Consider the following 460,422-nt stretch of genomic DNA (forward strand, 5'->3'; position numbering starts at 1 on the left):
CGTCACGCCGCCGCGGCGCGCGGCGCGCGAGAAGCTCGTTGCCACCAGGTACGCGTCGGCGAAACCGGCCTCCGGCTCGTAGCCGATCAGCGCCGCGTCGTCGAATCGCGCGATGGGCAGCAGTTCTTTCGCTTGCTGCGCGCTGAGCAGTTCGAGCGGAATGCCTTGCGCCTTCTGCTGATTGAGCGACGCGCGCAGCGGTTCGAGCTTGTCGCCTTCGCTTGCCACGATCATGTAGCCGCACTTCACGAGGCCGCACGAGGCCTCTTCATCGCCCAGATAGTTGGCGAAATCGTTGAAGACGTCCCACGACTTGCGCGCAAGCTCCACGTTCTCCTTGACGGAGTAGTGCGTGCGGAGAATGCCCGATGACTGCGAGGTCGTTCCGGCCCCAATCGTTCCGCGGTCGAGCACCAGAACGTTCTTCGCGCCGAGCTTCGAAAGCTGGAACGCTACCGAACTGCCGATTACTCCCGCGCCAATCACCACCACATCGTATGAGTTCACGATTCCGCTTCCTTCGTTGGTCAAGTCGTGGACACAGTGTGACGGCGATGAATCGACGCAATGCAAATATAAGAGCGGGCGATCTTTAGCAAAAGCGAGCATCGGTGCTTGAGCGCGGCCGCGGCCGGGCGAGCCGTTGCGCGCGGCGAATGCAACGCGGCGTTGTGTGGAGCATAAGCAGGCGTGATCTCACCGGGGCGCCAATTTTTTCGGTCTTACGATGCGTTGCACGTGACGCATTCCCGCGTCGCAGCGTCTCGGGGCCGCCTCGCCAAGGTTGGCCGTTGCCCGCTTACGGTTATCGACATGAATACACAGTCCCTCGTTGAGCAGTACTTTCCGCGCGAATCCATGGAGTATGACGTCGTCATCGTTGGCGGCGGTCCAGCGGGCTTGTCGGCGGCGATTCGCCTGAAGCAGCTCGCCCACGAACAAGGCAGGGACGTGAGTGTCTGCGTGCTGGAGAAGGGCTCCGAGGTTGGGGCGCATATTCTTTCGGGCGCGGTCATGGACCCCAGGGCGCTCACCGAACTCATTCCCGACTGGAAGGCGCAGGGCGCGCCGTTGAACGTCGAGGTGACGGAGGATCGCTTTCTCTTTCTCTCGGAGCGTGGCGCGCGCGGCGTTCCCAACTGGCTGCTGCCGGAGAACTTCAGGAACCACGGCAACTATGTCGTGAGCCTCGGCAATGTCGCCCGGTGGCTGGGCCAGCAGGCCGAATCGCTCGGCGTGGAAGTCTTCGCGGGTTTTCCGGCTGCCGAAGTGCTCTATGGCGAGCGCGGCGAAGTGCGTGGCGTCGCCACGGCAAACATGGGCATCGGCAAGGACGGCAAGCCGGGCGACGCGTTCCAGCCTGGTATGGAGCTGCATGCGAAATACACGCTCTTTGCCGAGGGCGCGCGCGGCCACCTGGGCCGGCAGCTCATGGAACGCTATGCGTTGGGCAAGGGGGCCGATCCCCAGGTCTATGGGCTAGGCATCAAGGAGCTTTGGGAAGTCGACCCGAAGCGCCATCAGCCCGGCCTGGTGATTCATACCGCCGGTTGGCCGCTCGAGCGCGATACCTATGGCGGGTCGTTCCTTTATCACCTCGATAACCACCAGGTCGTGGCTGGCTTCGTGGTCGGCCTTGGCTACACGAATCCCTACTTGTCTCCGTTCGAGGAATTCCAGCGCTACAAGACGCACCCCGAGATCCGCAAGTTTCTCGAAGGCGGCAAGCGCCTGTCGTACGGTGCGCGCGCCATTACGGCAGGCGGGTTGATGTCATTGCCGAAGCTGGTGTTTCCGGGCGGCGGACTCATTGGATGCGAGGCCGGTTTCCTGAACGCCTCGCGTATCAAGGGAAGCCACGCGGCCATTGCGACCGGCAAGATGGCGGCCGAAGCGGTGTTCGGCGCCGTGTGCGGCGGCCGCCAGAATGATGTCTTGACGGAATACCCGGAAGCCTTCGAGCGCTCGTGGCTCAGAGACGAGTTGCACCGCGCCCGCAATTTCAAGCAATGGATGAGCAAGGGCCTGTACACGGGCACGGTGATGACTGGCATCGAGCAAAAGCTGTTGGGCGGTCGGGTGCCCTGGACGCTGCATCACAAGCACGCCGACCATCAGACCTTGCGCCCGGCGAACCAATGCAAGGAGATTGTCTATCCGAAGCCGGACGGCAAGCTGACTTTCGACCGGCTCTCCTCGGTCTTCCTCTCGAATACGAACCACGAGGAAAACCAGCCGGCGCACCTCACCTTGAAGGACGCGTCCGTGCCGGTGCGGCTCAATCTGGAGGTCTATGGTGGACCGGAGTCGCGCTTCTGTCCCGCGGGTGTCTATGAGTTCACGCGTGATGCCTCTCGCGGCAGCCAGCTGGTGATCAACGCGCAAAACTGCGTGCACTGCAAAACCTGCGATATCAAGGACCCTACGCAAAACATCGTCTGGGTGACGCCGGAAGGAGGCGGCGGACCCAACTACCCGAATATGTAGCCGCAAGCCGGACCGGAGCGTGTTCATAAGGGGCGGTGATGCTTAATATAATCGGCCTGAACGCATGTTCAATCATGTGACCAGCCAGGCATCGTGATTTTCCCTGGGTTATCGGAGAAATCGCCGAAAAACGTAAAAATTGCGCGTTGCACACAAATTTGACGCGCTACTATGCCGTCTAACAGCGCTCTTTGCCTCGTTGATGATTGAACCGATGTTCAGTGTTGGTGCAGGGATCCGGGCTCGCACACGAGGTGTCAGGCGACCGGCAGATGCAGGGACGGGCAACAACGATCGGATGGGGCGCACGGTTATTCAATTAGTAAGGATCGCGAAATGATCGGTTTTTAGTACCTGGCTGTGCCGCACGAGATGTTTCTCTTAAACCTGAAAGCGATTGACGCGGCGCGCGTCATTTGATGTCGTCAAGGAGTGGATGGAATGGAACTGCACAAGACGTTGACCCCGAAGATTGTGGCGCTTGCTGCAGTCGCCACGGTCAGTACGGCCGCCTCTGCGAGCAACCTCATGTTCGCCAGCTGGGGCGGGTCCTATCAGGACACCCAGGTGGCGACGGCAACGAAGCCGTTCGCCGCGAAGACCGGAACGAACGTCCAGGTCGATACGTACAACGGCGGCATCGCCCAGATCCGCAGCCAGGTTCAAACGAAGAACGTCACGTGGGACGTGGTGGACATGCAGTTGGCCGACGCCGCACGCGCGTGCGATGAAGGCCTTCTCGAGAAGGTGAATCCCGCTTCGCTGCCGGCGGGAAAAACGGGGACTCCCGCGAAGTCCGACTTCCTGCCGGGCGGCCTGTCGGACTGCATGGTCGGCAATGTCGCGTGGTCGACCATGATCACCTACAACAAGGACGCGTTCAAAGGCACCACGCCGACCACGATCTCGGACTTCTTCGACCTCAAGCGTTTCCCAGGCAAGCGCGGGCTCAAGAAGTCGCCTGAAGGCGCATTGGAATGGGCGTTGCTCGCCGACGGCGTGAAACCCGCCGACGTCTACAAGGTGCTCGCGACTCCGGCAGGCGTGGACCGCGCGTTCAAGAAACTCGACACCATCAAGCCTTCTATCGTGTGGTGGGAAGCGGGCGCGCAGCCGCCGCAACTGCTCGCCGACCGCGAAGTGACGATGACGAGTGCGTACCCGAACCGCATCTGGGTGGCCGTCGAGCAGGATAAAAAGCCGTTTGGCTTTCTTTGGGATGGCGAAGTGAAGAACATTGAAGGCTACGCGATCGTCAAGGGCACGAAGAACCTGCAGGCCGCCGAAGACTTCGTGAAGTTCGCCACGTCGACTGAGCAGCTTGCGAAGCTCTCGACCGATACGGCGCTCGGGCCGATGCGCAAGTCGTCGATTCCGCTGATCAATCCCGCTGTTACGCCCTATCTGCCGACGAATCCGGCGAACACGAAGGACGCCGTCGATGTCGACGTCAACTTCTGGGCCGACCACGGCGACGATCTGAACCAGAAGTTCGCGGTCTGGCTCGGCAGCAAGTAATTCATCCGAACGCCTTCACCTGTTGCACTTTCGACGCAGGCTGTCGAAAGTGCAATTATTCATTTGTGAGCGGGATGTCACCTCGCAAATGCTCTAGAGAGAACCATGACTTTCAAGCGCACCTTTCATGCTGTCGAAACGCACGCCGGCGAACCCATGCGGGTGATTACCGGCGGCGTGCCGCATATTCCGGGCAATACGGTGTACGAGCAGATGCAGTGGCTCCGGGAGAACGACGATCAGATCCGCAAGCTCATGCTGCGTGAGCCGCGCGGCTATCCTCCGCTGTGCTGCAACCTGATCGTTCCGGCCAAACATCCGGACGCCGCGGCGGGATACATCATCATGGAGCAGGTCGAGTATCCGGTGATGAGCGGGGGCAATACGATCTCGGTTGCCACGGTCCTGCTCGAAACCGGCATGCTGCCGATGCAGGAACCCGTGACCGAGTTTCAGCTCGAAGCGCCGGCCGGGTTGATCGGTATCCGCGCAGAATGCGCGAACGGCAAGGTCACGCAGGTGACCTTCAGGAACGTTCCGGCCTTCGCCCCCTATGTCGATACCGTGATCGACGTGCCTCATCTCGGCAAGGTCACGGTCGACGTGGGGTGGGGCGGCATGTTCTATGTCATCGCCGACGTGCGCCAATTCAAGGGGCTCGAACTCATTCCGGAGCAAGGCCGGGAAATCACGCGCATTTCGGCGCTCATTCTCAAGGCCGCACAGGAGCAGTTGCCGGTCAAGCATCCTCACTATCCTGGCTACGGCATTACCATCGCCCAGCTTTCCGGCCCGACCGCGAACCCGAACGCGGACTGGAAGAACGCGGTGACGGTGGCCAGTGGCGAGATCGATTTCGATAATCCCGCCACGTGGACCGGTGCGATCGATCGTTGCCCGTGTGGCACGGGCACGTCCGCGAAAATGGCGACGCTGTTTGCCAAGGGTCAGCTGGATCTGCATCAGCCGTTCCGTCACGAGGGCATACTCGGCACCGTCTTTACAGGGCGCCTCGTGGAGCAGGTGGCGATCGACGAAATCAAGGCCGTCGTGCCGACCATTTCCGGGCGTTCGTGGATTTACGGCTACAACACCTATGTCCTCGACCCGGACGATCCGTTCGTCAACGGCTTTACGGTAGGCGATATCTGGGCCTGACCGATTGAGCCAATTGCCCTGCGCGAGTTGAGGTGCACCCGGTCGCAGGGCTGTCATGCTGGCGGCGTGGCGCGGGTGCTCAGCGCGGCGCCGGGTCCCCTCGCAGCCACTCGATGAGCTGCGTGATGACCGGCGTGATGGTCCGCCCGTGAGGCACCACGACGAAGTAGGCGTCGCTGGGCCGGAACGTCGCGAGGTCGATGCGGACCAGGTCTCCCGTTCGCAACAGGTCGTCGACCAACCTGTTCCAGCCGAGCGCTATTCCCTGTCCATAGCGCACGGCCTGAATGGCGTCGGTGTAGAGGCTGCACCGCAACACCTTGTTCAGGCGCGCGGGCCGGTACCCCACGGCGCGAAACCATTCGTTCCAGCCCATCCATCCTTCGGACGTGGCATCCGACTCCACGAGCGCCATCCTGGCGAGGTCGTCGAGCGAGCGCGGCGTGCCGTATTCCTCCAGGAACTCCCGCGAGCAGACGGGAAAGACTTCGACATCGAACAGCAGGGTCGAGGTCCCGTCCGGCCAGTTGCCGTCTCCATAGCGCACGGCGACGTCGACCTCGACATGCCGAAGGTCCGCCGTAAACATGTCGGTCGACAAGCGCAGCTGCAAAGGCGGATCGAGCTTCTTCAGCTTCGCGAGCCGCGGCAGGAGCCGGAATTGCGAAAACGCGGCCGTCGAAGCCAGCACCAGTTCTCTTTGCTCGGTGCCGGTCACCAGCCGATCGAACACGCCTGCGATCTTCTGCATCGACTCGGCGACGACCACGTATAGCGCTTCGCCTTCACTCGTCAGATCAATCGAGCGGTGCAGGCGGTGAAAGAGCTGCACGCCGAGCGTTTCTTCGAGGAACCGCACCTGCCGGCTCACGGCGGACTGCGTGACACCCAGTTCGCTTGCCGCGTAGGTGAAACTCCCGAGGCGCGCCACGGCCTCGAATTCGACAAGGGCGGTCAGCGAGGGAACGATCCGACGATAGCCTTTCGTTGCTTTGGTGGTTTTCATCCGCTTTCAAATCTGTCGACGGGTAAGGCAAGTGGGTTTGTGCCTGCATGGACGACCCTCTTTTACCGGGGAAACCCTGGCCTGGCATTCCCGGTTAGTCGGCCCGCGAGGCCCGTTTCGGGCGCCGCATTCCGGGCGCATTTTCGCATGATTTAAACGAATGTGAAGCAGCTTATAAAGCGCGTTGACGGTGTGTTTTGACGGTCCAATACTTCACGCCATATCAGTGTCCCGAACGCTACGCAACGTTCTCATCCAGAGGCCCACCATGTCTGAAGTTCAAATTCAAACGCACCGCGAACTCATCGATAGCCGCAAGAAGGGACACGGCATGCCCGGTGAATTGTTCGGGCGTCAGGACGTGTTCGAAACGGACGTCGAGGTGTTCTTTCACAAGCTCTGGATTCTCGTTGGCGTGACGGCCGACGTGCCGGAACCGGGCGATGTCCACACGGTGGATATCGGTCGTGCATCGGTCATCATCGTGCGCGACGACGACGAAAACGTGCGGGCGTATCGAAACGTTTGCCGTCATCGTGGCTCGCGCATCATGAAGAAGGCCGGCAAGGCGAGCGTCGGCATGCTCGTGTGTCCGTACCATCAGTGGACCTACGATCTGGACGGCAGCCTCAAGCATTCGACACACATGGGCAAGGACTTCGACGCAGGCTGCCACAGCCTGATTCCGGTTCATGTGAAGACGGTGGGCGCGCATATTTTCGTTTGCCTCGCCGACGAACCGCCCGCGGACTTCGAGAAGCTCGAGGCCGTGATGGCGCCGCGCTTCGCGCCGTACGACCTGACGCGCACGAAGATCGCCCATGAAATGGAGATCGTCGAAAACGGCAACTGGAAGCTCGTGATGGAAAACAACCGCGAGTGCTACCACTGCGCGGGTACGCATCCGGAGCTGACGAACTCGTTTCTTGCCGAAGACTTCGGCTTTTGTCCGGACGGCCAGAGCGAAGAGTCGCTGCAGGCCTACGACGATTACCTGAAGCGCAACGCGGCATGCCTGGAGAACTGGGAAAGGGACGGCTATGTCTGCGGCACGGTCGAAGCGCTCGACGAGAGCGTGGATACCAACTTCCGCACTCAGCGGCTCGTCATCTCGGGCGCAAACGAATCGCAGACGCTGGACACGAAAGTGGCCTGCACGAAGCTGCTGGGCGGCGTCACGCGCCGCGATCTCGGCGACGTCCACATGTGGGGCCATCACTCCTGGACTCACGTGATGAGCGACCACGCCGTGATTGCCTACAGCCTGCCGCTCGCGCCGGACAAGACGCTCGTGCGCACGCTCTGGCTGGTCCATGCGGACGCGGTGGAAGGCGTGGACTACGACCTGAAGAAGCTCACGGAAGTGTGGGTCGCGACGACGACCCAGGACGCGGAGCTCGTCGGCAACACGCATGCGGGAACGCAGGATCCGGCCTATATTCCGGGGCCGTTCTCGAACTTCACCGAGGCCGCGCTCGACCAGTTTTCGCGCTGGTACGACGCGAAGCTGAAGGCACACGGAGTTTGAGGTCGCCATGAACGTAGCCGCGGATTCATGTTTCATCCAGCAGGGTCAGGAAATGCTTGATCGTTTTTGCAGTGCGAGCACGTGGGAACGCGCAGACGCGCAGTGGCCAAGCCACGAACAGCGCACGCTGACGTGCATGCGCGTGTGCGCCGAGACGCACGACGTGCGGACCTTCGTGTTCAGCACGCGGGAGGGCCATTTCAGCTTCGAGCCGGGCCAGTTCATTACCGTGTCCGCCGAAATCGACGGCAAGGAGGTCAGCCGTTGCTATACGATCTCCTCGCCGCCCACGCGTCCCTATACGCTTTCCATTACGGTCAAGCGCACGCCGGGCGGCGTCATGTCGAACTGGCTGCACGAGAACATGAGAGAGGGCGTCGAGCTGAAGGCCTTCGGGCCGTCGGGGGTCTTCACGCCGTCTTCGGGACCGGCTGCCAAGAGTCTCTATCTTTCGGCGGGATCGGGCGTGACGCCGTTGATGTCGATGACGCGCGCGGCGCTCGACCTGGGGTTGAACCGCGACATCGTGTTCATTCATAGCGCAAGAACGCCGGAAGACATCGTTTTCCGTAGCGAGCTGTCGAATTTGTGCGCGCTCTCGGACAAACTGCGCGTGGTTCACGTCTGCGAGGCGCTCGGGAGCGAACCGGACTGGTCGGGGCCCGTGGGGCGACTCAGCCTGGATCTGTTGATGGAGCATGTGCCGGACTACCGCGAGCGCGAAGTGTTCATCTGCGGACCGGGTGGTTATATGGACGCTTCCAGAAAGATGCTGGCGGATGGCGGCCATGATCCCGCCCGCTATCATCAGGAAAGCTTCAACTTCGCGGAGACCGTGGAGTGCGCTGAGGCGCCGGTCGCCGAGGCCAGCGCCGCGCCGGCCGCGCAGGCCGGCTTTACGGTGCAACTGGCGCGCTCGGGTCGCTCGTTCACGATGGACGCCTCGCAGACCGTGCTCGCCGCCGCGCGCAAGGCCGGTGTGCCCTTGCCGTCGTCATGCAGCCAGGGCATATGCGGGACCTGCAAGACGAAGGTGCTCGAAGGCTCCGTGGACATGAAGCACAACGGCGGCATCCGTCCGCGCGAAATCGAGAAGGGGATGCGGTTAATGTGCTGCAGCCGCCCGACTTCGAACCTGGTACTCGATTTGTAGCAGGGCGACTATGGTCTGAATGGCTTCGGCAAGCCGTTCAGCCTGAATTGAAGTGCACCGATGCCCCGTCGTGGCCCGCAATGCGTTGCGGGGCGCGCCGGGGCAATTCTTTTTTGTCGTCTGGACTTTCGCCCAATTCCCCGCCGCTTCTCCCATTTACCAGCATTTTTCTCGCATTTTCCTGGTATTTTCCCTGACTGAATGCCCCCCAGGACTTTCCCTTGTCCTATGCGGCGCGCGCCGCTTGCCGAAGATTGGCCAAACGAGGCCATTCCCACCACTCAATTGCCCGCAAAGCCCCCACCTATATAGGATCTGCGTGCCGTTCGCCTTTTCGCTAAACGTTTCATTGCTCACCTGGCGCCTCGCACGCATTACCAAAGGTATGGGAAAGGGCCGAAAAAATGTAGCTGGAGGGGACAAATTGGATTGCTACGCTGCAATCACTGCATCAACGGCCGCGCCAGAACCGAAACCGCCGAAGTATTGGATTCGAAGCCGGGATGCCAGCTGAATCGCCACGCTAGCACTTCAGGTCGTACCGGAGTTCGCCAGCGCCAATTTTTTGAACCAGCCAGTTGGGATGACAAATGGCCCCTCATCTGACGTTCGCACCGGGCGACACGTTGCCGCCAGGCGCAATCAACACAGCGGGTACGCCTTCGGTGGCCCGGCCCATTGCCATATCAGGAACCGACATCCTGACGGTCAAGAACCTGTCGAAGATCTTCGGCCCGAAGCCCGAGGTTGCCGCGCAACTGGTCAAGCAGGGCCTGGGACGCGATGAGGTCTTCAAGCGCACCGGCAACATGGTGGCGGTCAACGACGTCAGCCTCAACGTGAAGGCCGGCGAGATCTTCGTCATCATGGGACTCTCGGGCTCCGGCAAGTCGACGCTCGTGCGGCTGCTCAATCGCCTGATCGAGCCGACCTCCGGCCAGGTCGTTCTCGAAGGCCGCGACATTGCGCCGATGTCCACGCCCGAACTGCGCGAAGTGCGCCGCAAGAAGATGGCGATGGTGTTCCAGTCGTTTGCGCTGCTGCCGAACCGCTCGGTGCTCGACAACATCTCGTATGGCCTGGAAGTGGCGGGCATGAAGAAGTCCGAGCGCTATGAAATCGCCCGCGCTGCGCTCCAGCGCGTGGGACTCGGCTCGTACGAAAAGCTGCTGCCCAGCGAACTCTCGGGCGGCATGCAGCAGCGGGTCGGTCTTGCGCGCGCCCTGGCGGTCAATCCTGCCGTGCTGCTGATGGATGAAGCCTTCTCGGCGCTCGATCCGCTGATCCGCTTCGAAATGCAGAGCGAACTGCTGCGGCTCCAGAAGGAGGAGCAGCGGACCATCGTCTTCATTTCGCACGATATCGAAGAGGCCATCAAGATTGGCGGCCGGATCGGCATCATGAAGGACGGCTGCCTGATTCAGGTCGGCACGCCGGCCGAACTGATCCAGTCGCCGGCGGACGACTATGTACGGGACTTTTTCCGTCACGTCGACGTCTCGCGTTTCCTCAAGGCCGAGAGCCTGCTGACCCGCGTCGAGCGCGGCCTGATTTCCGGCGACGTCGGCGCGCCCGCTGAGCGTTACCTCAATCAACTGATCGATAGCGGCGCCGAATGCGGTTACGTGTGCGATCCAGCCGGCCGCTACCAGGGTTGCGTCACGCCCGCTTCGCTGCACAAGGCGGGTGCCCAACCGCTGCGCGAAGCGTTGCTCAAGGACTTGAGCACGGTCTCGCTGGACACCGACCTGCACGAACTCTCCGCGATCGCCCTGAGCCAGCAACACGACGTGCCGGTGACGGACGCGGCAGGCAAGCTCGCGGGCGTCGTGTCGTGCCGAACGATACTCAAACAGGTTATGGAGCGGAGGGCAGCATGAATTCGTCAGTCATCGGCAAGTTCGCAGAGAACGCCGTCAATTTTCTTTTCAATCACTTCCAGGGCGGATTCAATGCGTTTTCCGCGGCGCTCGGTGCAGTCGTCAAGCTGCTCGAAGACGGCCTTGGGGCGATTCCCTTCGTCGCGATGCTCGTCTTTCTCGTCGCGTTTGCATTGTGGCGCCGCGGCATCGCCTTCGCGGTGTTCGTCGGCATCGCGCTGATGCTGATTCACTACATGGGGCTGTGGCCGCAAACGGTCGCGACGCTGGCCCTTGTCGTTGCCGCGACGGTTTTCAGCCTCATCGTCGGCGTGCCGCTCGGCATCTGGGGCGCGCGCAACAAGCGGGTCGAACTGATTCTGCGTTCGCTGCTCGATTTCATGCAGACCATGCCGGCGTTCGTCTATCTGATTCCCGCCGTGATCCTGTTCGGCCTCGGCCGCGTGCCTGCCGTGATCGCCACCGTCGTGTTCGCCATGCCGCCTGTGGTGCGTCTCACGACGCTCGGCATCCGCCAGGTTCGCGAGGAATTGCTGGAAGCGGGCCGCTCGTTCGGCAGCACCGACGCGCAGCTGCTCTGGAAGATCCAGCTGCCGAATGCCTTGCCGTCCATCATGGCCGGCGTGAATCAGACCATCATGATGTCGCTTTCGATGGTCGTGATCGCCTCGATGATCGGCGCAGGCGGCCTCGGCGAATATGTGTTGAGCGGCATCCAGCGGCTCGACATCGGCATCGGCTTCGAAGGTGGCCTCGGCGTCGTGCTGCTGGCCATCGTGCTGGACCGCCTGACGGAGACGTTCGGCGTGAAATCGAAGAAGAGGAGGCCCGTCACGAAGGTGGGCAAAGCTGGCACCACCGAAGCGGCGCATAGCTGACTAGCCGGATGCCTGCCTGACATCACAGGCAGGTCATCCGTGACGAATCGGTAATTTCAATATAAATCCGGAGTACTAACATGCTTAGCGATATTTTCAAATCATTCATGACGAAGGTTGCGCTATCGGCGGTCGTCGCCATGAGTATCGGTGTCGGGTCTGCCGTGGCGGCGGAGCCGATCAAGCTGGCGATCACCGACTGGGCCGACGTGCTCGCCACGGCCAACGTCGCCAAGTACGTGCTCGAAACGAAACTGAATCAGCCGGTCAAGTTCGTCAATGCGGACATCGGCATTCAGTTCCAGGGCGTGGCGCGCGGCGACCTCGACATCATGGTGGGCGGCTGGCTGCCGGTGACGCACGCTGTGTACTACGCGAAGTACAAGAACGATCTGGATGATGTCGGCGTCATTTACACGGGTGGCCGAAACGGCTGGGCCGTGCCCGCCTACGTGCCGGAGTCGGAAGTGTCGTCGATCTCGGACCTGAACAAGCCGGACGTCAAAAGCAAGCTCGACGGCACGATCCAGGGCATTGGTCCGGGCTCGGGCCTGATGCAGGCCTCCCAAAAGTCGGTTCAGGCCTACGACCTGAATGGCTACAACCTGCAGTCGTCGAGCGAAGCCGGGATGCTCGCTGCCGTGTCGCGCGCGTATCAAACGAAGCAGTGGGTCGTCGCCACGGTCTGGAGCCCGCACTGGCTCTGGCAGAAATGGCAGATGCGCTACCTGAAGGACCCCAAGGGCACGCTGGGCGGCGAAGAACAGGTCCATGCGTTCGCGTCCAAGCAGTTCGCCACCAAGTTTCCCCGCGCCGACGTGTTCTTCAAGCATTTCAAGCTGACGCTGGCTGACGTCGAAGCCATCGAACTCGAAGGCAACAGCACGAACGACTATGCGACCGCCGCGAAGAAGTTCGTCGACGCACACCCGGACAAGCTGAAAGCCTGGCTGCAGCAGTAACCGCAGGTTCGGATTCACGGGGGCAGGAAAGGCCCGCTGCCCCAACGATTTTCATGTTCCATCAGGGCCTGCTTGACACGATTACTTCCTGGAGTGACCTGTGAGCGAATACTCGTGCTTCTTTTCTGAAACGCTCCAGAGCCGTGACCCGGTCATTGCATCGGAGATCGCGCTCGAATTGCGCCGGCAACAAACGCAGATCGAATTGATCGCTTCCGAGAACATTGTTTCGGCGGCGGTGATGGAAGCGCAAGGGACGGTGCTGACCAACAAGTATGCCGAGGGTTATCCGTCGAAGCGCTATTACGGCGGCTGCGAGCACGTCGACCGCATCGAGGCGCTCGCGATCGACCGCGTGAAGGCGCTGTTCGACGCCGAGTACGCCAATGTGCAGCCGCATTCCGGCGCGCAGGCAAACGGCGCCGTCATGCTCGCGCTGGTCAAGCCGGGCGACACGGTGATGGGCATGTCGCTGGACGCCGGCGGCCACCTTACGCATGGCGCAAGGCCGGCGCTTTCCGGCAAGTGGTTCAACGCCGTGCAGTATGGTGTGAGCCCGCAGACGTATCGAATCGATTACGACGCCGTGCGACGGCTCGCGCAGGAGCATCGGCCAAAGCTCATCATCGCGGGCTATTCGGCCTATCCGCGCGCGCTCGACTTTGCGGCTTTCCGTGAAATCGCGGATAGCGTCGGGGCCCTGCTGATGGTCGATATGGCGCATATCGCCGGTATCGTCGCGGCCGGCCGCCATGAAAACCCGATCAAGTACGCGGACGTGGTGACGTCGACCACGCACAAGACGCTGCGCGGCCCGCGTGGCGGCTTCATCCTGACCAACAATGGCGACCTCGCCAGGAAGATCAATTCCGCCGTGTTCCCCGGCTTGCAGGGCGGTCCGCTCATGCATGTCATCGCGGGCAAGGCAGTGGCGTTCGGCGAAGCGCTGCGTCCTGAATTCGCGGGCTATATCGACCGCGTGCTGCGCAATGCCGAGGCGCTCGGCAACGTGCTGCAATCGGGCGGGCTCTCGCTCGTCACAGGCGGCACCGACAACCATCTGCTGCTCGTCGATCTGCGTGCCAAACACATTACGGGCACGCAGGCCGAGAAAGCCCTCGAGCGCGCGGGCATCACCTGCAACAAGAACGGCATTCCGTTCGACACGGAAAACCCGACCGTGACATCCGGCATCCGGCTCGGCACGCCTGCCGGTACGACGCGCGGATTCGGCACGGCTCAATTCGAGCAGATCGGCGAAATGATTCTCGAAGTGCTGGCGGGCCTCGAGCGCGAGCCGGGCGGCGACGACCACGTCGAGCGCGCCGTGCGCAGCCGCGTGCGGGATCTGTGCAACCAGTATCCGATTTATTCGCATGCCGACGCCCTGGCATAAGCCAGCCGCTCAGCGCGCGAATGCAGTGAAGACCGTTTATCTGTTTGAAGATTACTGAAGAGAGGAATCGAAATGAGCTTCGAGGGCGTACATACTCCGCTGGTCACTCCGTTCAAGGAAGACGGTGAAATCGACCATGCCTTGCTCGGCAAGCACGCAGCGAATCTCGCGGGCCGCGTATCGGGACTCGGGATCGGCGGCACCACGGGCGAATACTACGCGTTGAGCTTCGAGGAACGCGTCAAGACTTTCAACACCGTTGCCGAGGCGGCGGGTGGAAAGACGTATCTGACCGCGGGCATCAACGCGACCACGACGAAGGAAGTGATTCGCCTGGGCCTCGAGGCGAAGCGTGCAGGGCTACCGGCGCTGCTGGTTGCCGCGCCATACTACGCGCAGCCCACGCAGGAAGAACTGCTCAGCCACATGCTCAAGGTGGACGACGCGCTCGACATGCCGATCATGCTGTACAACTTTCCGGCCCGCACGGGAACGGAAATCAGCGATGGCGTGCTGGCAACGCTGCTCGAGCGTCCGAACTTCATCGCCATGAAGGAGAGCACCGGCGATATTTCGCATCTGCACCATCTCGTCACGCACTTCAAGGACCGGCTGGTGGTCAGCTGCGGCATGGACGACCAGGCGCTCGAATTCTTCGCGTGGGGCGCGAAGAGCTGGGTCGGCGGCGCCTCCAACTTCCTGCCGGAAGCGCACACGGCGCTGTTCGGCGCGTGCGTCAAACAGAACGATTTCGTGTTGGGCCGCAAGCTGATGACGCAATTGCTGCCGGTGCTCGAACTGCTCGAGCGCAGCGGCAAATTCATCCAGTACGTGCGCTACGGTTGCGAACTGGCGGGGCTGCCGGTTGGGGTGGCGCGTGCACCGCTCGGCGCGCTCACGCAAGAGGAGCGCAGCGCGTTTGCGCAGCTTGTGCAACCGCTTATTCGCACGCCCAGTAATTACTGAAAATGGTCTCGAACCTGGAATTCGCGCGGTTTCCTGCGCCAGACGGCGTCAACGGGTGGTGGGAGAGTCTCTCGCCGGCGGGGCCTGCCAGAAGCGTGACGTTGGAGCATCGATACGACTGGGTCGTCGTGGGCGGCGGCATCACCGGGCTGTGCGCGGCTCGCCGGCTTGCCGAGCTGGCGCCCGATGCGTCGATCGCGCTCGTCGAGGCCGATCGCATCGGGCGCACGACGGCCGGACGCAATTCCGGATTCTTCGTCGATTTGCCGCACGACATCAGCAGTGAAAGCTATTCGCGCAGCGTGGCGGAGGACAAGGCCGACGTGCGGTTCCAGCGGCACGGCATCGACTACGTGCGCTCGATCGTACGGCAACACAAGATCGATTGCGATTGGCGCGACGACGGGAAATTCCACGCCTCGGTCAACAAGAAGGGGCTCGACGCGCTCTCGCATTTTGCGCAGGGCCTGACGCGCATCGACGAAGCTTTCGAATGGCTCGATCAGGCGGCCATCCGTACGGTAACGGGCACGGACTTCTATCAGGGCGCGCTATTTACGCCGGGCTGCAGCACGGTGCAGCCGGCGGCGCTCATGCGCGGCCTCGCGGCCACGCAGCCGGAGAACGTCACGGTCTTCGAGCTGAGCGCAGTCACCGAAATCGAGCATCGCGGCAACGAGAAGGTCCTGCATTTCGCCAGAGGAAAAATCGTCGCCAAACAGGTGATTCTCTGCACGAATGCTTATGCGGCGACGTTCGGCATCCACCCCAATGGCTTGCTGCCCGTCTACACCTTTGCATCGATGACACGCGTCATGAATGCGGGCGAGGTCGAAAAGCTGGGCGGAACGCGGTCGTGGTCGCTGATCCCGGCTGACCCCATGGGCACGACCGTGCGCCGTCTTGCTACGGACCGTATTTGCGTGCGTAACCACTTCGCGTTCCGGCCGGGACTGCAGGTGTCCGAGGCCGATCTCGCGAAAGCGAAGGCGCTGCATCAGCGCTCGTTCGACCGTCGATTCCCCATGCTCGAGGGCGTCGAGCTCGAGTACACGTGGGGCGGTCCACTGTGTCTCTCCGCGAACAACGGCGCGCTGTTCGGCCGCCGCGACGACGGCATTCTCGAAGCGGTGGGCTGCAACGGGCTCGGGCTGAGCCGGGGATCGTCGTCGGGCAAGCTGATTGCCGAATACGCGCTTGGCCGGAACAGCGAGCTTGTCCATCAGCTTCTGAACCAGCCCCACCCGCGCTCGCTGCCGGTTCGGCCCATCGTGGACATGGCGGTGTCGGCGACGATCTGGGCAAAGGAAATGTCGGCGGGCGCCGAGCTTTAATCAACCAAGGACACGAGATGACGACGCATCAGGAATGGAAGCAGAAAGCCGCGGAACTGGCGCTCGACGGCCGGGCATTGGTCGCCGGAGAGCGGTGTGGAGCGGCCTCGGGAGCAACCTTCGCCACGCTCAACCCCGCGTCGGGCAAGGTGCTGGCGCAAGTGGCGAAATGCGATGAAAAGGATGTGGATCACGCGGTCGCCGCCGCCCGCCATGCGTTCGAATCGGGCGTGTGGTCGAAGGCCGCGCCGGCGCATCGCAAGGCGGTCCTGCTTCGCCTCGCGCAACTGATCGACGAGCATGCGGACGAACTGGCGCTGCTCGAAGCACTGGAGGCGGGCAAGCCGATCAGTGAATGCCTCGCGCTGGATATTCCCGAGTCGGCAGCCTGCATTCGTTGGCATGCCGAAGTGACTGACAAGCGCTACGACGCGCTCTCGCCTTCGGGCGCGGATGTCGTCAGCATGATTACGCGCGAGCCGATTGGCGTGGTGGGCGCGGTCCTGCCCTGGAACTTCCCCGCGCTGATGCTGGCCTGGAAGATCGGTCCCGCTTTGTCGGTTGGCAATAGCGTGGTCGTGAAGCCCGCGGAGCAAACGTCGCTCTCGACGCTGCGCATCGCGGATCTCGCGCTCGAGGCCGGCGTGCCCGCGGGCGTGTTCAGCGTCGTCACGGGTTTCGGCGATAGCGCGGGGCAGGCGCTGGGCCGCCATCCCGATGTCGATCTCGTCGCGTTCACGGGCTCGACCGCGACCGGCAAGCGCTTTCTGCACTATTCCGCCGATACCAACCTCAAGCGCGTGGTGCTCGAATGCGGCGGCAAGAATCCGCAGGTGATTCTTCCCGATGTCGCGAATCTCGATGTGGTCGCCGAACAGGCCGTCGCCGCCGCGTTCTGGAACATGGGAGAGAACTGCAGCGCCGGCTCGCGGATCCTGGTTCCTTCGAGCAAGCGGGCGGAACTGGTCGAGAAAGTTCAGGCCGTTCTCGCGGGCTGGAGGACGGGTGATCCGCTCGACCCGGACGCGAAGCTCGGCGCGCTGATCGAGCAAAAGCACTACGAGAAGGTGCTGGCGCACATCGAGAAAGCGAAGGAGCAGGGCGCGCGCATGATTTGCGGCGGCCGTGCCGCGCTGACCGAGACCGGTGGATGGTTCGTCGAGCCCACGATCTTCGATCAAGTCACGCCGGATATGGCCATCGCGCGCGAAGAGGTGTTCGGGCCGGTCGTGTGCTTCATCGAATACGATGACGTGGAAGACGCCATCCGCATCGCGAACGACACCTGCTACGGACTGGCGGCTTCGTTGTGGACCGATAACGTGAACAGCGCGCATAAGGTTGCGGCGCGTATCCGTGCGGGCACGGTCACGGTAAACTGCTTCGGCGAGGGCGACCTTGCGACGCCGTTCGGCGGCTTCAAGCAATCGGGCTTCGGCGGCCGCGACAAGTCGGTCTACGCACACGACCAGTATTGCGAGCTGAAGACGACCTGGTTGAAGCTCGCCTGAACTGGCAGCGGTAACGCGCGCGAGCGGGCCGTCAGGCCCCGCTCGCATTCCGTGGCGGGCTTGCGCCACACCTGAACAGGACTTGCATGCTAATGCGCATCGGATTCGTTGGAACGGGTGCAATCACAAAGGCCGTGGTGACCGGGCTGCTGCGCTCGGGCCTGCCATTCGAGCGGATCACGCTTTCTCCGCGCGGCGAACCAACGGCTGCCGAACTGGCGGCACTCGACGACCGGATCCGCATTGGCGCGAACAATCAGGACGTGCTCGACGCGTCGGACATCGTGTGTCTCGCCGTCGTGCCGCAAATCGCAGCCGATGTGCTCGGCGAGTTGAAGTTCGATGCGCGCCACCACGTGATCAGCTTCGTCGCCGCGATGTCAGTCGACAGGATGGCGAGCCTCGTTCGCCCGGCCAGCAAGGTCGTGCGGACCATTCCATTGCCCGCCGTTGCACAAGGCAAAGGCAGCACGGCGATCTGCCCGCCGGATGCGATCGCGAAAGCGCTGTTCTCTGCCATGGGTGAGGCCGTCGAAGTCGAAGACGAGCAGAAGTTCAACGCCATCTCCGCAGTGACTGCGACGATGGCGAGCTTCTACGCGGTGCTGGAGAGTCAGGCGGCCTGGCTCGTTCGGCAAGGCGTTCCGTATGGCGACGCAAGGGCGTTCCTGTCCGGCTATTGCGTGGGTCTGGCGCACGACACGACGCTCACGGCGCAATCCTTTTCGTCGCTGGCGGACCACTGCATGACGCCGGGCGGCCTCAACGCGCAATTGCACGCCGAACTCACGCAGCGCGGCACCTACACGCACTATGGGGAGGCACTCGACAGGGTGTTGAAGCGGGTCGTCGGCGGGACGTAAGCCGGGCGACACAGTAGAAGGGCGATGCTGCATCATTTATAAGACCCTTATTATGGAACACCTTACTTGCCACCGGGCAAACGGACTCGCACACTATTCTCATCCGAATCCCTTTCTGGTTCGTGGCGCGCCTGAACGCGTCATGCGAGCACCCGTTTAAAGAGCGCAAGCCATGTTAAAGAAGCAGCTATTCGCAGACAGACTCCTCGCGCAGATGCCGTCGCTCCGTGCACTCCGTTGCTTCGTGACGGCAGCGAGATACGAGAGCTTCACTCAGGCGGCTGAGGTGCTCTGCGTCACGCAGGCCGCAATCAGCAGACAAATCAAGGAGCTCGAAGACTCGCTCGATGTCGCGCTGTTCGAGCGCACCGGCCGGCATATCGCGCTGACCGATGCGGGACGCATTCTGTACAACGCGTCGTATCTCTCGATCATGAATATCGCCGAAGCGGCGGAGGCGGTGCGGCGCACGGATCGGCACGCATTGACCATTTGCGTCTCGCATACGTTCTCGGCCCTGTGGTTGTCGCAGCGCCTGCCGGCGTTTCGCGCGCGCTTTCCGGATATCCGGCTGCATGTGATGGTCACCGAGCACTTCATGGAGCTGGACGAACTCATGGAGCCCGACATCATCATCACGAAGAATCCGCCGCGCGAGCCGGAATACGAGGTCGAGCCGCTGTTTCATGATGTCGTTTATCCGGTTTGCAGCCCGACGTTTTACGACCGGTATTTTCGCGGCAAGAAACTCAAACCGCTCGACCTGCTTTCCGAACCCACCTTGAATCTCTCGTTGCTCGGGCGTGCGCAGGTGTGCGAACACGTGGATTGGCGCGTGTGGCGCAACTGGTTCCAGCAGGGCGACGGCACGGACATTCTGGCCGAAAACCGCAACCTCGAGAGCAACGACTACCGGCTCCTCGTCGCGCAGGCGGAAGCCGGCGAAGGGACGCTGCTGGGCTGGCATCATCTGCTCCATCTTCAGGTCGAGCAGGGACGCCTGATACGGCCTGTTCCGGATGCGCTTGTGTTTAGAGACCGCTACCACTATCTGATCACGCACCGGAATGCGCGGCCTCGCACCGAGTATCTGCAGTTTCGGAACTGGCTCAGCGAAGAGGCCGGTGCGATGATGCGCGACTGGCTCGACGCCGGCGTTGCGGTCACCGGCTAACTGTTACAGGCTGATCAACGGGCAACGGATTTCGACCGTATCGATTGTTTGGAATGCATTGACAGAGGCGGTCTTCATGGTTCACCACGCGATTGACAGCGAAGGCACGGCTGCGAGGCGGCTGCGTTTCGGGATCGTGCTATTGCCCAACTTCACGTTGACCGCGTTCTCCGGCTTCGTCGACCTGCTCAGGCTCGCGAGCGACGAAGGCGACATGAGCCGCCCGGTGCGGTGCTCGTGGACCCTCGTCGGCGAAAATCTCGTTCCGGTTCGCGCCAGCTGCGGCATCCAGATCACCCCGTGGACGACCTTCGATGAGGCCGAGGCGTTCGACTATGTCGTGATCGTCGGCGGACTGCTGCATTCGGGACCGCCGGCCAGCGACGCCACGCTTTCCTTCATTCGCGCGATGGCCGAAACGCCGGCCACGCTCGTGGGGCTCTGCACGGGGGCCTTCGCACTCGCGAGGGCCGGCGTGATGAGCGGCTATCGCATTTGCGTGAGCTGGTTCCACTACTGGGATTTCGTCGAGCGATTTCCGCATGTCGATGAGCGTGACCTCGTTGCCGACCGGCTCTTCGTGATCGACAGAAGGCGCATTACGTGTTCCGGCGGCCGTGCGTCGATCGACGTTGCCGCCGCAATTCTGCTACGCCACGTCGAGGCCACGATCGTGCGCAAGGCGCTGCGCATTCTGCTCGTGGACGATGCGCAGAAGGGCAACGCGCCGCAACCGCATCCCCCAGGGCTCGAGCCGGCCACGCATCCTAAAGTCAGGCGCGCAATTTTGCTGATGGAGCAACACGTTGGCCAGCCGCTGAGTCTGCCGGATCTGGCGCATCGGCTCGATGTTTCGGTTCGACAACTCGAACGCTTGTTCACGACGGAGACCGGCAAATCGCCGGGCGCATACGCGAGGCAGATTCGCATACGCATGGCGTCGTGGCTGTTGACGAGTTCGGACCGCACGGTTGCGGACATCGCTTCGTCTTGCGGCTTCTCCGATGCCTCGCATCTCGGCCGCGAGTTCCGCAAGGAGTTTGGCGAGTCGCCCAACGAATATCGCACGACGCGGCTGCCAAATGCCCATGAGGCGCTGCTGGGCACGCCGGAGGCGGATACGCCGTTGCCTGTCGAATATGTCGATGCGCCGGCCCGGCAACTACGAGGCGAATCGAACCGATTGCGGTAGAGGTGCTGGAAGGTCACATAATCTAAAGTGATCCGAAAAGGAAAATAAATCACGTTGACAGCCTGCGGTGTTGCTCCAATACTCCGCGCACCGCTTCCTCGTCGGGCCATAGATTGATAACAAGAAAAGGAGATATTCGTCGACCAAAATACTTAGGTTAACTACGCATTTGATCAATCAGAAAATTTACATACAACCATTCGTGATCGAATGGAAAACCAGGTTTGGAGAACTTCGATGAAAGGACGCAATGTAATCGCGGCATCGATATTGGCGGCATTTGCCGCTCCCGCGATGGCTCAAAGCTCGGTGACGCTCTATGGCGTGATCGACGAAGGCTTCGACTTCACCAACAACGTACGCGGCAGCAAGGTGTACGAGTTGCAGAGCGGCTATGTTCAAGGCAGCCGCTGGGGTTTGAAAGGCGCGGAGGATCTCGGCGGTGGGTTGAAGGCCGTGTTCCAGCTTGAAAACGGCTTCAACGTCAATAACGGAAAGCTCGGGCAGGGCGGCTTGATGTTTGGCCGGCAGGCCTACGTGGGCGTAGCGAGCGACACGTACGGTACGGTCACGCTGGGGCGTCAGTACGACTCGCTGGTCGATTTTCTCGCACAGACGACGGCGAACGGAAGCTGGGCCGGCTACCTCTTCTCGCACCCTTACGACAACGACAATACGGACAACACGTTCCGCGTCAACAACACGGCGAAGTATACGAGCCCGTCGCTCGCCGGCTTCCAGTTCGGCGGCACGTATAGCTTCAGCAACGACACGAATTTCGCCAATAACCGGCAGTACAGCGTCGGCGCCCAGTACACGAATGGTTCGCTTTTGATCGCGGCGTCGTATCTGCAGGCCAACAACCCGTCTTCGACGGCCACTGGCGCGATCAACAACGGCGGCGACGAAAACTTCCTGGCGCAACGCCTGCGCATCTTCGGCGCGGGGATCAACTATACGATCGGCTCGGCAACGCTGGGCTTTGCGTACACGAACACCGACGTCACGCAACCGGTCAGCAACGGCTATGTTGGCGCGATCACGCCTCCCGCCGGATCGACTCTGTCGTCGCTGCGCTTCCAGAACTTCGAGGTGAACGGTAAATATCAGTTCACCCCGGCCTTCTTCGTGGGTGCGATGTACACCTATACGCGTGCGGATTTCAATGCGACCACCGGCAAGCTGCATCCGAACTATCAGACCATCGGTTTGATGGCGGACTACAATCTGTCGAAGCGCACGGATCTCTATCTGCAGGGCGCGTATCAGCACGTTGGCGGCGACAAGACCCAGACGGTGCTCGACGTCGCCTATGTGCCGGGCGCGGCAGACGTTTCCTCGAACTCGAATCAGCTCGTGATTCGCGCTGCAATCCGTCACAAGTTCTGATCACCCGCGCTGTCGCGGACGGCGTGCTGGCGGGCACGCCGTAACGATCGCGACGTGCGGCCCTGAACGCCGCACGTCACATGTCACAGCCAATCGGTCTCGAAGGCGCAACCGGTCAAAGAGGCGCAGCCGTTCTCGGTGAGCACGACTTGCTGCTCGAGCTTGACGCCCTGGGTACCGCCTTCTGCGCCGATATAGCTTTCGACGCACACCGTCATGCCCACTTCGAAGCGGCCGTCGTAGCCCGCGCTGTCCCAATCGACCTGGTGGGCAATCGAGGGATATTCGTCCACCATGCCGATGCCGTGAGCCAGGCAGCAATAGCGGTTCTTGACGAACGGCTCCGGAATCTTCCACGCCTTTTCCGAGAACTCGCGAAACGTCATGCCCGGCCGCAGAAGGTCCATATTGAAATGGACCTGTGCATACGCATACTCGTAGAGCTTGCGCTGCTCGTCCGAAGGGCGGCCGTCACCAACGAGCCACGTGCGGGAGATGTCCGAACAGTAGCCGTTCGGTCCCACCATATCCGTGTCGAAGGCGAGGAGGTCGCCTTTCTGTAGCACGCGCGAGGAACATTCGTGCATCCACGGGTTCGTGCGGTCCCCGGAGGCGAGCAGCCGGGTCTCGATCCACTCGCCGCCGTGGCGGATATTCTCGTAATGGAGATTCGCCCACAGGTCGTTCTCGGTCATTCCAGGGCGAAGCTCGCGTTTCATGCGCTCGATGCCCATTTCGCAGGTGCGCAGCGATTCGCCGATCAACACGAGTTCGCCGGACGACTTGATCAAACGGGCCGTCTCCATCAGGGCTTGTCCGTCGAGTAGCGAAATGCCGTGCTTTTCCAGGCAGGCTGCGCCGAACGGGTCGAGCCGGTCGACTGCGAGCACAGTTTCACCGGGTGCGTGCTGGCCCAATACGTCGACGATCTCGGCGCCCCACGCCTGCGCGCGGCGCTCCGCCTCGTGGCCTGCGTTGAAAAACGTCCAACTGAGCGCGCCGCGCAATTCGACATCGAGGTCCAGGCCGTCCCAGACGTGTTCGCTGCTGTGAAATTCCCAGGCGACGACGCGACCGTCCGCGAAGACCATGACGTAGCGCGCGGGATTGCGGCCGGCCCATACCTGCATGTTGGAAGTGTCGGTCGCGTAGCGAATGTTTACCGGGTCATATAGCAGGATCGCGGGCACATTTTGCTTGCGCAGTTGTTCCTGCACGCGCGCGAGCCGCCAGGCCCGGACGTCGCGCAGAATCGCGTCTTTGCTGGTCGGCTCGATCGTGCTGCGTGCCGCATCGAAAAGCGGGGCGCTCGTCATCCTCATTCTCCTGGCATGGCTTTTATGATGTGTTGCCGTTGAGTATTGGAGGATGGGGAGTACAGCGTCAATGCGCTTTATTTTCCCGGTCGCATGACTTTGGGTTATGCGTAGACGCGGCCTCGGCGCCTCGCCCATGAACGACACCAGAAAATGCGCCCGTGCGCCGAAACCAGCGAACGGGCGCGCGGCGCGTTTCAAGCCAGCGCTTTGGCGTGAAAGGCCATATGCTCGCCGATAAAGCTGGCGATGAAGTAATAGCTGTGGTCGTAGCCTTCGCGCACGTTGAGCGTCAGCGCTTGTCCCGCCTTGGCGCTGGCCGCCTGCAGCAGTTCCGGCCGTAGCTGGGTATTGAGGAATTCGTCGCCGCCGCCTTGTTCGACGAGTAGCGGCAGGCGTTCGCTCGCGCTGCCGACCAGCTCTACGGCGTCATACTGCTTCCACGCCTCGCGATCGTCGCCGAGGTAGGCGGTGAGCGCCTTCTCGCCCCACGGCACCTGGCTCGGCGCGACGATCGGCGAGAACGCGGAGACGCTGCGATAGCGGCCCGGATTGCGCAGCGCAACGACCAGCGCGCCGTGCCCGCCCATCGAATGCCCGCTGATCGAGCGCGCGTCGCTCGCGGCAAACCCGGCCTCGACGACGGCGGGCAACTCGGAAACCACGTAGTCGTACATGCGGAACTGCTTCGCCCACGGTTCCCGCGTGGCGTTCACGTAGAAGCCCGCGCCCTGGCCGAGATCGTAGTCGGGCGAATCGGGCACATCGCTGCCACGCGGACTGGTGTCCGGCGCGACGACGATGATCCCGTGCTCCGCCGCGTAGCGTTGCACGCCCGCCTTGGTGATGAAATTCTGCTCGGTGCAGGTCAGGCCCGAAAGCCAGTACAGCACGGGGCATTTCTGCCCGCGCAGCGCGGCCTCGGGCAGATAGATGCCAAACTTCATGTCGCCGCCAACGGTGGAAGAGGCGTGCTTCCAGACCTCCTGGCTGCCGCCGTGGCTGACGTGTCGTTCAATGCGCTCCATAAGCGTTTCAGGCCTCCCGGTAAGTGCCTTTGGCCTTGGCGGCCTGGGTGGCAAGGATATCCATGAGCGCGGGGCTCAGGCAGTCGTACGGCTCGAGGCCCTTGTCGCGCAGCGTCTGGCGCACGTCGGCCATGGCCGCAGGCGGCGTGCCGCTCTCGATGATCGAGGAGACGAAGGCCGCGAAGCCGGGGCCGTCCCAGCCCGCGTCTTTCGACAACTCCGTGTGAATGAAATCGAGGCCGTAGAACGCGTGATCCTTCTTCTCGATGCGGCCATACAGGTGCGTACCGCAGGCCGTGCAGGCGTGACGCAGGATCGTGGCTTTGTCGTCCACGACCTTCAGCTTTTCACCGTGCGCCGTGACCGTCACCTTGTCGCGCGGCACGACGCCCACGACGGAAAACAGCGCGCCCGCGGGCTTCCAGCACTGGGTGCATCCGCAGGCGTGGTTGAACAGGACCTGCGAGTCGATGCGCACTTCGACCGGATCTTGCGCGCACTGGCAGCGCAGCGTGCCGCCCGCGAAGTTTTCGGCGCCTTTCTGGATGCCGCGGTCAACGGTGGGGTGAATGGCTGAGGCCATGGTCTCTCTCCTTCGTTCTGTGTCAGTTCAGTGTCAGTAGTGAACGACGCTGCGGATCGATTTGCCCTCGTGCATCAGGTCGAAGGCATCGTTGATGCCCGTGAGCGGCATCGTGTGGGTGACGAACGGCGCGAGCTGGATCTTGCCCTCCATCGCGTCTTCGACCATGCCCGGCAATTGCGAGCGGCCCTTCACGCCGCCGAAGGCCGTGCCCAGCCAGCGGCGGCCGGTCACGAGCTGGAACGGGCGCGTGGAGATTTCCTGTCCCGCGCCGGCCACGCCGATCACGACCGACTGGCCCCAGCCACGGTGCGCGCATTCGAGCGCCGCACGCATCACGTTGACGTTGCCGATACATTCGAAGCTGTGGTCCACGCCCCAGCCCGTCATGTCGACGATCACCTGCTGAATGGGCTTCTCGTGATCCTTGGGGTTCACGCAGTCGGTGGCGCCAAAGGCGCGCGCCAGATCGAACTTGCCCGGATTGGTGTCGATGGCGATGATGCGGCCGGCCTTGGCGAGCTTCGCGCCCTGGATCACAGCCAGTCCGATGCCGCCGAGGCCAAACACGGCGACGGTATCGCCTTCCTGCACCTTGGCGGTGTTCTTCACCGCGCCCAGACCCGTGGTCACGCCGCAGCCGAGCAGGCACACCTGCTCGGGATTGGCTTGCGGGTTGATCTTCGCGAGCGAGACTTCGGCCACCACGGTGTACTCGCTGAAGGTGGAGCAGCCCATGTAGTGATACAGGGGCTGACCGTTGTAGCTGAAGCGGCTCGTGCCGTCGGGCATCACGCCCTTGCCCTGGGTCGCGCGCACGGACACGCACAGATTGGTCTTGCCGCTCTTGCAGAACAGGCACTCGCCGCATTCGGCCGTGTAGAGCGGGATCACGTGATCGCCGGGCTTTACGCTGGTCACGCCTTCACCCACTTCCACGACGATTCCGGCGCCCTCGTGGCCGAGCACGACGGGGAAGAGGCCTTCGGGGTCGTCGCCGGAGAGTGTGAAGGCATCCGTATGACAAACGCCGGTATGCGTGATCTTGACCAGCACCTCGCCCTTGCGGGGCGGTTCGACGTCGATCTCGACGATCTCGAGGGGCTTGCCCGGCGCAAACGCAACTGCAGCACGCGATTTCATAGTAGTCCTGTAAAGAATGGGGTTCGGCCAGATCGGCGCGGGAAATCCCGCGGTGAGCTAGCGTAAATAGGTTCGAACGAGGGTCACGACATCGTCGATCGATCCCGGGGAGTCCGCTGATCCCGCAAGGTGGGTGAATTCTTCGCGCAGGTGGCTTTCGAGCACACCGGCCATCACGCCGTTGATCGCGCCGCGAATCGCCGCCAGTTGCTGGAGCACGGGCGCGCAGTCCGCGCCTTCCTCCAGCGCGCGCTCGAGCGCGTCCAGCTGGCCGCGAACTTTGCGCACGCGTGTCAGCACGCGCTTCTTTTCTTCGGGGGAATGAGGCATGACGGCATCGATTGAGGATACTGTGGGGCAGTATAGGTGAATACTGGCAGGGAGTATACGTTTGCATCGATGTCACCAACGTGATGCCAGATGAATATCGGGGCTGTTGCCGCAGGGCATGCGGCGCATAATGAGCCCATGTTGGTCCCTGGCCGCGACGAGGTGGTATGCGCTGCACAAACTGCGGATTCGAGAATCTCAACCAGGCCAGATTCTGCGAAGCATGCGGGACCCCGCTCACGCGCACGTGTCCGCGTTGCGGGCACGAGGCCGCCGGCGCCGCCCGATTCTGCAACGAGTGCGGGGCGCCACTCGGCGCGGCGCCGGAGTCGGCGCGATCCACGGCGGAAGCGCCGCCTGCGCCGATTCATTACACCCCGCATCACCTCGCCGAGCGTATCCGTGCCGAGCACGTCGCCATGGAGGCGAGAGGCGAGACCGCGGGCGAGCGCAAGACCGTCACGGCGCTGTTCGCGGACATGGCCGGCTCGACGGCCGTGATCCACGGCCTCGACCCGGAAGAGGCCCACCACCTGATCGAACCCGTCGTCGCATTGATGATGGAAGCCGTCCACTACTACGAGGGCTACGTCGCCAAATCGCTGGGCGACGGCATCCTCGCACTGTTTGGCGCGCCGATCGCCCACGAAGACCATCCGCAACGCGCGCTGTTCGCGGCCTTGCGGATGCAGCAGGCCATGCGCCGGCATGGCGACCGCATCCGGCTGGAGAAAGGCATTCCGCTGCAGATCCGCGTGGGTGTGCACACCGGCGAGGTCGTCGTGCGCTCGATCCGTACCGACGATCTGCACACCGATTACGACCCGGTTGGCCACACGATCCACATTGCGTCGCGCATGGAGAGCATCGCCACGCCCACGTCGATCCTGGTGAGCGAATCGACTCACAAGCTCGCCGAAGGCTACTTCGAGTTCAAGGCGCTGGGAGCAGCCCAGGTCAAGGGCGTGCCCGAGCCGCTGCCCGTGTACGAGGTGCTGGGCCCGGGCGCGCTGCGCACGCGGCTGCAACTGGCTGCACATCGCGGCCTCGCGCGCTTCGTCGGGCGCGAGACGGAAATGGCGCACCTGACCCGGGCGCTCGAAACGGCGCGGGCGGGGCGGGGACAGGTCGTCGGCGTGGTCGGCGAAGCCGGTGTCGGCAAGTCGCGGCTCTTTCACGAATTCAAGGAGCGTTCCCGCCGAGGGTGCCTCGTGCTGGAAACGTTTTCGGTCTCGCACGGCAAGGCATTCGCCAATCTGCCGCTGATCGAGCTTCTGAAGAGCTATTTCCAGATCACCGCGCGCGACGATGAGCGGCGTTGCCGCGAAAAGGTCGTCGGCAAGGTGTTGACGCTCGAGCGCAGTTTCGAGGATCTCGTGCCTTACCTGCTGTATCTGCTCGGCACCGGGGAATCGGCTCCGGCGCTGGCGGACATGGACCCGAAGATTCGCCGCGACCGGACCTTCGACGCCATCACGCAGCTTCTCACGCGCGAGAGCCAGAGCCAGCCCGTCGAGTTGCTGTTCGAAGACCTGCAATGGCTGGACCGTGAGACCGAGGCGTTCCTCGTCTATCTCGTCGAGCGCGTGCCGGCCACCCGCATCCTGCTGCTCGTGAACTTCCGGCCGGAGTACCGGCCGGCATGGGATTCCAGCCAGCTCCGGCTCGAAGCGCTCGGGCCGGGCGAAGCCCAGGGACTCCTGACGGTCCTGCTCGGCGACGATGCCTCGCTCCTGCCCCTCAAGCAGCGCATCCTTGAAAAGACGGAGGGCAATCCGTTCTTCATGGAGGAGGTGGTGCAGACGCTCGCGGAGGAGCGCTCGCTGCTCGGCGAGCCGGGGCGCTACCGGATCGAGCGGACGCCGGCCGCGCTGCACATCCCGACCACGGTGCAGGGCGTGCTCGCCGCGCGTATCGACCGGCTACCGCTAGCGCAGAAAGAGCTGCTGCAAACGCTCGCGGTAATCGGCAAGGACTTTCCGTTCAGCCTGATGCAGCGTATTTGCGGCGGACAGCTCGCGCGCACCGACGACGATCTGCGCGGGCTGCTCGCGCACCTCGAAGCCTCGGAGTTCATTTACGAGCGGCCGGCTTACCCGGAGGTCGAATACTCGTTCAAGCACGCGCTGACGCAGGAAGTGGCGGGCCATTCGCTGCTCACGGAACGTCGCAGCGCGTTGCACGAGCGCACCGCGAAGGCGATCGAGACGCTGTTTCCCACGCGTATCGCGGACTACTGCAGCGAACTGGCGCATCACTACAGCCTGAGCGGCAATATTCCGAAGGCGGTGGAATACCTGCATCGCGCGGGGCAGCAGGCGCTCAGGCATGCCGCCGACCCCGACGCGATGCATCACCTCGGCGCCGCCCTGGGGTTGCTCGAGCGCTTGCCCGATACGCCCGTGCGCGCGTCCCGCGAGCTGACCTTGCTGCTCGCGCTGGGGCCGGCCTTGATGAACGTGCGCGGCTACGGCGCGCCCGAGGTCGCGGCGACCTACACGCGCGCGCGGCAGCTGGGCGAGCAGCTCGGCGAGACGCCGCAGCTCTTTGCGGCGCTGCTCGGGTTGAGAATCCATAACATGACGCGCGCGAATTACGCGGTGGCGCGCGAACTGGGCGAGCGCATGCTGCGCATGGCGGAGCATGCCGGCGACCTCGACTGGCTGCTGGAGGCCCACGGCGCACTCGGCGCGTGCCTCTTCCTGCAGGGCGAACTGGACGCGGCCGCTGCGCACCTGGAACAGGCGCTCGCCCTCTACGATCCCGAGCGCCATCAGGCCCATGTGTTCGCGCATGGCGTGGATCCCGGCAGCCGGGCGTTGAATTTTCTGGCCTTGATCCGCTGGCTGCAAGGCTATCCCGATCAGGCGCACGCGCGCAGCATGGAGGCGCTTGCGCTCGCGCGCAAGCTCGCCTACGGGCCGACGCTCGCATTCACACTCGCTTACGTGGCCGAGCTGCATCAGTTTCGGCGCGAGGCGCCGCTGGTGCGGGAACGCGCCGAAGCGGCCCTCGCCGTCGCGAACGAACACGGCTTGCCATACTGGCTCGCGTGGGGAAGCATTTTGTCGGGCTGGGCGCGCATCGAACCGGGCAGCCTGCAGGAAGGCATCGTCCAGTTGCGCGAAGGCTTGCACGCCGAACAGTCCGCTGGCGGCGAGGAACACCGCTCGTACTTTCTGGGCTTGCTGGCCGACTGCCAGGGCAGGGCCGGCGACGTGGAAGGCGGCCTGCGCACGCTGGAGCAAGCCATGGCGGTCGTGGACACAACCGGCGAGCGTTTCTACGAGGCCGAATTGCATCGGCTCAAGGGGGCCATGCTGCAAGGTGCGTCGAGCGAAGAGGCACAGGCGTGCTTTCTCGAGGCGATTGCCGTGGCCCGCGCGCAGGGCGCGAGGTCGCTGGCGCTGCGCGCGGCGTCGAGTCTGGCGGGGCTCTGGCAGCGCGCAGGCCGGGCAGACGAGGCGAGGCAGGTACTGTCCGAAGTCCTCGACACGTTCACGGAGGGTTTCGACACCGCCGACCTGCGCGAAGCGAAGACATTGCTGGATGCGCTCGTCTCGAGCGATGCGTGAGCGATCGATGACGTACGTGGATGAGCGTACCGCCCGAGGAGGCGACCCATGGCAACGAAGCGAACAAGACGCCAGAAAAGCGATCACGACCCCGCGGCGCCCAGGCAGATCGCGCTCGCATTGCAGGGCGGCGGGATGCACGGCGCGTTCACATGGGGCGTGCTCGACCGCCTGCTCGAAGACGAAAGGCTCGCGATCGAAGGCGTGAGCGCGACCAGCGCCGGCGCGATGAACGGCGCGGTGCTCGCGTACGGGCTGTTACAGGGAGGCGTGGGTGGCGCGCGCCAGGCGCTGCACGACTTCTGGGAAGCGGTGGCCGAGTCGGCCGAGCGCCACAACCCGCTGCGCTGGGTGCCGTGGCTGAAGGGCTCGCACAGCTTTGGGCTAGATCATTCGCCGCTCTATGCGGTGGCCGACATCATGCTGCGCGTGTTCTCGCCCTATCAGTTCAATCCGGGCAACGTGAACCCGCTGCGCCAGGTGCTCGAAAGCCAGGTCGACTTCGCCGCGCTGCGCAAGGCGTGCCCCATTCTGCTGTACCTGTGCGCGACCAACGTGGAGACGGGCAAGATACGCCTCTTCACCGGCGAGGACATCTGCGCGGACGCCGTGCTCGCCTCCGCATGTGTGCCGACGCTGTTCCATGCGGTCACGATCGCCGGCCAGCACTACTGGGACGGCGGTTATATGGGCAACCCGGCCATCTATCCGCTGATCTATCACTGCCAGACGCGCGACGTGGTGATCGTCCACATCAACCCGCTCGTGCGACCCGGCGTGCCGGTCACGGCGGCGGAGATTCTGAATCGCATCAACGAGATCAGTTTCAACTCATCGCTCATGCGCGAAATGCGCGCGATTGCGTTCGTCACCGAGTTGATCCAGCACGGCAAGCTCGCTCGCGACGAGATGAAGGAAATGCTGATTCATTCGATCCGCTCCGACGCCGCCATGTGCGCGCTCAGCGTGTCGAGCAAGTACAACGCGGATTGGGATTTCCTCTGCGAGCTGCGCGACAACGGCCGCAAGGAAGCGGATGCGTGGCTCGCGCGGCACTACGCGGATATCGGCCAGCGCTCGACCATCGACATTCGCGAGGAATTTCTCTGAGCAGCGCGCAGCGCGCAAAGGAGCAGGGGTGAACCGCACGCAGGGACGCTTCGTCGAGCTATGGTCGCGCAGCGGGGGCGCGCGCGCCGAGGCCGTCTACGCCGATCTCGCGCGCCGTTATGGCGAGCCGGGGCGGCACTACCACACGCTGCGCCACGTGCGCCGCTGCCTGCGCGATTTCGATCGGGCGCGCGAGGCCATTGCGCATGGCGATCTCGTGGAGCTTGCGCTGTGGTGCCACGACGTGATCTATGTGCCGGGTGCCCAGGACAACGAGGAGCGCAGCGCGCAGTGGCTGCGGCGCTGCGCGGACGATCGCATCGCGGCTTGCGAGCGCATTTGCGAAGCGATACTCGCGACCCGGCATACGCGCGCGCCGGATGAGCTGGATGCGCGCTTCGCGTGCGACATCGATCTCGCCTCGCTCGGCGCGCCGCGCCGCCAGTTTCAGGACAACGGCCTGCGCCTGAGAGCCGAACGCCCGGACCTGGACGACCACGCGTACGCCATGCACGAGCGGCGGATGCTGGAAGCCCTGCTTGCGCGGCCGCGCATCTACCTGACCGATTACTTTCATTCGCATTGCGAGGCGGCGGCTCGCGCCAATCTCGCGTGGCGGCTCGCGCAGCCGACGCCGGGCGCCGGAACATGAGGCCGGGCGTGCAAATCAGGATTTCCTGACGCTAAATTCAGCAAACCCGCGCGCCAGGTTACGGCTTAATCGCATGTAGCCGTGTCGTACCCGTGCCGTTATTCCGGTCATGATGCAGACGAGCGAGAGAGGCGAATGCGTACCCACCTTATGACCCCGGAGCACGCGTGATCATGACGAATAGCAAAGACGTGCTGGACGTGCTCAAGTCACAAGTGGCGGAAACGACCATCAAGATTTCGCATCTCGCGGCGAGGTCGCTCGTCATGCAGAAGTTCATCGAGTTGGCGTTGCCGAAACTGACGCCGGCGCAATGCGGCGAGATCCATGGGTCGCTCAGGCAGGTGCTGGAAGACGTCATGTCGGTCATGGACGACGTCACGCTGCCTGGTGCCTACCACGCCGCGTTTCTCGACAAGACCAACGAGATGCTGCGCGCGCTCGAACAGCGCCAGGCGGATGACGCATAACTAGCGGAGTTCGTTGTCGGCGGGCAGAGCCCGATGGACGCTTTCCGTCGTCTCGTTGAAGACGATGCGCACCGTCGATCCCGGGCCGTCCCGGCTTCCGATATGAAACTGCGCGCCGATCATCCGTGCGCGTTCCTGCATGCCCTGCAGTCCATACGAATTGCCACGGATCGCTTTCGCCACGTCGAATCCGTTGCCGTCGTCATGGACCTCGAGTTCGAAATGGCTATGGATGCAGCGCAGGACGACCTCCGCATGCGAGGCCTGCGCGTGCCGGCTGATGTTGGTGAGCGCCTCCTGGACGATGCGGAACACGGCCGTCGCGCGGTCGTCGCTCAATGACGGTTCGCGGCCTTCGAGCCGGAACGTGCAGCCCGTTGCGTTGTGCCGGGTGAAGTCCTGAACCAGCCATTCGAGCGCCGAAAGAAGGCCGAAATTGAGCGCGGCCGGCCGCAGGTGGCTCGCGACGTTGCGTACGATGTCGATGGTGCGTTCAGCCAGCCCGCCGATATCGCCGACCTTTTGTTGCCACTCGGCGCCCTGGCTCAGCGCGAGCTCGAGCAGGGACACATTGATCTTGATCGCGGTGAGCAACTGGCCCAGTTCGTCGTGGATCGTCATGGCGATCTGGCGCCGCTCTTCTTCGCGGATCGATTCCTGGTGGGACGAAAGCTGGCGCAACTGTTCGCGTGAATGCCGAAGCAGCTGCTCGGTTCGCGTGCGTTCGCGCACTTCCTCCTCGAGCTGATCGCGATGGCGGGTCAGGATCTCCATCGCCTGCTTGCGGCCCGAGATATCGGTCAACTGTCCTTCGAGGCACTGCGGTCCCGCGCCGTCGTAGCGTATACCGCGGGCGTTGAGCTGACACCAGACCGCGCTGCCGTCGGCGCGAGTCAGTTCGATTTCCAGCCCTGCGATCTTGCCGGTCAGTTGCAGCATCGCGAAGAGTTGGGCCGTTTTCCCGCTGGAAAACGGCTGTGGCTTGGCATGAACTGCGCTCGCGTCGTCGCCTGGCGCCGTCATCATGCCCTGAACGTCGCGGTAGCCGAGCAACTGGGCCATCGCGGGATTGGCGTCGCAGAGCTTGCCGTGGCGATCGAGGACGAAGAATCCTTCGAGCGAATTCTCGATGATGCTCCGGTACTTGCGCTCGCTCTCCCTGAGCGATGCTGTCGAGTCGCGCAGCCGCTCCGCCATCACGTTGACGCGCTCGGCGAGCCGGCCCAGCTCGACGCTGGATTCGATCGCGCAGCGGCTGTCCAGATCGCCTGACGCGATGCGGTCGACCATTTTCTCCAGGCGCCGGATCGGCTCGCGCACGAGGTGTTTGATGAGCAGAAAGGTCGTGACGTACACCACGGCGAGCACGAGCGCGAGGGTTCCCAGCACGGCCGCGCGCGCGGCCTCGAAACCGCGGTCGGCGGCGGCCCTCGTCAGGACCACGCGGACCTCGCCGATCTTTTCAGGCGGCGCGTTGCCGGGTGGCGTGAATTCTATCGGCCGCACGCGGACCACGCGCGCCTGCGGGGCGGGCAGCGGCGCGTTGCTCGCGTCGGCGAGCACACCATAGTTGGTCGCGGTCACGGTGAAGCTCACCACCTCCGGATTCGGTTTGAGCACATTCAGTTGCCGCGCGATCGCGTCGCGATCGACATTCCAGAGCGGCTGCGCGAGCGACTGGCTGAGGAGATCGGCAATGCGGTTCGCACGTTCGTCGAGTTCCGCGATCCGGCGTTCGCGTGCATGCTCGAGCAGGAAGAACGCCGACGTGCCCGCCACCAGGGTACAGAGCACCAGCAGCGAGAGCATGAGCTGCGCGTGCAGGCTGCGTGGGAAGCGCGCACGCAAAAAGGTTTGCAGCATCACGCGGCCTTTGAAGCGGAATTGAGCAGGGTGTCGAGATCGAACGTGTAGGCGCCGGCATGCCGGCTTTGCACGCGCGAGAAGCCGCTGAAGTCGGGGGAAGTGCGGCCTTGAAAGGCAATCTCGGCGTAGCGCCTGGCGTCGCTGCTGTCGAGCACCTTCAGGTAGTCGAGCCGCTGACGCGGTCCGCCCACTTGCGCAAAGTCCGCGCCGTAATGGTAGTCGTGAATGAGGACCATCGCGCAGGCGCCGATGAACTGGTCGCCGGCAACGATCGCGGCCAGCTCGCCGCGAATGACGGAAGCCACGGCTTCGGGCAGTGCCCCGAGCCCGCCGACGATGGTGGACAGATGCCGTTCCTGCACCGCACTCAGTGCGCCAAGCGTCATCGTATCGTTGGCAGCCCAAAGGATATTGGCGTCCGGATAGCGCGAGAGCAGCACGCGCGCCTTGTCGCGGCCGTCGGAAAAGCTCCAGTCGCCGTAGACGAGCTGGTCGATGCGGTCCTGCGGCCGGCGCGCCAGCGCGGCCTGCACCCCGGCGGCGCGCTCGGCAGAGACCGGCGTGGCCGGGTCGCCGGTAATGCCGATCACGCGGGCGGGCCCGCTGCCGTTCAAACGGATCAGGTAATCCATGAGCCGGAAGCTGCCGCGCCCGGCATCGGCGGTGACGGTGCCGATCCAGTTCGCGATCCGGTCGCGCTCGTTGCCGGTCTGGGCGCGCTGGGCTTCGGTCAGATCGTTGTGGATCAACAGCACTTTGGCGGGCGAGCGCGCCAGCGTTTGCAGCATCTGGGGCGCGGCCATCTTTTCGTTGACGATCACCACATAGTCGGGCGCCGCCGCACGCGCCGCCACCGCGTCGGCCTGGCGCAGCATCAGCAGATGATCGCGCTCCGCGTAAAGCACTTCCAGCTGCATGCCGAAACGTCTGGCAGTCGCGGCCATGAAGCGCGAGACGAGTTGCCAGTGCTGGCCCGTATCGTGTTCCACGCTTTCGCCGGGATTTAAAAATACGACGCTTGCTGGCGGGCGGCTGACCGGCAACGCCATGGTCGCCCGCATCGTTATCAGGCTCGCGCCTATACCGACGCATTGCGCGATCATCTGTCTTCTGTTCATACGAAATCAGCGGATGCCGGGCGCGGCATTGTGTGGAACCGAAGGGGCAGTCGCGCGCAGCATAACGCGACGTAATCTCGCCGACAATCCGCTTTACTTCGGGCGAGGCGCGTAATGCGCGGCGGACCTTCAAGGGCGCGATTGCCGGTCGAAGTCCGCCATTCAGGATTTCCTGACACGAAATTCAGGATTCCCCTTTACCGTTTGCAGTCGAAGACGACTGCACGCGAACATTGGCGGGCTCATCATGACGTCAGCAAAATTTCGAAGCTGCAGAGGCGACGCGCGATGATTTCCGAGTGGGGCGACCGTAAGGCGCGCGTGCAGGACGTGAACTCGATCTGCATGCGCCTGTTCGATACGTGGTGCGAATCCCGCAATCTCACGCCGCTGGCTTATCTGATGCACTGCTGGCCGCTGCCGGACAGCCGCGCGGGCACGATCCGGCGCTTGCAGGAAAGCATGAAAGACTTGCGCCGCAATCATGCCGACAAACTCGATCTGTACGCGTTGCGGGCACTTGGCGAACTCGCACGCAGTCTCGACGAACTGATCGACCGTGCGGAAATTTCCGCGAGGCATTCGTTCGCAACGTAGGGCACCTGGAGCATGGAGGGCTAACGGGGCGCGGAATCCGTCTTACCTGCATACGTGATAAAGGGTTGCCGAAGGGCCATGGCTTTGGCGACGAGGACAAAACAAAGTAACCAGGGCCGGAGCAACCGTGGGCAAGATGATTGACTCGCAGGCCGCGACAACGAACGCCTGCACGATACTGGTCGCAGGCGGTACGCCAAACGAGACCCGTTTGATCGCCGACCACCTCGTATGGGAGGGCTTCGAGGTGCTCGCCGCGAACAGCGGCCTCGAGGTCCTGGAGCGTTCGTGCGTGTCCCAGCCCGAACTGATTCTGCTCGATTCGGAGGCCGCGAGCGTCGGCGCCCTGGCCACGTGCCGCAGCCTGAAGTCGGACGCGCGCACGCGCGATATTCCCGTGGTGCTGATGATGCCGGCAGGCGATCATCGCGACCTGGCCGATGGCCTCAGCGCCGGCGCGGCCGACCATGTGCGCAAGCCCGTGCAGGTCGAGGAGCTGATGGCCAGGGTCCGCACGCACCTCGCGCTGCGCTCGGCCCACCGGCAACTCGCCCTGCAGCAGCGCGGCCTCAATGCGTGCGAAACGCGTTTTCGCGCGATCGTCGAATCGGGCCCGGTGGCCATGGGCATCACCTCGATGCCCGACGGCGATCTGCTCTATGCCAACGCGCAGTTTCGCGAACTGCTGCGCCTCGATGAAGCGGCGTGCGCGAACGTCAATATCGTCGACTTCTACGTCGATCCGCTGGAGCGCGAAAGACTCGTGCGCTGTCTCGCGGCGCAAGGCAGCTTCGGCGACGCGGAGGTGAAGCTGCGCCGGCCGGACGGCACGCAGTTCTGGGCCATGGCGACGGCACGGCTGTCGAACTACGACGGCGCCCCGGCCATTTACGTGGGCCTGCACGATATTTCCGGCCGCAAGCGCGTGGAAGACGAACTCGTGCGCTCGCGCGAGCAGCAGCGGGCCTTGTCGGCCTATCTGGAGGGGATTCGCGAAGACGAGCGCAAGCGCAGCGCGCTGGAGATACAGGACGAACTGGGGCAGTTGCTGACCGCGCTGAAAATGGATGTCTCGCTGCTGCGGATGCGGCTCACCGACGACCCCGAGGCCGTCGGCCGGGCCGACGACATGCGCGAGCTGGTCGAAGGCACGATCTGGATGGTCCGCAACGTGGCGAGCCACCTGCGGCCCGCTGCGCTGAACTTCGGCCTCGTGTCGGCGCTCGAATGGCTGACCAGTCAATGGAGCCGGCACAACGTCATCCCGTGCGAGCTGCACATGGCAAGCGCCGAGCCCGCCTTGTCGGACATGCAGGCCACGGCGCTGTTCCGGATCGTCGAGGCGGCGCTGACGAACGTCGCGCGCCACGCGGCGGCGCAGCGCGTCGAGGTCACGCTCACCGCGGGGCCCGGCTCGCTCGACTTGCGTGTGCGCGACGACGGCCGCGGCTTCGACGTGGCCGCCGCGTATGCCAGGTACGCTTACGGTCTGCTTGGCATGGCAGAGCGCGCGAGGCTGATTGGTGGTACGTTGAGCATCGACAGTCAGCCCTGCAAGGACCTGACCATCGGCATTGCGTCGGGCACCACGATTTCGATCCACGTTCCGCTTGAAGACCCCCATGATCAGAATACTCATCGCCGATGACCATGCCATCGTGCGTGGCGGACTCAAGCAGATCCTTGCGACGACGGCCGACATGGTCGTGACGGCGGAGGCCGGGCAGGGTTCGGAGGTGATCGAAAAACTGAGGACCTGCGAAGTCGACCTCCTGCTGCTGGACATGACGATGCCGGGCATCAGCGGCGTCGATCTGATCCGCCGCGTGCGCGCCGAGGAACCCGCGTTGCCGGTGCTCGTGCTCAGCATCCACAACGAAGCCCAGGTGGCGTCGCGCGCGCTGCGGGCCGGCGCGACAGGCTACGTGACGAAGGACAGCGATCCCGAAGTGCTGCTGGCCGCGATTCGCAAGCTCGCGGACGGCGGGCGCTTCATCGACCCGAAACTCGTCGACGCCATGGTGTTCGAGAAGCATTCTGGCGACGTGCCCCCGCACGAGGTGCTCTCGGACCGCGAGTTCCAGGTGCTGCAGATGCTCGCGTCGGGCAAGAGCATCAACGATATCGCCGATGCGTGCGCGCTCAGCGCCAAGACGATCAGCACGCACAAGATGCGGCTGATGCAAAAGCTCGGGCTCGCCAATAACGCGGAGGTGATCCGCTATGCGATCCGGCATGGCCTGGTCGGCGAGTGACGCTCGGCCATGCGTGAAGAGAAGGAAATCCTGACAAGCGAACCAGACAATCCCGAGGGAACTATCTACCCGTCCCGATGGCGGCCGGTTTAACGGCTGTCTACGATGATTTCACCTAAAGCGTGGGGGGCGGCGATGGCGGTGCGGCAGTCGTTAGGGGCAGCGGTCGTGAAGTGGCTGAATCCCACCAGCAGGCAGACAGTGCGGGTCGTGACGGTGCATCGTGCGCCGTCCGGGCGGATCGCGAGCGTGTTCATCGAGGCGCAGACAGCGGACGGACCGCGCGCGCTGTTTTTCTTCCGCCATCCCGACCGGGGATGGCAAGTGTTTCCCCCCGAAATCCTGCGTCCTTCGATGGGCGCAGCACGTGTAGCGACAAGAATATAGCGGCAGGCAGGCCGCGAGCGGAGATTGCGCATGGAAGAGATCGCGCCAGACGAATTGCCGTCCCCCTATGAAACCAGACTGCGCGAGTGGATGAGCCGGTGGTACGACCACGCCATTGCGCAAGGGCTCGTGCGTCCGCCGTTTTTGCTCGACGACGCCAAGGCCGAGCGCCTCGAAGGCTATTTCGCCGCCGGACTGACGCCATCGGAAGGTGCGCAGGCCTTCTTCGGACCTGCGCACTGACCGGCGCCTTCGTCACGGGGTGTCGGGCGCTCATGCGGCCTCGAGCTGGTCCAGCAGGTGCCGAAGCCGCCGGGCCTGGGCGGGCATGATCTCCGGCGTGGACGCAATGCGCTGGACGCGATCGAGCCAGTAGCGCCGGCCGAACACGGCGATGTTGCCGTCGACGCCGATGGCGATTTCGAGGTGCGTGATGGCGCCGTCGAGATTTTTCGCCGTATATGGACTGACGGCCTGTGCCCCGGTTTTCGCGTCCTCGCGTGTGGTCGCACGCTTCGTAGTCTGACTGGCGGACTGCGGACGCTGCGGTGTTTCCTGTTCAATTGCAATTATCATTATTCTGCCTTGCCGTCGAATATATTCGCCATCCACGCGTACTGCGCTTTGCGCTCTACAGCGCCACCCCGGCGTGATTTGATGCGCGTGTTGGCTTTCTTTCCGGTCCCAAATATTCGACAGGCAGCAACGATCGTGCCAGCTATACGCAGCCCCGTGATGACGGGTTACGTCGGTGCGTGAGAGGGCGGCGCAGGACGAATTCGACCGCGGAAATCGCCGGAACTGGACGATTTCGTCCAGTTCCGGCGTGGCGTGGGGTTTTGCGTGGCGAAGTGGCTCGACTCAACGGCCTGCGGCCGGTCCCGAAGCTTCGTGGCGCAGTTCGGCCAGCAACGCGATAGCGTCCGCGATGCGGCGGGTGGAATCGGCCGCTTGATCCCGCAACGCGCGGGCGAGCGTGTCGATCGCTTCGCTCGTGCGACCCGTGGCGCGCAGGAGGTCGGCGAGATAGCGCGCGGCCTCCACGCGCGCGGGCACCGAACCGAACGCGAGCGCCGTCGAAAGGGCGGTGCGCAATCCCTGCTCGGCAGACGTCAGATCGCCGAGTGCCCACTGCGCCCGCGCGCGGGTGACCAGCAGCTCGCCAAGGTGGGCGCGCTCCTGGCGCGCGAGGGTTTCGTCGACCGCGGCGGCCAGCATCGTTTCGCATTGCTTCGCGCGGCCGGATCGCAGCAGCAGTTCGCCGTGCTGCCACATCTTGAAGGAATGGAACAGCGCGCCGCCGTTGCAGACCATGTGGTTGTCGTAGCCGTCGAGCATCACGGCCTCGGCTTCTGCGTTCAGGCCTTGCGCGCTGAGTTCGGCGCTGCGGAAGATCTGGCCCATGCCGCGATAGAACGGGAAGCCGTTGGCGATCGACACCGACTCGAGTTCGCTCGCGAGCGGCCCGCGCCGCTGATCGTCGAAAAGGCTGGCCAGCCACGCGGCGCCCTGCAGGTTGAGCACGTGCGCCAATGCGTGCGCGCCCGGCTCGCTCGCGCGCAGGATCAGCATGTCCATCGCGCGCCGGGCCTGCCCGAACTCGCCGATCTGGTAGGCGGCCAGCCCCTCGAACGTCAACGCGAGGCTCGCCAGATCGATGCCCTGCGAACCCGTGCGCACATCGTCGCGCGTCACGCCGAGCAGACTGCCGCGCGCGAGGCAGGCGAGGGCTTCTTCGCTGTCGCCCAGCCAGTAGAGCGTGTTGGCCATGGCGACGTGCGCTTCGTCGAGCGACACCCGGTTGCCGCTGTTCTGGGCGCGCTGCAGCATCTCCTGTGCGCTCGCGCGCGCCTGCTTGAGCTGGAGCGTCGTCAACTGGGTGGTCCAGACGCCGAACTGGATCGCCGCGATTTCGCCAGGCTCGCAGATCCCTTCCCCGACTTCGAGCGCCGCCGCGTAGCAGGCCGTGGCTTCTGCGTACAGCCAGCCGTGCACGCTGCGCAGGCTCATGCCGAGCAGCCGGTAGGCGTCGAACTGGGCGCGCCGCGCGGCGGGTTCGTCGCGACTCGTCTGCAGCACGTCGAGGCAACGCCGCAAATGGGGAATGGCCTCGGCGAAGCGCGCCGCATCGATCAGCGCGTTCGCATGTTCGAGACTCTTGTGCGCTTCGCGATGGTGTTCCTCACGCGACTTCAGGCGCCGTTCGACGGTCTTGCGACCGACGCCGAGCAAGGTCGCGGCGGCGCTCTTGTTGCCCGCGGTCCGCTCCAGCGCGCGATCGATGAGGAGGTCTTCGGCGCCGGCGAGTTTGTCGCGTCCCTCGAGTTGCAGCAGCATGTCCGCGAGCGCCGCGCGCGAAACCGCTCCGGCCGTTTCGCTGAGCAGAAACGGCTCGAGCGTGTCTTCCTCGATCAGCGGCTTTTCGGCAAGCACGCTCAACTGGCTGACCAGGTTGCGCAACTGGCGGATGTGGCCCGGCCACGCATGCCGGCCGAGGCGCCGCAGCGCAGCCGGCGAAAACTCGATGCGGCGCTCCTGTTGCGAGGCGAAATGGGCGGCGAGCGCGGCAATGTCCTCGACGCGCTGGTCGAGCCCCGGCACGGCCAGCACGAATACCGCGAGCCGGTAGAACAGGTCCTCGCGAAACAGCCCCTGGCGCGCCAGTTCACGCAGATCGCGGTGCGTCGAGGCGACCACGCGTCCCTCGAAACGCACGCTCGACGAGGCGCCGACCGGGCGGAACGTGCGCGTTTCCAGCGCCCGCAGGAGCTTGGGCTGCAGCGCGAGCGGCAATTCGCCGATTTCGTCGAGCAACAGCGTGCCTTTGCCGACCTGCTGCAAGAGCCCGGGACGGCTTTCGCCGGCGCCGGTGAACGCGCCTTTGACGTGCCCGAACAGTTCCGCTTCGACGAGATGCTCGGGAATCGCCCCGCAGTTGACGTCAACGAACGGTTGATCGCGGCGCAGGCTGCGCGAGTGCACGCGGCGGGCGACCAGTTCCTTGCCCGAGCCGGTCGGCCCGATGATGAGCAAGGCGTGATCGGTAGGCGCGACGCGATCGATCATCCTGACCAGCTGACGAAACGCCGGCGCCTCGCCAATGAACGCGTCGTAGTCTGCTTTTTCTCCGCAAGGGGGAACGAAGGGGAAAGTACTCATTGCCTCGTGGGCTCCAGATTAACGCGTGGCATGTTTTTATGATTGTCCTGGAGTCTGCGATCGGTGACCGCGCATCGATCCCGCCCTCCGCCTTGCGGTTCGGGGGCGGACAGCGCAGGCGCAGTCTGTCCAGTAAGGTCACTAGAACCTGCAGTTTTCGAACTTGTAGCGCGAAGGGGACTTGCCGCTGTTCTCGAGAAAGAAACGCGAGAACGCGGAAGGAGAAGAAAAGCCGAGAAGATCGCTCACCGCGGCAACCGAATAATCGGCCAGCGGCAGTAACCGCCTGGCCTCCTCGAGCCGCGCATGGGACAGGATCGCCTGGAAGTTCGTCCCTTCACCCTGCAAGCGCCGGTGCAGGGTCGAGCGTGAAATGCCAAGGCGGCCGCAGACTTCTTCCATGGGGTTCGCAAATGGCAGGCCGGCATGCGCCTCACGAATCATCTTCGTCACGAAATCTTCGATTCTCGACGAAAACGAATGGCCGACAACGAAGCGTCGGATATCGGCATCGGCCTGCCCGCAGAGAATGTTTTCGGTGATCTCGTTGTACTTGCAGTACGGCAGGTCTGCCGCTCCGGTTTTCATCAGCATGCGGTTGCGGCCTTGCCTGAATTTCACCGTCGCGCCACACAGGTGCGAGAGCTGGGAGACGGGCGCAAACGATTCGCCAGTCAGCTCGATCTGGGTGGGATACGGCTCGTCGTCGTTGTACTGTTCGGCGAGGCGAATGAGCAGCAGAAAATTATAGAAAGCGCTCGATGAACTTCTGCCCGCGCCGTCCAGCACATATTCGAACTCGAACGTCTGGCCAGCCCGCTTGACCTTCACGGTATCGACGTTTCCGATCAATACCCGGTAGCGCAGAAACTGGTCAAAGGCCTTCGTCAACGTCGGGCTGTTCGTGACGATGGCCAATAACGTGCTGATAGGTGCGCGAAAGGAATAACTGGAAAAAATTTCGAGCCGCTCCGAGGCCTGGTAGCCAGGCTCCAGCAGATTGAGCATGGCAATGTGCTTGTGTGCGGGGATGCGCCCGTCCGGATGGGCGAGTTCGGCCTCGGTGATGCCGGTGAGGCGCGTGAAATCGTGCGGCGACATGCCGTGTTCGACGGCGGACTTGAGCGAGAGTTGGGCAAGGACGTTTGAAACGGTCTTTTGATCGGTCGTCATGGGAGACACCATGGAACGGAGAAACGTCGCCTCGGCTAACCGCTGGTAGCTGGTGACTTTAGCATCCTTGCTGCAATCCTCAAACGGCCCGATGGGCCGGATATCGAATCCGCATGAACCGCTGCCCGGGCGCCGTGAGCCGGTGCGAAGACTCGTAAACTGCCTGCAAGGTAGCGACGAAATGGCAGACGGCGCAGGGCTAAGGCAAACCCTGATGCCGCGACACAAGGTTAAGTTCCGCGACGGCACGATAAGCGCAAACGTTTCGCCGGGTGCTATCGTCATCTCGCTACGTAGGGTAATTCAACATAAAACTAGAAGAAAAATGTAGTCCGATTACGGTCCCGCAATCCTGCGGGTCATCGCTCATGCAATCGGCAAAACAGGAGAGACACCGTGAGGAATACGAAGCAAATAGCGGTTGCGGTCGCCGGCGCATTGTGTGCCGGCTCTGTGGCGTATGCGGATCAAGCCGCCACCGGCAACACATGGGGCGCCAGCCCATTTTCGATTGTGGCGCAGTTCTTTTCCCATGATTCGGGTGCGTCACAGCCGGCCTTCGACTGGAAAGCGAAGGGCGACCAGGCCGACAGGCGCGCGGCAGTGCTGGTCTCGCAACTGACGCTCGACGAAAAGATCCAGCTGGTGCACGGAACAGGCATTCCCACCGTCGGACTCGGTGGCCCGTTTCCTTCGTGGGTGCAGGGCGCCGGTTATATCCCCGGCGTCAGCCGTCTGGGCATTCCGCCGTTGGCCACCGCGGATTCGGCGGGCGGCGTGAACGTGCAGAACGCGCATACCACGGCCTTTCCCGCACCGATCGGGCTCGCCTCGAGCTGGGACGTGGCGCTCGCGGGGGCCTACGGCGCGCGTATTGCCCGTGAGCTGCGCGTGCTCGGCTACGCGGAAGGACTCGGTGGCGGCGTCAATCTCGCGCGTGAACCGCGCGATGGCCGCACGTTCGAGTACATGGGCGAAGACCCCGTTCTGAGCGGCACGATGAGCGCCGCGCGCACCATGGGAACGCAGTCGCAGAACGTGATCGCGACGGTGAAGCACTACGCGATGAACGACCAGGAAACCAACCGGATGACGAGCAATTCGGTGGTCGACGAAAGGACGATGCGGGAAACGGAGCTGCTCGCCTTCGAGATTGCCGTGCGCGAGGGGCATCCCGGCAACGTGATGTGCTCGTACAACCTGATCAACGGCGTGTATGCGTGCCAGAACCCGGAACTCCTCACGACCATCCTGAAGCAGGAGTGGGGCTTCAAGGGCAAAGTCCAGTCGGACTGGACGGCCAACCACACGACTGTCGCCTCCGCGATGGCGGGTCTCGATGAAGAGCAGCCAGGCGATCTCGGCACGGCAGGGGCGGGCTTCGGCATTCAGTCGTATTTCAGCAGCGCGCTGAAGGCCGCGGTCCAGGCCGGTACCGTTCCGGTCGCCCGCCTCAATGACATGGTCTTTCGCAAGCTGCGCACCATGATCGCCCTTGGCGTCATGGACAACCCGCCCACCCCCGGCGGCTCGGTCGACCAGACGGCAGGCAACCGTGATGCTCTCGCGGTGGCGCACGAGTCGATCGTTCTACTGAAGAATGGCCCGGCTTCCGGCAGCAACCAGCCGGTCCTTCCGCTCGCCGCTGGCGGCCTGCACTCGATCGTCGTGATCGGCGGCCATGCCGATGTCGGCGTGATGTCCGGAGGCGGGTCGGGAGGCGTGCCCGCGGCGGACGGCAATGCGGTGTCGGGATGCCAGTCCGGCAACCCGCTGCTGTCGAGTTGCGCGACCTGGTACAAGTCCTCGCCGTACAACGCGATCAAGGCCAAGGCACCTCAGGCCACGGTGACGTACTTCGACGGCACGAACGCCGCCGCCGCGGCTAGCGGGGCCGCCAGCGCCGACGTCGCGATCGTGTTCGCCACGCAATGGGAAAGCGAGGGCACGGATCTGGCGAACCTGTCCTTGCCGGACAACAAGGCGGACCCGAGCAATCAGCCTTACGACCAGAATGCGCTGATCAACGCGGTGGCTGCGAAGGCCAAGCGGGTCATCGTCGTGCTGGAGAACGGCAGTCCCGTCACGATGCCGTGGCTCGGCAGCGTTCACGGCGTCGTGGAAGCGTGGTATCCCGGTGTGCAGGGCGGCCAGGCGATCGCGGACATCCTGTTCGGCGACGTGAATCCGTCCGCCAAGCTGCCGATCACGTTCCCGCGCCAGGAAGCCGATCTGCCGCAGCCGACCATCGACCCCAACAACCTGAACGTCGTCTACAGCGAAGGACTCCTGATGGGATACCGTTGGTACGATGGGAAAAACATCGATCCGCTGTTCCCGTTTGGCTATGGTCTTTCCTATACGACGTTCTCGTACTCGGGGCTCAGGACGCATACCGATCAGGGCGGCAACGTGATCGCCTTGTTCACCGTCGCCAACACGGGCTCGCGTGCCGGCGCCGAAGTCGCCCAGGTGTACGCCACGCTGCCGCCGGGTCTGGGCGAGCCGCCGCAGCGCCTGGTGGGATGGACGAAGGTCGCCTTGCGGCCCGGGCAGTCGCAACAGGTGAGCGTCGTCATCCCGGCACGGCGCCTCGCGACGTGGAACGTCACGAAGCACGCGTGGCAGGTGCATGGCGGAAGCTACGAGATTCGCGCCGCGTCGTCGTCGCGTGATACGAATGCGTTGTCGGCGCGCGTTGTCGTTGGCGATATGCACTGAGGTGGCTGCGGCCTGGGCGCAGCGCGCGCCCAGGCCTTGCGGACGAGCCGGGACACCCAGCATCCAGACAAAATCGGCAGATGCAATAGTGTGCCGGCCTGTGGCACTGCCGATGCGCTGCGGGCTCCTTCAAGTGCGAGAGTCGTTGTTGCAGGTCTGCATGCGACAGATGCACATGACCCCCTGGAGGGCACCGCGGGTCTGGCGCGAGGCTACGCGCAGGTTCAAACCTTGATGCGCGAAATGGCCGATGGGCGTTACACGAGGCTGGTGCGCCTTGGCTTCGAGCCGGCTCAGGCGAAGCAACTTGCGGCGCTGCATACGCGCAATTTCATGTAGCGGCGGGTTACGGCCGCCTCATCAGCAGCGACGTGTCAGTCGCATCGACCACCTGAAACCCAAAGCGCTCGTAAAGGCTGATTGCCCGATTGCCCTTCAGAACGCTGAGTTTGACAGGGACACGAGCGTCGTCGGCCTGACGCAGAAAATCATCGAGCAGATGGGCCGCGATACCGCGACCTTGATGCTCGGGCAAGATCTGGATTTGCACGATGGTCCATTCATCCGGGTCGCGAAAGAACTTGAAGAGTCCGAGTCTTTCCGACCCGCAGCAGATGACATTCGCGTCGTCGTAGCGATAGCGTAGACGCGCCCAATGCGCATCCTCGTCGGTCGATTCGCCGGCACGTTCCAGATGCCCGGTCATCGTTGCCCTGCGTAACTCGAACAGAAATGGTTCGTCGGCGGGCGTCGCTGCGCGAAGCGTGAATTCAGGTTGATTCATTCGTGGCGGTCGAAACTGGCATTGGCGGGCCCGGTGATTGTTGACCATCTCAAGGACGTTGTCGACCTCGATGCCGTGGTGGCGAACTGTGCTGTCGTGCCTCCTGCACGAGCCACCGCGTCAGGTCATACGCGCGAAGTTTGCTATCAATCGTGGACGTGCCCGGGTCCCTTACATTCCGTTATCCGGATGCCCAGGACTAGTAATTTCCCGATGAAACAAGCGGTCTCGCGAGGCGATTCTTGAACTAGACTTTGACTGTTAGTCTTACTATATTCCAGAGACTTTTCTATGTAAGTTGATGCGGCGATCGATAAGCAAAGGGGAAAGTTTTATGGCTATCGTCGTACACAACATCCCTGCAGGTCATTCGCGCTGGAGCGTAGCGTGACGGCGAGCGATGCCGCGCGCGCTGCGAGCGACTGGCGGCATATCGTGCGCGCGCAGGGCATCAGCCTGTCCTACGGCAAGATACGCGCGCTTTCCGGCATCGACCTCGCCATTGGCCGCAACGAGATCGTCGGCCTGATCGGCGATAACGGCGCGGGTAAATCCACGCTCATCAAGGTGCTGACCGGGGTCGTGCGGCCGAGCTCGGGCAAGCTGTTCATCCGCGACGAAGAGGTCGACTGGAGCCGCTTTTCCGTGCGCGAGGCGCACCGGTTGCGCTTCGAGACCGTCTATCAGGAGAAATCGCTCGGCGAGAAGCAGCCGCTGTGGCGTAATTTCTTTGTCGGCCGGCAGATCACCAACCGATTCGGTTTTATCAATGTCGCCGAAGAACGGCGCATCGCCAACGATATTCTCAAGCAACAACTCGGTTTTCGCGGCGTGGGGATCGACGCGGATTCGTTGATCGCGAAACTTTCCGGCGGCGAGCGCCAGGGCATCGCGATCGGACGGGCGATGCATTTCGACAGCGATCTGATCATTCTCGATGAACCCACGGTGGCGCTTGCCATCAGCGAGGTGCGCAAGGTTCTCGACTTCGTTCGCTCCATTAAGGAGTCCGGCCGCGCCTGCATCTACATCGAACATAACCTCGCCCATGTGCATGAGCTCGCCGATCGACTGGTCGTGCTCGATCGCGGCCGGATCGTCGCGGATATCAAATCCGGTGAGATGAGCCTCGAGGATCTCACGCGGTTCCTGATTTCGCTTCAGCAGAGCGGGCACGGGCCGGCGCCGGTTGCGGGGACAAGGACGTGAGCGATCCGATCAAGGAAAAACGGCCGGTGCGCCCGGTGGGTTTGCGCCTGCCGGGTTTCGCCCGCATGGAGGGCTTGCCGAGCCTCGTCGTATTCGCGCTGGTGGTCGGCCTGTTCATGGCGACCGCACCGCGCGTGTTTTTGGGCTGGCCAATCTATTTCTCCTTCCTGACTACCGTGCCGCCGCTCGCGGTGCTGGCGATCGGGCTGACGCTGGTGATCGCGGCAGGGGAGATCGACCTGTCGTTCCCCTCGGTGATGGCCTTCTCGGGCTTCCTGTTCGCCTGGTGCGTGAACACCACGGGATCCGCCTGGCTGGCCATTATTGCGGCGTTGGCGGGCGGTGCGCTGGTCGGCGTGGTGAACGGGGTGCTGGTCGCGGTGGTCGGCATGCCGTCCATCATCGTGACGATCGGCACGCAGTTCCTGTGGGCCGGTGTGGCGTCGATCCTTTCCGGCGGGCTCTCCTATGCGCTGCAGCAACTCGCCAGCGGGTCAGCCTATGCGGTATTCACGGGCACGCTGTTCGGTCTGATCCCGATGCAGGCGCTCTGGGCGCTCGGCCTCGCCGTGTTCATGTGGTTCATCCTCAATCGCCACCGTTTCGGCGAGCACGTGCTGTTCATCGGAGACAACCGCAACGTGGCGAAGGTCGTGGGCATCAACGTGCTGCGCGAGACGGTGAAGCTGTTCACGCTGATGGGGGTGCTGGCCGGCTTCGCCACGGTCCTGCTCACGCTCGAGAATCTGAACTACTTCTCGACCCAGGGGCAAGGCTATCTGCTGCCGGCGCTCGCCGGTGTGTTCATCGGCGGAACCTCGGTGTTCGGCGGCACGGCGACGATCGTGGGCACGTTCTTCGGCACCTTCGTGATTGGCATGCTGGAGGCCGGCATCGTTGCGACCGGTATCGCCGGCTTCTGGGTCCAGGCGATCGAAGGGGTGGTGTTCATTGTCGCCGTGATCCTGCATCTGTTGGTCGAGAATCCCGCCAGGCTGCGCGCGTTGCGCGAAAGACTCAGGCTTGGGCGGCGCTAAAGCCGTTAAATCAGGAGATAGGAGCGGAAATGAACAAGATCATGACTGGGTTCCTCCTGGGGGCGGGCGTGCTTGCGTTCGGCCTCTCGCCGAACGCTGGTGCCACCGATCCGACCACGTCAGGCCAGCTCGGCGCCGGTATGACGATGTATATGCAGATGGGCGGAAACCCCGGCGACGGCGCCACGCTGCCGCGTCAGACCGGGGCGGCGGATGCGGGGCATGCCTTCGGCATCAAGGTGATCGAGCAGTTCTCGGCCTGGAGCCCGGAGACGATGCTCGCGCAGTTTCGCCAGGCGATGGCGGCGAAACCGACCTGTATCGGCATCATGGGCCATCCGGGCGATCCGGCCTTCGCCCCGCTGATCAAGCAGGCGGTGGATCAGGGCATCATCGTGACCGTCGGCAATACGCCGCTGCCCGACAACCAGAAGCTCTACGACGCGAAGGGCTTCGGCTACGCCGGCGTCGAACTCTATGTGGGCGGCCAGATTACCGCACAGGCCATGCTCAGCGCCGGGCTCAAGAAGGGCGAGGAGGCGCTCGAATACGGTGTCTTCAACGAGAGCGTGCGCAGCCAGTCCGACCGCGGCCTCGCCGAGACGCTGGAGAAGGCCGGCGTGAAGGTGACCCGGCTCAATATCTCGCCGCAGGTGGATTCCGATTCATCGCTCGCCGTGCCGATCCTGGTCGCCTTTATCCAGGCGCACCCTGGTCTGAAGGCGATCGGCACCCAGCACGGTGGCGTGACCGGGTTCGTTCCGCAGGCGCTCCAGCAGGCCGGCAAGAAGCCGGGGCAAATCATCGTGGGCGGCATCGATCTGGCGCCCGCCACGATTTCCGGGCTGCAGAGCAAATTCATCACCGCGACGCTCGACCAGCAGCTCTATCTGCAGGGCTTTCTGCCGGTCACGCAGTGCGTGCTCTCGGCGGCCTATCACTTCGCGGGACTGACCATCAACACCGGCGCAGGTGTGCAGACGCCCGCGACGATCGACTCGCTCATTCCGCTCATCAAGCGCGGGATTCGCTAAGAACGCATGATGCGAGATGGAGTGGCCCGGGCGCCGTCGTCATATCGAACCGATCTGGCGCAGGTATCCCGGCCTTCCGCGCGTGTCAGGCTGTGTTGATGTGAACGCGCAAATGCAGCCGCCGGAAGGCATTCGGCGTCATGCCTTTACTCTTCTTGAACAGCCTGCGGAAATAGCCGCTGTCTTCGAATCCGCATTCGTAGGCGACCTGCGCGATCGTCAACCGGTCTTCGGCAAGTGCGATGGCGGCGTGCAGCATACGCCGTTCGTGAACGGCGTCGGTCAGCGTGCGGCCGTAGACGGCGCGATAGACCCGTCCTAGATAGTCCGCGTTGCAGCCGAGGTGCGCCGCGATCGACGACGCGCCGATCGGCTCATGAAAGTGCGTGCGAATCCACCGGTCGGCGCTTGCCGCCAGCTGCTGCGGCGCGCCGTCGACCGCGGTGGCCGCCACGCGCGAGCGTTTCAGTTCCCAGAGCATCTGCAGGATCGTGAGGCTGTCCGGCAATGGCTGGACGCCGTAGATCTGCTGGTCGTTCAGGAGGCGCTGGAACATCCCCGATAAATGATCGGGCCGCTCGACCCGCGCGTGCTGCGGAATCTCGAGCAACTCACGGCTTGCCGAACCGGCAAGCGGCGTTTCGGGCAGCGTGAAATGCACCCAGTAAAACTTGAGATCGGGGGCGAACGGCGAGGTGCCGCCGTGCAGCCGGCCCGGCCAGAGCAATAACGTTTCCCCCGCATTCACCTCGAATTGCCTGCCGTCCTCGTGAAGCTTGAGGCAGCCCTGCCGGACATAGATCAACTCGTGTGACTGGATGCGCCGCGACGGGTGCACGCCCACGCCGCGCGATACGAACAGGCCGCCATTGCTGGCTTCGAGAGGCGGCGACCAGGCCAGGCGGAGGGCAGGATCTGTCATGGGCGGAAAAGTCGGAATTGTCCTGTTTTACTGCGGTTTCTTCATCTTGCGGCGGCACATGGGGCATGTCAATCTCTGCGCACCGGGCGTTCGCGGCAAGCCGGAAAAGGCTGCTGCAACGCACAAAGGTAGAAAAAAGCCCAATTCCCCGAAGTTTGGCGGCACGTCCCGAGCGGCGAAGCCAGCATGACGGTCTGGCAAACGTCGCAAGCGGCGTGTCGATGACAAGAGGAGACATCCATGAATCGATGCAAGCGGTGGCTTGGCCGCCTGGCATGCGTGGCGCTGTTCGCCGCGACTCATGCACAGGCCGATGATGGCATTTCCTTCTGGGTGCGCGCGTCGGATGCTGCGTTCGTCACACCGCTCGTCGCCACATGGAATCAGAGTCATCCCACCAAGGTCAATCTGACCGTCATTCCGAACGACGACTTCGTCACCAAGTTCGGTACCGCATCGGCGGGCGGCGCAGCGCCTGACGTGATCGCCATCGACCTGATTTTCGTGCCGCAGTTTGCCCGCGCGGGGCAACTGACCGACATCACCGACCAGGCGAAAAAGCTGCCGTTCTACCAGAGCCTCAGTCCCTCTCATCTGCGGCTCGGGAATTACCAGGGCAAGCAATACGCGCTGCCTTTCAGCGCGGAAAGTTCGATGCTGCTCTATAACAAGAGCCTCTTCAAACGCGCGGGCCTGAATCCCGATCAGCCGCCGAAGACGTGGGCCGAACTCGAAGCCGATGCGAAGAAGATCACCGCGCTCGGCAACGGGGTCAAGGGCTTCTATTTTTCCGGCGCGTGCGGCGGCTGCAACATCTTTACGTTGACACCCTACGTCTGGGCTTCGGGCGGCGACCTGCTCTCGGCCGATGGCAAGACGGCGACGCTGACTACTCCCGCGCTCGAAGGCACGCTCGCCATGTATCGGCGCATGTGGGAAGCGGGCGATATTCCCGCGAGCGCGAAGACCGACAGCGGCGCGAACTTCATCAATGCGTTCCTGACCGGCAAGATCGGCATGGTCGGTTCCGGCGCATTTTCGATCGGCATCCTGAAGAAAACGCACCCCGAGATCGACTTCGGCCTCGCCTATTTGCCGGGACAGAATGGCGGCTGGGCGAGCTTCGCCGGCGGCGATTCGATCGCGATCCCGGTGGGCTCGCAGCACAAGCAGGACGCGCTCGAATTCATCAAGTGGAGCCTCGGCGAGCAGGTTCAGGTCGATCAGTTTGCGAAGAACGGCAGTATTCCCGTGCGTGTCGACCTCGCCGACAACGCCTACAGCAAGCTCGACAGCCGCTATCTGCTGGCGGCCACGGCAATGAGCAAAGGCCGCACGCCGTACAGCACGAAGTTCAATCAGTTGATCAACGATCCCAACGGCCCCTGGCTCGCGATGATTCAGGAGGCGGTGTTCGGCAAGGGCGTCGATGCGGCCGTCACGACCGCGCAGACACGTTTCACCGAGATCCTGAACGCCCAATAACGCTGAACAACGCGCACCAGGAGGCGAAGACGATGGACGTCCTGAACGAAGCGACGCCCGGCGGCACGGGTTTCGCGTTGCCGGCCCGGCGTCGGCCGCAGCGTGGAGGCGTCGGCCGGCGCGGCGCAGGGTACTGGTTCGTGCTGCCATGCTTTGCATTCACGGTGGTGTTTTTCCTCCTGCCGCTGGCGATGACGATCGGCATGTCGTTCTACCACTGGCCGCTGATGGGCGTCCCCGCGTTTGCGGGCTTGCACAACTATCTGGAACTGCTGCACGACGCGTCGTTCTGGGGCGCGCTGTGGTTCACGACCGAGTACACGCTGCTCGTGACGCCCGCCATCTTCGTGGTGGCGTTCCTGCTGGCGTTGCTCGTGAATCAGGCGAGCCGCTTCGTCGGCATCTTCCGGACGGCGTTTTTTCTGCCCGTCGTCATCGGCATGACGACGGCGAGCCTGCTGTGGGTGTGGCTCTTCAACGACCAGGTCGGCATCTTCAGTGCGATCCTCATGCAACTGGGCATCGTCAGCGAACCGGTTCAGTGGCTCGGCGACACCAATTCCGCGTTGGCCTCGCTGATCGTCATGGTGGTGTGGAAAGCCTGCGGCTTCACGATGGTGATCCTTCTGGTCGGCATGCAGGCCATCCCGCGGGATCTCTACGAGGCGGCGCGCATCGACGGCGCGCGGTGGTGGGCGCAACAGCGCTACATCACGCTGCCGATGATGCGACGCACCTTTGCGCTCGCGCTGATCATGGCGGTGATCGGTTCCTATCTCGCGTTCGAGCAGTTCTACGTGATGACGCGCGGCGGGCCGATGAACAGCACGATCACGGTGGTCCACTGGATCTATCGCGCGTCGTTCACGTATTTCAAGCTCGGCTATGGCGCCGCGATGTCGGTGGTGCTACTGATCGTGTTGCTCGCGCTGAGCGTGATCCAGATGGTTCTTCTGCGAGACGACGATGAGTAACAAGCTACGTTCCGCCGAGACCAGCTTCGTGCCGATGCCGCCAACTGCGCTGAAGGCCAGCGTGGCCGCCCTGAACTATGCCGGCCATGCAAGCCGGCTGAAGAAGCGGCTTTCGGTGGCGCTTTACTACCTGATCTGCGGGGTCCTGACGCTGCTCTTTCTGTTCCCGATCGCCTGGTCCGCGCTGACCTCGTTCTATTCGGCAGCCGATGCGAGCGCGTCGCCGCCTCGCTGGATCCCGTCGCGTCTGTCGCTCGAGAACTACCAGAACCTCGCGGGCTACGGAGAAGGGATCTGGCGGTATCTCGGCAACAGTGCGTCGGTGGCGCTGATGACGGTCGCGATGACGCTCGTGCTCTCGACGCTCGGCGGTTATGGGTTCTCGCGATTCCGCTTCCGGGGGCGCAATCTGATCTTCGTCGTCATCCTGGCGACGCTGATGATTCCGTTCCAGTCGATCCTCAACCCGCTCTTCGTGTTGCTGCGCTGGATGCATCTGCAAGGCACGCTGTTCGGGCTCGCCCTCGTCTACACGACGTTCCAGTTGCCGTTCGCCGTGTTCATGATGCGCAACTCGTTCGACTCGGTGCCGCTCGAAATCGAGGACGCTTCGCTGATCGACGGATGCAGTTCGCTGCAGTCGCTGCGCATGATCATGTTGCCGCTCGTCATGCCGGGGCTCGTCACGGCCGGCCTGTTCGCGTTCTTCGGTTCCTGGAACGAACTGCTGGCCGCGCTGATCCTGCTTGGCGACGCCAGGCACTACACGCTCCCGGTCATGCTCCTGAACGCGCAAAGCGGGCAGCTCGGCGCGATCGACTGGGGGTTGATGCAGGCCGGCATCACGATTTCGATCCTGCCGTGCGCGCTCCTCTTCCTGCTGCTGCAGCGCTTTTACATCAACGGTCTGATTGCCGGCGCGGTCAAGGCATAACCATTCCCCATACATCATGAACGACACAAGAACCTTGCGACAGCCCGTAGTCGTCGATTCCGCCTCCACGCGCTATGCGCGCATCAAACCCGTTGCCGTGACCGCGGTCGAACTGCGCGGCGACTTCTGGGGGCCGCGGTTTGCGACGAACATCGACAAGACCTTGCCGAGCCAGTGGGACCTGCTCGAAAGCACCGGGCGGCTCAACAATTTCCGCCGCGTGTCCGGCGACTACGATGGCCCGTTCGAAGGCATCTTCTTCAACGACTCCGACCTGTACAAGTGGCTCGAAGCCGCGTCGTGGGTGGTGGCGCGCGGACCGCACGCGCTGCTGGAAAAGCGCATCGACGAAGGCATCGCCCTGATCGAACGTGCGCAGGACGAAGACGGCTATATCGACAGCTATTTCAGCGTGGAGCGCAAGGCGGAGCGCTGGAGCAACCTGCGCGACCTGCACGAGATGTATTGCGCGGGCCACCTGATCCAGGCCGCGGTGGCGCACCATCGCGCTACCGGAAAGCGCCGCCTGCTGAACGTGGCGATCCGCTTCGCCAACCTGTTGTGCGATCGCTTCGGGCCCGAGGCGGAAGGCAAGGTCGAGGCCATCGACGGGCACGAGGAAATCGAAATGGCGCTCGTCGAACTCGCGCGCGAAACCGGCAATGACCAGTATCTCGCGCTGGCGGGCTTCTTCATCAAGGCGCGCGGTCACGGCCTGCTCGCGGGTGGCCGGTTCGGCGACGCGTATTTCCAGGACGACGTGCCGTTCGAGCAGATGGAAACCCTGGCCGGCCATGCGGTGCGCGCCTTGTACATGTCTTGCGGCGTCACCGATCTCTATCTGGAAACCGGCGAAGCCGGGCTGCTGCCGCGGCTGGAAACGCTGTGGGAGCGGCTCGTCGCGCATCGCATGTACATCACTGGCGGCGTGGGCGCGCGGCATGACGGCGAGTCGATCGGCGCGGACTTCGAGTTGCCGAACGGCCAGGCCTATACCGAAACCTGCGCCGCGATCGGCAGCATGATGTGGTGCCACCGGATGCTTGCCGCGACAGGCGACGCACGCTATGCCGACCTGTTCGAGTGGACGCTGTACAACGGCATGCTGCCGGGCTGGTCGCTCGGTGGCGATGCGTATTACTACGTGAATCCGCTGGAGGACGACGGCGGGCATCGCCGGCAACCGTGGTACTACTGTGCCTGCTGCCCGCCGAACGTCGCGCGCACGATTGCGTCGCTGCCCGGCTACGTCTACGGGACCGATGCCGGCTCGATTTACGTGCAGCAGTATATGGAGAGCGACGCGCATATCGACTTCAACGGGCGCACGGTGGCGCTGCGCCAGCGCACGCGGTATCCGTGGGACGGCGCCATTGAAATCGCCGTCGATGCGCAAGGCGAGTTCGCGCTGAAGTTGCGCGTTCCGGGATGGGTCGACGGCACGGCCGGTTTTGTGACGGCTCGCGACGGCGCAGCAGGCGCCGCGCGGGCGAATGCAGCGATCGGGCTGACCGTCAACGGCCAGGCGATCGACGCCACTGCGGACGCGCATGGCTACATCGCGGTCGAGCGCCTGTGGCAACCCGGCGATGTGATCCATCTGACGCTGCCGATGGCCTTGCGCGCCTGGCAAAGCCACCCGAAGGTGCCCGACAATCGTGGCCGCATTGCGTTGAGCCGCGGGCCGCTGCTGTACTGCGTCGAACGCGCCGACATGCCGGGAGTCGATCTCGACGAGCTTTATGTCGACCCTCAATGGCTCGAAGCGGAGTGGCGAGCAGAGCAACTCGGGGGCGTGGTCGTGCTCAAGGGCGCGGCACACAAGCGCGAAATCGATCCGGACTGGACGAGAGCGCTCTACCGGCCCCTGGCTGAAGCGGCCGACGCAACACCGCGCCACGATGCCACCCTGATCGCCATTCCTTACTTCGCCTGGCATCACCGCGAAAGCGGACCGATGAAGGTCTGGCTGAACTACCGTGGGGAGTGAAGCTGGCGAAGCGCGTCACGAGCCTTCGCGACCGTAAGCGAGGACAGGCTTTCGTTCACTCGAGGTCGAGCCTCGCCCCCATCTCGACGACACGGTTGGGCGGCACCTTCAGGTGGTTGGTCGCATCGAGTTCATTTTTGCGCAGCAGAATAAAGACGCTCAGCAGCAAACGGCGCCCGGGATTGAGATTCCTGGATACCGTGAGCGACTCGCGCCCGAGGTAAAACGACGTAGTCATCGGGTCGTAAGCCTCTCGTCCGGCTTTCTGCAAGGCTTGCTTGAGCAGCTCAGGAACATCGAGCGACTCCATATAGCCGTAGCGACCCACGACGCGAATGAAGCCCTGATCGAAGCATTGCACATCGAAGCGGTCGTCCTGCGATACGCGCGGAATTTCCTCGGTCAGCAAGGTCAGCAGGATCACCTGCCGGTGCAGGACCTGATTGTGCTTCAGGTGATGCAGCAGCGTCGTGGGCACCGAGTCACCGGCGGCCATCAGAAACACGGCCGTGCCCGTCACCCTGTATGGCGCGTCCTTCGCGAGACTGGCGATGAAGACGTCGAGCGGCAAGCCCGAATCCCCCCGTGAACGGCGCATTGTCCGCAGCCCGACGAGCCAGGAGGTCGAGAGCAGAAACGTCAGGCCGCCGATCGCCAGCGGCAGCCAGCCGCCATCCGCAAATTTCATCGCGTTGGCGGCGACGAACGATGCATCCACCACCATGAAAACGCCGGCGACGAGTGCGACACGCCACACCGGCCACTTCCATCGCACGTGCGCGAACGCCGCGAACAGCAAGGTGGTAATCGCCATGGTGGTGGACACCGCAATGCCAAAAGCGGCCGCAAGACTGTCCGACGAGCGGAAGAGCAGCACCACGCCAATGGTGCCGGCCATGAGAAGCCAGTTCAGGCCGGGCAGGTAGATCTGTCCGGACGTGCTCGATGAAGTGTGCCTGACCGTCACGCGAGGCGAGAGACCGAGTTGTCCCGCTTGTCGCGTGAGTGAAAACACTGCGGAGATCAGGGCCTGCGACGCGACGATGGTGGCGAGCGTGGCCAGAACCACCATGGGATACAGCCCCCACGTGGGGACGGTCGTATAGAAGGGCCGCGCTGCTGCGCCGGGATCGCGCAGCAAAAGTGCGCCCTGTCCAAGATAGCTGGCAGTCAGGGCAGGCAGTGCCAACCCGTACCAGGCCAGACGTATCGGCCTGGCGCCGAAGTGCCCCATGTCGGCATACAGCGCTTCGCCGCCGGTCAGGCACAGCACCACGGCTCCCAGCGCGAGAAAGCCCCGGAAGCCGTTGTGCATGAAGAACGTGATGCCGTTGATCGGGTTGAACGCTGCAAGAATGCCGGGCGTGCCCGCAATGGACGCGACGCCGAGGAAAAAGATCACGACAAACCAGATGGCCAGTATCGGCCCGAACGCCACACCGACGCGGCCCGACCCGAGCGGCTGGACGGCGAACAGCGCCACGAGGATCACCACCGTGACCGGCACGACGTAGTGCGAAAAGGCCGGCGTGGCGACCTCGATGCCCTCGACCGCGCTCAGCACGGATATCGCGGGCGTGATGACGCCGTCGCCATACAGCATGGCCGTACCGAACATCGCGAGGAACACCCAGCGCAGGGCGGCCCGCCGCATTTCGCGTCCGGTCCGCTCTCCCACCAGCAGCGCGAGGAGGGCCAGCAAGCCGCCTTCGCCATGGTTGTCGGCCTGCATCAGAACGAGAACGTACTTGACGCTCACCATCAGGATGAGGGACCACAGAAAGAGCGAGACGATGCCCACCACGTTTTCCGGTGTCGCGGCCACGCCGCGCGCGCCATTGAAAGCTTCCTGCAATGCGTAGAGCGGACTCGTTCCGAGGTCGCCGAAAACGATACCGAGCGCGGCGAGCGCCAGCGATGCCATTGCGGTGGCGCCGCCCGCGGACGGCGGCGCATGAGGAGGACTCGCGTTTGTCCCGCGCGGGTCAGCCGGATCGACGCTGGCATTGGTCGGGTTCGACATGTTGGCTAAGGTCGTGTGGTTCGGGTCGCTGCAATTCGTAGACGTCGGTGCGCGGATTTTGCATCAGTTTTATGACGCCGTCGTTCGTAGCGTAGATCACACGAGAAAGATTTTGCAGGCGATCCCGTCATGTCGAGACCCCGGGCCGTTGAATTAAACAGCTTACGCAATGGAACCCGGTGACGCGCCGGACACGGATGTGCCGACGACCGCCTTTTTCGATGGCTTCGATATTTACACCTTTTTTATTCGCGGTTTCCTAGTCTTGACAAGGCCAGTAGAAGGGGCCGACTTCACGTCGTGATTTCCGATCGTTTGCGGAGCATCGATATGGACCTGATCTACATCGCCGGCATTGTGGTCTTCCTCGGGCTCAGTGTCGCGCTTGTCATGGGTTGCGAGAAGCTTTACGGGCATGCACCGGGAGGCCGGCCATGACCGCATGGATGATCTGGCTCGCCGGCGCCGCGACGCTGCTCCTGCTCGTGTACCTCGTGTACGCGCTACTGCGCGCGGAGGAACTCGAATGAATACCTACAACCTGCTCCACGTCGTGCTTTTCATCGTAGTCCTGACGGCTGTCGCCGTTCCGCTCGGCCACTACATGACCTCGGTGCTCGACGGCTCATCGGTCGTCGTGCGCAAGATCGGGCGGCCTGTCGAGCATTCGCTGTATCGGCTCGCCGGCGTGGACCGCGATGCCGAAATGACATGGAAGCAGTACGCGTTCGCGGTGCTGCTGTTCAATGCGCTCGGTGCCCTGGCGGTATATGGCTTTCTGCGCCTGCAGCAATGGTTGCCGGCGAACCCGCAGGGCTTCGGTCCCATGACGCCCGATGGCGCCTTCAATACGGCGATCAGCTTCATCACCAACACGAACTGGCAGAACTATACGCCGGAAAGCACGGTCAGCTATCTCACGCAGATGACGGCGCTCGCCGTGCAGAACTTCCTTTCCGCGGCGACCGGCATTGCCGTGGCCGTCGCGCTGATCCGGGGGTTTGCGCGCCACACGACAAAGACGATCGGCAATTTCTGGGTCGACCTGACGCGCTCCACGCTGTACATCCTCATGCCGATCGCGTTCGTCATCGCGCTGGTGCTCGTGAGTCAGGGGGCGATCCAGAACTTCAAGGCGTATGTGGACGTGCCGACGCTGCAGGTCACGACCTACCAGGTGCCGAAGACCGATGCACAGGGCAATCCGGTCAAGGATGCCAAGGGCAACCCCGTGATGCAGGACATGAAGGCCGACAAGCAGACCATTGCGATGGGCCCGCTGGCATCGCAGGAAGCGATCAAGATGCTCGGCACCAATGGCGGCGGATTCTTCAATGCCAATTCCGCGCATCCGTACGAGAACCCCACGCCGCTGTCGAATTTCGTCCAGATGATCGCCATGCTGTGCATTGGCGCCGCGCTGTGCATCGTGTTCGGCCGGATGGTCGGCGACAACCGGCAAGGCTACGCCGTGCTGGCGGCCATGACCATCGCGTTTGCGATCGGCTGCTGGGGCGAGATCTCGTCGGAGCAGGCCGGCAATCCGCTGTTCACGTCGCTGCGCGTCGACCAGACGAGGTCGGCGCTGCAGACCGGCGGCAACATGGAAGGCAAGGAAGTGCGGTTCGGCATTGCCGATTCCGGCATCTTTACTGTCGCCACCACGTCGGCGTCGTGTGGGGCGGTGAACAATGCACACGATTCGCTTACGCCGATGGGCGGCTTCGTGCCGCTCCTGATGATGCAGCTGGGCGAGGTCGTCTACGGCGGCGTAGGTTCGGGGCTGTACGGGATGCTGGTCTTTGCGCTGCTTGCGGTGTTCATCGCCGGGTTGATGATCGGTCGCACACCTGAGTATATCGGCAAGAAGATCGAATCTTACGAGATGAAAATGGTATCGATCGCGGTCCTCATCATGCCGATGATCGTGCTCGTCGGCACGTCGATCGGCGTGCTGTCGCCGCTCGGCACCGCAGGCATTGCCAATCCCGGCCCACACGGCTTCTCCGAAATTCTCTACGCGTTCACGTCGGGCACCAACAACAACGGCAGCGCATTCGCGGGGCTCTCCGTCAATACGCCGTTCTATAACGTGCTGCTGGCCATTGCCATGTGGTTTGGCCGGTTCGTGCCGGCGGTCGCGGTGCTCGCCGTCGCGGGCTCGCTCGCCGAAAAGAAGCGCATTGCGGTGACCGAAGGGACCTTGCCCACGCATGGCCCGCTGTTCGTCGTGCTGCTGCTGGGGGCGGTGCTTCTGATTGGCGCGCTGACGTTCGTGCCCGCGCTCGCGCTCGGGCCCGTTGCCGAGCATCTGTCGATGATTGCCGGTCACTGAGTACGAGGAAAGCATGTCTACGCCCACTCAACCGCCTGCCCATCGTCCCGACAATCTTGGCCAGGCACGCACGGCCGCACGCTCGATGTTCGATCCGGTGCTCGTAAAGCCCGCCATCGCCGAGTCGTTCAGGAAGCTCAAGCCGCGTACGCAGTTGCGCAATCCCGTGATGTTTTGCGTGTACGTGGGCAGCATCCTGACGACGATCCTCTGGTTCGCCGCGCTCGCCGGCCAGGCCGAGGCGCCGGCGGGCTTCATCCTCGCCATTGCATTGTGGCTGTGGTTTACCGTGCTGTTCGCCAACTTTGCGGAAGCGCTCGCCGAAGGCCGCTCCAAGGCACAGGCAGCGTCGCTGCGCAGCGCGAAGCACAACGTGATGGCGAAAAAGCTCAACGACCCGCATCCGAAATCGCCCGTCACGGTGATGGCCTCCACCGATCTGCGCAAAGGCGATGTGGTGCTGATCGAGACGGGCGACACGATTCCGGCCGACGGCGAAGTCATCGAGGGCGTCGCGTCCGTTGACGAATCGGCCATTACGGGCGAATCCGCGCCCGTGATCCGCGAATCGGGCGGCGACTTTTCGTCGGTGACGGGCGGCACGCGCGTGCTGTCCGACTGGATCGTGGTGCGGGTTTCGGTCAATCCCGGCGAGGCTTTCCTCGACCGGATGATCGCGATGGTCGAAGGAGCCAAACGGCAGAAGACCCCGAACGAGATCGCGCTGACGATCCTGCTGGTGGCGTTGACACTCGTGCTGCTGTTCGCCACGGCGACCTTGTTGCCGTTCTCGATCTTCTCCGTGGCAGCCGCACAGGCGGGCCACGTCGTGACCATCACGGCCCTCGTGGCCCTGCTGGTGTGCCTGATTCCCACCACCATCGGCGGGCTGCTCTCCGCGATTGGCGTGGCGGGTATGAGCCGCATGATGCAGGCCAACGTGATCGCAACTTCGGGGCGCGCGGTCGAGGCGGCGGGCGACGTCGACGTGCTGCTGCTGGACAAGACAGGCACCATCACGCTGGGCAACCGGCAGGCATCGACCTTTGTGCCGGCGCCCGGCGTCTCGGAGCAGGACCTCGCCGACGCGGCGCAACTGGCGTCGCTCGCCGACGAAACGCCGGAGGGCCGCAGCATCGTCGTGCTCGCCAAGCAGCGCTTCAATATCCGCGAGCGCGACATGAGCGCGCTGCACGCCACGTTTCTCGGCTTCACGGCGCAGACGCGGATGAGCGGGGTCGACCTGCCGGAGCGCGAGATCCGCAAGGGCGCGTCGGATGCGGTGAAGCTGTATGTCGAGTCCCATGGCGGCCGCTATCCGGGCGAGGTCAACAACGCGGTGACGGATGTCGCGCGACGCGGGAGTACGCCGCTCGTGGTGGCCGAGAAGGCGGGTGGTCACGGCACGGGCGAAGGCGGGCCGGCGCGCGTGCTCGGCGTGATCGAGTTGAAGGACATCGTGAAGGGCGGCATCAAGGAGCGCTTTGCCGAACTGCGCAAGATGGGCATCCGCACGGTCATGATCACCGGTGACAACCGGCTCACGGCCGCGGCGATTGCCGCTGAAGCCGGTGTCGACGACTTCCTCGCCGAAGCGACGCCGGAAGCCAAGCTCAAGATGATCCGCACGCATCAGTCGGCCGGGCGCCTCGTTGCGATGACGGGCGACGGCACCAACGATGCGCCCGCGCTCGCACAGGCCGACGTCGCAGTGGCGATGAACAGCGGCACACAGGCGGCGAAAGAAGCGGGCAACATGGTCGATCTCGATTCGAACCCGACCAAGCTGATCGAGATCGTCGAGATCGGCAAGCAGATGCTGATGACACGCGGCTCGCTGACGACGTTCTCTATCGCGAACGACGTGGCGAAGTATTTCGCGATCATTCCGGCGGCCTTCGCCTCGACTTACCCGAAACTGCGCGTGCTCGACGTGATGCACCTGACGTCCCCGTCGTCGGCCATCTTGTCTGCGGTGATCTTCAACGCGCTGATCATCGTCGCGCTCATCCCGCTTGCGCTCAAGGGCGTCCAGTATCGCGCGCTCGGCGCCGCCGCCGTGTTGCGCCGGAACCTGCTGATCTACGGCCTTGGCGGCATCCTGCTGCCGTTTCCGTTCATCAAGCTGATCGATGTCGTGCTTACCGCATTTGGATGGGTGTGAACCATGAACAATTCCGTGCGCCCCGTGCTGGTGTTGTTTGTGTTGCTGACGGTGATCACGGGCGGCATCTACCCGCTCGTGGTGACGGCGGTGTCCCAGGCCGTGTTTTCGCATGACGCGAACGGCAGCCTGATCGAAAAGAACGGCAAACCGGTCGGCTCGACATTGCTCGGCCAGCAGTTCGACGCACCGTACTATTTCTGGGGCCGCGTGTCGGCCACGACGCCGAATCCCTATAACGCGCAGAATTCCGGCGGCTCGAACCTCGGACCGACGAATCCGGCCCTTGCCGACGAAGTGAAGGGGCGCCTCGCGGCGCTGCACGACGCCGATCCGTCGAACACGACGCCGCCTCCGGTGGATCTCGTGACTTCTTCGGGCAGCGGGCTGGACCCCGACATCACGCCGGCCGCGGCGGCGTATCAGGCCGCGCGCGTGGCGAAAGCGCGTGGACTGCCGCTCGACCAGGTCGACGGACTGATCGCGCAGCACACGTCTGGCCGGCAGTTCGGCCTGTTCGGGGAGCCACGCGTCAATGTGCTGACATTGAATCTCGCACTCGACGAGATCAAGCCGATGCATTGAGGTTTTGCCGACTCGGCGTGACCTGGCCGACGCCCGCCCCGACAGCGCGACCATGGGATGACTCGCAAGGAGACGTGCGATGAACCGGCCCGATCCCGACGAACTGCTGGACCGGATGCAGCGTGATGAAGAAAAAAGCCAGCGAGGACGGCTGAAAATATTTTTTGGCGCATCGGCCGGCGTCGGCAAGACATTTGCGATGCTGCAGGCGGCCCGCCGCCGCAAGGACGAAGGTGCCGACGTCGTCGTGGGGATCGTGGAAACGCATGGGCGCAAGGAGACGCTCGCACTGATCGAAGGCCTGGAGGTCATCGCACCCGCGCGCATCGAATATCGCGGCCGCCTGCTTGCCGAATTCGATCTCGACGCCGCGCTCGCGCGCAAGCCGCAACTGATCCTCGTCGACGAGCTCGCGCATTCGAACGTCCAGGGCAGCCGGCATCTGAAGCGCTGGCAGGACGTGCAGGAACTGCTGGCTGCCGGCATCGACGTGTTCACGACGGTCAACGTCCAGCATCTCGAGAGCCTGAACGACGTGGTCGGACAGATCACGGGCATCCGCGTGTGGGAGACGGTGCCCGACCGCGTATTCGATCTCGCCGACGAGGTCACGCTCGTCGATCTGCCGCCCGAGGAGCTGCTTGACCGGCTGCGCGAAGGCAAGGTCTACATGCCGCAGCAGGCGGAGCATGCGGTCCGCAATTTCTTTCGCAAGGGCAATCTGATCGCGCTGCGCGAGCTCGCGTTGCGCCGCACGGCCGACCGCGTCGATGCGCAGATGCGCGAGTACCGCGCCGATCAGTCGATCGAGCGCATCTGGCAGGCGCGCGAACGCATCATCGTGTGCGTCGGCGCGGGCCAGGCGAGCAGCAATCTCGTGCGCGCGGCGGCGCGCCTCGCTTCGAACCAGAAAGCGGACTGGCTGGCGGTCTACGTCGAGACGCCGAAGCTGGCGCGGCTGCCCGACGCCATTCGCAAGCGCACGCTCGACGCGCTCAAACTCGCCTCCGAGCTGGGCGCGGAAACGGTCACGCTGCAGGGCGACGAGGTCGCGACGACGGTGCTGGCTTACGCTCGCATGCGCAACGTATCGAAGCTGGTGGTGGGCGCGTCGTCGGTGAGGGGATGGCGCGCGCGCCTCAGTCCGTCCGTTGCGCAGCAGATGGTCTGGTCGGCGCGCGATATCGACGTCACGGTGGTCAACTCCGGCGCGGTGCGCGAAGCCGCCGAGCGCCGCGATGCCGTGAGCGGGTTTGCGGGGCCCGAAATGGGCGCGCACCGCTCCGCACCGGTTTCCTACGCCTGGGCACTCGCGATCTGCGCGGCCATTACGGCGATCGCCGGCATGCTGCTTGACCGGATCGCGCAGACCAATCTCGTGATGCTCTATCTGCTCGGCGCCGTCTTCACGGCCGCGCGGCTCGGGCGCGGGCCGGGCGTGCTGTTCTCGTTTCTCGGCGTGGCGGCATTCGATTTCTTTTTCGTGCCGCCACGCATGTCGTTCACGGTCGCCGACACGCAATATCTGCTCACCTTTGCCGTGATGCTGATGACCTCGCTGATGATCAGTCACCTGACCGCGAGCCTCAAGCGTCAGGCGCATCTCGCCACGCTGCGCGAGCGCCGCACGGGCGCCATGTTCGCGATGACGCGCGAACTGGGTGGCGCCCTGATGACGGACCAGATCATCGAGATCGGCATGCGTCACGTGAGCGAAGTGTTCCAGGCTCGCACGGCGGTCCTGCTGCCGGATAGCGCGGAGAAGGTGCGGCCCAAGGTCGAGAATCCCGATCCGGCGACCGCACTCGACGACGTCGATCTCGATATCGCCCAATGGGTCTATGACCAGCAGAAACAGGCCGGTCACGGCACGGAGACCCTGCCTGCCGCGACGGCGCTGTACCTGCCGCTGAAGGCGCCGATGCGCACGCGCGGCGTGATCGCGCTGCTGTCCGAACGGATGGCGGAGTTTGCCGTGCCCGAGCAGCGGCGCATGCTCGATACCTTTGTCGCGCAGATCGCGCTCGCACTCGAACGGGTGCACTACGTCGAGATCGCACAGGACGCGCTGGTCAGCATGGAATCGGAACGCCTGCGCAATTCGTTGTTGTCCGCGATTTCCCATGACCTGCGCACGCCCCTCACGGCGATCGTGGGTTTCGCCTCGGTGCTCGCCGAGCAGGGCGCCGCCTTGACAGGCGGGCCCAGGGCACAGGAGCTTTCGGAGGCGATCCGCGAGGAGGCGCTGAGAATGAACGGGCTCGTCGTCAATCTGCTCGATATGGCGCGTCTCGAGGAAGGCAGCATGCGGCTGAACCGGCAGTGGTCGTCGATCGAGGAGGTGATCGGCTCCGCGCTGGCCGCCTGCCGGCGCATGCTGGGCGAACGCAAGGTTGAGGCACGCGTGCCCCCGGATATCCCGCTCGTGCAGTTCGACGCGGTACTCGTCGAACGGCTCTTCGCCAACCTGTTCGAGAACGCGGCCAGATATACGCCCGCAGGGTCGCCGCTCACCATTGTTGCGTCCATGTTGCACGAGGAGGCACACCGGTACGTGCGGGTCGAAGTCCGGGATAGCGGGCCGGGGCTGCCTGCGGGCATGGAAACACGGGTGTTCGACAAGTTCACCCGTGGCGAGAAGGAATCGGCACTGCCGGGCATGGGGTTGGGGCTTGCCATCAGCCGCGCGATCGTCGAGGCGCACGGGGGCAGGATAGGCGCGTCCAACCGCACCGATATGAACGGTAACGTGCTCGGCGCCTGTTTCTGGTTCATGTTGCCTGCGGACGAAACACCGCCTGCGGAAACCGAAGTCCCGGAACTACGCGGGCCGGGGACGTCCCAGAACCGGTCGCCGGACGCCTCCGGTAGTGCCGTGAATCGCCTGGCCATGCCATGAGCGATCCGAGCGTTACGGTTGTCCTGATCGGGGACGACCGGCAGATTCGCCGGTATGTGCGAGCCGCACTCGAAAGCGAGGCGATGCGCGTCTTCGATGCCGGCACCGGGCAGGAAGGGCTCGCCATCAGCGCCAGCGCCAGGCCCGATCTGGTGATCATCGATCCGGGCCTGCCGGACATGGAGGGTGTGGACGTGATCCGGCAACTGCGCGCCTGGTCCGCTGTGCCGGTCATCGTGCTGTCGGCACGCGCCCGGGAAACGGACAAGGTGATGGCGCTCGACGCAGGCGCTGACGATTACGTGACCATGCCGTTCGGCATTGCCGAATTGCTGGCACGCATCCGGGCGCACCTGCGCAGGCAGGATCGCTCCGTCACCGCGGAATCGGCCAGGGTGTCGTTCGGCGCGGTGACGGTCAATCTGGCAGCCAGGTCGGTGCAGCGCGCCGGCGCGACGATCCATCTGTCACCCATCGAGTATCGCCTGCTGGTCACGCTCGTTCGTCACGCAGGCTGTGTGCTGACCCATCGCCAGCTCCTGGAGGAGGTCTGGGGACCCGCCCATGCGCAAAACGCGAACTATCTGCGCATCTATATGGCGCACCTGCGCCAGAAGCTCGAAGGGGATCCGGCCCGACCCGAGCATATCGTGACGGAGACCGGGGTTGGATATTGCCTCGTCGGCGTAGGCTGTTGATGAGATTTTTATACGTTGCCCCGCTACTTTTACGTCATTCTGGCGAGGTCCGTGCTTCAATCAGGCTGAAAATGACGAATGGGTGTGGACTGGAGGTTGGCTGTGCTGAAACTGCTTATTCCCGTGCTCGGTGCCAAAGGGGCGACCGAAGCGGCGCGTCACGGAGCATTCCTGTTTTCGGAACGATGCGTATCCGAGGTCGAGATCGTCGAAGTGCTCGACGACGTGGCACGAGGCCGTGCCGTAGCGTTCCATTCACCGGCGGCGTTGCACCGGCGGGAGAAGCAGGCAGCACTCGATGCGCTCATGCAAACGCGGGCGATTCTCGATGACGCGGGCGTGCCGTATACATGGAAACGCGTGTTCGGGCCGGCGGAGCGGACCATCGCACAGTGTGCAGAGAAGGGGCATGCGGATATCGTGGTGCTCGATGCAAGCCACCTCGGCTTTTTCCACAAATGGGCCGTCCTCGCCAGGCTATGGCGCCTGACTTCGACACCAGTGACGATGCTCCACTGAAATCTGCATGCCGCTGGGTGCAGCGTCACACGACTCGCAAGCGCCGCAGCAGCACTGTCATCGTGGTGCCCTGAACGAAAATCGAAAAGGCGACCACGGCAAACGACACCGTGACGATTTCCTCGCGACGCGGCACGCCGGGCGGCAAGCCCATGGCGAGCGCCAAAGCCAGCGCGCCTCGCATGCCCCCCCAGAACAGGATATGTTGATGCCGCACGTCGATGCGCAGCGATGAGCGCGCGAACAGCATGCAGCACGGGTAGACCGCCACCGCGCGCGCCAGCATCACGACGACCACGGCGATGCCGATCGAAGCCCACACCGTTTCGTACTCCCGCTGGGCCTGCTGAATGCCGATGAAGAGAAAGATGAACGAATTCGCGGCGAACACCGCGTATTCGAGTACGTTCTCGACGGCTTCGCGGCCTCTCTTCGTCATCGGATTGACCGCGTTGCGCGTCCCCATCACGAGGCCTGCAACCAGCGTTGCGAGCACCCCCGAAAGATGAAGGTTCTCGGCGAGCAGAAACGAGCCATAGGCCGCGATCATGGCGAACGCAATTTCGACGAGGTGATCGTCGGTACGGTGTAGCAGCGACAGCACCACGTTGCCGATCAGCAAGCCGCACAGGACCGAGCCGAGAAGCACGACGCCGGTGATCTTCAGCACGTCGAGCGGATGAACGTGCGCGCCGCCGACGAATGCCAGCACGACGCGAAAGCCTGCGGCGGCCGTGCCGTCGTTGAAGAGGCTCTCCGCCTCCATCAAATTCCTGAAGCGGCCCGCCACGCCGGCTTCCCTGAAACTGGCCAGGACGGAGACGGGATCCGTCGCGGCGATCAACATGCCGAAGAGCAGGCCCGAAATCCAGTCCCAGTGCAACAGGTAATGCATGCCCATGGCCGTCACGCCAGCCGACACGAGCACGCCGACGAAAGCTAACGTCTGGACGACGGCAAAGTCTCTGCGAATTTCCCCCCAACGCATGTGAAACGCCGCTTCGAAAATGAGCGGCGGCAGCAGTACGTTGTAGATGAAATCTTCGTTGAGAGGGATAACGGGAAATCGGGAAGAGGCGAGAAAAGAGAGGACGATTCCAGCGATAACCAGACCGACGCTGTACGGCATGTGCAAACGCCGCACGAGCATTGCCACCAATGCCGAAACGAGCAACAGCACTTCGAAAAGGCCGACGTTAAAGTCCATCCGGACGGCTCCGGTCGAGGGAGGCGGAAGTTTCGCTGCGGCTGGCCCGATCTCGCCAACGCATTGTGTTGCTGGGCGAATCCCGCAGTATAGGCGCTGCGCTGTTATCAGATCATACGCAGGGAAAGGTCCTGGCTGCTATGCGTGCCGGGCCTGGACGATGTGGACATCGACGCGCCTCGTGTTCGTCGCCAGGGCGTGACGAAATAGGCGGTGGCATGCCCATTAGAATTGGCGTAGCTGGCGGCATCTCATCGGCCATGGCACGACGCGTCCAGCGGACCCGCGAACGCTGGCTTCCCGCGCGAACGGCGCACTGCGGCGTATGATTCCAGTCATAGTCCGAGCGAAACGCCGGCGCTAAACTGCTTGCGACTTTCGACTGGAGCACCCCATGCAATGCCCTTCAACCACCGCATTCGCGACATGGACTGCCGTGCTGCTCGGCGCCGCTGTTCTTTCGTCTACCGCCACCGCCGAAGTCACGGCGCGACAGGGAGACGTTGCGCAACAGGGCGCAAAGGTGATGCCATTCTCGCTTGCCGCCACCACTCACATCTTTACGAAGACCGCAGACGGTGGGATTCAGCAGGTCGTCACGAAGCGTCATGATCCGAAGCAGGTCGCGCTGATCCGCAGGCATCTGGCCGGGATCGCCCAGCGGTTCGCGGCGGGTGACTTCGAGGCGCCGGAGCAGACCCACGGCAGCGATATGCCCGGCCTCGCTGCCCTGCGTACAGCCCAGCCGGGCGAACTGAAGATCCATTATCTCGACTTGCCCAATGGCGGCGAAATCGTGTACCGCTCGGAGGAGCCTCGCCTCGTCGCCGCGCTGCACGTGTGGTTCGATGCGCAGCTGTCCGATCACGGCCAGGACGCGATGGCGGGGCACGAATCCGGCATGATGCATCATCATTCGATGAACGCTTCGACAGCGCAATAGACCGCACAGGTGAACATGACCGATCTTTCCGATTCCCTCAGTGCATATGCGGTGGCGGACCTGCAGAAGTGGCCGGACGCGCTGCGCGATTCAGCCCTGTTGCGCCGCTACGATCGGGGCGCTTACGTATTCAAGCGCGGACAGCGGGTCGAGTCGGTCTACCTTGTTCAGAAGGGGCAGGTACTCTTGCGACGTGACGAAGCGCACGGCGAATCCCTCACGCTGCAGACTGCGCGTCCTCGTGAGTTCTTCGCCGAAGCGAGCCTCTTCAGTCCGCACTACCACTGCGATGCATTTTGCGCGAGCCCGAGCGAACTGCTGGTCGTTCCAGCGAAGACGCTACTTGCGTGTCTGGAGGGTGATCCATTGTTCGCGGTCGACTGGATCCGGCTCCTGTCTCGGCAACTCGTGCGCAGTCGCGCACGCGAGGAACGCCTGACGTTGCGTTCGCCGCGCGATCGCGTCCTGCATTGCCTGCGTCTTGAGCACGACACTCACAAACGGTTCACGGCACCCGGCACGCTCATGCAATGGGCGGGCACGCTCGGAATCGCCCATGAAACCTTGTATCGCACTCTGGCTCAGCTGGAACAGCAGGGCCTGATCGTGCGCGACGGGACTCAAATCGTCCTCACGGAGCGTCAACGGGAGAATGCCGGACGATCACGCCGAACGCAAAGCCGTTGAGAGCGAGAAGGAAAGGTTTTCGGGCGTCAATTATTTTTGAATTTTCGTTATCGAGCCAGGTGGACAGGCTCGGTGCTTTTCGGGAGCGTGCAAGATGATCTTCGTAAATCAGCAAAGACTCTGGGATGCGCTGATGGAGATGGCGGCAATCGGCGCGACCGCGCACGGCGGCAGTTGTCGGCTCGCGCTGACCGACGAGGACGTGCAGGGCCGGCGGCGCTTCATGCGCTGGTGCGAGGAAGCCGGCTGCGAAATCCGCATCGATCCGATCGGCAACGTGTTCGCGCGACGGCCAGGCACGCAGCCCGACGCCCCCGCCGTGATGTGCGGCAGTCATCTCGACACGCAACCGCTCGGCGGCCGATTCGACGGCGTGTACGGCGTGCTCGCGGGTCTCGAGGCCATACGCACGCTCAACGAGCTTGGCATCGCGACGCGGCATCCGATCGACGTGGTGGCATGGACCAATGAAGAGGGCTCGCGCTTCACGCCGGGCATGATGGGCTCCGCGGTCTACGCGGGCACGCTGGATCTCGATACCGCACGCGAGCGGCCCTGTATGCAGACGGGCGTGCGGCTCGGCGAGGAACTCGAGCGCACCGGCTTTGCCGGCAGCGCGCGCGAACGGCAGATGCCGAAAGCCTACTTCGAAGCCCATATCGAGCAAGGCCCGGTGCTGGAGAACGCCGGCGTGCCGATCGGCGTCGTGACCGGCGTGCAGGGCATGTACGAACTCGATGTGACGGTGACCGGCTTCGAATCGCACGCGGGCACGACGCCGATGAGCGTGCGCAAGGATGCGATGGGCGCAGCGGCCGCGATGATCGCCGCAATCATCGAGCACGGCCATGGCTTCGATGCCGACGCCCGCGTGACCGTCGGGCATGTCGCCTGCCAGCCGAATTCGCCGAGCACGATACCGGGGCTCGTCAAGTTCAGCCTCGACGTTCGCCACCCATCGCGGCCGGCGCTGCAACGGCTCGTCGCCGACATCGAAGCGATCTGCCTGCAGCGCACCGCGCTGCGCGGCACGAGTGTGCAGGTGCAGACGGTCGCCGAGTATGAACCGGTGGTCTTCGACACCGGGTGTGTTGCGCGCGTGCGCGAGGCGGCGACCGCCGCCGGCTATGCGTGGCTGGAGATGTGCAGCGGCGCGGGGCACGACGCGGTGAACCTCTCATACGTTGCACCGAGCGCGATGGTGTTCGTTCCGTGCAAGGCCGGACTCAGCCACAACGAGGCCGAAGACGCCGACCCGCTGCATCTCGCGCAAGGGGCGTCGGTGCTGGCGAATCTGCTGGCAGATTGCGCACGCTAGCGAATTGAGTCGTGCGGCAGGTCGCTCGCCGCGCGCATACAGGGATCGTACCCTTGGCGCGCCGGTTCGGGCACGGCGTATGCGAAAACGGGAGTCTCACGCGGTTACTCGACGGGAGCAAACCCATGACGACCACTGTCATTGCCATGCTGAACGAGCTGATCGAAACTTCAAAGGACGGCGAGCAAGAATTCACCAAAGCAGCCGACGAGGCACAGCACGCAAGCGTGAACGAAGCACTGCTCGAAAGTGCCGTGCACTGCTCGCGTGGCGCGCGCGAGTTGCAGGAACTCGTCGTGAAGCTTGGCGGCAAGCCGGAAAACGGCGGCAGCGTTGCGGGCGCGTTGCATCGCGGCTGGCTCAACGTGAAATCTGCGGTTGGCACCCGCACCGACGACGCCATCCTGGCGGATTGCGAAAAGGGTGAAGATACCGCGGAGAAGCGGTTTCACGTTGCGCTTGAAAGGAATCTGCCCGCTGATGTGAACGCCGTGGTGGCGCGGCTATATTGCGATGTGGCACAGGATCTCGATCGCATCCGCGAGCTGCGCGTCCAGTTTGCGGAGACGAAGCCCTGACCTGAGGTCGGGCGGCCGTTGCATGGTGACCCGTGCCGCCACTGCGGCGGCATACAGTGAGACGAGGCGCCTTCTGGCGATCAATGATATTTGGCGGTGTGGCGACGATGCGCGGTCGCAAGGAGCGTATTGTCTGCGTGGTCGACGTGGCGCTCCTGCGCGCCAGGTTCAGTCACGACCACCCGCACGTCCTGCGCGAAGGCGTCCTCGAACCGGATGCGCGCTACTGTAAGACAATCCGCGGGCGTGCCGGCTCCCAGACGTACCGCGGTCTGGGCAGTGGCCTTCGCGGCAAGGCCAAAAACAGCGACCGCCTCATCCCATGTGAGGCCCGTCGTCATCACTTCCTGAATGAGCCTGCCCGCCACCGCCTCGATCTTCACTCTTCGTTCCTTATTCATCACACTACTCCCGCTATTGCACGTAGTCGCTTGAGGTATGGAAACAGCGCAAATTTCGGGCCCGGTGCGCAGTTGGGCTTGCTGGGGCAGCTGCCTCAATCGATTCCAGTGTTCTTGGGCGAGCGACCCTGGAGACGGCTACGTTTTCACTTGCAAGTGTTTTACGTTAAAACGACTGCCTTGTGATAAGAAAAATTATCTTTACAGATGTGTCGTGGATCGCTTTTCCGACGAATCTCCAACAGTTCGTTTCCTGCGGTCGCCGGGTTACCCTGCTCCGCGCGACGCGTTACTCGACGCGGCAATTGCATCGCGTGAGCTTGCGAAAGATCTGAAGCGCGAGCCCGCCGATCACCACGATCAATGCGCGACCGATACTCGAATCGACACTCGCCATGACCTCGGTGAAATAGATCGCGGCGCCTGCTACCAGGGGATGAAAGAGCCCCTTATCATGAAGTCCATCCATTTGAACTCTCCAACGTATGGACCGCCGACGGACGGCCCGCGCAATGTCTTTCCACTTGATACCGAAGGCAGTTCTCTCGCTGATTCGCTGCGATGTTTCGCATACCTGATTTCGTCTTTCCATGATCGACCACTCGTCCTGTCTAGCTGGTACACCGTTCTTGTTCCTCTTTTCCGAGGATCCAGGGGAATCTTAGCGATCGCATGAGCGCGATTCAATTACGTCGCGGGTAATCGAGAAGCTTCGAGGAAGCGGGGGCGCGCTATCGTGATCGTTTAGTCAGCCATCACTCCCACATGCACGGCATCTTCATAAGCCTGCGATAGCAGGTCCTCAGTTCCGAAGAAATCGTTGGCACTTTCGTCCAGCCAGGTGCGGTTTAGGCCTCCATCGCGCTTGCACGAAGAGACGAATTGGTAGGGGAACGAAGGTGCGGTCGATGAATTCACGTTGTTCATGATTGGCTCTTGTCCTTAAATCGGCGCACACGATTACCCCACAGGGTTGATGGGTCTGTACCCTGGCTTAGAGGAACCGGAGGATTAAAGACCCTTTCCCGAAGGGGAAAGGGCTTGAACGAGGCATTCTGCGGCGGCGGGTTTGGATGGTGCTCCCGCCGCTCAAACTCACTTCACGCCTTCCACGCGTAGGGCTGGAACATTTCTTCGAGGGGCGGCTGGGTGACGCTCGCGGTGTAGTTCGTGATCGTCGAGGCGGCGACCACGAGGATGACGTCGAGCACCAGTGCCTGATCGAAGCCAGCTTCGGTGAACGCAGCGATGTCGTCATCGTCGACGTGGCCGCGCTTTTCGATCAGCGTGCGTGCCAGGCGCGACAGCGCCGCGAGCTTCGGGTCCTCCGGGAGGCGGCGTTCGCGGATCGCCTGCACATCGGCCTCGCTCAGGCCTTCCTTGAGACCGAGGCACGAGTGGAATGCGACCGGCCAGGTGGCGCCATTGGTCACCGCATTGGTGAGCAGCAGCGTCTGGACATGCGCTTCGGAAAAGTTGCCGCCATGCGCCTGCTGAAACAGGCCGACGAGGCCATTGATCAGCTTCGGCGAGCCGGCAATCGCGCCAGCGATATTGGGCACCATGCCGAAGGCCTGGGCGAGCCCGTTCAGCGCGGGCTTCGATTGTTCAGGGGCGGATTCGAGGGTATAGATGGGGAAGTGAGCCACAGTATTTCCTTGAGAGTTGAAGGTATCGCTGATATCGATCAGGCGACAAGCACAGATTAGTGAGAGAAACGAGCCTCGCCAATTACATGGCTGGTAATCGGCGAGCCAAATCATTCTCGGGCCGCATCGAGCAGGGCGATGTGCCGCGCTTCGGTTGCGTCGTCGGCGGGAAACATGCATTCGATCCGCAGTTCCTGTGCGGCGACCGTCAGCGGTGTTCCGACCGTTGTGATCATCGAGAAGTAGTTGAGTACGGCGCCGTCGTTGATGAAGCCCATCGGCACGATCGGCAGCGTGGACGCAGAACCGGTCATCCCTTTCGATCGCCATTCGGGGCGCACGCCGGGGTAGGACAGCAGCGCGTCGAGGAGCTGTTTCGTCTGAGGATCGACGACGTGGCCCACCGATTCGCGTTGCACGCGCTGGATAAGGCTGTGCGCCACCGCCTCCCAGTTGGCCATATGGGGCCGCAAGCCGCGGGGATCGAAGATCAGGTGCAGGATGTTGCGCGGCCCCGCGCGTGCCGCCATATCGACGAAGCGGTTGAGGAAGTCCGGCGCGGCACGGTTGGTCATCAGCACGTTCCAGTACCGGTCCATGACGATCGCCGGAAACGGCTCGTGCTGCTGCAGAACACGCCTGGCCGCGCCTGTCACCAGCGACATCTCCTGGGCATTCCACGCCGCTTCCGAATACATGGGTGCGTATCCGGCCGACAGCAGCAGAACGTTGCGCTCGCATAGCGGCACATCGAGCGACTGCGCGAGATTCAGCAGTGTCTGCCGGCCCGGCACGCTTCGGCCGCTCTCGATGAAGCTGATCTGCCGCTGCGAGAGGCCCGCGTCGAGCGAAAGATCGAGCTGGCTGACGCCTCGCACTTCCCGCCAATAGCGAAGCAATCCGCCCAGTTCCTTCGACACTCGCTGGTTGAGGTCCAATGTGCTCATGGTCTTTCCGTATGTATGAGAACAAGCGGTCCGCTGCGATCGATGTACAACCGCGTTCGACCGGATAGCGGAAATTATCGATTCGTGACCATTTCGAGCAATTACGTCGCATGTAATCATTACGGCGGCGCGCCAACTGCCGCGAAATGATGTTCGGAAATGTTCCGCTAAATGGACCTTATCCTTTCGAAGGACCTTCAAATACCGGCATCAAAGCCTGTGACATCTGCACGGGCGATCGATCTCTCGCGTGTGCGACGAGAAGCTATATTGAGCAGTGACGACATCCATACATGAGCATGTCGGGTGTTCGTCCTATCGTTGCTCGCGCTGTTGGGCTCACGCGAGAACGTTCGTCGCGAGGTGCCGTTCTAAAACCGCCCCGGAGGGAGCATGGGAAGTCGCCTTGGAGGACAAGTCGTCGGTGCCGCACTGGTATTTGCCATCGCAGGCGGCGCGACCGGTACCAGCGCGCAAACAACTGTAAGTCCGCCTGTCGAGACGTCGGCGCAAACGGCGGCGGCTGCGCCGGCCGCGCCGCGTCGGAGGTCCGATACCATGCTGGCCGGCGACGTCCGTCGAGCCCTCGTGCGCAATCCTGGGGTGAATTCCATGAATATTCACGTACAGGTGCGCGGCGGCATCGTTACGCTGACTGGGTGGGTACCACAGCGCTCGCAGATCGAGCGGGCCAGTATCGCGGCAAGGTCAGTTCGCGGCGTCAGAGCGGTTTCGAATCGTTTAACGGTACGAACGGGGCACGGCGGTGGTCGTTGAGCCCATTGCCGATTTCTGTTGTTGCATGGTCATCGTGAGCCAATAGACCGGGCATCTTGTACAGGATGAATGCAGAGACATTAGCGTGAGGTCGGGTCGGGCGCCTTCACATAATAATTAATGTTTCGACTCCAAATAAATTGATAATTAATATCATGTTTAGCATGACGAAGTGTGAGGCATACCTCGGTCGTTCATTGCGGTTCTTTACCCAAAACGAGCGCCGTGTCGTAGCGCCGCATCCATGTTCGGTACCGCACACTCCGTCGCGGATTTTCAGTCAAAAATTGCTATAAAAGTATGAGGGAACGGAGTGGGCGGCAGATAAACGGTACGGCGCGCTTCCAGCGCACGTCCATGAAACGCAATCCGGTCGCGCAACATAGAAGAACGCGCGCCCCGCCTGCACGACGGTGACACCGGTACTGGTGTACGGCAGTCCAACGGGGTGTCCGTTAGTCCAACGGCGGCGCGATAGCCGCAGCAAGCCGTGATGGCGGCGCATTTATCCAGGAGACCGTCATGGCAGAGGCCGCTATTCCCCAAGCCGACGTGAGCGCTGCAGACCCCGAATGGCCCTGTCCGGAGGGCGAACCGGCCGAATATTTCGTGCCGCCGAAGTGCGGCGAGCCGAATGTGTTCGAGATCGGACTAGTTCTGGGTGGTACGGTCTCCGCGGGTACATTCACGGCGGGTGTGCTCGATTTTCTGTTCGAAGCACTGGACGAGTGGGACAAAGCGCGAATGCAGGCGGTCAAGGACGCACGCGGGGCCGTACCGGGTCACCGCGTCCGCATCCGCATCGTTACGGGCGCATCCGGCGGAGGCATCAATGCCATTCTGGCGGCGCGCGCGCTCAGTTTCCGCTTTCCGCACGTGAGGGAGGGCGTGCAGGAGCCGAGTCCTTCTCCCAACCCTTTCTACCAGGTGTGGGTCAACGACATCGACATCCAGAAACTGCTGGACACGTCTGATCTTGGTTCGTCCGGGCATAAGGGCAGCGCTATCATTTCGCTCCTCAACGGCGGCGTGCTTTCGCAGATCGCGCAGGACACTCTTGGTCCCACGCCGGCCGCCGCAGGGGACAAGCCGGACGCGGGCTATCCCGCCCAGGCGCTGCGAGCGGCGGGCGTCGAGGACGTGTTCGCGAGGAGTTGGGTCTATAACCCGTTGGCTGTTGTCGTCACGCACACCAACCTGAGCGGCGTCCCGTATTCGCAGATGTTCCGCAGCGACACGGCGGGTGCTTCCGCGGAATATTTCACGAACCACGCCGATTACGTCCGACTGTATTTCGGCTATTGCGTGGGCGAAAACGGCGCTGCTATCGACCCGAAAACCCAGTATCTGCCTGACTCCAGATATGTGGGCGCTCCGCAAACGTACACGCTGGGCACGGCGTACTTGCCCGAGCAATTGAAGGGGCGCTCGGCTGCAGACTGGCCGACGCTCGCACAAAACGTCCTGGGGACTTCGGCGTTTCCGATCGGCTTTCCGGCACGCGTGGTGGCGCGCCACGCGAACGACTATGCGTACCGTTTCGTCTGGGACCCGGTGGACGCGAAATACCACTGGATCGCGCCGTTGTGGCCGAAGGTTGCGCCCAGCGGTTTGAACCTGAACACCTATCAATTCCTGTCGCTCGATGGTGGATGCACGGACAACGAGCCCATCATGCTGGCCACGCAGGTTCTGGAAGGACTGGAGCGGGCAGGCAATCACCATAGCGTGGCCGGCGCGGAGAAGGCGGACCGGGCCGTGGTCCTCGTGGACCCACTGTGCGACCCGCTTCCTGAGCTGTTGAAACCCGAGGCGACGGCCCTGGTGTCGCTCCTGTCACCCACGCTGCAGATGTTCATCCGCTCCAACCGCTTTGCGACGGCGGATATGACCGGCTTTCTGCGCAGCGACGTGTACAACCGGTTCCTCGTCGCGCCAAAGCGGTGGCCGCGCAAAGCGGAGGGCGCCGCCGCATCGGTACTCGTGGGCGGCGCGGCGCTATGTGCCGGCGGCCTCGGGGCATTCATGGGCTTTTTCCACAGAAAATTCAGAGAGCACGATTTCATGCTCGGCCGTCGCAACTGTCAGGCATTCCTCGCCGGCACATTCACGCTCGCCCCGGAAAACCCGGTTTTCATCAAAGGGGAAATACCCACGCTGCCAGCGAACTGGTCCGGGCCCAGGCCGCCGGATCCCACGCTGGAATGTCCGATCATCCCCTTGTACGGCAGCGCCGCCGAAGTTCAGGACCAGCCCGAATGGCCCGTAGACGAGTTCAAGCCTAAAAGCATCGAGGGGCTCCTGAAGAAGCGCGTGGAAGCCATGCTTTCCCACCTCGGCGATTACCTGCACATCGGGAAAATGGGTGAAGCTCTGGTCGCCGTAGTCGATCTGCTCGTCATTGCACCGCAGATCACGAAGAAAATTCTCGCCATCGTGAGCGCCGAACTCGTTCGTCAGAGACTGCTCAATCCAGCCGATGCGGTTCCCAACGGCGACGATCCGATGCCATAAAGCGAATGGGAGTGACGCGACGTGCGATACGGCAAAGTGCGCACACGTCCAGCGCCCGCCTGGCTGTACGAAGGGGGCCTGCAAACTGCAAGACGCGTGGCAGTGATCGGAGTAATGGGCTGCGTCGCGGTCAGCGTGACGGCGTTCGCTGCCACAACATCTGCAGACCTGACATGCAATTCGTCGCGCCAGGGGACCCTCGCCAGAGGGCTGGCTCATGGTGCGAACGGCACGAACGGGACGAACGTGACCGTCACCTGCATGCCATCGATGCCGGAAACTGCACATCGGGCCGACGTTCGTGACGACCCTGGTAACGCCGGAAACGGTGTGCCCCCATCACACGGTGGCGAAGCCGGCGACCCCGCCGCGCCTCACGACACAAGCGGTGGTGACGCACATCATGCAGGCGCGGCCCCCGGAGCCGATGACGCCATATCGGCGCGCTCACAAGGGGGCGCGAAGGCGGGCGGCGCCGAGGCGGCATCCGGTGCAGGTAACTCGTCATCCTCAGCGCCATCAGTGGCCGAACGCAACGCGAAGCGCTGGTCAGCGGCGGACTGGAGCAACCTGGTGCGTGCGATTCTCGGCGGGCTCGCGCAACTCGTGGCTGTCTGCGTGGGCGGCTACGGCGCCGGGCTGTTCGCCTATCGCTCACTTGGCATATTCAATGGGCTCTTTGGCGTCGGCGCGCTGGCTGCCAAATCGCCTGGCACGTCGAAATCACCGGAGACGGCCAAACCGCCGGAATTCGCCAGGCCAGCCGAGAGTGGCAAGCCACTGGAGGCGGCCAAACCGCCGGATTCGACGAAGTCGCTGGACGCGCCATCCGCCCCGCGGCCGGGACACTTCGCCTTTACGCGCCATTGGGGCGGCTTCGGCGGAGAGGCGACCGGTTGGTATCTGTCGAGGGAGTTGATGCAGTTGATCATCGCGATCCTGCTCTCGGTCGTTGCCGTGGTACTGGCGCTCGCGGTGCTCCTCGTGGCGTTCGGCCGGGGCGGGACCGAAACGGCTCCTGAAGTCAAGCCGGCCGCCAGCGCGCCGCACGCCACCGCCGCTCACGAGTGAATCTCGATCATGACGATCCGGATCAGGATGACTGTCGACCCGCAATCGCCGCTCGACAGCGGCACGGCGATCGTCGCGCGCTCCGAGGCGAGCCAGGTGCTCGAACATGAGCTGACGCAGTATTGCAAGGGGCGCATTCAGGGACGTTCGTTTCTGATCGCGGGCCACCGCGGCGCGGGCAAGACGACGATGGTCGCCGACGTGCTGCGGCGAATCGAGCAAAATGCGCGCAATGGCGATTTGCCATTGCGGCCGCTGCAAGTCATCCTGCACGGTCCAAGCCTGTTCTCCAATCTGGGCGACCCGCCACAGCCGGAAAGCCCGGCAGACGTGCAGCCCGATGCAACAAAGCCAGTGGAGGATGCAGGCACGGCTTCGTCTGCTTCTGTGCGTGTCGTCTTGACCGCCGCCGCGCAACAGGCGGCGGCTTCGGTTGAGCGCACGGTGGCGGACGAAGACCACGCCGGTAACGACGCCGCACCGGTGTCCGACGTCGAGGGCCAGGCGCAGCGCGCACTGGAGCAGGTGATCCTTTGCCTGCACCGTGCCGTGGTGGTGGCCTACATGGATGCGTTCCGCGCGTGGGTCAACGACACCCAGGCACGTTCGCAGGCATCCGCACAGGACGATTCAGACAGTTGCCTTTTGCAGCCCGAAGCACAGTGGGCGGAACTGGCGGCGCAATTCGAAATCGAGCTGATGGAAGATCCACGCGCCTCCCGCCTGCGCGAATTCTATGCAGGCGTTGGCGCATTGCAGTCCGGCGTCCTGTATGGACCCGGCAGTTCGCAAACGGCAGTCGGGCAAGGTGCAAACGAACTCGTTGCGCTGAATGGCATTTGCACGGCGCACCAGCGCATCTCGGGCGTAATCAGCGGGCGCGACGAGGACAAGCTGTCGAAAAAGAAGGAAGCGCGATCGGAACACCGTGTTGGATGGCAAAGCGCGGACGTCATCAAGCCGCTCGCGAGCGTCTTCTCGGGCGTGGTGGTCGCGGCGGGCGCGTCGGCGGGCCAGCATGCGTTGTGGTCGTCGGCGCTATTCGGCCTGCTGACGATGTTCGGCGCGTCGTTCGCGTTCTCGAGTTCGTTCTCGAGTACGAAACTGCATGAACGCACCGTCGATCGCACGTTCATACCCGACCTCTCGGTGCGAACGCTGGACCGCGTGTTGCCCACGTTGCTCAGGCGTCTCGTGAAGGCGGGACTCGCGCCGGTGCTCGTGATCGACGAACTCGACAAGATCGACCTTCAAGCGGAAGACCTCGAAAAAATCGTCAGTCATCTAAAGAAGCTGATGGCCGAGAATGTGTTTTCGTGCTTTCTCACCGATCGTGGCTATCTGGAGCTGATGACCATGAAGGAGCGAAGCACGGCTTACGCGAAGACGTACACGAATTTTTCGCATTCGCTCTTCGTCACTCATGAGCCCGCCGACCTCGACAAATACATGAACGAGATGTTCATCGCCGAGCCGGACGAAGCGTCGAAGATCGACCTCGATCTGCTGAAATGGGTGCTGCGGCACCGTTCCCAAATGCACGCGCTCGCGTTGAATCGCGAAATCGCGGCGATCCGCAATGACCACAACGAGGTCACGGCCACGTCGCGGGAATTGCGCTCGTCGCCCGTGTATGCGATCGACTTGACCTTGCAGGTGGCCATCGAGCACCGCCTGAACAGCAGCGAAGTGCAGCGCTGGCTGAGGCAGCGGCCCAGAATGCGCCTGACCCTGCTCGATGCGCTCTACCACATCTCACGGAGGTGGCAGGAAGCGCCCGAGTCCGGGCTGGATCTCACCGACAAGGGGCTTCCGGCGTTTCACGCCGACCTCGAAAAGCGCATGAACCTCACGGAGGTCTGCGGCGTGAACGGTCGCCTAAGCATGGCGGAGATATTCAAAAAGGACGATCTCAACATGCTGGACACCCAGGTCCGCGCCTTGGCGAAGCAACTGTGCCTGTTCGCGCCCGGGTTCAGCCAGCCGGGCGACTCGCCGGACCCGACGCAGGGGCCGCCTTCTCCGCGACAGTGGGTCATCAGCTGCCTTCTGACTGGCGACGATTCAGTGCTCATCAGGCTCGACAAGCTCGACGATAACGGCAAGAACCGCTACAGCTTTCGCTACTATCCTTCTGGCGAACGGCTGCCGCCAGTGAGGATTCAGGAGGGTGAAGTGGCGGTGGAAGAGGTGACGTTGGAGCAACAAACGCTGAAGCGGATCGAGGAATTGCGCGCCGAGGCCGCAGAGCCTGCCGCATTCCTCGATCGGCTCGCCCGGACTTTGTGCCTCATCATGTTTGACGCCGTTGGGGTCCAGTCGAGTCAATCAGACTGGGAGGTCTTTTACAGGCTCGCCGACGAACTGGGCGTGCTGTCGCCTAATCCGCCAGCGCGAGATGTGCAGGAGGCTGCGACGCGCCTGGCCGGCGCGAAGCTGTGGTCTGGCAGCGTGACAGCGCTCGAAAGCGACCTCGATATGCTCAAGCGCTTCGAGCGCATGATTCGGGCCAATCTCGACCTGATCGAACTTGCCTTGTGCACGGCCGCCCGCCTGGGCGCGCTGGACGGCGCACCTTTGCGAAGCGACGCTATCATGCGCGGGCTTCGAGCGATGTCGTCGGGATTGAAGCTCGCGCAGATTGGCGAGGAGCGTGTGCGAGACGTCTTGCGCAGTTTCAATCAGGAGCTGGAGGAACGCCTGCATCTGGTGCCACACGCGCCTGCGGCCGCGGCCACGGATGCAGATAGCGCGGTCGAACGGATGTCCACGATCGTCGACCCGTGGTACGTGGGCCGACGATCCGATGCGAAAACGCTCGCGTCCGCGTGGTCTTCGCTGGCCGACGCGGCGTGGAAAAACTTCGGGCGTGACAGCTCCGGCGCGTTGTTCACAGAGGCAAATCGTCCGGCGCGCCTGCAACTGATCGTCTGCGCAGCGAACGCACGCGGACCGGGCAAATTCTTCACGCTGAACGCGCTGGCCCCGCCTCTTGAGGACTGGACGAACGTCGCTTATCGCGCGCTCGCTCAGCCCGGGCTGCTCACAGCGGGCGACGACAGGCTGCCACCCGAACTGTTCCCGCAGGCGTTACGCATGCTGGGCTTCAATCTGCTCCCACGCGAATTCGTCGCGCCGGTGCTCGCGAGCTTCGCGCAACAAAGCGGGACGGCCTACGCTGACCTCGACGAGATGCTCGGGCCGAGCTTGAACCTGGACGCCGGTTCTCTGTCGAGCGTCGGACCCAACGTGCCAGCGACGATCGTGATCGTCCCGCGGTCGGCGGCACGCTCGAAGACCTTCGAGTGGTCAGCCCCGCAGGTGAGCGAGGTCATGGTCATCATGGAGATCGACGCGCTGATCGGCGCGCTTGACGATCAGCAGTTCGCCGCATTGCTGAAGCTCACGTCCAGCGTCGAACTGCGGTGGGACGGCACGCCCATGCCCGACAAGCGCGAACGACTGCTGACCATTTTCGGAACCACAGTGCAAAGGGCGGACCGCTACGTCTAGCCCGCGGTACCCCCCGCCTTGCCCCCAAGATCAACCGTATCGACAAAGTCCTCAGTCACACGAGGCAGCGTCCGACCGCGCTTCTTGACGAGCGCAATCGGGCGCACGAACGCCGGATCGTCGATCTGCCGCATGACGAGACCTCGCTCCGCATGCACTTCGCGCGCGGACTCCGGAAGAACCGAGATCCCGAGGCCGCCGCGCACCATCGCAACGGCGGTCATCATGTACATCGGCTCGCACGCGATATCGGGCGTGCAACGCGCGTTCGACAGCGCGGCGTCCACGACCGCGCGCACACTGGTACCCGGCGCGGTCAGCACGAGCGGCATCGATGCGAAGTCGTCGACCGTCACCGTGCGCTTGCGGGCGAGCGGGTGGGTCTTCGGACACACGATCACGAGGCGATCCTCGCCCGTCTGCAGGACATCGAGCGTCGCATCGACGCTGTGCCCGCCCGTCAGCCCAATATCGACCTCTTCATTGCGCACGAGCGCGTTGACAGCGCTCGCGACGACATCGCGAACCTGAAACCGCGCCTGTGGCACGCGCCTGCGAAACGTCTGGATCAGCTCGGGCAGCGCGCTGGCCGCGAAGGTCGGCAGACACGCGAGCCGCACCGTGCCGCTCGAACCGTCGCCAAGCGCGCGCGCATCTCTGAGGGCCTGCTCCATATCGCTTAGCGATCGCGTCAGGATCGGCAGCAATTCGCGGCCCGTCTGGGTCAGCGCCACGCTGCGGCTGTTGCGATCGAACAAACGCGCACCCACCGTTTCCTCGAGGCGTCGAATCTGCACGGTCAGCGCGGGCTGCGACAGATGCAGCCGCGCCGCCGCGCGCGTGAAGTTGCCCGCGTGCGCCACGGTCACGAACGCACGAATGTCGCGGAGATTGAGATCCATAACGAACTGTGATTGCTGCGATCAATTCATTTCAATTGTGTTATTACAGCGCCGAACTTACGCTGGTCCGCACTAAAAGACAAGACTGGAGACAGAACATGCTGCCGTTGCTGGGGCTCGTGACGATCGTGGTGCTGCTGGCCGCGATTCTTTCAAAACGCATGTCGCCGCTCGTCGCGCTCATCATCGTGCCGATCGTCGCGTCGCTGATCGGCGGATTCGGCTTGCAGACGAGCAAGTTCGTCATCGACGGATTGAAAGGCCTCGCGCCCGTCGTCGGCATGTTCGTGTTCGCGATTCTCTATTTCGGCACGATCACGGACGCGGGCACGCTCGATCCGATCATCGACCGCATCCTGCGCACGGTCGGCACCAAACCGACGCGTATCGTGGTGGGCACGACGCTGCTCGCGCTGCTCATTCACCTCGACGGCTCGGGCGCCGTGTGCTTTCTCGTCACCATCCCCGCCATGCTGCCGCTGTACGAACGCCTGAACATGGACAAGCGCGTGCTGGCCGCGGCCGTTTCGATGGCGGCGGGCATCAACTTCCTGCCGTGGACGGGGCCGATGATCCGCGCGTCGGCGTCGCTGCATCTGCCGGTTTCGGCGCTGTTCAATCCGCTGATTCCGGTCCAGGCGATCGGCCTCGTATTCGTGTTCAGCATGGCCTGGTGGCTCGGCCGGCGCGAGGAAAAGCGCCTCGGCTATGCTTGCGCCAGCGGCACAATTGCGCTGCCCAAACGCGAACTCACGCCCGAGGAACAGGCGCTGCGCCGCCCGCAGAACTTCTGGTTCAACATCGTGCTGACGATCGTCGTGCTCGGCACGATGGTCGTGATGGGCGAGAAGATTCCGCCCGCGATCATGTTCATGGTGGGCCTGTGCATCGCGCTGATGGTGAATTACCCGAACGTCGACATGCAGCGCAAGCGCATCGACGCCCACGCGCGCGCCGCGCTGATGATGGCGGGCATTCTGCTCGCAGCGGGCGTGTTCACCGGCATCATGCAGGGCAGCGGCATGCTCAAGGCGATGGCGCAGGCGGCGGTCGGTTTCGTGCCGCCTGCGTTTGCCGGACGCATTCCGGTCGTGCTCGGCGTGCTGTCGATGCCGCTCTCGATGCTCTTCGACCCCGATTCGTTTTATTTCGGCGTGCTGCCGGTGATCGCCGAAGTGGCGTCGCAGCTCGGCGTGCCGGCGGTGCACATCGGCCAGGCCGCGCTGCTCGGCCAGATGACCACCGGCTTTCCCGTGAGCCCGCTCACGCCCGCGACATTTCTCGTCGTCGGCCTGTGTGGAATCGATCTCGCCGATCATCAGAAGTTCACGTTTCCGCTGCTGTTCGGCGCGTCGATCGTCATGACGATCGCGTGCGTCGTGCTGGGCGTGTTTCCGCTGTAAAGAGGAGTGGCAGAAGTCATGAACCGGATCGAATCACCAAGGCGCATACGGATAGGCGCGGGCGCAGGCTATTCGGGCGACCGCATCGAGCCCGCTGTCGAGCTCGCGGAGCACGGCGCGCTGGACTACCTCGTATTCGAATGCCTCGCGGAGCGCACGGTCGCGATCGCCCAGCAGACGCGCCGTCACGATCCCGCACTCGGCTACGATCCGCTGCTCGAAGCACGCATGCGCGCCGTGCTGCCGGTCGCCGTGAGGAAGCGCGTACGGATCATTTCGAACATGGGCGCGGCCAATCCCCGCGCGGCGGCGCTCAGGACGGCGCAGATTGCGCAGGAGCTCGGACTCGGCGGACTGAAGATCGCCGCCGTCACCGGCGACGATGTGCTCGATGTCGTCCTGCGTTCCCAACTGCGCTTCGAAGAGTCCGGCGACGATGTCAGCCACTACACGGACCGCATCGTTTCGGCGAATGCGTATCTCGGCGCGGCGCCTATCGTCGATGCGCTCGCGGCGGGCGCGGATATCGTGCTGACGGGGCGCGTCGCGGACCCGTCCCTGTTCGCGGCGCCGCTCATCCACGAGTTCGGCTGGCGCATGGACGACTGGAACACGCTTGGGCAGGCAACCGTCGTCGGGCATTTGCTCGAATGCGCCGGGCAGGTGACGGGCGGCTACTTCGCCGATCCCGGTTTCAAGGACGTACCGGATCTCGCGCGGCTCGGTTTTCCGATCGGCGAAGTGAGCGCCGATGGCAGCGTCGTCGTGACGAAGGTGCCGCATGCGGGCGGCCGCGTGACGGAGGCGACATGCAAGGAGCAGTTGCTCTACGAGATTCACGATCCGCAACGCTACTTGCAACCCGATGTCGTCGCTGATTTCAGCGGAGTACGTGTCGTGGAGGAGGCAAGAGACCGCGTGCGCGTGACGGGTGGACGCGGCAGCACACGCACCCGAACGCTGAAGGTGTCGGTCGCGTATGTCGACGGCTATATTGGCGAGGGGCAGATTTCCTATGGCGGCCCGGGCGCGGTCGAGCGTGCGCGACTCGCGCTCGACATCGTGCGGGAGCGGCTGGCGATCACGGGCGTCGACACGAGCGAACTGCGCTTCGACCTGATCGGCGTGAACGCGCTCTATGGCGATGCCCTCGCGGCACGTCACGACGCGCCGTACGAAGTGCGCGTTCGCGTAGCAGGGCGCGCGGCCAACGCAAAGGAAGCGGCGCGCATCGGCAACGAGGTCGAAACGCTCTACACCAACGGCCCTGCGGGTGGCGGGGGCGTAACAAAATCGACTCGCGAGGTGCTCGCCGTGCAGTCCGTGTTGCTGCCACGCGAACAGGTGAATCCGGTTTTCCAGGTTGTCGAGGCAAGCGATGAAACTGCGTGAACTGGCCCATGGCCGCACTGGCGACAAAGGCAATACGCTGAATATTTCGGTGATCTGCTACGACGCGAAGCACTACGCCCATCTGCGCCACGTCCTGACGCCCGAACGTGTCAAGGCTCACCTCGCCGACGTGGTCAAAGGCGAGGTCGTGCGCTACGAACTGCCGCTTCTGGGCGCGTTCAATTTCGTGCTCGGCAACGCGCTCGGTGGGGGCGTCACGCGCTCTCTGGCGCTGGATGCGCACGGCAAGTCGATGAGCATGGCGCTCCTCGATCTCGAAGTAGACGACCTCCCAGAATGACCGCATTGCGGCGCACTTTCCGAAAGGCGCCGCGCGACACCCGGGCTGAGCTTTAAGGGTTCTCCCCAATGCAGACCCATGTCCTAAAATTTGTATGATGACCCTATGACATGGCAAATCTGCTGATATGTTCGAGAAAATTCCCAACCGGGCGCTGAGCGACACCGTCGCGCAACAGCTGCTCGCACAGATCGACAAGGGCACGTTCGCGCGCGGCGGCAAGCTGCCGACGGAAGCCGTGCTCGCCCAGGAGTTCGGCGTCAGCCGCACCGTGATCCGCGAGGCCATCTCGCGCCTGAAGAACGAGGGCGTGGTCGAGCCGCGCCAGGGCAGCGGCGTGTACGTAGCCGCGCATGGCGCGATCCGGCCGCTGCGCATCGACTACGCGGAAGCGATGGAAGGCGGCTCGGTGCTGCAGATCCTCGCGGTGCGCCGCGCGATCGAAGCCGAAGTCGCGGCGGAGGCCGCCATGCGCCGCACCGACGCCGACATGATGGCCATCGACGCCGCGCTCAGAAAGATCGATGAAGCCGTCGCCGAAGGCCGCGACGGCGTTGCGGAAGACGTCGCGTTTCACCGCGCGATCGCCTCCGTGACGGGCAATCCGTACTTCCTGAAGACGCTGACGTTCCTCAATCAATACCTCGAAGCGGGCACGGTCATCACGCGCCGCAACGAGGCGCTGCGCGAGGACTTCTCGCGGCAGGTGCGCGACGAACACGCCGCGATCGCCGCGGCGATCCGCGCAGGCGACCCGATGGCCGCGCGCAATGCCGCGCAAACGCACATGTACAACGCGGCGCGCCGTCTGGCCGAAGCCGGTATCTGCTGAATTTGCAGACGCATTCGCCCGTGCAATCCGCGGCGCGCAGTCTGCAGCACTGTTCGTAAAGGAAAGGGTATGTCGAGAAATGTCGGAGTGATCGGTCTCGGTGCGATGGGCATGGGTGTCGCGCGTTCGCTGCTGCGCGGCGATTTCAACGTCCATGCATGCGACGTGCGCCGCGAAGTGCTCGACCAGTTCGTCGCCGCGGGCGGCACGGCCTGCGCGAGTCCCGCCGAGCTTGGCGCGCAGTGCGACGTGGTCGTCACGCTCGTCGTCAATGCCGCGCAAACGGAAACGGTGCTGTTCGGCGAGCAGGGCGCGGTCGAGGCGATGAAGCCGGGCGGCGTCGTGATCGCGTGTGCGACAGTCGCGCCCGACTTCGCGATCGACCTCGGCCGCCGCGTGGAAGCGGCCGGCCTGCAACTGCTCGATGCGCCCGTCTCGGGCGGCGCGGCGCGCGCGGCATCGGGCGAAATGACGATGATGACGTCCGGGCCCGCCGCCGCGTATGCCGCTTGCGAGGACGTGCTCGCCGCGATGGCCGGCAAGGTCTACCGGCTGGGCGAGCAGCACGGCGCGGGCTCGAAGGTGAAGATCATCAACCAGTTGCTCGCGGGCGTGCATATCGCCGCCGCCGCCGAGGCGATGGCGCTCGGTCTGCGCGAGGGCGTCGATCCCGACGCGCTCTACGACGTGATCACGCACAGCGCCGGCAACTCGTGGATGTTCGAAAACCGCGTGCCGCACATTCTCAACGGCGACTACACGCCGTTGTCGGCCGTCGACATCTTCGTCAAGGATCTCGGCCTCGTGCTCGATACCGCGCGAGGCTCGAAGTTTCCGCTGCCGTTGTCGGCGGCTGCGCATCAGATGTTCATGATGGCGTCGACGGCCGGTCACGGCGGCGAAGACGATTCGGCCGTCATCAAGATTTTCCCGGGCATCGATGTGCCCGCGAAGCGCTGAGCGGGAAGGGCGCAACGACATGACGAACACGAACGCCTCTGCCGGCAAGCCGCTGCTCGGCTGCATCGCCGACGATTTCACGGGCGCGACCGATCTCGCGAACATGCTGGTGCGCGGCGGCATGCGCACCGTGCAGACGATCGGCGTGCCCGGCGCCGACACGCGCATCGAAGCCGACGCGCTCGTGGTCGCGCTGAAGTCGCGCACGATCGACGCCGCCGACGCCGTGGCGCAGTCGCTTGCCGCGCTCGAGTGGCTGCGCGCGCAAGGCTGCCGCCAGTTCTTCTTCAAGTACTGCTCGACCTTCGATTCGACCGATCGAGGCAACATCGGGCCCGTGGCCGACGCGCTGCTCGACGCGCTGTCGCGCAAGGGAGGCGACGCGCCGTTCACGATCGCGTGTCCCGCATTTCCGGAAAATGGCCGGACGATCTATCGCGGGCATCTGTTCGTCGGCGACGTGCTGCTGAACGAGTCGGGCATGGAGCATCATCCGCTCACGCCGATGACGGACGCGAACCTCGTGCGCGTGCTGCAACGGCAGACGCGCTCGAAAGTCGGCCTCGTACGCTACGACGCCGTGGCGCGAGGCGCGCAAGCCGTGCGCGCCTCGGTCGACGCGTTGCGCGCCGACGGCGTGCGCATGGCAATCGCCGATGCCGTCTCGGACACCGATCTCTATACGCTCGGCGAAGCGTGCGCGGACCTGCCGCTGATCACGGGCGGCTCGGGTGTCGCGCTCGGTTTGCCCGCGAATTTCCGCCGCGCCGGGTTGCTCGCCGACGCCGCCGATGCAGGCGAGCTGCCGCATATCGTCGGCGCGTCGGCGGTGCTGGCGGGCAGTGCGTCGACGGCGACGAATGCGCAGGTTGCCGCATGGCGCGAAACGCGCCCCGCGTTCCGCATCGATCCGCTTGCGGCCGCGCGCGGCGAGCCCGTCGTCGAGCACGCGTTGGCCTTCGCGCGCGAGCACATCCACGCAGCGCAGCCCGTGCTGATCTACGCGACGGCCTCGCCCGACGAGGTGAAGGCGACTCAGCGCGAACTGGGCGTAGCGCAAGCGGGCGAACTGGTCGAACGCACGCTCGCGTCGATCGCGCGAGGGCTGCGCGATCTCGGCGTGCGCAAGTTCGTCGTCGCGGGCGGCGAGACCTCGGGCGCCGTGGTGCAGGCGCTGGGCGTCGCCATGCTGCGCATCGGCAAGCAGATCGATCCGGGCGTGCCCGCCACCGCCACGATCGCTGCCGAGCCGCTCGCGCTCGCGCTCAAGTCCGGCAACTTCGGCGCGGTCGACTTCTTCGCGAAGGCGCTGCGTATGCTCGACGGAGGCGCGCAGTGACGGCGGCCATTCACACCAGCAGCGAGGCGAAGGTCCGCGAAGAAATCTGCGTGACGGGCGCGAGCCTGTATGAGCGCGGCTACACCGTCGGCAGCGCGGGCAACATCAGTGCGCGGCTCGACGACGGCTGGCTCATCACGCCGACGGATGCCTGCCTCGGCCGCCTCGACCCCGCCGGGATCGCGAAGGTCGATCTCGACGGCAACGCGGTGTCGGGCGGCAAGCCCTCGAAAACGTTGGCGCTGCATCGCGGCGTCTACGAGCGCAATCGCGAGGCGCGCGGCATCGTGCATACGCATTCGACACACCTCGTCGCGCTGACGCTCGCCGGCGTCTGGAGCGACGCCGACGTGCTGCCGCCCATCACGCCGTACTACGTCATGAAGGTCGGGCACATTCCGCTGATCCGCTACCGGCGTCCCGGCGATCCGCAAGTCGCACAACAGATCGCCGCGCTCGCCGAGCGCGTGCGCGGCGTGCTGCTGGAGCGGCTCGGGCCGGTCGTCTGGGAGCGTTCCGTTTCGCAGGCCTCGTACGCGCTCGAAGAACTGGAGGAGACGGCGCGCTTGTGGCTGATGACGAACCCGCGTCCCGCGCCGCTCGACGACACCGCGCTCGAGGAGTTGCGCACGGTGTTCGGCGCGCGCTGGTAGCCCCCTCGATCCCATCGAGCGTTCCGCGCCCCCACGCGGACCCTCCGTATCACCCACCTCAGGCACAAAGCCGGAGGGCCGTCCGACACGAAGCGGACGGCCTGCAACCGGCGCCAACCCGAAGGAGACAAGCGCATGACAAGCTATCAGGCGGCATCCGTTCGCCCCGCATCCGCCGCCGACGCTGCCGGGCAACCCGGCGCGGCCGAAATCGAACGCACCTACGGCAAGGTGTTCTGGCGCATCGTGCCGTTTCTGATGCTGTGCTACGTGGTCGCGTATCTGGACCGCGTCAACGTGGGCTTTGCGAAGCTGCAAATGTCGCAGGACCTCGCGTTCAGCGAGACCGTCTTCGGTCTCGGCGCGGGCGTGTTCTTCGTCGGCTACTTTCTCTTCGAACTGCCCAGCAATATCCTGATGCATCGGCTCGGCGCGCGCATCTGGATTGCGCGCATCATGATCACGTGGGGCCTGCTTTCGGCCGTGTTCGTTTTCGTCCGGACTCCGATGCAGTTCTATGCACTGCGTTTCCTGCTGGGTCTCGCCGAGGCGGGTTTCTATCCGGGCGTCATTCTGTATCTGACGTACTGGTTCCCGTCGCATCGCCGCGCGAAGATCATTGCCGTGTTCATGTCGGCGATTCCGGTGTCGGGCATTTTCGGCAATCCGTTGTCGGGCTGGATCATGCAGACTTTCGATTCCCATCACGGCTTCGCGGGCTGGCAATGGATGTTCGTGATCGAAGCGGTGCCTGCCATCGCCATCGGTATCGCGACGATCCTGTATCTCGACAACGGCATCGCCGGCGCGAAATGGCTGACGCCGCGTGAAAAGAAACTGCTCGCCGACGAGATCGCCGCGCAGCCGCAGGAAGAAGCGCAGTCGCACTCGCTGGGCGCCGTGTTCCGCGATCCGCGCACGTGGTGGATGTCGCTGATCTATTTCGCGTTCGTCACGGGCCAATACGGACTCACGTTCTGGATGCCGACGCTCGTGAAGTCGACCGGTGTGACGGGCGCGTTCGAAATCGGCCTGCTGAGCGCGATCCCGTTTCTCGTCGCCATCGTCGTGATGAACGTGATGGGCCACAGCGCGGACAAGCGCCGCGAGCGCCGCTGGCATCTGATCGGTCCGGCACTCGCGGGCGCGGTCGGTTTCACGGTCGCGGCCTCGTACGCGAACAACACGGCCGTGTCGATTGCATTCCTGTCGATCGCCGCTGCGGGCGTCCTGACCTGCGCGCCGCTCTTCTGGTCGCTGCCCACGGCCTTCATGTCCGGCGCGACGGCGGCTGCGGGCATCGCGATCATCAATTCGATCGGCAATCTGGCGGGCTTCGCCAGCCCGTACATGATCGGCTATCTTAAGGATCTCACGCACAGCACACAGTCCGGCATGTACGTGCTTGCCGCGATGCTCGTCATCGGCGCGCTCGCCGTCTGGCTGACGCCCGCGCGGCTCGTGAACCGCTAACCGTATTCAAGGAGTCGCTTCGATGCCACGCTTCGCCGCCAATCTTTCGATGATGTACAACGAACACGCGTTTCTCGACCGTTTCGCCGCCGCTGCGCGCGACGGCTTCGAGGCCGTGGAGTTTCTGTTCCCTTATGAGTTTCCGGCCGCCGACATCAAGCAGCGTCTCGATGACAATGGCCTCACTCAGGCGCTCTTCAACGCGCCGCCGGGCAACTGGGCGGCGGGCGAACGCGGCATGGCGTCGTTGCCGGGCCGCGAGGATGAGTTTCGCCGCAGTATCGACACCGCACTCGAATACGCCCGTGTACTCGGCAACGACAAGCTGCACGTGATGGCAGGATTGATCAAACCGGAGCAATCGCGCGCCGCGCATCGCGAGGTGTATCTGAAGAACCTCGCCTATGCTGCGCAAGCCGCCCAGGCTCACGGCATCACGGTCGTCATCGAGCCGATCAACACGCGCGATATTCCCGGCTTCTTTCTGAACCGGCAAGACGACGCGCAGGCCATCTGCGCGGAAGTGGGCGCGCCGAACCTGAAAGTGCAGTTCGATCTCTACCACTGCCAGATTGTCGAAGGCGATCTCGCCGTCAAGCTCAAGCGTGACATGAAGGGCATCGGGCATATCCAGATTGCCGGCGTGCCCGAGCGGCACGAGCCGGATCTTGGCGAAGTGAACTACCCGTATCTGTTCTCGCTGATCGACGCACTCGGCTACGACGGCTGGATCGGTTGCGAATACCGGCCGCGCGCGGGCACTTCGGAAGGGCTTGGATGGATCAGGCCGTACGTGAAGGCGCGTAGCTAAGCGAAAGTACCTGAGCGCATTCGACGGACACACTGAGGAACAACAGCGACATGAAAGTACTGATCACGGGCGGTGCGGGATTTCTGGGCCAGCGTCTCGCGCGCGAACTGCTCGCACGCGGCGAACTGAAGGGCGCGGATGGGCAGCGCGAGCCGATCACCGAACTGGTGCTGCTCGACGTCGTCGCGGCGCCGGGGCCGGCTGACGAACGCGTGCGTGTCGAGGTCGGCGACATTGCCGAGCGCAGCGTGCTCGAACGTGTAGTCGACGACAGGACCGCGGCGATTTTCCATCTCGCGGCGATCGTCAGCGGCCAGGCGGAAGCGGACTTCGATCTCGGCATGCGCATCAATCTCGACGCGTCGCGGCTGCTGCTCGACGTGTGCCGCGAGCGCGGGCATCGGCCGCGCGTCGTGTTCACGAGTTCGGTCGCCGTCTATGGCGGCGATCTGCCCGACGTCGTCCTCGATGAAACCGCCTTGAATCCACAGTCGTCGTATGGTGCGCAAAAGGCCGTCGCCGAGTTGCTGCTCAACGACTTCTCGCGGCGCGGTTTCGTCGATGGCCGCGTGCTGCGTCTGCCGACCATCAGCGTGCGGCCGGGCAAGCCGAATGCGGCGGCGTCCTCGTTTGCCAGCGGCATCATTCGCGAGCCGCTGAACGGCGAGCCGGCCGTGTGCCCGGTGAACGGTTCGACGCGGCTGTGGCTGCTGTCGCCGCGCAAGGCGATCGAGTGTCTCGTCGCCGGATGCGAGATCGACGGCGCGGCACTCGGCAACCGGCGCACGGTGAATCTGCCGGGCGTGTCGGTGACGGTCGACGAGATGATCGCCGCGCTGCGCGACGTGGCGGGCGATGCCGTCGCGGCACGGATCGAATGGAAGGCGGATGAGCGGGTCGAGAAGATCGTCGGCAGCTGGCCCGCGCAGTGGGACGTTGCACGCGCGACCCAGCTTGGCCTGCAAGGCGACGCATCGTTCAAGGATATCGTGCGCGCGTTCGTCGACGATGAACTCGGCGGGAAGATTGCGCAGTATTGATTGCCTGCGCGCGAACCGGTTCGCCCACCCCGCGTTGTCGCGCAAGAAATGACACACGCCGCCTTCGCAGACTTGAGTCTTTGCGAGGCGGCGTTCCTGCATTAGATCGGTGCCGCGCCGCTCCGGAGCTGGAGACCCTCGCGGTGCTGAGGGCCGCGCGGACCGTAGTCGAGTTCGGCGCCCAGATTGCTGCTGTGGGTGATTGGCGCGGGCGCATCGCAGGCGTCCATGATCGATTCGACAAAAATCAGTTTGTCGTTCGGCGCGGCGAGGGCGTTGTGCAGATCCCCGCAGGTCCTGGCCACGAACGACTGCACGGCGGCGCCGGGATGGAGCACCTTCGGCAGGTCGGCGTAAGCCCAGTTCGCAATGTCGTTATAGGGCTCGGTCTTGCCGAGGTAGCCGCGTTCGATCGTGTAGCCGCCGTTGTTGATCAGCAGGATCGCAGGCTTGTGATCGTGGTGCAGAATCGTCGATAGTTCCTGCGCCGTGACCTGGAACGAACCATCGCCGATGAGCAACACGTGGCGGCGCTCGGGCGCCGCAGTCAGCGCGCCGAGCAGGGCGCCGACCGAATAGCCAATCGATCCCCAGTTGATCGAGCCGATGAAGGTGCAGCCCGGCGGCAGCTTCAGGCCGAGCAGGGAAAACGACGTGCCATTGTCGACATACAGGACGTCGCCGGGCCGCAGATAATCCTGGACAGCCTGCCAGTAGGCGGCTTGCGTCAGCTTCGCGGCCGCCTCGACGCGCATGCGGGCGGCTGGCGCGTCGACCGGGCGTTGCACGCGCGTCGCCACCTGCGGGATGGCATCGATCACGCCCCGTAGCACTTCCTTGAGCGTCACCGCCTGATAGTTGTCTTCGCCGATGTCCACGGCGTGCGCACGCGCGTGGATCGTGCGGGCGGGCAGCGTTGCCGTGAAGTCGCCCGTGGTCACTTCGATCGGCCGGTAGCCCACGGCGAGCAGGCAATCGCTGCTTTCGATCGTTTCCTGCACCCCGGGCTCGCTGCCCTTGCCGGCATAGATGCCAAGGTACTGCGGGTGCGATTCGTCGATCACGCCCTTGGCGGCGTTGATGACCGCGACCGGGGCCTGCAGCTTTTCCGCCAGCGCCACGAGTTCGGGGACGACGCCGAAGCGGTCGGCGTCCGTATCCACCAGGATCGCCGGCGCGGTGGCGGCGGACAGCTGTTGCGCGAGCGCGGCGATGCACGCTTGCAGCCGTTCCGGATCGCCGGGAACGTGGGCCAGAACGAGCGGAGCCGCCGGCACCTCGATCTCGAGATAGGCGATGTCGGAAGGCAGCTCCATGTAGACCGGGAGCTTTTCCCGCCAGGCAGTAAGGATCAGCCGGTCGATTTCGACGACGGCGTTGCGCGGGGTGATCCTCGCCTGGGCCACCGTCACCGGCGCATAGGCGCGCAGGAAGTGGTCGAAGTTGCCGTCGGCCATGGTGTGGTGCATGCCGGAGGCCGCGATCGATGGAGCGCAGCGGGATCGAACCGCTGATGCAGATGACGGGCACATGCTCGGCATACGCGCCGGCCACGCCGTTCAGCGCGCTCAAGGCGCCGACCCCGTTCGTGACGAGCAGCGCGCCCAGGCCGTTCAGCCGCGCATACCCGTCCGCGGCATAGGAGGACGTCAACTCGCCCGTGGTGCCGACCCATTCCAGCGCACCGCTATCGTGGAGTTGCTGCAACAGCGTGAGGTTGTAGTCGCCCGGGACACCAAACAAATGACGAATGCCGGCTTCCTCGAGGCGGCGCAACAAGAAGTCGCCAATCGTCATGCGTTGGGTGAGTTTTGCCGTGTTCTGCGTGGCTTCCATGGGGGACTCCTTAGTGGGTCATTGGAGGAATGTGCGGTACCGGTGATCCATCGCACTCCGCGGAAACGGCGCTGCGCAAGTGGGTATGCGGTACAACGGATTCGCAGTCTAGGCGCCGTGCAAAAACAGCAGCGTGACCGGGTCATTACAAAAAAATATCAGGGAGAGAACACGCGACGCATTGTCATTTCTCTGTAATCACTGAGTAACGGCCCTGTTGGAACGCACTGCCTAGACTGCTATCAAGCCCGGCTGGTATAGGGGCGCAAACGAGCAGAGAATCAGTGACACGCGCATGAGAGTGCAGGGATCGGACGCCATGAAAATCCTCGTCATCGAAGACGAAGCCAAGACCAGCGAGTACATCCAGAATGGCTTGACGGAAGCCGGCTACGTGGTGGACGTGGCCACGAACGGCATCGACGGGCTGCACCTCGCGCAGGAGATGGCTTACGACCTGATCCTGCTCGACGTGATGATGCCGGAGATGGATGGCTGGACCGTCATGAAGAAGCTCGGTGCCCGCATCAAGACGCCAGTGTTGTTCCTGAGCGCACGCGGCACGCTCGAAGACCGGCTCAAGGGCCTCGATCTCGGCGCCGACGATTATCTCGTCAAGCCTTTCTCGTTTGCCGAGTTGCTGGCGCGCATCCGCATCATACTGCGGCGCGGCCAGCCTCAAAAGCAGGAGGAGCAGGTCTTCGAAGTCGGGGATCTGCGGGTCGACGTGCCGAAGCGGCGAGTCGACCGGGGCGGCGTGCGCCTCACGCTCACCAACAAGGAATTCAACCTGCTGGCGTTCTTTCTGGAGCATCAAGGTCAGGTGCTGTCGCGCGCCCTGATCGCTTCGCGCGTCTGGGACATGAACTTCGACAGCGATAGCAACGTGGTCGATGTTGCGGTGCGCCGGCTGCGGCAGAAGATCGACGACCCGTTCCCGGTTCGTCTGATTCATACGATTCACGGCGTGGGATACCGTTTCGAGTACGAAGCATGAAGCGGCTTTCCCTCACCACGCGCCTTGCGTTGTTATACGCACTCATCGTATTTACCGCGATGGCGTTGCTCGGCACCTTGCTGTATCGCGGCCTGGAGCGGCAACTGATGGTGCGCGACGACGCGGCGCTGGTGACGCGTGTGGACCAACTTCGCACGCTGATGAACGATGTCGACGTGCGCGAGCTGATACGCGACAAGCCCCATCTCTTCGCGAACATGCTCGGCAATACGGAATCGCTGTTGATCGTGGGCTTTCCCGGTGAAGCGCCGCTCATTACGGTGAATCCCGGCCACAGGGCGGTGCCGGACATGAAGCCTGTGCCGGTGGACGCGCCGCTCACGCTCGGTGCCGTCCAGCATACGTTTGCGGCCGATGGCACACCGTTCATTTACGTCGCTGCTGCGGCGCACGACGTCGCCGGCAAACAGGACCTGCAGATCATTTCCGGCCGCTTGCTGACCGAGCGCACGCAATTGCTGCGGGCATACCGCAACCAGATACTGCTGTTCGCCTCCGCTGGCGCAACCATCGTCGCCTTGCTCGCTTTCGTCCTGGCGCGCCGCAACATGCAGCCGTTGCGCGTTCTCGCGGCGCAAACCGGGGCGATCGGCATCAGCACGCTTTCGACGCGCATCGAGCAGCGTGCCGCGCCGCCCGAACTCGACGCACTGATCGCGGCGTTCAACGGCATGCTCGACCGGCTCGAGCGTGGCTTCACGCAGTTGAAGCAGGTATCGGCCGACATGGCGCACGACCTGCGCACACCCATCGGCAATCTGCTCGGGCAGACCGAAGTCGGCTTGAGCCAGACGCGCGACACCGCGTATTACCAGCGGCTGCTCGGCTCGAATTACGAGGAATTGCAACGTCTGTCGAAGATGATCGACAACATGCTGTTTCTCGCGCGCACCGAGCAGGCCGATAACGCCATCGAGCGCAAGGACCTGCCGCTCGCCGTGGAGTTCGAGCGCATGCAGGAGTATTTCGAAGGTCTCGCGGAGGACCGCAACGTGAGCCTCGAGTGGCGCGGCGAAGGCCACGTATGCGCGGATCCGGATCTGCTGCGCCGTGCGCTGGGCAATCTGCTTGCGAATGCCTTGCGCTATGCCGAACCGGGGACGGCGATCTCGACCGTAGCGCAGCAAGGCCCCGAAGCGACGACGCTCCATGTCGAAAATCTCGGACCGACGATCGAGCCACATCATCTCGAGCGGATCTTCGACCGCTTCTATCGGGCCGATCCGTCACGGCACCGCTCGTCGGAGTCGAGCGGGCTAGGGCTTTCGATCGTGCGCAGCATCATGTTGCTGCACGGCGGCACGTGGAAAGCATCGAGCAGCAACGGCGTGACGCGCTTTACGCTCGTGTTCCCTCGGCAGCGCGAGCCCCGCAGCCAGTAGGCGCCCCAGGGGCGGCGGTGCGACAAACCGCGCTATGATGGGCTGCCTTGAATTGGGAATGCGGGACGCAACCCATCGGTGCGCGCATGGGTTGTCCGTACGAGTGGAATTCAGCGTTTATTCCAGTCATGAAGCGTAGAAGACGCGATGAAACAACGTACATGGCCCAGACTCGCTGTCGTTTGCTCATTGCTGGCTTTCATGCCGCTTGCGGGTTGCGTGGCCCGCGGCGCGCCGTCCTGGTCGCTCTTCGGTGCGTACTTCCCGTACTGGCTCGTGAGCGCCGTGATCGGCATCGTGGGCGCGCTCGTCGCGCATCGCGTGTTCATCTCTACCGGCTGGATTCGCGTGGTGCCGTACCAGCTGTCCGTCTGCACCGCGATCGGCATCGTCGCCGGGGTGCTCGTCTGGCTGTGGGGAACGGGGCAGCTCTGACATGAAAATGGCCGGCCAGAATCCTCGACATGCATGGAAGGGCCGCGCGATCGCCATCGTGATCGTCCTGCTCGGCGCGGCGGCGCTCTGGTACGCGTACGAGCGGTCGTCGCGCTATCCGTCCACCGACGACGCGTCGATCGACGCGGACGTCGTCCACGTCGCGTCCCCCGTGGGCGGCCGCATCATACGCGTGCCCGTGGAGGAGAACCAGCATGTTGCCAAAGGCGACGTGCTGTTCGAAATCGATCCGGTGCCGTACCGGCTCGCGGTCGCGCAGGCGCAGGCCGAAGTCGAGCTGGCGCACGCCGCGCTCGCCACGCGCCGCCGCACGCTGATCGGCGAGACCTCGAACGCGACGATCGCGGCCGACCAGACCCGTCGTGCGACGCACAACTACGATCTAGCGACGCGCAGCGTCGACCGGCTGCGGCCGCTCGCGGCGCAAGGCTATGTGTCGGCGCAGCAGCTCGACCAGGCGGTCGTGGCGCAGCGCGACGCGAGCGTCTCGCTCGCGCAGGCGAAGGTGCAGCAGCACTCATCGGCGCAGACGGTCGGCGACGACACCGACGCCATCGCGGCCCTGCATGCCCGCGAGGCCGCGCTGGCCATCGCGCAGCGCGGCCTCGACGATACCGTCGTGCGCGCGCCGTTCGACGGCTACGTGACGGGCCTGACGATCCTCGCGGGCGAGACGGTCGCGCCGAACCAGTCCATCTTCACGCTGGTTCACTCGGGCGAATGGTTTGCCGTGGCGAACTTCCGCGAGACGGCGCTCGGCGCCATCGAGGTGGGCGACTGCGCCACCGTGTACTCGATGATCGACCGCAGACAGCCGATGAGCGGCAAGGTGATCGGCATCGGCGCCGGCATCATGGACACGGACCGCGTGAACCTGCCGCGCAGCCTGCCGTACGTGCAGCAGTCGGTGAACTGGGTGCGCGTGGCGCAACGCTTCCCGGTTCGCGTGCGCATCGACGCGCCGGTCAACAAACTGGTGCGCATCGGCGCCAGCGCGATCGTCGAGGTCCGGCATGGCCAGTCTTGCCGGTGACATCAGGCGGCCCGGTCCGCGGGAAATCGCCAGGCTGCTCGCGCCGTTTCCGGGCCGCGCCGCGATCGTCACACGCATCGCGCTGATCTGCGCGCTCACGGTGCTCGTGACGGTCGGCTACGGCACGCCCGATGCCGCGACGGCCGTCTATATCGTGTTCTTCCTGAACCGGCCCGACCGCATGACGAGCGTGGTCATGTCGTTCGCCTTGATGCTGCTGGTGACCGTGATCATCGGGATCGTGATGATCTTCGCGATCCTCACGATCGACCAGCCGCCGCTGCGCGTGGCGAGCATGGCGCTCCTGTCGTTCGGACTGCTATTCGCGACGTCGGCAAGCAAGCTTCGGCCGATCGGCGCGATCCTGGCGATGATCGTCGGCTTCGGGCTCGACGAACTCGGCCTCGCGCCGCTTGGCGAAGCGGCGACGCGTGGCCTGATGTACGCATGGCTGATGGTTGCGATTCCGATCGGCGTGGCGATCGTCGTGAATGTCGTGATCGCGCCGTCGCCGCGCCGGCTCGCCACCGCGCAGCTTGCGCGGCGCCTGAGGCTCGCTGCGCGCCGCCTCACGGGCACGGCGACCGATGAGGAGCGCGCCGCATTCGAAGCGAGCCTGCGCGAGGGCGACCATCAGATCGTCACGTGGCTCAAGCTCTCGACGCTCGAAGGCACGTTGGTGCCGGCCGACGGCGCGGCGCTGCGCCAGGCGGCGGCGTCCACGACGGCGATCCTGGTCGCGACGGATTTTGCGGCGAGCGAGCCCGGCGCGCGCCTGCCCGACGCATGCGCGGCGCAGCTTGCCGAAACGATGACGCAGATGGCCGCGATGCTCGAGGCGGGCGGCTATCCCGTGGATGTCACGCTCGAGGCGCCGGACCTGCCCGAGGGGGCCGCGCTACCGGCGCTCGTGCTCGCCGACCTGCGCGCGGCGCTGGAGGGCTTCGCGGTGCCGCATGCGGAGCCCGCCGCCGCGCCGGTTCCGGCGCCCGAAAAAGCCGCCGAGCCTGCCGAACGCAGCGGCTTTTTCGACGCCGATGCTTTCTCGAATCCCGATCACGTCCGTTACGCGCTGAAGACCACGGCGGCGGCGATGTTCTGCTACGTGCTGTATCAGCAGCTCGACTGGCAGGGGATTCATACGTGCTTCATCACCTGCTATATGGTGTCGCTCAGCACCACGGCCGAAACCGTCGAGAAGCTGACCCTGCGCATTGCGGGCTGTCTCATCGGCGCGTTGTTCGGCACGGCGGCGATCGTGTTCGTCACGCCTCGTTTGACCTCGGTGGGCGAACTGATGGCGCTGGTGTTCGCGGGTGGCTGGCTGGCCGCGTGGGTGGCGATGGGGTCCGCACGGATCGCCTACGCGGGCATGCAGATCGCGTTCGCCTTCTTCCTGTGCGTGATCCAGGGCGCGGCGCCCGCGTTCGACCTCACGCTCGCGCGCGACCGCGTGATCGGCATCCTGATCGGCAACGTCGTGATCTATCTGGTCTTCACGCGCGTCTGGCCCGTGAGCATCGCGAGCCGGATCGACGCGACGTTCAAGGCGCTGGTTGCGCAGTGGAGCCGCATCGCGCACGCGGCGGACGCCCGCACGCGCAGCGCGCTCGCGGCAGGCGCGCTCGCCCAGTACGGCGGACTGCGCCAGGACATCGGCCTGATTCACTACGAGCCTTCGTGGGTGCGTCCCGAGCCGGAGTGGGTAGCGAGCCGGCGGCGCGCGCTCGCGGAGCTCGAGGCGCTGGAGGCGCCGCTGGTCCTGGCGGCAGGGCGCGCGGGCGCGGTGCGGCTGGGGGAAATCGCCCAGCGCCTCGCTGCCGGCGACGACGCGCACGTGCAAGCCGCGCAGCATGCCGCCGCCACGCAGACGCGAGACGCCGAGGCCGCGGAGGACCGCACGGCCGACCCCGCACTCGATGCGCTCCAGAACGTCATCGCAAAGCGGTTCGGACAGATCGCCGAAATCACGCGCCCGGCTTCGGCCAGGGAGACGACGACCGATGCGCGCTCCTGAACCAACGCCCCGGCTCATCGTCCTGGCCGCCGCGCTGGCTGCCGCGTTGGCCATGGCGGGCCTCGAAGGGTGTGCGACATCGTCGATCGATCTCGCGCCTGCCGCGCCGGACCGACCCTGGCCGCCGCAGACGGACGCCGGCGGCAACATCGTGCCCGGGCCGCCGCGCAGTGCCAGCGAGGCGACGCAGGCGGGCTACACGTTGCCGCGCAGCGCCGCGCTCGCTTCGATCGAACCCGCGGCGGCGCTCGATGCGAACCACGCGTACACGCTGCCCGAGCTGATCGATCTCGCGGAGTCGACGAACCCGCTCACGCGCATCGCCTGGAACGACGCGCGCAATGCGGCGCTCGCAGCGGGCATCGCGAAGACCGCCTACTTGCCGCAGCTCACCGCCACCGCCATGGGCGGATACGAGGCGGCGAGCGGCGCGGCGTCGACGCCGTTGCTCGGCACCACATCGACCAACTCGAACATTCACGGCACGGTTTCGGTGCTCTCGCTGCAATGGCTGCTATTCGATTTCGGCGGCCGCCGCGCGCACCTCGACGCGGCCAAGCAGCTTTCCGTGGCGGCGAACGTCGCCTTCACGTCGGTTCACCAGCACGTGATCCACGACGTGAGCATCGCGTACTACACGTACGAAGCCGCGAACGCGCGGGAGCATACCGCGCAGCAGGCGCTCGACAACGCGGACGGCATTCTCAGCGCCGCGCGCGCACGGCGAAAGCAGGGCGTGGGCACCGTGGTCGAGGTCGCGCAGGCCACGCAGAACCGCGCCCAGGCCAATCTCCTGAAGGTGCAGGCGGACGGCGCGCTGAGCGACAGCTATCTGAGCCTCGTCTCTGCGCTCGGCATCTCGCCCTTGTCGAAACCGCTGATCGCCCCGTTGCCGGCGCGTACGCTCACGCCGGCGCTGCACCAGAGCGTCGATGCAATCGTGACCGACGCGATTGCGCGGCGGCCGGACGTGCAGGGCGCCTATGCGCTGGAACAGGCCAACCAGGCGAAGATCCGCGCGGCCGAATCCGCCTTCATGCCGAAGATATTCCTCTCCGCCGCGGCCGCGTACGGCACCGGCACGACGTCGATCACGGCGATTCCCCCGGTCGGCGATCAGGCGGCAACGGTGAACCTGAACGGCAGCCGCCGCAGCGGCAGCATATTTCTTGGCGTGACGATTCCGCTGTACGACGGCGGCTTGCGTTCCGCCGTATTGATGCAGGCGCGCAACGATGCGGACAGTGCGTCCGCGCAATTGACCCATACGAGGCAAGAAGCCGTCCGGCAGGTCGTTGCCGCGCAGAACGGGCTTTCCACGAGCCTCGCCTCGAACGACGCCGCGAAGGCGCTGGTCGAGGCTGCGCAGACGACCTATGATGCGGCGTTCGCCGCGTACCGGCACGGCGTCGGCACCATCACCGATGCGCTCCTCACGCAGAATCAGCTGCTCGCCGCGCAGAACGCCTATGCCGACAGCTACAGCGCCGCGCTTTCTGCCGCGGCGACGCTCGCCCTGGCAACGGGCGAGATCGGCTCGCCGTCCATGGAAGGCGAGCCGTCTCAACAGGATCACTAAATATAGTTCGCCGGCGATTCAGCTGCCAAAATACGTCATGCAATAGCTGGCCGGGCCGACACAGGTGGACGGTGCGGGCGTATGCGTACGCGAACCCGCGGCCGAGCTGCCCGCCATCGATACGCCACCCATGTCGTGTTGCGCCGAATCCTGCGTGTATTGTGCTGCTGCGACCTTGGCCTCGGCGGCCTGAATGTCAGCCGGATAGTCGATGTCGTCGCCGCGCCCCGGGCTGTATCCGGCTTGCTCGACACGCACGAGATCCGCACGCACTTCGGCGCGGGTCAGCGGTTGAGTGGACTGCGCGAAGCTATATGCCGGGACGGCGACCGCAGAAGCCGCGACGAGAATGCTGAGAAGAAGCCTGGACATGATCAATACTCCTGGATATCCGCAGAGCGGATGAGTCGGGAAGGAAAGCCGCAGCATCGACTGTGCATGGACGCGAAGACAGGCTTAGGAACGAGCGACTTGAAACATGGCTAAGCGAGGCAAGGCGTTACTGCGTGGTTGCAGTGTAGGTAGGCGCTTCGGTCGCCAAGGTTACCCAGTCATTACAAGAAAATAACGAATCTTCCGTCCCTTTGATTCGATGCCCCGGCGCCGGCCCGTCATTTTTTCGTAATGACCGGGTAACCCTCCCGTTCGAGGCGGCTTTCTAGACTGGCCGTGTTGTCAATCGATTCGTTCACATCGCGTCATTCCGAGGAGCTGCCATGTCTTTCCCTTCTTTCCGATCTGCCGTTGCGCATGCAGCAGCGGCGCTTTGCCTGGTTGCCGGCGCCGCTACGACAGCGCAGGCCGCGCCCGTCAAGAACGTCGTCCTCGTGCATGGCGCGTTTGTGGGCGGCGCCGGATGGCGTCCGGTCTACGACATTCTCACGAAGGACGGCTATAACGTGACGCTCGTGCAGGAACCGCTGACGTCATTCAAGGACGACGTGACGGCGACGAAGCGCGTCATCGATAGTCTGGACGGCCCGTGCGTGCTCGTCGGCCATAGCTACGGCGGCGCGATCATCACGGAGGCGGGCAACGACGCACACGTGAAGTCGCTCGTCTACATCGCCGCGCATGCGCTCGATGTCGGCGAGACCGAAGTCTCGAATGGCAAGCGTTATCCGAATGCGACGCCCCATGAGGACATCGTGAAGACAGCCGACGACTATCTGTACCTGAATCCCGCCGATTATCCGCGCGATTTCGCCGCCGACCTTCCGATCGCGCAGGCCGAATTCGAGGCCCATGAACAAATGCCGACCGCGGCCGGCGTTTTCGCGTCGGAGATCCCGGATCCGGCGTGGAAGATCAAGCCGACGTTTTATCTGGTCGCGAAGGCGGACAAGATCATCAACCCGGACCTCGAGCGCATGTACGCGAAGCGCGCTCACGCGCGGACGGTGGAAATCGATGGCGCGAGCCATTCGGTTTATGAGTCGCATCCGAAGGAAGTGGCTGCGCTGATCGAGCAAGCGGCTCAGCAACAGGGGCAGTGAGTCGGCGTGCGCCGGTCGGGTTTGGGGCTGGCGCGTGGCGGTTGGAAACACGACATCTGTAAATAGCCAAACCCGACATTTCTTATATGGTCGCCTCCCATTTGCAAGGTGATTGTGCGTGGCGAGGAGGGTGGTTGCGGACTTATATCCGGACTCGATCGCGGGCATGCCCGCCGGCCCCGATGGATTTCGCCGCAAAGGTCCTAATCTAAAAGGCGGACTCGAGGTCCGAGAAATGTCTCAGGCTTGCCTTTACGCGGTCCAACCCGTCTTGCCATCACTCAGTACACCTGTGCAACCGTGAATGGAGTTACTGCCTTTGAAGCGTGATCACTGCGCGAGAGCTGCTTCATACGTTCGGCCGTACGCAAGCAGCGCCCAGATTGTGCGCGCCATCTTGTTTGCGAGTGCGACAGCAACGACGTTCGTTGGACGCCTGGACAGCATTTGGCGCAATCGCTCCGGCAAGTGCCTTGCGCTCACGATGACCGATCGCGCACCATGGATCAGTAGCGTTCGCAGATACACATCGCCGCGTTTACTGATGCTGCCGAGCTTTACCTTGCCGCCGGAGCTGTTCTGTCGCGGCACGAGCCCCAGATAGGCGGCAAATTCCCGTCCGGAGCGAAACGTCTGTGCCTGTCCGATGACCGATACCGCAGCGGTCGCCGTGAGCACACCCACACCTGGAATCTCCGAGATGCGGCGGCATGCATCATCGTTGCGGCGCCAGTCGAGAATGCGCTGTTCGATCCGCGCGATCTGTTCGTCGAGTGCGCGAAGCCGCGAGAACTGGTCCTGCAGGCTGTCTGTGAGCATGGCTGGCAACTGGTCGGCCAATGACGCCAGCGCGACTTTCGCGGCCTCGATCGATGCCCGGCGACCTTGCGGCAGCACGACACCGAATTCGTAGAGCAGCCCTCGAAGCTGGTTGACCTGCATGACGCGGATCCGGACCAGTTGCTGGCGTATGCGGTGCATTGCCAGCATGGCCTGCTGGTCTTCGGTCTTGACGGCCACGAACCGCATGCCCGGACGCTGGGCGGCTTCCCAGATCGCCGCAGCGTCGGCCGCGTCATTCTTGTTCGACTTCACGAACGGCCTCACGAACTGGGCTGCGATGAGCCGCACGTCGTGCCCAAGCCGCGCCAGGACCCGGGCCCAGTGATGGGCGCTGCCACAGGCCTCCATGACAACACGGCTCGCAGGCCGGTTGGCGAAAAACGGCACGAGCTGGGCGCGCTTGAGTACCTTGCTGTGAATCGCGCCGGTCTCAGGCTCGACGTAGTGAATCTGGAAAACGCGCGTGGCCAGGTCGATGGCAATGGTCGTGGGTTCCATCTGGTTCTCCTTGACGGCAGGACTGCCGAACCAGCAATGTCGCGTGCTCAGAACGCGAGACTGCGGCGCCGGACGGCTCGTTAAGGCGGGAGGCGACCATTCCATCTATTTGGGACCTACAATAAAAACTGCGATAATTTATGTTATGTAAAATCAAATAACCCCACCCAGGCACACCTCCTGCGCCGCCAACCCGTGCTGCCTCACAGGAGGAACCCATGACGTCCGCCCCCACATCCGGGCAACCCACCGGCGCCGGCTCGCACCCTGAGCCGACGCGCGCACAGCGCGTCGCCGCCTGGCTCGGTCTGTGCGCGGTGCCGCTCATCTGGCTGCTGCATCTGGCGCTCGGCGTCACGCTCGTTTCGACGGCCTGCGCCGACGCTGTCACGCAGGATCCGATGCCAGGCTGGCACGGCACGCAGTGGATCCTCGGCATCGCCTCGGTCTGCGCGCTCGTGCTTGCGCTCGCCATTACCTACGCCGCCGGCCGCGCCTGGCGCAAGATTGCCTACGTCGCGCACGAAAAGCACGACGCCAGGCGCTTCATCGCATGGTGCGGCGCGACCGCTTCCGTGGCCTTCACCTTCGGTCTCGCTTTTTCGATCTGCATACTGATCGCGGTACCGATCGAGCGCCTCTGTACGGCCTTCGAGTAGGCATCGCGTTCTCCAGCCTCGCACAAGGCGGTCTCTATCTGGACCTGTTCCCGTTCGCCTCGAACGCTTTTCGCGTAACGGGCGGCGCGCTTTTCAACAGCGACACGCTCACGGCCACCGCCACCCCGATGCGGACGGCAACTACAAGATCGGCAACGCCTACGTGCCGGCAGTGGGCGGCGCCCCCACCGCGAAGGCCACGCTTCCTCACGTGATGCCCTACCTCGGCATCGGCTACGGGCACAAGTAGGTCAAGCGCGGTTTCGGCTTTGCAGCCGACCTTCGCGTCGCCTACGGGCGCCCGCACCTCACGTATAGCGTGCCGGAGATCTATCAGCTTTTCGTCGGACCGGATGACATTCAGGACGAGGAGCAAAAGCTCACCGAGAAGGTCGAACGCTATCGCTGGTATCCCGTCGCGCAGGTGGCGATGACGTATCGCTTCCAGGCGCGCCTCCGCAAATCGATTCGTTATCCGATGGATTGGATGACGGGATCGTAGCGCCATCCCTCGCGACTCCATTGCATCGTATGCGTCGGCGCGAGCGCGGCGATGAAGTCGGCGTCGTGCGAGGCCACGATCAGCGCGCCCGGGAAGTCGGCCAGTGCCCCTTCGATCGCGCGCACGGACTCCACGTCCAGGTGGTTGGTCGGCTCGTCGAGCAGCAGCAACTGCGCCGGCGCGCCGCGCCAGAGCGCGCAGGCGAGCGCGGCCTTCAACCGCTCCCCGCCGCTCAGGTGGCGCGACGGTTGCGTCACGCGCGCGGCATCGAGTTGCAACAGCGCGAGCCGGCTGCGCAATTCCCCTTCTGCAAGCGGGGTGTCGAGCAACCCGAGCTGTTCGACGATCGAGCGGTCGGGATCGAGCTGCGCGAGTTTCTGGTCGAGGTACGCGCTGCGGACATGCGTCACGCTGTGCCCCGCTTTGGGCGCGAGCTGTCCCGCGAGGAGTCGCAGCAGCGTCGACTTCCCGCATCCGTTCGGCCCCGTCAGCGCCACGCGCACCGGGCCGCTGCACGACCAGTCGAGCGTGGCGGCAGGATCGTCGTGTGCAAACCACGGCAGCCTCGCCGCTTCGAGCGTGAAGACCTGGCGGCGCGCGCTAACCTCCGCGCCCGGCAGCGCCACCAGCACGGGCGCATCGGGTTCGACGCGCGCGGCGGCCTCGCTAACGCGCTCATCGAGCGCCGCCTTGTGCTCGCGTTGCTCGGCCCTCACCTGCCCCATCACATTGCGCGCACCGCCCTTGATCCCCTCTTTCGCCATCGAAGACAGATTGGCCGTCTTTGCGTCACGCAATGCTCCGGCGGCATGTCGCTGGATCGTGTCGTGTTCGCGCTGAAGCCTGCGCGCGGCGCGCTCGCGTTCGGTACGCGCATGGCTGAGCGCGTTTTTTGCCGCTTCGTGTTCCGCATCGCGCTGGCCGCGGTAGCTGGCATAGTTGCCGCCATAGCTTCGCAGTCCCCTGGGCGTGACCTCGACGATGCGCTGCATGTGCGCAAGCAGCGCACGGTCATGGCTCACGACGACGAGGCCGCCGCGCCATCCCGCCAGCGCGCCGCGCAGCCACGCGCGGCCGGCGGCGTCGAGGTGATTGGTCGGCTCGTCGAGCACGAGCAAGCCGGCGTCCGCCAGCAGTGCGCCGATCAGCGTGACACGCGCAAGCTCGCCGCCGCTGAGCGTTTGCGCCAATGTGTCGGACTCCAGATGATCGAGCCCCGCCGCATCGAGCGCCGTGCGCAGGCGCGCGGCGAGATCCCAGCGCTCGCCGATTACGTCGAAATCGCCGATGTCGGCCGTGCCGATCGCTAGCCTGGTCAGGGCCGCGAGCGGCGCGTCGAGCCCCGCGACCTGGGCAACGGTCTGGCTGTCGTGTGATGCGTCGAGGGGCTGCTGGGCCGCGAACGCGACCTTGACGTGCCGGTCGATCGAGCCGGACGTCGGCGCGATTCGCCCCGCGATCAGTTGCGCGAGCAGGCTTTTGCCGACGCCGTTGCGGCCGACAATGCCCGTGGGCACGCGATCGAGAACGAGGTCGAGCGAGTCGAATAGCGTGACGCCGCTATCGAACCGGAATGAAATGTGATGGAGTGCGACAAGCGTCGCCGCTGGCGTGACTCGAGCCATAAGCTTCTCCCGAATGTATGAAACCACTCGCGCAGCGTGCATGACGCTGGCGCGAAAACATTTTTGGGGAAAGCTTAGTTGTCCACTTTGGCTGGAGTCCGGTGTGCAGGTATGGAAGGCGCATGATAACAACGAGCGATGCGTGGCACAAGCGGTACGCTTTAAAAGCGGTCGATCATGCCGAACTGCAAGCCGCGCACAGGCGCGCCCGGCCAGGACGGCGGCAGGCCGGTGACGTTCACGCCGCGCAGCGTGAAGGTCGCCTCATTGCGATTGCGCAGCCACCCTGCGCTCGCGTAGAGCAGCACGCGCTTCGAGAGGTCGTACTCGCACGCGGCGCTGAACTGGTCGGCGTCGTTGTCGGCGCCCGAGAGGTCGTGCACCCACGCGTAACCGAGCGACGCGCGAAACCGCGAGGTGATCGCATAGCGCGCCGAGACCGAGACGCCGTTGTTGTGATTGCGCGGCGTGCCGCCATCGCCGTTGAAGTACGCGAGAAATCCGGTCACGGGGCCGAGCACGTACGACATGCCGCCCAGATTGGCTCGCAGCGCGCCATCGCCATTTTGCTGTTGATGCGCATACGAAATGCGAAACGGCCCGCGCCGCCACTCCACGGTTTCGATGTTGCCGGCCAGCCCGTTGCTGCCCGCGGACGGATCGCGCAGCGAGGCCATCAGCGTGGTCGAGAAGCCGTAGATGTCGGGAGACAGATACGTGATCGCGTTGCTTTCGTAAGGCGTGATCTTCGACAGATTGTTGAGGCCCGAAGCGATGGTGCCCGCGCCGAACGCGTCGAGCTGCCCCTTGAACGGAATATAGATCGGCGAGTATTGCCGCCCCACCCGCACCGTGCCCCACTGCGTGCCGAGGCCTATCCACGCCTGGCGGTTGAAGATCGTGTTGGCGACGGCAAAGGTGCCGTCGTTGGAGCCGAAGCCGTTTTCCAGCTCGAACAATATCTTGATGCCGCCGCCGATCTCCTCCACGCCGCGCAGCCCGAAGCGCGAGCCGCGATACGCGCCCGAGTCCATGCGCGCGACCCAGCCCGCGCCCGGATTCGTCACCTCGATGCTCGTGTCGAGTGCCCCGTACAGCGTGACCGAGCTTTGCGCGTGTGCGCTTATCGTGTGCAACGTGGCGAAAGTTGCCGCAGACAGCACCGCCCAGGCGCGCGCCGCGCGCAATGTTCGATTCATGAGGGAAAAGCGGGTGAGGCGCACGAGCGGTGCGTCGCATGCTCCATGAAGGGCGGCAGGCGCCGTGCTTCGCGCCTGCCGCCGCGTGGGAAACCCGCAAGCCGCGGCCGCCCGGTGTTGCCGGGCGGCCGGGCGTTGCTTATTGCTTCGGCAGCGCGTAGGCAATCACGTAGTCGCCGAGCTTCGTGCCGAACGAGCCGTGCCCGCCTGCCGCGATCACGACGAACTGGCGGCCATTCACCGCGTACGTCATCGGCGTGGCCTGGCCGCCCGCGGGCAGACGCGCTTGCCAGAGCCGGTTGCCGTTGTTGACGTCGAAGGCGCGCAGGTAGTTGTCCGCCGTTGCGCCGATGAAGATCACGCCGCCCGCCGTCACCATCGGGCCGCCCAGCATCGGCATGCCCGTGCGGAAGGCCACCGGAATCGGCGAGCTGTCACGCGTCGTGCCGATGCGCTTTTTCCAGACGATCTGGTTGGTCTTGAGGTCGACGACGGAGATATAACCCCACGCCGGCTGCTTGCAGGGCAGCCCGATCGGCGACATGAACGGATTGAGCGTCACGCCGTAAGGCACGCCGTATTGCGGCTGGATGCCCGCTTCCGTACCGCTGCCCTTCGCGCCCGGCTGCGGCTCGAGCGGATTGCCGGGCCCGCGCGGAATGAGCCGCGAGACGAACGGCAGCGCGATGGGGTTGGCCACGGCGACCTGCCGGTCGGTGTCGATGGCGAGACCGCCCCACTCGAACATGCCGAGGTTGCCCGGGAAGACGAGCGAGCCTTGCAGCGAAGGCGGCGTGAACGTGCCTTCATAGCGCAGCTGGTGGAACATCACGCGGCAGATGAGCTGGTCGTACATCGTGGCGCCCCACATGTCGGCGTCGGTGAGATTCTTCGACGGCCGGAACGTGAGCGCCGAGAACGGCTGCGTGGCCGAGACGTGGTCGCCAGGCGCCGCGCCCTGCGGCACCGGCATTTCGGGCGCGGGCACGACGAGCTCACCCGTGCGGCGGTCGAGCACGAACAGGTTGCCCGTCTTCGCAGGCACGTAGACCACCGGCACGGTCTTGCCGTCCTTGTCGGTGATGTCGGCAAGCGTGGGCTGCGAGGGCTGATCCATGTCCCACAGGTCGTGGTGCACCGTCTGGTAGAACCAGGCGAGCTTGCCGGTCGACGCGTGCAGCGCGAGCAGGCCCGTCGCGTAACGCTCGAGGTCGGGCGTGCGGTCGCCGCCCCAGATGTCCGGCGTCTTCACGCCCATCGGCAGATAGACGATGTCGAGCTTCGCATCGTACGCGGCCGGCGCCCACGAGTTCGGCGAGTTCCACGTGTAGTGCTCGCCGGGGCCCGGAATCTTGTTCGGGTCCGCCGCGCCCGGATCGAACGCCCACAGCAGTTGACCCGTGCGCACGTCGAAGCCGCGAATCACGCCCGAGGGCTCGCGCGTCGAGAAGTTGTCTTCCACGGCGCCCGCCACGACGATCACCTTGTTCGTGACGACGGGCGGCGAGGTGGGCTCATACATGCCCGGTGTCGTCACCGGCATGGCGTGCTGCAGGTCGAGGTCGCCGTTGTTGCCGAAGCCCGCGCAGCGCTCGCCCGTCAGCGCATCGAGTGCGTAGAGGTGGCCGTCGTTCACGGGCAGCAGGATGCGGCGCATGCAGGTGCCGTTCGCGGCGACCGGCGTTGCTGCGGCCGCGGGTGCGCTCGCGGGCGCGGCGGCTTCCGTTGCCGACGCGGGATCACTGGCTGGCGTAGCCGCTTCGGTGCCCGAAGCCGCCGCGGCGTCCGATGCGGCCGCCGGCGTCGTCGCCGTCGCGCCCAGGTCCGCCGCCGCGGCGTTCACCGACGCCGCCGAAAGATCCACGAACGACACGCCCCGGCAGGTCACGTGCTGGAACGACGGATCGGCCTGCAGCTTCGGATCGAACTTCCATTTGAGCTCGCCGGTTTGCGCGTCGAGCGCGAACAGGATCTGGTGCGGCGAGCACAGGTAGAGCAGATCGCCGATCTTGATCGGCGTGACTTCGTTGGTGATTTCGACCGGATCGTTGGGGCCTTTCGTGTCGCCGGTGCGGAAGGTCCAGGCCACCTGGAGGTTATGCACGTTCTCGGGCGTGATCTGCTGCAGCGGCGAATAGCGCGTGCCTTGCTGGTCGCGTCCATAGGCGGGCCACTCGGACGGCTCGATGCCGTCGACGTTCGGCGCGGGCGTGGCCCGCACCGCCGCGAGCGAACCGTTGATCTGTTGCGGGTCGTTGAAGTGCGCATACACGAGCACGCCGCCCCACACGAGCAGACCGACCACGAGCGCAAGCACGCCGAACTGGCGCGGGCGCTCGAGGTGCCAGCTCATGAGCACGAGCAGCCAGATGCCGAACACCACCAGCACGCCCGAGCGCGGCACGAGCGCCCAGAAGTCCGGCCCCGACTCCCAGAGGCCCCAGATCGCGGTCCCGATCAGCACGATCGCATAGAGCACGAACGCCGAGGGGCTCGCGCGCCACAGCAGCCACGCGAAGACGAGCAGCAGCACGCCCGTCACGACGTAGTACGGCGAGCCGCCGAGCGACATCAGCCACGCGCCGCCGGCCAGCAGATACACCGCCGTGAGCAAGGTGAACAGCACGGAGATGACGCCGATGAAGCCCAGCGGTTTCGATAGTCTGGCCATGATCTCAACCTTCCTCGAAGAATGTCGTCTGCGATGGCGGAAAAAGCGTGGCGTCAGAACACGTGCATCATCCCGACGTAGGCGCCCGTCTGCGATTGGCCAGCCATGGGGCTGGTTGGCGTGCTCGAGTCGCGCGGCGTCGCGAACACCGAGAACGTGCCGTTCTTGCTGTTGTCCACATACGCGACCGTGCCATACAGGAAGGTGCGCGCACTGAGGTTGTACGTCGCGCCGAGCGCGTAGAGCATGGCGTGGCTCGCGGGGTCGTGCGAGGCGTCGCCGCCGCCCTCGCCTACATGAATATAGAAACCCGCGGCGGTCACCGCCCACTTCGGCGTGGCCTGGTACGTCGCGCCCAGCCAGTAGTGGTCGGCGGTATCGGAAATGCCGGGCGGCGAATCGGGTGCGGAGTAATGCGTATACGCGGCCTGGATCTTGAACTTCTGCACGCGCAGGTTGCCGCCCACGAAGTATTCGCGCGAGGCCGTGAAGATGTTGGAAAAGCGCCCGCTCGAATCGCGCAGTTCGTCGTAGATGCCGCGCAGGTCGAAGAGCGGCGAGTGATACGAGAGCATGATGCCGTCCGAGCGGCCGAACTCGCCTTCGGCGCCGGCGTTGAAATTGCCTGGCTGGTTGCCGAACGAATACTGGCCCTGCACGTCGAGACCGTTCCACACCGGGCTGTGATATTCGATGTTGTTGCTCGTTTGCTGCCAGTTGCGCCCGCGCACGAGCGAGGCCGACGACACCGCCTGCTGCACGAACGGGTCGAATGCCCACACGCCGTCGCTGTCGATGAAGAGATTACGGCCGGCTTGCAGTTGCCCCCATGTGTCGTTCTTCAAACCGACATACGCGCGGCGCGACCAGAGCCGACCGCCGCCCGTGGTGCCGTTCATGATCTGCACGGCCGTTTCGAGGTTGAAGATCGCGGCGCTGCCGCCGCCCAGGTCCTCAGTGCCCTTGAGGCCGAACATGCTGGTGCCCCAGTCGCCGCCTTCGGCGCTCCAGCGGCTCGAACTGCCGCCGTTGCCGTTCGCGATGTGATTGAGATATTCGATGCCGCCATCCACGCGGCCATACATCGTGACGCTCGATTGTGCGCTCGCGGCCGAACTGGCGGCGAGCAGGACCACTGCGCCCAGAGTCGTTTTCACGTTGGCTCCCTCGTGGAGTCTTCTTGCTTGGTCCGGTCCATGCCGGGGCGGATAACGTGGTTGAACGTGCAGACAAGCCGGCGTGGCCGGGCCCATGCCAGCCACATCGCGCACTAAAAAGCATAGCGCGTGGTGAGGAAAGCCGTATTCTGGCTGGACGGTGGACAGTTGCATGCGCGCGACGGCGCCGGTGGCGCTGAGCATATTGCGTGCCGCGCCGCACCATGCGCGGCGCATCGTGGGGGCGAACGCCACGCGCTAGAATCAGCCCTTTCCCACGGATGTTTCGCCATGACCACCGCGCTGCTCGTCATCGATTTCCAGAAGCAACTCGTCGACACCGAACCGCTACCCGGCGACATCGCCATGGTCAGCGCCAACATCAACGCGCTGATGCAGCGCGCAAGGCAGGCGGGCGCGCCCGTCGTGCTGATCCAGCACGAGGACGACACGGCGCTCGTACGCGGCTCCGACGCGTGGGCGCTGTCGGCCACGCTCGATACACAAGCGCGCGACCACCTCATCGGCAAGCGCACGCCCGATTCGTTTCTCGGTACCGGTCTGGGCGCCCTGCTCGCCGAACGTGCGGTGAAGCACGTGGTGATCTGCGGCTATGCGAGCGAATTCTGCGTGGACACGACGGTGCGGCGCGCCGCTGCGAACGGCCTCACGGTCACGCTCGCCGCCGACGCGCACACCACGCACGACAAGCCGCACGCGAACGCGGCGCTGATCCGCGCGCATCACAACGCGACGCTTTCGAACATCCGCAGCTTCGGCCCGAAGATCAGCGCGGTGCGTACCGGCGAAATCGCGTTCGAACCTGCGGCGTGAGGTGATTGACGTTAGCGCGCGTCGTGCCGCGAATCGGCCTTCGCGGCGTCGCCACGCTGCGCCGGTTGCGGCTGAGCCGAGCGCACAGCGTGAAAAACCGGCAAACGCCAGCCGAAGTAGAGCGCGGCCAGCCGCAGCGACACGCAGGAAATCACGGCCACCCAGGGCGTCCAGAACGTCGACCAGCCCGCATACGTGAGCCCCACCTGCACGGCGGCCCCAAGCAGCGCCGCCGACGCATAGATCTCGCGCTCGAGTATGGCGGGCACGCGCGAGAGCAGCACGTCGCGCATCACGCCGCCGCCCACCGCGCTCACGATGCCGAGGATGATGGCCGGCTCCGCACTCTGGCTGTACGCGAGCGCCTTCTGCGCGCCCGCCACGGCAAAGAGCCCAAGACCGATCGCATCGAACAAGAGCACGGGATGACGCAGCCGCCGCACCTGCGGATACGCGGCAATGGTCAGTCCCGTCGCCAGCAGCGTGACGGCGAGGTAGGCCCAGTTCGCGAGCCCCGCAGGCGGCACCGCGCCGATGCAGAGATCGCGGATGATGCCGCCGCCGCACGCCACCATGAAGCTCACGACGACGATGCCGAACAGATCCAGCCGCCGCTGCCGCGCGGCCACGGCGCCGGAGATCGCGAAGGCGAACGTGCCGATCAGGTCGAGTGCCGTATAGGCCGTGTGAGCGTTGAGATGCGCGCCCACGTGCGCCCCGAGTGCCACGCTCACGCCGCCTCGCTTTCGCGGCCGAGCCACGCGGCGGCCGCGCACAGCATCGCTTCGAGGCCGGTGCGCAAGGTGGGGTCGAGCACCGGCGCGAACTTCGGCGAGTGGTTGCTCGGGATTTCGTTGAGCTTCTTCGCGGCCCTGGCTTGTGCGTAGACCTCGGGGTCGGTGCTGCCCACGAACCAGAACGCGTACGGCACGCCCCATTCGCGGCCGAACACGCTGAAGTCCTCGCTGGCGGCGGCCGGCTGCGTTTCGTAGGCGCGCTTGCCGAACCATGCCTCGAAGGCCTTGCGCAGGCGCGCCGTGGTGGCGTCGTCGTTCACCGTGAGCGGGTAGCTCGACAGCGTCGTGAATTCCGGTTCGCGCGGCGCATTCGAGGCCGCGCATTCGGCGCAACAGATGCGGCGGATCGCGCCCAGCATGTACTCGCGCACGTCGTCGTCGAAGGTGCGCATGTTGAGCTTGAGCGTGGCGTCGTCAGGGATGATGTTTTCCTTCGTGCCCGCCTGCAGCGAGCCCACCGTGAGCACGGCGGCTTCGCGCGGCGAGATTTCGCGCGACACGATGGTCTGCAGGCGCAGCGTGGTGGAAGCCGCCATGATCACCGGGTCGATCGAGGTTTGCGGCTGCGAGCCGTGCGAACCGCGGCCGAACAGTTTCACCTTGAGGCTGTCGCCGGCCGAGAGGATCGTGCCGCTGCGATAGCCCACGGTGCCCGCCGGGCCCACCATCACGTGCTGGCCGAGGATCACGTCGGGCTTAGGAAAGCGCTCGATCATGCCGTCGTCCATCATGCTGCGCGCGCCGCGGCCCACTTCCTCGCCGGGCTGGAACACGGCAAGCAGCGTGCCGCTCCATGCGTCGCGATGCGACGCCATCAACTGCGCCACGCCAAGGAGCCATGTCACGTGCAGATCGTGCCCGCACGAGTGCGCCACGCCGACCTGCACGCCCTCCTCGTCTTTCGCGGTCACGGTGCTCGCATACGGCAGGCCCGTGGCTTCGGCCATGGGCAGCGCGTCCATGTCGGCGCGCAGCATCACGACCGGGCCCTCGCCGTTGCGCAGCACGGCCACGACGCCCGTCACGCCCACTTCGCGGGAGACTTCGTAACCGAGCTTTTCCATGCGCTCCGCCACGAGCGCCGCCGTGCGGAACTCCTGCATCGAGAGTTCGGGATGCTGGTGCAGATCCTTGTAGAGCGCTTCGAGCTCGGGCAGCAGCGCGCCAATGGCGGGCGCCACGGTTTCGACCAGATTCGGCATGGACGACTCCTTCATGCGTATTTCATTGTGCAATGTGCGGCGTGCGCGCCGCGATCTCAAACACCGTCGATCAGGCTCTGCGCAAGCTTGGCGAGCAACTGGTCGAGCGTCTTGCGCTCGTGATCGGTGAGGACGGCCGCGAGTTCGGCTTCCAGCTTCGAGCCGGCTTTTTCCGAGGCATTCGCCACTTTCGCGCCCTCGGGCGTGACACGCAGCACGACGCTGCGCCGGTCCTGCGCATGCGTGCCGCGGCCAATCAGGCCACGCGATTCGAGTTCGCCGAGCGTTTTGGAAAGCAGCGTTTTTTCGATGAGCGCGCGCTGCGAAACGGCCTTGGGCGTGATGCCCGGCTCGGCGCGGATGATGCGCAGCACGCGCATGGCGCGCACGTCGAGATCCCAGCGCGCGCGGTAGACCGCGTTGGCGCGATCCATCAGCAGCGCGCTCGTTTGATCGAGCCTGAAGGTGAGAAAATCGGAATACAAATGCGTGCTCCCATCCGTACGCTAGCTGGACGCCAGTATAGTCAAATAGTTGAAAATTTCAACTATCTGGATCGAGGAAGCACGCTTGAGCGGATGCAGGGATACAGATGTGACAACGCGGCGGGTCCCCGTTTTAGAGGAAGCCCGCCGCGCCGTGGGAAACGTCCGGCGGGGACAGATGCCCGCCGAAGTCATTGCCGAATCGACTTAGAACGCGTGACGCATGCCGACCGTCACGGCGACCTGCGTATCGGTCGACGAAGGCGAGAGCGTGTTGATCATGGCGTGCGAAAGCACGGAGCCTTGCGGTGCGCCATGCACGTTCTGGTACACGCCTTCGAGGTAGAAGTCGGTGCGCTTGCTGACGGCGTAGTCCGTCTGCAGCATTGCCGTGTTCCAGCCCGGGTTCGTGCCGTTGTAGGCGCCGTGCGTGTACGTGTACGCACCCGAAACGCTCCATGCCGGCGTGAGCGCGTATTTCACGTTCGCTTCGAAGTTGTCGAGGCGCAGCGAACCCGCGAGCGAGCCGGCGGAGTCGTCGTTCGAGCCCAGATAGGTGCCCGTGCCGAACGAGTAGACGCCTGCGGCGTTGTCGATCTGCGAATGGCTCCAGACCAGACCCACCGTGGCCGGGCCGTACGTGTAGTTGCCGCCGAGCGACCAGACGCGCTGACGTTCCGCCAGGAAGTTCGCGCTCGTGTCGCCGGAGGTGACCGCGCCGCTGCTGTTGCCCGCGTTGTTGAACTGCAGGTAGCCGGCCGCGAGGTTCAGCGGGCCCTGGGTATACGAAACGGCGAAGCCGTACGAGCGGTTGTTCGCGAAGTCGCCGGCCTTGTTGCTGAACGAGTACATCGTCTCGAACGTCACGCCGTACCAGGTCGGGCTCGCGTACTTGACGGAATTGTTGATGACCACCGAGTTCGCGGCGAGGTTGTCGTTCTCGAACGGGTGAGCCGCGAGGCTGCCGCCCCACGTGTTGAATTCCGCCGTGAGCGGGCCCACGAGGTCGTTCATCACGTCGAACTGGCGGCCGAACGTGAGCGTGCCGTACGGATCGCTTTGCAGGCCCACCCACGCCTGCGAACCGAAGCCGAGACCCGAGAACGCCTGCGCGCCGTTGTTGAGCAGGAAGCCTTGTTCGAGCTTGAAGATCGCATGCAGACCGCCGCCGAGGTCTTCCGAACCCTTGAGGCCGAACACTGTGTTCTGCGTGGAGCTGCTGTTCAGCTGCCAGTTGCTATGGCCGAACTGGTTGTTCGTGTAGACGAGACCGGTATCGATCAGGCCGTAAAGGGTCACGCTGCTTTGCGCGTGCGCCGAAATAGCAAAGGCGCTCAGCAGTGCCGCGGCGAGTAGCGATTTTTTCATGTTTTCAAGCTCCGGATTGGGCGGTGGGTCAATGCATCGAATTCAGGCGGCCGGCACCATCGACGTGCAATCTCATTTGCGTTCATTCCATTTCGGTGCAGATTCAAAAGCCAAAAGCTATCCGTCGATGATTATTGCGGGTTACGCAATTCATCGATGTTGAAAATGCAATGGCAGAATGGAAATCGGGCGGTGAGTGCGGCGCGAATCGAACACCCGCATCATAGGGCGTCGAAAATAAAAATGGTGTCGAAATTCGAGCGACGTGGCGTCGATGGCACAACCGCGCCTGGCAAGGCTCGACGCGCATCGAGGAATGTGCGGGGCGTGAATATCGCCGGTCAAATTACATAAAGCTTTCGGGTTGTCGCTTTAAAGCCGGCGAGAAAGGCCGATTATCCTCATCGAAACTCGCTGTGCTAATCGGCCCACGGAGCGAGTTGATTGCTCTTTTAATGCGCACTCTCTTTTGGCTTGATTCGTTTAAGCGGCCGGCGCAACCGAGGCGCCCGCTATTGCGTGGCGCACCAGGGCCTCTGCGACGAATCCCGATGCCTTCATCGTTTCGACGAACGCACCAAGCGCTTCGGCGGCCTGCGGACCGCGGCGCTGCGCGACGCCCATCGCCTGGCGAATCACCATGAAGCGTTCGTCGAGCAGACGCAAGCCGCCAGCTTTCGCGGCATCGGCTTCGAGTTGCTGCTTTACGCCGGCGGCGACTTCGAGCCCTTGTTCGAGGAAGGTTTGCACGACGGTGGGCGAAGTCGGGGCGCGCACGATCTGCGCCTGCTTCAATTCGCGCGTGAGAAAGAGGTCATAGGCACTGCCCTTGCCCACGGCCACGCGATTATGCGGTTGATCGACTTCGGCATTGGTGCGCACCGGCGAATCGTTGCGAACCAGATAGAAGCCTTCGATCAGCACATAAGGCGCGGTAAACGCGATCGTTTCGCCTCGCTTGGGATCGACGGCAAAGAAGCCGAAGTCCGCACGTTCGTCGCTCACGGCTTCGACCGACTTGCCCGCTGCGTCGAATACGACAAGTTCGAGCGGCACGCCCAAATGCTGCGCGAAAGCACGCGCGAGATCGACGGAAACGCCGAACGGTTCGCCCGACGCCGCATCGCGATTCGCGAGTATCGGATTGCCGAGATTGATGGAGGCGCGCAACGTGCCCGTGGGCGCGAAGGCTTTGACGATAGCGGGATCGATGGTCATGGTGAGCGCGGGGCGAAATCGGGGTCTTTCGAGCATATCACCCCGCTCGCCTGTGCGCGCCCACCATCACGATGCGCGCATGGCTCAGCCCGTGTCGCCACCGGCGACCGGCAGGATCGAGCCGGTGATATAACTTGCCTCGTCCGACGCGAGAAACAGGATCGGCGCGACCTGTTCGTCGAGGCTGCCGTAGCGCTTGAAGAAGGTCGATTCCGTGACCTGGCGCACCGCCTCGCCCATCCAGGCCTTTTCCTGCTCGCTGTCGCCCGCGGCATTGCGCGGAACGCGGCGCGGCGGCGCTTCGGTGCCGCCCGGCGCCGTGGCGACCACGCGGATATCGTGCTCCGCGTATTCCATCGCCAGCGATTGCGTCATCGCATTCACGCCGCCCTTCGCAGCCGAATACGGCACACGGCGAATGCCGCGCGTGGCGTTCGACGACACGTTGACGATGGTGCCGCGCCCGCGCTCGAGCAGATGCGGCAGCACGGCATGGCACGCGTATAGCGTGGGCATGAGCGAGCGGCGGATTTCCGCATCGATCTGCGCCGGCTCGAATTCCGCATACGGACGCATGCGGATGGCGCCGCCCACGCCGTTGATGAGAATGTCGATGCCGCCAAACGTCTGCGCGGCGAAATCCATTGCCGCTTTCGCGCCTTCATACGTTTCGAGGTCGGCGACGAAGCCCGCCGTTTGCGCGCCCTGCGCCTCGGCCGCGACTTCGGCGACGAAATCCGCGCGATCGACGAACACCACCTTGCCGCCTTCGGCCGCCGCCCGCAGCGCCACGCCGCGGCCGATTCCCTGCGCCGCCCCGGTGACGACGACGACCTTGCCTGCGAATCGTTGCATGATCATGCCGCCTTCGGGACTGCGTTGGGGGTGAACTTCTCGTAGTGGAAGCTGTTGGGCTTCACGCCTTCGTCGTCGAAATACTTGCGTACGGCGTCCACCATCGGCGGCGGCCCGCACAGATACACGTCGACGTCGCCATCGTTCAGGGCGTCGGCGGGAATATGCTGCGTGACCCAGCCTTTACGCGGATGAGTCGAGTCCGCGTCGGCGATCACGGTGGCGAAGCTGAAGTTCGGCAGCTTCGCCGCGTAGGCTTCGATGGCTTCGACCAGCACCAGGTCGAGGTCGCGGGTCACGCCGTAGATCAGGTGCACCTTCTGCTGCGCGTTGGTGCGCGCGAGCACTTCCAGCATCGAAAGGAACGGCGCCAGGCCCGTGCCGCCCGCGAGGAACAGCAGCGGCCGCTGCACGTCGCGCAGATAGAAGCTGCCGAGCGGCCCCGTCAATTCGAGCTTCACGCCCGCTTGCGCGGCATCGAGCCACGTGCTCATCACGCCGCCCGGAATCTTCTTGATCAGGAAGCTGATTTTCGATTCGCCCGGCGCGGAAGAGAAGGAATACGAACGATGCTGACCGCTGCCCGGCACGTCGATGTTGACATACTGGCCCGGCAGGAACACGGGACCCGCTGCGTCGACGTCCAGTTCGAGCACGACCGCGGCGTCGTTGTGCTGTTCGACCTTAGCCACCGTAGCCGCAAACTTGCTCTGCGCTGTCTTGCAGACCGTGGAAGACGCGGGAATCGCGATCACGCAATCGCTTTCCGGCACCATCTGGCAGGTGAGCACGAGACCGCTGTCCTTTTCGTCTTCGGTCAGCGCGTCCTCGATATAGTCTTCGCCCAGGTCGTAGCTGCCGCTTTCCGCGCGGCACTTGCAGGTGCCGCACACGCCGTCCGAGCAATCCATCGGCAGGTTGATGCGCGCGCGAAAGGCCGCATCGAGCACTTTCTCGCCTGCCTTGCAGTCGATGAAACGCGTTACGCCGTCTTCGAAATTGAGTGCAATCTTGTAGCTGGACATGGTGTCTCCTTCTATCCCATGTTGAAACTGAGGCTCGATGTCGAACGTGACTTCACACGTGATAAACGTCGAGCACCTGCCGGATGTAGTCGTTCTTCAGCACGATCTTTTTGTAGGCGATCAGGAAGCCGTCTCCGGCCTTACGCAAGGTGACGAACATCGTGCCGAAGAAATGATCCGTGGCCCGGTAGCGATGATTGAGCGTGTGGAAGTTGTAGCGCACTTCCACTTCGTCGCCGCGGTCCGCCAGCACTTCCACGTTCGTGACGTTGTGGCTCGTGCGCGGCTCCGGCATCGAAGCGCCACTGCGTTCGGTCTTGATGCGGAATACACGGTCTTCGAGGCCGCCGCGATCCGGGTAGTACATCAGCGAGATCTGCGATTCGTGGTCGTCGGTGAGCTGGTCATCGTCGTCCCACGCGGGCATCCAGTACGTGACGTCTTCTGCGTAGCAGGCGAGCCATTCTTCCCACTGGCGATCGTCGAGCAGGCGCGCTTCGCGGTACAGTGCGGCGCAGATTGTCTGGTAGTCGTTGCTCATGCCTGCGCTCCCGCTTGTTCGTGATTCCGTTCCTGCTCGAGGGCATCGCGCATGGCGTGCACCCAGTACTCGTGCTGAACCACGAACAACCCTTCGTCTTCGCTGCGTTCGCCGGAAATGACCGGCTTGAGGCCCATCTTCTTCGCGTTGTCGTCCGCGCCTTCGACCCACAGCGGCGCGCCGCGCGAGAGATCGTTCCACATCGCCGTGGTGCCGGCGTAGCCCGCCTGGCAGGCGCGGAACTCTTCCAGGTCGTCGGCGGTGCCCATGCCCGTGACGTTGAAGAAGTCCTCGTACTGGCGAATGCGCGTCGCACGATCTTCCGCGTTCTCGCCCTTCGGCCCGAAGCAGAAAATGTTCACTTCGGTCTTGTCCACGCTGATCGGGCGCACCACGCGAATCTGCGTGCTGAACTGGTCCATCAGGAACACGTTCGGGTAGAGGCACAGGTTTCGCGTCTGATTGACGATGAAATCGGCCTGCACTTCGCCCACGCGCGCCCTGATTTCGTCGCGATGCTTGTAGACCGGCCGCACTTCGGGGTTCATCGTGTTGGTCCACAGCAGGATGTGGCCGTGGTCGAAGCCGTAGACGCCGGCCACCGACTTGCTCCAGCTGTTGGCGTCCACCGCCTGGGTGCCGTCTTCCTTGCGGCGGCCCATGGTCGCGGCGTAATTCCAGTGCACGGTGCTGACGTGGTAGCCGTCGCAGCCGTTCTCCATCTGCATCTTCCAGTTGCCGTCGTAGACATACGAGGAGTTGCCGCGCAGCACTTCGAGGCCGTTCGGCGACTGGTCGACGATCTGGTCGATGATGATCTTCGCTTCGCCGAGGTAGTCTTCGAGCGGCTGCACGTCGGCATTGAGGCTGCCGAACAGAAAGCCCCGATAGTTCTCGAAGCGCGCGACCTTCTTCAGGTCATGCGAGCCCTGCTTGTTGAATTGCACGGGATACTCGGTGGTCTTTTCGTCCTTCACCTTGAGCAGCTTGCCGGTGTTGGAGAACGTCCAGCCGTGGAACGGACAGGTGAAGCTGCCCTTGTTGCCATGCTTGCGCCGGCACAGCATGGCGCCTTTGTGCGCGCAGGCGTTGATCACGGCGTTCAGCGTGCCGGTCTTGTCGCGCGTGATGACGACCGGCTGGCGACCGAGCCATGTGGTGTAGTAGTCGTTGTTTTCGGGAATCTGGCTTTCGTGCGCGAGGTAGACCCAGTTCTTCTCGAAGATGTATTTCATCTCCAGTTCGAACAGGTCGGCATTGGTGAAGATGTCGCGGCGGCAGCGGAACACACCGTTTTGCTTGTCGTCCTGCACGGCGGTGGACAGCAGGTGATCCAGGTCACTGGCTTTGTCGATGATGGCTGACATATTAGCTCTCCTATGCATACTCCACACGCGGTACGGAGTTCCTGCATCGGTGTCGATTGATGATCGCGGTGAAACGGGCGGCGGCGGCGTGACGCCGCCGCCGTGCGGGACGGTTACGCCGCGGCTGCTGCGCGCAGGCGGTGAACGAGCTGGTTGTCCTTGCCCTGGACCAGCGGCGTGAGCGTGAAGTTGAACTCGATGTCCTTGTACGTGTCGGCTTTCAGGCCGAGCGCCGTGCCGCCGGTCTTCTCGACCACCGGCGGAATCAGTTCTTCACGCGTCGCGTAGGCGAAGTCATCCCAGATCAGCGGGTCGCCTTCGATATTGAACTGCGTGGTGAGCTTGCGGCTGTTGTCGGCCGAGACGAAGAAGTGCACGTGCGCCGGGCGGTTGCCGTGGCGGCCGAGGCCGTCCAGCAGGCGCTGGGTCGAGCCCTGCGGCGGGCAGCCGTAACCGACCGGCATGAGCGTGCGGAATTCGTACTTGCCGTCCGCGCCGGTCTTCACCGCGCCGCGCAGGTTGAAGTCGTCCTGTGCGCCGGTCGGGTCGAAGTGCGAATAGAAGCCCTTCGAATTGGCGTGCCAGCATTCGACCAGGGCGCCGGCGAGCGGCTTGCCGTCGAGGCCGGTGACCGTGCCGTGAATGACGAGCGGGCCCGCATCGGCGTCGGCGTTGAGGTCGATGCGCGAGACGCTCTCGCGCACCGGCGCGCCTGCCACATACAGCGGGCCTTCGATCGTGCGCGGCGTGCCGCCTTCGAGACCCACCGCCTTGTCGGCGGCATCCATGCGGATGTCGAGGTACTTCTCGAGGCCGAGACCGGCGGCGAGCAGCGCCGCTTCGCCGTCCTGGCCGAGCTTGTTCAGATAGTTCACGCCGGCCCAGACTTCATCGGGCGTGATGTCGAGATCGTCGATGGCCTTGAACAGGTCGCCCAGCAGTCGATAGACGACCTGCTGGAAACGCGCGTTGCCGCTGCCGCCGTTGAGATTCGCTGCGGCCTTCAGCAGGTCCTGCACTTCCTTCGTGTCGAATACTTTTGCGCTCATGGTGTTTGTCTCCTGGTGCTTGCTGGTATTGAGGGGGAATCAGCTCAGGCGTCGTTGTCCCTGACCGAGGACGGGTGGCGACACAACGGCGTGACCGTTATCTTCATGTACGGAAAAAGCGGCAAGGCGGTGAGAATGTCGTGCAGCTCTGCGTTGCTCTCGACATCGAAGATGCTGTAGTTCGCGTACTCGCCCACCAGTCGCCAGATATGGCGCCACTTGCCGCTGCGCTGCAGCTCCTGCGAGTACTCCTTTTCGCGCGCCTTGATTTCGTTGGCGACATTGGCCGGCATGTCGGCCGGGATATTCACATCCATGCGTACGTGGAAAAGCATCGTCTTGTCCGTTTATCAGGTGTCCGGATTACTTCGTGACTTTCATGAGGCCATCGCGGGTGAAGCGCCTGACCTTCGCTTCGTCCAGTTCGATGCCCAGGCCCGGGCCGTCCGGCACCGTCAGCTCGAAGTCGCTGTAGTCCAGCGGGGTCGTCAGAATTTCTTCGGTGATCAGCAAGGGGCCGAACAGTTCGGTGCCCCACTGCAGGTTGGCGAAACTTGCGAACAGATGCGCCGACGCCACCGTGCTGAACGCGCCTTCGAGCATCGTGCCGCCGTACAGCTCGATACCCGCGGCGTCCGCAATCGTGGCCACGCGCTGCGCCGCGAACAGTCCGCCGCTTTGTTCGATCTTGATGGCGAACACATCGGCGCCCTCGTTCTTCGCGATCTCGAACGCGCTTTCCGGTCCCTGGAGGATTTCATCGGCCATCAACGCCACCGGGAACCGGCGCATGAGGCGCGCCAGCGCCGCGGGCGAAGCGACCGGCTGCTCGACCAGCTCGCAGCCGGCTTCCGCCAGTGCGGGAATCGCCCAGGCCGCCTGCGTCTCGCTCCAGGCCATGTTGACGTCCACGCGCACGGCGGCACGATCGCCCACCGCCTTCTTGATGTCGGCCACGTGCTTGATGTCGGTCTTGAGGTCTTTCGCGCCGATCTTCAGCTTGAAGATCTTGTGGCGGCGCACTTCGAGCATGGTCTCGGCTTCAGCGATGTCCTTGGCGGTATCGCCCGAAGCGAGCGTCCATGCCACCGCCAGGCGTTCGCGGCGGCGGCCGCCCAGCAGTTCGCTCACCGGCACGCCGAGGCGCTTGCCCTGCGCGTCGAGCAGCGCGGTTTCCAGCGCGCACTTGGAGAAGTGATTGACCTTCACGAGCTTGCCCAGGTGCGCCATGAGTGCCTGGATACGCGTGGCGTCCTGGCCGATCATCGCCGGAGCGAAGTAGGCGTCGATCGCGAGCTTCATCGCTTCCGGGCTTTCGGGGCCGTAGGCCATGCCGGCAATCGTCGTACCTTCACCGATGCCGGTTACGCCATCGCTGCAATACACCTTCACCAGCATCAGGGTTTGCCCGTACATCGTGGCGACGGACAGCTTGTGAGGGCGAATCGTCGGCAGATCGACGAGGCGGGTTTCGATACGTTCGATCGTGGCGGAAGTCATCTCGAAGGCTGCGTAAGTGAGGAAGGTATGGTGAATTTATACACGCCGCGCCTGCGCCTGATCCAATACTATTTGCGTCCAATTCCATACCTTTATAATATGGAAACCCCGAAATCTCCCATGAACAGGCCGATATTGCGGCGCATCATATTCTCAGAGTATCGATAATTGGATGCTTCATTTGGGAAGAAACCATGGATCTCCGCCAGCTTCGCTACTTCGTTGCCGTCGTGCGCGAGCGCAATTTCACGCGCGCCGCGGAACAGCTTTGCATTGCTCAACCGCCGCTGAGCCGGCAGATTCAGTTGCTCGAACAAGAGATCGGCGTGCCCCTGCTGATCCGCAATACGCGACCGGTGCGCACGACCGACGCGGGACGCCTCGTCTACGAGCAGGCCATGCAGATTCTCGGGCGCGTCGAACAACTGCAGGCGACCGCCAAACACGTGGGGCTGCATCACCGCACCGTGTTGTCGATCGGCTTCGTCGCCTCCGTTCTGTATTCGGGGCTGCCGCCGTTGATGCGCAAGCTGCGCCAGAACGCGCCCGAACTCGACATCCAGATGGTCGAACTGATGTCGGTGCAGCAGATCGAGGCGTTGAAGGAAGGCCGCATCGACGTCGGCTTCGGACGCGTGCGCCACAGCGACCCCAACGTGGCCGGCATCGTCCTGCGCGAAGAACCGCTGGCGGTGGTGGTGCCGATCGGCAGCGAGATGGCGCAGGAGTCGACGCCCATCCCCATCGAGCAACTGGCCGGACAGAAACTGATCGTCTACCCCAAGGAGCCGCGCCCCAGCTTCGCCGATCAGGTATTGAACGTGTTGCACGGCGACGGCGTGCAACCGGGTGAAGTGCTGGAAGTGCGCGAAATCCAGACGGCGCTGGGTCTCGTCGCGGCCGAGTTCGGCGTATGCGTGATCCCCGCTTCAGCGCGGCAGTTGCGCCAGGACGTGCACTACCGGCTGATCGACAGCGACCACGCGACTTCGCCCATCATTCTGAATCACCGCGTGAACGACAACTCCGTCTACGTCGATCTCGTGAAGCAACTGGTCAAGGAAATGTACGCCGAGCCCCAGACATGGCTGCCTGCGAAGAAGCAAAAGGCTTGAAGCGACGTGCCGCCGCCTACGCCAGTTCGTTCAGGAATGCGCGCACGGCCGCGCCGATCTCGTGCGGCGAATCCTCCTGAACGTAATGGATGCCCGCCACCGCGGTTTCCCGCTGGGCACACCGTCACTGGGCCGCCAGCCGCTCCGCCGAAAAACGCAAGCCGTCGAAGAGCCGCTCTGCCACCCGCTCGGGAAAGCCTTCCGGCAGCGCCGCCGCGACTTCTTCGATCGCAACGGGCGTACGCGCCAGCACGCGCTCGATCAGCGGCCCCGCATCCGGCCCGTAGTGGCACAGCCGCGCGGTGGCGTCGAAATGCGTGCGCTTCACGTCGCGCATGCGATAGTGGCGCGCCTTGCCCCACACCGCCATGGCGAGCGACGCCTTGTGCCACGACCATTGATTGCCGCCGTCGCCCTCCACGGGCCAGATCGACATGACGTCATAGAGCGGCGCGAGCTGAAAGCGCCCTGCCGGCAGCAGGCGGATGCTGAAATTCTTCGCGTGACCGTCCGGCGCCGCGAGCATCCAGAAGACGATTTGCGCGGTGAGAAACGTTTCGAGGTCCTCGCGCGCCTGCAGCGACTGGCGCAGGAGCCCCGCAATATCGCGCACACCGGGGCCGCCGTGCGCTTCATACTTGCGATGCGGCGGCACGCCGAGCGCCTGGCAGAAGTCCTCCTGCGGCAGCCGCAGCAGGCCACCGGTGCGCGAGCGCGTACGATCGAAGCGCTCCACGCTGAGCACCTTCTGCGCGCCGAACTGGAGGATCTGCGCCTGCGAAGCGGGCAACCCGTAGGCCCTCAGCAGTGCCAGGCAAAGCCATTCGTTCTCGACCGAGGTATTGAAGTCCACCTTGCGATGGCCGATCAGCCCCAGCGGCAGCTTGAGAATATGGGTGGTGGGCGTGGCGCCGCGCGGCAGCAGCCACTTGCCGCGGTGGCGCAGGAGCGCGGTCTTCTCCTGCGCGCCCGCCAGCGAAATGCGCAGATCGTCGGTCTCGAGCGCCCCACCGGGCAGCGCACCGGCCGTTTCGAGCAGCAGGCGCTCGATGACGGCATCGCTCAGCGCCGTGCCTTCGATGCGGTCGATGCGCCCCGGCGTTTCGTCCTCGCCCAGCAGTTGCACCGCGCCCACGCAATCGCGCCCGATGGCCTTGAGCAGGTCGAAGGCCTCGAGCGTGTCGGTGCGAAAGCGCGTGGCAATGCGGCGGCGAATGGGCTCGCTGTCGGGCAGGAGATTGTCGAAATAGTGCGTCACGCGCTCGCCGCGCAACGGCACGTCGCCGATGCCGAACGGCAGCGAGAGCGAAAGCGGCCGGCCTACCGCCGAGCGCTTCCAGGCGTCGTCATAGCGCAGCTCGGTGTCGCCGGCGGGCGTCATGACCCACGTGCCGACACGCTCGCCGTTGGCCCAGATCGATAGCGCGCGCGAATGCGATTTGCGGCCCATGCTCACCACTCCGGCGCGCCGGCCGCCGCCTCGCGCGACTGCACGCAGAGTTCCAGCCCGTAGAGCGCGAACAGCGCGAGCATCTGCTCGAGCGAGAGGCTGGCGGCGCCCGTGGTTTCGAGCGCAGAAAGACGCGGCTGGCCGATGCCGAGATGCGCCGCGGCTTGCGCCTGGGTCAGGCCGCGCGCCTTGCGCGCCGATTGCAGAATCTCGCCAAGCCCGCCTGGCGTCTGGACGATGATCTTCATGGCATATTCCTGTGAGGCATAAATCGATTATATGCCTGTGAGGAATATTTCGTCAATATCACTCACACGAATAAATCAGAAACATCGCTCACACGAATAATCGCCCGGCGAGCCCCCTGGACCCGGCCCGCTTGCCGCGCACGGCGGCGCTCACGCGCGCGCGGACTCCTGGGCCCGCTCACGCGCACGCACGTCGAACGCACCGCCCGTCAAGGCCTGGTCGCGCAGCGTCACCGGCTTCTTGCCCGGCAGCAGCGGGAACACCAATTCGGCGAAGCGGATCGCCTCTTCGAGGTGAGGATAGCCCGAGAGCACGAAGCTGTCCGCGCCGGCGTCCACGTATTCCTTCAGGCGCGCCGCCACGGTTTGCGGATCGCCCACGAGCGCCGTGCCCGCGCCGCCGCGCACGAGGCCCACGCCGGCCCACAGGTTCGGGCTGATCTCGAGCCTGTCGCGGCTGCCGCTGTGCAGCTCGGCCATGCGGCGCTGGCCCACCGAATCCATGCGCGCGTAGTTTTCCTGGGCGCGGCGGATGTCGTCATCGTCGAGCTTGCTGATGAGGCGCCCGGCGGCGGCCCACGCTTCGTCATTGGTCTCGCGCACGATCACGTGCAGGCGCACGCCGAGCTTGAGCGTGCGTCCATGGCGCGCCGCCCGCGCGCGGATATCGGCGAACTTCTGCGCGACGGCCTCGGGCGGCTCGCCCCACGTGAGATAGGCGTCCACGTGCTTTGCCGCCAGTTCGTGCGCCGCCGGCGACGAGCCGCCGAAATACAGCGGCGGATGCGGCGTCTGGACCGGTGCGTGAAAGTTCTGCGCGCCCTGCACGCGCAAATGCTTGCCCTCGAAGTTCACCGTCTCGCCGCGCAGCAGGTCGCGCCAGATCGTCAGGAATTCGTCGGCGGCTTCGTAGCGCTCGTCGTGCGAGAGGAACACGCCGTCGGCCGCGAGTTCGGTGGCGTCGCCGCCCGGCACGACGTTGAGCAGCAAGCGGCCGTTCAACGCCTGGTCGAGCGTGGCCGCCTGGCGCGCCGAAGCGGTGGGACCGCCGAGCGACGTGCGCAGCGCGACGAGCAGCTTGATGCGCTGCGTGACCGGCGCGAGGCTCGCCGCCGTCACCCACGGGTCGAGGCAACTGCTGCCGGTGGGAATGAGGAGGCCGTCATAGCCGAGTTCTTCGGCGGTCACGGCGATCTGGCGCATATAGGCGTTGGTCGGCGCGCGGCCGAAATCGGATTTGCCGAGGTAGCGGGTGTCGCCGGAAGTCGGCAAGAACCAGAAGATATCGAGGCTCATCAGTGATCCTGCTGCGGGTAAATGAAGGCGCGGGTGAAGACTGGAAGCGTGATGGCACGCGGCGCAATCGCGTGACTATCGCCGCCCGTGCGTCGAACTCAGTCGCGCCCTCATTGAAACAGCCTGCAGCGTTTTCCCCTACCAGTTAATCTGCAATTGCATATGATGTATTCGGCTAAACACCCGTATTTCCCCTTTCGCGAGGAACCCAGCCATGGACACCCGAACCGTCAAGATTCCCGGCCCCGATCATCCGATCACGGTCGAACCGGCGCACACGCGCGTGGTGGTGAAAGCAGGCGGCCGCGTGGTCGCCGACACGCGCCGCGCGCTCACGCTGCAAGAGGCGAGCTATCCTGCCGTGTTCTACATACCGCGCGAGGACGCCGACATGTCGCTGCTCTCGCGCACGGAACACAAGAGCTGGTGCCCGTACAAGGGCGAGGCTTCGTACTACTCGATCACGCCAGGCGGCGCGCGAGCCGTGAACGCGATATGGACTTATGAAACGCCGCATGAAGCGGTGTCGGCGATCAAGGACCACCTTGCGTTCTATCCGGATCGCGTCGATTCGATCGAAACGTCCGACTGAGCGCCCTGCGCCGCCTTTCGATGCGTAACGTATCGCCAGGCGAGGTGACATCTGCATCGTCGATGCCCACTCGGGCCCCAAGGTGTGCCAGGATTCGGTAATTCGTGCGGTGCAGCCCGTCGCACCCCCGTTCCCTTACATCCAACCGACATGCAACAAGGCACCCCGGCCACCGCGGCCAGTTTTGCCAACATGGGCGTCGATCTGCTCGACTTCTTCGACGTGACGCCCACTTCGCTGTGGCTCGAAGACTATAGCCAGCTGCGCGCGCTGTTCGATCGCTGGCGCGCACAAGGCGTGACCAGCCTGCGCCAGTTCCTCGAAGACGATCCGCGCCGCGTGGCCGAATGCTCGGCCTGCATCCGCGTGCTCAAGGTCAATCGCCATACGCTCGATCTTTACGGTGCGCGCGACTACGAAGAACTCGCCGCGCATCTTCCGCAGGTGCTGCGCGACGACATGTTCCAGGCGCACGTGGGCGAACTCGAGCAGATGTGGGCCGGCCACGCCACGTTCGAGAGCAAGAGCGTGAACTACACGCTGCGCGGCCGGCGCATGGACATCCTGTTGCGCGGCGTGATCCTGCCGGGCCACGAAGCCGACTGGAGCCGCGTGCTCGTGGCCATCGAAGACGTCTCGGCGCTCGAAGAAGCGCGCCATCGGGCGACCGTGAGCGAGCAATACGCGCTCGGCGTTTTCGAACACTCGCCGGTTTCGCTGTGGGTCGAAAACTTCTCCGCCATTCGCGAGCTGCTCAACGAAGTCCGCGAGCAGGGCATCGTCGACTTTCGCACCTTCACCGACGTCCACCCCGAATTCGTCGAGCGCTGCATGAGCGAAATCCAGGTGCTCGACGTGAATCACTACACGCTGGGCATGTTTCGCGCACCGGACAAGGCCACGCTGCTCGCGCGCCTGCCCGAGGTGTTCCGCGACGAAATGCGCCCGCACTTCCGCGAACAGCTGCTCGATCTCTGGGAAGGCCGCCTCTTTCAGCAGCGCGAGGTGGTGAACTACGCGCTCGACGGCAGCGAGGTCAACGTCCACCTGCAGTTTTCCGTGTTCCCGGGCCACGAAGCGCAATGGGACCTCGTGCTGCTCGCGCTCACCGACATCACGGCGCGCAAGAAAGCCGAGGCCTACCTCGAATTCCTCGGCAAGCACGACGTGCTCACGAAGCTCAAGAACCGCTCGTTCTATGTGGACGAACTCAATCGTCTGCATCGCAAGGGGCCGTTCCCGGTAAGCGCGATCGTCGTCGATATGGACAACCTGAAGACGGTGAACGACCAGCTGGGCCACGCGGCCGGCGACGCGTTGCTGCGCCGTGCCGGTGAAGTGCTCGCGAAAGCGATCCAGAAGCCGTATCAGGCCGCGCGCATCGGCGGCGACGAATTCGCCGTGCTGATGCCCGGCGCCGACCTGCGCGATGCGGAAACCGTAGTGGACAGCATTACCAAACTGGTGGAGCTGAACAACCAGTTTTACGGCGGACCGAAGCTGAGCTTTTCAATGGGCTTTGCGAGCTGCGAGGAAGGCGAAAGCGTGGAAGCGATGCTGCGTGAAGCGGACGCGGCGATGTACGAGGCCAAGCGCCGCCGCAGCGAAACGAGCCGCACGTCGCTGGAAGCCGACGCCGCGCGTGATGCGTGACGATCGAGAAACGCTTCGGATACCGTAAGAAAGGCGGGGAAGAAAAAGCGGCCGGCATGTGAACATGCCGGCTTGCCGAGGGCCTTGCGCCCTCGTTTCACGCACTCAGGCCAGCGGCGCGACGCCACCTGCCCGAGTGCGGGCCACCGCACTGGCGTGATGCTGCGCCGCGCGCCAGCAAGCTAGCCGGCAACGCGCGCGCCGCCATGACGGCGGACCTGGCATCACGACGCGTTGACGGCGTCCTTGAATGCCTTGCCAGCGGTGAACTTCACCGTCTTGGCGGCGGCAATCTGGATCTCCGCGCCCGTGGCAGGGTTGCGGCCCACGCGGGCGGCACGCTGGCCAGTCGAGAACGAGCCGAAGCCGACCAGTTGCACGGAGTCACCCGAGGTGACCGCACGCGTGACGACGTCGAGGATCGCGTCGATAGCTGCGCCCGTGGCTGCCTTGGTCTCGCCCGTGCTAGCGGCGACTGCGTCAATGAGTTCCTGTTTGTTCATCTGCTACCTGTGTTGAGTTGAGAAAACCTGCATACCCTACCTCACGCGGGCGAAACAGGCAAATCGCGTTGCATATGGAAACGCGCCGATCGCCCGCCCGGCACGTGTTTTGCCTCCCACGTGCATGACGGCGAAAGCCGAATCAATAGCACAACACGGAGTCAGTGTGTAGACAAAAACACGTTAAAAATTGGCAAAAATGCACAAAAACGACATTGCGGCGGTTTCAGGCGGGTTTATACAGGAATAATTCGTGCAGATGGCCGCTGAGGCATAGCGAAACTCGGCGATATTTCCGGTAATCACCAAGCCAGAAAAAATGTCTCGCCGGGACTGCCGCCAGCCTGCTCTCACCCCTCGGAGAGGTCGCCCGGCAGCATCCGGCGATGCCAGCCGGGCCGCATCGACCGCGGCGCCTGGGTCGCCCCGCAGCTTCGGCGGCGTCCTCCGCAGTGGGGATCGCGGCGGTCCGAATCGCATCCTGTCTTTCAGTTGCGCAACGTAAGGCGGCATGCGCGCCTTTCGCCTTTGGTGTCGTCCGCGCAAAGGGAAATCGCGTCGTCAGCCAACGGATTGATCAGTGATGCTGATTACCGCGGTTCAGGTGAAAACCCATAGCACGCGCGCGGGCGCATCGGCGAGATTGGCGTAGCGAAAGCGGCAACGCGCCGGCAACTGAAAACTGTCGTTGGTCCGCAGCGTCGCAGGCGCGTCGCTGCCCTCCACCCAGACCGTCAACTCGCCTTCGAGCACGAAGCCGCCCTGCTCGTCGCTGTCGTCCACGGGGCGCTCGCCGCTCGTCGCGCCGGGTTCGAGCCGGCTCTCCAGCATCGAGAAACCCGACGACATGCTGGGCGAAACGAGCACGTCCGTAATGCCGCCGCCATAGTAGAGCGTGCGCCGCTCGCCAGGCCGCGTGACCCACGGCAGCTCGCGCGGCATGCTCACGCTATAGAAGTACGTGGTGGGCGTCTGCAGCGCCTCGCCGATGGCCGTGAGATCCGCCACCGTGGGCCGCGAAAGCCCCCGCTCGACCTGCGAAAGAAAGCCCACCGAGCGGCCGATCTTTTGCGCGAGTTCGGCGAGCGTCACCTTCTTGTGCTTGCGCAGATCGCGAATGAGGATCGCGAGCCCTTCGATTTCGTCCTGCCGGTCCATGCGGTTCTCTCTGTCACACGACATCGCGCAGGCGATACCACAGCTTGCCGAGCGCCTCGAGCGGCGCGGCGAAGCGCTCGCCGCCCGGAAAGCGCGGATTATGAATGCGCTCATAGAGCGAGAGCAAGTGCGGTTCGCCGAGGATGGCGTCGGCAACGGCACGCGCCGCCGCGAGCGTCGGCAGGATGCCGTGCCCGGAAAAGCCCTGCAGCCAGTAGCGATCGCGTGCGTGACCGACATCGGGCGTGCGGCGAATGCTGATGTCGATATGACCGCCCCAAGCGTATTCGAATTCGATGCCGCGCAACTGCGGAAACGCACGCTCGAGACTCGGCCGGATCGCGGCGCCGATGTCCTTCGGGATGCCGCCGAGATACGTGCACGCGCCGCCAAAGAGCAGGCGATCGTCCGGGCTCAGGCGAAAGTAGTCCGGCACGAACTGATTGTCGATCACGCAACTGTTGCGCGGCAGCAGCGAGCGGGCAAGCGCCGGGTCGAGCCTGCGCGTGGCGATCTGCCACGTGCCCACCGGCAGCACGCGGCCCGCCAGCTCGCGATCGAGCTGGTCGATATAGGCATTGCAGGCGAGCACCAGCGTGCCGGCGCGCACCGTGCCTTCCCGCGTGCTCGCCACGTAGCCCCCCGGCGTTTCGCGATAGGCGAGCACGCGGCTTTGCTCGAAGATGGCGCCGCCCGCGCGCTCGATGGCGTCGGCGAGGCCGAGCGCCAGCTTGAGCGGATCGAGATGCCCCGCCTCGGGATCGTAGAGCGCCGCGCGATAACGGCGGCTGCCGATCCACTCCGGCATCTCTGGCTCGGTGATGACGCGAAGGCGATCGTAGCCCCACTTCTGCGCGGCCTCGTCGCGCGCGGCTTCGAGCATGGCGACACGCGAGCGCCGCACCGCCGCCCACAGGCTGCCTGGCCGGTAGTCGATGTCGAAGCCATGCCGCGCGGGCAACTCGCGCACCTCGGCGGCGGCCCAGCGCATGCTGTCCCACAACTCGCGCGCGCCCGCCAGGCCCAGCGCCTGCTCGAACGGCGGCATCTCGCACGACCAGCCGGGCAGCGCCTGACCGCCGTTGCGCCCCGAGGCGGCCCACGCCACGCGGCTCGCCTCGACGACCGCGACGCGGCGGCCGGCCAGCGCGAGCCGCAACGCCGTGTGCAGGCCGCTGAAGCCCGCGCCCACGACCAGCACGTCTGCCTGGTAGTCGCCCGCCAGCGCGGGGCGCTCGGGCAGCACGCCGCGCTGGGCGTAGTGACGGGCGTAATAGCTTTCGATATGACGAGTCGATTCGGCGAACATGACGGGTTCGTGAAATTTTTCATGTTAAATTTCATGAAAAACTAGCACGACAATTTCACGTGCGCAAATCGGCATATTCCCGATAGCGACACTCCCGGAGTCCGCCCGGCCGGGATCACGCCGGGCAAGTGCGGCCCGCGCCGGTGTTCGCGGTTATATCGTCATCCTCATCAATGGGTTAAAAGCCCGGCTCACGTCGCGTGAGCAGCGCATTGGCGATCCACTGCAACGCACCGCACAGCAGCAGATAGACGAGCCCGACGAACAGAAAGATTTGCGCCGGGTACACCAGCAGACGGTTATTGAGCTGATTGGCGAGGAACGTGAATTCCGGCACGCCGACGATATAGGCGAGCGACGTATCCTTGATCAACGCCACCCACTGGTTGACGAACGACGGCATCATCACCCGCACGGCTTGCGGCAGGATGACTTCGCGTAATGCCTGCCAGCGCGTCAAGCCCAGCGAAAGCGCTGCTTGCCGCTGGCCTTCGCTGATCGACGTGATGCCCGCATAGACCGAATGCGACAGATACGCGCCGCCGATCAGCGCCAGCGCGCACACGACGGTCGCAAGACCAGGAACGTCGATGTGCAGCAGGATCGGCATCAGGAAGAAGGTCCAGAAAATCAGCATCAGCACGGGTATCGCGCGAAAAAACGCGACCGCCGCGGTCAGCGCGAGACGCACGACGCCGCGCGTCATGGCGAGCGCGACGCCAAGCGCGAATCCGGTGAGGGCCGCGAGCAGCGCGGACACCACCGAGAGCGCGATCGTCAATGCAACGCCTCCCAGCGGCCCCGCCGGAAATGCGCCGATCATCAGATAACGCAAAGCAGGAAACCACGCGAACCCGTTCATGCACGGCCTCGCTGCAAACCGTGCAGGCCGGCGCGTTGCCAGAGCACCAGCGCGACCTCGATGACCGCGATGGCCAGCACATAGAATACGGTCGCGGTGCCGAATGCCTGGAAGGTCCTGAAGCTTTCGGTATCGACCTGCCGCGACATGTACGACAGTTCGCCCACACCTATCGCCATCGTCAGCGACGAATTTTTGATCACGTTCATGTATTGGCCAGCGAGCGGCGGCGTGGCGATGCGCAACGCTTGCGGCAGGATCACGTAGCGCAGGGTTACGTACCGGCGCATGCCAAGCGCCGCGGCCGCCTGCCACTGCGCGTGGTTCACGCCGCGCAAGCCGGCCAGAAACTCTTCGCCGATGAACGCCGTGGTGTAGCAGGTCAATCCGACCCAGCCGGCAAACAATTCGAAGCTCGGCCAGCGCAGCGTGAGCGGCCCAAGCGTCGCCACGTGCGGCGTGTTAAGCCAGGTCATCCAGCCGGACGGCAGCACGGCCGCGACGCCGAAGTACCAGAACAGCAATTGAACGAGCAGTGGAGAATTGCGGAAGACGAACACGTAGAGTCCCGCAGCGCGCGCAATCGCGCGAGTGCGGGCCGTGCGCGCAACCGCCAGCAGAAAGCCCAGCGGCGTCGCACACGCCGCCGCGCAGGCAGAGAGCATCAGCGTGACGGAGAAACCTTGTTCGAGCCACGCGACATGCTTCGGTTCAAGCCAGTTATGCATGAATCGGGCGCCGCGCTCAACTGTTCTTTTGCGGGTCGCCGATCTTGAAGAGACGCGGTAGCGGCGCCGCACTCTTCGGGCCGAACCACTTGTCGTAGATCTGCGCGGCCTCGCTGTCGCTTTCCAGGTGCGTCAGCGTGCTGTTCACCGCATCGAGCAGACGCGTCTCGCCTTTGGGCACGCCAACGCCTTCGTAGTCGTTCGAGATCGTGAACGGGGAAATCTCGTAGCCCGCCTTGTCCGGCGCGCGTGCCAGCAGCGCGACGAGCTTCGGGCCGTCCTGTGTGATGGCCTGCACGTTGCCCGTGCGCAGCGCAGCGAAAGCGAAAGGCGTGTCATCGTAAGCGACGATGGTTGCGCCCGGGAATTTCGCCCGCACCTGCTGTTCGTTGGTCGTGCCTTTGTCCGCGCCGATACGCAGGCCATTGAGCTGTTCCGAAGACTTCAGCACGCCCTTCTTCGCAATGAACTGGGTGCCCGAGGCGAAGTACGGCGTGCTGAAATCCACTTCCTTCCTGCGATCGTCGGTAATCGTAAAGTTGGCGAATACCAGATCGACCTTGCCCGACTTCAGAAAGGCGATGCGATTGGCAGGATTGGTGGGCTGAACTTCGAGCTTCACGCCCAGGCTTTTGGCGACGGCGCGCGCATAGTCCACGTCGAGTCCAACGATCTGATTGTCTTGCGGATCGACGAAACCGAACGGCGGATTGCTGTCGAATGCAGCGACGCGCAATACGCCCGCCCGCTTGATGTCGTCCAGACGATCCGCCTGCGCGGATGTCGATGCCACCACCAGAAGTGCCGTCAACAGTGCGCCTGGCACTGCGCCCCAGATGCTGCTTTTCATTATCGGTTTTCCTTCTTTTCTCGTTGCGCTTGCGCTGCCGCTGAACCTGTGCGCCGGCGAAGTACGCAGCCTATCTGCATGATGGGTGCGAACGAACCAAGTATTTTTCAGATCGAAAGCATGGCTGGCGATATCGGCCAACGGCACGCCGCCTGCCGCAAGTAATGTTGACGCATGCTTCTCTGCATGCAGCCTCGCGCTGCAACTCTTGCCGGGACAATCCATTGAGCCGGTAATGTCGACTATCGCGAATGCCATCGACATGCATTTCTTTCGCGCGAAAAAATTGAATGCGAATACGTTCTTAAGTTCTTACAAATTCAAGGGGTTATCACTCTTGACCTGGGCACATCGGCTGCTTAGCATCAACGTGGGACTTTGCTTTGAGCTTCTTCATCGATGCGTCGATGAGTCAGTTTCAGACTTCAGCAAGACTCACTGTAAAGCCCGGTTTGTCTGCATTAGGGGGACTTGTATGTCTTACCGCCGCTGGACGTCTCCTGCCGAGACCGCAGAATGGATCATCCTCGTCGGCGCGGCGTTCGCAGTGCTGGGCGGGTGGATACCCTGGATGGGCCACGCGCCTTACTACTTCGTTGCCGGCGTTGCACTGATCGGCGCTGGCATCCTCATGCTATGGAACCGCTCAGCGGGACTATGGTGGTATTTCGGCATGTTCGCCGCCGCCCTGGGCTGGTCGATCTTCAAGGTTGGGCTGGATGGCTTTAGTCTGCTGCCGCGACTCTTCGTGCTCGCCCTGATCGGCATCGGGATAAGCCTGGTCATCATCACCACCAGTTCGGCGGTCGGCCGGCCACTCCGCGTGGCGGCAATCATCACGGCAGTGTTCTACCTCGTCGCAATCGCCAGCATGCTCTGGTCCGCCATCGCCTGACCAGGACCGAACGCGACCACTCGCAATCAAAATCTTGCGGGCCCGGCAATCGCCGTGTTCGTCCTCGGTCGGATCTCCACGTAGTTGATCATTCAACCGACTAATCGAGCGGCAACTCATGCCGAAGGTCAAACGCATTCATACGATGGTGCGGTGCGTTTTACCGCAATTCCGCATACCTCTTACCACGCTTCCACCACGCATTAGTCGTCCGCCGCCAATTTCAAGCAATCGGAATACTTTCGCGCGCTGCGCGAGTTATTTCGATGGATCATATGGATATGCCTCCGATGTTCATACGTATCTCGTTCGGAGTCCATAGCGATAAGGAAAATGTGAGATTGACGCTCCGCCGAATCGGACTACCGGGACAACATGATGCGAAACTCACCGACCGAGACTGCTTTCCTTCCCGACGTCGCCGCCCGCGCGACCACGGGTAGCCTTCGCCACGAGATCCGCGTATGCAGCACCCACGCGGACTTCCTGAAACTGCGCCCTTGCTGGGAAGCCGTCTGCACGGCGTGCCCGGCGACACTCGAGTTTACCTACTGCGAACTTGCGGCGGCCAGGGCATTCGCGCGCGGCGCGGCGGTCAATGTCGCGCTGGTCTACGATGGCGCCGCGCTCGTCGCGCTCTGGCCGCTGTGCATTGCGCGCGAAGGCGCATGCCGGGTCGCGCGCGCACTCGGCTGCGGCAGCAACGAGGAATATGGCGGCCCGCTCGTATCCGATCGCGGTGACAGACGCTTCCATGACGCCGCCGTCGATGCGTTGCGCAGCGTCGACGCCGACGTGCTGGAGATACGCTTCGTCGAGTGCAATAGCCCTCTAAACGAGGCGCTCTCGCGTGCGTCGCTGTCATGGGTCTTGCGCGCGCTTCCGGAACGCTGGCGTCTGCTTTCCGGGTACTCCATGGAACTGTCGCGGTTCCCCAGCTTCGACGCCTTCATCGCCACGAGGCCCGACTCGCTACGGCGCCCATTGCGACGTCTCGCAAGGCGGCTTTCGGAGGACGGCGCAGTTGAATACGGCTGGTGCAAGGACGTCGACGACGCCCGAGCGGTACTTACGTGGCTCTTTGCGACCAAGCACCACTGGGTGCTCTCTCGCGGCCTCGACGCCCCTTATCTGATGAATGACGACGTGCGCGACTTCTTCATCGAACTCGCCGGGCGGACCGATCTCGTCACGACTCCACTGGTCTCGTTCGTCAAACTGGACGGTGTTCCGATTGCGGCATCCGTCAATTTGACCGGGCCGCGCAGACTGGAGTATTTCATCACGACGTATGACGAGGCCTACGCCGCCCGCTCCGTCGGCAACCTGCTGGTGGACAGCATGGCGCGATGGGCGCTCGCGAACGGCCGTGATTTCGACTTCCGCCCATACTTCTCGAGCTACAAGGAACGTTGGTCAAATCATAAAAGCTGGTACGAGTCGCATTTCGTCGTACTCACCTGGCGCGGCAGGCTCATTGAATTTCCCCTCGCCGCGGAGCAGCTTCGGCGCGTATTGCGCAGAGCGCGCGAGTTTGCCATCGACCCGCTGCGCGCGAAGCTGCACTCCCTCACGTCGGCGCGGTGAACGCCGCAGTCCGTGGTCAGCCGTCGTGCCGGTTTGACCAGGTCTTCACGTAAGCCGGAGCCTCGCGCTCCGGCGTTGCGGTATCGGCCACGGGCGGCAGCGGTGCGAGCGTCAGCGGCAGCACGCCTGCCCAGACGGGACGATCCATGTCCTCCTCGTCGTCCTTCGGGCCGCCTGTGCGGATCTTCGTCACGGACTCCGCGAGCGCAATGCGCATGACCGTGGTCGCCGCCAGTTCCTTGCGGTTGCCCGCACGCACTTCATGCCGGCGGCCTGGCGCGATGTGCTCCATGAAGGCATCGAGCACGCCCGCTTTGTGTTCCTCCGTCACCACCTCGAACACGCCGTAGATCACGGCGGAACGATAGTTCATCGAATGATTGAACGCCGAGCGCGCGAGCACGAGGCCATCGAGATGCGTCACGGTCACGCAAACCTCGGCGCCATCGGCCGCGAGGCGCAGCATGCGGCTGCCGTTCGAACCGTGAATGTAGAGATGATCGCCCTCGCGCCAGCATGCAGTGGGGATGCAATGCACGCCGTACTCGTCGCTGAAGGCGACGTGGCAGACGTAGGCTTCGTCAAGAATCGCATGCAGCGTCGCCGCATCGTAGTGCGCGCGCCGCGCGATCCGGCGCACACGCGTGCGTTGCGAAGGTGCTGCGCTGGTGTCGGCGGCAGGTTCGTTGACGGCATCGGCAAGGGACATCGTTTGGCTTCCTCTACGGTTCGGGTTGAGATGCCGCCTACGATAGACAAGCAGTGGCCCCATGGGTAGATCCAGACTTGCGTGGCGCGGTGGAGCCACGAAACGATCCAAAGCCGATTGACCGCAAGTAATACATCGTAAACCGTTAAATCTCCAACTAAATCACTCGCAATCCGACTCGTCGAGATTTGTCAGGAAAAAGCTGCAGGATCAAAAAATCTCCTGTACAATCCGGCCTCCTTGATTCCCCGATAGCTCAGTCGGTAGAGCGCCGGACTGTTAATCCGTAGGTCCCTGGTTCGAGCCCAGGTCGGGGAGCCAGACATGCGGGAGTAGCTCAGTTGGTAGAGCGCAACCTTGCCAAGGTTGAGGTCGCGAGTTCGAGACTCGTCTCCCGCTCCAGCATCCAGGCAGGCCATCCGCCTGCGAACGGCACAGCGTCTAATCGCGCCTGCCCCTGCCTCCGCCTTGAGGCAGCGAAAACCGGAAGCACGCCCCTTTCCCCTCCAGCGAAGCCGCTTCGATCTGTCCGCCGTGCGCCTCGACGATCGACTTGCAGATCGACAGCCCCATGCCCATGCCCGCGTCCTTGGTCGTCGCGAGCGAGTCGAACAGATGGTGCACGACCTTCGCGGCGATACCTGGGCCCGTGTCGGTGACCGACACCCACAGCGCCGCGTACGCATCGCCGGACGTCTGGATCTCGATCTTCTTCTCGCGTCCTGACGTCTCGCTCATCGCTTCGAGCGCATTCAATATCAGGTTCATGATCACCTGCTGAAGCAGGATGCGGTCGCCTTCGATGCGCAGCGGCTGTGCCGCGAAGTTGCCGGTCACGCGCACACCGCCGCTGTGTATCCGCTCGCGCAGCAGCCCCACGACCTCGCGGATCGCTTCATGGATATCCATGGGCCCGATCTTCGGCGGCGACTTTTTGACCATCGCCCGGATGCTCTCGACGATATTGGCCGCGCGCTGGCTGCTCGTGGAAATCTGTTCGAGCATTTCGATCGCCTCGCCCAGATTGGGCACATCGCGCTGAAGCCACTGCATGGCGGCGATCGAACTCATGCCGATCGCACTGACCGGCTGACTGACTTCATGAACGATAAACGCAACCAGCTCGCCGAGCGCCATGAGATTCGCGGCGCGGTCCAGCTTGCCTTGCGTGTCGCGAAGATGCCGTTCCGCCGCCGCGCGCCGTTCGTGCTCGGACTCGATATTCTGGTAAAGCTTCGCGTTTTCGAGCGAGATGGCCGCCTGCGAGGCGAGCACTTCGAGAATGCGCAAGCGCGCCAGCGTAAACGTGCCTGAAATCTGGCTGTTCTCCAGATAAAGCAAGCCCGTGAGCTCACCTTGCTTGATCAGCGGCACGCACATGATCGAGCGCGAGCGGTGCGACCGGACGTACGCGTCGGTGCCATAGTGAGAGTCGGCCAGCGCGTCGTCCAGCAGGACCGACTCCTTGGTGCGCAGCGTCGTGTACGCGATGGAGGCGGGCAGGATGTCCGATAGCGCGGTCGTGCGCTCGAAGTCCACTTCCACCGCGCGATTGCCGACCATGGCTTGCGCGACGACATTGAGCATGCCCTGGTCGAGCAGACACAGCACGACGCGGTCGGCACCGGCGTATTGAAGCGCGATGTCCAGCAAGACCTGAAGCAGTTGCGGCAGCGCGATTTCACCCGACAGGGCCTGCGCCGCGCGGATCACCGCGTCCACGTCGAACTGATGCTCGGTGCCGCCGAGCGTCAGGCCCGCGGCACGAGGCAACGCGGCCCGCGCCACGCCCAGCGAAGGGAATTCGTCTTCGAGTTGCCTGACCTTCGCATCGGCGCCCCAGCAGGCGTAAGCGCTGCGCGCCTGCACGAGGTAGCCTTGCTCCGCCGCATGCCAGCCCTGATGCGCGCAAAAGCGCGCGGCCAGTTCCCTGGCGAGGCCTTGAAGATGGAAGGCCCGCGTTTCCTCGGCAAGCGCGATCGCTTCCTCGTACAGCCCTTGCGCGCGCGCCGCGTCTGCCAGCGTGAACGCCAGTTCGGCCCGCACCAGCCGCTCGCGCGAGCGGAAGTTATCGGGCGATTCGTCCGCCCATACGTCAAGCACCGCTAATTGTTCGTGCACGACCTGCAGATGCGCGTCGCGCGCCTGCCCTGTCGACTGGCGGCTCAGCGCGAGCCGCAGCAGTGCGCGGTAGAAGATGAAATCCACCATCTCGATGAACGCTGGCGACGACCAGGCCGTGCGGCTCGCTTCATCCTCGGCGCGCAACGCCGTCGAATAATGGCCGAACAGATAGGCAGTCTGAAGCTGGTAGGTCCAGAACGAGAACGCCGCGAGGTCGCGGTTCGACTCTCTGCTCAAACACTCCTTGAGCAACGCCATGTAATCGGCGTTCGGGTCTTCCACCCCCACGTCGACGGGCACGCCGCGCATGGCGCGAATCAGCCACGCCTGGGCGAGTACGGCGTCGATGATCAGCGAAAATCCCGCCTGGCGCGCCACCTTGATCGCGTCTTCCACGCACTGCTGCACATCGGAAAGCGCGACGCCCGCGAAGATCAGGTTCGCCGCCAGGTTGCGCCGCGCATAGACCGAGAACGTGATGTCCCCTTCCTGCGCGGTGCGCCGTATCGATTCCTCGATATGGCGTCGCGCCGACGACGCCACCCCGGTCCAGGGCAGGTTGACCGTGCCGTAGCACATCTGCACCCGCCCCTGATATTGCGCGATGCCGCGTTCCGCCGGCAAACGCATCGCCAGTTCGCCGAATCGCGCGACGGTCGCGTAATCGCTGTAGCGCGCCCCGACCACGCAGCTCAGGCAAACATAGGCGTAACACGACGCGTCGGAATGGCCATGCTGCAGCCCCATGTTCGTCATGCGCAGAATGAGCAGTTCGACGAGGCGCTGGCTCGTGAAGAGCGCCGCCGGAATCAGGTCGGCGAGCACGTCCATCGCATTGCGCATGCCCTCGTCCTGCAACATGGGCAGACCGAGCAGCGCATCGATGCTGCGTCCCGCGAACAACTGGCGGAACCGCTCGTATTCGCGATCGACGTCTTCCGCTGTCGGCATGAGCGGCAGCATGACTTCGGCCTCTTCGGCGAGATAGCGCAGGCCGACCGCCACGGCAATATCGGGCTGGTCGTTCGTCACGTAGAGCGCCGCACGAAGGCGGGCCAGGGCGGCACGGTCCTTGAAGTCGAGCAATCCGGCGCGCACGCTGTTCAGGCGGCGCAACGCCGGATTGATCTCCATGCACAGAAACTCGCACTCGCCCCAACGCAGATCGATCAGCGCGCCAACCGCTTCCGGCGCCGAACTCCCTTGCAGAAAGGTGCGTGCATGCGAGAGATAGGAGATGGCCGAAGCGTAGGCCGTCGCCTCCTTGGCGCTGCGCGCGGCCTCGAGATTGACCATGGCGAACTGATGGCGCTGCTCGGGCGCCGTCACGATGGACACCGCCTCGTTCAACTGATTCGCGACGACGAATACGCTAATCGATTGCGCCTGGTATGCGCGGCTCGCCAGCAATTCGCGGCCGATCTCCAGGTGACCCGTTTCGCGCTCGTCGAATCTCAATCCGTAGTACACCGCGTCGCGCACGCGGTCGTGCGCAAACGCATAAAGCTCGTCGTTCAGATTGAGCAACTGCGCGTCCACCGCTTCACTCAGGCCCGCCTCGACCTCCGCCCGAGTGAGCCGCATGGCCGCCACGATCGTATTGAGCACGGCCGGCTCCGCGAGCAACGCAAGGCAGCGCAGCACCGACCTCGCATTGGCGCTCAAGGTGCCGATCTTTCCCGAGATCAATTCGATCAGGTTCGGCGTGCGCATGCGCCCTTCGATAGCCGGAACGCTGGCCTGCGTGGACTCGCTGCAGGCAAGCACGCCGTCGTCGATCAGCGCACGCACGAACTCGATCGTGAAGAGCGCATTGCCGCCTGTGCAGCGCCAGATCGCATTGCTCAGCATATCGAACTGATCGACCGTGCCTGGCAGCAAGGCCGTCAACAAGGCGCCGACATCGTCGTGCGAGAGCGGGCCCAAAGGCAGTTTCTGCCACAGCCCCTCAGCACGTAGTGCGCCGCCGCGCGGACCGATGCCGTTGCCTTCGTTCTCGCGCATTGCACCGACGAACAGCACGTGCCGCCCGGCGAGACTGCGCGCGGCATGCGTGAGCACTTCCAGCGTGCCTTCGTCGGCCCATTGCAGGTCGTCGAGGAAGAAAATCAGCGGCCGCCCGCGTACGGCAAACGTGCCCAGCAGACGCGTCATGGCGTCGAGAAAGCGCGGGCGCTCCGCATGGGCCGACACCGCCGGCCGGTACGCGCGCTCGCCGACGATGCGCGCGAGTTCCGGAAAAATCGTCGTGACGATGGAGACCTCGTCCGCCAGCGTGTCGGCAATGCGCCGCTGAAGCTGCTCGAAATCCGCGGGCAGATAGCCCAGCGCACTGCGCAGCAACGAATGGAGCGCGCGGCCGAGACTGGCATATGGCTTCGCGCCGTCCGCCTGTTCGCATTTGCCCTGGGCGAATTCGTGCGGCGTATCGGCGAGCCGCTGCCGCAAATGCTGAACCAGCGCCGTCTTGCCGATGCCGGCCGGACCCTCCACCAGCACGAGTGGCGTGGGTTCGCCCACCGATGCATCGAGCACCGCCTGCAGCAGCCGGTTCATCTCGCGCTCGCGGCCGAACAGCAGATCGGAACGGCGCGGACCACTATCGACACCGTGCACGGCCGGCAGCGCGATAGCTGGCGCAGGCGCATCGTCCCCGCTCCCCGGAGCATGCAAGGCCAGCAGATCCTTGACCACCTCGGTCGCGGCCTGGTAGCGCTCCTGCGGCTCCTTCGCGAGCAGCCGCAACAGGATCGGCAAAGCCTGCGGCGCAATGACGGAGGCGGCGCTGCCATCCAGCGGGCGCCTTGCGATATGCGCGTGAATTTCTTCGGACGGCGCGAGATTCGGAAACAGCACGCTGCCCGTGAGCATCTGATAGAAGATGCAGCCGAGCGAATACAGATCCGAGCGCGCGTCGACGGGACGGCGCAGCCGCCCTGTCGCTTCCGGCGCCACATAATGCACGCGCTCCGGGTCGACGTTCGCGAGCATGTCGCTGTCGAATGCTTCGGCGTCCGGAACGGCGCGCAGCGCGCGAAAACCCGTGAGCCAGGCGCGGCGCCCTTCGCTGTGCACCATGAAGTTCGCAGGCGTCAACGCACCATGCACGAGCCCCGCGGCATGCGCCGACGCCAGCGCCAACGCCATGCGCGCCGCGTGGCGCATGAACGCTTCGAGCGGCATGGCCGCGCCGACGAGCCCATTCAACATCTGCCCGCGCGGGTCGTGCAGCAGCATCGCGGGATTCTGGTTGTGGATCACGAACTGGATGGGCCGTAGCGCGAACCCATGTTCGAGCCTGGCGCGAATGCCGTATTCGTGGCGCAGCTGGGCGAGCCCGGCCTCGGGCGCCGGCGACAGCGGGATGGCGGCCAGCACCGACGAACCCGGTTTCTCCACGCGATAAAGCTGCACCGCGCCGTCGCGCAACAGCGTCAGCTTCGCATCGATCAAGCGGGTTGCCAGATCGGCAGAATCGGCCTTATTCCAGTCCGCCACCATGCTTTCCCTCCTTTTGTTCGCTTTGGACATGGAAGATAAAAATTCGGACATATTGGATTCAACCGGTAACGGCATTCGCAATGCGCGCTCAATTCGAGCGTCAAAGGATTGTTCGTGAATTCTTTCCTAAATCATATCCGAATGAACTGATGCATTTCTTTAGTTTTTTTGTACAAAACCAATCGCGCCCTGCATGGCTCGCCCTGCGTCTGGAATAGCGGGAATGCGTCAGGTGTTTTGATGGCCTGGTACGCTATCGGCGCCGAGGTCGGTTCATCGATCGCCCATCGCGCCCGCGCGCACCGAACGTGCCCTCCCTCAACCCAAACTGGCCCCGCCGATGAATTCCCTCAATTCGTCTCAGATTCCCTTTGTGCCGCGCCGCCCACTGGCGGCAAGCGATCACCGCACGCTCACCCTGGCTGCGCTTGGCGGCGCACTCGAATTCTATGATTTCGTCATCTACGTCTTTTTCGCCGCCGCGATTGGCCAATTGTTCTTTCCACCCACCATTCCCGACTGGCTGCGCCAGTTGCAGACTTTCGGCATTTTCGCGGCAGGCTATCTCGCGCGGCCGCTCGGCGGCGTGATCCTCGCGCATTTCGGCGATCTGGTCGGCCGCAAGCGCATGTTCACGCTGAGCGTGATGCTGATGGCGCTGCCCACGCTCCTCATGGGCCTGCTGCCGACGTTCGGGGCCATCGGCATTGCCGCGCCCGTCCTGCTGCTGGTGTGCCGCGTGCTGCAAGGCGCAGCCGTGGGCGGTGAGGTACCCGGCGCATGGGTCTTCGTTTCCGAACACGTGCCACCGCGCCATGTCGGTTACGCGTGCGGCCTGCTGACCGGCGGCCTGACGTTCGGCATCCTGCTTGGCTCGCTGATCGCCTCGGGCGTGAATCATCATTATTCGCATGCGGAAATCGCAGCCTACGCATGGCGGATTCCGTTTGTGATCGGCGGCCTGTTCGGCATTCTCTCGGCCTTCCTGCGCCGCTGGCTCGACGAGACACCGGTGTTCGTCGAAATGAAGGCGCGCCGCTCGCTCGCCACCGAAGTGCCGCTCAAGACCGTGCTGCGCGAGCACGGTCGCGCCGTGATCGTGTCGATGCTGCTCACGTGGACGCTCACCGCGGCAATCGTCGTCGTGATTCTCATGACACCCACGCTCGTGGCGAAACGCTTTCATATCGACCCCGCCGCCGCGCTGCAGGCGAATTCGGCCGCGACGCTCTGCCTGTGCGTCGGCTGCGTGGTTGCAGGAATGCTGGCCGGCCGCATCGGCACGCGGCGCACGATCTTCGCTGGCTGCCTGCTGCTCGGCGCTTCGTACTTCGCCATGCTTCGGCACCTCGCCGCCGATCCGGGCGCGCTGCTGCCGCTCTATGCCGTGTCGGGCTTCTTCGTCGGCGCGGTGGCGGCCATTCCCGTGGCCATGGTCAATGCCTTTCCGCCCGCCGTGCGCTTTTCCGGCATCTCGTTCTCGTATAACGTGGCCTACGCGGTATTCGGCGGCCTGACACCGGTTTTCGTTTCACTGATGCTGAAATGGAACCCGTCTGCCCCCGAACTCTATGTGGCCGCACTGAGCGTCATCGGCGCATTGACGAGTCTCGCGTTGCCCCGTACGTCCGACGCGGCGAAAAAATAACTTTCCATTCCGAAACTATTCGAAATGAATCGTTAGAAACCTGCGCGGCGTGCACGCCCATTGCGTGCGCCGTGCAGTGTACGCACGCGCATCGATCTCCCCGACGGCCCGTGCATGGTGGCCGGTGTTGTTAATATTCACACCCGCTATACAAGCGTATGATTCCGCCAGGCGAATTCCGTCATTACTATCAGCGCTGTCGACCCGCGCTGACGTTCTGTTCCGGCGCGCCATTGTTGTTCAGGAGATCATGCGTGTCCGCCGCTCATCACGTCTGTGTGGTCGACGACGATCAGTCAGTTCGGCTTGCACTTGCCAGCTTGCTGCGTTCGCTCGGCTACGAAGTCGAAACCTTCGAATCGGGGCATGACGTCCTGCAATGGCTTGCGCACCATCGCACGGCGTGCGTCGTCTCCGATCTCCAGATGCCGGGCATGTCCGGCCTGCAAATGTACGAGGGCATGCTCGACATGGGCATCGATGCGCCGTTCGTGCTGATCACCGCCTATCCGACCGCCGAAGTCGAGGCGCGGGCCATGGCGATCGGCGTGCGCGCGTTCCTCACGAAACCGGTCAGCGCGCAGGCGCTCGCCATGCACGTCAGGCAGGCGGTCGCCTCAGCCGGCTGACGTTCAGGGCCGCACGTCGTCGGGCGCCGCGAACGCAGCGGTGAGCGAGAATACGAAGCGCGCACCGTGCGGCGTGTTCGGCTCGAACTCCAGCGTACCGCCATGGCGCTCGACGATCGAGCGGCAGATCGACAAGCCGAGGCCCATGCCCGTCGCCTTGGTCGTGACGAACGGCTCGAACAGCGAACCCTCTACGCACGCCTGCAGCCCGTGGCCCGAGTCGGCCACCGTAATTTCGGCCCGGCCTCCTTCCACATGCCGACTGGAGAGTTCGAGCACCCGCGCACGCGAATCGACGCTGGCCATCGCCTCCACCGCGTTGACGATGAGATTGAGCGCGACCTGCTGAATCTGCACGCGGTCGCCCTTGACGAAAAACTCCGGCGCGATGGCGTTGTCGACTTCGACATGGTTATTCTCGACCTCGGCGCCCGCGAGCATCAGCGCTTCGGCAACCGCGCACCTCAGGTCGAACACGATCAGCGTGGGCGGCACGTTCTTCGCCAGTTCGCGTATGCCGTGAATGATGCTCGACGCGCGCAGGCTTTCGCCCGCCACGAGCGCGAGCATCTTGCGCGCCTCATCTAGCGCGGGCGGCTCGCGCTCGAGCCAGTGCACGCCTGCCGAGGCGGACGAATGAATCGCGCTGATCGGCTGACTGATTTCATGCGCAATGGATGCCACCAGCTGGCCCATGCTCGTGAGGCGCGTCACGCGCGCCAATTCGGCCATGGCGTTGCGCAGCGCTTCCTCCGTATGCGCGATACGCTGATTCTGCTCGACGACGTCTTGATAGAGCCGCGCGTTTTCGAGCGCGATGGCGGCCTGTGCGCCGAGCACGGAGAGCACCGCGATCTTGTCCTCGGTAAATGCGCTTTCGCTGAGCCGGTTCTCCAGAAAGATCACGCCGACCAGACCGCCTTGCTTGAGCAGCGGCAGGCAGAGCACCGACTTCGCCTGGGTCCTGCGCACATAGTCGTCGCGCGTATAGCCGCCCTCGGTCGACGCGCTGCCGAGCGCGAGCGGCTGCCCCGTGCGGATCACCGTGCGCACCAGCGTAAGCGGCAGGTCCTCGCTCGAAATCGCGCGCCGCACGACATTGACCTCCGCGAGTTCGGCGCGGGTCTCGGCCTCGGCGTGGATCTGCAAGCCGCCCTCATGGTTCAGTGCGAGCACGCAACGCTGCGCGCCCGCGTGTTCGAGCGTCACGAGCGCGAGCGTTTCGATCAGACGGCTCAGCACGATTTCACTGGACAGCGCACTCGAAGCCTTGATGATCGCGGCAATATCGAGCTGCTGCGAGGGATACTCGAACGCCGGCATCGGCGCGCTGGCCGCGGCCTCCGTCTTGACGCCGCGCTCCGTCATGGCGCGCACCTTGGCATTCGCGCCCCACCATGCATAGGCATGCGATGCATCGCGCAGGTAGGCGTCGGCAATCGCGCCTCGGCCTTGCTGACGATGGAATCCCGCTGCGAGTTCGCACGCGAGCGCCTCGACATGCAGAATCCGCCGCTCGTGTGCGTGACGAATGGCCTTGTTATACAGGTGCTCCGCCTCACGGGCGCGGCCGTCGAGCCGCGCGATTTCGGCATCGACGAGCGCGGCCCGGCCCATCAGGTTCGCGGGACCGACATGCGCCCACGCGGCCAGCGCCGCGCGATGGGCGTCGAGCGCTTCACGGTGCGCGGCCTGTTCGGGCCGCGTGGTCGCGGTTTCGCACAGCTTCGCCCGCATGAGTGCGCCAAAGAAGCGATATTCGATCAATTCGAGGAACATTCTCGACGCGCCGATCGATCGCCTCGCCGCCAGCTCGGCCTCGAGCGCCGCTTCGACATCGCCGGAGATGAAACTCGCCTGCAGCCTGCACGCCCAGTAGGCAAAGCCGACGCTCGTATTGTTCGCCCGAACCGCTTCGATATCGCGCTGGTATTCCTCGTCGCCGGGTTGATCCGCCGTCTCGCGCCATCCCGCATCGCCCAGTTGCTCGACGAGCTGGATCTGCGCGCGGAACACGCCCGAATACAGATAGAAGCGCGACAGCCTGGCGACGTTCAGACCGTTCTTTGCCTCCGTCAGCACCTCGTCCAGCGGCCGCCCCGCGAGCAGCAGCACGCTCACGACATTGCGTGCGCCGGACACGTCGAACACCAGATCGCCGTCCTCTCTCGCCACCTTCTTCGCCTGCTCGATATAGGGCATGGCGTCCTGGGCCGGGCGGCTCCAGGGAATCACGAGGCTGCCAAAGCGCATGTAGATGCGCGCCTTGTAACGCGACCGCTTGCAGCGATCGACCACGTCGACGGCCAGCTGCGCGAACTCGTAGCCCGTCCGGTAATCGCCATAGCGTTCCGCGAACACGAGATTCAGGCACACGAAACCATAGGCCGCGGAATCGGAAAGACCGTGCCGCAAACTCAGCAAGGTCAGGTTCAGCAGAATCACGTCGAGCAGGTTGGCGTTGAAAAAGAGCGCGGGCGGAATCAGATCGGCGAGCACATCGAGTGCGCAGCGCCACACCGGGTCTTCGACCCAGGCGTTATCGGCCAGCTGTGCCACCGACCGTTCGCCCAGTTCGCTGCGCAATTGCCGGTAAAGGCGATCGACCTCGCTGTCGGCAGGACGCTCGTCGATGTTCACGCCAAGCCGGGCCAGAAAATCGAGCCCCGTGGTCAGCGCCTGAATCTGCCGGTTCTGCGCGGTTTGCAGGCTCGCCGTCAGGCGCGTCAAATCCGCCCGCAACGCCATGCTTACCGGCTTGCGCCCGAGCGCCACGAGCCGCGCCTCGGCGGGCGCGAGCGTGCCGATCAGGCATTCCACGTCGGCCCGGTGGAATTCGGTCCACTGCGCCGTGTCTTCGTCGGTGCTTTCGTCGATCAGCGCCGCCGCCGTTTCGAAGTAGACGAGCGCCGACGTGTACGCGGTCGCCACCTTCGCTCTTTCGCCTGCGAGCAGATTGAGGTAAGCAAAGCGCTTGCGCTCCTCGGGCGAGTCGATCCGCGATGCCCCGCGATTGATCTGGTTCGCGACGACGAACAGTTCGTCGCTCGGCTCGTCCTCGCGCAGGCGCATGGCGAGTCTGCGCCCGATATCGAGGTGCAGGCCTGCCTGTTCGCTTTCGCTCATCGAGGCGTACGCCGCTTCGCGAATGCGGTCGTGCTTGAAGCGCAGCATGTCCGCATCGCGGTCGATCAGCGACGCGTTGAATGCCTCGCGCAGGCTCGCCTCCAACGCCTGCTTCGTGAGGTTCGCGGCCGCCGCGAGATCCGCGACCTTCGCGGTGCCGCCGAGGCAGGCGAAGACCTGCAACGCGTAACGCGCGGCCTCGGAGAGCCGTGCGAAGCGCAGTAGCATGAGGTCCGCAACGTTGTCGGAGTACAGCTTTGCGCGAATGCGATCGACGTCCCGCAGGCGCAATGCGCCCTTTTCCTCGAACTCAATCAGCCCTTCGCTCGCGAGTTCCGCGGCAAGCTGGATCGTGAAGAACGGATTGCCCCCTGTCTTTTCCCGGATGATGTCGATCACGGGCAGCGACGCGTCGAGCTTGCAGCCCAGCGTATCGCCGACGAGGCGCGCCATGTCGGCGCGGTCGAGTGGCTCGACTGCGATCATCTGATGCCGGTCTTTCGCGCCGGCGATCAGTCGGGCGAGCGCATGCTCGGGCGTCACCTCGTTGCTGCGAAACGCCGCGATCAGCATGACATGCGAGAGTTCGCCGTCACGGGTCAGATAGTCGAGGACCGTCAGCGTCCCTTCATCGACCCACTGCATGTCGTCGAAAAACAGCACGAGCGGGCGCTCGGGCGGCAACACGCCTTTGAGCAGATCGGCAATCGTGCGCAAATAAAGCGCTCGGTCTACGTTGAATTCCGTTTCGGCTTCGTTCGACAGATCGCCCAGTATCAGTTTGAGGTCGGGCAGGAGGCCGTAGAGAATCTCCGCGCGCTCGCCCATGCGCGCCGCGAGGCGCTTGCGTGTCGCGGCGAAACTCGCGTCTTCCAGGCCGAGAATCGGACGAAGGAGCCGCTCGAGCGCGCGGGCCAGCGCACCATAGGGCTGCGTCGAATCGAGCTGTTCACAGGCGCCGCGCGCATACGAGATCGACGTCGTGCCGATCGCGCCTGCCCACTGATCGACCAGCGCGGACTTGCCGCTGCCCGAGTACCCGGCGACGAAGACCAGTTCGACCGCGCCGCTCGCGCTCACGCGACGCAAGGTGGCGTCGAGCGCATCCATCTGTTCGCGCCGGCCATGGAGCGCGCCGGTATGCCGGCTGTTCGCGACGCTCGCGTGCAGGTCCAGTGGAAACACTGCCGTCCCGCTGCGCTCCGAGCCGGCATTCAGGCAGCGCATCAAATCGGCCTGCAGCCCAGCGGCCGACTGGTAGCGGTCGTTGGGATTCTTGGCGAGCAGTTTCATGACGACCGCTTCGACCTGGCGCGGCAAGCCGAGCGCATAGGCGGAAGGACGCATGGGCTGCTTGGCGAGTTGCGCATGCGCGAGCGCCATTCTGTCGACACCTGTGAACGGCAGCACGCCGGTCAGCATTTCGTAGAACAGGCAGCCCAGCGAATACAGGTCGGCGCGGCAATCGAGCATCCGCTCCATCCGCCCGCAAAGCTCCGGCGCCATGTATTCGATCGATCCGCTGCTGGCGTGATGCAGATTCGCTTCGCGATCCGAACGATCGGCCGTCATCGCGTGGCCAAAGCCGAGGAGGCACGCGGATGCTTCGGTATTGTCGAGCAGAATATGATCGGGATTCAGGTCGCAATGAATCAGTCCGGCTTCATGGAGCGATTCCACGGCGGCGGCAATTGCAATCGCGGCGTGCAGAAAGCGCTCGAGCTTTTGCGGCGAGCGCCAGCGCGCGCGCAAGAGCGTGCCACCGGGGTCGCGCAACGCGAGTGCGAACAAGCCGTTTTCCCGCAGCAGCGCATGAGGCCGTGCCGCCCACGGTGCGGCGAGACGCGTGCGCAACGCATATTCGTGCTCGAGCAGCGCGCGCCGCTCGTGCTCCTTCGGGCCGTCCTCCGTCACCGAGAACAACACGCGCGCGCCTTCCTTGTTCACGCCGCGATAGAGCGCCGGCGGCCCCGCCACCAGCTGGGTGACATCGTAATCGGCCAGCTGATCCAGAATGGGCGCGGAGTGGCTCATGCGGCCATCCCGTTCGCGTGTGCCGCTACGGCGTCGCCGGCGCCGCTGTCTGCCGCGCAAAGCTCGAAGCAGAAAGTCGCGCCCGCGTCCTGATTGTTGAACGCCCAGATCGAACCGCGATGCTCCTCGATGATCGAGCGGCAAATGGACAGGCCAAGCCCCATGCCGTCCGTCTTCGTCGTGAAGAATGGCTCGAACAGCCGGTCGACGATATCGGCGGCGATACCGGTGCCCGTATCGCACACTGACACACGCACGGACTCCGCCCCGACGAGTTCCGCCGAGATTTTCAGCACCCGCGTGCTGCCCGGACACTTCAGGATCGAATGCATGCCGTTGAAGATCAGGTTCATGATCACCTGCTGAATCTGGATCTTGTCGGCGGCCACTTTCGGCAAGCCGTCTTCCGCTACGACACGCAGGCGGATAGAGTTCTTCTCCATTTCCTGCCGAACCAGCGCAACGACTTCGCTGACGGTTTGCGTCAAATCGATGGCGGCGCGATTCGGGCGCTCCTTGCGCGCGAGCGCGCGCAGGCGGTTGATCACTTCGCTCGCGCGATCCGCGTCGCTCACGATGCGCGCGAGATTGTTGCGCGCTTCGGCGATCGAAGGCACCGCGCGGTCCAGCCAGCGCATGCCCGCCTCGCCATGCGTGATGATCGCCATGAGCGGCTGCTTGAGATCGTGCGCGAGCGAGGCCGTCAGTTCGCCCAGCGTCGACACGCGCGTGACGTGCGTGAGTTCCGCCTGGGCACGCAGCAGCGCGTTCTGCGCCTGGTGAATTTCCGTCATGTCGGCGAGAGCCCCGACGTATTCCACGCCCCGGCTAGCGGACTCGATCGGTCTCGCCATCATGCGCAGGTACTTCACCGCGCCCGTTTCCACGCGCACGCGATACTCGGCCTCGATAATCGATGCGCCCTGCTCCGCCTCGCGCAGCGCGCGCCGCACCTGATCGACGTCGTCGGGATGAATGCGCTCCAGCATGAGATCCATGTGCGGCCGCGCGGGCGCGTCCATTTCGAGGATCCGGTAGGTTTGCGCGGAGCACGTCATGTCGCGCGACTCGACATTCCAGCCGATACTGCCGATATTGCTGAGCCGCTGCGCCTCGGAGAGATACATCTCGCCGCGCCGCAAAGCGTCTTCGAAAGCGCGCCGGTCCGTAATGTCGATCGTCGCGCCGATATACTCGCGCGCGCCGCTCTCGTCGCTCGACCACGGCCGGAAAATCACCTGCAGGCGGCGCAAACTGCCGTCGTCCTGCACGGTCGTAAATTCGAAGCTATGGGTCGCGTCCTCGCTGATCGCTTTCACGAAGACTTCCTTGAAGCGCAGATGATCGTCGACGTGCACGCGTGCCAGACACATCTCGATGGTCGGCCGCTCGCAGGTGAAATCCACGCCCCACAACGCGTAGTTTTCGCGCGACCACAGCAGCTCGTTCGTGAGCGTGTTCCAGATGAAGGTCCCCGTCTTGCTGATCCGCTGGCCCTCTTCGAGAAACGCCTCGCTGCGTCGGAGCCGCGCTTCGGTCTGGCGGCGCTCGGCATTCTCGCGCTTGAGCGCCGAATAGAGTCTTGCGTTCTCGATGGAAATGGCGGCCTGGGTCGCCAGCATCTTCATCAGGTTGATGCGCGCGACATCGAACACGTATGGGGTGACGCCATTCTCCATGTACAGCACGCCGACCAGCCCGCCATGCCGCAGCAACGGCAGGCAGAGCAGCGAGCGGCAGCGGCCTTTACTGAGGTAGTGGTCGTCGCGGAAGTCGTTCGGCTCGGCGCCGTCGTCGATGACGACGTTCTCGTGAACCCGCATGACATGCCGGATGACGGTGAGCGGCGCCACGGTTTCGCACAGCCCCATGTCGCGCGCCTGCACCGTGATGCCGCTCTCCGCGCAGCCGGCTTCCGCCACGATGCGAAAGCTCTCGCCCGACCAGAGAATCAGCAGCGCGCGCTGCGCGCCGCTGTGGCGCACCGCGATTTGCATGAACGCCTGCACCAGCTTGTCGAGGTCGATTTCGCTCGAAACGGCCTGGGACAACTGGACCATCGCCGCGACGTCGACCGTGCCCAGCGGCGCGGCATGGCCGCCCGAGCCGGGCGCGACGGGCGCGGCGTCGCGCAGGTGATGGAACGCCTGCTCCAGGCTGCGCACCCTGGCGTCGGCGCCCCAGCGCGCGTAAGCGTCGCGCGCCGCCCGCAGGCATGCGTGGGATACCGAAGTCAAACCGCGTTGCAGGTAGAAATGCGCTGCGCATTCGCGCGCGATGGCCTCGTAATGCGGCTGCCCGTTCTCGCGCGCCAGCTCGATGGCACGCTCGTATTCCTGCTCCGCCTGGACATAATCGCCCACGAGCCGCGCATATTCGGCTGTGACGAGCGCATGGCGGCTGCCGAAGTTCTCGGGTGCGCTTTGCGCCCATGACGCGAGGCGGCCGGTGGCGTCGACGAGTTCGCGCTCCATCATTTCGCGCGCGGCCTCCTGCCCCGCTTCCTGCCGCACCTCGTCGATCACGCGGATCAGCGCGAGCGCGCGCAGAAAGTAGTAGGTCACCTCGATCGGCATCGCCATCACCGCGCCCAGCAGCGGCTCGATTTCTCTTGCGCGTGCAACGGTGGCGGCGAAGCGGCCGTGCAGAAAGTCCAGCTTCATTTCCATGATTGCCGCGAAGGCGATACCGCAGCCAAACTGGCTCTCGCGCACGGCCGCGACGAGCGCGTCATGCGTGGACGCAATGCCCCGCTCCGCCGCATCGACGCCCTGCAAGCGCAGCAGGAACAGCAATTCGAGTTCGATCGTGACGGAGATGGTCTTGTTGCGCAGCTCGTTCGCAAACCGCAGATTCTCGCGGCACAGGCGGGTCACCTCGCTGAGGTGCTCGCCGCGCTCATAGGCCTGCCAGATGCTCTCGAAGGCGATATAGCCGGCGTAGATGAAGTCGCCGGCTTCCACGCACTGGCTCATCGCGCGGCCCAGCACGGGAATCGCCGCGCGAAACGGCCGCCGCCAGATCAGGATGTGGTCGCCGTGCAGGTGCAGCAGCGTGCCGGTCAAACGCGCTTCGCCATAGCGCTCGTTCACGGCGAGCGCCAGCTCGGAAAAGCGCAGTGCGAGATCGAATTCGCGCGTGGTCCCGACCAGCAAGAGCGCGTAGATCGCGTAGACGTAGCCCGCCAACCGCGTGTTGCCGTGCGTCAGGCACAGTTCGGCTGCCTTGAGCACGAGAATCGGGAACAGCTTCTGCTCGCTGATGTACGCGCTCGGGATCGCGTCGATGATGAGGCCGATCACGGCCTCCTGCATGGGGTCTTCGAGGCAGCCGCGCGTGAGGAGCGCCGCCACCTGGTGCGGCGGGCACAGCTCGCGCAATGCCGCGAGTCTTTGTGCGACCAGCGCATCGTCGATCCCTTCGCCCTGCACCTCGACGTTCAGCAGCGCCAGCGCCCTGAGCGTCGTGTCGATCGCACGCCGGTAATCGCCCGATGCCTGATGAATGCGGATTTCCATGCGCAACGCGGCCGCGCGTTTGAGCAGTCCGCCCGCGCGGTGGCACGCCTTGCGCACCGTTTCCAGCGCCTGGCCGAAATCGCCCGCGAGGGACTCGCATTCGGCCATGTCGAGCAGCAGCCGGAATACGTCGATACGCGTCTCGCTCACGCCGTATTGCACGATGAGCTTTTCCGCCTGGGCGAAATACTCGCGCGCGGAACTCCACGCGGCGGCCGCCTTGGCCGCGTTGCCCGCCAGCACGTCGAGTTCGGCAAGCCGCGTGCGGTCCGCTTGCGAGAGGATGCGCTGCGAGCGGTTCAGGTGACCGACCACCTCGAACACTTCGGCCGTGCCCGGGGCCGTTGGCATCGCAAACAGCAGATTGGTGCCGATCTGCGCGTGCGCGAGTTCACGCTCGGTCTCGCCGAGCATCGCATACGCGGCCTCCTGCACGCGGTCGTGTGCGAAGCGGTAGGCCTCGCCCTTGCGCGAGACGAGGCCCGCCGTCTCGGCTTCACGCATCGTCGCCAGCACGCGGCGGCTGTCGGTGCCGAGCACGCGGGCCAGCGCGCCGACGCGCGCCGTTCCCCCCACGCACGCGAAGACCGCCAGCACATGCTTCGTCTCGTCGTTCAGGCGCGTGAGACGCAGCGTAAGCAGGTCGACCACATTGTCGGTGTAGCCCTTGTCGCGAATCCTGTCGAGGTCCCACGTCCAGCCCACGCTGTACGAGTCCGGCACGATGAGCCGGTCCTGAATCAGCTCGCGCAGGAATTCGATCGTGAAGAACGGATTGCCGCCCGTCCTTTCGAAGATCACCGAAGCGAGCGGCGCGACGGCTTCGGGCGGCTCGACCAGTGTCTCGGCGATCAGCGTCACGACGTCCGCGAGCGCGAGCGGCGCGAGGCCGATTTTTTCGGTCACCTTGCGGCCGAACAGAATGCCGTTGAGCCGTTCGCTGGCCACGCGCGAGCGCCCCAGGTCGATGTTGCGGTGCGCGAGCACCAGCAGCAGGTTCCCGAGTTCGGCATCCGAAGCCAGTCCGTCGATGATTTCCAGCGTGCCGGAATCGAGCCATTGCACGTCGTCCAGGAAGAGCACGAGCGGTTGCTGCCGGTCCGAAAACAGCATGAGAAAGCGCTTGACGACCAGCATGAAACGGTTGGTCGCCTCTTGCGGCGGCAGGGCTTCGATGGCGGGCTGCGGCCCCACGATGGCGCCGATCTCCGGCACCAGATTCACGATCAGTTGCCCGGCCTTGCCCACGGCTTCATCGAAGCGGCCTTTCCATAGCGCGATTTCCGGACCGGTCTTCCGCAGGAGCGGACGCACGAGCCCGCGCAGCACCTGGACGAACGCCGCGTACGGCACGTTGTCGTTGTACTGATCGAATTTACCGAGCGTGAAATGAACGCCTGCCGAACCGATATTGCGCTTGAATTCCTCGATGAAAAACGTCTTGCCGACGCCGGGCTCGCCCTCGACGATCACCGCCATGGCGTCGCCGGTCTGACGCACGCGCGCCAGTGCACCGTGCAGCTGTTCGAGTTCGCGCTGCCGCCCATAGGTGCGCACGGGAAACACGACTTGCGCTTGACGGTCGCCCCGGCCGAGCAGCGCGGGCGAAACCTCCGAACCCTGGGTCATTTCGTCGAGGCAAAGCTGCAGGTCGGCCTCGACGCCCGCGGCGCTCTGATAGCGGTCGCCGGCGGCTTTGGCCAGCAGCTTGTTGACGACGAATTCGATCTCGGGCCGGATTTCGGGCACGACATTGCGCAGCGGCCGCGGCGTGCTCACGAGATGCGAGTAGATCCATTCGTCGCGCTCGCGCGCCTCGTACGGCATCTGCCCGGACAAGAGCTGATAGAGCAGCACGCCGAGCGAATACAGGTCGCTGCGCGGATCGCTGCGCTGGCTCACGGCACTGGTGCGCTCGGGCGCGAGATACGGGAGCTGGCTCATCGGCACGAGGCCGGGTTCGCCGCCGCCCGCGTAGTTGCCCTCGATACCGCACGCGCTGCCGAAGCCCGTGATCCACACGCGCTGTTCGCGATCCGCGAACAGGTTCGCGGGGCTCAGGTTGTGATGAACGAGCCCGTTCGCATGCATGCCCTTGAGCGCCGAGGCGAGCGACACGGCGAGCGCAAGAAAGCGCGGCAGCGGGCGCCTGTGCGCGATCTCGCCGCCGAGCGGCACGCCTTCGCAATGGTCCAGCGTGAGGAGAAACTGGCCGCCCGAGCGAAACAGCGCGCGCGGGCGTATGCCCCATTGGGTATCGATTGAATCGCGCAAGCCATATTCTTTCTCGAGCGAAGCGAGGAGTTCGCGCGACGCGCGTTGCTCGAACGGCGCTTTCACGATGAGCGGCTGCTCGCTCGCGTCGGCGCTCACGCGGTACATCACCAGGTCGTCTTCGCGATGGAGCATTGCCGCGCTGGTGATGCGCCCGTGCGTTTCCGCGGCGCCTGTCGCCTCCCAACCCGGGATCCCGGCGATCGCATGCCGACCCGCTCTAGCTGCCATACCTCTCCTCATCGATGTCGTGCCGGCGAGCCGTCAATTGCGCGCGTGCTCCGCGGCGCTGATGACCTCCATCTTCCTCACGAGATCTGCGACCGACTGGGCTTCGAGCTTGCGCATGGCCGAGCTGCGGTGAATCTTGATCGTGATCTCGCTCAGCTTCAGTTCGCCCGCAATCTGCTTGTTCAGCAAGCCTTCCACCACGTACGAAACGACTTCGCGCTCACGCGCCGTCAACTGGTCGTAGCGCGCGCGCAGCGTCGCCTCCGAGCGGGCGCGTTCGCGCCACGCGGCGTGACGCGCGATCGCCGTCGAAACGGCGTCGATGACGCGCTGTTCGCGAACGGGCTTGGTGAGAAAGTCGATCGCTCCCGCCTTCATCGCGCGCACCGACATTTCGATGTCGCCGTGCGCGGTCATGAAAATGATGGGCATGTCCACTTCGTAGCGGTGCGCACTCTGCTGAAAGGTCAGGCCGCTCTCGCCGCGCAGGCGCACGTCGAGCAGCAGGCAGCCCGGCACGTCCTCCTTCGGCGCGAGCAGAAATTCGTCGATGCGCGTGAACGTGCGGGTCGCGAAACCAGACGAGCGCAGCAGGCTGGAAAGCGCCGCGCAAATCGACTCGTCGTCGTCGATCACGTAGACCACCGCACCTTCTACCGCTGGCGCACTACGAACTGTGTTCTTTTCCATTACCGTTCCCCATGCAGCCATGCACGTTATCTCCGCCGGATCTTTCATCAATCGCGCGCAAGCGGATCGTCCATCGACCCGGCATCGCCTTCGATCTGCAGCGACCGGACTTTTCGCACCAGCTCCGCCGTCGTGCGCGCGGCGAGTTTTTTCATCGCTCTCGCACGGTAGATCTTCACGGTCATCTCGCTGAGTTGCAGCTTGCTCGCGGCCGCCCTGTTCATATACCCCGCCGCAACGAGCATGGCGATGTCGCGTTCGCGCGGCGTCAAGGTCGAAAACTGTTCTCTGAGCGTGCTCGACTGATTCAGTTTCATCAAACGCGCCGCGTCGCGCTGCAACGCCTCGGTCACGGACTCGATCATGTCCTGCTCGCGAAACGGTTTGGTCAGAAAATTGATGGCGCCGCCTTTCATGGCGCGCACGGACATTTCGATATCGCCATATCCGCTCATGAAAATGATCGGCATGACGATTTCGTTTTCCGCCGCCCAATCCTGAAACTCGAGTCCGCTCTCGCCTTTCAATCGCACGTCGAGTATCAGACAGCTCGGCACATCGGCCTGCACGCGCTGGCAAAATAGCACCGTCGACGGGAAAGTCTCGACATGAAACCCCACCGATTCGAGCAGGCTCTTGAGCCCTTCCCTGAGCTTTTCGTCGTCGTCGACGACAAAGACTTTCGACCCGGCCGGTTCCGCGCAAACCCGATTCGCGTGGTTCGCGTGGTGCATCGCGTCAAGCCTGAACGGCGCTATCGATCCATTGACACCGCCGCTCATCGCCGGGCGTCCTGATTCGCAATGGTCATGAGAGCCTTTGCCTCGGTGGCCGTGGATAAATAGCGATGCGGCAATGCCGCTTCGAAGTAGAAACTGTTACCCGCGCCCTGACGGAATGTCTTGACGCTTGCGTCAATCACAATTTCAAAATGCACGGACCCGCGCTCGCCACGATCGTTCTCGATCTGGTACATGCCAAACTCCACCGGTTGCCGATTTCAGGCGTCGATCCAAAGGGAATGCCGCGCGCGAGGCACGCGATTGCGCAACTATTTTGTGAGCGTTGTCTGCTGAGCGAGAGGCCGTACGGTGGGTGAACCCTCCTATCCCCCTTGCATCTTACCTATGGATTGCGGCAAACCCTATCTATACCTCCGTATGATTCCGGCGGCTGGGGCTCTCCTGTAAGCTTGGGCCGCGTACACGCGACGAACCACAGCCATTCTGCCCTCCAGCACGCCACGGGAGATATTCATTGTGTACGCCACAAGTCATCTGGGTGGTTGACGACGACCCTTCGGTCCGCTCCGGCCTCTCCAGCTTGCTACGCTCGCTCGATTACGACGTCGTGACATTCGAATCCGGCGTGGATCTGCTGGCCGCCGCGGGCGCCCGGCACCCGCACTGCATCATTTCGGACGTCCAGATGCCCGGCATGACCGGCGTCGACATGTTTTTGCGCCTGGTTGGCGCCGGCATTCGCATACCCACGATTTTCATCACCGCCTACCCCATGCCCGAACTCCAGAGCCAGGCACTGGACAACGGCGCGAGCGCGTTCCTCATCAAGCCGGTCCGGGCCCGGGAACTCGCCGCCGCCGTTGCCGCGGCAGCCGCTACCGCAGCGTAAATCATTGTCGCCGCATCCCGCGGTATAGGGCGCTGTTGACATTCGTATAGGGTGAGCGCCACCCAACGTCTGATAGAGCCAGGACGGCCGCCGGTCTATGCTTCCCACCGGGCAAGACCCGCATTGACAACTCCTCGTTCATACTCAACGTCAACAGGTGATTCCATGACGCTTCGCTCCAAGGCACTGACGGCCGCATTCGCCGTGCTGCTCTCCTCCGCCGCCCTCGCACAAACCACGACGACCGGCGACACGCCTGCGCTCACCAAGCAGCAGATCCGCGCGCAAATGCGTGCCGACCGCGCCGCCAACCACGCGTTGGCGAAGAAGGTTCACGAAGCCCTCTACAAGAACCACGACCTCAATGACACGGACATCGCCGTGTTCGCCAATACGCACACGGGCAAGGTGATCCTGGCCGGCACGATTCTCGACGAATCGCAGGACCAGGTCGCGCAGGACGTCGCATCGAAAGTGCCGGGCGTGCAGACGGTCGCGACCAAGCTGACGCTCTACGCAGCACCCTGATGCTCGCGGTTTCATCGTAAGCGCGTGCGCCGGCCACGCCGGCGCACGTCAGGATTCAAACCGGTTGGGAAATCAGGCGGCAACGGCCTCGCCCAGCACGGCGCTCACTTCGTCGAGCAGTCCAGGCATGGCGGTATAGCTCGCCTGCGTGAGGCGCAGCACGCCCCCTTGTGTGCAGACGCCCACGACCTGGTCGTCCGCGAACCCCGAACTCACGATCGGCCCCCACAGCGCCTGCAGTGCGAAGCCTTCGTAGGTCGAAGCGACCGGTTCGCGGCCCAGGTTCGACAGCAACAGGTCGAACGCCAGCATGTGCGATAGAAAGCCCGCTGCATCTTCAATGGACGGATTCGACGACATGAACGCATCCAGCGCTTTCGTTTCCTGCACGACCGAGGCGAGCGTTTGCGCGGGTGCCAGCGATGCCTTGACCTCGCGCGCTGCCTGCCAGAACGGCGCGCCGCGCGGACGATCATCCACCGTGACGGTCTGCGTGATGTACACGCCGTTCGCCTGGTCCATGCCGCCCACGGTGCGACGCACGTCGATCGGCGACACGGTACGCACGGGCCGCTCGCGCCACGCGCGCGACAAGCGCCGCCCCGCCTCATGAACCGCCGCCGCGACCGCGCCATGCACCGTAGTGCGCTCGATGCGCGAGCGCTCCACAACGGCGCGCGTGAGCTGTGCGCTGAGAGCCAGCGCGGCGACCTCGGCGCGCGCGCCAGTGGCCGCGCGGAACCCCTTGGGCTCGGGTGCCGGCGCCATCGCGCCGGATACGGTGGCCGTGGCCATTTGCGCTCTCAGCAGGCTTTCGAGCGGTTGCACGAGAGGCAGGCTCCTGAGCGAGCCGCCTGCGAGCGCGCACAGCAAGTCTTCCATCACATAGGCGCCGCCCATGCCGTCCAGCACCGAGTGATGGGCGGCGAGAATGAAGGTCGAGCCGCTTTCGCCCTGCAACAAGGTAGCGCGCACAAGCGGTGCAGTCGACCAGTCGAACGGCGTGTTCAGTTCCTTCGCTACCTCCACTTGCCACGAGGTCCGCGCATTCTCCACCACGCGCAGCGGAATCCGTGCGTCGGGATCGCGATAGAAGGCGGGCGGCGCTTCACCCTCGGCAACGATGCGCGTAGCGAGCAAAGGATGCCGCTGCTGCAGCGCAAGCAATGCCGTGCGCCACGCGCTGGGCTCGAACACGCGGTCGATCTGCGCGACCAGCGCGAAATGAATCGCGCGGTTGCGGTCGAGCAGCCAGAACAGATGTTCCGTGCCGCCAAGCGCCCGCACCAGCGCGGGGTCCTGTTTCAGGTTGTTTTCGCTATCCGTTTGCTGATTTCGCATCTGAATTCCGTGTTCTTCAAAAGGGAGGGAAACGTTGAACGCACTCGCTTCCTCACCCAGAACACCTGTAGAGCGCGACGCATTCCCCGGTGCATCCGAAATTCAGCGCGAGGATTTGTGTCGCAATTTGTCTGGCGTCCGGCATGGATACAAAGACTTTCAATAATCATTTGACCAGACATATGACAGATACCTTCTCTGGTTTTAATGCGTTGTGCCTCCTGCCCGCCTTGCGCCCGGCTCGTCTTGAAGAGAAAAACACCGGCGATTTTGGGCGCGTATGGAATTTTGTTCGCCCGCCGGGTGTTCTGGTCAAGGCGACGGTTTTGCCGCTTAACCCTATCGTCGAAAAATGAAATCTACCGAGACGATGACTGTCGCCGAATTGTCCGCGCTGCTGCCTGCCATGCTTCCACGCCTGTGGGCATTCGCGCTGCGCATTTCGGGCGATCAGCACGATGCCGAAGATCTCGTCCAGCGCGCCTGCGTGCGCGCACTCGAACGCGCGCATCAACTCGAACCCGGCACGGCGCCGCTGAGCTGGATGTTCTCCATCGTTCAGTCCACGTGGCTCAACGAACAGCGGGCCCGCAACGTGCGCAAGCGCTCGGGCATGGAATGGGATGACGGTCTCCTCGAGACCGTTCCCGATCCCTCCGCAAGGACACCCGAAGAACAGGTCATGAACGGGCAGATCATCCGCGCCGTTCAGCAATTGCCCGAGGCACAGCGCATTGTGATGCTGCTCGTCGCGGTGGAAGGGTTAAGCTATAGCGAAGCCGCCGAGGTGCTGGCCGTGCCGATCGGCACGATCATGAGCCGGCTTTCGCGGGCACGCCAGGCCATCGGCGCCCTGTTCAACGACCAGAAAAAAGAAAACCGCGCGCAAGACGCGGCGAACAGCAAGGAAATTGGGGCATGACGATGGATGACATCCTGCTCATGGCTTATGTCGACGGCGAACTCACGCCGCGTGAGCGCGAAGACGTGGAGAAGACAATCAGCGTGTCACCCGAGATCGCGGAGCGCGTTGCGCTATTCGCGGCCTCAGCGCTGCGGTATCGGCACGCGTTTGCGCACCAGAAGCTGCCGCCGGTCCCCGAGCGGCTCACGCTCGAGATCGCGCAACTCAGCCGCGCGTATTACGATGCGCCGGAAGCGTCGGGCAGCGACCGACGCAGCACTGCCGAACCTGCGGGGCTTGCGCGGCTTTTCGCGCGCTTGCCCTTTCGCTTTCCGCACAAGCTATCGCTGCCGGGTCTCGCGATGACGTTCGCAGCCGGCGCGCTAAGCTGCGCACTGGTGCTGCACTTCGCGACGGACTGGGCGCGCAGCGACCGCGGCGCAAGCGCCGGCGCGGTGCACGCCGCGGCTGCGAAAGTTTCGCCGTGGGTCGCCGCGGCCGTGAACTATCAACAGCTCTACACACGCGACACCGTCGCCTTCGACGCGCTCACACCGGAAGTGGCCTCGCAGGTGATCGCACAGATTCACAGCGACGACGGCGTGCCGATACGCGTGCCCGACCTGCGCCCGGCGGGGCTCACGTTCACGCGCATTCAACGGCTGCGCTTTCACGACCGGCCGCTCGTGCAGATCGTGTACCTGCCAAAAACGGGCTTGCCCGTGGCCCTGTGCGTCATGAAGGACGAAAAGCCCGACGCGAACATGACGCATGAGCATGTCGAAAGCATGAACGTCTTGATGTGGCGGCGCGCCAATCTCAGCTACGCGTTGATTGCATCGCTCGACGACGAACAACTGCTGGCAATCGGCAAGCAGATCGCCAAAGGCCAGACGAACGAAACCGTAGGCCAGCTGGCGCCGCGCGGCAACGCCGCGGGTTGAATGACTGCACGCAAGCATCCGTTATTCCGGATCCCGAACGATGTCGGAATATCTCTTTTCCAACGGGTACGTCGCAGCGTAACGCGAACCAGCACACCAGCTGGAATAAACACCGATAACGGACTGTTCTGATTGCGCGGCCAGACAGCTCGCCCTCCGGGGCGAATGCACTGGCCCAACCTTCATGTTCAGTCTGGCGCCGCCAGCGGCTCCGTTACGTTATCGGCACATCATGTCTTCCTTTTCCCGCATGCTGCTCGTGTATGACGGCACGAGCGAGGCCCAGGCCGCGCTGCACCGCTGCTCGCAGCTTTCGCTCGCCTTGTCCGCGCCCGTCGACGTAGTCGCCGTCGTCGACGCCGAAGCGGTGAATGCGAGCTCCGGCGGTCTGCTGACCGACGTTGCCTATACCCACCTCGAGGAAATCGCCCGCAACACGCTGAGCGATGCCGTCTCGCAACTGGCCAGTATCGGCATTGCCGCGAACGGCTACGTCAAATACGGGCGCATCGCCGATGTCGTGGCGCGCCACGCGCAAACGTTCAACCCCGACCTCATCGTGCTCGGTCACCGCGCGCGAGCGAGACGCTGGTGGAGCGGGCGTCCCGCTCATGCCGATCTTGCCGAGCGTCTGTGCGGAACGACCATCGTTACCGTGACGCTGGCGTCAGCCCGGTCATGAAGACAGCGCCAATGATCCGACGATTCGACCTGCCAGCCTCACGTTGCCGCCAACGGCAGCGTGAGTCGCGCCTCCAGACCGCCCACGCGCCGGTTTTCGAGTTCGAGCTCGCCGCGCATCGCGAGCGTGAGGCGTCGCGCAATCGCGAGCCCAAGCCCCGAGCCCGACGCCGATGCCGCCGTTTCGGGCGCGCGATACCACGCGGCGAACACCGCTTCCAGACGGGCGGGAACGATCCCCGGCCCCGAATCGAGCACCGCGAGCACGAGACGCTGCGCCTCGACCCTCACGCTGAGACGGACGTCCACGCCGTAGCGCAGCGCATTGTCGATGAGATTCACGAGCACGCGGCGCAGCGCATGGGGACACGTCACCACGGGGCGCCCCACGCACCCCTCGAGTTCGACGGTGCGCCCGGCGTCCCGATAGTCGGCGATCAGCGCGCCGAGCAGGCTGTCCGCATCGACGGATCGCATGGGCTCCTGGGCGCTGCATTGCATCCGCGCGCAGGAAAGACTGCCCTCGACCAGCTCGGTCATCTCCGCGAGATCGCGGGCAAGCGCGTCTCTCACCGGCGCGTCCTCCACGAGTTCGGCACGCATGCTCATGCGCGTGATCGGCGTGCGCAGATCGTGCGCATAAGCGGCGAGCACGTGAAGCAGTTCGGCCTGGCGGCGCGCGCGCTGGCGCGCACACGCATTGAACGCGCGAGCGAGACGCGCAGCGGCAGCGGGCCCCGTGTCTTCGGGCAGGATCGCTTCCGCGCCCTCGCCGAGGCCGCGCTCGACCATGGCCTCCATGCGCTGAATCGACACGTGCATTTCGACCAGCTTCAGCGCCGCGAGCGCCGCTATGAGTACGGCGGGCAGCGCCAGGGGCAAGCCGGAGCGCGCAAGTATCTGCCACGACACGCCATGCGTCGCGTACGAGGCGTACGCACAGGCAGCCGCTAGCAGCACCCATGCGGGCCGCGACCACGCCTCGAAAGACCGCGTGGCATCGCGAGGTGGCGAAGCGCGCCCGGTGCTCGCGTGCAGCGATCCGTCAGGGGGATTCGTTGGGTCGATAGCGTGCGCGTTCATTTCCGCTCTCCTGTATTGGCCAGGTCAGGCGTGGCCTGGCCGCTTTGCACCACAGGGGAACGCGCATTTGACAGACAGCCGGCACCTTGCCCGGAAACATCTGCTTCGTGCTACGCCCTGCCCGGCAGCGCCAGAATAGGGCACGCGAGGCGCGCGGCGCCATTATATGAACGTATAGGCTCGAACCTAAGGATGGGTAAATCTCCAGTTTCGCGCCCCGCACGCTAAAGGAACTGAGCGTGCGGGACACGACAAGCCTTATGCGAGCTTGCGCATCGGCCTGAATCCGGCACGAACCTCCTGCGCGAACAGCAGCGGCTCTTCCCACGCCGCGAAATGACCGCCCTTGTCGACCGTGTTGAAGTAGACGAGATCGTGATAGCTGCGCTCGGCCCAACTGCGCGGCGCCTGATAGATCTCGCCCGGAAACACGGTAATCGACGCCGGCAAGCCGATATCCACCGCGTTGAAGTTATTCGAATGATCTTCCCAGTAAATCTGGGCCGACGACGTCGCGCTGTTGGTCAGCCAGTACAGCGAAATATCGTCGAGAATTTCGTCGCGGGTCAGCGAGCGTTCGGGAACGCCGCCGCTATAGGTCCATTGGGAGATCTTGTCGTACATCCATGCCGCCTGGCCCACCGGCGAGTCGGCCAGGGCGTAGCCCACCGTCTGGGGGCGCGTCACCATCATGGCCGAATAGCCGCAGTTGTCGCGATAGAACACATTCAGCTTGTCGTACGCACGTTGCTCGTCCGGCGCGAGGCCCGCGGGCGCGGGCTCGCCCAGCGCGAGCAGCCGCGCGATATCGGGCGGCACGGTTGCCGGCATGTTCACGTGAATGCCGATCAAGCCCTTGACGTGCTGCATGGCCATGCGGTGCGAGACGACCGAGCCGCAATCGCCGCCCTGCGAGACGAAACGTGCGTAGCCAAGGCGCGCCATCAGTTCGCCCCACGCCCGCGCGATATGGTCGGAGCCCCAGCCCGGCGAGGTCGGCTTGCCCGAAAAGCCGAAACCCGGCAAGGACGGCACGACCACATGGAAGGCGTCGTCGGCGCTCCCGCCAAAGGCGGTCGGATCGGTCAGCGGTTTGATGGCCTTGGTCAGTTCGAGGATCGAGCCGGGCCAACCGTGCGTCATGATCATCGGCAGCGCATTCTCGTGGCGCGAGCGCACATGAATGAACTGAATATCCAGGCCGTCGATTTCCGTGACGAACATGGGAAATTCATTGAGTTTCGCCTCGCCTTTGCGCCAGTCATAATCGCTGCCCCAATACTGGACGAGTTGCTGCATGCGCGCGAGGCGAACGCCTTGCGATTCATCGGCCACCGTTTCCTTTCCAGGCCAACGCGTATTGGCGAGACGCCGCCGCAAATCGACAAGTGCGGCGTCCGGAATATTCGCCTTGAATGGGCGGATTTTCGCGGCCTGGGTGTCGGCGTAAATCGCCTTGGGAAACAGCGCAAGCGCGCCAACCGCCGCCGATGCGGCAAGCAGGCTGCGCCGCATCGGTGAAAAATCGTTCGAAGACATTGCTGGCATCCTGTTCATGAGGAATCGTCAAATTCACATCGCGACATCGCAACGCGCGGCTTTCACGCTAACGATCGTTTCTGGAAAGTCGTCCTCATTAAAAACAGGAAATGTATCTCGCGTTTGTCGGCTATGTAATGTTTCGTAAGCTGCACATAAACGCAATCAAGCCGGTTATATTTCCGATTAAGGCCGGATTAGCCCTATACGAAGGTATGTGGCTGACTATCCTTATTCATCTGTCGCCTCAATCCAGAATGGCATGGCCCGATCGTCTGCTTCCGATTACTCTGCTGGCAGCGGTAGAAACGCGCCGCTGCACCGCTAATGACGATCATGGAAAAAATCGATCACATACTGGTTGTCGACGACGACCGCGGCATACGCGAACTGGTTGCCGGTTATCTCGAACGAAACGGCATGCAGGTCACGACCGCGTGCAACGGCAGGGAGATGCATGAGTCTCTCGCCAGGCATACACCCGACCTCGTCCTGCTCGACCTGATTCTGCCCGGCGAAGATGGGCTCGCACTCTACCGCGGCTTGCGCGAAAGCCGCCATCGCGCGCTGCCCGTGGTGATGCTTTCGGCGCGCTGCGATGTCACCGACCGCATCGTCGGGCTTGAAATGGGCGCGGACGACTATATGGCCAAGCCATTCCAGGCGCGCGAACTGCTCGCCCGCATCCGCGCCGTCCTGCGCCGCACGCGCATGCTGCCGCCCGACCTGCAGCCCGTGGACGACACACCGGTGCTCGGCTTCGGCGAGTGGCGCCTCGACACCACCGCGCGCCACCTGCTCGAATCCGACGACACGGTCGTCACGCTCAGCGGCGCCGAATATCGCTTGCTGCGCGTATTTCTCGACCACGCGCAACGCGTCTTGACGCGCGACCAGTTGCTCAACCTCACGCAGCGGCGCAATGCCGATCCGTTCGACCGGTCGATCGATTTGCTGGTGAGCCGGCTCAGGCAAAAGCTCAATGACACGGCGCGTGCGGCCCGTTACATCAAGACGCTGCGCAACGAGGGCTACATTCTGTCCACGCCGGTGACGGTTCACCACGACGCGAGCGACGCGGCGCAAGCCAGCCGCGCCTGCATGGACAGCGAAGCGCTCTGCGTCTAGTTGGCCCCGCCCGCGTGGCGAGGCATCGACGCTGGCGATTTTTAAACAGCGCGAACGCCGGCCCCGCAGCAGGACGTCGTCGGTCTCGAACCGATCTACGCGCACTCCTGATCGACGCCAGGCACGCCCATGCGGAGCGGGAAAGCGCGGCGCGGAATAAACGCACGGTCTCGCGTGTTCCAGGAAGATCAGCGCATTGGGGCGCCATGGGAGGCAGGATGCGGTTTGCAGTTCTCGGCGCCGGCGCGGTCGGCTGCTACTACGGCGGCATGCTTGCGCGCCACGGCCACGACGTCGTCTTTATCGGGCGCCACTCGCATGTTGCGGCGATGAACCGGAACGGCTTGCGCCTTCAGTCGCAAGCGTTCGATGTGCGCCTGCCCGTGCGCGCCGCGACGCAGATCGAAGCGGCCGCCGGCGCCGACGTCGTGTTCGTGTGCGTGAAGTCGACCGACACCGCCGAGGTCGCGCGCTTGCTCGGCCAGGTGCTCGCACCGGGCGCCATCGTGGTGAGCCTGCAAAACGGCGTCGACAACGCCGCGCAGCTGCGCGCCGCCATTGCGCAGCCCGTCATTTGCGCGGCCGTGTATGTCGCGAGCGAAATGGCCGGTCCCGGGCACCTGCTGCATCATGGCCGGGGCGACCTCGCCATCGAGGCGTCGCCGCATGGCGAAGCCCTCGCAAGCGTCCTGCGCGCGGCGCAGATTCCCACCCAGATCGCCGCCGACGTGCACGCGACGCTGTGGCAAAAGCTCATTCTCAACTGCGCCTATAACGCGGTCTCCGCCATCGTCCAGTTGCCGCTCGGCGCCATGGCGCATCGCGACGCGCTGCGCGAAACCATGCGCGAAGTGGTCGCCGAGTGCCTCGCTGTCGCTGCCGCCGAAGGCGTGCATTTCGAGCACGATGCCACGCGCATGGTCGAGCAGATCGAAGCCACCATTCCCGCCACTCAGTATTCGTCTACCGCTCAGGATCTCGCGCGCGGCAAGCACAGCGAAATCGACTTTCTCAACGGCGCGATCGTGCGGCGCGGTATGATCGCGGGTATCGCGACGCCTGCCAACCGCACGCTCCACACGCTCGTCAAGGTGCTGGAAGAGAAACCCGCCATTCACGCCTGATCGTCTCCCGCACCCATGCAATTCTCCGACTTCTCCTCGCCCGCCTTCTACGCCAATCCTTATCCGCTGTATGAAAAGATTCGTGCGGCAGGGCCGATTCTGCCGGTTGGACCCAAGGCATTCGTGACCGGGCGCTTCGAGATCATCGACGCCTTGCTGCGCGACCCGCGCATGGGCAAGACCTATCTGCAAAGCGTGGCCGCGCGCTACGGCGAGGCGGCGACCGCGCAGCCAGTGTTCCAGTCGCTGAGCCGCACCCTGCTGATGATGAATCCGCCCGTGCATACACGGCTGCGCGCGCTGTTGATGCAGACGTTCAACGCGCGCGGCATCGAGAAGCTCACTGCGGTTGTCGAGGCGACGACGCATGAACTGCTCGAACGCGTGGGCACGCACGCCGGGTTCGATCTGGTCAGCGACTTCGCGCTCCCCTTGCCGGTGCAGATCATCTGCCGGCTGCTCGATGTCCCCGTGGCGGACGCGACCGCGCTTGGCGACGCGGCAAGCCAGCTCGTCGCGGCATTCGATCTCGCGCCGCTCGACGAAAACGGCTTGCGCGCGGCCGACGAAGCCGCGCTCACGCTCGAGCATTACTTTCACGGCGTAATCGAGCAGCGCCGCGCACAGCCCGGCGACGATCTGATTTCCGCCATGCTCAGCGTGGAAGACGAGGGCTCGCGGCTCAGCGACGAAGAAGTCGTATCGAATGCCGTGCTGCTGTTCATTGCCGGCCACGAAACGACGTCGAACATGATTGGCAACATGATGATCGCGCTCTTTCGCCATCCGCAGCAGATGGAGGCGTTGAAGCAGGAGCCGAAGCTGTTGCCGCGGGCGATCGCGGAGTGCATGCGCTACGACGGCGCGGTGCAGATGCTGGTGCGCACGGCGCTCGAAGACATCTCGCTCGGCGAAGCCGCGCTCGCGCGCGGCTCTGTGGTGTTCATGCTGATCGGCTCGGCCAACCGCGATCCTGCCGCATTCCCCGCGCCCGACACGCTGGACTTCGCGCGCAGCGCGAGCACGCCTTCGGTCGCGTTCGGCGCGGGCATTCACTATTGCCTGGGCGCGCGGCTCGCCGCACTCGAACTGGATGTCGCGATGCGGTCCCTGCTTGCCCGCTTCCCGGCAATCCGCCCTGTCGATCTGGACGGACTGGTCTGGCATCGGCGCAACAATCTGCGCGGCGTGACGTCGTTGCACGTCTACACGCGTTGATTCCGTCGATCGCCATTGCCGCGAGCGGGGCCTTATTGCTTCGTATCTTCGGGGCTATACGTCACATATAGCTTCGTATAGCCCTGCGTGTCGAATTGGCCCGTCCATCCCTTGGGAAGCGTCACGGCTTCGCCCGTGCCGACATTCAGCACCGAGCCGTCCGACGAGGTGAGCTTCACGCCGCCCGAAAGAAAATATAGAAACTCGGTGTAGGCGAGCCCTTGCGGTCCCTTGATGATTTCGTGCGACGGCCCCGACTTGAACACGCCGGTTTGATAAGCCTTGTCCGGTGACGTAAAGCCGACCACGTCGGTCATTGGCGTGCCGTTTTCAACCGACTTATGTGCGTCCTTGCGGTTGAAGACGGCGCCGCCGAGATCGGCTTTCGAAAGCTTCACGGGTTTAATCGTTTGCGTTTGTGCCTGCGCGCATGAGCACGCCAGCGAACAAACTGCCAGCACTGCAGCGAGAGCGGATCTACGAGTCTTGGCCATTACCATGAGTCATCCGTTGAATATGCCCGGGATCGCAAGCGTTGGAAGGGCCGCTACAGATGCTGAACCTGCAGCATGGCATCGGCAAACGCCTTGGGCGCTTCCTGCGGCAGGTTGTGGCCAATCCCGCCGCTGATATCGCGATGCTGGTATTTGCCCGTGAACTTCCCGGCGTAAGCCGCCGGCTGCGGATGCGGCGCGCCGTTGGCGTCCCCTTCCATCGTGATGGTGGGCACCGCGATCGTGGGCGACAGCGCCAGCTTCTTTTCGATGTCGTCGTACTTCGCCTCGCCTTGCGCGAGACCCAGCCGCCAGCGGTAGTTGTGAATCACCACGGCGACATGATCGGGGTTCTCGAATGAAGCCGCCGTACGATCGTAGGTGGCATCGTCGAAATGCCATTGCGGCGAGGCGAGGCGCCAGATCAGTTTATTGAAATCGTGGCGGTTCTGTTCGTAGCCCGCCACGCCGCGCGCCGTGGAGAAATAGAACTGATACCACCAGGCCAGCTCGGCCTGCGGCGGCAGCGGCCTGGCGTTGGCGGCCTGGCTGCCGATCAGATAACCACTCACGGAAACGAGCGCCTTGCAGCGTTCGGGCCACAACGCTGCGACGATGTTGGCCGTGCGCGCGCCCCAATCGAACGCGCCGAACACGGCCTGCTTGATCTTCAGCGCGTCCATGAACGCGACGATATCGACGGCGACAACGGCTTGCTGGCCGTTGCGCGGGGTATCGGCAGCGAGGAAACGCGTCGAGCCATAGCCGCGCAAATACGGCACGAGCACGCGATGCCCCGCCGCCACGAGAATCGGCGTGACCTCGGCGAAGGCGTAGATATCGTAGGGCCAGCCATGCAACAGTACGACGGGCGGTCCATTCTTCGGCCCGGCATCGACGTAGCCGATGCTCAAGCCATTGGCCTGAACCTGATGAATCTCGCCGAATGAAGCCGCCGGCGCGGCCTGCCCGCGCGCCAGCTCGCTCAAACCCGTGCCCACCAGCGCCGCGCCTGCGAGGCCCGTTCCCAGAATACGGCGGCGACGTTCGTTGATCTGTTCCGACATGATCCCTTTTCTCCCGGCAATCGAAGTCAAGTGAATATTGACGCGCGTATTAACGAAGATTCGTTCGCGCGAGTTCGACGATCTCGTCGCCGCGGCCGCTAAAGATCGCGCGCAGCATATACAGGCTGAAACCTTTGGCGTGCTCCATTTCCACCTTGGGCGGCATGGCGAGTTCATGCTTCGAAATCACGACATCGACGAGGGCGGGCCCCGGATGCGCAAAGGCCGCCTTCAACGCGCCCGCAAGGTCTTCCGACTCCTCGACTCTCGTCGCATAGATGCCCGCGCCTTGCGCAATCGCGGCGAAATCGGTCTTGTCCAGATCGACGTTCGCATCGAGGTAGCCGGCCGCCTTCAGTTCCATGGAAACAAAACCGAGCAGGCTGTTATTGAACACGACCATCTTGATCGGCAGACCGAGCTGGCGCGCGGTCAGCAGATCGCCGAGCAGCATGGAAAGCCCCCCGTCGCCCGACAGCGAAACGACCTGACGCCCGGCATGCGCGCCTTGTGCGCCGAGCGCCTGTGGCATCGCGTTGGCCATCGAGCCGTGATTGAACGAGCCATGCAACTGCCGCTTGCCATTCATGGTCAGATAGCGCGCGGCCCACAGCGTTGGCGTGCCCACATCGGCGGTGAAGATGGCGTCCTCGCTCGCGGCCTCGTCGATCATTCTAGCGAGGTATTGCGGATGAATGGGCCGGCCGGGTGCGGAAGGCGTGGCGAGATCGTCGAGGCCTTGCCGCGCCGCCCGATAATGCTTGCGCGCATTCTCGAGAAATTGCCGGTCGGTCTTGCGCGCGAGCATGGGCAAGAGCGCCGCGATCGTCTCGCGCACCGTGCCCACCAGCCCCAGTTCGAGCGGCGCGCGGCGGCCTAGCTGCGAGCCTTTCCAGTCGATCTGGACGACCTTTGCATTGGTCGGATAAAACGGGCGATACGGGAAGTCCGTGCCGAGCATGACCAGCGTCTCGCACGAGGCCATCGCGTGGTAGCCGGAACTGAAGCCGATCAGCCCGGTCATGCCCACGTCGTACGGATTGTCCCACTCGATAAACTGTTTGCCGCGCAGCGCGTGAACCACCGGGGCGCCCAGCGTATCGGCAAGCGCCACGACCTCATCGTGCGCGCCGGCCGTCCCGCTGCCGCACAGGAGCGTGACCGCATCCGATTCGTTGAGCAGCGCGGCGAGCCGTTCGAGGTCCGCTTGCGCGGGTACGATCGCAGCCGGCGCCGAAGCTTCGCTCCAGCCGATCGACGCCTGTTCGAGCTCTTTCAAGGCCACGTCGCCCGGCAGGACGATGACGGCCACACCGCGTTCCTCGATGGCGGTGCGCATGGCGCGCGCGAGCACACGCGGAAACTGCTCCGCATTCGTCACGAGTTCGACGAAGTGGCTGCATTCCTTGAAGAGTTCCTGCGGATGCGTTTCCTGGAAGTAGCCAAGGCCGATTTCAGTCGAGGGAATATGCGCCGCGATGGCGAGCACCGGCTGATGATTGCGGTGCGCATCGTACAGGCCGTTGATGAGGTGCAGATTGCCCGGCCCACAGCTGCCCGCGCAAACCGCGAGGCGCCCCGTCGAGGCCGCGTCGGCGCCCGCGGCGAATGCCGCGCTCTCTTCGTGGCGCGTGTGCATCCAGCGGATCGAATCGATCTTCTGGAGGCTCGCCGAAAGGCCGTTCAGGCTGTCGCCCGTCACGCCCCAGATCCGTTCGATGCCGGCTGCGGCGAGCGTGCGTGCGAGATAGTCCGCGATCGTCATTCTGCCCATGAATTCCCTCTCTACACGATGTGAGGTTGCAAGCAATCGGAACGGCGTGGGGCGTCACGAGTGAATTCGAGTGAACGAATTCCATCGCAAGCTGATTTACGAATCTTTCGTTATCCCCAATAATTGCCGTGAGCATTCATGTTGCGTGGCTTGACACGGGCATACAGGAGACGCGACAGCGTACCATCGCGCCGGGAGACGGCACGATACCGCGATCGGTTGAGCATACTATACGCAGGTATAGGCTGCGCGACGCGTGGCTAGCGCTTGCGATCGCGCGGCGGCGGCAAGCCCAGCTTCGCCGCCATATGGACCAGTTCCGGCAGCGAATCCGCGTTCATCTTTTGCATGACCTTGCCGCGGTGCATCTTCACGGTAATCTCGCTGATGCCGAGTTCGCCGCCTATCTGCTTGTTCAGCAAACCCGCAACCACGAGCGCCATGACTTCGCGCTCGCGCGGCGTGAGCGCCGCATAGCTGTCGTGCAGTGCGCGCCGTTCCATGTGGCCGTCGAGGGCTTCACGGCTGCGCTCGATGGCGTCCCGAATGGCCTGAAGCAGGGTCTCGTCGTTGAACGGCTTGGTCAGGAATTCGACCGCGCCGGCCTTCATGGCCTTCACGGTCATGGGCACGTCCCCGTGCCCCGTGATGAAGATGATCGGCATGTCGGGCCGGTCGGCGGCAATGCGCTGCTGCAGTTCCAGCCCGTCGACTTGCGGCAGCGACACGTCCAGCACCAGACAACTGGGCGCGAACACGCGCGGGTGAGCGAGGAAATCTTCGGCGCAGGCGAAGATCTGTGCGGGCAGTGCCGCACTATTCAGCAAGAGTTCCAGCGATTCGCGAACGGAAATGTCGTCGTCGATGACGAATACCACGGGCTCGGCTTGCGAACCGCTCGACGGCATGGCGCCCTGGCCCGCGCTACCTGCTCTACTGGTTCCACCGGTTCTACCTTCAGGCACGTTATTCCTCTTTATCGCCCCGAAGCCCTGAAACGCCTTCAGTTCCCGCCGAGCGCCAGCTTGAGCGCCGCGAGAAGTGCCGTATCGCTGAAGGGCTTGAACAGGCAATCGCACGCGCCCTGCGCGATCAGGCGATCGCGAACGGCTGCGTCTTTGTGAGCCGTAATGAAAACGACCGGCACGTTCTTGCCAAGACGCTTCAGCTCGCGAAAAAGCCCCAGTCCGCCCATACCCGGCATGTTGATGTCGAGGACCAGACAATGGGATTGATCGACGACTTCGGACGCGAGAAAAGCCTCTGCAGACGAGAACACGCTCACGGCATATCCGAACATACTCACCAGATCGGGAAGCGACTCCCGCACTGCTTCGTCATCATCGACCAACGTTACCAGCATGATTGCCCGCAATCAAGTCTCGTTGAGACCGCTACCCCGTATCCCTGAGGATGCATGAAGCCGGGTGGCGAATCTACGATACCTTGGTATCACTCGAATAAAAAATCTGTCCGCTGCCGCTTCAAAGCCGCTCTGAAGCGACGGCCGCCGACCGCCGGCCCCTTGCACGCGCGCCGCCGGGCTGCCACGCAGCCTGGGTCTGCGGGCACACCTTCGAGGCCATGATCACGAGTTCCGGCAGCGAACCCGCCGCCATTTTCTCCATCAGCCTGCCGCGGTGCCCCTTGACCGTGATCTCGCTGATGCCAAGCTCCGCCGCCACCTGCTTGTTGAGCAAGCCGCGCACGACGAGCGTCATCACGTCCCGTTCGCGAGGCGTGAGCGCGCCATAGCGAGCCTGCAGCGCACGGTTTTCGCTCTGCGCATCGAGCGTCGCGCGGCTGCGCTCGATGCCGTCGCGAATGGCATCCAGCAGCGCTTCGCCGTTGAACGGCTTGGTGAAGAATTCAATCGCGCCGGCTTTCATGGCCCGCACCGTCACGGGCACATCGGGATAGCCGGTGATGAAGATGATCGGCATGTCGGCACGGTCGGCCACGATTTGCCGCTGCAAGTCCAGACCGTGCAGATCGGGAAGCGAAACATCGAGCAGCAGGCAACTCGGCCCGCAAACGCGCGGGTGCGAGAGGAATTGATGCGCGGCGCCGAACACCTGCGGCTGCCACCCTGCGCTGCTGATGAGCAATTCCAGCGATTCGCGCACGGACACGTCGTCGTCCACCACGAATACGACCGGAAGCGCCTGCGAGACGCTCGCGGACCGTTGTCGTTGCGTTTCGCCAGGTCTTTGCATGGCCTACCTCGCTAATATCCGTCGCGGCGCCACGGCTCAGGCGCCAGATGCCATTGGAGCAAACACCGCACGATGCCCGATGCCATCGCACGCGTCCATCATACGGAGGTATGTATACGCGCCGCCGCAACCGCGCGTGAGCGTCATTTACGCGCCATGAACGGGCAGCGAGAACGAGAAGATCGCGCCGGGACCGTCCGTCGGGATCCCGGCCCAAAGGCGCCCATTCAGGCTTTCGATGATCGAGCGGCTGATCGCGAGACCGATGCCCATGCCGTCATGCCGGGTCGTATAAAAGGCATCGAAAAGCCGCTCCATGTCTTGCGGGTCGAAGCCGATTCCCGCGTCCCGTACGCTCAGGCGGACCGTTTCGTCCGGCCCGGCTTCGGTCGTCACCGTCACGCGCCGGGGCCGGTCGTCCACCGTGCTCATGGCATCGGCGGCATTGCGCAACAGATTCATGATGACCTGCTGCACCTGTACGCGGTCGCAGCCCGCACAAGGCAGGCCGTCGGCGAACTCCATGCGCACGACGACGCGCGCGCGGTCGAGGTCGCTCTGCATGAGGGCGACGATGTCACGCGCGGTGTGGCCGAGATCGACCGCTTCGATCGTGGCGCTGCGCCTCGTGAAGAGCGCGCGCAGCCGGGCGATCACATCGGCGGCGCGGTTGCCGTCGCGAATCGTGCGCCGCGCCGTCTCCTGCGCGCCTTCGATATTGGGAGGCACGGCCGCCAGCATGCGCAGGCAGGTGCTCGCATTGGTGACGATACCCGCGAGCGGCTGGTTGACCTCATGGGCAATCGAAGCCGTCAACGCGCCCAGGCTCATCACCCTCGCGACATGCGAAAGCTCCGCACGCGCCTTGTCGAGTGCTTCTTCCGAGCTGCGGCGCTGGCTGATATCGAGCGCCGTGCCGCTATATTCCTTGCGGCCCGGACGGTCCGTCGTGCGGTGTGCGATCAGATGCAGATGCTTGACGCTCTGGTCCGGCATCAACAGCCGGTGCTGGCACTCGAGATCGCTTGCGCCGCGCCGCCCCTGCTCGATGAACTGCGCGACGAACCCCATGTCCTCCGGGTGAGCGCGCCCGGCGATACGCGCCAGCGTGACGGGCGTGCCCGGCTCGAAATCGAAGATGTGGTAGATCTGCTCCGACCAGGCGATCTCATCCGTATCGGCATCCCATGAAAAGTTGCCCATTCTGGCCAGCGCCTGGCCTTCGGCGAGGAATGCCTCGCTGCGCCGCAACTCTTCCTCTGCGCGCTTGCGATCGTCGATGTCGATATTGATGCCATACCATTTGACGACGTTGCCGTCCTGGTCGCGCAACGGACTCGTGCGAAACAGAAACCATCGGTACTGGCCGTCGTAGCGCTGCATGCGCGCTTCCGCGGCACCCGGCATGCGGCTCGCCATGATCGCGGCCCACGCGGCCATCAGCCCCGGAAGGTCGTCCGGATGAACCGCCTTGGTCCACTCGTGGTCCTGCACCTGCGAGAGCGTTCGCCCGAGATAATCGAGGTAGTACTGGTTATAGAATTCGCCAGTCCCGTCCGGGCGCGCCGACCACACGAGCGCGGGAAGCGCGTTGATGGTCTCGTTGAGGTGACGCTCGCTCTCCGCGAGCGTGATTTCGGCCCGCTTCCTGTCTTCGATATCGATGCACAGCAGAAACCAGCGCAGAATGTCGCCCGCGCGGTCGCGCAGCGGAAAGCCGCGCACGTTGACCCAGCGGTAAACGCCGTCTGCGCGCCGGTGGCGGCTCTCGACGTTGTACGTTTTGCCGCTTGCCAGCGAGGCTTCCTGCGCCGCAATCGCCGCGTCGAGATCGTCGGGATGGACGATTTCGTGGCTGCGCCAGGCCTTGAGTTCCTCGAACGTCTTGCCGAAGTAATCGAGGGTGAGCTGGTTCTGGCCTTCGACTTCGCCCGTCGGCGAGGTCACCGTGACCGGCACGGGAATGCTATCGACGATCAATTGCAGGTCGAGCGCCCGCCCATCGAGCGCTTCTTCGGCGCGCCGCCAGTCGTCGATATCGTTGCAGGTCCCGCACCAGCGGACGATTTGCCCGGCGGCGTCGCGAACCGGACTGATCTGAATGTCGAACCAACGCTCGTGGCCGTCGAATCGACGCAGACGCGCCGTGATTCCGCCGGGCTCCCCGGAAGCGAGGATCGCGCAACGCCGCTCGAGCAGTTCCGGCAAGTCATCGGGACTTACCGCGTCCTGCCATTGCGAACCGGATGATGCCGCGAGGCCAAGGCCCGTATATTCGGACCATTTGCGGTTGACGAAGTCGACCCGGCCGTCGGGCAGCGCGGTCCACGCAACCATGGACAGCGCATCCAGCACGATGCCGGCATCAAGGGCCAATCCCATCATTTTTCTGATATTTGCGAGCAGGCGTCAGAGCGTCAAACCTGCGCCAAAGCCCGCGCTCAGGTGCGTTTTTTTCGCGAGTTGTCCGGTCTGACCGGAGAATTTCGGGATTATTGCATGCGAAAACAGGCGTCGCAACCGCGCCTCGTTCCGGCAATGTCCCGTGATTTCGTTGCGAACGCATCGAGTCGATGCCACGCCACCGGCGCAGCATCCGTTGCGCAATAGACTGAATGCTCAGTCGGCGATTTCGACGATCAATTCGATCTCGACGCAGGCATTGAGCGGCAACTCGGCGACGCCCACCGCCGAGCGCGCGTGCACGCCCGCCTCGCCAAACACCTTCGCGAGCAATTCCGAAGCGCCATTCGTCACGAGATGCTGTTCGGAAAATCCCGGCGCGGAATTGACGAAGCTCGTGAGCTTCACGATCTGCTTGACGTGGTTGAGGTTGCCGACTCTCGCGTGCAGGGTCGCGAGCAGATCGACGGCAATCTTGCGCGCGGCCTCGCGGCCTTCTTCGGTGCTCAGCGTGGCGCCCAGCTTGCCGGTCACGACCGCGCCGGCATCGCGCGGCAGGTGGCCCGCCAGATAGACCGTGGCGCCGCTGCGAACGCTCAGGGTGTAGGCCGCGGCCGGGGAACTGACCTGCGGCAACTCGATGCCCATCGTCTTGATCGTCTCGTAGACGTCGCGCTTTTCCATCGCACTCTCTCCAGGTGGGTTGTTTCATGGTGGAGTGCAAAAGATAACCGCAATGGCGGGAAACAAGCGCTAGATCATAGGGTGATGAACGCATCCAGAAGTTTGGTGGAAACTAAACGCCGGTATTACCTCACTGCCCCGAATGTTCGACCCCGAGCGCAACGATGTTGCGCACCAGTTCGGCAACGGAGCGCACCTTCATCTTGCGCATGGCCTGTCCCCGATGGATCTTGACCGTGACCTCCGCAATACACAACCTCGCCGCGATCTGCTTGTTCATCAGCCCCGCCGCGACGTGGACCAGCACCTCCCGCTCGCGCGGCGTCAGTGCGTCCCAGCGCTCGCGCGCCTGCACGAGCGAGCGGTCCGCTTCGAGACGCTGCGCGTCGCGCTGCAGCGCGGCGACCACGGCGTCGATCATGTCCTGATCGCGAAAGGGCTTGGTGAGGAAGTCGATGGCGCCCGCCTTCATCGCCTCGACCGTCATGGCAATATCGCCGTAGCCCGTCATGAAGACGACCGGCATGGGCGAGCGCTCCTGCGTGAGCAGTGCCTTCTGCAGCGCCAGGCCGCTTTGGCCGCGCAAACGGACGTCGAGCACCAGACACGACGGGCCCGGGCTCCTCGCCGCCGCGAGGAACGCTTCGGCGGAGTGAAAGGCGTGGACATCCATGTCGATCGAGCGCAGCAGGCTCACGAGTGCGCAGCGCACCGAATCGTCGTCATCCACGATATAGACGACTCCGGCAGGGGGAGTGGCGCAAGGCGCAGCCGACCAGGCGGTCACAGTGTTTAGCATCTACGATCGTGTTCTGCAGTGTTACGGTGTGCGAATGGAACGCTCACAGACACCTCCCGGTACCACTGGGACGCCAATGCCTGACTCACCCGTTGAAGCGCCAGCCGCAGGCCGGCGGCCGATAGATGGCGCAAACCTTGCAGCGCCACGCCCCTGAAGCTTACATCGCGCATGCTGGCGAGGCTCTAGTACTTTGGTATTGGGGAGTCCGGCCGCGCCGATGCAGCCCGATCGTTTGGCGGGAGAGACGAAAAGGGATCGGGAAATCCCAGATAATGAGTTTTGCGCCTTGTTTTAATGTCTTTGCGGCGCCATGCCCGGTTATTCCGGCTATTCCGGCAATTCGGGGTCGACCAGGCGAGCGCCCCACGCCTCCAGCGACGCGGCGAGGATCATCGCCCCCGAATTCAACGGGACCTTGTAGCGGCGCGCCAGCGGCCGGAAAACCGCATCGCCGCGCTTGATGTGCTCGCCGGACAGCACACAGATGCCCGACTTTCTGGCGATTGCGCGTTTCCAGACCTGCTCGCGGTAGCTGCAGCGCGTCGGGTCGCTCCACGAGAGCGTAAACGACGAATTGGCCAGCCGCTCTTCTATCTTGACCGTGCAACTTGCGTAGGTGCTGTGATCCGCGGCGCGCAGATCGCTGCGCGTGCGCACTGCGGGCGCGCGGCGCGCAACGCTGGTTCTCGAAGCCGGCGAGGCCAGCAGGCCCGAGACCACGTGCGCCCACGGATTGCGCGTGCAATCCGGCGCTGCTGCTGCGGCGTCGCCATCCGGCGCGTGTGTTCGATCGTTGGGGTCATCGGCACCACACGGCTGCACGAGGCGCAAGTTTTCGCCAGGGCCGCCGCCATCGAGCGCGCCTCCCGCGTATGTCGACCGCCACGAATCCAATCTCACCACGGCTAACTCCCATGTTCTGGATGAGCGTGTATGTCACGCGTGCCCCGTCGCCCGAAACCGGAACGTCCTGCACATTGCGCCCACTCATTGCGAATGACTGAAGCTTAAGGACAAGCGCGGCTGGCCGCTATTCTTCCCGCGCATAAACGGACAGACGCTTTTGGATGACGACCCCATACGTAGGTATACCGTCGTCGTTCAGTGCACACAGAATAGCGGCAAGCGGATTACCATAACGGCCTCGCCGCATGACGGCAACGCACGAGATTCATAGAGGGCCTTTCGATGTATCGGCGGCTGTATGAGGCCCCTGCGCTGATTTATGTCCCGTCTTTCGCTTTCGCAACTCATTGTCAGGTACGCGTTCATCGCGCTCACGCTAGCGGCCTGTGCCGCGGCGTTCGCATGGACCGCGGGCTGGATACACTGGCCCGGTGCCCAGGCCGCGCTCACGCCAGACCGGCTCATCGACGCATTCGAGCGCAGCGCCGGCAAGCATCCCGGGTTTCGCCGCAATCATGCGAAAGGCATCTGCGTGAGCGGTTATTTCGACAGCAACGGCAACGGCACGGCGCTGTCGCGCGCGAGCGTATTCGAGCGCGGCCGCACGCCGTTGATCGGCCGCTTCTCCGCGCCCGGCGGCAATCCCGCCGAAGACGACGCGCACACGACCGTGCGCAGCTTTGCGCTGCGCTTCGCGATGCGCGACGGCGAGGAATGGCGCACCGGCATGAATTCCGCGCCCGTATTCGCGGTGCGCACGCCACAAGCGGTTTACGAACTGCAAGAGGCCATGGAGCACGACAAGCGCACGGGCCGCCCCGCCCCCGCGAGACTCGACGCGTTCTTTGCGAGCCACCCCGAAACCAGCGCGCTGCGCGACTGGCTCGCCGCGCATCCGCCGTCTTCCGCGTTCTATAACGCGAGCTATTACAGCATCGATGCGTTTCGCTTCACCAACGCAAGCGGCAACATGCGATTCGTGCGCTGGAGCGTCGTGCCTGACGTGCCTTACGCGCCGCTAGATACGCGTGATCCGGACGCGAGAGACCCCGACTTTCTCGCGCACGACCTGAAGGTGCAATTGGAATCGGCTCCGGTGCGCTGGCACCTCATGCTGACGCCCGCGGGCGCGGGCGACCCGGTGGACGACGCCACCCGTGCGTGGCCCGTCGAACGCGAGCAGCATCGCGTCGATGCGGGTACCATCGTCATCGAGCATGCGCAGTCGCAGATCGACGGACCCTGCCGCGACATCAATTTCGACCCGACGGTCTTGCCGGTGGGCATCGCGCCCTCTGACGATCCGCTGCTCGCCGCGCGCGCCGCCGCTTACGCGGTGTCGTTCGACCGCCGCACGAGCGAAGAAGCGCGCGCCGGCGCGAAAGGCCGCTGAAGGGCATTGAAGGCGGCGCGAGCGCACCCCGAACGAAAGCATGGAATAAAGCCCACCGGCCAGGTGTTTCGTTACTAGTTCACCAAAATGGCCCGAGCCGCGCGCCCTTGACCAGACGGTCGCACACGACCGCAGCGCACGCCAGTCCGGATTGAACGGGGATCGTGGAGAAAACCCTTCGATGAGCGGTACAGACCTACCGGGCATGCTACCCGCCATGATTCCGCGGCTTTGGGCGTTTGCGCTGCGCCTGTCCGGGGACCAGCACGACGCCGAAGACCTCGTGCAGCGCGCCTGCCTGCGCGGGCTCGAACGCGCGCATCAGCTTCAACCCGACACGGCTCCGCTGAGCTGGATGTACTCCATCATGCATTCCACATGGATCAACGAGCTGCGAGCCCGCAGCGTGCGCAAGCGCGCGAGCTTCGAGTGGGACGACGATTTCCTCGAAAATCTCCCCGACCCCGTCGATAATGGCCCCGAAACACAACTCATGCACAGCCAGATCATCGAGGCAGTCGAGCGCCTGCCCGAAGCCCAGCGTGTGGTGATGCTGCTCGTCGCGGTCGAAGGCATGACGTACCAGCAGGCCGCCGACGTGCTCAAGATACCCATTGGCACCGTGATGAGCCGGCTCTCGCGAGCGCGGCAATCGGTCGGTGCCATGTTCAGCGGTGCGGCGCCCAAGGCGCCGCCCGCCCCGCAGCACAAGGACTCACTCGCATGATTGCCGACGACGCACAGTTACTCGCCTATGTGGACGGCCGCCTGTCGCCGGACGAGCGCGCCGCGATCGAAGCGCAGTTGCGCGAGTCCGCCGAGGCGCGCAAGAAGGTCACGCTGCTGCGCACCTCGCAGGTCGATTTCGCCGGTGCCTTCGCCCAGCAAACGCTGCCGTCCGTGCCCGAATCACTGCAACTTGGCATCGAGGAAATGGTGCGCGCGCAAACCGGGCAACCCGCGCAACCGTCTTCGAGTGCGAACGACGCCGCGATGCCGGCCGCGGAGCAACAACTCTCGGCGCCCGTGAGATCGCGCCTGCGCCGCGTGCCGGTCTGGCTCGCGGCGGCATGCGTGGCGGGCGCGTTCGTGGCCGGCCAGTTCGTGCGCTTCGACGCGTTGTTCGGGCCTGGCGGCCAGGGCTCCGGCGCCTCGCATCTCGCGAGCGCATCGGAGCCGTCGCCGTGGGTGAAGGCGGCGGTTGGCTACCAGAAGCTCTATACGCGGGAAACCGTCGCCTACCGGCAGGACGATCCGGCGCTCGCCGCGAGAGTCGTCGAAGACATCCGCCGCGACGACCGTCTCGCGCTGCGCGTGCCCGATCTGAGCAGCGCCGGGCTCACCTTCAAGTCGGTGCAGCGCCTGCGCTTTCACGACAAGCCGCTCGTGCAGATCGTTTATCTGCCGCGCAGCGGGCCGCCCATCGCGTTGTGCGTGATGAAGGACGCGCGCCCGGACGAAGCGGTCGCCTCGCGCACCGTCGACTCGATGGGCGTCACCACGTGGCGGCAGAACGAGCTGACCTACGCGCTCATCGGCCAGGCGGGCGACGTCGATCTCGCCGCGCTCGGCAAGCGCATCTCCAACCTCGATACGGCCGCGCTGTTCAGCGAGGCGCAGGAAGCCGTACCGCCGCATAACGGATAAGTGCCAAGGCCGGCGCGGAATAATTTCGCCGCCGGGCTGTTGTGTTGAGGAACCCTCGATCAATGGCTCGGCATGGATCATCGATTGCACATTTGGGCAGCGGGCTTCGTCATAGCGGCGGCGCTTGCGTCGCCCGCGTACGCCGACTGGCGGCTCGCGAGCACCGATGCACCCGTCGGCGTCGTGCGCGGCGCGAACGTGACATCGGCAGCGGCGGGCGACACCTTGCGCGACGGCGACCTGCTCGAATCGCGCGAAGGCGTGGCGCATCTGCAGGACGAGCACGGCACGCTCGTCGCGCTCGGTCCGCGAACTCGCGCGATGCTCATGGCCGACACCCATGTCGCCTTGCTCAGCGGCTGGCTGAAGATCGCCGCAGCCGTGTGCGCAAGCGCGCGTTGCGCCCAGGTCCGCGTGGACATGGAACCCGGCGCGCTCGATATTGGAGCGAGCGCGGCAGCGATCATCGCTGGGCCCGATGACACGCAAACGGTCAACGTATTCAGTGAAACCGGCACGCAGACCTTCGCGGCCAAGCCGCCTACGCCGATACCAACCGGCCGCTTCGCGAGCATCGGCAGCCCCGGCCATGTGCAGATCTCGGCGCGCCCCACCGACGCTTTCGTCACGGGCATGCCGGTCGCGTTTCGCGACGCCTTGCAGCCGCTCGCCGTCGCCAGGCCCGCACACATTGCGCCGCCCTCGCACGCCGCGACTTACGACGACATCGCGCCGTGGCTGGACAGCAAGCTGCCCGCGCGCAAGAGCTTTCCCGCACGTTTTCGCTCGCGTCTGACCGATCGTGCGTTTCGCCACGATGTTCAGGCGCATCTGAACACCCTGCCCGACTGGCGCGTCCTGCTCTATCCGCCCGAACGGCCAGGCGTTCGCAAAGTGCGCTATCCATAAGGCTCGAACCTTCACTGCCATGAAGCCCGGACTCTCGCTCAGCGTCAAATTCAACCTGGTATTCCTGCTCATCTTCGCGATCGCGCTGGTGGTGATCGGCGTGGTCTCCGACCGTCTGCTGCAAAAGCAGGCGCTCGAAGAAACCGCGCACGACGCCAATATCCTCGCGAGCGCCGCGTCGTCGATGCAGAGCTACACGGCGGCGCACGTCACGCCGCTGCTCGCCACGCAGATCAAGTACAGCTTCGTGCCCGAATCGATCCCAGCGTTTTCGGCCATCGAGATGCTCAAGCTGCTGGGGAAGGACTTCCCGAACTTCTCGTACAACGCCACGATGCTCAACCCGACCAATCCGCGCGACCGCCCGACCGACTGGGAGACCGACGTCATCCGCCATCTGCACGATCATCCGGAACTCAAGGAACTGACCGGCCAGCGCGATGCGCCGGGCGGCCGCTCGTTCTTCCTCGCGCGGCCCAGCAGCATTACCGACACCGCCTGCATGCAGTGCCATAGCACGCCGAACGCCGCGCCCGCGACGATGATCGAGAAGTACGGCAGCTCGAACGGCTTCGGCTGGACCATGAACGAGGTGATCGGCGCGGAGTTCGTGTCCGTGCCGATGGCGCAGCCCATCGCGCGCGGGCGCGCCGTCTGGCGCACGTTCATGCTTTCGCTCAGCGCCGTGTTCGCGGTCGTGCTGATCGTGATGAACCTGATGATGCACGTGCTGATCACGCGTCCGATCCGTGCGCTGTCTCGCGCTGCCGACGAAATGAGCCTCGGCAAGCTCGACGCAACAACGCTGCCGACGGGCGGATCGGATGAAATCGCCTCGCTTGCGGTGTCCTTCGGACGCATGCAGACCAGCCTCATCGAAGCGTTCCGCATTCTCGACGAAGAGCAGACGTAAGCGATGTCCCACTCCGTCGACATCCCCACGACCTTCGACCGCTACGTGATCGAGCGCGTGCTCGGACGCGGCGCAATGGGCGTGGTGTATCTGGCTTTCGACCCGCGCATCGAGCGCAAGGTGGCGCTCAAGACCATCGAGCGGCCCGCAGGCGGCGAAACGGATCATGAACTCACCGCGCGCTTTCTGAACGAAGCGCGCGCTGCGGGACGTCTCGCCCATCCGCACATCGTCGCGGTGTACGACTATGGCGAAACGGGAGACACGGCCTTCATCACGATGGAATACGTGCGCGGCGAAACCCTCGCAGCGCATCTCGCGCTGCACGCGCGCGCGGGCACGCAGATGAATCCGCTGGCCGCCCTGCGCTGGTTCGCGCAACTGCTCGATGCACTCGACTACGCGCACGGCTCAGGCATCGTGCATCGCGACATCAAGCCCGCCAATCTGCTGATCTCGCCGCGCGGCGAATGCAAGGTCGCGGACTTCGGCATCGCGCAGCTCGACACGTCCAAGCTCACGCAAACCGGCACGCTGCTCGGCACGCCGAGCTATATGTCGCCGGAACAGTTCACCGGCGACGCCGTAGATGCACGCTCCGATCTCTTCAGCGCCGCCGTCGTGCTCTACGAAATGCTTACCGGCGTGTGCCCGTTCGCGGGCACGCCGGGCGCCGTGATGCGCAAGATTCTCGACGACATGCCGCCGCCCCCTTCCGCGCTCGCGCCCGGCTTGCCTGCGTATGTAGACGCCCTGGTGATGAAGGGCATGGAAAAGCGCCCCCAGATGCGCTACGCCGGCGCGCGCGCATGGCGCGATACGCTGCTTGCGGCACTCTCTGCCGATGCCCATGAGGATGCCGAACGAACCGTTCTCGCGCATGCGGCCTTCGAAGCGCCGATCCCCACGCCGCCGACGCAGACCCCGCTCGACCCCGAACTCGTCGCGCACCTGGAGAAGCGCCTCGCGAGCCATGTCGGGCCCGTGGCGTCGCTGCTGGTGCGGCGGGCGTGTGTAGGCGCGACGAACATCGATACGCTGCGCGAACGCCTGAGCGCCCACTTGCCCACCGACGACGCGCGGCGCGACTTCGATTCGCTGTTGATTCCGGTGGGCGCCGGTGCGCCGCGCGCGACCGGCGCGCAGACCATCAGCGCCGAAAGCGTCAACGAAGCCACCTCGCGCCTCTCGACGCTTCTCGGCCCCATCGCCCGTATCGTGGCGCGCCGCGCCGCCACCCACGCCACCGATCTGCGCGCCTTCCACGCGCAACTGCTCGACGCCGTGCCGGAGCCGCACCGCGAAGCGCTGCGCCGCGAATGGGGCATCGACGGCGACTAGTCCGCGATGTCGTACGCGTCGAGCAGATCCACGAACACACGTGCATCTAGCGCACCTTCGTGCCGATGCATCACGCCGTCCGACTGAGTCCACCACATACTGGCGCCTTCGCTGGATGCCAACGCGACTGGCTGTTCGCGTAGCGCAGCGAGCTTCGACTCGAATGCCGTGAGCGAAAACGAAGGCGCCAGCGTGGACAGGGCCAGTGCGCTTGCCTCGTCGTGCCAGCGCGAATCGATGGCGCGCGCTCCGCTTTCGATCCGCCGCGCGATCACGAATGGGAAATAGCGCCCCACGGCGTCGATGCCGGGCATGAGCACGCCGGTGCAGGCGCAGTCGTCGATCACGGAGGGCGGCGCCGAAAAGCGCCACACGGGCATCTCCAGATAGCGCTCGAGCCAGTCTCCGGCATGGCGCTCGCGCGCGGCCAGCAGGCCGCGCTGCAGCCACGCGTCCCAACGGCCGACGAAAGCCGCGGAAAGGCCGCGTCCGACGAAATCGCCATGCGTGCGGACCTTGCCGTAAAAGCCGGCGTCGATTCGATCATCTGCGTTCATAGCGTGGCCGGACAACGAAAGCCATTGAGCACGCCCGCGCGCAACGGATTGTTCACGCTGCCGGCCACGAGCGCGAGCGTGACCTTGCCGCCGTCGAATGTGGCGTTGAAATGATCGGCCTGTCCGGCCTGCTCGATGCGCGCTGCGTCGAGCAGATGGAACAGCGCCCAGGGCCCTTCCGCGCGAGGCGGCGGCGCAGCCGCGGGGTCGAGTTCGACATGCGCCTGCCCCGTGCCCTTCCCGCTCGGCCACTGGAACGCGGCGGTGGCGTTGGGCGCATCGCTCGTCGCGCTCAGCTGCGTGCCGTCGATATCGAGCACGAAGCGCTTCACCGATGGATCGAGCGAGACCACCTTCGCCGAGAAGCGCACGGACACGTCGTGACCGCCGTCGCGGAACAAGGCGTCCCGCAAGGTCGCCGCACGCTGGAACGCCACCGGCACATCGTCAGGAATACCGAGTGATTTCGCCTCGGGCCGCCACTTCCATACCGTGCCGGACGTATCCACGCGATTCTGCAGATTCTTCTGGAAGAACGCGTCGATCAGGCCGCCCGGCGCCAGCACGCGCGCGAAGTCGTCGGGCGCGGCGTCGCGCGTCGAGGTCCTCACGAGCGGGTAGCGGCCGTCGAGCGCCTGCCTGCACGCGGGCGCGACCGTCGTGGCCCAGAGCGTCTGCAACTGCGCACGCTGGCCCTGGATCTGCACGGTATCGGCGTTGCCCGCTACGCCTTGCAGCACCGCTGCGAGCGGCGCGGGCGCGTTCTGCGAGAGCAGCTTCAGGTGGTCGAGCGGGCCCGTGGCGGGCGGCGGCAGCGACTGCCTGCGTGCCGTGTCTTCGGCCTGCAGGGTCGCTGCGGCGTCCTTGAGAGCGTTGATGTATTCGTCGAGCACCGCGCCCGCCAGATCGTGCAGCACCTGAAAATGCGTATCGACGGGCGTCGGCGCGGCGGGCTGCTCCGCCTGCGCGCCGATGCGGTTCTTGAGCGCGTCGAGCTTGCCGGGCGCCGGGGCCGGCGGCGTGAAGGTCGTTTCGCGCGCAACGCCCTGGATCAGCGCGCGCAACGGCGAATTCGCCGAGCCGAGCAGGTTCGCGATGCGCGCACCCTGATCCGGCGCGCTGAACGGCACGACGGCGATATCGGCAAGCAACGCGTCCCACTGGCGGATCGCCTCCTCGCTGTAGAGCCGCGTCAGCGCCGCGCGCAATGCCTCAGTGCTTTGCGCATCCGTATGCGTCTGGCCCGCGCCGAGCACCCAGTCGTCCTTCGACAGATTGGCGAGCGCCGCTTCGCGCAAACGCACGAACGCGTCGAAGCCCGCACGCGTGTAGGCACCCTCGATGCCTTGCGTGAGCGGCGCGCCGCTGCGTCTCACGAACACGATCTGCCCGCTCGGCCCCGCCGCCTTCGCCACGGTGAAATCTGCCAGGCGCAGTTGTGCGAGTTGCTGATCGATACGACCGGTCAGGCGCTGCGCGAGCGGCACCCGGTTGAGCACGGCGCGCGCCTGCGCGATCAGGTTCTGATCGAGCGGCAAGTTCGAATCGAACTCGCCACGCCGGAACAGCGCCTGCAAATGCTGCTCGATGTCCGCGCGCTGCGCGTCGCTCGCGTCTTTCATCGAACCTGTTCGCCAGGTACGCAGTGCCCAAACCTGCAGCGCGTCCGGGTCGAAATGCGTCGGGTCGCCCAGCATCAGGTACGCGCGCAGGGCTTCGTAGAGCGTGGCGGGATCTTCCGCGCTGCCGCGGCGAAGCTGGTCCTCCATGCTTTGCACGACGATCGGCAGCAAGGTCTGCCGCAACAGGCGCTGGTACACACGCTGCGCTTCCAGGCCGAGCTTCTCGCGCTGATCGAGGCCCAGGTGCGCCCACCACGGCGTGTCACGCGAAGCGCGCTCCGCTTCACCACCGGGGAGATCGCGCGCCGCGTCGAGCAGCGGCAGGACCGTAAGCGGACTGTCGCCCGCGCTGGTCTTCTTCGCAAGCTCGGCGAGCGCGGCGATCTGCTGACGGCTTGCATCGACGAAACGGCGATTCGCGCGGTCGCTCGCGAACAGGGCGATCAGCCCCGCCGCCAGCAACACGGCGATGCCTGCGATCGCTGCCTGCTGAATGCGCGCGCGCCGCCGCACGGCGCGCGGATCGCTGCCCGCGATGCCCTGCTCGGCGAAAATCACGTCGCGCAGCAGCCGCTTGACGAAATACGCGCGCCCGCTCGATGCGTCCGCCATCACGACCTCGCGGCTCAAACCCAACGATGCCGCCATCGCGCTCATCATGCGGTCGAGTGGACGTCCGCTCTGCGTGCCGCTCGTGAAGTACACGCCGCGCAGCGACGGCGCGCGCGCAAAACGAGACTCGCCGAATGCCTCTTCGAGAAACCGCCGCAACGCGCGCTCGATGCCCGCGAACTGCTGCGGGAATGCATAGATCAGCGCGCGACGCCGCACGTCGGTTTCCTGCTGCATGCGTTGCAGCACGCGGCCTTGCAGTTGTGCATGCAACAGACCGAACTCTTCGGAGAACCGCGCGAGCGGCGCACTGCCTTCGCCGGCCTCGTTCTCCGACGCGAGCGGGAACGTCATGCCCCAGACCTGCTCGCGCTCGTCGCGCCCGAAGTCGTCGAAATACTCGGAGAAGCCTGCGAGCATGTCGGTTTTCGTCACGACGACGTACACCGGCAGGTGCACACCGAGTTGCTGGTTTAGTTCGGCAAGTCGCTCGCGGATTGCAGCGGCATAGGTGGCGCGCTCGGCGTCGGACTGTTGCAGCAGATCGGCGGCCGATACCACGGCCATCACGCCGTCGAGCGGACGGCGCGGCCGGTACTTGCGCAGCAGCCCGAGAAAACCGAGCCATGCGCCGCGATCGGCCTGCTCGTGGCTGTCCTGCGTGGTGAAGCGGCCGGCAGTGTCGAGCAGCACGGCGTGGTCCGTGAACCACCAGTCGCAGTTGCGCGTGCCGCCCACGCCGCCCACCGCCTGCGCGCCGAGCCGGTCCGCGAGCGGGAAGCGCAGCCCCGAGTGCGCCAGCGCGGTTGTCTTGCCCGCGCCCGGCGCGCCGACGAACAGATACCACGGCAAGTCGTAGAGCGTCTCGCGGCACGGGGCGAGCCACGCGAACACGCGCCGCATGCCGCGCGCCCCGCCAGCAGGCGCGCGCGACTCGCGCAGTGTCTTCAGCGCCGCCTCGAAGCGCGTGCGCAGTACCGCGACGTCGGCATCGGCGGCCTTGCGCGCGGGGTCCGGTGCGTGCTTCGCGGGGTCGAGCGCATCGGCCACGAGGCTCTGCACGAACGTCGAACTGGCGATGCGCGCCTTGGCAAACCGGACGCCCCAATAGAGCGCCCAGCACGCGAGGATGAACGCGATCACGGCCCAGCGCCTGGCGCTGCTCTCGAGCGGCGCCGAGCCATTGAACGCCACGAGCGGCCCTTCGAACCAGACCAGCGCGCAAAGCGCCAGTACGCCCGCAAACGTCACGACAGCGGGCCTTTTGAACCACTGGATCCACTTCATGGCGCGGCTCCCGGCGCAAGAATGGCGATGGTCACGCGGCGGTTGCGCGCGCGGCCCGCCGCGGTGTCGTTCGAAGCGACCGGCTCGGTATCGCCGCGGCCTTCGGCGCTCACACGCGCAGGGTCCGCGAGATGCGCCGCGAGGATCGCGCGCACCGTCTCCGCGCGCGCCTGCGAGAGCGCGACGTTGGAAGGAAAGCGCGCCGACACGATGCGCTGGTCGTCCGTATGCCCGATCACGACGACATTGCCCGGCTTGTCCGCCAGCGCCTCGCCGATGCGCTGCACGAGCGGCACGAAACGCGGGTCGAGTTCGGCGCTGCCGGACGCGAAGATCTGCGTGCCTTCGGCGCTGTTGTTGATGGTCACGGTCGTGCGGTCCCCCGATTCGCCGACCGTGACCAGCCCTTGCGCGATTTCCGGCGCGAGAAAGCCATCGAGCGCCGACGCGAACTTCGGCGCAGCCTGCGTCTTGGCCGCGAGCACGGGCGCGGGCGCCACGCGAATCCCGCGCATCGCCTCGAACACCGGGTCGGAGAACGCGTTGATGCGCAGCCCGAGCACGAGGCTCGTCGCCATCAGCACGAGGGCCGCGAGCGCCAGCGCGACCCACAGCGGCACGAAACCCAGCGTCCGTTCGCGCGCCTGCTCCGCGGGTTGCCAATGCGGCGACAGCGCGCGCTCGACCGGGCCGCGTTGCGCGCGGATCATCTGTTCGAGGCGTTCGCGAATCTCGTCGAGCTGACGCTTGCCGCCTTCGATGAGCCGGTAGCGCCCGTCGAAGCCAAGCGCGAGCATCACGTAGATCAGTTCGAGCAGGTCGATATCGGCAGCGGGGGTTTGCGCGAGCCGCTGCAACATGACGAACAGCCGCTCGCCGCCGGAGGCCTCGTTGTGAAACGTCACGAGCAGGCTCCTGCGGCCCCAGACTCCCGCGCCCCACGGCGTCGCCGCGATGGCCTCGTCGATGAAGGTGCACAGGCAATAGCGCGCCGGGCCGAGCTGCGCGTCGGGCACGCCGAACGCGCGGCCGTCGGCTTCGAAGCGGCGCACCATCTGGATCAGCTGCGCGCGCAGCGTGTCGAGGTCCGGGTGGCTCGGCAGGCGGCGCAGCGGCAGCGCGAGTTCCAGCAACGGATTGGCCGCGCGCAGCAGCGGGTTGCGCCCGGCGATCGCGGCATCGAGCGGCGCGAGCGCGGGCCCGGCGGCTTGCGGCTTGCGCGGCGGCGCGGGTTCGGCTTCGGCGCCGGCCGCGCGCTCGCGCTTGCGCCCCGGCGTCGGCATGCGGATCGTGCGCGCCGCGTCGAGATAGTCCGCGTCGTCGAGCGGCGCGTTCGTGCTATCGGTCATGGCAAGGGTCCTCGATGCGAGACTTCAATGACGGATGGCCCAGAGTTCCATCGCGAGCCCCGGGAACTCGCCCGCCACGTGCAGCGCCATGCCCGCGGAAGCCGCCAGCGTTGCCCACGCTTCGTTGTGGTCGTCGAGTTCGAAATAGCTGTAGCCCGCATGGAACGGCAACTGGCGCGGCGCGACCGCCAGCGCGCGCAACGCGATGCCTGGCAGCTGCAGGTTCACGAGATCGCGGATCTTTTCGATGCTGCCGATCTTCACCTGGCTCGTGAACGCGGAAATCAGCGTGCCGGCCGGCACCTGCGCCCGCACCGCGAGCACGAAGGTCGCGCCGGCAAAGAGCGTGCGGTCCGCGACCCGCGCCACCCGCAAGCCATATTTGCGTTCTTCGAGCGCAATCGCCACGACCTGCGGATCGGCGACGCGCGAGAGCGCGAGCCGCAGCGCATCGATCACGGGCTCGAACGTCTCCTTGAGCCGGTCGTGCCGGTAGGCCGCGAACGTGGGCGGCCGCCGCCCCGCCTGGCTGAAGGTGGCCAGTTCGCCCGCCAGCGCGATGCACGACTGATAGAACGCTTCGGGATGCAAACCATCCATCGCATTGAAGTGCGTGACGAGCGGCTGCGCGCGATTGACGATCTGCAGCAGCAGGAAATCGGCGATTTCGGCCATGCCCGCGCCATCGGGTTGGGCGAGGCGCCCGGCGAGCGCTTCGCCGCGCTGCTGAAGCAGGCCGCCCAGTTCGGTCGAGAAGCGCGCGAGGCGGCCAGCCACGCGATAGTCCAGGCACGGCGCGCAGTAGTCGTCGTCGAGTACGACGCGGCCATCGCTACGGCGCTCGACCACGTGCGCCACGCCCGCGCACGCATGCGCATTGGCCACCTCGGGCGCGAGCGCGAGGCGCAGGCGCAGCTTGCCGATCTGCAGCAACGTGCTGGGCGCGTCGGCGTCGTTGCTGTCGTGCACTTCGAAGTCTCCCGCGCCGTAACGCGCGAGATCGTCGGCGTGCCCGTCGCCGCCCGACTCGGGCGCGCCGGCGCGGCGCACCGGCAGCGCGAGCATCACCGTGACGTTCGCGGCGTTTTCGGGAATATCGAGCGGTTCGGGCAGATCGTCGTCCGCGGGCAGGTTGAACGGCGTGCCGTCGGGCAGCACGCCTGCCGCCGCGCGCAACGCCAGTTTGCCGAGCTTGAGCAGCGCCTCGTCGATCTCCAGCGTCGTGAATCCCCAGCCATAGGCGCGCAGGCCGTTCACGCGGCCCGCGAGCAGCGCCTCGACGTGCCGGTCGTGCTGCTGGAGATGCTGCGGCTGAAGGAACATGCCCTCAGACCAGATGACTCTGTTGTTCCAGTACATGCTATGACTCAATCCTTCGGAAATTGCAGCGCGTCGAGCTGTGCCTGATAGGCGCGGCCGAACGGTTCGCCAAAGCGCTGCTGGAAATCGTCGCCCGCGTCGCGCGACACCTGCTCCCACGTCTTCACGAAGCGCTGCCACAGGCGCGCCCGGCGATTGCCGACGAGCGCCTCGAGGCCGGAGGGCGCATCGAGCGAGCGCTCGATCGCGGCGGGGTCGAGGCGCGCCATGGCGTCGTCGAACGCGGCGCGCATGCCGGCGACGAGCGCGAGTTCGTGCGCCTGGATATCGCGGTAGGCGGCGCGCAAGGCTTCGTCCGGCGCGAGATAGCCGCGCCCGGGCGCGCCCAGCATTTGCGTCAAGGCGCGGTCTGCGTCGGGGAAGAACTTCAGCGGGTTGTTGTCGCGCGCCTCGATCATCGTCATCGCCATGCGGGCCTCGCGGCGCGCCATCGCACGCGAGCGCAATACGCTCATCGTGCCCTCCGTGGCTTCGCGCAACAGCGCACCGGTAAGGCGCGCGACTTCCGGCGCGCTCAGGTGGGCGACATCGGCGGGCGCGATGCCGAGGCCCTCCAGCAATGCGTCGAGCACCGCGGAATCGTCCGCGCGCCGGGCCGCGGGGCGCGTCTCCGGCACTGCGGAATCGTCCGCGCGCGGGGCTGCGGGGCGCGTCTCCGGCGTCGCGACGCGCGCGTCCTCGGACCGGTGTACCGGTAGCGCAGCCAGCGCTTTTTCCGGCGACACATGCTCGAAACTGCGTGAGGGCGCGGCAGGTTCGCGCGCCACCCGCGCGGGCGCGTCGCGCAACGGGTCGGCGGCGCCCAGCACGTCCAGCAGCGCCTGATTCGCATCGCCGCCGAAATGGCCCGGTTCGCGCAGCAGCGGCGTCGCCGCGAGCGGGTCGGGCGTGAACGGCGCGTCGTCGCGCAGGGGATGCGGCGTGCCGGAAGCGCGCGGCGCATCCCAGTCGTCGGGGATGAGCGGCGGGCCCGGCGGCGCCTCGAACTCCGGCGTGCCCGGCAGGCTCGCCGCAGGCGGCTGCGTGGGCGTGGGTTGCGTCATCAGCGTTTGATCGATGGGCGCCCAGCTTTCCTCGCCTTTTTCGAGCGAAACCGCAAGCGTATAAGCGCCGATCCCGATCTGGTCGCCATCGGACAACACCGCCTCGCGCGAGCCGTTCAGCGCCTCGCCGTTCAGGAGCGTCGGGTTGCTGCCGGCATCGACCAGCACGTAAGTGTTCCCACGGCGTTCGATGCTCGCCTGCATGCGCGAAATACCACGTTGCGCGTCGTTCAGCACCACCGTGCTTTCCGGCGCGCGGCCAATGGTTGCGCGCTCATCGATCTCCATGGTTTGTGGCGCGGCGTGCTCGCCGGCTTCGCCGCCCTCTACAGTCAGCGTCAATCTCACGGGGCCTCCTGATTGCGAATCTTGCTCGTGCCGTCGTCGGCGTCGCGCGGCGGCCTGGGCGGCGCGGGCGGCACGGCAAGCGGCACCGGCGGCACGCCCGGGCCGAGCGGAATCGGAAAGCTCGACATCTCGATCGTTTCCGGGCCGATGAGGATGTACGCCGCCCCCGCGCGCAGCGCGATGGTCGCGCTCGCCTCGATCTCCACGGCCGCGCCCGCCTTGATGTGCACGGCCGCGCCGGCGTCGAGCGAATACGCCTCGCCCACGAACTGCGCATGCGTCGTCATGCTCGCCGCCGAGACGCTGCCAAGCACACGCGACGTGCTGCTGCCCAGCACCGAATCGTTGCGCGCGCCGCGCGTCTCGCGAAACTCGCCGCCGCCGACGCGCAGATGCCGCTCGCCAGTGACGTTCATCAGCGCGTCGTGCTTGACCCACGTTTCGTGATCGCGCTCGGCGTGAAAGAACATCTGCTCGCCGCCCTTGCGGTCGTCGAAGCGGACTTCGTTGTAGCCGTTGCCGCCTTTCGTCGACTGGCTCTTGAGCGTGGACACCGCGCTCTGCGCGGGCAGGTCGTACGGCGGCATGTTGGTCGAGTTGTAGACCGCGCCGACGATCACAGGCCGGTCGGGATCGCCTTCGATGAAATCCACCAGCACCTCCTGGCCGATACGCGGCAGGCACATCGCCCCCCAGCGCCGGTTCGCCCAGCCCTGCGCGACGCGCACCCAGCAGCGATCGAGCCGATCCGCGCCGCCTGCCTGCGAAAGCTGCTCCCAGTGGAACTGCACTTTCACGCGCCCGTATTTGTCCGTGAGAATCTCCTCGCCCGGCGGGCCGATCACGACCGCGGTCTGCGGGCCCGCCGCGCGAGGTATGGGCGTGATGCGCGGCGAACGGAACGAGTTGTCGCTGCGAATCGCCCTGAAATGGCTGTCGAACAGCGGCTGCGTGGGGTCGTTCGTGGAGACGTAGGCATCCGATACGATCTCGGCCTGATTCTCGATCACGAGATACTGGCGGTTCTGCGCGCCGCCCGGATGATCGCGCAGCCCGAACAACCCGCCCGCCGCGATGCCGCGCGCGGTGGTACGCCCTTCCATCGCGTCGTTCTGCGTTTGATGGATCTCCACGTTGATGCGCGCGAGCCGCTCGCCGTCGCCCGCTTTCAGATGTCCGCTCAGATGCTCCTGCATCAGATAGCGCGGCGGATCGTAGGGTGCGCTGCGTGTCGCGCGCGAAACGAGCCCTTCGCTGTTGCTCACCGAGGCCTTTTCGAAGTCGTAGTCGTTGACTTCGTAGCGCCCCGTTTCGAGCGTCGCGCCCGCGTGCCAGCGATAGACGCATTCTTCGTCGGGTTCCGGCGTGTCCCAGCCCTGAAACGGCACCGACTCGTAGTGCGCGATGGGCCGATGCTCCGCGCCGGAATCGGCCAGCACGAGCGTATGCTTGCCGCCTGCGTGTTCGAAGAAGTAATGCATGCCTTCGCGTTCCATGAGGCGGCTCACGAAGTCGAAATCCGGCTCGCGATACTGCACGCAATGGTCGAGCGGCGGATAGCTCGCCGTGCATGCGTTGCGAAAGTCGATGTCGTACGATTCCAGCACCTGCGCGACGATTTGCGGCGCCGTGCGCTGATGAAAGAAGCGCCGGTGCGAAGCGCGCGTGAGCAGCCACAGGCGCGGATGCACGACCGCCTCGTAGCGCGCCATGCGGTTCTTCGTGGCGTCGCCGGGTGCGAGCAGACGCAGTGTCGTGACGATGCCGTTGAACTCGCGCGACCCGCCCGCCGGATAATCGAGCGTCACGGAAAGGTTCTGCCCGAGCACCGCACCCGGATCGATATCGTTGTGCAGGCTCAGAAATGCGATCTCGAAGCGGCTCAGGCGTCCCAGCGCCTCGCTCGTCGACATGCGCAGAAACACCGCGTCGTCGCCGAGCGCCGCACAGGTCATGCGCACATGGCGGTCAGTCGAAGGCATAGCCGAACTCCTCGCCCTCGACGCTCACGTGCACACGCGCAAGCGCTTTGCCGTCCATCACGCGTGCAAGATACTCGGTGCTGATGCGCGGCAGCACGCTGTTGGTGAGGATGGCGTCGATCATGCGGCCGCCGCTATCCATGCGGGTGCAGCGCTGGGCAATTTGCGCCACCACGCTCTCGTCATACGTGAACGGCACGCCGTGCGTGAGCGTCACGCGCTCGGCCACGCGGCCGAGTTGCAGCCGGATGATGGCGCTCAGCATGTCGCTGGAAAGCGGGTAATACGGAATGGTCACCAGACGCCCGAGCAACGCGGGCGGGAACGTCTCCAGCAACTGCGCGTGGAGTTCGCGTTCGATCACCTCCATCGGCGGGTTCGTGCGCGGATCGCGGCACAGTTGCGCAATGCACTCGGTGCCCGCGTTGGTCGTGAGCAGAATGAGCGTATTGCGGAAGTCGATGGAACGGCCTTCACTGTCGTCCATGCGGCCTTTGTCGAAGACCTGGAAGAACAGTTCGTGCACGTCCGGATGCGCCTTCTCCACTTCGTCGAGCAGCACGACGCTGTGCGGCCGCCGGCGCACCGCTTCGGTCAGCACGCCGCCCTCGCCGAAACCCACGTAACCCGGCGGCGCGCCCTTGAGCAGCGACACCGTGTGCGCTTCCTGGTACTCGCTCATGTTGATGGTGATGAGGTTCTGCTCGCCGCCGTAGAGCGCCTCGGCGAGCGCGAGCGCCGTCTCGGTCTTGCCCACGCCGGACGTGCCCGCGAGCAGAAACACGCCGACGGGCTTGTCCGGATCGTCGAGACCGGCGCGCGAAGTCTGCACGCGCCGCGCGATCATTTGTGTAGCATGCTGCTGGCCGATGATGCGGCGGTCGAGCACCTCGTTCAGGCGCAACACATTGCCGATCTCGTTCTTCAGCATGTTGAGCACGGGCACGCCGGTCCAGTCCTGCACGACCGCCGCCACCGCATGACGGTCCACGCCCGGCAGCACGAGCGGCGCGTCGCCCTGATGCGCGGCGAGCTGCGCCTGGCGTTCGCGCAACGCGGCCAGATCGGCGTGCGGTGCGCCCTCCCGCAGCGCCTCGCGGCGCACGAGGATGTCCTCGACCATCTCGCGCTCCACCTGCCAGCGCGCGTGCAGATCGGCAAGGCGCGCGGTTTCGGTTTGCAATGCCGCCGCCGCGGCATCGCGACGTGCCGCCGTATCGATGCCGATCGCCGTTTCGCGCCCGATCACCTCCAGCTCCGTGTTGAGCGCATCGATACGCCGTTGCGCGTCGTCGACGGCAGGCGGCGTGGCGTGCTGGCTCACCGCAACGCGTGCACATGCGGTATCGAGCAGGCTCACCGACTTGTCCGGCAGTTGCCGCGCGGGCAGATAGCGATGCGAGAGCTTCACCGCCGCCTCGATCGCCTCGTCGAGCACCTGCACGCCGTGATGCGTTTCGAGCGCGGCGGCCAGGCCCCGCATCATCGTCACGGCGCGCGCCTCCTCGGGCTCGTGAACCTGCACGACCTGAAAGCGCCGCGTGAGCGCCGGATCCTTTTCGATGTGCCTGCGGTACTCCGACCACGTCGTCGCCGCGACGGTGCGCACGCTGCCGCGCGCGAGCGCGGGCTTGAGCAGATTCGCCGCGTCGCCGGTGCCCGCCGCGCCGCCCGCGCCGATCAGCGTGTGCGCCTCGTCGATGAAGAGAATCACGGGATGCAGCGCCGCCTGCACGGCCTCCAGCACCTGGCGCAACCGCGCCTCGAATTCGCCTTTCACGCCCGCACCGGCCTGCAGCAACGCAACGTCGAGCGCGCGCAGGCTCACGTCGCGCAGCGCGGGCGGCACGTCGCCCGCCGCGATGCGCAGCGCGAGGCCTTCGACCACCGCCGTCTTGCCGACGCCCGCCTCGCCCGTGAGGATCGGATTGTTCTGCCTGCGCCGCATGAGGATGTCGACGACCTGGCGAATCTCCGCGTCGCGGCCCACCACGGGATCGAGCCGGCCCTCGCGCGCCTGGGCCGTGAGGTCGACGGTGAAGCGCTGCAAGGCGTCGTCGGTGCGATGCGCCGTGTCGGGTTCCTGCGCCACGACAGCCGCCGGCGTCGACGCTTCCGGCGAACCGTCGAGCACGTCGGCAAAGTTCGCGACGAGGTCGTCGAGCTTCACGCGATCGAACTCGCGCGAAATGCCGCGCAATGCGTTGCGCAGCACCGGCGTCTGCAACATGCCGACGAGCACATGCGCGCTGCGCACCTTCGGCGCGTCGAAGAGCAGCGAGGCATAGACCCAGCCGCGCTCCACGGCCTCTTCCAGTTGCGATGCAATATCGCTGACGGACGCCGCCCCGCGCGGCAGCCGGTCGAGCGCCTCGGTCAGATCGCGCGCGAGCGCGGCGGGCTCGATATGGGCGTGGCGGATCACGCGATGCAGGTCCGAATCGGGCATCTGCAGCATCTGATGCAGCCAGTGTGCAAGCTCGACGTACGCGTTGCCGCGCAAGCGGCAGAACGTGGTCGCGCTCTCCATCGCGCCGAAACTGAGCGTATCGAGTTTGCCGAACAGGACGGCGCGGCTGATGTCTGCCATTGAACTAGTCCTTTGCATGAGAGGGGGCCAACGGACGCAGCTTGAGTTGCGCCGCGTCGGCCGTAGCCGCGCGCGCGTGCAGCCAGGCCGTGTAGCCGAGGCGCTGCTTGCGCCCCAGCGCGAGACGCGGCACCTGCGCGCGCCGCAACTGCAGGTTCACGTCCCATTCGAGTGGATCGCGCACGTACAGACGCACCCAGTCGGCGAGCCGCGCGAGGCTTGCGCCGCCCGGCAGGAAGCGCTCGTAGTCGTCCAGCGAAAGCGGTCCGAGCACCACACGGAACTTGTGCTGCCGATCGAAGACTCTCGCCCCGAGCATCGTGCCGACGCCGATGCGGGCGCTTTCGTCGCGCAAACCGACGCGCGTCAGCGCAGCTTCGGGCAGCTTCATCCAGTGCCCCACGTTTTGCACGACCGCCACCGGCAAGCCAAAGAATCGCGACAGCACGATCCGCAAACCGGCCGCGTGGCGCGTGGGCCCCGCGAGCAGCCCCGCGAAATGCAGCTTGGCGAAATCGGGCACGGTATCGCGATGGCGCAGCGCGCCTTCGTTCAGGCCAAACACGGTGCCCACGTAGGCGGAGAACCGGTCGTCGTCGTCGCGGTCGAGGCTCACCACCGGCTGCGCCGTGGCCCACGCGCGATAGAACAGCGAGGCCATGCGGTGATGAAAGACGTCGAGAAAACGCGCGAAAGTCGGATCGCCCGCGTTACGCGCGCGGTGACGCACGTATTCGGTCAGATGCGTGGGCATCGGGCCATTCGGGCCGAGCAGACCGAAGAAGTTCACGGCGAGCTTCGGTGCGGTGTCCTGCGTGCTGGCGAAATGGCGCAGCGCCGTCGGAAAGAAGATCAATTCGGCTTCCTGACCGAATCGCACCGCGTCGTCGCGCGGGCGCAGCGACGACCCCACGCGCGGCAACCCGCGATGCGCGCATTCCACCAATCGCACGGCCTGAAAGAAGTCGAAGCGGTTCGCCTCGGCGGAAAAGCGCTCGAATAGCATCACAGCGTCCGGCATTGCCCACTCCCCGGCGCCCAGCGCATGATTTCACCGCGCGTCGTCGACGCGACGAAGGTCTCGGTAAACGAATTCATCGACACGTATTGCTCGAAGAAGCGCGCGAGCACCGCGCCGAACAAAAACGCGCTCGCCCCTTCAAAACCGCTCTCGTCGAGCAGCACATCGAGCGCGAGGCCGCGCCCGAACACGATCGGCCCGCGCGACGGCAGGCGGCGCGTGACCGCCCGCGTGCCGATGGAGCGCAGACCTTCGATCTGCCGCGCGGCCGCGCCGTCGCCTTCGGGCGCGTAGAGCGCGAGCAGGTCGCGCATGGCGCGCGCGCCGCTCCCGTTCGCGTCGTCCACGAGCGATGCGTAGTTGAGCGACAGGTGACTCAGGAGGCGCCAAGCGACTGCCCCTTGTGCGTAGGATGGCAACGGGCGGCTCGGCCCGGCGACACAGCGCACGCCGGAAACCGGCGCTTCGAGTTCCAGCGTGAAGTCGGTTTCGCCGCGCCCGAGCGGCAGGGTCAGCGTGAGATCGCGGTTGGTGCACAGCACGCTGACACCGAGTTGATGCAGATCGCCGGGATACGGCGCTTCGTGCGTATTCACCAGCGCGATCCAGGTTTCGCTGCCCGCATACGACGAACGCGCGCCGCGCTCCTGCTCGCGGGCGGACGGCAGACGCTTCTCGCGCCGCACCTGATAAAACGCCGTGTCGGGGTCGCCTGCGCCGAGATCGCGCATGCGGTAGAACGGCTGAAACTCGATCGGCGCGCTGCCGCCCGAGCGATGGCCCGTCACGCTTTGCACGCGATAGACCTCGAAGTCGCGCGGCCGCGTGCGGTCCACCACCACGTGATGCTCGAACTGCTCACCCGTCACCGCGATACGATCGGCGCGGCGCGCAAACAGATTGATCGCGGGCGTGCAATGGAGCGCGAAATTCTCGTGGTCGACCCGTTGCTCGAGCGCAGTATCGCCCTTCGAAAGCAGGACGACCAGCTCGATCTCGCGGCTTTCACAGCGAGCGAAATGCGCATGCAATCCATCGATGCCGACGAACATGAAGCGCTGCGCGAATGCGAAATACTCCTGCAGCAGGCGATAGCCCGGAAACGATTGATCGCTCACGGGCAGCAGCGCTTCTTCGTCGGAGAAGCCGAGCGGGCGCAGCGACGAAGGCGGCAGCACGCCACTGGGCGTCGCGATGCCGAGCGTCGAGCCGAGCAGCAGTTCATGGAGCTTCGCCGCCGTGCCGTCGCTGCCGCGCAGGTAGATGGGCAGATGATCGATGGCGAGGTCGTTGATCTTGCGTTCGCCGAGCGCGCGCAGTTTGAGGCGCAGGCCTGCCTTCACGCCGCGCGGCGTGGCGGCGGCGACGCCGGGCAGCGCGCCGGTGTGCGTAAACAGGCGAGCCTCCACCAGTTCGAGCGGCGACAAGGTGAGCGCGTGCGCCGTGCGAAACTCGCAGCGCGTCGCGCGCTCGCCGTCGAAGCGGCCCTGCAGGGGCGTGCCGCGCGGCACGGCAACGCCGTCCGCGAGCGCGGGGTGAGTCTTGTCGGGCTGCAGTTGCACGACCGTCATCGCGGGCGTCGGCGCGAGATAGTGCGGATACACCAGTTCGGCGAGATGCTGCGTGAAGCGCGGAAACTCGGCATCGATTTTCATCTGCACGCGTGCGGCCAGAAAGCCGAAACCTTCGAGCAAGCGCTCCACATAGGGGTCGGCGCAGTCGAAACCTTCGAGACCGAGCCGCCCCGCGATCTTCGGAAACGCCTTGGCGAACTCGCCGCCCATCTCGCGCACATGCTGCAGTTCGCGGCTGTAGTACTGGAGGAAGTCGGGGTTCATCGGGGCGTCACCTCTTCGTACACGTTTGCCTTGCCGGCTTCCAGATCGAGTTCCGTGCGCAAATAAAGCCGCTCGGGCACCGGATGCGCATGGAGATCGCCTTCGACGATGAACGCCAGCGCGTGGTGTGCGATATCCACGCCACCGGACTGAATGGCGCGCACGCGCAAGGTGCCGCGCACGATGCGCGGCTCGAACGCGCCGATGGCTTCGGCGATCAGCCGTTCGACCCGCGTGACGTCCACGTCCGACGCGCTCTTGCCCGCCAGCTCCGCGAAGCCGAAGTTGAGCACCGAGTCGGCCACGCACGGATAGCGCGCGATCTCCTGCGCCGACGCGATGCCCCGCGCATTGAGGAGCCAGCCGATATCGCGCATGACGCTCAGGCGCTGCGCACGCGCCGAACTGGCCCGATGCTCGCGGACTTCGCTGGTCGCTTCGGGCGCATGGTCGGTCAGCCGCTCCAGCAGCGAGGGCTGCACGCGCTCGGCGTTTCTCGTGCGCATGATCCGCTTACGTCGTGGCGCTGGCCGGAATGTTCCACTTGCACTCGACCACGCCGCCGAGCGCCGAGCCAGTGGTCGGGTCCTGCTGCTGGTAGGTCACGTGGAACTTCTCGAAGTTGAGCGTCACCGTTTCGGTGAAGCGGTCCTCGCCGTCCGAGCCGCCCGTCGCGTAGTTCGTGACGAGCACCTTTTCGAGGTCGATCGTGTAGTACTCCAGCGGTTTGGTGCCGCCCGCCTTGCGCACGGTGAGTTTGCCGGTGGGGAAGTGCTTGCCCGTCACGCACGCGGTCATGATGGCCGGCGTGGCATGATCCGTGTACTTGGTGATCGACAGATCATGCACGTCGACCTTGCCGCCACCACCGCCCGTGCCGAGGTGCATCGTGCCGGACTGATCCATGCTCCAGCTCCAGGAGAGCACGTCGATCTCGTCCTTGTGAGTCTGGTCCAGCGACTCGCCCGTGACCGTGCCAAGTTTCAGAAAAATATCGACTGCCATTTGGATTCCTTATTGATCGGGTTAGTGGAGATTTGATGAAGGCGATCGCTCAGGCCGCTTTTGCAGACGGCAGCCGCGAAACGAGCCGCAACGACACGGTCAGGCCTTCGAGCTGATAATGCGGACGCAGATAGAATTTCGAGGTGTAGTAGCCCGGATTGCCCTCCACCTCCTCGACCACGACTTCCGCGGCCGCGAGCGGCCGGCGCGACTTCGTCTCTTCCGACGAGTTGGCGGGGTCGCCGTCCACGTACTGAAGAATCCAGTCCTGCAGCCAGCGCTGCATGTCGTCCTTCTCCTTGAAGCTGCCGAGCTTGTCGCGCGCAATGCATTTGAGGTAGTGCGCGAAACGGCTGCAGGCGAACAGATAAGGCAGGCGCGCAGCGAGGTTCGCGTTCGCCGTGGCGTCGGGGTCTTCGTATTCGATCGGCTTGTTGAGCGACTGCGCGCCGATGAAAGCTGCGATATCCGAATTCTTCTTGTGGACGAGCGGTATGAAGCCGTTCTTCGCCAGCTCGGCTTCGCGGCGGTCGCTGATGGCGATTTCCGTCGGGCACTTCATGTCGACGCCGCCGTCGTCGGTGGGAAACGCGTGGACCGGCAGATTCTCCACCACCCCGCCCGACTCGATGCCGCGAATGCGCGAGCACCAGCCCCACGTCTTGAACGAGCGGTTGATGTTCACGGCCATCGCGTAGGCCGCATTGGCCCACGCGTACTTCGACGCGTCCGCGCCCGCGGTGTCTTCCTCGAAATCGAACTCCTCGACGGGGCTCGTTTTCGCGCCGTAGGGCGTGCGCGCGAGAAAGCGCGGCATGGCAAGGCCGATATAGCGCGAGTCTTCGGAATCGCGCAGCGAGCGCCATGCGGCGTGCTCGGGCGTCTGGAAGATCTTCGTGAGATCGCGCGGATTCGCCAGCTCCTGCCACGAGTCCATCAGCATGACGGCGGGGTCCGCGCCCGCGATGAACGGCGCGTGCGCGGCGGCGGAGATCTTGCCCATCTGCGTGAGGAAATCGACGTCGGGTCCGCTGTTGTCGAAGTAGTAATCGGCTACCAGTGCGCCGTAAGGCTCGCCGCCGAACTGGCCGTACTCTTCCTCGTAAAGCCGCTTGAACAGCGGGCTCTGGTCCCACGCCACGCCCTTGTACTTGCGCAGCGACCGGTGCAAGTCGGCCTTCGAAATGTTCATCACGCGCAGCTTGAGGCTCTCGTCACTCTCGGTGTTGGTGACGAGGTAGTGGAGCCCGCGCCATGCGCTTTCGAGCTGCTGGAACGGCTCTGCATGCAGGATGACGTTGATCTGCGCGCTCAGCTTTTCGTCGATGCGCGCGATCAGCGCTTCGATGGTCGCGAGCGCATCGTCGGACACGCGGTGCGTGTCGAGCAGCGCCTGCTCGGCGAGCGTGCGCACGGCGCTTTCCACCGCTTCGCGCGCTTTCTCCGTGCGCGGGCGGAATGCCTTCTGCAAGAGCTGTTGAAACTCGCCGGAGGGGCTTTCCGCGTCGGCTTCCTGCCTTTCTGGCTGCGCGAACGCGGATGGATCGAGTTGGGTGTCTGCCATCTTGGGTCCTTTATTCGGAGTCGGGCGCGCCCTGCGGCTTCGGCGCGGCGGCGAGCGCATTCATCAGCGCGGGGTCTTCGAGCAGGCGGGCGACGAGCTTTTCCGCGTCGGTCTTGCCGTCCATATAGGTCAGCAGGTTCTGCAACTGGCTGCGCGTTTCGAGCAGCCTCGCGAGCGGCTCGACGTTGCGCGCGATCGCGGCGGGCTCGAAGTCGTCCATGCTCGCGAAGGTCATGTCCACGCCGATCTTGCCCTCGCCGGTCAGCGTGTTGTCGACCTGCATCGCCACGCGCGGCTTCATCGAGCGCAGCCGTTCGTCGAAGTTGTCGATGTCGATCTCCAGAAACTTGCGTTCCGCAACGGGCGGCAGCGCTTCCTGCGGCTGCCCCGAAAGATCGGACAGCACACCCATCACGAAAGGCAAGTTGACCTTCCGCTCCGAGCCATACACTTCCACGTCGTACTCGATCTGCACGCGCGGCGCCCGATTGCGCGCAATGAACTTCTGACTGCTCTCCTTGGCCATTTGACCGTTCTCCTGGTTGAGTTGCGTTGCAGTGCGGCTTCGATCATTCCACCGGCGTTTCGACGGCAGCCGTACCGACCACCTGGGTAAGTTGCGCGAGCCCTTCCGGCGCGAGGTCCTTCAAGAGATCGACGAAGGACTTCTCGACGAGGCCGCGCGCCCTTTCGAGCAGTAACGGCACGGGGCTGGCAGGTTCGTGTTGCGCGTACCAGGCGCAAATGCGCTGCAGCGCGGCGGCCACGTCGGCGCGGCTGCCGATGGCATTGATGGGTGCGTTACCGTTGGCGCCGACGGGCGACGCGACACCGGTCTCTTCTGCGTGCTGCATTTGCGCTTCGTCCCGGTGCACGCCCACGCCCGTTGCAAGCAGCGACGATGCACGCGCCAGCAACGCCTTCAACGAGGCGAAATCGAGCGATTGGGTCGCGCCAACGCGTTGGGCAAGCGTCGCTTCGACAGCGCGGACGCTGTCGTACGCGGTGTCGAACGCCTTCTTCGCGTTGCGCGCGGCATCAGGCGACACAGCGATCGACGCTTCGATCGCCGCGAGGCTCATCGCCGTGTGCCCCTCGGGCGCGACGGCTTCGCCATTCGCATACGACCACTCGCGCAGCGTGACCGGGGAAATACCTCCCAGCAGCGGGCTATCCATCAGACCGGCGAGCACGCCGCCGGCTTCCGTCCACCCGGCAAGCGCGTTGATGCGGGCCGTCGCGTCGTCGCCGTCGCCGTCGCCGGCGTCGAGTTGCGGGTGCACGTGCTCCCAGTGGCGCTCCAGCAGTGCGGCAGTCAGGACGAGCCCGTCCGCGAGACCGGCAATGCCCTCGCGAACCCAGCGCGCCCGCGCCAGATGCATCACCACGCGAAGGTCTCGCGTGCGCGCCATCAACGCGGTGCCCAGCACATCGGCGGCCTCCCAGTCGGGCGGGACCGCGGCCACGAGCGTGGCGCCATACTCTGCCTCCGGACGCCCGCTGACCGCTTCTTCGAGTTCGCGCAATTGCGCGTCATATTCGAGGTCGGGGCCGCAGGGTTCGGCCTGCGTGAGTGGCTCGAGCCACGCGGTCCAGTCCTGATGCGTAATGAAATCGATGGTCATGGCAGGTTGAATCGATTAACTTTGCATTCCGAATTAATTGTCGATCCATCTTTCCTGACGGACCGTACAGTGTCGGTCTTCTTACTTATAGAAGATGTAATTCGCGATATAGGGCGAACTACCCGACTCGTGCTCGACGGTGCACGGCGCAGCCGGCTTTACGCCGCCAACCGTCCTGACCCGTTGCACGTAGCGCACCGGGGCGAGCATGCCCTGCGATCCGGTGGAGTGCGCCTCGAGCAGCAGTTGCGGCACACTGCCTGGCGTATCACTGGGCGCTTGCGCGACGACTTTTCCCTCGATGCGGCTGCCGTCGCGCGCTTGCCACGACGGACCGGCCGAATGCTCGATCACCTCGGCGCCGTGTGCGTCGTAGAGCGTGGCGCTCGGCTGCTGGAAGACCCAGCCGAGCGCGTGATCCGTACCGTACTCGCAGGCGTAGATCTGCACGCCCGCTGCGGTCGTGCTCAGAAACGGCTGTGCGCCCGGCATGTCGACCGATTCGGCTTGTGCGGACGGTCCGCTCATCATCGAAATCAGCCCAGCCCCAATTGCAATGTGCTTCCCGCGTGAGAGGCGATGCATGGAGACGCTCCTTTGGCTCAGCGGGGTCGATCCAGTTCGATCCGCTCTTCCACAACAGCCCGGCGCGGAAAACTATTCCATTTGTTTTTGCAGCCGGGTGCCAGGCACTGGCGGGAATATCTGGAAACGTCCGGCTGTTATGGCTGCATCCGCAATTGAATGGAGCCAGGCCATGAAAGCCCGCATGACGATTGCCAGTCTCGCTGTGCCCTTGGAGCGGATCAAACCCATCGGCGGGCGCTCCTCCAGGGGCACCGCGGGTCATCAGTTCGACCTGACGTTTCGCGCCGAGGTCAAGGCGCCCATGCTCGGCAAGCTCATGGCCGATGACATCGAATGTCCTCAACTGGAATGGAACGAGTGCATCGAATGGTTCAGGTTGGACACCGCGACGCAGAAATGGGACTTCGAAGGCAGGATCGTGCGAAACATGTATGCGCACAATCGCGAGTCGAATACCTTCAGGAACTGGCACAGGTCGCGTTATACGATCGCGACCGATGTGACCAACCGTCCGCCCGCCGCACTCATGGCCATGAAGCGCGAGGAGGATGCAAAGAAGTGGATTGCGCGCCATGGCTTCAGCTGGAATCTCCACATCCGGGATATTCCCCAGATGGGCGTGCTCGGCGGAACCGGTGGCGGCGGTGGCCTGAGTCTCGTCACCGGGGATACGCGTCGCCGTGTCATCTATTTCGATCTGGGCTTCGAGGGCCAGCGGGAGCGCGCGCGGCTAGTGCAGATCCTGGAGACACAGCAGGGGCGGCTCACGATTCATCACCTGATTCGCGGCGACATCGAGAAGAAGACCGTGGATGAACTCTCGAATCTCGAGCGCTGGCGCTTTCAGTTGCGCACGAGTCACGGCTAACGCCCGCGCGGGCTCCGCAACCTGCAATCAATATCTGGCCAGCTTCGGGATCATTCCGTGCGGGTGCGCGTGGCCGTGCCCTCTGTGCGGCGTCGTGACGGCCAGCCATATTCGGCCGCCTGCCAGGCAAGCAGCCCGGGCAGATAGAACATCAGATCGCGCACGCGTCTTGCGCCCGCGAGCGCGAGGCAAGTGGGCGCATCGAACCCCAGCAGTCCGCCGATTATGACGAAGCCGCCCTCCTGCACGCCAAGGCCGGCCGGCACCAGAAACGCGATGCTGCTCAGCATCTGGATCAGGGCTTCGATCACGAACGCCTGCACGAAGGTCGCGTCCGTGCCGAGCACGCGCAACGCGATCCAGATTTCGAGCGCATAGCCGAGGCATTGCAGCGTTTGCCAGACGAGCACGTAGCGCACGACTACGCCGGTCTGGCGCCAGATCAGCTTGAGGGATAGATCGACGCGCGCGGACTTGCCCACGAGATCGACGACCTTGCCGCTCGTGACGCGGTTGAGCGTGCGTGCCGCGCGCTCGAACGGCCGCGCATGCTGCACGAGCGCAAAGAGCACGAGCAACGGGATGAAACCCGCGAGGCCCCATGCAAGTCGCCCCACGAACCGCGCGGTATCGGAAGAGGAATGTTCGAGCAGATAGCCGGCTGCGAGCAACGCAAACAGCACCTGGCTGATCAGCGTGAGCTGCATGTCGGCGATGAGGCTCGCCACCGCCGTGGCCGGCCGTACGCCCGCACGGCCAAGCAGGCGGAACGACACGAGTTCCCCGCCCACGCGTGCAACGGGCAGCAAGCCGTTGATCGACTCGCGAATCCACACGAGTTTGAGCATCGTCGCGAACGACGGACGCTGCGCCGCGCGAATCAGGCTGCCCCAGTCCCATGCATTCGCGCACATCGGCAGGATATGCACGATGGCCGCCAGCACGAGGCCCATGCCCGCGCCGCGCAACAGTTGCAGCACTGCCGCGGGATGTTCGCGCCATACGAGCCATATGGCGATCGCAAGACCGACCAGGGCGGCGATACGTCCCATGTGCTTCATCTGCGGGTATGCTCCCGTCTCATTGTGCCCCCCAATCTACTGTGACGCTCAGGTCTCGTGGACTGGCGAAAGCATGCCATTCCTGTCGACGCGAAAGCGCGTGCCGCGCCAAACGACGCCAGACGAACAAAAGCTCGCGACATAGATCGCGAACTGGACCATTTCCCAAAGCGGTAAGCATAGCAGTCCGCTGGACTTGTCGCCGGTCGCGCGATCGGTCCGCCAGATCAGCCACGCGCGCGCACACAGCGCCACGGCGGCCAGGATCCACGCGGGCGCCGCGCCGCCGGACAAGGCCACGGCAAGCATGGCGAGCGCGAACGGATGCATCAGCACAGCGCCCAGATGTCCCGAGCGGTCCGCCGCGCGAACGGTGCGACTCCAGCGCAGTTCGTGCGCAAAGAGCTTCGCGAACGTATTCTCCACGCACGCGTGCCGCACGAGAATGGGCGGAATGGAAACTTCCGCGCCGGCGCGGCGCACGGCTTCCCCAATCGCATGGTCTTCGGCGAGGTGATGCGCGAACTGCGCCAGACCGCCAATGCGGTCGAGCATTTCACGCGTCATGGCGATGGACTGGCCAAAGCACGGCCGCGCGCGCCCGATGGCGAGCCCCGTGACGACGCCGGGCAGGAAATGATAGTTCGTCAAGGCCGACGCCACGCGCGGCCAGAATCCCGGCGCGCACAGGCCCCGGTAAACCGCGCTCACGAGGCCGACGCCCGGTTGCTGCAGCGCCCCGACCACCTGGCGCAGATAGTTCTGGTCGACGAGCACGTCGCTATCGGCAAAGCACAGCACATCGTGCTCGGCCTTTTCGAGCATGTTCACGAGATTCGCGATCTTGCGGTTGGGACCGTACAGGCGCGCATCGGCGACGACCGTGATGTGTGCTTCGGGATAACGCGCGCGTAGCCGCTCGATGGCGTTCAGCGCCTCATCACGCGCATCGTGAACGCCGAACAGATACTGGACTTGTCCAGGATAGTCCTGCTCGAAAAAGCTGGCGAGGTGCTCCTCGAGGTGCCATTCGTCGCCGTGCAGCGGCTTGGCGAGCGTGATGGCCGGAAAGTGCTGCGGCGTCGCCACCTCGCGTGCGAAGAAACGGCCGACCAGCGCGCTCGCCGTGCAGGTATAGATGATGCCGACCACGGCGCAAAGACCGCTGAGGACCGCGAACGAATCGAAGAGCAGATGCGAGAAGCCAGGCAATTCAGCACGCATGACTTCGATTGCCGCAGACGCGACCGCAAGCACCGTCACGGCCATCGCAACGATGGCGCCCGTTCGCCCCGTCGCATGCGCGCGGTCCATCATGCCTCGTGTGCGCGCAGGAAGCGGAAGAACTCCACGCCTTCGCGCAGACGCCGCTTCATCATGTCCCAGCTCGTGAGCATCTCGCGCACGATCTCCCAGATCTTCGACGGCCGGAAATAGAACTGGCGATAGAACTGTTCCAGGTGGTGATAGATCTCGTCGCGCGACAGATGCGCATAACCGATCGCGGCCAGTTGCACGCCCTCTTTCGAAACGAGGTTGATGGTCTTGTTCTCTTCCATCCAGCCGTTTTCCACGGCCTGCTTGTAGAGCGTCGTGCCCGGATAGGGCGCAGCCAGCGACACCTGAATCGTATGCGGATTGATTTCCTTCGCGTACTCGATCGTCTTCCTGATCGTGTCCTGCGTCTCGCCCGGCAGCCCCAGAATGAAGGTGCCGTGCACCTTGATGCCGAGCGTCTTGCAGTCGGCGCTGAAGCGGCGCGCGAAGTCCGTACGCACGCCCTTCTTGATGTTCACGAGAATCTGGTCGTCGCCCGATTCGAAGCCCACGAGCAAGAGGCGCAGGCCGTTTTCCTTCATGACCTTGAGCGTCTTGTACGGCACGTTCGCCTTCGCGTTGCACGACCACGTCATGCCGAGCTTGCCGAGACCCATGGCGATCGCTTCGGCGCGCGGCAGGTCGTCGGTGAAGGTGTCGTCGTCGAACATGAGTTCCTTGACTTCCGGCATGTTCTCGCGGATCCACTTCGCTTCCTCGAGCACGTTCTCGACCGAACGCGTGCGGTAGACGTGGCCGCTCACGGTCTGCGGCCACAGGCAGAACGTGCAGCGCGACTTGCAGCCCCGGCCCGTGTAGATCGACACGTACGGGTAGTTCAGGTAGCCGATGAAGTAATTCTCGATCTTCAGGTCACGCTTGTAGATCGGCGCGACGAACGGCAGCGAGTCCATGTCTTCCAGCACCGGGCGGCCCGGGTTGTGCTCGATCGAGCCGTCCTTCGCGCGCCACGAAATGCCCTTGACCTCGGCGAGCGGCATGCCTTCGGCGACTTCCTTGCAGGTGAAGTCGAATTCCTCGCGGCAGACGAAATCGATCGCCTCGCTTGCCGTGAGCGAATTATGCGGATCGACCTGCACCTTCGCGCCCACCAGACCGATGACGATCGACGGCTTGCGCTTCTTGAGGTCTTCGCAGAAGAGCGCGTCGGTCGGGAACGACGGCGTGCTCGTGTGGATGATGACGAGGTCGTACGCGGCTGCAATCTTCAGCGTCTCTTCGACACCCAGGCCGTCGGCCGGCGCGTCGAGCACGCGGCTGTCGGGCACGAGGGCCGCGGGCTGCGCAAGCCAGGTGGGATACCAGAACGAGCGGATCTCGCGCTTTGCCTGGTAGCGCGAGCCCGCGCCACCGTCGAAGCCGTCATACGACGGGGCCTGCAGAAACAGCGTTTTCATATTCCTCGATTGTCCGCGCAGTATGGTGAAACCCGGTTAGCGATCGCGTGCGCCTCTCGGCTTGCACGGCCGGCGTCCCGCGCCGTGCAATTCCCTCGAAATGCATTACGCAAAACATTCGATCGGCATTCCAGCTCGCATGTTTGTTATCGAATTGAAGGCCTGGGCGCCACGGGTGAACCCTAGGATATTAAGCCGAAAATCTGATGCTGACCTTAAGCGCTTTCCCTTCTTCCGATGTATTGAAACATGCCAAACCTCCAGTGTGACGCATTGATATGACAGTTTTCATCGCATCGCGCCAATTGATGTCCGTTGTGATGACAATCAGTTACGAGCCACGCATAACCCGCCCTCTGGCACCTGGAAATCGCGTCAATCGAACCAGGCCACGCAAGTCGTGTGCCATTTCGTGCGTGCGCCTTGCGTATTCCTCGGAAGAATTGACCGGCAAGGTTTCATCTGCTTTGCATCGCCTCCGCCATATCGGACAAGTTTTCGCTGATCACCGACATCGCGTAAAAACGCCTCACAATCGGGTTACGATGCAGCAAACGGCGCGACTGCGAGTCCCCGCCGCGATTGTGCGAGCGGTTTGGCGCAGCCAACGCTGCCCGGCAGGTCAGGACGACTGTCCGGGATTTCATGCAGGCCAGGCACCCGTGGTGCGCTGCCTGCTCAACCAAGCGCCACCGTGAGCCGTCATTGTCCATGCGTATACTGTTCGTCATCGGCAACCTGGGCGACTATCACGTCCCTCGCTACGAGGCTCTCGTCAGCGCAGCCTCCAGTCGCGGCCACCAGGTGGCGCTGCTCGAGGTCTTCGCGCGCTCGGGCGTCTATGGCTTCCCGCAGGAACGCCGCGCGGCATTCTTCGCGAACCGCCCGCGTATGGCGGAAACGCTGGTCGAGAACGGCGCCGACAGCGACGGCCTCGGCGCGCTCGACACCGCACGCCTGATTGCGAAGGTGCGCAACTTCGAGCCCGACGTGGTCATCACGCTCGGCTACAACACCGGCTATTCGGCCGTGCTCTGTTTCCTCAGACATCTCACGCGGCGCTTCAAGCTCATCTACATGTCGGACTCGAAGGCCGACGACGGACAGCGCCAGCGCACCAAGGAGCGCCTCAAGCGTTTCATCGTGAGCCGCTTCGACGGCGCGCTCGTCGCGGGCGAGAAGCATCGTCGCTACGCGCAATCGCTTGGCATCCCGAAGGAACGATCCCGCATCGGTTTCGACGTGATCGACGTCGACTATTTTTCGGATCTCGCGCAGGCCGCGAGCGTCAACCCGGGGGCCGTGCGATCGCGCTTTGGGCTGCCGCAGCGCTATGTGCTGTGCGTGAGCCGCTTCGTCGCGCGCAAGAACGTCGACGTGCTGATCGACGCCTACCGTAAATCCGGGGTGTACAACGAAAATATCGGCCTCGTGCTGGTGGGTCAGGGTCCGCTCGAAGCGCAATTGCGCGCGCGCATCGACTCGCTCGGCCTCACGCCGCATGTGACGATACTCAACTCGCTCGCCAACCAGGAAATGCCGAATCTCTATGCGCTCGCGGAATTCGTCGTACTCGCGAGCGAATTCGACCAATGGGGCCTGTGCGTGAACGAAGCGTTCGCGGCCGGGTGCCCTGCCATCGTCACGCGCACCTGCGGCGTGGCTGGCGAAGTGGTGATCGACGGCGTGAACGGTTTCGTGGTCGAACCGCGCGACGTCTCGACGCTCGCGCAGCGTATCGGCGAACTGGGCGGCGAGCCTGCGCTGCGCGAACGCTTCGCCGCCGGCGCGCAAAGCACGATCCGGCGCTGGACCCCGTTGCTCTTCGCCTCGAGCGCGCTGGAACTTGCCGAGGTCACGACCCGCCGCGCACGCGATCCCGCGCGCGAACTCGTGTAGCAGCGCGCCATATCGTTCGCCACACGACGCCCCGCCGCTCAGAGATTGGGGGCGAACACGCGCCCGGGCGCAATTTTCCGTTTAAGCGTACGCATCAGCAAATAAACCGTGCCGTGGCGCTCGACGCCCAGCCGCTGCGTGAGCGTCGCGCCGAATCCATTGAGAAAGCTGAATGTCGACGGGCTCGAAAAGCCGTCGAAGTCGAAGGTGAGCTTGCGCTCCAGCGCGCGGCCAATGCCGGTCCACAGCAGCAGGCTGATCGAGCCGCTGTGCGCGTCCTGCGCGCGCGACGACAGCAGGTAATACATGGCCTGATGGTCCCAGACGAGGCCGACCGCCGCCACGAGCTTCCCGCCTTGCCCGTAGGCGCCGAGCAGCATCCCCGCCTTGCGCTCGACGAACGCGTCGACGAGCTCGCGCATGACTGCATCCCCGTAAGCGTTGGTACGCGAACGCGCCGCGAGATTCGCTTCGTAGAACGCGATGAACTCGCCTGGCGCGATGTCCGGCACGACGGTCAATTCACGGGAGGCGCTGCGGATCACGTTGCGCGTCTTGCTGTTCAGGCGCTTCCATGCTTCGTCGGCTGTCGTGTTCCGGTCGATGCGGAACGTGTAGCGCGCTGTGACCGTAAAGCCGTGCAGCGCGAACGCCAGGGCGTCGTCGATGCGCGGGTCGAGCACCTGAAAAAAGCTGTCGCAGTCGGGCAACTGCTCGATCAGCTTGCCGGTGACGTCGAGTTCATGATGCAGTTGGCGGGCCTCGCTGCCCGTCACGGACTTGATGACCGGCCCGAGCGTGCGCGTGAGCGGCGGCAGGTGCGAGACACGCCACAGTCGCGTGCGCTGCATCGCGTACGGCATCTCGCCGATGACCTCGTCGTCCTGCTTCACCACCGCAAGCTTCCAGTCGCCTTGCGTGGCGATGTCGAGCCACCAGCGTTCATGAAAGATCGAAGGCGCCGCGCGTACCGGCACCGGCGTAGCAGTTGCAGCCGGTGCCTCGAGAACGGGCAACGTCCGGTCGTTTATGGTCGTCATCGATCACCGGTATATTCTGACTGCAAGCGCTGCGGGATCACACATGCGCTCCACCTCCCCCAGCACCCACGCTCCTCAATGACTTCTCGTCGACGTGGCAACGGCATGTACTCAATATGACAGTTCACGCGGCGGGTGGTTTTGTCCCTCCCAGGTCTTGCAAGACTACACGCAAGACGGCGCTTCGGGCGCTTCTGTTTTCGTTTCCAGGGTCACCTGCTCGCGCTGCGATGGATTGCAAAGCTCCATGGCGGCGAACTGCCATTTCGTACACCGCCTTCAGTCTACGAATAGCCACCTGCCCGTTTACGCCAAAACCAAGACGCATGCGGATAGGTTATCCCCCTGGTCGATTTTCGTCGGATCATACTGCGCTATTTCGCATTGCAGCAATGCACGCACCTGCACGTTCGCACACCGATTACCCAGCGAGAACGATTCGCGATCAGGAAATTTAATTAGGAATGCATTCGACTGAATCGATCCTCGCCCGTCGTCGCTCAAGCCAATGGTTGCGTCGTCATCGCTCGCGTGAGCCCATGCATGGGACGGCGCACCGCCACGTCGAACGAGTTCGTTTGCGGCCCGATGATTTCGGCCTGCCGCTTGAGCAATTCGACGATCGTCGGCAACCGGTCTTCCGTGAGACGAGCAGCCAGCGTGCCCACGCTCAATGCGCCGACGGCGCAGCCGGTCTGGTCGAGAATCGGCACGGCCACGCCCGCCATGCCCTCGAGCACCCCGGTGTTGCGCCCCGCGTAGCCGAGCTTGCGCACGCGCTCGATCTCCGTGCGCAAGTACACCTCGTCCAGCACGCCGTAGCTGCGCAAGCGCGGCACATTGAAACGAATGATTTCTTCGCGCTCGGCCTCGGGCTGGAACGCGAGAATGGCAAGACTGCCCTGGCCCACGCCCAGCGCTACGCGCCCGCCGATATCGCCCGTGAACGAGCGGATCGGAAACGGACCTTCGCACATGTCGAGGCACACCGCGTCGAAGCTGCTCTTCACGAGCAGGAAGATGGTGTCGCCAAGGCTTGCGCACAGGCGCAGCAACGCGGGCCGGCATAGCGTGCGCATGCCGCTGGGATTGCCTGCCTGCGCTGCGAGCGCAAAAAAATCCACGCTCAGCCGATAGCGCCTCGTGCCTTCGTCCTGCTCGACCACGCCTTCGGCGATCAGCCCCTGCAGCAGCCGATGCACGGTGGCCTGGGTCAGCCCCACGGCCTTCGCGAGCGCGGTGATGCGGCTGCCTTCCGCCTGGCTCGCCCCCAGTGCGCGGATCACCGCGAAGGCGCGCTGCAACACGCCCGCGCCGCGCGCGTCGTCGGCCGGCGTTCCACTTTTCTCTTCCATTGACGTCATATCGACCTCGATTTATTCCATACAGCGGAATCTCCGCCGAAAGCTCGTACGAATTGGCGCACTACCCGAAAGGTGGGACCGCCAAACGTCGCTGCGCTTGCAGCCAGCTCATTCAGGGATTTCCCGAAGCTCACCGGGTGAAACGATCAACAGACCAACTCGCACGCGTATTCCATTAAACGGAATATAAGTCAGATTTCTATCGCTCGATGGAATTTTAAATTGACGACCAAAAATTTGGCTAGCTACAGTCGGTTCAACGCCCTGCACCGCGATCCGCTCAGCGGGTGCCGGCGCAACCCAAGCACTGGAAGGCCACACCATGTCGTTCCTCACCCTGACCGATGTATCGAAATCGTTCGGCGACCTGCAGGCGGTCGCCGGCGTCAATTTGTCGGTGGAAAAAGGCGAGTTCGTCTCACTGCTCGGCCCCTCGGGCTGCGGAAAAACCACGACGCTGCAGATGATCGCCGGCTTCGTGGAAACCACGCGCGGGCGCATCACGCTCGACGGGCGCGACATCACGCACATGCCGCCGAACAGGCGCGGCCTCGGCATCGTGTTCCAGAGCTATGCGCTCTTTCCGCACATGAGCGTGGAGCAGAACGTGAGCTTCGGCCTCGAAATGCGCGGCGTGGACAAGACCGAGCGCCGGGATCGCATTCGCGAGGCGCTCGCGCTCGTGCGCCTCGACGCCTACGCGCAGCGTTTTCCGCGCGAGCTTTCGGGCGGCCAGCGCCAGCGCGTGGCGATTGCGCGCGCCATCGTGATCGCGCCGCCCGTGCTGCTGCTCGACGAGCCGATGTCCAACCTCGACGCCAAGCTGCGCGAAGACATGCAGTTCGAGCTGCGCGCCATTCAGCGCAAGATCGGCACGACCACGCTGATGGTCACGCACGATCAGTCCGAAGCGCTCTCGATCAGCGACCGCGTGGTCGTGATGGAAAGCGGCCGCATCACCCAGGTCGACACGCCTTATCGCGCGTATGAGCGGCCCGAGAACGACTTCGTCTCGCAGTTCATCGGCAAGGCCAACATGCTCGCGGGCCGCATCGTCGCGCGCGAGGGCGACACGATCCGCGTGGATCTCGGCCACGATCTCGCGGAAACGGGCTCGACGGCGCAACTGCCCGAGCGCGGCCGCGCGGTGGGGGTGGGCGACGCGATCACGCTATGCATCCGCCCAGAAAAGCTCAGGCTGTGCGCGAGCGGCTCGGGCCGGCTCGCCGGGCGCGTAACGAGCCGCTTCTTCCTCGGCAGCCAGTGGCTTTACCGGCTCGACAGCCGCGCGGGCGAAATGCTCGTGTGCTGCCAGAACGAGGGCAAGGAGCCGCTTGCCGAGGGCGACCAGGTGGGCATCGACTGGCATAGCGACGCGATCCGCTTCATCCACCAGGAGGGCGCCCGTGTCTAGTACGCTGCGCACTTCTCAGCCTGCCCCGCGCGCCACGGTGCGCGCCGGCTGGCAGGCTTACGTGCCGCTCTGGCTCATGAGCGCGCCCGCGCTGCTGCTGTTCGCCGCGCTCGTGCTCGTGCCGCTCGCCATGACCTTCGTGCTCACGTTCTACCGCTTCGATCCGATGAGCGGCCCCATCGCCGCGTTCGATCTGCACAACTACGTAGAAGTGCTCGGCTCGTCGTACTTTCACACGATCTTCCTGCGCACCTTCGGCATTGCCGCGCTCACCACGCTGCTGTGCGTCGTGATCGGCACGCCCGAGGCGTACATCCTCTCGCGCATGCGCGACCCGTGGCGCTCGCTCTTCCTGCTCGTGATCCTCGCGCCGCTGCTGGTTTCGGTGGTGGTGCGTGCGTTCGGCTGGAGCATGCTGCTCAACATGAACGGTCTGGTGAACCAGTTCTTCGGCCTGTTCGGCGCGGGGCCTTTCAAGCTCGAATACACGACCTTCGCGATCGTGATCGCGCTCGTGCACGTGATGCTGCCGTTCATGGTGATTCCGGTGTGGACCGCGCTGCAAAGGCTCGATCCGCAAACCGAGAACGCGGCGCTGTCGCTGATGGCCTCGCCGTTCACCACCCTGCGCCGTATCGTGCTGCCGCAACTCATGCCCGGCATTCTCTCGGGCAGTCTCATGGTGTTCGGCCTGTCGGCGAGCGCCTTTGCGATTCCGGGCCTGCTGGGCGGCCGGCGCCTGAAGGTGGCGGCCACCGCCGTGTACGACCAGTTCCTCAGCTCGATGAACTGGCCGCTCGGCGCGACCATCGCCGTGCTGCTGCTCGTCGCCAATCTCGTGGTGATGCTCACCTACTACCGCGTGCTCGAACGGCGCTACGCGCGCAGCATGGGCTAAGGCCCCAGGACACAACATCATGCGCAAAAACGGACCGCTCGCCCTCACGTTCCATAGCTTCGTCATCCTGTTCGTGCTGGCGCCGCTCGTCATCGTCATTCTCGTGGCCTTCACGCCCGACGAAACCTTGACGCTGCCCACGCACGGCCTCTCACTGCGCTGGTTCCGCGCGATTCTCGACTACCCCGACTTCATCACCGCGTTCTTCAACAGCCTCAAGCTCGCGTTCGCCTCGGCCACGCTCTCGCTCGTGATCGCGTTGCCCGCGGGCCTCGCGATCGGCCGTGCGCGCTTTCCGGGCCGCGGCTTTCTCAACGCGCTGCTGCTTTCGCCGCTCGTGATTCCGGGGCTCGTGCTGGGCATCGCGCTGCTGCGCTTCTTCGCGCTGATCGGCGCAACCGGCTCGTTCGCTTGGCTGATCCTCGCGCACATGATCATCATCACGCCGTTCGTCATGCGGCTCGTGCTCGCCTCGGTGAGCGGCCTCGACCGCAGCATCGAGCATGCGGCCGCGTCGCTCGGCGCGAACGCCTGGACTACCTTCCGCCGCATCACGCTGCCGATGATCGTGCCCGGCATCACGGGCGGCTGGCTCCTCGCCTTCATCAACAGCTTCGATGAACTGACGATGTCGATCTTCGTGACCTCGCCGCAAACCGTCACGCTGCCCGTGCGCATGTACATGTACGCGACCGAGTCGATCGACCCGATGATGGCTTCCGTTTCCGCGCTCGTCATTTTCATCACCGCGGGCGCGATGTTCCTGCTCGACCGCGTGTACGGGCTCAACCGCATTCTGATCGGGCAGCACTGAACGCCGCCCGCCTCTTTCGATTCCAGCTGCCGCGCCACCGACCTTCCATGAGCACCGTCACGCCGCTTTCTCTTGCCCAGTTCGTCCGCGTTGCCGAAACCGCGCGCGCGAGCGTTTCCTTCGTGTTGGACGGCGTCGAAGTCAAGGCGCTCGCGGGGGATACGCTGCTCACCGCGATCCTCACGCATCAGCGGCACGTGCGCCGCAGCGAGTTCAGCACGGAACCGCGCGCGGGCTTCTGCCTGATCGGCGCCTGCCAGGACTGCTGGGTGCGCAGCGAAGACGGCACGCGCCTGCGCGCCTGCTCCACGCCACTGCGCGAAGGCATGCGTGTGCTGACGCGCACCGCTTCGGATACCGAATCTTATGACGGAGGTGCGCGATGAGCGCGGTCAGGTCTGATCGCATCGTCATCGTCGGCGCGGGCCCGGCCGGCATTCGCGGCGCGCAAACGCTCGTGGCCGCGGGACTGCGCCCCACCGTGATCGACGAAAACGCGCGCTGGGGCGGCCAGATCTATCGTCAGCCCGCCGACGGTGCGGGCTTCTCGCGCACGAAAACCGCGCTCTACGGCTTCGAGGCGAAGAAGGCCGATGCGGTCCATCGCGCCATGGCCGAACTGCTCCCGAAGATCGACTACCGGCCCGACACGCTGGCCTGGTCGTGCGAGCCGGGCCGGCTCGACACCTTGCGCGAGGGCCGCGAAGCGAGCGTGCCGTGGTCGCATCTGATCATCGCGAGCGGCGCTACCGACCGCATCGTGCCGCTGCCCGGCTGGACGCTGCCAGGCGCCTATACACTCGGCGGCGCGCAGGTCGCCCTGAAGGCGCAGGGCTGCGCAATCGGTCAGCGCACCGTGTTCGCCGGCACCGGGCCGCTGCTCTACCTCGTCGCTTATCAGTATGCGAAAGCCGGGGCGCACGTGGCCGCCGTGCTCGACACGAGCCCGTTCGCGCGCCAGGCCGCCGCCGCGCCGAAGCTGCTCAATCAGCCGGGTACCTTCGCCAAGGGCGTCTATTACGTTGCGTGGCTCAAGGCGCATGGCGTGCGCATGGAGCATGGCGTCTCGCTCGAAGCCATCGAAGGCGACGCGGCCGTGCAATACGTCCGCTGGCGTGCGGCCGACGGCAAGGAGCACGCCATTGCCTGCGACGCGGTCGGCCTCGGCCACGGCTTGCGGCCCGAAACCCAGCTCGCCGATCTCGCGGGCTGCCGCTTCGCCTTCGACGCCCTCAACCGCTGCTGGCTGCCCGAACGCGATGCGGCGGGCCGCAGCTCCGTGCCGGGCGTCTATCTGGCCGGCGACGGCGCGGGCATTGCGGGCGCCGATGCCGCCGAACTCGCGGGCCGCCGCGCCGCGCTCGCCGTGCTCGAAGACATCGGCATCGAAGCGCCAACGCACGATGCCGATTTGCCTGATGCGGCAACGATCGAGAAGCGCCTCGGACGCATTACGCGCTTTCGCGTGGGCATCGAGCAGGCGTTCTCCCCGCCGGCCAACTGCGCCGCCGACTGGCCCGACGATCTGACCGTCTGTCGCTGCGAGGAAGTCGACGCGGGCGCGCTGCGTAGTTGCATCCGCAACGGCTTCGCCACCGAGGTCAACCGCCTGAAGGCGCTCACGCGCATCGGCATGGGGCGCTGCCAGGGGCGCATGTGCGGCGAATCGGCCATGGCGCTGCTGAGCGCGGAGACCGGCAAGCCGCTGCACGAGGTGGGCCGCTTGCGCAGCCAGGCGCCCATCAAGCCGATTCCCATTTCACCGATGCTGTTCGACGACGGCGTGCAGGTCATCGAAGAGGAAGCCCACGATGAGTGACACGCGCCACTTCCAGGTTGTGATAGCGGGCGGCGGGCTCGTCGGCGCATCGGCGGCGCTCGCGCTCGCGCGCAAGGGCGTGAGCGTCGGCTTGTTCGAGCGGCGCTTTTGCGGCGCGCAGGCGAGCGGCGTGAACTACGGCGGCGTGCGCACCCACGGCCGCAGCGCCGAGCAACTGCCGCTTGCGGTGCGCGCCCGGCGCGTGTGGAGCCGCTTGCCCGAGCTGATCGGCAGCGACGGTGAATTCGTCGTCTCGGGGCACTTGCGCCTCGCGCGCCGCGACAGCGATCTCGAGGCGCTCCACGCATGGTCCGCCATGGCGCGCGATTTCGGCGTCGAGTCGCTCGTCATGAGCGGCGAAGCGTTTCGGCACCGCTACCCGTGGCTCGGCAAGGCCGCCATTGGCGGGGCGCTCTGCGCGAGCGACGGCCAGGCGAATCCGCGTCTCGTCTCGCCCGGCTTCGCGGCGGCGGCGCGGCGCGCGGGCGCGCACGTGCAGGAGCAGACCGCACTCGGCGACCTGAGCTTCGACGGCCGGCGCTTCCAGATGCGCGCGGGCAACGAGCGCATCAGCGCCGACTGGCTGATCAACTCGTCGGGCGCCTGGGCCAATACGGTGGCGGGCGCGTTCGGCGAAACCGTGCCGATGAAGCCGATCTACCCGAACATGTGGGTGACCGAGCCGCTGCCGCGCTTTATCCAGCACAACCTGGGCGTGTACGGCGGCGGCGTCTACGCGCGCCAGGTCGAGCGCGGCAACTGCGTGATCGGCGGCGGACGCGGCCACGGCGACGGCGAATACGCGCAGCCTTCCACCGCCACCACGCGAGCCGTCATGCGCGACGCCTGCGCGCTGGTGCCCGGCCTGCGCGACGCGCTGCTGATCCGCACGTGGAGCGGCGTGGAAGGTGAAACGCCGGACAGCAACCCGATCATCGGTTTCAGCAACACCACGCCGCGCCTCCTGCATGCGTTCGGCTTTTCCGGCGGCGGCTTCCTGCTGGCGCCGGGCGTGGGCGAAGTCCTCGCCGAACTCGTTAGCGAAGGCGCGACGAGCACGCCCATCGAAGCGTTCGCAATCGGGCGCTTCACGCAGTCTTCCGTTCATGCCGCTCTCCCAATCAAATAAGGAGTCCCCTCGATGAAACTCACACGCACCCTGGCTTCGCTAGCCGCACTCGTCGCCCTGGGCATCTCGCAAGGCGCCTGGTCGCAAACGAAGACGATCTACATCGGCATGAACGGCGGCCCGATGGAGAAGGCCTACACGAGCCAGGTCCTGCCCGACTTCGAGAAGGCCAACAACGTGAAGGTGGTGGTCGTGCCGGGCACCTCCTCCGACGTGCTCGCGAAGCTCCTCGCCAACCGCAACAGCCCGCAGATGCATGTCGCCTTTCTCGACGACGGCGTGATGGCGCGCGCCGTGAGCATGGGCGTGTGCGAGAAGCTCGACGATTCCCCGGTGCTCAAGGAACTGTATCCGTTCGCGCGCATGAAAGGCGACGTGGGCGCGGGCGTGCAGCTCGGCATGACCGGCATCGGCTACAACACGAAGGTGTTCGCGGACAAAGGCTGGGCGCCGCCCACTTCGTGGCTCGATTTCGCCAATCCGAAATACAAGGGCAAGGTGGTATTCCAGTCGGCTTCGAGCAGCACCTTCGGGCTGCACGGCTTTCTCGCCATCAACCGCCTGATGGGCGGCAGCGAGAGCAACGTCGAGCCGGCCTTCACGAAGTGGGCGAGCACGGTGGGGCCGAACGTCGTCGAATATATTCCGAACTCGGCCAAGCTCTCGGAGATGATCCAGACGGGCGAAGCCGGCCTCTTCCCGCTCACGCCCACCGCCGTGGGCGACCTGAAGGACAAGGGCCTGCCCGTCGCTTACGCCAACCCGAAGGAAGGCGCGGTGCTGCTGCTCGTGGACCTGTGCGTGGTGAAGAACAATCCCGACCCGCAACTCGCGCAAAAGCTCGCGCAGTTCCTGCTTTCAGCGCCTGCGCAAAGCAAGGCGGCCGCCGCCGGCAAGCAGATTCCGACCAACCAGAACGCCACCATGCCGGCCGACATGCAAAAGAGCCTGGGCAATCTCGACCAGCTCGTGAAGAAGGTGACAGTGGTGGACTGGGATGTGATCAACGAGCACCGCGCGCAGTGGGATTCGCGCTGGAACCGGCAGATCGAGCAGTGATCGTTTGATTTTCGGGCAATAGCGGGGGCGGCGGGCGCGGCGCGTCCTGTATCATCCACGGGTTGTCGAACCGCCCGCTCGCCCATGCGCTCCGCCCTCGATTCTTCGTTTCGCCTTTCCGCTTTTGCCCGGGCGCCGCGCGCCCGCTTCCTCGCCCTGGCGCTAGCCGCCGCGTGCGTGCTGCCGGGATGCGCAACCGGCCCGGCCTCGCAGAGTCAGGCCGCGCAGGCACTCCCGCCCGATACGGTCACACTCTTCCCGATCGAGCACTACGACCAGAACGTCGATCACTGGATCGATCCGGCCAGCGCCGACTACGACAAACCCTTCCTTTCGCCCGACGTCCAGCACGCGCAATTCGATGCGCTCGTCGCGCGCTATTTCGGTGCAGGTCCGAACGATCCCTCGCCGTGGAATCGCGCGTTTGTCGAGCAGCGCGTGTATCGCGACGGCGGCAGCGACATTGCCGCGCTGCAGACGCGCCGCCTCGCGTACTTCGACAACACCGGCAAGGAGGCGCGCCGCATTGGCTACGGCATGAATTTTCGGCCGCACACGAAGGCGTGGATCGACGCCATCGAGCGCAACGCCAACGTCAACCAGTTCGAGCAGGCCAGCGGCTTCGACGCCAGGCGTCGCGCCATCGCCACGACGGCGCTGTACGTGCGCGAACTGCCCACCATCGACCCGTCGTTCTATTCACATCGCATAGCAGGCGAAGGCTATCCCTTCGACAACCTGCAGGTGAGCGCCGTGCGGCCGGGCACGCCGCTCTATGTGCTCGGCACGAGCACCGACGGCGCCTGGCGCTACGTGCAGACGCCGGACGTGCAGGGCTGGGTGCGCAGCGACGGCGTGGCGAGCGTCGATGAAAGCTTCGTGTCGACGTGGCGCGCGGCGGCGCACCAGTCGCTCGGCGTCGTGGTCGTGGCGTCCGCCGCGCTGCGCGACGACGCGGGCGTGTTCCGCTTCGATGCGCCCGCCGGCACGCTGCTGCCGCTGCGGCCTGCTTCCGGCGCGAAGCCGGGCGAAGTGCTCGTGCCCGCCCGCGACGTAGACGGCCGCGCGGCGATCCGCACGGCGGCGCTCGATGCCAACGCCATCGCGCCCGCGCCGCTCGCGGCCACGCCGCGCCATCTCGCGCAGTTGATGAAGGCCCTGATCGGGCGCCCCTACGGCTGGGGCAACACGAACTTCGACAACGACTGCTCAGCCGAACTGCAGAGCATTTTCGCGGCGTTCGGCGTGTGGCTGCCGCGCCATTCGTCCACGCAAATGAACGCCGGGGCGATGACCGATCTTTCGGCGTCCACGCCCGCGCAGCGCCTCGACTGGCTCGTGCAGCACGGGGCGCCCATGCGCACGCTGATCTATATAGGCGGTCACGTGATGCTCTACCTGGGCAACACGGAGCGCGACGGCAAGACGGTGCCGCTCGTCTATCAGGACGTGTGGGGCCTGCGCCCCGCCGACAACAGCCGCCGCGCCGTGATTGGCGGCTCGGTCATTTTCCCGTTGCTGCTCGCCTACCCCGAAGACCCGGGCCTCGAATCGCTCGCAGGCACGCCGGTATTCCAGGTCAGCATTCTCGGCGCGCCCGCGGGGAGCACGCCGCCGGCGCAGGACGAGGAGAATCCGGCGGGGTGACTGAGGCGCTCGCGCGCCGAATCATGCGCCGGATGCAACAAATTGATGCGCAAATGTGATCGTTTCTCCCAGGGTGACAGATTCCGCACGGTCGTACAAAAATAGCTCCCATCGAACGTAGCATTCCGTCAACGTTGCACACCTCTCGTCAGGGGAGAAGCGATCGGTGAACGCGCATTCAATCCGGCTCATGCCTAGCCGCAAGCCCACGATGACCACGCGCTCGTCCACGCTGCTTCTGCGCACGCGAGAGGACCCCGGCCGCCGCGCCAGACCGCAGGACTCCGCACAGTCCTGCGCGTAGTACTTCGAGCAGCACTCCCAGCAATCCGTTTCGTGTGGTTCTGCGAGGAACCCCGGCCCCCTTTTGCCCGAAGCTTTCTCCCCGGCTTTGCCTGGAGCATGGCCTGAAGCGTGCGCAACACCCTGTCACATCAATCTCAATCCATAAATAACACTAAGGATGACGAAATGTTACAACGCGACAACCTCGGCATGAAATGGCTGGTCCGCTGCCTTGCGGCGGCCGGTTTGATGGGCACAGTAGGTGTCGCAAGCGCACAGAGCAGCGTCACCCTGTATGGCATCGTCGACGGTTCGATTCTTTACACGAGCCATACGCTGAACACGCAGACGGGCCAGAACGCCGGTCATCAGTTCTCCTTCACGGACAGCGGCATGTCCGGCTCGAACTTCGGCATGCGCGGCGCCGAGGACCTGGGCGGCGGGATGCGCGCGGTATTCGCGCTCGAAAGCGGCATTAGCGTCGCGAACGGCCAGTTCGGCAATTCCAACGGCAACTTCTTCGGGCGTCAGGCGTGGGTCGGCATGGAAAGTCCCTACGGTACGGTCAAGGCTGGTCTGCAGTACTCACCGTTCTTCCTCTCGCTCTACCAGACGGACCCGCGCGGCATGTCGTATTTCGGCAGCGGTCTCGTGAGCTACGTGAACAACGTCTACGTGACCGGCCTCTTCAACAGCAACGCGATTACGTATACGTCGCCGGAAATCGCCGGCATTCAGGCGATGGGCATGTTCGCCATGGGCGGCGCAGCGGGCAACTTCCAGGCGGGACGCCAGTATTCGGCGAGCCTGCGCTACCACATCGCGGGCTTCACGATCACAGGCGCGCTGTATAGCGGCAATGCCGGAGGCAGCGCGGCCACCACGCCGGTGCCGAGCACCATCGAGTTCGTGGGCCGCACGATCGGCGCGAGCTATCGCTTCCCGAACGCGCTCACGGTCTACGCTTCGTATGCGCTTTACAAGGTTGCGCAGTCGTTCGACAACAGCGTCTACTCCGGCGGACTCAGCTATATGATCACGCCCTACCTCGACGTCGACGCGGGCGTCTGGTACACCCGCGACGGCAACGACGGCACCAACCACTCGCTGCTGGCGTCGAGCGGCGTGCAGTTCTTCCTCTCCAAGCGCACGACGCTCTACGGCCAGGTCGGCTATGTGAACAATCACGGACGCATGGACACGGGCTTGTCGATCAACAACGCGCTCTTTGAAGTCTCCGGCTCGACCGTCGGCGCGAGCATCGGCATCCGGCATCTGTTCTGATGCGCGCAAGTGTTCCGCGGCGCGCGCGTGACGTGACGTGACGTGACGCGACGCGGAACACGCGCTCGGGCTAGCTGCGACTCAGCGAGTTTCGCGCCACGCGCACACGTCGCCTCGCGCAAGCTCGCGCGCGCCCAGCACGAACTGCGCCCCGTCGGGGGCCGGCGCCTGCACACGTTGCTCGCCAAAGTTGAAGGCGAAGCACAGTCCGCCGCGTCGGCTCACGCGCAAGCCTTCGGGCAAGCGCTGCGTTGCGAGGCCCGCGCCGCGCGCGGCTTCGTCGAGCATGGCGAGGTGCAGTTCGCGCGCAAACCACGCTGCGGCGTAACGCACGCGGCCATGCGAGAGCAACGCTGGCCAGCCGTCTTCGAATTGCGCCTGAATGCGCGTGGCGCCGTTGGCGCGCACGTGATCGCGCCAATGCAATGCCTCGCCCTGCACGCCGGCTAGCGTGACCGCAGACGCGAGCGTGGGCCGCAGCGATTCCGCCTCGAGCACCTGCAACGGCAGCAGGCGTTGCAACGCGCCGGGCGGCAGGTCGCCGGGAATGGCGAAGTGCGCGGTCTTCGAGCCGCTGCGCGGCCCGAACACCCAGAGCCCTTCGCTGCGCTCGATCTGATCGACGAAGGCGTCGTCGATCACGGCCAGCGAAGGCACGACCACAAGCCGGTACGCCGAAAGATCCGCGTGCCGCGAGACGATTTCGACATCGAGGCCGAGTTCGCGCAGCGCACTGTAGTACTCGAACGCGAGCGTCTGATAGTCGAAGCTCGCGCCGTGGCGCTGGATCTCGAACATCCACTGCGTTTCGTAGTCGAACACCAGCGCCACCTGCGCGCGTCCCGCCGGCGCGAGCGTGCGCAACACGTCGCTCGCCGCGATCTCGCGCGCGGCCTGCTCGACCTCGCGGCCACCGGGAGACAGCTCGTTATTCGGCAGATTGAGGCCCGAATGCATCTGCTCCTGCGCATACGGGCACTGCCGCCAGCGGAAGTACGACACGAGTTCCGCGCCGTGCGCGAAAGCTTCGTAGGCCCACAGCCGCACCATGCCCGGCGCGGGCACCGGGTTCCATGGCGCCCAGTTCACCGGCCCCGCCTGCTGCTCCATCACCCAGAAGCGTCCGCCGCCGATCGTGCGGTAACGGTCGTGATCGAACGACGAGACGTCCGGGTGCGCGGTGCGTGCGTAGCGCGCCTTTTGCGCTTCCGGCAAGCCGATCACTTCGGTGCGTGCGATCGGATAGCTGTCCCAGGTCGCCACGTCGATGGCCTTGTCCGCCGCGAACCGGTAGTGGTCGAAGGTCGTGAAGAAGCCCATGAAGTTGTGCAGCACGTCGGCATTCGGCGCGTGGCGGCGCAGCACGTCCGCCTGCTCGCGGTGAAAGCTCGCGACTTCATCCGACATGTAGCGGCGAAAGTCCAGATGATGTGCCGGATTGGCGTCGGTCGGCGTGCGCACGGGCAGCCCCACTGCATCGAATGACGGGTACTCCATGCTCCAGAACACGTTGCCCCATGCCTCGTTGAGCGCCTCGATCGTGGAGTAGCGCTTCGCGAGCCACGTCTGGAAGCGGCACTGCGCAGCGCTCGACCAGCTCGGCACGGTGTCGTGGCAGCCCAGTTCGTTGTCGGTCTGCCATGCGACCACGGCCGGATGCGCGCCATAGCGCTGCGCCATCGCCTCCGTAATGCGCACGCAATGGGCGCGATAAGCCTCGCTCGCAATGTCGTAGTGGCGGCGCGAGCCGTAGTTCCAGGGCGTGCCGTCGGCGCGCACGGGGAGCATGTCGGGCGTCGCGTCGACGAGCCACTTCGGCGGCGAGGCCGTGGGCGTGCCGAGCACGATCTTCAGGCCGCGAGCCGCGAGCGTTTCGATCGCGTCGTCGAGCCATGCCCATTCATACACGCCGGCGCGCGGCTCCATGCGGCTCCAGGCGAATTCGCCAATACGCACGTGGGTAATGCCGAGTTCGGCCATGCGGCGCGCGTCGTCGGCCCACATCGTTTGCGGCCATTGTTCGGGGTAGTAGCAGACACCGATTTGCATGAGTGACAATCCGCCTCGGAATAACGTCAGTAATACGAATGAGATGAAAAAGGGCCTTCGGCTGCGGCCGGGCTCGATCAGCCCTTGCTCGCGCCGAAGGTAAGCCCCGCGACAAAGTGTTTCTGCATGGCGAAGAACATCAGCACCGAAGGCAGCGCCGCAAGCACCGAGCCCGCCGCCACGAGGTTCCACGCCGTGGTCCACTGCCCCTTGAGCGCCGCCACGCCCACCGTGATCGGCGCGGCGTCGTCGCCCTGGGTGAGACACAGCGCCCAGAAGTAGTCGTTCCATACGAACGTGAAAACAAGAATGCCGAGCGCGGCGAGCGCCGGCCGCACGAGCGGCATGACGATGCGCCAGTAAATGGCCCATTCGCTCGCGCCTTCCACGCGCGCGGCCTCGATCAGCTCGAACGGCAGCTGCTTGATGAAGTTGCGCAGGAACAGCGTGCAGAATCCGGTCTGGAACGACACGTGAAAGATGATGAGCGCCCACACGGTGTTGTAGAGTCCCACGCGCAGCGCCATGTCGCGCACCGGGATCATGAGAATCTGGATCGGCACGAAGTTCCCGGCGACGAAGGCGAACAGCACCGCCGTGTTGCCGCGAAACCGATACGTGGAGAGCGCGAAGCCCGCCATCGAAGCCAGCGCGATAGCGCCGATCACCGAAGGCACCGTGATCAGCACGCTGTTCGCGAAGTAATGGAGCATAGGCGTTTGCGTGAGCGCCGCGCCGTAGTTTTCCAGCAGCGCGAAGTGCTTCGGCCAGCCCCAGTAGTCGCCCTGCTGCAATTCCTCGGTAGAGCGGATCGACGTGACGAGCACGGCGAGCATGGGCAGCAGCCAGATGACGAGCGCAATGGGCAACGAGATCTTGTAGAGTGCGCGATTCGCGGGTTTCCAGCGATCGACGGGAAGCGGATACATGGGCAGCGACTCCGTGAACAGCGACGTAAAATCGACGGACAATTCAGCGTTCTTCGCGCAGCATGCGGCGCAAATGGAACACGATATATACGAGCATGATGGCGAACAGCACGACGGCAATCGCCGCCGAATAGCCTTCGCGGTAATACTTGATCGCCTGGTCGTACATGAAGTACGCGAGCACGGTGGAGCTATCGAACGGGCCGCCGCCGCTCATCACGGCGATCAGGTCGAAGCTGCGCAGCGCGCCGATCACCGTGAGCACGATGGCCATGAACGTGGCCGGGCGCAGCTGCGGGAGCACCACGTGCCAGAAGAGCCGCCAGCCCTTCGCGCCTTCCATGCGCGCGGCTTCCACGATCTCGGGGTTGATCCCCGTGAGGCCCGTGAGATACAGGATCATGCAGAACGGCGTTTGCGGCCAGAGCGCGGCGAAGATGATGCCGAACGTCACGAGCTTCGGGTCGCCCAGCACGGGGATGCCGTGCCCGACGATCATCTTCAGTAGACCGAAGGTCGGATCGTAGAACCACGAAAACACGAGACCGACCACTACGCCTGAAAGCACGAACGGCGCGAAGAACAGCGACTTCACCGCGCGTATGCCGCGCACGTGCTGGTTCAGATAAAGCGCGAACACGAGGCCGAGCGGCGGCGCGAGCAGGAAGAACACGAGCCACAGCAGATTGTTCTTGAGCGCGGTATAGAACGTGTCGGTCTGGAACAGTTCGACGTAGTTGGCGAGGCCGACGAACGTCTTCGCGGTCATGCCGTCCCAGTTATAGAAGCTGAGCGTGATGCTGCTGATGATCGGGTAGACCACGCACAGCGTAAAGAGCGCGCAGCCCGGCAGCAGGAAAACAGCGCGGCACGATTCTGCTGCCGCCGCACAGTAGAGACGCGACGCGGCCGCGCCGCCCCGATGGGGCGCGCCAAGGTATCGGACATGGTGAAGTCTCGCCGGTGATCGAAGAAGGTGCGGCCGGCGGCGCAATGCGCCGGCCGCACCGCGGCTTTACTTGTGGTAGATGCGCTGGCGCGTCGTTTCGAGGCGCGCGAGCAGCGTATCGAGCTGCGACGGGTCGCTGTAGAACTGCTGCATGGCCTTCATGCCTTCGTCGGCCATTTCCTTCTGCATGTCGCGGTCGTAGAACTGCGCAATACCGCCGCTCGTGCTCGCGAGCGTCTGGAAGCCCACCTTGGAGATCGGATCGTCAGGCTCGGCGGCCTTGTTGTTCGAAGGCAACTGGCCCCAGCCGTGCGCGAGTTCGGCGTTGATCGCGGGTGTTTCCATGAAGGCGAGCAACCGGCGCGCGTCGGCCTTGTTCTTCGCCTTCGCCGGAATGAGCAGCACGTTCACGGGACCGTCTTCGGCCGTCGGCACGTTGGCGTCGATGATCGGGAAGCGGAAGAAGCCCACGTCCTGCTTCATGTTCGCCGGGAAGCTGGCCGAGAAGAACGTACCCATCAGCATCATCGCCGCCTTGCCGTTGACGAGTACCGGCGCGATCGAATCCACGTCATAGGACAGTGCATTCTCCATGAAGCAATGGTTGTCCATCAGCGTCTTCCACGTCGTGTACACCTTCTTCACGCGCGGATCGGTATAGGGAATCTGACCGGCCATCAACTTCTGATGGAACTCGTTGCCGTTGATGCGCAGATCCAGATAGTCGAACCAGGCGGCGAGCGTCCAGCTGTCGCGCGCAGCCACGGCAATGGGCGCGACGCCAATGGCATTGAGCTTCTTGCAGCTTTCCAGCAATTCGTCGAAGGTCTTCGGCTCCGACTTGATGCCGGCCTTCGCGAACAGGTCCTTGCGATAGAAGAAGCCATAGGCGTCATAGCCCAGCGGCGCGGCGTACTGCTTGCCGTTCCAGGTGGACGCACTCTTCACCGACGCGTACTGCTCGTTCCAGCCGTTTTTGGCCCAGTCCGGGGAGAGGTCTTCCAGCAGGCCGCGCTCGGCGTAATAGGCCATGCGTTCGCCATCGTGCCACGACACCACATCGGGCGGATCGGTCGCGAGCCAGCCGCCCATCTGCACCTTGTAGGCCTCCTCGGTGATATAGGAGACCTTGAGGTCGACGTCGGGATTGGCTTTCTTGAACTGGTCGAAGGCGTCTTGCCATGTCGAGCGCTGGTTGGCGCGCGCCGAGACGTTGACGGTGAGCGTCCCGGCGTCGGCGGCCATGCTCGTGAGTGCCGTCGCCGCCACGATCGCAACGGCGGCCGAGGCGCGGGCCAGCGAACCGAACGTTTTCAAGCGATTGGAAAACATCTGTTGTCTCCTGTGTCGATCCATCCAACATGCTGTTGGACTGCCTTTGTCGACTGACGGCACCCGCGCCGCCAGACCTGGTGACCCGCTCTACCGGCGGGGTATAACGAAATCAGGCCAGCGCCGGCGCATGCGCTGCCGCGAGCCGGCGCAACGCAGCGCCTTCGGCGTCGAACAGATGGCACGCCTGCGGCGGCACGTGCACGCGGATGCGTTCGCCCACGCCAATGAGCGAATCTCCCGGCGCCTTCGCCACGAGCGTACCCGCCGCATGATCCGCATGCAGATAGCTGTGTTCGCCCAGGCGCTCGGCGAGCACCGTTGCGCACGCAATCGATTGATCGTCGCCGGTCAGCCGCAGATGTTCGGGCCGCACGCCCAGCGTGACCGGTTGGCCACGTTGCAAGGCGCGGCCGTCCACGCAGGCGAGCAGCGTCTGCTCGCCTTCGAGCGTGACGCGCACGCCCTCCTCATCCACCGAGTCGACCGTCGCGTCGATGAAGTTCATGCGCGGCGAGCCGATGAACCCGGCCACGAAGCGCGACTTCGGGTGGTGATAGAGATCGAGCGGCGCGCCGCTTTGCGCCACGCTGCCGTGACGCTCCATGTCGGCGCCCGCATGCAGCAGCACGATGCGGTCGGCGAGCGTCATCGCCTCAACCTGGTCGTGCGTGACATACACGACGCTCGCATCCGTGAAGCGCTGATGCAGGCGCGCGATCTCGATGCGCGTATGGCTGCGCAGCGCGGCATCGAGATTGGAGAGCGGCTCGTCGAACAGGAACACGCCGGGCGCGCGCACGATCGCGCGGCCAATGGCGACGCGCTGGCGCTGCCCGCCCGACAACGCCTTGGGATACCGGTCGAGCAGCGTCTCCAGTTGCAGGCTGCGTGCGGCGTCGCGCACGCGCCGCTCGATTTCGGCTTTCGGCACCTTGGCGATCTTCAGGCCGAACGCGATGTTGTCGAACACCGTCATGTGCGGAAAGAGCGCGTAGCTCTGGAACACCATCGCCACGCCGCGCTCGGCGGCGGGCACGTCCGTCACCACGCGCGAACCGATGCGCAGTTCGCCTTCGCTCAATTCCTCGAGGCCCGCGATCATGCGCAGCAGCGTGGACTTGCCGCAGCCGGAAGGCCCGAGGAACACGCAAAACTCGTGATGCCCGATGTCGAGATCGACCTGCCGCACCACCGGCGGATGATCGCCGTAGCGCTTGCCGACGCCCGAGAGCTGTATCGTCGCCATGTTCTCGCCTCGAAATTTAAGCGCTTAAATTTTTACGCGGAAAACTCCCCGCAGCCCTTGCGCAGCGGGCATTTAACCGCTTAAATTCGAATCCGGCATAATCGCGCATTCGTTGTCTCCGTTGATGTTGTGGAAGAAAAGTAGCAAACCCGACCGCAGCATTGCAACATTTGAATCATCTTCCCTGAATGTGGGAAAGGTCCGACATGGTCACCTTGTCAGAAGTCGCGCGGCGCGCACGCGTCACGGCGGCTACCGTTTCGAACGTGCTGCGCAACCGCGAGAAGGTTCGTCCCGAGACGGCCGAGCGCGTACTGCAGGCGATCGCCGAGCTGGGCTACCGGCCCAACCTCAATGCACGCGCGCTCGCGCAGGGGCGCTCGTCCACGCTCGCGCTCATGCTCTCGAACATCTCCAACCCGTTCTATCCCGAGTTCGTGCTCGCGGCCGAGCGCGCCGCGCGCAAGGCGGGCCACTTCCTGATGGTCTGCAACACCGACGACGACGCGCAAATCGGCCGCGCCTACCTGAACCAGATCGCGGGCACCTTCGCGGACGGCGTGCTCGTGATGAACACCGACATCGCCATGAACGAACTGTGCATCTCGGCCATGCACAACGGCCCGATTCTGCTGGCGATGTGGGAACACCCCGAGAATCCGCCCGTGCTGCCGTGCGTGGCCGTGGACTTCGCGCGCGCGGGCGCGCTCGCTGCACACCATCTGCTTGAGTTGGGACACCGAAATATCGCCATGCTGATCGGCGACGGCTGCGGTGGCCTGCAGGACGCGCGTTCGGAAGGATTCCGAACGGCCTTGCGCGAAGGCGGCGTAGATCCCGCGAACGTGGCACAGATGCAGGTGCGCGACTCGATCGACTCCGGCTACGCGGCCTGCCAGCAATTGCTCGCGCAGCACCCGCGCGTGAGCGCGATCTTCGCGACCAACGACCTGCTCGCGATCGGTGCGATTCAGGCGCTGGTCAGCATGGGCCGCGCCGTGCCCGACGATGTGTCCGTGATTGGCATCACCGACATTCAGCTCGCCCATCAGATGCGCCCCGCCCTCACCACGGTCGCGATCCAGACCGAGGCCGTGGCCGAGCTGTCGATCCGCAGCCTGATCCGCCTGATCGACGAGCCGGACCAGCAGCCGCCCATGGTGCTCGGGCCGCCGCCCGAACTCGTCACGCGCATGTCTACGGGGCCGCGCAAGCGGCGCGCCCGGGCCTGACCCTGCACGCGCCAGACCTCGCTCGACAGGTGCGGGCGAAGCGCCGACAATGAATGCCCTTTACGGTGCGCCCGTCCCGCTCTGCGGGACCGGGCGCACACACGTTTGCGCGCCGCGGCGCGCACGGGGCACTACATGCAGGACACAAACGCAAGCAATCGACATTTCGACACGCTCATCGTCGGTGCGGGTTCGATGGGCATGGCGGCCGGCTACTATCTGAGCCGCCTCGGCAACAAGGTGCTGCTGCTCGACGCCGGCGATCCGCCTCACGATCAGGGTGCACATCACGGCGCGACGCGCCTCATTCGCCACGCCTATGGCGAAGGCGCCGCCTACGTGCCGCTCGCCTTGCGCGCCCAGCAGCTCTGGGAAGACCTCGAGCAGCAAACGCAAACGGAGCTTTTCGTGCGCACGGGCGTCGTCAATATCGGCTCGCCCGACGACGCGTTCATGGGCGAGGTGCAGGCGAGCGCCGCCAGCCACGGCATCCCGCTGGAAACGCTCGACGCCGCCACGGCCGGCAAACGCTGGCCCGCGTGGCGGCTGCGGCCAGAGCAGATCGCGAACTTCGAACCCGGCGCGGGCGTGCTCTATTGCGAGCGCGCGATCAGCACTTACCGCCAGCTCGCGACCGCGCTCGGCGCCACGCTGGGCACGAATACACGCGTCACGCGCATCGAGTGTCACGGGCGGGAAAGCGTCAACGTCTGGACCGACAGGAACGAAAAGTTCACCGCGCGCGACCTGATCGTGTGCGCCGGCAAATCGACTCGCGATCTGCTCGCGCCGCTGGGTCTCGATATTCCGGTCACGCGCGTGCGCAAGGGGTTCGCGTGGTTCGAGGGCGAGCCCGGCCTCTTTGCGCCGGAACGCTTCCCGGGCTTTTTCGTCGCCTCGGAAGTGGGCGGCTATTACGGGTTTCCCGATCTCGACGGCAGCGGCCTGAAGCTGGGCCGCCACGACACCGGCGAGCCCATCGCGGCGGACGCACCGCTCGCGCCATTCGGCGCCGAGCCGGGCGATTTCGGCGATCTGCAAGCCTTCCTGGAACGCTACTTACCGGGCGCGGGCAAGCTGCGCGCAGGCCGCGCATGCGAATACGACATGACGCCGGACGAGCATTTCATCATCGACCGCGTGCCCACCTGCCCGAACGTGCACATCGCGACCGGCTTTTCCGGGCATGGGTTCAAGTTCGCCAGCGCGATCGGCGAGGCGCTCGCCGAGCGCATCACGCAAGGCGAAAGCCGCATCGACCTCGCAATGTTCGCGCGCAAACGCTTTGCGTAGCGACGCCGCTCACGCCTAGTTCGCGGGAATCGTCACGACCGGCGCCTTGCTGCTCGTTTCGGCCTCGGCGAGCGCCATGAGGTTCTGCAGGACCGTGAACGCGTATTTCGAGTCGAAGTCGGCACGATCGACCCAATACGCCGTCCCCTCGTACTCGATCGCAACATAGGCGTCTGCGGGCGCCTTCGGCCCCTGGTGCACGATGATGATCGGCCGCGTTTCGCCCCCAATCAGCCCGACGGTCGGTTTGGTCGCGCCGCTCTGCACCTGGGCGTCCGGCACCTGGATCTGCGCGCCGATATTCGTGAGGATGCCGAGCACCGAGCGCGTCACCATCGGAATGCGATTGCCGCCCTGCGCCGAAGGCCCATAGACGACCTCGTAAGTACGCGTGTCCGCCGCGAGATGGAGCAGTTCGCGCACGCGCGCGAGGTCCGCCGAAACTTGCGGCGACTGCGCGCTGTTCGTCGCGCCGAGCGCGAGATACACCGTGTTCTTGCCGTTCTCGCTGCGCGACTCCACGTTCAGCTCGCCGGCCAGCTGCAGGCGCCGCAGCGCCTGCAGCAACTGGAAGAAGCCCGCCGAGCCCGCGCTGCCCTCTCCGCCTAGTGCGCTGCCGTTCTGCAACCCGCCGATCGATTGCGCGCCGATACGCAGCAGCAGATCGACCGGCATGCCGCCTTCGGCGAGCGGCATCATGAGCTCCGGCGCGAGCGGCCGGATGTACGCGGAGGCGAACGCTTCGCCCGTGGTCGGCGTGAACGTGAAAGTCGGCCGATTCGACCAGGAGATATTACCGGTCGCCAGCGCATAGTTCGGCTGCGCGCCCGAGCCGAGATTGCCTGTGGCGCCCGCCGTCGAATCGAATTGATACGCGGCGATGATCGAACTCACCGAGAGAAAGGCGGGCGCGTCGCCGTAACGCAACCCGATCACCGCGGCGAGTATGCCGCGCTTTTTTGCATCGCCGAGCGCTCTTGCGTAGTCGACCTGATCGGCGCGCAAGCGCGTCGGACCGAGATGCACACACGCCGTGCCCAGCAAGGCCGAGCACGAAACCGCCAGAATCGTCGTTTTTGAAATCATCGGAAGCCTGCGCGCCGGGCCGCGCAAAGTGGGTGGGTTCGCGCGCACAGGTAGCAAGCGTTGTGCCCCGATATTTCAGAAGCGCAAGCGTGACCCTTCCGGCGACGGCGCCCTCAAGCGCGCGGCGCGCACGATTGCGCCCGCGCCAGCAGCACTTCGCGGTCGCGCGCGTTTTGCGTGAGCGCGGCCGCGCGCTCGAATTCCGCGCGGGCTTCGGCTTCGCGCGCCAGCTTTTCGAGCAGATCGCCGCGCGCGGCCGGCAGCCACGGATAGTGGCGCAGCGCGGGTTCCGCGCACAGTGCATCGACGAGGTCGAGCGCCGCTTGCGGCCCCTGCGCCATGCCCACCGCCACGGCGCGATTCAGGCGCACGACGGGCGAAGCATCGAGTTCGAGCAGCGCGTCGTAGATCGAGACGATCTGCGCCCAGTCGGTCGCCGCCGCGCTCGGTGCGCGCGCATGGCAAGCCGCCAGCGCCGCCTGCAGCGCGTACGGCCCGGGCGCACCGGCGCAGGCCGCTCCACGCGCGATCGCGGCAAGCCCGCGCCGGATCAGGAGTGCGTCCCAGCGGCTGCGGTCCTGGTCGGCGAGCAGCACGGCGCGCCCGGCCCGGTCCACCCGCGCGGGCAGGCGCGAAGCCTGCAGTTCCATCAACGCGACGAGGCCGTGCGCCTCGCCCTCGAGCGGCACGAGTTCCGCCAGCATGCGGCCAAGCCGCAGCGCTTCTTCGCACAGCGCGGGCCGGGTCCAGTCCGGGCCCGCCGTAGCCGCATAGCCCTCGTTGAAGATCAGGTAAATCACTTCGAACACCGAAGCAAGCCGCGGTTCGAGGTCGGCGAGGCGCGGCACTTCGAACGGGACCTTCGCGTCCGCGAGCGTGCGCTTGGCTCGCACGATGCGCTGCGCGACGGTTGCCTCGGGCACGAGGAACGCGCGCGCGATCTCCGCCGTGGTGAGGCCGCCCAGCAGCCGCAGCGTGAGCGCGGCGCGCCCATCCTTCGGCAGCACGGGATGGCACGCCACGAACACGAGCCGCAGCAAGTCGTCGCCGATCTCGTCCTCGCGCGCGGCGTCGAGCGCCTCCACGAAGTCGGGCGCGAAGTGCGCTTCGAGCGCCTCGAGGTCCGCGCCCATCGCCTCGTGCGCGCGCGCATGCGAGGCCGCGCGACGCAGCCGGTCGAGCGCGCGATGTTTCGCGGCGGTCATGAGCCACGCTCCGGGGTTCTCGGGAATGCCGCTCGCGGGCCAGCTTTCCAGCGCGGCGACGAACGCGTCCTGCGCGATTTCCTCGGCCACGCCCACGTCGCGCACGATGCGCGCGGCGTGGGCGATCACCTTCGCCGACTCGATGCGCCACACGGCCTCGACCGTGCGGCGCGTCGCCGTGAATGGGTCGTGAGGGTCGCGCGTTTGCGTCACGAGCCGTGCGCGCCCTTTTCGACCGCCGCCGGCGACATGTACATCAGTTCCCAGATATGGCCGTCGGGGTCTTCGAAGCTGCGGCCGTACATTTCGGTGCCGCATTCCATCGGCGGGCGCTTCGAGCTGCCGCCCGCCGCGAGCGCCTTCTCGACGAGCCCGTCCACTTCCTCGCGCGACACGCACGAGAGGCAAGTCAGCACCTCGGTGCTTTCGCGGGCGTCCACGAGCGCCTTGTCGGTGAAGCCGCGCATGAAATCGAGGGTGAGCAGCATGGCGTACATGTTCTCGCCCAGCACCATGCAGGCGGCCTGGTCATTGGTGAATTTCGGGTCGAACTGGAAACCGAGCTGGCCGAAGAAGTCCATCGAGCGCTTGAGGTCGCGCACGCCCAGATTGACGAAGATGTGCTTATGCATGATGGAAGCCTCATTGTGATCGGGTCAATGTTCAGGATGCCTTACGCTCTTCCTGGAGCTGGCGAAAGCTCTCGACGCCCTCGCACTGCGGAAGTTCGTCGAGCTCATAGAGCTGCCGCACTTCGACCTCGCCTTCGGTGTGCTTGCCGAAGGGCGACGGGAAGCGGCGCGCCCATTCGAGCGCTTCGTCGCGCGAGCGGACCTGGATCAGCGTGTAGCCGGCGATCAGTTCCTTCGTTTCGGCGAACGGGCCGTCGACGATCGTGGGCTTGCCGTTCGTGTAGTGCACGCGAAAGCCGCGCGAGCTGGGCTGCAAGCCCGAGGCGTCGAGCAGCACGCCGGCCTTCGCCAGTTCCTCGTGATAGCGGGCCATCTCGGCGAATACTTCCACGTCGTCGGGCGGCTCGCCCGCTTCGGTCAGCGCGTTGGCGCGCACCATGATCATGAATCGCATTGTCTTCTCCTGAATGTGACGTTCGGGGTGTTCGAAGCAAGCGGCACCCGTGGGTGCGCTCATGAACACGACGCGCAGGGCGCACGGAAATCGACAACGGACAGCGAAATTTTTTACGTGCCTGGGGAAACTACCTGGAGAGGCGCGGCCTCAGCGGAAACACGGACCGGTTTCGCGCACTTCGACGCTCGCCCATTGCGCCGCGGGACAGCGCTGCGCGATGGCGAGCGCCTCGTCGCGCGTGGCGCAATCGACGAGGAAAAAGCCGCCGATCATCTCCTTCGCCTCGGCGAACGGGCCGTCGACGATGCTCGTGCGCCCTTCGCGCACCTGCACGCGTGCGCCGCGGGTGTCGGCGGTGAGCGCGTGCGCGTCGATCAGCTTGCCTTCGGCGGCGAGTTCATCGGCGAACGCGACCATGCGCGCGTAAAGCGCCTCGCCTTCGGATGGCTTGCGCGTGTCGCGCTGGCCGCGCGGCTCGGCGATGAGCAGCATGAATGGCATGAACGTGTCCTCTCAGTCAGCCTGCGATCCTGAAAGGCAAGAGTCTATGCCAGAAGAACCGTTGCGCGTCGGGGCCGCGCGCGGTCAGGCGCTCACGCGTAGCGCGCGAGGAAAAGATCGGCCGACGACTCGGCGACCTCGCGCTGCTGCGCCGGGTCGAGCGGCGGCTGGCCCATCGCGACCTGCGGCCAGAAGGCGAATGCCTTCACGATGCCGTGCAGCTGCTGCGAGGCGAAGGCCGGATCGGTCGTCTTCAGGCGGCCATCGGCGGCGGCGGCACGCACCCAGACCGTGACGTCCTCTTCGCGCTCGCCAATGCGGGCCACCATGTCGCGCGCACGTTCGGGCGAATGGATGCCCGCCGCGATCGCCACACGCGCGAGCTTGAAGAACGCTTCGTCGCTCAGGAGCCGCAGCTTGCGCATCAGCAACTCGACGAGCTGCGTGCGCAGCGGCTCGCCGGCGCGGTAGGCCGGCGCGTCGGCGGTCGCGCTCGCGTCCCAGAGCTGGCACAGGATCGACGCGAACAGCGCCTCCTTGCTCGGGAAATGGTTGTAGACCGTGCGCTTCGAGACGCTCGCGCGCGCCGCAATGCGGTCCATGCTCGTGGCGTCGAAGCCTGAGGCCAGAAATTCGTCGATGGCCGCCGCGACGATGGCGGCGCGCTTGCGGTCGGTCAGGCGTTGGGGGGTGGCGGGGATGCAATCCATTCCCAAATTTTACACCAGACAGTTTACTTTTCGCCAGAATAAACTACACTGTGCAGTCTACTTCCCGTTTCCAAAGGCAGCCGCCGACATGACCTCGCCTTTCGCATCGCTGAGCCGTACCTTGGGCCTGAGCGCCGCACAACGCGGCCGCGAGCTCTCGTCCACCTCGCCGCAACACGACGGCGAGCGCTTTCGCAACGTGCGTCCGCGCCCGGCCGAGGGGCTCGGCAAGACGCTGAAGATCATGTGGAACATGATCTTCCACAAGCCGGGCGGCACCATGCCCGCGGGCGCGCTGCCTGTTCAGGCGCTCACGCGCGAGCAGCTCGAGGCCGCGCCCGACCGCAGCGTCTACCGCCTCGGCCATTCCACACTGCTCTTCAAGCTGCGCGGCCACTTCTGGCTCACCGACCCGGTGTTCGCCGAGCGCGCCTCGCCGTTCCAGACCCTCGGGCCCAAGCGCTTTCATGCGCCGCCCATTGCGCTTGCCGATCTGCCGCCGTTGCGCGGCGTGATCCTCTCGCACGACCATTACGACCACCTCGACCGCGAAACCGTGCTCGCGCTCGCCGCCACGACGGGCGTGTTTCTCACGCCGCTCGGCGTGGGCGACCGCTTGATCGAATGGGGCATCGACGGGGCGAAGGTGCGCCAGTTCGACTGGTGGCAAGGCGCGAACGTCGAAGGCGTCGAGTTCACCGCCACCCCCGCGCAGCACTTCTCGGGGCGCAGCCTGTTCGACGGCAACAGCACGCTGTGGGCGTCGTGGGTGATCGCCGACGCCAACCTGCGTGTGTTCTTCAGCGGCGACACCGGCTACTTCGACGGCTTTCGCACGATCGGCGAGCGGCTCGGTCCGTTCGACGCGACCTTCATCGAGACCGGCGCGTACGACCCGCAATGGCCCTACGTCCACATGCAGCCCGAGGAAACGGTGCAGGCGCACGTGGATTTGCGCGGCGAGTGGCTCGTGCCGATTCACAACGGCACGTTCGATCTCGCAATGCATCGCTGGCAGGACCCGTTCGAACGCGTGACCGGCCTCGCGCTCGCTCGCGGCGTGACGCTCTCCACGCCGCGCATGGGCGAGCGGCTCGACCTGGCCGAGCCGCACCGCGGGGAGCGCTGGTGGCGTGAGGTGGCGGAAAGCGCGGAGCCGCCGCGCACGGCGCGCCGGTGGTTCGCTTGCCGCGACGCGCGCGAGGCGCGCTCGTAACACCCAGCCCCACATCTCCCTCGACAGCCCGCGCGCGATACGAACGCGCGCGGGCACGCCCGCTGCTCGTTCCCCGCTTCTTCCCCTTCGCGGCAAAAGTCTCCTAAGCTTTTGCATCTGGGCCCGCATCGCGCCGGCGCCCTTCATCCCGCCCCTTTACCCTTAACGGGATTTCCCCAGGCTGACAGCCCCCGATTTCTGGCATTAAATAAATCAACTTGATTTATTTAGTCGGTCACGCAGTTCCAGACCGCCCCCTCTCTTTAGCGTTGCATGGGACCGGAGTCAGCGCTCAAGCGCCAACTCCGGATCGACAGGAGGAGACACGTGAGAAGTCCGCATGTCGGTCAGGGCAGCAATTCCGCCAACGTCCGCCGCTTCAACGAACGCCTGCTGCTGCAGGCGCTGCGTCGCGCGGGCGAGGCGTCGAAGGCCGATCTCGCGCGTCTCGCGAATCTCACGAGCACCGCGGTGGGCACCATCATCACCTCGCTCACGGCCAATGGCCTGATCGAGGTGAGCGGCCGCCGCGACGGCCAGCGCGGCCAGCCCGCCTCGCTGCTGCGCCTCTCGCCGCGCGGCGCCTTCGCCATCGGCGTGCGGCTCGACCGGACCAACATTGAAACCGTGCTCGTGGATTTCGCGGGCCAGATGATCGAGCGCCGCTCGCGCGACATGCTGCTGCCGCAACCCTCGGTCGCGCAGGAGATCGTGCAGCGCGACATCGCCGAGCTGTTAGGCTTGCTCACGAGCGAGGAACGCAGCCGCCTCGCCGGCATCGGCGTGGCGCAGCCGTACAACCTCGGCAGCTGGCTGCGCGAACTGGGCCTGCCTGCCGACACCTTCCGCGTCTGGAACGACGTCGATTTCGCGGGCGAACTCGCGCGCGCCACGGCGCTGCCCGTGTTCAGCGAAAACGACGGCAACGCAGCTGCCATCGCGGAAATCTTCTACGGCTGCGGGCGCCAGCGCGACGACTTCCTCTACCTGTTTCTCGGTGCGGCGATCGGCGGCGGCATTGCCATCGACGGCGACTGCGTGCGCGGCCTCACCGGCAACGCGGGCGATTTCGCGGTGATGCCGGTGCCGCCGAGCCGCCTGCCCTCGGCCCACAAGCCGCCCGGCCAGTGGGACATCCTGCTGTCGCGCGCGTCGCTCATCGCGCTGCGCCGCCATCTGCAGTATTGCGGCGAGACGATCGACAGCCGCGCCGATCTGGAAGCGTGCATCGCGCGCGGCCACCCTGGCGTGCAGGAATGGCTCGACGACTGCATCGATGCGCTCGCCCCCGCGCTGCGCTCGGCGTTCTGCGTGCTCGACGTGCCGGCCGTGGTGCTCGACGCCGACGTGGACGCGGGCCTCATCGACACGCTCATGCAGCGCCTGCGCCTCGCGGTCGCGGCCACCGCGCCCGAGGCGCGCGGCACGCCCGCCCTGGTGCGCGGCACCTTCGGTCCCGATGCGGGGGCGCTCGGCGCGGCCACGCTCCCCATGTTCTTCAACTTTTCGCCGCGCGCGGGCATCCTCATGGGCGCCGGCGCACAAACTTACGCTCAAGCGCAGGAGGAGAGCCATGTCGCCCTCTGAGTCCACGCCGCCGCTGCTGGAAATGCGGGGCATCACCAAGACCTTCCCCGGCGTGCGCGCACTCGACAACGTGCGCCTCACCGTCTACCCCGGCGAGGTCCACTCGCTCATGGGCGAGAACGGCGCCGGCAAGTCCACGCTGATGAAGATTCTCTCGGGCGCCTACCAGGCCGACCCGGGCGGCGAGATTCTCATCGAGGGCAAGCCGGTCGTGATCGACGGGCCGCATGCGTCGCGCGAGCTGGGCGTGGCCGTGATCTATCAGGAGCTGAGCCTCGCGCCCAATCTCTCCGTGGCCGAGAACATTCATGCGGGCCGCGAACTGCGCAAGGGCGGCCGCCGCTTCGGCACGGTCGACCGGCGCGCCATGGAGCGCGGCTGCGAAGACGTGCTCAAGCGCCTCGGCGCGAGCTTCGGGCCCACCACGCTGGTCGGCTCGCTCTCCATCGCCGAACGGCAGCTGGTGGAAATCGCACGCGCCGTACACAGCGACGCGCGCATCATCGTGATGGACGAGCCCACCACGCCGCTCTCCTCGCGCGAAACGGAGCGCCTCTTCAAGCTCATCAACCAGCTGCGCGACGAAGGGCTTGCGATCATCTACATCAGCCACCGCATGGCCGAGGTGTACGAGCTGTCGGACCGCGTGTCCGTGCTGCGCGACGGCAGCTACGTGGGCACGCTCATGCGCGACGCGCTCAACGCGGAAAGCCTCGTGAGCATGATGGTGGGCCGCGATATTTCGGGCTTCTACAAAAAAGCGCACGCCCCTTACGATCCGGGCAAGGTCGTGCTCACCGTGCGCGACGTGGCCGACGACAAGCGCGTGCGCGGCTGCAGCCTCGACCTGCACGCGGGCGAAGTGCTCGGCATTGCGGGCCTCGTGGGCGCGGGCCGCACCGAGCTTGCGCGCCTCATCTTCGGCGCGGAGCCGCGCGTGCGCGGCCAGATCGCCATCGACGGCAAGACGCTCAACGTGCACACGCCGCGCGACGCGATCAACGCGGGCCTCGTCTACCTGACCGAAGACCGCAAGCATCAGGGCCTCTTTCTCGACATGAGCGTGCGCGACAACATCAATGTCGCCGTGGCCGGGCGCGACGCGCGCATGGGCGTGCTCGACCTCGCGCGCGGCGGCGAGCGCGCCAAGGAAGCCATCCGCTCGCTCTCCATTCGCGTGCCGAATTCGCGCGTAAACGTGGGCGCGCTGTCGGGCGGTAACCAGCAGAAGGTGCTGCTCTCGCGCCTGCTGGAAACCAGGCCGCGCGTGCTGATACTCGACGAGCCCACGCGCGGCGTCGATATCGGCGCAAAGTCCGAGATCTACCGCATCATCAACGACCTCGCCAAAACCGGCGTGGGCATCATCGTGATTTCGAGCGAGCTGCCCGAGATCATCGGCGTGGCCGACCGCGTGCTCGTCATGCGCGAAGGCGTGTTCGCCGGCGAGCTTGGCGGCTACTCCGCCAAACCCATCAGCCAGGAAGCGATCATCGAACTCGCCACCGGCTCGCAGCACCCGCTCGACGAAGCCGCTTGACCTTCACCGCATACGCAAGAAACGTCCCTCAGGAGTACGACATGAAAAGCATTCTTCCCCGGCACGGTGTCGCGGCCTCGCCCACACAGCCCGCGCAAGGCGCTCAACCCGCTCGCAGCGTCGCGGTCGACGGCCATCGCCAGCGCATGAAGTCGCTCGTGCGCACCGCCGGCATGCTGCCGGTGCTGGTGCTGCTGTGCATCGGCTTCGGTCTGCTCAACGATGGCTTCTTCACGCTGGAGAATCTTTCGATCGTCACGCAGCAGGCGTCGATCAACATCGTGCTCGCCGCCGGTATGACCTTCGTGATTCTTACGGGCGGCATCGACCTCTCGGTTGGCTCGGTGCTGGCCGCGGCCGCGATGGCCGCCATGATCGGCTCGAACTTCGCAGGCTGGGGCTGGGTCGGCGTGCCCATGGCGCTCGCGGTCGGCCTCGGCTTCGGCCTCATCAACGGCGCGCTCATCGCGCTGCTGCGCCTGCCGCCGTTCATCGTCACGCTCGGCTCGCTCACGGCGGTGCGCGGCATTGCGCGCCTCATGGGTCACGACACCACGATCTTCAACCCGCAACTGTCGTTCGCGTTCATCGGCAACGGCACGGTGCTCGGCGTGCCCTGGCTCGTGATCATCGCGCTCGTGGTGGTGGCCGGCTCGTGGTTCGTGCTGCGCCGTACCGTGCTCGGCCTGCGCATCTACTCGGTGGGCGGCAACCCCGAAGCGGCGCGCCTCTCGGGCATCAAGGTGTGGGGCATCGAGATGTTCGTCTATGCCGTGTCGGGCCTGCTCGCGGGTCTCGGCGCGGTGATGTCGGCGGCCCGTCTCTACGCAGCCAACGGCCTGCAACTGGGCCAGTCCTACGAACTCGACGCGATCGCCGCGGTGATTCTGGGCGGCACGAGCTTCGTGGGCGGGGTGGGCTCGATCATCGGCACGCTGATCGGCGCGCTCATCATCGCCGTCTTGACCAACGGCCTCGTGCTGCTCGGCGTCTCGGACATCTGGCAGTACATCATCAAGGGCCTCGTGATCGTCGGCGCCGTGGCGCTCGACCGCTACCGCCAGCGCGGCTCGGCCCGCACCTAAGCGTGCATCGAATACACCATCAGCCAGAAACAGGCGCGAGCGCAGGCGGTCCTGCTGCGCTCGCCCGGAAAGCACCCAAACAGGACCCCTCAGGAGACAACCTCATGTTCAAGAAGAAAGTCGTTCTCGCCGCTGCCGCCCTCACGTTCGGTTTCGCACTGCAAGGCGCGCATGCCGCCGACAAGCAGCTCAAGTCGATCGGCATCACCGTGGGTTCGCTCGGCAACCCCTACTTCGTGACGATCGTGCAGGGTGCGGAAGCGAAGGCCAAACAGATCAATCCGAATGCCAAGGTCACGGCCGTTTCCGCCGACTACGACCTCAACAAGCAGTTCACGCAGATCGACAACTTCATTTCGGCACACGTGGACATGATCCTCCTGAACGCGACCGATCCGAAGGCGATCCTGCCGGCGGTGAAGAAGGCACAGGCGGCCGGTATCGTGGTGATGGCCGTGGACGTGGCCGCCGCGGGCGCCGACGCCACCGTGCAGACCGACAACGTGAAGGCCGGCGCGATTTCGTGCGAATACCTCGCGAAGAAGATCAACAACACCGGCAACGTGATCATCCAGAACGGGCCGCAGGTCTCGGCCGTGATCGACCGCGTGAACGGCTGCAAACAGGTGCTCGCCAAGACGCCCGCCATCAAGATCCTCTCCGACGACCAGGACGGCAAGGGCTCGCGCGAAGGCGGCATGAACGTGATGCAGGGCTACCTCACGCGCTTCCCGAAGATTGCCGGCGTGTTCGCCATCAACGACCCGCAGGCCATCGGCAGCGACCTTGCCGCGAAGCAGCTGCATCGCAGCAACATCGTGATCACGTCGGTGGACGGCGCGCCCGATATCGAAACGGCGCTCAAGTCCGATACGCTGGTGCAGGCCTCGGCCAGCCAGGACCCGTGGAAGATGGCGCAAACGGCCGTGCAGGTGGGCTACGAGATCATGAACGGCAAGAAGCCCGCCAACCCGATGATCGAAATGACGCCGCAACTCGTCACGCGCGACAACGTGGGCAGCTACAAGGGCTGGTCGTCGCCGCACTAAGCCGCTGGCGTTGCACGAGCACGGGGCGCCCGTGCTCGTGCGGTCAGGCGAGCACGGCGTCCTTCGTCACCACGCGGCGCGGAATGATCTTCAGATCGTAGAACGTGTCCGCGATCTTCTGCTGCTGCGCGATCACGGCGGCGTCGATAGGCCGGTATTCATGCGCGTAGTGCGTGAGGCCGGTCTGGATCGTCGCCGCGTCGAGGCCCTGGATCGGTGAGAGTTTCGCGGCTGCCGCCGCCGTGTTGGCGCGCACCCATTGCCCCGTCTTGCCGAGCTCGTCCAGCGCGATCGCCAGCGCGTCCTTGCGGTTTTGCGCGAATTCGCGCTGGCTCAGGAAGAACTGATGATGGCTCGCCACGCCGCTGGCGTCGGCCAGCAGGCGTGCGCCGTCCTGCGATTCGACGGCGGCCAGGAACGGGTCCCAGATCGCCCATGCGTCGATGGCGCCGCTTTGCAGCGCCGCGCGCGCGTCGGCGGGCGCCAGATACACGGGCTGCACGTCGCCGATCGAAAGGCCCTGCTTTTGCAGCAGCGCGACGAGGAACCAGTGCACGTCCGAGCCGCGATTCAGGCCGATCTTCTTGCCCTTCAGTCCTGCCACGTCACGGATCGGCGAGTTTTTCGCCACCACCACGCCCTCCGCGTGCGGCGTGGGCAACTCATACGCCGTATAGACGAAATCCGCGCCTGCGGCCTGGGCAAACACGGGCGGCGCCTCGCCCACGTAGCCAAAGTCGATCGCACCCACGTTCAGGCCTTCGAGCAATTGCGGACCGGCCGGGAATTCGGTCCACGACACCTTGATGCCGAGCGGCGCGAGGCGCGTTTCGAGCGTGCCATTGGCCTTGAGCAGCACGAGTGTGCTCGCGGCCTTCTGGTAGCCGATGCGGAACTGGTCGGGCTGGTATTTCGCGAACGCAGTGGCGGGCAGCGCCGCGCCGGCGAGCGTCGCGCCCAGCGTGGCGAGGAAGTAGCGGCGGGTATAGGGTCTGGGCGGCGTGGGGCGAGTCATCTTCAGCGCTTCCGTGGTGGCATGGGGCATGCACCGACACGGCGCAGCCATCGAAGCGTTGATGCTACCGGGACGCACGCGTTCGCCGAACCGATGTTTGGCGCTAAGCAAATCACGCCGGCAGGAATACGCGGGCGCCCTAGGTGCCGGCCGTCATGTGCGGATTGGGCGACATATGCGCCCCGTTCGCGCGATACCAGTGCACGAACGCCGCCGACGGCATGGGCCTCGCGTAGAAAAAGCCCTGGATATAGGTGACGCCGCGCGCGCACAGATAGTCGCGCTGCACCTGTGTTTCCACCCCCTCGGCCACGAGCCGCGCGCCAAGGCTATGCGCGAGATCGATAATGGCGTCGAGCACGGCCGCCTTGCCGCCTTCCGTGTCGATGGTGAGCACGAAGCCGCGATCGATCTTCAGGACGTCGAACGGAAATTTCTCGAGATACGAGAGCGAGCAATATCCCATGCCGAAGTCGTCGATGGCGACCCTCACGCCCTCGCGCCGCAAGGTGACCAGATTGCTGCGCGCCTGCTCGGTATTGCGCACCAGCGTGCGCTCGGTGATCTCCAGCGTGATCGTCGCGCCGTGCGGCGCCACGGCCGCGCGCAGCGCCTGCACGTCGCTCACGAGCTCTACGCCCGACAGATGCTCGGGCGCGAAATTGACGCCGAGGTGAAAGCCCGGTGCGACGTCCCACGTGGCGACGTCGCGCTCGATGAGCTTCAGCAGATGCTGCGTGAGCGGCACGATCACGTGCTCTTCTTCGGCCACCTGAATGAACTCGTCCGGACGGATCGCGCCGGTGCCTGGCCGCACCCAGCGCAGCAACGCCTCCGCGCCCTCGCAGCGCCCCGTCTCGACGCCGTAGAGCGGCTGGTATTCGACATGGAATTCGTTCGCGCGGATGGCCCGCAGCAGTTGTTCGCGGCGCGACTGCCCGCTTTGCTGCAAGCGGCGCACGAGCCAGACGAGCCACGCGGAGAAGGCAGCCGCCCACGGCATGTAGCGCAGCATCAGGGCACGCCAGTATTCCAGAATACGCTCGGGCCGCCCGTAGATCTTCAGATCGATCGTGGTGCCCGACATGCGCTTTTGCAGATCGACCAGCAACGGCGCGCCGCGCACGTTCACGAGCGCCATGGCTTCGCGCAACACGGTGCCCTCGCCCACCCTCAGCTCGGCCTGGCGAAACACCGTGAGCGGCGCCGCGCCATGCAGGAGGTCCATCAGATACTGCACGTCCACCACGGCCACGACCGCGCGCCCCGCTTCGCCCGCGACGCCCACCAGCAGCGACGGGCGGTTGCGCACCATCGGCGTGTCGTCGACGATCATGAGCCATTCGTCCTGCGAGACCGGCACGCTGCCATTGAGCCAGCCGCTATTGGGAACCGCCTGTTGCGAGTACGCGGAGGAGCAGTCGATGCGGCCTGCGTAAAGGATGTTGAGCGTGCGCACATAGGGCACGGCGGCAGCCCTGCGCGTGAGATCCGGCGAGAGCGTATCGCACGCTTCGTTCGCACGCGGCGCGAACGTGCGCGCCGCGCTCTGCGCCGTCTCGACGATCGAGACCACCTGTCCGACGATGAACGCGGAAGCGAGGCTCGCCTCGCGCTGTGCAATGCGTTCGGCCTCGTAACGCCCGAGCGCCACACACAGCAGGATCGGAATCAGCGCCACGACCAGCAGCACGAGCAAACGCGAGACTCGCGAGCGGACCGCGCCGGGGTTGGGCGAGACTTCGGGCAAGGCGTCCTCCGCACCAGGGCCGTCATGGGGGCGGCTACGGTATGACGCCAACATACACCAACGCGCCAGCAGCGGGCGCGCGCGGTGCCCGGCGCACGCCAACGTCAGCTAACGTGAGCGCCGATCATGCGCATTCGATGCGGTTGCGGCCGCCCTTTTTCGCGCGGTAGAGCGCGAAGTCGCTGCGCGTGAGCGCGGCTTCGGCGCTCATGTCGGCGGCACTCATGAGCGTGATGCCGATGCTCACGGTCAGCGCCACCACTTCGCCCTCGACGCCGAGCGGCTGCGCCGCGAAGCGCTCCTGAATGCGCCGCGCGACGCTTTGCGCGCCTTCGAGATCGGTAGCCGCGAGCAGGATCGCAAACTCCTCGCCGCCGATGCGCCCGGCCATATCGCCCGCGCGCAGGTGCGTGCGCAGGATCTCGGCGAAATGGCGCAATACGTCGTCGCCGATCGCGTGGCCCCAGCGGTCGTTGATCGACTTGAAGTGGTCGAGGTCGCACATCATCACGGCCGCGCCCGTGCCGCCATGCCGCACATGCGCGAGCTGTGCCTCGACACGTGCCATGAAATGACGGCGGTTGGCCAGTCGCGTGAGGCCGTCGGTGCTCGCGAATTCCTGCAGCTCCGCTTCGATGCGCTTGCGCTCGGTGACGTCCGTGATGAAGCCATGCCAGACCGTCGTGCCGTCGGCGAGCCGCTGCGGCCGTGCATCGCCCTGGCGCCAGCGCAGGCCCTGCTGCGGCAGCTGCACGCGAAACTCCAGATGCCACGGTGTGAGATTCGCGGCGGAGTGCTCGAACGAGGCGCGCCACGCATCGAGATCGTCGGGATGAATCAGCGCGTCGACACACGCCGTGTCGTGCGCGGCCTGCTCGGGCGTGAGTTCGTAGATTTCCGCGATGCCCGCGCTCGCATAGGAGAAGAATGCGCGCCCGCCCGCCAACTGGCGGCGCTGGAACACGAGGCCCGGCACCTCGTTCGTGAGGTTCGTGACGAGTGCCGCGCTCTCGCGCAAACGCTCGGCCATCTCGCGCATCGAGGTGATGTCGGTGGTCGTGCCGATCATGCGCAGCGCGCGCCCGTGCGCGTCGCGGCTCATCACCTTGCCGCGGCTGCAGATCCACTTGTAGCGGCCGTCCTTGCAGCGGATGCGATGCTCGACTTCGTAAGTGGGCGTACGGCCTTCGAAATGCGCCTGCATCGCGGCCTTCACGTAGTCGCGGTCGTCGGGATGCAGCCGCAGATAGCTGTCTTCGATGCGGCTCGTCAGCTCATGGTCCGCGTAGCCGAGTATCGCCTTCCAGCCCACCGAATAACGGATCTCGCCCGTCACCACGTCGCGGTCCCAGATGCCCGTGCCGCTGCCCGCGATCGCGTGCGCGAGGAGGCGTTCGTGCTCGCGCAACGCTTCGAGTTCGGCCTGCAGCGAGAGTTCGTCAGCGGCGGGAATCGTGCGCTCGCGGTGCGTGGCGAACGTGGGCCGCACGGCCAGCGCCGCCACCACCTGCGCAAAGTCGCCGAGGCTCGCGCGCCCGGCGGCATCCAGCTCGCGCGGCGCGGGGTCGATCAGGCAGAGGCTGCCCACGTGCTCGCCCTGCGCGCCGTACAAGGGCCACGCGGCCACGAAACGCAGCGGCTTGCTTGCGTGTGCAAGCACGTTGCGCCAGGCGGGATCGGCGGAGATATCGGGCACGATGAGCGGCTCACGCGCCTCGCCGGCGCCGCTGCCATGCGCCAGCGTGCGCAATGCCTCGTCGAGCGTTTCGTCCAAGCCGGCACCCAGCCCGCGCTCGGCGGGCGCCTCACCGGGCACCACGCAGGCTGCCGACACGCCGAAGTGCGCCGCGACGAGCCGCAACAGACTGTCGAGCAACGGATCCGTCGTGGCATGCCCGGCGGCGAGCGAAAACGCATGATCGTGCGAGCGCAACGGTCCGCCCGGCTCGGCGGCCTGCTCCCGCACCCCGGCGCACCCGGCTTCGGTGACTGGCGGCACGGCCTCGGGCATCGACGAGGGAACGGTCATGGCATGCGCTCAAACAGGAATTTCGAGCGCCTAGTATATAGCGCGCGCCAGGCAGGACGGCGGCGACCCCGCAAGCCTCAGGTATCGCCGCGCCGGCGGAACACCCACCATCCCAGTAGCGCCGTGAAGGTCGCGACCAGCACCACCATGAGCCAGAAGCCGTGGCGGTTTTCCGCGAGCGGAATGCCGCCCACGTTCATGCCGAAGAAGCCCGCGACGATGTTGATCGGCAGCGCGAGCACGGTAACGAGCGTGAGCGTGAAGAGCGTGCGGTTGTTCTGCTCTTCGAGCCGCGCGGCGATTTCTTCCTGCAGGAGCTTGATGCGCTCGACGAGTCCGGCCATGTCACCCAGCACGAGCGAGAACTCTTCGGTCGCCTCGCGCAGGTCCTGCATGTCGGGTGTCTGGAGCCAGCGCGGCGGCCGCGCGAGCAGACGGAAAATCGAGCCCGGCTCCGGCGCGAGCATGCGTTGCAGGCGCACCAGGATGCGCCGCATGGCCGCGAGTTCATGGCGGCTCTTGGAGCGGCGCGAGGCGAGAAACTGGTCCTCGGCGCGATCGACGTCGATACTCGTGCGGCGCACGATCTCCACCATGAGGTCGGCCTGGTCGCGCATCAGGTGGATCAGCAGCTCGGCCGGCGAGCGGAACGTCTCGCCGTTGCGCACGTAGCCGCGCAGACGGTCGATGGAGCGCAGCGGCTTCAGGCGCGCCGTGACGAGAATGCGCTCGTGCGTGTACGACCAGAGCGTCGCGATCTGCGAGGGCGTGAGTTCGAAATCGAACATCACGTCGTTGACCACGGCGAACAGGCCGTTATCGACGTGTTCGATGCGCGTGGAGTGCGAGCCTTCCACGAGCATCTCGAAGAAGGCGTCGGGCAGGTCGAGATGCGCGCGCATCCACGGTTGCGCCGCGGCGTGGGCGAGATTGAAGTGCAGCCAGTAGAACGTGTCGTCGCGCACGGCCTGCGGCTCGCCGCTCTCGTGCGTGCGCCGCAGCGCCTCGAGGACATCGTCGCACGTGACGGGCTGCCCGGGCTGGCCGGGCGTGAAGCGAAAACCACAAATGAGGCCCGACAGGTCGGCGCCATAGGTTGCGACGGACGAAGCGAAATCCATGGTCGTCATGGCCGGTTGATCGGCGCACAGCATGCCACACGCGTGCTTTGACAGGCAAGCGCGCGAATCGATGCGCCGACACGCGCGGGTCATGTGCCCATGTTAGGCAACGCCGGGCAGGCCAAGCTGGGTGCGGCCGAGCGGCGTGAGATCGGCCACGCCCGCCCGGTCCGCCAGATCGGCTTCGATATGTTCGGCGGGAAAGTCCGGCGGGCTGCGGCCTTCGAGAAAGCTCGGCAACTGGCGCTGCAAATAGGCGTCGTTCTTCGCGCAACCCGGTGTGGCCGGAATGTACATCACGTTACTGTAGCCGCTGCCGCGGTGCTCGTCTTCCACGGAGTGAATCACGTCGCAGTGCCAGAACACGGTGTCGCCGGCTTGCATCTGAGGAATCGAAATCAGCGCATCGATCAGCGGCGCATGCCACTCGCGGCTGATCGGCAGCCCACGTCCCGGCTGGGCGCCGCACAGGTCGTCCTCGGCCACGTCGTCCTGCAGCGCGCGCAAGAGGACGTACGCCATCGCGTTGGCAATGGGCACGATCTGCAGCGTGCCGTCGCCGGGGCCCTGCGGTGTGAGCGCCGTCCAGCCCTGGAAGGTGCGGAACATCGAAGAGGCGATGCGCGAGGGAATCTCGCTCGCATGCGTGCGGTACGCGCCGTCGAACGGGTCGTAGCGCCGCCAGTCGCCCGAGAACACGTGGCGATAGACCTGGCGGAAACTCTCGTCGACCCAGCGCTCGACCGCGCCGCCGTCGCAATGCGGGGCGAGGCCGGGCGCAGCCGTTCCAGGAGGCCGGCGCCGCAGACGGTCGGCGTAGACGGGCACGACATCGGGATCGAAATGCACGCGCCCCTCGCTCTCGTGGCGCCACAGGCGGTTGAGGAAGACGCGCGCGGCCGTCAGTTCGGCGGACTCGCGCGCCTGCACCTGCGGGCGGGACCAGTAGAGGCCATAGATCAACGGGCGGCTCGCCTGCGGCGGGAGGGCATTGCGCTGCGCCGCGCGTTGCGCGGCACGCGCGTCGAGATCGTTGCGCGCCACGTACCCGGCGATTTCGGCGTCCCAGCGTGCGGCCTGCTCCGGCTCGAACACGCGGCGGATCACGCAGGCGCCGCGCGCCTTCACGAGCGCGATCACCTCGGGACTCACGCGCTGCGCCTGGATGTCGGCGAAAGCGATCTCCGGGATCACGGCCTCGCCCGCTTCGCGCAGCCGGGCAATGTGCCGTGCTTCTTCGCCTATGGCCTGCGCGACCTCCTCGAACACTTCGCGATAGTTCGGCAGTTGCGCGCGCAACATGCGCTTGGCTTGCCGGATCGCGGCCGGGACATCGTCGATTTGAAGTGCCGCCATGCGTGTCTCCATCGGGGTTGAATGCCGTCGTTTGATGGCAAGCATACGCCTCCATGGCGCTCGTCTGGCGTTAGCCGATTGGCATCCCACTTCCTGGGTTTTCAAATTTTCAACAGGTAAACTTGCAAGTTTGGCTGTTTATCTTCATGATTGGCTGACGTACCCCAGCCGAATCCGCGTGAATCGCCATGTCTGCCAAAAACCCTGAACCCGCCGTCATCGACTTCATGCAGGCGATCGGCATGCTCGTGCGGCGCACGCGCAATGAGTCTTATGCGGACGCCCTTTCAATGACCGAGTCCGTCGTCATGTCGCGGCTCGCCAACGACGGCCCCGCCACGATTGCCGCGCTCGCGCGCGCCGAAGGCATGCGGCCCCAGTCGATGGGCGCCACCGTCGCGGCCCTCGAGGACATGGCTCTCGTCACGCGTACGCCACATGCGACCGACGGCCGTCAGCTGCTCATCGAGCTGACGCAAAAGGGCAGGCAACTACGCAAGCAGACCCGCGACGCGAAACAACTGTGGCTCTCGCAAGCCATCGCGGACCTCGACGAAGACGAGCGCGCCACGCTCTTCAAGGCCGGCGACATCATGAGAAGGCTCGCTGAACGATGAGCGGCACGCGTGAGCCCAGCGGTGCCGGCAACCGGATTCCCGCGTCCGTCTGGAAGGTCGCCATCGTCGTCTCCATCGGCTCGTTCATGGCGCAGATGGACTCGACGCTCGTGAACGTCTCGCTCCCGGCCATCGGCCGTGCGCTCCACTCGCCCGTTGCCACGACGCAGTGGATCATGAGCGGCTACCTGCTGGCCATGGCGCTCATGCTTCCGCTCAACGGCTGGCTGGTGGACCGCGTCGGTGCGAAGCGGCTCTATTTGTTCGCCTTTACGGCCTTCACGCTCGCTTCCGTGCTGTGCGGCGCGGCGCAAACCATGGGGGAACTGATCGCCGCGCGCATTGTTCAGGGCCTCGTGGCCGGGCTGCTCGCACCCATGGCGCAGATGATGATCGGGCGCGTCGCGGGCAAGAACATGGAGCGCGTGATGGGCTACGCCACGCTGCCCATCCTGCTCGGGCCGATCCTCGGCCCGGTGCTCGCCGGCGCCGTGCTGGCGCGGGCAGCGTGGCCCTGGCTCTTCTTGATCAACGTGCCGGTCGGCATACTCGGCGTCACGCTGGCCACGCTCCTGCTCGCGCCCGACGCCGCTCAACCGCAAAAGCGCCGCTTCGATTTCGCGGGCTTTGCCTTGATCTCACCCGGGCTCGCCGCGCTCGTCTATGGATTCCAGAGCGCCATGCACGCCGAAGGCGCGGGGTTTCTGCTCGCCGGCGCCGCGCTGCTCGCGGGATTCGTGTGGCGCTCGCTACGCCGGCCAACGTCGGCGCTGATCGACGTGCGCCTCTTTGCGGACCGGATGTTCGCGGTGCCCGCCATCACGCAATTCTTCGCCAACGGCATCATGTATGGACGGCAGCTGGCCGTGCCGCTCTATCTCATAGCAGGCTGCGGCCTGAGCGCCGCGCATGCGGGCTGGCTGCTCGCGGCGACGGGCGCGGGCATGATGGCCTCGTTCGCCTGCATGGGCTTTCTCACCGAGCGGCTGGGCTGCCGTGCGCTCGCGGCAGGCGGCGCGCTGCTGGCGCTCGTCGCCACGCTGCCGTTCCTGTGGATGACGGGCCACGCGTTCTCCACGGGCCTCGCGTTGGCGAGTCTCTTTATCGCGGGCGTGGGTCAGGGAACCATTAGCATTCCTTCGATTTCCGCCGCGTATGCGCGCATGCCGAAGGCACGGCTTCCGGTGGCGAACACCGCGTTGAATATCGCGCAGCGGATTGGCGGCCCGTTCGCCACGACGCTCGTCTCCATCGCCGTTTCCCTGGCAATGCCGAGTGCTTCCGCTGCCGAACCGCGGCACTTCCTGCCGGCGTTCGCGGCGCTCTGCGGGCTGCATCTCCTGTGCTTCGCGGCGGCCATGCTGCTCCCGGCGAGAGTGCGCCGCGCAAACGAGGGCTGACGCCCCGCTCACACCATCTCGCTTGCCGCAGTTCGGCGCTGCCGCCGGAAGAACTGCCACATCAGCGCCATCGCGTCGGGACCTCGGTCCGAATGAAACGCTTCGCGCGGATCGCCGCCGCTCCATGCGTGCCCGAGCCCGCGAACGACACACACCCGCACGACGAGCCTGCCCGACTTGACATAGTCGGTGTATGCCACCGCGTCACGGCTATAGGTCCGGATCTCGCCGACGCGCAATTCGCCCTGCGCGTCGAGCAGCCGGTTGACACGCGCGAACTGCATGCCGAGCTGTGCGCCGTTGCGCTTCGCCACGACCGCGTCGATTTCGCCTTGCACGATGAAGGCGGGCACACCGGGATGGGCGGCGACGTCGAGAGCGGCATCGACCAGATGCACCGGGTCTTCGCGGCTGCCGTGGCGCATGACGCTCATCGCGCTCATGGTGGAACTGGCCGCACCGAAAACCGGCCCCGAGTGCAGGCCCACGGCCGCGAAGCGCCACGGATGGCGCATGGCGAGCACGGACGCGAGACCCGCTCCCGCCGAGATGCCCGCGAGGTAGACGCGCTCGCGATCGAAGCCGTGCTCGCGCGCGACGGCATCGACGAGCGAGGCGACCGCCGGCGCTTCCGACTGCGCATGATCGCCGTGCCAGTGCCAGCATCGCTGCGCGTGCGCCGTTTTCGCCTGCTCGGGAAGCAGCACGGCGAAGCCTGCGCGATCCGCCAGCCGGCAAACCCGCGTGCCCGCGGCAAACGACTCCGCCGTCTGCTTGCAGCCGTGCAGCATGACCACGAGCGGCAGGCCCGTGGCGCTGGCCGCGCCGGCGGGCAAATAGAGCGCATACGCGAGATGGTTGACGAGATGCCCGGCCCTGGGCGGCGCGGAATGATAGGAGCGGATCCACCTGCCGGCCGTGCCCGTCGGCTGCGCACGCCCCACGTGCGCCTTGCCGGCGTGCCTCGCCGGTTTGGCTGCCGGCCTCGCGACCTGCGCGGCCGTTGCGGGCACCGTTTTGCGTTTGGCCGCCTTTTTCTTCGGTCGCGGTGCGCTCATGCGGGTGAGCAGTTCGAGACCTTTGAGCCAGACGCTGGTCTTTTTCCTGGGCATGAGCAATGGCGACAAGGCGTTTTGTTCACGTCACGCCAGGCGGCACACGGCGGACAGCGCAACTACAGCGATCGCAGCGATGGCAGCGATCGAGCCGCTGCGAGTCCGACTATCATAACGGCCCTGACCTCGCGCTGAATTTTGCGTGACCGCGCGCGCCCGCGTCACAGGTGTTGCGGCGCTATAATTTCGGCCACCGCCGCAAGAGACGATAGCCGAACCGTTCGGCATTACCCGCCTTCCGTCATCCCCGTGACCGCTTCCACGCCAAACGCCTCGCCGGGCCCCACGCTGTTCGGACTCTTTCTGATCTTCAGCCGCATCGGCATGACGAGCTTTGGCGGCGGTTTGAGCGGCTGGCTGTTGCGCGAATTCGTCCAGGATCGCAACTGGATCAGCGAAGAGGACTTTCTCAACGGGCTCGCCATTTCGCAGGCGCTGCCCGGCATCAACGTCAAGAACATGGCGATCTGGATCGGGCACCGGCTGCTGGGCTGGCGTGGCGCCGCCGTGGCCGTGACGGGCATCCTCGTGCCACCCGCATGTCTGATCGTCGTGATCGGCAGCGCGGTCGGCGCGCTCATCTTCCATCCGCTCACGCAGATTCTGATCGCGGGCGCCGCCGCGGCGGCCACCGGATTGTCGCTGTCGATGGGTGTCGTCACCGCACGGCGCGTGCGGCGGCAGGTCCTGCCGCTGCTGCTCATGGCAGCGACCTTTGTTGCGATCGGCATTCTGCGTTGGTCGCTGGTGTGGGTGGTCGTGGCAGGCGGCACCGTGAGCGTGCTCTACGAATACGTGGCGATCCGCCGGGGTGCGCGATGAATGCACGCCTGCTCGGTCAGCTCGCCGCCATTTTCGCGCCACTTTCGCTCGTGACGATCGGCGGCGGCCAGGCGATCGTCGCCGAGATCCAGCGCCAGGTCGTGCAAGTGCATCCGTGGATGACGCATTCGCAATTCGCGGCCGACTTCGCGATTTCGCGCATGGCGCCGGGGCCGGGTTCGCTGCTCGTCACGTTGATCGGCTGGCAGGTTGCCGGCTTCTGGGGCGCACTCGTGGCGACCGCCGCGCTCCTGCTGCCAACCGCTATCCTCATCTATGGCGTCACGCATATCTGGGGCCGCTATCAGGGCGCGGCGTGGCAGTTGGCGCTCGAGCGCGGCCTGCGCCCCATCGCGGCCGGCATGATGCTCGCGGCGGGCTGGGTGCTGCTCAAGTCGCTCAACGGCGGCCTGCCCGCGAAGGCCATCGCCGTCGTGTCGCTTTGCGTGCTGCTCAGGACGCGGGTCAGTCCGCTCGTCCTTCTGTTTGCTGGCGCGCTCGCGCTCTTTGGCGTCAGCCTGATCGGCGCGGACCTGCCGCATTGGCTCCAGGTGCAGCTCACGTAGAAAAACTCCCTGCGGCGACAACTTCACGGGAATAACAGCCCATCCGCGGCGGTATACCCATTGCAGTCTCCGTTGATTCGACCGTGCGCCAGCCGGTCGCCGAACCATGCCATTTAATCAGGAGTTCGAAATGATCATCCGCCGCCCGCTTTTCGCCTTGCTCGCCGTGACGGCTTGCATCGGCGCCGTATCCACCGCGTCAGCGCAGGGACTCACGCGTGCCCAGGTGCGCGAACAGTTGATCGAAGCGCAGGCCAACGGTTCGCAATTCGTGACCGATAGCTCGTATCCCGACGTGAGCCCCATCTCCGCGCAGCAAGTCGCGCGTGCGAAGGCCCAGCATCAACAGCAGGAACCCAGCGGCATGGGCGCGCCGATGCAGGGCACGAGCGACTCCGGCGCACCGCACACGACGTGTGTCGGGCCGGTGAGCTTCTGCAACCTGTATTCGGGTAGCTGAAAGCGATCGCCGGAACCCGCTCCCCGCCCCCGCCAAAGCCGAAGCCCCGCTCGCGACGAGCGGGGCTTTTCGCGCGCCTGCTCGGCGTCGCCCCCACCCTTTCCTGAGCATCCTGACCAGCCGCGAAGTCAGCCAGGCGTCATGTTCAATGCGCCGCGCATGCACCGTGACGCCTGCGTGCCGATTTGCGTGCGGTACAGGACAAACCCTGCCCCCCAATTGTCTTGTGGCGTGACTACACTATGGACGTCGGCATTCGTTTGCTATCCGCGTTCGCGTGCCGCCCGCCAGCACGATGACCACTGGGAGGTGTGCTGTGCTCCGCCTGACCTTCGCCCGCACTTCGCGCCCTGCGGCGGCGCTTGCCCTCGCGCTTGCCAGCGCTTTCTGTTACGAGGCGAACGCCGCAACGCCGCCTCCGGCCGCCGCCAAGCCGCCTGCCAACAAAGCCGCCGCCAATAAGTCCGCTAACAACAAGGCCGCTAACGACAAGGCGGCTAGCGACAAGGCAGCAAGCGATACGGCAGCAAGCGATACGGCGGCTAGCGACAAGGCGGCTGGCGACAAAGCCGCCGCGCCGAAGGCCACCGCCGAGGCAAACGCGCCGGCGGCCGTGGCCGCGCCCGACTTCTTCTCGCTCGCCGAGCGCTACGGCCCAGCCGTCGTGCACGTGATCGCGCGCAGCGCCGACGACCCGTCCGCGCCGCCCGAGCAGGAAGCGATCGATGACGCCGATCCTTTCTTCGCGTTCTTCCGGCGCGCGCCGAAGCCGGCGTCCGACGCGGAAGCCGGCGGACCGCGCGTGATGACGGGTGCGGGCTCCGGCTTCATCGTCAGCCCCGATGGCGTCGTGCTCACCACGGCGCATATCGTCGACAACGCCGAGCAGGTGACCGTGCGGCTCACGGACAAGCGCGAGTTCAAGGCGGAGGTCGTCGCCGTCGACCCGCAAAGCGACGTTGCCGTGCTGCAGATCGACGGCCACGATCTGCCGTTCGTGAAGCTCGCCGATACGGCGAAGGCGCACGCCGGCGAGCCCGTGCTGTCGATCGGGTCGCCGGACAGTTACCAGAACACCGTGACGACGGGCATTCTCAGCGCGACCTCGCGCATGCTGCCCGACGGCAAGCCGTTCCCGTTCCTGCAGACCGACGTCGCGGTCAACCCCGACAACTCCGGCGGGCCGATCTTCAATCGCGCGGGCGAGGTGATCGGCATCGGCGTGCAGATTTACGCGGATGGCGGCCGCTACCAGGGCCTGACCTTCGCGATTCCGATCGAGGCCGCCAACCAGTTCCGCGCCCAGTTGCAGGCGCGCAAGGCGGCGCCCGCCGCCAGCGCCAATGCGGCGAACGCGGCAACCGCGGGCAACGGCGGCACGATCCGCACCTTCGGCATGCAGGTGGAAGACGTCAGCCCCGGGCTTGCGGCCGCGCTCGGCTTGCCGCACGCGGGCGGCGCGCTCGTCGACGCCGTCGATCCTGGCTCGCCCATCGGCAAAGCGGGCATCCGGACCGGCGACGTGATCGTGCAGGTCGGCAGCAAACCCGTCGACCGGGCCGCGACGCTCGCCGCCGCGCTCGCTGCCGTGCCGCCGGCGACGCCGGCGTCGCTCAAGGTGATCCGCAACCGTCAGCCCGCGGTGGCGGGCTTCTCGAACACGGCGTTCGAGGCGAAGGCGGCGGATGGGGATGCGCCTGCGGCGGCGACAGGCGCAGCGGGGGCCGCTGGCGCCGCTGGGGCAACGGCAGCACGGGCTACCGAAGCCGCACAGGCGGCGGAGAAGACCGACGCGCCCGTCGCGCCCGCCGTAGCGGATCCGGTAAGCAAGACGCCGCCGTCTGACGTGCACGCCGTCAAAGCGGCGATGACGGACCCGAACGCGCAGCCCGCCGCTGCGACGGCACCGGCCGCGCGCCATGCCGCCGACCGCCTCGGTCTGATCGCGCATGCGCTGAGCGCCGAGGAAAAGCGCACGACCGGGTTGCCGCTTGGTTTGATGGTGGAAGCCTCCACTGGACCCGCCGCGAGCGCGGGCGTGCGGGCTGGAGACGTCGTGCTGTCGCTCGACGACACGCTGGTCGAATCGCAGGAGCAAGCTGTCGCGCTCGAGGCGAAGGCGACGAAGAGCATGTCGCTGCTGATTCAGCGGAATAATGCGCGGAGTTTTGTTGCTGTGAAGATTCGGTGATGGGCGCTGTGCGCGGCTTCTGGCTGCTTTCGGCGTTTCGCTGCTTTCGCGTCATACCGACGCGAAAGCAACGAAAGGCTAACCCGGCCAGGAACAACAACAAAAACCCCAACCCTCACCGAGGCGTCAACTGCGCATAAACATCATGCGCAAGCTGCAGCAACTCCTTACGGTCGATCCCGCCCGAAAGCGCATACCCGAAGTCGCCATCCACCCAATAAAACACATTCACAGGGCCGTCCTGATAAAGCTTGAACGCGGTCGTGTTGGCGCTCGTCTTACGGTGCGAGATACACAGCGTCACCCGCTCGCCTCGGGCGTTGTGATACATGAACTGCGCGACTTCGCCGCCGTCGTCGGCCGGCAACAAGCGCCCCCCCGAAAGCTCGAACCCGCTCTTCGAGAGCATCGGCGCGCGCACGTTGGTGCCGAGCCGGTTGGCGAGCCACTTCACGAAGTCCTGCTCCTGGCTGTCGTCCATCGTGTCGGGCCGCGCCACCGTCGGCATGTAGACCACATGCGCCACCGCCGCTTGCTGCGCGAAGCGCATGGAGTTGTCCGCGCTCACCGCCCGAAGCTCGCCGCCGCCAGCCGCGCCTGCGTGTCCGCCCGTGCCGCTCATGCCGTAGTGCATGCCCCACCCGATTCCCACGCCCAGCACCAGCGCCGCCGCGAGGCCCGCGAAGCGCGGCCAGTTCGCCGCCGGGCGCGTGTTCCGCACCGCTTGCGCCTTGGGCTCTGGGGCGGCCACGCGCAGGCGCGCGGGCAGCGGCTCGTTGAGCACACGGTCGTAACGCTCGTGCAGCAGGTTGTTGAGCGCGAAGAAGTCGCTTGCGCGCGCGGCAAGCTCGGGGTTGCGCTCGAGCTCGCGCTCCACGTCGGCGCGGCGCGCCTCGGAAAGCGTGCCGTCCACGTAGGCGTGGATCTCGTCTTGCGTGACTGGATTTTGTTGCTCGCTCATCGCACCACCTTCAGATTCGCACGCGGGACGGAACCGGCCATGAGCGCCCGCAAGCGCTCACGTCCCCTCGACAGACGCGACATGACCGTGCCGATCGGTATGTCGAGCGCCAATGCGACATCGGCGTAACTCATCTCCTCCAGTCCTACCAGAAGCACCACCTCGCGCTGCTCCACGGGCAGGCGCTGCAGCGCAAAGTCCAGATCGCGCACTTCGAGCGCGCCCGTCTGCGTGGCGGGCACGGCATAGTCGGTTTCGGGCACGCTGTCGTCATCGACGGAAACGTGCGCGCCGCGTGCCGCCGACTTGCGCACCTGGTTCACGAACAGGTTGTGCATGATCGTGAAAAGCCAGGCGCGCAGGTCGGTGCCCGAACGAAACAACTCCGTGCGGGCGATGGCGCGCTCGAGCGTGTCCTGCACGAGGTCGTCGGCGAGCTCGCGGTTGTTGATCAGCGCGCGCGCGTAGCGTCGCAGGCGCGGCACGTGTTCTATCAGCTCGTCACGGATGTCCATGTTTCATCCTGGATTGCCGCAAGGGTCATTGCGCGGTTTGCATCGTCGGGCAGGTTCACGATCCTTCGCCTTCATGCGCCGGCTGCGTGGCGAGCGTCGCGAGGTCCGCCGCGCGCATCAAGCCGCGCGTTTGGGCGTTGCCCGCGAGCACCCAGCGCGTGCCGCGCTCGCGCCACATCAGGAGCCGCAGCGGACCCGCGCGGTGGGCGCTCCACTGCGGCGCCGCGCCGGCCAGCCAGGCACGGCTCGCGAGCAGCACCACGAGTTCGCCCTGGTTGTTCTCGTAGACATAGCGCTGCGCACTCGCGAACGGGCCGACCCGCACTTCGCCGCCGCCGAGAAAGTGCAGGCCCGCCGCGCCGAAATCGAACGGCGCACGCGCCGCGCCCGCTTCCAGCGCCTCCGGCTGCGCGTTTTCGGCTTCCATCAGCGCCATCACCGCGGCATTGTTCAGCACTTGCTGCGACGGCTCGGTCACGCCGATCCACGCCACTGCGGCGCCCGTCATCGCCAGCGCGGCCGCGAGGGCGATAGCGTAGCGCAACACCCGCCTGCTTCGGGCTGGGGCGATGCGCGGGTGCGCCGCCTGCGCGGTCGACGCACCCGGCGCACCCGGCGCCGGGTAAGCATCGCGGATCTGCTCGTTCAGGCGCCGGTAGAACAGGATGCGATGCCATTCGCCGGGCTTGCCCGCGAGGTAGCGCCGCACGTGCGCCGCCCGCGCGCCGGCAAGCGTGCCGTCGCTATAGGCCTGGATATCGGCTTCGGAAACCGGCGGCTCGTCGAGCGGCCCGCGAAACTTCATGATCGTGAATCGATGCTGATTGGGTGGAGATGCGGGGGCTAACGCGCGGCGGGCGCGGATTATTCCCGCGGGCGGCGAAATTCCCCTTTTGCGCGGCGCTCGAGCGATTTTGCGCCACGCGGGTGCCCCATTCATCGCATCCGCATAAAAAAACGCCACATTACCCGCATTGAATAATATTTGAATTATTTCCTTAAAAGCGCATGCGAGCATCACGCCCAACTGCCGCGCACCCTGCGGCAGGTTCGTGATTGATGGGAATTCAAGTGAAAAATGCCGCTCGCCTCATCGCCTTGTCGGTTGCGCTGCAAGGTCTCGCCATTCAACCCTGCGTTGCGCAAAGCACGCTCAACTACACCACGTCCTGGATCGGCAACAGCTTCGGTTTCGGCGACGGCAAGTGGATGCAGCAGGACGTCCAGGCCATCGCCGTCGCGCCCGACGGCACCGTCTACGCGAACGCGCCCTGGGACGAAAGCGGCAGCGAGATCGGCGTGTACCGCGGCGGCGACAAGCTCGCCGTGGCCGGCAACACGCACGGTTGGGGCAACGCGGGCGGCGACGCCATCGCGGCGAACAGCAGCTATGTCTATGCCGCGATGTCGATCGGCAACCAGAGCAATGGGCTCGTGGGCGCGGACTATCCGCCCGCCAACCAGACGTGGTTCGGTGTGACGCGCCGGCTGCGCTCGAACGTGGCGCAGGGCGCGCCGTTCGCGAGCGGCATCGGCAACAGCGCGAACGCGACGAAAAACAGCTTCCTGCGCGTGCTCGCCGCGCCGGGCAGCAGCGACGGCGCCGTGCGCGGCCTTGCCGCCACCGACGCCGAGCTGTACGTTGCCGATACCGCGGACAACCGCATCGTGGTCTACGACGCGCAAACCATGCGTCAACTGCGTTCGTTCTCCGTGCCCACGCCGGGCCGCATTGCGCTGGCCGCGGACGGGACGCTCTGGGTGATCCAGGGCATGCAGGACGCGAACGGCCCGAGCATCGGTCACTACCGCAAGGACGGCACCGCGCTCAACGATGCGCCCGTGCTGCCCGCGGGCACCGTGCCCACCGACCTCGCCTTCGCGCCTTCCGGACAGCTCTCGATTGCCGACAACGGCCCCTCGCAGCAGATTCTGCTCTACGCGCGCTCGTCGAGCGGCCAGATGGCGGCCGCGGGCACACTGGGCACGCGCCAGGGCATCTTCCACGTCGTCGAGGGCACGCCCGGCGACTGGCGCTTCAACGGCATCACCAGCATCGGCTACGATCAGGCGGGCAACCTGTACGTCGCGCAGAATGGCCAGGGCCCGCGGCCGTACGGCACCGCGCTGGTCGGCCAGGGGACGGTGCTCGAAAGCTACGCGATGGGCACGCGCACGCTGGGCTGGCGCCTCGATGGCCTGACCTTCGTCGACGCCGCTGCCTTCGACCCCGCCAACACCGCCAACGTCTTCACCGGCTCGAAGCGCTTCACGCTCGACTACCGCCAGGCGCCCGGCAAGCAATGGACCTATGCGGGCTTCACGCTCAACCGCTTCGCGTATCCCGACGATCCCGCGCTGCACTCCACGCGCGGCGTGCGCGGCTCGCCCATGGTGCGCCGCTTCAATGGCCAGCCATTCCTCTATACGCTCGACCAGTACGCGCACTACCTGAACATCTACCGCTTCTCGCCTTCAACCGATGGCGAAGTCGCGATTCCCTCGGGCCTGCTCGCCCAGAATCCGATGCCCGGCAACTGGCCCGCCGGCCAGCCGACCTACGGCGAGTGGATGTGGCGCGACGCGAACGGCGACGGCCATGTGGACGCCAGCGAAATCGCTTCGAACCCCTCGACCGGCGCGACCGTCGGCAACGGCTACTGGTGGGTGGACACGCCCGGCAACGTCTGGCTCGCCACGCCGCTTTCGGGGATTCGCGAGATGCCGATGCAAGGGCTCGACGCGCAGGGCAATCCGCAGTACACCTATGCATCGTCGAAGATGTTCCCGATGCCGGCGCCGTTCAACCGCATCGCGCGGATCGTCTACGTGGCCGAAACCGACACGATGTACATCACCGGCTTCACCGCGAACCTTCCGTGGGATGCGTCGCACTGGAAGGAAGCCGGGCCCGTGCTCGCGCGTTACGACAACTGGTCGAGCGGTTCGCCCACGCTCACGTGGCAGGCGTCGTTGCCCTGGAATACGGGCAGCAGCCCGCAGGTGACGACGGTGGGGATCGCCGTGGCCGGCAACTACGTGTTCATCGCGGAGCTCTACACGCAGAAGGTCGACGTGTACGACGCGCGCAGCGGCCAGATCGTCGGCTCGATGACGCCCGGTGCGAACGTGGGCAACACGAGCGGTTGGGTGGACATCTATATGGGCATGAGCGCCGCGCAGCGCGATAACGGCGATTACGTGGTGCTCGTGGAGGACGACGCGCGCGCCAGGATCCTCATGTACGACTGGACGCCAGGTTGAGGCGCCGCGGCTTTACGGCCGCCCCGACGCGTGCGTGGAAAACGCCACGCGATTACGGCCGTCGCGCTTTGCACGATACAGCGCGGCGTCGGCTTCCTCGATCAGCGCGGTTTCCGCGAGCCCCGGCGCGGGCGTGAGCGTCGCCACGCCGATGCTGATCGTGAGGTGCTCGCTCACGGCCGAGCCCACGTGCGGCAACGCGAGCCCCACCACGTCGCGGCGCATCTTCTCGGCGAGCAGCCGCGCGCCCGCGCTTCCCGTGCCCGGCAGCACCACGGCGAACTCTTCGCCGCCGAAGCGCGCCACGAGGTCGCGCGGCTGACGTATCTCGCGGCGAATGGTCGTCGCCACCGAGCGCAGCACGTTGTCGCCCGCCACGTGGCCGTAGGTGTCGTTGTAGGGCTTGAAGTAGTCCACGTCGATCATCAGCAGCGACACTTCGGTGCGCTCGCGCTCCGCCCGCTTCCACTCGGCGCTCAGGAATTCGTCCAGATAGCGCCGGTTCGAGAGGCCGGTCAGGCCATCCGAATGCGTGAGGCGGCGCAGCTCGAGGTTCGCCCGCAGCAGTTCCTGCTGCGAGCGGCGCAGCGCGCGATAGGCCTCGTCGCGCTGCAGCATGTTTACGTAGGATCGCGAATGATATTTCACGCGCGCGATCAGCTCGACGCTGTCCGGCAGCTTGACGAGGTAATCGTTGGCCCCCGAGGCGAACGCCGCGCTCTTGATGGCGGGTTCTTCCTTGGTGGAGAGCACGATGATCGGCACGTCGCGCGTCGCTTCGTTCGCGCGGTAGGCGCGCACGAGCGTGAGGCCGTCGGTGCCCGGCATCACGAGGTCCTGCAGGATCACGGTCGGGCGCACTTCCTCGGCCATGCGCACGGCCTGGTCGGGATGCGCGCAGTAGTGGAAGTCGATCTCGCGTTCGCTGGCGAGCGCCCGGCGCACGGCCTCCGCCACGATCGCCTGGTCGTCCACCAGCAGCACCATCATCGGCATGTCGGCGGCGGGCAGCGTCTGCTCCAGCGCGCTGCGCACGGCCTCCAGCGCGACGGCGAGCGAAGCGTCGTCGGCGCTGCCCGGGTCGAGACCCGCGTCGACGCCGACGTCCGGCCCGATGCTGTCGGCAACGTTTGCGCTGGTGGGAAGATTGGACTTCTCGGTCATGATATCGGTCGCGTCTCGTGATGGCTAGCGTCTAGCCGGCGGGTTGATGCGGTAGTTTCACCCGGCTCGCAAGCTCGTCGGCAATGGCGCCGAGCGGCAGGATCGCGCGCGCGGCGAACAGCGCCGCCGCCGCCTTGGGCATGCCGTATACGGCGCTCGTCGCCTCGTCCTGGGCGATGGTGTGCCAGCCCTTGGCGCGCATCGCCTTCAGGCCGATGGCGCCGTCGCGCCCCATACCCGTGAGCAGCACGCCGATCGCCTCGCCCGTCCAGCGCTCGACGAGGCTGTGAAAGAACGTGTCGACGGAGGGACGGTAGGGCGTGTCGGCCGGCTCGCGAGTGTAAGCCAGCTTGCCGCCCGCTGTCATGCGCAGATGATCGTTGGTCGCGGCGAGCAGCACGCAGCCGGGCTCGGGCTGCTCGCCTTCGAGCGCGATGCGCACCGTGAGCGGCGTCTGGCCGTCGAGCCAGGCGGCCATGCCCGCGGCGAACGACTGGTCCACGTGCTGCACGATCACGATGCTCGCGCCGAAACCGGCGGGCAGCGCGCCGAGCACGGCGGCGAGCGCGCTGGGCCCGCCCGCCGAGGCGCCGATCGCAATGAGCGGTGCTTTCGGCATGCCGGCAGCGCTGAACGCCGGCGCGCGCGCGGCGAGATCGAGCGCGCCTGAAACGCGCCCGATCTGCTCGATCTTCGCGAGCAGCAGGTCCATGGTGCGGCGTGTATCGGGCCCGGCGAGCGTGGGGGTATCGACGGCATCGAGCGCGCCCGCGCCCATCGCCTCGTACACGCGCCAGGCGTTCGCGCCTACGCTGCTCGTGACGATCAGAATGGGGCACGGCGAGCGCGCCATGATCTGCCGCGTGGCCTCCACGCCGTCGAGCTTCGGCATCACGAGATCCATGAGGATCACGTCGGGCACCTGCGCCGCGCAGAACTGCACCGCATCCTCGCCGTTCGCGGCGACCCACAGCACGCGATGGCCCGGCCGCGTCGCGATGGCCTGACGCAGCGCCTCGACCGCTAGCGGCATGTCGTTGGCGATACCGATGTTCATCCTGCCGCCTCTCCGATCAGGTCGTTCACTGCGTCGAGCAGCGCTTCGTCATGGAAGCTGCCCTTGGTCAGATAGTAGTCGGCGCCCGCGTCGAGGCCGCGCCGCCGGTCGTCTTCACGATCCTTGTACGAAACGATCATCACCGGCACGTTGCGATGCATCGCGTCGCCCTTGATCATCGTGACGAGCTCGATGCCGTCCATGCGCGGCATGTCGACGTCGGTGATGACGAGGTCGAAATGCGCGTTGCGCAAGGTGCTCCAGCCGTCCATGCCGTCCACCGCCACCGTGACGTCGTAGCCGCGTTTTTCGAGCAGCTTGCGCTCCAGCTCCCGCACCGTCAAGGAGTCCTCGACAACCAGAATTCGCTTGCGAGCGCGCGCCCCATCGTGTGCGCCGCCGCGCGCCACGCCCGCGAGCTGGCCGTCGCGCACGAGCCGCGCAACCGACGTCACGATGTCCTCCACGTCGACGATCAGCACGACCTCGCCGTCGTCGAGCAGCGCCGCCGCCGAGACGTTGCGCACCTTGCCCAGACGCGCGTCGAGCGGCTGCACGGCGAGCGTACGCTCGCCCGCGAAGCGGTCCACGGCCACGCCATAGAGGCCCGCCTCGCTGCCCACCAGCACGACGTTCAGGTCTTCCGCAGTCATGGCTTCGGCGCCCGCGCCGAGCAGCTGGCGCGCGGTCACGAGCCCCACGGGCCGCCCTTCGAAGGCAATGTGCTGCTGGCCTTCGAGCATCTCGATCGTGCTGCGCGGCACGCTGAGCGCGCGGCGCACGTGCGCGAGCGGGAACGCATAGGCCTCGCCCGCGACCTCGACGATCAGGCTGCGCACCACCGAGAGCGTGAGCGGCAACTGCAGCACGAAGCGCGTGCCCTGCCCGGCCGCGCTCTCGATGCGCACCGTGCCGCGCACGGCCTTCGCGAAGTTTTGCACGGCGTCGAGGCCGACACCGCGGCCCGACACGTCGGTGACGGTGTCGCGCAGCGAGAAGCCCGGCAGCAGCAGGAAGTCGAACAGCTCGGCGTCGGACATCGCGGCCACGGCCTGGGGCTGCGCGAGCGAGCGCGCGACGATGCTCGCGCGCAATGCGTCCAGATCGATGCCCGCGCCGTCGTCGGCCACGGCGATCAGCAGCTTGCCGGCGCTGTGGCGCGCTTCGAGCGTGAGGCTCGCCTTTTCGGGCTTGCCCGCGCGCCGTCGCGTTTCGGGGTCCTCGATACCGTGATCGAGCGCGTTGCGCAGCAGGTGGCCGAGCGGCGCGTCGAGCATTTCGAGGATGTCGCGGTCCACTTGCGTCGACTCGCCCACAATTGTGAAGCGCACGCGCTTGCCGAGCGAACGCGCAAGATCGCGCACCACGCGCGGATAGGTGTGCGCCGTGTCGCCGAACGGCCGCATGCGGCATTGCAGGGCCTCGTCGTAGAGGCGCTGCGCGAGTTGCGTGCCGCGCCGGTCGATGCGATCGACGTCGTCGAATCGTTCGGATAGCTGACGATCGAGCGACCCTACTGCATTGCGAATTTCTGCGAGCGCGGCGCGCGCATCGACGTCGAGCGCATCTCCGTGGCGTTCCTGGAACTGGCCCAGCGCCGCGAGCACGTCGCCCTGCGCGCGGCGCGTGCGCAAGAGGCCCTCCGCAAACGGCCGCATGCGGCGCGACTCCACCAGCGATTCGCCCGCGAAGCCGAGCAAGCGGTCGAGCGTGCCGGCGCGTACGCGCAGCATGCGCTCGGCGTCGGCAGAACGGGTTGGCGAGGGTTGCGCCAGCGGCACGGGTTCGACGTCGCCAGATGCGACCGCCTCCGGCTCCGGCTCGGGCAGACGCAGTGACGCCGCCAGCGCGGCGAGGTCGTCGGTTGCCGGTACGCTCGCGGCGGCGTTGGCCGCGGTGTTGGACGCAGCGTTCGCCACGTCGGGCTGCGCCCCGCCCTGCAGGCGCGCGACGAGTGCCGCGACCGCCTCGCGCGAAAGCGGCGCCGCCGCGGCATCGCCTGCCACGCTCAACAAGTCGATGCCGACGAGCAATGCATCGATGCGCGCCGCGTCGATGCGCAGCTCGCCGCGTTGCGCGGCCACGAAGCAGTCCTCCATCGCACTCGCCACCTCGACCGCCTCCGGCAGGCCGACGATGCGCGCCGCGCCCTTGAGCGAGTGCGTCGCGCGCATGCAGGCTTCGAGCGTGGCGGCATCGCCGGGCGCGGACTCCAGCGCGAGCAGGCCCGCGGAAAGCGTGCGCGTCTGCGCCGCCGCCTCCTCATGGAAGAGGTCGAGCAGCGAGCGGCGGCTCAGTTCGTCGTCGCTCATCGCAAACTCCTTGCAAGCGCATCGAATAGCACCTCGGCGTCGAGCACGCCCACCGAACGGCCGCGCCAGTGCGTCACGCCGCGCACGTGCCGCCCGGCCGACTGCGCGAGCGTGGCGGGCGCAGGCAGGAGCGCGTCGGCGCCGAAGCTCGCCACGCCCTCCACGGCATCGACGGGAAACGCCGTCGTCGCGCCCGCCCATTCGGTCACGAGCAGGCGCGGCGTGGCGGCGCGCGACGGTGCGCCGGCCGCCGCGGCATCGATGCGCAGCAGCGCCGCCAGCGATACCGCGAGCGTGAGCACGCCGCGCACGTTCACGACGCCCAGCACGGCGGCGCTGCGCCGGTGCGGCAGCGTGTGGATGGCGCGCGCCTCGTGCACCTGGCGCAGCGCGGTGGCGGGCAGCGCGAGCCACTCGCCGCCCACGCGGAACACGAGCGAGCCTTGCTCGCGCGTGCGCGTGTCCGCGGACTCAGGCGCGCGTTCGAGCGCAAGCGCGGACGGCGCAAGCGGCGCGGGACGGTCGAGCATACGCGCCGCCGCTGCTTCGAAAACCGGGCAGTTCAGGCAGCGCACGCATGTTTCGAGGCGCGGGCACGAGTTGTCGCCCAGCGTGCCGATGACTTTCCAGCACCGCTCGGGCAGCTGCGCCGCCGGCGCGAAGTCCTGCGCGCGGTCCCGTTCTAGTTCGCGCTCAGGCATGCGAGCCTCCTGCGTCCGCTTCTCCGCGCTGAGCGACTTCCTGTGCGGCGCGCTGCGCACGGCGCATCAGCCGGCGCGCGCCTTCGGCATCGCCCTGCACTTCGAGCAGCGCCGCCAGATGCGTGAGCGCTTCGTAGTGCGAAGGCTCCAGATAAATGGCCTTGCGATAGTGCGCGAGCGCAACGGCGGCGCGGCCCTGCGCATCGGCGATCAGGCCTAGCAGATACCAGGTGCCCGCGTTCTGCGTCAGCGCCTGCGCCGCTTGCGTGGCGAGGCGCTCGGCCTCGTCGAGCGCGCCGGCATCGGCCAGACGCCGCGCGTCGGCGAGCGCGGCTTCGGGCGTGGCGCCGGTGGACGGCCCGGGCGCCGCATGGGCGCTCACCACGGCCGCCGCGCGCGGAGCCGGCGCGCCGTGCAAGGGCCGCAGCGAGAGCCGCGACGGCGCGGACCCGCGTGCTGCCGCGGCCACGGGCGCGTCCAGCGGCGCGAACACCGGCGCGCTGCCGAAGGCGGGCGCCGCTGCCGTGGCGGCGATCACCGGCAGCGGCGTGAGCGCAGGCGGCACGGCGGCCGCCGGGCTCGCCGGATGTTGATGATCCGCCGTCGCACCGGGTTCCGGCGCGCGGAAACCGAACGCGAGCGGAATATAGGCGGACACCATCTCATGGCGCATCATCAGCCCGGTTTCCGCCGGTCCGACGAAGATCATGCCGCCCGCCGTGAGGCGCGCACGCAGCAGGTCGATGGCGCGGTCCTGCGAGGCGCGGTCGAAATAGATCAGCACGTTGCGGCAAAAAATGAAGTCGTAGCGCACCGGATGCGGGGCGAGCCATTCGAACAGGTTCGCGCGCTCGAAAGTCACCGCCCGGCGCACCGTCGCGGCGATCCGCCAGCCGCCCGGCGCCGCCTCGAAATAGCGCTCGCGAAACGCGAGGCCGTCGCCGCGAAACGCATTGCGGCCATAGACGCCGCGCGCGGCCGCCGCAATCGACTGGCCGCTGATGTCGATCGCGTCGATGGCGAACTGCCCGGGCGCGAGGCCCGCGTCGAGCAGCGCCATGGCCGCCGAGTACGGCTCCTCGCCGCTCGAGCACGGCGCGCTCAGCACGCGCAGCACGTCGCCGGGCTGCGCGGCCAGCCGCTTCGCGCCGAGGCGCGCGAGCGCCGCGAAGGCCTCGCGCTCGCGAAAGAACCAGGTCTCGGGCACCACGAGCGCGTCGATCAGCGCCTGGCGCTCGGCAGGCGTCGTCGTGAGACGCTGCCAGTAGGCTTCGCGCGCCCATTCGGGCAGCGCGGCGCCGCTCATCCACTCCTTGCGCGTGACGGCCGGATGCAGATCAGCGTGGACCTCGAGCGTCACCGCCGCCCGTGCGCCCACCGCGCGGGCGAGCGCGTTGGCGCCCAGCGATTCGGCGTCGATGCCGGTTGCGTCGAGCAGCCAGGCGGCGAAGCGCGGGTCGGCCTGTCTCATGGCGTGCCTTGCCACGAAGGCGGATCGGGAAAGAGCCGCGCGCGCACGCGCGCGTCGAGCAGCTGGGCCACCTTCACCCACTGTACGAAGCCGCGCTCGTCGCGCGCAACAGGGCCGAGCCAGCGCGCCTCGGGCGTCGCGATGCCGCCTTCGGCAAAGCGCTCGGGCGCAATCGACTGCGTGCGCGTCGCGCTTTCGAGCAGCAGCGCGAGGCGGCGCGGCGGCGCATGAGCGGCGGCCGGGCCGGCGGCGGCGTCACGGTCATAGACGAGCACGAGCCGCGTGGACATGAGCGTGCGCGCGGGCCGCCCGAGCGCGAGCATCGGCAGATCGACCACGGGCACGGGCGCGCCCTCGTAGTCGATCACGCCGGCGATATACGCGGGCGTGCCCGGAAACGCGCGCACGGGCGCGAGCGGCAGCACGTGCGCGATCTCGCGGGCATCGAGCGCGTAACGCTCGCCGTCCAGTTCGAACACCAGGAAGAGCATCGCCGCTCCCGCGTCACGCCTCGATCCTGAACCGCGACACGCCGGTGCGCAGTTCGTTGGCGACGAGCGTGAGATTGTCGATGGCCTGCGACGACTGGCGCAGCGACTCCGCCGTCTGCTGGGCGGCCTCGGAAAGCTGCGTGAGCGCCTGGGTGATCTGCTCGGCGCTGGTGGCCTGCGCCTGCATGCCGTCATTGACGACCTGGAAGCGCGGCGCGAGCGTCTGCACTGCGCCGATGATCTGCGAAAGCTGCGCGCCCACGGCCTGCACGTCGTGCATGCCGCGCCGCACTTCTTCCGCGAACTTGTCCATGCCCATCACGCCCGCCGACACCGCCGACTGGATCTCTTTCACGGTCTGCTCGATGTCGTAGGTCGCCACGGCCGTCTGGTCGGCGAGGCGGCGGATTTCGGTCGCGACCACGGAGAAGCCGCGCCCGTACTCGCCCGCCTTCTCCGCTTCGATCGCCGCATTCAGCGAAAGCAGATTGGTCTGGTCGGCCACCTTCGTGATCGTCGCCACGACCTGATTGATGCTCACGGCCTTCTCGTTGAGGATGGCGAGCTTGGCGTTCACCGAGCCCGCCGCTTCCATCACGCTGCGCATGGTGTCTTCCATGTGCGTGAGGCCGCTCTGGCTCGTGCTGGCGAGCCCGGCCGACTGCTCGGCCACCGTCGCCACCTCGCTCATGGTGCGCACGAGGTCGCGCGCCGTGGCGAAAATCTCGCGCGAAGTCGCACCGATCTCGGTCGTGGTGGCCGCCGTCTCGCTCGCGGTGGCCTGCTGCTCCTTCGACGTCGCGGCCACTTCGGCCACCGAGGTCGAGACTTGCAGCGACGACTTCTGCGCCTGGGCGACGAGGCTGGCCAGTTCGTCGCTCATGCGGTTGAAGCCGTCTTCGAGCACGCCGAATTCGTCGCCGCGGTTCAGCGCGAGGCGCTGCGACAGGTTGCCGGTGCGCATGGAGTCGTGCACCTCGACGAGGCGCGCCATCGGCACCGTGATCGCGCGATAGAGCGCGTAACCCGTGGCGAGCGCGGCGAGCAGTACAACGCCCAGCGCCGTGGCGAGCGTGATCTCTGTGCCCGTGACCGAGTTGCGGATGGTCTGCGCGGACTCGTCGGCCTGCTGACGGTTTTCCTCGACGAGCGAGTTGGCCGTGGCGAGCACCTCCTGCCAGGCCGGGCCGATCTGCGCGAACGCGGCCTGCGCAGCCGGGCGCGAGGCGGGCAGCTGGCTCGCTACCGCCTTTGCCAGCGGCAGATAGCGCGCGTACGCGTCGCGAAAGCGCTGGAAGCGTTCGCGGTCGTCGCTGCGAAACAGCGTGCGTTCGTACTGCCGTGCGGTCTCCTCCACCTGCGCCAGGGCCGCGGGCAGGCCAGACAGGTCGTGGGCCACGCTGTCCGCGTCGGCATCGACGAAGGCCGCGCGCTCGACGAGGCTATAGGTCTGGTTGGCCGCCGCGCGCAGCGAGGTCGCGTAGAACAGGCCCGGCACCGAATCGCCCGTGAGGCTCATCGCCTCGCTGTCGATGGCGCGCAGGCGGTCCCACGAGATCGCGGCCATCGCGAGCATCAGCACGAACAGCAGGCCGAAGCTGAGGACGATGCGCGTGCCGAGGGTGAAGCGACCCTGAGTCTGTCGAGGCAGGCCGGCTTGGCCGGAACGGGGCATGGCGGTGCTCATTGCGCTAAAGACTCTCCGGTGGCGTGGACCGGCGCGCCGGCCCTGCCGGCGAGGCGGGGCGCGGCTGCGCTGGGCGTGGCCGCACGCGGCGGCCGTGACCGCCGTAGTGTAATGCGTTTGCGCACTTTTATGGGACAAGCGATGCTAGCTGTCAGCCACGTGGGACGGGGCTCGCCGGGCTTTTGGAGATAAATCTGCAGGGTTCGCCGGGGCTTTTCGGCGACCCGGCGCGGCGCCGTGCGGGGATCGGGCGCACTGTGGCCAATGCGTCCCGCATCGACAGGCGCTCGGGAAGCGGCCGCAGCGGCCGGGGCGGCCGCGGCGCTGAGCCTTACTTCTTGACGAAGCGCAGCGTGGCGTCGACGACCATCTCGCGATGGCGCGCGCGCAGGCGCGGATGCGAGGGGTCGCGCCCGAACGCCGCGCCGAACGTGTGGCGGTTGCCCACGCGGTGAAAGCACATCGAGCTGATGAGGAGGTGCAGGTCGATGGGATCGATGTCTTCGCGGAACGCGCCGCTCGCCACGCCGCGCGCGAGCAGGTCTTCGATCGTGCGGATCGCGCTGGCGTTGCGGCTGCGGAAGGTCTTCAGGCGCTCGATGTACTTCGCGCCGTGAATGTTCTCGATCGTCACGAGGCGCACGAAGTCGCGGTGGCGGTCGTGATAGTCGAAGGTGAATTCGACGAGCCGCCGCAGGCCTTCGGTGGGGTCCAGTTCGTCGATGTGGAGGTCGAGTTCGAGCGCGCGGATGTCGCCGTAGACCTTGTCGAGCACCGCTTCGTACAGCCCTTCCTTGCTGCCGAAGTAGTAATACAGCATGCGCTTGGTGGTATTGGTGCGCTCGGCGATCGCGTCTACGCGCGCGCCTGCGAGACCCATGGCCGAGAATTCGGCCGTCGCCACTTCGAGGATATTGCGCTTGGTCTGCTCGGGATCGTACTTGCGCCGGCTTTCGGATTGAGCATCGTTGCGTTCGGCCGAAGCCGCCGGTCTTGCCATGTTTTTTTGGCCCGCAGCAGGGAAGGAATGCCGGGGATTTTAGCACGCGGGGCGCGGCCCTTTAGAAGGTGCCGCGCCCCGCTATCACGCTGAAAGCCGCCCGCAGGCGGCCTGCGAGCCTTACAGCTCGATGCGCTTGATATCGCCCACGATGAAGATATACGAGGCCGCGCCGATCAGCGCGATCACGCCGATGAACACGAGCGCCCAGACGAACGAGCCCGTCGCACCCACGATCAGCCCGACGACCAGCGGCGTGATGATGCCCGCGAGATTGGCCGCCAGGTTGAAGATGCCGCCCGTGAGACCGAGCATGCCGGCCGGCGCGATATCCGAGACGAGCGTCCAGCCGAGCGCGGCCATCCCTTGCGCGAAGAACGCCACCGAGAGGATCGCGATCACGGCCACGTTGCTCTCTACGAAGTTCGCGAGAATGATCGTCGAGGCGAGCAACAGACCGGCGATGATCGGCAGCTTGCGCGCCACGTTGGCCGAGATGCCGCGGCGCAGCATCCAGTCGGAGAACGTGCCGCCGAACATCACGCCGATCGACGCGGCAATGAACGGCATGATCGCGAAGAAGCCGATCTTGAGCCAGCCCATGTGGCGCTCGGTGGCGAGGTAGGTCGGGAACCACGTGAGGAAGAACACGAGCGTGGAGTTGCCCGCGAACTGCCCGAGGCAGATGCCCGCGAGCTGACGGCGGCGCACCAGCTTGCCGGCCATGCGCCAGTCGAAGCCCTGCTTTTTCGCTTGCCCGGCAGCGGCTTGCGTGTCGGCCTTGCGCTCCTGGCGAGCCAGACCGCCGCCCGCTTCGATGTAGTCGAGTTCGGCGCGGTTGGCCGCGGGGTGCTCGTGCGGCTCGCGATACAGGAACCACCACACGACGCCGAACGCGATGCCCACGCCGCCGACCACGTAGAACAGCGAGCGCCAGCCGTAGGCGCCCATCAGCGCGAAGAGGAACGGGCTGAAGAACGCGAGGCCGATGTATTCGCCCACCGTATAGGTGCCCGTGGCGAACGCGCGCTCGCTTTGCGGGAACCACGTGGCGACCACGCGGCTATTGGTCGGGAAGCACGGCGATTCCGCGGCGCCGAGCCCCAGACGGCACGCGAACAGCGCGCCCACGCCGCTGATGAAGCCCTGGGCGAGCGTGCACATCGACCAGAGCGTCATCGAAAGCCAGTAGGTGAACTTGCTGCCGAAGCGGTCGAGGAACACGCCGCCCGGAATCTGCGCGACGACGTAGCTCCACGAGAACGCCGAGAACACGAGGCCCATGAGCGCCGCGTTGATGCCCAGCTCCTTGGTGAGCTGCGGCGCTGCGATGCCGAGCACGGTGCGATCGAGGTAATTGATCATCGTGCCGACGGCCAGCAGGCCGAGGATGCGATAGCGCGCTTTCGAGCGGCGCATGGCGCCCTCGGCGGGCGCGGCTGCGGAAAGGTTCGGCGCGTCGCCGCGCCCCGTGGATACGGGTGGTGCCATGTCTTCGTCTCCGATGTGTCGACGGGAGTTGGCGCTTTAGCGTTTACTCCCGTCCCATGCCTGTAAGGCGGTCGACGGGAGTTGGCGCTTTAGCGTTTACTCCCGTCCCATGCCTGTAAGGCGGTCGGCGGGAGTCAGCGACTTGACGCCGACGCCCGTCGCGCGCTGTCGTTGTTATTCGCCGGCGCCTGCAGCATTCGCCGCCAGCATGGACTGCAGATGCGCATACATGCGTTCCGCGTCGGGCTCGACACCCGTGAACAGCCGGAACGCATCCACTGCCTGGTACACCGCCATGCCGCCGCCGCTCAGCGTGCGGCAGCCGCGCGCCTCGGCCGCTTCGAGCAACGCGGTGCGGATCGGGAAATAGACGATGTCCGCCACCCACAGCCGCTCGTGCAGATACTCCGCAGGCAGCGGCATGCCGGGCAGCTTCGCCATGCCGGTGGGCGTGGCGTGTATGAGGCCCGTGGCGTGCTGGAGCACTTCGCGCAGATCGCCGCCCGCGCTCACGCGAGCCGCCGGGAAGCGCGCCTGCAATTCGCTGGCGAGCGATTCGGCACGCGACGCGTCCACATCGAACAGCGTGAGCGCCTGGGCGCCCATCTGCAGCGCCGCGTGTGCGACCGCCGCACCCGCGCCGCCCGCGCCCAGTTGCACCACCGCTTCGAGCGAGACATCAGGCAGGCCGCGCTGGAACGCGCGCGCGAAACCCGACCAGTCGGTGTTGTGGCCGATGCGCTTGCCGTCGCGGAACAACACCGTGTTCACGGCGCCGAGCGCGCGGGCGTCGTCGGAGAGTTCGTCGAGCAGTTCGATCACGGCCTGCTTGCACGGATAGGTGATGTTCAAACCGTCGAAACCCATGCGCTCGGCGGCCAGCAACAGATCGGGCAGCGCGGCGGGCGTGAGCTTCAGCGCTTCGAGGTCGATGCGCCGGTACACATAGTGGAAGCCGAGTTCGCGGCCTTCCTGCTCCTGCATCGCGGGCGTGAGCGAGCCGCCGATGCCCGAGCCGATCAGGCCGCAGAGAAACGAGTTGGCGGTTGCGCGCGCGCCCAGCGCATTCGTTGTGGCGTTGTCCTGGGCGCTCATTTCGTCACCTTTTTGGCGAGCAGCGTGGCCATGCGCTCCAGCGCGAGCACATACCCTTGCGTGCCGCAGCCGACGATGATGGCCTCCGCAATGGGCGAAACGAAGGAATGGTGCCGAAACGCCTCGCGCTTGTGCACGTTCGAGATATGGACCTCGATCACGGGCTTCGCGATGGCGGAAAGCGCATCGGCGATCGCCACCGACGTATGCGTATAGGCAGCCGGATTGATGACGATGCCGTCCACGCGCGTGCGCGCTTCATGGAGCCAGTCGATCAGCTGATGCTCGGCGTTCGACTGGCGAAAATCGATCTCGAGCCCAAGACGCCCCGCCGCTTCGCGGCACAGGTTGGCGACGTCATCTAACGTTTCAGCGCCGTAGATCGCGGGCTCCCGCGTTCCCAGCAGATTCAGGTTCGGTCCGTTCAGGACCAGCACCGAAGGCATTCCCATTACACACACTCCAGAACAGCTTGACGACCGGCACGGCGCATGCTCGAGAACCGTTGCATGTTTCACCGCATGGTCGCCAGTGTGCCGCGAAGCGGTGCACCGGTCACCTGGGGTTAGCCAGAATTTGTACTAACTAGTTAGTTTGGCGTATCCTTCGGACACTCCAGCGGCAAGTGTGTCTGCGGTGCGCCAGTTAGTTAAACGCCCGCCCCACGCCGCCGCACCGGACCCTTGTTCAACACCGAAGTCGCAGTCAGCACGCTCGCCATGCCCATGTCCAAGCCGCTCCACACCCCCTCTCGCGCGCTGCGCCGCTCGATCGCCACGGTGTCGATCAGCGGCACGCTCGCCGAAAAGCTTGCCGCGATCCGCGCCGCGGGCTTCGACGCCGTCGAGATCTTCGAGAACGATCTGCTCTATTTCGAAGGCTCGCCCGCCGACGTGCGCCGCATGGCCGGCGATCTCGGCCTCGATATCGTGCTGTACCAGCCGTTCCGCGATTTCGAAGGCGTGGCGCCCGAGCGCCTCGCGCGCAACATCGAACGCGTGAAGCGCAAGTTCGACGTCATGCATCAACTGGGCACGGACCGTTTGCTGGTGTGCAGCAATGTCTCGCCCGACACGATCTGCGACGACGGCCTCGCCGCCGCACAGCTTGGCGCGCTCGCGCAGGCCGCCGGGGAAGCGGGCGTGACGATCTGTTATGAGGCGCTTGCATGGGGGCGCCACGTGCGCACCTATGGCCACGCGTGGCGGCTCGTCAACACCGTCGATCACGCGAACCTGACGCTCGCGCTGGACAGCTTCCACACGCTCTCGCTCGACGACGCGCCCGACGGCATCGCTGCGATTCCGGGCGCGCGCATCGGCTTCGTGCAGATCGCCGATGCACCGAGAATGCAGATGGACGTGCTCGAATGGAGCCGGCACTATCGTTGCTTCCCGGGCCAGGGCGACTTCGCGCTCGCGGATTTCACGGCGCAGGTGGTGAAAAGCGGCTACACGGGCCCGCTCTCGCTCGAAATCTTCAACGACGGTTTTCGCGGCGCGCCGCCCGCCGCCACGGCCGCCGACGGCCATCGCTCGCTCTTGCTGCTCGAATCGCTCACGCGCGAAACCCTGCAGGCGGAGCATGTCGAAGCAAGCGCGCTCTACCACCCGAGCGCCGCGCCTGCGAACGCGCAGTGGCAATTCCTCGAGTTCGCCGTGGACGACACCGCGCGCGCGCATGTGGCGAACTGGCTCGAAAAGCTGCATTTCCGCCGCGCAGGCCAGCATCGTTCGAAGGACGTGACGCTCTATCAGCACGGCTCGGCCGCCATCGTGCTCAATGCCGAGCCCGACTCGTTCGCCGACGCGTTTTTCCAGCGCCACGGGCTCTCGCTCTGCGCCTCGGCGTTTCGCGTGGACGATGCGCGTCTCGCGCTCGAACGCGCGGCAGGATTTGGCTACCAGCCGTTCTCGGGCCGCGTGGGTCCGAACGAGCGCGTGGTGCCCGCCGTCCAGGGCCCGGACGGCAGTCTTAACTATTTCGTTAACGAGGAGCCGGGCGAGCCCACCCTCTTCGAAGCCGATTTCGCGCTCACGGATATCGACGGCCCGGTCGAAGTGGGACCGATCGCGGGCATCGATCACGTGAGCCTTTCGCTGCCTGCTGGCTCGTTCGATTCGTGGGTGCTGTTCCTGAAGTCGGCGTTCGGGCTCGAAGCGACGCCCGCCGTGCTGCTGCCCGATCCGTACGGACTCGTGCGCAGCCGCGCGCTCATGAGCCGCGACCGCGGGCTGCGCGTCGTGCTCAACGCCTCGGTGGACCAGCACACGGCCGCGGCAGAAACCGTGCGTGCCTACCACGGCACGGGTCTGAACCACGTGGCGTTCAACACCGGCGACATCTTCCGCGCCGTAACCGAATTCGAGGCGGCCGGCGTGCCGCTCCTGCGCGTGCCCGCGAACTACTACGACGATCTCGACGCACGCCACGCGCTCGACCCCGAGTTTCTCGACGCGCTGCGCAACCACAACCTGCTCTACGACCGCGACGAGCGCGGCGGCGAGTTCCTGCACGCCTACACGGAGACGCTCGACCAGCGCTTCTTCCTGGAGATCGTGGAGCGGCGCGGCGGCTATGACGGCTACGGCGCGCCCAACGCCGCCGTGCGCCTCGCAGCGCAGGCGCGCCAGCGCGCACTCGCCGCGCAGGGCGCGAGCCAACCGCAGGATTGATTCAAACGCAGTCACCGTAGTCACTTCGCGCAGCAATCCGCACGCCGCCTCGATCTGAAAATCAGGCGGCGTAGCAAAGAAAACAATAAGCAGTCCAAATCTCACCCGGAGACACACAACGATGAAGAAAGCAGGCTTTGGTTTTGGCACGTTCCTCGCGACTAGCGCAGCCCTCGTGGCCAGCCCCGCGTTCGCGCAAAGCAGCGTCACGCTTTACGGCGCCGTAGACGACGCCATCACCTACGTCAACAACCAGAACGGTCACTCGAACGTCTATCTCCGCCAGGGCAACCTGTATGCGTCGAAGTTCGGCCTGCAGGGCAAGGAAGATCTCGGCGGCGGCACGTTCGCGATCTTCGACCTGCAGAACGGCTTCGACCTCAACTCGGGCGCGCTGTCGTCGAGCGGACTGATCTTCAATCGCCAGGCCTACGTGGGCCTGCAGAACCAGAACCTGGGCACGTTCACTGCGGGCCGTCAGTACACGCCGTATTACCTGTTCGTCGGTCCGCTCACGGGAAGCTCGTGGCTCACCGGCGCAACCGGCGCACACCCCGGCGATATCGACGGTCTCGACACGACCGTGCGCATCAACAATTCGGCCACTTACACCTCGCCGATCTTTTACGGCCTGCAGGCCAGCGCCATGTACGCGCTCGGCGGCATTGCGGGCAGCACCGGCAAGGGCCAGACGTGGAGCGCCGCGCTGCGCTACTCCGCCGGCCCGGTGAGCCTCGCCGCGGCCATCCTGCGCATGGACAACGCGCAGTTGACGAGCGGCTTCGATAGCTCGTCAACGGGCAGTTTCGGCAAGTCGTCGCTGAACACGGGCTATGTCTCGGCGAGCGCGGTCCAGCACATCGCGGCGGGCGGCAACTACACGCTCGGCAACCTCGTCCTCGGCGCGTCGTATTCGAACGTTCAGTACATCGCGGGCGGCAAGTCGATCTTCCACGACACGGCCATCTTCAACACCTGGGCGGCGCTCGCCGTATATCGCTTCACGCCGGCCTTCGATGTGGGCGGCGGCTTCGCCTACACGCTGGCTTCGAAGGCCAACGGCATCACGAGTGCGGCGCGCTACCAGCAGTACTCGCTCAAGGAGTCGTACCACCTCTCGAAGCGCACCACGCTGTATGCGCTGCAGGCTTACCAGCACGCGGGCGGCCAGACGCTCGGCGCGAACGGCGCGGGCAACATCGTCAACGCGAGCCCGGCCGTGGGCGACTCGCAGAACTCGACGCCTTCGTCCACGCGCTCGCAGTTCGTCGGCATGGCCGGTATCGCGCTGCTGTTCTGATCGTTGTGCCGATGCACCGCCGGGGGCCGCCTGCACGGCCCCCGGTTTCGCTTGCCGCCCCTCGACGCAGCGGCTCGGCGCTGAGTACACTCGCGGGTATCGCCTAAACGAATCCGCGCGAATCCGCGAACTCACCGTGCCGCCCCCCGTCCCCGCCATCAGCCCACGCCTGCGCAGCAGGCTGCGCACGCTCGCCAAGACCCAGCCCAAGGCTGTCCAGCGCACCTACGACACGCTGCTCTCGCTCGAAGGCTATAGCGCGCTCTCGGCGGCGGCGCGCAAGGACATCTTCTCGTCGATCGCGTTTTCCGCGAACCTGTGGTTCCAGTGCCTGCTCGACGGCACGCCGCCCACCGCGGAAGTCATGGACCAGACCGCGGCGTTCGCGCGCCGCCGCGTGCACCAGAACGTGCCGCTGCGCTCGCTGCTGCGCGCCTTTCGCCTGGGCGCGCGCGAGTTGTGGCGCACCTGCACGGAGCTTGCCGAAGCCGACCCGGCGCTCGCGCACGAACTGCTGTTCGACATCTCGCCTTATCTGCTCGATTACTTCGACGCGATGGCCGAGCACATCGCCGAGGCCTATCTCGACGAGCAGCACCAGCAGGCGCGCTGGCGCGGCTCGCTGCTGCAGCAGCTCTACGACCTCGTGTTCCATGCCCCCGACGACGCCGCGCGCTTTCGCGAGACCGTCGAGGCGCTCGGCCTCGACGCCACGCTGCCGCGCATCGCGCTCGCCGTCGATCTGGACTTGCGCGACCACGCGCCTTCGGTGCGCGAGGATGCGCTCGACCGTTTCGCGCTCAGCGCCGCGCGGCACTTCGAGCTGAAGCCCGACGCGCTCGTGCGGGCGTGGCACCGCGAGCGGCTGGTGTTCTGGCTGCCGTGCGTGCGCGGCGATTCGATGACGCGCAACGATCAGCGCGTGGCCGAGCATGCGGCCGCGCTCGCGCGCGCCGAGCCGCGCGTGCGCAGCATTGGCATCGGGCTCATGAACGAAGGGGCGCGCGGCTGGGCGGCCTCGGTGGAAGAAGCGCTCAAGGCGGTGGACTTTGCGCCGCGAGGCAGCCGCGCGGACGACGGCGAGGAAAACGGCGAGGAACCCGGCAACTTCCTGCGCGTGCACCGATTTTCGTCGATCGCCATCGAGGAGAGCGTGCGCAGCAGCGCCAACGTGCTGCGCTATCTCGTTTCGCTCGCCGAGCAACTGGCGACCGAGGCGGACCTGCTCGCCACGCTCGAAGCATGGTTCGCGAGCGGGCAGCGCCGGCGCCAGACGGCCGAAACGTTAGGCGTGCATCCGAATACGCTCGACTACCGGCTCGAGCGCATCGAAACGCTGCTGGGCGCGAAACTGACTGATGCGCACTGGATCGCGCGGCTGGATATCGCGCTCAAGCTGCGCGGGGCGACGCAGAGTGCCGAGCGCGATGGCAAAAAGAAGGAGAAGAAGGGGCGCCTCGGAGTGAAGAAGGCGAAGAGCACGGCGCCGCGCTGACCGACGCGGCGCGCGCCTCTCGCGCTTCACCCCGCGTCACGCAATTCCCGCCGCAGGATCTTGCCCACCGTCGATTTCGGCAGCGCCTCGACGAAGCTCACCACGCGCGGCACTTTGTACGCCGCGAGTTGCGCCCGGCAATGCGCGATCACGGCGTCCTCGCTCAGCGCCGCCTCACGCGCGGGCACCACGAACACACGCACGGCCTCGCCGCTGCGCTCGTCGGCCACGCCCACGCACGCGCATTCGGCCACGCCGGGCAACGCGGTCACGACCGCCTCGATTTCATTCGGATACACGTTGAAACCCGAAACGAGGATCATGTCCTTCGAGCGATCGACGATGCGCAGGAAGCCGCGCGCGTCGAACACGCCCACGTCGCCGGTGCGAAAGTAGCCATCGTCCGTGAAGGCGGCGCGCGTGGCCTCGGGCTGGTTCCAGTAGCCCTGCATCACTTGCGGGCCCTTCGCGCAGATCTCGCCCGGCTCGCCAGGCGCGGCCTCGACGCCGTCGTTCATCAGCTTGACGTCGGTGGAGGGCACCGGCAGTCCCGTCGTGCCGGTGAAGTGATCGACGCTCCCCGGGTTGAACGACAGCACCGGGCTCGTTTCCGAAAGCCCGTAGCCTTCGCGGATGAAGCCGCCCGTAATGGCCTGCCAGCGCTCGGATACCGTGGGGATGATCGCCGCGCCGCCACCGCCCGCGAGCCGCAGCCGCGAAAAATCGACCTCGCCGATGCGCGGATGCGCAACGAGCCCCGCATAGAGCGTATTCACGCCCATGAAGCTCGTGGGCCGCGCAGCCTTGAACACGTCGATCATGCCGCCCAGATCGCGCGCGTTCGCAACGAGCCAGTTCTCGGCGCCAATCGAGAAGTAGGTGATGAGATTCACCGTCAGCGCGAAGATGTGATAGAGCGGCAGCGCAGTGACGACGACTTCCTCGCCCGGGTTCATGAAGCCCGGCATGAAGGTCTTGAACTGCTCGACGTTGGCGACGAGGTTGCGATGCGTGAGCAGCGCGCCCTTGGAGAGCCCGGTCGTGCCGCCCGTGTATTGCAGGAAGAGCGGATCGTCGCCGCACAATGCGGGGGCGTCGAACGGCAAGCCGGCGCCCAGCGCGAGCGCCGCCGCGAACGAGCCGGGCTGCGCAACGCGCTCGCCGCCCGAGCTTGCGCAATCGCTTGCGGCAACGCTCAATACGGTGTTGACGGCCGTATTCGCCTTGATCGCATCGAACGTCGGCAGCGCCCCATCGAACACCACGAGCGTTTGCGCGCCCGAATCCGCCAGCTGGTGCTGAAGCTCGCGCGGCGTATAGAGCGGATTCACGTTCACCTGCACCGCCCCTGCCCGCACGATGCCGATCAGTGCAATGGGAAACGCGAGCAGGTTCGGCAACATCACGGCGACGCGGTCGCCTTTCTTCACGCCCGCGTGCTGCAGATACGCCGCGAAATCGCGCGAGAGACGATCGACGTCGGCGTAGCTGAGCGAGGCGTCGCCCGGCGAAGCGTCGCCCGGCGTCGTATCGCCCGCGCGCAATGCCGGCCGGTGCGCATGTTCGCGCATCGCCTCGACGAACATATGCGCGAGCGACGGATGCCGATCGGCATCGATGGTAGCGGGAATCTCGCCATAGCTGGCGAGCCAGGGGGCTTTCGACACGTTCGTCTCCATGAAATCAATGCGCGGCTTGTATGCGAGGTGCCGCGTTTCACGCCCATGCTACGGGCTTGGCCGCGCCGGGAGAACTGGGAAAGCGGATAAGGTGATTGTGAGAAGTCACAAAAGCGCGCCCGCGCGCGGACCGGTGCGGCGACACGTCCATGTCTGATTTCTGTCAATTGTGCGACACTGCGTCGTCTCGTCAGCATCGCTCTTTCAGCATGCCGGCGCGGCATCGCGCCACGCACGTTTGCGAACCCGCATACGCTGCGCCGAGGCGCCTCCCCAAGCGGATTGATCAGAGCCACGCTTTCATGCCGGACATACCCTTGTCCCCGTACCGCGCGCCGAGCGCACGCCGCCGCGGTATTGGCATCGCCCTATTTCTCGCCATCATTGCGGCCGGGGCGATTTACGTAATCGATCATCTCGTCGTTGATTTGCGCGCCGTACGCGAAAGCTCGGCGCTGCCCTTCATCCTGCTCGGGCTAGCGCTCCTCATCGCGCTCGGCTTCGAGTTCGTGAACGGCTTTCACGACACCGCCAACGCCGTCGCCACCGTCATCTACACGAACTCACTCGATCCGCATCTCGCCGTGGCGTGGTCGGGCGCGTGGAATTTCATCGGCGTGCTCGTCTCCAGCGGCGCAGTCGCGTTCGGCATCCTGCAGCTGCTGCCGGTGGAACTCATCCTCCAGGTGGGCAGCGGCGCCGGCTTCGCCATGGTGTTCGCCCTCTTGCTCGCCGCGATCGTCTGGAACCTCGGCACCTGGTATTTCGGCTTGCCGTCATCCAGTTCGCATACGCTCGTGGGCTCGATCATCGGCGTGGGGATCATGAACCAGTTCATCAGCGGGCCTTCGGGCACGAGCGGCGTGGACTGGGACCAGGCGGCGGGCGTGGGCAAGGCGCTGCTGTTCTCGCCCGTGGTCGGCTTCGTCATGGCCGGGTTGCTGCTCCTCGTGCTCAAGCTGCTCGTGCGCGTGCCCGCGCTCTATGCCGAGCCCAAAGCCAACCAGGCGCCGCCGCTCTGGATCCGCATCCTGCTCATCCTCACCTGCACCGGCGTTTCGTTCGCCCACGGCTCGAACGACGGCCAGAAGGGCATGGGCCTCATCATGCTGATCCTGATCGGCGTCGTGCCGACCGCCTATGCCCTCAACAAGGCCGTCACGCCCGAGCAAACCACGGCGTTCGTGGTCGTGGCGCGCGAGGCATCCGCAACGCTCGGCCGATACGCGCACGGCGCGCCGCCCGACAACGCGCGCGCCGAGGTCGAGGCATTCGTGCGCACACGCCAGCTCACGCCCGCCACGCTGCCCGCGCTGCGCCAGCTCACCGACACGATCGCCGACCAGGTCGCCTTGTCCGGCTCGATGGCGACGGTGCCCGACGCGATCGTCGACAACGTGCGCAACAACATGTACGTGGCGAGCGAAGCGATCCGCCTGATGCAGAAGGCGAAGGCACCGGAGATGTCTCCCGCTGACGTTAACGTGCTCGACACCTTCCGCAAGCAGATGGACCACTCGACCAAGTTCATTCCGACCTGGGTGAAGGTGGCCGTGGCGCTCGCGCTCGGTCTCGGCACGATGGTGGGCTGGAAGCGCATCGTCGTGACGGTGGGCGAAAAGATCGGCAAGCAGCATCTCACCTACGGTCAGGGCGCCTCGGCCGAAGCGGTCGCGATGATCACGATCGGCATGGCCGATGTCTACGGCTTGCCGGTGTCGACCACGCACGTGCTCGCTTCGGGCGTGGCCGGCACGATGGCCGCGAACGGCTCCGGCCTGCAGTGGGCGACCGTGCGCAACCTCGTGCTTGCGTGGGTGCTCACGTTGCCTGCTTCGATTGCGCTTGCTGCCGGTCTTTACTGGATGTTCCGGCGGCTTCTCTGACATCGGCTTCACGCAGCATGTCGCGCAAACGGAACTTCTGCACCTTGCCTGCGGGCGTGGTCGGCATGGCGTCGAGCAGCCATAGGCGTTCGGGCAGGTACTGCACGGCAACCCTGTGCGACTTGAGAAAGCCGACGAGCGAAGGCAGATCGACCGCCTCGCCGGGCCTCGCCACCACCACGGCGCAGGCACGCTCGCCCAGCCGCTCGTCCGCGTACGCGACGATCGCCACCTGTGCCACGGCGGGATGCCGGTAGAGCAGCGATTCGATCTCCACCACGGGAATATTCTCGCCACCGCGGATGATCACGTCCTTGCTGCGGCCACTGATGCGGATGTAGCCGCGCGCGTCGACGATCGCGAGGTCGCCCGTGTCGAACCAGCCTTGCGCATCGGTCGCGTTGAGATGCGCGCGCTTGAGGTAGCCGCCGAAACCCGAGCAGGAGCGCACGAAGAGCCGGCCCGCTACGTTCGGCGGCAGCGCGTGATCGTTCTCGTCGACCACCTTCACTTGCACGCCCGGCAGCGGCGCGCCATCGGTCGTAGAGGCGCGTTCGTCATCGTCGTCCAGATGCGTGAGCGTCACCGCGCCCAGCTCCGTCATGCCCCACGCGGAGACGATCTTCGCCCCCAGCGCCATGCGTGCGCGCTCGACCAGCGCGCCGGGAATGGGCGCGCCCGCGCACAAGAACGTGCGCAGCGTCGGCACGCGCGTGTCCGTCTCGACGGCCGCGTTGGCGAGATCGCCGAGGAACGCAGTGGACGCCATCGTGAACGTCGCGCGTTCCTGTGCGATCAGCGCAAGCGCCGCCTCGGGCTGCCATACGTCCTGCAGGACGGCGCTCGCCCGCAATGCAATGGGCATCATGAGGCCATACATGAAGCCGGTTTGATGCGCCATCGGCGAGGCCATCAGCACGACGTCGTCGCGGCCGAGACGCATGGCCTGCGCATACGGGAAGATGTTCGAAAACAGCGTATTCCCCGTGTGCATCACGCCCTTGGGCTCGCCCGTCGTGCCGGAGGTGTAGAGCAGCTGCGTCACGTCGTCGGGGCCTGGGCGATTGCGCGTGAGGATGGCTTCGGCGTCACTCGCCTCTTCCCAGCGCGGGCCGCTCAGGAGCGCTTCGAAACTGTTGCGCGCCGGCTCGCCTTCATTCGTTGCGCCCACGACCACCACGTGCTGCAAGGCAGGGAGTTCAGGCCGCAACGCGCGCAGCATGGCCTCGTAGTCGAAGCCTCGATAGCGCTGCGGCACGATCATCACCTTGCTGCCGCCATGGTTGAGCATGAACGACAACTCGCGCTCGCGAAAGATCGGCATGAGGGGATTGAGCACCGCACCGATGCGCGAGCACGCGAGATAGAGCAACGTGAACTGCCAGCAGTTCGGCAGTTGCATCGAGACCACGTCGCCCTTTGCGACGCCGAGCCTGGCCAGGCCCACGGCGATGCGGTCCGCCATACGCGCCATCTGCGCGTAGGTGAAGCGCGTGGTCTCGCCTTCCTCGATGCGTACCGCCGTGAGCGCGATCTTCGCCGGACATTCGGCCACGCAGGCGTCCAGCTCGTCGTTGATGGTGCGCCCGGGCCACCAGCGCCTTGCGTCCTCGCGCGCGCGGCGCGGCCCGATCAGTACCGCGTCGAACTCCATGTGCAGCCTCCCGTGGCGTTGCAGGAAACGTCGCAGGCGGCGCGCATCATGCCGGCACCGCGTCGCGGCCCGCGTTCGAGCGCGCGATGATGGTCTTCATGATCTGGGCCGTGCCGTCGCCGATCTGGAAGCCGAGCACGTCGCGCAGGCGCTGTTCGAGCGGCCCGCGGTCGTAGCCGCCGTGCCCGAACGAAAGCAGGCATTGGTGCACTACGTCGTAGGCGAGCTTCGGCCCCCACCACTTGCACATGGCCGCTTCGGCCGTATGCGGCAGTCCACGGTCCTTGAGCCACAGCGTTTGCAGGCACAGCAGGCGCGCCGCCTCCACCTGGGTGGCGTATTCGGCGAGCGGATGCGACACGCCCTGGAACGCAGAGAGCGGCTTGCCGAAGGCTTCGCGCTGGGCGACGTACTCCCACGTTTCTTCGAGGCTCACGCTCGCCACGGCGAGCACCTGCAGACCGATCAACGCGCGCGAAAAGTCGAAGCCCTGCATCACCTGAACGAAGCCCTTGCCCTCGTCGCCCAGCAGGTGGTCCACCGGCACGCGCACGTTCTCGAAGAAGATCGAACCGCGCCCGATCGCGCGCTGCCCGTGGCAGTCGAAGCGATTGCGCGTCACGCCCGGCAGGTCCATCGGCACGAGGATGGCCGAGACGCCGCGCGCGCCATCTGCCACGCTGCCGGTGCGCGCGAACACCACGGCGGCGTCGGCCTGATCGGCGGCCGAAATCGAGGTTTTCTCGCCGTTGAGGACGTAGTGGTCGCCCACGCGCTCCATTTTCAGCCGCAGGTTCGCGGCATCCGAACCGCCGCGCGGTTCTGTGAGCGCGATGGCAAGCAGCGCGCGACCCTGCGTGAGGCGTTCGAGCCACGGGCGCGCAATCTCGGGCGCGGCGTGCTTGGCGAGGATCTGCCCGTTGAGCGAGGCAAGCAGGTTGATGTACGAGAGGCTCAGGTCCGCACGCGCAATCTCCTCGTGGATCACCCCCGCGGCCAGGCAGCCCAGGCCCTGGCCGCCGTACTGCTCCGGCAATTCCGGCGCGATGAAGCCCATCTCGCCCATTTCGCGCATGAGGCCGCGATCGAGCACGCGTGTGGTGTCTCGCTCGATGAAGCCAGGCGCGACGCGCCCTTGTGCAAAGCGCCGCGCGTGCTCGCCGAGCGCGGCGAGGTCTTCGTCGATATACGGATTCATGGTGTCTCCTTGAAGCGGCCTGCTCTATTCATTCGCCATCCTGATCGTCATGGAGACGCCGTTATTTGGCGTACTTGCGGAACTCGGGTTTGCGCTTTTCCTGGAACGCGCGCACGCCCTCGCGCGATTCTTCCGTGTCGTAGTAGAGCTTGAGCGCATACATGCCCATGCCGGCAATGCCCGCCTGATGCGCGGTGTCCATATTGAACGAGCGCTTGGCGATCGCAATGGCCGTGGGGCTCTTTTCCATGATCTCGTCGCACCACTTCTGCACTTCCGCGTCGAGCTGATCGTGCGGCACGACCGCGTTCACGAGGCCCATGGCCAGCGCTTCGGCAGCCGGATAGCGGCGGCACAGATACCAGATTTCACGCGCCTTCTTTTCGCCCACCACGCGCGCGAGAAACGCCGTGCCGTAACCCGGATCGACCGAGCCGACCTTCGGGCCCGCCTGCGCGAACACGGCCTTTTCCGAAGCAATGGTGAAATCGCAGATCGTGCACAGCACGTTGCCGCCGCCCACCGCATAGCCCTGCACGCGCGCGATCACGGGTTTAGGCACGTCGCGAATCGCCGTGTGCAGCTCTTCGATCGGCAGGCCGATCGTGCCGCGTCCGTCGTACTGTCCCGCGTGCGCGGACTGGTCGCCGCCCGTGCAGAACGCCTTGTCGCCCGCGCCCGCAAGGACGATCGCGCCGATCTCGCGGTCGTAGCCCGCCTTGTTGATCGCGTGAATCAGCTCATCGCAGGTGCGGCCGCGAAACGCGTTCATCTTGTCGGGCCGGTTGATGGTGATCCATGCCGCGCCGTTGCGCACTTCGTAGAGAATGTCTTCGTAGTTCATGATCGATGCCTTTGATGTTGCGTAGTCGATAGAGCGCGTGTTCGTCGCCGTTAGCCCGCCATGGTCAGGCCGCCCGATACGCTCAGCACCTGGCCCGTGACGTAGTTCGCGTCGTCGCTCGCGAAGAACACGATCGCGCCGGGCAGATCGTCGGGCTGCCCGATGCGGCCGAGCGGAATGGAGCGCTGGAACGCTTCCAGCAGCTTTTCGGGGTTGCCCGCGCCTTCCTTGTATTCGGCGAAGAGCGCGGTGTCGGTCGGGCCCGGACACACCACGTTCACGGTGATGCCGTGGCGCGCATGCTCACGTGCAATGGTTTTCGAAAACGCCACGAGACCGCCCTTGCACGCCGCGTAGACCGCTTCGCCCGACGAGCCCACACGCGCGGCGTCCGAGGCGATGTTGATGATGCGACCGCGCTTGCGCTCGACCATGCCGGGCAGCACCGCGTGATGCATGTGCAGCGCGCCCGTGAGATTGATGGCGATGAGCTTGTCCCACTGCGCCGGTTCGGTCTTCGTGAACGGGCGGAAAACGTCCCAGCCCGCATTGTTCACGAGCACATCCACGGGACCGAGCTGCGCTTGCACTTGCTCGAGCGCCGTTTCCACCTCAGCGCGGTTCGTGATATCGCAACGCAGCGCCAGCGCCTGGCCGCCCTTTTCGTGAATCTCATCGGCCACCTTCAGCGCCGCGTCGAGCGACAGATCCAGCACCGCCACGCGCGCGCCCTCGGCCGCGAAGCGCCGGCAGGTCGCCCCGCCGATGCCGCCGCCACCGCCCGTCACCACGACCGTCTTGCCTTCGAGTTTTCGCACCGCGATCCTCCATTCGGTTGAGCAGTACCATAGACGCCTTCGACGCTGGGGCCGCCTTTTGGCCTCACCGCGAATTACGTCAATATGTTGACGTATACTAGGTAACACCCAGATCGAAGACAAGCGTGGAAGCACCAGGAGAAACCCTTGCCTAAAACACCAAAAATTCAGGATTCAAGCCGCTTCGATCTTGCCAACCGGCTGTTCTTCCGGCTCTACCAATGCGCAAACATGTTGCATAAAACCGGCACGCGCGCCGTGGAGGCCGAGGGTTTGACCACGCAGCAATGGGCCGTGCTCGGCGCGCTCTCGCGCCCGGAAGCCCAGCCGGGGATGAGCGTGGGCGACCTCGCGCGCTATCTGATGGTGAGCCGCCAGAATCTCTCGGGTCTGATCAGCCGGATGGAACGCGACGGTCACGTGAGCACCCAGGCGGACGCGCGCGATCGCCGCTCGCGCCTCGTCTGCATGACCGGGCCGGGCCGCAAGCTATGGGTTTCGCAGGCCACGCCGAAAATCGAGGCGTACTACGAAGCCGTGCTGGACAATTTTTCGTCGGACGACATGACGCACACGCTGCACTATCTGCTGAAGCTGCTCGACAACATGAAGCGCGTGGACGAACGGGAACGCGTGGCGGACGACGACGATGCGTGAGCGCGCTCAGCTACACTCTGACGTCACGCACAAGGAGAAAACCGCATGAAAATGGATGCATTTCGCTTCGGCACCACCGGCTGGTCCAGCGTCGAGCCCACGCAACACAAAGGGGAAACGGGCATGGCCACCTGGCGCACGCGTTTTTTCGGCGACGAGGCCGACCCGATCCGCGTGCGCATGGTCGAGTATTCGCCGGGCTACCTCGCGGATCACTGGTGCAAGAAGGGGCACATTCTGTTCTGCCTCGAAGGCGAACTCGAAACCACCCTCGACGACGGGCGCAAGTTCGTCCTCACGTCCGGCATGAGCTATCAGGTGGGCGACAACGCCGAGGCGCACCAGTCGTACACGCGCACGGGTGCGAAGCTCTTCGTCGTCGATTGAAAGCGATGTCGCTTCAGCGCGGCGCGCCGAGATCGGCGTCGAGCCGCTTGCGCAGGTCGCGCACCACGCGCGCGGCGGGAACCAGCCACCACGTGGGCGCCGCCACGGAGAAGTCGTACGCGAGCGCCGTCTGCGCGGCGCCGGTCGTGTGCGCCCGGCAGCGGAACGCCACCATGTGGCGCCGCGTGGCCGTTTGCGAACCAGGCGAAAAGCGTATGACCGCACGCAGCGCGAATTGCGTATCGTCGGGTGCGGCCTCGTACGATTCGATGCTCCACTCCGCTCCGTAGTGCGCCTCGTGACGCAGCGCCGCGCTCACGCGCAGGCGCGTTTCATCGGTGGGCAAGGCCACGGGGTGCTCGCGCCCGGCACGCCCGGCGCGATACAGCGTGCGCTGCGACCAGCCCCAGCCGAACGTGAGCACCACGCCGCCCGCCACGAGCGCCCACTGCAGAATATGCGTGAGCCAGCGGCCCACCTCGAAGCGCGCAATGGGCGCGAGCAGCAAGCCCGCGATCCAGTGCGCGGCAACGAAGATTACGATGCACGCGAACACGCTCGCGGAAAGCGTCAGCAGCCAGCCCCGCGACGGGTCGTCGAATTTCGCAAACAGGAAATCGCGCACGCCGCCTGAACGCACCTGTACGTCATCGGTTTCGGCCGCGGTTGCGCCCTGCGGCTCGCCTTGCTGCGCGACATCGGCTTCGTCGCGCAGCCCCGTGAGCTCGCCGTGCAGCGAGTCGCGTTCGATCCGCATACGCTGGAGCTCGTCGAGGGTACGCGTGCGCTCGGCGCGCAGCCCGTCCAGCTCGGCGCGCACGCGTTCGCGCTGGGCCAGCAGCGCCTGCATCTGCGCATGCAGTTCGTCGGCCTGCGCGACGCTCAGTGCGGCGCGGCTCACCGGCGGCGCACGATGCACGGACCAGTACGCCTCGAGCAGCTCACGCGCCTCCTTGACGCGCTTGAACTGGTCGTCGGCCCAGCGCATCGAGGCGGCCGTGGGGTGCCGCCATTTGTCGGGATGCAGGATCTGCGCGAGATGGCGATAGTGATGCTTGATGTCCGCCTCGCTCGCCCCCGGCTCCAGATCGAGCCGGTAGTAGAGGCGGTCGTAATCCACGGGTCGGTAATCGCGGCCTGGCATGACCTGTATCTATTCGTCAGTGGATGGGGTGGCAAGCGGCGGTACGCCTGCCCTGCTCAAGTTAGCGCAATGCGCCCAGTCCGGCAAGGAATGCGCCGCTGCTCCTGCCGCTGCGTTGCCCGCACGGTTTCAGTGCGGCCGGCCCGCGAGCAGGCGGCTCAGCGTCGCGAACGCGGTGGCAGGCAGCTCGTGCAGCTTGCGCACGACCACGGCATCCGGATAGAACGCCTCGACGGCGTCGTCCAGGATGCCGATGCCAACCAGCTCGATGCCCTGCTCCCTGACCGCCTGCACGCGCGCGAGCAGGTCGCTGCGCAACACCGCCGGGTCGCCGTCGCTCGTCGAAGGATAGCCGTCCGAGAGGACGAAAAGCAGCCGCCGGCGCGCCTTGCGCTGCGCGAGCCGCGCCGCCGCCCAGGCGAGCGCTTCGCCGTCGGGATTCTCGTGGCCGCACTCGATGGCCGCGAGTCCGCTCAGGTCGCGCGAATCGAAGCGCTTGAACACACGCAGATCCAGCCGCTCGACGAAGCGGTTATAGGCCCGCAGATCGGCGCCGGCCGCGCGCTCGCGCTCATAGCGCGCGCGCAGTTCCGGCGCTTCGATCGAGCTGTAGCCGAGCACTTCCGAATCGAAGGCGAGCTGCGTGAGCGCGTCGGCGAGCGCCGCCGCACACAGCCGCGCCAGCTCGATCTTGCGGCCCGCCATCGAGCCGCTCAGATCGAGCAGCAGCGTGACGACCGTGTCGCGCCCGCTCGCATGACGCGCCACGCGAAACGGCGTGCGGTAGCCGCGCGAGGCGGCGAGCCGCGCGAGCGCCGCGCGGTCGATCTCGCCGCGCTCCTGCTCGCGCTTCCAGTGCGTGTGTTCGTCGGCCTTGAGCACGCGCTCGAGCTGGGCCTTGAGCGCACCGGTCTCCGCGCGCGCCAGGGCGCGCAGCTTGCGCCAGGCGGCAGCGTCGCCGCGGCCCGTGAGATCGGTGACGGTGTCGTAGGCCGCGGTCAGCGGGATCGACAAACGTGGCCGCGTTGGCGCGAGGCTGCAATTCGTGGCGGCGGCGTGCGGCGCATCCGCTTCGGAGAGCGTTGAGCCGGAGGCGGAATCGGACTCGGCGCTCGCACGTGCCGAGGCGCCGTCGTCGCCTTCGCGGGCGTCATCGGGCTGCGCGGCGCCGCCCGCCGGTTCGATGTCGTCGTCCTCGCCGAATGCGTCCATCGCCTGCGCGAGCCGCGCCGATTCGTCGTCGAGCCCTTCGGACGGGCCCGCCGTCTGCATCATGTTGTTCGCGCCGCGCGACGCGAGCGAGCGTACGCCCGCTACGATCGCCGCGGCGGCGCTCACGCTGGCGCGTGTCGACTGGCTCGCGCGGGCCGCGTCGAGCGGAGCGTCGATCGCGCGCAGCGCGGCGGCCAACGCCGCGGCATCGCGCTCGAGCACGCCCGGCGCTTCGTCCCACAGCGTACGCTCGATCGCCCAGGCAAGGCGTTCGCGCCACGCCAGTTTCGACCAGCGTCGCGCGACGGCCTCGCCGCGCTGCATACGCCAGCTTTGCGCGTAGCGTTGCGCGCCCGGGAATGCCCGCGCTAATTGCGCGAACACGCGACGGTCCTCGATCGCCTGCGCAATGCGTCCCGTCACGCCGGCTTGCGGCGTATCCAGACGCGCCGCCTCGCTGTAGCAATGGCGCGCCGCCAGCAAATCGAGCGCGCCGAGCAGTGCGGCTTCATTCGCGCCCTCACCCGCGAGGCGCGCGGGCAGCACGAAACGTTCGCCTTCAATGCGCGGCTCACCGGCGCCGAACGTCACGCTTACGCGCGAGTCGCCGGTCAGCACCCGCGCGAGGCGGCCGAGCCCGCCCGCGGGATCGGCGCTCGCCGTCAAACTCTGTGTTTCGTCCTGCAAGCTGGCCACAGGCGCCTCCGCGCTCACGCGTCGAAGATCACGTGATGCCGGATGACGCTGCGGATGAGCGCCGCATCGTCCGCACTGACCTTCGCGTAGATCGCCGGCCCCGCTGCGCGTTCGACATCGCCGGTGCGCAGCATGAGTTCGGCCCAGTCGATCAGGCGACGCGTGGAGAACGCGCTCGCGAGATCTTCGCGGGCGAACGCGGCCCGGCAGTCGGCGGCGATGGCGGCGAGTGTGCGCGCGAGCGGCCGCGTGAGCACGGGCAGCGTGCGCAGCAATACTTCGGTTTCCTCTTCAAGTGAGAGATAGTCGAACAGGTAGACGCGCCAGCGGTCGAGAAACGCCTCGTTGAGCAGGTTCGCGCCCTGGTACAGATGGCGGTACGCGCTCATCGCGCCCGCGGCGTTCGCGGTGGCGAAGAGGCGGAACGACGGATGCGGCTCGACGATTTCGTTGCCGCGCTCCTTGAGCAGAAGGCGGCCGTTCGGTTCCAGCACGGCGGTGAGCACGGCCAGAATGGACGGCTCGGCAAAATCGAGCTCGTCGATGATGAGCCAGTAGCCCTCGCGCATCGCCACGGGCAGCACGCCGTCCACCCAGATCGTCTCGCCGCCCTTCACGGTCCAGAAGCCGACGAAGTCGCCTATGGTGGTCTGGCCGTTCATATTCGCGCGCAGCACGCCATAGTCCGCGCGCGCCGCCACCTGCTCGATGAAGCTCGTCTTGCCCGAACCCGTATGGCCGATCAGCATGACGCGGCGATTTTCTACGATGTCCTGAACGATGTCGTTGCCGCGCTCGGTGAAAAGGTAGGCCGCGTTGATGCGCGGCACCAGCGCGTTTGGCTCGCCGCGCGGCAGATCCACAGTGCCGATCTGTACGGCGGGCGTGTGGGTCTGCGGCCTGGCTTGGGTCGCTTTGGCCTCGCGCGCCGCTTCGACGGCCCGCTGCAAGGCTGCGGAAAATGTGCTGCCCGCCTGTGTGGCTCGCGCTTCGTCGGCGCGCTGCGCTTCGGATACGAAGCCCTCGCGTCGCCACTTGAGCAGCTTCGCTTCGAGATTGTCGAGATCGATTTCGGTGTCGATGTCGACTCCACCGTCCTCGCCCTGACCATGCTCGATGCGGTACATGTGCGCGCGTTCTGAAGGCGAGACACGCCACCATTCGCGCGCGCGGCCGGCGCCGCGCGTGTAGAGGCCGAGCGGGGCTTCGTCTTGCAGTGCGGGATCGGTTGCGTTCATGGGAGCGAAAGCGGGCAGCGTGGCGCGGTAGGTCGCCCTATCTTACCTGCGCGCGCCGCACGTGCGCAAAAAAGCGTCGGACAACGCGCGGCCTGGCGACAATCTTCGCTTCTTCAGAAAGCGGACTACGCGATCAACAATCGAGGTGCGTCAATGACCGATCGTGAATCTGTTTCAAAGCGCATGCCCCAACATCAAAATAAGAGAGATCGAATTTTCAGGATCCGACTCATTCCTGTACTACAACATTGAATTGCCAGAGGCCCGCATGTCGTTTCCATTGGAGTTGGTACGCGAATACATCGCCGCGTACCGGATTGCCGTTAGCCACGACAAGGCACTTCCCGCTCGCTTTGCTGCGGCAACGCTGATCATGATCGCCGTCGTCGCTCTCGAAAGTGCAGTGCCGTGGCTCTTGCGAGAAAGCACCAATGCGCTCTCGGTCGAGCGCGCCCCTGGCTTCGGGGGAGCAGCCGTCACGCTCGCGGGCGTCTACGGCCTGTGCTGGACCGCAGCACGCGTCTCAGAGTGGATCAAAACCATATTCTCATCCGCCACGCTTGCCCGATCCGACGCCGCGTTTCAGAAAGCCTATTATGCGCATCTCATTCGCGTCGAATACGCCCGGCTCGCGACGATCGATCCTGGCGCGATGGTATCGGTCATCGCCAGGAGCCGCACCGCTTTCAGTGCAATCACATTTACGCTCTTCTGGGTAATAGTGCCGGCGCTCTTCCAGCTCGTTGTCACCGCATCGATTCTCTGGCGTGTGACCAATCTCGCATTTGCTGCTGCGTTCGTCGGCGCAATCGGCGCGCTGTTCGCGGCGACGTGGAGGCTCGCTGCGAAAACGAAAGGCGCACACGCCCAGATTTTCGATGGCTCGAATCTTCTCTCCAGCCATCTGGTGGAACGGCTGGGCTTTATGCTGGATATCAAATTGAACAACGCCTATGAGCGCGAAGAAGCCGGACTCGACCGCATCCTTGCCCGTTATGTCGCGCAAATTTCGCACGGCAATGCGCGGCTTGCGCTGCTGCTTGCAGCGCAAGCGTTTTTCACCGGACTCGTGCTGACGATCTTCACGATCGTCGCGGCGACAGCGGTCACGCGCGGCGTTTTCCGCATTGGCGATTTTGTGATGATTACCGGTTATGTCGTGGCGCTGACCGCGCCATTCACGGGCCTCGCTGCTTCACTTTCCGATCTGCGCAGAAGTCAGCTTGCCTTGCACGAAGGCCTCGGCATCCTTGCACTGCCGCCCGAGCCGGGTGGCGTCGAGGTCGCAATTGCACTTGACGCGAACCCCGTTTATGCCTTGTCGGACGTCGATATTTCATTCGGAACACGAGCGATTTTTCGCGGAGCCAACCTTATCGCGAATCGAGGCGAGGTAACCGTCCTGATCGGAGCATCTGGAAACGGAAAGTCGACACTCATCAATCTGATGCTCGGCCTCGTGCGCCCCGAACGCGGGCGGGTCGAGTTGAATGGCGTCGACGTTTCTACACTCTCTCCAGCTTCGATATCGCGGACTGTCGCTGTCGTTCCGCAAAATCCGCTGATCCTCAGCGGAACGCTCCGTGAAAATCTTGCTTTCGGCTGTGCTGACCCGCCTTCCGACGAGCAGTTGCTGGCGCTGGTCTGCGCGCTGGAATGCAAGGACTCGCCGGCGAGTCGGGCGGCAACGTGCTCGATGTCATCGTCGGCGTACAGGGTCGAGCGCTTTCCGGCGGCGAAAGGCAACGTATCGCGCTGGGCCGCGCACTTGCGCGCCACACTTCAGTCATCGTCCTCGATGAGCCAACCTCTTCACAGGATCCGTCCCGCGAGGCGCGTGTGCTGGAACAGGTACGCCGTCGCGTTCCCACGATCATCGCAATTACGCATCGTGAAGCGTTGCTGGAAATGGCAGATCGCGTCTATCAGGTCGATAAAGGGCGCGTCGTCGAATCGGGTGCCAGAAGACAAGCGGCCACGACCAGGCAGAGCGGATAATGTCGCGGAACGCTCACCACCCCCGCAATTCCCCCGGAGCCCCCCATGCCCCAAGCCGCGCCGCCCGAACTCGACGACGAGCCCGGGCGCGGCCGTTCGCTCGCACGCCGCTACCCACGCGGCCTCCAGATCGAGCCGCACACGCATACGTGGGCGCAGGTGCTCTACGCCGTCTCCGGCGTGATGTGGGTCGAGGTGGAGCGCGAAGCGCTCGTCGCGCCGCCGCAGCGCGCCGTGTGGCTGCCTCCCGGCACGCAGCACGCCATTCACATGCTGAGCGCCGTCGAGATGCGCAATCTCTATCTGCACGAGCGCGACAGCCGGCACCTGAGCGAGCGGTGCGAAGTGTTCGAGGTCAACGGCCTGCTGCGCGAACTCATCACGGGCCTCGCGGAACGCGCGCGCGAAGACGACGCCTGGCTCGACGCAGCCTATCGCCTCGCGTCGCTCGAACTCGCCCACGCGCCGCGCTCCACGCTACGCATCCCGCTGCCCGACGCGTCCGACCGCCGCCTGGCCACGCTGTGCCGCGCGGTGATCGACAACCCGTCGGCCGATATCGGCTTCGAACAGCACGCGGCATCGGTGGGCGCGAGCGTGCGCACGCTCTCGCGGCTCTTCACGCGCGAGCTTGGCATGGGGTTTGCGGAGTGGCGCCGCCAGGTACAGCTCGCACTCGCGGTGTCGCGCCTCGCGGAGGGCGAGCCCGTGAGCGCGGTGGCGCGCATGCTGGGCTATCTGCCCAGCAGCTTCAGCGACATGTTCCGCCGCGAACTGGGCGTGCCGCCCAGCGAGTTCCGGCCCGCCGGCACCCTTGGCGGCCCAGCGGGTTTCGCCCAGGAAAGCGCGGCGCAGTAATGCGCGCGTAGACGTGTGGCGCGGCTCAATGCGGCGGCAGATCGCCCACTAGCGGAAACATGTCGGGCGTATAGCCCATATTGAAGTAACCGGCCCGTGCATAAGTGGCGATTCGCTCGAGCTGCTCGGTTTCGCGCGACGCGTCGCGCAGTTCGGGCTCATCGGCTTGTGGCGTGGGCGGCGGCCGGTTCGCCCGGCCGCGCCGCGTGAACCACGCCGGCACGGCCAGCATCGACAGCTTCGACATTGCGGACTCCTTGCGAGGCGTTGACCCCTTCCAATCTAGACAGTCGAAGCCGCGCACGCAAACAAGCATTTCTGCGATGCATTGCACACCGCGGCCGATGCTCTCCGCTCACCCCACCCGCCCGCTGTAAACGCCCGAAAACCTTACAAATCACTAACGTTTCGAAATTGGCGCACGAGTTGGTTAGACTGCGAGTCTCGGCCTTCGCTGCACGGCGGGGCACGGCTTCGACGGCATAACAATCATGAGAATGCGTATGCAGCAACTCGACAGTCACCGGCAGCATTTCGCGGCGGCCAAGCCGTTGAGCGCGCCGACTTCGTTTCTCCGCACCGCCTCGCGCGGTGGTCCGACCTCCTGGAGGCAGGCATGAGCGACGTCCCGCAGACGCAACCCGCGCCCCAGCCACCCCCGCCGCCACCGCCGCCGCCCTCACCGCCCCCGCAGGCGCCGAAGCGCCGCCGCCTCGGGCCGCTCGTTCTCGCCATCGTCGTGATCGTGCTGATCGTGCTCGTGGTCGTGCACATCATGCGCAACAAGAAGACGGAGCACGGCGCTACGCCCCAGGTCGTGACCGTGGCCGCCGCCACGCTCGGCCCCATGCCCGTGACGCTCAACGCGCTCGGCACCGTCACGCCTCTCGCGACTGTCACGGTTCTGCCGCAAATCAGCGGCTACCTCACCGAGGTGGGCTACAAGGAAGGCCAGGACGTCGTGAAGGGGCAGTTCCTCGCCCAGATCGACCCGCGCCAGTACGAGATCAGCAAGGAGCAGGCGCTCGCGCAGCTCGCCAGGGACCAGGCCCTGCTGGCGCAGGCGCGCGCCGACCTCGCGCGTTATACGCAGTTGAACGCAAAGCAGTCGATCGCCGCGCAGACCTACAGCGACCAGCAGTTCCTCGTCAAGCAGTATGAAGCCGCGGTGCAGGCCGACAAGGCGAACGTCAGGCTGTTCGAGCTCGATCTGATCTATTGCCGCATCACGGCGCCGGTGTCGGGGCGCGTGGGCCTGCGGCTCGTCGACCCGGGCAACTACGTGACTTCGTCAAGCTCCACGGGCATTGCCGTCATCACGACGATCAAGCCCACCACCGTGCAGTTCGCCATCCCGCAGACCTCGCTCGGCAGCGTGCTCGAGCGCGTCAACGCCGGCGCGCAACTGCCGATCACCGTGTTCAGCAGCGACAACACCCGCCAGATCGCCACCGGCACGCTGTTCGCGCTCAGCAACCAGATGGCCACGGCCACCGGTACGGTCACGCTGCGCGCGAGCGTGCCCAACGACAACGAGGCGCTCTTTCCCAACGAGTTCGTCAACGTGAGGCTGCTCGTCGACACGCTGCAAAACGCCGTGCTCGTGCCGACGCCCGCCGTGCAGACCGGCGCGCCCGGCGACTACGTGTACCTCGTGAACGCCGACAACACGGTGTCGGTCCACAAGGTCACGCTCGGCCCGAGCGACGGCCGCTACACGGTGATCTCCGCGGGCCTGCAGCAGGGTCAGCATGTCGTGACCGACGGCCTCGACCGCCTCAACGACGGCGCGAAGATCCAGCCCGCGGGGCCGAGGCCCGCCACGCACGCGGGCGCCGCCAGCGCGCCGCACCATGGCAGCGCCCCGGGCGCGGCCAGCGAACCCGGCGCCACGGCGCCGAACGCCTCCGACGCGAGCGCCGCGGCCTCGCACGCGGGTTGAGCCCCGGACCCAGCGCCGATGAATATTTCGCGTCTCTTCATCCTGCGGCCAGTCGCGACTTCGCTCCTGATGATCGCGATGGTGCTGATCGGCCTCGTCGCGATGAAGTTCCTGCCGGTTTCCTCGCTGCCCGCGGTGGACTATCCCACCATCCAGGTGCAGACCTTCTATCCGGGCGCGAGCCCGAACGTGATGGCGACCACGGTCACGGCGCCGCTCGAAGTGCAGCTCGGCGAAATCCCGGGCCTGCAGCAGATGATCTCGTACAGCTCCGAGGGCGCCTCGGTCATCACGCTGCAGTTCGACCTCTCGCTGAGCCTCGACGTCGCCGAGCAGAACGTGCAGCAGGCCATCAACGCGGCCAACAGCTTCCTGCCGAGCGGCCTGCCCGCGCCGCCGACCTACGCCAAGGTGAACCCGGCCGACCAGCCCATCCTCACGCTCGCGGTCACGTCGAAGTCGATGTCGCTCACGCAGTTGCAGGACGCGGCCAACAACCGTCTCGCCACGAAGATTTCCGAAGTGCCGGGCGTGGGCCTCGTCACCACGGCGGGCGGCAACGTGCCCGCCGTGCGCGTCGAAGCCGACCCGCAGAAGCTTGCCGCCTACGGCCTGAATCTCGACGACCTGCGCACGCTGCTCGCCAACGTCAACGTGAGCAACCCGAAGGGCAACTTCGACGGCCCCGAACTCAACTACACGATCAATTCGAACGACCAGATCTCGGACCCGAAGGACTACGAAGACACCGTCATTGCCTATGAGAACGGCTCACCCGTGTTCATGCGCGACGTGGCGCGCGTCTCCACGGCCGCGCAGGACGTGGAGCGTGGCGCCTGGTACAACAAGGCGCCCGCCATCGTGCTGAACGTGCAGCGCCAGCCGGGCGCGAACGTCATCGCCACGGTCAACCAGATCATGCGGCAGTTGCCGCAGCTCGAAGCGGCGCTGCCCGCGGGCATGCAGGTCACGGTGGTGTCGAACAGCGTGGGCGTGATCCGCGCTTCGGTGAGCGACGCGGCCTTCGAACTCGTGCTCGCCGTGGCACTCGTGGTGGCCGTGATCTTCGTGTTCCTGCGCAATCTGCCCGCCACCATCATTCCGAGCATCTCGGTGCCGGTCTCGCTGATCGGCACGCTCGCGATCATGTACGAGCTGGGCTACTCGATCGACAACCTCTCGCTCATGGCGCTCATCATCGCCACGGGCTTCGTGGTGGACGACTCGATCGTGATGATCGAGAACATCGTGCGCTACCTCGAGGAAGGCGACAAACCCTTGCAGGCGGCGTTAAAAGGCGCAGGCCAGATCGGTTTCACGATTCTTTCGCTGACGATCTCGCTCATCGCCGTGTTGATTCCGCTGCTCTTCATGGGCGGCGTGATCGGACGCCTCTTCAGCGAATTCGCCGTCACGCTCGCGGTGACCATCGTGCTGTCGGCCGTGGTCTCGCTCACCGTCGTGCCGATGATGTGCGCACGCATCCTGCGCGCCCAGGCGGAGCGCCACCCCAGCCGCTTCGAGCGCATCAGCGAAGGGCTGTTCAACAAGACGCTCGACGCCTACGAGCGCGGCCTGCGCTGGGTGCTCGACCACCAGACGCTCACGCTCGTCGTGTTCGTGGTGACGGTGGTGCTCACCGGGCTGCTGTACGTCGTGATTCCGAAGGGCCTGTTCCCGGTGCAGGACGTGGGCGTGCTGCAAGGCATCAGCGTGGCCGACAACTCCATCTCCTACCAGGCGATGGTGCGGCGCCAGTCCGCCCTGGCCGAGGAAATCCTCAAGGACCCCGATGTCGTTTCGCTCACTTCGTACGTGGGCATCGACGGCATCAACAACACGCTCAACAACGGGCGCTTCCTCATCAACCTGAAGCCGCACGACGACCGCTCCGAAACCGCCGACGAAATCGGGCGGCGCATTCAGCAGTCGGTCGCGAAGGTCGCAGGCGTGCGCCTTTACATCCAGCCCGAGCAGGACCTCACGCTCGACACCACGGTCTCGCGCAACCAGTACAACTTCGTGCTGCGCGGGCCGAGCCAGGACGCGTTCGAGCAGTACGTGCCCGCGCTCATCGCGCGCATGAAGCAGATCCCGTCGATCCGCGACGTCACGAGCGACCTCAACACGGATGGCCTTTCCGTGAACGTCGAAGTGAACCGCCAGCTCGCGGCGCGCTACGGCATCACCGCGGCGACCATCGACAACGCGCTCTACGATGCGCTGGGCCAGCGCATCGTTTCGACCATCTTCCAGCAGTCGGACCAGTACCGCGTGATCCTGGTGGCGAAGCCCGAGGCGCTGCCCACGGTCGAATCGCTCGGCGACCTCTATCTGCCGAGCCAGACGAGCAGCGAAGGCCAGGTGCCGCTCAAGGGCATTGCGAAGATCAGCATCACGCGCTCGCCGCTCATGATCAGCCACCTCGCGCAGTTCCCTTCGGTCACGATCTCGTTCAATCTCGCCGATGGCGCGTCGCTCTCCGCCGCCGTGCGCGACGTGCGCAAAGCGGAGGCCGCGGTGAACCTGCCGCCCTCGATCACCTCGTCGTTCCAGGGCGCGGCGCAGGCATTCGAGGATTCGCTTGCCAGCGAGGTGTATCTGCTGATTGCCGCGCTCGTGGCCGTGTATATCGTGCTGGGCGTGCTGTACGAGAGCTATGTGCACCCGGTCACGATTCTTTCGACGCTGCCTTCGGCCGGCATTGGCGCGCTGCTCGCGCTGATGATCGCGGGCAAGGACCTGGACGTGATCGGCATCATCGGCATCGTGCTGCTGATCGGCATCGTCAAGAAGAACGCCATCATGATGGTGGACTTCGCGCTCGAAGCCGAGCGCGTGCAGGGCAAGCCGCCGCGCGAGGCGATTTTCGAAGCGTCGCTGCTGCGTTTCCGGCCGATTCTCATGACCACGCTCGCGGCCATGCTCGGCGCGCTGCCCATGCTGCTCGGCAGCGGCACGGGCTCGGAGCTGCGCCGCCCGCTGGGTCTCGCGATCATCGGCGGGCTCACGCTTTCGCAGATGCTCACACTGTTCACGACGCCCGTGATCTATCTGTTCTTCGACCGGCTGGCCGAACGCTTCGGCCGCAAGCGCAAGCCTGAAAGCCACGCGGACGGCGACGCGGACGGCGGCTCCGGCACCGGCGCGCCACCCGCGCCCGAGGGCACGCCGTGAACCTCTCGGCGCTCTTCATCCGGCGGCCGGTCGCGACCTCACTCCTCGCGATCGCGATCCTCATTTCGGGGACGCTCGCCTTCTTCCGGCTGCCGGTCGCGCCGCTGCCCAACATCGCCTACCCGGTGATCGTGGTGCAGGCCAACATGGCGGGCGCGAGCCCGGACATCATGGCGTCCACCGTGGCCGAGCCGCTGGAGCGCCGGCTCGGCACCATCGCCGATGTCAGCCAGCTCACGTCGATCAGCAACACGGGCTCGTCGCTCATCGTGGTGGTGTTCGGCCTGAACCGCGACATCAACGGCGCCGCGCGCGACGTGGAAGCGGCCATCCAGGCCGCGCGCGCCGACCTGCCCACCACGCTGCGCAGCAACCCGACCTATCGCCAGTACAACCCCGCGAGCGCGCCGATCATGGTGCTCGCGCTCACCTCCGAGACGCTCACCAAGGCGCAGCTCTACGATTCCGCCGATTCGGTCATCCAGCAGCAGCTCTCGCAGGTGGACGGCGTGGGCCAGATCACACTGGGCGGCGGCGCGCTGCCCTCAGTGCGCGTGGAGCTGGAGCCGGGCAAGCTCAACAGCTACGGCATCGGCCTCGAAGACGTGCGCGCCTCCATAGGCGCGGCAAACGCGAACAGCGCGAAAGGCCATATCGACCAGGGCAACCAGCGCTACACGGTGACTTCGAACGACCAGATCAGCAAGGCCGCACCGTTTCGCGACGTGGTGATCGCCTATCGCAACGGCTCGCCCGTGTTCCTGCGCGACGTGGCTTCCGTCATCGACTCCAACGAAAACATCCGCAACGCGGGCCTCTACAACGGCAAGTCCTCCGTGCTCGTGATCGTCTATCCGATGCCGGGCAGCAACGTCGTGAAGACGGTGCAGCAGATCCGCGCGCGCCTGCCCTCCATCGAGGCCGCGCTGCCCGCCACGATCAAGGTGGACGTGGCGATCGACCGCTCCGAGTCCGTGCGCGCCTCCGTGGCCGACACCGAGCGCACGCTCTTCATTGCCGTGCTGCTCGTGATCGGCGTGGTGTTCGTGTTCCTGCTCTCGCCGCGCGCCACGCTGATTCCCGCCGTGGCGCTGCCGCTTTCCATCGTGGGCACGTTCGGGCCCATGTACCTGCTCGGCTACAGCATCGACAATCTTTCGCTCATGGCGCTCACCATCGGCACGGGCTTCGTGGTGGACGACGCCGTGGTGGTGCTGGAGAACATCGTGCGCCATGTCGAGGCCGGTATGGACCCGAAGGAAGCGGCGCTCAAAGGCGCGGGCGAAGTGGGCTTCACGGTGCTTTCCATGAGCCTTTCGCTCATCGCCGTGTTCCTGCCGATTCTGCTCATGCCCGGCATCGTGGGCCTGCTCTTTCACGAGTTCGCGATGACGCTCTCGATCGCGATCCTGATCTCGCTCGTGATCTCGCTCACCGTCACGCCCACCATGTGCGCCTACGTGCTCAAGCGCGAGGCGCTGCACAAGAAGCCCTCGCGCGCGGCCGTATGGATCGACGCGCAGTTCGAGCGCTTCAAGCAGTTCTATTCGCGCACGCTCGACGTCGCGCTCAATCACGCGCGGCTCACGATCTTCATCCTGTTCGCGCTGCTGGTCGGCAATGTGTTTCTCGCGCGCCTGCTTTCCGGCACGTTCTTCCCCGAGCAGGACACCGGCATTCTGATCGGGCAGATCATCGCGGACCAGAGCATTTCGTTCACGGCGATGGAGAAGAAGCTCGCGCAGCTGCAGGCCATCGTGAAGGCCGATCCGGCCGTGCAATCGGTGGCGGGCTTCACGGGCGGCCGCGCGCTCAATACGGCCACCGTGTTCGTCGAACTGAAGCCGCTCAACGAACGTCGCCTCACTGCCACCGAGGTCGTGAACCGCCTGCGTCCCAAGCTCAATGCCGTTTCCGGCGCGCGGCTCTTCATGCAGGCCCAGCAGGACCTGCAGATCGGCGGGCGGCAGTCGGCGGCCGAGTATCAGTACACGCTCACGAGCGACGACGCCGACGCCCTCTTCACCTGGGTGCCGCGCCTCGTGGACGAGCTGAACAAGCACCGCGGCCAGATGTCGGATGTGAACTCGGACCTGCAGCAAAATGGTCTGGAGGCCTACATGACGGTGCAGCGCACGACCGCCAAGCGCTACGGGTTCGATCCGAACCAGGTGGACAACGTGCTCTACGACGCCTTCGGCCAGCGCACCGTGTCGACCATCTACAACGCGATCAACCAGTACTTCGTCGTGATGGAAGTGGCGCCGCAGTACTGGCAGTTTCCGCAGTCGTTCCAGGATATCTGGCTGAGCACGGCGGCGGGCAACGCGAGCGGCGCCGCGCAAACGCAGATGCCGTCGAGCGTCATCTCGGGCGTCACGCCGTTCACGGCCGTGAACACGGCCACCACGGCGAACGGCAACACCAACGAGCGCAACGCCAACGCGGTGGCCAACCAGCAGAACAACGCGATCGCCAACAGCAAGGGCGGCAGTTCCAGCGGCAGCGCGGACAGCACGGCCGCCGAAACCATGGTGCCGCTCATGGCGCTCATGGACTGGAAAACGCGCCATACGGCCACCCAGGTCAATCACCAGGGCACCGAAGTGGCGGGCACGATTTCGTTCAATCTGCCCAAGGGCGGCTCGCTTTCCGAGGCCGGCACGATCATCGAGCAGGCCGAGCGCGACATCGGCATGCCGGCCTCGATCCACGGCGCGTTCGCGGGCGCGGCACAAGCCTACGCGCAATCGATGGGCGTCGTGCCGCTGCTGATTCTCGCCGCGCTCGCCGTAGTCTATATCGTGCTGGGCGTGCTGTACGAGAACACCATCCATCCGCTCACGATCCTCTCGACGCTGCCTTCGGCCGGCATTGGCGCGATTCTCGCCATGCTGATCTTCGGCACGCCGTTCTCGGTGATCGCGATGATCGGCATCATTCTGCTCATCGGCATCGTGAAAAAGAACGGCATCATGATGGTCGACGTCGCCATCCAGTTGCAGCGCCACGAGGGCATGGAGGCGCGCCGCGCGATTCACGAAGCCGCCGTGGTGCGCCTGCGCCCGATCATGATGACGACCTTCGCGGCCGTGCTCGGCGCGCTGCCGCTCGCCATCGGCATCGGCCAGGGCGCTTCGCTGCGCCAGCCGCTCGGCGTGACGGTGATGGGCGGCCTGCTCCTGAGCCAGGTCTTTACCCTGTACACCACGCCGGTGATTTACCTGTTCCTCGACCGCCTGCGCGCACGCCTCGCGCGCTGGGCCGCGCGCCTGCCGTGGAATCGCCAGGCCGATGAGAGCGCATCATGATGAAGACTCGCCTTAATCCATCGCTCACGCGAATGCTGATCGCCACCGCCGCAAACGCCGCCACGCGCACGCTGCCGCTCGCGCCCCTCACCGCCGCGCTGCTGCTCGCGGGCTGCATGGTCGGGCCGGACTACCACCGCCCGCAGGTCACCGTGCCCGCCACGTGGAAGGAACTGCCCGGCTGGACCCAGGCCGAGCCCGAAGCCGCCCAGGGCCCCAAGGGCGACTGGTGGACCGCCTTTCAGGACCCGCTGCTCGACGAACTGGAACCGCTCGTCCAGGTGTCGAACCAGACCGTGCGGCAGAGCTACGCGAACTACCAGCAAGCGCTCGCCGAAGTGCGCGTCGCGCGCGCGAGCCTGTTCCCGACCATCGGCATCACCGGCTCGCTCGCGCGCGAGCGCTCCTCCACCGGCACGCTCAGCAGCGTGAGCAGCATCACGTCCACGCCGAGCGGCGCGCGCATCGTCAACGGCGGCACGCTCGAAGCCAACGCGAGCTGGGACATCGACCTTTGGGGCCAGGTGCGCCGCCAGATCGAGGAACAGTCGGCCACGGCCCAGGCGAGCGAGGCGACGCTGGCGAACGCTACGTTATCCGAACAAATTGCCCTGGCGAACGCCGTGATCGATCTGCGCATCACCGATGCCGATATCGACCTGCTCACGCATACCGTGCAGGCGTACTCGGATTTCCTGCGCGTGGTGGCCAACCAGGACCAGGCGGGCACCGTGCCGCCGTCCGATCTGATCTCCGCGCGCACGCAGCTCGAATCGGCACGCGCGAGCCTGATCGCCCTTGGCGTGGCGCGCGCGCAAAACGAGCACGCCATCGCGGTGCTCGTGGGCCGCAACCCCGAAGAAGTCGATATCCCGCACAGCGCGCAGCTTCCCGCGCTGCCCGCCATTCCCGCCGGCGTGCCCTCCACGCTGCTGCAGCGGCGGCCCGACATTGCGACTGCCGAACGCCAGATGGCGTCGGCCAATGCGGCGATCGGCGTGGCGGTGGCCGCCTACTATCCGACGATCTCGCTCACCGCGCTCGACGGCTTCACGCAGTCGCCGCTCTCGGGCCTGCTGCACATGAGCAACTATGTGTGGTCGCTCGGTGCGAGCGCGACCCAGACGATCTTCGACGGCGGCCAGCGCAGCGGCCAGGTGGCGGCCGCGCGCGCGAGCTACGACGCGGCGGTGGCGAACTATCGCGGCACCGTGCTGACGGCGTTCCAGGGGGTGGAGAACGATCTCTCGGGGCTGCGCATCCTCGCGCAGCAGGCAGATGTGCTCGACGGCGCCGTGCGCGACGCCATCCGCGGCGCGCAGATCGCGCAAAACGAATACGAGGCGGGCACCGTCGACTACACGACGGTCGCCACGGCGCTGGCCACGCAGGTGACCAATCAGCAGAGCGCGCTCAACGTGCATCAGCAGCGGCTGCTCGATACGGCTTCGCTGATCGGCGACCTGGGCGGCGGCTGGTCCGGACAACTTCACGATGCTCAGCACCCGGCGCGTGCGGTGACACCGGCTTCCGACGCCGCGGCGGCGAGCGCGAGCGGTCCGGCAAACGTGGAAGCGAGCAGGACCCAGGGCGCCTCTGCGAGCCCCTGACCGGGAGAACCTGCGCTACGCGCGCGGCTCCCGTTCCGAAGCCGTCGCCACCGGCATGGCGGAGGCCGGCAGGCCGAACACGGCGTCGAAGATCAGGTTATAGACGTAGTTGTAGACGAGAAAGAACACCGAGAGACCGATATCCATCGCGAACGCCTCGAACAACGTCACTTGCAGCGTGAGCGCGATCATCGGCACGAGGAACACCACGAGGCCGCCCTCGAAGCCGACCGCATGCGCGATGCGGCGCGCAAAGCTGCGGCCACGTTTCGTCTGGCGTGCTTCCCAGCGCTCGAACAGCAGGTTGTAGACGAAGTTCCAGCCCACCGCGATCAGCGATGAAAACACCGCCGCCGCGCCCGCGCGGTCCATGCCGCTGCCCGAGAGCGAGGCGAAGCTCGTGCTGGTAATCAGGATCGCGATGCCTTCGAACAGCGTGACGTACACGATCCGGCGTTTGATGCCCTGCATGGACCCATGCTCCTGATGCGGCTCCCGCGCAGCTGCGGGCCGCGTCAATCGCCGCGCCTGCTGCGAACGCGGCGAAACCCTGCGCGAATCAACCGAGATCGGTGAATACCGAAGCGGCGGACAGACGCGACTTCGGCAGCTTCGCGTTGAAGTCGTCGGCGCTGCGGTAGCCGAGACCGACCACCACGAGCGCGGTGAGGCCCTGCTCGCGCAGGCCCAGTTCCTCGTCGAGCGCTTTCGCGTCGAAGCCTTCCATCGGGCAGGCATCGATTTCGAGCGTCGACGCACCGATCAGCAGCGTGCCGAGCGCGAGATACGCCTGCTTCTCCAGCCACGCCGGCAGGTCGTTGCGTTCGCGATGCAGGTTCACATAGAACGCGCGGGTCTTTTCCTGACCTGCCTTCGCCTCGGCATTGGCGAAGCGGCCGTCCGCCTCTTCCTGCGCGAGCACTTCGGCGAGGTGCGCGTCGTCCATGTCGGTGCGCACGCACAGCACCACCACGTGCGAGGCGCGCGTGACCTTCGGCTCGTTGTACGCGAAACCTTCCATGCCACGGGCGATACGCGCGCGTGCCGCGTCGCTTTCGGCCACCACGAAATGCCACGGCTGCGAGTTCACCGAGGACGGGCTGAAGCGGATCAGCTCCTTGAGTTCGTCGATGACGGCCGCGGGAATCTTGCGGGCGGGGTCGAACGCCTTGGTGGCGTGGCGGGCTTTCGCGAAGCGGGTGAGGTCCAAGCGGTTTTCTCCTTCGTATGCGGTCGGCCGGGGAGAAACCCGGCAAGGCCGACATCGTACCAGCATCGTGCGCCGGCCGAGGGGGCGGTCTGCGCGGCTGGCGTGCCTGCGCTATGCTGGAAGGCTGGAATCGCCGCGACGGCGCACCCGCCACGCGCCGCCAGCAAGGAGAATACCGATCATGCGCCAGGCCATCCATCATCTGCCGGTGAGCACGCGCACGCGCGGGCTCGTCGAAATCAGCCATGAGGTGCGCGCGTTCGTGCGCGAGCAGCGCATCGCCACCGGCCTGCTCACCCTCTTTTGCCGCCACACTTCCGCGTCGCTCGTCATTCAGGAAAACGCCGATCCATCGGTGCGCCGCGACATCGAACGCTACTTCGAGCAGCTCGCGCCCGAAGATCCGCAGCGCTACGAGCACGACACCGAAGGCCCCGACGACATGCCCGCGCATTTGCGCACGGCGCTCACGCACACGCAGCTCTGCATCCCGGTCGAGCACGGCAATCCCGTGCTGGGCACGTGGCAGGGCATCTATGTGTTCGAACATCGGCGCGCGGCGCACACGCGCGACATCGTCCTGCATCTGATCGGCGAATGAGCCGATCAGGCGCGCACACGCAAATCCCGTACGCAAGCGCTATGCTACGGCTTTCGTTCAACCGACTCACCGAGGGTTGCTCCAAATGAAACAGTCCGCCGGATCCATGATTTCCTTTACCCGCCCTGACGGCCAGTCGCTCCAGGGTTATCTCGCCAAACCGGAAAAGACCGAAGGCGCGCCCGCCATTGTCGTGATCCAGGAGTGGTGGGGCTTGAACGACCAGATCCGCGGCGTGGCCGACCGGCTCGCGCAGGCGGGCTACCTCGCGCTCGTGCCCGACCTCTATCGCGGCAAGAGCACGGTCGAACAGGAAGAGGCCCACCATCTGATGACGGGCCTCGACTTCGCGGACGCCGCCTCGCAGGACGTGTACGGCGCGGTCACCTATCTGAAGACGCTCACGGACCGCGTGGGCGTGACGGGCTACTGCATGGGCGGCGCGCTCACGCTGCTCGCGGCCACCATGGTGCCGGGCCTGACGAGCGCCGTGGTGTGGTACGGCTTCCCGCCGCTCGAATACATCGACGCGAGCAAGATCACGGCCCCTATCCTCGGCCACTTCGCGACCCAGGACCAGGCGTTCAGCATCGAAACCGTGGCGGAGCTCGAAACCAGGCTCAAGGGCGCCAACGTCGACGTCGAATTCCATCGCTATCTGGCCCACCACGCGTTTGCGAACGAGACCGCCGTGGGCCCGAACCGCATCCCCATCACGCAGTACGATCCGGTCTGGGCGCAGCTCGCGTGGGACCGTTCGCTGACGTTCTGGGGCCGCACGATGTGGCCGCAGCGCGCGGCGCGCTGAAGCGCTCACAGCGGCCCGCGCGCACGCGCGGATCTGACGTAGAATCGGCGTCGCACCGCCTCGCGCGGGCGACGCCGATTTGCATTGCAGCGCCTTCGTCCCTCTCACGCAATTCGCGGAGACTCCATGACGCCGCTCATCCTCCAGCGCCCCGCGCTGCTGTTCATCGTGCTGATCCTCGTGCTGCCGCTTGCCGCCGGGCTCGGTGCGAGCGTGCTGCACCGCTACTTCCCGCTCGCCGAGGAGGCGCGCGAGAACTACAAGATCGTGCAGGGCGCGACGCTCACGCTGCTCGCGCTCCTGATCGGCTTCACGCTCTCGATGGCCGTGAGCCGCTACGACCAGCGCAAGAACCTCGAGGAAGAGGAAGCCAACGCGATCGGCACGCAGTATCTGCGCGCCGAGCTGCTTGGCGGCGAGGCGGCGGCCCAGACCAAGGCGCTGCTCGCGCGCTACCTTCAGGCGCGCATCCAGTTCTACGTCGTGCGCGACGTCGGCGCGCTCGACCAGATCAACCGGGACACCGGCGAGCTTCAGACGCAACTCTGGGCAAGCGTGCGCGATCCCGCGAAGGCGCAGCCGAATCCGGTGACGGCGCTCGCGGTCGCCGGCATGAACGACGTCATCAACACCCAGGGCTACACGCAGGCCGCGTGGATCAACCGCATTCCCGTCGCCGCGTGGGCGCTGATGATCATCATCGCCATCTTCAGCAACCTGATGCAGGGCTACGGCGCGCACGGCCAGGTCGGCCGGCGCGTGCTGCTGCTCATCCTGCCTATCACCGTGACACTGTCGCTCACGCTCATCGCCGATATCGACAGCCCGCGCGGCGGCCTGATTCGCGTCGCACCGCTCAATCTGATGAGCCTTGCGCAATCCATGCCTGCCAATCCCTGAACCCCGCTCCGCGGCGCCGCACGATCACACCCAAGGCCGTACCACCATGAAAGTCATCCGCTCGAAAACCTTCACCGCCACCCGCCCCTGGGGGGCGCTCGATATCGCCAACATGAACGGCACCACCGTGCGCCTGCACTGGACCGACCAGCCGTATAAATGGCACGTCAACGACGGCGAGGAAGTGTTCGCCGTGCTCGACGGCGTGGTCGACATGCATTACCGCGAAGACGGCGCGGAGCAGGTCGCAGTGCTCGAAGCCGGCGACGTGTTCTTTGCGGGCGTGGGCTGCGAGCATGTCGCGCATCCGCGCGGCGAGGCGCGCATTCTCGTGGTCGAGCGCGAAGGTAGCGTGTAAGCCGCGAAATCCACGCAATGCGGCGAAAAGACGGCACGCGCCATTTCCACTAAACTTGGCGGCCTGACTCCACCCCCGCCTCTCGAACAGGCCGCGGCGCGCCTTGCACGGCCTGCGCCCAGCCGCTGAAGGCCTTCAAGGACCCCGCATGAACGACCTTTCCGCCTTTCCCATCACCCGCAAGTGGCCGGCGCTTCACCCCGAGCGCATCCAGCTTTATTCGCTGCCCACGCCCAATGGCGTCAAGGTCTCGATCATGCTCGAGGAAAGCGGCCTGCCTTATGAGCCGCATCTGGTGCGCTTCGACGCGAACGACCAGATGTCGCCGGAATTCCTCTCGCTGAACCCCAACAACAAGATTCCCGCGATCCTCGATCCGAACGGCCCGGGCGGCGAGCCGCTCGCGCTGTTCGAATCGGGCGCGATCCTCATCTATCTCGCCGACAAGAGCGGCCGCTTCCTCGCCCGTGAAGGCGCGGCGCGCTACGAGACGATCCAGTGGGTCATGTTCCAGATGGGCGGCATTGGCCCGATGTTCGGCCAGGTGGGCTTCTTCCATAAGTTCGCGGGCAAGGAGTACGAGGACAAGCGTCCGCGCGACCGCTACGTCGCCGAGTCGCGTCGCCTGCTCGCCGTGCTCGACCAGCGCCTCGAAGGGCGCAAGTGGATCATGGGCGACGAGTACACCATCGCCGATATCGCCACGTTTGGTTGGGTGCGCAACCTTGTTGGCTTCTACGAGGCCGGCGACCTCGTGGGTTACGCCGACTTCAGGAACGTCGCGCGCGTGCTCGAAGCATTCGTCGCGCGGCCGGCGGTCGCGCGCGGGCTCAACATTCCGCCGCGCGGCTAACGCGCCCGGGGCGTCATTGCGGCGCCGCTTTCACGCGCGCCGCGACCGAGTCGGCCACTTCGGCCGCCGCGCGGTCCACGTTCTTGCGGTCATCGGCGCGCGCCAGCACGAATTTGGCCGCCGCCACATAGGGATTGAGCTTGATGGCCGCGCCGGCGCCCGGCTTGGCGTGGCTCGACTCGCTGTCGATCACCTGATAAAGCGGCTGCGGCGCCTGGGTGGCGAGGTTGTCCACGGCCACCGCCAGCTCGATCTGGCTCGCACCCGAGCCGAAACCCACCACCGCGCGCCGCATGCTGTTGCCTTCGTCCACGCTCAGAAAGACGCCGCGCACCAGCCAGCCCTGCGCGGGTAGCGGCGTGCCGCTGGGCAGGCGGCGCGCGTCGAGGCCCTTCTCGCGCAGGTCGTTCACCAGCGCGTCGGCCATTTTCGTGACGACCTGATCGGCCTGCTGCTGCGGGTCGCGGTGGCGCAGTCGTGGCAGCAAGCCGCCCATGCGCTCGCGCGCATTCTCCACAGGATTCGAATCCTGCTTGACGTTGGCCGCGTCGAGTTCGAAGTCCGTCACGTAGACGAGCGGCGCGCCCGGTTGTTGAGCCGCGGCGAGCGGCGCGAACGCGCACAGCCAGAGTGTCGCGACCAGCTTCCAGTTCCATTGCATCTTCATCGCAAGCTCCCGTACGTTCGCCAGCCATCCATCGATTCATTCATGCCGTGGCCGCGCGTGCAGCACGGCCATCAAGCGTCGATCAGCCCGAGCCGCGCCAGGTCGCTCGCGAGCGCATCGGCTTCGACAAAGTGGCACGCCTGCAACCCCGCGTCGAGCGCGCCCGTGACGTTCGCTTCGCTGTCGTCGATGAAGAGCGTTTCCTGGGGCTGTGCGCCGAGCTGGGCAACGCAGCCCAGGTAGGTCTGCGCGGCGGGCTTGACCGCGCCGAACGTCGCCGACGAATAGACCTGCGAACCGAACAGCCGCGCCACGGGCGGATTCAGATAGTCGAGGTGATGCGTGACGAGCGAACAGTTGTTGGTCAGCACGGCGATGCGGCAGCGCGCGGCCACGCGCTGCGCCAGCGCGAGCGCCGCCTCGTTCGGCGTGATCGACGCGCGCCGCGCCGCGAGCCACGCCTCGCGGCCCACCTCGCATCCGAGCATCGCGCCGAGCGCGCGCAGATAAGCGTCGGGGTCGATCTCGCCCGCGTCGGCGCGCGCTTCGAGACCCGAGCCCCAGATCGCGTGACGCACCGTTGCGGGCGGCGCGCCGGTGGCGGCCGCGAGGCTCGCCACGCGCGCGTCGCGATCGTAGTACGACAGCACGCCCTCCATGTCGAACAGGACTACGCCGATCGCCGCCATCTGCCGCTCCCGCCACGCTAATTCGAACCGCGGTCCCGCCACATCCGCAGCCGATCATACCGCCGGGCCGCGCCAGGCGGCGCACGAGTGGCACGCGCGCCGCGCGACGCTGATCGCGCCCCTAAACCCTCAATCGATTTTGGGTAAACTGGGATGCATGGACACCTGCCGTTACTGCGGAAAACTGCGCGACGAATGGGATTGCCACGGGCCAGCGTGCCGCCAGGCGATCGCGCAGGCGCTGCACCGCCAGCGCAAGGGGCTGCCGATGGTCGCGAACGTGATCCGCAACGAAATCCCCGCCGACGCCACCACCGGCCAGATCATCACCGTGCTTTCGCGCCAGCGCCAGCGCGCGCGGCGCGGTAACGAGGAACGTCGCGAGCGCAAGGCGCTCGGTCTCCCCGAAAGCGAGTAAGGGACCCGCCGAACCCGCTCAGCGCCCGCTCTCGTCCTCGTTTGCGGGCACGGCAATGCCGATGCGCGCGAACGTTTCCTCCAGATGATTCACGCACACGCGCACTTTCGCGGACTGCGCGAGGCGCGCCGGGTACACGGCCCAGACATTGGCCGGCTGCGTCACGCCGGGCAGCACGCGCTGCAGGCGCCCGCTCTCCAGCAATGGCGCGACGTCCCACATCGAGCGCAGCACGATGCCGCGGCCCGCCAGCGCCCACTGCACGGCGACCTCGCCGTGATTGGTCGAGAGGGGCCCCGCCACCTTCACCGAGACTGTCTCGCCATGCGTGTTCAGGCGCCAAACGCCGAACGGATGATCGCGCTCCTTGATCGCGAGACACGCGTGTTCGGCGAGATCGGCGACCTCCTGTGGCGCGCCGCGCCGCGCGAGATACGCGGGCGCGGCGCAGAGCACGCGATAGTTCGTGGCGAGACGCCGCGCGATCAGATGGCCGGCGATCTCGTCGCCGATACGCACGTCGAGATCGAAGCCCTCGCCCGCCACATCGACGAGCCGGTCGAACAGCTCGAGGCGCACGCTCAGTTGCGGATAACGCTCGGACAGCCCCGCGAGCGCGGGCGCGAGGAAGTTGCGGCCAAAGCCGAAACTGCTCGACACGCGCAGCGTGCCGCGCGGAATGCGCCGCGTGGTGGAGACGTCGTCCACGAGGCGCTCGACGTCGTCGAGGATCTTGCCCGCCGACGCATAGACGCGCTCGCCCGCCTCGGTCATCGCGACGCGCCGCGTCGAGCGGTGCAACAGGCGCGTGCCGAGGCGCGCCTCGAGCACGCCCACGCGCTTGCTGACATAGGCCGGCGACGCCGCCAGCGCTTCGGCCGCCGCGGTGAAGCTCGCCTTGCGCGCGACCATGCAGAACACGCGCAAGTCGTCGAGCTCCGGCGATGCGACGGATTTCGGCGCTTTCGGTGCGTCCGGCATACGCGTCACCGCGGCGTCACAGCGCGGCGGCTACCGCTTCGCCGAGCGCAGTCGTGTTCGCCGTGCCGCCCATGTCGGGCGTGCGCGGGCCTTCCACCAGCACCTTCTCGATGGCCTGCATGATCGCGTCGTGCGCGGCCTTGTATTGCGCGTCGCCGTTGCCGAGGAACTCGAGCATCATCGCGCCCGACCAGATCATCGCGATCGGGTTGGCGATCTGCTTGCCGAAGATGTCGGGCGCGGAGCCGTGCACGGGTTCGAACAGCGACGGGAACTTGCGCTCGGGATTCAGGTTAGCCGAAGCCGCCAGACCGATCGTGCCCGTGCAGGCGGGGCCGAGGTCCGAAAGGATGTCGCCGAAGAGGTTCGAGGCGACGACCACGTCGAAGCGGTCCGGCTGCAGCACGAAACGCGCGCACAGAATATCGATGTGCTGCTTGTCCCACTTCACCTCGGGATACGCCTCGCCCATCGCCGCTACGCGCTCGTCCCAATACGGCATGCTGATCGAGATGCCGTTGGACTTCGTGGCCGCCGTGAGTTTCTTGCGGCCGCGCTGGTTCGCGAGTTCGAACGCGTACTTGAGAATGCGGTCGACGCCGTGGCGCGTGAACACCGACTCCTGCAACACGAACTCGCGCTCGGTGCCTTCGAACATCTTGCCGCCCACCGAGCTGTACTCGCCCTCGGTGTTCTCGCGCACCACGAAAAAGTCGATATCGCCGGGCTTGCGGTTGGCGAGCGGGCACGGCACGCCGGGCAGCAGACGCACCGGGCGCAGGTTGACGTACTGGTCGAACTCGCGGCGGAACTTCAGGAGCGAGCCCCACAGCGAGATGTGATCGGGCACCTTGTCGGGCCAGCCGACCGCGCCGAAATAGATCGCGTCGAAGCCCTTGAGCGTGGCGAACCAGTCGTCGGGCATCATCTTGCCGTGCTGCAGGTAGTAGTCGCAGCTCGCCCAGTCGAAATGGGTGATTTCGAGGTTCAGACCGAACTTCGCGGCCGCCGCCTCGACCACGCGCACGCCCTCGGGCATCACTTCCTGGCCGATACCGTCGCCGGCGATGGCGGCGATTTTGAATGTCTTGCTCATGTCGCGTTCTCCGTTTCTGTGTTGATTCTGTCCTGATGCGCCAGCATGCCCGAAAAACCGCCAGCAACCAGCCCCGCAGGCGTGGATAGATTCAACACGAAACGTGAATAATCGCACGAGGGCGCGCTACGGTCCATGGACGCACCCTGTTCAGCGCCCGACGATTTCCTGCCGATAGCCGATCTCGCCTAAAATCTCGTTTGGCTCCACCGCGCCTTTCGCTGCAACGGCGCATATCCTGATCGACCGACTTATGTTCTCGCTTTCCGACACCCTTCCCTCCGACAAACCCGCCCTCTACGAATCGCTGGCCGCGCAGGCGCGCTCGCTGATCGAAGGCGAAAGCGACGTCATCGCGAACGCCGCGAACTTCGCTTCGCTCGTGTTTCATTCGCTCGAAGGCCTGAACTGGGCGGGCTTTTATTCGTTCGACGGCAAAGAGCTCGTGGTCGGCCCGTTCCAGGGCAAACCGGCGTGCGTGCGCATTCCCCTGGGCAAGGGCGTATGCGGCACGGCCGCGGCCACGCGGCAAACGCAGGTCGTGCCCGACGTGCACGCGTTCGCGGGCCACATTGCGTGCGATTCGGCTTCGCAGTCGGAAATCGTCGTGCCCCTCGTCACGCCGGACGGCGAGCTGATCGGCGTATGGGACGTGGACAGCCCGCATCTCGCGCGCTTCGACGAAGAGGACGCAAAAGGCATGGAATTGCTGTGCCGCACGTTCATCGAGTACGGCATGAAGCGCCGCTAGGCGTCGTTATGCGTCGTTATGCGTGGTTAGGCGCACGACGCCGCGTCTTCCCGAGTGGGCGTCCTGAATCGCTCGACGCGTACTCAGGACGCCGAATCGTCCTGCGCATTCGCCTTGACGAAGTCGACGAACGCGCGCAGCGGCGCCGGCAGGTGCCGCCGCCCTGGGTAGTAGAGAAACGGCCCCGGAAACGACACGGCCCAGTCGTCGAGCAGGCGCACGAGCGCGCCGCTGCGGATATGCGGCAGCAACATCTCTTCATACAGATACACGATGCCGACGCCATCGAGCGCCATGTTGATCAGCAGGTCGAGCGCCGCGCCGGGGCGCACGACGAGCGGCGTGGGCGGGTCGAGGCGCAGCACTTCGCCGTCGCGCTCGAAATGCCAGAGCGGCATCGCGCCGCCCGCGAACTGCACGCGCAGACACGCGTGGTCGAGCAGCTCGCGCGGGTGTTCAGGCCGCCCGCGCGCCGCGAGATACGCGGGTGAGGCGACCGTCGCGAAGCGCTCCACGCGCGGACCGATGGGAATCGCGATCATGTCCTGCTCGAGCCGCTCGTCGTAGCGGATCCCGGCGTCGCAGCCGATCTGCAGCACGTCGACGAAGCCGTCCTCCACCACCACCTCGACGCGGATCTCGGGATACGCGCGATGAAACGGCGCGAGCACGCCCGGCAGGATGGTGCGCGCCGCGCTCGCGGGCACGTTGAGCTTGAGCGTGCCCGCCGGCTTTTCGCGGTAGCCGTTGAGCACGTCGAGCGCCGCTTCCATCTCGCTGAAAAGCGGCGTGATCGATTCGAGCAGACGCTGCCCCGCCTCGGTCGGCGCGACGCTGCGCGTGGTGCGGTTCAACAGCCGCAGCCCGAGCTTCGCCTCCAGCCTGCGCACCGCGGCACTCAGGCTCGACGCCGAAACGCCGCCCACGCGCGCCGCGTCGCGAAAGCCGCACGCGCGCGCCACCGAAACGAAAGCGGCCAGATCGTTCATTTCCATCGGCATGGTTCACCCTGCACTGTTCGATTTTCCGCACAGCCTGTTCTGATCAGATGGGATTATCGGACAATTCGAAGGCGCCCATACTGCGGACATTCGTCAACCGAGGAGTACGCAATGCCGAACCGCAAACCCGCAAGCACCTATGAACTGGCCGGCCGCCAGGTGAACCGCATGGGCTATGGCGCCATGCAACTGGCCGGCCCCGGCGTGTTCGGGCCCCCGAAGGACCGCGCACAAGCCGTCGCGGTACTGCGCGAGGCGCTGGAACTGGGCGTCGACCACATCGACACGAGCGACTTCTACGGCCCGCACGTGACGAACCAGATCATCCGCGAGGCGCTGCATCCGTATGCGCCGAACCTCACGATCGTCACCAAGGTGGGCGCCGTGCGCGACGACAAGGGCGCCTGGCTGCCGGCACTGGAACCCGCCGACATCGAGCGCGCCGTGCACGACAACCTGCGCAACCTGGGCCTCGACGCGCTCGATGTGGTCAACCTGCGCATCATGGGCGACGTCCACAAACCGTCCGAAGGCCCCGTGGAAAAGCAGGTCGAGGCGCTCGCCCGGCTGCGCGAGCGCGGTCTCGTGCGCAACGTCGGCATGTCCAACGCGACCGCCGCGCAGATCGCGGCGGCGCAGCGCCTCGTGCCGATCGTGTGCGTGCAGAACCACTACAACCTCGTGCACCGCGACGACGACGCACTGATCGACACCTTGGCCGAGCAAGGCATCGCCTACGTGCCGTTCTTTCCGCTCGGCGGCTTTACGCCGATTCAGTCGTCGGCGCTTTCGGCGGTGGCCGCGCGCCTCGAAGTCACGCCGATGGCGCTCGCGCTGGCGTGGCTGCTGCGGCGCTCGCCCAACATCCTGCTGATTCCGGGCACGTCCACGCTTTCGCATCTGCGCGAGAACGTAGCGGCCGCGCAGCTCGACCTGAACGACGACGTGCTCGCCGAACTCGACGCCATCGGCAGCAGCGGCAACGGCGCTCACGCCTGAGGGCGCTGCGCCGTCACGCCACTTCGGCCGTCTCCAGCTTGTTGGCCAGCGCGTCGCGGATCAGCGCGACCGGCCGCACGAGGCGCCCCGGCAGCGCCCCGTGCACGAGCCACACGTTCAGGCCCGAGCGGAAGTCGGTCGCGTCGATGATCTGCAGCTGGTCGCGCAGCGGGCTGCGGGCAAGCGCCTGCGGCGCGGCGAGCCCGACGCCCATGCCGCGCGCGACCAGCGAAAGCTGCAGTTCCGAGCCGAAGGCCTCGACCGCGACGTTGAACGGCAGACCCGCCATGCCCATGGCGCGGCTCAGCGCCGAGCGCATCCCGCAGCCGTCCTGGTTCAGCACCCACGGATGGTGCGCGAGCGCGGCGAGCGTGGTGGGCTCGTCGGGCAAACCAAACGAGCGCGCCGCGACGACGAGGGTCGGCGTGTAGCCGAGCTGGGTCGCGACCACGCCCTCCGGAGGCATCACCGCGGCGGGCAGCAGGATCACGGCCGCATCGAGCCGCGCACGCTCGACCTCGTCGAGGAGGCCTGGCGACCAGCCCGCCCTCACGCGCAGCGTCAACTTGGGAAACTCGCCGCGCAATTGATCGACGGGCTGTTCGAGCGCCAGTTCCGAGAGAAACGGCGGCACGCCGAGCTTGAGCTCGCCGACCGGCTCGCTCTCCGGCGAGGCGACCGACATCAGGTCGTCCACCGCACGCAGAACCGAGCGCGCGAGGCCGTATACCTCGTTACCCGCGGCCGTGGGCTTGAGGGGCTTGCTCTGGCGGTCCAGAAGCTCGATGCCGAGCGTCGTCTCCAGGTTCTGCACGCGGCGCGTGAGGCCCGGTTGCGTCAGGAACAGCCGCTCCGACGCCCGCACGAGCGAGCCGCTTTCGACCACCGCCACGAAGGCTTCCAGATCTCGAGTGTTCACAACGACTCCGCATAAAGATTATCGCGATAATTCAATTGTCGCATAACGTGACGCTCCCTACGATAGCTGGAGTTGCCACGTTGCGGAGCCAATCGATGGAGCACCCTGCTGAAACCTGTACGCGTGCGATGGCGCGCGAAGCCGCCCCCGCGAGCCATGCCAACCAGCCCAATCACGCCAATCACGCCACGCTCACGCTGCCGATGACACTGTTCTTCGCCGCCGCCGTCGGTGTGATCGTCGTCAATCTGTCTGCGGCCCAGCCGCTCGCGGGGCTCGTGAGCCAGTCGCTGCAGTTGCGCCCCGAATTCGTCGGCGCGGTCGCCATGCTGCCGCAGTTCGGCTACGCGGCCGGCCTGCTGCTGCTCGTGCCGCTCTGCGATCTGCTCGAAAACCGCCGCCTGATTTTTCGCACGCTGCTTGCGTGCTCCGTCTTTCTGGCCCTCGCGGCACTGGCGCGCTCGGGACCGCTCTTTCTTGCCGCCGCGTTCCTCGCGGGTGCGACTTCGAGTGTGATCCAGATGCTCGTACCGATGGCCGCTTCGATGGCGCCCGAAAGCCAGCGCGGGCGGGCCGTCGGCAACGTGATGAGCGGCCTGATGCTGGGCATCCTGCTGTCACGGCCGCTCGCCAGCCTGATTGCGGGAACGCTGGGCTGGCGCGCGTTCTACGGCATCGAAGCGGTGGCCGACGCCCTGCTCGCGGTGGTCCTCTTTGTGCGCACGCCGCGGCGCATGCCGGGCGTGACGGCGCGCTACGCCGATCTGCTCTATTCGCTCTGGACGTTGCTGCGCACCGAGCGCGTTCTGCGGCGCAGCGCCTTGCTTGCGGCGCTTGCACTGGGCGCCTTCTCCGCGTTCTGGACCGCGGTCGCCTTGCTGCTGTCGCAGCCGCCGTTTTCGCTCGGCATGAACGGCATTGCCGCGTTTGCGCTGGCGGGTGCGAGCGGCGCGATCGTCACGCCGCTCGCGGGCCGGCTGGGCGACCATGGCGCGGGACGCGCGGTGCAATACGCCGCGCACGCGACGATGCTCGGCGCGGTCGTGCTGCTGGGCGTGGCGGGCGCGGGCTGGGGCGGCTTTGCGCCCGCCGCGCATCCCGCGCTGGCACTCGGCCTGCTCGTTGCGGGCGCGGCTGCGCTCGATGCGGGCGTCATCGCCGACCAGACGCTCGGGCGGCGCGCGATCAACCTGCTCAACCCCGCCGCGCGCGGCCGGCTCAACGCGATTTTCGTGGGGATGTTCTTCATCGGCGGCGCGGCCGGCGCGCTCATGGCCGGCGCGGCGTGGGCCACGGCGCGCTGGAGCGGCGTGTGCCTCGTCGCACTCGGCTTCACGGTGGCGGTCATCGCGCTGGGCTTCGTTTATCGCGCGTCGCCGGGTTCTGGGCGCTGGCGGCCCGCCCGGTGAGTGGTCCAATGAAAAAGCCGCGGCTGATCCAGCCGCGGCTTTCCTGTATCTGTACTGCCACTCGCGTATCGAACGACACGCAGCCATACGAAGCGAAGCGCGCGAGACTCCCCGGTCAAACCGTCATGCGCGCCGCAATGCGCTCACGTCTGCTGATCCGACCCATCCGCAGGCTGCGCGGTGTTGTCGTCGGCGGGCTTTTCGTCTTCCTTCTTCTCGACAAGCTGCTCGACTTCCTTGGCGCCCTCGAAACCGGCAACCGCGGCGGCTGCCTTGGTCAGGAAGCCCGCGTTCGGATCGAGCTTCTCGGCGCCTTCCACAGCGGCGACCGCACCGGCAATTTCACCCACCTTGTCCAGAATGCCCATTTCATCCCTCCAGTTGAAACCCGCTCCGGGCTGACGAGGCGATGTCTCGCCCCCCGTGCGCCGCACCTTCCATCCAGCGACGCGCCGCTTCATTGTGTGCCTGCCCGATGGCCGCATCAATCACTAACTCATTAATCTGACAATGATTAACGATGTTATATACGAACGTATATTGCGACGCGTCAATTGTTTGACTATAGTGAAGTTGTCTCCTCCATGTCTCCCTTGGCATGGTTCAAGCCCGCATTCACTGCGGGCTTTTCTTTTTGCTGCCTCGCGTTTCCCCCCACGCTGATTCGTCGCCAGCCTGCGGGCCGCGGCCTGGCGCGCGCCGTCCGCTGGCATAATCGTCCCTTCGCCGTATTCCAGCCCTCTTTGATCTCGTCGCTGCAATGAATCTGCATACCTGGTGGCTGTTCCTCGTCACCGTCTTCGTCGTCTGCGCCATCCCCGGTCCCAACATGCTGCTCATCATGTCGCACGGCGCGCAGTACGGACTGCGCCGCACCAGCGCGACCATGGCCGGTTGCCTTTCCGCACTGGTTCTGATGCTGGCCGTCTCGGCGGCCGGGCTCGGCGTGTTCCTGCAAGCGTGGCCGACCATGTTCAACGCGCTGCGCTTCATCGGCGCCGCGTACCTCGTGTACCTGGGCATCAGGGCGTGGGGCGCACCCGTGCCCGAGGCCGCCGCCGACGTTGCCGAACGTGTGGCCGCGCGACCCGTGCGCTCACCGTTCGCGCTCTATCGCAACGGCTTTTTCGTCGGCGGCAGCAACCCGAAGGCGATCCTCTTCGCGGCGGCGCTCCTGCCGCAGTTCATCGACGCGACCCGACCGGTGCTGCCGCAGTTCGGCGTGCTCGTTGCGACCTTCGCCGTGTGCGAAGTGAGCTGGTATCTCGTCTACGCGGGTTTCGGCACGCGCATCGGCGCGACGCTCAAGAGCCGTCGCGTGGCGAAAGCGTTCAATCGCGTGACGGGCGGGGTATTCGTCGGGTTTGGCGCGATGATGGCTTTGCTTCGGCAGTAAGGCTCGCTGGGCGGCGCGATGGTCGTGGCGCGCTTTCCCGGATGCATGCACCAGGTCGGCCGGCCGGTAGTCGCTGGTCCGACCTGGGGCGATGAGAAACGCCTCCACTCACGCACAAATTATTCCGGACTGCTACGGATATGGAGCTACCCTGCTCCAGACCGAAGAGACTGGCCTGGCACGTCGGCGAGGCCAGGGTTTTCCCACGTTATGCGAATCTCGCATAGGGACATGTCACCCCCGCATCGTCCTTTTTTTGACCGCTTCTACCATCCGGTCTGACTCTGGTGTGAGGCGTGATCCATCGCGCCGCCCATCGAATTCGGAGTCGTGGGATCGCCCGCTTTGTTCAGTTCGTCGACGAGCCGGTGAGTTCGCCGTTCCTTCCGTCTAAGGTCTCTTCCGTTTGCACACGATCATGAATAAATTCGCGCACCCCGTTTCGGCTCAATGTCGACCGACCATTGCCGCCGCATTGGCCCTCTTCCTTGCCCTTCCACTCTATTGCGCGTCCGCCGCGGCCGCGGACACCGGCGCCGAACAATCAACGAACGCCTCCGGCCAGATGAAACAACTTCCGCGCGTCATCGTGCTGGCAACCGGCGGCACGATCTCCGGCACGGCGGATGCCCGTTCCGCAATCGGATACAACTCGGGCGAGCGCACCGGGCAACAGTTGATCAAGGATGTACCTGGCATCGAGAAATTCGCCACGATCTCGGCAGAGCAGATTTCGAATATCGGCTCGCAGGACATGAACGACAAGGTCTGGTTTCAGCTGGCCAAACGCATCAATGAGATCTTTGATCGCGGCGAGGCAGACGGTGTCGTGATCACGCATGGCACGGACACGATGGAGGAAACCGCGTTCTTTCTGAAGAACGTTATCCATTCCACCAGGCCTGTCGTTCTGGTGGGATCGATGCGACCGGGCGGCGTCACCAGTGCCGACGGCCCCAACAACCTCCTCGAAGCCGTTGAGGTTGCCGCCAGCCCCCAGTCGCAGGGGCGGGGCGTGATGGTGGTCATGAACGATACGATTCATGATCCGCGCTGGATCACCAAAACGAATACGACTTCCCTTCAGACGTTTCTCTCTCCCAACGCCGGGCCAATCGGCTACGTGGATCCGGCGTCGATCCGCTTCGTTGCGCCCGTCCTCGCGGCTCGCAAGCCTCCCTACACGCTGCCCGTCGACGGACAATTGCCCCGGGTCGAGATCGTCTTCGCGCACAGCAACATGGACGCGACACAGATCGACCATGCGATCGCCGACAAGGCGAAGGGGATCGTGATCGCCGGGGTCGGTGACGGCGACGTTTCCAATGCCGCCATGCTGGCCATGCAGCGCGCCGCAAAAATGGGCGTCGTCGTCGTTCGGTCCTCGCGGGTTGGGTCGGGCTTTGTGAACCGCAACGTCGAAGTCGACGATGACAAGAGCGGGTTTGTCGCCTCGCTCGATCTCAATCCCGAGAAGGCCCGCTTGCTGACCCAACTGCTGATCGCCAATGGGATCACGTCGCCCGCGCAGGTGCAGGCTGCGTTCTCTACGACTTACTGACCGAAGCCGGTGAGGATTGCGTCTGCATTGGGTGAGTGCGGGCGCAATGCGCCTGGATACCGTCGCGGACCTTCGCCAGGTCAGGCGCAGTCCTCGACGCGACCTGGTGCAACGGTACCAGCGTAAGATCGGAGCTTCCTGAAAACGGTATTTCGCTTCCCGGAAGGCGGGCCATACGTATGGAAATCAAGTGGGTCGAGGACTTCATCGCCCTTGCTCAATACCAGAGCTTTTCGCGCGCTGCGGAGTTCCGCAATGTGACCCAGTCCGGATTCAGCCGGCGCATTCAATCGCTGGAGCAATGGGTCGGGGCGGAACTGATCGATCGCAGCAGCTTCCCCCCGGTGTTGACGCCCGCAGGACAACTCTTCCGCGAAGTCGCTGAAGACATCCTGAACAAACTCTTCGATACACGCGCCATCATCCGGACTGAAAAACGGATCGGCGGCAAGAGTCTCCAGATTGCCGCCGGCCACACGATCGCGCTGAATTTTCTGCCTGCGTGGCTCAAAGCGCTTTCCGCCCACTTCGGCGACGTGCGCGCGCGCGTGGTGCCGGCCAATGTGCACGACTCGATCCTGACGCTCGTGAACGGCAACTGCGAACTGATGTTCGCCTACCACCACCCTGAACTGCCCTTGCATCTCGATCCCGCGAAGTATGAGCATCTCACGGTGGGTATCGACACGCTCATGCCGGCCAGCCGGCCAAACCTGCGTTCCGCGCCGATGTATCGACTGCCGGGAACGGCAAAACAGCCATTGCCTCACATTTCATACACGGAAACGAGCTATTTCGGCCGATGCCTCGCAGTGCTGCTTGCCCGGGCGCCCTCTGCGCCTTCCTTGTTGCTTCACTATGAATCGGACATGGCCGAGGTGCTCAAAAAAATGGTCATGGAAGGCGAAGGGATGGCGTGGCTGCCGAAGAGCGCGATAGCCGCGGAACTGGATGCGGGTGAACTGGTGCCCGCAGGTCCGACCCACTGGAATCTGGATATCGAGCTGCGCGTCTACCGCGACGCATCGAATCGCAGTGAGTTTCTCGACACGCTCTGGCAGCATCTTCGCGCGGTTCTACAGACCGGCGTCTAGGGTTTTCCCGCGTTATGCAAAATTCGCATACGCACATGCAGCAACGGCATCATCGCTTCTTTTGGCACCCCTAATATGCCTCCCAACGCCTGACCGAGGTCGCAGTCGATCTCGCTCCCGGCGTCTCTCAACGTACACCGGTCATGTCTCGACCACCTTGCGTCACTCAAGGACAGACGGAAATGAAAAATCGCCTCACCGTTTATATCGCCGTTGGCATGATACTGGGCGTCATTGCGGGCTACGCCTGTCACGCCAGTACGTCCGACCCGGCGACACTCAAAGCCATTGCAGGATACTTCTCGATCATCACGGACATCTTCCTGCGTCTCATCAAGATGATCATCGCGCCACTGGTGTTCGTCACGCTGGTGTCGGGCCTCGCCGGCATGGACAGCGGCCAGGACGTCGGCCGCATCGGTTTGCGTTCGGTGGGCTGGTTCGTTTGCGCGTCGCTGATTTCGCTCACCGTGGGCCTCGTCTTCGCCAACCTCCTGCAGCCGGGGGCTGGCCTGCACATGGTGGCGGGTAGCGGTGAAGTCGATACCGGCCTGAATACCTCGGCCCTGAACTTCAGGGACGTCTTGACCCACGCCTTTCCGACCAGCCTGCTCGACGCCATGGCGCGCAACGATATCCTGCAGATCCTGGTGTTCTCCGTCTTCCTCGGCCTGGGTCTGAGCGCAACGAAGCGAGACGCGCGCGTCAAGGTCGTGATCGAGATGATCGAAGGCATGGTGCCCGTCATGCTGCGCGTGACGAACTACGTCATGCGTGCGGCGCCCCTCGGCGTGTTCGGTGCGATCGCCTCGGCGGTGACGCTGCGCGGCCTCGACGTCATCTACACGTATGGCAAGTTGATTGGCTCCTTCTATCTGGGGCTCGTCGTGCTGTGGGCGATCCTGGTGATCGTCGGCTATCTGTTCCTCGGCCGTCGCGTCGGCGCCTTGCTCAAGGCGGTGCGTGAACCCGCCATGATCGCGTTTGCGACCGCGAGCAGCGAGGCGGCCTATCCGCGGCTGACCGAGCAGCTGGAGCGCTTTGGCGTCGACAAGAAAGTCGTCGGCTTCACGCTGCCGCTGGGCTATGCGTTCAATCTGGACGGCTCGATGATGTATCAGGCGTTTGCGGCCATCTTTATCGCCCAGGCGTTCGGGGTCAACATGCCGATCTCGCAGCAATTCTTCATGCTGCTCGTGCTGATGCTCAGCAGCAAGGGCATGGCCAGCGTGCCGCGCGGCTCGGTGGTGGTGGTCGCGGCAGTGGCGCCGATGTTCCATTTGCCGGTCGAAGGGGTCGCCATGGTGCTTGCGATCGACCAGATCCTCGACATGGGCCGCACGATGACCAATGTGATCGGCAACAGCGTGGCGACCGCTGTGATCGCGAAGTGGGAAGGCGCGCGAGAGAGCAACGCTGCCGACTTCATTGAGGATGGCGAACAGATTTTCGGCCCGGCGCAAGGTGGAGCAAAATGACTTCGGATGTCGCCGGCCACAAGCGCAAGTTCGGTATTGTCGGCGGCCTCGGGCCGCTGGCGAGCGCCGATGTCTTCTTCAAACTGGTGAAGGCGACGCCCGCATCGACCGATGCCGAGCACTTCGACGCAATTTTTCAGCAGTCGCCATTTCCCAACTCGGGCGCCGGAAGCAGCGCGACGACGGAACGCAAGCTGTATATCTTCGAGATGATCCGGGACTTCGAGAAGCGCGGCGTGACGACTGTGGTGCTGCCGTGCTTTCTCAGTCACACCTTCATCGACGAACTGCGCGCGAACACGCGCTTGCAGATCGTGGACATGATCGAGGCGGTTCGCAGCCATGTGCGGCGCAAGTTCCCGGGCGCAAGCCGTATCGGCATACTCGCCTCCGACTACACGCGGGAAAAGCGTTTGTTTGAACAGTACTTTGCGCCCCCCGAGTTCGAAGTCATCCACCCTCGATGCGATGCACATTTCGATGCGGTTACGGAAGCGGTATATGGATCGGACGGCATCAAGAGCGGGAATCTGCGCGGGCGGCCGGTCGAGCTGTTGCGCGAGGCTTGCCGCGATCTGGTCGGGCAAGGTGCCCAGGTGATCGTGCCCGGCATGACGGAAATCGCCCTGGTTGCGGATGAAATCGGCCCGTTGGGCGTGCCGCTCGTCGATGCCAACCTCGCGTATGCGCAGTACGTCGTTTCTGGCGGTTACGGTTCGCCGTCACACGCCTTCAAGGTTGGGGTCGTGGGCGGTGTAGGCCCCGCGGCGACGGTCGATTTTCTGCAGAAGATCGTCCGCAATACGCCCGCCACGCGCGACCAGGACCACATCAAGCTGCTGGTCGAACAAAACCCGCAGATTCCGGACCGCACCGAAAATCTGCTTGGCGACGGCGCGGACCCAACGGTCTCGCTGTACGCGACGTGCAAGCGGCTCGAAGACGGCGGCGCGGACATCATCGCGATTCCGTGCAACACCGCGCATGCATTCGTCGAGCGCATCCAGCCTTACCTCAACATCCCGATTGTGAACATGTTGACGGTCACGGTCGGCTACCTGCGCGAGACGTATCCGGCGCTGCGTGATGTCGGCGTGCTTGCGACATCGGGCACGATCGAGAGCGGGGTCTATCGAAAGGCGCTCGAATCGCAGGATCTTCGTCAGGTCGTGCCCTCCCCGGCGCTGCAGGAGCGCGTGATGGAAGCCATCTACGGAAAACATGGCGTCAAGGCGGGATTGACGACGGGGCAGTGTCAGGAGGACATCGCTGCCGCCATGGAAGGACTGATTGCCGAAGGCGTTGAAGTCGTCGTCCTTGGGTGCACCGAACTCCCGCTCCTGTTGACCGGCAGTGAATTCGTGGGCAGCGGCGGCGCGCGCGTCAGGCTGGTCGATCCCACCGACGTTCTCGCTCGACGCTGCATCGCGTACGCATTGTCGGCGGACGCGACCCTCGCTTGACCCGAATATTCTCCAACGGAGCAAAGCAATGTCCAATCGTTCTGAACGCATCGAGCACGACCTTCTCGGCGACCTCGCCGTGCCCAACGAAGTCTATTACGGAGTCCATACGCTTCGCGCGCTCGCCAATTTTCCGATTACCGGCATTCCGATCTCGACTTATCCGAATCTGGTCAACGCCCTGGCGTATGTGAAAGAAGCCGCGGCGATAGCGAACTGCGAGTTGCGGCTGCTCCCCGAGCACAAGATGAAGGCGATCGTTCACGCGTGCCAGCAGATTCGTAAGGGGGTCGCGCACGACCAGTTCGTCGTCGACGTGATCCAGGGCGGGGCCGGCACGTCGACCAACATGAACGCGAACGAGGTGATCGCCAATCTCGCGCTCGAACATCTTGGCCACGCACGCGGGGACTACAAGGTACTGCACCCAAACGAAGACGTGAATCTGGGGCAAAGCACCAACGACGTTTATCCGACTGCGCTGAAAATCGCCACGTATATGGGCATCGCGCAACTGGTCGATGCGATGGGTGTCCTGCGCGCGTCGTTCGAGCGGAAGGCAGTGGAGTTTCACGACGATCTGAAGATGGGGCGAACCCAGTTGCAGGACGCGGTCCCCATGACCCTGGGACAGGAGTTCAGCACCTTTGCAGTCATGCTCGAGGAAGACCAGGAACGTCTGCGCGAAGCGTCGAAACTGATCTGCGAAATCAACCTGGGCGCCACGGCGATCGGCACGGGCATCAACACGTCGCCCGACTATGCGCCGCTCGTCTGCCGCCATTTGGCCAGCGTCACGGGTATCCCTGTGACGACGTCGCCCAATCTCGTGGAGGCGACCCAGGACGTCGGCTCGTTCGTGCAGCTGTCGGGCGTGCTCAAGCGCGTGGCCGTCAAGCTCTCGAAGACCTGCAATGACCTTCGCCTGCTTTCGAGCGGCCCGCGCGCAGGCCTTGGTGAAATCAATCTGCCGCCGGTGCAGGCGGGCTCCAGCATCATGCCGGGCAAGGTCAATCCGGTCATTCCGGAGGTGGTGAACCAGATCGCTTTCGAAGTCATCGGCAATGACGTGACGGTGAGCTTTGCCGCGGAGGCCGGTCAATTGCAGTTGAATGCGTTCGAGCCGGTCATTGCGCACAGCCTGTTCAAGAGCGTGGCGCACCTGCGTGCGGGATGCCTCACCCTGGCGTCGAGGTGTGTCGACGGGATCACAGCCAATCGCGAGCGGCTTCGTTCGCTCGTTGAAAATTCCATCGGCATCGTGACTGCGCTGAATCCGTACATCGGCTATACGAATGCGACGCAGGTAGCCCAGGAAGCGCTCGTATCGGGAAGGAGCGTCGCCGAGATCGTCATCGAGAGAGGGTTGCTCACGCGGGCGCAACTCGAAGACATTCTCAAGCCCACGATGCTGACGCAGCCGAGGCATCACCTGCCGCTCGAGTAGTGACCGGCCGGCCACCGTATTGCTAATTGCGGCCTTGCGTACGGTAGAGTTCGTTGGCGCGCGTCAGATGGGCGCGCATCGCCGCCTCGGCGGCGTCGCCGTCACGTGCCGCGATCGCATCGACGATGCGTTGATGTTCGGTGAGCGTGAGTTCCTCGACGCCTGGCGCACGCACGAGCGGCTGGTAGTATTCGCCCGCCCAACGGAACAACGACTCCACAATCGACGGAAAAATCGGGTTGCCGCTGATCTTCGCAATTTCGCGGTGGAACGCCATGTCCCTCTCGATGAATTCCGCGAGATTGACCATGGACGCGCGATGCTGCGCCACGCTCAACTGAAGCCGTGCGACGTCTTCTTCCGTGGCCCGCTCGGCTGCCATGCGTGCGGTGCCGGTTTCGAGAAAGAGCCGGGCATGCTTGAGGTGCTCGAGCATGTCGGGCTGGGTGCGCAGCAGATGCAGCGCGCCGCCGGCAATCTGGGCAATCAGGCGATCAGCGGTCGGCACGACCACGCGGGCGCGCTCACCATGCACGATCTCGACGATGCCGGAACGCTCCAGCGCCTGCAGCGCTTCGCGCACCGCCGGCCGGCCGACGCCGTATATCTCCATCAACTCGCGCTCGGACGGCAACTGCGCGCCGGGCGCGATCTCGCCCGCACGAATGCGTTCCATGAGCCGGTCGACGACTTCCTGGTATAGCTTGCGACGTGGAATGATCTCGCCCATTGCAGTGGTACTGTAAACGTCTGGTGTAATGACAATACCACACCGTGCCGCCGGCCACCACGTCACCGCCGCATCACTTCGCCTGCCCCTCGCGCACGGTGCCAAAGAAGTCGGCCTGGCCGATCTGTCCGCCCTTGAGCACGATTTCGAGGCCATCGCGCGCGGCGGTGCTCGACCACGCCCGGCACAGCGGCGCACCGGGCGCCACGCCCGCCGCCACGCTGAGCGCGTCAATGCCCAGCGCGCTCGCGACCTCGCCCGAACTGTCACCGCCCGCAACCACCACGCGTGAGACGCCGGTGCGGTCGAGCATGCGCCGCATCACCTCCGCGAGCGCGCGGCCGACCTCGCGGGCGGCGTCCTGGCGCGTGCGTCCGCAGCGCCGCGCAATCTCGTCGAAGCCGCGCACGACCGGGTCGTCCGGGCCTTCCGCACTGTGGACCACGGCACTGCTTCCATTGATGATGGCTTGCGTAGCGGCACCTGCGGCCCGCTCGATCTCAGCGGGTCCTGCCTGCGGATCGAGGGCACGCGCGAGGTCGAGCCGATCCACGTGAAAACCGTGCTGGCGTGCCCAGCCAATCTGCGCCGCGGTAACAGGCGAACAACTGCCGCTCACCACGCCAACCGCCTCGACCGGACTCGCCGCGGGCAGCGACGGCGCAGCAGGCAGCCAGCCTCGCGAGCGCCAGTACGCGGCCAGCGCATACTGGAGGCCCGACGAAGAGGCCGTAAACACCCCTTCTCCGCGCGCTTCCCAAACGAGGCGGCCCGCTTCTGCCAACGTTTCGTCGTCGAGCACATCGATCAGCACGACGGGGGTATCGTCCGCGCATAGCATGCCCACGCGTGCGGCGCCCTCCCCGGCGCGCAACTGAAGCATGTCGACGAGTTCGATGCGGCGCGCCGTCTGCCGCGCGAGATGGCGGCGCAGATCGGCTTCGTCCATCGGCGTCACGGGGTGGCGCGACATCGTCGGATGACGGTCGAGGCGATAGCCGACGCCGTCGACGGCTGCGAAGAGATTGCCGAACACCTGATAGCGCTTCAGGCGCGGCGCGCCGATCACCATCGGCGACCAGTGCCCCGGCATGGACTGCGTGCCGATGTCGATCGCGGCACCGATCGAACCCACCTCGGGCGACGAATCGAACGTGGAGCACACCTTGTACTGCAGCACCGGTGGGCCGAGCGCGGCGAGGCTCGCGAACGCTTGCGGCAGCATTTCGCGCATCCACGCGGCGCTGCGCCCGCGCGACGATCCCGCGATCCCCACGCAGCGCGCCTCGGGAAAGCGCGCGAGCGCCTCGGGCGTTGGCGTGTCGAGAAACAGGATGGTGGGGATGCCCGCGGCCGTCATGGCCTCCATCGCATCGGTCGACCCCGTGAAGTCGTCGCCGTAATACGCGAGTAGCAGGCCCTCGGGCAGAGACGCGTGGTTTGTTTCAGCCATCCCGCTGCTCACTTCCAGAAGCCGAGCGCCGCACGCAATGACGGATGCCTTTGCGCGTGCTGCTCCAGCGGTATGCCTTCGATGGCAGCACACCAGGCTTCGCGCAACGCATCGACGCCCGCCGCCACGCCCTGCGGGTGTCCGAATATGCCGCCGCCCGCCGTGTGGATGAGATCCGCGCAGCCGAGTGCAGCGTAGGTATCGGCGGCCTGCAGGCCGGTCTGCCCGGAGCTGAAAACAGGCATGGCCGGCATGGGAGCGCTCGCCATCACCGGCGCGAGCACGGCGCGCGCCGCGGCGATCACGCTGTCGTCGGGTTCGCTGAACTTGTTGCGCAGGCCGTTCACATGCATGTGGTCCGCGCCGGCGAGACGCCAGATCATCTGCCACGGCGCGTAGTCCCAACCGAGCGCCGGACTGCGCGAGAGGTAGCCCCACCCCGCCCGATGCGCGTGGATGGGCAACTGCGAATGCCGCCGCAATTCTTGCAGGCCCACGATACCCACCGAATTGAGCACGGCCATTACGCACGTTCCGCCATGCGCGAGCACGAGATCGTGGCGCCGGCGCATCTGGTCGAGATCGCCCGTGAGATTGAACGCCACCATCGCCTTCTTGCCGGTGCGCTCGGCGTGCTCGTTGACGACGCGCATCACCGCCTTCACGCGTTCGTCGAAGGGACAATGGGAGCCGTCGGCCTGTAGTTCGTCATCCTTGATAAAGTCGATACCGCCCTGCACGAGCTCGCGCACCTGCTGTGCGGTTTCCTCGGGCGAGAGCCCCACGCTCGGCTTGATGATCGTGCCGATCAGCGGACCGTGCGCCACGCCCGTTAGCCGCCGCGTGCCCTCGATGCCAAATGCCGGCCCTGGATAGGCCGCCGCGAACGATTCCGGCAGTCGCAGCCCGGTGAGCCTCAGGCCCGACACCTGGCGCAACTCGAACAGGTTGCCCGCAACGGTCGACATCAAATTCGGCAGCGACGCGCCGAAATTCCCGATCGGCCAGGAGAGTTCGAGCGTGCAACGCGTGTACGTGTCCGAACGCATGCCGCCGGGCAGGCTCGGCGCGTCCACGGCTTCCAGCACGTCGAGGCGCTCGACCCGCGCGCCCGAGCGCGCCTTCAGCTCGGGGGTTTCGTTTGGCAGTGCGACGAAAGTGCCGCTCGACTGCTCTCCGGCGATGACGTCGGCGGCACGCCGCGGATCATCGCCGGTTTCCAGCCAGTAAGTCGCGTGAATACGTTCGGTCACGGTGCGATTCCTGTTTCGGGTCAGGTGATGCGGCGAATGCTCTCGGCAATCTCGGCACGATCGAATACGCCTTTCCAGTCGTCGCGCATGAGGCGCGGCTTGCCGAATTCGATCGCCTTGTTGCAGGCGTCGGAGAACGCGCCGGGGATTTCGTTGAAGATCACCGCGCTCAGGATGTTCATGTGGCCGAGCAGGAAGTCGCGCGCGGCTTCCTTGGGCACACCGCGCTGGATGGTCTCGTCCATCGCTTCGCGCATCACGTACAGCAGCGTCGCGCAGACCGTTTCGGAGAGGCCCGGCTCGAGCATGGCCATCTGGTCCACGCTCAGGCGATACGAGCGCAGAATCGGCGCGTAGATCGTTTTCGCCACATCCTCGCCGAGATCGAACGCCGAGTCCGGGCCCTGCATCAGCGCGCTCGTGATCGACTGCTTCGCGTACGCACCGCCGAAGTGATCGTGAAGTGACTTTTCATCGACATCGTAGTTAAAGATGATCGGATGGCACGGATGCGCAACGAAGTACGTGAGATCGGGCCGCTCCGGCAGATGGCCCGCGAACGGCGCAGCGGCGTCGAGCGTCATCACCATCGTGCCGGCCTTCAGCATCGGCGAGATCTCGTGGCTCAGTTTGCCGATCAGCGTATCGGGCACGGCGAGGATGACGACCTGCGCGCCATCGAGCGCCGCTTCGACCGACACGCAGTCGATGTTCAGTTCGTCCTTGAGGCGCTTGCGGCCCGCTTCGCCGACTTCCACGTGCGCCACGCGGTAGTCCGACTTCTGCAGGTTGCCCGAAAGGCGGAAGCCCATCTTTCCGCCCGCGCCAAAGAGCGCAATTTTCTCTTTCATGCTCATCCTCCTTGCTAGTCCGTGAGTCCAGCTTCGATCAATTCGCGGCGAGCGCGCGCTCGCGCTCACGCGATGCGCGCGGTTCGCGGGCAAAGGCCAGCGCGAGCACGGCGCTCAGCAGCATCCATGCACCGACGACGAACATCGGCGCGTGGTAGGAGCCGGTTGCATCGTGCATGGCGCCTGTCACGTAAGGCGCGACGAAGCCCGCCACATTGCCGACCGTGTTGATGAGCGCGATGCCAGCCGCGGCGCCTGCGCCCGAGAGCGAGCGGGCCGGCAGCGTCCAGAAGCACGGCAGCGCGGCGAACACGGCGCAGGCCGTCACCGTGATGACGGCAATACTGGCGGCCGGCGACTTCATGTAGAGCGCGAGCGGAATGCTCAGCGCGCCAAACAGCGCGGGAATCCCGACATGCCAGCCGCGCACGCCGCGGCGTGTGGCGTCGCGGCTCCAGACGAAGAGCGCGATGGCGGCGGGCAGATACGGAATGGCCGTAATGAGTCCCTTCTGGAACACGTTGAAGTGCGTGCCGAACTGCCCTTCGAATCCGCCGATGATGGTCGGCAGGAAAAAGGCGAGCGCATAGAGGCCGTAGACGAGCCCGAAGTACATCAGCGAAAACATCCACACGCGCGGGCTCAGCAGGGCCGCTCCCGCATGCGCGCCGTGACGCACCGCGCCCGCTTCTTTCGTGCGTGCCTCCGCTTCAAGTTCCGCGGCGAGCCACGCCTGTTCGTCGCGTGTGAGCCAGCGCGCCTGCGAGGGACGATCGCTCAGATAGAACCACGCGATCACGCCCACCACGATGGCCGGCAAGGCCACGCCGATGAACATCACGCGCCAGCCCGCCAGGCCAAACAGGCCATGGGCCCCGATGAGCAGCGCGGCGAACGGCGCACCGATCACGATGGTGAGCGGCTGGGCGAGATAGAACAGCGCGAGGATATGGCTGCGATGGCGCTGCGGCACCCAGTTGCTGAGAAAGAGGATCGCGCCGGGGAAAAAGCCCGCCTCCGCCACGCCCAGCAGGAAACGCAGCACATAGAGCGAGGTCGCGCTGTCGACCCACGCCAGCAGCAGCGCGACCACGCCCCACGTCACCATGATGCGCGCGAGCCAGCGGCGCGCGCCGTAGCGATGCAGCGCCAGGTTGCTCGGCACTTCGAGAAAGATGTAGCCGATGAAGAACACGCCCGCCGCGAAACCGAACTGGGCCGCGTCGAGACCGAGATCGTGCGCCATGCCGTTCGGGCCGGCAAACGAGATCGCGGTGCGGTCGAGGAAATTGATGAAGAACATCAAGGCGACGAACGGGACGAGGCGCAGCGAGACCTTGCGGATCGTCGGACGTTCGAAAGCGGATTCGGCTTTTCCTGAAACGGCTTGCATGCGTTTGCTCCCGCGAGATGATCCGCAACAGATCATATGTGCTGGTATGATGAGTAGACCATCATCACGAAACGACAACACCTGGTATTTCCACCGACATGCCTGCACGCCGCAGCGCTTATGCGCCGCGGACGCTACGCCAACACCGCGCGCGAGGAGGCGAACACACAGGCAAACGGACGCAGCATTACCGGAACACCGGGCAACAGCGTGCACGGCGTGGGCGCGTCGGTTTGCCCGTTCAACGTGTATTCGTCGAGGCTCGTCGCGTGCAGCGACGTGTGGATTGCCTCGTCGAATTCGAGCTGAACCTCGCGGGGCTCGCGCGTCAGATTGGCCAGCACGAGTTCGATCGCGCCGTCGGCGTGGCGTACCGCAAGGCACGCGATACGGACGGCATCGCCGCTTCGCGTGACCCGCAAGCGCGCCGCTCCCGCCACGCGAGCCAATGCCTTCGCGACATCGAGAACCGGATAGCGTGCGGGCGTGTTGCCTTCCACATCTTCCACAGCGGCAAGCCCGCGCGGCCCTGTCAAGGCGCCCAGCGTGAGCATTTCGATTCCCGCGCCTTCGAGCGCCGCCGCGTACCCTGCGAGCCAGGCCGCGCCGAATAACGCGCGCTGGCGCGGATCGTTGGCGGCCATGGCCACGCGTTCGCCTGCGGGATTCGGCATCACGCGCGAACCGTATGGGTTCTGTCGCATGCCGATCGAGACCGGCCCGATCGCGTAGGGCTGCCCGCCGATCAGCGCGCGGCACGAACGCGTGATGTGGGGAATGGCTTCGAGCGTCTGCATGACGCTGCGGTCGTCGGCGGCGTGCACGATGGGACACGTCGCGTGGGTAACCCAGTCGACCATGTCGAGCGGCGGCCGCTTGCGGTTCAGCTCCGTGAAGTAGCTCAGCATGCCGCCGCCAAGGCGTAGCCTGGGGAACGCACGGCGCGCCTCGCGATAGACCTCGTCGAGCGCGGGACACGGCGGGCTCACGCTGCCCGGCGGGTTCGACTGCCGATGCACGGCCGGGCTCACGACGATGCCCGTCAACGCGAGGCCCGCCTGATCGATCTGGGCGGCGAGACACGAGAGCTCCACAGGCGGCGCCTCGACACCGGGCAAGGCAAACTCCAGCACGGCGGGCACGCCGCTTTCGCGCTGCAACTGTGCAAAGCGTTCAAGCTCGGGTACGCCATCGCCCGCAAGCGGGTCGAAGCTCAGCGTCAATTGCTGCGGTCCAAGCTCTGCGAGCAACGCGAGATTCGAGAGCGCCGCTGCGGCATCGTTCGAGGCGATCGCCACGCCGATCGCGGGCATGGTTTCGTGCTGCCCGGGATTGCCAGAAGCGATTTCGATCTTGTCGGCCCGCGCCTCTCGTGTGGCTTCTGCTTTCCCCTCCGCCTGATCCGTACCGCTCACGCTCAGCGTCACCGTCTGCGCGAACGCCGCGCCCTTTTCCAGCGTATAGGGCCACGGCAGTTCAAGCGGGCGTGAATAGGTCTTGAACGAAGCATCGGACCAGTTGCGCTGGTCTTCCATCTCGAACACGTCGCCCGTGAAGGTGCAACGCACCGTCAAGCCGTTCGGCAGATCGTGCTCGATTGCCGCGATGTCCTTGAAGGGCTGCCACGGATCGATCAGCGCCGGGAAGGCCGCGCTTTCACGACGGCCATCGCCGTGCTCCACCCGCGCGGGCGCACCGGCTACGCCGTCGATGGGATGGAGCACGCAAAACCCGCAGCGGGCCGCCAGAAAATCGGCATGCGCGGTGACATCACAACGAAACGTGAGGGCACCGTTGGCTGAACACGCCATGGCAAGCGCGTAGCTGAGCGCATGTCCCTCCGGATTCGCGCAGCGCGCGTCATACGCGACGTGAAAGCCGCCCGCCGTCTCTTCGACGTCGATGCACTCGATGTCGGGGCGGCACGTGCCCCAGTCCTTGTCCCGCACGAGAAACGACACGGCGCGGATGACTTCGGCGCCTTGATAGCGGATGTCGTGCAATGCGCCGTCGATCAGCCACGCCGACCACGGTCCCGCTTCGAGGCGGGCCGCCGGGGTCACCGGCTGCTGCGTGCCGTAGTAGACCGCGTTGTTCATACCCTCGCTCATGACGCCGCCTCTCCCGGCACGACGCTGCGCCCCTCGCGCGCCGAAAGATACGTGGCTTCAACAAGTTCCAGCGTACGCAGATTGTCGCGACCGCTCGTGGCCGGCTCGACGCCGCGCCGCAGGCAATCCACCCAGTGCGACTGGATGCTGAACACGCTGCCCTGGATCGCCACCCAGGGCTCGCTCGTCCATGAGAGCGCACGCGGTGCGACGCTGCGCAGCTCCGTACCCGTACGTGTATGGATCTGCAGCTGGTAGTCGGCGAAGAGCCGCAGTGTGCCCTCCGCGCCGTCGACTTCAATGAGCGTCTGCGGAAAGAGTTCGCGCGGCAACTGCGTCGCGTAGCTGCAATCCACCACGCTGCTCGCACCGTTTTCATGCGCGAGCAGGATCGTCGCGACGTCTTCGCCGCGAATCGATGGGTTCACGCGCGCGGTCGTGGCGCTCACACGCGCCACGTCGCCGAACAGGAAGCGCGCGACATCGAGAATGTGGATGCCGAGATCTTCGACGATGAAGCGCTCGCCCTGCGCCAGATAGGGCTGGCCGCTAAACACATCGTATGCCGAACGAAACGACACGCGGCCCCAGAACGGCTGCCCGATCGCCCCGTCGCGCAGCGCCCTTCCCACGGCCTGAATCGCGCTCTGCCAGCGAAAGTTTTCGTGCACCATCAGCGGCACGCCGGCTTCGTGGCACGTTTGAACCATCGCGCGCGCATCGGTGAGCGTGGAAGCGAACGGCTTCTGGCAGATCGTGGCCACGCCGGCCGCCGCCGCAAGCTCCACGAGCGCGCGGTGACTCGGCACGGTGGTCGCGATATCGACGAAGTCGAGCCGCTCTTCGCGCAGCATCGTGGCCGCATCCGTGTAACGCCGTTCGATGCCAAACCTGTCGCCGACTTCGTCGAGGCGCGTACGGTTCGCGTCGCACAGCGCCACGATCCGCGCGCCGTCGATGTCCTGCCACGCATGCAGATGATTGAGCGAGAAGAACCCGCAGCCGATCAACGCGCCCTTCAATTGCGCCGCTGTTGCATTCATCGGTCACGCCCCCGTTGCAGCCTGCTTTTGCAGCGCAAAGCGCTGCTGCGCGCGCCGCTGGATCTGGTCGACGACCACCGCCGCCACGATGACGACGCCCTTGATCACCGTTTGCCAGAAGGAACTCACGCCCATCATCACGAGCCCGTCCGAAAGCATGCCGATCACGAACGCACCGACGATGGTGCCGCCGATCTTGCCGCGTCCGCCCGACATCGACGTGCCGCCCAGCACGGCCGCCGCAATCGCGTTGAGTTCGAATGTCTCGCCGCTCATGGGGTGCGAAGCGACCAGTTCCGATGAAATGATCAACCCGACGATCGCCGCGCAGAAACCCGAAAACATATACACGAACATCTTCACGCGATTCACGCGCACACCCGAGAGCTGGGCGGCGCGCTCGTTGGCGCCGACCGCATAGATCTGCCGGCCGAGCGGCGTGCGCGCGGCGATGTACGCGGCGACCACGCCCACCACGACCAGCAGCCATACCGTAAGCGGGATGCCGAGTATCGTCGCGCTGCCGAGCACAGGAAAACCGCTGGTGCCGTAGGCGGGATTGCCCGTCAGGTTCGGGAAGGTCTCGCCGCCCGAGGACAGCAACGCGGCCCCTCGCGCGATATAAAGCGTGCCGAGCGTCGCGATGAACGGCGCGACGTTCAGCCGGGTGATGAGCAGGCCGTTGATCGCGCCTACCAGTACGCCCACGAGCAGCGCCACGACGATCACGGCGGGCACGCTCAGAAACAGCGTGTACTCGCTGCCGATGGGAATGCCCTTGAGGATGAGCCCGCCTGCCACCATGCCCGTCAGGCCCACGACCGAGCCCACCGAAAGGTCGATGCCGCCCGCCACGATCACGAACGTCATGCCGATCGCGAGGAAGGCATTGAGCGCGACGTGCCGCGACATGATGAGCAGGTTCTCGATGCTCAGAAAGTTGTGGGCAGCGAACGAAAAGAAGACCACGACCGCGAACAATGCGATGAACGTACGCAGCTTCAGCAGCAGGAGCAGCGGCGCCTCGCTGAAGCTCGCTCCGGGTGCCGTGCTCTTGATGGCCAGCGACATGAATGCTCTCCAGATGAATGCAGGCTAAACGTTGGAACCGTGACAACCATTGAACGCGCGTGCTCAGGCCGCCTGTTCGTGCGCCGCCGCATGGGCAGCATGTGCAGTCCTGTGCCCGACTGCGGAGGCGGCGACGAGCGCGTCCTGCGTAGCGTCGGCGGCATCGAATTCAGCGGTGACACGGCCGTTCGACATCACGAGAATGCGATCGGACAAGGCCATCACCTCTTCCAGATCAGACGTGACGAACAGCACGCCCAGTCCCCGGCCGGCCAGGTCGCGCATGACCCTGAAAATGTCCGCCTTCGCACCGACGTCGATGCCGCGGCTGGGCTCGTCCATCAGCAGGACTTTTGGCGTGGTCATCAGCGCACGCGCGATCACCACCTTCTGCTGATTGCCGCCGGAGAGCGAACTGACCGCCAGCCGCCAGTCGGCAACCTTGATCGCGAGGTCGCGAATGTAGTCGAGCACGGAGCGCTGCTCGCGCCGCGGATCGATATGAAAACCTCGCGCATGGGCCGCGAGACTCGAGAGCGTCATGTTCTCGCCAATCGACATGATGGGCAGCAGCGCGTCGGCCTTGCGGTCCTCGGGAATGAGCGCAAGGCCCTGTGCGACGCGCCCTGCGATCGGCTTGCCATCGAGCGCCTTGCCGTCCAGCACGACGCTGCCGGTTGCGTGAGGATGCACGCCCAGAATGCATTCGAACAGCTCGGAGCGCCCCGCCCCCATCAGTCCGTAGATGCCGACGATCTCGCCCGCGTGCAGCGACAGCGAGACGTGATCCACGAGCAAGCCACTGCCCTTGCGCGGCAGCGTGACGTCCCGCAGCGTCAGCACCTCGGCGCCGCGCGTGTGGCCGACGGGGCGTGAGAAGTCCCTGGTTTCGCGGCCCACCATCTGCCGCACGATCCACGGCACGTCGATCTGCGCCATCGGTTGATGGCCCGTGATGAGGCCGTCGCGCAGCACCGTGATGTAGTCGCCGATCCTGACCAGTTCTTCGAGCCGGTGCGAGATGTAGACGATCGACACGCCCTGCCCCTTGAGTTCCGCAATCACGCGAAACAGCACGGCCACCTCTGCCGCGCTGAGCGCCGAGGTGGGTTCGTCGAGGATCAGTACGCGCGCATCGTGGGCGAGCGCCTTCGCGATCTCCACGAGCTGCTGCTGCCCGATACGCAGATCCTCGACCGGCGTGTCGGGGCTGAGGTCGAGTTCGAGCCGCGCGAGCAACGCGCGTACTTTCTCGCGCTGCGCGTCGGCGTCGATATCGATGCCGACGCGCGTGATTTCGTGCGCGATGAAGATGTTCTCGGCGATCGTGAGATTCGGAAAGAGGTTGAGTTCCTGAAAGACGATGCCGATACCGTGGCGCAGTGCCTCTGCGCTGCTAGCCGGTGCGACAGGCTTGCCGTCCAGCACGAGCTTCCCGCTGGTCGGCTGCTCCGCGCCCGCGATGATCTTCATGAGCGTGGATTTTCCCGCGCCGTTCTCGCCCACGAGCACGTTGACTGCGCCACGGCGCACCGAGAAGTTCACGCCCTTCAGGGCAACCGTGCCGGGATAGACCTTGGTGACGTCCTCGACCTGGAGGATCACGTCCGCATTGCTCGCATCGGTCATGACTTGCCTCCGACCGTGACCGCGAGCGGCACGATCTCCGGCTGGTCGCTCGACGAGTCGTACGAAAACGCACCCGTCACCGTAATCGGCTTGCCTTTGAGATCGTTGCGCGGCAGCGGCTTCATGACGTGATTCGCCGCGTACGCGTTGAGCGCCGTGCCAAACTGCGCATACTCGATCTGGTTGCGGAAATTGCTGAACGAAATGAAATCGAGCGAATCGCGCAGCGTGGTGCCGAGCACCGTCGGGCCGATGTCGACGATCACGCTGGCCTGCCCGCTGCCATCGACGTCCACGCCCACGGTGCCCTGGCTCGACTGCGTGTCCACGTCCACGATGGTGCCGTGCAGCGTGGTCGGAAAATTCCATGGCGCGCCATCGTCCTTGCCGCGGTAGCCGTACTTGTGGCCGGCGGCGTCGGGGTCCGCCTTGATCGCGTCGCGCAGCGTCCGATAGTCCACCGCGCGCTTTTCGATGTCAGGCACGATCTTCGTACTCCACATCGACGCCACCATGGCGTTCGGGTCGTAGCCCGCCGACGCGTAGTTGTCGTGCGATCCACCCGAGCCCTGCAGGTCGCTGTTCTTCACCAGCTTGCAGCCGTGCAGCGCGCCACCCAACACGGCGGCCACCACGGCAATGACCGCGTACCGAAGCACTCCCATGCATAACCCCATGTGGTTACGGATGTCGTTGCGGAGCGCGCCGCGCTCCGCTCGTACGATGCTCGTGCTGCCGATGCGCGCCTTAACGCAAGGCGAACATGTCGAGCTTGCTGGCGTTCGTCTTCGTGATGAGCGAGCAGTTGATGAGCTGCTTTTCGGGCTTGCCCGTCGCGCCGGTCTTCAGATACTTGTCGGCCTGATCGACGGCGTCCGTGGCCGCCTCGGCCGCCGGCTGCAATACCGTTGCGCGGATGTCGCCGCGCTTGATCGCGTCGCGCACGTCGTTGCTGCCGTCGAAGCCCACGACGATGATGTCGTTGCGCTTCGCAGCTTTCAGCGCGGCTGTTGCGCCCATCGCCATGGTGTCGTTGCCGGCTATCACGCCCTTGATGTCGGGGTGACTCTGCAGGATCGATTCCATCACCGTATAGGCTTCAGTCTGACTCCAGTTCGCCGACTGGCGCTCGACCATCTTCATGTTCGAAAACTGGTCGATCACGTCGTGATAGCCCTTCGAGCGGATGCCGGCATTGATATCCGCCTCGCGGCCGACGAGCTCCACGTAATTGCCTTTCTCGCCCATCGCCTTGACGAAGGCGCGCGCGCCGAGCTGCGCACCCTGGTAGTTATTCGAAACGATCTGTGAGACCGCGATGCCGGTCGCGTTGATTTCACGATCGATCAGGAACGCCGGAATTTTTGCGTCTTTCGCCTTCTGGACTGCGGCGATGGACGCCTCCGAACCGGCGTTGTCGAGAATGATCGCCTTGGCCCCGCGGGCGATGGCGGTGTCGATGAGTTGCGATTGCTTGTTGGCGTCGTCGTCGTGGACCAGCACGATGGTGTCGTAGCCGAGCGCCTTGGCGCGCGCGTTCGCCGTGTCGGCTTCCGCCTTGAAGAAGGGATTGTCGTGAGAGGGGGTGATGATGGCGATGAGATTGGCCGCTTGCGCGACGCCCGCCGTGCCGAGAACCGCAAATGACATCAACGTCGACGCAAGCCAACGCCTGGGTGCCTTCATGATGCTGTCTCCTGTCTGGTTAAACGCCTTTGTCTGACTACAACCAGCTGACGGTCGCGACTACTTTGCCACACTCATCACTTATGCCGTCATGAGGTCATCATACCAGCAGGCAGGAGTTCCGCTATGTTTTTAGATCCAGGGTTTTCTCTCATCCGCAGAGAGGGGGACGGGAGGTGGCCGGCGCGCTTCACCCGGTGGATGAGAAGACTCGGTGCCAGTTCGAAAACCTGGCACAGAAGTGGCAGAATCGGCCCTGATCTCCTGCCTGAGTTAAAAGTATCATGGTTCCCGGACCGGCTCGGCGCGCAGCCCGCTTGCGCGCCCATCGCGCGCCTTCTACGCCTTTTACTCCTCTTCCCGCTTCCGGCCTGCAATGAAGTCCCATCGGCATACCATCTTCACGGCGCTGCTCGCGGCGGCCCTGTTCGGCATCACCACACCGCTCGCCAAGGCGCTGCTCGGCAGCGTGTCGCCGTTCATGCTCGCGGGACTCTTCTATCTCGGCAGCGGCTCGGGGCTCGCGGTCGTCCTGCTGATACGGCGTCTCCTGGCGCGCCGCGGCGACTCAACCGCCACCCAGGAGCCCGCGCACGACCCGCTGCGCCTGGCCGAATTGCCATGGCTTGCCGGTGCGATCGCCGCGGGCGGCGTGGCGGCGCCCGCCCTGCTCATGCTCGGCCTGAACACCACGCCCGCCGCCACCAGCGCGCTGCTGCTGAACCTCGAGGGCGTGCTGACGGCGCTCATCGCCTGGGTCTGCTTTCGGGAGAACTTCGACGCGCAGATCGCGCTGGGCATGCTGGCGATCGTGGCGGGCGGCGTGCTGCTCTCGTGGCCCGGCGCGCACGGCGGCGCCGTGTCCGGCATCGCGCCCGGTGCGCTGCTCGTCGCGCTCGCGTGCCTGTGCTGGGCCGTCGACAACAACCTCACGCGCAAGGTCTCCACCAACGACGCGATGGTCGTGGCCTGCACCAAGGGGCTCGTGGCCGGGCCGGTGAATATCGGCATTGCGCTCGCCGCGGGCGCGCACTGGCCCGCCTGGCAGGCGGTGAGCGGCGCCATGGCCGTGGGTTTCGCGGGCTATGGCGTGAGCCTGGTGCTGTTCGTCGTCTCGCTGCGCCATCTCGGCACGGCGCGCACCGGCGCCTATTTCTCCGTGGCGCCCCTCTTCGGCGTGGCGCTGTCACTGCTGCTGTGGCCGGAGCGCCCGGCGCTCGCCTTCTGGCTCGCGCTCGCGCTGATGGCGTTCGGCGTGTGGCTGCACGTGCGCGAACGTCACGACCACACGCACACGCACGAACCGCTCGAGCACACCCACGCGCACCGGCACGACGAACACCATCAGCACGAGCACGACTTCGCGTGGGACGGCTCGGAGCCGCACACGCATGCGCACCGTCACGCGCCGATCACCCATAGCCACGCGCACTACCCCGACGTGCATCATCGGCACGCGCATTGAGGGCGGCACGAGCCGCAGCCGCTGCCGGCGCAAACGAGGTCAGGATTTCCCAGGACCGCCGCGCGTGGCGCGCGCACGCTGCACGCGTCACACAACACGAAGGAGGCAAGTGCGATGGCTACCGTCTACCGGGACATTCCCGTTGAAGCCTCGGCGCAGGACGTCTGGGCCGCGCTGCGCGATCCCGCCAACGTCGACCGCGTGTTCGCCGGCGTGCTGACCGATGCGCGCATGGAAAACGACGTGCGATGGGTGACGTTCGCCGACGGCGCCGTGATCGAGGAACGCGTGATCGGCGTCGACGACGCCCGCATGCGCCTCGCCTACACCGTGTGCGGCGGACGTTTCGAGCATCATCATGCGACGCTTCAGGTGATGCCGGATTCACCCGCTTCTCCCCAACGTTGCCGCGTGGTCTGGATCAGCGACTTCAAGCCCGACGAGCGGATCCAGATGGTCGAGCCGCTCACGGATGCTGGCTGCGCGGCCCTCAAGCGCAATCTCGCCCGGCGCTGAGGGTGGTCGCCGGGCAGTAGCAGCCTGATGAAGACCAGGCACGCGCGCTCGGGCTTCTGCGCCGCGCGCCCTGGAGACCGGTGTCGTTCATGTCAATGGCCGGATTCTTTTTGCGTTTGCGCGGGCCAAATTCGATTGCGGAAGGCGGGCTTGACAGTTAGTTGCACAACACTGCCGCGGCCAGGCTGACAAAAGACACGAGCCAGGCGCCGTGCTGCCGCGAGACACACTGTGCGACGGCGCCCATACCGGCACGCCAATTGCGATCACAATAGTGCCAGATGACTCGACACCGGGAGCCGCAATGCGGGTAGGTAAATTAACGTTGACCGTGCACTGCATCGCTGTCTGCGCGGGCCTTGCTGGAACACCGGCTGCGCACGCCGCCGGCACCTTCGACGGCGACTGGAACGTGACGCTCACGTGCCCCAAGGGCGCCGGCGATACGCCGGGCTACCGCTATCAATTTCCCGCCGAAATCCAGCAAAACGTCCTGCACGGCGAACACGGCGAACGGGACACCAGTGGCTGGCTCACGCTGGACGGCAAGCTCGAACCCGACGGGTCGGCCACGCTCGTCGCCCAGGGTCTGACTGCCACAGCGCCGCACGTCAACAATCGCGCGCCCTATTCGTATGAAGTCAGCGCGCAGTTCGACGCGACTTCAGGCAGCGGCTCGCGCACGACCGCACGCAAATGCGACTTTGTGTTCGTAAAGGAATGACCGGTGAGGATGGCTGGCCGCCCGTGCAAACCGGCGCCAGAAAAGAAAAAGCCCGCTGAGAGAGCGGGCTGAATCCATATCAGGAGGAGACATGGAGGAGACGGATTCAGTATAGGGTTTCCCCCTAGACTGTGCAACTGTTTTTTTCACGATCTTGCCGCCGCCTGCCTCGGCCTCAATCTGCGCGCTTTTCCCGCTGGACCGCGCCGAAATGGAACGCGAGAAAAAGCCCCATGACGAGCCCGCCCGCCAGCAGCGCGACGACGTCCTCGCGCGTTGCAGGCTGCTGAAGACGTCCGGTGCCCAGCGCGATTGCGATCGCGATATTCACGAAGCCCCAAACCACATTCACGATGGGCGACGAGTCGCCCCGCCCTCGCGGACGGGCGAAGGGCGTGGGAAAAGGCAGCCCCTGCAGGCCGGAAGCCAGATGCGGGATCGCGTTGCAAAGGAACGCGCCAGCGAAAAAGAGCCACACGTACGGCATGTCGTAACCTCGAACGTTCAAACGGGAAAGGTAAGCATGATGGCGGCAGCGGCGGCGTGCGCCACGCCGAAATGCGAGGACGTCCTCGCAAATCATGGTAGAGAGTAACCTCGCGTAAGTCAATCGATCGGCGAGTGGGCGGCGCGCGTCCGTGCGTTGTTGTGCCTGGCAGCGAAAGGCGTCCCGCATGCTAATATGCGAGGAATCCCTCTCATATCCTCGCATTTGAAGATCACGCCATGACGTCCACCACGCCAGTTGCGGAAACCGCGCGCCCCACCGAGCCCAAACGCGAGCGGGGCCGCCAGCGCGTGGCCGCGATCATGGACGCCGCCGTCGCCGTGTTCACGGAGAAGGGTTACGACGCCGCCACCATGACCGAAATTGCGTTGCGCTCGTCGACGGCGATCGGCTCGCTGTACCGTTTCTTTCCGACCAAGGAGGCGCTGGCCGAAGCGCTGTTGCTGCGCTACGCCCAGCAGGCAAAGAACGGACTCGCCGAACTCGGGCAACAGGTTGCGGAGATGACGCTCGAGGCCGTCGCCGACGCGCTCGTCGATTTCGTGCTGCTGTTGCAGTCGCAGCGCAGCTTTGCCGCTGCACTCGTCGACGCCCGCAGCGGCAGCGACGACCACCGCAAGCGCTTTCGCGAAGCGATGCGCGGCGGCGTTGCCGACATCCTGAGCCGTGCGATCGCGCATCTCAAGCCCGCCAGGGCAAAAGTCATGGCGATCGTACTGATTCACATGCTCAAGGGCGTCGCCAGCATCGCCAACGAAGAGCCATCGTCGCGCGCCGTACTGATGGCCGAACTGCGCGATCTCGTGCGCCTGTATCTCGTTGCGGCTGCGCAGCGCGCTGGCGACAAATAGCCTGCCGCCGCGGCAAAGCCGCTTCAGGCGCGCATGATCTTTGTGCGCTACCATCGCTGCATGTCCGAACCACCGCTACCCACACGCGCGGCTGCCGTGCCGCTTGCCGACACGGCGCAGCCCCCAGGCCCCTACGCCACCGCATTGGCGGGTGTGATCGCGCTGCTCGCGTGGGGCGCGCTCGCGGCGCAAACCGACATGACGATCCAGCGCATGGTGCTGCGCGGCTTCGACACGTTCGAGGCCATCGGCAGGCTTTCGGCTTACCTCACCAATCTCACGGTGTTACTCGTCGCGCTCACCTTCACGTGCATCGCGCTGCGCGTGCGCACGTGGCCGGCACGCCTGCTCCGCGCTCCGGGCGCCGTGAGTGCGGTCACGGTGTATATCGTCTTCGTTGGCATTGCTTATAATCTGCTGCTGCGGCATCTCTGGACGCCGCACGGTTATCGCGCGCTGCTCAACGAGGGCCTGCATAGCCTGATCCCGCTGCTATGCGCGGCCTATTGGCTGCTGTTCGTGCCGCGCTTCACCCTCACTGCTCGCGACCGCCTCGCCTGGCTCGCCTATCCGCTGGGCTACCTTGCCGTCACCTTCTGGCGCGGCAGCGAGACGGACTTCTACCCCTATCCGTTCATCGACGTCGCTCAGCTCGGCTATGCGCACGTGCTCGTCAACAGCGCCTTGCTGCTCGCCGCCTTCATGGTGCTGATGGCGGTCTTCGTGACGATCAACGCGCGCAGGCGCCCTGCCATCGTGGCAAACGAAGGCCTCGCCGCAACCGACCTGCAGCGCCCTGACTAACTCCCGGCTTCCCGATCGATCCCATGCCCGTCTATATCGCCCTGCTACGCGCCGTGAATGTCGGCGGAACCGGCAAGCTGCCCATGCCCGAACTTCGCGGCATGTGCGAAGCGCTCGGGTTCACGCAAGTGCGCACCTATATCGCGAGCGGCAACGTGGTGTTCGAGAGCCGGCTGGCCGAAGCGTCGGTGAAAACGAAGCTCGAGCACAGCCTCGAGGCTTATGCGGGCAAACCCGTTGGCGTGGTGGTGCGTACTGCCGCGGAACTGGCCACCGTGTTGCAGGGCAACCCGTTTCCCGCTGCCGCGCCGGATCGCACGGTCGCGATCTTTCTCGACACGCCGCCGCCCGCCAACGCATTCGACAACGTGAGCGGCCAGCAGGCGGAAGAATTCCAGCTGGGCGAGCGCGAGATCTACGTGTTTTACAAGGACGGTATCGGGCGCTCGAAGCTCAGGATCGCTGCGGCGAAGACCGGAACCGCGCGCAACATGAATACCGTGGCGAAGCTGCTGGAGCTGGCGCAAGCGTGAGCTGCCCTTGACTTGCGCTGCGCATCGCAACACCTGCCTGCCACCGATCGCCTCGGCGTACGTCACCCCCCGCCAGTCGCCGCCGTCAAAGTCCCCTGCCGAGCCTCCCCTCGCGCGTGCGCCGGAGCGCCTTCGCTCGTATCGTGCAGGCGGTCCGGAATGAACAGCGCCGTCACGCCGCTCAGGAAAAACACCGCGCCGACCACAAGAAAGCCCATGCCGATTGAAAACTGCGTCGCGATATAGCCGATCACGACAGGCGCCGCGCCCGAACAGAAGCGTCCCACGTTATACGAACCGCCCACCGCCGTGCCGCGAATGCGCGTTTCGAAGCTCTCCGACATGAACGTGCCGATCGTGCCGAGCGGCACGCCGTAGAGAAAGCCGAATACGAGCATCAGCCACGCAATGTTCTCGCGGGTGTGGAACAGCACGATCACGGGCAGAAAGACGGCCGCACCGATACAGCCCAGCACATACACGCCGCGCCGGCTCCAGCGGTCGCCCAGCCAGCCCGCCACGATCTTGCCGATGAACGCCACGACCCACGTCGCGGTCATGTACCCCGTCATCGAGCTGAATTTGATGTGCAATTCGCTTTCCAGATACGTCGGCAACCAGTTGTTCAAGCCGTAGAACCCGGAAAGCGCAAACACCGAAGCGAGCGACCAGAAGATGAACATCCGGCGCGCCTCGCGGTCCGCGAAAATCAATGCGTAGCGGTTGTCGTGCCAGCGTCGGCCGCTCGGGCGGGCCGCGGCCTCGCTCATGCGCCAGCTCGGCGGCTCGGGCACGAAGAAGTGAATCGCCACCGCGAGCAGTACGGGCGCCGCCGCCACATAAAACAGCGTGCGCCAGCCGTAGTGCGGCAGGATCCAGGTGCTGAGCGCGATGACCGTGATATAGCCCGCGGAAATCGCCGTTTGCAGCACGCCGAGTATCAGCGAGCGCCGCGCCATGGGCACGTATTCGGCCACGAGCGTGCTCACCAGCACCATGCAGCCAATGCCCATCGAGCTGATGAAGCGCACGACCGCGAATTCCAGGAAGCTGTGCGTGAAACCGAGCAGCCCCGCACCCACCGAGAACAACATCATCGCCCAGACCACCACGCGCACGCGCCCGAACGAGTCGCTCGCCCAGCCGCCCAGAATCCCGCCAATCGCCATGCCGAGCAGCGTCAGGCTGCCGAGCGCGCCCGCCTCGACATTGGTCAAGCCGAATTCGCTCTTGATGCGCGAGAGTGTGAGGCCGTACATCATGACGTCCGCGCCGTCGACCAGCAGCGCGAGATAGCCGAGCGCGAAGACGAGCAGCCAGCGATTGGCGGTTCCGGTGGATGTCGTTGTGTTCATCGACAAGGGTCCTGCGATCAGAGGCTTGAATGGGCTGCAAAAGACATGCCGTGCGCGACGAGCGCAGGCGCGAGAAACGCGCCGAGCAGCAGGCCCGTTTCCTCGTGTTGCGCGGTGTACCAGCCCTCCACGTGCGTCAGGTTCATCGTCCCGACGCAACGGCCGTTATAGGCAACCGGTATGTTCAGTATCGAGCCTAGCCCCATCGCCGTCATTACCGCGTGATCGTCGAAGGCTTCACGCAGCCCCTCTGGCGTCGTGGCGCGAAACGGTTCGAGATCCGAAAGAATGCGCTGCGCCCAGGGCGTGCCGCTCTTCCGCTTGCGCCCGCCCGGCGGGTAGACGTCGGGCATGTTCGTGAACATGCGCTCCACCTCCTGGTTCCCGGCGTCGTAGGCCATGATCGTGAAGAGGCGAAAGCCGATGGCTTCGGCGGCGACGGCGCACACTTCGCGGAAAATCGCGTCCGGTTGCCCGGGCTGGCGCATGACGTGCGAAAGGCGCGCGAGCGCGGCGAGTTCGCGTTGCAGCGCGTAGGGTTCGTTCGCGAAGGAGAGGGGCGTTTGCATGGGACGTACGAGAGTGAGAGTGGCGCGCGCTCAGCCGCGCAGCCCGTCGCGGGCGAGCGGCTTGTGCGCGTCGAAGTCCGCCTGCGCACCGCTCGCCTCGATGTCTTCGAGCGAGCGATTGCGGGTTTCGATGCCGAGGAAGAACACGACGCAAGCGCCCGCCAGCAGCACAGCGGTCGTCATGGCGAACACGCCGAAGAAGCCGAACGCCGGATACACGAGACCGACCAGAATCGGCGCGCTCACCGAGCCGATACGACCGAACGAAGACGAAGACCCGGTGCCGGTCGTGCGTACGGCCGTCGGGAATACCTCCGGCGTATAGGCATAGACGCCCGCAAACGCGCCATTCATGAAGAACGAGAGGCACACGCCCGCCACCGTGATCTGCACGCCCGTATGCGAGAAAGCCAGTGCGATTGCGGCAAGCCCACCGAGCGTCATGTAAGAGGCCACGACGCCCTTGCGGCCGATCCGCTCATTGAGCCACGCCGCCGAGAAATAGCCGGGAATCTGCGCACCATAAATGGCAATCGAATAACCGAAGCTCTTGGTGAGCGTCAGGCCTTCCTTGACGAGCAGGCTCGGAATCCAGGAAAAGAACGAGTAGTACGCGAACGCCACGGAGAACCACATCAGCCAGGTCACCGCCGTCGTGCCCACGAGCCGGCGTGAGAACAACGTCAGCACGTTTTGCAGTGCACTGCCGCTGCCTTGCGCCGCGGCGGGAATCGCGCCCACCGAGCCCAGCGGCGCGAGCGCGATGCCCTCCTGCTCGTAGCGAGACTCGATCGCCCGCACGATGCTGTCGGCTTCGGCGGAGCGTCCGCGGCTTTCGAGCCAGCGCGGCGACTCGGGCAACGTCCTGCGCCACCAGAGCAGCATGACGACGGGGAGCGAGGTTAGCACGGCGAGATAGCGCCAGCCGTCTGCGAAATTGCGCACGACGGTATAACCAAGAATCGACGAACTTAGATATCCGAACGACATGAAGCCGACGAGCGCGCCGCAGAACATGCCGCGATAGCGCCGCGGCACGAATTCCGCGAGGAACGGTGCGATGACGACCGTCTCAGCGCCCGAACCGAAGCCCGCGAGCATGCGCAGCGCGAAAAACGTGTGCCAGTCGTGCGCGGTGGCGCTCGCCATGGACGCCGCGCAATAGATTGCCAGCGCGCTCATCATGATGCGGCGGCGGCCAATCACGTCGGCCAGCACGCCCGAGAGAAACGCGCCAAAAAAGTAGCCGATATACGTGCTGCTGGCGACGAGTCCCGTTTCGGCGCTCGTCAAATGCCACAGCTTGCTCACCACCGGCAGCAAAAAGGCGAGCGACGACGAGTCCAGCCCGTCGAACATATAGCCGAGCCCGCCGATCAGCAGCAGTTTGCGATGGAAGCCCGCGAGCGGCAGTCTTTCGAGTCGGGCGGCGACGGTGGACATGGTGGGTCGGTTCCGGTTGAGCGTGGCGCGTGTTCAGCGGCCGATCGCGTAGGCCTGCATCTGGCGCGGCGTGGCCGCGCCGCGCATGAGTCCGTTGCGCATGCCCACCGCGCACACGCGCCCGAGCCCCCATGGCTCGGCCACCGTGAGATCGTGCCCGCGCGAGCGCAATTCGGCGAGCGTGGCTTCGGGAAAGCGCGACTCGGCCGACATCTTGCCGAGCTGCATCGAGCGCGGATAAAACGAGCCGGGGAAATGCGCGGTCTGGAACGAAGGCGCGTCCACGGCGGCCTGCAGGTTCATGCCCGCATGCACGTGCCGCAGGAACAGCTGCATCGACCATTGATCCTGCTGGTCGCCGCCCGGCGTGCCGAACGCCGCATAGGGCTTGCCCTCGCGCGTGACGAGCGTGGGCGAGAGGGTCGTGCGTGGACGCCGGCCCGGCCCGAGCGACGAAGGCAGGCCCTCTTCCATCCAGAACATCTGCGCGCGCGTGGTGACGTTGAAGCCGAGGCCGGGTACCGCGGGCGACGCCTGCAGCCAGCCGCCCGATGGCGTGGCCGAGACCATGTTGCCCCAGCGATCGACCACGTCGAGGTGCACGGTATCGCCGCGCAATTCGGGCAGCGGTGCGAACGTCGGCTCGCCCTGCCCGAAGCCGCCCGGCTGCTGCCGGCCCGCGTTGGCGAGAATGCGCGCTGCCCGCGCCTCGCTGTCGAGAAGCGGCCCGGGGCGGAATTCGAACGAGGCCTTGTGCGGATCGACGAGACGGCGGCGCGCGTCGTTGTACGCGTCGCTCAGCAGGGTTCCCATCGGCACGTCGGCAAAGCGTGGATCGCCATAGAACACGTCGCGATCGGCAAACGCGAGCTTCGACGTTTCGATGACCGTGTGCACGAAATCCGCACCGAGCGGATCCATCGCGCCCAGATCGAAGCCCTTGAGCAGCGCGAGCTGTTGCAGGAACATCGGCCCCTGGCCCCACGGTCCTGTCTTGTGCACGCGCAGGCCCGCGTAGTCGTACGAGAGCGCTTCCTCGTAGGTGGGCTCCCAGCGTGCGAGATCGTCCGCATCGAGCAGGCCGCGATTGCGAAGACCGGAGGTGTCGAGCACGTCGGTCGAGCGGAAATACTGGTCGATCGCGTCGGCCACGAAGCCGCGGTAGAACGCCGAGCGCGCGAGTTCGCATTGCTCCGCGCGGTCGCTTTTCGCGCTCGCCTCCCGCAGGATGCGGCGGTACGTGGCGGCAATGGGGGGATTGGCGAACAGCGCGTTCGGCGCGGGGGCGTCGCCGTCGCGCAGCCATTGCTCGGCGGAGGTCGTCCATTCGCTGAGGAAGAAGTCCTTGATCGCGAGAATCGACGCGCACATCCGCGGCAGCACGGGATAGCCGTTCTCCGCGTAGCCGATCGCGTAGCTCAGCACGTCTTCGAGCGGCAGCTGCCCATAGTCGCGCAGCATCGTCATCCATGCGCCGAACGCGCCGGGCACCACGGCGGGCAGCAGGCCGGTGCCCGGCACGACTTCGAGCCCAAGCGCGCGCATGCGTTCGATCGTCATGGCCGCCGGCGTCACCCCCTGGCCGCACAGCACGCGCACGCGGTCTTCCCGCGCGCTGTAGAACACGACGGGCAACTCGCCGCCGGGACCGTTGAGATGCGGCTCGACGATCTGCAGCACGAAGCCGGCCGCCGCCGCCGCGTCGAACGCGTTGCCGCCCTTCTCGAGCACCGCCATCGCCGACGCACTGGCGAGCCAATGCGTGGACGCCACCATCCCGAAGGTTCCGAGCAGCTCCGGCCGCGTTGTAAACGACATCTTCCACTCCCTGTGCGAGAGGCTCGACTCGCAACCGAACCTTTCGTGATTGGTTCCAAAACCTTTCACGATCAGCATACGAAGGAAGATTTTTGGCTGCACCCGGTGTTAACCCTGCAATCTCGACTGAATCCAAGGCTTTCATCGATTCTGGAGACCCCGCGGTTGCACGCCGCCGCACGGCTGCTAGAATTGAACCAATCTATATTGGTTCACACGACACCATGGAAAGGTCCGCGCTCGACCACCTGCTTGCCTACATCGCACAACACCGCCTGAAAGACGGCGACGCGTTGCCTCCCGAACGCAAGCTCGCCGAGGACCTCGGCGTGAGCCGCCGTGAACTGCGCGAGGCGCTTGCTTCGCTGGAAGCGTCGGGTCGAATCTGGCGCGGCGTGGGGCGCGGCACGTATCTGGGCGCGCGGCCGCTGAAGTTCGCGCCCACGCTGCGCGGCCTGCGCTCGCGTACGAGCCCGGCCGACATCGCGGAGATGCGCCTCATGTTCGAACCGGCGTTAGCCGGTCTTGCCGCCGCCAAGGCCACGCCTGAGGATCTGGCCGAACTGGAGAAGTGCGCAAAAAGAAACGCGACGGCGAAAAACGATGAGGAGTGGCAACTATGGGACCAGCGCTTTCACCTGCTGATCGCACAGGCCTCGCGCAACCCCGCGATCATTGCCCTCATGGAAGTGATCAACGGCATGCGGATCAAGCCGACCCAGCGTGAAAAGACCACGGATCAGACCACGCGCCATCATTTCGCGCAGCAGCACCAGTCCATCGTCGATGCGATTCTCGCCCGCGACGGCGAAACCGCCGCGCGCTGCATGCGCGAGCATCTGCTGAAGGTGCAGGGATACGGCTCGCCGCATTGACGGAAGAAGCTTCGGCGTTTCACGCGTTCACTTCACGGTGGAAGCCGCCGCCTTGCACGTGACGGCATCCTGTTCGCCCGTGCCGCCGCTGCAGCCGATCGCGCCGATCACCTTGCCGTCCTCGACCAACGGAAAACCGCCGGGCGACGCCACGAGGCCCGGCACGAGCGTGGCGACATAAGCATGACCGCTCTCGAACTGGTTATAGAAAACGCGGGTCTCGCGGCGAAAGCGCGCGGACGTGCGCGCCTTGTTCTGCGAAATCTCGACGGAGGCGTATTGCGCGCCATCCATGCGCTCGAAGGCAACGAGATCGCCATGCGGATCGACCACGGCGATGTTCATTTTCCAGTCGTGCCTGCGCGCCTCGGCTTCGGCAAGCGCAAGCAGATGCTTCGCCGCATCGAGCCCGATAGGCGAACCGTAAGGAATGTCGTAAGGCATGCGCTCGGGAACCTCAGCCGCTGGTGGCGCGGAAGCTGACGTTTGAGCCTGCACGGAGGTTACAAAGACGAGACAGGCCGCGCCTGCGATCTGAACAGAGTGATGCATTGCACACCCTCCTTCATCGGCGGGCCCAAGGCGTGACGCGCGTGCGGCCCTCGCAGCCAACATACTCGCGCGATACCCCGTGTGCAAGGCCGATGGATCAGCCCTCCTTACCATCGACACGCGGCGCAACGAGCCAGCCCGCGTAGCGATAACAGTAAGCCGCGAACGCAACGACCCAGCATGCGCCCGACGCTTCGATCCAGAATGTGAGCCACTGCGGCGCGAGCCAGGGTCCCACCACGCGAATCAGCGCGGCGAGCACGAGCAACACATAGCAGGCAATGTCGAAGCCGCCCGCCACCAGCTTGCGGCCCGTATGTCCGCGCGCCGTGCGTGTGATCATCGCCATGATCGCGCAGCCGATCGCGCCCACCGTGAACGCGTGAATGGCGAGCGTATGCGCGACCCAACCCATTGCGGCGAGCCCGAGCAGCACGAAACCGACGGGTATCCAGGCATAGGCGATATGCAGGATGGTCAGGATCGGCCGGTTGCCGACGCGCCACGAACGCCAGCCCCAGATCCGCGCGCCTTGTGCGCACGCCGCCGCGAGCGCGGCGATCGCCACGAGCACGCCGGAGCCGAGCGCGGCGTCGAGCACGAACGCCAGCGCGCTGAGCGGCATCACCGCGCGCTCGACCGCGTTCCAGCGCTGCGCCGCGTAGTTGGGCACGGCATTGGCCGTGAACGACGGGATGATGCGCCCGCCGATGATCGTGATGAACAGCACCAGCATGCCCACGGCGAGATACGCGCTGTGCAGCGCCCAGTCCGCGCGGCCGGCCAGCATCGAAAGATGAAATGCTACGTTGAGCGCGGCGAGCATGCCGAGCGCGACCGGCAAGAAGATGTTGTGGCTGTTCTTTGCGCCGATGAGCACGCGCAGCAGCACGAGCGCGCAGGCGGGGAGAAAGAGGCTGTCGACCACGGCGGCGACGCCAGACGGTGCGTAGGCAACGGTGATGCGCCCCGCGAGCCACAGCAGCCAAAGCGCCGCCAGCGACTTGCCCTGCGCCGGCGTGACCGACGTCCACGCGCGCACGGCGGTCAGCAAAAAGCCCGCCACGATCGCTGCGCCGAAGCCGAAAATCATTTCGTGGGCGTGCCAGAACATGCCGGGCAAGTACGAACTGAAACCCGGCAACGGATGACCGGCATACGCGGCCATCCAGGCCAGCAGCGCCGCGCCGCCAAAGAGCGCGCCGCCAAGGTAGAACGGCCGGAAGCCGAGCGCCCACAGCGCGAAACCGCCGCGGGCCGCGGGGGTGGGTTCTTCGATTCGAAAGACGGTCATGATCGCTCTCGCCAATACATTCATTTGAAATGCATCTTATATGGACTGGGCGAGAAATGTCGCTGGGAAGCTGCAAACGCGATGTAATGCCGCAGGTTTGATTCGGTGCTCCCCCGGGGCAGCACCAGGCGCGCACGCGTGTTTGTACGTTAGCAAAGGTTGCAGCGTGCGATGACCGCCGGGCGTATTGCCGCCCACTGAAACAGCCATCGAAGAATCGTGCAAGGAATCAAGAGTATCGTGCTAACACGTCTCCGACGCGCGTGCCATTCTAGGTAGCTAGCCATCACAGGAGGGCAATATGCTGAACACGCGCAAGCTTGGACGTGAAGGACTCGTCGTTTCGGAGATCGGGCTGGGGTGCATGGGGATGTCCTACGCGTACGGCACACCCGATGACGCCGAGTCGATCGCCACGATCCATCGGGCGATCGAACTGGGTTGCACATTCCTCGATACCGCGGAGATCTATGGTCCTTTCGCCAACGAGGAACTGCTCGGACGCGCGCTGAAAGGGCGTCGTCACGCGGTGACGATCGCGACGAAATTCGGCTTCAAGATCGACAACGGGGTACGCGGCCTCGACAGCCGCCCCGAGCATATCAAGGCGGTGATCGACGCGTCGCTGGCCCGGTTGCAGACCGATCACATCGATCTGCTCTACCAGCATCGCGTGGATCCCGCCGTACCGATCGAGGATGTGGCGGGCGCGGTCAAGGACGCGATCGCCGCGGGCAAGGTTCGCTATTTCGGCTTGTCGGAAGCGAGCGTCGATACCATCCGGCGCGCCCATGCCGTGCAACCCGTCTCGGCCGTGCAAAGCGAGTATTCGCTCTTTGAGCGCGGCGTCGAAGACAAGGTGCTGCCGGCCCTGCGCGAACTGGGTATCGGCTTTGTGCCCTACAGTCCGCTTGGCCGGGGCTTCCTGACCGGCAACGCCACGCGGGCGGAGGACCTTCCCGCCGACGACTGGCGGGCCGCCAACGATCCGCGCATCCAGGGCAGCAACTTCGATACGAACGTCAAGCTCGCAGATTTCATCAAGGCCCTTGCCGACGAGAAGTCCGTGACACCGGGCCAGCTCGCGCTCGCGTGGCTGCTCGAGCAAGGTGACGATCTGGTCCCGATCCCCGGCACCAAGCGGCGCAAGTACCTCGAAGAGAACGTGAACGCAGCGTCAGTTCGTCTGACGCCTGCGGAACTGGATCGCATCCGGAGTTTCCTTGCCGGACACCAGACCGCAGGCACACGTTACCTGCCGCCCATGCTGTCACATCTCGACCGCTAGCGGACGCCAATCACCATCGCGTTCTGCCTGCCCAGCGGTTCGACTCTGATCTCCCGAAAGCCCGCCTCGGTCATCCATTCGCGGCACTGCCTGGCGGTATAGTCGAAACCGCCGGGCGTCTCGATCAGCATGTTCAGACTCATCAGCAAGCCGAACGCATTGTGCCTGCGCTCGTCGTCGATCATCGCGTCATAGACGATCAGACATCCGCCAGCGGGCAACGCCTGATAACTCCTCGCGAGCAATTCGCGCTTCTGTTCGAGATTCCAGTCGTGAAGAATGTGTCCCATCACGAGGACGTCGGCGGAAGGCAACGCGTCCTTGAAGAAGTCGCCCGGATGAAAGCGGATTCGATCCTGTAGCGCGTTCGCGGCGATGTAGTCGTTGAACACCGGAGCGACCGCGGGCAGATCGAACCCAATTCCTGCAAGATGCTCGTGCGTACGCGTAATCTCCGCCACGAGGGCGCCCTGCGCGGTGCCGACGTCAACGAACGAGCGATAGTTCTGCCAGGGAAATTTTTGCGCAATCTCCTTCGCCAGATCGAGGCTGACACCCGTCATTGCGCCCAGAAACTCACGGAGCACGCGTTCGTCACGATAGATTGCCTCGAACGCATTGCCGCCCTGCTTTGCTTCGTTCTGCGGCAGACCCGTGCGCAGCGCTTCGGTCAGCGAACCCCAGAACGGGTATAAGCGGTTGTTAGCCATGAGCAGCAATCCGGCGATACAGCCCGGTTTTGCTCTGTCCAGAAATGCGCCGGCCTCAGGAGTATTCCGGTATTGGCCGTCGTCTCGATCCAGGACCCCTAGCGCGACCAGTGCGTCGAGAAAATCCTGTGCCGATCTCGGATGCAACTGCATTTGCTCCATCAGTTGTGTTGCTGTGCGCGGCCCTCCGCCCAGAACGGTGAACAGGTCGAGTTCGACTGCGGACAGCAGCGTCTTCGAGGCCCAGAAACCCATGGCCAGCTGCAGCAGCTTTTGCGGGGAAGCGGCAGTTGCGTTCCCGGTTTCAGACGTCAAGGTGCCCGATTGCGTTTCCATTGTCTTGCCTCCTTTCTCAGATGACCAAGGGTCTCGATGGCTTTGCTTCGCTACGCGAATCTTCCTTGCGTCAACAGAACACCTTGCGGGCGAACACTATTCCGCGCCTGCCTCATCTTCCAGACATGCGCATTCGGTCCTGGTAGACGCGTCCGGTAGCCATCCGCTTTTCGGTAATGGCTTGCGCCCGTTCGGTCACCGTTGCCAGTATGTGCGCCGGTGCCTTTTCAGGAGAGCCAGACTGGAACGGTGGCTGCGGGTCATAGGCCATATACAGCTGCAGCTCCTGGGCGACCGTCTCTCCCCGCAGCAGCGAGACCACGATCAGGGAGCCATCGATTCCCGACGTCACGCCGCCCGCGCTGATCATCTGCCCGTCGATCACCACACGCTCGCCGCTGGGAATCGCGCCATAGAGCGGGAGGACGTCCATTGCCGTCCAGTGCGTCGTGGCATGCTTGCCATGCAGCAGGCCAGCCGCACCGCAGAGCAGTGCGCCGGTACAGACCGAAAAAACGTAGCGCGCGCCGGCTGCCTGGCTGCGGATGAACGACAGAACGGTTTCGTCGTGCATCAAGGCCTCCTGGCCGTGTCCGCCCGGCACGAGGAGGACATCGAGCTGCGGCGCCTCTTCGAACGTGGTGTCGGCGAGCAACTGCATGCCAGCCAGATCGCGAACCGGGTTCTTGTCCTTCCAGAGCGTCATGAACGACGAATTCGGCACTCGCGCCAGCGCCTCGAAAGGTCCGGTGAAATCGCACTGGTCCATGTTCGGGAAGATGATCCCGCCAAGTTTCAGGTGAACGTCCAGAGGAATCGTCATATCCGTCTCCGTTTGGAATGCAGAACACCGGGCGTGACCAGCGAGGAGGCGGACAGTCGACTACCGCCCCCTCTCTGGCGCATCAACGCCCGGTCCTTAACCCTGCCACGCGTACTGCTGGAACATCTCCTCGAGCGGCGGGTTGGCAACGCTGCCGGTATAGTTCGTCATCGTCGACGCAGCGACAACCAGGATGACCTCGAGCACCAGAGCCGGAGCAAAGCCGGCGGCCGTGAAGGACGCAACATCCTCGTCGTCGAGACGGCCACGCTTGTCGATCAACGTGCGCGCGAGATGCGAAAGCGCCGCCAGCTTCGCGTCGGCCGGCAGACGACGGGCACGAATGGCATGCACGTCGGCTTCGCTGAGCCCTTCCTTGAGTGCGAGGAAGGTGTGGAAGGCGACGGGCCAGGTGCTGCCATTGGTGACGGCATTCGTGAGCAACAGGGTCTGAACCTGTGCCTCCGTAAAGCTGCCGCCGTGAACCTGCTGAAACACGGCGGTCAGGCCATTGATCAGCTTTGGCGAACCGGCAATTGCGCCGGCAATGTTGGGGACCATGCCGAATGCTTCGGCAAGACCTCGAAATGCCGGTTTCGAGCCTTCCGGTGCCGATTCGAGTGTATATACGGGGAGGTTAGCCATGATATTTCCTTGGGAGGTGGACACGTGCATCAAGGGGCGATGACACGACAAGCGAAGAGTAGTGATGCGCCGCAGCCTCGCCAATTACATGGCGTGTAATAGAAGATAGTCGTTCAGGCATCCAGCGAAACCAACCGCGCCTGCACGCGAAAACGGAGAGTCGAACAATGCACCATCTCGGCATTGCGGTCATTGTGTTTGCCTGCGTGTTCACCAGCGCCCTGCTCGGCCTGTATCTGCACACCAGGCTGCCGGAGCGCCATCTCGGCGACGAATCGGTCAGCGTCATTAAGCTGACGATTGGATTGATCGCCACCATGGCCGCATTGGTGCTCGGGCTGCTGATCTCGTCGGCGAAAAGCTCGTTCGATGCCGCGAACGCCGCGGTCGTACGCGACGCCACCGACATCATTCTGCTCGATCGCACACTGGCCCAGTACGGTCCGGAGACGCAGGGGATCCGGGCCTTGCTGAAGCAGGGCCTCGCCACCGGGATCCAGAAGATCAGTTCCGGCGATCCGGCTCAGCTGTCGAGCATGCGCAGCCCCGAGGAGCTCAAACGCGGGGAAAATATTCAACGCAAGCTGGCGGAACTGTCGCCGACCAGCGAAACGCAACGCCGGCTACAGTCGCGCGCCATTCAGATCGCCGGCGACGTACTGGCGATGCGCGAACTTGCGCTGCTGCAGGCGGCAGGATCGACCCCGATGCCGCTACTGCTGACGCTCGTGTTGTGGCTGTGCATCATCTTCGGCTCGTTTGGGCTGTTCACCTCACCCAACGCGACTGTCGTCATCACGTTCTTTCTGGGCGCGATATCCACCTCCATCGCCATCTTTCTGATCCTGGAAATGAACACGCCGCTCGGCGGAATCGTCGCCGTCTCCCTCGCGCCGGTGCGTGAGGCGCTCGCCATACTCGGACAGTAGTCGTCGCGCTAGCACATAGAAGTTTTGCCGCCGCGATCGACATCGCGCGTTAGTTCGTTCGTTCAGGCCTTCCGGTTACAGCCGGAAGCGCTTTTTTTTGCGCTCGCAAGCTCCCCCTCCCCCTTCGAATATCTTCACGCAAAAAAAATCGACCGGTGTAACCGGCCTCCAGCGTCGCGCGAATTAGCTGGTGTATCCGCGACGGATACCTCAAATCTCAATCACTGGAGAACGTCCATGTCCGCAAAGACCGCTGTTAGTTCCGCCCTGCTTGCAGGTGCCGTTGCCAGCCTGCTGGCTTCAGTCGCGCATGCCGCACCGCTCACGAAGGAAGAAATGAGCGCCGCCGTCGCCGCTCACAAGGAGAAGTGCTTCGGCGTCGCGCTGAAGGGGCAAAACGACTGCGCCGCCGGTCCCGGCACGACCTGTCAGGGGACCTCGACGGTCGACTTCCAGGGCAACTCGTGGAAGTTCGTTCAGGGCGGCACCTGCGCGAGCATCGTCGTGCCCGGCGGTGGCCACGGCTCGCTCACGCCGATCAAGTCCTGATCGCTACGACCACGCAAGAGAGGGGACGGTCATGAACACTTCCATGCAATCAGCGGCGAGGTCCGGCCGTCCCCTTCGCAAGGCGCCTGGCGCGGCTGCGCTCGTAGGCACGAGCTTCAAGCATGAGCATCTCGCGGCGATTCTCGAAGACGGACTGCAGGACGGCTTCTTCGAGGTGCACGCCGAGAACTATATGGGTGCAGGCGGGCCGCCGCACCGCGCATTGCACGCGATCCGCGAACGCTATCCGGTCTCGCTGCACGGTGTGTGCATGTCGATCGGCGGACCGGACCGGCTCGACGCCGGCCATCTCGCGCGCTTTGGCGAGCTGGTCGCGCGCTACGAACCCGCACTCGTTTCCGAACACCTCGCGTGGTCTTCGCACGGCGGCACGTTCTTCAACGATCTGCTGCCACTGCCTTATACGAAGGCGACACTCGATAAGGTCTGCGAACACATCGATCAGGTGCAGGCAGCCATTGGACGTCCGATGCTGCTCGAGAATCCGTCGACGTACGTGGCGTTCGCCGCGTCGACGATGAGCGAAACGGAATTCATCCATGCGGTCGCGCAGCGCACGGGCTGCGGGCTGCTGCTCGACGTCAACAACGTTTTCGTTTCGGCGACCAATCACGGTTATGCGGCACGCGCGTACCTCGCGGATTTTCCTCTCGAATACGTCGGCGAGATTCACCTGGCCGGCTACAGCGAGCAGCACGACGACGAGCACGCGCCACTGCTGATCGACAGCCACGACCGCGCCGTCTCCGATCCGGTCTGGGCGCTCTACCGCGACGTGATCGCGCGCACCGGGCCCATACCGACACTGATCGAATGGGACAGCCAGTTGCCTGCGTGGCCCGAACTACGCGCACAAGCGTTGGCGGCCCGTCGCATCGTCTCCGAACTTTTTCTCGACAATGCATCGGAGTCCGATACATCCCTCCTGGAGCGCACCGGCCATGAAGCCTGAGCAATCCACGAGCGACTACGCGACGGCCTTCGCGCCGGGACTGACGAACCCCGACCTCGCCGCACCGAACGGTGTCGTGGCGGCGCATGGCAAGGGTGTCGTCAAGCGCTACAACGTCTATCGCAACAACGTCACGGTCAGCCTCATCGATGCGCTGGCCGCGATCTATCCCGCCGTGCAGCGCATCACGGGCGTCGAGTTCTTCCGTGCGATGGCGCGCTGTCACGTGCGCGCTGCGCCGCCGGCTTCGCCGCTCCTGTTCGAGTACGGACGCGACTTTCCGTCGTTCATCGAAAGCTGGGCGTACGCGCGTGACATGCCGTGGCTTGCGGATACGGCACGCATCGAGCGCGCGTGGCTCGACGCCTATCACGCCCGGGACGCCGCACCGCTTGCGGCCGACGCATTCGCGGGCATCGATGCGAATTCGCTCGCGCAGCTGCGCTTTGTCCCGCATCCGGCCGCGCGCATCGTGCGCTCGCGCTACCCTGCCGTCGCGATCTTCGCGATGAACCGGACGCCCGGCCCCGTCACCGCGCTGCATTCGAGCGATGTGGAAGACGCGCTCGTCACGCGGCCCGATTACGACGTGATCGTCTCGCGCCTGCCCGTGGGCGGCGCTGCGTTTCTGCTCGCTCTCCTCGAGGGCATGCCGCTCGGCGCCGCCGCGCAGGCGGCCTTCGAGGAGAGCGACGCCTTCGACCTGCCGGCCAGCCTGGCCGCAATGATTTCGGCCGGCGTGTTCGCCGCCGTTCAACCAGGAGCGTAACCATCATGCAAACTCGACAGGACTCCAGACCGTCTTTCGTGGGCAACGTCGCGCACGCGATCGGCTGCGCCCGGCGCTTCATCGAACGGCTCGCACAGCCGTCGTTCGTGCAGCTGGTGCTGCGCCTTGCGCTGGCCGTGCCTTTCTGGAAATCGGGCATTCTCAAGTGGCACGGTTTCCTGCAGCTCAACGACACGGCCATCGATCTCTTCACCGACGAATTCAAGCTCCATCTGCCCGGCGGCCCGTATCCGTTTCCGGCGCCGGCCCTCTTCGCGTTCCTCTCCGCGTGCGGCGAGGTCGGTTTCCCGGTGCTGCTCGTGCTCGGGTTCGGCACGCGCTTCGCAGCCGCCGGATTGCTGCTGATGACCTGCATCATCGAGCTGACGGTGCCGGACGGCTGGCCGATCCACATCACATGGGCCGCCATGGCGCTCGGCATCGCCGCCTGGGGCCCCGGCGTGATATCGATCGACTACCTGCTCGGAGACCGCGCGTACCGGTCATGAAAACGCGAGAGCTGGTCACCCGGCTCGCGAGCGACGTGTCGCCCATCGAGCGCTACGCCGTTCCGAGGCTGCTCACGCGCGCGCTGCTGCACGGCCTCGCCGCCAGCGCGGCCCTGCTGGTTGCGCTGTACGGCGTGCGCAGCGACATGCCCGAGCTGATCCTCACGACGATGTTCTGGGTGCGCCTCGCGTTCCCGCTCGCGATCATCGCCGCGGCCGTGGCGCTCGCCGAGCGTCTGGGCCGCCCCGGCGCGCGCCTCAGGCTCGCGGGGCTCGCGGCGGCGCTGCCGGTAGCCTCCATGCTGCTCGCCGCCGGCAGCGTTCTGCTGGCGACGCCGCCGGGCTACCGGCTCGAGTTGATGCTCGGGACGACATGGCGCACGGCGACGGCGAACGTCGTGCTGCTCTCGCTGCCCTCGCTCGCTGCGATATTGCGCGCGATGAAGCAGCTCGCGCCGACACGCCTCGCCCTGGCCGGCGCGGGCGCGGGTCTGCTGGCCGGCGCGCAGGGATTGCTCGTGTACTCGCTGTATTGCTCGGAGATGGCGGTCCCGTTTTGGGGTGTCTGGTACGTGCTCGCCATCGTCATCACGACCGTAGTCGGCTCGGCCGTGGCGCCGCGTTGTCTGCGCTGGTGAGATTCGCGTCGACGCCGCATGCGCCGTGATGGTTCGCTCGAAAGGGTGCCGTATGTTCTGGAACGCCTTCAAACCCCTGGTCCGCTTCGCGCCCACAGTACGCGCGCTTTGCATGCCGTGGCTGCTGCTTGCCACTCGCGTCTGGTTCGGGCAGGTCGTGCTCGTGCATCAGATCATGGCCATGGCGCAAGGCAATCCGGGCGGCTCAACCGGCGCCGGATTACATGCGCCGTCCAGCGTGGAGGCAGCACTGCACGGTATCGTGCCGCTCCTGCTCACCGCTGGCCTGCTGACCCGGCCCATCGCGCTCGTGTTGCTCGTTGGCGGCTACGGATCGATCGCCCTCGGTCCGGGCGGCACAACGCTTGTTTTGCTCGCGTGGCTGGTCGTGCTGGGTCCGGGAACCTTCTCCCTCGACGCGATGTTGGCGCGAGGCCTGGCGTGGGCGCCACTTGGCCCGGCCCGACAGGTCAGGAAATGCTATGCGCTGATCGAACGGTATGTGTCCCCTGTGCTCCTGCTCGTCTCGCGCGCAGGCATAGCGGCGTCGCTCAGTCTCGCTTCCGCATTGACGCCTTCCCTTTTCGGGCAGGCTGCCCATCAAGATCTCGCGGCACTGTTCGCGTACCCCTCATGGATCGCTGCGCTGCTCGCATTGAGCATCGCCTTCGGCTGCATGACGCGGCCCGCGATGCTCATCTATGCCGCCATGGTTCCGCTCGCCGGCATCGCCATGTCCATGGACGACCGGCTGGCCATGCTGCTTCTGCTGCTGATGTTCGTCGCCACGGGGCCCGGCGTCATCTCGGTGGATCATTGGCTCGCCCGCTGGGTGCTCGACCGCCCGGAGAAAGAAGAAGGCACGCTCAATGAATGTCCACATGTCGTCGTGGTCGGCGGTGGCTTTGGCGGGATCGAGACCGTTCGCGGCCTGCGCAATTCGCGCTGCCGGATCACCCTCATCGACCAGCGCAATCACCATCTGTTTCAACCGCTGCTCTATCAGATCGCCACAGCAGCGTTGTCGCCCGGCGAAATCGCGACGCCGATCCGAAGCCTCTTTCGTGGACAGCGAAACGTCCAGGTCCGTCTGGGCAGCGTCACAGGCATCGACACCGCCACTCGCGAAGTGCTGATCGGCGCAGCCAGCCTGAAATTCGACTATCTCGTGCTCGCGACCGGCGCGCGTCACAGCTACTTCGGCAACGATCACTGGGCGCCATACGCGCCCGGGCTCAAGAGCATCGAGGACGCGACCTCGATCAGGAGCCGTCTGCTACGTGCATTTGAAGAAGCGGAAACGGCCGCCGACGAAGCAGCCCGTGCCGCGTGGCTGACGTTCATCATCGTCGGCGGAGGACCGACGGGCATCGAGCTGGCCGGCGCCATCGCGGAACTGGCGCACCACGGGATGGATCAGGAATATCGCACGATCGATCCGTCGACCTCGCGCGTCATTCTGGTTCATGCCGGTCCCCGCGTTCTGCCGACGTTCCCGCCTTCCCTGTCTGCCGCCGCGGAACGTTCCCTTCGCAAGCTGGGTGTCACGATCTACCTCGATACCCGGGTGCTGGGCGTCGATCAGGAGGGCGCCGACCTCGGCAAGGATCGCATTGCCTCCCGCACCATCCTGTGGGCTGCCGGAGTGGCAGCGTCTCCGGTCGCCAGATGGCTAAACCAGCCAGAAGACGCGTCCGGACGTATCAAGGTGAACGACGACCTCTCCGTTGCGGCAGCTGAAGGCGTCTATGCGATTGGCGACGCCGCTGCGAGTCTGGGCTGGAACGGCGCGGCGGTGCCGGGGTTGGCGCCTGCCGCCAAACAGCAGGGAAGATATGCCGCGCGCGTGATCGACGCACAGCTCGCGGGTCGCCGTCCTCCGCCGCCGTTTCGATACCGGCATTTCGGCAGCCTGGCAACGATCGGGCGTCAGGCCGCGGTGGCAGAAATCGGCCCCATCCGCATGTGGGGTGCGCCAGCGTGGTGGTTCTGGGGCGCCGCACATATCGCGTTTCTCACCGGAGGGCCGAACAGGGCGAAGGTCATGCTGGATTGGCTCTGGGCCTACGTCACCTACCGACGCAGCACGCGACTCATTACCGATCCGGCTTCCGACAGGCGACCGGGTTGATCTTCGCAGTGCGCGCGCCCCAAGCCCTGCCGGCAACCTGCTTGCGCCTGCTTACGCGCCATCCGGGGCCATCTGCTCCTCACGCGCGTACTGCGTGGGCGGCCGGCCGACGTGCCGCGTAAAGGCAACGCTGAACGTGCTGGCCGAGCTGTAGCCGACAAGTTGCGCAATCTCGGCAATGCGGCCGTGATTGCGACGCAACAGATCCTTCGCGAGCGCCATGCGCCAGGTCAGCAGGTATTCCATCGGCGCGACGCCGACCGCGCGGCTGAAGCGCTCGAAAAACGTCGAACGTGAGAGCGCGGCCTGCTTCGCGAGCGCCGCAACCGTCCATGGCTTCGTCGGGTGCTCGTGCATCTCCCGGATCGCAGCCGCGAGGCGGCTGTCGGAGAGCCCGCGCACGAGACCCGGTGGCGCGTACGTTCCCGCCGTGGATCGCAGTGCTTCGATGAGCAGCACTTCCAGCAGGCGCGAGAGCACGACTTCGCGCGCAGGCCGCTGCGCTCTCGACTCCTCGCGCACGAGTTTGACGAGTGTGGCCAGCCGCTCCTCGCCGCGGACATGCACGAGTTGCGGCAGCAGCGAGACCAGCAGGGACGAATCCGGCGACCCGAAGCTGCAGTGGCCCGCCACCATGCGCGAGTCGACCGGGTGGTCCGCAGCGCCGATTCTGAATTCATTGTTGCCCAGCGCGACGGGCGTCACGGGCTCGACGTCCGGCGGCGGAGGCTCGAGGCTGCTCACCTCGATGCCATAGGACGCGGGAATCAGGACGAAGTCTCCGGCCACGAGTTCGAGCGGCGCGTGATCGTCGATCGTGATGCAGCACCCGCCGTCGAGGATGACGCAATAGAAAGGCTCGCCCGCACCCGAACGACTGATGCGCCAGGGGCCGGCGCCGAGGACGAGTTTGGAGTAGCGCGCGCTCGGCTGCAGCAGCGTCACGACTTCAGCCAACGGATCGATCATGGCCGGACTCCTGCAAACGAAATTCGGATCTTTGATTGTAGCAAGTACGGTCTGCGCGATCTATCGTATGGACACACGCAAACCTTGCCAAAGGAGATTCCATGCAAACCGTGCTGATCACCGGCTGCTCTTCCGGATTCGGGCTCGAGATCGCCCGCTACTTTCTGGCCCGTGACTGGCGGGTCGTCGCCACGATGCGAACGCCACGTGACGACGTGCTGCCGCCTTCGGAACACCTGCGCGTGCTCGCGCTCGACGTCACGAAGCCGGAGAGCATACGCGAGGCCGTCATGGCCGCGGGCCCGATCGACGTCCTCGTCAACAATGCGGGCTACGGCGCGGCTTCCCCGGCTGAACTGGTTCCGATCGAGGCCGTGCGCGAGGTCTTCGAGACCAACACGTTCGGCACGATCGCGGTGACGCAGGCCGTGCTGCCCCAGTTCCGCGAGCGCAAGGCGGGCGTCGTCGTGAACGTGACGTCGAGTGTGACGTTGAAGGCGCTGCCGCTGATCGGCGCGTACCGCGCGAGCAAGGCGGCGGTGAACGCGTTCACCGAGTCGATGGCGCTGGAACTCGAGCCGTTCGGCGTGCGGGTGCGCCTCGTGCTGCCGGGCCGCTCACTGGAGACGCGCTTTGGAGATAACGCGCGTGCCCATATCCACGGCTTCGACAACGAAGCCTACGCCGGTCTCGTCAAACAAGTCCTCGCGCATCTGGAGGACACGGCGTCCCCGCTCACCCGGGCCCAGGACGTCGCCGAGGCCGTATGGCGCGCGGCGACCGACCCCTCGTCGCCGATGCGCATTCCCGCCGGCGCCGATGCCGAAGCATGGGCAGCCGAGGTGAGCTAATCAACACCAGGAGATTTGCATGCAGGACAACGTCATCGCCCTCGTCACCGGGGCCAATCAGGGAATCGGTCTTCAGATCGCGAAGGATCTCGTGTCACACGGCCTCACGGTGCTCGTCGGGTCGCGCAATCTCGAACGCGGTGAAGCCGCGGCCAGGGAAGTTGGGCCGAACGCGCGTGCGCTCCAGCTCGACGTGACGGACCACGCTTCGATCGCTGCCGCCGCGCAGCGTATTCGCGACGAGCATGGCCGCCTCGACGTGCTCGTCAACAACGCCGCGATTTCGAGCACGAACCGGCAGCCCGGCCAGTCCGTCGAGGACTTCGCGAAGACCACCCGTCCGAGCAATGTCTCTCTCGATGAAATGCGCGCGGTGTGGGACACCAACGTGTTCGGCGTGCTGGCCGTTTATCAGGCGATGCTGCCGCTCCTGCGCAAATCGACGGCGGCCTGCATCCTCAACGTGTCGAGTGGCGTGGGGTCGCTCACGACGAACTCGGACCCTGCGTTCCCGTGGCGCTCGATCTTCGGTCCGGTCTACCCCGCGTCCAAAACGGCGCTCAACGCGTTGACCGTTGCGATGGCGATCGAGCTGGAGCCGGAGGGCATCAGGGTCAACGCCGTCTCGCCGGGCTACACCCGCACGAACCTGAACGGCTATACGGGCACGGAGACCGTCGAGGAAGGCGCGCGCGAAGCGGTGCGCGTCATTCTGCTGGGACCGCACGGCCCGTCGGGGACATTCACCCGCTGGGAAAATCAGACGATTCCGTGGTGAGCGAGGGGCCGCCGAAGGCGAACGGTTGACTCCACGCTCGTTACGCGGAATGTGCCGCTTGTGCGAGTTCGAAGCGAATCGTGCGGTGGGTGCGTTCGACGCTCGCTTCGCGCTGCGCTCGCAGCGGCCCGTCAAACGCCTCGAACAGGTTGTTGCCGCAGACGTCTTCAAGGTCCGGCGCGACACGAATGACGGGCCGCGTCGCCGTCCAGGGCGAAGCCGGCGTAAAGGTCCAGCGTCTTTCGCCCCGTTCGATCGCGACGCGCCCTGATAGCGGCCGTTCGTCGTCCCCCACGACCGTAATCGCACGCCGGAGCAACGCCCAGTCCAGCGGCTTCGGAAACACGATCTCCAGAGGTTGACAACTCTGCACCGCAGGCGGCAGCACTGTCCAATGCGCGACCGCAATGGGCTCGCGAACCGCCTGCCCGACAACGAAAGGCTTATAGAAATTCTGCCGTAGCGGACGACCGGACGAGTCGAACATTGCCGAGCCGATGGCCAGCGCGTAGCGTTGCCCCATCGTCAGCGGCGGCCCCAGTTCCCGATTGGGGCCTACCCAGCGTTTCAGCCTGCCCGGATCGAGCAGAACCGTCAGGCATCGCATGCTCCTGTCCCAAAGCTCTACCGCTGGCCGATAGAGCACGTCGTGCGCAGGCCGTCCATCGGGGCCGATGAGGCGGATCTGCGCCTCGGCACCGCCACGCCGCATCGGGCTGGAAAAGCAAACGTAGAAGCGAAGCAGGTTTTCCGGCAGCACATCGGCGGAGGGAAAGACACCCGTCACCGAAGCCGGGTCGGCGCCGATCGGGTTCGGTAGCGAGAATTCGAGCGTCAGCACGTCCGCGTACTCAGGCCGGCCGAGCGGCCGCGGATCGAAGCTTGCTCGATAGCGAACGCCCGGTTCGAAAGGAAAACGCGGAATGAATCGCACCCCGGCCTCCAGAAGCTGATAGCGGCCGGCCACGTCGGGAAGTTCGTCGCCGCCCGGCATGGCTGCATCGATGACGTTCACACGCAGCACGGATCGCAACTGGCGGGCCGTTCCCTGGCGTTCGACGAGAAACTCAACGAGATCCGCATCGAGGTTGCGCACGCCGACGCAAGCTGCCCCGCCCGGCTGTATCTCGTGCTCGATCCGCAGTGTTGGCTGGAGCGTCATCGGCATCCTCACGCAGTCTCGTTGTGCGATCTGCCCACCGGCTACGCGTGGTCGATCTCGTTGCGATGTTCGCGGTAGTGGAACGGATCGGGACCATTCGGCCAATTCATTTCCGCCATTCCCAATCTGCGGTCGAAGAAGTACGGAACCATCAGCGTACCGATGTCCAGTCGCCAGGACGTCTTCGGATGCCGCCAGATGACGGCAGCCCACCGTGGATCGAGAATCGCGATATGTTCCGCCCGGATCGGCAGATCGCGCTGCGTGCGCCCGAGGCCGCCCGGCCCGAAGTCGATGGGGCCACCGGTCGGCTCGGGTTTCGCGGTCGTCAACTCCGCAGCTTCGATACGCGACGCGCTGCGCACATCGATGGTCACCAGCAAGTAGTCCTTATGGTCGGTCGGATCGGTATAAGTCAGCATATCCAGCGGATTCGACCCATAGCCCAGCTCGCCGATCGTGTCCCCACGCACATGCGCGCCATCCTTCAAATCATCCAGGCGGAAGCGGACGAGCGGCGTGCAACCGTACACCGCAAACAGGTACGGTTTTCCATCCATCTCCCGGATCAGTTGCCGCACGATCGGGGCGCGCGTTTCGAACTCTCCGTGCGTCGGGTGCCAGATTTCGACGGTGCTCGTCGACAGCCGGGAACTGAACGGGTATGGGATGCGATACAGCGTCGATGCAAAGCGCTGATTCGAGATTCCCGTCACGAAAACCTCGCCGTTGTAGTACTTGACGTCCGTGATCGCATAGACCTGTTGGGGCTCGAACTCCAGCATCGCCTTCTGGTCCGGCTCGTTTGGAATGGCCATTTTCGAGTGCGCAATCCCGTCGAGTTCGAGCAACTCGAGCTTGCCGTGATCGACCTTCACGATCGCCGCCATGGCGCCTGGTCCACTGCCGCGTTCGACCGACATGAAGATCTGCCGCGACGGCTGATGGATCGCCATATCGTTAATGACAATATTGCCAACCGTCGTGCCGAAGAGCGCAGCAAGCTTCTGATCCACACCCAGGACCAGATCGCGGCCTTCGAAGTTATGAAAATTCCCCATCTCCACGTCGGCCTGAGAGGTTACGTCCGACTCCCTCAGCGCAAACGCATGAACGGCCGCGCCCGTGATGTCGCCGACGAAGAGGACATTGCCGGGCCCGAACTCGAGGGCACCCGCGGACTGGAGCGGACCGCCCGGCCGTGGCGAGCCGGCCCCCTCCACTTCGGTCCTGGTCTTTTCACCCCCGGCCAGCGCCGGGCCGGACAAGGCAAGCATGAGTGCCGAGGCCGAGCCAGCCCGCAGAAACTCGCGCCGCGAACGGACATCGTCCGCCATACCGGATGTTGTCGTGTGGTCCATTGCGTTCCCTGGTTGTCGCGTCAACGTTCAGTGCTAGATGGTGGCGAATCCGCCGCCGGCCGCCGTCAATCCACCGCTGACCTCGAGCGCATCGATTGCGCCATGCAGCTCCAGCGGATTGACGCCTTCGCCATGCGTGATCAGGCCGCCGGCAATCGCGAACTTGCGCGCCGATCCTCCGGGCTTGATGCTGAGCGCCGTCGCCGCAAGCCGGACAACGACGCCCTTGACCAGTGAGTCGCCCGTCCCGCCCCACGTCTCGATGCCGCGACGGACGGCGATCTCGCCGACGGGCTGGCTGATCTGGATGCCCACTGCGCCATCGGCATGCGTGACGACGCGCTCGAATTGCGCAGACCGCACGGTGCCCGTGTAGACATTGAAGCCGCGCGATCCCTGGCCGAACGTCTCGATCAACGCGTTGACTTCGAGCCGCTCGAGGGAGCCGAAATTCACGAAGCCGATGCCGCTCGGCCCATAGGACGTGACTTTCCCGTCGACGATCCAGCGATCGACGGCGCCCCAGTTGTCGAGCACCATGTCATTCGGACCGTAGGTCGTCACCGGGCCGTGGTTGTGCACGCTGGCGACGCATGCGCCCGACACGACGAACACGCCGCCGGTGATGCGATCCGGCGTGCCGGGCGCGATGCCGCCATCGCTGTGGACGGCGCCCGTCTCCAGCCGATGCGCGACGACACGTCCGCCTGTCTCTCCGGCGCCGCCAACGAAGATGCCGCTGCCGCGAACCGGCGCACCGGCACGGCCCGCCGAAAGCCCGCTGAGGTCCGCCGTGATGACCACGCCGCGGTCTTCGCGCTGATTCCAGAGCGTGAAGACGCCCGGAATGACTTCGACGCCGTATCCCTTCGGGCGCTCTTCATAGCCACGGGCGTCCGCAGCCCGAATGTCGATATCGTGTGCTTCGACATGGCCGCCAGCCACGCTGTCGCGGGCCAGCAGCTGCACGACGCCCGCAATGCTCAGATCGTGCAGCTCGAGCCGACCGAATCCGTCGACGCGGGTGTCGTTGAAAATGGCGCGCCGATCGGGGTCCGTGAAAAGCCGCAAGCCCTCGACCCGATTGTCTGCCGAAAGCTCCAGCCCGTCGCTGCCGGGCGCGAAGCGCAGGGCGGCTTGTGCGTCGATGCCAGTCAAGGCCAGACCGGGCCGCAGGCGAAGGGCCGCCACCCCATCGATCTGCGCTGAAACGACGATATGCAGAACCTGGTCGTCGTCGACCGCCGTCTGCAATTCAGCGAGCGTGGAGACGTTGCGCGTTTCGGTGTTCACGATGGGTCGTTCCTCCATGACCTGATGCACGGTGCGCACGGGCGAAAACCCGCTAACGGCAATGCGTTTTGCCACGACCTCGCCGGCCTGCGCTTCGTCCGCTGCATAGAACAGCACGGCTCACTGCGGCGACCGATTCGCGGACTCGTGAACCGCAAGTTGTTCTGGATGGTAGCCAACCGTTCGGCTGACCGCTAACGGACATTCCGGAAATTGGATTTCCATTTCTGGAAAGCTCACGCGAGCGGCCGCCGTGCGTATCGCCAGTTCATGGAGGACACCTTCGCGACCGGCTCCTTCACGTCGCCACGGGCGCACTGCTGCCTTGCTGCCGCCCGGTTGCGGCAGTAATCTGCGTCAGACGATGGAGGCCGCAGATCGCCAGCAAGATGCCGGTCGGACGGAGCGTAACGGTAATGAAAGATCTGAATACGCTGCTGATTTTTGCGAAGGTCGTCGAGGCGAGCAGCTTCTCGGAAGGCGCGCGGCGACTCAAGATGCCCATTTCCTCGGTGAGCCGCCGTATCGCCGAACTCGAAAATCAGCTGGGCGTTCGTTTGCTCGATCGATCCACGCATCACCTGAGGCTCACGGACTTCGGCGCCGAAGTATTCGAGCTCGCAAAACAGGCTACGGAGGTCAGCGAAGCCGTCGACAACGTCATCTCGAACCGTCTGCCAGAGGTGTCCGGCGCCGTGCGGCTCTGTGCGCCGCCGAATCTCTCCGACTCGCTGATCGTGCCGGTCGTCGAAGCCTTTCAGCAGTCTTACCCGAACGTGGAAGTCAAGGCATTCATTACCGAACGCATCGTCGACCAGATAGCCGAGGACGTCGATATCGCGTTCAAGGTCGGAACCTTCACCGACCCGACGCTCGAAGCCCGCACGCTCTTGACCTATCGGCATCAGGTCGTTGCGAGCCCGAAGTACCTCGCCCGATGCCCGCCTCCGGAATCGCCGCGGGACCTTCCCGCGCACCGGCTTTTCGCGTTCTCTTTCTGGAAGCCGGACTATCGCTGGAGCTTCGTTCACGTCAACGGCCGGGATACCGAAACGGTTTCCTTCCAGCCGGCAATCGCCATGAACGATTACACCGGGCTCATCGTGGCGCTGCTCGAAGGCTGCGGCATCGGGGAACTGCCGCCCATCGTCCAGCCGGACCTCGTGCGCAGCGGGCAGCTCGTCGAGGTCTTGCCAGACTGGCATCTGCCCGTGTTCGACCTGACCCTCGCCAACCTGCGCGACCGCTATCTGCCCCGGCAGGTTCGCATCTTCAGGGACTTCGCGTCGAAGATGGTGCCCGGGCTCTTTGGCACCTTACCTTCCTGAAAGGCGAACACAGGCGATACCAACGAACCTGTTTCAACCATTCTCAGTCTATGAGGAGTTCGAATGTTTCGACTCCCTACTCCGGAAGATCCGGAAACAACACCGGTGCCATTTCGATCGCAAATTCCTTGAAGAGTCTGCACGGTTTCGAAATGTGCCGGTTGCCCAGGTAGACGAGTGAGAGGTCGTACGTCGGGAGGCGCCACTGCGGCATCACTTCAACCAGCTTGCCCTCGCGGACGAGGTCGGGCCGAACCACAGGCGGTAACTCACCAATGCCGGCACCCGCGAGCAACATGGAAGCGAGGCCGGAAAAATCGTTCATGGCGAATAACGGCTGGAACGTGAGCGTCTGCTTTTCGCCGCCATTCTCGTGCATGAAGCACCAACTGCAATCCGGCTTCCAGTGCGAAAACGCAAGGAGGCGATGCTCGAGCAGATCCTGCGGCTTTCGGATCGCCCCGCAGCGCCTGAGGCAGGCGGGCGTTGCCACGATGCGATGCCGATAGGCCAGAAGGCGCCGCGCGACCAGCGACGAATCGCGCAGTGCACCCACCCGGAACACGAGGTCGACGCCGTCCGCGATATGTTCGACGTAGCGCTCGGTGACGAGAATCTGAAAACGCACGTTCGGATAGTGCTTCTGGAATTCCATGACGAGCGGCGTCAGCAAGGTATCCGAAACGCTCGGCGGCGCCGAAAGGCGCAAGAGCCCGGACATGTCCGAGAGATGGTTGGAAGCGACGCTGTCGATGGCCTCACCCAGCTCGACGCCTCGCACGGCTTGCTCGTACACCTCCTTGCCGAGGTCGGTGAGCGCGAGATTACGCGTGGAGCGTTCGAGGAGCCGAACGCCCAGTGCCTGCTCGAACTCCGCGATGTGCCGGCTGACCGTAGAGACCGGCATGCCAAGCCGGCGTGCCGCTCCGGAAAGGCTGCCCGCTTCGACCACCCTTGCGAATATCACCAGCGAGTTGAGGTTCGCCATCGCTTTTCCATCATTGGAAAACCATTGTGCGCCAATCGTCGGCGGCGTCGCAAGGACGAGCGCGAACCCGGAGCACGAGCGCGCACGTGACATGTCATGGCACGCCGATCTTCCCGGAACTGGAAAACGATTTTCTGCTTTACCGCCTACCGGAAAATCGCAGCTGCTCTAGTGTTTTGCATGTACATCTGCGAGCCGCAAAGGAGGCGTCGATGACGACCATGAAAGCAGCAGTGATCCACGAGCCGGGCGGCCCTGAGGTGCTCAAGCTCGAACAGCGTCCGATACCGACGCCACAGCGCGGCGAGGTGCTGATCCGCGTGAAGGCGTTCGGACTCAACCGGTCCGAAATGTTCACGCGGCAGGGATTTTCTCAGAGCGTGAAGTTTCCGCGCGTGCTGGGAATCGAGGCGGTCGGCACCGTGGAAGACGCACCGGGAATGGAGTTCGCCAAAGGCGATACGGTTGCCACCGCGATGGGAGGCCTGGGGCGTGAGTTCGACGGCAGCTATGCGGAGTACACCTGCGTACCTGCCCGGCAGGTGCAAAAACTGGTCACTGGCTTGCCCTGGGAAACGCTCGGTGCGATGCCGGAAATGCTGCAAACCGCGTGGGGCTCGCTGTTCAAGGCCCTCGCGCTGCAACAGCGGGACCGGCTGCTGGTTCGCGGCGGAACGACATCGGTTGGACTTGCCGCTGCGGCAATCGCCAAAGCGCACGGTGCGTTTGTGATAGCGACGACGCGCAATCCGCAGAAAGGCGACGCGCTGCGTGCCAACGGCGCCGACCGTGTCGTCATCGACTCGGGCGCAATCGCGCAGGAGATCGGCGAAGTGTCGCCCGGCGGCGTGGATAAAGTGCTGGAACTCATCGGAACCACGACACTGAAGGACTCGTTGCGCTGTGCGAAACAAGGCGGCGTGGTGTGCATGACGGGCATTGTCGGCAACCAGTGGTCGTTCGATACCTTCAGCCCGATGGAAGTGATACCGAGCACGGTGAAACTCACCATTTACGACGGCGGCGTCAATGAATTCATGGCGACCCCGTACGACGAACTGCTGGCGCAGGTGAAGGCCGGAACACTTCGCATCCCCGTTGGCAAGGTGTTTCGACTCGACGATATCGTGGAAGCGCACCGATGCATGGAAGAGAACAAGGCCGGAGGGAAGATCGTCGTACTGCCATGAAGACGGCTTTCAGGCGATTCCGCTGACCAATGGGAGCCACGACCTTACGTTTTGCGGTGCACACCAGCAACGGCTGACCAGCAGGAAGCTTCGCTAAAGGCGACGCGCCCGATCTAGCCCAGACTGCAGCGCACCGCAAGATTCCCCAATTTTGTTGTTGTGCCGTGCAGACACGACGCACCGCTATTTTTGTCGGCTAGATGAATGTCACACGCCTTGAGTAATCTGGCGATGCGCCTAAAGACGGAATAGCCCCCGTCAGGTGCACCCCTCGGCCGCGTCCCTGTATGCGGCCTTTTTTTGCACTGCAAACATTTGAGGCGCTTTGCAAAACGTCGTGGACGGAACACCGTAGCACGTGAAAAGGGGTACCATGAGAAAACAATCGAACGCCAGGCTTATCCGTGCCTGAGCGTGTAACGTCTCCGTACCCAGGGGGCCCGCCATGATCCAGTATCACTCCACGCCCGATTCGCCGGTCGTCGAAATCACCGTCGAAGGCAAAATCACCGACCACGATCTGCGCGAAGCCATCGAGCGCATGCGTGGCGATCTCGAACTCAACGGTAAGACCCGTGTGCTCGAACGCATCGAGCATTTCAGCGGTATCGAGCCAAAGGCGCTGTGGACCGACATGACGCTCGGCGTCCCCCTCGCCCGCAAGGTCACACGCGCCGCGGTGGTGGCCGACGCGGGCTGGATTCGCGCCTCGATGCATTTGGCGCGATTCTTTACCAAGGCCGAAATCAAGGCGTTCCACGTCAGCGAACTGGAACAGGCGCGCGCCTGGATCAACGCCTGAACGGTGCCTGCAGGCGAGCGCGTCGGACGGCAGGCGGCAAGGAGCCGTCACTCGTTCCCAACGCCGGATTGACTGCTTTCGCAGTCAGGAGGCGCTTTGCCTTCATGGCAGCAGGCAGCGCCGTCGCGAGCACGGCGTGAACCCAATTTATTCCGGCAGATCGATCCCGCGCGATTGCTTCATATGCTGTTTCCATCGTGCCATCAGTGTTCTTCTCCGCACGTCGTGCGGCTCATCAAGAAACGTGGCGTCGACGATTCGATCGGTCCTGAAGTGACGAAAATCCTGACGCAATTCGCACCACGCAACAAGTAGCCGGACCGCATCCGCGTAACCAATGAGCAGCGGCCAGATTGTGCGTTTGCTCGCGCGTCCGCGTTCGTCGCGGTAACGGATTCGAAGCTTGCGACCCACGCGAATCCACTCGCGAACCTGCGCGATATTCAGCATATCGGCCGGCAGCGATTGTGGCGGGGGCGTGCTGACTGTCGGCTCCGCGATGAATGGTCTCAACGAGTCCGGCACCGCCGCCGTGATCTTGGCGATCAGATCCCGAGCGGCTCTTGCCAGCACCGGATCGCTTCGTTGGGCGACCCATTGTGCGCCGAGCACGGCGGCTTCCAGCTCATCGGGCGTCAGCATGAGAGGCGGCATGTCGTAGTGACGGTCGAGCACGTAACCAATGCCTGCCTCGCCAGAAATGGGCACGCGTTGTCCCATCAGATCGGCGATGTCGCGATAAACAGTCCGCATGGAGATTTCCAGTTCTTCGGACAGAGCGCGCGCGGTCACTGGACGCTTTGCGCGTCGCAGAATCTGGATGATCTGGAAGAGTCGATCGGCTCGGCGCATGACGGAGTTTCGCTGCTGACAGAATGGTGGCAGCAGGCCTTTTGTAGGATGCTGGAAAGTCGTCTACCGCGTTAGCGGCGACTTTATCGACGGACCTCGCGCTTGCCAACGCTGGTCCGGATACTGGTTTGCCTAATAAAGGACAAGAAAATGGACTTCGTCTCCGCTCGCATTATCACCGATGACATCAAACGGCTGGTCCGATTCTACGAGGACATCGGGCTCAAGGCTATCTGGTACACGGAGGAATTCGCAGAACTGTCGACCGCGACCTGCACGCTGGCGATTGGCAGCAAGCGCACCATGGACCTGTTCGGGTCAGGGGCCGCGATACCGGCAAGCAATCACTCGATGATTCTCGAATTTCATGTGCACGATGTGGATGAGGTTTACAGCCGGCTCGGCGGGTGGCTCGAAGACGTTGTACAGGCACCCACCACCCAGCCATGGGGCAATCGCTCGCTGCTTGTTCGGGATCCGGACGGCAATCTGGTCAACTTGTTTACACCGGTCACCCCTGAGGCCATTCGCAAGTACGTGAAGCGGTGAGTCGTTGCGGCGGGTGGCGCCGCCTCATCCCACGCGGCGAAATAAATGCTCAACGGCCGAGAATATTTATGTAAGCTTTGACTGTATCCGGTAGCACGCAAGGGCGTTGCGCACAGCTCGCACGATCGACTCCCCTCACTATAAATGCACGCGTTGCCGCGGCATTGAAGGAACAGCTCGGCGCTTCGCCTCGCGAGTTTTCGAGTTTTCCCGTGCTCAAGTGCATTGACGCATCTGCTACCATTCGAATCGACAGTCCAGCGGCATAACTTCAAAAAATATGGACTATGACATGGCGTTGCGTAGCACGCAGAAGCGGAATCTGAATCCATAAGCGACTCATTCAGAGCATGTCATCTGAGACTCGGTCCAACTCGATTGCAGATAGCAGCCAGGTGTTATGGGAGGATGGCGACCGGGTCTTTTCCCGTGCGTGGCGCTTGAGCCTGGACGGCGCGCAGACTTCGGTCATGGAGTTGCGGCTTTCCGCCGCCGGCCACACACCCGCGAGCCTCGAACGCCTCGCGCACGAATACCAATTGAAAGACGAGCTTTCCGCCGATTGGGCCGTGCAGCCGCTCGAACTCGTGCAGGATGGCAGTCAAATCGTACTGGTGCTCGAGGATTCGGGCGCCGCTCCGCTCGACCGGCTGATTGGCTCGCCGCTTCGGCTAGAACGCTTCCTGCAACTCGCCATCGATATCGTTGCTGCGCTGGGCAAGGCTCATCAGCGCGGTCTCATTCACAAGGACATCAAGCCGACGCATATCCTGGTGAACGACGCAACGGGCGAGGTCAGGCTCACCGGCTTCGGTATCGCGTCGCGACTTCCGCGCGAACGCCAGGGCCCGGAACATCCGGAATTGATCGCGGGAACCCTCGCCTACATGGCGCCGGAGCAGACCGGCCGGATGAACCGGTCGATCGATTCGCGCAGCGATCTTTACGCGCTCGGAGTCACGTTGTACGAGTTGTTGACCGGAACCCTTCCTTTCACTGCGCTGGACCCGCTGGAATGGGTGCATTGCCACATCGCGCGGCAGCCCGCTGCGCCGGACGAGCGCGCCAAAGGCATCCCTGCCCCGCTCTCGGCCATCGTTATGAAGCTGTTGTCGAAACCCGCCGAGGATCGCTATCAAACTGCGAGCGGCCTGGAGTGGGACCTCAGGAGGTGCCTGGCGGAATGGGAAGCCGCCCGTCAAATCGCGCCTTTCCCACTCGGAACGCACGATACGACCCGACAGCTCCTGATTCCCGAAAAGCTCTATGGGCGCCGCCTGGAAATCGCGACGCTTCTGGATGCCTTCGAGCGCGTCGCCACGCAAGGCACGCGGGAACTGGTCCTCGTGTCCGGCTATTCGGGCATTGGCAAGTCGTCCGTCGTCAACGAATTGCACAAGGTTATCGTGCTGCCCCGCGGGATCTTCATCTCGGGAAAGTTCGACCTGCGCCTGCGGGACGTTCCCTACTCCACCCTGGCTCAGGCATTCGCCGAGTTGATCCGACAAATCCTGAACGACCAGAATGCCAACGTCGCGCGTTGGCGCGACGCGATCGAAGAAGCCGTTGGCCAGCACGGAAGGTTGCTAACCGATCTGATCCCCGAACTCGCCAGCCTGATCGGACCACAGCCCCCTGTTCCCGCCCTCTCGCCGCTCGAAACCCAGTTGCGGTTTCAATCCGTCTTTCAAAAGTTCGTTAGCGTGTTCGCGCGCGCGGAGCATCCGCTCGCCATTTTCGTCGACGACCTCCAGTGGCTCGATCCGGCCACCTTGACCGTGGTCGAATATCTGATCACGCATGCCCAGACGCGCCACCTGCTATTGATCGGCGCGTATCGCGACAACGAAGTCGCGCCCGGGCATCCCTTGTTGAGTACGCTCGGTTCGATTCGCAAGGCCGGAACGGCGGTGAACAAGATCGCACTCGGGCCGCTCTCGCCGCATGATTTCAGCGAGTTGCTTTGCGACGCTTTCAGATGCACGCGCGAGCAAGCCTTGCCTCTGGCTATGCTGGTTCACCGGAAAACCGGCGGCAATCCATTCTTTGCGGGCCAGTTTCTGACGAATCTCGCGGAGGAAGGTCTCCTCGAGTTCGAGTCGAATTCGGCCTCGTGGCGCTGGAATCTCGAACACATCGACGCAAAAGGCTTCACCGAAAACGTCGTGGATCTGATGATCCGCAGGCTGCAGCGGCTTTCGCCCACCGCGCAGGACGCGTTGATGCTGCTTGTCTGTCTCGGCAGCCAGGCCGACGTCGGCACTCTCGCGAGCGTCTGGGGCGGCTCCGAGGCCAAGGTCAACGCGGATTTCGCCGACGCCGTCCGGGCCGGCGCGATCATCTCAATGGAGCGCAGCTTCAGGTTCGTGCATGACCGGGTGCAAGAAGCCGCGTATGCGCTGATCCCGCCCGCTGCGCGCGCCGGGCATCACTTGCGCATCGGCCGCCTGCTGTTGTCGCGTCTCGACGACGCGGACATTTCGGCCAGGATTTTCGATCTCGTGAACCAGCTGAATCCTGGCTGCGAGCTGATGATCGAGCGGCCTGAACGACATCGCGTAGCCGCCCTCAACCTCGAAGCCGCGAAAAAGGCGAAAGCCTCCACCGCTTACCGCTCGGCCTGCAATTATCTGGCGACCGCTGCGACGCTGCTTTCGCAGCAAGGATGGGACGATTGTTACGAGCTAACCTTCAGCGTCTGGTTCGAGCGGGCTGACTGCGAGTTTCTTCTCTCCCACCTCGACGAGGCTACTGAATGGATCGATGAAATATTGCTTCGAGCGCGATCGAAGATCCACCGCGCCGAAGCTTACCGGCTCAGGATGGTCCTGCAGCTGGTGACCGGCGATAATGCGTCCGCAGTCAGGACCGCCCGCGAATGCCTGGGCATGTTCGATATCGACTTGCCCGATCATCCTGCGGATAACGAAGTATCGGCGGAGTATGAAGCCGTCTGGGCGCATCTCCGCGCGCGCCCGATCGAAAGCCTTGTTGACCTCGCGATGATGGAAGACCCGGAGATGCGGGAGGTCATGAACATCTTCCACATGCTCGGGCAGACGGCCTACTTCACCGACATCAACCTCGCCCAGACAATTGCGTGCCGAATGGTCGCCATCACGCTGCAATACGGCACAACCGATTCGGCTGTCATCGCCTATGCGTTCATTTCCATCCTGCTGGGCCCGTTCTTCCATCGATACCAGGAGGGCGAAGCGTTCGCCCGACTGGCAGTCGCAGTGGCGGAGAAGCACCGCTTCTCCACTCAAAATGTGGCCGCACATTTCTTCATGCAAATGGCGGTTCTCTGGACGCAACCGATCGAAGTCGCATTAGGGTGCGTCGATACTGCCATTCGGTATGCGCAAGAGACAGGCGAGGTCATCTATGCCAGCTTCAGTCTCGAACATCGGCTAACGGATCTTCTGACGCACGGCGTCCACCTCGACGAGGCGTGGCTCGAATCGATCAAGGCCGTTGCGTTCGTCGAGCGAATCAACTTCCGGCACGTGCACGATATTCTCACGGGCATCCAGCAATTCATTCAGAGGCTTCGCGGGCGCTCGGGCGACCAGACGGTCATCGAAGACGCGACGATTGAAGCGCAAATCACGGAAAGCGGTATTGCCGTGGTCAACTGCTTCTACTGGATTTTGCGGGTGCAGCGCCACTATCTGTTGGGCGAGCACGAGAAGGCGCTCGCGTGTGCCGCCCGGGTCAAGCCGATTCTTTGGTCCGCACGCTGCCACCTCCAGTTCTCCAACTACTGCCTTTACTATTCGCTTGCACTCGCTGCCGTTCACAACACGTCGTCGAGCGAGCGACAAGCCGCGATCGAAGCCGATATCGCCGCAAACATTCAGGCATTCGAAAGATGGGCGCAAAGCGGTCCGGTCACGTTCGCGCACAAGCATCTGCTGCTGCGCGCGGAACTGGCCCGTCTGAAAGGAGACGCCATACAGGCCATGCGGCTTTACGAGGATGCCGCGCGCCTGGCAGGCGAGCGAGGCTTCGTTCAGGATCAGGCGCTGGCCAACGAGCTGGCCGGGCAGTGCTGCCTCGCCGCCGGCCTCGAGCGCGGCGCGCACGCCTATTTGCGCGAGGCGCGGGACTGTTATTCGCAATGGGGCGCACACGGCAAAATCGAACAGCTGGAACAGCGCTATCCCTTGAGCAAGCCCGAAGCGACGTCTGTCTCGCGCGTGACTATCGAGGAGTACGCCGAGCAACTGGATGTCGCGACAATCGTGAAGACGGCTCAGGCAATTACAGGCGAAATGGTGCTTGAGAATCTGATCAAATCCCTGATGGTGACCGCGGTCGAGCACGCTGGTGCCGAACGCGGCTTGTTGATCCTTCCGCAGGGCGCCCACCTGCGCATCGAGGCCGAAGCCACGACACAAGGCGGCCAGGTCGTCGTGCAGTTACCGCGACAGTCGCCGGGCCTGGCCACGCTGCCCGAGTCGCTCCTGCACTACGTCGCGAGCACGCGCGAGCCCGTCATCATCGACGACGCATCTGCCGAAAACCGCTTTTCCGCCGATCCCTATATCCGCCAGATACGCGCGCGTTCCGTCCTTTGCCTGCCGTTGCTCAAGCAGGCCAGGCTGATCGGCGTCCTCTACCTCGAGAACAACCTCGCGTCGGGCGTTTTTGCCCCGAAGCGCATCGCCATGTTGAAGCTGCTCGCCTCGCAGGCGGCGATTGCACTGGAAAACGCCGGCCTGTACCGCGATCTCGCAGAACGTGAAGCGAAGATCCGCCGCCTCGTCGACGCCAACATCGTCGGCATCGTGATTGGGAATGTCGAGGGTCACATACTCGAAGCCAACGACGCGTTCCTCCGTATGCTGGGATACGACCGTGACGATCTGCAGCGTGGGAATCTCAGCTGGAGGGACCTCACGCCGCCCGAGTGGGTCGAGCGCGGCAGACTGGCGTGGGACGAACTGGAGAAAAGCGGGATCTTGCAGCCCTACGAGAAAGAATACTTCCGCAAGGATGGCAGCCGCGTGCCGGTACTGATCGGCATTGCCATGCTGGGCGAGAACGCGGCTCAAGCTATCGCGTTTGTGCTCGATCTGAGCGAGCTGAAACGGGCGGAAGCGCAGGCGCGCCAAATGCAGCTCGAGCTTGCCCATGCAAACCGCGTCACGGCCATTGGGCAGCTCGCGGCGTCGATTAGCCACGAAATGAAGCAACCGATCGCAGCGACGGCAGTCAATGCGTCAACGGGTTTGCGCTGCCTCGAGATCGATCCGCCCAACGTCGGCGAGGCCCGCCAGGCGTTCGATCGTATCGTTCGTGACACGAGGCGGGCAAGCGAAGTGATCAAGCGGATTCATGGCCTCGTCGTCAAGGCCCCGACGACCAGCGAGATCCTGCAGATCAACGAGGCGATTCGCGAGGTCCTCGCGCTCGCGTCCAGCGAAGCGAACCGGAACGGCGTTTCCGTGCGGCTGCAGCTTACGGAAGCGTTACCGCCCATCAAAGGCGACCGGGTGCAAATCCAGCAGGTGATGCTGAACCTTATTATCAATGCAATCGACGCGATGAGCGCGGTTGAAGACGGGCCGCGGGAATTGACGATCAGCACCGCCATGGATGAGCCGGACGCCGTCCTCGTGGCGGTGCGCGATTGCGGCCCGGGTATCGCTCCGGAGAACATCGAGCGCCTCTTTGAGCCGTTTTATACGACGAAGGCTAGCGGGATGGGTATGGGGCTCTCGATATGCCACTCGATCGTCAAGGCGCATGGCGGCCGGTTGTGGGCGAGCGCCAACGTCCCCCGCGGCGCGCTCTTTCGGTTCACGTTGCCGGTCAACCTCGCCGATACTTCGTAAGCCGCCCCAAAACCGACACCAAGGTATATTGACTCCCCGTTCCCAAAAGCCGATTGTTGAAGCGTCAGGCGCGCCGCAAAGGGACGGAGATGGACAACGAACTCAGTCAGACTGTGGATGCGCTCCCGGGGCTGGTATGGACTGCCTTTCCCGATGGCCGCATCGAGTTCGTCAATCGACGCTGGTGCGAATATACCGGGCTTTCCGTGAGCCAGGCGGCGGGCGAAGGCTGGCAGACGGCGTTCCACCCCGACGACCAGCCCGCGCTGCTCGAAGCATGGCGGACCGTCGTCGCCTCCGGCGAGCAAGGCGAGGCGGAAGCGCGAATGCGCCGCTTCGATGGCACGTATCGCTGGTTTGCATGCCGGGCCAGTCCGATTACCGATGCGGCCGGCAAAGTCGTAAAGTGGTGCGGGATCAACTCGGACATCGAGGACCGTAAGCAGACCGAAGCGGCACTGCGCGCGCAAGAGCAGCGCTTTGAGTTGATCGTCGATAGCCTCCCCACCCGGGTCGTCCTTTTTGCACCCGACGGTGACGTGTTGCACGCCAACCGCCATACGCTCGAATACGCCGATGTGACCCTCGACGAGTTGCGAGCGTGGAAGACCAATGGCCTGACCCACCCGGACGATCGGGACGCTGTGATCGCGCGGTTTCATGCGTCGATCAGCACCGGCGATCCCTATGACGCGGAGTCGCGCCATCGCGGCGCCGATGGCGGCTACCGATGGTTTCGCGTGCAGGGCTTTCCGTTGCGTGACAGCGAGAGGCGAATCGCCCTCTGGTATTTCCTTCAGACGGATATCGACGACCGCAAGCGAGCGGAGGCGCTGCTTGCGGGCGAGAATCGCCTGCTCGAAATGATCGCCACGGGGCAGGCGTTGCCAACCGTGCTCGAGGCGTTGTGCCGGCTCGTCGAAGAGATCGCGAGTGATTGCGTTTGCAGAGTCACCTTTCAGGATGCCCACGGCACGGCGTGCCGGCACCTGGGGTCCCCCGGCCTGCCTAAGCGCTTGCTCCCACGTCCTGGTGCACGTGCCGCCTCGCATGACTCTGGCCCACTCGGCATGGCGGTGTCTCTCAAGGCACAGGTGATCGTGCCCGATGTCGCATCAGACGTACGCTGGACCAGGGCGTGGCGGGAGCGCAGCCTCGCGCACGGACTGCGGTCCTGCTGGGCGACACCGGTCCTGTCGCGTACCAACGAAGTGCTCGGAACATTCACCCTGTTTCGGTCTGATACCGGCAATCCCACACCTCTGCAGCATGAGCTGATCGCACAGCTCACGCACATTGCGAGCATCGCCATTGAACGGGCACACAGCATCGCGGCACGTCAGCAAGCCGACGAGCGCTTACGGCAAAGCGCGGCGCTGATGACCAAAGTGGAGCAGCTCAGCTCGAGCGGCAGCTTTTGCTGGTGCCCGCAGACCGGCTCGATCACGTGGTCGGAGCAGCTGTATGGCATCTTCGGCATCGAACCCGGCGTGCCGATTACGTTGGACATGATTGCGGCGCGCTTCCACCCCGGCGACCGTCTCATACTCGATGAAATGATCGAGCGGGCGCAAGCAGGCAAGGATCTGGAGTTCGAACACCGCCTGCTGCTGCCCGACGGCTCGGTCAGGCACATTCACATCCAGGCACACCCCACGCGCGACTCACAAGGCGGCCTTGATTACATCGGCGCCGCCCAGGACATGACAGAACGCCGGGACTCCGAGGGCGCGCTCCTCGCGCTGCGCGCCGAACTGGCGCATCTGAGCCGGGTCAATAGCCAGGGCGCCTTGACGGCTTCGATCGCGCACGAAATCAACCAGCCGCTGGCCGGCATCGTAACCAACGCCAGCACAGGACTGCGCATGCTGAGTGCGCAGCCGCCCAATGTCGAAGGCGCGCTCGAGACCGTACGGCGCACGATCCGTGACGGGCACCGGGCGTCCGAGGTGATGGCCCGCCTGCGTGCGCTGTTCAGCAAGAAGGCCGTGGCGACGGAGGCAGTCGATCTGGTCGAAGCCACACACGAGGTGATCGAACTGCTGCAGTGCGAGATTCGCAACAAGCGGATCGTGCTCCATGTGAAGGCGGCCAACGACCTGCCGCCGGTCGCCGGAGACAGGATCCAGCTCCAGCAAGTGGTGCTGAGCCTGCTTCTCAACGCCGTGGAAGCGATGAGCGGTGTCGATGAACGCCCACGGCAGATGCGGGTGAGCATCGAGCGCGACGATGGCGGCTGCGTGCGCCTCGCCGTGACCGATTCCGGCGTGGGCATCGACCCGCAACACGCGGCCAAGCTCTTCGATCCGTTTTTTACGACGACGCGCGAAGACATGGGCATCGGTTTGTCTGTGAGCCGCCGCATCATCGAGAGTCACGGCGGCCGCCTGTGGGCCTCGTCCAACGCCGACCCGGGCGCCACATTTACGTTTTCCATCCCGCTTACGACGGACAGCGCGGCCGCTGCCCGCCGGCCCGTACCGACGGGTCAGCCCGCGCGTTCAGACGCTGAGCAGACCGAAAGGAACCTGTGATGGCCGAACGCCCGCTAATCGCAGTGGTAGACGATGACCAATCAGTGCGCGAATCGCTGCCCGACCTGCTGCGCGTGTTCGGCTTCACAGCACGGGCTTTTGCGTCGGGAGAGGAGTTCCTGGCATCTGGCTGTGCCGGCGAAGCGCACTGCCTGATCCTCGACGTCGCCATGCCCGGCATGTCCGGCCAGGACCTGCAGCACGAGCTCGCACGGCGCCAGCAAGCCGTTCCGATCGTCTTCATCACGGCGCATGGAGACGAGGCACTGCGCCCACACATGCTCGAACAGGGCGCCGTGGACTGTCTGTTCAAACCCTTTAGCGACACCGCCCTGCTCGGGGCGATCCAGGCCGCGCTCAAGGTCGAGTGATTCCTTTCGGGGCCTGTGAATGGAGTTCGTAATGACATCCGCACACGCAGTTGAATTCGCATCGAAATCGTCGTCGCCGCAAGCCGCGCCGGTCGTCTTCGTCGTCGACGACGATGTCTCGGTGCGCGAGTCGCTCGAAGCCATGATCCGCTTTGCGGGTCTCAGGGCGGAGACCTACGCTTGCGCTCAGGACTTCCTCGGACGCCCGCGCGCGATGGTCCCGAACTGCCTCGTGCTCGACGTGAGCCTTCCCGACCTGAGCGGCCTCGACTTGCAGAACCTCATCGCATCCGAGCGCACCGACATGCCGATCATCTTCATCACCGGTTACGGCGACGTGCCGATGACGGTGCGGGCCATGAAAGCCGGAGCAGCCGAATTTCTCACCAAGCCATTTGACGATCAGGTTCTGCTCGATGCCATCCGGCACGCCATCGAGCGCAGCCGCGCGGCATTGAGCAAGGAAGCCGGCATGCAGTCGATCCGCGAGCGCTACACGTCGCTCAGCCGACGCGAGCGGGAAGTCATGGCGCTGGTGGTTTCGGGATTGCTGAACAAGCAGGTGGGCGCGGAACTGGGCATCAGCGAGATCACGGTGAAGGTGCACCGCCGGCACGTCATGCGCAAGATGGACGCCCGCTCGCTCGCCGAACTGGTCAACATTGCGGGAAAACTGCACGCTGAGGGCGCATCCGCGTGAGTGCCGCGTCAGCGCACCCAGGAGCGTTCGTCAGACCTGATTCGGGTCGTTAGCCGACGCGATTGCGAACGCGACAACGCATGCGGTCTTGACAATGCACTCGACCGACGAGACGAGCGCTATGGCAACGCTGTGCGCGTACTCGAGAGGCAACGCCGGCGCTACGGCCAACACACTCGCCGCGCAAATGAAAACGAAGACGTGACGGGTAAAGCGCACGCGGACGATGGCGGCAAAACCGGTGAGGCACACGAGTGCCTTCGAAACCAGCACCGCGAGCAGTGAGGTCGAGCTGATCGATCCGCTGAGTTCCAGCGGCGTCTCGATCAGTACCCAGCAACAGACCGCAACGACAGACAGCTTGAATGGGCGCCCGGCTCCGGACACCAGGTCGCCGGCATCCGCCCGGAATCCCGACAACATCCCATGCCTGCCGCGAGCGCGCTTCGTCAGATTGCCAGAGCCGTAATTCATCACGCAGTCCTCCACACGGACATGGCCGGCCGAGCTTGCGCGGGCGGATACACATTCCACGATCCATCGTCGTGACGGAAAAAGAAGATCGACAGCAGACCGCCGGGGCGCACCGCCTCGATACACACGCAGCGCCGATGCCTCCGGGTATGGCGAACCCGCACGACATGTGCGGGCATTGCAGGCGTGGGCGCGAGCCACTTCTCGACGGCCCAGTGCAGCGTCATTTCGGTCGGGCTCATGGTGGCCTCCTTCGCGTCGTTGTCTACATCAAGGTTGGGTAACAGGATTCGCGGCGACCGCGGCGTGACCGGTTTTGCTCCGGTTGCCGATGAAGGTGCTCACGAGACACAGCAGCGCGTGAACGCCCGCGAACGGATGTCTGAGGCATGCATTGACCTGTTCGCTGCGGCTCTCACCGAGCACGCACCAGGTGCAGAAGTGCTCGCAGTTATTGGTCAACAGGCGATAGCGGTTTTCGCCGAGCCGCGAGCGGGCGCGCAACACGGCGTGCGCGCCCGTATATCTCGTAGGCTCACGCGAGCGCACAGAAACGGTGTGCCCATCGGCGAACTGCTCGATTGGGACTTCTTCGACTGGGCCGCGGTAAACGGACTTCACGAAACCCGCGTAGTGAATGACCATGCCGCTTCCGACATAAATGCCGTGATGCTCGTAGCCGTGGCGTTTCGTGACCAGGTGGGCACCGAGCGCGAGTTCGCCGTTCGATCCATCAAGTGAGACATCCGCAGGCGTACAAGCGGCCGTGCATCGTGGGTCACGTTTACTGCCTGATTGGCGGCGGTCTCGGTCCATGGCTTTGCTCCAGCTCCGGCGGGTGTCGGCATGCGAATCAATCTAGGGGGTGCCCGGACGAGCCGCAATTACACCTTGGGTTCAAGCCGCGCCATTACAGGCATGCGCGGGTGCGGCTAACACCATCGTGCAATGGCGCCCCGCACCGCCTTCGGCCTACCGTTCACTTTGCGGATGAAGCCTTCTGGAGTTGATCCATGCACGAGCGAGTCAGGCATTCCACGCATGCCCCACTGAAGGCTAGCCACGTATTCGAAGAGTTTGCGAGGACCCTCTGGTATCTGCGTGCACCGCTTGCAGCGCTATTTGTGCTGTTTCTACTGCTATCGGCTGCCATGTACTACGCCGGCGGCCCAATCGATACGGGGAGCAGGACGCCATCCGCGTTTGGGGACACCCTCTACTTCTGCACGATCACCGCACTCACGATCGGTTACGGCGACGTGGTGCCCACCACGCTCCTCGGCCGGATCGATTCGGTATTGATCGGCGTGCAAGGGGTACTGGTGACGAGTATGGTCACCGCCGCATTCGTTCGCGCTGTTCAGGAGGCAGCGCGCCGCGCCCACGCAGAAGACGAGCCCGGGGTCCCACGCAGCGGCCAACGCTCCAGCACGGGCGAAAACCAGCCGCCCCATCCGGAATTCACGGCTGAGGCCGACACTCGCCCAGCAGGTCGGGAGCGTTGCGGCCAGCAGGACGGCTGCGTTACACCATCGTGCAATTGAGCCGCACACCCCCGCTGCCTAAAGTGGCTCTGCACGGGCAACGTCTGCCAACGCTGGCGTTGCTCAAATGCAGCCATTCGCACACCGTAACGGGAAAGGCCATCATGCTCACTGACGTACTCCACCTTTCGCGAGCCCAGTTCGCGATGACGACGATTTTCCACATCGTGTGGCCGATCCTCACTATCAGCCTCTCCGCATTCCTGCTGCTCATCGAAACACTATGGATCCGTACTGGCGACGTGATGTACTACCGCCATGCGCGCTACTGGAGCAAGCTGCTCGCGCTGAACTTCGCCGTCGGCGTGGTCACCGGTATTCCACTGGAATTTCAGTTCGGCACCAACTGGTCTGGCTTTGCGCAGTACAGTGGCCAGTTCGTCGGCAACATCCTGGGTTTCGAAGGCGCGATGGCGTTCATGCTCGAAGCCGGATTCGTCGGCGTGATGATGCTCGGCTGGGGGCGCGTGCCGCGTGGCGTCCACCTCTTTGCCACAGCGATGGTATCGCTTGGGTCGAGCATTTCCGCATTCTGGATCATGGTCGCCAATTCGTGGATGCAAACGCCCGCCGGTTTCGCCGTCATCAATGGCAGGATCGTCGTGACAGACTACCTTGCGGCCATCTTCAACCCCGACATGGTATGGGCCGTCTCGCACATGTGGACGGCCGCGATCGAAACCGGCATGTTCGTGATCGCCGGCATCTCCGCGTACCACCTGTTCCGCCAACGGCACGCCGAATTCTTTGCGCGTTCGTTCAAGGTCGCACTGGCCGTGCTCGTCTTCATTGCACCGCTTCAGGTTTGGCTGGGAGACTCGAGCGGCACCAGCGTGTTCGCCACGCAACCCGCGAAAGGCGCCGCAATCGAAGGTCACTGGCAGACCAACAAGCCCGGCACGGGCGCCGCCTGGTCGCTCGTTGCGTGGCCCGATCAGCAAAAACAGCGTAACGACTGGTCAATCGAAGTACCGGGACTCCTGAGCATCCTCGGCACGCACACGCTGCACGGACGCGTTTCGGGTCTCACGGACTTCCCCCGCGCCGACCAGCCGCCCATGGTGCCGCTTCTCTACTACGCGTTCCGCTTGATGGCCGGCATCGGCTTCGCGTTCATGCTGCTCGCGTTCTGGACCGCATACGCACTGCATAAGGCGCGCGGCAGTCTCGAGCGCCTTGTCGCGCAACGCAAGCTCCTGCTCGCGTGGGTGCTGTGCATCCCGCTGCCCTACGTCGCTGTCGAGGCCGGATGGATCGTGCGCGAGGTAGGACGCCAGCCATGGGTTGTGTATGGCCTGCTGCGGACGAGTCAAGCCGTATCGGCGGTACCCGCTTCGTCCGTCACGGCCAGCATGGCGATGTTCTTCGCTTTCGACGTCGTGTTGCTCATCACATTCTTCCTTCTCGCGCGGCGTTGGCTAAAGAACGGCCCCGATCTCACGGCCACACCGCCCGCGACCACCATCGTCCCGCCTCAACCGGCGGCGACCGAATACTGAAACTTCGTTCTCCAACCGAAAGGAGATGGTTCGATGGACAGCACGACTCATACCCTGCTCACCCTCACGTGGTTCGGCCTGATCGGCCTGATGCTGGTCTTTTACGTCGTGACGGACGGATTCGATCTCGGCGTAGGCATGCTCACGCTGCTGAGCAGAAAGCGCGAGGACCACGACGTGATGATTCAGACCATCGGTCACGTGTGGGACGCCAACGAAACATGGCTGGTCGTGGTCGGCGGCGGCCTGTTCGGCGCGTTTCCCGCGGCCTACGCGATCCTGATGCAAGCGCTTTATCTGCCCGTCATGGCGATGATCGCCGGACTGATCATGCGGGGCGCTGCCATTGAATTCCGTCACAGTTCGCAGCACGGAAGGCTATGGGACACCGTGTTCGGCGTGGGCAGCCTCGTCGCGGCCATCTCGCAGGGCATCGTACTCGGCAAGGTGATCACGGGCTTCCTGCCTGATGGCCCCAGCACCGCGTTCATCACGGTGACAGCCGTTGGGGTTGTCAGCGGCTATGCCCTGCTCGGCGCGACCTGGCTCGTGAGGAAGGCGGCGGGCCCGATCCAGCGTTGGGCGCGACGGCTGGCCGTGGTGAGCGCGCAGTTCACCGTGGCTGCCGCAATCGTTCTCACCGCAGCGACCTGGTTTGGCGGCGTGGCGGTCCATGCCCGCTGGTTCCAGCCGGGCGTCCTCGCCCCCCTTGCGGTACTTGGCGCGCTCGCGGTCCTCTCGTTCGTGTGGCTCCTCGCGTCGCTCTATCGCGGACGAGAGCGCCAGCCCTTCCGGGCGGCGGTGACGCTCTTCATGGTGTCGTTCGCCGGCCTTGCCATCAGCCTCTATCCGGACTTCATACCTGGTCGGCTGACGATCTGGCAAGCGGCATCGGACACGCTGACCCTTGCGTTCATGTTGATCGGGATTGGCCTCGTGTTCCCTGTGATGATCGGCTACAACCTGTACCAGTACGCGGTTTTCCGCGGCAAGGTGATCGACACGACCCGCGCGTGAAGGTACGCGAATTGAAACGACTCGATTCCAGGAGCAATCCATGAAGACGAGAGAGTACGCCGCGGCAGACACCGCACAAGTCCAGATCGAAATCCTCGAACGGTCTGAAAACATACTCGTCATTCGCTGGGTAGAGCCCGGACGATGCCATTATGGCGAGCAGCGCTGGCGTCGCCGCCATGCGCGCGCGTCTGGCGTGTGCGTTGTGTCTCGACGCACAATCCGTCGCGGCGATGCAGTCTTTCGTCCCGCCGAACGCCCTGCCCCTTCGAACGCAGCGGCGATGATCGCCGTGGAAGCGTTCGGCTATTGAGCGCGCCGTTGCGTGAAATCCGGATTCATCTCCTCATCAGCGACGCTGCGCTGCAGCGTCGTTTCCCCAGACAACTTGCATCGAAGAATAAAAAGCCGCTCAAAAGAGCGGCAAATATGCAAGGCTGTAGTGCCACGAAATCCCGTCAAGCGAGCCGGATATCCGGTTGAGCCAGCCCGTTGATCTGTTCGGCCGTCCAGAGCAGCGTCGCCCGGCGAAAACCGTGCAGCGCCTGCTGATGGCGTCGGTACAGCATCGCGTGGCTCAGCTGAGCGAGTTTGCCCCGGATGAGCCCCCCGGGAAACAAGCCAAAGCGCCCCAGCGTGCCAAAGGAGTCATACTCGCTCAGCGACACCAGCGAACCGAAATCCCGGAATGCGAAGCCCGGAAGCGGCTTGTCGTAACGGATCCATTCCGGCAGATGGCGCGCCAGGTGCTCCGCCTGTTGAGCAGCGACCTGCGCAGTAGGAGGCAGCGGACGCTGCGCACCTTCCGGAGTCAGTGAAGCGCAATCGCCGAGCGCGAAAATATTTTCGTCGTGTAGCGACTGCAGCGTGCCCGACACCACGATCTGGTTCGCCCGGTTGGTTTCGAGGCCCGCTAGCCGGTTCATGAAATCAGGCGCCTTCACACCGGCAGCCCACACCATCAAATCCGCTTCGGCAAGCTTCCCGTCTCCGTAACGCAGGCCGCCCGGTTCAACGGCGGAAACGCCCGTCGAGGTCATGACGCGAAAACCAATCTTTTCGAGTCGCTGCTGGCTCGCTGACGAGATCTCCGGCGGGAAGGCGGGAAGCACACGTGGTCCGGCTTCGAGCAGCGTCAAACTCAGCCTCTCCCGGATCGCGGGATCGCCATAGCCGGCCGCAAGCTCGAAAAGGTGACTGAGTTCGGCAGACAACTCCACCCCGGTCGCGCCGGCGCCCACGATTGCCACCCTGAGTCCCTCATCCTTGACCACAGAACGAAGAGAACGCTCGCGCAACGCCACGTTGAATGCCTCTGCCTGCTGCTGGCTGTCGATCAGATGGCAATGCTCCATGACTCCGGGCACGCCAAAGTCGTTCGCACGGCTGCCTATGCACAGCAGCAGCACGTCGTATGGCACGGTTCGCGGCTCGAGCATCAATCCGCCCTCGTGCGCCTCGATCGCCGCAAGCTGGACTTCACGCCTTTGCCGGTCCAGTCCGCACATCTCACCCGGTTGATACGTGAAGCCGTGTTCACGTGCATGAGAGAGATAGATCACGCGCTGCTGATTCACATCGCGCGTGCCTGCCGCAATGGTGTGCAGCATCGGTTTCCAGATATGCGTGGGGCTTCGGTCGATCAGCGTGACGCTCGCCGCACCCGAACGGCCCAGCCCGTCGCCAAGCCTGGTTGCAAGCAGAATCCCGGCGATTCCCCCACCTACGATAACGATACGACCTGGTTTTTTCATGGCAAGCACTCAATGAATGTAGAACGATTTCCAATACGTGCCGATGGCAACGCACTGGTTGGGCAATCGCGCCCGCGCCAATGAGATCCATCGGTACCTGCGCAACTTAGGGTATGCAGCAATCAGCTGCAATTACACCTTGGGCGCAGGATTGAACGAACCTTTCCACTTGCACCAAGGTGTCGTTACACCATCGTGCAATTGAGCCGCGCGCCGATGCCTCATAAAGTTGGTGTCCATGAGCAAGGTCTTTCCGAAATCGACATCGCTCAAACCTGGTAAGGATGCCAAATGACTATGAATCGCACCATCTCAAGCAACGGTTCTCAGGGAACGATTACCTCGGGACGATTGTTTGTCCTTGAATTGAGCAGCAACTCGATTCATTCGATGAATCCGGACGGCAGCGACCGCAAGATGATCGTCACAGATTGCCGCCTACCCGACGGCATCGCAGTGGATGCGGAGGCCGGTCACATCTACTGGACCAACATGGGCAGTTCCCTGAGCGCCGATGACGGCTCGATCGAACGCGCCGACCTCGACGGCAGCAACCGCGTGGTCATCGTCGCGCAAGGCGTCACGCATACGCCGAAGCAGCTCCAGCTCGACAAGGACGGCGCCAGGCTCTATTGGTGCGACCGCGAAGGCATGCGTGTGATGCGCGCCAACTGCGACGGCTCGCAAGTCGAAACGCTGGTCGAGTCCGGCCGAGGCGACAACGACCGGCACGACCAGAACAAGTGGTGCGTCGGCGTCGCCGTCGATCGCAAGGCAGGGAAGCTGTACTGGACGCAAAAGGGCCCGGACAACGGCGACCAGGGCCGTATCTTCCGCGCGAACCTGGAGATTCCGAAGGGCGAAGATCCGGCCACCCGCTCCGACATCGAAGTGCTGTTCGACCATCTGCCGGAACCGATCGACCTCGAGTTCGACAGCGCGAACCGCGTCCTTTACTGGACGGACCGCGGTGATCCCCCGCGCGGCAACACGGTCAATCGCGCCCCGGTCGACGCAGCGACGACGCCCGAGATCGTGATCAGCCACCTGCTGGAAGGCATCGGCATCACCCTCGACGTGGCCGGTAACCGCATGTTCGTTACGGATCTGGGCGGCTCGGTCTATTCCGCGCAGCTCGACGGCAGCAACCTGCGCAACTTCCTCTATGCCCAAGGCAATCTCACCGGCGTTGCCTTCGCCGAAGTCTGACCCGTACATCGGAGAAATCACATGACTGAAACCAAACCCATTCGCCGCGTCGCCATCATCGGCACGGGCGTGATCGGCGCGAGCTGGGCCGCGCTGTTTCTCGCCAAAGGATTGCATGTCGTGGCTACCGACATCGCGCCGAACGCAGAAGCGTCATTGAGAAAATTCGTGGAGTCCGCATGGCCTGCGCTCACGAGATTGGGCCTCACGCCCGGGGCGTCGCTCGCTAACCTCACGTTCACGCCCGTGCTCGATCAAGCACTCGCCGGCGCGGATCTGGTACAGGAAAACGGACCCGAGCGAATCGATTTCAAGCAGAAGCTCTATGGGCAACTCGACGAACTGTTGCATCCCGACGTGATCATTGCATCCAGCTCGTCGGGGCTCACCATGAGCGAAATCCAGAAAGGCGCCGCGACCCATCCCGAGCGCTGCGTCATCGCGCATCCGTTCAACCCGCCCCACTTGATCCCGCTCGTCGAGATCGTCGGCGGTGCGAAGACCTCGGAAGCGACCATCCAGCGCGTGGCGGACTTCTATACGTCGATCGGGCAGCGCACGGTGCGGGTCAACAAGGAAATGCCCGGCCACGTCGCAAACCGGCTTCAGGCCGCATTGGCACGCGAGGTGTACTACCTCGTCGCCGAGGGCGTGGTGAGCGCCGCCGATGTGGACACGGCCCTCTCCTGGGGCCCGGGTCTGCGCTGGGGCGTAATGGGCAACATGATGCTCAACCATCTTGGCGGCGGCCCTGGCGGCATCGAGCACTTCTTCCAGCAGTTCAGCGGCCCCATGACCGCCTGGTGGAAGACCCTCGGCACGCCGGTTCTGAGCCCCGACGTACAAAAGAAGCTTGTCGACAGCGTTCACGCCGAGACCGGGTCGCGCTCCATCGAGACGCTGGAGGCACAGCGCGATGAAGTTCTGCTCGGTCTACTCGAACTGCGTCGTAATGTTCGCAGTCCGGATAAATACCAATCGTGAGATTTAGCTGCGTATCCCCCGTGAAAACGACGGATGGGCCGCCCATCATGCTGTTCGGTCTCACGATGATGGAAATGGCGCGGGTCGATGCGTCGCTCGCGCCCTTCTTCGGCGTCCATACGCGCCTCGCGATGCAGAACCTGATCGTCGGCAAGGCGATCACCGGGTTCAGCGCGTTCATTTAATACCGCAGGCGTGACGGTGAGATCCACGTCGTCACGCCAACGATATGGAAAACTAATCATGTCATCGACAACCGTGGTGGACTCGTCTTCACCCCGAGCAGTGCTTGATACCTCACCGGCAGAAGTCGTAACGCTCGCAAATGTCCTGTACGAAAAGCGCGATGCGATCGCTTACGTAAGCGTGAACCGACCCAAAGTGCTCAATGCCCTGAGCACGCAGACATGGAGGGATCTGCGAACGGCTTTCGAGGCGGCACGCGAGGACGCTGCCGTGCGCGGCGTGATTCTCACCGGCGCGGGGGACAAGGCATTCATCGCCGGCGCCGACATCAGCGAGCTGGCGCACGCGAGCGCGATCGAAGCGGAGCAGTCGAGCCGCTTTGGGCAAGCCGTGCTCGACTTGATCGAGAACCTTGGCAAGCCCGTGGTCGCGGCGATCAACGGCTTCGCACTCGGCGGCGGCTGCGAAACAGCCATGGCGTGCACCCTACGCATTGCCGCGGAGCACGCAAAGCTTGGCCAGCCCGAGGTCAAGCTCGGCTTGTTGCCCGGCGGCGGCGGCACGCAGCGGCTGCCGCGCCTCGTCGGCAAGGGCCGCGCACTTCAACTCATTCTGTCCGCGGAGCCGATCAGCGCACAGGAAGCCTGGCGCATCGGACTCGTCAACGAGGTCGTTCCGGCGGCCGATCTCATTGGACGCGCTGAAGCCATCCTGAAGACGATCGCCTCGAACGCCCCCGTCGCCGTGAAGCTATCGCTCGAAGCGGTGAACAAGGGACTGGACGCGGGTCAGAGCGAGGGTCTCGCCCTCGAAGCCTCCTGCTTCGGACTGTGCGCCGGGACAGAGGACAAAAGGGAGGGCACGTCTGCCTTCCTCGAAAAACGCGCCCCGCAGTTCCTGGGACGATGAAACAAGCGCCACGATTCAGGAGAGATTCAATGGCAAGCGACAACATTTTTGCTGGACTCAAAGTGGTTGACTTTTCCAGCTTCGTCGCGGCGCCGGGCGCCGCCGTCATCCTGTCGGACTTCGGCGCCGACGTCATCAAAGTCGAACCACCGGGCGGCGACCCGTGGCGACATGGGCACAAGATCGCGCCACAGCCGGCGGCGGACGAACCGTATCAATGGCATCTGGCCAACCGCAACAAGCGCAGCATGACGCTGAACCTGAAGTCGCCCGGCGCGCAGCAGGTCCTCCAGCAGCTTGTCGCGTGGGCGGATGTGTTCATCGTCAATACGCCCCACCCCGCGCGCAAGAAACTCAAGCTCGAATACGACGACGTGATGCGCTGGAACCCGCGTCTGATTTATGCGGATCTCACCGGCTTTGGCGAAAGCGGGCCGGATGCGGAAATGCCCGGCTTCGATATCACGGCGTTCTGGGCCCGTAGCGGCCTGCTCTCCATGACGCGCGATGCCGGCGCACCGCCGACCTGGCCCGTGGCCGGCAGCGGCGACAACGCAACAGCGCTCGGAATCTACGCCGCGATCGTCACCGCGCTATTCCGGCGCGAGCGCACAGGTACTGGTTCTTACGTCACGACTTCCCTCCTTGCCTCAGGTGTCTGGTCGGCGAGCGTCGCTATCCAGGCCGCGTTGGCCGGCGCGAAGTTCGCTCCGCCACACGATCGCAAGCATCCCGCGAATGCGGCGCTCAACGTGTACCGCGCCGCCGACGGCACCTGGTTCGTTCTCGTCGTGACACCCGACAAGCTGGCCGCAGTCGCGAACGCCATCGGCCGCCCGGATCTGCTGAACGATGAACGGTTTTCCGACCCGGCGCAGCTGGCTTCGAATATGCCGCAACTCACAGCGGTTCTCGACGATGTGTTCGGCGCGCAACCGATGACTCACTGGCACGACGTATTCAGTGGCGCACACGTCACGTATGGCGAGGTGCGCGGACCTCAGGAGGTCATCGACGATCCGCAGTTGCGCGCAAACGATGTCATCGTTCCGCTCGAAGGTGCAGGCGGCAAGCTGACTTCGACGATCAGCAATCCGATTCAGGTGCATGGCGTTGCCAAGGTGCCGGCGCGGCGCGCGCCCGATCTTGGTGAGCATAACGAAGCGATCCTCCGCGAGTTGGGATTCGATGCGAAGGACATTGACAGCTTGCGCGAAACCGGCACGGTGCCGAGCATCAACACGCAAGTCGCTTGACACAAGCGCGGCAGAAAGTTTGGAGCAACCCATGAGTGACATCATTACCGAATCGACTGACGACGGCGTTCTTCGCGTCGCGTTCAATCGTCCCGAGAAGAAAAACGCCATGACGGGCGATATGTACTCGCGCCTCGCGGATATCCTCAACGAAGCCTCCGGAAACGACGCAGTCCGCGTTGTGCTCTGGCACGGCATTGGACAGTCGTTCTGCGCGGGCAACGACATCGGGGACTTTCTCGATCGTCCGCCCAAGCCGGGCGACTTTCCACAGGGCCGCCTGATGGAGGCGCTCATCGCGTTCGACAAGCCAATCGTCGTGGCTGTGCAAGGCGCGGCGGTCGGCAGCGGAACGACCATGCTGACTCACTGCGATTTCGTCTACGCGGGCGAAGGCGCAAAGTTTTTGATGCCGTTCATCAATCTTGGCCTGGTACCGGAATTCGGATCGAGCTTTTCGATACCCGCTCGCGTGGGTCATCTCAGGGCGGCAGAGTTGTTCCTGCTGGGTGAGCCCTTCACTGCCCAGCGAGCGGTGGAGTTGGGCCTCGCGACTCGTGTGGTGCCCGACGGCGATCTGCTCGCGACCGCCACAGCAACGGCCCGGAAGCTCGCTGCAAAACCGGGTGGCGCGCTGCTGGCCAGCAAACGACTGATCAAGCAGGCTGCTATCGACCCGCTCAACGAGGCGGTGACCGCTGAAAACCAGGAGTTCATGGTGCGGGTTGGCTCGGCAGAGGCGAAGGAAGCGCTATCGGCTTTCCTCGAGAAACGTCCGCCTGATTTCACGAAGATTCCAAAGCAACCGGTGGCCAAGTAGTCCTTGCCTCCAACGACCCCACTTTTGAGCGAGATTCATATGTTGACCGACAGCCAACGCGACATCATCAAGGCCACCGTTCCGCTGCTGGAATCGGGCGGCGAAGCCCTGACACGATACTTCTACAAGCTCATGCTCGACGGGTATCCGCAGGTGCGCCCGCTGTTCAACCAGACTCACCAGGCCAGCGGCTCCCAGCAACGGGCGCTTGCCAACGCCGTCCTCACATACGCGCGCAACATCGACCACCTCGAGGCGCTTGGCCCGCTTGCGACTCGTATCGTCAGCAAGCACGTTGCGCTACAAATCCAGCCCGAGCACTACCCGATCGTGGGCACCTGCCTGCTGCGCGCCATTCGGGAGGTGCTGGGTCCGGACGTTGCGACCGACGCAGTCATCGAGGCATGGGGTGTGGCGTACCAGCAGCTTGCCGATATGCTGATGAGCGCCGAGCGTCAAGCTTACGACGCGCTGGCCAGCGCGCCGGGCGGATGGCGAGGCGAGCGCGCATTCCGCGTGGTGCGCAAAGTCAAGGAGAGCGAAGAGATCTCCTCGTTCTATCTGGAGCCGCTCGATGGCGGCGCCTTGCTCGATTTCGCGCCTGGCCAGTACATCGGGCTTCGTCTGAACGTGAACGGCGAAGAACTCCGCCGGAATTATTCGCTCTCCGCAGCACCTAACGGACATAGCTACCGGATCAGCGTCAAACGCGAGCCCAACGGCGTCGCATCGAACTACCTGCACGACGAGGTTCGCGAAGCAAGCGTGTTACAGCTCTTTCCGCCTGCTGGAGAATTCACCCTCCGCGATAGTGACCGGCCGCTTGTACTGATCAGTGGGGGCGTGGGTATCACACCAACGCTGGCCATGGCGCAAGCGGCTCTGGACGGCAACAAGCGGGACGTCGTTTTCATCCACTATGCGCGCAACGCGCTGGTGCATGCCTTCGCCGATGTACTCAAGGCGTGGCATGCCCGCTTTCCGCGGCTGAAGTCTTACGTCGTCTATGAAGAGACTGAAGCACGGGGGGCGCTAGTCTCCGACGGGCAGGTCCCCGACGAGCATGTTCCCGACGGAGTGGGCCGGCCAACCCTGGAGCAATTGCGACAGTGGCTTCCGCCCGCCGACGACCTCGACGCCTACTTCCTGGGTCCGAAACCGTTCATGGCTTTCATCAAGCGCTCACTGCACGAACTGGGCGTACCCGAGGAGAGAAGTCGATACGAGTTCTTTGGCCCCGCCGAAGCGCTGAATTGAGCTTCGATACGGCGGGCCACTGTTGAGCCGGCCGAACCGATGTTGGTCTCGGCCAGCCGTTGCCCGGCAAATTGCCAGGCTAACAAGTCGGGCTGTGCTGTGCGCGCGAGAAGGCCGCCGTTCGATCGGGCCGCTGTGAGCATCGCGGGGTTCCCATCGTGCCGCTACGATGGGGCACTAGCCGAGGCAACCCGACGCGGCACCTGTGTTTCGCCGACCCCACACATTGGCGTCGCACTTTGGAGTGCCGCTAATTCCGCCTTGCAGAGTGCCACTTCACTGGCAACCTGATTTTCGTTCCAGCCGAGCAAGCTGCCAATGTTTCTGCCGATCGGATCGAGGTCCGCTTCCTCCAGTTTTTTGAACCATGGCAGACCGCTGCGCCGCAGAAGCGCATCCGAGAGATGCACGATCATTTCCTCTTCAATCATTGTCTTCAGCCACTTCGGCGCCGGTACCGCGCCAGTTAGCGCTGAAAAGACTTCGTCGGGCGGTAGATTCGGAAAACTGGAAGCGAAGTGAGGTGCACTAGGAGCCGTTGCTAGTCCTGCTAGTTGCGAGGAGACGGCGTCAGCGATTTCGAGGCCGGCCGAGCGATGTGTCATGAGCGGGCCGCCCGTCATTGCAAACACCCCTCGCAGACCATCGTCAGACAGGTCGTGAAGTACGCGATTGCGATTGCCGGCTGGAAGATTCGCGTCCCAGGTCAGCGGTCGTACGCCGGACCATGTGAAGATCACATCCTTCGCGGTCAGATTAAACGTCGGAAACAGATGATTCGCCTCCCCGAGAAGCCACTCCCTGTCCACCTCTGTGGTACGGATGTCGTCGAGATCGTTTTCATAGACCAGTTCAGTCGGGCCAATGTAGTGGTAATCACCCCAAGGCAGACAGTAAAAGGGTTCGTTTTTTCTGTTGATGGTCGCTACACCGACTCCACGGCATTCAGGCGGCAAACAGACGACGATATGGGAGCCTTTGGTCCCGAGTATCTTGGGGGGCTTGCCCGATCGATGCTTCGCGAAGACCTGATCGATCCAGATACCCGCTGTATTTACGACGCATGTGGCCGTCACTGTCGCCTCGCCGACTCCGGCCGTGTCCTGAAGACCGATCTGCCAGCCGGCAGCGTTCCGCTCAAGCAGATCTGCCCTGGTGTAGTTGAGCGTTATCGCACCAATGCGATGCGCGTCGATCGCAATGTCAACCGTCACGCGCTCGGGCCATGAAATCTGATACTCGTCGTAGCAGGCAACGCTCTCCAGCGAATCGAAGTTGCGCAGCTTGTTCACAAGCGGAATCGAATGCGCGTCGCGCCCCTTGATCCGACAGTAGTTCAGCGGCGTCTTGCCACGGTTGAAGTGTCCAAGTGCTTTGAAGGCGACATCGACCTGCCAGCCCGAGTATGCGCCGCCCCTGAAAATTGGGAAATAGAGCTTCGCAAGTTGTACACGCGTTGGCGTGGTCTTGATGAACTCATCGCGCGATCCGACGGCCATACGCGCCATCTTCATCCCTGTAGCCAATCGCGAGGGGTTGGTCAGGAATTCCCACGGTGAACGTCCGGGAGCAAGGTATCGAAGACCACAGTGCAACAGGCGGCTGGAACGGCTACTGGACCCTGATCCAAAGTCCCCTTTGTCAACTAGCAGGACACTGTGCCCACGTGCGGCAAGTTGTTGTGCACCCGCTGCACCGTTGATGCCGCCGCCGATTACGATCACGTCAAAGTGCCGTCCGTTCAATTGATTCACAGCGATTCGATTGCTCATTTTGCAAGGCTCATTTCTGGTTTTCCTGTTTGCCACAGGCCGGTCACGTACGCAGCTTAAATCGGCCTCAATTGACACTTTCGCCCAGCCGCAAGAAACGCCGGCGCTTCTTTCCTTCGATGCCAGTCTTGAATTGCCGATCACGTGCGTACCTCTTTCCGCTGAGCGGAATGCGCCGCTGCTGTCGATCCAGTCCCCGAAGCGGTCGTCGCGCCTAGCGACACGTCGCGAGTTTCGGGAGCCATGCGGACTGACACGAGCAGCCCAACAAGGCTGATTCCGCCTGCGATCAGGAGGCCAGTAGCGCTTCCGAAGCGGGTGAGTACGGTGGGGAGCAGGAATGTGCCTGCCGCCGCTCCGATACGGCTTGCGGACATGGCGAGCCCCATGCCGGTAGCGCGAAGGTCGGTCGGGAAAATCTCGTTCGGGTAGATGAATTGCAGCCCGGAACCGGCCGCTTCGGCGATCGTGAAGAGAATGAACAAACCGATCGCAACAGCCGCCATTGTCGACATCGGCGTTGCCAGAAGCAGGAGCGCAAGCGTTGCAAGAACATAAGAGGCCAGACAAAGCGTGCGCCGTCCGATCCTGTTGACGACGAACATACCGATCGCCGTTCCAACGATAGCGAACGAGATGATCACAAGCGAACCTGCGAGTGGCTGAGTGACGCCGAGCGACTTCAACAACATCGGCTGAAACGTCTTGATCGCGAATGATGGCGCAATCTGACACATCCAGAAGATTGAGCAGAACACCAGCATGCGTCCATAACCCCGCGAAAGCAGTTCGCGAATGCTGGACAGGCCCAGGCCTCGCCTTGACTTGCTGACGCGGGTTTCGGCAACGAGAGCAGCGAAGTCAACGTGCGGGCCGAGATGCTCTGCCACGATACGGCGCGCGTCATCTGTGCGTCCTGCCGAGATGAGCCAGCGCGGCGATTCGGGAATGTTCAAGCGCAGCAGCAAGAAAATCGCGGACGGGATCGCTGCGCTCGCGAGAATGTAGCGCCATGCGTTGCTTGGGCTACCGCTCACGAGCAAACCAGTTGCAAGGCTTAGCGTATAGCCAACCCACAGCAGAAGTACGAGGCTGGCGAGCACAGGCCCACGAAGTTTTTTGGGCAAGAATTCGGCGGCAAGCGCGGTCGCAATCGGATAGTCTGCGCCGAGCGCGACTCCCATGACGAAACGAAGGATGAACAACGCCGTTATGTCGTGCACCAGCAGATGCGCAAGCGAACAGATCACGAATACTGCAAGGTTCAGCACATACATCTTCTGGCGGCCGAAGCGGTCTGTCATTGGCCCGAACACGACACCGCCGACGAACATGCCGATCAGGCTCGCCGCGCCAATCAGGCCAATCTGGAGCGCGCTCAGCACAAGGTCCTGTGCGATGAACGGCAACGCTACAACAATGATGCCCAGCAGGTAACCGTCACAGAACGGACCACCCGCTGCCACAAGGGCAATCCTTTTATGGAACCGGCTCGCAGGAAGATCCTCGATGCCGATAAGTGTCTTTGCCATATGTCCCCCCTAAACCAACCCGAGTCTGAAGATGAGATTTGTGCTGCTTTTCGAGTAGGCTAAGGACGGGCAAAATATCGGTCAATATCAGATTTTATTCACCGAATATCGAAGGATTAGATATGTTGTTCAGTGAAGAAATAAATACTTTCCTGGCGGTCGTCCGGTCTGGCAGTCTGCTTCAGGCTGCTGAAATCGTATCCGCTACGCAGTCCACGGTCTCCTATCGAATCCAGTCGCTGGAGCGTCGGATAGGACATCCGTTGCTGCTGCGCTCGCGCGGGGCTCGGAGCCTATCGCTGACATCGGAAGGTGAGCGTTTTCTGGACATTGCCGAGCGCTGGAAAATGCTCGAAATAGAGGCCGAGCAACTCCAGGCCAATCAGGAACGGCACCTCGCTGTCGGCTCGGTAGACGCGATAGCGATCAACGTGCTTCCTCCGTTTGTGGCTGCACTTTGCGACGCAACGCCGCCCGTGCGCCTCCACATGGAGAGCGCCGTCTATTTTCAGCTGACCAACCGCGTTGCATCCGGTCACCTGGATGTCGCCTTCACACTGTCGCCATCCGAACACGTGGACCTCGTATCCAAAAAGATCCGCGAGTACCCCATGCTTGTCGTCCACGCATCATCCGGTGACATGATTGCATCTGAAGCGCTCGACATGACGGACCTGGATCAATCGAGGGAGATACATCTGCCGTGGTCGGCCCAGTTCGATCTTTGGCGTAGCCGACGCGGATTATCCCGACACGTGAACTGGGTCGAGAAAGCACACATGCTCGCGCCGATGCTCAGAAATGGAGCCTGGGCAATCGTTCCGAGCTTTTTGACGACGCCATTGGCAAGGCAGACGGGATGCACAATCCATCGGATCGCGTTAAATCCGCCCGATCCAATCTCGCTTTATTTGATTGTGCGCAAACAGAGCAGCGACGGCACTGCGCGTCAGCATCAACTCATCGAGATGGCACTCGCCGCCCTGGAATAACGAGGATCTGACGACGAGAGCCCTGAAGTCATCACGCCTCATGCTGACTCAGGGCACTCACCAGTGACCGCAGTACCTTCCCAGCGGCCTTGCCCCTTGCTGGAGTCCAATGCGGAGGTGGGTCGCCAGGCGCCCGCCAGCAAGCGCTCTCCCCTCCGCGCAACGCCTATCGACAAAACCGCAAAATCGCATCGGCAACGTCGCGGGGCGCTTCGCGCTGCGGGAAATGGCCTACGCCATCGAGTACCTCCCGCTCATACCGCCCAAGGAAAAACGACTCCCGCCCGCTGGAACTATCGGGATGGTTGCAGGTGTCCGCCTCGCCGTGCAGGACCAACGTTGCGACCGACAGCCTCGGCGCGGGATTCAGACGCGCCTCATCTTCGGCATAGGCGGGGTCGCCGTCGACAAAGCCCCAACGGTGCCGGTAGCTATGGAGCACGACCTCCGCCCAATCGTCGCCCTCGAATGCCTGCGCCGCTTCGTCGAAATCGGCCGGCGCGTACCAGCCAGCCGGCGCCCAGGTATCCCACATCTGCCGGGCGAAAGCCTCACGTTCGTCCCGAACCACGCGTGCGCCTCGCGGCGTGGCCATGAACCAGTGGTACCAGTAATTGCGCACCTGCTGCAGGGTCAGGATCTGGTTCGGATCATTGGTGCCGTATCCGACCGATAGCATCACCAGATGAGCCGCCACGCCGTCGCGCAGGCCGCACGCATTCGCGACCGCGCGTGCGCCCCAATCGTGGCCCACCAGTACCGGCTGCTCAACGCCCAGCACGTCGAGGAAATCCAGAAGGTCGCGGCCCAGCGCGGACAACTGGCCGCTGCGAGGCGTCGCCGTATCGCGGAACCGGGTGGGCGCGAAGCCCCGCAGCGCCGGCGCTAGCACGCGGTAACCCGCGTCGGCCAGAATGGGTGCGACATGCTTCCAGCACTGGGGGCTGTCCGGCCAGCCGTGCACCAGCACCGCGGTGCGCGTGCCCTGCGGGTTCCATTCGAGCCAGGCAATGTCGAGCCGCCCGGTGGCGGCGTGGTGGTAGGTGTTCATCGTGTTCCTCGTGCAAACAGGGAAGTCCCACGATAGCTCGACGTCTCGTGCCGATTGGTGAATAATCATGAATCATTGGTGATTTTTCGTGTCGAATGAACTGATGGACATGCTGCCCACTACCGACGGTGCTCCGCTCGATACCGTGTTGCTGCGCACCTTTTTCGAAGTCGTGGACAGCGGCAGCTTTGCCACGGCCGCCGAGCGTCTGGCACTGACCCCTTCGGCCGTAAGCGGACATATCAAGCGCCTCGAACAGATCGCCGGGGTTGGCCTGATGACACGCACGACTCGCCATCTGGAATTGACGCAAGCCGGCGACACCTTGTACGCCTACGGTCGAAACATCCTGGATCTGGAACGCGAGGTCCGCGCGAAACTACGCGGCACGCCGCTGCGCGGGCTGCTGCGAGTCGGTGCATCGGAAGATTTTGCAGGCGCCTGGCTGCCCCAGGTGTTGCAGCGTTTTCGCCGCCAGCATCCCGAAGCGACAATCGACCTGAGAGTCGGCATCACGGCCGACCTGTTGCGCCAGCAGGAGCGCGGCCGTCTCGATCTCGTGTTCGGCAAGCAATGCAGCCGCGTCGGCAAAGGCGGCACGCTGCTGTGGGAAGAGCCGCTGGTCTGGGCCTATGCGGAAGACGCAGATCTGGATCTCGACCAACCGCTGCCGCTGGCCGTTTTCCCCGATCCCTGCATCTATCGCGAGTCGGCGATCACCGCATTGAACAAGGCCGGTCGAGCGTGGCGCCTGGTGTTCGAGAGCAGCAGCATGGCGGGCTGCCTGTCGGCGGCGCGTTCGGGCTTCGCAGTGACGGTCATCGCCGATAGCCAGCGAGTCGAAGGCTTGCGCTTGCTGGGTCGCAAGGAAGGACTGCCCGCACTGCCAGTTGCCCGTTTCTACGCGTTTCCTCGTACCGACTCCCCGGCCTGTGCGGCCTTGATCGATGCTGCATGCCGCGCAGGCCGGCAGCGCCGCTTCAACCCGCGCGCACCTGGCGGGTGATCGGTCCATCGTTTGCCGCACGGCGCGGCCGTTCAATATAAAGTACCCCGGCGTCCTGCCGCTTGATCATGACGGTAGCCACATTGGATCGCGCGCAATGGTCGTGCAGCAGAAGACGCAACGACCTGTTCAGTTCGAAATCACGGAGCAGACCCGTCTAAGCATAGAGGCATGGATGAAAGTCCGGAGCTTGAAGTCCGCCGACTACCTGTTTCCGAGCCGAATGCGTGCATCACCGCATATTTCGACGCGCCAATATGCGCGCATGGTCCACCGATGGATCTCATCCATCGGCCTCGACGATGCGGCCTACGGCACACATACCATGCGTCGGACAAAAGCGTCGTTAATCTATCGGCGAACGAAGAACCTCCGCGCGGTGCAATTGCTACTCGGCCATACAAAGCTCGAGAGCACCGTTCGCTACCTCGGCATTGAGGTAGACGATGCTCTTGAAATGGCAGCGCAAACCGAAGTATGACGGCGAACTGACCGACGAGCGGACGCTTGCCGGGGCGGAACACTAATAGACCACGGTCAACTGCTCACTTGCGCCATCCCTATGGCCGTCAGCCGCTCAACCGTGCTGCTTTTGCCTCAAGTCCAGTCAAAAATTCTTGCTTCTATCTGACATATCAGATAACGTTAACGTCAGATACATGAGGCGCGCCGATGAATATTGCGCTGCCGGGCCCGCACCCCGTGACCATGAGCCTGCGGATGAATTGGAGAGCTTATTTTGAACAAAGAGCCTGTGAACCGGGAGTTGAGCAATCTTCTCCAAGAAGAGCTGCGGGTGCCGGATAGCTACATCGTCTGGAGCGTCGCAATGATTGCGTTGGCCGTTAGTCCGGCGTTCATATGCGCCTGCATCGCGCATGCCTCAGGACATTGGGATCTGTTCGAACGGTCCGGATCGGTAATAACAATGATCGGGCTTCTCCTCGCTTCACGCCCGTACTTTGAGCACACTGTGACCGATCTTGTTATCGCCCATGCAGACGAGGACGCGGTTCTCAAGCCAGGTGAAGTTTTGAGCGACATCCTGGCCGCCAAACGCGGGCTAACGCTTTCGGCGTTCGGGTCGCTTATCTGGGGCTGGGGGTCATATTTGCGATGGTGGAGCTTCAGCCTGCTAGCGATTTGGATGGTCTTTGTGGTGTATCGGGCATGTCGGGACCCGGTGTTACAACGCCGTCGTGAAGACGTTTTGTAACTTAGCCCACGTTTGGACGCCGAAGAAACGGTTTCGATTTCGAACGCATCGAAGATGCAGCCCCCGCGCGACCAGTCGTTGTACCTTGGAAGCCGCCATTGCGCCGACGTTGGCGCGTGAGTCAGCTCAGGGTCGAAAGTGTGAGTTTGCTGATGCAGGAAGCTGACGTCGAGTTGCCCGATGCAGCCACTGTCAGCAATCCGCCAGTTGCTGACTCAGCACCCGGTGGGCCTCAAAGTCCGCAATGGCCGATGACTTGTCCTCGAGTGTCTGTACGGAATGACAGTTCAAATCAGATACCTGCCCTTCCAATCCCATCTGCTTGAGCGGCAGCAACGGGTCAATCTGGCGCCTTCGCCGGCGACCCAAATACCGTGCAATAACGGTTAGTCAAGAGGTGAAGCGCTACAAAGCTCGCGGCTCCGACTTCCTCCCGTTGCTTCAAGAGCAGTCACGTTCCGATGCTCTCGCGCCCCGACGAAGTGCTCGCCGCAATTAGCAAGGCCGCCGCCGAAGTCGCCGTGAAGCAGGGATAGACGTCCTGTGCGCGCCGCGGAACTCGGAAGCATTGGCGCGGCAGCCAACTCACGTTCAGGTGCGGAAGTTGGCTGCCGATGTTGCACCTCGCACTGGACTTCTGAGTTCGGCCACAACCGGCCGTTCGCCCTCGACATCGGTGCTGACATTCGAACGTCAGGCACGCCGCAGATATCGGACATTCTGGTACAGACTCATTTCAGCAGGTCGTCGGCCATGCCCAAATCGATGAGTCATTTACGCGGTACGCGCGAGTCCCGCGGACCGAGATCCGCGGGACTCGTGATTGGCACGAAGAAAGAACACCTCCTGCACTTCGCGTGTTCCGATGGCGACATCGAATCCATGCGGGCGACCAAGGCCGCACGGATTCCGGTTGGCATCCTGAATCGTTGGCTTTGCAACGGTCTTTACAGTGACTTGCGCTTACGCGGATTCCCATAGGCTCGAAAAAATACGTCCGTGCCGCGCTGCGCCCGCTGCGCGATTTCCTCCCCGGTTGCCGGCTCCACTACGCCGAACAGGATGCGCGCCGTCAACTCTCCTTCCCACAAGCTCACCAGGTCCTGCGCTGCTTCTCCCGGCGAGTCGACGATGAGTTCATTGCGTTCCACTGCCTCTTTGACAATGCCGGCGAGCACCGCCAGGGTTCGTCCCGGCCCCGCGTCGTACAGGCGTCGCCGGAGCGCATGATTGACGCTCAACATAGGCAGCGAATGCACCATGCCGCCCACGTGCAACTCGATGATGACGGTCAGGAAAGCCGTGCCAATGTCCGTCAACCGCTCCCGCAACGGCAGTTTCTCCGATCCGACGTCCGTTAGACCTCGCATCATCTGGTCCGACACGCCGCGCACCACGTCCTCGAACAACGCTTCCTTGTCGGTGAAATGGCTGTACACCGTCATCTTGGACACCCCGGCGTTCAAGGCGACGTCTTCCATGGTGACCATGTCATAGCGCTGTCCGGCGAACAGCCTGGTCGCGGCTTCCACAATGGCTGCGCGCTTGGCCGGATCTTTCGGCCGTCCGGCGCGGCTCACGGGCGAAGCTTTCTGCATGTAAGAATTCCTTTTTTGCAATTTCTGTACTTATGAGTATAGTATGCGAAATAGTGGACTTGGAAGTACAGGAATAGATGCAGATGACTCTTCACGCCTTCCCGCTCAAACGCATGCCCCGATCACGCGCAGCGCTCAAGTACGCCGCCCCGCTCAGGCCCCTCGCACTGGTCATGTTTCTCGCGTTCGCCGCCCCGTTGACGGGCTGCACGGTCGGGCCGAATTACGTTGCGCCGGCCGCGCCCAATGTGACGTCCTTTACCGCAAAACCCGTCCCCGCGCGCACGGTTTCCGCCGAGACTACGGGGGGCGCCGCGCAAACACTCGTCGCGGGGCGCGATATCCAGGGTGACTGGTGGGCGCTGTTCCATTCGCCGCAGATCAACGCACTGGTCGAGCGCGCGTTGAAAGCCAATCCCACGCTCGCTGCCGCGCAGGCGAGCTTGCGCGAGGCGCGCGAGAACACGCGCGCTGAGCAAGGCAGCTTGTTCCCGCAGATCAGTGCGAGCACGTCGGGCGAGCGTGAACGCAACCGGCAGTTCGGCCCCGAACCTTCGACGTACAACGTGGTAAGCGGATCGCTCAGCGTGTCGTACACGATCGATGCCTTCGGCGGCATTCGCCGGCAAATCGAGCAATTAAACGCGCAAGCCGAGTACCAGCGCTACGAACTCGAAGCGACCGAACTGACACTGGTTGCGAACGTGGTCAATGCCGCGATCAACGAGGCTTCGCTGCAGGCGCAGATCGATACCACACATGACATCATCCGCTCGTATACCGCCGCGCGCGATGTGACCCGCCGGCGCTTCGAGCTTGGCGGGGTCAGCCAGGTGGACGTGCTGCAGCAGCAGGCGCTGCTCGATGCGCAGATCGCCACCCTGCCCGGCTTGCAAAAGCAGCTCGAGCAGCAGCGCAATCAACTCGCGGTGTACCTGGGCGGTCTGCCGAGCGACTACACCGCGCCCACGCTCGATCTCGCGAGCCTCGTGTTGCCGGAAGAACTGCCGGTATCGCTGCCGTCGAGCCTCGTCGCACAGCGGCCCGATATTCAGGCCTACGGAGCATTGCTGCACTCGGCGACGGCGGCGGACGGCGTCGCGGTGGCGAACATGCTGCCGCAGATATCGCTCACAGGCAGTTATGGCCGCGATGCCAGCAGCTTCGCGAATCTCTTCACCCCCGCCGGCATTATATGGAGCATTGCGGGTAGCCTCTCGCAGCCGGTCTTCGAGGGCGGCGCGCTGAGAGCGAAAAAACGGTCCGCCGATGCCGCCGTCGATGTCGCCGCCGCCCAGTACAGCAGCACGGTGAATTCAGCGTTCCAGGACGTAGCGAATGCACTGGTCGCGGTTCAGCGCGACGCCGAAGCGCTCGCCGCGAATCTGGCGGCGCAGAAAACGGCCGCCGCCAGTCTCAAGCTCGCCCAAGCGCAATACAGCGCGGGCGGCAACACGTATCTCAATGTTCTGAATGCTGAGCAGTCCGATGAAAGCGCCCGCCTCAAGCTGGTTGCTTCCCAAGCCACTCGCTACACCGATACCGTTGCGCTCTTCCAGGCGCTGGGCGGCGGCTGGTGGCATCGAAACGATGTCGATCCCAAAGTTGCGCAATGTTGTGGAGTGTTTTAAATCATGACCTCTCTATCCACCCGTATCGATACGGCTAATCCGTCCGCAGAGCGACAGCAGCCGCCCCGAATCCTGCTTCGCCTGTTTCTGATGCTGCTCGTGGTGGGGCTGCTGGCCGCTGCGCTGATCGGCTTTCATCTGTTCAAGAGCAGCATCCTGAAGAAGGTCACCACGACGATCCAGTCGCAGCAGGCGACCGTGTCCACCACGACCGCTGTCATTGCGCCGTGGCAGCCGGCGCTGAGCGCTGTCGGGTCGCTGCGGGCGTCGAAGGGCGCGGATTTGTCGCTCGAGACAGGCGGCGTGATCGACGAGATCGACTTCGATTCGGGCCGCGATGTGGAGGCGGGAACGGTGCTGCTGCGCCTGCGTCCGAATGACGATCCCGCGAAACTCGAACAACTGAAAGCCACCGCCGAACTGGACGAAATCACCTACAAGCGCGACCTCCAGCAACTCGCGGCGCAAGCCGTGGCGCAATCGACCGTGGATACCGACGCTGCGAACCTGAAGGTGGCGCGTGCACAAGTCGCGGCGCAACAGGCGGTGATCAGCGAGAAGTCCGTGCGCGCGCCGTTCGCGGGACGACTCGGCGTGCGTCAGGTCGATGTCGGCCAGTACCTCCCGGCCGGTACGGCGGTCGTGACCTTGCAGGCGCTCGACCCGATGTTCCTCGACTTCTATCTGCCGCAGCAGGCGATGGAACGCGTTGGCCTCGGACAGACGGTATCGATGACGTTGGATGCGTACCCGGGCAAAACGTTCACCGGCAAGGTGACATCGATCAATTCGAAAGTCGATACCTCGAGCCGCATGCTGCAAATTCGCGCGTCGTTCGCGAATCCCGACGATGCACTGCTACCCGGCATGTTCGCCACCGCACACGTCAGCAGCGGTCAGCCGCAGTCGCTCGTGACCATTCCGCAGGCGGCCGTGGCGTACAACCCGTACGGCAGCCTCGTGTACGTGGTTCAGAACGGCAGGGACGCGCAAGGCAAGCCGCAGGCAAGCGTGCGCCAGCAATTCGTGACGACAGGCGAAACGCGCGGCGACCAGGTCAGCATCCTGAAGGGGCTGAAGGCCGGGGACGTGGTCGTCACAGCGGGACAACTGAAGCTGCACAACGACGCGCTCGTGCAGATCGACAACAGCGCGAAGTTGACGAACGACGCCGCGCCTGTCCCGCAAGACCACTGAACGGAACGGAGCAGTCCGATGAAATTCACCGATATCTTCATCCGCCGGCCGGTGCTGGCGTGCGTCGTCAGCCTGATGATTCTCGTGATCGGCTACAAGGCGTTCACCTCGCTTCCCATTCTCGAATATCCGAAAACCGAAAACGCCGTCGTGACCATTACGACGACCTACTACGGCGCCGACGCGCAGACCGTTGAGGGTTTCGTCACGACGCCGCTGGAAAAGGCTATCGCCCAGGCGAACGGCATCGACTATCTGACGTCGAAGAGCATTGCCGGCACGAGCACGATCACCGCGAACCTCGTGCTCAACTTCGATGCCGACAAAGCGGTCACCGAGATCAACACCAAGATCAACTCGGTGCTCAACCAGTTGCCGAGCGGCGTGCAGCAGCCGACCATCACGGTGGCGATCGGGCAGTCCCTGGATGCGCTGATCATCGGCTTTTCGAGCGATGAACTCACGCCCAACCAGATCACCGACTACCTCGTGCGCAACGTGCAGCCGCGTCTGCAGGCGGTCAAGGGCGTGCAGACGGCCGAACTGCTCGGACCGCAGTATTTCGCGCTGCGCGCGTGGCTCGATCCGCAGAAGCTCGCGGCCTATGGCCTCACCGCCGCCGACGTCACCAACGCGCTCGCCGCCAACAGCGTGGTCGCGGGACTGGGGACCACGAAAGGGCAAATGGTGCAGTTCAACCTGAAGGCATCAACGGACCTGCATTCGGTGCAGCAATTCCGGGAACTCGTGGTGAAACAGGTCAACGGCGGGATCATCCGCTTGAAGGACGTGGCGAACGTGACGCTCGGGGCGGAAGACTACGAGTCCGGCGTTTCGTACAACGGCAAGCAAGGCGTGTATCTGGGCATCCAGATTGCGCCATCGGCGAGCCTGCTCGACGTGATCAAGGGCGTGAAGGCCGTATTGCCCGACATCCAGAAGGCGTTACCCGCCGGTTTGCACAGCGCGGTCATCTACGATTCGACCGTGTTCGTCGATAGCTCGATTCGCGAGGTCGAGGCGTCGCTGATCGAGACGGTCGCGATCGTCACGCTCGTGGTGTTCGCGTTTCTGGGCTCTCCGCGCTCGGTGCTGATTCCGGTCGTCGCGATTCCTTTGTCGCTGGTCGGTACGTTCGGCGTGATGCTCGCGCTCGGCTTCTCGATCAATCTGCTCACCCTGCTCGGGCTCGTGCTGGCGATCGGTCTGGTGGTCGACGACGCAATCATCGTGGTGGAGAGCGTCAGCCGTCATCTGGAAGAAGGCATGCGTCCGCGCGACGCCGCGATCAGGGCGGCGCGCGATCTCGCCAACCCGATCATCGCGATGACCATCGTGCTGATCGCCGTTTATGTGCCGATCGGTTTCCAGGGCGGCCTGACCGGCGCACTGTTCACGGAGTTTGCGTTCACGCTGGTCGGCGCGGTAACGATGTCGGCAATTATTTCGCTTACGCTGTCGCCCATGATGTGCGGCCAGCTCCTCAAGCCTCCCAGTCAGGGCGGGCGTTGGGTGACGCGAATCGTGGAGACGATCGACCGCGTGTTCGGTTCGCTTCGACGCGGCTACGAACGGCTGTTACGCAACAGTCTGCACACGATTCCGGTAACACTGCTGTTCGCCGGGTTGGTCATCGGCAGCATCTATTTCCTGTACACGAGCGCCGACAGCGAACTGGCGCCTCAGGAGGATCAGGGCGTCGTGATCCTGCAGCCGACATCCGCGCCGGACGCCACGCTACAGCAGAAGCAGGTGTTCGGTCGGCAGGTCGAGGACATCATGGCCGGGACACCCGAAGCCGCGCAGACGTTTCAGATCGAAAGTCCATTGCAGTCCATCGGCGGCGTGACGCTCAAGCCGTGGGACGAGCGGCACCGGAATGCGACGGCGATCCAGCACGAACTGCAGAACCAGTTCAACAGGGTTGCGGGACAGAAGGTCGTTGCGTTTCAGCCGCCCGCATTGCCTGGCTCGGAAGGTTTGCCCATCCAGTTCGTGCTCAAGTCGACGCAGCCGCTGGATAGGCTCAATGTTCAGGCGCGGCAGTTCCTGGCCGACGCCGCTGCCAGCGGGATGTTTCTCTTCATCGATAGCGATCTGAAGATCGATCAACCGCAACAGGTCTTCGATATCGACCGCGACAAAGCCTCGCAACTCGGCCTGACGATGCAGCAAGTCGGAACTGCGCTGGGTGGTCTGCTGGGCGGCGGTTATACGAACTACTTCAGTCTCGATGCGCGCTCGTACAAGGTCATCGCCCAAGTTCAGCAGCGCTCTCGCCTGACGCTCGACCAGATCATGAATTACCAGATCGCGACGGTGAATAATGTGCCGGTGCCGTTCTCGTCGATTGGTCACGTGCACACCGAGACCGTGCCGGAGGCGATCAATCATTTCCAGCAGGTCAACTCGGCGACCATCTCCGGCGTGCCTGCGCTCGGCGTTTCGCAGGACGCTGCGCTCAAGATGCTGCAGGCGCTGGCGGCGCGCACGCTGCCGGCCGATGTGTCCATCGACTATGCGGGGCCGTTGCGGCAAATGGTGCAGGAATCGAGCGGGTTTATCGAAACCTTCGTGCTGGCGCTGATCATCATTTATCTGAGCCTTTCGGCGTTGTTCGAAAGCTTCCGCGATCCGCTGGTGATTCTGGTTTCCATTCCGATGTCGGTCGCGGGCGCGCTTGTTTTTATCAGCCTCGGGCTCGGTGGCGCGTCGCTGAATATTTACACCGAGGTCGGGCTGGTGACGCTGATGGGACTGATCAGCAAGCACGGCATCCTGATTGTCGAGGTGGCAAACGAGGCGCAGCACGGGGGGATGTCGAAACTCGAAGCCATCGTTTTCGCGGCGGGAATCCGGTTACGGCCGATCCTGATGACCACGGCGGCGATGGTGCTCGGGGTCGTGCCGCTGATCATGTCGTCAGGAGCGGGCGCGGCGTCGCGATTCAACATGGGGCTCGTGATCGCCAGCGGCCTCACGATTGGGACGCTGTTTACGTTGTTTGTGCTGCCAGCGGTTTATCTCGCGATTGCGGCGCGGCGTGAGCGCGGGACAGAGGCCGTGGGTGCGTCGGACTCACGAGTCGATGAAGCACGAAGTGGTGCCTTGCAATGACTGGACTGCGCGAATGCGCCGTTCGTCGGTATGGTCAGCGTGCGGGGGGAGTCAATCTCCATGACCTGCCGCGTGTTTCGAAGCAGCGAATGACTGTTGTACCCGTCGAAGCGGCCGATTCGATCGGGTCTGGTCCACCGACCGCTTCGGGTCGTTGAGCGACCTATGGCCGACGCGCACACTGGATCTCCCTCCAAATGGAAGGAGAACGTCATGGAAACGCAGAACGATCCCACGGGCTCCCGCGTGCCCTGGAATAAGGGGAAGCTCACTGGACAGAAGCCACCACTGAAGCTGCCGGAAATCTGGGCGATTCGCACCAGATTGCAGATGTCTTCGAACGTCCGAGAATTGGCGATGTTCAACCTCGCAATTGATAGCAAACTCCGGGCGTGTGACTTGACTCGGCTGCTGGTGAAAGAAGTCTGCCAAGGTAGCCATGTCGCATCGCGAGTAATGGTCATGCAGCAGAAGACGCAAAGACCGGTTCAATTCGAGATCACTCAGCAGACTCGTCAGAGCGTTGAAGCCTGGATCAAGGCACGGGGATTGAGGCCCAACGACTATCTGTTTCCAAGCCGGCTGCGTGCCTCGCCACATATCTCGACACGACAATATGCCCGAGTGGTTCATCGGTGGATCGCCTCGATCGGACTCGACGACACGTTGGCCGGGAAAACCGCGTCTACGCGTCCCCAGGCCCATTACGGGGCGTCCGGGGCGAAGTCGACGGTCAGAAAGTTCACGACAAGCGCGGGCGACGTTCCGCACACCCGCGTCGTCAGTCTGGTTCAGAGCTTCACCGCCAGGTCCAGATTCTTCACGCGACGGCCCCACCGCGCGTTCCTCATCATCGAGGGCAGTGTGGAACAGTTCACTGCCCTCAAGCCCCACTCAACTGCCAAAATAGATGTTGCAGAAACTGACTGGGCCGACGCAACTGTCACTCGATGGGGGTTGCGGAGGGACGTCCTTCGTACCACTGTCAGTAGTTCCGCTCGATCCTGTCCCGGTACCGCTGTTTTGCAGCGAGTTCATTTGGGCCAGACGTTGCTGGTTGATCGGGCTAACGTCCGGGTACGAGGCGTCGGTAACCAGACTCAGACCATGATTTTCCGCATCAATCAGTTCCTGCCGCACCTCCGCACGGGTCCTTCCCTGAGCGTTCGCGTCAGTTACGACCGCCCCGCAAATACCGGCAACCAGGAATACGCCCATAATTTTTCGCGCGTTCATCTCAATTCCTCATAAGGTTCACCTGCTGTCCTCCTGACGGGCCCACTAAAACGCCAGCACCTCCGCTTAAACGCTTTTTCCCGCATCGGAAGAACAACCAATTTAATTTGATATCCTAACAATCATCGTTTGGATCATCACCCATGTGGCAAGCACATTCTCGAGCTTGCTACTTGATATATCGATTCAAATACACCTTTGGTTACAGCGGAGAAACGAATTGGCTGCTTACAGCCGCCTCATCGAGATCGGATTGAGCAACAACCATAGCGGCATGCAATCCAATGAGCTCGCGGGAGACAATGCACTTCAGATGTGGCAACAGAATCCGCGCTATTGCTAGCGGTTGTCACGCGATGCGGAGATGGGGGGCTCTACCAGCGGAGTATCCATCGACCGGCCATGCCACCGATCAGGGCGGGAACGGCCATGCCGAGCGAGTACCAGGTCGCCCAGAAAGGGACTGCGGTCTCAGGACAGCGGAAGCAATACGCCAATGTGCCGATTGCTCCTGCCAGCAGTCCGGTAGTCACGCCCGCCGCAACCGGCTGTGTTGCGGCTAGCCCCCGCATTGCCCAGAACAGTATAAGGAGCGGCAGGCTTGACAGCTCCACAATGTACAGCGAGCACGTACGCCATGTGTGGCCCAGCACCAGGTCTGTCCGTGCCGGGGCAGGTGACGCTAGCAGGATGACCACCGCCACCAGCCATACCGCTGCGATTGGCAATCCGAGGGTAAGCCACAGGCGCCCCACTTCGACACCCGGTTGTGAAAGGCGCGCGCTGACCCACAGCCCACCTGCTGTCATCGAAAGCGGTAGCAAAACCTTGATCCAGAAGAGCGGCGTGAAGACCACACCCTCGAGCCGCACGCCGTTAACCGGGATCGTTTGAATCAGCAGCAACGCCGTTACGATGCTTATCACGAGGGCCCGGCCCAGCCGTTTGCCAGCCACCGCGCGGCTCGGAGGGCGCGGCGCGTCTGCCAGCATCACAATGAGATCTTCAGTCTTCATGGGCTTTCTTCCGAATTTTCGCAGCGAGCGCCTTGAGTCCACGATGCACGCCAACCTTCACCGCGGACTCGGAAAGCCCCGTCGCCGATGCTGTTTCGGCAACGGACATGCCCCACAGGCGCATGTGCACAATCGGCAATTGCTGGCTTCTCGGCAATGTCGCCAGCAATTGCTGTAAATCGCGTCTCGCATCCGCGGCTTCCGTGCTGGAATCCGTGAACAGATCACCATCATCATCCAATGGCTCGTGCAGCGAATCCCAGCGAAAGTACGCGCGATGATAGTCTGCAACCTTGTACCGCACGATCGCGCTTATCCAGGCGGTAAGCGGTACTTCCGGCTTGAATGTTTCGAGACCCTTGTGGACCGCAATCAGGATCTCCTGCATCAGGTCCTCGATGTCTTCGTCCTTCCTGCGCAGTTTCTTTCTCAAGCGCGCCCGCAAATGTCCCGTCAGTTCGTAAAGGAATGTCCGGTAAGCCTTCCTGTCGCCCTCAAGCGACTGTGCAAGGAGCGAAGTCAACCGGCGTTCAACCTCCGAACTGGCCGTCGCGTGCTCATGCGTTCCGGCTGCGGGGTTCGGTTTGCTGACTATCATGATCCTGACGCTCAAAAGAGGCGCCGGAGCGCCCGCTTTTGTCCTTCAGACTGCCTCTCCAGACATCCGGAGTCGTGTGCTCACGCGTACGTACCATGGACGCAACAGCGTATCGACAGCGAGCGGGCCCGCACCACCAAATACGAGTGACAGCAACCCTGCCACGTATAGCAAATCGGTTTCGTAACCAGGCGGCCCGAACCGCGGCACACCGCTCACGACATCCATCAACTTGATCGAGGTGAACCCGAACTGCAGATGGACGGTAAGCGTCGCAACGAGCAGTACAGCAAGCATTGGCACCGTCGCGAGCGGCACAAATGCTCCGCAGAGAATCGCTAGCCCGCCCATCAGTTCGATCACAATGGTCGCCCATGCCATGAAGTGTGGAGCGGGCACGCCAAGAGCGTGGAGGATGGCGGCGAAATGCTCGGGATTCTTTGCGATTTTTGCGTACCCGTGCGCCATGAATCCGTAACCGACTACAAAGCGCACCGGCAACGGCGCATACCGTTGAAACTTCGACACTAGCCACAACGGGTCGGCAAGACGGAAGACAGACGAAAGCGGATTCATGCGTGATTTCCCTATGGGCAAGCCGGCGAAACGCGCCGGTTTGGGTGTTCAAACAATGCGACCGGATTGCGGTCTCCACAGGGTATATCGGTGCGCCACGCACCCTGGTTACACGCTTGTGCGGATTTTTAGCCTGCAGCCTGCACAGCCCCCTCGACCCTTCACCCACCAAGCGGCCCCAGCGCGACACCTGCGACACAACCCGCGATCACGACCAGCAGCACGAACGCCGCAATCGAGGCGAACCGATAGTCGCGTTCGGCAACATAAACTGCAAGCATCAGCATCAGCCTCGCGACAGGAAGCAGGATGATGATGCACACGCCCGCGGTGAGCGCAGCGTTGCCGAAGTGCGCGACGGCTGCACTCGCGCACCAGTGCAGCGCAATGCCGGCCGCTATCGCGCACGAGCCTGCCCATGTGCCAAAGTGGAGCAGCGCAGCCAGAATCCTTTCGAGCCTGGCGCTCGCGCGCGGCTTGGGGAAAGTCGTATGGGCCAGGTCCATGGTTCGAGTGTCAGAACGGGTTAATGCCGCAACCTTGCAACAACATTTGCACGGCGACCGCCACCAGCACCACGACGAAGAGCACGCGCAAGCGTTGGCTGGAAATTTTCATCAGGATGCGCGCGCCGAGCAGCGCACCGCCAACGGAACCGAGCGCGATCGGCGCGGCAATCGTGGGGACGATCTCGCCGCGCAGGAAGTAGGCGCACGCGCTCGCGGCGGCGGTCACGCCGATCATGAAGTTGGAGGTGGCCGTGGAGACCTTGATGGGCAGGCGCAGCGCTGTGTCCATCGCGGGTATCTTCAGCACGCCGCTGCCGATGCCCAGCAGCGCTGAAACGAGGCCCGCCGCATACATGAGCCCGAGCGCCAGCGGCACGCGTGCGACCGTATAGGCGATTTCGCGGCCCGTCGCGGGGTCGGGATAGCTGTTGTCCAGGGCGGTCGGGCGTCCGGTTGCGTTTGCTGGCACGCCAAGGCGCTCCACGCGCTGCATGAACATTTGCCACGCCGAGACCAGCATGACGCCTGCGAAAAGGAAATCGAGCGCCTTCACGGGCACCACGCCCGCAAGCACGACGCCCGTCAGGGCTCCGAGCGTCGTCCCGCTTTCCAGCAACACCGCGAGGCGCACGTGCGTGAGCCCCCCGCGCAGATATGGCGCGGCGCTGCCGCACGAGCAGGCGATCACGGAGACCAGGCTCGCGCCTACCGCCGCATGCAGGTCCATGTGGCCGAACACGGTGAGCGCGGGCACGATGAAAAGGCCGCTCGCCATTCCGAGCATGCCGCCGAGCGCGCTGCAACCGAGCGCCACGGTAAAGAGCCAAAGGTCGGAGTCGATAATGCTCCTCCGGTAAAAGACAGGGCCTGGTGACAGACTTGCGCACTCGCGGGTCGTCATAGCCAAACCGAACACGACATATCATGTCATAACAAGTTGAGAAAGGCAATCGCATGAAAGCTGCCGGCAAGCCCCAGCGTATAATTCCAGCACCTCCAGCTGCGCACGCCATCGAACGCCGCCCTGCCCTTCGCCGCCATGTCCTCTGCCTTCGAGATTGATTCGCCCGTTCCGCTTTACGTCCAGATCAGGAATACGCTGCGCGCCGGAATCCTCGACGGCGAATATCCGCCAATGAGCCGCATGCCGTCGGAAAGTGAATTGCAGGCCATGTTCGACGTGAGCCGCATCACGATCCGGCAGGCGCTCGGCGACCTGCAGAAAGAAGGGCTGATATTCAAGGTGCACGGCAAGGGTTCGTTCGTCTCGCAGCCGAAGGCTGTGCAAGACATCACGTCGCTGCAAGGCTTCGCCGAGGCGATGCGGGAGAGCGGCCACGAGATCGTCAATCGCGTCCTGCAATTTCGCTTCGTGCCCGCGCCAGCGCAGGTGGCACAGAAGCTCGGTCTTGAAGCGCAGGCGACCGTGGCCGAAATCCATCGCTTGCGTCTGCTCCAACGCGAGCCGGTTTCGTACGAGATCACCTACGTACCGGAAGCGATCGGCAAGCGTTTGCAACGCGCCGACCTCGAGACGCGTGACATCTTTTTGATTCTGGAGAACGATTGCGGCGTCGCGCTGGGCGGCGCCGATCTGAATATCGACGCCGTCACAGCCGAAAGCGCGATTGCTCGCGCGCTGAAGATCAAGAAGGACGCACCGGTGCTGCGTATCGAACGGCTCACGCAGGACAGCCACGGCAATCCGGTCGATTTTGAATATCTTTATTTCCGCAGCGGCACATTCCAGTACGCGTTGCGCGTGGAGCGCAAGCGCGCTGCTGCGGTCGGGGGCACGAAACGCTCGAAATGAATGCGCCGGCGCGTGCCTCTGCGAACGGGAAAAACGAGCAGTCGCATCGTTAGATCACCTGCCCAGAGCAGCGGCACTCATTCTCTCCCTGGTTCGCTGCCCCATATTGGCGCTCGTGGACGATGCTTAACTCGATCTCGCGATGAGTATTTGCGCGCGCTGAAGTGTGCGACAGATGACGCGTTGGTGGCCATGCTGAGCTATCGCCGCGGGTTGCCCGTCCTCGAAACCGCCAACTCTCTTTTCGAGAGCCTCGCGAAGTCCTCCCCGTCTGCTGAGGACGAAGAGTGGCGCGAACAGTTGCTGTTCTGGCTCGCCGAGGTGCTAGAGAAGGGCGAAGGTGACAAGTGGTGCACCGACGATTCCGGTGGAAAGCTGAACAGGCGAGCGCGTTGGGCCGACACCGCTTGGGTGTCCGCTCTGAAGCGTATTGCGGTCTGTTCGTGGAGATCTGATCAACGGCAGAAGTGGGTCGATATGACTCATTCGCTTTCGTGCCGAGGCGCTCCTGGCCGAGCGGTCGCTGATCACCCACGCTGCAGACATGACACTCATCAACCATGTCGTTTCACTACTTTTGACACTACAGATCAAGCACAAACCCGCGGACGGCTCGACACACTGGAGCAGCTACAAGCTCGCTACAGAACTCGGCGACGTGTCGGTCTCGAGCGTGCAGCGCATCTGGCGCAAGCACGGTATCAGGCCGCAGCAACTCGAGCGGCACATGGTCTCCAACGACCCGGACTTCGAGGCCAAGGCGGCCGCCGTGATTGGGCTGTACCTGAACCCGCCGGCGCACGCAACGGTGTTCTGCGTGGACGAGAAGACGGCCATCCAGGCGCTCGACCGCAAGGACCGAATGCTGCCGCTGTCGCCGGGGCGCGCCGAGAGCCATGGCTTCGAGTACAAGCGCAACGGCATGCTCAGTCTGTTCGCGGCATTCAACACTGCCACTGGCGAGGTGTTGGGAAAAGCGAAGACACGCCACGCCAGCGAACAGTTCGTGGCCTTCCTGACCGACGTCGTTTCCAGCCTGCCCAAACGCCGCGAAATCCATGTCAACTGCGACAACGTCAGCGGCCATAAGACGCAGCGGGTCGCCGAGTTCCTCGATGCGCATCGCAACGCGCGCCTGCACTTCACGCCGACCTACTCGTCGTGGCTCAACCAGGCGGAAAACTGGTTCTCGCGCATCCAGCGCGATGTGATCGCGCGCGGCATCTTCAGTTCAGTGAAGGATCTGGATCGCAAACTGATGCATTACATTCGCGAGCACAACAAGAACCCGAAGCCAATCAAGTGGAAATATGACGAACCTTCGCCTCGGATTCGAGCGGTGCCAATTCAATGACGCAGCGGACTAGCGGAATTAACGAACACCTTATCGCATCTATGATAATCGCTAGCGAAAATTGTGAGCTGCAACAGCAAGTTCGGCGGCCTTCGCGAGGTACTGCAGCCAGAACGCTTCCCGGCGAGCGTTGAGTTCACCCTGCCGTTCGCCCTGCGTCTCGTCCTGGACCCAGGGGCTCGCCCCATCGCAGAACGCGAGGCAAGCGTACATTTCCGGCGTCCACCCTTCAGTATCAGGTCCTTCGTCTTCTGCTTCGAGCCACAGGTGATCGCAGATGCATGAACCGATCGCCCCGCCTGCGCCAAGCAAAATCAGCGACGCTACCTCATAGTCTTGCCAAAGCTCGTAAATGTACTGGAGCATATTCCCATAGCGGTAAGCGGTTCTCTCGGTCGAAGCCCAGTCGTCAATCCGGTCGAGTCGGCGCTCGGCGACGTCGAGGATTTTGGTGGGATGATCCGTCGAATTGACCAGGTCTGCACCGGCGCGCGCCTCGTCTGCCGCATACCGCGGCAGAACGCTCCGTACCGCATATATCGCGAGCCTGCCACGCCGGTCATGACCCGGCGATATCGCTCCGGCCCGTACCTTGGCCGGGTCCAGCCGCTCACCGAAGGAGGCCCACAAACGCTGTCTTGCGTTCAGTGGCAAGTGGTGCGTGGGCGACGCGATCACAATGGCTCGGCAATCGGCAACAAGTTCGCGGGTCTTTTCTACCATGGGATACCCTCGTAATTCTGCCGGGTGGCCGTCGGCTCGACCTTGCTGGACACTTTACCGGCGTATTCTCCATCGCTATGGTAAATGTCGACGGTCCCATCGGGGTGATAGATTCGCTGGTATTCCGGGTCGCTGACGATATGCGTGACACGCGTATATTGGGCATGCCTCCTCAACCAGTCCCGGCACATGCCGCATGAGGGTCTCGATATGCCAATGACATTCGGCTCCCGCCCGTAAAATTGATTGTCATGTCCGGCCAGCATTTCCGCATGGGACGCATTCGTTCTCCCCACTACATCACCATCGGCCGGATGCCCTTTGATAGGCATCCCGAGCTCTTCCATCAGCGCAACCATGTTTTCGCCCGAAAGATGCTCACCTCGTGGGTCAAGCTCCTGCGGTTGCTTCTTCGCTTGCCCGTTTTGCACACGAGCCCCAACTTCGGGGTCCCCACAGGCAGTGCACATGCCCCGGCCCGTCGCATCGGTCTGCCTGTGCAGATCATCGGCAATCTCGCCCGCCTTTGACGCGCCCTTCGTGACAAACGACTGGGCTGACGTATCCTTGCGCTCCGCGTCGAGCTGCTGCTTTGACTTCTGTCGATCCGGCGGCCGTTCGGCAGCGCGGCCATTGCCTGCATGCTCGCAATCGTCGAAATGGTTATTTCCCGGAGCGCCACAGCAATCCTTGAGCCCCTGGATATCCACCGCCACCAGCGGGTTGGCAGTGTATGCGTATAAATTCACGCCCCCGGCCTGTCCCACGGGGTCCGATTGCAAATAGCGGCAAAGCGCCGGGCTGTACGTCCTGAACCGGTTATAGTGCAAACCCGTTGGCGCGTCGTAATAATGGCCTGGAAACCGCAGGTTATATTCGATCTCGCCGTGGTCAGCCACGGTAACCGTCCCATAAGGATCGATGTCTCGCGCGCGCCATACCGTCCTGCATTCGTCATCATCAATCTGCTCCGCAAGCCCGACCTGATTAACCACAACGTAATAGACCCGGCCACTATCGAGCGGGGCTTGCGGCGAGTCATAGTCGATGAATAGGAACGGCACCAGCGCCATCTCGTCCGGATAGACGTACAGGCGCAGCCTGCCGTCCGCACGGGACTCCGCGGCCAGCCTGTCGCGGTCCCAGTAATAGTCGATACGATGTGCGCCGATTGTGCTGGCAGTGCGTCGGCACAGCCCGTCGTATTGCGCTGCCCACGCCTCCTCGCGATCGCTCCAGTGCACTTCCACCAGCAAGTCCATGCTGTTATAGCGGTATACCGTATGCGCCTCTGGCGCGCGAATCTCTTCGGCCAGACGGTTACGTTCGTCGTAGCGAAACAGGCTGCGTGACGCGGCAGCCAGCCGGTTTCCCTCCATGCACTGGATAGACGGATAGGACGGCGTAGAGACAAGATTGCCTCCCCGGTCATATTCGAAGCGCCGCACCGGCCAACCGTCTTGACTCTCCTCCACCAGCCTGTGGGCGGCATCGTATCGATACTCCGTCCTGCCCTTCTGACTATCGATGACGCATCGCAACTCGCCTGTCGCGCTGTAGCTATACTCCGCACAATGGACGTCTTGCGCGCGTCCCTCGGACCACGTCAGGCGTGCGACGCATCGCCCTTGCGGGTCATACGCGTAGAGTCGATTCATGCCGTTGGCAAGACGCAGCAGGACCTTGCCATCGGCACTTTGGTGAAGCCGGTGGACAGCTCCGCCCGGAACGTGAATCGACATGTCACCGTCTCCACAAGATTCGTATCGCACCGCGAATCGATCGAAGTACGTGGTCTCTGCGAGACGCGCGCCGATATATTTGTGCTCGACACCGCGTCCATTGCGCTTGTCCGCGATGCAGCGCCCGAGCGCGTCGTACGTGAACCTGACGTCGGCGCGGTCCGTTGACGCCCTCGTGAAATTTCCTCGCTCGTCGTATTCGAAGCAGTGTGTCTCGCCGCTCGCCAGCACGCGCCTACGATGCAGGCCGCACTCGCTCACCTCGAAGCGCAGCAGCCAGTTGCCGTGGCCATCGCGCTTTTCAACCAGGCTATCTCCTCCATCATATGCGTAGGTCTCGCGGACCATCCCGTGCCGCGTAACGCCGACAATGCGGTTCTTCAGATCGTAGGCGTACAGGCTTTCGTTCCCGTTCGCGTCAACAACCGACGAGACCTTCTCCTGAGTTGTATAACGGTATGACACTGTACCGCCGAGCGGATCCTCCTCGCTTACGCATAGGTTCCAGGATGCGAAGCCGTAGCGGTAACCCCTGCCATCCTTGTCGCGATACTCGAGCACATTGCCAGCTGAGTCATACGCAAAATGCTCGCCTTTACCGCATTCGTCGATGCGTGTCACCAGCCGCTCGCTGGCGTCCCTTGTTTCCTTCAGGGCGCATGCGTTCACGCGGCGCCCGGGCAGGTCATCCACGATCCGTTCGATAGCCTCGGGCAGCAAAATCGTATTCCCCACCTTGTGTTGCGCCGGCTCCCCCCACTGCAGCCCGAGGTGTGTCTGTGGCAAACGATGTGCGAAGGGGTTCGGCAGTGCCTGTACCCCGTTCCACGCCGGCCACATGTTGCCCCATTCGTCCATGCGTCCCGTATGGCGCCCGCGCTCGTCATAAAGCCAGCGCATCACGCGCCCGCCGGCGTCTACCTCCTCGACGATGCGCCCATCCGTGCCGGTCACGCGCTCCGCCGCGCCGCCATAGGGGTCGATGATGTGCGTCACCGTGCGCGCATCGTCGTACAAGTAGGTCCATTTTCCGCCATCGGCTTGTGTGACCGCCGTGCGGCCAGGCTGGTAATCGAGCAGGATGCGCCACAGGCCGTCCTGCCCCACGCTCTCGACGCAACGGCCGTCATCACCGTAACGGTAGTAGAACGAGTAGCCATTGGCATCCGTTTCCCGAGTCATGCGGCGCAACTCGTCATACCCGTAGGTCATGGACGCGCCTAGCGCATCAGTTGCGGCTGTGAGGCAACCGGCGGCATCGTAGCGATACCGGGCAATGCAGGTGACGGCGCCTTGCGCATTGGTTTGACGCACTTGCACCACATGGCCGTGTGCGTCGTAGATGAAATCGACCAGCCGGCGGCGCCCATCACGCTGCGCCGATTGTTCGATGTGCCGTAACGTGCCGTCGTCTGCGTAGCGCAGCGTGCTTTCGGCACCGTCGCAGACATGGCGCACGAGTCGGGCCGAACCATGCGTTTCGCTCGTGCGCTCGAACGTGAGCTCGCTATGCGACCCATATAGGATCACGAAACGATTAGTGCCTTGCTGCTGTAGTGCGTAGCCTGCGAAGATGCCCTCGTAGCGCCCCGCGACGCCGCGCCTGAACGTATACGCGTGGGCGTGGCCATCGACGTAAATCGCACGCGTACGCAGCACGCGCAGTTCGTGCTGAAAGCTGTGACGAAAGCCGAAGCCCAGCGCGCCGTCCCGTTCGCTCCAGTCACTACGGTAGTAGCGCTCCCATTTGAATGCGGGCGCGTCGACGGTCGCATAGTCGGCAAACTCATTCTCCGCCGTGCCTCTCACCACGTCGACGGGGTGTCCTCCCTTGCATTCCCCTTGCTCCGTACGCTTGGGTTCCCCGGCATCTTCTGGCGCGTGCGCCTTCTTGCGCAGCCCCCAGCCCAGCATCAGCATGGCAAGCGCATCAGGCATCGGGAAGCCGCCGATCAGGACGCTCGCATCGCCATCGATCAGCGTTCCCATTCCTGGCTCAACGCCTGGATCCTTGCCCATCAGATTGCTCATCGCCATCGCGATCGCGTCTGCCGCCGTCTGCGCCGCCGTCATCTCGACTGCGGCCGCCCCGGCGCCATCCACGGCCTGGTCGGCGGCCGTCAGCCCGCCGGAGGCCACCGGCGCCGCCATCCCGGCAATGTGCATCGCACGCTTCAGTGCGCTCGCCTTCTCAGCCTCCTGCGCGGCGTGCCCCGCACCGCTCACGCCGAGCGGATTGCAGTGACGCGTCAGGTCCAGCGCCATGCGCGCCGCGCGCGCGCCACCGATGAAGGTATTGCTCGATCCGGTGCAGATCTCGAAGATGGGCGCCAAGCCGCCACAGGTGGGCGCGAGGCCGATGTCGAGCACCCGTGCAGCGGGCATGCCCCCATACAGCACGCTCAGGCAGCCGCTTCCGATCGTCACGCCGCAACTCGGCATCGGCACGCCGTCGCTCGGCGGGTGCGCGTGTGCATGCGGCACCCCGAGATGCGGCACGCCGATGAACGCCGCCGGCATGCCGGGCACGAGATTCGCGCCGGGAATCATCGCCATGCCCGTATTGAGCAGCTGGTCGAGCGCGCCGAGACTGCCCACCGCGCCGATCACGACGTTCGTGACGCGGTCAAGCGTGTTGGCCTTCGGGTTACCGAGCTGCTGAAACGGCTGCGCGCCGGCGTTGACCGCACTGGCAAGCGCGTCGACCGACGTGTTGCCGGTCGGCGAGATCAACGGCGCAGGCGGCGGGGGCGGCTCGTTAGCCGGGCTGGCCGGATTTCCGGGCGGGGTGCTCATCTACCGTTGCGCTCCCTCACGATATGCAGGAATCCGATCCTTCTCCATCTCGTAGGCTTTAGCCTGCGTCTTCAAGCCGGCTTGCGCATACAGGGCGGCCAGCCGTTCGAGCAGCGAGCGGCGCTGATGCTCGCAACCGAAGCGCTCGCACAGCGTTTTCGCCTCGGTCCACGTGCGTGCTGCCTCGGCAGTCTTATGCGCACCCAGCAAGGCCACGCCGAGCTTCTCCAGTGCGGCGACGCTCGCGTGCGGGAACATCAGCTTGTCCGCACCGCGGCTCGCGAGCTCGAAATATTCGACCGCGCGCGCGGGCTGTTTCAGGCGCAGGCAAGCTTCTCCAGACGCCATGAGAATATTGAGCGTCACGCCCAGGTTGCCGCTGTCCGCCGCGGCGTCGAGCGCATGCGCATACCAGCGGCTCGCATCGGCGTGCTGGCCGCTGCGTGTTGCGACATCGCCGATGCCGCCCAGCGCCAGCGCCTTCCCAAGCGGGTTGCACTGTTCGCGATGCCAGCCATACAGCAGGCGATACTTCTCCAGCGCCTGGTCGAGCCGACCGTGTGTGAGATCGAGCGCGGCCAGCTGCATCGCCGCCTGCATGCGCTCGGCCAGCGGGCGGGCCGCGTCGTTCATCGCGCCCACCATGGCGTCTGCGGTTTTTTCGGGCGAAAAGTCAAGGTCAAGCGTGAGCACGTGTGGCGCTTTCGCACGCAACTCCTGCGGCAACAGGAAGCGCCGCGAACAATCGTCGCGAACGCAGAAGCGGTGGCCGTCCATCCACGCCTCGAAGCCATCGAGCGCGAGCAGCGGCAACACCGTTTCGCGATAGCCGGCGGCGTCCTCGAGGGTCGATGGCATGAGCCCCCAGACGATATCGACGCCTTCCGCAACCAGCGTGCGCACATGCCCGATCGCCGCTCTTAGCCGCATGGCGGGGTGCTGCGTCGGATCGGTGCAAAGCAGCGGGAGCTCGGCCCACGGCATCACGCCCTCTTGCGCGCGCGCCTGGTTCTCTGCGTCAATCTGCGCGGCGAGCGAAGCCATGCACTGCTGAACAAAGCGGCCCGACGCGGCGCATTCGAACGGAAACAGCAGGTAGACGCGCTGCCTGTCGCGCCGATCGCGTTCCTGCAGCATCCTGAACGCGAGCACGACGTCGAGATCGGTTGCGCCGAGCACGAGCGTCGGATAGTCGGGCTGCTCGATGAACGCGCCCAACGCAGCATCCTTGGCGGCAAATTCACGCTGCATCACCCAATCCTCTCGTGGGTCAGTTCAGCCGAATGTAGCGACTTCTCACCACCGTATCGGCCTCGGTGCGGATATCGACGCCACCGCGGCCCGCCTCCAGCTCCAGTGTGCGCGCACGCAGGCTGAGCTTGCCCGCGGCCTCCAGGTTGACGTTCGGGCTCATGAGGCGCACCACCGGCCCCGCGCTCGAAGCGAGAATCTGCACGAGCGGTTTGCCGTGTGCATCGTCGATCTGCACGCATTCGTCGGGCTGGAGCCTCACGATCTGGCTCGCTTGCGTGTCGACGGCCTCGGTTGCGCCGTTCATTCCATGCGACTCGGGGATGCCCGCTTCGCCCTCCGCGGCGCCTGTCGAAAGAATCCCCGTGACCAGCGCCTCCGGCCAGTTCGCCGGCTGCTCGACGAGCACGCGATCGCCCCTGCGCGGCCGTTGCCCGCGCAGGCATTGCAGCCAGCACTCCACGGCGTCGCCCTGGGCGGAGTGCCAGCGCACCCGCACCCGGCCGGGGCTGTCCGGATGATGGGTGTCGGTCACCTCGCCTGCGAGCAGCCCCTCGATGGCGGGCCCTCGCGCGGGTGCTGCCGGACCGGGGGCCGCGCCCGCGTCGAACAGGGCGCGCAGCTTCGCGCGTGTAGCGTCGTCGATGGTGTCGGGATCGATGGACGCGGCTTGCGTTGCCATCGCTTCATCGGTCTGATCTGCGTGAGTGTCCATAAGATCCTCTCCATTTCCCTGCGCGACTAGTTGATATGGGCAATCGTCCCCTGAATCGTGATCCCTGACGCGTCGAGCTCGATGCTCGCGCCTTGCGTCGAGATGACGATCTTCTTCGCGTTGATGTTGACCTGCTTGACGTCCTGATCGCCCACGTTGACGGTGGGGGCCGAGACGTCCACGTTGGTCGTGCCATAGACTTCCGTAAAAGGGGTGCCGGTGATGACGACGCCCTTGCCGGTCCCGGTGACCGCCACGCCCCGTCCCTTGCCATCGCCGGTGATGCCGATACCCCCGTCGTTCCCGATCACGTCGACGCCGAGCTTGCTGCCCGTGATGCCGACACCGCCGTCGCCGGTGATGCCCACACCCTGCTTTTTGCCGTACAGGAGCACCGCGGTTGCCGCCGTCACGCTGTAGTCGCCCACGGCAACATCGACGATGCGCGAACCGGCGGCCACCGCATGCGTGCTGGTCTGTTCGACCTGCACGGTATGCGTCCCGTTCGCCACGGTGAAGCTGTGATTGCCGTTGGTGACCGTATGCGTGCTGTCGCCCTTTACCGTGACACTATGGCTTCCGCCTACGCTGGTGGTCTCGTTCCCGCCGATCTGCGCGACCCGATGCTGCCCGATGCTGACTGTCTCGTTCTGCCCGACACTCCTCTGCCGGTTGTTCTTCACCTGCATCGTCTCGTCGTTGCCGACCGTGTGTGCGTGGTCGTGCCCCACGGAAAGCGTATGGTCGAGCTCCGTTTCCGCGTCGAAATTGCGCTCGGCGTGCATCCACAACTGCTCTGAGCCTTTGCGGTCCTCGAAGCGCAGCGCGTTCGCGTGCTCCACCGCGCCACCGGGCGTCGAGCGCGAGAGCAGCCCGCTTTGCGTTGCGCTCACCGGCAGGCTCCAGGGCGGCATGCTCGCGGCGTTGTAGACGCGCCCGGTCACGATCGGATAGTCGGGATCGCCATTCAGAAAATCGACGATCACCTCGTCGCCGATGCGCGGAATCTGCACGCCGCCGAAACCGCCGCCGGCCCAGGGGCTCGAAACACGCACCCAGCACGACGAGTCCTGGTCGCGCCGGCCGTAACGGTCCCAGTGGAATTGCAGCTTCACCCGGCCATAGCGGTCGGTCCAGATTTCCTCACCGGGCGGCCCGACCACGACCGCCGTCTGCGGGCCGTTGGTGTGCGGCACCGGCGTCGTGCGCGGCGTACGGTACGGCAGGTTGTCGGGCTGGGCGAGCAGATCGGCCTCGTGCAGCACGGGCTCGTTGCCCGTGTGGCTTGCATATGGGTTCTCCTGAAAGCGGTACGTGCAACGCACGATCAGGTATTTGCGATTCTGGTCGGCGCGCGGGCAGCGTTCCAGCTCGAAAAGGTAACCCGGCGCGCTGGCGCGTACGTCGGTATGCGCCTGTGCGCGGTCGTAGATACCCTGCAGCTCCTCCAGGCGCACGCGATTGCGCTGGGCGCCGTGCGCGTCGTCGCGATAGCCACCCGGCCATTCGTACACCGAATAGTCGTCGTGGTCGTGACCGCGAGGCTCGGCGCGCTGCACGCCCAGATCGGCGTGCGGCTTCGTATAGTCGTAGTCGCTCGCCTCGCGCCGCCCCGCACTCACCTCCTGAACCGGCTGCCAGCTGTCGATGTGTTCCTCGTCGGCGATCGCGGCGCGGTCTCGGCCGATATACGGAATCGTCGCGTAGCCGGGCAGATCGCCGTGCGAAGCCATTGCGTCACACAGCACCAGTGTGTGCGTCCCGGCCTCATGGCGGAAAAGGTAATAGATGCCCTCCGCCTCCATGAGCCGCGAGACGAAGTCGAGATCGGTCTCGTTGTACTGCACGCAGTACTCGCGCGGCGCATAGGTTTCGGTCAGCCGGTTCTCTATCGGGTAACCATAGGGAGAAAGCACCTGCTGCACGATTTGCGGCACGCTTTTTTCCTGAAAAATGCGGCAGTCGGCGCTGCGGCTCGCGAGCCAGAGCCACGGCCGCACGATCAACTCGTACGCGTAGTAACGCTCGGCATGGCGCCCGATCAACGAGGCGCGCGAAACGATGCCGTTCAGGTATCGCTCCGCGCCCCTCGCCAGTTCGACGCGCACGGTCACCGCCTTGCCGAGCAGTTCGCGCAGCGACACGTTGTGACTCGCGGCAAGCGCCTCGATGCGCCACTCGAACGGACGCCCGAGCGCCTCTTCGCCGTTCAGGCGGTAGAACTTGAGATCGTCGCCTGACGGACTTTCGAGGGTGAAGATGCGCGCCACGCGTCAGCCTCCTTGGGCACGCGCAACCAGATCGACCACGAGGTCGCGCGCGGGTTCATGGCTCAGGCGCCGCCCGAGCCAGGTCGACAAACCGAGCCTGCCCGCGCCGCCGGGCGCTGCGCGTGGCACCGCGGACGCGGCCAGTTCGAGTTGCAGGTCCCAGCCGAACTCGGCGCCGATGTACTCGCGCACCCAATGCACGAGCCGGGCCGAGTCCGTGCCACCGGGCAGGAACGCCTGGTAGCGCGCGAGCGGCAGCGGCCCCAGTACGATGCGGAAGCTGCCCTGCGCGTCGCGCACCGCACGTCCGAGCACCGCGCCCTCGCCGAGTGCCGCGCCCGTTGCACGCTGGCGCGCGACTTGTCCGCCGCCGCGCCGCGGGCCTCGCACGGCGCCGATCGCGCTGCGCTGACGCTCGCCGAGCGCGATCCAGCGCACGACATGCTCGACGATGCGCACCGGCACGCCGAAGTCGTGGCGCAGCATTTGCGCGAGCCCCTCGGGGTTGCGCGTCTGGCGCACCCAGTGGCCCGCCTGGAAGTACTTCGCGTGGCGCCCCGGCACGTCGCGAGCACGCAACGGCGGCGCCGCGATCCGCGCGCCGGCGAGGCCGATGAGGCTCGCGACATAGCGGTCGAAGCGCGACTCTCCGGGCCGGTCGAGGCCGACCACGGGCTGCGCGTCGGCCCACGCGCGATAGAGCAGCACGATCAGCCGATGGTGGAACAGGTCGGCAAACGCGCCCATCGTGTTGTCGCCGAAGCTGTGGGCGCGCTCGTACGCATACTCCGTCACGTGCTGCGGCAGCGGACCGTTCGGCCCGAACAGCCCGAAGCCGTGAATATGCACGCGCGGCAGTCCGTCCGGCGCGTGCCCGTCTTCTTCGCCAGCGACCGCCGCGACCATCGAAGGCGCGAACGACAGCGACGGCGTCTGCCCGAGCCGCACCGGCTCGCCCGCAGGATGCTGCGCCTCGCCGAGCGGCGCTTCGCCGCCTGCGAGCGCGTCGATCCAGCGCAGCAGATGAAACAGGTCATGCTCGTGCGGCGCGGCTCGTAGCCGCCGCCAGAACACCTGGTACCGGTCCTGGCCGGCGGGGATCGGCGCTTGCTGGCTCATGTTCCGGAATCCCGATGATCGATTCATACCGCAGGCCTACGTCCGATCCGCGCGGGCCATTCGGCGATCTCGCCGCGCTGCGCCGAGTACAGCGCGAATTCGACGAACGCATTGATCGACGCATGCCGCGCGAAGAACTGCTCGAGCGCCGCGCCGAGCGCGTAGGGACTGTCGCCCGCGAACGCATGGTCGTCGACGGTCAACTCCACGCGCACGCCGCGCCCGTAGACGAGCGGCCCGGCCACCGGCAGGCGTCTGAACACCGGCCGGCACGCGAGACCCCGAATGCCGCGAATGCGCTGCGCGAGCGGCGCATTCGCGGGATCGGCGTAGATCTCCAGTTGCTCGCGCAGCCGCTGGGCGCCGGCCTCGTCTTCGATATCGGCGAGCGGCTGATAGTTGAGCCCCAGATGCGCGATGAGCCGCCACGTCGCGTCGTCGTGCGCGAGCGGCGGGCGGGGCGGCGAAGGACCGCGCACGATGCGCACGCGGCTCACGGGCGCGGAGATCCTCAGCGTGAGAGCGCCGGCGCTGCCAGACGCAAGATGCAGCGGCAGGTCGCGGTTCGTACAAAGGGTATCGGCCGATAGCAGCGCGATACGTTCGTCAAACGGTGCACGCCGGCGATCGACGAGCGAAACGTAGACATCGGAGCCCGCATAGTTCGAGCGCGTGCCGCTGCGCCGCGCCTGCGTGCCGACGAGCCGCGCCTCTCGCCGCAAGCTGAACCAGGCGCCGGATTCCTGCGCGTCGTCGGCGGCCGATGTATAGAGCGGCAGGAAATCGCAGTCGCCGTCGGCGCCTGCGCGATGGCCGATCACGCGCTTCACGGCGAATACCTCGTAGTCCAGCGCGCGCGTGCGGTCGACCATCAGCCGGTACTCGTTCGCGCCAGGCGTCACGGGGACGCGCTCCGTGCGCTTCGGGAACAGGTTGATCGCGGGTGTGCAATCGAGCGCGAGATGCGTCGCGTCGATGCTGCGTTCGAGATCGGCGTCGTCGCCGTCCAGCAGCACGAAGAGGTCGACGCTCTCGCTGCCCGCGTTGGCCAATGCGCTGCGCAGACCGCCCACGCTGAAAAAGAGGTTGCGCGCGGCGAACGCGAAATGCTCGCGCAGGATCCGGTAGCCTTCGAAGCTGCGCGCGCCGGGCGGAAAGAGCGCCTGCTGCGCATCGAATCCTTCGTGCACGACGCATTGCGGTCCCAGTGCACCGAGCCACTTGCCCTCCTTGCCCTCGCGCAGCGCGACACCGAGCGAGCGCGCACAGACGAGTTCGAGCAAACGCATCGCCTGACGATCCGGGCCACTGAGGAAGAACGTCAACTGGTCGAGCGGCAACTGGCTCAGCCGCGCCCCGCCCCGCGCTGCCAGCGTGATATGCAAGGCCCGCAGCGGCCCGGTGCCCCCGCCGCTACCCGCTCCTGCACGCGGCATGCCGGGAAGCGACGGCACGCCCGCGGGCGCGGGCGCGAGTTCGACCGCGCGCAGCGTGAGCGGCCACAGCGTGACCGGCTGCGCGGTGCGGAATTCGCAGGCCGTCGCGGTGCCGGCCGCAGCCGCCATCAGACTGGTCCCCGCCGGCACGGTGAACCCCTGGCTCAGCGAGCCTTGTGCGGAATCGGCCTCGAACTGGACGATCGCCATCGCCGGCGTGGGCGCGAGGTGATCCGGGTACACCACGTCGAGCAGCCGCTCGGAGAAGCGCGGAAATTCCGCGTCCATCTTCAGTTGCACGCGCGCGGTGAGAAAGCAGAAACCCTCCAGCAGCCGCTCGACGAACGGGTCCGCCACGTCGATGCCGTGCATGCCGAGGCCGCCCGCAACCTTCGGATACTGGCGCGCGAACTCCGCGCCGGATTCGCGTAACCAGGCAAGCTCACGGTTGTAGTAGTCGAGAAAGCGTGCATCCATAGGGCAGCGTTTCCTTAGCGTCGCGGGCGGGCATCGTCGGTCTCGGCCTGCGCGGCACTGCCGAGCGGCCGCAGCAGCGCGACGCCGGAATCCAGGTCCAGCTCCGTGTGCACCAGCATGGCAAGCGGCGGGTCGCAACAGGCGAGGCGCCCGGCAATCTCGAAGGTCAGCACGTTGTGCCGTCTTGCGCGCGGCGCGTCGCTCACGCAGCGCACCTCGACGCTGCCGCCTTGCAGGCGCGGTTCGAAGCACACGATCGCCTCGCGCAGCGCGTCTTCCAGATATTGCGTATCGATGCCGGAGAGCGGCGTGCCCGCCAGCGCGGGTACGCCGAAGTTGAGCACCGAGCGGGCGGCTTCGGCATAGCGGCGCGCGTTGCGCTCGTCGAGCGCGCAGGCCGTGTTGAGCAGCCACGAGAGATCGCGCAGCACCGCATCGAGCAGCGCGTCGGCGTGAACGGCGCCGCGTTGCGGCGCGCCTTCCCTCAGGCGGTCGAACAACATCGGCGCCGCCGGGCGTACGCGTGCGGCGCGGTCCGCTGGCGTTCGCGAAGGGTCCGGACGATGGGAGGCACTCGGCATGCGGACCTCACATTTCGCTGTTCTTCTTGATGTCCCAGCCCATCGTGACCTCGGGCCCCTTGCCGCCGTTCGCGTTCTGCTCCCAGTACTGCTTCTTCACGCGCGCGGCCTGGAAGCCGTATTGCATCAGGAGACGGTCGGTGGCGTCGCTCGCATCGGCGCCCACCACGCGCGCAGCGGTGACGATCACCTCCTCGAGCGTGACCCGCGAAAACTCGATTTGCTCGCCCCCCGTCTTGCACGACGAGATCTCCACCTTCGAGAGATGCTTGCCGCTCGCGCAATGTTTGATGATCGCCGGCGTCGCCTTGTCCATGTATGCCCTCACGACCAGATCGTCGAAGTTCGCCTTGCCCGCGTTGCCGCCGCCGCCCGTCGCCATCGCCGCCGGCTGGGTCGCGCCCCAGGAAAACGACTGGATATCGCTCCAGCCGGTGTGCTGCTTGTCGGCGGATTCGCCGGTCGCGCCATCCACCTTCATAAACATCGCCACGCCCATTGCGGTTCTCCCGTCTGCCTGCCTGTTTGCCTGTCGAGCCCGGCCGCGAATCACGCTGCCGGGTTCATTTGATCAGTCATCCTCTTCAACTTGAAGCCTGCACCGCCGGCAGCCGCGACACCAGCCTCAGCGACACCGTGAGGCCTTCGAGCTGATAGTGCGGCCGCAGGAAAAAGCGCGCCGAATAATAGCCGGGGTTGTCCTCCACGGCCTCCACCTCCACCCTCGCGTCGGCCAGCGGCTTGAGCGCCTTGGTCTCCTGCGACGAGTTCGCCGGGTCGCCGTCCACGTAGTTCATGATCCAGTCGTTGAGCCACCGCTCCATGTCCGGCCGCTCGCGAAACGAGCCCACCTTGTCCCGCACGATGCACTTGAGGTAATGCGCGAAGCGGCTGCACGCGAACAGGTACGGCAGCCGGCCGGAGAGCCGGGCGTTGGCCGTCGCGTCGGGGTCGTGGTACTCCGCGCTCTGGTAGAGCGACTGCACGCCGATGAAAGCCGCCACGTCGGAGTTCTTGCGGTGAATGAGCGGAATCAGTCCGTTCTTCGCCAGCTCCGCCTCACGCCGGTCGCTGATCGCGATCTCGGTGGGACACTTGAGATCGACGCCGCCGTCGTCGGTCGGGAACGTATGGCATGGCAGATTCTCGACCGCGCCACCCGACTCCACGCCGCGAATCGCCGAACACCAGCCGTAGAGCTTGAACGAGCGATTGATATTGGCCGCCATCGCGTAGGCCGCGTTGGTCCAGGTGTAGTGATCGTGCTTCGCGCCGTCGGTTTCCTCCTCGAACTCGAATTCGTCGACGGGGTCGGTGCGCGCGCCGTAAGGCAGCCGCGCGAGAAAGCGCGGCATCGCGAGCCCGACATAGCGCGAGTCTTCCGATTCGCGCAGGCTGCGCCAGGCGGCATACTCCGTGTTCTGGAAGATCTTCGTGAGGTCGCGTGGATTCGAGAGCTCCTGCCACGAGTCCATCTGCATCAGCGCGGACGATACCCCGCCGATGAACGGCGCGTGCGCCGCCGCCGCGATCTTCGAAACGGACTGCAGCATTTCGACATCGGGCGGACTGTGATCGAAGTAATAATCGCCCACGAGGCAACCGAACGGCTCGCCGCCCAATTGTCCGTATTCCTCTTCATAGATCTTCTTGAAAAGCGGGCTCTGGTCCCACGCGATACCCTTGTGGCGCTTGAGCATGCGCGCCAGCTCCTTCTTGCTTGCGGGCATGACGCGGATCTTGAGCATCTCGTCGCTTTCCGTGTTGTTCACGAGGTAGTGCAGCCCGCGCCACGACGCCTCCAGACGCTGAAACTCGGGGTGATGCAGCATGGCGTTGATCTGCGCGGAAAGCTTCTGGTCGATTGCGGCGATCACTTGCCGCACGCCCTCGTAAGCGTCCGACGACAGCGTCGCGCTGCCGCTGTGCTCGAGCGCCTCGCGCGCGAGCGTCTGCACCGCGTTCTGCACCGCCTCGCGAGCAAGCTCGGTCTTGGGGCTGATTTCGCGCTCCAGCAGCACGGCGAACTGGTCGCCGTTGAGCGTGGTTGCGGGCAAGGTGGAGACTGGGCTTTGCAGCGCGTTTTGCGGCTCGGTCCGGCTCATGTTCGTCCTCCTGCTTTTAGTCGTGCTTTGGATCATTGCCGTGTTGCGGCGGGGCGTCCCCATCTTTCGGCCCGGCGAGCGCCCTCGGCTCGGAAAGCTCGGCCAGCAGCGCCGGATCGCCGAGCGCTCGCGCGATCAACGCCTCCGCGCCGCGCTTGCCGTCCATGTAAGAGAGCAGGTTCGCGAGCTGGGTACGCGCTTCGAGCAGGCGCCGCAGGGGCTCGACGTTGCGCGCGAGCGCGGCGGGCGAGAAGTCGTCGATACTGTTGAACGCGATCTCCACGCCGAGCACGCCGTCGCCCGTGAGCGTGTTGGGCACCTCGAACGCGAGCGCCGGCGCAATCGACTTCATGCGGTCGTCGAAGTTGTCGACGTCGATCTCCACGAAGCGGCGCTCGGCCAGCTCGGGCAGCGCATCGCTGCGATTGCCGGCGAGATCGGCCAGCACGCCCATCACGAACGGCAACTGCACTTTCTGCTCCGCGCCGTAGAGCTCGACGTCGTATTCGATCTGCACGCGGGGCGCGCGATTGCGTCCGATGAACTTCTGGGCTCCTGCCGATGACTTGTGTCGAGACATGTGAGTCAGCTCCCGCGCAACTCGTGCGCTTCACGGGGTCGATTACCGTATCGATCCCTGCGTTGATCCCTGCGCGGCCGTTGCGCATCCAGGGCCGCGCGCCGTCGTGCATCGCCGCGCATCATTGCGGCGACTCGTTGCGATGACCACTCAGATGGTCGAGCTCGCGCACGCTCTCCGGTGCGATGTCGCGGAAGATCTCGTAGAAGTTCAGCGAGAGCAGGCGTTGCGCGCGACGCAAAAAGATCGGCGCAGGATGGCTCGGCTCGTGCAGCTCGAAGTAGCGGCACATCTTTTCGAGCCCGAAGTCGATGTCGGACCGGCTCGATATCTCGGCGTCGCGCCACGCGGCGCCGTTTGCGCCATTGGCTGTGCCTGCGGCGGGCGGCGGCGCAGCGCCCCGCTGCTGCGACATGGGTTGCGGTTCTTGCCCGCCGGCTCCCGGCGCGGCTGCCTGAGCCGCTTCCGTTGTCCTGCGGGAAGGCAGCGCCGCAGCCAGGGTGGCGAGTTGCCGCTCGAGCGCGCTCGCATCGAGCGTCCACGCGTCGCCGAGCCGCTCGCCCACGATGCGCCGCAAATGCGCGAGTTGCTCCCGAATCGTGAGCCCCGCGTGCAGAGCCGGGCTGGCCGACTCGAGCGCGTCGCGCCACTCGCGCACGAGCCGCTCGCGTCCGCCGGCGTAGGTGTCTGCGTGCCCCCCATCGGCACCCTCGCCCTGCTGCAGCACGTCGAGCGCCGCGCTCACGCTCAGCGCGCCGAGAAGCGGCCGCTCGCGCGCGGCGCGCGCGCAGCCCTGCGGGCCGGCAAGCTCGGCGAGAACATTGAAGCGCGGCAGCGGATCGGGCGTGCCGTCCACGGCGAGCATGGGATACAGCGGCTCCCAGTACGTGTCGAGCAGCGACGTCGCGAGACGCAGCCCGTCGGCGTAGCCTTCCAGACCGCGGCTGTCGATCCACGCATACGTGAGCGGCACGACGACGCGCAGATCCTTCGTGCGTGCGAGCAGCGCGAGCGCGATACGCTCCACGTCGCGCCATGCGGGCGGCTGCGCGGCGATGCGGGTCTCGCCGTACTGCTCGTCCGGCTTGCCGGCGGCGCTGCGCTGAAGCGCCAGAAAGTCGGCGTCGTATTCGAGGTCCGGTCCGCACGGCGCGTCGGCGCTGATCGGTGCGAGCAGGGTGTCGATCATCGGGCGGTCTCCTTGCTGGAATTACTCGAACGTATGGCTGATTTCGAGCGGCGCGCTGCCCGCATCGAGCGTCACCATGCGCACGTACGGCTTCGACGTGCCGTTGCGGATCTCGATGCGATGGGTGCCCGGCGCCAGACTCGCCGTGCGAAACGGCGGACTGACTCCGCGCCGCACGCCGTCGACATAGACCTCGCCCCACGGAACGATCTGGAAGTGCACGCGCACGGGCGGCAGCGGCGCGGGCGTGCGCACCGAAGAACGCGGCGCCGGCGCGACGACCGGCGGGGATGCGTCGGACACCGCAGGCGAGGCTTGTGCTTCAGCGGGCGGCTGGGCCGCTGCGTTCGTTTGGGCCGGCTGCACCGTTGCAGTGGCGGCAGCGGCCGCATCGGTCGCGTTGGCGGGCTTGTCCTTGCCCGCCTGGACTTCGACCACGGTCGTGTCGGTGGTCATCGCAGGCGCAGCGGGCATCAACCCCGACGCGCCCGGCTGCTGCTGCGCCTGCGCGGACGACTGCCCCGGCGCGTTGGCGCCGGGAAGCGCCTGCGCGAGAGCAGGCGCATGGCTCGCCGGCGCGGGCGGCGCACTGCGGCTCGCGGCCGCCTGCCGGGGAACGGGCGGCGCGTGAATCGCGAACCGCAGAACGGGAACACCCACTACGAGAATGAGCAGCAGGACCAGCGCAGGGATGCGGAACGTGCGCCAACTGAAATGCCGATGAAAAGATTCGGATACCGTACTTTCACGGCGTTCCACCGTCTCCGTGGAGACTTCTCCGGCCGGATGGGCAGCAACTTGCTCGTGAGCGGCCTCCCGCGCTGACGCGTTTTGCGCTTGCGGCGCCGCGTCGTCATGCGGCCGGGCATCGACAGACGCCGGTGTTTCGGCTCCATCGCCTTCGTTCGTGGCAGTGGAAGTGGCATCGGCGGCAGCAGGCGCGGCCTCTGCGGCGGGTGTCTCTCCTTGCGGCGCGGGCGCTTCGTGCGTGGCGTCGCCTCGCGCGCTCGTCGCCGCAACGTCAGCGGCAATGCCTGGCGCGCGAGCGGGCGCATCATAGCCCGCGGGCACGAACACGCTTGGCGAGACCTCGTGCAAGTCGAGCGCCTGGGCAAATGCGCCGACCGAATCGGGCCGGTCCTCGATGCGCAGCGCGAGCGCGTGATCGATCGCGGCCCGCAGGCGCTCGCCGTAATGCTCGCCGTCATGCCCGGCGGCTTCACGGCCCGCCAGCGGCCGGTACTGATCCTGAATGCTGCGCACCACTGCCGCCGGCGGCAGTTCACCGGTGATCAGCGCATAAGCGAGCGCGCCCAGCGCATAGATGTCGGTCCAGGGTCCTTGCCTGAACGCGGGATCGTCGGTGTATTGCTCGATCGGCGCGTAGCCGGGCTTGAGCATCATGGCCGTCTCGTCGACCATGTCGCCGATCAGCTTGCGCGCCGCGCCGAAGTCCAGCAGCACCGGGTTGCCGTTGGGCAGCATGAGGATGTTGTCGAGCGAAATGTCGCGGTGAAAGCACTGCGCGCGATGCAGCACGTCCAGCGCGCCCAGCACCGAAGCGAGCATGCGCCGCAGCGCCGCTTCGCTCATCTGCTTGCCGCGCTTCTGGAGTTGCTCGAGCGTCTGGCCTTCGTAGAACGGCATCACCATATAGGCGGTGCCGTGGCTCTCCCAGAAGTGCAGCACCTTCACGAGCCCCGGATGGTCGAACTGAGCGAGCAGCCGCGCCTCGTTCAGGAACGCGGCGCGGCCCGCGTCGAACGCCTGCGAAAAGCGCGCCGCGCGCAGCGCGACCGTGAAGTCGCCGGCGCGCGAAGCGAGCATCGCGGGCATGTATTCCTTGATCGCGACCGCGCGCTGCAGCGTGCGGTCGAACGCCCGGTAGACGATGCCGAAGCCGCCCTTGCCCAGCACCGAGTCGAGCTCGAACCCGGCGAGGCGGTGGCCGTTCGGCAACGGCCGCACGCCATCGGCGCCAGGCGGCGCGGCGTGTGCCGCCGCTTCGGCGTAGTGCGATTCGGTCATGTCCCTCCTCCGTGCGCGGCGCGCGCGCCGCCGCGCCACACGTTCTGCGGGGCGGCGCGTCTCATCGCTCGCCTCTGCCCGGCTCGCCGAAGAGCCGCTGGAACAGCGCGGTGTCGAGCCCACCCGTGTGGACGTCGGTGCGCGGCGCGCCGTCTCCGGCATCGGTCCACCAGAAGCTCGTCATGCCGTTCGGGTCGAAGTATTCCCACAGGTTCGGCCAGCCCCCGTTTGCGGCGGTGGCCTCGCGGGCGCCGTCGCGCGCGCCGTCTCGCGGGGCGCGCGCCGCGTCGTCGCGCAGCCCCTCGGCCAGCGCGAGATCGAACTCCTCCGGCCCATGCGCGCGGCGGATCGCGTCCTGAACGATGGCGTCCATCGCCCGGATGCGCGCGTCGGCGCAAGCGAGCGCCGGCTCGCCGGGTCTCCCGTAGCCCGCGTGAGCGGCCGGCGCGATGGCCTGCGAGACGACGAGTGGATAGCGCCGCCCGACGCGATCGTGGCTCGGCGCGACGCAACCGAGCTGCACCCAGCCGTCGCCGCTGCCGGCGGGAATCGCGAAGCGCCAGACCGGCGCGCGCACGTCGAGGCCCGCGCGAGCGGAGGCCATGCCCTGCGCGAGCCAGCGCTCCCAGGTGCGCGCGAGCTGGCCCGGCATGCGGCGGCCCACGAAGTCGCCCGCCCCCGGCAACTTGCCGTACCACGCCGGCAACCCGAATTCAGCGCCGATGCAGGCACCGTTCATGATTTCCCCGGACACGAGAACGACTCCAGTTGGGTAAGACGCAAGGGATTGCGCACGCTGTCCGCCGTCACCTGCATGGCGAGCGCGTGATGATCCACGTTGAAGCCAACCACCATTTGTTCGGATGCCTGAGCATGTGCCGGTGCGCCGCGATCGAACAGGCGCATCAGCGCCCACGGCCCCTGGATCGTGAAGCCATCGGTCGCGCCCGACTGATCGGTGATCTGCAGGCTCACCTGGTTCATGCCGCGCGGGCCCGGCCACTGCACCGTGACGGGGGCCTGGGGCCCATGCGCGTAGCGCACCTGCTGGCCGTCCACGTCGAGTGTCCATTCGGAGATTTCCGGGTCCATGTCGAGCGGCTTGATCTCCACCTTGATGGTCGGCTCGCGCGCGCCGCCGGGAAAAAACGCGTCGCGTATCACCGCGGCCTTCTCGAACGAGGCGAGCAACGCGCTGTCACCGGACGCGCCGGCTCCGCCGATGAAACGCCACGGCTGGACGCTCGCGTCCACGCGGCTTTGCAGGTTCTTCTGGAAGAAGTCGTCCATCAGGCCGCCCGGCGCGAACACGCGCGCGAAGTCGCCTGGCGCCACGTCGCGTGTCGAAGCGTGCGCGAACGGATAGCGCCCCGCGATCGCCTGGCGACAAAAGTCGCCGATGTTGACGGACGCGTTTTGCGCGAGATTCTGGTCGACGTTGCGCGTCACGTTGCTCTGCGCGGCGTTCGCGAGGTCGCCCAGCATCTGCCGGAACGGCGCGGGCATGCGGCCCGCCTGGGCGCGGATCTGGTCGGCGCTGTCCGACTGCGGCGGGGTCCCGCCGCCGCGCAGTGCGGCGTCGGCGGCCGTGAGCCACGTATAGAGTCCGTCGATCGATTTGAGGACGGCCGCCAGCGCCGCGCTCGTGCCGCTTGCGCCATTCGCGCCGGCGCCGCCCGCCGCGAGGCTGCTGAACTCGCGCAGGTCCGCGAAGTGGGCGTCGACCACCGCTTCGGGGCGGCTCGACTCGCCCGCTGCGTCGTCGCCGCCCTGCGGCTGACCCAGGATCTGCGCCAGCGATTCACGCGCCTGGTTCACCTTGTCCTGCGCGTTCGCGGCGAGGCCGCTCGCGCCGCCCGGCGCGTTCACGCTCTGCGAGAGCGTCGTTTGCCGCGCGGCGGCATCGGCGAGTCGCGCGAGGGGCGAGTCCTGCGACGAGAGAATGCGGGCGATCTGCGTTGTCTGCGCAAGCGTCGACGTGCTCTGCAAGCGCAGATCGCCGAGATAGCCGTCCCAGCGGCGGATGTAGTCGTCGAAATAGAGCGAGCGCACGTCCTTCGCCCGCGCGCTCACCTCTGCTGGTGTCGCCGCTTCCGGCGCGCTCAGCCCGAGCACCCAGACTTCGTCGCGGCCGAACGCATCGACCGCCGCCGCGAGCCGCCGGTCGAAGACCTTCCAGTAGCCATCGTAGGTGAACAGGCCCGGCACGGCGTCGCTCAGGCTCGCGCCGCTCGCGCGCCGGAACACCAGTGCGCCCGAGGGGCCCGCCATCTGCGCCGCGCTCACGTCCGAGGCCGCCGCGGCGGGCCGCAGCGTGCGCGCGAGCTGCGCATAGAGCCGCTGCGCGAACGTCAGGCGCGTGAGTTTCTCGCGCGCGCCGGCCACCATCTGCTCGTTCTGCGCAAATGGCGAAACCACCACGCGGCCCGCGAAGAGCGCCGCCATGTGCGCCCGCAGATCGTTGCGCTGCGCGGACGTGAGATTCGCGCCCGGCGCCGAGGCGATCTCGAGATCCAGGACCGCCTGCACGAAATCCGGATCGTAATGAGCGGTGTCGTGGAGCATCAGATACGCCTTGAGGGCCGCGTAGAGATAGGCGGGGTCGTCGGGCGGCGCGTCGCGCACCGCCGTTTCGAGGCGCCGCGCAGCGAGCGGCAGCAGCAGTTCGTCGAGCGCGCGGTGATAGACGTTCTCAGCGGCGGACTGCACCTTGTCGCCCTGGAAGAGTCCCCAGCGGTACGCGAGCGACGGGTTGGCCGGATCGACGCCATCCACGTGTGCGATGTTGCGAATCGCGTCGAGCATGGGCAGCACGCGCGCGATATTGTCGGCGTCGGTGATGGTCACGCCCTGGAGCGCGTGATCGATCTGCGGCACGTTCGCCTCGATCGCGGCGAGGTACGCCCGGTTGCGCGCGTAGCTGCCCACCCACGCAGCCAGCGCGCCCGCCAGCAGGAGTGCGAGGAGCGCGTAGCCCACGAGCGCCAGCATGCGCTGGCGCTGGTACCAGCGCAGATCGGTGCCGGCGAGCCGCGCCTCCTTGAAGATGAGTTCCTGCAGCAGGTCCTTGAGGAAAAAGCTGCGCCCGCTCGCCGCCGCATGAGGCGCCGGCGGCGCGCCGTCGATCTTCAGGAAGCGCTTGATGCCGCCCATCACGCGGTCGAAGACCGTGCCTTCCTGCGTGCCGCTCGTGAAATAAACGCCACGCAGGAGCGGCATCGAATCGAATTGCGAGCTCGAGAACACCTGCTCGACGAACTGTCCGAGCACCTCCTGCAGGCCGCTGAACTGCTGCGGCAGCGAGTAGATGAGCTCGCGCCTGCGCGCGTCGGGTTCGGCGCTGAAGAGTTCCGGCAGCGCGTCGTTCAGGCGCCGGTGCAGCAGCCGGTATTCGCGATCGAACACCGTACGCAGGCTGAAGTCGCGCGCCTCGGTCTCGGCGAGCGCGATCGTGAAGCCCCACACCTGTGCGCGCTCGGTGCGATTGAAGCGCGCGAAATACTCGTTGAAGCCGGAGAGCAGGTCCGCCTTCGTCACGAGCACATAGACCGGCAACTGGATACCGAGCTCCGTACGCAGCTCCTGCAGTCGCTTGCGCAGCGCCATGGCGTGCGCGGTGCGCTCGACCTCCGTCGCGCCCAGCAGATCCGATACGCTGATCGTGAGCAGCGCCCCGTTCAGCGGCTGGCGCACACGATACTTCTTGAGCAGCGAGAGGAAGCCCGACCATTCGTCCTGATCGAGCGCCCGATTGCTTTCGTGCGTCGCATAGCGGCCGGCCGTGTCGATCAGGACGGCTTCGTTGGTGAACCACCAGTCGCAGTGGCGCGTGCCGCCCACGCCGCGGATCGCGGCCTTGCCGAACTGCTCCGCGAGCGGAAACGTCAGCCCCGAGTTGACGAGCGCCGTGGTTTTGCCCGAGCCGGGCGCGCCGATGAAGACGTACCACGGCAGTTGGTAAAGATACTGCCGCGTGAACCCTTCGAACCAGCGCCGGGTGCGTCCCCGCAGGCCCTGAGCGACCTGTGTGCCCTGCCCGCCCTGCGCGGCGCCGAGCCGTGCGTTGCGCAACAGCCGCGCGGCCTCGTCGAAGCGGCTGCGCAGTTCCTGGGCGTGCGGTGCTTCCTCCACATGCGTAGGGCGTTCTTCAACGGGCTCGCGCAACTGGCTCAGCAACTGCGCGTTGAGCTGTGCGGCGCGCCAGTGCCGATACCCCGCGCGGCCGGCCCACACCGCGAACAGCAGCACGATGACGAGCACGCGCGCCACGGCGCTGTCGAGCGGCCGGTACGCACCCACCGCGATCAATGGTCCGACGAGCCAGATGAGCGCCGCGAGCGCGACCAGCCCGATCACGGCCCAGACGCGCGCGCCCAGCAGCGCACGCACCCCGCCCCACGCGGAACTCGCGACGCGGCTCACGGAGCGTCTCCCGAGCCCGGCGTCGCGAGCTTCGGCGGCGCGGCGCGCAAGGTGATCTCGACGCGCCGGTTGCGCGCCCGGTCCGCCGCATTGTCGTTCGGCGCAACGGGATCGGTGGCGCCGCGCCCTTCGGCGCGCACGCGGGTGCTGTCGCCAAGACGCGCGGCAAGGATGCTCGCGACGGCCTGCGCGCGCTCGACCGAGAGGTCCCAGTTCGACGGAAAGCGCGCACTATGCACCGGCACGTTGTCCGTGTACCCGGCCACGACCACTGCGCCAGGGACCTGCGCGAGCGCTGCGGCGACGCGCGCGAGCGTCGGCTGATAACGGTCGATCACGGTGGCGGATCCGGACTCGAAGAGCCCGTCGCCGCGCAGCACGATCACGCTGCGGTCGGCGAGATCGCGCACTTCCACGAGACCTTCGGCGATCTCCGGCGCGAGAAAGCCCGCGAGCCGCGGCGGCGGCACGGGGCGCACCGCCTGCGGCTCGGCCGCCTGGAGGCGCACGCTCGGCACCTGGAGGCGGCCAATCATCGCGAAAGCCTTGTCGGAGCGGCCGGCCAGCGCGAGATCGAGCCCGACATAGACGCCGAAGCCCAGCAGCACCGTCAACGCGGCGCAGGCCCAGAGCGGCACGGCGAAGCGCTGCGGGTCCTCGCGCGCGATCTCGTCGCGCCAATGCGTGGACAGCGCCGCGTCGTAGTCGCCGCGTACGCTGCGGATCGTGCGCGCAAGCGTGTGCCGCAGGTCGTCGAGCTGCGCGCGGCCGTTGTCGAGCACGCGATAGCGTCCCTCGAAGCCGAGCACGAGGCAGTAGTAAAGCAGTTCGAGCAGATTCAGCTGCTCGCGCGGCTGCTGCATCAAACGATTGAGGAGTTCGAAGAATTTTTCTCCGCCCCACGTCTCGTTGTGAAACGCGACGAGCAGGCTGTTCGCCGACCAGTCGCCCGATCCGCCCCATGGCGTGAGCGCCGCGGCTTCGTCGAGGGCCGTGCACAGGCAATAACGCGCCGCGCCGATCTGCTCGGGCGAGGCGAGCGCATCGCGCGCGCGTTGTTCGAACTGGCGGATCTCGTTGGCGAGATGCTCGCGCAGCCACGCCGGGTTCGGGTGGTGCACGGTGTAGCGAATCTGCGGAATCAGATTCAGCAGCGCGTTGGCCGCGGCGACGAGTGGGTTGCCGCCATCCCCGGAAGCTGCCGGGCCCGGGAACCAGTGCGCCTGCTCGTGAAGCGCGTCCGCCTGCCACGCCTCGTCGCCAGGCGCCGGGCCGAACCCGGAACGCGAAGTCGTGAAAGCGCCGTGTCCGGAAGCGCGTTCGGCGGAGACGGGATCGTTGAGCGGATTCATCGGATGTCCCGCTCACGCGTGTCGCCTGCGCGCATGCCGCCTGCGCGCATGCCGCCTGCGCGCATCTCGCGGATCGCCCAGAACTCCATCGCCAGGCCCGGGAAATCGCCCGCAAGATGAAGCGCGAGGCCCCCCGAGCGTTCGAGCTGGCGCCAGAGGTCGCCGCCCTTGTCGACCTCGAAGTAGCTGTGGCCCGCGTGGTAGGGAATCTGATGCGGCGCGACCGGCAGCGGCCGCACGGCGATGCCCGGCAACTGCAGTTGCACCAGATCGCGAATGCGCTCCACCGGGCCCAGCTTGATCTGGGACGGAAAGCGCGCACGCACGCTCTCGGCGGGAATATCGGCGCGCACGGCCAGCACGAAGCCCGCATCGCGCAGCAGCGAAGGGTCGGCGATCACGGCGACCCGCACGCCGTTGCCGGCTTCTTCGAGCGCGATCTGCAGCGCGTGCTGGTCGAGCACTGTCGCGAGCGAGCGGCGCAGCTCCGCGAAAAGCGCGCCGAAGGTCGCGCGCAGGTCGTCGTGCTGATACACCGGCAGCACCTCGGGCCGCCGTGAAGCCGCCGTGAAGGTGGCGAAGTCGGCGGCCAGCTTGAGCCAGTCGCGAAACAGCAGCTCCGGGTGAATACCCGGCGTTTGCGCCGTGTGCGACGCGATCGCGAGGTAACGGTTGACGAGCTGCAACAGCAGGAAGTCGGCGACTTCCGACACGCCGCCGCGCCCCGCCTGCGCCAGGCGCCCCGCCAGCAGCTCGCTGCGTTGCGAGAGCAGCCGGTCGAGCTCCTGCACATAGCCCGCGAGCTGCGGGTGGGCATGCGCGTCGAGCAGCGGCGGAATATACGTTTCCTCGATCACCAGCTGGCGGTCAGTGCGCCGCTCCACCACGCGCAGCACACCCATTGCGTGCCAGTCGTCGTCCACCTCGGCGGCGAGCGCGAGCTTCAGCTTCAGTCGTCCTAACTGAACCAGCGCAGGCTCCAGCCGGACCTCGTTGACATCGGCGATCTCGGCTTCGTGCGCCAGATAGCGCGCAAGCATGCGTTCGCCGCCGCCGAACGTCACCTGTGCGCTGCTGCTGCGCAACGCCGGCAGCGCGAGCACGACCGTGGCGTCGCGCACATCGGCGCTCACCTCGAGCGCTTCGGGCGCCTCGTCGAGATGCGAGAAGTCGAACGGCGTGCCGTCCGGCAGGATGCCGCTTGCCGCGCGCAGCATCACCTTGCCAAGCGCCAGCGCCTCCTCGTCGATCTGCAGCGATGCGAAGCCCCACAGGAAGCGCTGCAGCGGCGCGCAGCGCAAGTGCACATAGCGCTCGAAATAGCGCTCGAGCTGCTGGAAATGTTGCGGCCGCAAAAACATGCCTTCGGACCACACCACCCGGTCGCGCAGTCCGGCGCTGCCCGTGGCAGGCGCAACAGGAGGATTCATGCGGTCGTTCATCGTGCGTCACCGCCGGCCGGCGTCGCGACGAGCCCGTCGCCCTGCACCACGATCACGAAATGCGCTTCGGATGGCTTGCCCTGCCAGAACTTGAACAGATTGGTGCTGGCGGGCTGCGGCAGCGCCACGGTAATTTTCCAGCGGCGCTTTTCGAGGGTGCGATAGCCTGCCACGATGCCTAGACTGCGCACCGATTCGCCGCCGGTGTAGTGGAGCGTGCGCGACTCTCCGGGTCTCAGGACGATCCGGTCCGTGCCCGCCAGCTCCGCGCCCAGCGCGTCCTCAGGCTTGTTCTGCAGAGAGAAATAATCCGCCCTCCTGAAATTATTATCGGATTTGAGCTGAAACGTTTGCAATGCAACAGGAGCAGGCCGGTTTTGCGAGTCGCGATTAACGTCAGCCGCCACCTGAAACGTGACGGCATAAGGGACCGGCAGATCTTTCTCTGTCGATGCGCACCCGCACAATAATAAAAGGGCAAAATATATCCCTTCGCGTGGATTATGCACGCGCTTAAATGGCACTCCGTACATACCGTCCAAACCCTCTGAATCAGCGCGAATTCTCGTTGCAAATTCAAAGGCAAAAACGTCCCCCGCCCCTGCATTCATGCCTGAATTCAGGGGTTGGAAGTCTCTGCTCCCGGAACGCTTGCCCCGAAATTTTCCGCGTCAACAAGCGGAATTGGGGCAATGCATTTCGAATATTCGCGGAATTAAATTAATCTATCGCCGGCCGTGTCTCACGAGTAATAATTCATATGATGAAAATTCAGGTGACTAGACTATAGTTCGTACGATTCGTGATCGCAACGCTCTCCGAATGCCACCTCTATAAAAAATTTCACGGGCCGTAGAAATTACTTTCATGGCTCGCATGAAGAAGTAAATACCGGATCGCCGAAAATGACCTGGCCGATTACGTGGAACTTGTTACGTGCGAGTCGCACGCGGGCTGCCCTCGCGGGCGCATTTTTACTGGCCCTGGCCGCGACACTTCTTGCCGAGGGCGGTTGCACGAGCCTGTCGCCCGCGCAACGCACCGCCGCGAATGCCGTTGCTGCCGCACAGGACTCGTACGCTGCGGGCGACTACCCGCGCACCATCCAGCTGCTACGCAACAGCAACGCCTTCGTCGACGGCGACCGCTCCACGCAAATCGACGCGCACAAGCTGATGGCGTTCAGCTACTGCGTGACGAACCGCGTTGCGCAGTGCCGCTCGGAGTTCGAGGCGATCTTGCGGATCGATCCGCATTTCGAATTGTCCGCCGCGGAGAAGGGACACCCGATCTGGGGACCCGCATTCGACGCCGCGCGCCGCAAGGTGGCACCCTCCTGATGGACCGTCCCGCGCTGCGCGCTCTTTTATCCGTCTTTATGTGATTCAGTCCGCATCATGCAATTGACCGTCATCGAGTACGCAGGAGAACCGGTCCACGCCGAAACCAGCGTGGAATTTCGTCCGCCGGGCGGCACGATCGGACGCAACGCCGACAACCAGATGGTGCTGCCCGACGAAACGCGTCAGGTTTCGCGGCTGCAGGCGCTGCTGCAGATCGACGGCGACCACTGCGTGCTGAAGAATCTGAGCAGCGTCTCGGTGGTGGAGATCAACGACACGCCGCTCGAATACACCGAGGAGCATGCGCTCGAATCCGGCGACGCGATCCGCATCGGCCCGTATGTGTTGCGTGCGCAGGCGGGTGTTGGCGGCAACGCTGGTGCGACGAGTGCAAGCGCGGCCGCTACGCCTCGCGCGCAATCGGGCGCGAGGCAAAGCACGGCAACCGCCGCGCTCGACGACACGCCGCCCATCCCCACCGATCCCCTCGCGCTTTTCGCACGCCCAGGCGGTGCCGACTCGTCAATGGCGCAGCCCGTCACGACGCAGGCGGCGCAATTCGCGTTGCGCAGCGCCATCGAGCGTGCGGCCGATACGCCTTTGCGCACGAGCGCGTTCGCAAAACCGGACGCCGGGCGTGAGCGCGATGCACTCTCGCGCACGCCGCGACCGGCACCTCAAAAACCGGCGGCCGCAAACGACAAAAGCGACGCAAAAAGCGCGTACGTGCCGCCATCATCCAGCACCGCCTCGGCGGATGCGGACACTGCCTCCACGGCGCCCGACTCGGCCGACGCCCTGCTTTCCGCCTTCCTGCGCGGCGCGGGTCTCGACAAGGCCACCTGCGACTGGTCAACCGAGCAATTGCACACTGCGGGGCAACTGCTCGCGCTGTTCGCCAATGGCACCGTCGAGCTGCTCTCCTCGCGCAGCATCCTCAAACGCGAAGTGAAAGCCGACATGACTGTGCTGCTCGATCGCGAGAACAACCCGCTGAAGCTGCTGCCCGATGGCAGTGCGGCGCTACGGCAGATGTTCGGCCTGCCGTTCCCCGGCTTCATGACGCCGCCCGGCGCCGTGGAAGACGCATTCCACGACCTGCAGGCGCACCAGATCGCCATGGTCGCGGGCATGCGCGCCGCCTTGAACGACCTGCTGCAGCGCTTCTCGCCCTCGCGTCTCGCCGAACGAAGTGCGCCGAGCCGCTACGAACAGCTCCTGCCGATGCTGCGCAAGGCGCGCTTGTGGAATCGCTATGAATGCATGCACCACGAGACGATGCTCGCCGTGGAGGATGACTTCAGCGCCGTATTCGGCAGGGCCTTCCTGCGCGCGTACGACGACGAGGTGAGGAACTATCACGCGCGACGCCGCCCAGCGCGTTCTGCCGACGCATGAATCTCTCGTGCGCCCAGTTCTCGCGCGCGGGACAGCGGGACAGCAACCAGGATGCGCTTGGCTATACGATCACGGACGACTACGCCTGCTTTGTCGTGAGCGACGGCGTCTCCGGCGATGCGGGCAGCGAGATCGCCTCGCGTTGCGCAGTCGAGCGCATCCTCCACCGGGCGCAGCACACCGGCCGCACGCTCGCGCAGATCTTGCTCGAGTGCATCGAGGAAGCACACGCCGCGATTCTCGCGATGCAGCAGCGCGACCGCGAGCGCGGCCGCATGAGTGCGACCGTCGTGGCGCTCTTCATCGACCGGCGGCACGACATGGCGCAATGGGTCCATCTCGGCGACAGCCGGCTCTACCGGTTCGCACGCGGCGCGCTAATCGAACAGACGCGCGATCATAGCGTGCGACAGCAACTGCTGGACGCGGGCCTGCCAGGCGACGGCGTCAATCCCGCCTGGCTGCATATGGCGCTCGGCATGCGCGGCCAGATCGCACCCGCGATCAGCCCGCCGCACGCGCTCGAAGACGGCGATGTGTTCTTGCTCTGCACCGATGGGCTCTGGCAATCCGTCGCGGAAGAGATACTTGATGCTGAGGTAGTCGTCGAGGCCGTACTTCGAGCCTTCGCGCCCGTAGCCGGACTCCTTCACGCCGCCGAAAGGCGCCGCTTCGCTGGCCACGGCGCCTTCGTTGATGCCAACGATACCGACTTCGAGTTTGCGCGCCACGCGATCGATCCGGCGTACGTCGTTCGTGTAGAAGTAAGCCGCGAGACCGAAAGGCGTGTCGTTTGCGATCCTGATGACGTCATTCTCGTCCATGAAGCGGAACAGCGGCGCGACAGGACCGAACGTTTCCTCGCAGCACAGCACCATCGCGTCGGTCGCGTCGGCGAGCACGGTGGGCGCGTAATAGTTCGGCCCCAGTTCGGCGAGCCGTTTGCCGCCGGCGAGTACGCGCGCGCCATTCGCCACGGCATCGTCGACGTGCTTCGCGATCTTGTCGATCGCACGCTCGTTGATCATCGGACCGATCTGCGCCTTCGGGTCCGTTGCCGGTCCCACGTGAAGCGCCGCGACGCGCCGCGCCAGCAGCTCCCCGAATCGTTCGTACACCGATTCATGCACGTAGATGCGGTTGGGACACACGCAGGTCTGCCCGCCGTTGCGGAACTTGGCCGCCATCAGGCCGTTGACGGCCGCGTCGAGGTCGGCGTCCTCGAATACGATAAACGGCGCGTTGCCGCCCAGCTCCAGCGAGAGCTTCTTGAGCGTGCCCGCCGATTCGCGCGCCAGATGCTTGCCCACTGCCGTCGAACCCGTGAAGGTGATCTTGCGCACGCGGTCGTCGGCGAGCCAGTCGGCCACGGCGGCGATGCCTTCGTCCCGCGCGGCCGAGATCATATTGAGCACGCCGTCGGGCAAGCCCGCTTCCCGCGCGAGCGCGGCCAGCGCGAGCGCCGTAAGCGGCGTGTCCTCGGCGGGCTTTGCCACGACCGTGCAGCCGGCCGCGAGCGCCGGCGCGATCTTGCGCGCGATCATCGCGAGCGGGAAATTCCACGGCGTAATCGCGGCGACCACGCCGATCGGCTCCTTGATCGCGCTCATGCGCTTGCCGCGCTGCGTCTGCGGAATGATGTCGCCGTAGACCTTGGTCGCCTCTTCGGCGAACCACGCGACGTACGACGCACCATACGCGACCTCGCCGCGCGCCTCCGCGAGCGGCTTGCCCTGCTCCATCGACATGAGGCGCGCGAGGTCCTCGGCGTTCGCGATGATGAGCGCGTGCCAACGGTTGAGCACGTGCGCCCGCTCGCGGGGCAGCTTGTCGCGCCAGGCGGGCAAGGCGCGGCTCGCCGCGTCCGTCGCCGCGCGGGCGTCGGCGGCGCTGCTGTTGGCCACCTGCGCGAGTGTGGCCTGCGTCGCCGGATTCGTCACGGCGTAACGGTTGCCTCCGGCGGCGGCGCTCCACTTGCCGTCGATGAAATTATCCTGTCGAAGCAGTTCGCCTCGCGTCAACTCCAAACTCACTGCGTGCTCCTTTCTACAAGGGATATCGTGAACTGCCAGACAGTCGCGACGGGTGTGCCAGGCGAACCGACCGCGCGCGGCCTTAGGCCGCCGTGCGCACGTCCGCGAAATCGCGCGCAAGCTTGCGCGCCGCGTTCGCGAACATCAGGATGTCCACGCCCGTCGCGACGAACGTGCAGCCGAGTTCGAGGTAATGGCGCGCGAGCCCAGGGTCGGACGTGAGGGTGCCCGCCGCCTTGCCCGACGCGACGATCGTGCGGATCGCGCCGTCGATCGCCTGCTGCACTTCGGGATGCGTGGCCTTGCCGCGATGGCCCATCGACGCGGCGAGATCGGCCGGTCCGATGAACACGCCGTCCACGCCGTCCACCGCGCAGATCGATTCGAGGTTGCCCAGCGCCGTCGCCGTTTCGGCTTGCACGAGCAGGCACACTTCGTCATCCGAAATATCGAGGTAGTCGGTACGCAGGCTCCAGCGCGACGCACGGCCCACGGCGCTGCCCACGCCGCGAATGCCATGCGGCGGATAGCGCACGGCGGCAACGAGCGCGCGCGCTTCGGCGGCGGTATCGACCATCGGCACGAGCAGGTTGCGCGCGCCGATATCGAGCAGACGCTTGAGCAGCGCCGGATCGCCGTTCACCGGGCGCACGACCGGCTCGCCCGGGTACGCCGCCACGGCCTGCAATTGCGCGAGGATCGTGCGCAGCTCGTTGGGTGCGTGCTCGCTGTCGATGAGGAGCCAGTC

386 protein-coding genes, 2 tRNA genes and 8 pseudogenes (2 of these 396 running past the window's edge) are annotated in these 460,422 nt (G+C 65.0%); 195 read left to right on the forward strand and 201 right to left on the reverse strand.

Translation table 11 applies throughout. The features are described from left to right. Window positions 1–507 carry the 5' end (the start) of an NAD(P)/FAD-dependent oxidoreductase gene (locus AB4Y35_RS23495; protein WP_368706190.1) on the reverse strand. It extends 681 nt beyond the left edge of the window, so 507 of the gene's 1,188 nt are visible here — the first part of the coding sequence; it begins with the start codon at window positions 505–507; its stop codon lies off the left edge, out of view. A 306-nt stretch (window positions 508–813) separates the two neighbouring features. Between AB4Y35_RS23495 and AB4Y35_RS23500 the strand changes: the two genes are divergently transcribed. From AB4Y35_RS23500 to AB4Y35_RS23510, 3 genes are all read left to right on the forward strand, one after another. Next, complete coding sequence (locus AB4Y35_RS23500) at window positions 814–2,487, forward strand: electron transfer flavoprotein-ubiquinone oxidoreductase (protein WP_368706191.1); 1,674 nt, start codon at window positions 814–816, stop codon at window positions 2,485–2,487. 441 nt (window positions 2,488–2,928) lie between these two features. Next, the gene (locus tag AB4Y35_RS23505; protein ID WP_368706192.1) at window positions 2,929–4,005 is read left to right on the forward strand and encodes an ABC transporter substrate-binding protein; all 1,077 of its coding nucleotides are present in this window, start codon (window positions 2,929–2,931) and stop codon (window positions 4,003–4,005) included. A 105-nt stretch (window positions 4,006–4,110) separates the two neighbouring features. Beyond that, on the forward strand, window positions 4,111–5,163 hold the full coding sequence (locus tag AB4Y35_RS23510) for a proline racemase family protein (RefSeq protein WP_368706193.1): 1,053 nt from the start codon (window positions 4,111–4,113) through the stop codon (window positions 5,161–5,163). 79 nt (window positions 5,164–5,242) lie between these two features. Here AB4Y35_RS23510 and AB4Y35_RS23515 read toward each other — a convergent pair whose 3' ends face one another. Beyond that, a complete protein-coding gene (locus AB4Y35_RS23515; protein ID WP_368693904.1) occupies window positions 5,243–6,169 on the reverse strand; it encodes a LysR substrate-binding domain-containing protein in 927 nt (308 codons plus the stop codon). 268 nt (window positions 6,170–6,437) lie between these two features. On the opposite strand from AB4Y35_RS23515, the gene AB4Y35_RS23520 reads away from it, so the two are divergent. The 13 genes from AB4Y35_RS23520 to AB4Y35_RS23580 all read left to right on the forward strand — a co-directional run bounded on the left by AB4Y35_RS23520 (window position 6,438) and on the right by AB4Y35_RS23580 (window position 22,395). Then, window positions 6,438–7,697 carry an SRPBCC family protein gene (locus AB4Y35_RS23520; RefSeq protein WP_368706194.1) on the forward strand — a complete coding sequence of 420 codons (1,260 nt, stop codon included), beginning with the start codon at window positions 6,438–6,440 and terminating at the stop codon, window positions 7,695–7,697. 52 nt (window positions 7,698–7,749) lie between these two features. Continuing rightward, a complete protein-coding gene (locus tag AB4Y35_RS23525; protein ID WP_368706195.1) occupies window positions 7,750–8,850 on the forward strand; it encodes a 2Fe-2S iron-sulfur cluster-binding protein in 1,101 nt (366 codons plus the stop codon). 590 nt (window positions 8,851–9,440) lie between these two features. Beyond that, a complete protein-coding gene (locus AB4Y35_RS23530; protein WP_368691324.1) occupies window positions 9,441–10,730 on the forward strand; it encodes a glycine betaine/L-proline ABC transporter ATP-binding protein in 1,290 nt (429 codons plus the stop codon). After that, on the forward strand, window positions 10,727–11,608 hold the full coding sequence (locus tag AB4Y35_RS23535; protein WP_368706196.1) for an ABC transporter permease: 882 nt from the start codon (window positions 10,727–10,729) through the stop codon (window positions 11,606–11,608). The genes AB4Y35_RS23530 and AB4Y35_RS23535 overlap by 4 nt, the downstream gene beginning before the upstream one ends. Window positions 11,609–11,688: 80 nt before the next feature. After that, window positions 11,689–12,570 (forward strand): glycine betaine ABC transporter substrate-binding protein, encoded by an 882-nt coding sequence (locus AB4Y35_RS23540; protein WP_368706197.1) that lies wholly within the window; start codon window positions 11,689–11,691, stop codon window positions 12,568–12,570. Window positions 12,571–12,670: 100 nt separating this feature from the next. Beyond that, window positions 12,671–13,966 (forward strand): serine hydroxymethyltransferase, encoded by a 1,296-nt coding sequence (glyA, locus tag AB4Y35_RS23545; protein WP_368706198.1) that lies wholly within the window; start codon window positions 12,671–12,673, stop codon window positions 13,964–13,966. A 72-nt stretch (window positions 13,967–14,038) separates the two neighbouring features. Further along, window positions 14,039–14,932, forward strand: a complete 894-nt coding sequence (locus AB4Y35_RS23550) for a dihydrodipicolinate synthase family protein (protein WP_368706199.1) — start codon at window positions 14,039–14,041, stop codon at window positions 14,930–14,932. Between the two features lie 2 nt (window positions 14,933–14,934). Then, window positions 14,935–16,266 carry an NAD(P)/FAD-dependent oxidoreductase gene (locus tag AB4Y35_RS23555; RefSeq protein ID WP_368706200.1) on the forward strand — a complete coding sequence of 444 codons (1,332 nt, stop codon included), beginning with the start codon at window positions 14,935–14,937 and terminating at the stop codon, window positions 16,264–16,266. 17 nt (window positions 16,267–16,283) lie between these two features. Then, a complete protein-coding gene (locus AB4Y35_RS23560) occupies window positions 16,284–17,777 on the forward strand; it encodes an aldehyde dehydrogenase (RefSeq protein WP_368706201.1) in 1,494 nt (497 codons plus the stop codon). 92 nt (window positions 17,778–17,869) lie between these two features. After that, window positions 17,870–18,640 (forward strand): pyrroline-5-carboxylate reductase, encoded by a 771-nt coding sequence (locus tag AB4Y35_RS23565; protein ID WP_368706202.1) that lies wholly within the window; start codon window positions 17,870–17,872, stop codon window positions 18,638–18,640. Window positions 18,641–18,812: 172 nt separating this feature from the next. Next, window positions 18,813–19,814 carry a LysR substrate-binding domain-containing protein gene (locus AB4Y35_RS23570; protein ID WP_133179644.1) on the forward strand — a complete coding sequence of 334 codons (1,002 nt, stop codon included), beginning with the start codon at window positions 18,813–18,815 and terminating at the stop codon, window positions 19,812–19,814. A gap of 76 nt (window positions 19,815–19,890) precedes the next feature. Next, complete coding sequence (locus AB4Y35_RS23575) at window positions 19,891–21,006, forward strand: GlxA family transcriptional regulator (protein ID WP_368706203.1); 1,116 nt, start codon at window positions 19,891–19,893, stop codon at window positions 21,004–21,006. Between the two features lie 237 nt (window positions 21,007–21,243). Continuing rightward, on the forward strand, window positions 21,244–22,395 hold the full coding sequence (locus AB4Y35_RS23580; protein ID WP_368693911.1) for a porin: 1,152 nt from the start codon (window positions 21,244–21,246) through the stop codon (window positions 22,393–22,395). Window positions 22,396–22,478: 83 nt separating this feature from the next. On the opposite strand, the gene AB4Y35_RS23585 is transcribed toward AB4Y35_RS23580, so the two are convergent. The 5 genes from AB4Y35_RS23585 to frmR form a co-directional block, all read right to left on the reverse strand. After that, entirely contained in the window at window positions 22,479–23,711 is a 1,233-nt protein-coding gene (locus tag AB4Y35_RS23585) for a M24 family metallopeptidase (RefSeq protein WP_368706735.1), read from the reverse strand. A gap of 197 nt (window positions 23,712–23,908) precedes the next feature. Then, window positions 23,909–24,739, reverse strand: a complete 831-nt coding sequence (fghA, locus tag AB4Y35_RS23590; protein WP_368706204.1) for an S-formylglutathione hydrolase — start codon at window positions 24,737–24,739, stop codon at window positions 23,909–23,911. Between the two features lie 7 nt (window positions 24,740–24,746). Beyond that, window positions 24,747–25,322 carry an S-(hydroxymethyl)glutathione synthase gene (gene gfa / locus AB4Y35_RS23595; RefSeq protein ID WP_324151234.1) on the reverse strand — a complete coding sequence of 192 codons (576 nt, stop codon included), beginning with the start codon at window positions 25,320–25,322 and terminating at the stop codon, window positions 24,747–24,749. Between the two features lie 33 nt (window positions 25,323–25,355). Then, the gene (locus tag AB4Y35_RS23600) at window positions 25,356–26,465 is read right to left on the reverse strand and encodes an S-(hydroxymethyl)glutathione dehydrogenase/class III alcohol dehydrogenase (RefSeq protein ID WP_368691313.1); all 1,110 of its coding nucleotides are present in this window, start codon (window positions 26,463–26,465) and stop codon (window positions 25,356–25,358) included. Window positions 26,466–26,522: 57 nt separating this feature from the next. Continuing rightward, the gene (gene frmR, locus AB4Y35_RS23605; protein ID WP_368706205.1) at window positions 26,523–26,795 is read right to left on the reverse strand and encodes a formaldehyde-responsive transcriptional repressor FrmR; all 273 of its coding nucleotides are present in this window, start codon (window positions 26,793–26,795) and stop codon (window positions 26,523–26,525) included. A gap of 167 nt (window positions 26,796–26,962) precedes the next feature. On the opposite strand from frmR, the gene AB4Y35_RS23610 reads away from it, so the two are divergent. From AB4Y35_RS23610 to AB4Y35_RS23625, 4 genes are all read left to right on the forward strand, one after another. Further along, a complete protein-coding gene (locus tag AB4Y35_RS23610; RefSeq protein WP_368706206.1) occupies window positions 26,963–30,370 on the forward strand; it encodes an adenylate/guanylate cyclase domain-containing protein in 3,408 nt (1,135 codons plus the stop codon). Window positions 30,371–30,418: 48 nt separating this feature from the next. After that, the gene (locus tag AB4Y35_RS23615; RefSeq protein WP_368706207.1) at window positions 30,419–31,480 is read left to right on the forward strand and encodes a patatin-like phospholipase family protein; all 1,062 of its coding nucleotides are present in this window, start codon (window positions 30,419–30,421) and stop codon (window positions 31,478–31,480) included. Between the two features lie 28 nt (window positions 31,481–31,508). Continuing rightward, a complete protein-coding gene (locus AB4Y35_RS23620) occupies window positions 31,509–32,132 on the forward strand; it encodes a hypothetical protein (protein ID WP_368706208.1) in 624 nt (207 codons plus the stop codon). A gap of 173 nt (window positions 32,133–32,305) precedes the next feature. Beyond that, on the forward strand, window positions 32,306–32,602 hold the full coding sequence (locus AB4Y35_RS23625) for a hypothetical protein (RefSeq protein WP_368691309.1): 297 nt from the start codon (window positions 32,306–32,308) through the stop codon (window positions 32,600–32,602). Here the strand turns inward: AB4Y35_RS23625 and AB4Y35_RS23630 are convergent, their stop codons facing one another. After that, window positions 32,603–34,465 carry a PAS domain S-box protein gene (locus AB4Y35_RS23630; protein ID WP_368706209.1) on the reverse strand — a complete coding sequence of 621 codons (1,863 nt, stop codon included), beginning with the start codon at window positions 34,463–34,465 and terminating at the stop codon, window positions 32,603–32,605. It lies immediately after the preceding gene. Further along, window positions 34,465–35,457, reverse strand: a complete 993-nt coding sequence (locus tag AB4Y35_RS23635; RefSeq protein ID WP_368706210.1) for an ABC transporter substrate-binding protein — start codon at window positions 35,455–35,457, stop codon at window positions 34,465–34,467. Before AB4Y35_RS23635 ends, AB4Y35_RS23630 begins: the two co-directional genes overlap by 1 nt. A 417-nt stretch (window positions 35,458–35,874) precedes the next feature. On the opposite strand from AB4Y35_RS23635, the gene AB4Y35_RS23640 reads away from it, so the two are divergent. The 5 genes from AB4Y35_RS23640 (at window position 35,875) to AB4Y35_RS23660 (ending at window position 39,068) form a co-directional block, all read left to right on the forward strand. Continuing rightward, entirely contained in the window at window positions 35,875–36,183 is a 309-nt protein-coding gene (locus AB4Y35_RS23640; RefSeq protein ID WP_368706211.1) for a hypothetical protein, read from the forward strand. Between the two features lie 136 nt (window positions 36,184–36,319). Continuing rightward, window positions 36,320–37,831 (forward strand): ATP-binding protein, encoded by a 1,512-nt coding sequence (locus AB4Y35_RS23645; RefSeq protein ID WP_368706736.1) that lies wholly within the window; start codon window positions 36,320–36,322, stop codon window positions 37,829–37,831. Next, window positions 37,806–38,438, forward strand: a complete 633-nt coding sequence (locus AB4Y35_RS23650) for a response regulator (protein WP_368691305.1) — start codon at window positions 37,806–37,808, stop codon at window positions 38,436–38,438. Before AB4Y35_RS23645 ends, AB4Y35_RS23650 begins: the two co-directional genes overlap by 26 nt. Before the next feature lie 168 nt (window positions 38,439–38,606). Then, a complete protein-coding gene (locus AB4Y35_RS23655) occupies window positions 38,607–38,825 on the forward strand; it encodes a hypothetical protein (protein ID WP_368691304.1) in 219 nt (72 codons plus the stop codon). A gap of 30 nt (window positions 38,826–38,855) precedes the next feature. Beyond that, the gene (locus AB4Y35_RS23660; protein WP_368706212.1) at window positions 38,856–39,068 is read left to right on the forward strand and encodes a hypothetical protein; all 213 of its coding nucleotides are present in this window, start codon (window positions 38,856–38,858) and stop codon (window positions 39,066–39,068) included. 30 nt (window positions 39,069–39,098) lie between these two features. On the opposite strand, the gene AB4Y35_RS23665 is transcribed toward AB4Y35_RS23660, so the two are convergent. The 3 genes from AB4Y35_RS23665 to AB4Y35_RS23675 all read right to left on the reverse strand — a co-directional run bounded on the left by AB4Y35_RS23665 (window position 39,099) and on the right by AB4Y35_RS23675 (window position 43,442). After that, window positions 39,099–39,401, reverse strand: coding sequence for a hypothetical protein (locus AB4Y35_RS23665; RefSeq protein ID WP_368706213.1), 303 nt, complete (start codon window positions 39,399–39,401; stop codon window positions 39,099–39,101). A gap of 285 nt (window positions 39,402–39,686) precedes the next feature. Continuing rightward, complete coding sequence (locus tag AB4Y35_RS23670) at window positions 39,687–41,984, reverse strand: sigma 54-interacting transcriptional regulator (RefSeq protein WP_368706214.1); 2,298 nt, start codon at window positions 41,982–41,984, stop codon at window positions 39,687–39,689. 141 nt (window positions 41,985–42,125) lie between these two features. Then, window positions 42,126–43,442: a helix-turn-helix domain-containing protein gene (locus AB4Y35_RS23675; protein WP_368706215.1), complete on the reverse strand. Its 1,317-nt coding sequence runs from the start codon at window positions 43,440–43,442 to the stop codon at window positions 42,126–42,128. A gap of 111 nt (window positions 43,443–43,553) precedes the next feature. Here AB4Y35_RS23675 and AB4Y35_RS23680 point away from each other — a divergent pair, with 111 nt between their 5' ends. Beyond that, on the forward strand, window positions 43,554–45,878 hold the full coding sequence (locus AB4Y35_RS23680; protein WP_368706216.1) for a beta-glucosidase: 2,325 nt from the start codon (window positions 43,554–43,556) through the stop codon (window positions 45,876–45,878). 346 nt (window positions 45,879–46,224) lie between these two features. On the opposite strand, the gene AB4Y35_RS23685 is transcribed toward AB4Y35_RS23680, so the two are convergent. After that, the gene (locus AB4Y35_RS23685) at window positions 46,225–46,662 is read right to left on the reverse strand and encodes a GNAT family N-acetyltransferase (RefSeq protein ID WP_368706217.1); all 438 of its coding nucleotides are present in this window, start codon (window positions 46,660–46,662) and stop codon (window positions 46,225–46,227) included. A 387-nt stretch (window positions 46,663–47,049) separates the two neighbouring features. On the opposite strand from AB4Y35_RS23685, the gene AB4Y35_RS23690 reads away from it, so the two are divergent. Genes AB4Y35_RS23690 through AB4Y35_RS23700 form a run of 3 tightly spaced genes read left to right on the forward strand, consistent with a single transcriptional unit; the run spans window position 47,050 to window position 49,942 of the window. Next, entirely contained in the window at window positions 47,050–47,871 is an 822-nt protein-coding gene (locus tag AB4Y35_RS23690; RefSeq protein ID WP_368690377.1) for an ATP-binding cassette domain-containing protein, read from the forward strand. Beyond that, entirely contained in the window at window positions 47,868–48,908 is a 1,041-nt protein-coding gene (locus AB4Y35_RS23695) for an ABC transporter permease (protein ID WP_324159124.1), read from the forward strand. Before AB4Y35_RS23690 ends, AB4Y35_RS23695 begins: the two co-directional genes overlap by 4 nt. Before the next feature lie 29 nt (window positions 48,909–48,937). Next, the gene (locus tag AB4Y35_RS23700) at window positions 48,938–49,942 is read left to right on the forward strand and encodes a substrate-binding domain-containing protein (protein WP_368706218.1); all 1,005 of its coding nucleotides are present in this window, start codon (window positions 48,938–48,940) and stop codon (window positions 49,940–49,942) included. Between the two features lie 85 nt (window positions 49,943–50,027). On the opposite strand, the gene AB4Y35_RS23705 is transcribed toward AB4Y35_RS23700, so the two are convergent. Then, a complete protein-coding gene (locus AB4Y35_RS23705) occupies window positions 50,028–50,864 on the reverse strand; it encodes an AraC family transcriptional regulator (RefSeq protein WP_368706219.1) in 837 nt (278 codons plus the stop codon). Here AB4Y35_RS23705 and AB4Y35_RS23710 point away from each other — a divergent pair. Genes AB4Y35_RS23710 through AB4Y35_RS23730 form a run of 5 tightly spaced genes read left to right on the forward strand, consistent with a single transcriptional unit; the run spans window position 50,863 to window position 56,247 of the window. After that, window positions 50,863–51,054, forward strand: coding sequence for a hypothetical protein (locus tag AB4Y35_RS23710; RefSeq protein ID WP_368706220.1), 192 nt, complete (start codon window positions 50,863–50,865; stop codon window positions 51,052–51,054). The two genes, AB4Y35_RS23705 and AB4Y35_RS23710, sit on opposite strands and share 2 nt — an antisense overlap. 50 nt (window positions 51,055–51,104) lie before the next feature. Next, window positions 51,105–52,349 carry a sugar ABC transporter substrate-binding protein gene (locus AB4Y35_RS23715; RefSeq protein WP_368706221.1) on the forward strand — a complete coding sequence of 415 codons (1,245 nt, stop codon included), beginning with the start codon at window positions 51,105–51,107 and terminating at the stop codon, window positions 52,347–52,349. A 32-nt stretch (window positions 52,350–52,381) separates the two neighbouring features. Continuing rightward, window positions 52,382–53,323 carry a carbohydrate ABC transporter permease gene (locus tag AB4Y35_RS23720; RefSeq protein WP_368706222.1) on the forward strand — a complete coding sequence of 314 codons (942 nt, stop codon included), beginning with the start codon at window positions 52,382–52,384 and terminating at the stop codon, window positions 53,321–53,323. Continuing rightward, window positions 53,316–54,257 (forward strand): carbohydrate ABC transporter permease, encoded by a 942-nt coding sequence (locus AB4Y35_RS23725; protein ID WP_368706223.1) that lies wholly within the window; start codon window positions 53,316–53,318, stop codon window positions 54,255–54,257. Before AB4Y35_RS23720 ends, AB4Y35_RS23725 begins: the two co-directional genes overlap by 8 nt. Before the next feature lie 16 nt (window positions 54,258–54,273). Continuing rightward, complete coding sequence (locus AB4Y35_RS23730; protein WP_368706224.1) at window positions 54,274–56,247, forward strand: glycoside hydrolase family 127 protein; 1,974 nt, start codon at window positions 54,274–54,276, stop codon at window positions 56,245–56,247. A gap of 55 nt (window positions 56,248–56,302) precedes the next feature. On the opposite strand, the gene AB4Y35_RS23735 is transcribed toward AB4Y35_RS23730, so the two are convergent. Next, a complete protein-coding gene (locus AB4Y35_RS23735; RefSeq protein ID WP_368706225.1) occupies window positions 56,303–58,270 on the reverse strand; it encodes a potassium transporter Kup in 1,968 nt (655 codons plus the stop codon). A 434-nt stretch (window positions 58,271–58,704) separates the two neighbouring features. On the opposite strand from AB4Y35_RS23735, the gene AB4Y35_RS23740 reads away from it, so the two are divergent. The 7 genes from AB4Y35_RS23740 (at window position 58,705) to AB4Y35_RS23770 (ending at window position 67,470) form a co-directional block, all read left to right on the forward strand. Further along, window positions 58,705–58,800: a potassium-transporting ATPase subunit F gene (locus AB4Y35_RS23740; protein ID WP_368690381.1), complete on the forward strand. Its 96-nt coding sequence runs from the start codon at window positions 58,705–58,707 to the stop codon at window positions 58,798–58,800. Further along, window positions 58,797–60,605, forward strand: coding sequence for a potassium-transporting ATPase subunit KdpA (gene kdpA / locus AB4Y35_RS23745; protein ID WP_368706226.1), 1,809 nt, complete (start codon window positions 58,797–58,799; stop codon window positions 60,603–60,605). The genes AB4Y35_RS23740 and kdpA overlap by 4 nt, the downstream gene beginning before the upstream one ends. A gap of 13 nt (window positions 60,606–60,618) precedes the next feature. After that, on the forward strand, window positions 60,619–62,769 hold the full coding sequence (gene kdpB / locus AB4Y35_RS23750; RefSeq protein WP_368706227.1) for a potassium-transporting ATPase subunit KdpB: 2,151 nt from the start codon (window positions 60,619–60,621) through the stop codon (window positions 62,767–62,769). A 3-nt stretch (window positions 62,770–62,772) separates the two neighbouring features. Then, window positions 62,773–63,354 carry a potassium-transporting ATPase subunit KdpC gene (kdpC, locus tag AB4Y35_RS23755; protein WP_368706228.1) on the forward strand — a complete coding sequence of 194 codons (582 nt, stop codon included), beginning with the start codon at window positions 62,773–62,775 and terminating at the stop codon, window positions 63,352–63,354. A 79-nt stretch (window positions 63,355–63,433) separates the two neighbouring features. Next, complete coding sequence (locus AB4Y35_RS23760; protein WP_368706229.1) at window positions 63,434–66,253, forward strand: DUF4118 domain-containing protein; 2,820 nt, start codon at window positions 63,434–63,436, stop codon at window positions 66,251–66,253. Then, window positions 66,250–66,951: a response regulator gene (locus tag AB4Y35_RS23765; protein WP_368706230.1), complete on the forward strand. Its 702-nt coding sequence runs from the start codon at window positions 66,250–66,252 to the stop codon at window positions 66,949–66,951. Before AB4Y35_RS23760 ends, AB4Y35_RS23765 begins: the two co-directional genes overlap by 4 nt. 102 nt (window positions 66,952–67,053) lie before the next feature. Next, complete coding sequence (locus AB4Y35_RS23770; RefSeq protein ID WP_368690387.1) at window positions 67,054–67,470, forward strand: universal stress protein; 417 nt, start codon at window positions 67,054–67,056, stop codon at window positions 67,468–67,470. Between the two features lie 25 nt (window positions 67,471–67,495). On the opposite strand, the gene AB4Y35_RS23775 is transcribed toward AB4Y35_RS23770, so the two are convergent. Beyond that, window positions 67,496–68,677: a cation:proton antiporter gene (locus AB4Y35_RS23775; RefSeq protein ID WP_368706231.1), complete on the reverse strand. Its 1,182-nt coding sequence runs from the start codon at window positions 68,675–68,677 to the stop codon at window positions 67,496–67,498. A gap of 394 nt (window positions 68,678–69,071) precedes the next feature. Between AB4Y35_RS23775 and AB4Y35_RS23780 the strand changes: the two genes are divergently transcribed. From AB4Y35_RS23780 to AB4Y35_RS23795, 4 genes are all read left to right on the forward strand, one after another. Beyond that, window positions 69,072–69,620 (forward strand): aspartate carbamoyltransferase, encoded by a 549-nt coding sequence (locus AB4Y35_RS23780; protein WP_368706232.1) that lies wholly within the window; start codon window positions 69,072–69,074, stop codon window positions 69,618–69,620. Between the two features lie 15 nt (window positions 69,621–69,635). Further along, window positions 69,636–70,307, forward strand: a complete 672-nt coding sequence (locus tag AB4Y35_RS23785; protein ID WP_368706233.1) for a Crp/Fnr family transcriptional regulator — start codon at window positions 69,636–69,638, stop codon at window positions 70,305–70,307. A gap of 94 nt (window positions 70,308–70,401) precedes the next feature. Beyond that, a complete protein-coding gene (locus AB4Y35_RS23790; RefSeq protein ID WP_368706234.1) occupies window positions 70,402–71,625 on the forward strand; it encodes a Zn-dependent hydrolase in 1,224 nt (407 codons plus the stop codon). A gap of 125 nt (window positions 71,626–71,750) precedes the next feature. Further along, window positions 71,751–72,203 (forward strand): PA2169 family four-helix-bundle protein, encoded by a 453-nt coding sequence (locus tag AB4Y35_RS23795; protein ID WP_368706737.1) that lies wholly within the window; start codon window positions 71,751–71,753, stop codon window positions 72,201–72,203. A gap of 80 nt (window positions 72,204–72,283) precedes the next feature. Here AB4Y35_RS23795 and AB4Y35_RS23800 read toward each other — a convergent pair whose 3' ends face one another. The 5 genes from AB4Y35_RS23800 to AB4Y35_RS23820 all read right to left on the reverse strand — a co-directional run bounded on the left by AB4Y35_RS23800 (window position 72,284) and on the right by AB4Y35_RS23820 (window position 75,191). Next, entirely contained in the window at window positions 72,284–72,604 is a 321-nt protein-coding gene (locus AB4Y35_RS23800; RefSeq protein ID WP_368706235.1) for a hypothetical protein, read from the reverse strand. Window positions 72,605–72,893: 289 nt separating this feature from the next. After that, window positions 72,894–73,073: a hypothetical protein gene (locus AB4Y35_RS23805; protein WP_368706236.1), complete on the reverse strand. Its 180-nt coding sequence runs from the start codon at window positions 73,071–73,073 to the stop codon at window positions 72,894–72,896. A 275-nt stretch (window positions 73,074–73,348) separates the two neighbouring features. Beyond that, entirely contained in the window at window positions 73,349–73,531 is a 183-nt protein-coding gene (locus tag AB4Y35_RS23810) for a hypothetical protein (RefSeq protein WP_368706237.1), read from the reverse strand. Window positions 73,532–73,704: 173 nt separating this feature from the next. Further along, the gene (locus AB4Y35_RS23815) at window positions 73,705–74,253 is read right to left on the reverse strand and encodes a carboxymuconolactone decarboxylase family protein (RefSeq protein ID WP_342920140.1); all 549 of its coding nucleotides are present in this window, start codon (window positions 74,251–74,253) and stop codon (window positions 73,705–73,707) included. Window positions 74,254–74,363: 110 nt separating this feature from the next. Then, a complete protein-coding gene (locus AB4Y35_RS23820; protein ID WP_368706238.1) occupies window positions 74,364–75,191 on the reverse strand; it encodes a helix-turn-helix domain-containing protein in 828 nt (275 codons plus the stop codon). Between the two features lie 567 nt (window positions 75,192–75,758). Between AB4Y35_RS23820 and AB4Y35_RS23825 the strand changes: the two genes are divergently transcribed. From AB4Y35_RS23825 to AB4Y35_RS23840, 4 genes are all read left to right on the forward strand, one after another. Beyond that, window positions 75,759–75,977, forward strand: coding sequence for a BON domain-containing protein (locus AB4Y35_RS23825; RefSeq protein WP_256095105.1), 219 nt, complete (start codon window positions 75,759–75,761; stop codon window positions 75,975–75,977). Between the two features lie 522 nt (window positions 75,978–76,499). After that, on the forward strand, window positions 76,500–78,491 hold the full coding sequence (locus tag AB4Y35_RS23830; RefSeq protein ID WP_368706239.1) for a hypothetical protein: 1,992 nt from the start codon (window positions 76,500–76,502) through the stop codon (window positions 78,489–78,491). Window positions 78,492–79,013: 522 nt separating this feature from the next. Continuing rightward, on the forward strand, window positions 79,014–79,562 hold the full coding sequence (locus tag AB4Y35_RS23835; protein ID WP_368706240.1) for a hypothetical protein: 549 nt from the start codon (window positions 79,014–79,016) through the stop codon (window positions 79,560–79,562). Window positions 79,563–79,571: 9 nt separating this feature from the next. Then, window positions 79,572–83,075 (forward strand): hypothetical protein, encoded by a 3,504-nt coding sequence (locus AB4Y35_RS23840; protein ID WP_368706241.1) that lies wholly within the window; start codon window positions 79,572–79,574, stop codon window positions 83,073–83,075. On the opposite strand, the gene AB4Y35_RS23845 is transcribed toward AB4Y35_RS23840, so the two are convergent. After that, entirely contained in the window at window positions 83,072–83,977 is a 906-nt protein-coding gene (locus tag AB4Y35_RS23845) for a LysR family transcriptional regulator (RefSeq protein WP_368706242.1), read from the reverse strand. The genes AB4Y35_RS23840 and AB4Y35_RS23845 overlap by 4 nt on opposite strands. A gap of 98 nt (window positions 83,978–84,075) precedes the next feature. Here AB4Y35_RS23845 and AB4Y35_RS23850 point away from each other — a divergent pair, with 98 nt between their 5' ends. From AB4Y35_RS23850 to denD, 10 genes are all read left to right on the forward strand, one after another. After that, window positions 84,076–85,380 carry a CitMHS family transporter gene (locus AB4Y35_RS23850; RefSeq protein WP_368706243.1) on the forward strand — a complete coding sequence of 435 codons (1,305 nt, stop codon included), beginning with the start codon at window positions 84,076–84,078 and terminating at the stop codon, window positions 85,378–85,380. Window positions 85,381–85,398: 18 nt separating this feature from the next. Beyond that, window positions 85,399–86,772 carry an acyclic terpene utilization AtuA family protein gene (locus AB4Y35_RS23855; protein ID WP_368706244.1) on the forward strand — a complete coding sequence of 458 codons (1,374 nt, stop codon included), beginning with the start codon at window positions 85,399–85,401 and terminating at the stop codon, window positions 86,770–86,772. After that, on the forward strand, window positions 86,759–87,073 hold the full coding sequence (locus tag AB4Y35_RS23860) for a hypothetical protein (RefSeq protein WP_368706245.1): 315 nt from the start codon (window positions 86,759–86,761) through the stop codon (window positions 87,071–87,073). The genes AB4Y35_RS23855 and AB4Y35_RS23860 overlap by 14 nt, the downstream gene beginning before the upstream one ends. 127 nt (window positions 87,074–87,200) lie before the next feature. Further along, the gene (locus AB4Y35_RS23865) at window positions 87,201–87,905 is read left to right on the forward strand and encodes a FadR/GntR family transcriptional regulator (RefSeq protein WP_342920148.1); all 705 of its coding nucleotides are present in this window, start codon (window positions 87,201–87,203) and stop codon (window positions 87,903–87,905) included. Window positions 87,906–87,974: 69 nt separating this feature from the next. Further along, window positions 87,975–88,865, forward strand: a complete 891-nt coding sequence (gene ltnD, locus AB4Y35_RS23870) for an L-threonate dehydrogenase (RefSeq protein ID WP_368706246.1) — start codon at window positions 87,975–87,977, stop codon at window positions 88,863–88,865. Window positions 88,866–88,884: 19 nt separating this feature from the next. Then, a complete protein-coding gene (gene otnK, locus AB4Y35_RS23875) occupies window positions 88,885–90,204 on the forward strand; it encodes a 3-oxo-tetronate kinase (protein WP_368706247.1) in 1,320 nt (439 codons plus the stop codon). Then, entirely contained in the window at window positions 90,201–90,857 is a 657-nt protein-coding gene (locus tag AB4Y35_RS23880) for an aldolase (protein WP_368706248.1), read from the forward strand. Before otnK ends, AB4Y35_RS23880 begins: the two co-directional genes overlap by 4 nt. A gap of 135 nt (window positions 90,858–90,992) precedes the next feature. Further along, on the forward strand, window positions 90,993–92,330 hold the full coding sequence (locus AB4Y35_RS23885) for an MFS transporter (protein WP_368706249.1): 1,338 nt from the start codon (window positions 90,993–90,995) through the stop codon (window positions 92,328–92,330). Window positions 92,331–92,352: 22 nt separating this feature from the next. Then, the gene (otnI, locus tag AB4Y35_RS23890) at window positions 92,353–93,141 is read left to right on the forward strand and encodes a 2-oxo-tetronate isomerase (protein ID WP_368706250.1); all 789 of its coding nucleotides are present in this window, start codon (window positions 92,353–92,355) and stop codon (window positions 93,139–93,141) included. 50 nt (window positions 93,142–93,191) lie between these two features. Continuing rightward, window positions 93,192–94,181: a D-erythronate dehydrogenase gene (gene denD, locus AB4Y35_RS23895; RefSeq protein ID WP_368706251.1), complete on the forward strand. Its 990-nt coding sequence runs from the start codon at window positions 93,192–93,194 to the stop codon at window positions 94,179–94,181. A gap of 101 nt (window positions 94,182–94,282) precedes the next feature. On the opposite strand, the gene AB4Y35_RS23900 is transcribed toward denD, so the two are convergent. Both AB4Y35_RS23900 and AB4Y35_RS23905 read right to left on the reverse strand, forming a co-directional pair. Continuing rightward, window positions 94,283–95,638 carry a thiamine pyrophosphate-dependent enzyme gene (locus tag AB4Y35_RS23900; protein WP_368706252.1) on the reverse strand — a complete coding sequence of 452 codons (1,356 nt, stop codon included), beginning with the start codon at window positions 95,636–95,638 and terminating at the stop codon, window positions 94,283–94,285. Window positions 95,639–95,705: 67 nt separating this feature from the next. Next, window positions 95,706–96,017, reverse strand: a pseudogene (locus tag AB4Y35_RS23905) (thiamine pyrophosphate-binding protein); the annotation flags it as partial. 319 nt (window positions 96,018–96,336) lie between these two features. Between AB4Y35_RS23905 and AB4Y35_RS23910 the strand changes: the two are divergent. The 6 genes from AB4Y35_RS23910 to AB4Y35_RS23935 all read left to right on the forward strand — a co-directional run bounded on the left by AB4Y35_RS23910 (window position 96,337) and on the right by AB4Y35_RS23935 (window position 103,502). Further along, window positions 96,337–97,014, forward strand: a complete 678-nt coding sequence (locus AB4Y35_RS23910) for a heavy metal response regulator transcription factor (RefSeq protein WP_368706253.1) — start codon at window positions 96,337–96,339, stop codon at window positions 97,012–97,014. After that, window positions 97,011–98,417: a heavy metal sensor histidine kinase gene (locus AB4Y35_RS23915; RefSeq protein ID WP_368706254.1), complete on the forward strand. Its 1,407-nt coding sequence runs from the start codon at window positions 97,011–97,013 to the stop codon at window positions 98,415–98,417. Before AB4Y35_RS23910 ends, AB4Y35_RS23915 begins: the two co-directional genes overlap by 4 nt. A gap of 147 nt (window positions 98,418–98,564) precedes the next feature. After that, complete coding sequence (locus AB4Y35_RS23920; RefSeq protein WP_368706255.1) at window positions 98,565–98,852, forward strand: hypothetical protein; 288 nt, start codon at window positions 98,565–98,567, stop codon at window positions 98,850–98,852. A 1-nt stretch (window position 98,853) separates the two neighbouring features. Next, window positions 98,854–99,906, forward strand: coding sequence for a multidrug transporter subunit MdtN (mdtN, locus tag AB4Y35_RS23925; RefSeq protein WP_368706256.1), 1,053 nt, complete (start codon window positions 98,854–98,856; stop codon window positions 99,904–99,906). Next, window positions 99,887–101,923: an FUSC family protein gene (locus AB4Y35_RS23930; RefSeq protein ID WP_368706257.1), complete on the forward strand. Its 2,037-nt coding sequence runs from the start codon at window positions 99,887–99,889 to the stop codon at window positions 101,921–101,923. The genes mdtN and AB4Y35_RS23930 overlap by 20 nt, the downstream gene beginning before the upstream one ends. Beyond that, window positions 101,910–103,502: a TolC family protein gene (locus AB4Y35_RS23935; RefSeq protein WP_368706258.1), complete on the forward strand. Its 1,593-nt coding sequence runs from the start codon at window positions 101,910–101,912 to the stop codon at window positions 103,500–103,502. The genes AB4Y35_RS23930 and AB4Y35_RS23935 overlap by 14 nt, the downstream gene beginning before the upstream one ends. A gap of 18 nt (window positions 103,503–103,520) precedes the next feature. Here the strand turns inward: AB4Y35_RS23935 and AB4Y35_RS23940 are convergent, their stop codons facing one another. Next, window positions 103,521–103,874 carry a DUF4148 domain-containing protein gene (locus AB4Y35_RS23940; RefSeq protein ID WP_368706259.1) on the reverse strand — a complete coding sequence of 118 codons (354 nt, stop codon included), beginning with the start codon at window positions 103,872–103,874 and terminating at the stop codon, window positions 103,521–103,523. A gap of 344 nt (window positions 103,875–104,218) precedes the next feature. On the opposite strand from AB4Y35_RS23940, the gene AB4Y35_RS23945 reads away from it, so the two are divergent. Beyond that, window positions 104,219–104,998: an alpha/beta hydrolase gene (locus AB4Y35_RS23945; protein ID WP_368706260.1), complete on the forward strand. Its 780-nt coding sequence runs from the start codon at window positions 104,219–104,221 to the stop codon at window positions 104,996–104,998. Window positions 104,999–105,328: 330 nt separating this feature from the next. Here the strand turns inward: AB4Y35_RS23945 and AB4Y35_RS23950 are convergent, their stop codons facing one another. Further along, window positions 105,329–106,339: an IS110 family transposase gene (locus tag AB4Y35_RS23950; RefSeq protein ID WP_368706261.1), complete on the reverse strand. Its 1,011-nt coding sequence runs from the start codon at window positions 106,337–106,339 to the stop codon at window positions 105,329–105,331. A 218-nt stretch (window positions 106,340–106,557) separates the two neighbouring features. Between AB4Y35_RS23950 and AB4Y35_RS23955 the strand changes: the two genes are divergently transcribed. Then, a complete protein-coding gene (locus AB4Y35_RS23955; RefSeq protein WP_368706262.1) occupies window positions 106,558–106,998 on the forward strand; it encodes a hypothetical protein in 441 nt (146 codons plus the stop codon). Between the two features lie 319 nt (window positions 106,999–107,317). Continuing rightward, a complete protein-coding gene (locus AB4Y35_RS23960) occupies window positions 107,318–107,500 on the forward strand; it encodes a hypothetical protein (RefSeq protein ID WP_368706263.1) in 183 nt (60 codons plus the stop codon). Here the strand turns inward: AB4Y35_RS23960 and AB4Y35_RS23965 are convergent. From AB4Y35_RS23965 to AB4Y35_RS23980, 4 genes are all read right to left on the reverse strand, one after another. Beyond that, the gene (locus tag AB4Y35_RS23965; RefSeq protein ID WP_368706264.1) at window positions 107,470–109,125 is read right to left on the reverse strand and encodes an ABC-F family ATP-binding cassette domain-containing protein; all 1,656 of its coding nucleotides are present in this window, start codon (window positions 109,123–109,125) and stop codon (window positions 107,470–107,472) included. The two genes, AB4Y35_RS23960 and AB4Y35_RS23965, sit on opposite strands and share 31 nt — an antisense overlap. A 161-nt stretch (window positions 109,126–109,286) precedes the next feature. Then, window positions 109,287–110,324, reverse strand: a complete 1,038-nt coding sequence (locus AB4Y35_RS23970) for a porin (RefSeq protein ID WP_368706265.1) — start codon at window positions 110,322–110,324, stop codon at window positions 109,287–109,289. A gap of 139 nt (window positions 110,325–110,463) precedes the next feature. Next, window positions 110,464–112,995, reverse strand: coding sequence for a glucose/quinate/shikimate family membrane-bound PQQ-dependent dehydrogenase (locus tag AB4Y35_RS23975; protein WP_368706266.1), 2,532 nt, complete (start codon window positions 112,993–112,995; stop codon window positions 110,464–110,466). 53 nt (window positions 112,996–113,048) lie between these two features. Then, window positions 113,049–114,152 carry a porin gene (locus AB4Y35_RS23980; RefSeq protein ID WP_368706267.1) on the reverse strand — a complete coding sequence of 368 codons (1,104 nt, stop codon included), beginning with the start codon at window positions 114,150–114,152 and terminating at the stop codon, window positions 113,049–113,051. 291 nt (window positions 114,153–114,443) lie between these two features. Here AB4Y35_RS23980 and AB4Y35_RS23985 point away from each other — a divergent pair, with 291 nt between their 5' ends. After that, window positions 114,444–114,986 (forward strand): cysteine hydrolase family protein, encoded by a 543-nt coding sequence (locus tag AB4Y35_RS23985; RefSeq protein ID WP_368706268.1) that lies wholly within the window; start codon window positions 114,444–114,446, stop codon window positions 114,984–114,986. An 11-nt stretch (window positions 114,987–114,997) separates the two neighbouring features. Here AB4Y35_RS23985 and AB4Y35_RS23990 read toward each other — a convergent pair whose 3' ends face one another. The 12 genes from AB4Y35_RS23990 to AB4Y35_RS24045 all read right to left on the reverse strand — a co-directional run bounded on the left by AB4Y35_RS23990 (window position 114,998) and on the right by AB4Y35_RS24045 (window position 126,393). Then, complete coding sequence (locus AB4Y35_RS23990) at window positions 114,998–115,720, reverse strand: trimeric intracellular cation channel family protein (protein WP_342923334.1); 723 nt, start codon at window positions 115,718–115,720, stop codon at window positions 114,998–115,000. Continuing rightward, window positions 115,717–116,985, reverse strand: coding sequence for a M20 family metallopeptidase (locus tag AB4Y35_RS23995; protein WP_368706269.1), 1,269 nt, complete (start codon window positions 116,983–116,985; stop codon window positions 115,717–115,719). The genes AB4Y35_RS23990 and AB4Y35_RS23995 overlap by 4 nt, the downstream gene beginning before the upstream one ends. 56 nt (window positions 116,986–117,041) lie before the next feature. Further along, window positions 117,042–117,470: a MarR family winged helix-turn-helix transcriptional regulator gene (locus tag AB4Y35_RS24000; RefSeq protein ID WP_368706270.1), complete on the reverse strand. Its 429-nt coding sequence runs from the start codon at window positions 117,468–117,470 to the stop codon at window positions 117,042–117,044. A gap of 207 nt (window positions 117,471–117,677) precedes the next feature. After that, on the reverse strand, window positions 117,678–118,838 hold the full coding sequence (locus AB4Y35_RS24005; protein WP_368706271.1) for a porin: 1,161 nt from the start codon (window positions 118,836–118,838) through the stop codon (window positions 117,678–117,680). A gap of 483 nt (window positions 118,839–119,321) precedes the next feature. Next, window positions 119,322–120,056 carry an ABC transporter substrate-binding protein gene (locus AB4Y35_RS24010; RefSeq protein WP_368706272.1) on the reverse strand — a complete coding sequence of 245 codons (735 nt, stop codon included), beginning with the start codon at window positions 120,054–120,056 and terminating at the stop codon, window positions 119,322–119,324. An 84-nt stretch (window positions 120,057–120,140) separates the two neighbouring features. Beyond that, window positions 120,141–120,917 (reverse strand): benzoate diol dehydrogenase BenD, encoded by a 777-nt coding sequence (gene benD, locus AB4Y35_RS24015; protein ID WP_368706273.1) that lies wholly within the window; start codon window positions 120,915–120,917, stop codon window positions 120,141–120,143. Then, the gene (benC, locus tag AB4Y35_RS24020; RefSeq protein ID WP_368706274.1) at window positions 120,914–121,936 is read right to left on the reverse strand and encodes a benzoate 1,2-dioxygenase electron transfer component BenC; all 1,023 of its coding nucleotides are present in this window, start codon (window positions 121,934–121,936) and stop codon (window positions 120,914–120,916) included. The genes benD and benC overlap by 4 nt, the downstream gene beginning before the upstream one ends. Window positions 121,937–121,988: 52 nt before the next feature. Then, on the reverse strand, window positions 121,989–122,477 hold the full coding sequence (gene benB / locus AB4Y35_RS24025) for a benzoate 1,2-dioxygenase small subunit (RefSeq protein WP_368690459.1): 489 nt from the start codon (window positions 122,475–122,477) through the stop codon (window positions 121,989–121,991). Next, window positions 122,474–123,844 carry a Rieske 2Fe-2S domain-containing protein gene (locus tag AB4Y35_RS24030; RefSeq protein WP_368706275.1) on the reverse strand — a complete coding sequence of 457 codons (1,371 nt, stop codon included), beginning with the start codon at window positions 123,842–123,844 and terminating at the stop codon, window positions 122,474–122,476. Before AB4Y35_RS24030 ends, benB begins: the two co-directional genes overlap by 4 nt. 113 nt (window positions 123,845–123,957) lie before the next feature. Further along, on the reverse strand, window positions 123,958–124,893 hold the full coding sequence (gene catA / locus AB4Y35_RS24035) for a catechol 1,2-dioxygenase (RefSeq protein WP_368690461.1): 936 nt from the start codon (window positions 124,891–124,893) through the stop codon (window positions 123,958–123,960). Window positions 124,894–124,937: 44 nt separating this feature from the next. Next, window positions 124,938–125,228, reverse strand: a complete 291-nt coding sequence (gene catC, locus AB4Y35_RS24040) for a muconolactone Delta-isomerase (protein ID WP_254317753.1) — start codon at window positions 125,226–125,228, stop codon at window positions 124,938–124,940. Window positions 125,229–125,256: 28 nt separating this feature from the next. Beyond that, complete coding sequence (locus AB4Y35_RS24045) at window positions 125,257–126,393, reverse strand: muconate/chloromuconate family cycloisomerase (protein WP_368706276.1); 1,137 nt, start codon at window positions 126,391–126,393, stop codon at window positions 125,257–125,259. Between the two features lie 194 nt (window positions 126,394–126,587). On the opposite strand from AB4Y35_RS24045, the gene AB4Y35_RS24050 reads away from it, so the two are divergent. Continuing rightward, window positions 126,588–127,508 (forward strand): LysR substrate-binding domain-containing protein, encoded by a 921-nt coding sequence (locus AB4Y35_RS24050; RefSeq protein ID WP_368690463.1) that lies wholly within the window; start codon window positions 126,588–126,590, stop codon window positions 127,506–127,508. A 124-nt stretch (window positions 127,509–127,632) separates the two neighbouring features. Here the strand turns inward: AB4Y35_RS24050 and AB4Y35_RS24055 are convergent, their stop codons facing one another. The 3 genes from AB4Y35_RS24055 to ssuD form a co-directional block, all read right to left on the reverse strand. Next, a complete protein-coding gene (locus tag AB4Y35_RS24055) occupies window positions 127,633–128,958 on the reverse strand; it encodes a type II toxin-antitoxin system HipA family toxin (RefSeq protein WP_368706277.1) in 1,326 nt (441 codons plus the stop codon). A gap of 2 nt (window positions 128,959–128,960) precedes the next feature. Beyond that, on the reverse strand, window positions 128,961–129,206 hold the full coding sequence (locus AB4Y35_RS24060; RefSeq protein WP_342923347.1) for a helix-turn-helix transcriptional regulator: 246 nt from the start codon (window positions 129,204–129,206) through the stop codon (window positions 128,961–128,963). A 150-nt stretch (window positions 129,207–129,356) separates the two neighbouring features. Then, window positions 129,357–130,502 (reverse strand): FMNH2-dependent alkanesulfonate monooxygenase, encoded by a 1,146-nt coding sequence (gene ssuD, locus AB4Y35_RS24065; protein WP_368706278.1) that lies wholly within the window; start codon window positions 130,500–130,502, stop codon window positions 129,357–129,359. Window positions 130,503–130,716: 214 nt separating this feature from the next. Here ssuD and AB4Y35_RS24070 point away from each other — a divergent pair, with 214 nt between their 5' ends. Continuing rightward, window positions 130,717–131,094, forward strand: a complete 378-nt coding sequence (locus tag AB4Y35_RS24070; protein WP_342923349.1) for a DUF427 domain-containing protein — start codon at window positions 130,717–130,719, stop codon at window positions 131,092–131,094. Window positions 131,095–131,244: 150 nt separating this feature from the next. After that, entirely contained in the window at window positions 131,245–132,747 is a 1,503-nt protein-coding gene (locus AB4Y35_RS24075; RefSeq protein WP_368706279.1) for a diguanylate cyclase, read from the forward strand. Between the two features lie 224 nt (window positions 132,748–132,971). Here AB4Y35_RS24075 and AB4Y35_RS24080 read toward each other — a convergent pair whose 3' ends face one another. The 6 genes from AB4Y35_RS24080 to AB4Y35_RS24105 all read right to left on the reverse strand — a co-directional run bounded on the left by AB4Y35_RS24080 (window position 132,972) and on the right by AB4Y35_RS24105 (window position 138,157). Beyond that, on the reverse strand, window positions 132,972–133,250 hold the full coding sequence (locus AB4Y35_RS24080; protein ID WP_028207645.1) for an HU family DNA-binding protein: 279 nt from the start codon (window positions 133,248–133,250) through the stop codon (window positions 132,972–132,974). 600 nt (window positions 133,251–133,850) lie between these two features. Further along, window positions 133,851–134,408, reverse strand: coding sequence for a helix-turn-helix domain-containing protein (locus AB4Y35_RS24085; protein WP_368706280.1), 558 nt, complete (start codon window positions 134,406–134,408; stop codon window positions 133,851–133,853). Window positions 134,409–134,421: 13 nt separating this feature from the next. Continuing rightward, window positions 134,422–135,717, reverse strand: coding sequence for an NAD(P)/FAD-dependent oxidoreductase (locus tag AB4Y35_RS24090; protein WP_368706281.1), 1,296 nt, complete (start codon window positions 135,715–135,717; stop codon window positions 134,422–134,424). Between the two features lie 178 nt (window positions 135,718–135,895). Next, window positions 135,896–136,579, reverse strand: coding sequence for an amino acid ABC transporter permease (locus AB4Y35_RS24095; RefSeq protein ID WP_368706282.1), 684 nt, complete (start codon window positions 136,577–136,579; stop codon window positions 135,896–135,898). Then, entirely contained in the window at window positions 136,576–137,307 is a 732-nt protein-coding gene (locus tag AB4Y35_RS24100; RefSeq protein WP_368706283.1) for an amino acid ABC transporter permease, read from the reverse strand. Before AB4Y35_RS24100 ends, AB4Y35_RS24095 begins: the two co-directional genes overlap by 4 nt. Window positions 137,308–137,323: 16 nt before the next feature. Continuing rightward, window positions 137,324–138,157: an ABC transporter substrate-binding protein gene (locus tag AB4Y35_RS24105; protein WP_368706284.1), complete on the reverse strand. Its 834-nt coding sequence runs from the start codon at window positions 138,155–138,157 to the stop codon at window positions 137,324–137,326. Window positions 138,158–138,392: 235 nt separating this feature from the next. On the opposite strand from AB4Y35_RS24105, the gene AB4Y35_RS24110 reads away from it, so the two are divergent. Together AB4Y35_RS24110 and AB4Y35_RS24115 are read left to right on the forward strand one after the other, a co-directional pair. Further along, window positions 138,393–139,052, forward strand: a complete 660-nt coding sequence (locus AB4Y35_RS24110; RefSeq protein WP_368706285.1) for a hypothetical protein — start codon at window positions 138,393–138,395, stop codon at window positions 139,050–139,052. A 375-nt stretch (window positions 139,053–139,427) separates the two neighbouring features. Next, complete coding sequence (locus AB4Y35_RS24115; protein ID WP_368706286.1) at window positions 139,428–140,639, forward strand: GNAT family N-acetyltransferase; 1,212 nt, start codon at window positions 139,428–139,430, stop codon at window positions 140,637–140,639. A 16-nt stretch (window positions 140,640–140,655) separates the two neighbouring features. Here AB4Y35_RS24115 and AB4Y35_RS24120 read toward each other — a convergent pair whose 3' ends face one another. Next, entirely contained in the window at window positions 140,656–141,348 is a 693-nt protein-coding gene (locus AB4Y35_RS24120; protein WP_368706287.1) for a pyridoxamine 5'-phosphate oxidase family protein, read from the reverse strand. Window positions 141,349–141,593: 245 nt separating this feature from the next. Between AB4Y35_RS24120 and AB4Y35_RS24125 the strand changes: the two genes are divergently transcribed. Next, window positions 141,594–141,669 (forward strand) — tRNA-Asn (locus tag AB4Y35_RS24125). A gap of 5 nt (window positions 141,670–141,674) precedes the next feature. Beyond that, a tRNA-Gly gene (locus AB4Y35_RS24130) sits at window positions 141,675–141,750 on the forward strand. A 39-nt stretch (window positions 141,751–141,789) separates the two neighbouring features. Here AB4Y35_RS24130 and AB4Y35_RS24135 read toward each other — a convergent pair. Beyond that, window positions 141,790–146,973 (reverse strand): AAA family ATPase, encoded by a 5,184-nt coding sequence (locus AB4Y35_RS24135; RefSeq protein ID WP_368706288.1) that lies wholly within the window; start codon window positions 146,971–146,973, stop codon window positions 141,790–141,792. Window positions 146,974–147,313: 340 nt separating this feature from the next. Here AB4Y35_RS24135 and AB4Y35_RS24140 point away from each other — a divergent pair, with 340 nt between their 5' ends. Together AB4Y35_RS24140 and AB4Y35_RS24145 are read left to right on the forward strand one after the other, a co-directional pair. Then, complete coding sequence (locus AB4Y35_RS24140; protein WP_368706289.1) at window positions 147,314–148,621, forward strand: MFS transporter; 1,308 nt, start codon at window positions 147,314–147,316, stop codon at window positions 148,619–148,621. Between the two features lie 254 nt (window positions 148,622–148,875). Continuing rightward, the gene (locus tag AB4Y35_RS24145) at window positions 148,876–149,250 is read left to right on the forward strand and encodes a response regulator (RefSeq protein WP_368706290.1); all 375 of its coding nucleotides are present in this window, start codon (window positions 148,876–148,878) and stop codon (window positions 149,248–149,250) included. A gap of 3 nt (window positions 149,251–149,253) precedes the next feature. Here AB4Y35_RS24145 and AB4Y35_RS24150 read toward each other — a convergent pair whose 3' ends face one another. From AB4Y35_RS24150 to AB4Y35_RS24170, 5 genes are read right to left on the reverse strand one after another with little or no spacing between them, the layout of a single operon-like run. Further along, the gene (locus tag AB4Y35_RS24150) at window positions 149,254–154,410 is read right to left on the reverse strand and encodes an AAA family ATPase (RefSeq protein ID WP_368706291.1); all 5,157 of its coding nucleotides are present in this window, start codon (window positions 154,408–154,410) and stop codon (window positions 149,254–149,256) included. Next, the gene (locus AB4Y35_RS24155) at window positions 154,407–160,433 is read right to left on the reverse strand and encodes an AAA family ATPase (protein ID WP_368706292.1); all 6,027 of its coding nucleotides are present in this window, start codon (window positions 160,431–160,433) and stop codon (window positions 154,407–154,409) included. Before AB4Y35_RS24155 ends, AB4Y35_RS24150 begins: the two co-directional genes overlap by 4 nt. Before the next feature lie 33 nt (window positions 160,434–160,466). Next, the gene (locus tag AB4Y35_RS24160; RefSeq protein WP_368706293.1) at window positions 160,467–161,123 is read right to left on the reverse strand and encodes a response regulator transcription factor; all 657 of its coding nucleotides are present in this window, start codon (window positions 161,121–161,123) and stop codon (window positions 160,467–160,469) included. A gap of 47 nt (window positions 161,124–161,170) precedes the next feature. Then, a complete protein-coding gene (locus tag AB4Y35_RS24165) occupies window positions 161,171–161,857 on the reverse strand; it encodes a response regulator transcription factor (RefSeq protein WP_368706294.1) in 687 nt (228 codons plus the stop codon). A gap of 44 nt (window positions 161,858–161,901) precedes the next feature. Further along, entirely contained in the window at window positions 161,902–162,099 is a 198-nt protein-coding gene (locus AB4Y35_RS24170) for a hypothetical protein (protein WP_368706295.1), read from the reverse strand. 305 nt (window positions 162,100–162,404) lie between these two features. Between AB4Y35_RS24170 and AB4Y35_RS24175 the strand changes: the two genes are divergently transcribed. Both AB4Y35_RS24175 and AB4Y35_RS24180 read left to right on the forward strand, forming a co-directional pair. Beyond that, window positions 162,405–162,755, forward strand: a complete 351-nt coding sequence (locus AB4Y35_RS24175) for a response regulator (RefSeq protein ID WP_368706296.1) — start codon at window positions 162,405–162,407, stop codon at window positions 162,753–162,755. A gap of 165 nt (window positions 162,756–162,920) precedes the next feature. Next, entirely contained in the window at window positions 162,921–163,283 is a 363-nt protein-coding gene (locus AB4Y35_RS24180; RefSeq protein WP_368706297.1) for a BON domain-containing protein, read from the forward strand. A gap of 72 nt (window positions 163,284–163,355) precedes the next feature. Here the strand turns inward: AB4Y35_RS24180 and AB4Y35_RS24185 are convergent, their stop codons facing one another. After that, a complete protein-coding gene (locus tag AB4Y35_RS24185) occupies window positions 163,356–164,624 on the reverse strand; it encodes a condensation domain-containing protein (protein WP_368706298.1) in 1,269 nt (422 codons plus the stop codon). 143 nt (window positions 164,625–164,767) lie between these two features. Between AB4Y35_RS24185 and AB4Y35_RS24190 the strand changes: the two genes are divergently transcribed. From AB4Y35_RS24190 to AB4Y35_RS24205, 4 genes are all read left to right on the forward strand, one after another. Then, complete coding sequence (locus AB4Y35_RS24190) at window positions 164,768–164,980, forward strand: hypothetical protein (RefSeq protein WP_368706299.1); 213 nt, start codon at window positions 164,768–164,770, stop codon at window positions 164,978–164,980. Between the two features lie 14 nt (window positions 164,981–164,994). Further along, a complete protein-coding gene (locus tag AB4Y35_RS24195) occupies window positions 164,995–165,546 on the forward strand; it encodes an RNA polymerase sigma factor (RefSeq protein WP_368706300.1) in 552 nt (183 codons plus the stop codon). Next, window positions 165,543–166,472: an anti-sigma factor gene (locus AB4Y35_RS24200; RefSeq protein WP_368706301.1), complete on the forward strand. Its 930-nt coding sequence runs from the start codon at window positions 165,543–165,545 to the stop codon at window positions 166,470–166,472. Before AB4Y35_RS24195 ends, AB4Y35_RS24200 begins: the two co-directional genes overlap by 4 nt. Window positions 166,473–166,704: 232 nt before the next feature. Continuing rightward, window positions 166,705–167,154, forward strand: a complete 450-nt coding sequence (locus AB4Y35_RS24205) for a universal stress protein (protein WP_368706302.1) — start codon at window positions 166,705–166,707, stop codon at window positions 167,152–167,154. A 38-nt stretch (window positions 167,155–167,192) separates the two neighbouring features. Here the strand turns inward: AB4Y35_RS24205 and AB4Y35_RS24210 are convergent, their stop codons facing one another. Continuing rightward, the gene (locus AB4Y35_RS24210; RefSeq protein ID WP_368706303.1) at window positions 167,193–168,236 is read right to left on the reverse strand and encodes a sensor histidine kinase; all 1,044 of its coding nucleotides are present in this window, start codon (window positions 168,234–168,236) and stop codon (window positions 167,193–167,195) included. 258 nt (window positions 168,237–168,494) lie between these two features. Beyond that, window positions 168,495–169,775, reverse strand: a complete 1,281-nt coding sequence (locus AB4Y35_RS24215; RefSeq protein WP_368706304.1) for an epoxide hydrolase family protein — start codon at window positions 169,773–169,775, stop codon at window positions 168,495–168,497. A gap of 336 nt (window positions 169,776–170,111) precedes the next feature. On the opposite strand from AB4Y35_RS24215, the gene AB4Y35_RS24220 reads away from it, so the two are divergent. The 3 genes from AB4Y35_RS24220 (at window position 170,112) to AB4Y35_RS24230 (ending at window position 173,245) form a co-directional block, all read left to right on the forward strand. Continuing rightward, complete coding sequence (locus AB4Y35_RS24220; RefSeq protein ID WP_368706305.1) at window positions 170,112–170,903, forward strand: response regulator; 792 nt, start codon at window positions 170,112–170,114, stop codon at window positions 170,901–170,903. 218 nt (window positions 170,904–171,121) lie between these two features. Further along, window positions 171,122–172,027, forward strand: coding sequence for a ketopantoate reductase family protein (locus AB4Y35_RS24225; protein WP_368706306.1), 906 nt, complete (start codon window positions 171,122–171,124; stop codon window positions 172,025–172,027). A 15-nt stretch (window positions 172,028–172,042) separates the two neighbouring features. After that, window positions 172,043–173,245: a cytochrome P450 gene (locus AB4Y35_RS24230; protein WP_368706307.1), complete on the forward strand. Its 1,203-nt coding sequence runs from the start codon at window positions 172,043–172,045 to the stop codon at window positions 173,243–173,245. A gap of 32 nt (window positions 173,246–173,277) precedes the next feature. Here the strand turns inward: AB4Y35_RS24230 and AB4Y35_RS24235 are convergent, their stop codons facing one another. The 10 genes from AB4Y35_RS24235 to AB4Y35_RS24280 form a co-directional block, all read right to left on the reverse strand. Then, window positions 173,278–173,643 carry a cupin domain-containing protein gene (locus AB4Y35_RS24235; RefSeq protein ID WP_368706308.1) on the reverse strand — a complete coding sequence of 122 codons (366 nt, stop codon included), beginning with the start codon at window positions 173,641–173,643 and terminating at the stop codon, window positions 173,278–173,280. A gap of 149 nt (window positions 173,644–173,792) precedes the next feature. Further along, window positions 173,793–174,806 (reverse strand): alpha/beta fold hydrolase, encoded by a 1,014-nt coding sequence (locus AB4Y35_RS24240; protein WP_368706309.1) that lies wholly within the window; start codon window positions 174,804–174,806, stop codon window positions 173,793–173,795. 49 nt (window positions 174,807–174,855) lie between these two features. Continuing rightward, window positions 174,856–176,580: a ubiquinone-dependent pyruvate dehydrogenase gene (gene poxB / locus AB4Y35_RS24245; RefSeq protein WP_368706310.1), complete on the reverse strand. Its 1,725-nt coding sequence runs from the start codon at window positions 176,578–176,580 to the stop codon at window positions 174,856–174,858. A gap of 260 nt (window positions 176,581–176,840) precedes the next feature. Then, window positions 176,841–177,488, reverse strand: coding sequence for a response regulator transcription factor (locus tag AB4Y35_RS24250; protein WP_368706738.1), 648 nt, complete (start codon window positions 177,486–177,488; stop codon window positions 176,841–176,843). Between the two features lie 95 nt (window positions 177,489–177,583). Continuing rightward, window positions 177,584–177,955 (reverse strand): response regulator transcription factor, encoded by a 372-nt coding sequence (locus AB4Y35_RS24255; protein ID WP_368706311.1) that lies wholly within the window; start codon window positions 177,953–177,955, stop codon window positions 177,584–177,586. 109 nt (window positions 177,956–178,064) lie between these two features. Continuing rightward, window positions 178,065–178,796 (reverse strand): response regulator transcription factor, encoded by a 732-nt coding sequence (locus AB4Y35_RS24260; RefSeq protein WP_368706312.1) that lies wholly within the window; start codon window positions 178,794–178,796, stop codon window positions 178,065–178,067. Between the two features lie 147 nt (window positions 178,797–178,943). Continuing rightward, window positions 178,944–181,178, reverse strand: coding sequence for a PAS domain-containing protein (locus AB4Y35_RS24265; protein WP_368706739.1), 2,235 nt, complete (start codon window positions 181,176–181,178; stop codon window positions 178,944–178,946). A gap of 237 nt (window positions 181,179–181,415) precedes the next feature. Next, window positions 181,416–181,883 carry a RidA family protein gene (locus AB4Y35_RS24270; protein ID WP_368706313.1) on the reverse strand — a complete coding sequence of 156 codons (468 nt, stop codon included), beginning with the start codon at window positions 181,881–181,883 and terminating at the stop codon, window positions 181,416–181,418. Window positions 181,884–182,013: 130 nt separating this feature from the next. Beyond that, window positions 182,014–182,682, reverse strand: coding sequence for a response regulator transcription factor (locus tag AB4Y35_RS24275; RefSeq protein ID WP_368706314.1), 669 nt, complete (start codon window positions 182,680–182,682; stop codon window positions 182,014–182,016). 330 nt (window positions 182,683–183,012) lie between these two features. Continuing rightward, complete coding sequence (locus AB4Y35_RS24280) at window positions 183,013–183,588, reverse strand: DUF3331 domain-containing protein (RefSeq protein ID WP_368706315.1); 576 nt, start codon at window positions 183,586–183,588, stop codon at window positions 183,013–183,015. A gap of 322 nt (window positions 183,589–183,910) precedes the next feature. Here AB4Y35_RS24280 and AB4Y35_RS24285 point away from each other — a divergent pair, with 322 nt between their 5' ends. From AB4Y35_RS24285 to AB4Y35_RS24310, 6 genes are all read left to right on the forward strand, one after another. Further along, window positions 183,911–184,984: a catalase family peroxidase gene (locus AB4Y35_RS24285; protein WP_368706316.1), complete on the forward strand. Its 1,074-nt coding sequence runs from the start codon at window positions 183,911–183,913 to the stop codon at window positions 184,982–184,984. 181 nt (window positions 184,985–185,165) lie between these two features. Continuing rightward, entirely contained in the window at window positions 185,166–185,711 is a 546-nt protein-coding gene (locus AB4Y35_RS24290; protein ID WP_342923388.1) for an RNA polymerase sigma factor, read from the forward strand. Further along, entirely contained in the window at window positions 185,708–186,631 is a 924-nt protein-coding gene (locus tag AB4Y35_RS24295) for an anti-sigma factor (protein WP_368706317.1), read from the forward strand. The genes AB4Y35_RS24290 and AB4Y35_RS24295 overlap by 4 nt, the downstream gene beginning before the upstream one ends. Window positions 186,632–186,715: 84 nt before the next feature. Further along, on the forward strand, window positions 186,716–187,540 hold the full coding sequence (locus AB4Y35_RS24300) for a hypothetical protein (RefSeq protein WP_368706318.1): 825 nt from the start codon (window positions 186,716–186,718) through the stop codon (window positions 187,538–187,540). 19 nt (window positions 187,541–187,559) lie between these two features. Next, window positions 187,560–188,453: a DUF3365 domain-containing protein gene (locus AB4Y35_RS24305; protein ID WP_368706319.1), complete on the forward strand. Its 894-nt coding sequence runs from the start codon at window positions 187,560–187,562 to the stop codon at window positions 188,451–188,453. 3 nt (window positions 188,454–188,456) lie between these two features. Continuing rightward, complete coding sequence (locus tag AB4Y35_RS24310) at window positions 188,457–189,794, forward strand: serine/threonine-protein kinase (RefSeq protein WP_368706320.1); 1,338 nt, start codon at window positions 188,457–188,459, stop codon at window positions 189,792–189,794. On the opposite strand, the gene tagF (AB4Y35_RS24315) is transcribed toward AB4Y35_RS24310, so the two are convergent. The 15 genes from tagF (AB4Y35_RS24315) to AB4Y35_RS24385 form a co-directional block, all read right to left on the reverse strand. Next, the gene (gene tagF, locus AB4Y35_RS24315; RefSeq protein WP_368706321.1) at window positions 189,791–190,351 is read right to left on the reverse strand and encodes a type VI secretion system-associated protein TagF; all 561 of its coding nucleotides are present in this window, start codon (window positions 190,349–190,351) and stop codon (window positions 189,791–189,793) included. The genes AB4Y35_RS24310 and tagF (AB4Y35_RS24315) overlap by 4 nt on opposite strands. Continuing rightward, window positions 190,348–193,872, reverse strand: coding sequence for a type VI secretion system membrane subunit TssM (tssM, locus tag AB4Y35_RS24320; protein ID WP_368706322.1), 3,525 nt, complete (start codon window positions 193,870–193,872; stop codon window positions 190,348–190,350). The genes tagF (AB4Y35_RS24315) and tssM (AB4Y35_RS24320) overlap by 4 nt, the downstream gene beginning before the upstream one ends. Further along, complete coding sequence (tssL, locus tag AB4Y35_RS24325; RefSeq protein WP_368706323.1) at window positions 193,869–195,221, reverse strand: type VI secretion system protein TssL, long form; 1,353 nt, start codon at window positions 195,219–195,221, stop codon at window positions 193,869–193,871. The genes tssM (AB4Y35_RS24320) and tssL overlap by 4 nt, the downstream gene beginning before the upstream one ends. Window positions 195,222–195,245: 24 nt before the next feature. Further along, entirely contained in the window at window positions 195,246–196,580 is a 1,335-nt protein-coding gene (gene tssK, locus AB4Y35_RS24330; RefSeq protein ID WP_368690486.1) for a type VI secretion system baseplate subunit TssK, read from the reverse strand. 8 nt (window positions 196,581–196,588) lie between these two features. Continuing rightward, window positions 196,589–197,992, reverse strand: a complete 1,404-nt coding sequence (tagH, locus tag AB4Y35_RS24335; RefSeq protein ID WP_368706324.1) for a type VI secretion system-associated FHA domain protein TagH — start codon at window positions 197,990–197,992, stop codon at window positions 196,589–196,591. Continuing rightward, window positions 197,989–199,974: a type VI secretion system Vgr family protein gene (locus AB4Y35_RS24340; protein ID WP_368706325.1), complete on the reverse strand. Its 1,986-nt coding sequence runs from the start codon at window positions 199,972–199,974 to the stop codon at window positions 197,989–197,991. The genes tagH (AB4Y35_RS24335) and AB4Y35_RS24340 overlap by 4 nt, the downstream gene beginning before the upstream one ends. After that, window positions 199,961–202,564 carry a type VI secretion system ATPase TssH gene (tssH, locus tag AB4Y35_RS24345; protein WP_368706326.1) on the reverse strand — a complete coding sequence of 868 codons (2,604 nt, stop codon included), beginning with the start codon at window positions 202,562–202,564 and terminating at the stop codon, window positions 199,961–199,963. Before tssH ends, AB4Y35_RS24340 begins: the two co-directional genes overlap by 14 nt. A 4-nt stretch (window positions 202,565–202,568) precedes the next feature. Then, window positions 202,569–203,585 (reverse strand): type VI secretion system baseplate subunit TssG, encoded by a 1,017-nt coding sequence (gene tssG, locus AB4Y35_RS24350; RefSeq protein WP_368706327.1) that lies wholly within the window; start codon window positions 203,583–203,585, stop codon window positions 202,569–202,571. Further along, a complete protein-coding gene (gene tssF, locus AB4Y35_RS24355; RefSeq protein ID WP_368706328.1) occupies window positions 203,570–205,423 on the reverse strand; it encodes a type VI secretion system baseplate subunit TssF in 1,854 nt (617 codons plus the stop codon). Before tssF (AB4Y35_RS24355) ends, tssG (AB4Y35_RS24350) begins: the two co-directional genes overlap by 16 nt. Beyond that, window positions 205,420–205,929 (reverse strand): type VI secretion system baseplate subunit TssE, encoded by a 510-nt coding sequence (gene tssE, locus AB4Y35_RS24360; protein ID WP_368706329.1) that lies wholly within the window; start codon window positions 205,927–205,929, stop codon window positions 205,420–205,422. The genes tssF (AB4Y35_RS24355) and tssE (AB4Y35_RS24360) overlap by 4 nt, the downstream gene beginning before the upstream one ends. A gap of 7 nt (window positions 205,930–205,936) precedes the next feature. Beyond that, window positions 205,937–206,428, reverse strand: a complete 492-nt coding sequence (locus AB4Y35_RS24365) for an Hcp family type VI secretion system effector (protein ID WP_368706330.1) — start codon at window positions 206,426–206,428, stop codon at window positions 205,937–205,939. A 49-nt stretch (window positions 206,429–206,477) separates the two neighbouring features. After that, entirely contained in the window at window positions 206,478–207,992 is a 1,515-nt protein-coding gene (gene tssC, locus AB4Y35_RS24370) for a type VI secretion system contractile sheath large subunit (protein WP_368690493.1), read from the reverse strand. Window positions 207,993–208,002: 10 nt separating this feature from the next. Further along, the gene (gene tssB, locus AB4Y35_RS24375) at window positions 208,003–208,518 is read right to left on the reverse strand and encodes a type VI secretion system contractile sheath small subunit (RefSeq protein WP_368706331.1); all 516 of its coding nucleotides are present in this window, start codon (window positions 208,516–208,518) and stop codon (window positions 208,003–208,005) included. 43 nt (window positions 208,519–208,561) lie between these two features. Further along, a complete protein-coding gene (gene tssA, locus AB4Y35_RS24380) occupies window positions 208,562–209,617 on the reverse strand; it encodes a type VI secretion system protein TssA (RefSeq protein WP_368706332.1) in 1,056 nt (351 codons plus the stop codon). Window positions 209,618–209,698: 81 nt separating this feature from the next. Continuing rightward, the gene (locus AB4Y35_RS24385) at window positions 209,699–210,202 is read right to left on the reverse strand and encodes a DUF3455 domain-containing protein (protein ID WP_368706333.1); all 504 of its coding nucleotides are present in this window, start codon (window positions 210,200–210,202) and stop codon (window positions 209,699–209,701) included. On the opposite strand from AB4Y35_RS24385, the gene AB4Y35_RS24390 reads away from it, so the two are divergent. After that, complete coding sequence (locus tag AB4Y35_RS24390; RefSeq protein WP_368690497.1) at window positions 210,201–211,073, forward strand: hypothetical protein; 873 nt, start codon at window positions 210,201–210,203, stop codon at window positions 211,071–211,073. The two genes, AB4Y35_RS24385 and AB4Y35_RS24390, sit on opposite strands and share 2 nt — an antisense overlap. Before the next feature lie 50 nt (window positions 211,074–211,123). On the opposite strand, the gene AB4Y35_RS24395 is transcribed toward AB4Y35_RS24390, so the two are convergent. The 3 genes from AB4Y35_RS24395 to hpnJ all read right to left on the reverse strand — a co-directional run bounded on the left by AB4Y35_RS24395 (window position 211,124) and on the right by hpnJ (window position 214,869). Beyond that, a complete protein-coding gene (locus tag AB4Y35_RS24395; RefSeq protein WP_368706334.1) occupies window positions 211,124–212,134 on the reverse strand; it encodes a lysylphosphatidylglycerol synthase domain-containing protein in 1,011 nt (336 codons plus the stop codon). Between the two features lie 48 nt (window positions 212,135–212,182). Continuing rightward, complete coding sequence (hpnI, locus tag AB4Y35_RS24400; protein ID WP_368706740.1) at window positions 212,183–213,358, reverse strand: bacteriohopanetetrol glucosamine biosynthesis glycosyltransferase HpnI; 1,176 nt, start codon at window positions 213,356–213,358, stop codon at window positions 212,183–212,185. A gap of 89 nt (window positions 213,359–213,447) precedes the next feature. Next, window positions 213,448–214,869 carry a hopanoid biosynthesis associated radical SAM protein HpnJ gene (gene hpnJ, locus AB4Y35_RS24405; protein WP_368704930.1) on the reverse strand — a complete coding sequence of 474 codons (1,422 nt, stop codon included), beginning with the start codon at window positions 214,867–214,869 and terminating at the stop codon, window positions 213,448–213,450. 711 nt (window positions 214,870–215,580) lie between these two features. On the opposite strand from hpnJ, the gene AB4Y35_RS24410 reads away from it, so the two are divergent. Further along, window positions 215,581–216,768, forward strand: a complete 1,188-nt coding sequence (locus tag AB4Y35_RS24410; protein WP_368706335.1) for a glycosyltransferase family 4 protein — start codon at window positions 215,581–215,583, stop codon at window positions 216,766–216,768. A 38-nt stretch (window positions 216,769–216,806) separates the two neighbouring features. On the opposite strand, the gene AB4Y35_RS24415 is transcribed toward AB4Y35_RS24410, so the two are convergent. Together AB4Y35_RS24415 and AB4Y35_RS24420 are read right to left on the reverse strand one after the other, a co-directional pair. Then, complete coding sequence (locus AB4Y35_RS24415; RefSeq protein WP_368706336.1) at window positions 216,807–217,808, reverse strand: GNAT family N-acetyltransferase; 1,002 nt, start codon at window positions 217,806–217,808, stop codon at window positions 216,807–216,809. Between the two features lie 500 nt (window positions 217,809–218,308). Then, a complete protein-coding gene (locus tag AB4Y35_RS24420; protein WP_368706337.1) occupies window positions 218,309–219,172 on the reverse strand; it encodes an IclR family transcriptional regulator in 864 nt (287 codons plus the stop codon). 322 nt (window positions 219,173–219,494) lie between these two features. Between AB4Y35_RS24420 and AB4Y35_RS24425 the strand changes: the two genes are divergently transcribed. From AB4Y35_RS24425 to AB4Y35_RS24465, 9 genes are all read left to right on the forward strand, one after another. Further along, window positions 219,495–220,586, forward strand: coding sequence for an ABC transporter ATP-binding protein (locus AB4Y35_RS24425; protein WP_368706338.1), 1,092 nt, complete (start codon window positions 219,495–219,497; stop codon window positions 220,584–220,586). Continuing rightward, complete coding sequence (locus AB4Y35_RS24430; RefSeq protein ID WP_368706339.1) at window positions 220,579–221,484, forward strand: ABC transporter permease; 906 nt, start codon at window positions 220,579–220,581, stop codon at window positions 221,482–221,484. Before AB4Y35_RS24425 ends, AB4Y35_RS24430 begins: the two co-directional genes overlap by 8 nt. A 19-nt stretch (window positions 221,485–221,503) precedes the next feature. After that, a complete protein-coding gene (locus AB4Y35_RS24435; RefSeq protein WP_368706340.1) occupies window positions 221,504–222,298 on the forward strand; it encodes an ABC transporter permease in 795 nt (264 codons plus the stop codon). Between the two features lie 47 nt (window positions 222,299–222,345). Then, window positions 222,346–222,684, forward strand: a complete 339-nt coding sequence (locus AB4Y35_RS24440; RefSeq protein WP_368706341.1) for a (2Fe-2S)-binding protein — start codon at window positions 222,346–222,348, stop codon at window positions 222,682–222,684. Continuing rightward, window positions 222,681–224,117: an FAD-dependent oxidoreductase gene (locus AB4Y35_RS24445; RefSeq protein WP_368706342.1), complete on the forward strand. Its 1,437-nt coding sequence runs from the start codon at window positions 222,681–222,683 to the stop codon at window positions 224,115–224,117. Before AB4Y35_RS24440 ends, AB4Y35_RS24445 begins: the two co-directional genes overlap by 4 nt. After that, window positions 224,110–225,246 carry an NAD(P)/FAD-dependent oxidoreductase gene (locus AB4Y35_RS24450; RefSeq protein ID WP_368706343.1) on the forward strand — a complete coding sequence of 379 codons (1,137 nt, stop codon included), beginning with the start codon at window positions 224,110–224,112 and terminating at the stop codon, window positions 225,244–225,246. Before AB4Y35_RS24445 ends, AB4Y35_RS24450 begins: the two co-directional genes overlap by 8 nt. Before the next feature lie 12 nt (window positions 225,247–225,258). Next, window positions 225,259–226,305 (forward strand): ABC transporter substrate-binding protein, encoded by a 1,047-nt coding sequence (locus tag AB4Y35_RS24455; RefSeq protein WP_368706344.1) that lies wholly within the window; start codon window positions 225,259–225,261, stop codon window positions 226,303–226,305. Window positions 226,306–226,389: 84 nt separating this feature from the next. Further along, window positions 226,390–227,952, forward strand: a complete 1,563-nt coding sequence (locus AB4Y35_RS24460) for an SH3 domain-containing protein (protein WP_368706345.1) — start codon at window positions 226,390–226,392, stop codon at window positions 227,950–227,952. 495 nt (window positions 227,953–228,447) lie between these two features. Beyond that, on the forward strand, window positions 228,448–229,521 hold the full coding sequence (locus tag AB4Y35_RS24465; protein WP_368706741.1) for a porin: 1,074 nt from the start codon (window positions 228,448–228,450) through the stop codon (window positions 229,519–229,521). A gap of 81 nt (window positions 229,522–229,602) precedes the next feature. Here the strand turns inward: AB4Y35_RS24465 and AB4Y35_RS24470 are convergent, their stop codons facing one another. The 5 genes and pseudogenes from AB4Y35_RS24470 to AB4Y35_RS24490 form a co-directional block, all read right to left on the reverse strand. Next, window positions 229,603–231,570 carry a beta-galactosidase gene (locus AB4Y35_RS24470; RefSeq protein WP_368706346.1) on the reverse strand — a complete coding sequence of 656 codons (1,968 nt, stop codon included), beginning with the start codon at window positions 231,568–231,570 and terminating at the stop codon, window positions 229,603–229,605. A 77-nt stretch (window positions 231,571–231,647) separates the two neighbouring features. Then, window positions 231,648–232,499, reverse strand: coding sequence for a carbohydrate ABC transporter permease (locus AB4Y35_RS24475; protein WP_133187218.1), 852 nt, complete (start codon window positions 232,497–232,499; stop codon window positions 231,648–231,650). 43 nt (window positions 232,500–232,542) lie between these two features. Continuing rightward, window positions 232,543–233,447: pseudogene (locus AB4Y35_RS24480) on the reverse strand (carbohydrate ABC transporter permease). Between the two features lie 67 nt (window positions 233,448–233,514). Beyond that, window positions 233,515–234,780 (reverse strand): ABC transporter substrate-binding protein, encoded by a 1,266-nt coding sequence (locus tag AB4Y35_RS24485; protein ID WP_368706347.1) that lies wholly within the window; start codon window positions 234,778–234,780, stop codon window positions 233,515–233,517. Between the two features lie 112 nt (window positions 234,781–234,892). Continuing rightward, the gene (locus AB4Y35_RS24490; RefSeq protein ID WP_368706348.1) at window positions 234,893–236,029 is read right to left on the reverse strand and encodes an ABC transporter ATP-binding protein; all 1,137 of its coding nucleotides are present in this window, start codon (window positions 236,027–236,029) and stop codon (window positions 234,893–234,895) included. A gap of 206 nt (window positions 236,030–236,235) precedes the next feature. Here AB4Y35_RS24490 and AB4Y35_RS24495 point away from each other — a divergent pair, with 206 nt between their 5' ends. Then, window positions 236,236–237,261 carry a LacI family DNA-binding transcriptional regulator gene (locus AB4Y35_RS24495; protein WP_266232488.1) on the forward strand — a complete coding sequence of 342 codons (1,026 nt, stop codon included), beginning with the start codon at window positions 236,236–236,238 and terminating at the stop codon, window positions 237,259–237,261. A gap of 135 nt (window positions 237,262–237,396) precedes the next feature. Beyond that, window positions 237,397–238,554: an N-methyl-L-tryptophan oxidase gene (gene solA, locus AB4Y35_RS24500; protein ID WP_368706349.1), complete on the forward strand. Its 1,158-nt coding sequence runs from the start codon at window positions 237,397–237,399 to the stop codon at window positions 238,552–238,554. A 15-nt stretch (window positions 238,555–238,569) separates the two neighbouring features. Here the strand turns inward: solA and AB4Y35_RS24505 are convergent, their stop codons facing one another. The 6 genes from AB4Y35_RS24505 to AB4Y35_RS24530 form a co-directional block, all read right to left on the reverse strand. Further along, entirely contained in the window at window positions 238,570–239,640 is a 1,071-nt protein-coding gene (locus AB4Y35_RS24505; RefSeq protein WP_368706350.1) for a hypothetical protein, read from the reverse strand. A gap of 113 nt (window positions 239,641–239,753) precedes the next feature. Then, the gene (locus AB4Y35_RS24510) at window positions 239,754–241,112 is read right to left on the reverse strand and encodes an RNA polymerase sigma factor (RefSeq protein ID WP_368706742.1); all 1,359 of its coding nucleotides are present in this window, start codon (window positions 241,110–241,112) and stop codon (window positions 239,754–239,756) included. Continuing rightward, complete coding sequence (locus tag AB4Y35_RS24515) at window positions 241,055–241,477, reverse strand: VOC family protein (RefSeq protein ID WP_368706351.1); 423 nt, start codon at window positions 241,475–241,477, stop codon at window positions 241,055–241,057. The genes AB4Y35_RS24510 and AB4Y35_RS24515 overlap by 58 nt, the downstream gene beginning before the upstream one ends. Before the next feature lie 31 nt (window positions 241,478–241,508). After that, window positions 241,509–241,931 carry a YciI family protein gene (locus AB4Y35_RS24520; protein WP_342922844.1) on the reverse strand — a complete coding sequence of 141 codons (423 nt, stop codon included), beginning with the start codon at window positions 241,929–241,931 and terminating at the stop codon, window positions 241,509–241,511. A gap of 150 nt (window positions 241,932–242,081) precedes the next feature. Beyond that, window positions 242,082–242,435 (reverse strand): YciI family protein, encoded by a 354-nt coding sequence (locus tag AB4Y35_RS24525; RefSeq protein ID WP_368706352.1) that lies wholly within the window; start codon window positions 242,433–242,435, stop codon window positions 242,082–242,084. 92 nt (window positions 242,436–242,527) lie between these two features. Beyond that, window positions 242,528–243,145: a TetR/AcrR family transcriptional regulator gene (locus AB4Y35_RS24530; protein WP_368706353.1), complete on the reverse strand. Its 618-nt coding sequence runs from the start codon at window positions 243,143–243,145 to the stop codon at window positions 242,528–242,530. A gap of 88 nt (window positions 243,146–243,233) precedes the next feature. On the opposite strand from AB4Y35_RS24530, the gene AB4Y35_RS24535 reads away from it, so the two are divergent. The 5 genes from AB4Y35_RS24535 to AB4Y35_RS24555 all read left to right on the forward strand — a co-directional run bounded on the left by AB4Y35_RS24535 (window position 243,234) and on the right by AB4Y35_RS24555 (window position 249,622). After that, window positions 243,234–244,361, forward strand: coding sequence for an MBL fold metallo-hydrolase (locus AB4Y35_RS24535; RefSeq protein ID WP_368706354.1), 1,128 nt, complete (start codon window positions 243,234–243,236; stop codon window positions 244,359–244,361). 327 nt (window positions 244,362–244,688) lie between these two features. Further along, window positions 244,689–245,948, forward strand: coding sequence for an ROK family protein (locus AB4Y35_RS24540; protein WP_368706355.1), 1,260 nt, complete (start codon window positions 244,689–244,691; stop codon window positions 245,946–245,948). After that, window positions 245,935–247,488, forward strand: coding sequence for a sugar ABC transporter ATP-binding protein (locus AB4Y35_RS24545; protein WP_368706356.1), 1,554 nt, complete (start codon window positions 245,935–245,937; stop codon window positions 247,486–247,488). Before AB4Y35_RS24540 ends, AB4Y35_RS24545 begins: the two co-directional genes overlap by 14 nt. A gap of 41 nt (window positions 247,489–247,529) precedes the next feature. Further along, the gene (locus AB4Y35_RS24550; protein ID WP_133187246.1) at window positions 247,530–248,573 is read left to right on the forward strand and encodes a ribose ABC transporter permease; all 1,044 of its coding nucleotides are present in this window, start codon (window positions 247,530–247,532) and stop codon (window positions 248,571–248,573) included. Window positions 248,574–248,677: 104 nt separating this feature from the next. Beyond that, window positions 248,678–249,622 carry an ABC transporter substrate-binding protein gene (locus AB4Y35_RS24555; protein ID WP_368706357.1) on the forward strand — a complete coding sequence of 315 codons (945 nt, stop codon included), beginning with the start codon at window positions 248,678–248,680 and terminating at the stop codon, window positions 249,620–249,622. A gap of 43 nt (window positions 249,623–249,665) precedes the next feature. Here the strand turns inward: AB4Y35_RS24555 and AB4Y35_RS24560 are convergent, their stop codons facing one another. The 5 genes from AB4Y35_RS24560 to AB4Y35_RS24580 form a co-directional block, all read right to left on the reverse strand. Then, window positions 249,666–250,637 (reverse strand): sulfonate ABC transporter substrate-binding protein, encoded by a 972-nt coding sequence (locus tag AB4Y35_RS24560; protein ID WP_368706358.1) that lies wholly within the window; start codon window positions 250,635–250,637, stop codon window positions 249,666–249,668. A 139-nt stretch (window positions 250,638–250,776) separates the two neighbouring features. Continuing rightward, window positions 250,777–252,387 (reverse strand): EAL domain-containing protein, encoded by a 1,611-nt coding sequence (locus tag AB4Y35_RS24565; protein ID WP_368706359.1) that lies wholly within the window; start codon window positions 252,385–252,387, stop codon window positions 250,777–250,779. A gap of 124 nt (window positions 252,388–252,511) precedes the next feature. Then, window positions 252,512–254,416 (reverse strand): diguanylate cyclase, encoded by a 1,905-nt coding sequence (locus AB4Y35_RS24570; protein WP_368706360.1) that lies wholly within the window; start codon window positions 254,414–254,416, stop codon window positions 252,512–252,514. Between the two features lie 77 nt (window positions 254,417–254,493). Beyond that, window positions 254,494–255,537: a transporter gene (locus AB4Y35_RS24575; RefSeq protein WP_368706743.1), complete on the reverse strand. Its 1,044-nt coding sequence runs from the start codon at window positions 255,535–255,537 to the stop codon at window positions 254,494–254,496. Window positions 255,538–255,639: 102 nt separating this feature from the next. Next, on the reverse strand, window positions 255,640–256,893 hold the full coding sequence (locus tag AB4Y35_RS24580; RefSeq protein ID WP_368706361.1) for a DUF1479 domain-containing protein: 1,254 nt from the start codon (window positions 256,891–256,893) through the stop codon (window positions 255,640–255,642). A gap of 188 nt (window positions 256,894–257,081) precedes the next feature. Here AB4Y35_RS24580 and AB4Y35_RS24585 point away from each other — a divergent pair, with 188 nt between their 5' ends. Continuing rightward, window positions 257,082–257,510 (forward strand): MarR family winged helix-turn-helix transcriptional regulator, encoded by a 429-nt coding sequence (locus AB4Y35_RS24585; protein WP_368706362.1) that lies wholly within the window; start codon window positions 257,082–257,084, stop codon window positions 257,508–257,510. Beyond that, window positions 257,507–258,910, forward strand: a complete 1,404-nt coding sequence (locus AB4Y35_RS24590) for a DHA2 family efflux MFS transporter permease subunit (RefSeq protein WP_368706363.1) — start codon at window positions 257,507–257,509, stop codon at window positions 258,908–258,910. The genes AB4Y35_RS24585 and AB4Y35_RS24590 overlap by 4 nt, the downstream gene beginning before the upstream one ends. An 8-nt stretch (window positions 258,911–258,918) precedes the next feature. Here the strand turns inward: AB4Y35_RS24590 and AB4Y35_RS24595 are convergent, their stop codons facing one another. Further along, window positions 258,919–260,022, reverse strand: a complete 1,104-nt coding sequence (locus tag AB4Y35_RS24595) for a PHB depolymerase family esterase (protein WP_368706364.1) — start codon at window positions 260,020–260,022, stop codon at window positions 258,919–258,921. 252 nt (window positions 260,023–260,274) lie between these two features. On the opposite strand from AB4Y35_RS24595, the gene AB4Y35_RS24600 reads away from it, so the two are divergent. From AB4Y35_RS24600 to AB4Y35_RS24615, 4 genes are all read left to right on the forward strand, one after another. Continuing rightward, on the forward strand, window positions 260,275–260,847 hold the full coding sequence (locus tag AB4Y35_RS24600; RefSeq protein WP_368706365.1) for a chromate transporter: 573 nt from the start codon (window positions 260,275–260,277) through the stop codon (window positions 260,845–260,847). Next, window positions 260,844–261,413, forward strand: a complete 570-nt coding sequence (locus tag AB4Y35_RS24605; protein WP_368706366.1) for a chromate transporter — start codon at window positions 260,844–260,846, stop codon at window positions 261,411–261,413. The genes AB4Y35_RS24600 and AB4Y35_RS24605 overlap by 4 nt, the downstream gene beginning before the upstream one ends. Window positions 261,414–261,543: 130 nt before the next feature. Continuing rightward, window positions 261,544–261,873, forward strand: coding sequence for a DUF4148 domain-containing protein (locus AB4Y35_RS24610; protein WP_368690532.1), 330 nt, complete (start codon window positions 261,544–261,546; stop codon window positions 261,871–261,873). A 316-nt stretch (window positions 261,874–262,189) separates the two neighbouring features. Next, window positions 262,190–264,064, forward strand: a complete 1,875-nt coding sequence (locus tag AB4Y35_RS24615) for a trypsin-like peptidase domain-containing protein (RefSeq protein ID WP_368706367.1) — start codon at window positions 262,190–262,192, stop codon at window positions 264,062–264,064. A gap of 115 nt (window positions 264,065–264,179) precedes the next feature. Here AB4Y35_RS24615 and AB4Y35_RS24620 read toward each other — a convergent pair whose 3' ends face one another. From AB4Y35_RS24620 to AB4Y35_RS24630, 3 genes are read right to left on the reverse strand one after another with little or no spacing between them, the layout of a single operon-like run. Continuing rightward, complete coding sequence (locus tag AB4Y35_RS24620) at window positions 264,180–265,025, reverse strand: anti-sigma factor (RefSeq protein WP_368706368.1); 846 nt, start codon at window positions 265,023–265,025, stop codon at window positions 264,180–264,182. Then, a complete protein-coding gene (locus tag AB4Y35_RS24625) occupies window positions 265,022–265,540 on the reverse strand; it encodes a sigma-70 family RNA polymerase sigma factor (RefSeq protein ID WP_028205375.1) in 519 nt (172 codons plus the stop codon). Before AB4Y35_RS24625 ends, AB4Y35_RS24620 begins: the two co-directional genes overlap by 4 nt. 55 nt (window positions 265,541–265,595) lie before the next feature. Then, window positions 265,596–266,345, reverse strand: a complete 750-nt coding sequence (locus AB4Y35_RS24630; RefSeq protein WP_368706369.1) for an anti-sigma factor — start codon at window positions 266,343–266,345, stop codon at window positions 265,596–265,598. A 404-nt stretch (window positions 266,346–266,749) separates the two neighbouring features. Here AB4Y35_RS24630 and AB4Y35_RS24635 point away from each other — a divergent pair, with 404 nt between their 5' ends. Next, a complete protein-coding gene (locus AB4Y35_RS24635) occupies window positions 266,750–268,804 on the forward strand; it encodes a hypothetical protein (protein ID WP_368706744.1) in 2,055 nt (684 codons plus the stop codon). A 12-nt stretch (window positions 268,805–268,816) separates the two neighbouring features. On the opposite strand, the gene AB4Y35_RS24640 is transcribed toward AB4Y35_RS24635, so the two are convergent. From AB4Y35_RS24640 to aroQ, 11 genes are all read right to left on the reverse strand, one after another. After that, a complete protein-coding gene (locus AB4Y35_RS24640) occupies window positions 268,817–269,800 on the reverse strand; it encodes a diguanylate cyclase (protein ID WP_368706745.1) in 984 nt (327 codons plus the stop codon). Window positions 269,801–269,999: 199 nt separating this feature from the next. Next, window positions 270,000–271,025, reverse strand: coding sequence for a chemotaxis response regulator protein-glutamate methylesterase (locus AB4Y35_RS24645; RefSeq protein ID WP_368706370.1), 1,026 nt, complete (start codon window positions 271,023–271,025; stop codon window positions 270,000–270,002). Then, window positions 271,022–273,337: a hybrid sensor histidine kinase/response regulator gene (locus AB4Y35_RS24650; protein WP_368706371.1), complete on the reverse strand. Its 2,316-nt coding sequence runs from the start codon at window positions 273,335–273,337 to the stop codon at window positions 271,022–271,024. The genes AB4Y35_RS24645 and AB4Y35_RS24650 overlap by 4 nt, the downstream gene beginning before the upstream one ends. After that, window positions 273,334–274,038 (reverse strand): chemotaxis protein CheW, encoded by a 705-nt coding sequence (locus AB4Y35_RS24655; RefSeq protein ID WP_368706372.1) that lies wholly within the window; start codon window positions 274,036–274,038, stop codon window positions 273,334–273,336. Before AB4Y35_RS24655 ends, AB4Y35_RS24650 begins: the two co-directional genes overlap by 4 nt. Beyond that, window positions 274,031–275,509 carry a CheR family methyltransferase gene (locus AB4Y35_RS24660; RefSeq protein ID WP_368706373.1) on the reverse strand — a complete coding sequence of 493 codons (1,479 nt, stop codon included), beginning with the start codon at window positions 275,507–275,509 and terminating at the stop codon, window positions 274,031–274,033. Before AB4Y35_RS24660 ends, AB4Y35_RS24655 begins: the two co-directional genes overlap by 8 nt. Then, window positions 275,506–276,000 carry a chemotaxis protein CheW gene (locus AB4Y35_RS24665; RefSeq protein ID WP_368706374.1) on the reverse strand — a complete coding sequence of 165 codons (495 nt, stop codon included), beginning with the start codon at window positions 275,998–276,000 and terminating at the stop codon, window positions 275,506–275,508. Before AB4Y35_RS24665 ends, AB4Y35_RS24660 begins: the two co-directional genes overlap by 4 nt. A 13-nt stretch (window positions 276,001–276,013) precedes the next feature. Next, window positions 276,014–277,687 carry a methyl-accepting chemotaxis protein gene (locus tag AB4Y35_RS24670; protein ID WP_368706375.1) on the reverse strand — a complete coding sequence of 558 codons (1,674 nt, stop codon included), beginning with the start codon at window positions 277,685–277,687 and terminating at the stop codon, window positions 276,014–276,016. A 331-nt stretch (window positions 277,688–278,018) separates the two neighbouring features. Continuing rightward, window positions 278,019–278,687: a TetR/AcrR family transcriptional regulator gene (locus AB4Y35_RS24675; RefSeq protein ID WP_133187290.1), complete on the reverse strand. Its 669-nt coding sequence runs from the start codon at window positions 278,685–278,687 to the stop codon at window positions 278,019–278,021. 120 nt (window positions 278,688–278,807) lie between these two features. Next, complete coding sequence (locus tag AB4Y35_RS24680) at window positions 278,808–280,106, reverse strand: MFS transporter (RefSeq protein WP_368706746.1); 1,299 nt, start codon at window positions 280,104–280,106, stop codon at window positions 278,808–278,810. A gap of 246 nt (window positions 280,107–280,352) precedes the next feature. Further along, window positions 280,353–281,273 carry a shikimate dehydrogenase gene (locus AB4Y35_RS24685; RefSeq protein ID WP_368706376.1) on the reverse strand — a complete coding sequence of 307 codons (921 nt, stop codon included), beginning with the start codon at window positions 281,271–281,273 and terminating at the stop codon, window positions 280,353–280,355. After that, complete coding sequence (aroQ, locus tag AB4Y35_RS24690; protein WP_158762774.1) at window positions 281,270–281,725, reverse strand: type II 3-dehydroquinate dehydratase; 456 nt, start codon at window positions 281,723–281,725, stop codon at window positions 281,270–281,272. The genes AB4Y35_RS24685 and aroQ overlap by 4 nt, the downstream gene beginning before the upstream one ends. A gap of 306 nt (window positions 281,726–282,031) precedes the next feature. On the opposite strand from aroQ, the gene AB4Y35_RS24695 reads away from it, so the two are divergent. The 3 genes from AB4Y35_RS24695 to AB4Y35_RS24705 all read left to right on the forward strand — a co-directional run bounded on the left by AB4Y35_RS24695 (window position 282,032) and on the right by AB4Y35_RS24705 (window position 286,743). Beyond that, window positions 282,032–283,948: a bifunctional sugar phosphate isomerase/epimerase/4-hydroxyphenylpyruvate dioxygenase family protein gene (locus tag AB4Y35_RS24695; protein WP_368706747.1), complete on the forward strand. Its 1,917-nt coding sequence runs from the start codon at window positions 282,032–282,034 to the stop codon at window positions 283,946–283,948. Between the two features lie 121 nt (window positions 283,949–284,069). Beyond that, a complete protein-coding gene (locus AB4Y35_RS24700; RefSeq protein ID WP_368706377.1) occupies window positions 284,070–285,248 on the forward strand; it encodes a porin in 1,179 nt (392 codons plus the stop codon). A 136-nt stretch (window positions 285,249–285,384) separates the two neighbouring features. Beyond that, window positions 285,385–286,743 (forward strand): PucR family transcriptional regulator, encoded by a 1,359-nt coding sequence (locus AB4Y35_RS24705; protein ID WP_368706378.1) that lies wholly within the window; start codon window positions 285,385–285,387, stop codon window positions 286,741–286,743. Window positions 286,744–286,769: 26 nt separating this feature from the next. Here AB4Y35_RS24705 and AB4Y35_RS24710 read toward each other — a convergent pair whose 3' ends face one another. Continuing rightward, a complete protein-coding gene (locus AB4Y35_RS24710; RefSeq protein ID WP_368706379.1) occupies window positions 286,770–288,410 on the reverse strand; it encodes an AMP-binding protein in 1,641 nt (546 codons plus the stop codon). Window positions 288,411–288,724: 314 nt separating this feature from the next. On the opposite strand from AB4Y35_RS24710, the gene AB4Y35_RS24715 reads away from it, so the two are divergent. After that, a complete protein-coding gene (locus AB4Y35_RS24715; RefSeq protein ID WP_368706380.1) occupies window positions 288,725–290,308 on the forward strand; it encodes an inorganic phosphate transporter in 1,584 nt (527 codons plus the stop codon). Here the strand turns inward: AB4Y35_RS24715 and aliA are convergent. The 4 genes from aliA to badH all read right to left on the reverse strand — a co-directional run bounded on the left by aliA (window position 290,244) and on the right by badH (window position 294,822). Further along, window positions 290,244–291,962 (reverse strand): cyclohexanecarboxylate-CoA ligase, encoded by a 1,719-nt coding sequence (gene aliA, locus AB4Y35_RS24720; RefSeq protein WP_368706381.1) that lies wholly within the window; start codon window positions 291,960–291,962, stop codon window positions 290,244–290,246. The genes AB4Y35_RS24715 and aliA overlap by 65 nt on opposite strands. Window positions 291,963–292,008: 46 nt before the next feature. Next, entirely contained in the window at window positions 292,009–293,160 is a 1,152-nt protein-coding gene (gene aliB, locus AB4Y35_RS24725) for a cyclohexanecarboxyl-CoA dehydrogenase (protein WP_368706382.1), read from the reverse strand. Between the two features lie 61 nt (window positions 293,161–293,221). Continuing rightward, the gene (gene badI / locus AB4Y35_RS24730; protein ID WP_368706383.1) at window positions 293,222–294,004 is read right to left on the reverse strand and encodes a 2-ketocyclohexanecarboxyl-CoA hydrolase; all 783 of its coding nucleotides are present in this window, start codon (window positions 294,002–294,004) and stop codon (window positions 293,222–293,224) included. 50 nt (window positions 294,005–294,054) lie between these two features. After that, window positions 294,055–294,822: a 2-hydroxycyclohexanecarboxyl-CoA dehydrogenase gene (badH, locus tag AB4Y35_RS24735; protein ID WP_368706384.1), complete on the reverse strand. Its 768-nt coding sequence runs from the start codon at window positions 294,820–294,822 to the stop codon at window positions 294,055–294,057. A 231-nt stretch (window positions 294,823–295,053) separates the two neighbouring features. On the opposite strand from badH, the gene AB4Y35_RS24740 reads away from it, so the two are divergent. Both AB4Y35_RS24740 and AB4Y35_RS24745 read left to right on the forward strand, forming a co-directional pair. Then, window positions 295,054–295,479 carry a MarR family transcriptional regulator gene (locus tag AB4Y35_RS24740; RefSeq protein ID WP_368706385.1) on the forward strand — a complete coding sequence of 142 codons (426 nt, stop codon included), beginning with the start codon at window positions 295,054–295,056 and terminating at the stop codon, window positions 295,477–295,479. A 45-nt stretch (window positions 295,480–295,524) separates the two neighbouring features. Beyond that, window positions 295,525–295,866, forward strand: a complete 342-nt coding sequence (locus AB4Y35_RS24745; protein WP_368706386.1) for a DHCW motif cupin fold protein — start codon at window positions 295,525–295,527, stop codon at window positions 295,864–295,866. Between the two features lie 13 nt (window positions 295,867–295,879). Here the strand turns inward: AB4Y35_RS24745 and AB4Y35_RS24750 are convergent, their stop codons facing one another. From AB4Y35_RS24750 to AB4Y35_RS24760, 3 genes are all read right to left on the reverse strand, one after another. Further along, window positions 295,880–297,010 (reverse strand): DnaJ domain-containing protein, encoded by a 1,131-nt coding sequence (locus AB4Y35_RS24750; RefSeq protein ID WP_368706387.1) that lies wholly within the window; start codon window positions 297,008–297,010, stop codon window positions 295,880–295,882. A 129-nt stretch (window positions 297,011–297,139) separates the two neighbouring features. Then, window positions 297,140–298,918, reverse strand: coding sequence for a cobalamin biosynthesis protein CobT (locus AB4Y35_RS24755; RefSeq protein WP_368706388.1), 1,779 nt, complete (start codon window positions 298,916–298,918; stop codon window positions 297,140–297,142). A 14-nt stretch (window positions 298,919–298,932) separates the two neighbouring features. After that, on the reverse strand, window positions 298,933–300,156 hold the full coding sequence (locus AB4Y35_RS24760) for an AAA family ATPase (protein WP_368706389.1): 1,224 nt from the start codon (window positions 300,154–300,156) through the stop codon (window positions 298,933–298,935). A 1,141-nt stretch (window positions 300,157–301,297) separates the two neighbouring features. Between AB4Y35_RS24760 and AB4Y35_RS24765 the strand changes: the two are divergent. The 3 genes and pseudogenes from AB4Y35_RS24765 to AB4Y35_RS24775 all read left to right on the forward strand — a co-directional run. Then, a pseudogene (locus AB4Y35_RS24765) lies at window positions 301,298–301,759 on the forward strand (ATP-binding cassette domain-containing protein); the annotation flags it as partial. A 53-nt stretch (window positions 301,760–301,812) separates the two neighbouring features. After that, window positions 301,813–302,154: an ATP-binding cassette domain-containing protein gene (locus tag AB4Y35_RS24770; protein WP_368706748.1), complete on the forward strand. Its 342-nt coding sequence runs from the start codon at window positions 301,813–301,815 to the stop codon at window positions 302,152–302,154. A 45-nt stretch (window positions 302,155–302,199) separates the two neighbouring features. Next, window positions 302,200–303,012: a helix-turn-helix transcriptional regulator gene (locus AB4Y35_RS24775; protein WP_368706390.1), complete on the forward strand. Its 813-nt coding sequence runs from the start codon at window positions 302,200–302,202 to the stop codon at window positions 303,010–303,012. Window positions 303,013–303,037: 25 nt separating this feature from the next. On the opposite strand, the gene AB4Y35_RS24780 is transcribed toward AB4Y35_RS24775, so the two are convergent. Further along, window positions 303,038–303,259, reverse strand: coding sequence for a hypothetical protein (locus AB4Y35_RS24780; RefSeq protein WP_368706391.1), 222 nt, complete (start codon window positions 303,257–303,259; stop codon window positions 303,038–303,040). Between the two features lie 369 nt (window positions 303,260–303,628). On the opposite strand from AB4Y35_RS24780, the gene AB4Y35_RS24785 reads away from it, so the two are divergent. Genes AB4Y35_RS24785 through AB4Y35_RS24800 form a run of 4 tightly spaced genes read left to right on the forward strand, consistent with a single transcriptional unit; the run spans window position 303,629 to window position 313,052 of the window. Then, window positions 303,629–304,954, forward strand: coding sequence for an efflux RND transporter periplasmic adaptor subunit (locus AB4Y35_RS24785; protein ID WP_368706392.1), 1,326 nt, complete (start codon window positions 303,629–303,631; stop codon window positions 304,952–304,954). 18 nt (window positions 304,955–304,972) lie between these two features. Then, on the forward strand, window positions 304,973–308,131 hold the full coding sequence (locus AB4Y35_RS24790; RefSeq protein WP_368706393.1) for an efflux RND transporter permease subunit: 3,159 nt from the start codon (window positions 304,973–304,975) through the stop codon (window positions 308,129–308,131). Then, window positions 308,128–311,442: an efflux RND transporter permease subunit gene (locus tag AB4Y35_RS24795; RefSeq protein WP_368706394.1), complete on the forward strand. Its 3,315-nt coding sequence runs from the start codon at window positions 308,128–308,130 to the stop codon at window positions 311,440–311,442. The genes AB4Y35_RS24790 and AB4Y35_RS24795 overlap by 4 nt, the downstream gene beginning before the upstream one ends. A gap of 32 nt (window positions 311,443–311,474) precedes the next feature. Continuing rightward, window positions 311,475–313,052 carry an efflux transporter outer membrane subunit gene (locus AB4Y35_RS24800; RefSeq protein WP_368706749.1) on the forward strand — a complete coding sequence of 526 codons (1,578 nt, stop codon included), beginning with the start codon at window positions 311,475–311,477 and terminating at the stop codon, window positions 313,050–313,052. Window positions 313,053–313,067: 15 nt separating this feature from the next. On the opposite strand, the gene AB4Y35_RS24805 is transcribed toward AB4Y35_RS24800, so the two are convergent. Beyond that, entirely contained in the window at window positions 313,068–313,523 is a 456-nt protein-coding gene (locus AB4Y35_RS24805; protein WP_368706395.1) for a PACE efflux transporter, read from the reverse strand. Between the two features lie 88 nt (window positions 313,524–313,611). Beyond that, window positions 313,612–314,262, reverse strand: a complete 651-nt coding sequence (nfsB, locus tag AB4Y35_RS24810) for an oxygen-insensitive NAD(P)H nitroreductase (protein ID WP_368706396.1) — start codon at window positions 314,260–314,262, stop codon at window positions 313,612–313,614. A 181-nt stretch (window positions 314,263–314,443) separates the two neighbouring features. Between nfsB and AB4Y35_RS24815 the strand changes: the two genes are divergently transcribed. The 5 genes from AB4Y35_RS24815 to AB4Y35_RS24835 all read left to right on the forward strand — a co-directional run bounded on the left by AB4Y35_RS24815 (window position 314,444) and on the right by AB4Y35_RS24835 (window position 317,782). Beyond that, window positions 314,444–314,863, forward strand: a complete 420-nt coding sequence (locus tag AB4Y35_RS24815; RefSeq protein ID WP_368706397.1) for a secondary thiamine-phosphate synthase enzyme YjbQ — start codon at window positions 314,444–314,446, stop codon at window positions 314,861–314,863. A gap of 85 nt (window positions 314,864–314,948) precedes the next feature. Continuing rightward, window positions 314,949–315,671 carry a dienelactone hydrolase family protein gene (locus AB4Y35_RS24820; protein ID WP_368702139.1) on the forward strand — a complete coding sequence of 241 codons (723 nt, stop codon included), beginning with the start codon at window positions 314,949–314,951 and terminating at the stop codon, window positions 315,669–315,671. A gap of 126 nt (window positions 315,672–315,797) precedes the next feature. Further along, window positions 315,798–316,571: a hypothetical protein gene (locus AB4Y35_RS24825; RefSeq protein ID WP_368706398.1), complete on the forward strand. Its 774-nt coding sequence runs from the start codon at window positions 315,798–315,800 to the stop codon at window positions 316,569–316,571. A gap of 46 nt (window positions 316,572–316,617) precedes the next feature. Beyond that, on the forward strand, window positions 316,618–316,929 hold the full coding sequence (locus AB4Y35_RS24830; protein ID WP_368690567.1) for a cupin: 312 nt from the start codon (window positions 316,618–316,620) through the stop codon (window positions 316,927–316,929). A 148-nt stretch (window positions 316,930–317,077) separates the two neighbouring features. Further along, a complete protein-coding gene (locus AB4Y35_RS24835; protein ID WP_324162931.1) occupies window positions 317,078–317,782 on the forward strand; it encodes a glutathione S-transferase N-terminal domain-containing protein in 705 nt (234 codons plus the stop codon). Between the two features lie 13 nt (window positions 317,783–317,795). Here the strand turns inward: AB4Y35_RS24835 and AB4Y35_RS24840 are convergent, their stop codons facing one another. Both AB4Y35_RS24840 and AB4Y35_RS24845 read right to left on the reverse strand, forming a co-directional pair. Next, window positions 317,796–318,449 (reverse strand): DUF4410 domain-containing protein, encoded by a 654-nt coding sequence (locus AB4Y35_RS24840; protein WP_368706399.1) that lies wholly within the window; start codon window positions 318,447–318,449, stop codon window positions 317,796–317,798. A gap of 71 nt (window positions 318,450–318,520) precedes the next feature. After that, window positions 318,521–319,138 carry an HAD family hydrolase gene (locus AB4Y35_RS24845; RefSeq protein WP_368706400.1) on the reverse strand — a complete coding sequence of 206 codons (618 nt, stop codon included), beginning with the start codon at window positions 319,136–319,138 and terminating at the stop codon, window positions 318,521–318,523. 157 nt (window positions 319,139–319,295) lie between these two features. On the opposite strand from AB4Y35_RS24845, the gene AB4Y35_RS24850 reads away from it, so the two are divergent. Next, window positions 319,296–319,556, forward strand: coding sequence for a hypothetical protein (locus tag AB4Y35_RS24850; protein WP_368690571.1), 261 nt, complete (start codon window positions 319,296–319,298; stop codon window positions 319,554–319,556). 18 nt (window positions 319,557–319,574) lie between these two features. Here the strand turns inward: AB4Y35_RS24850 and AB4Y35_RS24855 are convergent, their stop codons facing one another. Then, on the reverse strand, window positions 319,575–320,537 hold the full coding sequence (locus AB4Y35_RS24855) for a LysR substrate-binding domain-containing protein (RefSeq protein ID WP_368690572.1): 963 nt from the start codon (window positions 320,535–320,537) through the stop codon (window positions 319,575–319,577). A 16-nt stretch (window positions 320,538–320,553) separates the two neighbouring features. Continuing rightward, complete coding sequence (locus AB4Y35_RS24860; RefSeq protein WP_368706401.1) at window positions 320,554–321,633, reverse strand: tartrate dehydrogenase; 1,080 nt, start codon at window positions 321,631–321,633, stop codon at window positions 320,554–320,556. A gap of 253 nt (window positions 321,634–321,886) precedes the next feature. On the opposite strand from AB4Y35_RS24860, the gene AB4Y35_RS24865 reads away from it, so the two are divergent. After that, window positions 321,887–322,384, forward strand: a complete 498-nt coding sequence (locus AB4Y35_RS24865; RefSeq protein WP_368706402.1) for a GAF domain-containing protein — start codon at window positions 321,887–321,889, stop codon at window positions 322,382–322,384. A gap of 83 nt (window positions 322,385–322,467) precedes the next feature. Here the strand turns inward: AB4Y35_RS24865 and AB4Y35_RS24870 are convergent, their stop codons facing one another. Then, entirely contained in the window at window positions 322,468–323,379 is a 912-nt protein-coding gene (locus tag AB4Y35_RS24870) for a LysR substrate-binding domain-containing protein (protein WP_368706750.1), read from the reverse strand. Window positions 323,380–323,496: 117 nt separating this feature from the next. Between AB4Y35_RS24870 and AB4Y35_RS24875 the strand changes: the two genes are divergently transcribed. Continuing rightward, the gene (locus AB4Y35_RS24875) at window positions 323,497–324,384 is read left to right on the forward strand and encodes an aldo/keto reductase family oxidoreductase (RefSeq protein ID WP_368706403.1); all 888 of its coding nucleotides are present in this window, start codon (window positions 323,497–323,499) and stop codon (window positions 324,382–324,384) included. Window positions 324,385–324,397: 13 nt separating this feature from the next. Here the strand turns inward: AB4Y35_RS24875 and AB4Y35_RS24880 are convergent, their stop codons facing one another. After that, a complete protein-coding gene (locus AB4Y35_RS24880) occupies window positions 324,398–325,303 on the reverse strand; it encodes a LysR family transcriptional regulator (RefSeq protein ID WP_368706404.1) in 906 nt (301 codons plus the stop codon). A gap of 95 nt (window positions 325,304–325,398) precedes the next feature. On the opposite strand from AB4Y35_RS24880, the gene AB4Y35_RS24885 reads away from it, so the two are divergent. After that, window positions 325,399–326,712 (forward strand): MFS transporter, encoded by a 1,314-nt coding sequence (locus tag AB4Y35_RS24885; protein ID WP_368706405.1) that lies wholly within the window; start codon window positions 325,399–325,401, stop codon window positions 326,710–326,712. Window positions 326,713–326,855: 143 nt separating this feature from the next. Here the strand turns inward: AB4Y35_RS24885 and AB4Y35_RS24890 are convergent, their stop codons facing one another. After that, on the reverse strand, window positions 326,856–327,080 hold the full coding sequence (locus tag AB4Y35_RS24890) for a hypothetical protein (protein ID WP_028205419.1): 225 nt from the start codon (window positions 327,078–327,080) through the stop codon (window positions 326,856–326,858). 392 nt (window positions 327,081–327,472) lie between these two features. Between AB4Y35_RS24890 and AB4Y35_RS24895 the strand changes: the two genes are divergently transcribed. The 6 genes from AB4Y35_RS24895 to aspA all read left to right on the forward strand — a co-directional run bounded on the left by AB4Y35_RS24895 (window position 327,473) and on the right by aspA (window position 335,151). Then, complete coding sequence (locus AB4Y35_RS24895) at window positions 327,473–328,108, forward strand: LysE family translocator (RefSeq protein WP_368706406.1); 636 nt, start codon at window positions 327,473–327,475, stop codon at window positions 328,106–328,108. Between the two features lie 418 nt (window positions 328,109–328,526). Then, window positions 328,527–329,669, forward strand: a complete 1,143-nt coding sequence (locus tag AB4Y35_RS24900; RefSeq protein WP_368706407.1) for an asparaginase — start codon at window positions 328,527–328,529, stop codon at window positions 329,667–329,669. Between the two features lie 179 nt (window positions 329,670–329,848). Next, entirely contained in the window at window positions 329,849–330,763 is a 915-nt protein-coding gene (locus tag AB4Y35_RS24905; RefSeq protein ID WP_133184507.1) for a LysR substrate-binding domain-containing protein, read from the forward strand. 182 nt (window positions 330,764–330,945) lie between these two features. Next, a complete protein-coding gene (locus tag AB4Y35_RS24910; RefSeq protein WP_368706408.1) occupies window positions 330,946–332,241 on the forward strand; it encodes a dicarboxylate/amino acid:cation symporter in 1,296 nt (431 codons plus the stop codon). Then, window positions 332,238–333,704, forward strand: coding sequence for an aspartate/glutamate racemase family protein (locus AB4Y35_RS24915; RefSeq protein ID WP_368706409.1), 1,467 nt, complete (start codon window positions 332,238–332,240; stop codon window positions 333,702–333,704). The genes AB4Y35_RS24910 and AB4Y35_RS24915 overlap by 4 nt, the downstream gene beginning before the upstream one ends. A gap of 28 nt (window positions 333,705–333,732) precedes the next feature. Then, window positions 333,733–335,151: an aspartate ammonia-lyase gene (gene aspA, locus AB4Y35_RS24920; RefSeq protein ID WP_368706410.1), complete on the forward strand. Its 1,419-nt coding sequence runs from the start codon at window positions 333,733–333,735 to the stop codon at window positions 335,149–335,151. A gap of 22 nt (window positions 335,152–335,173) precedes the next feature. On the opposite strand, the gene AB4Y35_RS24925 is transcribed toward aspA, so the two are convergent. From AB4Y35_RS24925 to AB4Y35_RS24975, 11 genes are all read right to left on the reverse strand, one after another. Continuing rightward, complete coding sequence (locus AB4Y35_RS24925) at window positions 335,174–335,881, reverse strand: transcriptional regulator NanR (RefSeq protein ID WP_069266474.1); 708 nt, start codon at window positions 335,879–335,881, stop codon at window positions 335,174–335,176. Window positions 335,882–335,954: 73 nt separating this feature from the next. After that, complete coding sequence (gene oiaK / locus AB4Y35_RS24930) at window positions 335,955–337,334, reverse strand: 3-oxo-isoapionate kinase OiaK (RefSeq protein WP_368706411.1); 1,380 nt, start codon at window positions 337,332–337,334, stop codon at window positions 335,955–335,957. A gap of 8 nt (window positions 337,335–337,342) precedes the next feature. Beyond that, complete coding sequence (locus AB4Y35_RS24935; RefSeq protein WP_368706412.1) at window positions 337,343–338,587, reverse strand: ribulose-bisphosphate carboxylase large subunit family protein; 1,245 nt, start codon at window positions 338,585–338,587, stop codon at window positions 337,343–337,345. A gap of 20 nt (window positions 338,588–338,607) precedes the next feature. After that, window positions 338,608–339,438: a phosphogluconate dehydrogenase C-terminal domain-containing protein gene (locus AB4Y35_RS24940; RefSeq protein ID WP_368689039.1), complete on the reverse strand. Its 831-nt coding sequence runs from the start codon at window positions 339,436–339,438 to the stop codon at window positions 338,608–338,610. Between the two features lie 37 nt (window positions 339,439–339,475). Next, window positions 339,476–340,831, reverse strand: a complete 1,356-nt coding sequence (locus AB4Y35_RS24945; RefSeq protein WP_368706413.1) for an MFS transporter — start codon at window positions 340,829–340,831, stop codon at window positions 339,476–339,478. A gap of 134 nt (window positions 340,832–340,965) precedes the next feature. After that, window positions 340,966–342,942 carry a hypothetical protein gene (locus AB4Y35_RS24950; protein WP_368706414.1) on the reverse strand — a complete coding sequence of 659 codons (1,977 nt, stop codon included), beginning with the start codon at window positions 342,940–342,942 and terminating at the stop codon, window positions 340,966–340,968. Continuing rightward, window positions 342,939–343,985 carry a Gfo/Idh/MocA family protein gene (locus AB4Y35_RS24955; protein WP_368706415.1) on the reverse strand — a complete coding sequence of 349 codons (1,047 nt, stop codon included), beginning with the start codon at window positions 343,983–343,985 and terminating at the stop codon, window positions 342,939–342,941. The genes AB4Y35_RS24950 and AB4Y35_RS24955 overlap by 4 nt, the downstream gene beginning before the upstream one ends. Before the next feature lie 3 nt (window positions 343,986–343,988). Next, window positions 343,989–345,056 (reverse strand): ABC transporter permease, encoded by a 1,068-nt coding sequence (locus AB4Y35_RS24960; RefSeq protein WP_368706416.1) that lies wholly within the window; start codon window positions 345,054–345,056, stop codon window positions 343,989–343,991. 63 nt (window positions 345,057–345,119) lie between these two features. Then, a complete protein-coding gene (locus AB4Y35_RS24965) occupies window positions 345,120–346,685 on the reverse strand; it encodes a sugar ABC transporter ATP-binding protein (RefSeq protein ID WP_368706417.1) in 1,566 nt (521 codons plus the stop codon). Further along, entirely contained in the window at window positions 346,682–347,350 is a 669-nt protein-coding gene (locus AB4Y35_RS24970) for a DUF2291 family protein (protein ID WP_368617160.1), read from the reverse strand. The genes AB4Y35_RS24965 and AB4Y35_RS24970 overlap by 4 nt, the downstream gene beginning before the upstream one ends. 82 nt (window positions 347,351–347,432) lie before the next feature. Next, window positions 347,433–348,371, reverse strand: coding sequence for a D-ribose ABC transporter substrate-binding protein (locus AB4Y35_RS24975; RefSeq protein ID WP_368706418.1), 939 nt, complete (start codon window positions 348,369–348,371; stop codon window positions 347,433–347,435). 376 nt (window positions 348,372–348,747) lie between these two features. Between AB4Y35_RS24975 and AB4Y35_RS24980 the strand changes: the two genes are divergently transcribed. The 3 genes from AB4Y35_RS24980 to AB4Y35_RS24990 all read left to right on the forward strand — a co-directional run bounded on the left by AB4Y35_RS24980 (window position 348,748) and on the right by AB4Y35_RS24990 (window position 351,076). Continuing rightward, entirely contained in the window at window positions 348,748–349,836 is a 1,089-nt protein-coding gene (locus tag AB4Y35_RS24980; protein WP_368706419.1) for a DMT family transporter, read from the forward strand. 114 nt (window positions 349,837–349,950) lie between these two features. Next, the gene (locus AB4Y35_RS24985) at window positions 349,951–350,352 is read left to right on the forward strand and encodes an SRPBCC family protein (RefSeq protein ID WP_368706420.1); all 402 of its coding nucleotides are present in this window, start codon (window positions 349,951–349,953) and stop codon (window positions 350,350–350,352) included. 211 nt (window positions 350,353–350,563) lie between these two features. After that, entirely contained in the window at window positions 350,564–351,076 is a 513-nt protein-coding gene (locus AB4Y35_RS24990) for a hypothetical protein (protein ID WP_368706421.1), read from the forward strand. A 175-nt stretch (window positions 351,077–351,251) separates the two neighbouring features. On the opposite strand, the gene AB4Y35_RS24995 is transcribed toward AB4Y35_RS24990, so the two are convergent. Continuing rightward, the gene (locus AB4Y35_RS24995; RefSeq protein WP_368706751.1) at window positions 351,252–351,563 is read right to left on the reverse strand and encodes a hypothetical protein; all 312 of its coding nucleotides are present in this window, start codon (window positions 351,561–351,563) and stop codon (window positions 351,252–351,254) included. 239 nt (window positions 351,564–351,802) lie between these two features. Here AB4Y35_RS24995 and AB4Y35_RS25000 point away from each other — a divergent pair, with 239 nt between their 5' ends. The 3 genes from AB4Y35_RS25000 to AB4Y35_RS25010 are packed head-to-tail and all read left to right on the forward strand — an operon-like array spanning window position 351,803 to window position 353,772. Then, window positions 351,803–352,435: a TetR/AcrR family transcriptional regulator gene (locus AB4Y35_RS25000; RefSeq protein ID WP_368706422.1), complete on the forward strand. Its 633-nt coding sequence runs from the start codon at window positions 351,803–351,805 to the stop codon at window positions 352,433–352,435. A 60-nt stretch (window positions 352,436–352,495) separates the two neighbouring features. Further along, window positions 352,496–353,239, forward strand: a complete 744-nt coding sequence (locus tag AB4Y35_RS25005) for a Pr6Pr family membrane protein (protein ID WP_368706423.1) — start codon at window positions 352,496–352,498, stop codon at window positions 353,237–353,239. 23 nt (window positions 353,240–353,262) lie between these two features. Continuing rightward, window positions 353,263–353,772: a DUF1697 domain-containing protein gene (locus tag AB4Y35_RS25010; RefSeq protein ID WP_368706424.1), complete on the forward strand. Its 510-nt coding sequence runs from the start codon at window positions 353,263–353,265 to the stop codon at window positions 353,770–353,772. Window positions 353,773–353,834: 62 nt separating this feature from the next. Here AB4Y35_RS25010 and AB4Y35_RS25015 read toward each other — a convergent pair whose 3' ends face one another. The 4 genes from AB4Y35_RS25015 to AB4Y35_RS25030 are packed head-to-tail and all read right to left on the reverse strand — an operon-like array spanning window position 353,835 to window position 358,957. Further along, window positions 353,835–355,127 (reverse strand): MFS transporter, encoded by a 1,293-nt coding sequence (locus AB4Y35_RS25015; RefSeq protein ID WP_368706425.1) that lies wholly within the window; start codon window positions 355,125–355,127, stop codon window positions 353,835–353,837. A 17-nt stretch (window positions 355,128–355,144) separates the two neighbouring features. Continuing rightward, on the reverse strand, window positions 355,145–355,696 hold the full coding sequence (locus AB4Y35_RS25020) for a GAF domain-containing protein (RefSeq protein WP_368706426.1): 552 nt from the start codon (window positions 355,694–355,696) through the stop codon (window positions 355,145–355,147). A gap of 30 nt (window positions 355,697–355,726) precedes the next feature. After that, the gene (locus AB4Y35_RS25025; RefSeq protein WP_368706427.1) at window positions 355,727–357,139 is read right to left on the reverse strand and encodes an MFS transporter; all 1,413 of its coding nucleotides are present in this window, start codon (window positions 357,137–357,139) and stop codon (window positions 355,727–355,729) included. Window positions 357,140–357,172: 33 nt separating this feature from the next. Then, window positions 357,173–358,957 carry a gamma-glutamyltransferase family protein gene (locus tag AB4Y35_RS25030; RefSeq protein ID WP_368706428.1) on the reverse strand — a complete coding sequence of 595 codons (1,785 nt, stop codon included), beginning with the start codon at window positions 358,955–358,957 and terminating at the stop codon, window positions 357,173–357,175. Between the two features lie 224 nt (window positions 358,958–359,181). On the opposite strand from AB4Y35_RS25030, the gene AB4Y35_RS25035 reads away from it, so the two are divergent. Continuing rightward, window positions 359,182–359,832, forward strand: a complete 651-nt coding sequence (locus AB4Y35_RS25035; RefSeq protein ID WP_368706429.1) for a FadR/GntR family transcriptional regulator — start codon at window positions 359,182–359,184, stop codon at window positions 359,830–359,832. Between the two features lie 27 nt (window positions 359,833–359,859). Here AB4Y35_RS25035 and AB4Y35_RS25040 read toward each other — a convergent pair whose 3' ends face one another. Together AB4Y35_RS25040 and AB4Y35_RS25045 are read right to left on the reverse strand one after the other, a co-directional pair. Beyond that, window positions 359,860–360,276: a heme-binding protein gene (locus AB4Y35_RS25040; RefSeq protein ID WP_368706430.1), complete on the reverse strand. Its 417-nt coding sequence runs from the start codon at window positions 360,274–360,276 to the stop codon at window positions 359,860–359,862. Between the two features lie 205 nt (window positions 360,277–360,481). Further along, window positions 360,482–361,678 (reverse strand): NnrS family protein, encoded by a 1,197-nt coding sequence (locus AB4Y35_RS25045; RefSeq protein WP_368706431.1) that lies wholly within the window; start codon window positions 361,676–361,678, stop codon window positions 360,482–360,484. Window positions 361,679–361,979: 301 nt separating this feature from the next. On the opposite strand from AB4Y35_RS25045, the gene AB4Y35_RS25050 reads away from it, so the two are divergent. Continuing rightward, complete coding sequence (locus tag AB4Y35_RS25050) at window positions 361,980–362,966, forward strand: aldo/keto reductase (protein WP_368706432.1); 987 nt, start codon at window positions 361,980–361,982, stop codon at window positions 362,964–362,966. Here AB4Y35_RS25050 and AB4Y35_RS25055 read toward each other — a convergent pair. From AB4Y35_RS25055 to AB4Y35_RS25065, 3 genes are all read right to left on the reverse strand, one after another. Next, window positions 362,963–364,012, reverse strand: a complete 1,050-nt coding sequence (locus AB4Y35_RS25055) for a methyltransferase (protein WP_368706433.1) — start codon at window positions 364,010–364,012, stop codon at window positions 362,963–362,965. The two genes, AB4Y35_RS25050 and AB4Y35_RS25055, sit on opposite strands and share 4 nt — an antisense overlap. Before the next feature lie 112 nt (window positions 364,013–364,124). After that, window positions 364,125–364,835 (reverse strand): DJ-1/PfpI family protein, encoded by a 711-nt coding sequence (locus AB4Y35_RS25060; RefSeq protein WP_368689015.1) that lies wholly within the window; start codon window positions 364,833–364,835, stop codon window positions 364,125–364,127. 96 nt (window positions 364,836–364,931) lie between these two features. Beyond that, the gene (locus AB4Y35_RS25065) at window positions 364,932–365,480 is read right to left on the reverse strand and encodes a carboxymuconolactone decarboxylase family protein (protein WP_368706752.1); all 549 of its coding nucleotides are present in this window, start codon (window positions 365,478–365,480) and stop codon (window positions 364,932–364,934) included. A gap of 167 nt (window positions 365,481–365,647) precedes the next feature. On the opposite strand from AB4Y35_RS25065, the gene AB4Y35_RS25070 reads away from it, so the two are divergent. The 7 genes from AB4Y35_RS25070 (at window position 365,648) to AB4Y35_RS25100 (ending at window position 371,978) form a co-directional block, all read left to right on the forward strand. After that, window positions 365,648–366,409: a hypothetical protein gene (locus tag AB4Y35_RS25070; RefSeq protein ID WP_368706434.1), complete on the forward strand. Its 762-nt coding sequence runs from the start codon at window positions 365,648–365,650 to the stop codon at window positions 366,407–366,409. A gap of 237 nt (window positions 366,410–366,646) precedes the next feature. After that, window positions 366,647–366,958, forward strand: coding sequence for a DUF2282 domain-containing protein (locus AB4Y35_RS25075; protein WP_368706435.1), 312 nt, complete (start codon window positions 366,647–366,649; stop codon window positions 366,956–366,958). A 43-nt stretch (window positions 366,959–367,001) separates the two neighbouring features. Next, window positions 367,002–367,931: a DUF692 domain-containing protein gene (locus tag AB4Y35_RS25080; RefSeq protein WP_368706753.1), complete on the forward strand. Its 930-nt coding sequence runs from the start codon at window positions 367,002–367,004 to the stop codon at window positions 367,929–367,931. Then, on the forward strand, window positions 367,921–368,700 hold the full coding sequence (locus AB4Y35_RS25085) for a putative DNA-binding domain-containing protein (RefSeq protein WP_368706436.1): 780 nt from the start codon (window positions 367,921–367,923) through the stop codon (window positions 368,698–368,700). The genes AB4Y35_RS25080 and AB4Y35_RS25085 overlap by 11 nt, the downstream gene beginning before the upstream one ends. Before the next feature lie 5 nt (window positions 368,701–368,705). Next, window positions 368,706–369,209, forward strand: coding sequence for a DoxX family protein (locus AB4Y35_RS25090; RefSeq protein WP_368706437.1), 504 nt, complete (start codon window positions 368,706–368,708; stop codon window positions 369,207–369,209). Beyond that, window positions 369,206–369,847, forward strand: a complete 642-nt coding sequence (locus AB4Y35_RS25095) for a DUF1109 domain-containing protein (RefSeq protein WP_368706438.1) — start codon at window positions 369,206–369,208, stop codon at window positions 369,845–369,847. The genes AB4Y35_RS25090 and AB4Y35_RS25095 overlap by 4 nt, the downstream gene beginning before the upstream one ends. 52 nt (window positions 369,848–369,899) lie before the next feature. Continuing rightward, complete coding sequence (locus AB4Y35_RS25100; RefSeq protein WP_368706439.1) at window positions 369,900–371,978, forward strand: NAD(P)/FAD-dependent oxidoreductase; 2,079 nt, start codon at window positions 369,900–369,902, stop codon at window positions 371,976–371,978. A gap of 51 nt (window positions 371,979–372,029) precedes the next feature. Here the strand turns inward: AB4Y35_RS25100 and AB4Y35_RS25105 are convergent, their stop codons facing one another. Then, window positions 372,030–372,947 (reverse strand): cupin domain-containing protein, encoded by a 918-nt coding sequence (locus AB4Y35_RS25105; RefSeq protein ID WP_368706440.1) that lies wholly within the window; start codon window positions 372,945–372,947, stop codon window positions 372,030–372,032. A gap of 101 nt (window positions 372,948–373,048) precedes the next feature. Here AB4Y35_RS25105 and AB4Y35_RS25110 point away from each other — a divergent pair, with 101 nt between their 5' ends. Continuing rightward, window positions 373,049–373,798, forward strand: a complete 750-nt coding sequence (locus AB4Y35_RS25110; protein ID WP_368706441.1) for an SDR family oxidoreductase — start codon at window positions 373,049–373,051, stop codon at window positions 373,796–373,798. A gap of 19 nt (window positions 373,799–373,817) precedes the next feature. Then, window positions 373,818–374,576 (forward strand): SDR family oxidoreductase, encoded by a 759-nt coding sequence (locus AB4Y35_RS25115; RefSeq protein WP_368706442.1) that lies wholly within the window; start codon window positions 373,818–373,820, stop codon window positions 374,574–374,576. A gap of 40 nt (window positions 374,577–374,616) precedes the next feature. On the opposite strand, the gene AB4Y35_RS25120 is transcribed toward AB4Y35_RS25115, so the two are convergent. From AB4Y35_RS25120 to AB4Y35_RS25130, 3 genes are read right to left on the reverse strand one after another with little or no spacing between them, the layout of a single operon-like run. Then, window positions 374,617–375,744: a hypothetical protein gene (locus AB4Y35_RS25120; protein ID WP_368706443.1), complete on the reverse strand. Its 1,128-nt coding sequence runs from the start codon at window positions 375,742–375,744 to the stop codon at window positions 374,617–374,619. 35 nt (window positions 375,745–375,779) lie between these two features. After that, window positions 375,780–377,099 (reverse strand): hypothetical protein, encoded by a 1,320-nt coding sequence (locus tag AB4Y35_RS25125; RefSeq protein WP_368706444.1) that lies wholly within the window; start codon window positions 377,097–377,099, stop codon window positions 375,780–375,782. Window positions 377,100–377,132: 33 nt separating this feature from the next. Beyond that, complete coding sequence (locus AB4Y35_RS25130; RefSeq protein ID WP_368706445.1) at window positions 377,133–378,509, reverse strand: hypothetical protein; 1,377 nt, start codon at window positions 378,507–378,509, stop codon at window positions 377,133–377,135. Between the two features lie 299 nt (window positions 378,510–378,808). Between AB4Y35_RS25130 and AB4Y35_RS25135 the strand changes: the two genes are divergently transcribed. Next, window positions 378,809–379,720 (forward strand): LysR family transcriptional regulator, encoded by a 912-nt coding sequence (locus tag AB4Y35_RS25135; RefSeq protein WP_368706446.1) that lies wholly within the window; start codon window positions 378,809–378,811, stop codon window positions 379,718–379,720. Between the two features lie 76 nt (window positions 379,721–379,796). On the opposite strand, the gene AB4Y35_RS25140 is transcribed toward AB4Y35_RS25135, so the two are convergent. Next, window positions 379,797–380,708 carry a LysR family transcriptional regulator gene (locus tag AB4Y35_RS25140; protein ID WP_368694406.1) on the reverse strand — a complete coding sequence of 304 codons (912 nt, stop codon included), beginning with the start codon at window positions 380,706–380,708 and terminating at the stop codon, window positions 379,797–379,799. A gap of 212 nt (window positions 380,709–380,920) precedes the next feature. Between AB4Y35_RS25140 and AB4Y35_RS25145 the strand changes: the two genes are divergently transcribed. Further along, window positions 380,921–381,898 (forward strand): zinc-binding alcohol dehydrogenase family protein, encoded by a 978-nt coding sequence (locus tag AB4Y35_RS25145; RefSeq protein ID WP_368706447.1) that lies wholly within the window; start codon window positions 380,921–380,923, stop codon window positions 381,896–381,898. Window positions 381,899–382,343: 445 nt separating this feature from the next. Continuing rightward, entirely contained in the window at window positions 382,344–382,700 is a 357-nt protein-coding gene (locus AB4Y35_RS25150; RefSeq protein ID WP_368688997.1) for an STAS/SEC14 domain-containing protein, read from the forward strand. 147 nt (window positions 382,701–382,847) lie between these two features. On the opposite strand, the gene AB4Y35_RS25155 is transcribed toward AB4Y35_RS25150, so the two are convergent. Further along, window positions 382,848–383,552, reverse strand: a complete 705-nt coding sequence (locus AB4Y35_RS25155; RefSeq protein ID WP_368706448.1) for a helix-turn-helix transcriptional regulator — start codon at window positions 383,550–383,552, stop codon at window positions 382,848–382,850. Between the two features lie 150 nt (window positions 383,553–383,702). Here AB4Y35_RS25155 and AB4Y35_RS25160 point away from each other — a divergent pair, with 150 nt between their 5' ends. From AB4Y35_RS25160 to AB4Y35_RS25180, 5 genes are all read left to right on the forward strand, one after another. Continuing rightward, entirely contained in the window at window positions 383,703–384,101 is a 399-nt protein-coding gene (locus AB4Y35_RS25160; RefSeq protein ID WP_368706449.1) for a VOC family protein, read from the forward strand. A gap of 440 nt (window positions 384,102–384,541) precedes the next feature. Further along, the gene (locus AB4Y35_RS25165) at window positions 384,542–389,944 is read left to right on the forward strand and encodes an AAA family ATPase (RefSeq protein WP_368706450.1); all 5,403 of its coding nucleotides are present in this window, start codon (window positions 384,542–384,544) and stop codon (window positions 389,942–389,944) included. Between the two features lie 89 nt (window positions 389,945–390,033). Beyond that, on the forward strand, window positions 390,034–392,478 hold the full coding sequence (locus AB4Y35_RS25170; protein ID WP_368706451.1) for a PAS domain-containing protein: 2,445 nt from the start codon (window positions 390,034–390,036) through the stop codon (window positions 392,476–392,478). After that, window positions 392,478–392,849 carry a response regulator gene (locus AB4Y35_RS25175; RefSeq protein WP_368694401.1) on the forward strand — a complete coding sequence of 124 codons (372 nt, stop codon included), beginning with the start codon at window positions 392,478–392,480 and terminating at the stop codon, window positions 392,847–392,849. The genes AB4Y35_RS25170 and AB4Y35_RS25175 overlap by 1 nt, the downstream gene beginning before the upstream one ends. A 31-nt stretch (window positions 392,850–392,880) precedes the next feature. After that, entirely contained in the window at window positions 392,881–393,549 is a 669-nt protein-coding gene (locus AB4Y35_RS25180; protein ID WP_368706452.1) for a response regulator transcription factor, read from the forward strand. Between the two features lie 30 nt (window positions 393,550–393,579). Here the strand turns inward: AB4Y35_RS25180 and AB4Y35_RS25185 are convergent, their stop codons facing one another. Genes AB4Y35_RS25185 through AB4Y35_RS25195 form a run of 3 tightly spaced genes read right to left on the reverse strand, consistent with a single transcriptional unit; the run spans window position 393,580 to window position 394,839 of the window. Continuing rightward, entirely contained in the window at window positions 393,580–394,023 is a 444-nt protein-coding gene (locus tag AB4Y35_RS25185) for a hypothetical protein (RefSeq protein WP_368706453.1), read from the reverse strand. After that, window positions 394,023–394,265, reverse strand: a complete 243-nt coding sequence (locus AB4Y35_RS25190; RefSeq protein WP_368706454.1) for a hypothetical protein — start codon at window positions 394,263–394,265, stop codon at window positions 394,023–394,025. Before AB4Y35_RS25190 ends, AB4Y35_RS25185 begins: the two co-directional genes overlap by 1 nt. Window positions 394,266–394,293: 28 nt before the next feature. Continuing rightward, window positions 394,294–394,839 carry a lecithin retinol acyltransferase family protein gene (locus AB4Y35_RS25195; RefSeq protein ID WP_368706455.1) on the reverse strand — a complete coding sequence of 182 codons (546 nt, stop codon included), beginning with the start codon at window positions 394,837–394,839 and terminating at the stop codon, window positions 394,294–394,296. A gap of 197 nt (window positions 394,840–395,036) precedes the next feature. Between AB4Y35_RS25195 and AB4Y35_RS25200 the strand changes: the two genes are divergently transcribed. The 4 genes from AB4Y35_RS25200 (at window position 395,037) to AB4Y35_RS25215 (ending at window position 398,396) form a co-directional block, all read left to right on the forward strand. After that, entirely contained in the window at window positions 395,037–395,567 is a 531-nt protein-coding gene (locus tag AB4Y35_RS25200) for a potassium channel family protein (RefSeq protein ID WP_368706456.1), read from the forward strand. 104 nt (window positions 395,568–395,671) lie between these two features. Next, window positions 395,672–397,066: a cytochrome ubiquinol oxidase subunit I gene (locus tag AB4Y35_RS25205; protein ID WP_368706457.1), complete on the forward strand. Its 1,395-nt coding sequence runs from the start codon at window positions 395,672–395,674 to the stop codon at window positions 397,064–397,066. Window positions 397,067–397,099: 33 nt separating this feature from the next. Further along, complete coding sequence (locus tag AB4Y35_RS25210) at window positions 397,100–398,083, forward strand: cytochrome d ubiquinol oxidase subunit II (RefSeq protein ID WP_368706458.1); 984 nt, start codon at window positions 397,100–397,102, stop codon at window positions 398,081–398,083. Window positions 398,084–398,123: 40 nt separating this feature from the next. Next, window positions 398,124–398,396, forward strand: coding sequence for a DUF3331 domain-containing protein (locus AB4Y35_RS25215; RefSeq protein WP_368688984.1), 273 nt, complete (start codon window positions 398,124–398,126; stop codon window positions 398,394–398,396). Between the two features lie 145 nt (window positions 398,397–398,541). Here the strand turns inward: AB4Y35_RS25215 and AB4Y35_RS25220 are convergent, their stop codons facing one another. Further along, a complete protein-coding gene (locus AB4Y35_RS25220; RefSeq protein ID WP_368706459.1) occupies window positions 398,542–399,837 on the reverse strand; it encodes an NAD(P)/FAD-dependent oxidoreductase in 1,296 nt (431 codons plus the stop codon). Between the two features lie 390 nt (window positions 399,838–400,227). Between AB4Y35_RS25220 and AB4Y35_RS25225 the strand changes: the two genes are divergently transcribed. The 7 genes from AB4Y35_RS25225 to hmpA are packed head-to-tail and all read left to right on the forward strand — an operon-like array spanning window position 400,228 to window position 406,458. Further along, window positions 400,228–401,046, forward strand: coding sequence for a 3-hydroxyacyl-CoA dehydrogenase (locus AB4Y35_RS25225; protein WP_368706460.1), 819 nt, complete (start codon window positions 400,228–400,230; stop codon window positions 401,044–401,046). Between the two features lie 21 nt (window positions 401,047–401,067). Next, the gene (locus AB4Y35_RS25230) at window positions 401,068–402,030 is read left to right on the forward strand and encodes a 3-hydroxyacyl-CoA dehydrogenase NAD-binding domain-containing protein (protein ID WP_368706461.1); all 963 of its coding nucleotides are present in this window, start codon (window positions 401,068–401,070) and stop codon (window positions 402,028–402,030) included. A 20-nt stretch (window positions 402,031–402,050) separates the two neighbouring features. Then, window positions 402,051–402,215, forward strand: coding sequence for a hypothetical protein (locus tag AB4Y35_RS25235; protein WP_368706462.1), 165 nt, complete (start codon window positions 402,051–402,053; stop codon window positions 402,213–402,215). 58 nt (window positions 402,216–402,273) lie between these two features. Continuing rightward, entirely contained in the window at window positions 402,274–403,125 is an 852-nt protein-coding gene (locus tag AB4Y35_RS25240; protein ID WP_368706463.1) for an enoyl-CoA hydratase-related protein, read from the forward strand. Beyond that, window positions 403,047–404,381 carry a CaiB/BaiF CoA transferase family protein gene (locus tag AB4Y35_RS25245; RefSeq protein WP_368706464.1) on the forward strand — a complete coding sequence of 445 codons (1,335 nt, stop codon included), beginning with the start codon at window positions 403,047–403,049 and terminating at the stop codon, window positions 404,379–404,381. Before AB4Y35_RS25240 ends, AB4Y35_RS25245 begins: the two co-directional genes overlap by 79 nt. Window positions 404,382–404,412: 31 nt before the next feature. Next, window positions 404,413–405,201: an enoyl-CoA hydratase gene (locus tag AB4Y35_RS25250; protein ID WP_368706465.1), complete on the forward strand. Its 789-nt coding sequence runs from the start codon at window positions 404,413–404,415 to the stop codon at window positions 405,199–405,201. Between the two features lie 39 nt (window positions 405,202–405,240). Beyond that, window positions 405,241–406,458: an NO-inducible flavohemoprotein gene (gene hmpA / locus AB4Y35_RS25255; protein ID WP_368706466.1), complete on the forward strand. Its 1,218-nt coding sequence runs from the start codon at window positions 405,241–405,243 to the stop codon at window positions 406,456–406,458. A 164-nt stretch (window positions 406,459–406,622) separates the two neighbouring features. Here hmpA and AB4Y35_RS25260 read toward each other — a convergent pair whose 3' ends face one another. After that, the gene (locus tag AB4Y35_RS25260; protein ID WP_368706467.1) at window positions 406,623–408,230 is read right to left on the reverse strand and encodes an FAD-dependent oxidoreductase; all 1,608 of its coding nucleotides are present in this window, start codon (window positions 408,228–408,230) and stop codon (window positions 406,623–406,625) included. A 140-nt stretch (window positions 408,231–408,370) separates the two neighbouring features. After that, window positions 408,371–409,762, reverse strand: a complete 1,392-nt coding sequence (locus AB4Y35_RS25265) for an MFS transporter (RefSeq protein WP_368706468.1) — start codon at window positions 409,760–409,762, stop codon at window positions 408,371–408,373. Between the two features lie 122 nt (window positions 409,763–409,884). On the opposite strand from AB4Y35_RS25265, the gene AB4Y35_RS25270 reads away from it, so the two are divergent. Further along, a complete protein-coding gene (locus AB4Y35_RS25270) occupies window positions 409,885–410,754 on the forward strand; it encodes a LysR family transcriptional regulator (protein WP_368706469.1) in 870 nt (289 codons plus the stop codon). Window positions 410,755–410,920: 166 nt separating this feature from the next. Here AB4Y35_RS25270 and AB4Y35_RS25275 read toward each other — a convergent pair whose 3' ends face one another. Further along, entirely contained in the window at window positions 410,921–411,805 is an 885-nt protein-coding gene (locus AB4Y35_RS25275; protein ID WP_368706470.1) for an alpha/beta fold hydrolase, read from the reverse strand. 103 nt (window positions 411,806–411,908) lie between these two features. Here AB4Y35_RS25275 and AB4Y35_RS25280 point away from each other — a divergent pair, with 103 nt between their 5' ends. From AB4Y35_RS25280 to AB4Y35_RS25290, 3 genes are all read left to right on the forward strand, one after another. Next, a complete protein-coding gene (locus AB4Y35_RS25280) occupies window positions 411,909–412,811 on the forward strand; it encodes a LysR substrate-binding domain-containing protein (RefSeq protein ID WP_368706754.1) in 903 nt (300 codons plus the stop codon). Next, window positions 412,753–413,292, forward strand: a complete 540-nt coding sequence (locus AB4Y35_RS25285) for a tyrosine-type recombinase/integrase (protein WP_368706471.1) — start codon at window positions 412,753–412,755, stop codon at window positions 413,290–413,292. The genes AB4Y35_RS25280 and AB4Y35_RS25285 overlap by 59 nt, the downstream gene beginning before the upstream one ends. A gap of 258 nt (window positions 413,293–413,550) precedes the next feature. Then, entirely contained in the window at window positions 413,551–414,027 is a 477-nt protein-coding gene (locus AB4Y35_RS25290) for a hypothetical protein (RefSeq protein WP_368706472.1), read from the forward strand. 947 nt (window positions 414,028–414,974) lie between these two features. Here the strand turns inward: AB4Y35_RS25290 and AB4Y35_RS25295 are convergent. Continuing rightward, window positions 414,975–415,625: a TetR/AcrR family transcriptional regulator gene (locus AB4Y35_RS25295; RefSeq protein ID WP_368706473.1), complete on the reverse strand. Its 651-nt coding sequence runs from the start codon at window positions 415,623–415,625 to the stop codon at window positions 414,975–414,977. Window positions 415,626–415,708: 83 nt separating this feature from the next. Between AB4Y35_RS25295 and AB4Y35_RS25300 the strand changes: the two genes are divergently transcribed. The 4 genes and pseudogenes from AB4Y35_RS25300 to AB4Y35_RS25315 all read left to right on the forward strand — a co-directional run. Continuing rightward, on the forward strand, window positions 415,709–417,256 hold the full coding sequence (locus AB4Y35_RS25300; RefSeq protein ID WP_368706474.1) for an efflux transporter outer membrane subunit: 1,548 nt from the start codon (window positions 415,709–415,711) through the stop codon (window positions 417,254–417,256). A 3-nt stretch (window positions 417,257–417,259) separates the two neighbouring features. After that, window positions 417,260–418,453: an efflux RND transporter periplasmic adaptor subunit gene (locus AB4Y35_RS25305; protein ID WP_368706475.1), complete on the forward strand. Its 1,194-nt coding sequence runs from the start codon at window positions 417,260–417,262 to the stop codon at window positions 418,451–418,453. 18 nt (window positions 418,454–418,471) lie between these two features. Next, window positions 418,472–421,570: an efflux RND transporter permease subunit gene (locus tag AB4Y35_RS25310; protein WP_368706476.1), complete on the forward strand. Its 3,099-nt coding sequence runs from the start codon at window positions 418,472–418,474 to the stop codon at window positions 421,568–421,570. A gap of 213 nt (window positions 421,571–421,783) precedes the next feature. Further along, a pseudogene (locus tag AB4Y35_RS25315) lies at window positions 421,784–422,236 on the forward strand (tyrosine-type recombinase/integrase); the annotation flags it as partial. 228 nt (window positions 422,237–422,464) lie between these two features. Here the strand turns inward: AB4Y35_RS25315 and AB4Y35_RS25320 are convergent. The 6 genes from AB4Y35_RS25320 to AB4Y35_RS25345 form a co-directional block, all read right to left on the reverse strand. Next, window positions 422,465–422,806, reverse strand: coding sequence for a DUF4148 domain-containing protein (locus AB4Y35_RS25320; protein WP_368706755.1), 342 nt, complete (start codon window positions 422,804–422,806; stop codon window positions 422,465–422,467). A gap of 374 nt (window positions 422,807–423,180) precedes the next feature. Beyond that, a complete protein-coding gene (locus AB4Y35_RS25325; protein ID WP_368706477.1) occupies window positions 423,181–423,822 on the reverse strand; it encodes a DUF1109 domain-containing protein in 642 nt (213 codons plus the stop codon). Beyond that, window positions 423,812–424,420 (reverse strand): sigma-70 family RNA polymerase sigma factor, encoded by a 609-nt coding sequence (locus AB4Y35_RS25330; protein WP_368706478.1) that lies wholly within the window; start codon window positions 424,418–424,420, stop codon window positions 423,812–423,814. The genes AB4Y35_RS25325 and AB4Y35_RS25330 overlap by 11 nt, the downstream gene beginning before the upstream one ends. Window positions 424,421–424,465: 45 nt before the next feature. Next, the gene (locus AB4Y35_RS25335; RefSeq protein ID WP_368706479.1) at window positions 424,466–424,996 is read right to left on the reverse strand and encodes a DoxX family protein; all 531 of its coding nucleotides are present in this window, start codon (window positions 424,994–424,996) and stop codon (window positions 424,466–424,468) included. 161 nt (window positions 424,997–425,157) lie between these two features. Beyond that, window positions 425,158–425,502 (reverse strand): DUF1634 domain-containing protein, encoded by a 345-nt coding sequence (locus AB4Y35_RS25340; protein ID WP_368706480.1) that lies wholly within the window; start codon window positions 425,500–425,502, stop codon window positions 425,158–425,160. 10 nt (window positions 425,503–425,512) lie between these two features. Next, window positions 425,513–426,349: a sulfite exporter TauE/SafE family protein gene (locus AB4Y35_RS25345; RefSeq protein WP_368706756.1), complete on the reverse strand. Its 837-nt coding sequence runs from the start codon at window positions 426,347–426,349 to the stop codon at window positions 425,513–425,515. 195 nt (window positions 426,350–426,544) lie between these two features. Here AB4Y35_RS25345 and AB4Y35_RS25350 point away from each other — a divergent pair, with 195 nt between their 5' ends. Together AB4Y35_RS25350 and AB4Y35_RS25355 are read left to right on the forward strand one after the other, a co-directional pair. After that, window positions 426,545–427,318 carry a GntR family transcriptional regulator gene (locus AB4Y35_RS25350; RefSeq protein WP_368706481.1) on the forward strand — a complete coding sequence of 258 codons (774 nt, stop codon included), beginning with the start codon at window positions 426,545–426,547 and terminating at the stop codon, window positions 427,316–427,318. 589 nt (window positions 427,319–427,907) lie between these two features. After that, window positions 427,908–428,672, forward strand: a pseudogene (locus tag AB4Y35_RS25355) (IS630 family transposase); the annotation flags it as partial. Between the two features lie 51 nt (window positions 428,673–428,723). Here AB4Y35_RS25355 and AB4Y35_RS25360 read toward each other — a convergent pair. The 18 genes and pseudogenes from AB4Y35_RS25360 to tssJ form a co-directional block, all read right to left on the reverse strand. Continuing rightward, the gene (locus AB4Y35_RS25360; RefSeq protein WP_368706482.1) at window positions 428,724–429,395 is read right to left on the reverse strand and encodes an Imm5 family immunity protein; all 672 of its coding nucleotides are present in this window, start codon (window positions 429,393–429,395) and stop codon (window positions 428,724–428,726) included. Then, the gene (locus AB4Y35_RS25365; protein WP_368706483.1) at window positions 429,389–433,933 is read right to left on the reverse strand and encodes an RHS repeat-associated core domain-containing protein; all 4,545 of its coding nucleotides are present in this window, start codon (window positions 433,931–433,933) and stop codon (window positions 429,389–429,391) included. Before AB4Y35_RS25365 ends, AB4Y35_RS25360 begins: the two co-directional genes overlap by 7 nt. Further along, on the reverse strand, window positions 433,934–435,184 hold the full coding sequence (locus AB4Y35_RS25370) for a tetratricopeptide repeat protein (RefSeq protein ID WP_368706484.1): 1,251 nt from the start codon (window positions 435,182–435,184) through the stop codon (window positions 433,934–433,936). It abuts the gene before it with no gap. A 19-nt stretch (window positions 435,185–435,203) separates the two neighbouring features. Next, entirely contained in the window at window positions 435,204–435,899 is a 696-nt protein-coding gene (locus AB4Y35_RS25375; protein WP_368706485.1) for a hypothetical protein, read from the reverse strand. A gap of 26 nt (window positions 435,900–435,925) precedes the next feature. Beyond that, window positions 435,926–438,169 carry a type VI secretion system Vgr family protein gene (locus tag AB4Y35_RS25380; RefSeq protein ID WP_368706486.1) on the reverse strand — a complete coding sequence of 748 codons (2,244 nt, stop codon included), beginning with the start codon at window positions 438,167–438,169 and terminating at the stop codon, window positions 435,926–435,928. 3 nt (window positions 438,170–438,172) lie between these two features. After that, entirely contained in the window at window positions 438,173–439,288 is a 1,116-nt protein-coding gene (gene tssG, locus AB4Y35_RS25385; RefSeq protein ID WP_368691853.1) for a type VI secretion system baseplate subunit TssG, read from the reverse strand. A gap of 23 nt (window positions 439,289–439,311) precedes the next feature. Beyond that, window positions 439,312–441,201, reverse strand: coding sequence for a type VI secretion system baseplate subunit TssF (gene tssF, locus AB4Y35_RS25390; RefSeq protein WP_368706487.1), 1,890 nt, complete (start codon window positions 441,199–441,201; stop codon window positions 439,312–439,314). 14 nt (window positions 441,202–441,215) lie between these two features. Next, on the reverse strand, window positions 441,216–441,704 hold the full coding sequence (tssE, locus tag AB4Y35_RS25395) for a type VI secretion system baseplate subunit TssE (RefSeq protein WP_368706488.1): 489 nt from the start codon (window positions 441,702–441,704) through the stop codon (window positions 441,216–441,218). Between the two features lie 85 nt (window positions 441,705–441,789). Continuing rightward, the gene (locus AB4Y35_RS25400; protein ID WP_028207687.1) at window positions 441,790–442,281 is read right to left on the reverse strand and encodes a type VI secretion system tube protein Hcp; all 492 of its coding nucleotides are present in this window, start codon (window positions 442,279–442,281) and stop codon (window positions 441,790–441,792) included. An 85-nt stretch (window positions 442,282–442,366) separates the two neighbouring features. Beyond that, the gene (gene tssC / locus AB4Y35_RS25405; RefSeq protein ID WP_368691856.1) at window positions 442,367–443,887 is read right to left on the reverse strand and encodes a type VI secretion system contractile sheath large subunit; all 1,521 of its coding nucleotides are present in this window, start codon (window positions 443,885–443,887) and stop codon (window positions 442,367–442,369) included. Between the two features lie 16 nt (window positions 443,888–443,903). After that, window positions 443,904–444,467: a type VI secretion system contractile sheath small subunit gene (gene tssB / locus AB4Y35_RS25410; protein WP_368706489.1), complete on the reverse strand. Its 564-nt coding sequence runs from the start codon at window positions 444,465–444,467 to the stop codon at window positions 443,904–443,906. A 121-nt stretch (window positions 444,468–444,588) separates the two neighbouring features. Then, window positions 444,589–445,656, reverse strand: coding sequence for a type VI secretion system protein TssA (tssA, locus tag AB4Y35_RS25415; protein ID WP_368706490.1), 1,068 nt, complete (start codon window positions 445,654–445,656; stop codon window positions 444,589–444,591). A 21-nt stretch (window positions 445,657–445,677) separates the two neighbouring features. Continuing rightward, window positions 445,678–447,684, reverse strand: a complete 2,007-nt coding sequence (locus tag AB4Y35_RS25420) for a serine/threonine protein kinase (RefSeq protein ID WP_368706491.1) — start codon at window positions 447,682–447,684, stop codon at window positions 445,678–445,680. A 61-nt stretch (window positions 447,685–447,745) separates the two neighbouring features. Next, window positions 447,746–448,438, reverse strand: a complete 693-nt coding sequence (gene tagF / locus AB4Y35_RS25425) for a type VI secretion system-associated protein TagF (protein WP_368706492.1) — start codon at window positions 448,436–448,438, stop codon at window positions 447,746–447,748. Next, complete coding sequence (gene tssM, locus AB4Y35_RS25430) at window positions 448,420–452,073, reverse strand: type VI secretion system membrane subunit TssM (protein WP_368706757.1); 3,654 nt, start codon at window positions 452,071–452,073, stop codon at window positions 448,420–448,422. The genes tagF (AB4Y35_RS25425) and tssM (AB4Y35_RS25430) overlap by 19 nt, the downstream gene beginning before the upstream one ends. Before the next feature lie 29 nt (window positions 452,074–452,102). After that, window positions 452,103–453,458, reverse strand: a complete 1,356-nt coding sequence (locus tag AB4Y35_RS25435) for a DotU family type VI secretion system protein (protein ID WP_368706493.1) — start codon at window positions 453,456–453,458, stop codon at window positions 452,103–452,105. 68 nt (window positions 453,459–453,526) lie between these two features. Next, window positions 453,527–454,888 (reverse strand): annotated as a pseudogene (gene tssK / locus AB4Y35_RS25440) (type VI secretion system baseplate subunit TssK); the annotation flags it as partial. An 8-nt stretch (window positions 454,889–454,896) separates the two neighbouring features. Next, window positions 454,897–455,511, reverse strand: coding sequence for a type VI secretion system lipoprotein TssJ (tssJ, locus tag AB4Y35_RS25445; protein ID WP_368691862.1), 615 nt, complete (start codon window positions 455,509–455,511; stop codon window positions 454,897–454,899). Between the two features lie 294 nt (window positions 455,512–455,805). Here tssJ and AB4Y35_RS25450 point away from each other — a divergent pair, with 294 nt between their 5' ends. From AB4Y35_RS25450 to AB4Y35_RS25460, 3 genes and pseudogenes are all read left to right on the forward strand, one after another. Further along, complete coding sequence (locus AB4Y35_RS25450; RefSeq protein ID WP_368691863.1) at window positions 455,806–456,240, forward strand: TssQ family T6SS-associated lipoprotein; 435 nt, start codon at window positions 455,806–455,808, stop codon at window positions 456,238–456,240. A gap of 57 nt (window positions 456,241–456,297) precedes the next feature. Next, window positions 456,298–457,641 (forward strand): type VI secretion system-associated FHA domain protein TagH, encoded by a 1,344-nt coding sequence (gene tagH, locus AB4Y35_RS25455; RefSeq protein ID WP_368706494.1) that lies wholly within the window; start codon window positions 456,298–456,300, stop codon window positions 457,639–457,641. After that, window positions 457,638–458,159: pseudogene (locus AB4Y35_RS25460) on the forward strand (PP2C family serine/threonine-protein phosphatase); the annotation flags it as partial. The gene tagH (AB4Y35_RS25455) and the pseudogene AB4Y35_RS25460, both read left to right, overlap by 4 nt. Before the next feature lie 48 nt (window positions 458,160–458,207). Here AB4Y35_RS25460 and AB4Y35_RS25465 read toward each other — a convergent pair. Both AB4Y35_RS25465 and hpaI read right to left on the reverse strand, forming a co-directional pair. After that, a pseudogene (locus tag AB4Y35_RS25465) lies at window positions 458,208–459,674 on the reverse strand (NAD-dependent succinate-semialdehyde dehydrogenase); the annotation flags it as partial. Between the two features lie 82 nt (window positions 459,675–459,756). Then, window positions 459,757–460,422: the 3' portion of a 4-hydroxy-2-oxoheptanedioate aldolase gene (gene hpaI / locus AB4Y35_RS25470; RefSeq protein WP_368706495.1), read on the reverse strand. Its footprint extends 126 nt past the window's final position; 666 of the gene's 792 nt are visible here — the last part of the coding sequence; its start codon lies off the right edge, out of view — the gene reads right to left on this strand; its stop codon occupies window positions 459,757–459,759.

Origin of the sequence: Paraburkholderia sp. EG286A, assembly GCF_040965375.1 — a bacterium.
Lineage (GTDB): Bacteria > Pseudomonadota > Gammaproteobacteria > Burkholderiales > Burkholderiaceae > Paraburkholderia.

Coding starts and splice junctions, on each gene's coding strand:
- AB4Y35_RS23500 (WP_368706191.1), top strand. CDS start 814: ATGAATACACAGTCCCTCGTTGAGCAGTACTTTCCGCGCGAATCCATG.
- AB4Y35_RS23505 (WP_368706192.1), top strand. CDS start 2,929: ATGGAACTGCACAAGACGTTGACCCCGAAGATTGTGGCGCTTGCTGCA.
- AB4Y35_RS23510 (WP_368706193.1), top strand. CDS start 4,111: ATGACTTTCAAGCGCACCTTTCATGCTGTCGAAACGCACGCCGGCGAA.
- AB4Y35_RS23515 (WP_368693904.1), bottom strand. CDS start 6,169: ATGAAAACCACCAAAGCAACGAAAGGCTATCGTCGGATCGTTCCCTCG.
- AB4Y35_RS23520 (WP_368706194.1), top strand. CDS start 6,438: ATGTCTGAAGTTCAAATTCAAACGCACCGCGAACTCATCGATAGCCGC.
- AB4Y35_RS23525 (WP_368706195.1), top strand. CDS start 7,750: ATGCTTGATCGTTTTTGCAGTGCGAGCACGTGGGAACGCGCAGACGCG.
- AB4Y35_RS23530 (WP_368691324.1), top strand. CDS start 9,441: ATGGCCCCTCATCTGACGTTCGCACCGGGCGACACGTTGCCGCCAGGC.
- AB4Y35_RS23535 (WP_368706196.1), top strand. CDS start 10,727: ATGAATTCGTCAGTCATCGGCAAGTTCGCAGAGAACGCCGTCAATTTT.
- AB4Y35_RS23540 (WP_368706197.1), top strand. CDS start 11,689: ATGCTTAGCGATATTTTCAAATCATTCATGACGAAGGTTGCGCTATCG.
- AB4Y35_RS23550 (WP_368706199.1), top strand. CDS start 14,039: ATGAGCTTCGAGGGCGTACATACTCCGCTGGTCACTCCGTTCAAGGAA.
- AB4Y35_RS23555 (WP_368706200.1), top strand. CDS start 14,935: ATGGTCTCGAACCTGGAATTCGCGCGGTTTCCTGCGCCAGACGGCGTC.
- AB4Y35_RS23560 (WP_368706201.1), top strand. CDS start 16,284: ATGACGACGCATCAGGAATGGAAGCAGAAAGCCGCGGAACTGGCGCTC.
- AB4Y35_RS23565 (WP_368706202.1), top strand. CDS start 17,870: ATGCGCATCGGATTCGTTGGAACGGGTGCAATCACAAAGGCCGTGGTG.
- AB4Y35_RS23570 (WP_133179644.1), top strand. CDS start 18,813: ATGTTAAAGAAGCAGCTATTCGCAGACAGACTCCTCGCGCAGATGCCG.
- AB4Y35_RS23575 (WP_368706203.1), top strand. CDS start 19,891: ATGGTTCACCACGCGATTGACAGCGAAGGCACGGCTGCGAGGCGGCTG.
- AB4Y35_RS23580 (WP_368693911.1), top strand. CDS start 21,244: ATGAAAGGACGCAATGTAATCGCGGCATCGATATTGGCGGCATTTGCC.
- AB4Y35_RS23585 (WP_368706735.1), bottom strand. CDS start 23,711: ATGACGAGCGCCCCGCTTTTCGATGCGGCACGCAGCACGATCGAGCCG.
- fghA (WP_368706204.1), bottom strand. CDS start 24,739: ATGGAGCGCATTGAACGACACGTCAGCCACGGCGGCAGCCAGGAGGTC.
- gfa (WP_324151234.1), bottom strand. CDS start 25,322: ATGGCCTCAGCCATTCACCCCACCGTTGACCGCGGCATCCAGAAAGGC.
- AB4Y35_RS23600 (WP_368691313.1), bottom strand. CDS start 26,465: ATGAAATCGCGTGCTGCAGTTGCGTTTGCGCCGGGCAAGCCCCTCGAG.
- frmR (WP_368706205.1), bottom strand. CDS start 26,795: ATGCCTCATTCCCCCGAAGAAAAGAAGCGCGTGCTGACACGCGTGCGC.
- AB4Y35_RS23610 (WP_368706206.1), top strand. CDS start 26,963: ATGCGCTGCACAAACTGCGGATTCGAGAATCTCAACCAGGCCAGATTC.
- AB4Y35_RS23615 (WP_368706207.1), top strand. CDS start 30,419: ATGGCAACGAAGCGAACAAGACGCCAGAAAAGCGATCACGACCCCGCG.
- AB4Y35_RS23625 (WP_368691309.1), top strand. CDS start 32,306: ATGACGAATAGCAAAGACGTGCTGGACGTGCTCAAGTCACAAGTGGCG.
- AB4Y35_RS23630 (WP_368706209.1), bottom strand. CDS start 34,465: ATGCTGCAAACCTTTTTGCGTGCGCGCTTCCCACGCAGCCTGCACGCG.
- AB4Y35_RS23640 (WP_368706211.1), top strand. CDS start 35,875: ATGATTTCCGAGTGGGGCGACCGTAAGGCGCGCGTGCAGGACGTGAAC.
- AB4Y35_RS23645 (WP_368706736.1), top strand. CDS start 36,320: ATGATTGACTCGCAGGCCGCGACAACGAACGCCTGCACGATACTGGTC.
- AB4Y35_RS23650 (WP_368691305.1), top strand. CDS start 37,806: ATGATCAGAATACTCATCGCCGATGACCATGCCATCGTGCGTGGCGGA.
- AB4Y35_RS23660 (WP_368706212.1), top strand. CDS start 38,856: ATGGAAGAGATCGCGCCAGACGAATTGCCGTCCCCCTATGAAACCAGA.
- AB4Y35_RS23665 (WP_368706213.1), bottom strand. CDS start 39,401: ATGATAATTGCAATTGAACAGGAAACACCGCAGCGTCCGCAGTCCGCC.
- AB4Y35_RS23670 (WP_368706214.1), bottom strand. CDS start 41,984: ATGAGTACTTTCCCCTTCGTTCCCCCTTGCGGAGAAAAAGCAGACTAC.
- AB4Y35_RS23675 (WP_368706215.1), bottom strand. CDS start 43,442: ATGACGATAGCACCCGGCGAAACGTTTGCGCTTATCGTGCCGTCGCGG.
- AB4Y35_RS23685 (WP_368706217.1), bottom strand. CDS start 46,662: ATGAATCAACCTGAATTCACGCTTCGCGCAGCGACGCCCGCCGACGAA.
- AB4Y35_RS23700 (WP_368706218.1), top strand. CDS start 48,938: ATGAACAAGATCATGACTGGGTTCCTCCTGGGGGCGGGCGTGCTTGCG.
- AB4Y35_RS23710 (WP_368706220.1), top strand. CDS start 50,863: ATGGGCGGAAAAGTCGGAATTGTCCTGTTTTACTGCGGTTTCTTCATC.
- AB4Y35_RS23705 (WP_368706219.1), bottom strand. CDS start 50,864: ATGACAGATCCTGCCCTCCGCCTGGCCTGGTCGCCGCCTCTCGAAGCC.
- AB4Y35_RS23715 (WP_368706221.1), top strand. CDS start 51,105: ATGAATCGATGCAAGCGGTGGCTTGGCCGCCTGGCATGCGTGGCGCTG.
- AB4Y35_RS23720 (WP_368706222.1), top strand. CDS start 52,382: ATGGACGTCCTGAACGAAGCGACGCCCGGCGGCACGGGTTTCGCGTTG.
- AB4Y35_RS23725 (WP_368706223.1), top strand. CDS start 53,316: ATGAGTAACAAGCTACGTTCCGCCGAGACCAGCTTCGTGCCGATGCCG.
- AB4Y35_RS23730 (WP_368706224.1), top strand. CDS start 54,274: ATGAACGACACAAGAACCTTGCGACAGCCCGTAGTCGTCGATTCCGCC.
- AB4Y35_RS23735 (WP_368706225.1), bottom strand. CDS start 58,270: ATGTCGAACCCGACCAATGCCAGCGTCGATCCGGCTGACCCGCGCGGG.
- AB4Y35_RS23740 (WP_368690381.1), top strand. CDS start 58,705: ATGACCGCATGGATGATCTGGCTCGCCGGCGCCGCGACGCTGCTCCTG.
- kdpA (WP_368706226.1), top strand. CDS start 58,797: ATGAATACCTACAACCTGCTCCACGTCGTGCTTTTCATCGTAGTCCTG.
- kdpB (WP_368706227.1), top strand. CDS start 60,619: ATGTCTACGCCCACTCAACCGCCTGCCCATCGTCCCGACAATCTTGGC.
- kdpC (WP_368706228.1), top strand. CDS start 62,773: ATGAACAATTCCGTGCGCCCCGTGCTGGTGTTGTTTGTGTTGCTGACG.
- AB4Y35_RS23760 (WP_368706229.1), top strand. CDS start 63,434: ATGAACCGGCCCGATCCCGACGAACTGCTGGACCGGATGCAGCGTGAT.
- AB4Y35_RS23765 (WP_368706230.1), top strand. CDS start 66,250: ATGAGCGATCCGAGCGTTACGGTTGTCCTGATCGGGGACGACCGGCAG.
- AB4Y35_RS23775 (WP_368706231.1), bottom strand. CDS start 68,677: ATGGACTTTAACGTCGGCCTTTTCGAAGTGCTGTTGCTCGTTTCGGCA.
- AB4Y35_RS23780 (WP_368706232.1), top strand. CDS start 69,072: ATGCAATGCCCTTCAACCACCGCATTCGCGACATGGACTGCCGTGCTG.
- AB4Y35_RS23785 (WP_368706233.1), top strand. CDS start 69,636: ATGACCGATCTTTCCGATTCCCTCAGTGCATATGCGGTGGCGGACCTG.
- AB4Y35_RS23790 (WP_368706234.1), top strand. CDS start 70,402: ATGATCTTCGTAAATCAGCAAAGACTCTGGGATGCGCTGATGGAGATG.
- AB4Y35_RS23795 (WP_368706737.1), top strand. CDS start 71,751: ATGACGACCACTGTCATTGCCATGCTGAACGAGCTGATCGAAACTTCA.
- AB4Y35_RS23800 (WP_368706235.1), bottom strand. CDS start 72,604: ATGAATAAGGAACGAAGAGTGAAGATCGAGGCGGTGGCGGGCAGGCTC.
- AB4Y35_RS23805 (WP_368706236.1), bottom strand. CDS start 73,073: ATGGATGGACTTCATGATAAGGGGCTCTTTCATCCCCTGGTAGCAGGC.
- AB4Y35_RS23810 (WP_368706237.1), bottom strand. CDS start 73,531: ATGAACAACGTGAATTCATCGACCGCACCTTCGTTCCCCTACCAATTC.
- AB4Y35_RS23825 (WP_256095105.1), top strand. CDS start 75,759: ATGCTGGCCGGCGACGTCCGTCGAGCCCTCGTGCGCAATCCTGGGGTG.
- AB4Y35_RS23830 (WP_368706239.1), top strand. CDS start 76,500: ATGGCAGAGGCCGCTATTCCCCAAGCCGACGTGAGCGCTGCAGACCCC.
- AB4Y35_RS23840 (WP_368706241.1), top strand. CDS start 79,572: ATGACGATCCGGATCAGGATGACTGTCGACCCGCAATCGCCGCTCGAC.
- AB4Y35_RS23845 (WP_368706242.1), bottom strand. CDS start 83,977: ATGGATCTCAATCTCCGCGACATTCGTGCGTTCGTGACCGTGGCGCAC.
- AB4Y35_RS23850 (WP_368706243.1), top strand. CDS start 84,076: ATGCTGCCGTTGCTGGGGCTCGTGACGATCGTGGTGCTGCTGGCCGCG.
- AB4Y35_RS23855 (WP_368706244.1), top strand. CDS start 85,399: ATGAACCGGATCGAATCACCAAGGCGCATACGGATAGGCGCGGGCGCA.
- AB4Y35_RS23860 (WP_368706245.1), top strand. CDS start 86,759: ATGAAACTGCGTGAACTGGCCCATGGCCGCACTGGCGACAAAGGCAAT.
- AB4Y35_RS23865 (WP_342920148.1), top strand. CDS start 87,201: ATGTTCGAGAAAATTCCCAACCGGGCGCTGAGCGACACCGTCGCGCAA.
- ltnD (WP_368706246.1), top strand. CDS start 87,975: ATGTCGAGAAATGTCGGAGTGATCGGTCTCGGTGCGATGGGCATGGGT.
- otnK (WP_368706247.1), top strand. CDS start 88,885: ATGACGAACACGAACGCCTCTGCCGGCAAGCCGCTGCTCGGCTGCATC.
- AB4Y35_RS23885 (WP_368706249.1), top strand. CDS start 90,993: ATGACAAGCTATCAGGCGGCATCCGTTCGCCCCGCATCCGCCGCCGAC.
- otnI (WP_368706250.1), top strand. CDS start 92,353: ATGCCACGCTTCGCCGCCAATCTTTCGATGATGTACAACGAACACGCG.
- denD (WP_368706251.1), top strand. CDS start 93,192: ATGAAAGTACTGATCACGGGCGGTGCGGGATTTCTGGGCCAGCGTCTC.
- AB4Y35_RS23900 (WP_368706252.1), bottom strand. CDS start 95,638: ATGGCCGACGGCAACTTCGACCACTTCCTGCGCGCCTATGCGCCGGTG.
- AB4Y35_RS23910 (WP_368706253.1), top strand. CDS start 96,337: ATGAAAATCCTCGTCATCGAAGACGAAGCCAAGACCAGCGAGTACATC.
- AB4Y35_RS23915 (WP_368706254.1), top strand. CDS start 97,011: ATGAAGCGGCTTTCCCTCACCACGCGCCTTGCGTTGTTATACGCACTC.
- AB4Y35_RS23920 (WP_368706255.1), top strand. CDS start 98,565: ATGAAACAACGTACATGGCCCAGACTCGCTGTCGTTTGCTCATTGCTG.
- mdtN (WP_368706256.1), top strand. CDS start 98,854: ATGAAAATGGCCGGCCAGAATCCTCGACATGCATGGAAGGGCCGCGCG.
- AB4Y35_RS23930 (WP_368706257.1), top strand. CDS start 99,887: ATGGCCAGTCTTGCCGGTGACATCAGGCGGCCCGGTCCGCGGGAAATC.
- AB4Y35_RS23935 (WP_368706258.1), top strand. CDS start 101,910: ATGCGCGCTCCTGAACCAACGCCCCGGCTCATCGTCCTGGCCGCCGCG.
- AB4Y35_RS23940 (WP_368706259.1), bottom strand. CDS start 103,874: ATGTCCAGGCTTCTTCTCAGCATTCTCGTCGCGGCTTCTGCGGTCGCC.
- AB4Y35_RS23945 (WP_368706260.1), top strand. CDS start 104,219: ATGTCTTTCCCTTCTTTCCGATCTGCCGTTGCGCATGCAGCAGCGGCG.
- AB4Y35_RS23950 (WP_368706261.1), bottom strand. CDS start 106,339: ATGGAACCCACGACCATTGCCATCGACCTGGCCACGCGCGTTTTCCAG.
- AB4Y35_RS23955 (WP_368706262.1), top strand. CDS start 106,558: ATGACGTCCGCCCCCACATCCGGGCAACCCACCGGCGCCGGCTCGCAC.
- AB4Y35_RS23965 (WP_368706264.1), bottom strand. CDS start 109,125: ATGGCTCGAGTCACGCCAGCGGCGACGCTTGTCGCACTCCATCACATT.
- AB4Y35_RS23970 (WP_368706265.1), bottom strand. CDS start 110,324: ATGAATCGAACATTGCGCGCGGCGCGCGCCTGGGCGGTGCTGTCTGCG.
- AB4Y35_RS23975 (WP_368706266.1), bottom strand. CDS start 112,995: ATGGCCAGACTATCGAAACCGCTGGGCTTCATCGGCGTCATCTCCGTG.
- AB4Y35_RS23985 (WP_368706268.1), top strand. CDS start 114,444: ATGACCACCGCGCTGCTCGTCATCGATTTCCAGAAGCAACTCGTCGAC.
- AB4Y35_RS23995 (WP_368706269.1), bottom strand. CDS start 116,985: ATGCCGAATCTGGTCGAAACCGTGGCGCCCGCCATTGGCGCGCTGCTG.
- AB4Y35_RS24005 (WP_368706271.1), bottom strand. CDS start 118,838: ATGAAAAAATCGCTACTCGCCGCGGCACTGCTGAGCGCCTTTGCTATT.
- AB4Y35_RS24010 (WP_368706272.1), bottom strand. CDS start 120,056: ATGACCATCGATCCCGCTATCGTCAAAGCCTTCGCGCCCACGGGCACG.
- benD (WP_368706273.1), bottom strand. CDS start 120,917: ATGATCATGCAACGATTCGCAGGCAAGGTCGTCGTCGTCACCGGGGCG.
- benC (WP_368706274.1), bottom strand. CDS start 121,936: ATGTCCAGCTACAAGATTGCACTCAATTTCGAAGACGGCGTAACGCGT.
- benB (WP_368690459.1), bottom strand. CDS start 122,477: ATGAGCAACGACTACCAGACAATCTGCGCCGCACTGTACCGCGAAGCG.
- AB4Y35_RS24030 (WP_368706275.1), bottom strand. CDS start 123,844: ATGTCAGCCATCATCGACAAAGCCAGTGACCTGGATCACCTGCTGTCC.
- catA (WP_368690461.1), bottom strand. CDS start 124,893: ATGAGCGCAAAAGTATTCGACACGAAGGAAGTGCAGGACCTGCTGAAG.
- catC (WP_254317753.1), bottom strand. CDS start 125,228: ATGCTTTTCCACGTACGCATGGATGTGAATATCCCGGCCGACATGCCG.
- AB4Y35_RS24045 (WP_368706276.1), bottom strand. CDS start 126,393: ATGACTTCCGCCACGATCGAACGTATCGAAACCCGCCTCGTCGATCTG.
- AB4Y35_RS24050 (WP_368690463.1), top strand. CDS start 126,588: ATGGATCTCCGCCAGCTTCGCTACTTCGTTGCCGTCGTGCGCGAGCGC.
- AB4Y35_RS24055 (WP_368706277.1), bottom strand. CDS start 128,958: ATGGGCCGCAAATCGCATTCGCGCGCGCTATCGATCTGGGCCAACGGC.
- AB4Y35_RS24060 (WP_342923347.1), bottom strand. CDS start 129,206: ATGAAGATCATCGTCCAGACGCCAGGCGGGCTTGGCGAGATTCTGCAA.
- ssuD (WP_368706278.1), bottom strand. CDS start 130,502: ATGAGCCTCGATATCTTCTGGTTCTTGCCGACTTCCGGCGACACCCGC.
- AB4Y35_RS24070 (WP_342923349.1), top strand. CDS start 130,717: ATGGACACCCGAACCGTCAAGATTCCCGGCCCCGATCATCCGATCACG.
- AB4Y35_RS24075 (WP_368706279.1), top strand. CDS start 131,245: ATGCAACAAGGCACCCCGGCCACCGCGGCCAGTTTTGCCAACATGGGC.
- AB4Y35_RS24080 (WP_028207645.1), bottom strand. CDS start 133,250: ATGAACAAACAGGAACTCATTGACGCAGTCGCCGCTAGCACGGGCGAG.
- AB4Y35_RS24085 (WP_368706280.1), bottom strand. CDS start 134,408: ATGGACCGGCAGGACGAAATCGAAGGGCTCGCGATCCTCATTCGCGAT.
- AB4Y35_RS24090 (WP_368706281.1), bottom strand. CDS start 135,717: ATGTTCGCCGAATCGACTCGTCATATCGAAAGCTATTACGCCCGTCAC.
- AB4Y35_RS24095 (WP_368706282.1), bottom strand. CDS start 136,579: ATGAACGGGTTCGCGTGGTTTCCTGCTTTGCGTTATCTGATGATCGGC.
- AB4Y35_RS24100 (WP_368706283.1), bottom strand. CDS start 137,307: ATGCATAACTGGCTTGAACCGAAGCATGTCGCGTGGCTCGAACAAGGT.
- AB4Y35_RS24105 (WP_368706284.1), bottom strand. CDS start 138,157: ATGAAAAGCAGCATCTGGGGCGCAGTGCCAGGCGCACTGTTGACGGCA.
- AB4Y35_RS24110 (WP_368706285.1), top strand. CDS start 138,393: ATGTCGACTATCGCGAATGCCATCGACATGCATTTCTTTCGCGCGAAA.
- AB4Y35_RS24115 (WP_368706286.1), top strand. CDS start 139,428: ATGATGCGAAACTCACCGACCGAGACTGCTTTCCTTCCCGACGTCGCC.
- AB4Y35_RS24120 (WP_368706287.1), bottom strand. CDS start 141,348: ATGTCCCTTGCCGATGCCGTCAACGAACCTGCCGCCGACACCAGCGCA.
- AB4Y35_RS24135 (WP_368706288.1), bottom strand. CDS start 146,973: ATGGTGGCGGACTGGAATAAGGCCGATTCTGCCGATCTGGCAACCCGC.
- AB4Y35_RS24140 (WP_368706289.1), top strand. CDS start 147,314: ATGAATTCCCTCAATTCGTCTCAGATTCCCTTTGTGCCGCGCCGCCCA.
- AB4Y35_RS24150 (WP_368706291.1), bottom strand. CDS start 154,410: ATGAGCCACTCCGCGCCCATTCTGGATCAGCTGGCCGATTACGATGTC.
- AB4Y35_RS24155 (WP_368706292.1), bottom strand. CDS start 160,433: ATGGCAGCTAGAGCGGGTCGGCATGCGATCGCCGGGATCCCGGGTTGG.
- AB4Y35_RS24160 (WP_368706293.1), bottom strand. CDS start 161,123: ATGGAAAAGAACACAGTTCGTAGTGCGCCAGCGGTAGAAGGTGCGGTG.
- AB4Y35_RS24165 (WP_368706294.1), bottom strand. CDS start 161,857: ATGCACCACGCGAACCACGCGAATCGGGTTTGCGCGGAACCGGCCGGG.
- AB4Y35_RS24170 (WP_368706295.1), bottom strand. CDS start 162,099: ATGTACCAGATCGAGAACGATCGTGGCGAGCGCGGGTCCGTGCATTTT.
- AB4Y35_RS24180 (WP_368706297.1), top strand. CDS start 162,921: ATGACGCTTCGCTCCAAGGCACTGACGGCCGCATTCGCCGTGCTGCTC.
- AB4Y35_RS24185 (WP_368706298.1), bottom strand. CDS start 164,624: ATGCGAAATCAGCAAACGGATAGCGAAAACAACCTGAAACAGGACCCC.
- AB4Y35_RS24190 (WP_368706299.1), top strand. CDS start 164,768: ATGGATACAAAGACTTTCAATAATCATTTGACCAGACATATGACAGAT.
- AB4Y35_RS24195 (WP_368706300.1), top strand. CDS start 164,995: ATGACTGTCGCCGAATTGTCCGCGCTGCTGCCTGCCATGCTTCCACGC.
- AB4Y35_RS24200 (WP_368706301.1), top strand. CDS start 165,543: ATGACGATGGATGACATCCTGCTCATGGCTTATGTCGACGGCGAACTC.
- AB4Y35_RS24205 (WP_368706302.1), top strand. CDS start 166,705: ATGTCTTCCTTTTCCCGCATGCTGCTCGTGTATGACGGCACGAGCGAG.
- AB4Y35_RS24210 (WP_368706303.1), bottom strand. CDS start 168,236: ATGAACGCGCACGCTATCGACCCAACGAATCCCCCTGACGGATCGCTG.
- AB4Y35_RS24215 (WP_368706304.1), bottom strand. CDS start 169,775: ATGTCTTCGAACGATTTTTCACCGATGCGGCGCAGCCTGCTTGCCGCA.
- AB4Y35_RS24220 (WP_368706305.1), top strand. CDS start 170,112: ATGGAAAAAATCGATCACATACTGGTTGTCGACGACGACCGCGGCATA.
- AB4Y35_RS24225 (WP_368706306.1), top strand. CDS start 171,122: ATGCGGTTTGCAGTTCTCGGCGCCGGCGCGGTCGGCTGCTACTACGGC.
- AB4Y35_RS24230 (WP_368706307.1), top strand. CDS start 172,043: ATGCAATTCTCCGACTTCTCCTCGCCCGCCTTCTACGCCAATCCTTAT.
- AB4Y35_RS24240 (WP_368706309.1), bottom strand. CDS start 174,806: ATGTCGGAACAGATCAACGAACGTCGCCGCCGTATTCTGGGAACGGGC.
- poxB (WP_368706310.1), bottom strand. CDS start 176,580: ATGGGCAGAATGACGATCGCGGACTATCTCGCACGCACGCTCGCCGCA.
- AB4Y35_RS24250 (WP_368706738.1), bottom strand. CDS start 177,488: ATGCCGTCGAGCGGTTCGCAAGCCGAGCCCGTGGTATTCGTCATCGAC.
- AB4Y35_RS24260 (WP_368706312.1), bottom strand. CDS start 178,796: ATGCAAAGACCTGGCGAAACGCAACGACAACGGTCCGCGAGCGTCTCG.
- AB4Y35_RS24265 (WP_368706739.1), bottom strand. CDS start 181,178: ATGGGATTGGCCCTTGATGCCGGCATCGTGCTGGATGCGCTGTCCATG.
- AB4Y35_RS24270 (WP_368706313.1), bottom strand. CDS start 181,883: ATGGAAAAGCGCGACGTCTACGAGACGATCAAGACGATGGGCATCGAG.
- AB4Y35_RS24275 (WP_368706314.1), bottom strand. CDS start 182,682: ATGCTAAACACTGTGACCGCCTGGTCGGCTGCGCCTTGCGCCACTCCC.
- AB4Y35_RS24285 (WP_368706316.1), top strand. CDS start 183,911: ATGTCCCGTCTTTCGCTTTCGCAACTCATTGTCAGGTACGCGTTCATC.
- AB4Y35_RS24290 (WP_342923388.1), top strand. CDS start 185,166: ATGAGCGGTACAGACCTACCGGGCATGCTACCCGCCATGATTCCGCGG.
- AB4Y35_RS24295 (WP_368706317.1), top strand. CDS start 185,708: ATGATTGCCGACGACGCACAGTTACTCGCCTATGTGGACGGCCGCCTG.
- AB4Y35_RS24305 (WP_368706319.1), top strand. CDS start 187,560: ATGAAGCCCGGACTCTCGCTCAGCGTCAAATTCAACCTGGTATTCCTG.
- AB4Y35_RS24310 (WP_368706320.1), top strand. CDS start 188,457: ATGTCCCACTCCGTCGACATCCCCACGACCTTCGACCGCTACGTGATC.
- tagF (WP_368706321.1), bottom strand. CDS start 190,351: ATGAACGCAGATGATCGAATCGACGCCGGCTTTTACGGCAAGGTCCGC.
- tssM (WP_368706322.1), bottom strand. CDS start 193,872: ATGAAGTGGATCCAGTGGTTCAAAAGGCCCGCTGTCGTGACGTTTGCG.
- tssL (WP_368706323.1), bottom strand. CDS start 195,221: ATGACCGATAGCACGAACGCGCCGCTCGACGACGCGGACTATCTCGAC.
- tssK (WP_368690486.1), bottom strand. CDS start 196,580: ATGTACTGGAACAACAGAGTCATCTGGTCTGAGGGCATGTTCCTTCAG.
- AB4Y35_RS24340 (WP_368706325.1), bottom strand. CDS start 199,974: ATGCCTTCGACTGACCGCCATGTGCGCATGACCTGTGCGGCGCTCGGC.
- tssH (WP_368706326.1), bottom strand. CDS start 202,564: ATGGCAGACATCAGCCGCGCCGTCCTGTTCGGCAAACTCGATACGCTC.
- tssG (WP_368706327.1), bottom strand. CDS start 203,585: ATGCCGGACGCTGTGATGCTATTCGAGCGCTTTTCCGCCGAGGCGAAC.
- tssF (WP_368706328.1), bottom strand. CDS start 205,423: ATGAACCCCGACTTCCTCCAGTACTACAGCCGCGAACTGCAGCATGTG.
- tssE (WP_368706329.1), bottom strand. CDS start 205,929: ATGCGCACGAGAAACGCCGAGCGCGTGCAGCCCTCGCTGCTGGAGCGG.
- AB4Y35_RS24365 (WP_368706330.1), bottom strand. CDS start 206,428: ATGGCAGTCGATATTTTTCTGAAACTTGGCACGGTCACGGGCGAGTCG.
- tssC (WP_368690493.1), bottom strand. CDS start 207,992: ATGGCAGACACCCAACTCGATCCATCCGCGTTCGCGCAGCCAGAAAGG.
- tssB (WP_368706331.1), bottom strand. CDS start 208,518: ATGGCCAAGGAGAGCAGTCAGAAGTTCATTGCGCGCAATCGGGCGCCG.
- tssA (WP_368706332.1), bottom strand. CDS start 209,617: ATGACCATCGATTTCATTACGCATCAGGACTGGACCGCGTGGCTCGAG.
- AB4Y35_RS24390 (WP_368690497.1), top strand. CDS start 210,201: ATGGAGACGCTCCTTTGGCTCAGCGGGGTCGATCCAGTTCGATCCGCT.
- AB4Y35_RS24385 (WP_368706333.1), bottom strand. CDS start 210,202: ATGCATCGCCTCTCACGCGGGAAGCACATTGCAATTGGGGCTGGGCTG.
- AB4Y35_RS24395 (WP_368706334.1), bottom strand. CDS start 212,134: ATGAAGCACATGGGACGTATCGCCGCCCTGGTCGGTCTTGCGATCGCC.
- hpnI (WP_368706740.1), bottom strand. CDS start 213,358: ATGCGTGCTGAATTGCCTGGCTTCTCGCATCTGCTCTTCGATTCGTTC.
- hpnJ (WP_368704930.1), bottom strand. CDS start 214,869: ATGAAAACGCTGTTTCTGCAGGCCCCGTCGTATGACGGCTTCGACGGT.
- AB4Y35_RS24410 (WP_368706335.1), top strand. CDS start 215,581: ATGCGTATACTGTTCGTCATCGGCAACCTGGGCGACTATCACGTCCCT.
- AB4Y35_RS24415 (WP_368706336.1), bottom strand. CDS start 217,808: ATGACGACCATAAACGACCGGACGTTGCCCGTTCTCGAGGCACCGGCT.
- AB4Y35_RS24420 (WP_368706337.1), bottom strand. CDS start 219,172: ATGACGTCAATGGAAGAGAAAAGTGGAACGCCGGCCGACGACGCGCGC.
- AB4Y35_RS24425 (WP_368706338.1), top strand. CDS start 219,495: ATGTCGTTCCTCACCCTGACCGATGTATCGAAATCGTTCGGCGACCTG.
- AB4Y35_RS24435 (WP_368706340.1), top strand. CDS start 221,504: ATGCGCAAAAACGGACCGCTCGCCCTCACGTTCCATAGCTTCGTCATC.
- AB4Y35_RS24440 (WP_368706341.1), top strand. CDS start 222,346: ATGAGCACCGTCACGCCGCTTTCTCTTGCCCAGTTCGTCCGCGTTGCC.
- AB4Y35_RS24445 (WP_368706342.1), top strand. CDS start 222,681: ATGAGCGCGGTCAGGTCTGATCGCATCGTCATCGTCGGCGCGGGCCCG.
- AB4Y35_RS24450 (WP_368706343.1), top strand. CDS start 224,110: ATGAGTGACACGCGCCACTTCCAGGTTGTGATAGCGGGCGGCGGGCTC.
- AB4Y35_RS24455 (WP_368706344.1), top strand. CDS start 225,259: ATGAAACTCACACGCACCCTGGCTTCGCTAGCCGCACTCGTCGCCCTG.
- AB4Y35_RS24460 (WP_368706345.1), top strand. CDS start 226,390: ATGCGCTCCGCCCTCGATTCTTCGTTTCGCCTTTCCGCTTTTGCCCGG.
- AB4Y35_RS24465 (WP_368706741.1), top strand. CDS start 228,448: ATGAAATGGCTGGTCCGCTGCCTTGCGGCGGCCGGTTTGATGGGCACA.
- AB4Y35_RS24470 (WP_368706346.1), bottom strand. CDS start 231,570: ATGCAAATCGGTGTCTGCTACTACCCCGAACAATGGCCGCAAACGATG.
- AB4Y35_RS24475 (WP_133187218.1), bottom strand. CDS start 232,499: ATGTATCCGCTTCCCGTCGATCGCTGGAAACCCGCGAATCGCGCACTC.
- AB4Y35_RS24485 (WP_368706347.1), bottom strand. CDS start 234,780: ATGTTTTCCAATCGCTTGAAAACGTTCGGTTCGCTGGCCCGCGCCTCG.
- AB4Y35_RS24490 (WP_368706348.1), bottom strand. CDS start 236,029: ATGGCGACGATACAGCTCTCGGGCGTCGGCAAGCGCTACGGCGATCAT.
- AB4Y35_RS24495 (WP_266232488.1), top strand. CDS start 236,236: ATGGTCACCTTGTCAGAAGTCGCGCGGCGCGCACGCGTCACGGCGGCT.
- solA (WP_368706349.1), top strand. CDS start 237,397: ATGCAGGACACAAACGCAAGCAATCGACATTTCGACACGCTCATCGTC.
- AB4Y35_RS24505 (WP_368706350.1), bottom strand. CDS start 239,640: ATGATTTCAAAAACGACGATTCTGGCGGTTTCGTGCTCGGCCTTGCTG.
- AB4Y35_RS24515 (WP_368706351.1), bottom strand. CDS start 241,477: ATGCATAAGCACATCTTCGTCAATCTGGGCGTGCGCGACCTCAAGCGC.
- AB4Y35_RS24520 (WP_342922844.1), bottom strand. CDS start 241,931: ATGCGATTCATGATCATGGTGCGCGCCAACGCGCTGACCGAAGCGGGC.
- AB4Y35_RS24525 (WP_368706352.1), bottom strand. CDS start 242,435: ATGCCATTCATGCTGCTCATCGCCGAGCCGCGCGGCCAGCGCGACACG.
- AB4Y35_RS24530 (WP_368706353.1), bottom strand. CDS start 243,145: ATGGATTGCATCCCCGCCACCCCCCAACGCCTGACCGACCGCAAGCGC.
- AB4Y35_RS24535 (WP_368706354.1), top strand. CDS start 243,234: ATGACCTCGCCTTTCGCATCGCTGAGCCGTACCTTGGGCCTGAGCGCC.
- AB4Y35_RS24545 (WP_368706356.1), top strand. CDS start 245,935: ATGTCGCCCTCTGAGTCCACGCCGCCGCTGCTGGAAATGCGGGGCATC.
- AB4Y35_RS24550 (WP_133187246.1), top strand. CDS start 247,530: ATGAAAAGCATTCTTCCCCGGCACGGTGTCGCGGCCTCGCCCACACAG.
- AB4Y35_RS24555 (WP_368706357.1), top strand. CDS start 248,678: ATGTTCAAGAAGAAAGTCGTTCTCGCCGCTGCCGCCCTCACGTTCGGT.
- AB4Y35_RS24560 (WP_368706358.1), bottom strand. CDS start 250,637: ATGACTCGCCCCACGCCGCCCAGACCCTATACCCGCCGCTACTTCCTC.
- AB4Y35_RS24570 (WP_368706360.1), bottom strand. CDS start 254,416: ATGACCGTTCCCTCGTCGATGCCCGAGGCCGTGCCGCCAGTCACCGAA.
- AB4Y35_RS24575 (WP_368706743.1), bottom strand. CDS start 255,537: ATGGATTTCGCTTCGTCCGTCGCAACCTATGGCGCCGACCTGTCGGGC.
- AB4Y35_RS24580 (WP_368706361.1), bottom strand. CDS start 256,893: ATGGCGGCACTTCAAATCGACGATGTCCCGGCCGCGATCCGGCAAGCC.
- AB4Y35_RS24585 (WP_368706362.1), top strand. CDS start 257,082: ATGTCTGCCAAAAACCCTGAACCCGCCGTCATCGACTTCATGCAGGCG.
- AB4Y35_RS24590 (WP_368706363.1), top strand. CDS start 257,507: ATGAGCGGCACGCGTGAGCCCAGCGGTGCCGGCAACCGGATTCCCGCG.
- AB4Y35_RS24595 (WP_368706364.1), bottom strand. CDS start 260,022: ATGCCCAGGAAAAAGACCAGCGTCTGGCTCAAAGGTCTCGAACTGCTC.
- AB4Y35_RS24605 (WP_368706366.1), top strand. CDS start 260,844: ATGAATGCACGCCTGCTCGGTCAGCTCGCCGCCATTTTCGCGCCACTT.
- AB4Y35_RS24610 (WP_368690532.1), top strand. CDS start 261,544: ATGATCATCCGCCGCCCGCTTTTCGCCTTGCTCGCCGTGACGGCTTGC.
- AB4Y35_RS24620 (WP_368706368.1), bottom strand. CDS start 265,025: ATGAGCGAGCAACAAAATCCAGTCACGCAAGACGAGATCCACGCCTAC.
- AB4Y35_RS24625 (WP_028205375.1), bottom strand. CDS start 265,540: ATGGACATCCGTGACGAGCTGATAGAACACGTGCCGCGCCTGCGACGC.
- AB4Y35_RS24630 (WP_368706369.1), bottom strand. CDS start 266,345: ATGAAGTTTCGCGGGCCGCTCGACGAGCCGCCGGTTTCCGAAGCCGAT.
- AB4Y35_RS24635 (WP_368706744.1), top strand. CDS start 266,750: ATGCAGCAGGACGTCCAGGCCATCGCCGTCGCGCCCGACGGCACCGTC.
- AB4Y35_RS24640 (WP_368706745.1), bottom strand. CDS start 269,800: ATGCCGATGATGGTGCTGCTGGTGGACGACCAGGCGATCGTGGCGGAG.
- AB4Y35_RS24645 (WP_368706370.1), bottom strand. CDS start 271,025: ATGAACATCGGTATCGCCAACGACATGCCGCTAGCGGTCGAGGCGCTG.
- AB4Y35_RS24650 (WP_368706371.1), bottom strand. CDS start 273,337: ATGAGCGACGACGAACTGAGCCGCCGCTCGCTGCTCGACCTCTTCCAT.
- AB4Y35_RS24655 (WP_368706372.1), bottom strand. CDS start 274,038: ATGCCTGAGCGCGAACTAGAACGGGACCGCGCGCAGGACTTCGCGCCG.
- AB4Y35_RS24660 (WP_368706373.1), bottom strand. CDS start 275,509: ATGAGACAGGCCGACCCGCGCTTCGCCGCCTGGCTGCTCGACGCAACC.
- AB4Y35_RS24665 (WP_368706374.1), bottom strand. CDS start 276,000: ATGCTCTTCCTGGTGTTCGAACTGGACGGCGAGCGTTACGCGCTCGAT.
- AB4Y35_RS24670 (WP_368706375.1), bottom strand. CDS start 277,687: ATGAGCACCGCCATGCCCCGTTCCGGCCAAGCCGGCCTGCCTCGACAG.
- AB4Y35_RS24675 (WP_133187290.1), bottom strand. CDS start 278,687: ATGGCAAGACCGGCGGCTTCGGCCGAACGCAACGATGCTCAATCCGAA.
- AB4Y35_RS24680 (WP_368706746.1), bottom strand. CDS start 280,106: ATGCGCCGCTCGAAAGCGCGCTATCGCATCCTCGGCCTGCTGGCCGTC.
- AB4Y35_RS24685 (WP_368706376.1), bottom strand. CDS start 281,273: ATGAGCGCCCAGGACAACGCCACAACGAATGCGCTGGGCGCGCGCGCA.
- aroQ (WP_158762774.1), bottom strand. CDS start 281,725: ATGGGAATGCCTTCGGTGCTGGTCCTGAACGGACCGAACCTGAATCTG.
- AB4Y35_RS24700 (WP_368706377.1), top strand. CDS start 284,070: ATGAAGAAAGCAGGCTTTGGTTTTGGCACGTTCCTCGCGACTAGCGCA.
- AB4Y35_RS24715 (WP_368706380.1), top strand. CDS start 288,725: ATGCCGGACATACCCTTGTCCCCGTACCGCGCGCCGAGCGCACGCCGC.
- aliA (WP_368706381.1), bottom strand. CDS start 291,962: ATGGAGTTCGACGCGGTACTGATCGGGCCGCGCCGCGCGCGCGAGGAC.
- aliB (WP_368706382.1), bottom strand. CDS start 293,160: ATGAATCCGTATATCGACGAAGACCTCGCCGCGCTCGGCGAGCACGCG.
- badI (WP_368706383.1), bottom strand. CDS start 294,004: ATGAACTACGAAGACATTCTCTACGAAGTGCGCAACGGCGCGGCATGG.
- AB4Y35_RS24740 (WP_368706385.1), top strand. CDS start 295,054: ATGTTGCATAAAACCGGCACGCGCGCCGTGGAGGCCGAGGGTTTGACC.
- AB4Y35_RS24745 (WP_368706386.1), top strand. CDS start 295,525: ATGAAAATGGATGCATTTCGCTTCGGCACCACCGGCTGGTCCAGCGTC.
- AB4Y35_RS24750 (WP_368706387.1), bottom strand. CDS start 297,010: ATGCCAGGCCGCGATTACCGACCCGTGGATTACGACCGCCTCTACTAC.
- AB4Y35_RS24760 (WP_368706389.1), bottom strand. CDS start 300,156: ATGAACGCAACCGATCCCGCACTGCAAGACGAAGCCCCGCTCGGCCTC.
- AB4Y35_RS24770 (WP_368706748.1), top strand. CDS start 301,813: ATGCAAGGACTCGCCGGCGAGTCGGGCGGCAACGTGCTCGATGTCATC.
- AB4Y35_RS24775 (WP_368706390.1), top strand. CDS start 302,200: ATGCCCCAAGCCGCGCCGCCCGAACTCGACGACGAGCCCGGGCGCGGC.
- AB4Y35_RS24780 (WP_368706391.1), bottom strand. CDS start 303,259: ATGTCGAAGCTGTCGATGCTGGCCGTGCCGGCGTGGTTCACGCGGCGC.
- AB4Y35_RS24785 (WP_368706392.1), top strand. CDS start 303,629: ATGAGCGACGTCCCGCAGACGCAACCCGCGCCCCAGCCACCCCCGCCG.
- AB4Y35_RS24790 (WP_368706393.1), top strand. CDS start 304,973: ATGAATATTTCGCGTCTCTTCATCCTGCGGCCAGTCGCGACTTCGCTC.
- AB4Y35_RS24800 (WP_368706749.1), top strand. CDS start 311,475: ATGCTGATCGCCACCGCCGCAAACGCCGCCACGCGCACGCTGCCGCTC.
- AB4Y35_RS24805 (WP_368706395.1), bottom strand. CDS start 313,523: ATGCAGGGCATCAAACGCCGGATCGTGTACGTCACGCTGTTCGAAGGC.
- AB4Y35_RS24815 (WP_368706397.1), top strand. CDS start 314,444: ATGCGCCAGGCCATCCATCATCTGCCGGTGAGCACGCGCACGCGCGGG.
- AB4Y35_RS24820 (WP_368702139.1), top strand. CDS start 314,949: ATGAAACAGTCCGCCGGATCCATGATTTCCTTTACCCGCCCTGACGGC.
- AB4Y35_RS24825 (WP_368706398.1), top strand. CDS start 315,798: ATGACGCCGCTCATCCTCCAGCGCCCCGCGCTGCTGTTCATCGTGCTG.
- AB4Y35_RS24830 (WP_368690567.1), top strand. CDS start 316,618: ATGAAAGTCATCCGCTCGAAAACCTTCACCGCCACCCGCCCCTGGGGG.
- AB4Y35_RS24835 (WP_324162931.1), top strand. CDS start 317,078: ATGAACGACCTTTCCGCCTTTCCCATCACCCGCAAGTGGCCGGCGCTT.
- AB4Y35_RS24840 (WP_368706399.1), bottom strand. CDS start 318,449: ATGAAGATGCAATGGAACTGGAAGCTGGTCGCGACACTCTGGCTGTGC.
- AB4Y35_RS24845 (WP_368706400.1), bottom strand. CDS start 319,138: ATGGCGGCGATCGGCGTAGTCCTGTTCGACATGGAGGGCGTGCTGTCG.
- AB4Y35_RS24850 (WP_368690571.1), top strand. CDS start 319,296: ATGGACACCTGCCGTTACTGCGGAAAACTGCGCGACGAATGGGATTGC.
- AB4Y35_RS24855 (WP_368690572.1), bottom strand. CDS start 320,537: ATGCCGGACGCACCGAAAGCGCCGAAATCCGTCGCATCGCCGGAGCTC.
- AB4Y35_RS24860 (WP_368706401.1), bottom strand. CDS start 321,633: ATGAGCAAGACATTCAAAATCGCCGCCATCGCCGGCGACGGTATCGGC.
- AB4Y35_RS24865 (WP_368706402.1), top strand. CDS start 321,887: ATGTTCTCGCTTTCCGACACCCTTCCCTCCGACAAACCCGCCCTCTAC.
- AB4Y35_RS24870 (WP_368706750.1), bottom strand. CDS start 323,379: ATGGAAATGAACGATCTGGCCGCTTTCGTTTCGGTGGCGCGCGCGTGC.
- AB4Y35_RS24875 (WP_368706403.1), top strand. CDS start 323,497: ATGCCGAACCGCAAACCCGCAAGCACCTATGAACTGGCCGGCCGCCAG.
- AB4Y35_RS24885 (WP_368706405.1), top strand. CDS start 325,399: ATGGAGCACCCTGCTGAAACCTGTACGCGTGCGATGGCGCGCGAAGCC.
- AB4Y35_RS24890 (WP_028205419.1), bottom strand. CDS start 327,080: ATGGGCATTCTGGACAAGGTGGGTGAAATTGCCGGTGCGGTCGCCGCT.
- AB4Y35_RS24895 (WP_368706406.1), top strand. CDS start 327,473: ATGAATCTGCATACCTGGTGGCTGTTCCTCGTCACCGTCTTCGTCGTC.
- AB4Y35_RS24900 (WP_368706407.1), top strand. CDS start 328,527: ATGAATAAATTCGCGCACCCCGTTTCGGCTCAATGTCGACCGACCATT.
- AB4Y35_RS24905 (WP_133184507.1), top strand. CDS start 329,849: ATGGAAATCAAGTGGGTCGAGGACTTCATCGCCCTTGCTCAATACCAG.
- AB4Y35_RS24910 (WP_368706408.1), top strand. CDS start 330,946: ATGAAAAATCGCCTCACCGTTTATATCGCCGTTGGCATGATACTGGGC.
- AB4Y35_RS24915 (WP_368706409.1), top strand. CDS start 332,238: ATGACTTCGGATGTCGCCGGCCACAAGCGCAAGTTCGGTATTGTCGGC.
- aspA (WP_368706410.1), top strand. CDS start 333,733: ATGTCCAATCGTTCTGAACGCATCGAGCACGACCTTCTCGGCGACCTC.
- AB4Y35_RS24925 (WP_069266474.1), bottom strand. CDS start 335,881: ATGGGCGAGATCATTCCACGTCGCAAGCTATACCAGGAAGTCGTCGAC.
- oiaK (WP_368706411.1), bottom strand. CDS start 337,334: ATGGCTGAAACAAACCACGCGTCTCTGCCCGAGGGCCTGCTACTCGCG.
- AB4Y35_RS24940 (WP_368689039.1), bottom strand. CDS start 339,438: ATGAAAGAGAAAATTGCGCTCTTTGGCGCGGGCGGAAAGATGGGCTTC.
- AB4Y35_RS24945 (WP_368706413.1), bottom strand. CDS start 340,831: ATGCAAGCCGTTTCAGGAAAAGCCGAATCCGCTTTCGAACGTCCGACG.
- AB4Y35_RS24950 (WP_368706414.1), bottom strand. CDS start 342,942: ATGAGCGAGGGTATGAACAACGCGGTCTACTACGGCACGCAGCAGCCG.
- AB4Y35_RS24955 (WP_368706415.1), bottom strand. CDS start 343,985: ATGAATGCAACAGCGGCGCAATTGAAGGGCGCGTTGATCGGCTGCGGG.
- AB4Y35_RS24960 (WP_368706416.1), bottom strand. CDS start 345,056: ATGTCGCTGGCCATCAAGAGCACGGCACCCGGAGCGAGCTTCAGCGAG.
- AB4Y35_RS24965 (WP_368706417.1), bottom strand. CDS start 346,685: ATGACCGATGCGAGCAATGCGGACGTGATCCTCCAGGTCGAGGACGTC.
- AB4Y35_RS24970 (WP_368617160.1), bottom strand. CDS start 347,350: ATGGGAGTGCTTCGGTACGCGGTCATTGCCGTGGTGGCCGCCGTGTTG.
- AB4Y35_RS24975 (WP_368706418.1), bottom strand. CDS start 348,371: ATGAAGGCACCCAGGCGTTGGCTTGCGTCGACGTTGATGTCATTTGCG.
- AB4Y35_RS24980 (WP_368706419.1), top strand. CDS start 348,748: ATGAAGTCCCATCGGCATACCATCTTCACGGCGCTGCTCGCGGCGGCC.
- AB4Y35_RS24985 (WP_368706420.1), top strand. CDS start 349,951: ATGGCTACCGTCTACCGGGACATTCCCGTTGAAGCCTCGGCGCAGGAC.
- AB4Y35_RS24995 (WP_368706751.1), bottom strand. CDS start 351,563: ATGCCGTACGTGTGGCTCTTTTTCGCTGGCGCGTTCCTTTGCAACGCG.
- AB4Y35_RS25000 (WP_368706422.1), top strand. CDS start 351,803: ATGACGTCCACCACGCCAGTTGCGGAAACCGCGCGCCCCACCGAGCCC.
- AB4Y35_RS25005 (WP_368706423.1), top strand. CDS start 352,496: ATGTCCGAACCACCGCTACCCACACGCGCGGCTGCCGTGCCGCTTGCC.
- AB4Y35_RS25010 (WP_368706424.1), top strand. CDS start 353,263: ATGCCCGTCTATATCGCCCTGCTACGCGCCGTGAATGTCGGCGGAACC.
- AB4Y35_RS25015 (WP_368706425.1), bottom strand. CDS start 355,127: ATGAACACAACGACATCCACCGGAACCGCCAATCGCTGGCTGCTCGTC.
- AB4Y35_RS25020 (WP_368706426.1), bottom strand. CDS start 355,696: ATGCAAACGCCCCTCTCCTTCGCGAACGAACCCTACGCGCTGCAACGC.
- AB4Y35_RS25025 (WP_368706427.1), bottom strand. CDS start 357,139: ATGTCCACCGTCGCCGCCCGACTCGAAAGACTGCCGCTCGCGGGCTTC.
- AB4Y35_RS25030 (WP_368706428.1), bottom strand. CDS start 358,957: ATGTCGTTTACAACGCGGCCGGAGCTGCTCGGAACCTTCGGGATGGTG.
- AB4Y35_RS25035 (WP_368706429.1), top strand. CDS start 359,182: ATGGAAAGGTCCGCGCTCGACCACCTGCTTGCCTACATCGCACAACAC.
- AB4Y35_RS25040 (WP_368706430.1), bottom strand. CDS start 360,276: ATGCCTTACGACATTCCTTACGGTTCGCCTATCGGGCTCGATGCGGCG.
- AB4Y35_RS25045 (WP_368706431.1), bottom strand. CDS start 361,678: ATGACCGTCTTTCGAATCGAAGAACCCACCCCCGCGGCCCGCGGCGGT.
- AB4Y35_RS25050 (WP_368706432.1), top strand. CDS start 361,980: ATGCTGAACACGCGCAAGCTTGGACGTGAAGGACTCGTCGTTTCGGAG.
- AB4Y35_RS25055 (WP_368706433.1), bottom strand. CDS start 364,012: ATGGAAACGCAATCGGGCACCTTGACGTCTGAAACCGGGAACGCAACT.
- AB4Y35_RS25060 (WP_368689015.1), bottom strand. CDS start 364,835: ATGACGATTCCTCTGGACGTTCACCTGAAACTTGGCGGGATCATCTTC.
- AB4Y35_RS25065 (WP_368706752.1), bottom strand. CDS start 365,480: ATGGCTAACCTCCCCGTATATACACTCGAATCGGCACCGGAAGGCTCG.
- AB4Y35_RS25070 (WP_368706434.1), top strand. CDS start 365,648: ATGCACCATCTCGGCATTGCGGTCATTGTGTTTGCCTGCGTGTTCACC.
- AB4Y35_RS25075 (WP_368706435.1), top strand. CDS start 366,647: ATGTCCGCAAAGACCGCTGTTAGTTCCGCCCTGCTTGCAGGTGCCGTT.
- AB4Y35_RS25080 (WP_368706753.1), top strand. CDS start 367,002: ATGCAATCAGCGGCGAGGTCCGGCCGTCCCCTTCGCAAGGCGCCTGGC.
- AB4Y35_RS25085 (WP_368706436.1), top strand. CDS start 367,921: ATGAAGCCTGAGCAATCCACGAGCGACTACGCGACGGCCTTCGCGCCG.
- AB4Y35_RS25090 (WP_368706437.1), top strand. CDS start 368,706: ATGCAAACTCGACAGGACTCCAGACCGTCTTTCGTGGGCAACGTCGCG.
- AB4Y35_RS25095 (WP_368706438.1), top strand. CDS start 369,206: ATGAAAACGCGAGAGCTGGTCACCCGGCTCGCGAGCGACGTGTCGCCC.
- AB4Y35_RS25100 (WP_368706439.1), top strand. CDS start 369,900: ATGTTCTGGAACGCCTTCAAACCCCTGGTCCGCTTCGCGCCCACAGTA.
- AB4Y35_RS25105 (WP_368706440.1), bottom strand. CDS start 372,947: ATGATCGATCCGTTGGCTGAAGTCGTGACGCTGCTGCAGCCGAGCGCG.
- AB4Y35_RS25110 (WP_368706441.1), top strand. CDS start 373,049: ATGCAAACCGTGCTGATCACCGGCTGCTCTTCCGGATTCGGGCTCGAG.
- AB4Y35_RS25115 (WP_368706442.1), top strand. CDS start 373,818: ATGCAGGACAACGTCATCGCCCTCGTCACCGGGGCCAATCAGGGAATC.
- AB4Y35_RS25120 (WP_368706443.1), bottom strand. CDS start 375,744: ATGCCGATGACGCTCCAGCCAACACTGCGGATCGAGCACGAGATACAG.
- AB4Y35_RS25125 (WP_368706444.1), bottom strand. CDS start 377,099: ATGGACCACACGACAACATCCGGTATGGCGGACGATGTCCGTTCGCGG.
- AB4Y35_RS25135 (WP_368706446.1), top strand. CDS start 378,809: ATGAAAGATCTGAATACGCTGCTGATTTTTGCGAAGGTCGTCGAGGCG.
- AB4Y35_RS25140 (WP_368694406.1), bottom strand. CDS start 380,708: ATGGCGAACCTCAACTCGCTGGTGATATTCGCAAGGGTGGTCGAAGCG.
- AB4Y35_RS25145 (WP_368706447.1), top strand. CDS start 380,921: ATGACGACCATGAAAGCAGCAGTGATCCACGAGCCGGGCGGCCCTGAG.
- AB4Y35_RS25150 (WP_368688997.1), top strand. CDS start 382,344: ATGATCCAGTATCACTCCACGCCCGATTCGCCGGTCGTCGAAATCACC.
- AB4Y35_RS25155 (WP_368706448.1), bottom strand. CDS start 383,552: ATGCGCCGAGCCGATCGACTCTTCCAGATCATCCAGATTCTGCGACGC.
- AB4Y35_RS25160 (WP_368706449.1), top strand. CDS start 383,703: ATGGACTTCGTCTCCGCTCGCATTATCACCGATGACATCAAACGGCTG.
- AB4Y35_RS25170 (WP_368706451.1), top strand. CDS start 390,034: ATGGACAACGAACTCAGTCAGACTGTGGATGCGCTCCCGGGGCTGGTA.
- AB4Y35_RS25175 (WP_368694401.1), top strand. CDS start 392,478: ATGGCCGAACGCCCGCTAATCGCAGTGGTAGACGATGACCAATCAGTG.
- AB4Y35_RS25180 (WP_368706452.1), top strand. CDS start 392,881: ATGACATCCGCACACGCAGTTGAATTCGCATCGAAATCGTCGTCGCCG.
- AB4Y35_RS25185 (WP_368706453.1), bottom strand. CDS start 394,023: ATGAATTACGGCTCTGGCAATCTGACGAAGCGCGCTCGCGGCAGGCAT.
- AB4Y35_RS25190 (WP_368706454.1), bottom strand. CDS start 394,265: ATGAGCCCGACCGAAATGACGCTGCACTGGGCCGTCGAGAAGTGGCTC.
- AB4Y35_RS25195 (WP_368706455.1), bottom strand. CDS start 394,839: ATGGACCGAGACCGCCGCCAATCAGGCAGTAAACGTGACCCACGATGC.
- AB4Y35_RS25200 (WP_368706456.1), top strand. CDS start 395,037: ATGCACGAGCGAGTCAGGCATTCCACGCATGCCCCACTGAAGGCTAGC.
- AB4Y35_RS25205 (WP_368706457.1), top strand. CDS start 395,672: ATGCTCACTGACGTACTCCACCTTTCGCGAGCCCAGTTCGCGATGACG.
- AB4Y35_RS25210 (WP_368706458.1), top strand. CDS start 397,100: ATGGACAGCACGACTCATACCCTGCTCACCCTCACGTGGTTCGGCCTG.
- AB4Y35_RS25215 (WP_368688984.1), top strand. CDS start 398,124: ATGAAGACGAGAGAGTACGCCGCGGCAGACACCGCACAAGTCCAGATC.
- AB4Y35_RS25220 (WP_368706459.1), bottom strand. CDS start 399,837: ATGAAAAAACCAGGTCGTATCGTTATCGTAGGTGGGGGAATCGCCGGG.
- AB4Y35_RS25225 (WP_368706460.1), top strand. CDS start 400,228: ATGAATCCGGACGGCAGCGACCGCAAGATGATCGTCACAGATTGCCGC.
- AB4Y35_RS25230 (WP_368706461.1), top strand. CDS start 401,068: ATGACTGAAACCAAACCCATTCGCCGCGTCGCCATCATCGGCACGGGC.
- AB4Y35_RS25240 (WP_368706463.1), top strand. CDS start 402,274: ATGTCATCGACAACCGTGGTGGACTCGTCTTCACCCCGAGCAGTGCTT.
- AB4Y35_RS25250 (WP_368706465.1), top strand. CDS start 404,413: ATGAGTGACATCATTACCGAATCGACTGACGACGGCGTTCTTCGCGTC.
- hmpA (WP_368706466.1), top strand. CDS start 405,241: ATGTTGACCGACAGCCAACGCGACATCATCAAGGCCACCGTTCCGCTG.
- AB4Y35_RS25260 (WP_368706467.1), bottom strand. CDS start 408,230: ATGAGCAATCGAATCGCTGTGAATCAATTGAACGGACGGCACTTTGAC.
- AB4Y35_RS25265 (WP_368706468.1), bottom strand. CDS start 409,762: ATGGCAAAGACACTTATCGGCATCGAGGATCTTCCTGCGAGCCGGTTC.
- AB4Y35_RS25270 (WP_368706469.1), top strand. CDS start 409,885: ATGTTGTTCAGTGAAGAAATAAATACTTTCCTGGCGGTCGTCCGGTCT.
- AB4Y35_RS25275 (WP_368706470.1), bottom strand. CDS start 411,805: ATGAACACCTACCACCACGCCGCCACCGGGCGGCTCGACATTGCCTGG.
- AB4Y35_RS25280 (WP_368706754.1), top strand. CDS start 411,909: ATGGACATGCTGCCCACTACCGACGGTGCTCCGCTCGATACCGTGTTG.
- AB4Y35_RS25285 (WP_368706471.1), top strand. CDS start 412,753: ATGCTGCATGCCGCGCAGGCCGGCAGCGCCGCTTCAACCCGCGCGCAC.
- AB4Y35_RS25295 (WP_368706473.1), bottom strand. CDS start 415,625: ATGCAGAAAGCTTCGCCCGTGAGCCGCGCCGGACGGCCGAAAGATCCG.
- AB4Y35_RS25300 (WP_368706474.1), top strand. CDS start 415,709: ATGACTCTTCACGCCTTCCCGCTCAAACGCATGCCCCGATCACGCGCA.
- AB4Y35_RS25305 (WP_368706475.1), top strand. CDS start 417,260: ATGACCTCTCTATCCACCCGTATCGATACGGCTAATCCGTCCGCAGAG.
- AB4Y35_RS25310 (WP_368706476.1), top strand. CDS start 418,472: ATGAAATTCACCGATATCTTCATCCGCCGGCCGGTGCTGGCGTGCGTC.
- AB4Y35_RS25320 (WP_368706755.1), bottom strand. CDS start 422,806: ATGAACGCGCGAAAAATTATGGGCGTATTCCTGGTTGCCGGTATTTGC.
- AB4Y35_RS25325 (WP_368706477.1), bottom strand. CDS start 423,822: ATGAAGACTGAAGATCTCATTGTGATGCTGGCAGACGCGCCGCGCCCT.
- AB4Y35_RS25330 (WP_368706478.1), bottom strand. CDS start 424,420: ATGATAGTCAGCAAACCGAACCCCGCAGCCGGAACGCATGAGCACGCG.
- AB4Y35_RS25335 (WP_368706479.1), bottom strand. CDS start 424,996: ATGAATCCGCTTTCGTCTGTCTTCCGTCTTGCCGACCCGTTGTGGCTA.
- AB4Y35_RS25340 (WP_368706480.1), bottom strand. CDS start 425,502: ATGGACCTGGCCCATACGACTTTCCCCAAGCCGCGCGCGAGCGCCAGG.
- AB4Y35_RS25350 (WP_368706481.1), top strand. CDS start 426,545: ATGTCCTCTGCCTTCGAGATTGATTCGCCCGTTCCGCTTTACGTCCAG.
- AB4Y35_RS25360 (WP_368706482.1), bottom strand. CDS start 429,395: ATGGTAGAAAAGACCCGCGAACTTGTTGCCGATTGCCGAGCCATTGTG.
- AB4Y35_RS25365 (WP_368706483.1), bottom strand. CDS start 433,933: ATGAGCACCCCGCCCGGAAATCCGGCCAGCCCGGCTAACGAGCCGCCC.
- AB4Y35_RS25370 (WP_368706484.1), bottom strand. CDS start 435,184: ATGCAGCGTGAATTTGCCGCCAAGGATGCTGCGTTGGGCGCGTTCATC.
- AB4Y35_RS25375 (WP_368706485.1), bottom strand. CDS start 435,899: ATGGACACTCACGCAGATCAGACCGATGAAGCGATGGCAACGCAAGCC.
- tssG (WP_368691853.1), bottom strand. CDS start 439,288: ATGAGCCAGCAAGCGCCGATCCCCGCCGGCCAGGACCGGTACCAGGTG.
- tssF (WP_368706487.1), bottom strand. CDS start 441,201: ATGGATGCACGCTTTCTCGACTACTACAACCGTGAGCTTGCCTGGTTA.
- tssE (WP_368706488.1), bottom strand. CDS start 441,704: ATGTTGTTCGACCGCCTGAGGGAAGGCGCGCCGCAACGCGGCGCCGTT.
- AB4Y35_RS25400 (WP_028207687.1), bottom strand. CDS start 442,281: ATGGGCGTGGCGATGTTTATGAAGGTGGATGGCGCGACCGGCGAATCC.
- tssC (WP_368691856.1), bottom strand. CDS start 443,887: ATGAGCCGGACCGAGCCGCAAAACGCGCTGCAAAGCCCAGTCTCCACC.
- tssB (WP_368706489.1), bottom strand. CDS start 444,467: ATGTCTCGACACAAGTCATCGGCAGGAGCCCAGAAGTTCATCGGACGC.
- tssA (WP_368706490.1), bottom strand. CDS start 445,656: ATGATCGACACCCTGCTCGCACCGATCAGCGCCGACGCGCCGTGCGGA.
- AB4Y35_RS25420 (WP_368706491.1), bottom strand. CDS start 447,684: ATGACCGAATCGCACTACGCCGAAGCGGCGGCACACGCCGCGCCGCCT.
- AB4Y35_RS25435 (WP_368706493.1), bottom strand. CDS start 453,458: ATGAATCCGCTCAACGATCCCGTCTCCGCCGAACGCGCTTCCGGACAC.
- tssJ (WP_368691862.1), bottom strand. CDS start 455,511: ATGAATGCAGGGGCGGGGGACGTTTTTGCCTTTGAATTTGCAACGAGA.
- AB4Y35_RS25450 (WP_368691863.1), top strand. CDS start 455,806: ATGACCTGGCCGATTACGTGGAACTTGTTACGTGCGAGTCGCACGCGG.
- tagH (WP_368706494.1), top strand. CDS start 456,298: ATGCAATTGACCGTCATCGAGTACGCAGGAGAACCGGTCCACGCCGAA.